Origin of the sequence: Enterococcus sp. DIV0086, from assembly GCF_050498705.1 — a bacterium.
GTDB lineage: Bacteria > Bacillota > Bacilli > Lactobacillales > Enterococcaceae > Enterococcus > Enterococcus faecalis.
In genome coordinates, this window is sequence record NZ_JBNIDN010000001.1 from 2,518,358 (window position 1) to 2,855,000 (window position 336,643).

General features: G+C 37.2%; 311 protein-coding genes, 3 tRNA genes, 1 rRNA gene, 7 pseudogenes, 2 riboswitches and 5 other annotated features (1 of these 329 only partly in view). Of the genes and pseudogenes, 250 read left to right on the forward strand and 72 right to left on the reverse strand.

What is annotated here, in order from left to right; translation table 11 throughout:
• Positions 1-299: 299 nt before the first annotated feature.
• Together IGI63_RS12215 and IGI63_RS12220 are read left to right on the forward strand one after the other, a co-directional pair.
• Positions 300-731, forward strand: coding sequence for a hypothetical protein (locus tag IGI63_RS12215; RefSeq protein ID WP_002398115.1), 432 nt, complete (start codon positions 300-302; stop codon positions 729-731).
• Between the two features lie 112 nt (positions 732-843).
• Positions 844-1,230 (forward strand): DUF1149 family protein, encoded by a 387-nt coding sequence (locus IGI63_RS12220; RefSeq protein WP_002358717.1) that lies wholly within the window; start codon positions 844-846, stop codon positions 1,228-1,230.
• A gap of 46 nt (positions 1,231-1,276) precedes the next feature.
• Here IGI63_RS12220 and IGI63_RS12225 read toward each other — a convergent pair whose 3' ends face one another.
• Entirely contained in the window at positions 1,277-1,612 is a 336-nt protein-coding gene (locus IGI63_RS12225; protein WP_429975860.1) for a hypothetical protein, read from the reverse strand.
• A 297-nt stretch (positions 1,613-1,909) separates the two neighbouring features.
• On the opposite strand from IGI63_RS12225, the gene IGI63_RS12230 reads away from it, so the two are divergent.
• From IGI63_RS12230 to IGI63_RS12300, 15 genes are all read left to right on the forward strand, one after another.
• Positions 1,910-3,301: an L-cystine transporter gene (locus IGI63_RS12230; RefSeq protein ID WP_002355598.1), complete on the forward strand. Its 1,392-nt coding sequence runs from the start codon at positions 1,910-1,912 to the stop codon at positions 3,299-3,301.
• Between the two features lie 133 nt (positions 3,302-3,434).
• Positions 3,435-3,815, forward strand: coding sequence for a VOC family protein (locus tag IGI63_RS12235; RefSeq protein WP_429975861.1), 381 nt, complete (start codon positions 3,435-3,437; stop codon positions 3,813-3,815).
• Positions 3,816-3,967: 152 nt separating this feature from the next.
• Complete coding sequence (locus IGI63_RS12240) at positions 3,968-5,134, forward strand: serine hydrolase domain-containing protein (protein WP_429975862.1); 1,167 nt, start codon at positions 3,968-3,970, stop codon at positions 5,132-5,134.
• Positions 5,135-5,232: 98 nt separating this feature from the next.
• Entirely contained in the window at positions 5,233-5,943 is a 711-nt protein-coding gene (locus tag IGI63_RS12245; RefSeq protein WP_429975863.1) for a DUF1003 domain-containing protein, read from the forward strand.
• 293 nt (positions 5,944-6,236) lie between these two features.
• On the forward strand, positions 6,237-7,187 hold the full coding sequence (locus IGI63_RS12250; RefSeq protein ID WP_002358723.1) for a rhodanese-related sulfurtransferase: 951 nt from the start codon (positions 6,237-6,239) through the stop codon (positions 7,185-7,187).
• Between the two features lie 178 nt (positions 7,188-7,365).
• On the forward strand, positions 7,366-7,749 hold the full coding sequence (locus tag IGI63_RS12255; protein ID WP_002355604.1) for an LPXTG cell wall anchor domain-containing protein: 384 nt from the start codon (positions 7,366-7,368) through the stop codon (positions 7,747-7,749).
• Positions 7,749-8,480 carry a WxL domain-containing protein gene (locus tag IGI63_RS12260; RefSeq protein ID WP_002361269.1) on the forward strand — a complete coding sequence of 244 codons (732 nt, stop codon included), beginning with the start codon at positions 7,749-7,751 and terminating at the stop codon, positions 8,478-8,480. Before IGI63_RS12255 ends, IGI63_RS12260 begins: the two co-directional genes overlap by 1 nt.
• A gap of 16 nt (positions 8,481-8,496) precedes the next feature.
• A complete protein-coding gene (locus IGI63_RS12265; protein ID WP_429975864.1) occupies positions 8,497-9,276 on the forward strand; it encodes a WxL domain-containing protein in 780 nt (259 codons plus the stop codon).
• 19 nt (positions 9,277-9,295) lie between these two features.
• Positions 9,296-11,395, forward strand: a complete 2,100-nt coding sequence (locus tag IGI63_RS12270) for a lectin-like domain-containing protein (RefSeq protein ID WP_429975865.1) — start codon at positions 9,296-9,298, stop codon at positions 11,393-11,395.
• A gap of 22 nt (positions 11,396-11,417) precedes the next feature.
• Positions 11,418-12,158 (forward strand): WxL domain-containing protein, encoded by a 741-nt coding sequence (locus tag IGI63_RS12275; protein ID WP_002355609.1) that lies wholly within the window; start codon positions 11,418-11,420, stop codon positions 12,156-12,158.
• 74 nt (positions 12,159-12,232) lie between these two features.
• Positions 12,233-13,327, forward strand: coding sequence for a DUF916 and DUF3324 domain-containing protein (locus IGI63_RS12280; RefSeq protein WP_002355610.1), 1,095 nt, complete (start codon positions 12,233-12,235; stop codon positions 13,325-13,327).
• Positions 13,328-13,528: 201 nt separating this feature from the next.
• Positions 13,529-13,978 (forward strand): hypothetical protein, encoded by a 450-nt coding sequence (locus tag IGI63_RS12285; RefSeq protein WP_002381257.1) that lies wholly within the window; start codon positions 13,529-13,531, stop codon positions 13,976-13,978.
• Between the two features lie 3 nt (positions 13,979-13,981).
• Positions 13,982-15,430 carry a helix-turn-helix domain-containing protein gene (locus tag IGI63_RS12290; protein WP_002358731.1) on the forward strand — a complete coding sequence of 483 codons (1,449 nt, stop codon included), beginning with the start codon at positions 13,982-13,984 and terminating at the stop codon, positions 15,428-15,430.
• Between the two features lie 109 nt (positions 15,431-15,539).
• Positions 15,540-17,444: a heavy metal translocating P-type ATPase gene (locus IGI63_RS12295; protein WP_002391769.1), complete on the forward strand. Its 1,905-nt coding sequence runs from the start codon at positions 15,540-15,542 to the stop codon at positions 17,442-17,444.
• A gap of 35 nt (positions 17,445-17,479) precedes the next feature.
• Positions 17,480-18,199, forward strand: coding sequence for an MgtC/SapB family protein (locus IGI63_RS12300; protein ID WP_002361276.1), 720 nt, complete (start codon positions 17,480-17,482; stop codon positions 18,197-18,199).
• A 45-nt stretch (positions 18,200-18,244) separates the two neighbouring features.
• Here the strand turns inward: IGI63_RS12300 and IGI63_RS12305 are convergent, their stop codons facing one another.
• On the reverse strand, positions 18,245-18,982 hold the full coding sequence (locus IGI63_RS12305) for an amino acid ABC transporter ATP-binding protein (protein WP_429975866.1): 738 nt from the start codon (positions 18,980-18,982) through the stop codon (positions 18,245-18,247).
• A gap of 1 nt (position 18,983) precedes the next feature.
• Positions 18,984-21,152, reverse strand: coding sequence for an amino acid ABC transporter substrate-binding protein/permease (locus IGI63_RS12310; RefSeq protein WP_002355617.1), 2,169 nt, complete (start codon positions 21,150-21,152; stop codon positions 18,984-18,986).
• A 278-nt stretch (positions 21,153-21,430) separates the two neighbouring features.
• Here IGI63_RS12310 and uvrB point away from each other — a divergent pair, with 278 nt between their 5' ends.
• From uvrB to IGI63_RS12350, 8 genes are all read left to right on the forward strand, one after another.
• Positions 21,431-23,428, forward strand: a complete 1,998-nt coding sequence (gene uvrB / locus IGI63_RS12315) for an excinuclease ABC subunit UvrB (RefSeq protein WP_002355618.1) — start codon at positions 21,431-21,433, stop codon at positions 23,426-23,428.
• A gap of 117 nt (positions 23,429-23,545) precedes the next feature.
• On the forward strand, positions 23,546-26,365 hold the full coding sequence (gene uvrA / locus IGI63_RS12320; protein WP_429975867.1) for an excinuclease ABC subunit UvrA: 2,820 nt from the start codon (positions 23,546-23,548) through the stop codon (positions 26,363-26,365).
• 171 nt (positions 26,366-26,536) lie between these two features.
• Positions 26,537-27,331: a YusW family protein gene (locus IGI63_RS12325; RefSeq protein ID WP_033596422.1), complete on the forward strand. Its 795-nt coding sequence runs from the start codon at positions 26,537-26,539 to the stop codon at positions 27,329-27,331.
• Between the two features lie 165 nt (positions 27,332-27,496).
• Positions 27,497-28,384, forward strand: coding sequence for an RNase adapter RapZ (gene rapZ, locus IGI63_RS12330; protein WP_002355625.1), 888 nt, complete (start codon positions 27,497-27,499; stop codon positions 28,382-28,384).
• The gene (locus IGI63_RS12335) at positions 28,384-29,379 is read left to right on the forward strand and encodes a gluconeogenesis factor YvcK family protein (RefSeq protein ID WP_002355627.1); all 996 of its coding nucleotides are present in this window, start codon (positions 28,384-28,386) and stop codon (positions 29,377-29,379) included. Before rapZ ends, IGI63_RS12335 begins: the two co-directional genes overlap by 1 nt.
• A gap of 33 nt (positions 29,380-29,412) precedes the next feature.
• Positions 29,413-30,348, forward strand: a complete 936-nt coding sequence (gene whiA, locus IGI63_RS12340) for a DNA-binding protein WhiA (protein ID WP_002358736.1) — start codon at positions 29,413-29,415, stop codon at positions 30,346-30,348.
• A gap of 233 nt (positions 30,349-30,581) precedes the next feature.
• Entirely contained in the window at positions 30,582-31,505 is a 924-nt protein-coding gene (locus IGI63_RS12345) for a PEP phosphonomutase (protein ID WP_033596428.1), read from the forward strand.
• 113 nt (positions 31,506-31,618) lie between these two features.
• On the forward strand, positions 31,619-32,137 hold the full coding sequence (locus tag IGI63_RS12350; protein WP_002361283.1) for a DsbA family protein: 519 nt from the start codon (positions 31,619-31,621) through the stop codon (positions 32,135-32,137).
• A gap of 44 nt (positions 32,138-32,181) precedes the next feature.
• Here IGI63_RS12350 and clpP read toward each other — a convergent pair whose 3' ends face one another.
• Complete coding sequence (gene clpP, locus IGI63_RS12355) at positions 32,182-32,775, reverse strand: ATP-dependent Clp endopeptidase proteolytic subunit ClpP (protein ID WP_002355633.1); 594 nt, start codon at positions 32,773-32,775, stop codon at positions 32,182-32,184.
• Positions 32,776-32,970: 195 nt separating this feature from the next.
• Between clpP and IGI63_RS12360 the strand changes: the two genes are divergently transcribed.
• Positions 32,971-33,489, forward strand: coding sequence for a hypothetical protein (locus IGI63_RS12360; RefSeq protein WP_002355635.1), 519 nt, complete (start codon positions 32,971-32,973; stop codon positions 33,487-33,489).
• 20 nt (positions 33,490-33,509) lie between these two features.
• On the opposite strand, the gene IGI63_RS12365 is transcribed toward IGI63_RS12360, so the two are convergent.
• On the reverse strand, positions 33,510-33,914 hold the full coding sequence (locus tag IGI63_RS12365; protein WP_002383026.1) for a DUF1622 domain-containing protein: 405 nt from the start codon (positions 33,912-33,914) through the stop codon (positions 33,510-33,512).
• A 464-nt stretch (positions 33,915-34,378) separates the two neighbouring features.
• Here IGI63_RS12365 and IGI63_RS12370 point away from each other — a divergent pair, with 464 nt between their 5' ends.
• From IGI63_RS12370 to IGI63_RS12395, 6 genes are all read left to right on the forward strand, one after another.
• Entirely contained in the window at positions 34,379-36,352 is a 1,974-nt protein-coding gene (locus IGI63_RS12370) for an isopeptide-forming domain-containing fimbrial protein (protein WP_429975868.1), read from the forward strand.
• A gap of 24 nt (positions 36,353-36,376) precedes the next feature.
• Positions 36,377-36,760, forward strand: a complete 384-nt coding sequence (locus IGI63_RS12375; protein WP_002358745.1) for a bacteriocin — start codon at positions 36,377-36,379, stop codon at positions 36,758-36,760.
• A gap of 172 nt (positions 36,761-36,932) precedes the next feature.
• Positions 36,933-37,442 (forward strand): SA1002 family membrane protein, encoded by a 510-nt coding sequence (locus IGI63_RS12380; protein ID WP_002358746.1) that lies wholly within the window; start codon positions 36,933-36,935, stop codon positions 37,440-37,442.
• A gap of 29 nt (positions 37,443-37,471) precedes the next feature.
• On the forward strand, positions 37,472-39,259 hold the full coding sequence (locus IGI63_RS12385; RefSeq protein ID WP_429975869.1) for a glycerophosphoryl diester phosphodiesterase membrane domain-containing protein: 1,788 nt from the start codon (positions 37,472-37,474) through the stop codon (positions 39,257-39,259).
• 25 nt (positions 39,260-39,284) lie between these two features.
• Positions 39,285-39,692, forward strand: a complete 408-nt coding sequence (locus IGI63_RS12390) for an NUDIX hydrolase (RefSeq protein ID WP_002361287.1) — start codon at positions 39,285-39,287, stop codon at positions 39,690-39,692.
• Between the two features lie 233 nt (positions 39,693-39,925).
• Positions 39,926-40,126, forward strand: coding sequence for a cold-shock protein (locus tag IGI63_RS12395; RefSeq protein WP_002355647.1), 201 nt, complete (start codon positions 39,926-39,928; stop codon positions 40,124-40,126).
• Between the two features lie 655 nt (positions 40,127-40,781).
• Here the strand turns inward: IGI63_RS12395 and IGI63_RS12400 are convergent.
• A tRNA-Arg gene (locus tag IGI63_RS12400) sits at positions 40,782-40,853 on the reverse strand.
• 58 nt (positions 40,854-40,911) lie between these two features.
• Between IGI63_RS12400 and rpoN the strand changes: the two genes are divergently transcribed.
• The 7 genes from rpoN (at position 40,912) to IGI63_RS12435 (ending at position 49,645) form a co-directional block, all read left to right on the forward strand.
• Positions 40,912-42,243, forward strand: a complete 1,332-nt coding sequence (gene rpoN / locus IGI63_RS12405) for an RNA polymerase factor sigma-54 (protein WP_280211421.1) — start codon at positions 40,912-40,914, stop codon at positions 42,241-42,243.
• A 200-nt stretch (positions 42,244-42,443) separates the two neighbouring features.
• Positions 42,444-44,321 carry an acyltransferase family protein gene (locus tag IGI63_RS12410; RefSeq protein ID WP_429975870.1) on the forward strand — a complete coding sequence of 626 codons (1,878 nt, stop codon included), beginning with the start codon at positions 42,444-42,446 and terminating at the stop codon, positions 44,319-44,321.
• A gap of 125 nt (positions 44,322-44,446) precedes the next feature.
• Positions 44,447-45,142 (forward strand): ABC transporter ATP-binding protein, encoded by a 696-nt coding sequence (locus IGI63_RS12415; protein ID WP_429975871.1) that lies wholly within the window; start codon positions 44,447-44,449, stop codon positions 45,140-45,142.
• The gene (locus IGI63_RS12420) at positions 45,135-45,827 is read left to right on the forward strand and encodes a hypothetical protein (RefSeq protein WP_429975872.1); all 693 of its coding nucleotides are present in this window, start codon (positions 45,135-45,137) and stop codon (positions 45,825-45,827) included. The genes IGI63_RS12415 and IGI63_RS12420 overlap by 8 nt, the downstream gene beginning before the upstream one ends.
• A 75-nt stretch (positions 45,828-45,902) precedes the next feature.
• A riboswitch (SMK box riboswitch) is annotated at positions 45,903-45,998 on the forward strand.
• Positions 45,996-47,180 carry a methionine adenosyltransferase gene (gene metK / locus IGI63_RS12425; RefSeq protein WP_002355656.1) on the forward strand — a complete coding sequence of 395 codons (1,185 nt, stop codon included), beginning with the start codon at positions 45,996-45,998 and terminating at the stop codon, positions 47,178-47,180. It overlaps the preceding riboswitch by 3 nt.
• 168 nt (positions 47,181-47,348) lie before the next feature.
• Positions 47,349-48,815: an MDR family MFS transporter gene (locus IGI63_RS12430; RefSeq protein ID WP_002364774.1), complete on the forward strand. Its 1,467-nt coding sequence runs from the start codon at positions 47,349-47,351 to the stop codon at positions 48,813-48,815.
• Between the two features lie 38 nt (positions 48,816-48,853).
• Complete coding sequence (locus tag IGI63_RS12435; RefSeq protein ID WP_429975873.1) at positions 48,854-49,645, forward strand: alpha/beta hydrolase; 792 nt, start codon at positions 48,854-48,856, stop codon at positions 49,643-49,645.
• Positions 49,646-49,725: 80 nt separating this feature from the next.
• Here the strand turns inward: IGI63_RS12435 and IGI63_RS12440 are convergent, their stop codons facing one another.
• The gene (locus tag IGI63_RS12440) at positions 49,726-50,388 is read right to left on the reverse strand and encodes a TetR/AcrR family transcriptional regulator (protein WP_002358755.1); all 663 of its coding nucleotides are present in this window, start codon (positions 50,386-50,388) and stop codon (positions 49,726-49,728) included.
• 253 nt (positions 50,389-50,641) lie between these two features.
• On the opposite strand from IGI63_RS12440, the gene erfC reads away from it, so the two are divergent.
• The 6 genes from erfC (at position 50,642) to IGI63_RS12470 (ending at position 57,032) form a co-directional block, all read left to right on the forward strand.
• Positions 50,642-52,357 carry a multidrug ABC transporter ATP-binding protein/permease ErfC gene (gene erfC, locus IGI63_RS12445; protein ID WP_002355662.1) on the forward strand — a complete coding sequence of 572 codons (1,716 nt, stop codon included), beginning with the start codon at positions 50,642-50,644 and terminating at the stop codon, positions 52,355-52,357.
• The gene (erfD, locus tag IGI63_RS12450; protein ID WP_002358756.1) at positions 52,357-54,126 is read left to right on the forward strand and encodes a multidrug ABC transporter ATP-binding protein/permease ErfD; all 1,770 of its coding nucleotides are present in this window, start codon (positions 52,357-52,359) and stop codon (positions 54,124-54,126) included. The genes erfC and erfD overlap by 1 nt, the downstream gene beginning before the upstream one ends.
• A 77-nt stretch (positions 54,127-54,203) precedes the next feature.
• Complete coding sequence (locus IGI63_RS12455) at positions 54,204-54,473, forward strand: hypothetical protein (RefSeq protein ID WP_429975874.1); 270 nt, start codon at positions 54,204-54,206, stop codon at positions 54,471-54,473.
• Positions 54,474-54,535: 62 nt separating this feature from the next.
• Positions 54,536-55,141, forward strand: a complete 606-nt coding sequence (locus IGI63_RS12460) for a TetR/AcrR family transcriptional regulator (protein WP_429975875.1) — start codon at positions 54,536-54,538, stop codon at positions 55,139-55,141.
• A gap of 138 nt (positions 55,142-55,279) precedes the next feature.
• A complete protein-coding gene (locus IGI63_RS12465) occupies positions 55,280-56,359 on the forward strand; it encodes an ABC transporter permease (RefSeq protein WP_002355665.1) in 1,080 nt (359 codons plus the stop codon).
• Between the two features lie 4 nt (positions 56,360-56,363).
• Positions 56,364-57,032 carry an ABC transporter ATP-binding protein gene (locus tag IGI63_RS12470; protein ID WP_002363221.1) on the forward strand — a complete coding sequence of 223 codons (669 nt, stop codon included), beginning with the start codon at positions 56,364-56,366 and terminating at the stop codon, positions 57,030-57,032.
• 57 nt (positions 57,033-57,089) lie between these two features.
• On the opposite strand, the gene IGI63_RS12475 is transcribed toward IGI63_RS12470, so the two are convergent.
• From IGI63_RS12475 to IGI63_RS12495, 5 genes are all read right to left on the reverse strand, one after another.
• Positions 57,090-57,653, reverse strand: coding sequence for a class I SAM-dependent methyltransferase (locus IGI63_RS12475; protein WP_002368069.1), 564 nt, complete (start codon positions 57,651-57,653; stop codon positions 57,090-57,092).
• Positions 57,653-58,621 carry a TIGR01212 family radical SAM protein gene (locus IGI63_RS12480; protein WP_002355668.1) on the reverse strand — a complete coding sequence of 323 codons (969 nt, stop codon included), beginning with the start codon at positions 58,619-58,621 and terminating at the stop codon, positions 57,653-57,655. Before IGI63_RS12480 ends, IGI63_RS12475 begins: the two co-directional genes overlap by 1 nt.
• Before the next feature lie 15 nt (positions 58,622-58,636).
• On the reverse strand, positions 58,637-59,287 hold the full coding sequence (locus tag IGI63_RS12485) for a phosphatase PAP2 family protein (protein WP_429975876.1): 651 nt from the start codon (positions 59,285-59,287) through the stop codon (positions 58,637-58,639).
• Between the two features lie 167 nt (positions 59,288-59,454).
• A complete protein-coding gene (locus tag IGI63_RS12490) occupies positions 59,455-60,480 on the reverse strand; it encodes a DUF4097 family beta strand repeat-containing protein (protein WP_429975877.1) in 1,026 nt (341 codons plus the stop codon).
• A complete protein-coding gene (locus tag IGI63_RS12495) occupies positions 60,480-61,139 on the reverse strand; it encodes a DUF1700 domain-containing protein (RefSeq protein ID WP_002381265.1) in 660 nt (219 codons plus the stop codon). The genes IGI63_RS12490 and IGI63_RS12495 overlap by 1 nt, the downstream gene beginning before the upstream one ends.
• 316 nt (positions 61,140-61,455) lie before the next feature.
• Here IGI63_RS12495 and IGI63_RS12500 point away from each other — a divergent pair, with 316 nt between their 5' ends.
• Together IGI63_RS12500 and leuS are read left to right on the forward strand one after the other, a co-directional pair.
• Positions 61,456-63,669: an autolysin gene (locus IGI63_RS12500; RefSeq protein WP_429975878.1), complete on the forward strand. Its 2,214-nt coding sequence runs from the start codon at positions 61,456-61,458 to the stop codon at positions 63,667-63,669.
• Positions 63,670-63,719: 50 nt separating this feature from the next.
• Positions 63,720-63,952: a binding site (T-box leader), on the forward strand.
• Positions 63,953-64,072: 120 nt separating this feature from the next.
• On the forward strand, positions 64,073-66,487 hold the full coding sequence (leuS, locus tag IGI63_RS12505; RefSeq protein ID WP_002364766.1) for a leucine--tRNA ligase: 2,415 nt from the start codon (positions 64,073-64,075) through the stop codon (positions 66,485-66,487).
• Positions 66,488-66,541: 54 nt separating this feature from the next.
• Here leuS and IGI63_RS12510 read toward each other — a convergent pair whose 3' ends face one another.
• From IGI63_RS12510 to IGI63_RS12530, 5 genes are all read right to left on the reverse strand, one after another.
• Positions 66,542-66,766: a DUF3955 domain-containing protein gene (locus IGI63_RS12510; protein ID WP_429975879.1), complete on the reverse strand. Its 225-nt coding sequence runs from the start codon at positions 66,764-66,766 to the stop codon at positions 66,542-66,544.
• A gap of 96 nt (positions 66,767-66,862) precedes the next feature.
• Positions 66,863-67,306 (reverse strand): hypothetical protein, encoded by a 444-nt coding sequence (locus IGI63_RS12515; protein ID WP_002355676.1) that lies wholly within the window; start codon positions 67,304-67,306, stop codon positions 66,863-66,865.
• Positions 67,307-67,482: 176 nt separating this feature from the next.
• Entirely contained in the window at positions 67,483-68,316 is an 834-nt protein-coding gene (locus IGI63_RS12520; RefSeq protein ID WP_002355679.1) for an amino acid ABC transporter substrate-binding protein, read from the reverse strand.
• Between the two features lie 10 nt (positions 68,317-68,326).
• Positions 68,327-68,962 carry an amino acid ABC transporter ATP-binding protein gene (locus IGI63_RS12525; RefSeq protein WP_002355681.1) on the reverse strand — a complete coding sequence of 212 codons (636 nt, stop codon included), beginning with the start codon at positions 68,960-68,962 and terminating at the stop codon, positions 68,327-68,329.
• A 12-nt stretch (positions 68,963-68,974) separates the two neighbouring features.
• Entirely contained in the window at positions 68,975-69,619 is a 645-nt protein-coding gene (locus IGI63_RS12530; protein ID WP_429975880.1) for an amino acid ABC transporter permease, read from the reverse strand.
• Positions 69,620-69,672: 53 nt separating this feature from the next.
• Positions 69,673-69,915, reverse strand: a binding site (T-box leader).
• 154 nt (positions 69,916-70,069) lie between these two features.
• Positions 70,070-70,302 (reverse strand) — a binding site (T-box leader).
• Between the two features lie 147 nt (positions 70,303-70,449).
• Here IGI63_RS12530 and IGI63_RS12535 point away from each other — a divergent pair.
• The 7 genes from IGI63_RS12535 to IGI63_RS12565 all read left to right on the forward strand — a co-directional run bounded on the left by IGI63_RS12535 (position 70,450) and on the right by IGI63_RS12565 (position 80,195).
• Positions 70,450-72,081, forward strand: coding sequence for a peptide ABC transporter substrate-binding protein (locus tag IGI63_RS12535; RefSeq protein WP_429975881.1), 1,632 nt, complete (start codon positions 70,450-70,452; stop codon positions 72,079-72,081).
• A gap of 106 nt (positions 72,082-72,187) precedes the next feature.
• Positions 72,188-72,436 (forward strand): GlsB/YeaQ/YmgE family stress response membrane protein, encoded by a 249-nt coding sequence (locus tag IGI63_RS12540; RefSeq protein WP_002355684.1) that lies wholly within the window; start codon positions 72,188-72,190, stop codon positions 72,434-72,436.
• 374 nt (positions 72,437-72,810) lie between these two features.
• Entirely contained in the window at positions 72,811-74,550 is a 1,740-nt protein-coding gene (locus IGI63_RS12545; protein ID WP_202255974.1) for a DUF2264 domain-containing protein, read from the forward strand.
• Positions 74,551-74,553: 3 nt separating this feature from the next.
• Positions 74,554-75,381 carry a hypothetical protein gene (locus IGI63_RS12550; protein ID WP_429975882.1) on the forward strand — a complete coding sequence of 276 codons (828 nt, stop codon included), beginning with the start codon at positions 74,554-74,556 and terminating at the stop codon, positions 75,379-75,381.
• 245 nt (positions 75,382-75,626) lie between these two features.
• On the forward strand, positions 75,627-76,847 hold the full coding sequence (locus IGI63_RS12555; protein ID WP_033598982.1) for an IS110 family transposase: 1,221 nt from the start codon (positions 75,627-75,629) through the stop codon (positions 76,845-76,847).
• 393 nt (positions 76,848-77,240) lie between these two features.
• The gene (locus tag IGI63_RS12560; RefSeq protein WP_429975883.1) at positions 77,241-78,404 is read left to right on the forward strand and encodes a glycoside hydrolase family 88 protein; all 1,164 of its coding nucleotides are present in this window, start codon (positions 77,241-77,243) and stop codon (positions 78,402-78,404) included.
• 12 nt (positions 78,405-78,416) lie between these two features.
• The gene (locus tag IGI63_RS12565) at positions 78,417-80,195 is read left to right on the forward strand and encodes a glycoside hydrolase family 35 protein (protein WP_429975996.1); all 1,779 of its coding nucleotides are present in this window, start codon (positions 78,417-78,419) and stop codon (positions 80,193-80,195) included.
• Between the two features lie 24 nt (positions 80,196-80,219).
• Here the strand turns inward: IGI63_RS12565 and IGI63_RS12570 are convergent, their stop codons facing one another.
• The gene (locus IGI63_RS12570; protein ID WP_002366233.1) at positions 80,220-80,927 is read right to left on the reverse strand and encodes a GntR family transcriptional regulator; all 708 of its coding nucleotides are present in this window, start codon (positions 80,925-80,927) and stop codon (positions 80,220-80,222) included.
• Between the two features lie 260 nt (positions 80,928-81,187).
• Here IGI63_RS12570 and IGI63_RS12575 point away from each other — a divergent pair, with 260 nt between their 5' ends.
• The 4 genes from IGI63_RS12575 (at position 81,188) to IGI63_RS12590 (ending at position 86,843) form a co-directional block, all read left to right on the forward strand.
• Positions 81,188-82,081 (forward strand): PTS mannose/fructose/sorbose transporter subunit IIAB, encoded by an 894-nt coding sequence (locus IGI63_RS12575; protein WP_002383065.1) that lies wholly within the window; start codon positions 81,188-81,190, stop codon positions 82,079-82,081.
• A gap of 48 nt (positions 82,082-82,129) precedes the next feature.
• Complete coding sequence (locus tag IGI63_RS12580) at positions 82,130-82,921, forward strand: PTS mannose/fructose/sorbose/N-acetylgalactosamine transporter subunit IIC (RefSeq protein WP_002358771.1); 792 nt, start codon at positions 82,130-82,132, stop codon at positions 82,919-82,921.
• Positions 82,914-83,714, forward strand: a complete 801-nt coding sequence (locus IGI63_RS12585; protein WP_002383066.1) for a PTS system mannose/fructose/sorbose family transporter subunit IID — start codon at positions 82,914-82,916, stop codon at positions 83,712-83,714. The genes IGI63_RS12580 and IGI63_RS12585 overlap by 8 nt, the downstream gene beginning before the upstream one ends.
• Positions 83,715-83,828: 114 nt before the next feature.
• A complete protein-coding gene (locus tag IGI63_RS12590) occupies positions 83,829-86,843 on the forward strand; it encodes a polysaccharide lyase 8 family protein (RefSeq protein WP_429975884.1) in 3,015 nt (1,004 codons plus the stop codon).
• Positions 86,844-86,912: 69 nt separating this feature from the next.
• On the opposite strand, the gene IGI63_RS12595 is transcribed toward IGI63_RS12590, so the two are convergent.
• Together IGI63_RS12595 and IGI63_RS12600 are read right to left on the reverse strand one after the other, a co-directional pair.
• Positions 86,913-87,236: a DUF960 domain-containing protein gene (locus IGI63_RS12595; protein ID WP_002355697.1), complete on the reverse strand. Its 324-nt coding sequence runs from the start codon at positions 87,234-87,236 to the stop codon at positions 86,913-86,915.
• Between the two features lie 251 nt (positions 87,237-87,487).
• Positions 87,488-88,096: a 50S ribosomal protein L25/general stress protein Ctc gene (locus tag IGI63_RS12600; protein ID WP_002358773.1), complete on the reverse strand. Its 609-nt coding sequence runs from the start codon at positions 88,094-88,096 to the stop codon at positions 87,488-87,490.
• Positions 88,097-88,426: 330 nt separating this feature from the next.
• Between IGI63_RS12600 and IGI63_RS12605 the strand changes: the two genes are divergently transcribed.
• Together IGI63_RS12605 and IGI63_RS12610 are read left to right on the forward strand one after the other, a co-directional pair.
• Positions 88,427-89,209: a pseudouridine synthase gene (locus IGI63_RS12605; protein ID WP_251846749.1), complete on the forward strand. Its 783-nt coding sequence runs from the start codon at positions 88,427-88,429 to the stop codon at positions 89,207-89,209.
• Entirely contained in the window at positions 89,206-89,886 is a 681-nt protein-coding gene (locus IGI63_RS12610; RefSeq protein ID WP_002355700.1) for a YjjG family noncanonical pyrimidine nucleotidase, read from the forward strand. Before IGI63_RS12605 ends, IGI63_RS12610 begins: the two co-directional genes overlap by 4 nt.
• A 34-nt stretch (positions 89,887-89,920) precedes the next feature.
• Here IGI63_RS12610 and IGI63_RS12615 read toward each other — a convergent pair whose 3' ends face one another.
• Positions 89,921-90,376: a GNAT family N-acetyltransferase gene (locus tag IGI63_RS12615; RefSeq protein WP_002363227.1), complete on the reverse strand. Its 456-nt coding sequence runs from the start codon at positions 90,374-90,376 to the stop codon at positions 89,921-89,923.
• 174 nt (positions 90,377-90,550) lie between these two features.
• On the opposite strand from IGI63_RS12615, the gene udk reads away from it, so the two are divergent.
• The 28 genes from udk to lepB all read left to right on the forward strand — a co-directional run bounded on the left by udk (position 90,551) and on the right by lepB (position 116,501).
• Positions 90,551-91,180: a uridine kinase gene (gene udk / locus IGI63_RS12620; RefSeq protein ID WP_002355702.1), complete on the forward strand. Its 630-nt coding sequence runs from the start codon at positions 90,551-90,553 to the stop codon at positions 91,178-91,180.
• 169 nt (positions 91,181-91,349) lie between these two features.
• Complete coding sequence (locus IGI63_RS12625; protein ID WP_002355703.1) at positions 91,350-91,691, forward strand: type II toxin-antitoxin system PemK/MazF family toxin; 342 nt, start codon at positions 91,350-91,352, stop codon at positions 91,689-91,691.
• A gap of 101 nt (positions 91,692-91,792) precedes the next feature.
• Positions 91,793-92,758, forward strand: a complete 966-nt coding sequence (locus IGI63_RS12630) for a Gfo/Idh/MocA family protein (RefSeq protein WP_429975885.1) — start codon at positions 91,793-91,795, stop codon at positions 92,756-92,758.
• Positions 92,759-93,128: 370 nt separating this feature from the next.
• Positions 93,129-95,048: a BglG family transcription antiterminator gene (locus tag IGI63_RS12635; RefSeq protein WP_002388793.1), complete on the forward strand. Its 1,920-nt coding sequence runs from the start codon at positions 93,129-93,131 to the stop codon at positions 95,046-95,048.
• Positions 95,014-95,337, forward strand: coding sequence for a PRD domain-containing protein (locus tag IGI63_RS12640; protein WP_002386165.1), 324 nt, complete (start codon positions 95,014-95,016; stop codon positions 95,335-95,337). Before IGI63_RS12635 ends, IGI63_RS12640 begins: the two co-directional genes overlap by 35 nt.
• A gap of 14 nt (positions 95,338-95,351) precedes the next feature.
• Complete coding sequence (locus tag IGI63_RS12645; RefSeq protein ID WP_002355707.1) at positions 95,352-95,708, forward strand: glycine-rich SFCGS family protein; 357 nt, start codon at positions 95,352-95,354, stop codon at positions 95,706-95,708.
• A gap of 30 nt (positions 95,709-95,738) precedes the next feature.
• Positions 95,739-96,095, forward strand: coding sequence for a DUF4312 family protein (locus tag IGI63_RS12650; RefSeq protein WP_429975886.1), 357 nt, complete (start codon positions 95,739-95,741; stop codon positions 96,093-96,095).
• 15 nt (positions 96,096-96,110) lie between these two features.
• Entirely contained in the window at positions 96,111-96,890 is a 780-nt protein-coding gene (locus tag IGI63_RS12655; RefSeq protein WP_002355709.1) for a DUF4311 domain-containing protein, read from the forward strand.
• Between the two features lie 19 nt (positions 96,891-96,909).
• Positions 96,910-97,605 (forward strand): DUF4310 family protein, encoded by a 696-nt coding sequence (locus IGI63_RS12660; RefSeq protein WP_002361314.1) that lies wholly within the window; start codon positions 96,910-96,912, stop codon positions 97,603-97,605.
• A 130-nt stretch (positions 97,606-97,735) separates the two neighbouring features.
• The gene (locus tag IGI63_RS12665) at positions 97,736-99,049 is read left to right on the forward strand and encodes a PTS sugar transporter subunit IIC (RefSeq protein WP_429975887.1); all 1,314 of its coding nucleotides are present in this window, start codon (positions 97,736-97,738) and stop codon (positions 99,047-99,049) included.
• A gap of 25 nt (positions 99,050-99,074) precedes the next feature.
• Complete coding sequence (locus IGI63_RS12670) at positions 99,075-99,374, forward strand: hypothetical protein (protein WP_002363233.1); 300 nt, start codon at positions 99,075-99,077, stop codon at positions 99,372-99,374.
• An 8-nt stretch (positions 99,375-99,382) separates the two neighbouring features.
• Positions 99,383-100,471, forward strand: coding sequence for a DUF871 domain-containing protein (locus IGI63_RS12675; protein ID WP_002355714.1), 1,089 nt, complete (start codon positions 99,383-99,385; stop codon positions 100,469-100,471).
• Between the two features lie 8 nt (positions 100,472-100,479).
• Positions 100,480-101,589, forward strand: coding sequence for an amidohydrolase/deacetylase family metallohydrolase (locus tag IGI63_RS12680; RefSeq protein WP_002381282.1), 1,110 nt, complete (start codon positions 100,480-100,482; stop codon positions 101,587-101,589).
• A complete protein-coding gene (locus IGI63_RS12685; RefSeq protein ID WP_429975888.1) occupies positions 101,579-102,685 on the forward strand; it encodes a DgaE family pyridoxal phosphate-dependent ammonia lyase in 1,107 nt (368 codons plus the stop codon). Before IGI63_RS12680 ends, IGI63_RS12685 begins: the two co-directional genes overlap by 11 nt.
• A 3-nt stretch (positions 102,686-102,688) precedes the next feature.
• The gene (gene dagF, locus IGI63_RS12690) at positions 102,689-103,432 is read left to right on the forward strand and encodes a 2-dehydro-3-deoxy-phosphogluconate aldolase (RefSeq protein WP_429975603.1); all 744 of its coding nucleotides are present in this window, start codon (positions 102,689-102,691) and stop codon (positions 103,430-103,432) included.
• Between the two features lie 9 nt (positions 103,433-103,441).
• Positions 103,442-104,452, forward strand: a complete 1,011-nt coding sequence (locus IGI63_RS12695) for a sugar kinase (RefSeq protein WP_002379155.1) — start codon at positions 103,442-103,444, stop codon at positions 104,450-104,452.
• A gap of 93 nt (positions 104,453-104,545) precedes the next feature.
• Entirely contained in the window at positions 104,546-105,574 is a 1,029-nt protein-coding gene (locus tag IGI63_RS12700) for a hypothetical protein (protein ID WP_002363239.1), read from the forward strand.
• Entirely contained in the window at positions 105,571-106,017 is a 447-nt protein-coding gene (locus tag IGI63_RS12705) for a YaiI/YqxD family protein (RefSeq protein ID WP_429975889.1), read from the forward strand. The genes IGI63_RS12700 and IGI63_RS12705 overlap by 4 nt, the downstream gene beginning before the upstream one ends.
• A 140-nt stretch (positions 106,018-106,157) precedes the next feature.
• Positions 106,158-107,228 carry a D-alanine--D-alanine ligase gene (locus IGI63_RS12710; protein WP_429975890.1) on the forward strand — a complete coding sequence of 357 codons (1,071 nt, stop codon included), beginning with the start codon at positions 106,158-106,160 and terminating at the stop codon, positions 107,226-107,228.
• 78 nt (positions 107,229-107,306) lie between these two features.
• Positions 107,307-108,680, forward strand: coding sequence for a UDP-N-acetylmuramoyl-tripeptide--D-alanyl-D-alanine ligase (locus IGI63_RS12715; protein ID WP_002355722.1), 1,374 nt, complete (start codon positions 107,307-107,309; stop codon positions 108,678-108,680).
• A gap of 302 nt (positions 108,681-108,982) precedes the next feature.
• Positions 108,983-110,530, forward strand: a complete 1,548-nt coding sequence (gene cshA, locus IGI63_RS12720; protein WP_002355724.1) for a degradosome RNA helicase CshA — start codon at positions 108,983-108,985, stop codon at positions 110,528-110,530.
• A gap of 631 nt (positions 110,531-111,161) precedes the next feature.
• On the forward strand, positions 111,162-111,515 hold the full coding sequence (gene acpS, locus IGI63_RS12725; protein ID WP_002355727.1) for a holo-ACP synthase: 354 nt from the start codon (positions 111,162-111,164) through the stop codon (positions 111,513-111,515).
• A 29-nt stretch (positions 111,516-111,544) separates the two neighbouring features.
• Positions 111,545-112,660 (forward strand): alanine racemase, encoded by a 1,116-nt coding sequence (alr, locus tag IGI63_RS12730; protein ID WP_429975891.1) that lies wholly within the window; start codon positions 111,545-111,547, stop codon positions 112,658-112,660.
• A gap of 15 nt (positions 112,661-112,675) precedes the next feature.
• Positions 112,676-113,053 (forward strand): type II toxin-antitoxin system PemK/MazF family toxin, encoded by a 378-nt coding sequence (locus tag IGI63_RS12735; protein WP_002355729.1) that lies wholly within the window; start codon positions 112,676-112,678, stop codon positions 113,051-113,053.
• A 318-nt stretch (positions 113,054-113,371) separates the two neighbouring features.
• Positions 113,372-114,067 carry a hypothetical protein gene (locus IGI63_RS12740; RefSeq protein WP_429975892.1) on the forward strand — a complete coding sequence of 232 codons (696 nt, stop codon included), beginning with the start codon at positions 113,372-113,374 and terminating at the stop codon, positions 114,065-114,067.
• Positions 114,068-114,091: 24 nt separating this feature from the next.
• Positions 114,092-115,387, forward strand: a complete 1,296-nt coding sequence (locus IGI63_RS12745) for a hypothetical protein (RefSeq protein WP_429975893.1) — start codon at positions 114,092-114,094, stop codon at positions 115,385-115,387.
• A complete protein-coding gene (locus IGI63_RS12750) occupies positions 115,368-115,694 on the forward strand; it encodes a hypothetical protein (protein ID WP_429975894.1) in 327 nt (108 codons plus the stop codon). Before IGI63_RS12745 ends, IGI63_RS12750 begins: the two co-directional genes overlap by 20 nt.
• 57 nt (positions 115,695-115,751) lie before the next feature.
• Positions 115,752-116,501, forward strand: a complete 750-nt coding sequence (lepB, locus tag IGI63_RS12755) for a signal peptidase I (protein WP_429975895.1) — start codon at positions 115,752-115,754, stop codon at positions 116,499-116,501.
• Between the two features lie 54 nt (positions 116,502-116,555).
• On the opposite strand, the pseudogene IGI63_RS12760 reads toward lepB, so the two are convergent.
• Positions 116,556-118,035, reverse strand: a pseudogene (locus IGI63_RS12760) (helix-turn-helix domain-containing protein).
• A gap of 173 nt (positions 118,036-118,208) precedes the next feature.
• Here IGI63_RS12760 and IGI63_RS12765 point away from each other — a divergent pair.
• The 5 genes from IGI63_RS12765 to IGI63_RS12785 all read left to right on the forward strand — a co-directional run bounded on the left by IGI63_RS12765 (position 118,209) and on the right by IGI63_RS12785 (position 125,568).
• A complete protein-coding gene (locus tag IGI63_RS12765) occupies positions 118,209-118,961 on the forward strand; it encodes a tyrosine-protein phosphatase (protein ID WP_280945061.1) in 753 nt (250 codons plus the stop codon).
• A gap of 78 nt (positions 118,962-119,039) precedes the next feature.
• Positions 119,040-119,270, forward strand: a complete 231-nt coding sequence (locus IGI63_RS12770; RefSeq protein WP_429975896.1) for a hypothetical protein — start codon at positions 119,040-119,042, stop codon at positions 119,268-119,270.
• A 120-nt stretch (positions 119,271-119,390) separates the two neighbouring features.
• Positions 119,391-122,057 (forward strand): YhgE/Pip domain-containing protein, encoded by a 2,667-nt coding sequence (locus IGI63_RS12775; RefSeq protein WP_010823435.1) that lies wholly within the window; start codon positions 119,391-119,393, stop codon positions 122,055-122,057.
• A 220-nt stretch (positions 122,058-122,277) separates the two neighbouring features.
• Positions 122,278-123,447: a cation diffusion facilitator family transporter gene (locus tag IGI63_RS12780; protein ID WP_002386999.1), complete on the forward strand. Its 1,170-nt coding sequence runs from the start codon at positions 122,278-122,280 to the stop codon at positions 123,445-123,447.
• Positions 123,448-123,744: 297 nt separating this feature from the next.
• On the forward strand, positions 123,745-125,568 hold the full coding sequence (locus tag IGI63_RS12785; protein ID WP_002379167.1) for an APC family permease: 1,824 nt from the start codon (positions 123,745-123,747) through the stop codon (positions 125,566-125,568).
• Positions 125,569-125,603: 35 nt separating this feature from the next.
• Here the strand turns inward: IGI63_RS12785 and IGI63_RS12790 are convergent, their stop codons facing one another.
• From IGI63_RS12790 to IGI63_RS12815, 6 genes are all read right to left on the reverse strand, one after another.
• The gene (locus tag IGI63_RS12790) at positions 125,604-126,068 is read right to left on the reverse strand and encodes a GNAT family N-acetyltransferase (RefSeq protein WP_002361333.1); all 465 of its coding nucleotides are present in this window, start codon (positions 126,066-126,068) and stop codon (positions 125,604-125,606) included.
• A 71-nt stretch (positions 126,069-126,139) separates the two neighbouring features.
• The gene (locus tag IGI63_RS12795; RefSeq protein WP_002363261.1) at positions 126,140-126,802 is read right to left on the reverse strand and encodes an ABC transporter permease; all 663 of its coding nucleotides are present in this window, start codon (positions 126,800-126,802) and stop codon (positions 126,140-126,142) included.
• 3 nt (positions 126,803-126,805) lie between these two features.
• Positions 126,806-127,726 (reverse strand): osmoprotectant ABC transporter substrate-binding protein, encoded by a 921-nt coding sequence (locus IGI63_RS12800; RefSeq protein ID WP_002355743.1) that lies wholly within the window; start codon positions 127,724-127,726, stop codon positions 126,806-126,808.
• A 2-nt stretch (positions 127,727-127,728) separates the two neighbouring features.
• On the reverse strand, positions 127,729-128,364 hold the full coding sequence (locus IGI63_RS12805) for an ABC transporter permease (protein ID WP_002355744.1): 636 nt from the start codon (positions 128,362-128,364) through the stop codon (positions 127,729-127,731).
• A 3-nt stretch (positions 128,365-128,367) separates the two neighbouring features.
• Positions 128,368-129,561, reverse strand: coding sequence for a betaine/proline/choline family ABC transporter ATP-binding protein (locus tag IGI63_RS12810; protein ID WP_002355745.1), 1,194 nt, complete (start codon positions 129,559-129,561; stop codon positions 128,368-128,370).
• 626 nt (positions 129,562-130,187) lie between these two features.
• Positions 130,188-131,078 (reverse strand): ring-cleaving dioxygenase, encoded by an 891-nt coding sequence (locus IGI63_RS12815; RefSeq protein ID WP_002366267.1) that lies wholly within the window; start codon positions 131,076-131,078, stop codon positions 130,188-130,190.
• Between the two features lie 165 nt (positions 131,079-131,243).
• Here IGI63_RS12815 and queA point away from each other — a divergent pair, with 165 nt between their 5' ends.
• The gene (gene queA, locus IGI63_RS12820; RefSeq protein ID WP_429975897.1) at positions 131,244-132,275 is read left to right on the forward strand and encodes a tRNA preQ1(34) S-adenosylmethionine ribosyltransferase-isomerase QueA; all 1,032 of its coding nucleotides are present in this window, start codon (positions 131,244-131,246) and stop codon (positions 132,273-132,275) included.
• Positions 132,276-132,619: 344 nt separating this feature from the next.
• On the opposite strand, the gene IGI63_RS12825 is transcribed toward queA, so the two are convergent.
• Positions 132,620-132,925 carry a helix-turn-helix transcriptional regulator gene (locus IGI63_RS12825; RefSeq protein WP_002355748.1) on the reverse strand — a complete coding sequence of 102 codons (306 nt, stop codon included), beginning with the start codon at positions 132,923-132,925 and terminating at the stop codon, positions 132,620-132,622.
• 822 nt (positions 132,926-133,747) lie between these two features.
• Here IGI63_RS12825 and IGI63_RS12830 point away from each other — a divergent pair.
• Positions 133,748-136,393 (forward strand): calcium-translocating P-type ATPase, PMCA-type, encoded by a 2,646-nt coding sequence (locus IGI63_RS12830; protein ID WP_002355749.1) that lies wholly within the window; start codon positions 133,748-133,750, stop codon positions 136,391-136,393.
• A gap of 333 nt (positions 136,394-136,726) precedes the next feature.
• Positions 136,727-138,733 (forward strand): KUP/HAK/KT family potassium transporter, encoded by a 2,007-nt coding sequence (locus IGI63_RS12835; protein ID WP_002381294.1) that lies wholly within the window; start codon positions 136,727-136,729, stop codon positions 138,731-138,733.
• 69 nt (positions 138,734-138,802) lie between these two features.
• Here IGI63_RS12835 and IGI63_RS12840 read toward each other — a convergent pair.
• Positions 138,803-139,500: pseudogene (locus IGI63_RS12840) on the reverse strand (helix-turn-helix domain-containing protein).
• Between the two features lie 125 nt (positions 139,501-139,625).
• Here IGI63_RS12840 and IGI63_RS12845 point away from each other — a divergent pair.
• The 16 genes from IGI63_RS12845 (at position 139,626) to IGI63_RS12920 (ending at position 160,602) form a co-directional block, all read left to right on the forward strand.
• Positions 139,626-141,770: a heavy metal translocating P-type ATPase gene (locus IGI63_RS12845; protein WP_429975898.1), complete on the forward strand. Its 2,145-nt coding sequence runs from the start codon at positions 139,626-139,628 to the stop codon at positions 141,768-141,770.
• A 123-nt stretch (positions 141,771-141,893) separates the two neighbouring features.
• Positions 141,894-143,318, forward strand: coding sequence for a helix-turn-helix domain-containing protein (locus tag IGI63_RS12850; RefSeq protein ID WP_429975899.1), 1,425 nt, complete (start codon positions 141,894-141,896; stop codon positions 143,316-143,318).
• 68 nt (positions 143,319-143,386) lie between these two features.
• The gene (locus IGI63_RS12855; RefSeq protein WP_429975900.1) at positions 143,387-144,298 is read left to right on the forward strand and encodes an aldo/keto reductase; all 912 of its coding nucleotides are present in this window, start codon (positions 143,387-143,389) and stop codon (positions 144,296-144,298) included.
• Positions 144,299-144,485: 187 nt separating this feature from the next.
• Positions 144,486-147,134, forward strand: a complete 2,649-nt coding sequence (gene polA / locus IGI63_RS12860; RefSeq protein ID WP_002355755.1) for a DNA polymerase I — start codon at positions 144,486-144,488, stop codon at positions 147,132-147,134.
• 99 nt (positions 147,135-147,233) lie between these two features.
• The gene (gene mutM / locus IGI63_RS12865; RefSeq protein ID WP_002355756.1) at positions 147,234-148,076 is read left to right on the forward strand and encodes a DNA-formamidopyrimidine glycosylase; all 843 of its coding nucleotides are present in this window, start codon (positions 147,234-147,236) and stop codon (positions 148,074-148,076) included.
• Positions 148,073-148,672 carry a dephospho-CoA kinase gene (gene coaE, locus IGI63_RS12870; RefSeq protein ID WP_429975901.1) on the forward strand — a complete coding sequence of 200 codons (600 nt, stop codon included), beginning with the start codon at positions 148,073-148,075 and terminating at the stop codon, positions 148,670-148,672. The genes mutM and coaE overlap by 4 nt, the downstream gene beginning before the upstream one ends.
• 179 nt (positions 148,673-148,851) lie before the next feature.
• Positions 148,852-149,334 (forward strand): transcriptional regulator NrdR, encoded by a 483-nt coding sequence (gene nrdR, locus IGI63_RS12875; RefSeq protein WP_002381296.1) that lies wholly within the window; start codon positions 148,852-148,854, stop codon positions 149,332-149,334.
• Positions 149,335-149,349: 15 nt separating this feature from the next.
• Positions 149,350-150,759, forward strand: a complete 1,410-nt coding sequence (locus IGI63_RS12880; protein WP_429975902.1) for a replication initiation and membrane attachment family protein — start codon at positions 149,350-149,352, stop codon at positions 150,757-150,759.
• Positions 150,759-151,688 carry a primosomal protein DnaI gene (dnaI, locus tag IGI63_RS12885; RefSeq protein ID WP_002364725.1) on the forward strand — a complete coding sequence of 310 codons (930 nt, stop codon included), beginning with the start codon at positions 150,759-150,761 and terminating at the stop codon, positions 151,686-151,688. The genes IGI63_RS12880 and dnaI overlap by 1 nt, the downstream gene beginning before the upstream one ends.
• A gap of 81 nt (positions 151,689-151,769) precedes the next feature.
• Complete coding sequence (locus tag IGI63_RS12890) at positions 151,770-152,978, forward strand: hypothetical protein (protein ID WP_429975903.1); 1,209 nt, start codon at positions 151,770-151,772, stop codon at positions 152,976-152,978.
• Between the two features lie 13 nt (positions 152,979-152,991).
• Positions 152,992-154,512, forward strand: coding sequence for a hypothetical protein (locus tag IGI63_RS12895; protein WP_429975904.1), 1,521 nt, complete (start codon positions 152,992-152,994; stop codon positions 154,510-154,512).
• Positions 154,502-156,085 (forward strand): hypothetical protein, encoded by a 1,584-nt coding sequence (locus tag IGI63_RS12900; RefSeq protein WP_002355763.1) that lies wholly within the window; start codon positions 154,502-154,504, stop codon positions 156,083-156,085. Before IGI63_RS12895 ends, IGI63_RS12900 begins: the two co-directional genes overlap by 11 nt.
• Complete coding sequence (locus tag IGI63_RS12905) at positions 156,082-157,344, forward strand: glycosyltransferase (RefSeq protein ID WP_002355764.1); 1,263 nt, start codon at positions 156,082-156,084, stop codon at positions 157,342-157,344. The genes IGI63_RS12900 and IGI63_RS12905 overlap by 4 nt, the downstream gene beginning before the upstream one ends.
• A gap of 14 nt (positions 157,345-157,358) precedes the next feature.
• A complete protein-coding gene (locus IGI63_RS12910) occupies positions 157,359-159,425 on the forward strand; it encodes a cellulose biosynthesis cyclic di-GMP-binding regulatory protein BcsB (protein ID WP_010710760.1) in 2,067 nt (688 codons plus the stop codon).
• On the forward strand, positions 159,415-160,275 hold the full coding sequence (locus tag IGI63_RS12915) for a hypothetical protein (protein ID WP_002385041.1): 861 nt from the start codon (positions 159,415-159,417) through the stop codon (positions 160,273-160,275). The genes IGI63_RS12910 and IGI63_RS12915 overlap by 11 nt, the downstream gene beginning before the upstream one ends.
• A gap of 15 nt (positions 160,276-160,290) precedes the next feature.
• On the forward strand, positions 160,291-160,602 hold the full coding sequence (locus IGI63_RS12920) for a hypothetical protein (RefSeq protein WP_002355767.1): 312 nt from the start codon (positions 160,291-160,293) through the stop codon (positions 160,600-160,602).
• 47 nt (positions 160,603-160,649) lie between these two features.
• On the opposite strand, the gene IGI63_RS12925 is transcribed toward IGI63_RS12920, so the two are convergent.
• The 3 genes from IGI63_RS12925 to IGI63_RS12935 are packed head-to-tail and all read right to left on the reverse strand — an operon-like array spanning position 160,650 to position 163,998.
• Complete coding sequence (locus tag IGI63_RS12925; RefSeq protein ID WP_429975905.1) at positions 160,650-161,804, reverse strand: pyridoxal phosphate-dependent aminotransferase; 1,155 nt, start codon at positions 161,802-161,804, stop codon at positions 160,650-160,652.
• Positions 161,805-161,819: 15 nt separating this feature from the next.
• A complete protein-coding gene (locus tag IGI63_RS12930) occupies positions 161,820-162,542 on the reverse strand; it encodes an amino acid ABC transporter ATP-binding protein (protein ID WP_002355769.1) in 723 nt (240 codons plus the stop codon).
• Positions 162,535-163,998: an ABC transporter permease subunit gene (locus IGI63_RS12935; RefSeq protein ID WP_002355770.1), complete on the reverse strand. Its 1,464-nt coding sequence runs from the start codon at positions 163,996-163,998 to the stop codon at positions 162,535-162,537. The genes IGI63_RS12930 and IGI63_RS12935 overlap by 8 nt, the downstream gene beginning before the upstream one ends.
• A 171-nt stretch (positions 163,999-164,169) precedes the next feature.
• Here IGI63_RS12935 and IGI63_RS12940 point away from each other — a divergent pair, with 171 nt between their 5' ends.
• The 5 genes from IGI63_RS12940 (at position 164,170) to adhE (ending at position 170,361) form a co-directional block, all read left to right on the forward strand.
• A complete protein-coding gene (locus IGI63_RS12940) occupies positions 164,170-165,276 on the forward strand; it encodes an iron-containing alcohol dehydrogenase family protein (RefSeq protein WP_429975906.1) in 1,107 nt (368 codons plus the stop codon).
• Between the two features lie 158 nt (positions 165,277-165,434).
• The gene (tgt, locus tag IGI63_RS12945; protein ID WP_002355772.1) at positions 165,435-166,580 is read left to right on the forward strand and encodes a tRNA guanosine(34) transglycosylase Tgt; all 1,146 of its coding nucleotides are present in this window, start codon (positions 165,435-165,437) and stop codon (positions 166,578-166,580) included.
• Positions 166,581-166,640: 60 nt separating this feature from the next.
• Entirely contained in the window at positions 166,641-167,039 is a 399-nt protein-coding gene (gene yajC / locus IGI63_RS12950) for a preprotein translocase subunit YajC (RefSeq protein ID WP_002383336.1), read from the forward strand.
• A gap of 261 nt (positions 167,040-167,300) precedes the next feature.
• Entirely contained in the window at positions 167,301-167,606 is a 306-nt protein-coding gene (locus IGI63_RS12955; RefSeq protein WP_002364719.1) for a post-transcriptional regulator, read from the forward strand.
• Between the two features lie 157 nt (positions 167,607-167,763).
• Positions 167,764-170,361, forward strand: a complete 2,598-nt coding sequence (gene adhE, locus IGI63_RS12960) for a bifunctional acetaldehyde-CoA/alcohol dehydrogenase (RefSeq protein ID WP_002388933.1) — start codon at positions 167,764-167,766, stop codon at positions 170,359-170,361.
• Positions 170,362-170,405: 44 nt separating this feature from the next.
• Here the strand turns inward: adhE and fni are convergent, their stop codons facing one another.
• The 6 genes from fni to IGI63_RS12990 form a co-directional block, all read right to left on the reverse strand.
• Positions 170,406-171,449 carry a type 2 isopentenyl-diphosphate Delta-isomerase gene (fni, locus tag IGI63_RS12965; RefSeq protein ID WP_353967457.1) on the reverse strand — a complete coding sequence of 348 codons (1,044 nt, stop codon included), beginning with the start codon at positions 171,447-171,449 and terminating at the stop codon, positions 170,406-170,408.
• Positions 171,433-172,539, reverse strand: a complete 1,107-nt coding sequence (locus tag IGI63_RS12970) for a phosphomevalonate kinase (protein WP_002355777.1) — start codon at positions 172,537-172,539, stop codon at positions 171,433-171,435. The genes fni and IGI63_RS12970 overlap by 17 nt, the downstream gene beginning before the upstream one ends.
• Before the next feature lie 2 nt (positions 172,540-172,541).
• Positions 172,542-173,537, reverse strand: coding sequence for a diphosphomevalonate decarboxylase (mvaD, locus tag IGI63_RS12975; RefSeq protein ID WP_002363274.1), 996 nt, complete (start codon positions 173,535-173,537; stop codon positions 172,542-172,544).
• Complete coding sequence (mvk, locus tag IGI63_RS12980) at positions 173,537-174,481, reverse strand: mevalonate kinase (protein ID WP_002355780.1); 945 nt, start codon at positions 174,479-174,481, stop codon at positions 173,537-173,539. The genes mvaD and mvk overlap by 1 nt, the downstream gene beginning before the upstream one ends.
• A 269-nt stretch (positions 174,482-174,750) precedes the next feature.
• On the reverse strand, positions 174,751-175,386 hold the full coding sequence (locus IGI63_RS12985) for a pentapeptide repeat-containing protein (protein WP_002385045.1): 636 nt from the start codon (positions 175,384-175,386) through the stop codon (positions 174,751-174,753).
• Entirely contained in the window at positions 175,383-176,456 is a 1,074-nt protein-coding gene (locus IGI63_RS12990; RefSeq protein WP_429975907.1) for an FUSC family protein, read from the reverse strand. The genes IGI63_RS12985 and IGI63_RS12990 overlap by 4 nt, the downstream gene beginning before the upstream one ends.
• 243 nt (positions 176,457-176,699) lie before the next feature.
• Between IGI63_RS12990 and opp1A the strand changes: the two genes are divergently transcribed.
• Positions 176,700-178,370, forward strand: a complete 1,671-nt coding sequence (opp1A, locus tag IGI63_RS12995; protein ID WP_002390393.1) for an oligopeptide ABC transporter substrate-binding protein Opp1A — start codon at positions 176,700-176,702, stop codon at positions 178,368-178,370.
• A 78-nt stretch (positions 178,371-178,448) separates the two neighbouring features.
• On the opposite strand, the gene IGI63_RS13000 is transcribed toward opp1A, so the two are convergent.
• Positions 178,449-178,799 (reverse strand): DUF3899 domain-containing protein, encoded by a 351-nt coding sequence (locus IGI63_RS13000; RefSeq protein ID WP_002355784.1) that lies wholly within the window; start codon positions 178,797-178,799, stop codon positions 178,449-178,451.
• Between the two features lie 90 nt (positions 178,800-178,889).
• Here IGI63_RS13000 and opp1B point away from each other — a divergent pair, with 90 nt between their 5' ends.
• From opp1B to rplT, 8 genes are all read left to right on the forward strand, one after another.
• The gene (gene opp1B, locus IGI63_RS13005; protein WP_002381304.1) at positions 178,890-179,831 is read left to right on the forward strand and encodes an oligopeptide ABC transporter permease Opp1B; all 942 of its coding nucleotides are present in this window, start codon (positions 178,890-178,892) and stop codon (positions 179,829-179,831) included.
• Positions 179,831-180,883 carry an oligopeptide ABC transporter permease Opp1C gene (opp1C, locus tag IGI63_RS13010; protein ID WP_002355787.1) on the forward strand — a complete coding sequence of 351 codons (1,053 nt, stop codon included), beginning with the start codon at positions 179,831-179,833 and terminating at the stop codon, positions 180,881-180,883. Before opp1B ends, opp1C begins: the two co-directional genes overlap by 1 nt.
• A gap of 9 nt (positions 180,884-180,892) precedes the next feature.
• Entirely contained in the window at positions 180,893-181,951 is a 1,059-nt protein-coding gene (opp1D, locus tag IGI63_RS13015) for an oligopeptide ABC transporter ATP-binding protein Opp1D (protein ID WP_002355794.1), read from the forward strand.
• The gene (gene opp1F, locus IGI63_RS13020) at positions 181,951-182,907 is read left to right on the forward strand and encodes an oligopeptide ABC transporter ATP-binding protein Opp1F (protein ID WP_002361357.1); all 957 of its coding nucleotides are present in this window, start codon (positions 181,951-181,953) and stop codon (positions 182,905-182,907) included. The genes opp1D and opp1F overlap by 1 nt, the downstream gene beginning before the upstream one ends.
• Before the next feature lie 40 nt (positions 182,908-182,947).
• Positions 182,948-184,018: an RNA-guided endonuclease TnpB family protein gene (locus IGI63_RS13025; protein ID WP_429975908.1), complete on the forward strand. Its 1,071-nt coding sequence runs from the start codon at positions 182,948-182,950 to the stop codon at positions 184,016-184,018.
• Positions 184,019-184,233: 215 nt separating this feature from the next.
• Positions 184,234-184,365 (forward strand) — a sequence feature (ribosomal protein L20 leader region).
• Between the two features lie 54 nt (positions 184,366-184,419).
• Positions 184,420-184,941: a translation initiation factor IF-3 gene (gene infC, locus IGI63_RS13030; RefSeq protein ID WP_002355797.1), complete on the forward strand. Its 522-nt coding sequence runs from the start codon at positions 184,420-184,422 to the stop codon at positions 184,939-184,941.
• A 113-nt stretch (positions 184,942-185,054) separates the two neighbouring features.
• Complete coding sequence (rpmI, locus tag IGI63_RS13035) at positions 185,055-185,255, forward strand: 50S ribosomal protein L35 (RefSeq protein WP_002355798.1); 201 nt, start codon at positions 185,055-185,057, stop codon at positions 185,253-185,255.
• Between the two features lie 60 nt (positions 185,256-185,315).
• Positions 185,316-185,675 (forward strand): 50S ribosomal protein L20, encoded by a 360-nt coding sequence (rplT, locus tag IGI63_RS13040; protein ID WP_002355799.1) that lies wholly within the window; start codon positions 185,316-185,318, stop codon positions 185,673-185,675.
• A 46-nt stretch (positions 185,676-185,721) separates the two neighbouring features.
• Here the strand turns inward: rplT and IGI63_RS13045 are convergent, their stop codons facing one another.
• Entirely contained in the window at positions 185,722-186,102 is a 381-nt protein-coding gene (locus IGI63_RS13045) for an MmcQ/YjbR family DNA-binding protein (RefSeq protein WP_002393469.1), read from the reverse strand.
• Between the two features lie 67 nt (positions 186,103-186,169).
• On the opposite strand from IGI63_RS13045, the gene IGI63_RS13050 reads away from it, so the two are divergent.
• From IGI63_RS13050 to IGI63_RS13060, 3 genes are all read left to right on the forward strand, one after another.
• Entirely contained in the window at positions 186,170-186,529 is a 360-nt protein-coding gene (locus tag IGI63_RS13050; protein ID WP_002361363.1) for a DUF1304 domain-containing protein, read from the forward strand.
• 67 nt (positions 186,530-186,596) lie between these two features.
• Positions 186,597-187,091 (forward strand): GNAT family N-acetyltransferase, encoded by a 495-nt coding sequence (locus IGI63_RS13055; RefSeq protein WP_002368164.1) that lies wholly within the window; start codon positions 186,597-186,599, stop codon positions 187,089-187,091.
• 17 nt (positions 187,092-187,108) lie between these two features.
• Complete coding sequence (locus IGI63_RS13060) at positions 187,109-187,624, forward strand: GrpB family protein (RefSeq protein ID WP_429975909.1); 516 nt, start codon at positions 187,109-187,111, stop codon at positions 187,622-187,624.
• Between the two features lie 15 nt (positions 187,625-187,639).
• Here the strand turns inward: IGI63_RS13060 and IGI63_RS13065 are convergent, their stop codons facing one another.
• Positions 187,640-188,815, reverse strand: a complete 1,176-nt coding sequence (locus IGI63_RS13065; RefSeq protein ID WP_002378096.1) for a SulP family inorganic anion transporter — start codon at positions 188,813-188,815, stop codon at positions 187,640-187,642.
• 229 nt (positions 188,816-189,044) lie between these two features.
• Positions 189,045-190,073, reverse strand: coding sequence for a YeiH family protein (locus IGI63_RS13070; protein WP_429975910.1), 1,029 nt, complete (start codon positions 190,071-190,073; stop codon positions 189,045-189,047).
• A gap of 112 nt (positions 190,074-190,185) precedes the next feature.
• Here IGI63_RS13070 and IGI63_RS13075 point away from each other — a divergent pair, with 112 nt between their 5' ends.
• From IGI63_RS13075 to IGI63_RS13115, 9 genes are all read left to right on the forward strand, one after another.
• Positions 190,186-191,016, forward strand: a complete 831-nt coding sequence (locus tag IGI63_RS13075; RefSeq protein ID WP_002358839.1) for a LysR family transcriptional regulator — start codon at positions 190,186-190,188, stop codon at positions 191,014-191,016.
• Positions 191,017-191,080: 64 nt separating this feature from the next.
• A complete protein-coding gene (locus IGI63_RS13080) occupies positions 191,081-191,953 on the forward strand; it encodes a VOC family protein (protein ID WP_429975911.1) in 873 nt (290 codons plus the stop codon).
• Between the two features lie 273 nt (positions 191,954-192,226).
• Positions 192,227-192,451 (forward strand): hypothetical protein, encoded by a 225-nt coding sequence (locus tag IGI63_RS13085; protein WP_002355808.1) that lies wholly within the window; start codon positions 192,227-192,229, stop codon positions 192,449-192,451.
• A gap of 88 nt (positions 192,452-192,539) precedes the next feature.
• Complete coding sequence (gene sapR / locus IGI63_RS13090; protein ID WP_429975912.1) at positions 192,540-193,214, forward strand: two-component system response regulator SapR; 675 nt, start codon at positions 192,540-192,542, stop codon at positions 193,212-193,214.
• 13 nt (positions 193,215-193,227) lie between these two features.
• Positions 193,228-194,253: a two-component system sensor histidine kinase SapS gene (gene sapS / locus IGI63_RS13095; RefSeq protein WP_002358842.1), complete on the forward strand. Its 1,026-nt coding sequence runs from the start codon at positions 193,228-193,230 to the stop codon at positions 194,251-194,253.
• A gap of 147 nt (positions 194,254-194,400) precedes the next feature.
• Positions 194,401-195,264 carry a GRP family sugar transporter gene (locus IGI63_RS13100; protein WP_002355811.1) on the forward strand — a complete coding sequence of 288 codons (864 nt, stop codon included), beginning with the start codon at positions 194,401-194,403 and terminating at the stop codon, positions 195,262-195,264.
• A gap of 40 nt (positions 195,265-195,304) precedes the next feature.
• On the forward strand, positions 195,305-196,696 hold the full coding sequence (locus tag IGI63_RS13105; protein ID WP_002378102.1) for an amino acid permease: 1,392 nt from the start codon (positions 195,305-195,307) through the stop codon (positions 196,694-196,696).
• 187 nt (positions 196,697-196,883) lie between these two features.
• Positions 196,884-198,893: a methionine--tRNA ligase gene (gene metG, locus IGI63_RS13110; protein WP_002355813.1), complete on the forward strand. Its 2,010-nt coding sequence runs from the start codon at positions 196,884-196,886 to the stop codon at positions 198,891-198,893.
• Between the two features lie 99 nt (positions 198,894-198,992).
• A complete protein-coding gene (locus IGI63_RS13115) occupies positions 198,993-199,214 on the forward strand; it encodes a hypothetical protein (protein ID WP_002355814.1) in 222 nt (73 codons plus the stop codon).
• A 58-nt stretch (positions 199,215-199,272) separates the two neighbouring features.
• Here the strand turns inward: IGI63_RS13115 and IGI63_RS13120 are convergent, their stop codons facing one another.
• Positions 199,273-199,878 carry a hypothetical protein gene (locus IGI63_RS13120; protein WP_002383359.1) on the reverse strand — a complete coding sequence of 202 codons (606 nt, stop codon included), beginning with the start codon at positions 199,876-199,878 and terminating at the stop codon, positions 199,273-199,275.
• 120 nt (positions 199,879-199,998) lie between these two features.
• On the reverse strand, positions 199,999-202,221 hold the full coding sequence (locus tag IGI63_RS13125) for a HelD family protein (RefSeq protein ID WP_002385063.1): 2,223 nt from the start codon (positions 202,219-202,221) through the stop codon (positions 199,999-200,001).
• A 134-nt stretch (positions 202,222-202,355) separates the two neighbouring features.
• On the opposite strand from IGI63_RS13125, the gene IGI63_RS13130 reads away from it, so the two are divergent.
• From IGI63_RS13130 to IGI63_RS13145, 4 genes are all read left to right on the forward strand, one after another.
• On the forward strand, positions 202,356-203,126 hold the full coding sequence (locus tag IGI63_RS13130) for a TatD family hydrolase (protein ID WP_002358846.1): 771 nt from the start codon (positions 202,356-202,358) through the stop codon (positions 203,124-203,126).
• Complete coding sequence (gene rnmV / locus IGI63_RS13135) at positions 203,123-203,707, forward strand: ribonuclease M5 (RefSeq protein ID WP_002358848.1); 585 nt, start codon at positions 203,123-203,125, stop codon at positions 203,705-203,707. The genes IGI63_RS13130 and rnmV overlap by 4 nt, the downstream gene beginning before the upstream one ends.
• A gap of 18 nt (positions 203,708-203,725) precedes the next feature.
• Positions 203,726-204,613, forward strand: a complete 888-nt coding sequence (rsmA, locus tag IGI63_RS13140) for a 16S rRNA (adenine(1518)-N(6)/adenine(1519)-N(6))-dimethyltransferase RsmA (protein ID WP_002358849.1) — start codon at positions 203,726-203,728, stop codon at positions 204,611-204,613.
• Between the two features lie 127 nt (positions 204,614-204,740).
• Positions 204,741-205,358: a hypothetical protein gene (locus tag IGI63_RS13145; protein WP_002355821.1), complete on the forward strand. Its 618-nt coding sequence runs from the start codon at positions 204,741-204,743 to the stop codon at positions 205,356-205,358.
• Positions 205,359-205,408: 50 nt separating this feature from the next.
• On the opposite strand, the gene IGI63_RS13150 is transcribed toward IGI63_RS13145, so the two are convergent.
• Positions 205,409-206,512 (reverse strand): ABC transporter ATP-binding protein, encoded by a 1,104-nt coding sequence (locus IGI63_RS13150; RefSeq protein ID WP_002355822.1) that lies wholly within the window; start codon positions 206,510-206,512, stop codon positions 205,409-205,411.
• Between the two features lie 185 nt (positions 206,513-206,697).
• Between IGI63_RS13150 and mgsA the strand changes: the two genes are divergently transcribed.
• Positions 206,698-207,120 carry a methylglyoxal synthase gene (gene mgsA, locus IGI63_RS13155; protein WP_002355823.1) on the forward strand — a complete coding sequence of 141 codons (423 nt, stop codon included), beginning with the start codon at positions 206,698-206,700 and terminating at the stop codon, positions 207,118-207,120.
• 66 nt (positions 207,121-207,186) lie between these two features.
• Positions 207,187-207,354, forward strand: a riboswitch (THF riboswitch).
• Positions 207,355-207,384: 30 nt separating this feature from the next.
• On the forward strand, positions 207,385-207,933 hold the full coding sequence (locus IGI63_RS13160; RefSeq protein WP_002385065.1) for a folate family ECF transporter S component: 549 nt from the start codon (positions 207,385-207,387) through the stop codon (positions 207,931-207,933).
• Between the two features lie 51 nt (positions 207,934-207,984).
• Here the strand turns inward: IGI63_RS13160 and IGI63_RS13165 are convergent, their stop codons facing one another.
• Together IGI63_RS13165 and IGI63_RS13170 are read right to left on the reverse strand one after the other, a co-directional pair.
• Positions 207,985-209,751, reverse strand: coding sequence for an ABC transporter ATP-binding protein (locus IGI63_RS13165; protein ID WP_429975913.1), 1,767 nt, complete (start codon positions 209,749-209,751; stop codon positions 207,985-207,987).
• Positions 209,741-211,468, reverse strand: a complete 1,728-nt coding sequence (locus IGI63_RS13170; RefSeq protein WP_002364705.1) for an ABC transporter ATP-binding protein — start codon at positions 211,466-211,468, stop codon at positions 209,741-209,743. The genes IGI63_RS13165 and IGI63_RS13170 overlap by 11 nt, the downstream gene beginning before the upstream one ends.
• A 125-nt stretch (positions 211,469-211,593) precedes the next feature.
• Between IGI63_RS13170 and IGI63_RS13175 the strand changes: the two genes are divergently transcribed.
• From IGI63_RS13175 to IGI63_RS13185, 3 genes are all read left to right on the forward strand, one after another.
• A complete protein-coding gene (locus IGI63_RS13175) occupies positions 211,594-212,361 on the forward strand; it encodes a putative ABC transporter permease (protein ID WP_002387023.1) in 768 nt (255 codons plus the stop codon).
• A gap of 248 nt (positions 212,362-212,609) precedes the next feature.
• Complete coding sequence (locus IGI63_RS13180) at positions 212,610-213,818, forward strand: 3D domain-containing protein (protein WP_429975914.1); 1,209 nt, start codon at positions 212,610-212,612, stop codon at positions 213,816-213,818.
• A 96-nt stretch (positions 213,819-213,914) separates the two neighbouring features.
• Complete coding sequence (locus IGI63_RS13185; RefSeq protein WP_002355832.1) at positions 213,915-214,478, forward strand: GNAT family N-acetyltransferase; 564 nt, start codon at positions 213,915-213,917, stop codon at positions 214,476-214,478.
• A gap of 45 nt (positions 214,479-214,523) precedes the next feature.
• Here IGI63_RS13185 and IGI63_RS13190 read toward each other — a convergent pair whose 3' ends face one another.
• Entirely contained in the window at positions 214,524-215,048 is a 525-nt protein-coding gene (locus tag IGI63_RS13190) for an LURP-one-related/scramblase family protein (protein ID WP_002355833.1), read from the reverse strand.
• A 51-nt stretch (positions 215,049-215,099) separates the two neighbouring features.
• Positions 215,100-215,969, reverse strand: coding sequence for a Cof-type HAD-IIB family hydrolase (locus IGI63_RS13195; RefSeq protein ID WP_002383369.1), 870 nt, complete (start codon positions 215,967-215,969; stop codon positions 215,100-215,102).
• Between the two features lie 133 nt (positions 215,970-216,102).
• Here IGI63_RS13195 and IGI63_RS13200 point away from each other — a divergent pair, with 133 nt between their 5' ends.
• From IGI63_RS13200 to IGI63_RS13220, 5 genes are all read left to right on the forward strand, one after another.
• On the forward strand, positions 216,103-216,783 hold the full coding sequence (locus IGI63_RS13200; protein ID WP_002363309.1) for a uracil-DNA glycosylase: 681 nt from the start codon (positions 216,103-216,105) through the stop codon (positions 216,781-216,783).
• Positions 216,784-216,938: 155 nt separating this feature from the next.
• Entirely contained in the window at positions 216,939-217,922 is a 984-nt protein-coding gene (gene pta / locus IGI63_RS13205) for a phosphate acetyltransferase (protein WP_002355836.1), read from the forward strand.
• A gap of 141 nt (positions 217,923-218,063) precedes the next feature.
• Positions 218,064-218,558, forward strand: coding sequence for a tRNA (adenosine(37)-N6)-threonylcarbamoyltransferase complex ATPase subunit type 1 TsaE (tsaE, locus tag IGI63_RS13210; protein ID WP_429975915.1), 495 nt, complete (start codon positions 218,064-218,066; stop codon positions 218,556-218,558).
• Positions 218,551-219,072 (forward strand): GNAT family N-acetyltransferase, encoded by a 522-nt coding sequence (locus IGI63_RS13215; RefSeq protein WP_202575932.1) that lies wholly within the window; start codon positions 218,551-218,553, stop codon positions 219,070-219,072. The genes tsaE and IGI63_RS13215 overlap by 8 nt, the downstream gene beginning before the upstream one ends.
• 169 nt (positions 219,073-219,241) lie before the next feature.
• Positions 219,242-219,451 carry a hypothetical protein gene (locus IGI63_RS13220; RefSeq protein ID WP_002355840.1) on the forward strand — a complete coding sequence of 70 codons (210 nt, stop codon included), beginning with the start codon at positions 219,242-219,244 and terminating at the stop codon, positions 219,449-219,451.
• Positions 219,452-219,524: 73 nt separating this feature from the next.
• On the opposite strand, the gene bopD is transcribed toward IGI63_RS13220, so the two are convergent.
• From bopD to IGI63_RS13240, 4 genes are read right to left on the reverse strand one after another with little or no spacing between them, the layout of a single operon-like run.
• Positions 219,525-220,535 (reverse strand): LacI family transcriptional regulator BopD, encoded by a 1,011-nt coding sequence (gene bopD, locus IGI63_RS13225; RefSeq protein ID WP_002358859.1) that lies wholly within the window; start codon positions 220,533-220,535, stop codon positions 219,525-219,527.
• Between the two features lie 23 nt (positions 220,536-220,558).
• Positions 220,559-221,566 carry an aldose epimerase family protein gene (locus IGI63_RS13230; protein WP_429975916.1) on the reverse strand — a complete coding sequence of 336 codons (1,008 nt, stop codon included), beginning with the start codon at positions 221,564-221,566 and terminating at the stop codon, positions 220,559-220,561.
• The gene (pgmB, locus tag IGI63_RS13235; protein WP_429975917.1) at positions 221,556-222,224 is read right to left on the reverse strand and encodes a beta-phosphoglucomutase; all 669 of its coding nucleotides are present in this window, start codon (positions 222,222-222,224) and stop codon (positions 221,556-221,558) included. The genes IGI63_RS13230 and pgmB overlap by 11 nt, the downstream gene beginning before the upstream one ends.
• Complete coding sequence (locus tag IGI63_RS13240) at positions 222,217-224,511, reverse strand: glycoside hydrolase family 65 protein (protein WP_010823462.1); 2,295 nt, start codon at positions 224,509-224,511, stop codon at positions 222,217-222,219. The genes pgmB and IGI63_RS13240 overlap by 8 nt, the downstream gene beginning before the upstream one ends.
• Positions 224,512-224,791: 280 nt before the next feature.
• Between IGI63_RS13240 and IGI63_RS13245 the strand changes: the two are divergent.
• A pseudogene (locus tag IGI63_RS13245) lies at positions 224,792-226,960 on the forward strand (PTS transporter subunit IIBC).
• Positions 226,961-227,174: 214 nt separating this feature from the next.
• Positions 227,175-227,999 carry a maltose 6'-phosphate phosphatase gene (mapP, locus tag IGI63_RS13250; RefSeq protein WP_429975918.1) on the forward strand — a complete coding sequence of 275 codons (825 nt, stop codon included), beginning with the start codon at positions 227,175-227,177 and terminating at the stop codon, positions 227,997-227,999.
• A 59-nt stretch (positions 228,000-228,058) separates the two neighbouring features.
• Here the strand turns inward: mapP and proC are convergent, their stop codons facing one another.
• Positions 228,059-228,874, reverse strand: a complete 816-nt coding sequence (gene proC, locus IGI63_RS13255) for a pyrroline-5-carboxylate reductase (RefSeq protein WP_002363318.1) — start codon at positions 228,872-228,874, stop codon at positions 228,059-228,061.
• 126 nt (positions 228,875-229,000) lie between these two features.
• Between proC and IGI63_RS13260 the strand changes: the two genes are divergently transcribed.
• From IGI63_RS13260 to IGI63_RS13270, 3 genes are read left to right on the forward strand one after another with little or no spacing between them, the layout of a single operon-like run.
• The gene (locus tag IGI63_RS13260) at positions 229,001-229,963 is read left to right on the forward strand and encodes a helix-turn-helix domain-containing protein (RefSeq protein ID WP_429975919.1); all 963 of its coding nucleotides are present in this window, start codon (positions 229,001-229,003) and stop codon (positions 229,961-229,963) included.
• Positions 229,944-230,243, forward strand: coding sequence for a hypothetical protein (locus IGI63_RS13265; protein ID WP_010820724.1), 300 nt, complete (start codon positions 229,944-229,946; stop codon positions 230,241-230,243). Before IGI63_RS13260 ends, IGI63_RS13265 begins: the two co-directional genes overlap by 20 nt.
• On the forward strand, positions 230,236-230,550 hold the full coding sequence (locus tag IGI63_RS13270; protein ID WP_002363321.1) for a nucleotide pyrophosphohydrolase: 315 nt from the start codon (positions 230,236-230,238) through the stop codon (positions 230,548-230,550). The genes IGI63_RS13265 and IGI63_RS13270 overlap by 8 nt, the downstream gene beginning before the upstream one ends.
• A gap of 154 nt (positions 230,551-230,704) precedes the next feature.
• Here IGI63_RS13270 and IGI63_RS13275 read toward each other — a convergent pair.
• Together IGI63_RS13275 and IGI63_RS13280 are read right to left on the reverse strand one after the other, a co-directional pair.
• Positions 230,705-231,384 (reverse strand): annotated as a pseudogene (locus IGI63_RS13275) (peptide ABC transporter permease).
• A gap of 38 nt (positions 231,385-231,422) precedes the next feature.
• Positions 231,423-232,064 (reverse strand): annotated as a pseudogene (locus IGI63_RS13280) (ATP-binding cassette domain-containing protein).
• 497 nt (positions 232,065-232,561) lie between these two features.
• Here IGI63_RS13280 and IGI63_RS13285 point away from each other — a divergent pair.
• Both IGI63_RS13285 and IGI63_RS13290 read left to right on the forward strand, forming a co-directional pair.
• Positions 232,562-232,762, forward strand: a pseudogene (locus IGI63_RS13285) (MerR family transcriptional regulator); the annotation flags it as partial.
• Between the two features lie 144 nt (positions 232,763-232,906).
• The gene (locus IGI63_RS13290) at positions 232,907-233,338 is read left to right on the forward strand and encodes a VOC family protein (protein WP_002368197.1); all 432 of its coding nucleotides are present in this window, start codon (positions 232,907-232,909) and stop codon (positions 233,336-233,338) included.
• A 430-nt stretch (positions 233,339-233,768) separates the two neighbouring features.
• Here the strand turns inward: IGI63_RS13290 and IGI63_RS13295 are convergent.
• Positions 233,769-233,842, reverse strand: a tRNA-Arg gene (locus tag IGI63_RS13295).
• A gap of 172 nt (positions 233,843-234,014) precedes the next feature.
• Positions 234,015-234,090: a sequence feature (ribosomal protein L21 leader region), on the forward strand.
• A 19-nt stretch (positions 234,091-234,109) separates the two neighbouring features.
• Here IGI63_RS13295 and rplU point away from each other — a divergent pair.
• The 4 genes from rplU (at position 234,110) to psiE (ending at position 235,747) form a co-directional block, all read left to right on the forward strand.
• Positions 234,110-234,418 carry a 50S ribosomal protein L21 gene (rplU, locus tag IGI63_RS13300; RefSeq protein WP_002355866.1) on the forward strand — a complete coding sequence of 103 codons (309 nt, stop codon included), beginning with the start codon at positions 234,110-234,112 and terminating at the stop codon, positions 234,416-234,418.
• A 32-nt stretch (positions 234,419-234,450) separates the two neighbouring features.
• Complete coding sequence (locus tag IGI63_RS13305; protein ID WP_002355867.1) at positions 234,451-234,795, forward strand: ribosomal-processing cysteine protease Prp; 345 nt, start codon at positions 234,451-234,453, stop codon at positions 234,793-234,795.
• Positions 234,796-234,807: 12 nt separating this feature from the next.
• On the forward strand, positions 234,808-235,095 hold the full coding sequence (gene rpmA / locus IGI63_RS13310) for a 50S ribosomal protein L27 (RefSeq protein WP_002355868.1): 288 nt from the start codon (positions 234,808-234,810) through the stop codon (positions 235,093-235,095).
• Positions 235,096-235,294: 199 nt separating this feature from the next.
• A complete protein-coding gene (gene psiE / locus IGI63_RS13315; protein ID WP_002355869.1) occupies positions 235,295-235,747 on the forward strand; it encodes a phosphate-starvation-inducible protein PsiE in 453 nt (150 codons plus the stop codon).
• A gap of 70 nt (positions 235,748-235,817) precedes the next feature.
• Here the strand turns inward: psiE and IGI63_RS13320 are convergent, their stop codons facing one another.
• Entirely contained in the window at positions 235,818-236,633 is an 816-nt protein-coding gene (locus tag IGI63_RS13320) for a metallophosphoesterase (protein ID WP_002363393.1), read from the reverse strand.
• A gap of 171 nt (positions 236,634-236,804) precedes the next feature.
• Here IGI63_RS13320 and IGI63_RS13325 point away from each other — a divergent pair, with 171 nt between their 5' ends.
• The 14 genes from IGI63_RS13325 to recN all read left to right on the forward strand — a co-directional run bounded on the left by IGI63_RS13325 (position 236,805) and on the right by recN (position 247,732).
• Positions 236,805-237,869, forward strand: a complete 1,065-nt coding sequence (locus IGI63_RS13325; RefSeq protein WP_002391500.1) for a M24 family metallopeptidase — start codon at positions 236,805-236,807, stop codon at positions 237,867-237,869.
• A gap of 13 nt (positions 237,870-237,882) precedes the next feature.
• Positions 237,883-238,203, forward strand: coding sequence for a MazG nucleotide pyrophosphohydrolase domain-containing protein (locus IGI63_RS13330; protein WP_002355872.1), 321 nt, complete (start codon positions 237,883-237,885; stop codon positions 238,201-238,203).
• Positions 238,204-238,535: 332 nt separating this feature from the next.
• The gene (locus IGI63_RS13335; RefSeq protein ID WP_002355874.1) at positions 238,536-238,967 is read left to right on the forward strand and encodes an Asp23/Gls24 family envelope stress response protein; all 432 of its coding nucleotides are present in this window, start codon (positions 238,536-238,538) and stop codon (positions 238,965-238,967) included.
• Positions 238,960-239,412 carry a transcription antitermination factor NusB gene (gene nusB / locus IGI63_RS13340; RefSeq protein ID WP_002355875.1) on the forward strand — a complete coding sequence of 151 codons (453 nt, stop codon included), beginning with the start codon at positions 238,960-238,962 and terminating at the stop codon, positions 239,410-239,412. Before IGI63_RS13335 ends, nusB begins: the two co-directional genes overlap by 8 nt.
• Before the next feature lie 103 nt (positions 239,413-239,515).
• On the forward strand, positions 239,516-240,361 hold the full coding sequence (locus IGI63_RS13345) for a bifunctional methylenetetrahydrofolate dehydrogenase/methenyltetrahydrofolate cyclohydrolase (RefSeq protein WP_002355876.1): 846 nt from the start codon (positions 239,516-239,518) through the stop codon (positions 240,359-240,361).
• Between the two features lie 9 nt (positions 240,362-240,370).
• Positions 240,371-241,717: an exodeoxyribonuclease VII large subunit gene (gene xseA, locus IGI63_RS13350; protein ID WP_311813083.1), complete on the forward strand. Its 1,347-nt coding sequence runs from the start codon at positions 240,371-240,373 to the stop codon at positions 241,715-241,717.
• A gap of 1 nt (position 241,718) precedes the next feature.
• Positions 241,719-241,949, forward strand: a complete 231-nt coding sequence (locus IGI63_RS13355; protein WP_002355878.1) for an exodeoxyribonuclease VII small subunit — start codon at positions 241,719-241,721, stop codon at positions 241,947-241,949.
• Positions 241,949-242,830 carry a polyprenyl synthetase family protein gene (locus IGI63_RS13360; protein ID WP_002355879.1) on the forward strand — a complete coding sequence of 294 codons (882 nt, stop codon included), beginning with the start codon at positions 241,949-241,951 and terminating at the stop codon, positions 242,828-242,830. The genes IGI63_RS13355 and IGI63_RS13360 overlap by 1 nt, the downstream gene beginning before the upstream one ends.
• Before the next feature lie 13 nt (positions 242,831-242,843).
• Positions 242,844-243,659 carry a TlyA family RNA methyltransferase gene (locus tag IGI63_RS13365; protein ID WP_002355880.1) on the forward strand — a complete coding sequence of 272 codons (816 nt, stop codon included), beginning with the start codon at positions 242,844-242,846 and terminating at the stop codon, positions 243,657-243,659.
• A 364-nt stretch (positions 243,660-244,023) separates the two neighbouring features.
• Entirely contained in the window at positions 244,024-244,227 is a 204-nt protein-coding gene (locus tag IGI63_RS13370; protein WP_429975920.1) for a hypothetical protein, read from the forward strand.
• 209 nt (positions 244,228-244,436) lie between these two features.
• Positions 244,437-244,589 carry a matrixin family metalloprotease gene (locus tag IGI63_RS13375; protein ID WP_429975921.1) on the forward strand — a complete coding sequence of 51 codons (153 nt, stop codon included), beginning with the start codon at positions 244,437-244,439 and terminating at the stop codon, positions 244,587-244,589.
• 4 nt (positions 244,590-244,593) lie between these two features.
• Positions 244,594-245,460: a hypothetical protein gene (locus IGI63_RS13380; RefSeq protein WP_429975922.1), complete on the forward strand. Its 867-nt coding sequence runs from the start codon at positions 244,594-244,596 to the stop codon at positions 245,458-245,460.
• A 131-nt stretch (positions 245,461-245,591) separates the two neighbouring features.
• A complete protein-coding gene (locus tag IGI63_RS13385; protein WP_002358881.1) occupies positions 245,592-246,041 on the forward strand; it encodes an arginine repressor in 450 nt (149 codons plus the stop codon).
• 17 nt (positions 246,042-246,058) lie between these two features.
• A complete protein-coding gene (recN, locus tag IGI63_RS13390; protein WP_002394342.1) occupies positions 246,059-247,732 on the forward strand; it encodes a DNA repair protein RecN in 1,674 nt (557 codons plus the stop codon).
• A gap of 90 nt (positions 247,733-247,822) precedes the next feature.
• Here the strand turns inward: recN and IGI63_RS13395 are convergent, their stop codons facing one another.
• Both IGI63_RS13395 and IGI63_RS13400 read right to left on the reverse strand, forming a co-directional pair.
• Complete coding sequence (locus tag IGI63_RS13395; RefSeq protein WP_002383399.1) at positions 247,823-247,933, reverse strand: DUF4044 domain-containing protein; 111 nt, start codon at positions 247,931-247,933, stop codon at positions 247,823-247,825.
• Between the two features lie 67 nt (positions 247,934-248,000).
• Positions 248,001-248,966 (reverse strand): magnesium transporter CorA family protein, encoded by a 966-nt coding sequence (locus IGI63_RS13400; protein WP_429975923.1) that lies wholly within the window; start codon positions 248,964-248,966, stop codon positions 248,001-248,003.
• Positions 248,967-249,210: 244 nt separating this feature from the next.
• Between IGI63_RS13400 and IGI63_RS13405 the strand changes: the two genes are divergently transcribed.
• The 17 genes from IGI63_RS13405 (at position 249,211) to ileS (ending at position 267,706) form a co-directional block, all read left to right on the forward strand.
• The gene (locus IGI63_RS13405; protein WP_002383401.1) at positions 249,211-249,603 is read left to right on the forward strand and encodes a DUF3397 domain-containing protein; all 393 of its coding nucleotides are present in this window, start codon (positions 249,211-249,213) and stop codon (positions 249,601-249,603) included.
• A gap of 233 nt (positions 249,604-249,836) precedes the next feature.
• Positions 249,837-250,322: a division/cell wall cluster transcriptional repressor MraZ gene (gene mraZ, locus IGI63_RS13410; protein WP_002383402.1), complete on the forward strand. Its 486-nt coding sequence runs from the start codon at positions 249,837-249,839 to the stop codon at positions 250,320-250,322.
• 14 nt (positions 250,323-250,336) lie between these two features.
• Positions 250,337-251,293: a 16S rRNA (cytosine(1402)-N(4))-methyltransferase RsmH gene (rsmH, locus tag IGI63_RS13415; protein ID WP_002355891.1), complete on the forward strand. Its 957-nt coding sequence runs from the start codon at positions 250,337-250,339 to the stop codon at positions 251,291-251,293.
• Positions 251,294-251,309: 16 nt separating this feature from the next.
• Positions 251,310-251,717, forward strand: a complete 408-nt coding sequence (gene ftsL, locus IGI63_RS13420; RefSeq protein WP_002358883.1) for a cell division protein FtsL — start codon at positions 251,310-251,312, stop codon at positions 251,715-251,717.
• Positions 251,717-253,945: a penicillin-binding protein gene (locus IGI63_RS13425; protein WP_429975924.1), complete on the forward strand. Its 2,229-nt coding sequence runs from the start codon at positions 251,717-251,719 to the stop codon at positions 253,943-253,945. The genes ftsL and IGI63_RS13425 overlap by 1 nt, the downstream gene beginning before the upstream one ends.
• Positions 253,946-253,972: 27 nt before the next feature.
• Positions 253,973-254,938, forward strand: a complete 966-nt coding sequence (mraY, locus tag IGI63_RS13430) for a phospho-N-acetylmuramoyl-pentapeptide-transferase (RefSeq protein ID WP_002395757.1) — start codon at positions 253,973-253,975, stop codon at positions 254,936-254,938.
• A gap of 22 nt (positions 254,939-254,960) precedes the next feature.
• Complete coding sequence (murD, locus tag IGI63_RS13435) at positions 254,961-256,331, forward strand: UDP-N-acetylmuramoyl-L-alanine--D-glutamate ligase (RefSeq protein WP_002358885.1); 1,371 nt, start codon at positions 254,961-254,963, stop codon at positions 256,329-256,331.
• A gap of 4 nt (positions 256,332-256,335) precedes the next feature.
• On the forward strand, positions 256,336-257,427 hold the full coding sequence (murG, locus tag IGI63_RS13440) for an undecaprenyldiphospho-muramoylpentapeptide beta-N-acetylglucosaminyltransferase (RefSeq protein ID WP_409533841.1): 1,092 nt from the start codon (positions 256,336-256,338) through the stop codon (positions 257,425-257,427).
• Positions 257,428-257,435: 8 nt separating this feature from the next.
• Positions 257,436-258,560 (forward strand): cell division protein FtsQ/DivIB, encoded by a 1,125-nt coding sequence (locus tag IGI63_RS13445; protein ID WP_429975925.1) that lies wholly within the window; start codon positions 257,436-257,438, stop codon positions 258,558-258,560.
• 173 nt (positions 258,561-258,733) lie between these two features.
• Positions 258,734-260,056 carry a cell division protein FtsA gene (gene ftsA / locus IGI63_RS13450; protein WP_429975926.1) on the forward strand — a complete coding sequence of 441 codons (1,323 nt, stop codon included), beginning with the start codon at positions 258,734-258,736 and terminating at the stop codon, positions 260,054-260,056.
• Positions 260,057-260,082: 26 nt separating this feature from the next.
• Positions 260,083-261,315 carry a cell division protein FtsZ gene (gene ftsZ / locus IGI63_RS13455; protein WP_002355899.1) on the forward strand — a complete coding sequence of 411 codons (1,233 nt, stop codon included), beginning with the start codon at positions 260,083-260,085 and terminating at the stop codon, positions 261,313-261,315.
• Between the two features lie 16 nt (positions 261,316-261,331).
• Entirely contained in the window at positions 261,332-262,009 is a 678-nt protein-coding gene (locus IGI63_RS13460) for a YggS family pyridoxal phosphate-dependent enzyme (protein WP_002358890.1), read from the forward strand.
• A gap of 13 nt (positions 262,010-262,022) precedes the next feature.
• The gene (locus tag IGI63_RS13465) at positions 262,023-262,667 is read left to right on the forward strand and encodes a cell division protein SepF (protein ID WP_002355901.1); all 645 of its coding nucleotides are present in this window, start codon (positions 262,023-262,025) and stop codon (positions 262,665-262,667) included.
• A gap of 28 nt (positions 262,668-262,695) precedes the next feature.
• Complete coding sequence (locus IGI63_RS13470) at positions 262,696-262,953, forward strand: YggT family protein (protein ID WP_002355902.1); 258 nt, start codon at positions 262,696-262,698, stop codon at positions 262,951-262,953.
• Between the two features lie 26 nt (positions 262,954-262,979).
• A complete protein-coding gene (locus IGI63_RS13475; RefSeq protein ID WP_002355903.1) occupies positions 262,980-263,762 on the forward strand; it encodes an RNA-binding protein in 783 nt (260 codons plus the stop codon).
• A 151-nt stretch (positions 263,763-263,913) separates the two neighbouring features.
• Complete coding sequence (gene divIVA, locus IGI63_RS13480) at positions 263,914-264,615, forward strand: cell division protein DivIVA (protein ID WP_002355904.1); 702 nt, start codon at positions 263,914-263,916, stop codon at positions 264,613-264,615.
• Between the two features lie 310 nt (positions 264,616-264,925).
• Positions 264,926-267,706: an isoleucine--tRNA ligase gene (gene ileS / locus IGI63_RS13485; protein ID WP_002387984.1), complete on the forward strand. Its 2,781-nt coding sequence runs from the start codon at positions 264,926-264,928 to the stop codon at positions 267,704-267,706.
• A gap of 51 nt (positions 267,707-267,757) precedes the next feature.
• On the opposite strand, the gene zwf is transcribed toward ileS, so the two are convergent.
• From zwf to IGI63_RS13500, 3 genes are all read right to left on the reverse strand, one after another.
• The gene (gene zwf, locus IGI63_RS13490; RefSeq protein WP_002363411.1) at positions 267,758-269,281 is read right to left on the reverse strand and encodes a glucose-6-phosphate dehydrogenase; all 1,524 of its coding nucleotides are present in this window, start codon (positions 269,279-269,281) and stop codon (positions 267,758-267,760) included.
• Positions 269,281-269,949, reverse strand: coding sequence for a metal-dependent transcriptional regulator (locus IGI63_RS13495; protein ID WP_002358896.1), 669 nt, complete (start codon positions 269,947-269,949; stop codon positions 269,281-269,283). The genes zwf and IGI63_RS13495 overlap by 1 nt, the downstream gene beginning before the upstream one ends.
• 171 nt (positions 269,950-270,120) lie before the next feature.
• Positions 270,121-270,489, reverse strand: coding sequence for a DUF4828 domain-containing protein (locus IGI63_RS13500; protein ID WP_429975927.1), 369 nt, complete (start codon positions 270,487-270,489; stop codon positions 270,121-270,123).
• A gap of 198 nt (positions 270,490-270,687) precedes the next feature.
• Between IGI63_RS13500 and sfsA the strand changes: the two genes are divergently transcribed.
• The 15 genes from sfsA (at position 270,688) to IGI63_RS13575 (ending at position 284,862) form a co-directional block, all read left to right on the forward strand.
• A complete protein-coding gene (sfsA, locus tag IGI63_RS13505) occupies positions 270,688-271,419 on the forward strand; it encodes a DNA/RNA nuclease SfsA (RefSeq protein WP_002355909.1) in 732 nt (243 codons plus the stop codon).
• Between the two features lie 105 nt (positions 271,420-271,524).
• Positions 271,525-272,523 (forward strand): Gfo/Idh/MocA family protein, encoded by a 999-nt coding sequence (locus IGI63_RS13510; protein ID WP_429975928.1) that lies wholly within the window; start codon positions 271,525-271,527, stop codon positions 272,521-272,523.
• 26 nt (positions 272,524-272,549) lie between these two features.
• Entirely contained in the window at positions 272,550-273,851 is a 1,302-nt protein-coding gene (locus IGI63_RS13515; protein ID WP_002366395.1) for a DEAD/DEAH box helicase, read from the forward strand.
• 44 nt (positions 273,852-273,895) lie between these two features.
• Positions 273,896-276,601 (forward strand): sigma 54-interacting transcriptional regulator, encoded by a 2,706-nt coding sequence (locus tag IGI63_RS13520; RefSeq protein ID WP_002355912.1) that lies wholly within the window; start codon positions 273,896-273,898, stop codon positions 276,599-276,601.
• Positions 276,602-276,828: 227 nt separating this feature from the next.
• The gene (locus IGI63_RS13525; RefSeq protein ID WP_010818309.1) at positions 276,829-277,146 is read left to right on the forward strand and encodes a PTS sugar transporter subunit IIB; all 318 of its coding nucleotides are present in this window, start codon (positions 276,829-276,831) and stop codon (positions 277,144-277,146) included.
• A 141-nt stretch (positions 277,147-277,287) separates the two neighbouring features.
• Complete coding sequence (locus tag IGI63_RS13530) at positions 277,288-278,751, forward strand: PTS sugar transporter subunit IIC (RefSeq protein ID WP_002364646.1); 1,464 nt, start codon at positions 277,288-277,290, stop codon at positions 278,749-278,751.
• 43 nt (positions 278,752-278,794) lie between these two features.
• Positions 278,795-279,013 (forward strand): hypothetical protein, encoded by a 219-nt coding sequence (locus IGI63_RS13535; RefSeq protein WP_002355915.1) that lies wholly within the window; start codon positions 278,795-278,797, stop codon positions 279,011-279,013.
• Positions 279,014-279,026: 13 nt separating this feature from the next.
• Entirely contained in the window at positions 279,027-279,227 is a 201-nt protein-coding gene (locus IGI63_RS13540) for a DUF3188 domain-containing protein (protein WP_429975929.1), read from the forward strand.
• Positions 279,227-279,637, forward strand: a complete 411-nt coding sequence (locus tag IGI63_RS13545) for a DUF3284 domain-containing protein (RefSeq protein ID WP_002355917.1) — start codon at positions 279,227-279,229, stop codon at positions 279,635-279,637. The genes IGI63_RS13540 and IGI63_RS13545 overlap by 1 nt, the downstream gene beginning before the upstream one ends.
• 275 nt (positions 279,638-279,912) lie before the next feature.
• On the forward strand, positions 279,913-280,239 hold the full coding sequence (locus IGI63_RS13550) for a PTS sugar transporter subunit IIB (protein ID WP_002355918.1): 327 nt from the start codon (positions 279,913-279,915) through the stop codon (positions 280,237-280,239).
• Between the two features lie 22 nt (positions 280,240-280,261).
• The gene (locus IGI63_RS13555; protein ID WP_002355919.1) at positions 280,262-280,582 is read left to right on the forward strand and encodes a PTS lactose/cellobiose transporter subunit IIA; all 321 of its coding nucleotides are present in this window, start codon (positions 280,262-280,264) and stop codon (positions 280,580-280,582) included.
• 65 nt (positions 280,583-280,647) lie between these two features.
• Positions 280,648-281,925 (forward strand): PTS sugar transporter subunit IIC, encoded by a 1,278-nt coding sequence (locus tag IGI63_RS13560; protein ID WP_429975930.1) that lies wholly within the window; start codon positions 280,648-280,650, stop codon positions 281,923-281,925.
• Positions 281,926-282,008: 83 nt separating this feature from the next.
• On the forward strand, positions 282,009-283,403 hold the full coding sequence (locus tag IGI63_RS13565; RefSeq protein ID WP_429975931.1) for a glycoside hydrolase family 1 protein: 1,395 nt from the start codon (positions 282,009-282,011) through the stop codon (positions 283,401-283,403).
• 57 nt (positions 283,404-283,460) lie between these two features.
• The gene (locus IGI63_RS13570) at positions 283,461-284,654 is read left to right on the forward strand and encodes a GNAT family N-acetyltransferase (RefSeq protein ID WP_429975932.1); all 1,194 of its coding nucleotides are present in this window, start codon (positions 283,461-283,463) and stop codon (positions 284,652-284,654) included.
• Between the two features lie 82 nt (positions 284,655-284,736).
• Positions 284,737-284,862: a hypothetical protein gene (locus IGI63_RS13575; RefSeq protein WP_002414508.1), complete on the forward strand. Its 126-nt coding sequence runs from the start codon at positions 284,737-284,739 to the stop codon at positions 284,860-284,862.
• A gap of 231 nt (positions 284,863-285,093) precedes the next feature.
• Here IGI63_RS13575 and IGI63_RS13580 read toward each other — a convergent pair whose 3' ends face one another.
• Together IGI63_RS13580 and IGI63_RS13585 are read right to left on the reverse strand one after the other, a co-directional pair.
• Complete coding sequence (locus tag IGI63_RS13580; protein ID WP_429975933.1) at positions 285,094-286,239, reverse strand: tyrosine-type recombinase/integrase; 1,146 nt, start codon at positions 286,237-286,239, stop codon at positions 285,094-285,096.
• Positions 286,240-286,296: 57 nt separating this feature from the next.
• Complete coding sequence (locus tag IGI63_RS13585; protein WP_429975934.1) at positions 286,297-287,229, reverse strand: helix-turn-helix domain-containing protein; 933 nt, start codon at positions 287,227-287,229, stop codon at positions 286,297-286,299.
• 173 nt (positions 287,230-287,402) lie between these two features.
• Here IGI63_RS13585 and IGI63_RS13590 point away from each other — a divergent pair, with 173 nt between their 5' ends.
• The 19 genes from IGI63_RS13590 to IGI63_RS13680 all read left to right on the forward strand — a co-directional run bounded on the left by IGI63_RS13590 (position 287,403) and on the right by IGI63_RS13680 (position 298,762).
• Complete coding sequence (locus tag IGI63_RS13590) at positions 287,403-287,612, forward strand: helix-turn-helix domain-containing protein (RefSeq protein WP_429975935.1); 210 nt, start codon at positions 287,403-287,405, stop codon at positions 287,610-287,612.
• A gap of 3 nt (positions 287,613-287,615) precedes the next feature.
• Positions 287,616-287,930 carry a hypothetical protein gene (locus IGI63_RS13595; protein ID WP_429975936.1) on the forward strand — a complete coding sequence of 105 codons (315 nt, stop codon included), beginning with the start codon at positions 287,616-287,618 and terminating at the stop codon, positions 287,928-287,930.
• A 156-nt stretch (positions 287,931-288,086) separates the two neighbouring features.
• A complete protein-coding gene (locus IGI63_RS13600) occupies positions 288,087-288,227 on the forward strand; it encodes a hypothetical protein (RefSeq protein WP_429975937.1) in 141 nt (46 codons plus the stop codon).
• Positions 288,228-288,399: 172 nt separating this feature from the next.
• Entirely contained in the window at positions 288,400-288,585 is a 186-nt protein-coding gene (locus tag IGI63_RS13605; RefSeq protein WP_429975938.1) for a hypothetical protein, read from the forward strand.
• Positions 288,563-288,781 carry a hypothetical protein gene (locus IGI63_RS13610; RefSeq protein WP_429975939.1) on the forward strand — a complete coding sequence of 73 codons (219 nt, stop codon included), beginning with the start codon at positions 288,563-288,565 and terminating at the stop codon, positions 288,779-288,781. The genes IGI63_RS13605 and IGI63_RS13610 overlap by 23 nt, the downstream gene beginning before the upstream one ends.
• Positions 288,774-289,589 (forward strand): bifunctional DNA primase/polymerase, encoded by an 816-nt coding sequence (locus tag IGI63_RS13615; protein ID WP_429975940.1) that lies wholly within the window; start codon positions 288,774-288,776, stop codon positions 289,587-289,589. The genes IGI63_RS13610 and IGI63_RS13615 overlap by 8 nt, the downstream gene beginning before the upstream one ends.
• Positions 289,586-291,136, forward strand: coding sequence for a DNA primase family protein (locus IGI63_RS13620; protein ID WP_429975941.1), 1,551 nt, complete (start codon positions 289,586-289,588; stop codon positions 291,134-291,136). The genes IGI63_RS13615 and IGI63_RS13620 overlap by 4 nt, the downstream gene beginning before the upstream one ends.
• A gap of 345 nt (positions 291,137-291,481) precedes the next feature.
• Positions 291,482-291,787 (forward strand): hypothetical protein, encoded by a 306-nt coding sequence (locus IGI63_RS13625; RefSeq protein ID WP_429975942.1) that lies wholly within the window; start codon positions 291,482-291,484, stop codon positions 291,785-291,787.
• Between the two features lies 1 nt (position 291,788).
• Entirely contained in the window at positions 291,789-291,968 is a 180-nt protein-coding gene (locus IGI63_RS13630) for a hypothetical protein (RefSeq protein WP_429975943.1), read from the forward strand.
• 76 nt (positions 291,969-292,044) lie between these two features.
• On the forward strand, positions 292,045-292,305 hold the full coding sequence (locus IGI63_RS13635) for a hypothetical protein (protein WP_429975944.1): 261 nt from the start codon (positions 292,045-292,047) through the stop codon (positions 292,303-292,305).
• Between the two features lie 31 nt (positions 292,306-292,336).
• On the forward strand, positions 292,337-292,597 hold the full coding sequence (locus IGI63_RS13640) for a hypothetical protein (protein ID WP_429975945.1): 261 nt from the start codon (positions 292,337-292,339) through the stop codon (positions 292,595-292,597).
• Between the two features lie 34 nt (positions 292,598-292,631).
• Positions 292,632-293,231: a hypothetical protein gene (locus IGI63_RS13645; protein WP_429975946.1), complete on the forward strand. Its 600-nt coding sequence runs from the start codon at positions 292,632-292,634 to the stop codon at positions 293,229-293,231.
• A 2-nt stretch (positions 293,232-293,233) separates the two neighbouring features.
• On the forward strand, positions 293,234-294,367 hold the full coding sequence (locus tag IGI63_RS13650; protein WP_429975947.1) for a phage major capsid protein: 1,134 nt from the start codon (positions 293,234-293,236) through the stop codon (positions 294,365-294,367).
• A gap of 122 nt (positions 294,368-294,489) precedes the next feature.
• A complete protein-coding gene (locus tag IGI63_RS13655; protein ID WP_429975948.1) occupies positions 294,490-294,948 on the forward strand; it encodes a P27 family phage terminase small subunit in 459 nt (152 codons plus the stop codon).
• Positions 294,945-295,229, forward strand: coding sequence for a hypothetical protein (locus tag IGI63_RS13660; protein WP_429975949.1), 285 nt, complete (start codon positions 294,945-294,947; stop codon positions 295,227-295,229). The genes IGI63_RS13655 and IGI63_RS13660 overlap by 4 nt, the downstream gene beginning before the upstream one ends.
• Positions 295,230-295,244: 15 nt before the next feature.
• On the forward strand, positions 295,245-295,646 hold the full coding sequence (locus IGI63_RS13665) for a hypothetical protein (RefSeq protein ID WP_429975950.1): 402 nt from the start codon (positions 295,245-295,247) through the stop codon (positions 295,644-295,646).
• A 4-nt stretch (positions 295,647-295,650) separates the two neighbouring features.
• Positions 295,651-297,939, forward strand: coding sequence for a phage tail tape measure protein (locus tag IGI63_RS13670; RefSeq protein WP_429975951.1), 2,289 nt, complete (start codon positions 295,651-295,653; stop codon positions 297,937-297,939).
• 383 nt (positions 297,940-298,322) lie between these two features.
• Positions 298,323-298,396 (forward strand) — tRNA-Arg (locus IGI63_RS13675).
• A 33-nt stretch (positions 298,397-298,429) separates the two neighbouring features.
• Entirely contained in the window at positions 298,430-298,762 is a 333-nt protein-coding gene (locus IGI63_RS13680) for a putative quinol monooxygenase (protein ID WP_429975952.1), read from the forward strand.
• 113 nt (positions 298,763-298,875) lie between these two features.
• On the opposite strand, the gene ppdK is transcribed toward IGI63_RS13680, so the two are convergent.
• A complete protein-coding gene (gene ppdK, locus IGI63_RS13685) occupies positions 298,876-301,521 on the reverse strand; it encodes a pyruvate, phosphate dikinase (RefSeq protein ID WP_429975953.1) in 2,646 nt (881 codons plus the stop codon).
• A 169-nt stretch (positions 301,522-301,690) separates the two neighbouring features.
• On the opposite strand from ppdK, the gene IGI63_RS13690 reads away from it, so the two are divergent.
• Entirely contained in the window at positions 301,691-302,320 is a 630-nt protein-coding gene (locus IGI63_RS13690; RefSeq protein ID WP_429975997.1) for a CBS domain-containing protein, read from the forward strand.
• A 12-nt stretch (positions 302,321-302,332) separates the two neighbouring features.
• Positions 302,333-303,145: a pyruvate, water dikinase regulatory protein gene (locus tag IGI63_RS13695; RefSeq protein WP_002355927.1), complete on the forward strand. Its 813-nt coding sequence runs from the start codon at positions 302,333-302,335 to the stop codon at positions 303,143-303,145.
• 70 nt (positions 303,146-303,215) lie between these two features.
• On the opposite strand, the gene mprF is transcribed toward IGI63_RS13695, so the two are convergent.
• Positions 303,216-305,747: a bifunctional lysylphosphatidylglycerol flippase/synthetase MprF gene (gene mprF / locus IGI63_RS13700; protein ID WP_002358907.1), complete on the reverse strand. Its 2,532-nt coding sequence runs from the start codon at positions 305,745-305,747 to the stop codon at positions 303,216-303,218.
• Positions 305,744-306,478 (reverse strand): alpha/beta fold hydrolase, encoded by a 735-nt coding sequence (locus IGI63_RS13705; RefSeq protein ID WP_002358908.1) that lies wholly within the window; start codon positions 306,476-306,478, stop codon positions 305,744-305,746. The genes mprF and IGI63_RS13705 overlap by 4 nt, the downstream gene beginning before the upstream one ends.
• Positions 306,479-306,654: 176 nt before the next feature.
• Here IGI63_RS13705 and IGI63_RS13710 point away from each other — a divergent pair, with 176 nt between their 5' ends.
• Together IGI63_RS13710 and IGI63_RS13715 are read left to right on the forward strand one after the other, a co-directional pair.
• Positions 306,655-307,239, forward strand: a complete 585-nt coding sequence (locus IGI63_RS13710; protein ID WP_429975954.1) for a hypothetical protein — start codon at positions 306,655-306,657, stop codon at positions 307,237-307,239.
• A gap of 22 nt (positions 307,240-307,261) precedes the next feature.
• Positions 307,262-308,317: an endonuclease gene (locus IGI63_RS13715; protein ID WP_429975955.1), complete on the forward strand. Its 1,056-nt coding sequence runs from the start codon at positions 307,262-307,264 to the stop codon at positions 308,315-308,317.
• 48 nt (positions 308,318-308,365) lie between these two features.
• Here IGI63_RS13715 and IGI63_RS13720 read toward each other — a convergent pair whose 3' ends face one another.
• Positions 308,366-310,603 carry an ATP-binding cassette domain-containing protein gene (locus tag IGI63_RS13720; RefSeq protein WP_016617843.1) on the reverse strand — a complete coding sequence of 746 codons (2,238 nt, stop codon included), beginning with the start codon at positions 310,601-310,603 and terminating at the stop codon, positions 308,366-308,368.
• A gap of 161 nt (positions 310,604-310,764) precedes the next feature.
• Here IGI63_RS13720 and IGI63_RS13725 point away from each other — a divergent pair, with 161 nt between their 5' ends.
• From IGI63_RS13725 to IGI63_RS13750, 6 genes are all read left to right on the forward strand, one after another.
• Positions 310,765-313,014: an amidase family protein gene (locus IGI63_RS13725; RefSeq protein ID WP_429975956.1), complete on the forward strand. Its 2,250-nt coding sequence runs from the start codon at positions 310,765-310,767 to the stop codon at positions 313,012-313,014.
• 79 nt (positions 313,015-313,093) lie between these two features.
• The gene (locus IGI63_RS13730; RefSeq protein ID WP_429975957.1) at positions 313,094-314,038 is read left to right on the forward strand and encodes an aminoglycoside phosphotransferase family protein; all 945 of its coding nucleotides are present in this window, start codon (positions 313,094-313,096) and stop codon (positions 314,036-314,038) included.
• A gap of 42 nt (positions 314,039-314,080) precedes the next feature.
• Positions 314,081-314,734 carry a DUF4767 domain-containing protein gene (locus IGI63_RS13735; protein WP_429975958.1) on the forward strand — a complete coding sequence of 218 codons (654 nt, stop codon included), beginning with the start codon at positions 314,081-314,083 and terminating at the stop codon, positions 314,732-314,734.
• A gap of 109 nt (positions 314,735-314,843) precedes the next feature.
• The gene (ndk, locus tag IGI63_RS13740) at positions 314,844-315,257 is read left to right on the forward strand and encodes a nucleoside-diphosphate kinase (RefSeq protein ID WP_002383435.1); all 414 of its coding nucleotides are present in this window, start codon (positions 314,844-314,846) and stop codon (positions 315,255-315,257) included.
• Positions 315,258-315,416: 159 nt separating this feature from the next.
• Positions 315,417-317,027 (forward strand): aspartate 4-decarboxylase, encoded by a 1,611-nt coding sequence (aspD, locus tag IGI63_RS13745; RefSeq protein ID WP_429975959.1) that lies wholly within the window; start codon positions 315,417-315,419, stop codon positions 317,025-317,027.
• 142 nt (positions 317,028-317,169) lie between these two features.
• Positions 317,170-318,255 (forward strand): hypothetical protein, encoded by a 1,086-nt coding sequence (locus tag IGI63_RS13750; RefSeq protein WP_429975960.1) that lies wholly within the window; start codon positions 317,170-317,172, stop codon positions 318,253-318,255.
• 115 nt (positions 318,256-318,370) lie between these two features.
• Here the strand turns inward: IGI63_RS13750 and IGI63_RS13755 are convergent, their stop codons facing one another.
• Entirely contained in the window at positions 318,371-319,174 is an 804-nt protein-coding gene (locus IGI63_RS13755; RefSeq protein ID WP_002355941.1) for a Cof-type HAD-IIB family hydrolase, read from the reverse strand.
• A 205-nt stretch (positions 319,175-319,379) separates the two neighbouring features.
• Here IGI63_RS13755 and IGI63_RS13760 point away from each other — a divergent pair, with 205 nt between their 5' ends.
• The 3 genes and pseudogenes from IGI63_RS13760 (at position 319,380) to IGI63_RS13770 (ending at position 322,715) form a co-directional block, all read left to right on the forward strand.
• Positions 319,380-319,955, forward strand: a complete 576-nt coding sequence (locus IGI63_RS13760) for a DUF1361 domain-containing protein (RefSeq protein WP_002386206.1) — start codon at positions 319,380-319,382, stop codon at positions 319,953-319,955.
• 151 nt (positions 319,956-320,106) lie between these two features.
• A pseudogene (locus IGI63_RS13765) lies at positions 320,107-321,310 on the forward strand (NCS2 family permease).
• 208 nt (positions 321,311-321,518) lie between these two features.
• On the forward strand, positions 321,519-322,715 hold the full coding sequence (locus IGI63_RS13770) for a multidrug efflux MFS transporter (RefSeq protein WP_429975961.1): 1,197 nt from the start codon (positions 321,519-321,521) through the stop codon (positions 322,713-322,715).
• 54 nt (positions 322,716-322,769) lie between these two features.
• Here the strand turns inward: IGI63_RS13770 and IGI63_RS13775 are convergent, their stop codons facing one another.
• Positions 322,770-322,955, reverse strand: a complete 186-nt coding sequence (locus tag IGI63_RS13775; RefSeq protein ID WP_002355945.1) for a YjzD family protein — start codon at positions 322,953-322,955, stop codon at positions 322,770-322,772.
• A gap of 116 nt (positions 322,956-323,071) precedes the next feature.
• Here IGI63_RS13775 and dnaE point away from each other — a divergent pair, with 116 nt between their 5' ends.
• From dnaE to IGI63_RS13820, 9 genes are all read left to right on the forward strand, one after another.
• Positions 323,072-326,401 carry a DNA polymerase III subunit alpha gene (dnaE, locus tag IGI63_RS13780; RefSeq protein ID WP_429975962.1) on the forward strand — a complete coding sequence of 1,110 codons (3,330 nt, stop codon included), beginning with the start codon at positions 323,072-323,074 and terminating at the stop codon, positions 326,399-326,401.
• 172 nt (positions 326,402-326,573) lie between these two features.
• Positions 326,574-327,536 (forward strand): 6-phosphofructokinase, encoded by a 963-nt coding sequence (gene pfkA, locus IGI63_RS13785; RefSeq protein ID WP_002355947.1) that lies wholly within the window; start codon positions 326,574-326,576, stop codon positions 327,534-327,536.
• A gap of 64 nt (positions 327,537-327,600) precedes the next feature.
• Complete coding sequence (gene pyk, locus IGI63_RS13790; protein ID WP_002355949.1) at positions 327,601-329,358, forward strand: pyruvate kinase; 1,758 nt, start codon at positions 327,601-327,603, stop codon at positions 329,356-329,358.
• Between the two features lie 372 nt (positions 329,359-329,730).
• A complete protein-coding gene (locus tag IGI63_RS13795; protein ID WP_002363429.1) occupies positions 329,731-330,300 on the forward strand; it encodes a YceD family protein in 570 nt (189 codons plus the stop codon).
• Positions 330,301-330,356: 56 nt separating this feature from the next.
• Positions 330,357-330,536 carry a 50S ribosomal protein L32 gene (gene rpmF / locus IGI63_RS13800; protein ID WP_002355952.1) on the forward strand — a complete coding sequence of 60 codons (180 nt, stop codon included), beginning with the start codon at positions 330,357-330,359 and terminating at the stop codon, positions 330,534-330,536.
• A 204-nt stretch (positions 330,537-330,740) separates the two neighbouring features.
• Complete coding sequence (gene gndA / locus IGI63_RS13805; protein ID WP_429975963.1) at positions 330,741-332,162, forward strand: NADP-dependent phosphogluconate dehydrogenase; 1,422 nt, start codon at positions 330,741-330,743, stop codon at positions 332,160-332,162.
• A gap of 157 nt (positions 332,163-332,319) precedes the next feature.
• Positions 332,320-333,006 carry a response regulator transcription factor gene (locus IGI63_RS13810; protein WP_002355954.1) on the forward strand — a complete coding sequence of 229 codons (687 nt, stop codon included), beginning with the start codon at positions 332,320-332,322 and terminating at the stop codon, positions 333,004-333,006.
• A 10-nt stretch (positions 333,007-333,016) separates the two neighbouring features.
• On the forward strand, positions 333,017-334,525 hold the full coding sequence (locus IGI63_RS13815; protein WP_002363430.1) for a HAMP domain-containing sensor histidine kinase: 1,509 nt from the start codon (positions 333,017-333,019) through the stop codon (positions 334,523-334,525).
• Between the two features lie 643 nt (positions 334,526-335,168).
• Positions 335,169-336,643: ribosomal RNA gene (locus IGI63_RS13820) — 16S ribosomal RNA — on the forward strand; it runs 86 nt beyond the window's last position.

Below are 336,643 nucleotides of genomic sequence, written 5' to 3' on the forward strand. Positions count from 1 at the left end.
AGATAGGCTAAAGTTGCTACTAAATAAAGGAGTGTAGTGCTAAATTATAGAATCGGATTTTAACCTTCCCCTAAGTTAAAATCGGATAATCTATCTATCGACAGTTTAAGTTTGTATAAAATAGCGGTAGCTATTATCAACGAAGTCATTCATCGGTTGACCTGACTTCTCTAGAAGTATACCATCGAAAATAACCAACAGTTGTTCAAAATTTGGACTTAGTAAGTGTAAATTTTGATTGAAAGTTTCTGTAAATCAATCATTTATTCAAAAAATAATGCTCGAAAGAAGGAAGATAAATGGGCCAAATTTGGTTTGAACGCATTCTACGTTGGCGCAAAAAAGCGCAACGATTTTTACAAGGACGTTATGCCCGGTTCGATGAATTGAATCGAACGCTGTTGCTAACAAGTGTTGTGCTGGCGCTTATCAATATTTTTACTGGCTATCTTTGGGTTCGGTTATTGATTTTAATCACAGTCGCCTACGTGTATTATCGCTTTTTTTCAAAACATATTCACCCGCGATTGAATGAAAATCAACGGTTTATTCTTCGAAAACAACGCCTAATGCAAAAGGTTCATGCTTTTCGCAAGCGACACCTGACTCAGAAAGAGTATCGTTATTTTAAATGTCCAAAATGTCAGCAGTCATTACGTGCGCCGAAAGGACGAGGAACAATCAAAGTCACTTGTTCAAACTGCCAAAATCAATTTATCAAAAAAGTCTGACCTTCTGTGTTTTTTGGTCTAGGCAACTTTCGGACTTGTGGTATACTTGAGAAAAGAAACCATTGGATATTCTAAAAGGGGAATATCTTGTTAAAAAAGGAGAGAAAAAATAATGGAAATTAAACGCCAACAAGAAATTGTTGAAGCGTATCACTATGATATGCGAGTACCTGATTCAGAAGTAGAGACAGATTTACGTGTCAGTTTTTCACCAATTGAAGTAGAAGAAGAAAATTATCCAGAAAATAGCTCAGCACTTGTTGCTCGCTTAGAATTTCGAATTGTCTTTGACGAATTTGTTTTATCAGGGGCGATTAGTCAAATTAATCACATTATTGATCGTAAAATTGAAAAACAAGAAGATATTTCGCAAGAAGAAGTCGATGAACTTGTGCGTCCTTTATTTAGCATCGTCGAACGTTTATCTTATGAAGTAACTGAAATTGCTCTGGATCGTCCAGGTGTTCAATTGAATTTTCAACAATCAGAAGAAGCTTAAACTTTAAAAACAGCGTTTATAACGGATTCCGTTACAAACGCTGTTTTTATTCTTGTGAAGATTTAGCAACCAAAGCTTTTTTAAACTGTTCATAATTTTTTGTAGCGATATCCACATAAGCAATCGGCTGACCAACTTTGGTGATTTTTTCGGGAAGATAGGGAGCGAGCATTTCATTGTACAAAATGAACGTAGCTTCTGGTACTTCCTCTGAAAGAACATCATAACTGATAAAGTCAATTTCATAGGTTGGTTGAAAAAAGGCTTTGATGTTTTGCTGCTCTTTATTTGAAAAGAGCCAAGGACCTCCATTTGCAAGGCTCCCAACATACAACATTGCTCCATCACGGTTGACAGAAAGGATCCAACAAATTTTTTGCATACGCTTACACCTCCTAGAACTAAGTATACCACGTCAGCTTAAAAGAAAGAGGACAAAAAACAAATTATTTTTACAGTGACTAGTAAAACAACGCTTGGTGATAGTTTTAAACTATCGCAACGGTTATTTTCTATCAAAAAGTAAGCAAATTATCCCACTATTTGCTATAAAATAAGGTACAATAGAACTATCACTGGAAACAGTCTGCTGTTTTCAGGGTATTTACTGGAGAGTGAGTACCGGGAACCTTTACTTCCTTTGATGTACTTGTCATTAAAAACATAGGGAGGAACTAAAATGACAACATTCATCACTGTATTAGTGATCCTTGCATTTATTGCTGTGTTATTCGGTTTCTACCAAATGCAAAAGAAACATTTAAAATTCTCAACACGTGTCTTTTCAGCATTGGGCGTGGGGATTGTTTTAGGTGCAATTATTCAATTTGCTTTTGGTACAGACAGTAAAATTACTACGCAATCAATGGAATGGATCGGGATTGTAGGTAATGGTTATGTAGCGTTTCTACAAATGCTCGTAATTCCGTTAGTATTTGTATCTATCGTAGGTGCATTTACAAAAATGAAAGAATCCAATAAATTAGGAAAAATTAGCTTTAATGTGTTAGCCACCTTACTAGGAACAACAGCAGTAGCTGCCTTGGTGGGGATTGGAACAACCTTAGCGTTTGGCCTTCAAGGGGCAAAATTCACGCAAGGTGCTGCAGAAACGTCAAGAATTGCCGAGTTAGCGACGCGTCAAGATGCGATTCAAGATTTGACGATTCCACAACAAATCGTTTCATTTATTCCTAAAAATGTCTTTGCTGACTTTGCGGGCACACGACCAATGAGTACCATTGGGGTGGTTATCTTTGCTGCGTTTGTTGGTGTCGCTTATTTAGGCGTTCGTCGTAAAGCGCCAAAAGAAGCTGAATTTTTTGCAAATTTAATTGATAGTTTATATAAAATTACCATGCGAATTGTTACCTTAGTTTTACGCTTGACCCCTTATGGCGTGTTAGCGTTAATGATTAATGTCGTAGCAACAAGTGATTTTGTTGCGATTATTAACTTAGGTAAATTTGTGTTGGCATCGTATGTGGCTTTAATTATTGTTTTTGCCATTCACATGTTGATTTTAATTACTTTAAAAGTCAACCCAGTTACGTATCTAAAAAAAGTTTTTCCAGTCTTGAGCTTTGCTTTTACTTCTCGTTCAAGTGCAGGAGCTTTACCATTAAATATTGAAACACAAACCAAAGCATTAGGTGTCGATGATGCCACAGCAAACTTTGCTGGTAGTTTCGGTTTATCTATTGGACAAAATGGTTGTGCCGGCGTTTATCCAGCTATGTTAGCAACCATCGTTGCACCAACTGTTGGAATTGATGTCTTTAGTTTACAATTTATTTTAATGTTAGTAGCAGTTGTCACAATCAGTTCATTTGGCGTAGCCGGTGTCGGCGGCGGAGCAACCTTTGCTTCTCTAATCGTTTTAGGCGCAATGAACTTACCAGTTGCAATTGTTGGTTTAGTAATTTCAGTTGAACCACTTATTGACATGGCGCGGACAGCTGTTAACGTTAACGATAGTATGGTTGCAGGCGTGTTAACAAGTGCTCGTATTCATGAATTAGATCGTGATGTCTTAAATGATCGCGACGTTGTCTTAGATGCAAATATCTAAATCAATAAAACGAAAAGTGTTTGAGCAATGTCTTGCTCAAACACTTTTATTTTGATTTTAAGCGAAAGTGCAGTAATTATTTAAAAGAACGTATATAATAAGTTGTTAACTAAATTCAAAAGGACGTGAAGGAATGTTTTCAAACCAAGTAAAGATTATGTTATATGTGAATAATGTTGAGGAATCTAGTCAATTTTGGCAAACGTTTGGCTTTGTTGAAAAGGAAAGAGAGGAAGTTGACGGTACATTGGTGGTAGAAATTGCACCAAGTGAATCAGCAGAAACGATTATTGTTTTATATGATTTGGCCTTTATTCAAAAACATTCACCAGAAGTGGCGGGGAATACCCCTTCTTTAATGTTTGCTAGCGGTGATATCATTGGTCTCTATAAAAAAATGCAAGAGGCTGGGGTTACTGTCGGTGAAATGGTTCAATTGCCAACAGGCTTAGTTTTTAATTTTGCAGATAACGATGATAATTACTTTGCTGTGATGGGGCAAGAAAGTAAATAAAAAACAGCTTGGCACCAGAATCAATCTAGATTCCGGTGCCAAGCTGTTTTTTATAAAAGTTGAAAGTTTTATAAATTTTACTAAAATCTGTAATTTTCATGAAAATATAGCGTATGATAATGCTGTTAATAGAATAGGCGGAGGTAAGCGGTATGCGTAAACGACATGCAAAGAAAAGACATGGAGGAGTGAATTGGCTTTTTATAGTATGTTTGTTGGTGGTGATTGGTGGTAGTGGTTATTTAATAAAAACGTTATTTTTCACTAGAGATTCACAAGTTAGTCAAGAATCTAAAGTGGTCTTGGAAGAAGATCGTCGAAGTGATAATTATGCGAATTTAACGAAAGAAATAGTTGCACCAGATAGTGGCGAACTTGATCAAAAAATTCAAGAAACAAATTATATTGGTTCGGCTTTGATCATTAAAGATGATCAGGTTTTAGTAAATAAAGGATATGGCTTTGCCAATTTTGAAAAGCAACAAGCCAACACGCCAAACACAAGGTTTCAGATTGGTTCAATTCAAAAATCTTTTACCACAACCTTGATCTTAAAAGCGATTGAAGAAGGTAAACTTACATTAGATACAAAACTCGCTACGTTTTATCCGCAAGTACAAGGTGCTGAGGACATTACGATTAGCGATATGTTGAATATGACAAGCGGTTTAAAGTTATCAGCAATGCCTAATAATATCGTTACCGATGAAGAAATTATTCAATTTGTTAAACAAAATACCATTCAAGTCAATAAAGGAAAATACAATTATTCCCCAGTAAATTTTGTCCTTTTAGCAGGAATGTTAGAGAAAATGTATCAACGTACCTATCAAGAATTATTTAATAATCTTTATCACAAAACGGCTGGTTTAAAGAATTTTGGCTTCTATGAAACCTTATTGGAACAACCCAATAATTCAACAAGTTATAAATGGACAGAAGACAATTCATATAACCAGGTGCTCTCAATTCCTGCAGCTAGTTTTGCCCATGAATTTGGGACTGGGAATGTGGATATGACGACAGGTGATTTGTATTGGTACTTACATCAATTAATGAGTGGACATTTAGTTTCCACCGCACTTTTGCAAAAATTATGGACGTCTTCTCAGCAAAGTTCTTATCATGGCGGCATCTATGTTCATGATAATTATTTACGCTTACACGGCGTTGAAGCGGGTCAACAAGCCCTGGTTTTATTTTCAAAAGATATGAAAACCGGGGTCATATTGCTAACTAATTGTGTGAATCCAGCGAAATACAAAGAATTAATTGGTTCGTTGTTCCATGATGTAACCAATTTAACTGTTAAATTTTAAAGCAGAAGCAACAACGATCACTCCAAAGCCTTTTTAGGTTTCTTCTGAGAGACTTTATATTAAAATAAAGGGAAGAACGATCAAAGGGAGTGACGAAGATGAAGCAATCAAAAAATAAACAAGTTGTTATTGGTGAATCAACGGAAAAAAACATTTATCTTCAAGATATAGAACAGGAAACGCAAGCTTTTATTCTCCAAAACAATCCACAATTGACAGCTGAATCGATGATTACATTGGCGGAGTTACTTAATTATCGTTTGGATTACATGAAACAATTGGTCGCAAATGATTCTGAAAAAATCCAACAACTGAATGAATTGGTGGTTCAACATATCAAAGAAGATAAGCTGATTTCCAATAATATGAATGAAAAGATGGAAAAGAAATTAACCTTTGGCCAACGAGCAGCGGATACCATTGCTAAATTTGGCGGTAGCTGGGTGTTTATTGGCTTCTTTTTCTTCGTGTTGATTGCTTGGATCGTGATTAACTCTACCACTTTATTGGGACAACCATTTGACAAATATCCTTATATTTTGCTAAATCTCGCCTTATCTTGTTTAGCAGCTATCCAAGCACCGATTATTATGATGAGTCAAAACAGACAAGAAGCCCGTGACAGAGAACAAGCGAATAATGATTATAAAATTAACTTAAAAGCAGAAGTAGAAATTAATTTATTACATGAGAAAATGGATTATATTATCAATAATCAACTAGAAAATTTGGTAAAAATCCAAAATATTCAAATTGAACTTTTAGGTGAATTGCAAGAACAACTCGCCGCAACTTCTGAAAAGGAGTAGTATATAGAAGCGGTCGGGACAGAACCGTTTAGCTCCGAGAAATAAGAAGAAATTTCCGAAAATTGCTCTTTAATTTTTGGAGAATTTCGGCTTATTTCCGAAGGACCTTCAACTCTTAGAGCCTTAGCTCTTAGAAGTTGTTGAGATCGGAGCAACGCGTAGTGTTGGTTCTGTTCCCGCCGTTTATCAGGCTTTTTTTATTGTGTGTAAATACACAAGCAAAATAATCGCTTTCCCTTTTTTATTCACCGTATAATGGGATAGAATGACTTTATACAAAAGGGGAAAACAAGATGAAATACCAAGTATTACTTTATTACAAATATACAACAATTGAAGATCCAGAAGCTTTTGCGAAAGAGCATCTAGCTTTTTGCAAATCATTAAATTTAAAAGGCCGTATTTTAGTAGCGACAGAAGGGATTAACGGAACGTTATCTGGTACTGTCGAAGAAACAGAAAAGTACATGGAAGCAATGCAAGCAGATGAGCGCTTTAAGGATACATTCTTTAAAATTGATCCAGCAGAAGAAATGGCGTTCCGCAAAATGTTTGTTCGCCCACGTTCTGAATTAGTGGCGTTGAACTTAGAAGAAGACGTTGATCCATTAGAAACGACGGGGAAATATTTGGAACCTGCAGAATTTAAAGAAGCCTTACTAGACGAAGACACTGTTGTAATCGATGCTCGTAACGATTATGAATATGATTTAGGTCATTTCCGTGGTGCCGTGCGCCCAGATATCCGTAGCTTCCGTGAGTTACCACAATGGATTCGCGAGAACAAAGAACAATTTATGGATAAAAAAATTGTTACCTATTGTACTGGCGGGATTCGCTGTGAAAAATTTTCTGGCTGGTTATTAAAAGAAGGATTTGAAGATGTTGCTCAATTGCATGGTGGTATTGCCAACTATGGAAAAAACCCAGAAACACGTGGCGAACTTTGGGACGGCAAAATGTATGTCTTTGATGACCGAATCAGTGTCGAAATTAATCACGTTGATAAAAAAGTTATTGGGAAAGACTGGTTTGATGGAACACCTTGCGAACGCTATATTAACTGTGCAAACCCAGAATGTAATCGTCAAATCTTAACTTCAGAAGAAAATGAACATAAACATTTAGGTGGCTGCTCATTAGAATGTAGCCAGCATCCTGCCAACCGTTATGTAAAAAAATATAATTTAACAGAAGCAGAAGTTGCTGAACGTTTAGCTTTGTTAGAAGCGGTTGAAGTATAAAAATAATAAAAAATAAACAAAAAAACTTCGAAAATTATTTTTCGAAGTTTTTTTGTTTATTTTTTTTGTCTTTAAAAGTGTTGATTTTAAAGCTTTCTTAGCTAAAACCATTTTATTTTTTAAAAGCGTCTGAAAAAAATAAAAAAATCTAATAAATATTTCTTTTATATAATGTTTATTGGCTGGGCCAGTCAATGTTGAAAATGGGGAAGGAGGAATTCAGATGAAAATCATAAAAAGGTTTAGTTTGGTATGTTTAGGGCTATTGATCATTGGGTTGCAAACAAAAAGCGTTATGGCTGAAGAAAATAATTATGAATCAAATGGTCAAGCGAGCTTCTATGGTACCTACGTTTATGAGAATGAAAAAGAGTCAAATGACGTAGCGTATACCCAACAATCAGAAGAACAGGGAAGAAACAATTTAGCTGCTTCTGGACAAGCAGTTTTACCTAAAACAGGCGAGTCTGAAAATCCGCTGTATTCCTTGATAGGAGTTAGTTTGTTGGGGGTAGTCATTTATTTAATTAATAAAATGAAACGAGAGAAGGAGCTTATTTAATGAAAAAAACTGTTTTACTTACATCGGCAACCATACTTTTAGGCGTAGGGTTTCAAGCAATAAACGCATCAGCAGCAGAAACTTTTCCGAAAGAATACAATACGGAAGGCACAATTACTTTTGAAGCAGGCGATAACGAAATCACACCGCCAGTTGATCCAGAAAATCCCGATCCTACTGATCCAGTAGACCCAATTGATCCTCCAGGGCCAGGAACGGGTGGTGCCTTATCAATTGATTATGGGTCAAAATTTAAATTTGGCACACAAAAGATTTCTACGGCAGATCAAACGTATTATGCTGCGCCAGATGAAATGAAAGATGGTTCAAAAAAACCAACCTATGTACAAGTAACTGATAAAAGAGGAACGTTAGCAGGATGGAAACTAACGCTTTCCCAACCTGAACAATTTAAAACTGCTACTGGAGAGGAACTAGTCGGCGCTCAATTAACGTTTACAAAGGCAGAAGCTGCCTCAATGGTGGATGAAAAATATAAACCTACTGAAGTCAGTAGTACTATTTCCTTAACACCTGGTGTAAATAATAATCTAGCGATGAACGCTAAAAAAGAAACAGGTGTTGGGACTTGGGTTTATCGCTTTGGTTCAAATGAAGCAACAAATAAAGAAGCTGTCCAACTATTCGTTCCCGGAAAATCTGTAAAGCTTGCACAACAATATTCAACGAAGTTAGTTTGGGCATTAGAAGATACGCCCGCTAATAATTAAATAAAGGAGAAAAGCAATGAAAAAACAATTCACAGGAATCGTTCTATGCAGTACATTTGCAGTTGCTGGTTGGTCCTTACAAGCGAAGGCAGAAGAGCCAAAAGAGTATCGTTCGAATGGTTTAGTAGAATTTATTCCGAACGTAGATCCGACAGAGCCGGTTGATCCAGAAAATCCCGATCCAGAAAAGCCAGTCAAACCAATTGATCCGACAGACCCAGAAGGTCCCAATCCTGGTACCCAAGGACCGCTGTCTATTGATTATGCTTCAAGTTTTGACTTTGGAAAAAATCGTATTTCGAATAAAGACCAAGTATATTTTGCAAGAGCACAGCAATATCAAGAAAATCAAAAAGAAACACCAAATTTTGTGCAAATTTCTGATAATAGAGGAACCAATAGTGGTTGGTCTTTAACGGTTACGCAAAAGGAGCAATTTAAAGCAACAAAGGCTACTTTAAATAGTCAGTTGATAGGTGCGCAAATTTCTTTAGCTAACCCGACCGTTAATAGTAATGCGCAAAATGTTGTGAAACCAGAGGCAACAAATAAGGTTGCCCTTGTTCCAGGGACCGCATCGCTAGTGGCAGCTGCGAAGCAAGGAACTGGTGCGGGAACTTGGGCTACTTATTGGGGCAAAGTAGAAGTGGTTGCAGAACGCGATGAAACCAATACGGTACACAATGTTAATGTTACAAAAGATGTTGCGCTATCAGTACCAGGGTCAACCCCTAAAGATGCCGTGAAATATCAAACAAAATTATTGTGGACGTTGACGGATGTACCAGGAATTTAAAAAGTAGAGGTGAAGAGAGATGCGAAACAAACAAAGCCTAGTCTTTTTGGCAAGTAGTTTATTCTTACTACTCCTTGCGCCTATTACTAGCGAAGCGATTAGTAACCCTTCGACAAATATCAACGAAATCAATCGGGAAATAGTGGAGGAATCGGCCAATGATCAGGCAACTAGCGCTCCTTCTCACTCGGAAAAATTAGAGCAAGAACCTTCCCTAGAAACGACAACAACAACCGATAATCATCCAGCAGAAACAGACCAATCAACGGCTACTTTAGAACCTAGCGAACAACAAAAGGATGACGATAACAGTGCAACGGAATCGGCGATAGTTGAACCACAGCCGCGCATGTTGGCTGCGCCATACGCTACTTCATTGCCTGATGATCCTAATATCATTCCAATCGACAAGGTATTTCAAGAGCCAATTGGAAATGCAACAAGTATTTTAGAAGGTGGGAAGTTATTACAACTAAACCCAGCTGTTAAATCACAAAAAGGAGCTATTTGGTCAAAAAAACCAATCAGTTTATTGTCGGATTTTACCTTTAAAAGTTATTTGTATTTAGGAAACGAGTATGCAAATGCTGGTGATGGTATGACCTTTACCTTAACGAATGATCCTAGAATGTCCACAACACCTCAAGAAGTCATTGGTTCACCTGGGATGGGAATCGGTGCATACTCCACGAAAGCTGGTCAACCTTATGTTAGAAATGCCTTATCGATTGAGTTTGATACCTATAAAAATACTGGTAGTTCCAACCGAATGGACCGAGAAATTTCACAAGATAAGGGAAATGGACATTTAGCTTTTGTCACTCCGAAAGCTAATAACAACAGCTATACAGGGGAGCATTCAGGCGTCACCGTTGCGCCAACCTATCTATCTAATGGAACCTGGCGCATGTTGACTGTTCATTGGAATGCCGCAACCAAAGCATTAACATATGATTTAGAAGGTGTGGGCACGAATACGTATGTAGTTTCAGATTTAAATGCACAATTTGGCGCAACAACGGTTTATTGGGGCTTTACATCATCCACAGGTGGCAAATACCAAGAGAATGCTTTAGCAATGACACAAATTCCTACCAACGTTACGTCACAAGCAGCCCTTAGCGTGAATGGTCAGGAGTTTAGCTCAGCTGTTGAAGCAGTGAAAAATGATCAGGTGAGACTACGGAATACGTTGAATATTGACAATGACTTTATCGAAGATCGTCAACCGCAAGTAAGCATTGACTTACCTGATGAATTAGCATATGAAGAAAATTCATTAACGATTGATGGTAAAAAGGTAGCAGCCAAAGATCTGACACAAACAGGGAATCACTTAACAATTGCTTTAAATGACTACCTAGTTTTAAAGAAGGACATGATTATTGAATTAAAAACAAACCTTCAAGATAATACGCCCGAAAAAGTTTTAACTATGAACTTTGACTATTATGAAGAAGGAACCTTACTGCAAAAGTCAAATAATGTAACGATTACTATTCCTAAACCAACAGAAAAAACAGTAACCGTTTTTTATAAAGACGCGGAAGGTAAAGATATTGCTCCACCTAAAAGTGTAACAGGGAAAATTGGTACACCCTATCAAGAAAAACCCCTAGATATTTCTGGCTATGTTTTTACAAAAGACTCGGGCAATGCGGAAGGAACAATGACAGAGGAAACAAAAGATATTTATTTTTACTATCGTTTAGGGGAACTATATTTTAAAGAGGCACCAAAACAGATTACTTTTGGTACGGAAAAGATACGTAATCAACCACTAATTAAACTTGGGCATCCCACCGAAGGACTCAAAGTTGTGGATGAACGTAACGCAAATAATTGGCGCTTGCAACTAAAGCAAACGCAACCGTTAACAAATGATTCAATTGTAATGCCAGATGTTTTTTCTTTCGTTTCAACTGCTGGAAGCTCTCAGATTACAAATGAGGCAATTACGCTTTTAGAAAGTAATCAGAAAGGTGAAACAGATTTAACAGTATTACTTGATGAATCAAAACAACAAGGAATTCAAATCAATGTTCCTGTAGCTTATCAAAGAGTTGGAACATTTAAAGCTCGTTTATCTTGGGCGTTAGAAGACGTACCAGGAAATTAAAGAAAAGAATGGAGAAAAGAAAATGAAAAAAGTAACAACAGTATGTTTATCCACATTTATTTTAGGGAGCTTAGGCATGACTTCTCAAGCCTTTGCAGAAGATGGCGGTAGTTATACATCTAATGGTATCGTAGAATTTACACCAAGTGAAGAGCCAACTAATCCGGTAGACCCAACGGATCCAACTAATCCAGTTGATCCTATTGACCCAACAGATCCTGAAGGTCCTAATCCAGGAACAAACGGTCCGTTGTCAATTGATTATGCGTCAAGTCTAGACTTCGGTGTTCAAAAAATCACGTCGAAGGATCAGACTTATTTTGCTGCTACCCAAAAATACAAGACGGTAGGCGCAACCGATGAAGTCAAAGAAGGGCCTAACTATGTCCAAGTAACAGATAACCGTGGAACCGAAGCTGGCTGGTCATTAAAAGTGAAACAAGAAGGACAATTTAAATCAACTTCTGGTAAAGAATTGACTGGGGCAGCTATCACGTTTAAAAACGGAAATGTAGTGACTGCTTCAGATTCAGGCAAACCAACAGGCCCAGCCACAATCACGTTGAATTCAGATGGTAGTCAATCAGATGTAATGAGTGCAGCGAAAGGAAACGGTGCAGGAACTTATTTATTTGATTGGGGAACAGATGCAACTACAGCTGCTAAAAGTATTGAGTTAACTGTTCCAGGTTCTACAACCAAATACGCTGAAAAATACGCCACAAAATTAACATGGACGTTGACAGACGCTCCAGGAAATTAAACGAGTTTTAAAAGAAGAATAGCAGGAAACATGGTTACCTGCTATTCACTACATATAGAAAAGGAGTAAATAATTTGAACAGAAAAAAACAACGATTTCTTTTTTTTCCGATACTATTAATTCTTTTAGCGTTAGTACCTAGCAATGGTTTTGCCAGTGAATTTAATTTCGCGGTTACGCCTATTCCATCAGAAAAACAAGTAGATAAAGAAAAAACTTACTTTGATTTATTACTAGCACCAAATGAAGAAACTGAGTTGAAAGTGAACTTGCGCAATGATACAGATAAAGAAGTAAAGGTAGGTATTTCCATCAATAGTGCCATTACCAATTCAAATGTAATCGTGGAGTATGGTGAAAATAAGGGGAAAAAAGATCAAAGTTTAGCGTTTGATATAAAAGACTACGTTCAATACCCTAGCTCAGTTCGTTTAAAACCAAAAAGTGAACAAACGGTTTCTATTAACGTCAAAATGCCTAATACACCCTTTGATGGAGTGTTAGCTAGTGGTATCACTTTTAAAGAAGAAACGTCGGATGAAGGCAAACGCCAAGACGATAAGAGTCAGGGGTTATCCATTAAAAATGAATATTCGTATGTCGTTGCATTATTGATGCAACAAAATAAAAAAAAGGTTGAGCCGAATTTACTTTTGAAAAAAGTCTCACCAGGACAGATTAATGCTAGAAATGTGATTTTAGTCAATCTACAAAATGATCAAAAAACATATATTAACCAAGTTGCCTTTTCGGCAGAGATTACCAAAAAGGGACATGAAGAAGTTTTATATAAAGAGGAAAAAGCAAACATGCAAATTGCACCAAATACCAATTTTTCTGTTCCCATTGCGCTAAAAGGGCAACCGCTTAAGCCAGGAGATTACCATTTGTCTATGAACGTTGTTGGGAATAAAGATGCTGCAGGCTCATTTAAAAAATCAATAAACAATGAATCGATATCTTTTAGAAATCAATGGCAATTTGAAAAAGACTTTACAATTAATGGTGAAGTTGCCAAAGAATTAAATGAAAAAGATGTCACCTTAAAAGAAAATCATTCGAATTTATATTTGATGATTGGCTTATTACTATTATTGATAGTGATTTTAATCATTGCCTGGTTGATTTGGCGAAAAAAGAAACAGGAAAAAAACGAAAGAGAAATATAAAGAGTAGTTAATTTTTGATTTGATCATCGGCAACGTTTTTGTTTGTTTTTACTTATCAAACATGCAGTTTATTCAACAAACCTAACTCAAAAAAAGAAATAATAAGAAGGAGTATTGTTAAATATCGTCTGATACCACTTTACTAGTTATATTTTTTGTTTTGTTATGTAGCTAAAGTATTTGGCAATATATGTGAGAAAAATGGATAAATACAAACATTTACTATTATGGAGTACATTGTTACTCTCGTTTTTTCAAGTAACCAATGTGCAAGCAGCAGAAGAACGGAATCCAATTTATAATCCGACCAATCCAACAGAAGAAATTTATCCGATTGAGAATACTGGCACACCAGAAAAAATGGAAGAAACAAATGAAAGTACTATTACTAGCGAAACGCAAGCGGAAGAAAGTAGCGAAGACGTTAGTAAAAAAGAAGTGACAACCAATAATCCAAAAACAAATGAAGAAAGGCCTTCTTCCAAGAAAAGTCAGCATCAAGTATTTTTCACGGATGAATTATTTGATGCTAGCCATATCACCATTGTACCAAATAGCACAGGCGGTGCTGGAACGGAGGGGCAAAACACTTTTTACTTGAATTTCATACGGGAATTAGTAGGAACGGCTATTTATGGGAGAAAGAACTGATAAATGATGAATTATGAAATTTTTTTAAATAAAGAAGATCAACGAAGTTATTCCTTGCTAAGGCATTTAGAAGAAAGTCCCACGCTATCAGGTACTTTTATTGCACTTCGCGAAGAATTATCAATGTCGAATTTTTTAGTCAAAAAAACATTAGAAAAATTAAAAGCAGATATTGACAATCTAAAGTTAAGCGATAGCTTAACTTTAGTCGTTTCTGATGTAGATGTTACACTTGAAATTGATGGAAACTATTCAAGTAAACTTTTGCTCACGAAATACTTAACAGAATCGCTCTCTTTTAAATTAGTGTTGTCTTACTTTAGAGGAAATTATAGTTTGACAAAGTTTGCTGAATGTAATCATGTCAGCACCTCTGTGGCGTACAGTACCTTACAGCGGCTAAAAAAAGCCTTAAAGGAGTATCAGATCTATTTTAGTAAACGGGAAATTGTCGGCAATCAAAAAGCAATTTCATTTTTTTTGTATAAATTGTTCACGCTTTCCAATCAACCAATTTCCGAACTATATTCGGTAAAAGTCTATAATGAAGCGAAACGTGTATTACAGTCTGTTGAGTTAAACTATACTTTCACCACCTATGAGCGACGCAATTTTTTCCATTATTTAGCTATTATGATTAACAACGAAGGACGTGCGGTGGAAGGGATTGATACGCGCGCACTAAATACATTTTCAGAAGAATTAATAAAAAAATCGCAAGTGGCATGGGCATTGGCCTCAAAATCATTAACGTATACGATTGTTTTTTTCTTGTATTTGCATGGCAAACTAGAGAAAAAATATGTCATTCACGAAGATCCTACGATTGAAAGCCTAACTCGTGTTTTCATTGGAAGTTTTGAAAAAGCATTTAATTGTTTAGAGGAGTCAACAAGGAATACTCTAGAAGAAGGGTTAGCAATTATTCATTTCAATGTTATTTACTTTCCGATTAATATGTTTGACGATTTTGAAATGGATTTACAGTTTTTTAAGCAAACATATCCGGAATTTTATTTTTATTTAATTGAATATATTCGTTGGTTAACAGCAAAACATAAAAAAATTGCGAAAGCCAATCACTGTTTGTTTTTTAACTATCTATTGTTGCTAATTAATCATGTTCCGGTTCATTTAATTGCAGAGCCAGCCAAGGTCCTAATTGATTTTTCTTATGGAAAAGAGTATAACCAATTCATCAAAAAAAATTTATCCGTCTATGTGAATTTAAATGTAGAAATTATTGACCCGTTATCAGATACCTTACCAGATGTGGTGATTACCAATTTAAATAACTTGTATCAAGAAGAACAGAGTAAAGTTATGGTTTGGCTGGATCCACCTCGTTCGATTGATTGGGTCAATTTAACGCAATCATTATTGACTATTCAAGAAGAAAAATATCAACAACAAAAAGAATCGACAAAGACAAGCGGTGATCCTATCGAATAGAATCATCGCTTGTCTTTGTGTTTAAGTCTTTACAAAACCACCCAAGTGTTTTATAATATGAATATACATTCATATGAATAGATAAACATTAATGAGGAGGCGCATAACAATGTCAAAACAAACAGGTGCACACACACATGAAGAAAAAGGTAAAAACGTTCCAGTTATTCTCTTTTTTACAGGATTGGCTCTTTTCTTTATCGGTTTATTTTTAGGGAACATGCTCTTAGTGAAAAATATTCTTTTCTCGTTAGCTGCTATTTTAGCTGGTTATCATATTATTGGGGAAGGCTTTGGAGATACGTATCGGGATACGAAAAACAATCGAAAGTTTTCGCCTAATATTCATTTGTTAATGACCTTAGCTGCAGTTGGTTCAGCATTAATGGGAAGTTTTGAAGAATCAGCATTGTTGATTTTGATTTTTGCGGCGGCGCATTTCCTTGAAGATTATGCTCAAGGCAAAAGCCAACGTGAAATTACAAAACTATTAAATTTAAATCCAACAGAAGCTCGCTTGATAACAGATGACGGCTCAATTCAAACTGTGTCAGTTGAACAATTGAAGATTGGTGACCGCGTGCAAGTCCTCAATGGTGCGCAAATCCCGACAGATGGCGTCGTGATTGAAGGAAGTACCGCTGTGGATGAATCATCTATTAATGGGGAAAGTATTCCCAAAGAAAAAAATAGCGGGGACCCAGTTTTTGGTAGTACCATGAACGGTTCAGGCACAATTGTTGTTGAAGTAACGAAAGATAGTTCAGAAACAGTTTTTGCAAAAATCGTACAGCTAGTGAACCAATCACAAGAAAATCAATCAGAAATTGCAAGCAAAATTAAACGATTTGAACCGAAATATGTCACACTAGTTTTAGCAGTTTTTCCACTAATTGTTTTAGGTGGCGCATTACTTTTCCAATTGACTTGGGCTGAAAGTTTTTACAGAGGCTTGGTCTTCTTAATTGCTGCCTCACCTTGTGCTTTAGCAGCGAGTGCCGTTCCGGCAACTTTATCAGGAATTTCCAATTTAGCGAAACAAGGCGTTTTGTTTAAAGGTGGCTCATTCTTATCAAATTTAGCTGAAGTGAAAGCACTCGCTTTTGATAAAACAGGCACGCTAACAAAAGGCAAACCTGAGGTAACAGATTATCTTTTTGTTGATGGCTTAGAAGATCGCCAAGACGAATTAGTAGCTGTTTTAACAAATATGGAGAAAAAATCCAATCATCCATTGGCGACGGCGATTGTTAATCGCTTTGAAGCAGAAACAACGGCTTTAAATTTAGAAGTAGAAAATATTGTCGGGGTGGGTTTAGTAACGACCATTGCAGACACAACTTTTAGAATTGGTAAACCATCTAGTTTCGAACAAGTGCCAACAATCATTGAGAAACAAACAACGAAATTAGCAAGTGAAGGCAAAACGGTAGTGTACTTTGCCGAAAATGAACAAGTGATTGGTTTGGTGGCATTGATGGATGTTCCTAATGAAGAAGCAATGAACGCCATTCACTATTTCAAGTCACAAAATATTGAAACAACAATGATTACAGGAGATGCAAAACTTACGGGTGAAGCAGTTGGCCGCTTAGTAGGCGTGGACCAAGTTTATGCTAATGTTTTGCCTGAGGAAAAATCAGCGATTGTTGATCAATTAAAACGCGAAGTAGGAATGACAGGGATGGTTGGTGATGGTATTAACGATGCGCCCGCTTTAGTGAATGCTGATATCGGAGTGGCGATGGGGGATGGTACAGACATTGCTATCGATGTTGCAGACGTGGTAGTGATGAAAAATGATCTTTCTAAATTAGGCTATGCTCACCGTGTCTCAAAACGCTTGAATAAAATTGTGCAGCAAAATATTATTTTTTCAATGTTAGTGGTAGCAACGTTAATTATCTTGAACTTTTTAGGTATTGCGAATATCGCATTTAGCGTACTTATTCATGAAGGAAGTACCTTAGTGGTCATTTTTAATGGCTTGCGTTTATTAGTTAATACAAAATAAGTCAAATAGTCACTTGCAAGAAAGGAGAGAAAGCGATGAATTCTTTAAAAATGATTGAACTTTCTCTCACCGACGTTGTCATTCGGATGGCTCTAGCCGTGGTTTTTGGAGCTTTGATTGGGTTAGAAAGAAGTATTAAAAGAAAAGGCTTCGGTATCAGTAGTAATGCCATTTTATGTTTGGCCTCTTGTACGATTTCCATTTTACAGATTCAATCGGTGGATATTTTAGTCGATGTGGTGAAACAAAATAGCGCCTTGGCGTCCATTATTTCTATGGATATTACACGATATGGCGCCCAAGTGATTAGTGGTGTAGGCTTTCTCGGTGCGGGGATTATCGTTTTTAGAGAAAGGAAAGTCTCTGGGTTAACGACAGCAGTAATGATGTGGAATGTTACTATTATTGGTTTAGTCATTGGGATGGGCTTTTTAACCATTGCATTTATCAATCTCGTGGCAACTTTGCTAGTATTAGCTCTGGCCCATTTTAAACGAAAGACTCCTTTAAAACGATTGCAGCTTATCGTAAAAATGAAGGAACCTATGATTAAAGAAAGCCGACTGCATGAACAACTTCAAGCTTCTTTAGAAAAAGGGGAGCGCTTAGTAGAATTGACTTTGGAATCCGAACAAGAGGCAGTGACAGCAAAGATTTCTTATGTAGGCAAAGAAGATTTCTGGCATTCCAACTTGCACCATCTCTTGAAAGAAAAAGGGCACGTTCAATCTGTCTCTGTCACGGAAACAATTTAACCATAAAATAAAGCACTTGGGCGCTAGCGCGCCAAGTGCTTTTGTTTAAATATTTAATACTTTATCTAAGAAATCTTTTGTTCGAGGGTTTTGAGGATTTTCAAAGACTTGCTCTGGCGAACCATCTTCTAGGAAGTTACCGCCATCAATGAACATTACTCGATTAGCCACTTCTTTTGCAAAGCCCATTTCGTGAGTAACGATGACCATTGTCATTCCTTGTTTTGCTAAATCTTTCATTACACCAAGAACATCGCCAACCATTTCTGGATCAAGAGCTGATGTTGGCTCATCGAAAAGCATAATATCAGGATTCATCGCTAACGCACGTGCAATTGCGACACGTTGTTTTTGACCACCAGATAAAGAATCTGGATAGGCATCTTTTTTATCTGCCAACCCAACACGTTCTAAAAGTTCTAACGCTTTTTTCTCCGCTTCATCTTTTGACAAGCGACCTAAATCGGTTGGTGCTAAAACAATATTTTCTAAAATAGATAAGTGTGGAAACAAATTGAAATGTTGGAAAACCATGCCGATATGTTGACGGACTTGGTTGATGTCCGTATTTTTATCTGCCAAGTTCGCACCATCAATAATAATGTCTCCGCTAGAAGCTTCTTCTAATTGATTCAAGCAACGTAAAAAAGTACTTTTACCAGAACCAGAAGGACCGATGACGCAGACTACGTCGCCTTCGTTAATAGAAACATTAATGTCGTTTAAGACCGTGTTGTCACCATATTTTTTTACTAAATGTTCAACTAAGATTTTTTCAGTCATATTAGTTCACCTTCTTTTCAAGGTTTTTCGCTAATTTAGTTAAACTAGTAATTAAAATTAAGTAGATTAACGCAATAACGAAGTAAACCATTGTACTTTGTAATGTCCGAGCAACAATAATTTTTCCTGTTTGTAGTAGTTCGATTAAGCCAATTGCTGAAAGGATAGTTGTATCTTTCAATGAAATAACAAATTGGTTAATGAATGAAGGAATCATAATGCGAATCGCTTGTGGTAAAATAATTTTTTGCATTGTCCGATTATAGGAAAGACCTAAACTTCTTGAAGCTTCCATTTGGCCAACTGGAACAGCTTTGATTCCGCCGCGCACAATTTCAGAAATATAGGCACTGGCATTTAAAGTTAATGTGATAATCCCAGCAATGAAGACCGGGATATTAAAGCCAAGCACACCAGGTAATCCGAAATAGATGAAGAACGCTAAGACCATTAAAGGAATTCCGCGAATTAAATCAACATAAATGGTTGAAAGTACACGTAATGCTTTGATTGGTGAAACGCTGAATAGCCCAAAAATAACGCCGACAATTAAAGCAAGTACGAAGGAAATCAACGTTAATAGAATCGTCATCCATAAACCGTGTAACAATTGTTTCCAGTTGTTTTGCATGAAGCCAACAAACGTAGATTCGTCAGCTGTTTCTTCTTTGGCTTCGTTGCCATCTTTCACGTAAGTGCCGATAATTTTATCGTATTCACCTGTACGTTTCATTTCTTTTAAGCCTTCGTTAAACATTTCAAGTAGTTCAGGATTTTGCCCTTTTTTGACAGCAAAACCGTAAGAACCACCTTTTTCACGAGGAATTGGTGTCGCTAGTGGTTGATTTTGCGCAACCCCATAGCCAATGACAGGATAATCATCCATCATGGCATCAACTTCGCCAATTTCTAATGCACTGTATAATGCATCAGTTGTGTCTAAATACTTAATTGAGTAATCATATTTCTTTTTATTTTTTTCTAAGAAATCAGCACTTTCAGTACCAATTTTTACGCCGACTTTTTTGCCTTTTAAATCATCATACGATTTAATTTTGTCATTGCCTTTTTTGACCGCAATTTGAATGCCGCTATCAAAGTAAGGAACAGAGAAGTCGAAGGCTTTTTTACGATCATCCGTAATCGTCATGCCTGCAACCATCCCATCTGCTTGACCAGATTCAACAGCTTGGACAGCAGAACTAAAACCAATAAATTTAAATTCAACAGTAAAACCTTGCAATTCAGCTGCACGTTTGACTAAATCTACATCAATTCCGACATAATCGCCTTGGGCATTTTGAAACTCAAACGGAGCAAATGTAGAATCACTAGCAATCACATATTTCTCTTTTTTAGGAGTGATTTTTTTCATCTGTTCGCCAGCGTCTTGTGTGTTTGTTTCATCGCCTGTCGCTAAGTAGTTGTTTAAAATTTTATCATAAGTACCATTGTCTTTAAGATTTTTCAAACCAGCGTTGAACTTTTTGATTAATTCAGGGTTTTGACCTTTTTTCACTGCGAAACCATAAGAACTGCCTGTTTCTTTATCGCCAACTAATTGTAATTTTTGGCCATTTTTCACTGCGTAGCCCAATACAGGATAATCATCAACGATTGCATCCGCTTCGCCGTTTTCTAAGGCTTTATAAAGACCCGTTGCATCGTCAAAATTTTTGATGGTGTAGTCATATTTCTCTTTATTTTTTTCAAGGAAATTGGCACTTTCAGTTCCAACTTTAGCCGCAACCGTTTTGCCTTTTAAATCATCATATGATTTAATTTTGTCGTTTCCTTTTTTAACCGCTAATTGTAAACCGCTATCGAAGTATGGATCTGAAAAATCAAAGGATTTTTTTCGCTCATCCGTAATACTCATTCCAGCAATCATGCCATCAATTTGTTTAGACTGAATCGCTTGGACTGCACTATCGAAGCCTAATGGTTTTAAATCCACTTCAAAACCTTGATCTTTGGCAATCGCATCTAATAAATCAACGTCAATACCAATGTATTTTCCTTTTGAGTCTTGGAATTCAAAAGGGGCGAATGTTAAATCCGTTCCAATTGTATATTTCTTTCCTTCTGCATGTGCTGAAGTGCCACTAATGAATGTTAGCAGAGTTACCATCATCACAAAGAAAGAAAGTAAAAAGTGTTTCCTTTTCATAAAATACCTCCTAGTTTTGCATATTGAACAATTATATAGTAAGAAATAGGAAGCTGACAAGTATTTGAACGCTAAAAAGAGAAAAAAACTCTAATTTCCTTACATTGCATGTTATAAAATGTGACATAGAAATTAAGAACAAAAGATTAAGATCAGTTGAAGTCCGAAACAGCAAAAGTGGCGAAAATATGTTCGGTATGTTAAACTAATAAGTGGACATTCTGCCAGAATGGGCCGATAATTTAAGAGAAATTAGACACTTTGAGGGGGAGTTATAAATGATCGAAAGAGAAACTTCCAATACCTTTCATTTGGCTTCTAAATATGAGCCTGCCGGAGATCAGCCAGCCGCTATTGCTGAACTAGTTGACGGTGTCAAAGGTGGAGAAAAAGCTCAAATTTTACTTGGAGCGACCGGAACAGGTAAAACATTTACAATCTCTAATGTGATTCAAGAAGTGAACAAACCAACATTAGTGATTGCACATAATAAAACACTAGCTGGACAATTATACGGGGAATTTAAAGAATTTTTCCCAGATAATGCGGTCGAGTATTTTGTCAGTTACTATGATTATTATCAACCAGAAGCATATGTACCCTCAAGTGATACATATATTGAAAAAGATTCCAGTATTAATGATGAAATTGATAAACTACGCCATTCAGCGACAAGTTCTTTATTGGAACGAAACGATGTCATCGTGGTAGCATCAGTTTCTTGTATTTTTGGTTTAGGGGATCCGCGGGAATACAGCCAACAAGTTGTTTCATTACGTGTGGGAATGGAAATGGATCGTAATGAGTTACTAAAAAGCTTAGTCGATATTCAATTCGAACGAAATGATATTGATTTTCAACGGGGGCGTTTTCGTGTCCGCGGTGATGTGGTTGAGATATTCCCAGCTTCACGGGATGAGCATGCGCTACGTGTTGAATTTTTCGGAGACGAAATTGATCGAATTCGTGAAGTAGATGCGTTAACTGGTGAAATTGTCGGCGAAACAGAGCATGTCGCTATTTTTCCGGCAACACACTTCGTGACGAACGAAGAACATATGGAACACGCCATATCGCAGATCCAAGAAGAATTAGAGGCACGTTTGAAAGTGCTTCGCAGTGAAAATAAATTATTGGAAGCTCAACGTTTGGAACAGCGAACCAACTATGATATTGAGATGATGAGAGAGATGGGCTATACGTCAGGGATTGAGAATTACTCTCGACATATGGATGGTCGCCAAGAAGGGGAGCCGCCATATACGCTGTTGGACTTTTTCCCAGATGACTTCTTACTTGTAATCGATGAGTCTCATGTAACAATGCCGCAAATTAGAGGAATGTATAATGGCGACCGAGCACGGAAACAAATGTTAGTGGACTATGGTTTCCGTTTACCAAGTGCACTTGATAACCGACCGCTTCGTTTAGAAGAATTTGAACAACATGTAAACCAAATTGTTTATGTATCGGCAACACCAGGCCCTTATGAAATGGAACAAACAGAGACTGTTGTTCAACAAATCATTCGACCAACAGGTTTACTAGATCCAGAAGTAGAAATCCGCCCAATTATGGGTCAAATTGATGACTTGGTGGGCGAAATTCATGAACGGATCGAAAAAGATCAGCGAGTGTTTGTCACAACCTTAACGAAGAAAATGGCCGAAGATTTAACCGACTATTTCAAAGAATTAGGCTTAAAAGTTAAATATTTGCATAGTGATATAAAAACACTGGAAAGAACGGAGATTATTCGCGATTTACGATTAGGTGAATTTGATATTCTAATAGGTATTAACTTATTACGTGAAGGAATCGATGTGCCAGAAGTTTCCTTAATTGCGATTCTAGATGCGGATAAAGAAGGCTTCTTACGTAGTGAACGCTCGTTAGTGCAAACGATGGGACGGGCTGCCCGGAACGCTGAAGGAAAAGTCATTATGTATGCAGATAAAATCACCGATTCGATGCAACGAGCTATGGATGAAACGGCACGACGTCGGGCAATCCAAGAAGCATATAATGAAGAACATGGTATTGAACCAAAAACAATTATTAAAGAAATTCGTGATTTGATTTCTATTTCCAAAACAGCTGATAAAGATGAAACAGTGGTTCAATTGGATAAATCATATGAAGATTTATCAAGACAAGAAAAAGCTGATTTATTAATGAAACTTGAAAGAGAAATGAAAGATGCGGCCAAAGCATTAGACTTCGAAACTGCAGCCACATTACGAGATACCATTCTTGAATTGAAAGCTGCCAAATAAGTCAACCAACGGATTAAGTAAAAGATACGATGAACTATCGTATCTTTTACTAATCTTTTCTCTATAGAATGACTTGAAATGATTTGACGTAAGAGATTTAGTAAAAGGAGAACATATATGGCAAATGATAAAATTGTGATTCATGGTGCACGCGCCCATAACTTAAAAAATATTGATGTCACGATTCCTCGTGACAAAATGGTTGTTGTAACTGGACTATCTGGTTCTGGCAAAAGTTCATTAGCGTTTGATACGCTTTACGCAGAAGGGCAACGACGTTATGTAGAGAGTCTCTCTGCTTATGCGCGACAATTTTTGGGACAGATGGATAAACCAGATGTTGACAGCATCGATGGTTTAAGTCCAGCTATTTCAATTGATCAAAAGACGACAAGTAAAAACCCGCGCTCAACGGTGGGGACGGTCACGGAAATCAATGATTATTTACGATTGTTATTTGCTCGGGTAGGTCATCCAATTTGTCCTAACGATCATATTGAAATTACCAGTCAGTCTGTTGAACAGATGGTTGATAAAGTCTTAGAGCTACCAGAGCGAACAAAAATTCAAATTTTGGCGCCTGTTGTGGTCAAGAAAAAAGGCCAACATAAAAAAGTGTTTGAAATGATCCAACGTGAAGGGTATGTCAGAATGCGGGTGGATGGTGAAACCTATGATGTTAGTGAGGCACCAGAACTTGAAAAAAATAAAAAACATGATATTGCGATTGTGATTGACCGTATCGTTGTGAAAGAAGGTATTCGCTCTCGCTTGTTTGATTCGTTTGAAGCGGCTTTGCGTTTAGCTGAAGGTTACGCAATTGTTGATGTGATTGGTCAAGAAGAGATGTTGTTTAGTGAACATTATGCTTGTCCTTATTGTGGGTTCACAGTCGGTGAATTGGAACCGCGCTTGTTTTCATTTAATGCACCATTTGGCGCTTGTCCCGATTGTGATGGTTTAGGTGTTAAATTAGAAGTGGACAAAGACTTAGTGATTCCAGATCCCACTAAAACCTTGAGAGAAGGAGCCATTGTTCCGTGGAACCCTATTAGTTCCCAATATTATCCACAAATGTTGGAACAAGCAGCCACCAGTTTTGGGATTGATATGGATACGCCGTTTGAAGAATTACCTGCAGACCAACAAGAAATTATTTTAAATGGTTCTGGCGAGAAAAACTTTCATTTTCATTATGAAAATGACTTTGGTGGTGTTCGTGATGTGGAAGTGCCATTTGAAGGGATTTTAAAAAATATTAAACGACGTTATCATGAAACAAATAGCGATTTTACACGAGATCAAATGCGGTTATACATGACAGAATTGACTTGTCGAAGCTGTCATGGGTATCGTTTGAATCCGCAAGCTTTAGCTGTGAAAATCAATGGCACGCACATTGGTGAAGTCAGTGAATTAGCAATAAAAAATGCGGTCCAATTTTTTGAAGGTGTGTCTTTATCTGAACAAGAAACAACGATTGCTCGGCCAATTTTAAAAGAAGTCGAAGATCGGTTAACCTTCTTAAAAAATGTCGGGTTAGATTACTTAACCTTAAGTCGAGCTGCTGGTACACTTTCTGGTGGAGAAGCACAAAGAATTCGCTTAGCAACACAAATTGGATCAAACTTATCAGGCGTCCTTTACATTTTAGATGAACCATCAATTGGTTTGCATCAACGAGATAACGACCGCTTGATTGACTCATTGAAAAAAATGCGGGACTTAGGCAATACATTAATTGTGGTGGAACATGATGAAGATACAATGATGGCTTCGGATTACTTGATTGATGTGGGACCTGGCGCTGGACATCTGGGCGGTGAAATTGTAGCCGCTGGTACGCCGGAAGAGGTTGCTAAAAATCCGCATTCATTGACCGGACAATATCTTTCTGGGAAAAAAGTGATTCCTGTACCAAAAGAACGTCGCAAAGGTAATGGCAAAGCGATCAAAGTCACTGGTGCCAGTGAAAATAATTTAAAAAATGTCAGTGTTGAATTTCCGCTGGGTGAATTTGTTGCTGTCACAGGCGTTTCAGGTTCAGGGAAAAGTACTTTAGTCAATCAAATTTTGAAAAAAGCACTGGCCCAAAAATTAAATCGTAATTCCAATAAACCTGGGAAACACAAAAGTATCGCTGGTTATGAAGCCATTGAAAAGATTGTTGACATTGACCAAAGTCCAATTGGTCGAACACCAAGAAGTAATCCAGCGACTTATACTAGTGTTTTTGATGACATTCGCGATTTGTTTGCCCAAACAAATGAAGCCAAGGTTCGTGGCTATAAAAAAGGTCGCTTTAGTTTTAACGTCAAAGGTGGCCGTTGTGAAGCTTGTCGCGGGGATGGTATCATCAAAATTGAAATGCACTTTTTACCTGATGTCTATGTGCCTTGCGAAGTTTGTCATGGCAAACGTTATAATTCTGAGACGTTAGAAGTTCATTATAAAGGCAAAAACATTTCTGATATTTTAGATATGACGGTGGAAGATGCCGTAGAATTTTTCAAACATATCCCTAAAATTCATCGTAAATTGCAAACAATTGTGGATGTAGGCTTAGGCTATGTGACATTGGGGCAGCCAGCAACTACTTTATCTGGTGGAGAAGCACAGCGGATGAAGCTAGCGAGTGAACTTCATAAAAATTCTAATGGGAAAAACTTTTATATTCTGGATGAACCAACAACAGGCTTGCATACCGATGATATTGCGCGGTTGCTTCTAGTATTAGAGCGTTTAGTGGAAGCGGGCAATACCGTTTTAGTGATTGAACATAACTTGGATGTCATCAAATCTGCGGATCATGTGATTGATCTAGGGCCAGAAGGTGGCGACGGTGGTGGGACGATCGTGGCGACAGGAACACCAGAAGAAGTTGCTAAAGTCAAAGACAGTTACACAGGATATTATTTAAAACGTGTTCTGAAATAAACATTAATGATTAGATAAAGAACCTTGTTTTTATGGGAAACAAGGTTCTTTTATTATAAAATAACAAATATTTTTTAATAAAAATTAAAAATAAATGTTGACTTAATGTGTAATTAAAAGATATACTATGTTTGTTAACAAAATAACAATGAATACGAAGGGAAGTCTTAAATGAAAAACAAAAAAATAACAACAAGTTTATTAACAGCAGGAATGGTCTTAGCTATCGGAATCACACCTTTTGTACATAGTAACACAATGGAAGCAGCGACCTTAATTTCACAATCAGACCATGAAAAAGTAATGAGTTTTACCAAGAAAGACTTAAAAGAAGCAACGGGCATTCAATTGGAGCCGGCGACAGTACAAGCCGTTCATCAGGAATTAAAGCAACAAATCACCTGGGAAACATTAGGCTATTCCACAATTGATGCGCAAAATATTGCGACACGTTTTACACAAAATACATATCAGGCTCTGGGGATTTTAACAGATATCGCCAACCATTCAGACCTTCAATTGAAAGTAATTACCATTAATAATCCATATCTAGCAACAGCTAAAATTGGTACCTTTAAGTGGGAAACCGTAACTCCTGAAGTTGGTGGGGACCATGAAACAGCAGACAATGAACTAACCACACCAACACCGACTGTTGCCAGTCTTCAAGAGATTGACGTAGAAATCGAATACGACGAAAATGAAATTGAGTTCACCTATGAAATAAAATCGAACGGAACAATTGAAGCAACGTATGAAGATGAATCTGCTGATTTAGAATTAGAAGGTAAGGCAGCACAAGACAAAATCATGACTCTTTTAGATGGATTGTCAATCAAAACAGCTACAAATGAACAAATTAAAGAACACATTACGAAAAAGTTATCCGTGAATGAACAAGTAAAACAATTTGAGTTTGAAGCTAATTTTACTGATAAAACAGAAATTGAGTTTGTATTAAAATAACACACAGTTATATAATATAATTCAGCAATTAAAACAGCGTTGACAAAAATGTCAATGCTGTTTTTCTATGAAAGAATAGAAATCTTTATAAGAATGATTGAAAAGCTTTCTTTGATACGCCCGGGGTGTTATAATATAGTGATGCAAGTGAAGGGAGTGTTGAATATGCCAGAAAATTTACAACTGGTTATTATTACAGGAATGAGTGGCGCTGGAAAAACAGTCGCTGTTCAAAGCTTTGAAGACATGGGCTATTTCTGTATCGACAATTTACCACCAAGCTTAATCCCAAAATTTTGGGAATTAATTAAAGAATCTGGAAAAGTTACCAAGATTGCGTTAGTGATCGATTTACGTTCACGGACCTTTTTTAGAGAAATTCAGGATATGTTAGTCGAACTTGAAAATACTAATTTTATTGATACAACGATTTTATTTTTAGATGCCACCGATGAAGAGTTGGTTTCTCGTTATAAAGAGACACGGCGTGCGCATCCAATGGCGATGGATGGTTTAGTGACAGAAGGTATTCGTAAAGAACGTGCAATGCTGGAAGAAATCAAGGCGGATGCTCAGTTGGTCATTGACACTACGGACTTGTCCCCTCGTCAATTGCGGGAACGTTTGAATAAAGAACTAGCAACGAGAGAGACACACGAATTTCGAGTGGAAATGGTGTCCTTCGGCTTTAAATATGGGTTGCCGATTGATGCAGATATCGTTATGGATGTTCGCTTTTTACCTAACCCCCATTATATTGATGAACTACGGCCGTTAACTGGAATGGATCAACCTGTTTATGATTATGTGATGGGCTTCCCAGAAACAGATGAATTTTATACCAAATTTATCGATTTACTGCGAACAGTCTTACCTGGATATAAAAAAGAAGGTAAAAGTAGCGTCACCATTGCAATTGGCTGTACTGGCGGACAACATCGCTCTGTTGCATTGACAGAACGTGTTGGCGCTGAATTAAAAGAGGAAGATTACCATGTTAATATTACCCACCGCGACCGCTTAAAAAGAAAAGAAACGGTTAATCGCTCTTAATGAAAACCTATCGAATTCGTAAACCGAAGATTGTGGTTGTTGGTGGTGGAACAGGCTTGCCAGTAATTTTAAAAAGTTTAAGAAATCAAAGTGTTGATATTACTGCCGTCGTAACGGTCGCTGATGACGGCGGTAGTAGTGGCGAGCTTCGTTCCTCTATTAATAACATGACACCTCCGGGAGATTTAAGAAATGTTTTAGTGGCATTGTCAGATATGCCACAATTATATGAAGATATTTTTCAATATCGTTTTGATAAATCAGATAGTCATTTTGCCAATCATGCAATCGGTAATTTAATCATTGCTGCTGTCTCAGAAATGAGAGGAAGTACGTATGAAGCGATTCAATTACTTTCAAAAATGATGCATGTTGATGGACGGATTTATCCATCATCAGAACGGCCATTAACGTTACATGCCGTATTTAAAGATGGCTCAGTGGCGGTGGGAGAATCAAAAATTGCACTGGATCGCAAGACGATTGACCATGTGTTTGTAACAAATACACACGGAGAAGAACAGCCAAGAGCTGCGCGCAAAGTCGTCAAAGCAATTGAAGAAGCAGACATGGTCGTGTTAGGACCAGGGAGTCTTTTTACAAGTATTTTACCTAATTTAGTTATTACAGAAATTGGTGAAGCCATCAAACAAACGGCAGCGGAAGTAGTCTATATTTGTAACATCATGACCCAAAAAGGGGAAACGGAACATTTTACGGATGCCGATCATGTTCGTGTCTTAAACGAGCATCTACAAGCGCAGTTTGTTGATACAGTGCTGGTTAACACAGAAAAAGTACCAGAAAATTACATGGATCCTGAAATTTATGATGAATATTTAGTTCAAGTGAAGCATGATTTTCAAGGATTACGTGAAGAAGGTTGCCGAGTCATTTCGACAGACTTTTTAGAATTAAGAGATGGCGGAGTTTTTCATGATGGGGAAAAAGTGGTTGAAGAACTTTTCCGTATCGTATTTGGAACGAAATATTAATTAATCAAAAGAATCAAGAGAGGAGGAGCTTAGATGTCTTTTGCCTCGGATGTCAAAAAAGAGTTAACTGGTTTAGAAGTCCATCGAGAACACGCGAAAGCAGAATTAGCAGCATTAATTCGGATGAACGGCTCACTTAGCTTAGTTAATCAACAGTTTGTCTTGAATGTACAAACGGAAAATGCTGCAATTGCTCGTCGAATGTATTCATTGCTGAAAGATCATTACCATGCACAAGCAGAATTATTAGTTCGTAAAAAAATGAAACTAAAGAAAAATAATGTTTACATTGTGCGTCTAAAACAAGATACACAAAAAATTCTAGCTGATTTGGATATTATGGATGGGGTCGTTTTTAATGGCAATGTGTCAAATGAAATCATGGGTAACGCGCAAAAAATGCGTTCCTATTTACGCGGGGCCTTTATGGCTTCTGGCTCAGTTAATAATCCAGAAACAAGTCGCTATCATTTAGAAATTTTTTCAATTTATGAAGAACACAATAATGATATTTGTAAGATGTTGAATTACTATGACTTAAACGCTCGAACATTGGGACGCCGAAATGGGTATATTTGTTATTTAAAAGGTGCTGAAAAAATTGCCGACTTTTTAACATTAATTGGTGCCACGAACTCTATGTTGAAATTTGAAGATGTCCGGATTGTCCGTGATATGCGGAATTCAGTAAATCGTTTAGTGAATTGCGAAACAGCGAATTTAAATAAAACCATTGATGCGGCTTCAAAACAAATTGAAAATATTCAATTTATTGAAAGTACAGTAGGGCTGACGTCATTACCGGAGAAACTTCAGGAAATCGCAGAATTACGGTTAGAGTATCCCGAAGTTAGTCTCAAAGAACTAGGGGAAATGATTCCTTCAGGAGCTATTTCTAAGTCAGGTATTAATCATCGTATTCGAAAAATTAATGAATTTGCAGAAAAATTACGAGAAAAAAGTGCGTAACTTTTCTGCTCCAGAAGTGAAGAATAACATTTCCGTTTGAAGTGCTATCCTTCACTTTTTCTTTAAGCGTGTAAAAAAAATTAAAGTGTGCAAAAAGTGTGTAGCACTGAAATGTAGTGTTGACCTGTGGTTTAAAGAAACGACGTTGGCACGAATGTTGCATGTAATAAAATGCAAGCGATTACTTATTGCTGTTTTTAACTAAAAGATTAAAAACTATTGGAGGGGTCAAAATGGTTCAACGATTAATTAGTGCAAATGCATCAGAAATCAAACGGATGTCAAAAGAAGAGCTGTTTCAGAGTATTAAAGCGAGCGAAGGGCGCGTAATTTTATCGGAAAATGTGGTAGTTCATCCATCCGTAGCAGGTGATATCACTTGTGCGGAAATGTCAAAAGCATATGGCGCAGACATGATTTTATTGAATGTTTTCGATGTTAATCAACCGATTGTAGTAGCCGCTTATGAAGGTCAATATACTGCGGAAACATGTGTCCCTAATGATGAGGTTGTTCATCGTTTGAAAGAACTAGTCGGTTTACCGATTGGCATGAATGTCGAACCTGTTGATGAAAATTTAGACTTAGCTTCAACGAGAGTTTCGATTGAACCAGGTAGAAAAGCATCAGCAGCTACTTTCAAAAAAGCCAATGAACTGGGTTTGGATTTTATCTTATTGACAGGTAATCCAGGAACTGGCGTGACCAACGACTTGATTGCTAAGAACGTGGCCTTAGCCAAAAAACATTTTGACGGCATCATTATTGCCGGAAAAATGCACAGTTCAGGCGTAGATGAACCAGTGGTCAGTTTAAAATCAGCTGACCAATTTATTGAAGCGGGCGCTGATATTGTCTTAGTCCCAGCAGTCGGCACGGTTTGGGGCATCGATGATCAACAAGTCAAAGAAGTTGTGGATTTTGCACATTCAAAAGGAAAATTAGTTATGAGTGCCATTGGAACTTCACAAGAAAGTGCTCAACCTGAAGTTATCCAAGCAATCGGCATTAGAAATAAAATTTTAGGCGTAGATATTCAACATATTGGCGATGCCAATATGGGCTTAGTTGGTATTGAAAATATTAAAGAGCTTTCTGATGCGATACGTGGGAAAAGACATACTGTTGCTAGAATGGCTCGTTCGATTAATCGTTAAAAAAGTGAACAGAGGCACGAATTCAGAAAATTTGAATTCGTGTCTTATGATTTTTTTATTGAAAAACGGTATACTAAAAGAGAAATAAAGGTTTGAAAGGATGAGGTTTTTTTATGGATATTTCAGTAATTGATGCAACAAAAGTTAACACAGAAACAGGGCTTCACATTGGTGAGAGCAATGCCCCTGTCAAAATGATAGAATTTATCAATGTTCGCTGTCCTTATTGCAGAAAATGGTTTGAAGAGTCTGAGGAACTGTTAGCACAATCTGTCAAAAGTGGTAAAGTTGAACGTATCATTAAGTTGTTTGATAAAGAAAAAGAAAGTTTACAACGCGGCAATGTGATGCATCACTACATTGACTATTCAGCGCCTGAACAAGCACTGTCAGCATTGCATAAAATGTTTGCTACGCAAGATGAATGGGGAAACTTAACCTTAGAAGAAGTAGCGACGTATGCTGAAAAAAATCTGGGCTTAAAAGAACAAAAAGATGCAACGCTTGTTTCCGCAGTGATTGCTGAAGCCAATGCGGCGCACATTCAATTTGTACCAACGATCATCATTGGTGAGCATATCTTTGACGAAAGTGTCACTGAAGAAGAATTACGTGGATACATTGAAAAATAAAAAAAATGGAAACAGCGACAGTCGCTGTTTCCATTTTTTTATTTTTAATTTAAGGCGCTACTATTTTCCATTACTTCATCGATTAAACCATATTCTTTTGCTTGTTCGGCAGTCATATAGTTATCACGATCGGTATCACGTTCAATCACTTCAATTGGTTGGCCAGTTCGTTCAGCTAAAATTGAATTTAAACGTTGACGAGTGTCTAAAATGTGACGAGCAGCAATTTCAATTTCTGTTGCTTGCCCTTGAGCGCCACCAAGTGGTTGGTGAATCATGATTTCCGCATTTGGTAAAGCGAAACGTTTGCCTTTTTGACCAGCTGTTAATAAGAAGCTACCCATTGAAGCCGCCATTCCTAATACGATCGTTTGGACATCCGCTTTAACGAAATTCATGGTATCGAAAATCGCTAAACCTGCAGAAACGCTGCCACCAGGAGAGTTAATGTACAAGTAAATGTCTTTTTCTGAATCTTGGGCATCTAAGAATAATAACTGTGCAATCACTGAGTTTGCCACATTATCATCGATAGGGCCGCTTAGCATAATGATACGGTCTTTTAATAAACGAGAGTAAATGTCATAAGCACGTTCACCGCGAGATGATTGTTCAATAACTGTTGGAATTAAATTCATAAGTAAATCCTCCTATATAAAGAAACTTTTAAAGTCATTCTATCACAAAGTACTTTGAATGCCTATGAAAAGTATACCTCTTTGGTCAATAAAGGTCAACGAAGTCGCTTGAAAAATTTTGTGTCATTTTTTATCCGAAACTTTTGGATTATGTTATACTAAAATGGAAAATTAGAAAAGAGCGAGGGGAAAAATATGTTTGTTTTTATCGCCGGAATGGTCGGTGTAATCGTCGGTGCGCTAATAGTCACAGCAAGTGCCGCCTTACATTCATCTTACAAAGAGCGAAAAGAAGTACGTTATCGTGAACTAGAACATTTGGTTAAAGAAATTGAATCATTGAATTTATTAAATAAAAAAGTCAAAGAAATTTTACAAAAGCGTGAATTATATATAGACAGATCAATTGAATACTTATCGATGGATGATTGTTTCATCAGCATCGATGATTTTATTTATTTGGAATCATTTTCTGCTCAAAATAATTTTTACTTACCGACGTACTTAATTGAAGAATTTTTCAAAAAAATTGCGCATCGTAAAGTCATTTTGACGGCCAGCGAAGTTGCTGAAATGGGTGGTCACACCTATAAAGGCGGCCGTGTTATTTTAGAAAATTTTTCAGACGAGATTTTAGCAATTATTGAAGATAAAAAACGTAAAATGCAGCGTTTGTCTAACGAACCACTTCATTATTTTAAAGCGATTAAATAAAAAAAGAACCAGCGTACCCGCTAATTTTTTGGGGTATCTGGTTCTTTTTCTTGTTGTTCCATATCGGTCATAGTGTCTTCAATTTCTTTATGTAAGAAATAAGAAATAACTGTACGGATGATCACCAAGGTTGCCAATTTCAAAATATCTTGAAAAGTTGGTTTGACAATGGATTCAATAATATCAGCAGCAATTAAAATTTCTAAACTTAACAGAATGTAGCTACCAAGGAAGTTTTTGATGAACGTATTCATTTTGGTTAAGGTAAAGCGGCTTTGATTTTGTCGTTCACTTTTAATGAAATCTTTTCCTGCTAAACAAACACCCCAAACTAAAACAATAATCGAAAAAACATTCAGTCCTAAAATACATAGCTCAAAAAGTGGGGTTAAAAGCGTCATTAACTGATGGGGCCACTCATTCATCGTATTCACTCCTACCAAAAAGCCTTTTCTTTAACTATAACGAAACGGCTGACTAACGTCAAATATTGTTGAAATAAACGGGATAAACTATTCAGCGTATAGAAAAAAACTAAGAAAATTATGAATAGCATCTAACAATTAAGTAAAAGGACTGTAAAGGTTCTTTTACTTTTTTTGTGTAAAAAAAGAGTCTTAAAAGGAATAAAGTAGCAAAAAGTAAGTGAAAACCAACTTTGTCAGTGGATAGTCTTTTCATTAATTTTTAAAAGACAAATTTTACGTTTTCAAGAGCCGAATACTGCCAAGTTTTAGCCTATAAAGGTGATAGAATCAGAAATTGAGTAAGAGATGTGTCACAAAAACAAGGGGACACATCGACTTGATGAAAGATTTAAGGAGCTGTAGTTGAAGTAAAGAGAAGCAAGTGTCCCAAACACTAGCGAAAGAAAATAGGGAGGATTAAAATGTTTAAGAAAGCAACGAAATTATTATCGACAATGGTGATTGTCGCTGGAACAGTTGTGGGAAATTTCAGTCCCACATTGGCTTTAGCCGAAGGAGTGGTTAAAGCAGGAGATACAGAAGGAATGACCAATACGGTGAAAGTGAAAGATGACAGTCTAGCTGATTGTAAACGGATATTGGAAGGACAAGCTGCTTTCCCAGTTCAAGCGGGTGAAACGGAACCGGTTGATTTAGTGGTTGTTGAAGATGCCAGTGGTAGTTTTTCAGATAATTTTCCACATGTAAGACAAGCGATTGATGAAGTGGTTCAAGGATTATCTGATCAAGACCGCGTGATGCTGGCTTCGTATCGTGGCGGAAAACAATTTATGTTTCCTGATGGAAAGACAAAAATTAATTCAGCTGATTATGATATGAATGTGCGCGTCAATACGCAATTGACTTATGATAAAAGCCAATTTGTCTCTGGTTTTGGAGACGTTCGGACGTATGGTGGTACGCCAACCGCCCCAGGATTGAAACTCGCTTTAGATACGTACAATCAAACATACGGAGATTTAACGAATCGAAAAACGTATTTCCTATTAGTGACAGATGGGGTCGCTAATACACGTTTAGATGGTTACTTGCATAAAACCAATACCAATGATTCAATCAATGAATATCCAGATCCAAGACATCCTCTTCAAGTCTCAGTGGAATATAGTAATGACTACCAAGGTGCAGCAGCAGAAGTTTTAGCGTTAAACCAAGAAATTACTAACCAAGGCTATGAAATGATTAATGCGTATTGGGAAAGTGTTGAATCTTTAAGTTCAGTGAATTCATACTTTGATAAATATAAAACAGAAGTGGGTCCTTTTGTAAAACAAGAGTTGCAACAAGGATCTAGCACACCAGAAGATTTTATTACAAGCCAATCTATTGATGATTTTACAACCCAATTAAAACAAATTGTCAAAGATCGTCTGGCGCAATCGACACCAGCAACAGCTTCATTAACGATTGCCAATCAATTTGATATTCAATCGGCGACCGCTACGGACGATGCTGGAAATGATGTGCCTGTTCAAATTAACGGACAAACCATTTCAGCAACTAGTACAGAAGGTTACGTAGGAAACATCACGATTCACTACGAAGTCAAAGAAAATACAGCGATTGATGCAGCAACCCTTGTAAGTAGTGGGACAATGAATCAAGGAACAATTGCTAAGGAATTTCCAGAAGCGACGATTCCTAAAAATGACAATGCGCATGCGTGTGACGTGACGCCAGAAGATCCAACGATTACAAAAGATATCGAAAATCAAGAGCACTTAGATTTAACCAATCGTGAAGATAGTTTCGATTGGCATGTCAAAACAGCTTTCGGTAACGAAACAAGCACGTGGACCCAAGCTAGCATGGTAGATGACATTAATAAAGTGTTAGACATTGCAGACGTGAAAGTTACTGATGAAAATGGTAAAGATGTTACAGCCAACGGCATAGTAACGCAAGAAAATAACAAAGTAACCTTTACTATGAACAAAAAAGATGACAGCTACTCATACTTAGCTGGACATACCTATACCATGACCATTACAACCAAAATTAAAGCTGACGCAACGGATGAAGAATTAGCGCCTTATATTGAACAAGGTGGCATTCCCAACCAAGCCGACTTAAACTTTGGCAACGAAGGTGACGTGTTACATTCCAACAAACCAACTGTAACACCGCCTGCACCAACGCCAGAAGATCCAAAAAAACCTAAACCTAAACAACCGTTAAAACCGAAGAAACCGTTGACGCCTACAAATCATCAAGCACCAACGAACCCAGTCAATTTTGGAAAATCAGCAAGTAAAGGAATTCATTTACCAATGACTAATACAACAGTAAATCCACTTTACATGATCGCAGGTTTAATTGTCCTTATAGTGGCTATTAGCTTTGGCATAACAAAAAATAAAAAAAGAAAAAATTAAACAAACTAAAAAGGAAGAAAAAACATGAATAAAAAAATTTCGTTCAGTCTGTTAATTTTGTTACTTAGTTTGTTGGTAGGTTTTACATTTATTCCGCATAAAAAGGAATTAAGTTTCAATGAGTATCAAGAAAAAAAACACTCTGGCGAAACATTTTATGTTGTTTTAAAAAAGAAAAACTGTTCAGATTGTCAGGATTTCGAGAAACTATTGCAAGCACCTAAACAGGTTTACTATGTAGAATTAACCAACAAAGAGACCATGAAGGAATGGTCAACATTTATCCGAGAAAATAAAGTTTTACATGTGCCATCTATGTTTAAAATAGATAACGGCCATCTCAAGAAAATTGATGGAGAAGGAGATGCGAATCAATTATTCGCAAACTATCAAAAAATAACGAAGTAAAAAGAATAAAAAGACAAGCCAAGTTTCCTAAATAAAGGAAACTTGGCTTGTCTTTTTCTAGTAATAGTCGTTTATTAAATAACATGTGAAATGTTTTACAAATACATTTTAGTTTGATAAAATAAACACGAACATATGAATTTGTTTTCATTTGTTTTGGGAGGAGGAACGAATGATTGAATTGATTTTACTTTTGTCGGTGATTCTTTTAGGTTTATTGATTGGAAATAAAAGAGTTGATAAGTGGCTTTTTCTTAAGGCATTACTTTTGTTTTCTGTTATGCTAAGTGTGAGCATCTTAATTTCGGTAGCTATGTATTTATTATTAACAATAGGCGTTGCAAACGTAATAGGGCAGCGGTTAGAGTCGTTATTTCTTTTAGGGATAGTCGTTATCATCAGTACGAGTCTTTTGTTATATTTTTTATTGAATTTAACGACGAAAAAAATTGTTTTACCCATCGCTTTAATGAAAATAATTGAATATTATATTCAATGGGTATTGATTTATGTTACTATTTATCAAGTGATTTTTGATCAGTTTATTGTTTCTTCAGAAGTAAAAAATACGTTACAAGGAACTATTGATGAGCCAGTCGCAATCATTATTGTTATTTTGCCATCATTTATTTCAATTTGGATTGCCGTTGTTTTATTTAGGATTCGTATGGAAGAACTTTAATCAGATACTTTTAGAATGGAGGAGTTTGTATGTCTGCTTGGCAAACATTTAAAAATGGAACAAGGCAATTTTTTAAAGACATCTTGCAGTACTTATGGTTATTTTTTACTTTAAATGTCTTATTATTATTGGTGGGTGGGGCTTTTAGTTGGGCTACTTCCAACGCACTAAAAACTCAAGGTATTCCTTATCTTTCGTTTAATAACCTGAATTTACTGTTAGAAAAGCCGCTTGCTCTGGTTTTATTAATTCTCTTGTTGTTACTTTTTTTAGGTGCAGTTTTTTATCAGTTTACCTTTTTATTATTAGGGATTTTTCAAATACGGCAAGACCATCGCTTTCATTTTAAAGGAGTTACCAAGGCATCTTTTAAGGTTCTTAAAAAGCAAGGTGCCCGTTCGTGGTTATTCTTTTTCGGTTATTTTGTTGTCATTGTCCCTTTTGGTAACCTGATTTTCCAAAGTAATCTATTGACGAAATTTGTGATTCCAGATTTTATTGTTGAATTTTTGTCCCAACGAATTCCTTACTTGGTTGGGTTACTGGCCTTTGGGTTATTAGTCTGGTATTTAGCTATTCGTTTCATTTACACGCTTCCATTAATGATTCTGGAGAGAAAAAAAGCGGGCGAGGCAGTTAAGGCTAGTTGGTCAATGACAAACAAACGATTATGGTTCATTATTCGTAATATTGCATTTGTGACGATCGCGGTATTTGTTTCAACGTATGTTATTTATGTGTTACTTTATCTTCTACAGTTGAAGTTAGATACCTTGAGCGATATCATTAGCTTACTAGGTGGTATTTTAAATTTAACCGTTGTCCAATTTTTACAGTTTGTCTCTAATGCTTGGCTTTCAGTATTACTGATTAATTTCTTATATACACAATTAAATGTTCAAGCAGAAACGACGACAAAAGTTGCCTTTGACAAAGAAACGAAACGTAATAAATTAGTGACTATCGGAATGGGCCTAGGACTATTCACCATTTTTGGCGGCTATATAATTTTCAACGCTGTTTACTTAACAGGGCTATTAGAATCAAAACCTTTGATTATTTCGCATCGAGGGGTCACCAATAGTAATGGCGTACAAAATACTATTCCTGCTATGGAAAGAACCATTAAATTTAAACCAGATTATATTGAAATTGATGTTCAAGAAACCAAAGACCATCAATTTGTTGTGATGCATGATGCAAACCTTCAAGAACTCGCCGGCGTTGATGGCACGCCGCAAGAATTTACGTTGGCTGAATTAACAAAAATGACCGTTAAAGAAAATGGCCAAGAAGCACCAATTGCCAGTTTTGATGATTATTTAGCGAAAGCAAACCAAGCCAAACAAAAATTACTAGTAGAAATTAAAACGTCTAAACAAGATAGTCAAGGTGCGCTATCTAACTTTATTGAAAAATATGAACGTCCTTTGATAAAGAATAACCATCAGGTTCAATCTCTCGACTACAATGTGATCAAAGCGTTTAAAAAAGCCAAATCAAAAGTAAAAGTTAGTTTTATTTTGCCCTATAATTTCACTTTTCCAGAAACACAAGCTGATTTGTATACAATGGAAGCTACCACGTTGAACGATACCTTCATTTTAAAAGCTGACCAACAGAAAAAAGCAGTTTATGCTTGGACAGTTAATGACTCAGAGGTATTAAGTAAAATGCTCTTTATGGACGTTGCTGGAGTGATTACCGATGATTTGGAGTTAGTCAATGAAGAAGTCAATGACTTTGAAAAAAATCCGTCGTATGCGGATCGTATTTTGCATTATATTTTTATGCTACCAAGTGTGGCTTCTCAATAAAAAATGAAGAAGAGGGTTAAACGAAATGAAAAAAGAATTTTCGCGAGTACTTCTTAAAAATCAATCAGATGAAATTCTTATCTTAAAAGATCGGCCAGACACTTGGAATTTCCCTGGCGGAAAACAAGAACTTGGTGAATCAGCGCTGGAATGTGCGATTCGTGAAATGAAAGAAGAGTTAGCAGTGGAAATTACTGAACTTGAAGAAATTTTTACTGGACCACTCGTTTTTGATTCAATCGTTTGGCAAGGACATTTTTATTTTGCTAAACAAGCCCAAGGAAAAGTTACCCTGAACGAACCAAATAAAATTAAAGGCGTACAATTTATTAAGCGGTTTGAGGAAGTAAATTTTTCACCAGGATTAGCTCCGCTATTTGATTATTTAGCGCGTAGTGATTATTTAAAGTTAAACAAAACTAACTGGAAATAGAAAGAGTAGGAGTGTCTTTTACTAGGGCTTTGTCAAGCGCATCTTTGATTATTTTAGAAAGTCCAAGGAAAAGTCGTGGGCATTGTTTATTCCTAATAAATATGTTATAGTAATTAAGTAATCAATTTTGATAAGTAATTTGAGTTATATATTTAAAAACTATACTTCTCCTTTTGCCACTCAACATTTTTTGCAATAACTTGCATATTTTTATGCACTAGGAGGAAATATATATGAACAACGGTACAGTAAAATGGTTTAACGCAGACAAAGGTTTTGGATTTATTACAGGTGAAGATGGCAATGATGTATTTGCACATTTTTCAGCTATTCAATCAGATGGATTTAAAACTTTAGACGAAGGCCAAGCAGTAACTTTTGATACTGAAGAAGGTCCACGCGGCTTACAAGCAACGAACATCGTAAAAGCTTAATAATGAATGAAAACGGACCACGTGTTGGTCCGTTTTTTTGATAGCTGTTGTCTGATATCGCCATTAATTACATAGCAAAACAAAGCAGAGGCCATTTAAAGGAGGAGAATCTGAAGATGACCTTAACTGAGCTGTTACTTGTAAGTGGATTATTTTGGCTAGTAATCATAATTGGTGTGATTGCTGGTAGCATATTTCTAATTAAGTATTTTAGAGGTCGGAGCTGAACGGTTCTGTTCCCGCCAATTATAAGGTTTTAAGCCTGGGACAAAAATCCAAAGTGATTTTTGCCCTAGGTTCTTTATTTAATTAGGGTATTAAGTTTTAGGTAAAATAATTAACAAATTAAAAGCAATTTACTATATAATCAGAAAGGGATCTTTAAGAGAGAAGCAGGTGTTTGCTTGTCGCAATACTTTGTTTAGCAGATAGAAAAAGGAAACGTTATGCGTTACAATAGGAACGGAGGAATTTTAACCTTATTGGATTTGTAGCTGAAGCAGAACAAATGTTGTCGCGTTAAGTGCGATTGAGCTTGCCACAAGCAACATTTGAAAAAACTACGGATAGAAAAATCATTCCTAAACAAGAAAAAACACTCTTTAGATGAATAAAGAGTGTCCAGAAACGTTGATAAATCAACATATTTAAATAACGCGCCCTGAGGGAATCGAACCCCCGTCTCAAGAACCGGAATCTTACGTGATATCCACTACACTAAGGGCGCGGCACGAATACTAGTTTAGCTGATATTGACAAAAATTACAAGAGGGAGGACGAAAATAATGAAATTTGAGCAACGAATGTCCCAACAACAAAAACAAGTCCAGAAGTTGGCCATGACTCAACAGCTTCAACAATCCATTCAAATTTTACAATTTAATACGGAAGAACTCGCTGCCTTTGTTGAAGCGAAAGCACTAGAGAATCCATTAATTGATTTACAAGTAGATACGCAGTACACCACAGATTTTCCGATAACTAGTCGTTCTTACACCAACCAAGACGAAGAAAATAATTATATGAATCAAATTCCAGACTATCATTTATCATTATTTGAGTCTTTAATTGATCAAATTCATTTGAATTACCGCGATACATACTTGCGAACATTGGTATTGTTTTTAGTAGAATATATAGACGTGAATGGTTATTTAACGATTTCGTTAGAAGAAGCGGCAGAGAAAACCGAAGCAAGCGCCATTCAAATGCTAGATGCATTAACTTTGTTACAACAGCTAGATCCAGCAGGTGTGGGGGCACGCAATTTACAAGAATGCTTGATGCTACAAACAGAACGAGACGATACCGCGCCTAATTTAGCGTATATTTTATTGGAGGAAGAGTTTGATGCCTTAGTGAGTCGTAAGTGGGGCCCGTTAGCTAAAAAATTCGGGATTGAATTAGCAGAAATTCAATTGATTTTTGATTATATACAAACGTTATCGCCAGCGCCAGGGAATATTTTTGATGCGACCGAGGAATTGTATATTCGACCAGATTTAACTGTCCGAATCAAGGAAAATCGAATAGTGGTGATTTCAAACAAAGCTGGTCGACCAACATTAAATTTTCAAGAAAATTATTTCAAACGAATGCAAGAGACTGACGACAAAGAAGTCCAAGAATATATTAAGGATAAGAAAAACGAATTTGAATGGTTAGAGCGCGCAGTGAATCAGCGGGGGGATACAATTTTACGTGTAGGGCAAGAAATTGTGCGCCGTCAAGAAGCCTTCTTTTTAGAAGCAGATCGGCCATTAAAACCAATGACTTTAAAAGAAATTGCGGATGCTTTGTCTATTCATGAATCGACAGTTAGTCGTGCGGTCAATGGAAAATATCTAGAAACCACGTTTGGCGTCTTTGAATTGCGCTCATTCTTCTCCACAAGTATTCTTTCATCAGAAGAAGATGGTGAGGATGTCTCAACAACGATGGTTAAAAAGCAACTACAAAAATTAATTGATCAAGAAGTAAAAAGTAAACCGTTATCTGATCAAAAATTAGTCGAGCGATTAAAAGATTCAGGCATGGAAATATCCCGGCGAACGGTAGCAAAATATCGTGAAGCCTTAGGGATTCCATCTTCATCTAAACGAAAACGATATGAGTAAACAACCAAAGCTTATGAGTGATTTTCATAAGCTTTGGTTGTTTTTTTGTGTTTTAAAAAATGTTGGTTTTTTGAATTGTAAAAAAAGCCTAAAGGAGGCAAAGTTTGCTTGCCATTTCCTAGGAAAAAACGTATATTAAAGTTACTTGCTTCTTTAAATAAAGGAAAAGAATAATTTTATAGAAAAGTTGGAAAGCACAAATGAATCAGACAGCAAATAGCAAGAAAAAACGCTATATTACAGGTTTTGATGGCATTCGGACGATCGCTGTAATTGGCGTGATTTTGTATCACCTTTTTCCCCAAGTCATGCGAGGTGGCTACTTAGGTGTTCCGATTTTCTTTGTTGTTTCAGGTTATCTTATTAACGACTTGTTGCGGCAAGAATGGGCAGAAAATCAGACCATTGATTTAAAAGGATTTTATGTGCGAAGGATGAAACGGCTGTATCCAGCATTAATTGTGATGCTTTTAAGTGCAGTTAGTTATATTACACTCTTTCAGCAGGATTTATTAAACAATATTCGCAGCGTTGTCGCTAGTAGTGTTTTTTATTACAACAACTGGTGGCAAATTTTTAAAGGGTTTTCTTATTTTGATGGATTTGCGACACAATCGCCATTTGTACATATTTGGTCATTGGCAGTTGAAGCGCAAAATTATTTAATTTGGCCATTACTTTTTATTCTTCTGGAACGCTTTGTTCGTAAGCGCGGTCGAATTTTCAGTTTAGTTTTAATCGGCGCTTTAATTTCGGTGACGCTGATGGCCGTTTTATATGTTCCTGGCGCAGATCCTACACGTGTCTATTATGGAACAGACACACGTGTTTTTTCTATTTTACTAGGTAGTGCATTGGCGTATGTTTGGCCAAGCACACGTTTGAAAGAAGAAATTCCAGAAGCCTCTAAAAAAATCTTAAATGGTGCTGGTTTAAGTGCCTTAGTTCTTTTAGTGTTAGCCTTTTTAACATTATCAGATCATACAAATTTTGTTTATTACGGCGGCATGTTTTTAATTAGTTTGGCAGCCACTGTCTTAGTGGCCGTCACTGCACATCCAGGGGCAGATATGAATCGTTGGTTAACGAATCCAGTCTTTACGTGGATAGGTAAACGGAGTTATGGCATTTACTTGTATCAATTCCCAATCATGATTTTTTATGAGGCCAAAATTAAGACCTTATCGGACCATGTTTTTCTACATTCATTGGTTGAAATAGCATTAATTTTAGTCGTGAGCGAATTGTCTTATCGTTTTATCGAACATCCACTGACACGATTGTCTTATAAGGATGTTTGGACTCAATTCACTGAGTTCTTACGGAAACCGTGGGACCTTCGTGAAAAAGGGACAATGGCCTTTATGACAGTGATTAGCGTGATTGCAGTATTCGGTTTAATTGTGGCTCCAGCAAATGCTAAAAGTGCGCAACAAGAGCAACTAGAAAAAAATATTGCGAAAAATCAGCAAAAAATTGAAGAACGTAAAAAAGAAGTCCAAGAAAGTGGCACGAAAAATAGTAGCACGTCCACAGAAAGTAGTACAAAACCGAGTGAAAGCCAAGACGTTCTACCCACACAACTCACACCAGAGCAAGTAAAAAAAGCGCAGAATTTAGAAATCACAACTATTGGTGATTCTGTTGTTCTAGATGGTGCTAGCGGGTTACAAGATATTTTCCCTAAAATGATTATCGATGGGGAAGTGGGCCGTCAATTGTATAGTAGCATTTCACTAATTGGTGAACTAGACAAAAAGAAAATGCTCAAAGATACTGTTTTAGTGAGTTTAGGTACGAATGGTCCTTTTACAGAGGCACAATTTGATGAATTTATGAAAGCGTTAGGTAATCGAAAAGTTTATTGGATTAATGTTCGCGTCCCAACTAGAAGATGGCAAAATCAAGTGAATAGTTTACTTAGTCAAATGGACAAAAAATACGATAACTTAACGGTCATTGACTGGTTTAATTATAGTAACGCCCATGATGATTGGTTTTATGATGACCGAGTTCATCCAAATGTGGCAGGTGGCGAGCAATATACACACTTTATCGCGGAGAAAATTTTACAGTAGCAAGAAACTTCCAGCTCAGATGAAAGGGGCTGGAAGTTTTTTGTTGCAGATAAAGAAATCGTTTACAAAATATGGTGTTTACGTTACGATAAATAAATAATCATCGTTTTTATAGGAGGTAGATAATGAGAGAAAATCGGAGTGAAAACAGCGAAATTTATGCTGAAGATATTAGTTTTTTCTACAAAAAAAATTATTTTGTTTTGGAAGATATTAATTGGAAAATCGAAAAAGGACAATGTTGGGGGATTCTCGGGCACAACGGTGCGGGAAAAACGACACTAAGTTATTTAGTTTTAGGCTTGCTGAAGCCGAGCAAAGGTGTAGTACATAATTATATAAAAAAAGTAGAATATCTTCCGGAAATGGGTGGTTTCTATGAACGACTGACAGTCAGAGAAAATATACTTTTTAAATTGGAGCTGTCGGGGGAAAAACAAAAGTCAAAAAAATTGACACAAGTGTTAAAAGAATTTGGATTAATAGACTATGAGTTTAAACGTGTAGATAAATTGTCACAGGGATTAAAAAAAAGAGTTGCTTTAGCAATGCTTTTTTTAAGAGAGAGTGAAGCTTATTATTTTGACGAACCTACGAATGCTTTAGATCCAGAAATGAAAAAGAAGTTACGACAATTAATTATTCATTTAAAAGAAGCAGGAAAAATCATTTTAATTAATAGTCATGATTTAGCTTTCGTTGAAGAAATATGTACTAATTTTTTAATATTAAATAATGGAAAAGTCTGCTTCAATGAGCCAAATATAGGAGTCAATTTAGAAGAAATCTATTTGGAAAAAGTAGGTGAACGCCATGAATAAAGAATTTTTTTATGAAATCCAAGTAGTGATTAAACGTGAGTTTCTGGAATTAAAAAGTCATCTTTGGAAATATTTCGGCTTAATGCTTTATTTGATTTTTTTTACAGTTTTCATTAGTAAAAGCGGCGGTTCAGAAGGAATTGTTTTGCCAAATGAAGCTAACTTATTTTCCAGCTTTACTTTGGCCGGTAGCTTTGCTGCTATGTTTATCATGAGTACAATGCTTCAAGAAAAAAAGCAAATGACCTTACCTTTATTACTTCTGTCTTCTGTCAGTATAACTAGGGTAGTTATTGGAAAAATAGTGGTTGCTGTAATGATTAGTGTACCTTTTCAAGTGTTTCAACTACTTATTAGTTTTGTTATTTTAAATAACCAACAGAGTCCATATCTTTATCTATTGGCACCACAGAACGTAGTTACTTTACCTTTTATTACTTACCTGTTAGGAAGTTTAGTTCTATTGCTTTCGGTAATTATCAAAGATAAAAAGGTGGCAGAGTATCTTTCTGTTTTTTGTTCGCTGACTTTAGGTGGCATTCTCGCAAGTGCCTATATTTTATTCAATGTACAGTTTTCTTTAGTAAAGATTTTACTTTATTTTCTGTTTTTAATAAGTTGTAGTATTTTGCTAACTATTGCAACAAGTAAGATAGTTAAAAATTCGCTATTCTTTATTGAATAGTGTGATAGAAATTTATAATAGGTTAATGATTTTCTTGAAAACCTAAGCTTTTTTTTTAGATATCTGGTATACTGTTTTTGTTACAAGTTCCCGAAAGGATTTAGCAAGTAATTGTCGTTACTTACTAAAGATGCCTTGTAACCGAAACTATTTAGGGGGAATAACATTATGACAGAAAGACATTTATTTACATCAGAATCCGTTTCAGAAGGACATCCAGATAAGGTAGCTGACCAAGTCAGTGATGCAATTTTAGATGCGATTTTGGAGAAAGATCCGATGGCCCGCGTGGCATGTGAAACATCCGTAACAACTGGTTTAGTCCTAGTATTTGGAGAAATTTCTACAACAGCTTATGTAGATATCCAAAAAATTGTTCGTCAAACTGTGAAAGATATTGGTTATACACGAGCAAAATATGGATTTGATGGAGAGACTGTCGCAGTTCTTGTAGCAATCGATGAGCAATCACCTGATATCGCTCAAGGGGTTGACGCAGCCTTAGAAGTGCGTGATCAAGATGAAAAAGACGATATTGGCGCTGGTGACCAAGGCCTAATGTTTGGTTTTGCCGTTGACGAAACACCAGAATTAATGCCATTACCGATCGCGTTAAGTCATCGTTTGGTTCGCCGTTTAGCAGAATTGCGGAAGGAAAAAGTCTTACCTTACTTACGTCCTGATGCAAAATCTCAAGTAACAGTGGAATATGATGATCAAGGTCAACCACAACGTGTGGATACGATTGTCATCAGTACACAACATGATGATGAAACAACCTTAGAACAAATCGAAAAAGACATTAAAGAACAAGTAATCAATGAGGTGATTCCTCATGAACTTTTAGATGATGAAACAAAATACTTTATCAACCCAACTGGTCGCTTTGTAATCGGTGGCCCTCAAGGAGATGCCGGCTTAACTGGTCGTAAAATTATCGTTGATACTTATGGCGGTTATGCTCGTCATGGCGGCGGTGCTTTTTCTGGAAAAGATGCAACCAAAGTTGACCGCTCTGCTAGTTATGCTGCGCGTTATATCGCGAAAAACATTGTTGCTGCTGGTTTGGCGAAAAAAGTAGAAGTCCAATTAGCTTATGCAATTGGTGTGGCGCAACCAGTGTCTATTTCTATTAATACGTTTGGTACGAGTGATCTTCCAGAAAGTAAATTAATCGAAGCAGTTCGTAAAAACTTTGATTTACGTCCAGCAGGTATTATTGAAATGCTAGATTTACGTCGCCCAATTTATAAACAAACTGCGGCTTATGGTCATTTTGGTCGAACAGATATTGATTTACCTTGGGAACAAACAGATAAAGTTGAAGCGTTAAAAGCTAGTTTAGCTGAATAATTAAATAAAAAAAACAAGAAGTCAGCCAAGTATTGGCTGACTTCTTGTTTTTTTCCAATAATTTTTTTATGAAAAAGCATTTTTTTAAGACATTTTGTTCTTTTTTGTATAGAATAGCTATGGAGCAATTTAGAAAATTGACAATTGAATAGAAAAGGATGTGAATAAATGGCAAAAGAAACAAATGTTAAGTTAGTCACGGTGAGTGTTTTTGTGGCAACATTTATGACAGCCATTGAAGGGACCATTGTGTCTACTGCGATGCCAACGATTGTCGGCTCGTTACATGGCATGGAAATTATGAACTGGGTATTTTCAATTTATTTATTAACGAATGCGATGTTAACACCGATTTATGGGAAACTTGCGGATAAAATTGGTCGTAAACCTGTCTTCATGATTGGCATTATCATTTTTATTTTGGGCTCCTCGTTGTGTGGCTTTGCTCAAGATATGTTGACCTTAATTATTGCCCGCGCAATTCAAGGTGTGGGGGCAGGCGCAATTTTACCAGTTGCGTTAACGATTATTGCCGATATGTATTCATTGGACAAGCGAGCGAAAATTTTAGGCTTAAACAGCGCCGCCTGGGGAATTGCCAGTATTTTTGGTCCGTTAGCAGGTGGTTTTATTGTAGATACAGTCGGTTGGCATTGGATTTTCTTCATTAATGTTCCTATTGGACTTGTTTTATTGGGCTTGATTAGTATTTTCTTAGTTGAACCAAAGCGGGAACGGACCAAGATGCCAATGGATATTTTGGGCAGCGTTACTTTGATGGCAGTGCTGCTAACGTTATTGCTAGGTTTTCAAATGATTAGCGATAATGGTTTTACATTAGTAACATTTGGTTGTTTGAGTTTGAGTGTGCTCTTTTTTGTAGCGTTTGTGATGATAGAAAAACGCGCGCAAGACCCAGTGATTGATTTGCATTTATTTAATCAACCAACGTTTGTTTTAGTAAATCTTATTGCAGCGCTTATTAGCGGTTTCTTAATGGGGATTGATGTCTACATTCCGATGTGGATGCAAGGTGTCTTAGGAAAAAGTGCAGGAATTGGTGGCTTAGTTTTAGCGCCTATGTCGTTACTTTGGATGGCTGGATCATTTATAGCAAGTAGCTTTATGGAAAAATATGCTATGAAAAAAGTCTTAACGATTGGGTTATCGATTCTATTAGTCGGGGCCATCTTTTTAGTGGTAATGCCAATGGCCGTTCCGTTTTGGCTTTTCTTTGTAGTGTCTTCTGTCTTAGGAGTTGGTTTTGGGATTACTATCACAACGACTACGGTGACAGCACAAAGTACAGTGGAGCCTGAAAAAATGGGGGTTGCAACATCGTTTAATACGTTGGTGCGTACAATTGGGCAGACTGTGATGGTGTCAATTTTTGGTGTGATTTTAAATGCAGGAATGTTTGCGAAATTGGAAGCGAGCGCGTTAAACGTCGATGCAGATGTCATGAATCAATTAGTGAATCCACATACTGCAAATTTAATTCCAGCTGCGTTGTTAAAACCATTACGCGGTATCCTCTATGCAGGTCTGCATAATGTTTACTTAGTCGGTGCGGGCTTAGTTGTTGTCGCTCTTTTGTTAAATATTTTCGCAAAAGCGCAACGAGCGAAGGTTTAGTGGTACACTAATAGAAAGAGTATTGGAGGGAAAAGTAGATGGCCTTTTTACAAGCAAATATTTATTCAAATGTATTGGAAATGGAAGTGAATGTGAACGTAATTTTACCACAAGAAACGGTAAAAAAAGTGGGCACAAGTACCCAAGCAGCATTGACAGATATTCCTGTGTTGTATTTATTACATGGGATGGGAGGAAATCACAGCGTCTGGGCTCGCAGAACCTCTATTGAGCGGTATGTCGCTGATTTGGGGATTGCTGTCATTATGCCGTCCACGGATTTAGCTTGGTATACGGACACACAATACGATATGAACTATTGGACGTTTATCTCAGAAGAATTACCGAGAATTTGTCATCAACTCTTTCCACAGTTAAGTACAAAACGAGAAAAAACCTTTGCCGCTGGTTTGTCAATGGGTGGTTATGGCTCCTTGAAATTAGGATTAGCGAAACCAGAATCTTTTGCAGCCGTTGCTTCTTTGTCTGGGGCAGTTAGTTTATCATCCACTAGTTTTGGGGAATTATTAAAAGTCCGTAAGCGAAGCTATTGGGAAGGTATTTTTGGCCCGTTAGATCAAATTGAAGGTTCCATTCACGATCCGCTGTATTTATTACAACAATTAGTAGAAAGCCAAACAGAAATGCCCCAATTTTACCTTTGTTGTGGGGATCAAGATATGTTACTTTCTGCTAATCAACAGATGGCTCAAGCGTTGGAACAGGCACAGGCAAGTTACACTTTTGAAACTGGACCAGGAGAACATGACTGGGTGTTCTGGGATGAATGGATTCAAAAAGCCTTGGCTTGGCTACCAATACCAAAATAGAGAAAGTAGTTTTCAATATTTATTTTAAAAGTTAACCCTTGGTCCGTCAGTCGAAATGACTGACGGACCAAGGGCTTTTTTTATTTAGATGAAGAGGTGTTGTCTGCTTGCAACCCATCTAAGTAGGTTTTAACGGCTTGAATAAAGGCGGATTTTTGGTGGATGGAGTGTCGAAATTGAATGCTTTCCTCCATGTACGTTAACTCATTGTCGGAGACATATTGTTTCATGTGCAGCACTTGTTCTTTTAAATAGTCATCTCCGTTCAATACTTGCGAAACGAGCTGTTTTTCCTCCGTTGCGTCCATAATCATCCCAAATAAAAGATGTTGTAAAGACGTTACTGCTAAATGAGTCATTTCTGGTGAAAAACCTGCTTCTCTTAAAATGCCCATCATTTGATTCAAATGGCGTAATCGTTGGGGATAGGCAGGGACGGTTTGGATTTCGATAGCTACGGCACAGGGAAATTGTTGATAGAGATCATAATAGTTTTCCATGAAGGCTAGTAAGTCAGAATACCATTCACCACATAATGCAGGTTCTTGAAAGTGCTCTTCAATCGCTTCAGCCATACTTTGAAGTAAGGCTTGCTTATTTTTAAAATACCAATAAATTGCGGGCGCCTGTACACCAAGCTGTTTGGCGACTTTACGCATAGAAAGTTGTTCTAAAGTGGGACTTTTTTCTAACAAAGAAAATGCGGCTGCAATAATCGTGTCTTTTGATAATTTTGGTTCCATGATTTTAGCTCCTATTAAACGTTATCTTCGTAAGTTTATCAAAAAGAAGGTACACTTTATGATAGGAAAAACTTGTGAAAAATTAACTTGTTCGCTTGTATTTTACCACTAAAAATGGTAAATTATGAATCGGCCTTATTTTACAGTGTTAAATTGGTGAAGTCAATGAGCAAATTGATTTTTTTGTAATGGGGAAGAATTCGCAGACCAACACTGAAGAAGCAGGGAACTATTTTAAGAAAGTAGGGATAAGATGGACCTTATTATTCAACACGCCAAAAAATACAAAGGCTCGGTAGTTATTGCCTTGTTGGCGGTGATCGTAATGGTTGTCTCAGCACTTTGGCAACCAAAATTGTTACAACAAGTGTTGGAAGCAATTATGAATGACGATAGCGACAAAATGAAAAACTTAGGGATTCAATTAATTGCCATTGCAGGATTAGGACTCGTTGCAGGGGTTATTAATACAATTTTTTCTGCCAAAGTTGCCCAAGGTGTCAGTGCTGACATTCGTGAAGCAACTTTCCGCAAAATCCAAACCTTTTCATTTGGCAATATCGAAAAATTTTCAGCAGGTAACTTAGTTGTTCGTTTAACAAATGACGTTACTCAAATTCAAAATGTCATTATGATTGCGTTGCAGACACTTTTTAGAATTCCTTTTTTATTTATCGGGAGTTTTATTTTAGCGATGCTAACCTTGCCACAACTATGGTGGGTGATTGTTGCACTTGTCATCGCAGTTATTTTGATTTCTATGCTGTCCTTTTCGCAAATGGGCAAGCATTTCATGATTATTCAAAACTTGATTGATAAGATTAATGGTATCGCAAAAGAAAATTTGTTAGGCATTCGTGTCGTCAAATCATTTGTTCAAGAAAAAAATCAATTGTCACGTTTTACAAAAGTGAGTGAAGAATTAACCACCCATAACTTAATCGTAGGTAGCTTATTTGCTGTGATGATTCCAGCGTTTATGTTGGTGGCGAACTTAGCCGTTGTAGGCTCGATTTTCTTTGTGAGTAACTTAGTCAAGGACGATCCAACTTTAATCGGTGGTGTCGCTTCCTTTATGAACTATTTAATGCAAATCATGATGGCGATTATTATCGGCGGAATGATGATGATGATGACTTCTCGTGCCGCTGTTTCCATTAAGCGGATTAAAGAAGTGATGGAAACAGAACCAGATGTTACCTACAAAAAAGTCCCAGAACAAGAGTTAATTGGTAGTGTTGAGTTTGACCACGTATCTTTCCGTTATCCTGGGGATGAAGAAGATACCTTGAAAGACATCTCTTTCTCTATTCAGCCAGGTGAAATGATTGGGATTGTGGGCGCAACTGGCGCTGGTAAATCTACATTGGCACAATTAATTCCACGTTTGTTTGATCCGACAGAAGGAAAGATTGAAGTTGGTGGTGTCGATTTACGAGAAGTGAACGAACACAGTTTACGAAAAACAGTTTCCTTTGTATTGCAAAAAGCAATCCTGTTCTCTGGAACGATTGCGCAAAATCTACGCCATGGTAAACGTGACGCTTCTGAAGCAGACATGGAACGGGCTTCAGGCATCGCCCAAGCCAAGGAATTTATTGAAAAATTAGCAGAAGGTTATGATGCACCCGTTGAAGAACGAAGTAATAACTTTTCTGGTGGACAAAAACAACGGTTATCAATTACTAGAGGTGTGATTGGTGAGCCTAAAATTTTGATTTTAGATGATAGCACCAGCGCGTTGGATGCTCGTTCGGAGCGGTTAGTCCGAGAAGCGTTGGATAAAGAGTTAAAAGAGACTACCACGATCGTTATTGCCCAAAAAATTTCTTCTGTTGTCCATGCAGATCGTATTTTAGTATTGGATAATGGACGTTTAGTCGGGGAAGGCACGCATGAAGAATTAGCAGCTACGAACCCCGTGTATCAAGAAATTTATGAAACTCAAAAAGGAAAGGAGGAAGCTTAATGACTGATTTAATAAAAGCTAGTAAATTTTTCTATCATTATTTAAAACGTTACAAAGTTTCTTTCCTCTTTATTTTCTTAGCAATTTTCGCAGCGACTTATTTACAAGTCAAAGCGCCGCAATTCGTTGGGGAAGCTATTCAGGAATTAGCGAAATATGCGGTTAATGTGATGCAAGGAAAAGACGATAAAAGTGCGTTCGTTTCTGTCATTTGGAAACTGCTCATTTTTTATGTCTTAACTAGTGCCGCTAGTTTCATTTATAGTATTCTCTTTACACAAGTCGTGGGGAAATCGACAAACCGCATGCGGATTGGTTTGTTTAACAAACTAGAAAAATTGACGATTCGTTTCTTTGATTCTCATCAAGATGGTGAAATTTTAAGTCGTTTTACTAGTGACTTAGACAACATCCAAAACAGTTTAAACCAAGCGTTGCTACAAGTATTAACCAATATTGCCTTATTGGTTGGTGTCTTAATCATGATGTTCCGTCAAAATGTGGAACTGGCATGGGCCACAATTGCTTCTACGCCGATTGCGATTTTAATTGCGGTCTTTGTGATTAGCAAGGCGCGTAAATATGTCGATTTACAGCAAGATGAAGTGGGTAAATTAAATGGCTATATGGATGAAAAAATTAGTGGGCAACGTGTGATTATCACTAATGGCTTACAAGAAGAAACCATTGACGGTTTTTTAGAGCAAAACGAAAAAGTTCGTGCAGCTACGTATAAAGGTCAAGTGTATTCAGGATTACTTTTCCCAATGATGCAAGGAATGTCATTAGTCAATACGGCAATTGTTATTTTCTTTGGTGGTTGGTTAGCAATCAATGGTTCTGTTGATCGTGCCGCTGCGTTAGGTTTAGTCGTTATGTTTGTCCAATATTCCCAACAATATTATCAACCATTAATGCAAATTTCTTCAGGTTATAGCATGATTCAATTAGCTGTTACAGGCGCTCGTCGTTTAAATGAGATGTTTGATGAACCAGATGAAATTCGTCCCGAAAATGGCGAAAAATTAGAAGAGATTAACAAAGCTGTGGCTTTAAATCATGTTGTTTTTGGCTATAATCCAGAAACGCCTGTGTTGAAAGATGTTTCTATTCATGTGGATAAAGGTGAAATGGTCGCTTTAGTCGGACCGACAGGCTCAGGAAAAACAACGATTATGAATTTAATGAATCGCTTTTATGATGTGAATGAAGGCGCCGTAACGTTTGATGGTGTGGACATTCGTGAAATGGATTTAGATAGCTTGCGTTCACATGTAGGCATTGTTTTGCAAGAGTCCGTTCTATTTTCAGGAACAATTCGTGAGAATATTGCTTTTGGTAAGCCAGAGGCCACGGATGAAGAAATTGTTCAAGCAGCGAAACAAGCGAATATCCATGAATTTATTGTAAATCTTGAGCAAGGCTACGATACTGAGATTACGGAAGAGAATAACCTTTTCAGTACGGGGCAAAAGCAATTAGTAAGTATTGCACGAACGATTATTACCAATCCAGAATTATTAATTTTGGATGAAGCAACAAGTAATGTTGATACAGTAACAGAAGCTAAAATCCAAAAAGCGATGGACGAAGCAATTAAAGGGCGCACCAGTTTTGTGATTGCCCATCGTTTGAAAACGATTCTAAATGCGGATCGGATTATTGTTTTACGAGACGGTGAAGTCATTGAAGAAGGCAACCACCATGAACTAGTTGAACAAGATGGATTCTATGCGGAACTTTATAAAAATCAATTTGTTTTTGAATAAGTCGAAAAAGAAGCAAAATGAGTCATTCTCATTTGCTTCTTTTTTTGCTATGCTAAATAGAAAAAGGAGAAATGTCAATGGAAAAAATGAGGAATGTACGGCAATTACGGCGCACGTTTTTGGTGCTAAATACTTTATTTGTACTGAGTGTATTCAGAGAGAATCGATGGACAAAATCGGCACTGCTTTTTTGGTTGTTGGCTAATAGTTTTTTATCTGGACTGCAGTGGTTGATTTATCTTGGGGGCGAAAAAGGCTGGTTGACACATTTGCAGCGGTGGTATTATTGCGCGATTCTTCTCCAAATAGCAGGCACATTGATTGTATATTTTTCGTTTTTTGTATAAAGGTCTCTCGTTTCTTGCCGGAGAATATGCTAAAATAAAAAGCAGCAGGGGGCGAGAAAACCATGGAAAAGCCAAATAAACGCAAAGCTGATTTAGAACGTACACGGCAAATTATTTTGTCTGTCGCTTCTGAATTATTCATGACAAAGGGGTTCAAAAATACCTCCACTCGTGAAATTGCTTTAAAAGCGAACATTACCCAACCGAATCTCTATCACCATTTTAAAAATAAAAAAGAACTGTATTTAGCTGTGATTGAAGAATTAACGTCCCGTGTTCAGGAAGAATTAGTCCCAATTGTTTCTGGAAATGCATCAGTAGAAGAAAAACTTTATCAATTAATCAAAGTTTTGTTAGATGAACATCCGACCAATCTTTTCTTAATGTTGAACGACATGTTTCAAGAAATGGGCCCTGATTACAATCGTACGCTGTATCAAATTTTCAAAAAAACCTATATCAATAATATTGCGGCTATTTTTGAAAGTGAACATGAAACCAATTGCTTACAAGAGGGCATCAGTGTAGATGATGCAACTCGGTTTATTTTATATAACGTTAGTGCATTATTAAGTATTGAAAAAACGTACCAGCGAAAAACAGTGGATGACGATGTCAAAAAATTTATTCAATTTATGCTACATGGCGTTCTGAAAAGTCACAAATAAAAAATAGAGAAGCCCTGTTGAAAAACAGACTTCTCTATTTTTTTGTAAAATTCACTTATCGATTGATAAATAATTATTGATTTATCGATTGATAAGTGGTATAGTTTATTTCGAAAAGAAGAAAGAGGTGAACCATTCATGTTTTTAGGATTTAATGAAATGAAGTATTCAAAAGGACGGTACGTCCTTGTAGTCTTAGTAATGGTCTTGATTGCTTGGTTAATTTTTATTTTGTCAGGTTTAGCGAACGGTTTAGCTCAAGGAAATCGTTTAGCCGTAGATCAATGGCAAGCGAATCAAGTGGTTTTATCAAAAGAGGCCAATAGTAATTTAAATGTATCAGTGTTAGATGAAAACGTGAAAGAAACGATTTCAGGAGGCAAAATTGCACCGATTGGTCAACAGTCGTTAGCCATCCGCCCAGCAGATGACAAAAAGGCTGAATTAACGAATGTTAGCTTATTTGGGATTGAAAAAGAAAGTTTTTTAATGCCAAAAGTGATTGAAGGAAACGCATTTACTGATAAAAATCAAGTGATTGCTTCAGAAACATTGAAAAATCAAGGATTTAAAATTGGCGACAAATTAACTGCAGGGAAATATGATGAGCAATTAGAAATTGTCGGCTTTATTTCTAAAAGTAGCTATAACATTGTGCCAGTTATTTACACTTCTCTGGATACTTGGCGGTCAATTAAATATGGTGACAATCCAGCAATGGCCAAAATGGTTAATGGTTTCATTGTTCGCAGCAAGGACAACGCGGAAGTTAAAACGACTAATAAAGACAGCCAAGTTCTTTCAATTTCAGATTTTATTGAAAAACTGCCAGGATACAGCGCTCAAAACTTGACCTTGGATGGTATGATTTATTTCTTGATTGTGATTGCAGCGTTCATTATCGGTATTTTTATCTTTGTGATGACTTTACAGAAAACAGCAATGTTCGGTGTCTTAAAAGTTCAAGGGGTGCCGACTAGTTTCTTAGCAAAGGCAGTCATGCTACAAACCGCTTTATTGGCTGTTCTAGGAGTGGCGATTGGTCTTGCTTTAACGGGAATTACCGTGCTCTTTTTACCAGAAGCGATGCCTTATGCAACTAATGGACCACGCATGATTTTGTTTAGTGTACTATTGATTTTATCTGCATTAATTGGCGGGGCATTTTCAATTCGAACGATTGCTAAAATTGATCCGTTAATCGCGATTGGAGGTTAGAGACATGGCAAATGTTTTAGAAATGAAAAATATTTATAAAAAATATGGTGAAAAACATACAGAAGTGATCGCGTTAAAAGAATTATCTTTTGCGGTTCAGCCAGGTGAATTTGTCGCAGTAATTGGTCCTTCTGGTTCTGGTAAAAGTACCTTTTTAACGATTGCAGCTGGTTTACAGGCACCGACAAGTGGCGAAGTCATTGTTGGCGGGCAATCACTAAATAAGTTAACGAAAAAGCAACGTTTGGCGCAACGTTTTCAAAAAATCGGCTTTATTTTACAAAGCTCTAATTTGGTGCCATTTTTAACAGTGGAAGATCAATTTCACTTAATTGAAAAAGTTGATAAGTCACGTAAAAATAGTGAATTAAAAGAGCAATTGTTAGAGACGTTGGGTTTAAAAGAATTACGAAATAGTTATCCTCGTGATCTCTCTGGTGGGGAAAGACAACGGGTAGCCATTGCGTGTGCATTGTATCATGAGCCAGACGTAATTTTGGCAGATGAACCAACGGCTAGTTTAGATACAGAAAAGGCGTTTGATGTTGTCCAATTACTAGCGAAAGAGGCCAAAGAGAAAGATAAAGGGATTATCATGGTGACACATGATGAGCGTTTGTTGAAATACTGTGATCGAGTGGTTCGTATTCGTGATGGTGAATTGACAGAGTAACAAAACAAATAAAAGAGAACATGATCGGATTGCTGGAGACAATCCGACCATGTTCTCTTATTTCTTTTCAATACAGAAAAGAACAGGTGGCTGATTTTTTTGATTGATAAACTCATAACGTAAGACACTGTAAACATCTTGTGGTAAGGCTTGCGTGTAATTCGTGACCAAATCAAGTTCCTCTGAACCACCTTCGTGGCCATAATAAACGACTAAAATAATGCGACTTCCTTTTACCAAATGAGGCAGTAACCCATCTAACGCCTGTTTAGTCGTAGTGGGTTTTGTAATAATTTCCTTATTACTTTTAGGTAAATAGCCTAAGTTAAAAATAGCGGCAGTGATTTCTGTTTCTTCATCTAGGACAGCATGAAGATGTTCATGTCCTAATGGAAATAACGTAGTTTGTGGGAGTAAATTAAGTTCTGTTAACTTTTGTTCTGTATTGATCAACGCTTCTTTTTGGATATCAAAGGCGAAAACTTCACCAGAAGGGCCAACCAGCTCTGCTAAGAATGCTGTATCATGACCATTTCCCATTGTTGCATCAATGACGAAGTCGCCAGGTTCCACTACTTCTTTTAAAAGTTGGTGACTAAAATGTAGGGCTGTTTGTAGCATTAATTGAAAACTTCCTTTCCTGAAATGACAGTATATTTTCCTTGATAACTGTTGCGGCGTTTCATTTCCGCATCAATCGCATTGAGAACTTCCCATTTTTTCAAGCTCCACATCGGTCCGATAATTGTTTCAAAGGGAGCATCGCCTGTCAAGCGATGAATAACAATTTCGGGTGGAATCATTTCTAACTGATCACAAATCACTGAAACATAGGCTTCTTTGCTCATCAATTGTAAGCGTCCTTCATTATAATCCCGCATCATTTTGGTATTTGTCATTAAATGAAGTAAGTGCAGTTTAATCCCTTGGATATCTGAATCCTGAATAGTTCGCCGCACATTTTCGCGCATCATAGCGGGGGTTTCACCAGGTAGCCCGTTAATTAAATGTGTACAGACCCGAATCCCGTGTTTCCGTAATTTAGCCACGCCATCTAGATATGTTTGATAATCATGAGCGCGATTAATGGCAGCGCTAGTTTCCTCAAATGTGGTTTGCAAACCCAACTCTACCCATAAATAAAAGCGTTCATTTAATTCGGCTAAATAGTTCACTACCTCATCAGGCAAACAATCAGGACGGGTACCAATGGATAAACCAACGACACCTTTTTCATTGACTACTTGTTCAAACCGATGACGAATAACGTCAACGGGCGCATGTGTATTGGTGAAATTTTGGAAGTAAACAATGTATTGATCGACAGTTGGCCATTTTTGATGCATCAATTGGATTTCTTTTTGAAATTGAAGCGGCAGGGGATCGCTAGGTGCAACAATCATGTCGCCTGAGCCAGAAACACTACAGAACGTACAACCACCTTTGGCAACCGTCCCATCACGATTGGGGCAATCAAAGCCACCATCAATTGGCACTTTAAAAATCTTTTCACCAAACTGTTGACGAAGTGCATAGTTCCAAGTGTGATAGCGTTTATTTGGATCATCTGAATAAGGGAAAATTTGCATAATCAAGACTTCTTTCTAGCGTTGTTTGCTTTGAAATCGCCAAACAAAGCGTTTTTCTAAATAAATAGGGTAACTTAATAACAACCAAGCTAAACCAAGACAAAAACCACCTAAGATATCGCTAGGGAAATGGACACCTAAATAGATTCGACTAACCCCAATCATGAAAATCCCAATACCTAGTAAAATTTGCATACAAAGGCGGACCGTTTTATTTTTAATGAAAATTGGCAGAATCAATAAAATAGTGCCGTAGAACAAGGTACTTCCTACAGCATGTCCGCTAGGAAAACTATAAGTATGTTCAGTTACTAAATGCTCCAAAGTAGGACGTTGGCGCATAAAGAATAATTTTAATAAAGAATTACCTACGCCAGCAATTAAGGCAGTATTAATAAAGAGCCATAATGCTTCAGCATAATATTTCCAAACAATAAACAGAGCAATGACAACGATTGCTAAGATGATAATCGTCAATGAATTGGCAAATTTGGTGTACCAAATAAAAAAGTTATTTAGCTGTGGAAAAGGACGACGAACAAAAGAAGTAATCGTTTGATCAAAGCCTTTGAGCCAGGTTGGATAAAAACGAACAACATAGCCTAAAAACATAAATACTAAAAGAAAACAACTACCTGCAAATTGATAATAAAGTTTGTTTTTCATAAAAAATCCTTTCAAAATTTAATCGCAACAATCCGTATTATACCATCAAAAGGGTAAAAAATTAAAAGATAATTTCATTGCCTGATTAGAGGGGATACAGATATTAAAAAAGTTCTGGCAGCACAATCTCTCATTGTGGTGCTAGAACTTTTTTAAATGGCGCATGTTTATTGATTATCATCATCAGGAGTATCAACGGTAATATCGCCGAATTCGCTAGAAAGGTTAAACTCTGTATCCGCACGACCATTCTTATAAGATGTTCGCTCTTTGTTTAAAAGTTGAACATCGCCTAATTTTGATTCCCCTTTGATTGAAATGTTACGCAAAATTTCTCCAGAATTTACATAAATATCTCCATGGACAAGAGCAACAGTTAATTTTTTAGGCACAGCTGGCATGTCTAAAGAAAAATCACCATTTTCACTTGAAAAGTTAGCTTCTCCTTTGAAATCATAGACGCTAATATCGCCATCTGTCGTTGTTGCTTGGATGTTTCCACGAGCATTTTGCACTCGAATATCACCAGAAGTAGTAGTATTTTTGATTTCATCGAAATAGGCTGAATCCAACGTTATATCGCCGTCAGTGGTTTCAACTGTTGCTTTTTTAGCGGAAGTATCCGCTGAAAGGTAGATACCATCTGAAGAGTTAAGCGTCATTTTTTTGGTTTTAACACCCGATAGACTAACATAAGAATTTGGTAGATTAGTTGTTAATTCGTCTACGTTAAAAGCATTCAATGAAACTGGTGAATGGGTTGAGCCATCAATTACTAACTTTTTCACATTATTAGGAATCTGGACACTCACGTTCGGTGTGAAGTCACTAAAAATACCAATATTAAAGAATGACAATTCGGGTTGGTTTTGTGTGCGAGTGGTATTGATGGTTGCTGTTATTTTATTTTTTTCTTCTTTGACATTTAAGGTGCCTTCAGCTTTTGAATAAAAGGCATTATTCGGTGATCGTAATCCCATTTTGTTACTATCAGTTTTATAAATGGTATAAGGGCCTTTGCCTTTTAAGGATAAGTGAAGTTCTTCGCCTGCTTGTTTATTTTTTAGTGTATAACTTTCTTTTAGCGGTGTGACTGATTTTTCCGCTTGCTTGTAATAATAGACGGCGCCAGATCCACCAATTAGCATCGCTAAGACAGCAATGGATAAGAGAATCCCTGTTGTTTTTTTCATTAGATATCACCTCGTAAAACAGCAATGTTCCATTGGAAATAACGCTTAAAGACATGTGCTGAAAATTTTAAAATTGGTAGAAACAGTAACCAACCAATGATTGATGCACCAAATAAAAAGAGACTCATAGATAATTGGAAAAAGGAAGCGGCATTTGCCTGGGTAATAACACTATAAATACCATAAATTGGTGAAAATAAAGTTGCAGCTCCGGCAATGCCACAACCGACGTACATTAAGGCAATCCCTAAAATAACCCAAAACATGAAGAAAAAATTTAAACAGAAAATACCAAGCACTTGGAAAAATCGGGTTAGCGGCCGATGCTGTGGTCGTTGATAGTATGGAGAATCATTATCATAGTAAAATTCAGATTCTTCTTCATAGGGATGATCATAAGCAGGTGTAGCCGCTGGAATTTCTTGCCAGCCATTATTTTCAATTTTTCGTTCCGTCAATTCGATGCCTTGTTCTTTTAAAATTTCTTCTGCGATAACCCGTGGTTTCCCCAATGATTTTGCCACTTGTTCTTCTGTTTCGCCTTCCGCAACACGAGCATCAAATAACGCCTTGTATTTCGCAAGAATAATAGCTTGATCTTTTGGATTTAACGCTTTTAAATAAATTTTCAGCTCAATAATAAAATGTTCTTTATTCATTCCGCTCCCTCTTTCTACACGATTCATTTCTCATCTTAAACTATAATTTCTTTTTGGGCGAATAACAAGAGAAATTAAAAAAATCAGACTAAGGTAAAGAAGCGTCTACAACTAAAGTCGCAGTTTTTTTCCGAGTAGTAACAAGAGAGTAAATCCATGTTAAAAAACATTACTTCTTTACAATCTAGTTACAGTAATATGAAATTTTGTTGAAGTGTTTTTAATTCGCCAGAAAAAAAGGTATACTTGTTATAATAACAAAACTAAAAAATTACATTTACATATAAGTTAAAAAAGGAAAGTTGGGGACGTATCAATGAAGAAAGAATCAATGTCACGTATCGAAAGAAGGAAAGCACAACAAAGAAAGAAAACGCCAGTACAATGGAAGAAGAGTACTACTTTATTCAGCTCGGCGTTAATTGTTTCATCTGTAGGAACGCCCGTTGCGTTATTACCAGTGACTGCTGAGGCAACAGAAGAGCAGCCAACAAATGCGGAAGTTGCCCAAGCACCTACTACGGAAACTGGCTTAGTAGAGACACCAACAACAGAAACTACGCCAGGAACTACGGAACAACCGACAACGGATTCGTCAACAACGACTGAATCGACAACTGAATCATCAAAAGAAACACCAACAACACCAAGTACCGAGCAACCAACAGTTGATTCAACTACACCTGTGGAATCAGGAACGACTGATTCTTCAGTAGCAGAAATCGCGCCAGTAGCTCCTTCAACAACCGAGTCCGAAGCAGCGCCTGCGGTTACACCAGATGATGAAGTAAAAGTACCCGAAGCTAGAGTAGCTTCTGCGCAAACTTTTTCAGCGTTATCACCGACGCAAAGTCCTTCAGAATTTATTTCCGAGTTAGCTCGTTGTGCACAACCTATTGCGCAAGCCAATGATTTATATGCATCAGTGATGATGGCTCAAGCAATCGTTGAAAGTGGTTGGGGAGCAAGTACGCTATCTAAGGCACCAAACTATAACTTATTTGGGATTAAAGGCAGCTACAATGGACAATCTGTCTATATGGATACATGGGAATATTTAAACGGCAAATGGTTAGTGAAAAAAGAACCTTTCCGTAAATATCCTTCTTACATGGAATCATTCCAAGATAATGCGCACGTGCTAAAAACAACTTCTTTCCAAGCGGGCGTTTACTATTATGCTGGGGCTTGGAAAAGCAATACAAGTTCGTACCGCGATGCAACTGCTTGGTTAACAGGTCGTTATGCGACAGATCCTAGCTACAATGCTAAATTAAATAATGTCATTACCGCATATAACTTAACTCAATATGATACACCATCTTCTGGTGGAAATACTGGGGGCGGAACAGTTAATCCAGGAACAGGCGGCTCGAACAATCAATCAGGAACGAACACGTACTATACTGTAAAATCAGGAGATACCTTGAATAAAATTGCCGCGCAATATGGTGTGAGCGTTGCTAATTTACGCTCATGGAACGGCATCTCTGGCGATTTAATTTTCGTTGGTCAAAAACTTATCGTGAAAAAAGGTGCTTCAGGTAACACTGGTGGCTCAGGCAGCGGTGGTTCTAACAATAATCAATCAGGAACGAACACGTACTATACTGTAAAATCAGGGGATACCTTGAATAAAATTGCCGCCCAATATGGCGTGAGCGTTGCTAATTTACGCTCATGGAATGGCATCTCTGGCGATTTAATTTTCGTTGGTCAAAAACTCATCGTGAAAAAAGGTGCTTCAGGTAACACTGGTGGCTCAAACAACGGTGGCTCTAACAATAATCAATCAGGAACGAATACGTACTACACAATTAAATCAGGCGATACCTTGAACAAAATTGCCGCCCAATATGGCGTGAGTGTTGCTAATTTACGCTCATGGAATGGCATTTCTGGCGATTTAATCTTCGCTGGTCAAAAAATTATTGTGAAAAAAGGTACTTCAGGTAACACCGGTGGCTCAAGCAATGGTGGTTCTAACAATAATCAATCAGGAACGAATACGTACTACACGATTAAATCAGGCGATACCTTGAACAAAATTTCTGCACAATTCGGTGTTAGTGTGGCTAACTTACAAGCCTGGAATAACATCAGCGGTAGTTTGATTTTTGCTGGTCAAAAGATTATCGTGAAAAAAGGCGCCAACTCAGGTTCAACGAATACGAACAAGCCTACGAATAATGGTGGCGGTGCGACAACATCCTACACGATTAAATCAGGTGATACGCTGAATAAAATTTCTGCACAGTTTGGCGTGAGTGTTGCTAATCTACGTTCATGGAACGGGATCAAAGGCGATTTAATTTTTGCTGGTCAAACAATTATCGTGAAAAAAGGCGCTTCTGCAGGTGGCAATGCTTCTTCAACAAATAGTGCATCAGGCAAACGCCATACAGTTAAAAGCGGTGATTCACTTTGGGGCTTATCAATGCAATACGGAATCAGCATCCAAAAAATCAAACAATTAAATGGCTTAAGCGGGGATACAATTTATATTGGTCAAACTTTAAAAGTTGGTTAATTTAAGATTGAAAAAAATAGCTATCTTTGGTAACATGAGTCTTATAATAGAAAAAAACAATGAGAAGGAATAGTAGAAAGAACCATGTGATAGAGAGCGTATGGCTGGTGGAAATACGTACAGAAGCTTTTGAACTCGCCTTTAAGTTACTTTTTTGAACAAAACAAGTAGGAAAAGTCGGTGACGACCGTTAAGACGTTTGAGGTTAAGGTGACGGTGACTGACCGTTTCTTTGACGAATTTAGGTGGTACCACGTTGCATTTGTATGTTCACGTCCTATAGGAATTTTTCCTATAGGACTTTTTTTTATCACTAAGTGGCTAGTTTAAGTCAGAATAGTGACAATGGCTGCAGGTGGCAAATTTTAAGAATGAAAAATTTTATATTACTAGGAGGAATAACATGAGCTACAATCACAAAGAGATTGAGAAAAAATGGCAAAAATATTGGGCTAAGAACAATTGTTTCAATACATTGGACGACCCAAATAAAGAAAAATTTTATGCACTAGATATGTTTCCCTATCCATCTGGACAAGGCTTACACGTAGGTCACCCGGAAGGCTATACAGCAACCGATATTCTTTCACGTATGAAACGTGCGCAAGGCTATAATGTGTTGCATCCAATGGGCTGGGATGCGTTTGGTTTGCCAGCAGAGCAATATGCGTTAGATACAGGAAATGACCCAGCTGAATTTACTAAGAAAAATATCGAAACATTCCGTCGCCAAATTAATTCACTAGGATTCAGCTATGATTGGAATCGTGAAATTAATACCACTGATCCTGAATATTACAAATGGACACAATGGATATTTACAAAATTATATGAAAAAGGGTTAGCTTATGAAGCAGAAGTTGCGGTTAACTGGGTACCTGAACTAGGAACTGTTATTTCAAATGAAGAAGTCATTGATGGAAAAAGTGAACGTGGCGGTTATGATGTGGTTCGCCGACCAATGCGTCAATGGATGTTGAAAATTACTGCTTATGCAGATCGCTTATTAGAAGATTTAGAGCTTGTTGATTGGCCAGAAAGTATTAAAGATATGCAACGAAATTGGATTGGACGTTCTGAAGGAGCCAATGTGACCTTTAAAGTCGCTGGCACAGAAGAAAGTTTCACGGTGTTTACAACCCGTCCTGATACCTTGTTTGGTGCAACCTATACTGTTCTAGCTCCTGAACTAGAACTAGTGAAAAAAATTACGACACCTGAACAAACAGCAGCTGTAGAAGCATATATTGAAGAAACCTCAAAAAAATCTGATTTAAATAGAACGGATTTAGCAAAAGAAAAAACAGGTGTTTTCACAGGTGCGTATGCGATAAATCCAGTCAATGGCCAAGAAATTCCAATTTGGATTGGCGATTATGTTTTAGCAAGCTATGGCACAGGCGCAATCATGGCGGTCCCAGCGCATGATGAACGGGATTACGAATTTGCGAAAACATTTGGCATTGATATCCTACCAGTAATCGCAGGTGGCGACATTACAACAGAAGCCTATACAGGGGATGGACCGCATATCAATTCTGATTTCTTAAATGGATTAAACAAAGCAGAAGCCATCGCTAAAATGAATGAGTGGCTAGAAGAAAATCACGTAGGGAAAAAAGAAGTATCTTATCGTTTACGTGACTGGTTATTCTCTCGTCAACGCTACTGGGGTGAACCAATTCCTGTGATCCATTGGGAAGATGGAACAACCACAACGGTTCCTGAATCTGAGTTACCTCTACGTTTACCAGTAACATCGGATATTCGCCCAAGTGGAACTGGGGAATCGCCATTAGCAAACATTGATGAATGGGTCAATGTCGTCGACCCTGAAACTGGCATGAAGGGAAAACGTGAAACGAATACTATGCCACAATGGGCTGGAAGCTCTTGGTATTACTTACGATTCATTGATCCTCATAATAAAAATGAAATTGCTGATTTTGAAAAATTAAAACGTTGGTTACCAGTTGATATCTATATTGGTGGTGCCGAACATGCGGTGCTGCATTTACTTTATGCTCGTTTTTGGCATAAATTCTTATATGATATTGGTGTGGTTCCTACCAAAGAACCTTTCCAAAAATTATACAACCAAGGTATGATTTTAGGAGAAAACAACGAAAAAATGTCTAAATCACGTGGCAATGTTGTAAATCCCGATGATGTGGTGGCTAAATATGGTGCGGATACGTTACGTCTTTATGAAATGTTCATGGGCCCATTAGATGCTTCCATTGCTTGGAATGAAAATGGCTTAGAAGGAAGTCGTAAATTCTTAGATCGCGTTTGGCGTCTGATTGTTGATGAAGAAGGAAAAATGCGTGACCGAATTACCACAATTAATGATGGCCGTTTAACGAAAGTTTATCATCAAACGGTTAAAAAAGTGACAGAAGATATGGCAAACTTGCACTTTAATACAGCGATTTCTCAATTAATGGTTTTTGTGAATGAAGCCAATAAAGTGGATGCCTTACCTTATGAATATGTGGAAGGATTTGTCCAATTACTTGCGCCAATCGCGCCACATATTGGTGAAGAACTATGGCAAATTTTAGGTAACGAGGAAAGTTTAACTTATGTCCCTTGGCCAACCTATGATGAAGCGGCCTTGGTAGAAGATGAAGTGGAAGTAGTTTTCCAAGTGAACGGAAAATTACGTGGCAAACAAAATGTCGCTCGTGGGTTAAGCAAAGAAGAATTAGAACAAATTGCAATGAACCATGAAGCTGTTAAAGAATTTATTGAAGGAAAAACAGTGCGCAAAGTGATTGCTGTTCCAGATAAATTAGTAAATATTGTTGCAAATTAAGTTATATGTTTTTATTAAAAAAAGAGCCTGACGTATCAAAACGTCAGGCTCTTTTTAAGGTTGTTTTGTTTTACCTTTTTGATTCATATGTTCTTTACATGCGATTGTTATAACCGAAAGCAAGGCGATGAAGAGAAAAAAGTAACCGAGCGGCGTACAGAAAAAGGCCGGTTCTTTTAAAAGTCCATCGCTAGATAATGTTGATCCAACTAAAATAGAGATCATAAATAATAAAAGACTAATCAAGCCAAGAGATAAGCTAATACGATATTTTTTCAACTTCAGTTCCTCCTTTAATGAACTATCACTAAGATAAATCAAAAAGGTTAACTTTTTTTTAGGCAACTGTTAAAACTTAGATAAGAAATCTATTTTCTAAGTTTGTCGTTGTTGGTAATTGGTTAAGATCATACGTGAAAAGGGACCGACAATCAGCAATTGATAAGGAAGGGCAACAATAAAGTTCAGGCCCCAAGCTTGGAAATACGCACTTAGTGACAACGTCTGGCCTTCCATTAATAAGCCAAATAAAGACATACAAGTCACCATGCCGATAATCATGAGACTCGAAATGGTCAGAATAAGTAATAGCCGTTTTTCTTTATTAAAGGGTAAAGAAAAAGCGATTTTCTTAGCTAAGACACCAACGATGAAAACGTCTAAAATAAAAGCAACGATAAATCCAGGAAGCAAACCTTTTGATAAGGCGTACAATGAAAATTCTCCATGCAATAATAAATTATAGGTGCTCATTCCGAAAACCATCAGAAAGCACATTAACGTAGTAAAAAGCATTCCTTCTTTTTTATTAGTAGGCATTTTTTTTCTCCTTTCATTTATTGAGAGTAATGATTGTTCTAGGCAGAAAAGGACAAATTCTCTCGACTTTTACTAGTGTAGCAAAAATAAAAGTTCTTCATAAGTTAGAATTTGCTAAGAATTTGATTCAAATAAAAAGGTGTACTAAGTCAGCAGTACACCTTTTTATTCGTTATTTAGTTTATTTTTGTGTTATTTGTAACGTCCTCTCCAAACCATTTTTGAGAAATTTTACTAAGGGTGCCATCTTTTCGTAACGTTTCAAAGGCAGTATTGATTTTTTGGACTAATTGATTGTCTGATTTGCGGACGCCCACAGCAAAATCTTCATTGTCATAGCCGACATGAGAAATAGTATAGTTTTTTAAATTATCTTCGTGGGAAAGATAGTAGTTGGCGTAGACGCGATCAATTAGGAGCCCATCAATTCGGCCAGATTTTAAATCTAAGAAAGCTTCATTAAAGCCGTCATATAAAATAGGCGTTTGGTCTTTAACAAATTTTTTCAAAACGTCAGGCTGACTTTCGAAGCCATCATAGCCAGAAGAGCCGTTTTGAACCCCTAAAATTTTGCCTTGCATGTCGCTCGCTGTTGCAATGTTTTTTTCTTTTAAAGAAACAAGTACTTGGTCGTTCGTCATGTAAGGTTGTGTGAATTGAACTTTTTCGGCCCGCTCGCTCGTTTTAGTGTAGCCGTTCCAAATAAGATCAATGGTTTGATTTTGTAATTCTGTTTCTTTCATAGACCAATCAATCGGTTGGAAGTCAACGGAAATGCCATAAAGTTTAAAAACCGCTTTGGCTAAGTCGACATCAAAGCCGACAATTTTGCCTGATTTATCTTGAAAACCCATGGGCACAAAGGAGTCATCTAAGCCAATAATAATCCGTTTTTCTTCGTTAATCCGTGTCCATTGATCTTCGTTGCTTTTTCTTTTACCACAACCTGCAAATAGGAGTAAACTACAACAGATAACCAGCAAGGCTAAAGAATATTTCTTTTTCATCATAAACTCCTTTCTATTGGACGGGGGCAACCGTCAAAAGATTGTCTGCAATTTTTTCAGCGAAAGCCATATCGTGGGTCACGACAATCTGTGTCATGCCTTGTTTCCGTAAATCTAAAATAACTTCTTCCACTTGTTGGCGTAAAGCTGGATCTAGCGCGCTCGTTGGTTCATCGTACCCAAGAACTTTTGGCTTCATTGCTAAGGCACGAGCAAGTGCAACTCGTTGTTTTTGTCCACCAGAAAGTTGGTACGGATAGAGTTTTTCTTTACCAGCCAAGCCCAATTTTTCCAGTAATTCTAAAGCTTCTTGCTGACTTTTTGCTTTTTCTTCTTTTAGTACTAATGTAGGTGCTAAGGTAATGTTTTCTAAAACTGATAAGTGAGGGAAAAGTTGGAAATCCTGGAAAACGACCCCAACCACTTGATCGGCATTGTCCATTTCAGCAGGATTGAAAGGAACACCATCCAACAAAAGCTCACCAGAATCAATGGTTTCTAAACCAGCCAAACAACGAAGTAAAGTGGTTTTTCCGCCGCCTGAAGGACCAACAATCGTTAAAATTTTACCCTCTGGAATTTCTAAATTTAAGTGATCAATAATGGTCCGGTTGTCAAAATGTTTGGTTAAATTTTTAATAGTTAACATGGTAGAGTCCTCCTATTTATAATATTGATAGAATTTTTCAATTTTCTTAGAAGCAATAGTCAAAATTGCCGTAAAGAGTAAATAAATCACTCCCACTAAAGCTAATGGCACTAATGTAACATCGCGGCTCATCGCAATTTTACCAGCACGTAAAAGATCGCCTAAGCCAAGAACATAAATAAGAGAAGTATCCTTGACCAAATTGATAATTTCATTTCCTACGGAAGGCAGCACGATTTTAACAACTTGTGGCAAAATAATCCGGGTGACTGTTTGAAAGCGTGTTAAACGTAAAACCTTAGCAGCTTCATATTGACCTTGGGGAATTGCTTGAATCCCCCCGCGAAAAATTTCAGCAAAGTACGCAGCATAATTTAAAATAAATGCGAATAAGGCCGCATCGTAACGTTCAAAGACAATACCAATTAATGGTAAGCCGTAAAAAACAAAAATTAATTGTAACAATAGCGGAGTGCCGCGCATTAACCAAATGTAGAGGTTAATTAAGTAACGTAAAGGTTTAAACGAACTTTGTAAAATAAAGGCAATGATAATCCCCAGTGGAATCGAGCCAAGGAGCGTAAAGAAAAAGACTTTCAGTGTCATGCCAGCTCCGCTAACTAAAGCAGGTAAAATTTCTAAAATATAATCCATCATTTTTTCCTCCAACAATTTTTATTAAAAAACAAAAAAGCCTCTTGGCTGTGAGCCAAGAGGACGAATCGCATTCGTGGTGCCACCTCAATTTACTTATCTTTCACAAGATAAGCCTTATGTAGTTGCGTTGACAACTACTCTCTGTTAACGATAGAGTCACCGGTTTTTCTTACTAAAGGATTCAGAAAAACATCTTTTAGGTGTGAGTAAAGAAGAATCCATCTTTTTCTTTCAGCCAATGAAAAAGTCTCTGTAAAGGAAGAGCTAAATTACTATGTCCTAAGCCTTGATTGTAAGTATGAAATTGTTCGAACGGAACAGAAAACCTGTTGCTTTTTTAGCTTATCCCATTAAGCATATGGAAAAGAGGACAACAGACTTGAGGAGTTGAGGCACTCTCTCAGGTTGAAAAGCGCATCTAAAAAACAAAAAAGTCCTTTGGCTGACTAGCCAAAGGACGAATAATCAATTATCGTGGTTCCACCTTAGTTTATTCGTGTTTCGCAACACGAACCTTATGAAGTTCATAACTTCGCCTGTTAACGAGTGGTCCCGGACTTTCCTACTAAGGGTTCAAAAAGTCAACTCCCAGATGTGGTTCGCTGTTTCTTTACGTCTTTTTCCACCAACCAAAGACTCTCTTCACTAAAGGAAACAGTTACTCTTCTGTTCTCTGTTTTTCAATACTGTACCACCAGAAAAAATATCTGTCAACTCTTATTCTTAAAAAAATATTTTTCTTTCAAAAAGTAAGTGCTGAAAAAGGACAAATGTATGGAAAATCATGTAAAATGTAGGTAAGTTGTTTGAACAGAAGGAGGAGTTTTGGTATGAAACAGAAAAAGTGGTTAATCGGACTTGTTGCACTGGGCTTGGTTTTAGCAGCATGTGGAAGTGGCGGTTCGAAAACGACCTCGAATGAACCAGCTACACAGAAAATTAACGTCGCATCTGGTGGTGAACTCTCGACATTAGACAGCGCTCATTATACAGATGTCTATAGTTCCGATATGATTGGTCAAGTAGTTGAAGGCTTGTATCGACAAGATAAAAACGGAGATCCTGAGCTAGCTATGGCGAAAGCAGAGCCACAAGTTAGTGAAGACGGGTTAGTCTATACATTCAAGTTACGAGAAGCAAAATGGACAAACGGGGATCCAGTTAAAGCAGGGGATTTTGTAGTTGCGTTTAGAAACGTGGTCGATCCAGCGTATGGTTCAAGTAGCAGTAATCAAATGGATATTTTTAAAAATGGGCGTGCGGTGCGGGAAGGACAAGCCACGATGGAAGAATTTGGTGTCAAAGCAATCGATGACCAGACACTAGAACTAACATTGGAAAATCCAATTTCTTATTTAGCCCAAGTCTTAGTTGGAACACCTTTTATGCCTAAAAATGAAGCCTTTGCCAAAGAAAAAGGTACTGCCTATGGGACTTCTGCAGATAATTTTGTTGGCAATGGGCCGTTTGTAATTTCAGGCTGGGATGGCAATTCCGAAACTTGGAAATTGAAGAAGAATGATCATTATTGGGATAAAGAACACGTAAAATTGAATGAAATTGATGTTCAAGTAGTGAAAGAAATTGGCACAGGAGCCAATCTTTTTGATAATGGCGACTTAGATTACACTGTTTTAGCAGATACTTATGCACTTCAGTATAAAGAGTCAAAACAAGCACATTTTGTACCTAAAGCCATGGTAGGTTATTTAAGTCCCAATCATCGCCGTGAAATTACTGGCAACGAACATGTTCGAAAAGCTTTTTTACAAGCGATTGACAAAGAAACTTTTGCAAAAGAAATTTTAGGAGATGGCTCGACAGCTTTAAATGGTTTTGTACCAGCTAATTTTGCAAAAAATCCAGACACAGGTGAAGATTTCCGTAAAGAAAATGGTGATTTATTGCCATATAATATTAAAGAAGCCCAAGCTAACTGGACCAAAGCGAAAGAAGAGTTGGGCAAAGATAAAATTGAATTGGAACTAATCTCAGCGGACTCAGCGATTGCCAAGAAAACCATTGAATTTGTTCAAGGGCAATTGCAACAAAATTTACCAGGTTTAACAATCAAATTAAAATCATTGCCTTTGCAAAATCGTTTGGATTTACAAACAGCAGGTAATTACGATTTAGCCTTTGGAACATGGACACCTGACTATGCTGATCCCATTAATTTTTTAGAATTTTATGACTCAAAAAGTGGCTTAAATACTTCTGGTTATAACGATTCAGCATATGATGCGGGTCTCCAAAAAGTTAGAAAAGATTACGCCAATGAACCTGAAAAACGCTGGAATGAATTACTAAGTTTAGAAAAAACATTAATTGAAAAAGATGCCGGTGTTTTACCCTTATTCCAAGGAGCCATTGGTTACTTGAAATCAGATCGCTTACAAGGTTTGCAAGTATTTTCTTTTGGTCGCACAGTATCCTATCGTTTAGCTTATGTAGAAGAATAAATTGACTTCTGAAAAGTCCTATCTTTTGAAAAAGTCTGCTTTCTGTTTTATCCTTAAAGTAGGAAAATTAACTAAAAAAATCAACTATGAAAGGTAGGTTTTTCAAATGTTTAGCTTTCTATGGGCATTAATTGTCGGAGGAATTATTGGCGCAATTGCTGGCGCAATTTTAGGAAAAGACGTGCCAGGTGGCATTATTGGAAATATTATCGTGGGCTTTTTAGGAAGTTGGGTAGCATCACTCTTGTTGCCTTCTTTAGGACCAGTCATCGGCGGTTTTCCAATTATCTCAGCGTTGCTAGGAGCGATTATCTGTATCGCTATTTACTCTTTTATTGTAAACCGCAAGGCGTAAAATTGTATCAAAATGATATCTTGAAAAGCATCATAAAACTTGTGAAGGTTGATCAAACCATTACTTTTGATGTCTTTCTCTCATATTTTAAGTCTATGACAAAAATCTCTTTGGATTTTTTGTCATAGACTCTTTTAAAAATATTTATTATGAGAATTTCCTGCGTTAGACTGCTTATTTTTCATTTATTATTCATTTTTGATAATGGAAGTTTTGTTGGATAAAGTGAATAGCTCAAGGTTCAACAAAAATAAAGAAAAAATTAATATGTTAAGTTTGGGGAAGGTGAAATGCTGCTCTCATAATACGTCGTTTTATTCATTAAACGATAGTTGAAAAAAATAAGTGCCCTTGTTATTCTTTGAATTAAACTAATGGGGGCGAAAAGCATGGAATCGTTAAAAAGTAATCTTTTTTTGACCAGAGAAGCATATTTGGAAGCTTTTGAAACAATCATGACACCTTTAAAAACGGCTATTTTAACATCAGAAAAACCTGGCGTGAATTTTGGGTCCAGTGGTGCTGTCTATGATCAGCAACATGCTGAAATGGAAGCGCTCATTCGACCATTATGGGGAATTGGACCGTATTGGGTTACTTGTAAAGATGATGTTTTAAGAGATGCTTATGTGGAAAAATTAATCGCAGGAACTGATCCGTCATCCCCAGATTATTGGGGCGATATTGTTGATTATGATCAATATATTGTGGAAGCAGCAGCATTATCTTTAACTTTATTGCTTCATAAGACATATTTTTGGTCCTGTTTTTCTGAGAAACAGCAAGAAAATATCATGGTTTGGTTAAATAAGGCACTTGGTTGTAAAATTCCTAAAAATAATTGGACGTTTTTCAAAGTGCTCATTCGTTTAGCACTCGAGGGATGTGGACAAGTGATTAACCAAGCGGAACTAGAGGAAGAATTGGCGTTGATTGAACGCATGTATTTAGGTGATGGTTGGTATATGGATGGTAAAACTACGCAAAGAGATTATTATATTTCGTTTGCTTTTCATTATTATAGTTTGATTTATGTCAAATTTATGCGAGAAAGAGATCCTGTTCGTGCGAAACGTTTTACAGAACGAGCCGTTATGTTCGCGCAGGACTATCTGTACTATTTTGATGAGGAGGGCGAAGCGTTACCTTACGGACGTAGTCAAACGTATCGGTTTGCTCAAGGAGCGTTTTTCGCAGCTTTGATATTTGCAGAAGTAGAGGCGTTACCTTGGGGACAAATAAAAACGCTGTTAGCAAAACATTTACACTGTTGGATGCAACAGGCTATTTTCACTTATGATGGTCGGTTGTCCATTGGCTATCATTACGAAAATTTAGTAATGGCAGAAGGCTATAACGCACCAGGCTCTCCGTATTGGGCTTTTAAAACATTTTTGTTGCTCGCAGTGGATCAAGACCATCCGTTTTGGCGTGCTGAACCGTTGGCGATAAAACGAGAAGAAAAGCGTTTGATAGAAAAGGGAAACATGTTATTAATCCATCCTAAAATGAAAACGCATGTCCTCGGCTATCCTGCAGGACTATGGCTTGAAAATCAAGCGCATGCCGCGGCTAAATATAGTAAATTTGTTTATTCTAGCCGCTTTGGTTTTAGCGTTCCCAAAGCTGGCGCGTGTTATGAGGAGGGAGCTTTTGATAACGTATTGGCTGTTTCTCGTGATGGTGAATATTTTCGTGTTAAAGGGAAAGTTCATGATTTTTATTTAACAGAGGAGCAAGTTTATTATAAATGGCTACCTTTTCAAGAAGTAGAAATTGAAACAACCATTTATCCTTTTGGAGAATGGCATGTTAGAGTACATGAAATAGTGACATCGGTTCCATTAAAAGTGCGCGAAGGAGGATTCAGTCTACCGTTACTTGGAAAATTTTCAGAAAAAGAACTTGGTAAAGAGTGGGCTAGAGTCGATTCAGGAGAATTGTGTTCGCAAATAGTTGCAATTGAAGGATATGACCACGCAGGTATTCTTCAACCTGAACCCAATACATCGTTGTTTTTCCCAAGAACAAGTTTACCTTATTTACAAAAAGAGCTACCAATAGGAACGCATCGCCTGATTTGTTTGGTAGGTGGTGTGACAAGGGAGGAATAAAAAATGATAAAAATCGAATTGAAAAATAAAGACAATCAGATTATTACTGGCCGAATCGATCACGAGAAGCCAGAAGCGCCATTCATGGCGGAGGGAGACACGTTAGCGGTATTAGCAATTAAACAGTACCTTTATCAAGTTGGCGATAAAATTGTAGTGACTTATACAGGGGCTACCCCTTATTTGATGGTTCAATTAGATGAAACTTTGGCTCCTTCATTGATTTATTTGAAAGAAAAAGTTTGGGAATATCAAATTCCATTAGAAGAATCTGCTCGAAAAGCTTTTGTTGAGACGGCCTTTCATTCAGCAAGGCACCAAATAATGGCTCGACAAGCGCACACGTTTGAAAAAGACAATTATCAAAATCTTTCTATGAATACACATGACCAAAAAGAATATTCAGGAGCCTATCCTCATGCATATGCAAACGTTGAAACGAGAGACGATGCTGTTTTCTTTGCGAAAAATGCTATTGATTCTAAGTTTGGTAACCTTTCTCATGGCTCGTATCCATTTGCTTCTTGGGGAATTAACCAACAAAAGGAGGCACAGTTAACGATTAACTTTGGCAGGCCTGTAGAAACGGACTGGATCCGCTTGTTATTTCGGGCGGATTACCCACATGATAGCTATTGGGAGGAAGTCACTTTAGCCTTTTCAGATGGAGAGGAACGAGTAGTTGCCACAACGAATACCGCCTGTTTTCAAGAAATAAAGTTCCCAATGAAAACAACACAAACTTTGACATTAAAATGCTTACGAAAAGCGCTGGACTCTTCTCCGTTTCCAGCGTTGACCCAAATTGAAGTATTCGGTCGGAATAAATAAACATACTAAGATTAGAGGGTAAATTCATCGACGGATGAATTTACCCTCTATTGCTCTTTTAAGCGTATAGTCGTAAGTGAAAGGAAGACCGACCATGATCTCTTGGACTTCGAGTCCCAAACAAAAAATGGTCTCCTTCACTGTCATTTTAAAATCTGGTTTAAGTATGTTGGGGCTTCGAGCCCGTGTGTAGGAAATTAGGAACGAAATGAAGCAGTGAAGAACCTTTCAACACTTTTTAGGAGATGAAAATCATGTATGTACTTGCTTTAGATGTCTCAATGGGAAAAAGTTACGCCGTTATTTATCATGAAACTACTTGTCTTTTTGAACAAGAAATTCTTCATGATAAACCGTATTTTTGCCAGCTTCTTCAAGAAATTTATGCTCTTCCAGAACGACCACAAATCGTTTTTGAAGCAACGGGAGTTTATTCAAGAGTCATTGAAACGTTTTGCCAAAAGAATCATTTCGCCTATTGTTTATTAAACCCTTTAGAAGCCAAAAGACAACTGAATAGTGACTTACGTTCAGTCAAAACAGATAAACGGGATGCCCATCGTCTGGCTCAAACACACAGTCAATTTTTACGAAAACAAAAACAACAATCGTCAGAAATTTATGAACAAACACGGGACTTAGCTCGCTTTTATCAACAAATTGAAAGTGACATTAAACACATGAGAATGCACCTCCATACCGCTTTACAACTAACTTTCCCAGAACTAGAAACCATTTTTACCAACCGCTTATCAAAACTCGCTTTAAATCTTGTCGAGCTATTTCCGCATCCAGCTTATTTAGTAGGATTGAGTCAAACAAAAGTAAAAAATCTTTTGAAGAAAAATACCGATAAAAAAATCTCCGATCAAAAAGCCTTGGCAAAAGCACAAACCTTACTTTACTTGGCACAAAATTCCTATCCAGCAGAATCTGGACAAAGTATTTCTGTTCAAAAAGTGGTGTACTATGCCCAACAATTGAAACAATTACTGACAACGAAAGAACAATTAGCTGCACAGTTAATTGAAGCAGCCAAACAAACAGAAGAATTTGATTTGTATCAAAGCATTCCAGGAATTGGTGAACTTTCTGCAGGACTCATTATTGGTGAATTAGGAGACATTCGCCGGTTTTCTTCTCACAAACAATTGAACGCTTTTGTCGGTGTCGATACCAGAAGGTATCAATCTGGAAAATATATTGCCCAAGAACATATGAATAAACATGGGAATCCAAAGGCACGAAAGAATTTGTATTTTATTATGATGAACATGATTCGGCAGCAAGCAGCTGCACCCAATCACATTGTCGATTATTATTACAAATTAAAAACGCAACCTTCGCCCAAAAAGCATAAGGTTGCGCTAGTCGCTTGCATCAACAAGCTCTTGAAATGTCTCCACTCAATGGTACGACATTCAAGTACGTATGATTACTCATACACGGCCTCTAACGACCAATAAGGAATATATCCTTACCAAAATTATAGCATACCTAATAAAAAATTTTCTCATTTATTAGGTTTATTTCGTATACTTTTTTCCTGATAAATATATAGAAAAAAGTACTTGACTAAACGTAGGAACAAGAGGTCGGGACAGAACCGTTTAGCTCCGAGAAATAAGAAGAAATTTCCGAAAATTGATCTTTGATTTTTGGAGAATTTCGGCTTATTTCCGAAGGAGTTGGTTCTGTTCACGCCGTTTATCAGTTTTTGAGCGTGGAGCAAAAATCCAAAGTGATTTTTGTCCCACGCTCTTGTTTTTAAGAGAAATAATCAAGAAAGGTCGCTTTTTATTTTCTTTTACGTTATAATACAATAAGTTAATATGTTAACAAGTTAAGGAGTGGTGGAGATGTGTAGTCAAGAAAATAAACAAAGACTGATCTCTCTAGGAGAAAATGTCACAGATGAATGGATTCAAACGCAATTAAATGAATGCGTTTCAAAAATTGCTAAAAATATGCAGCGTTTCGGAACACAGTTTCCTTCAGCTTGTGCTACGAATGGTCGATATCGTCTCAAAGCTAACGATGATTGGACCAATGGCTTTTGGACAGGCATGCTTTGGCTGGCATATGAGTGGTCTCACCAAGAAAAATTTCGTTTACTGGCAATGGAAAATATTGACAGCTTTCAACAACGATTAGAAGAGCATTTTGTTTTGGACCACCATGACATTGGTTTTTTATATAGTCTATCGGCGGGTGCTGGGTATAAAATTACCGGTGATGAGCGCTGTAAACAAGAAGTGCTAGCTGCCGCTGAAGTATTGTCAGCACGATTCCAAGAAAATGGCTCCTTCATCCAAGCGTGGGGCCATTATGGTGATCCCAAAGAATATCGATTAATTATCGACTCATTAATGAATTTACCGCTTTTATTTGAAGCAACTAAATTATCTGGAAATAGGGTTTATGAGGAAATCGCCTCACGTCACTATCATACGTTAATGAAAACGGTGATTAAATCCGATGCGACAACTTATCATACCTATTATTTTGATCCAGAAACAGGCAAACCAAAACATGGAGCTACGCATCAAGGACATAGTGATACTTCCATTTGGGCACGAGGCCAAAGTTGGGCAATTTTAGGGATTCCCCTAAACGAAACATTTCTCCATTCCCAACCATTTCCAGAAATTTATCCACAAATAGTGGAGGTTTTTCTAGCTCATTTGCCAGCAGATTTAATTCCCTATTGGGATTTTGATTTTAATGACCAAATGCCATCTGACAAAGATAGCTCGGCACTGGCAATTGCGACATGTGGTTTATTGGAAGCAGACAAACTACAGGCTTTTCCTCAAGCAAAAGAGCTTGCCAAAGGAATGATTTATCAATTAGGAGAATATTATCGTACGCAAAATGATTCCGAAAATGAAGGACTGCTACTCCATGGTGTTTACGCACATGCAGAAGGAAAAGGGATTGATGAACCCAACTTATGGGGCGATTATTTTTACATGGAAGCCTTAATGCGTTTAGCAAAACCATCATGGCAAAGATACTGGTAAAGGGGAAAAATGATGCAAACGTTTGAGATTAAAGAAGACTTTTTATTAAATGGACAACCAATAAAAATTATTAGCGGGGCGATTCATTACTTTCGAATGACACCTAGACAATGGGAAGATAGCCTCTATAATCTGAAAGCTTTAGGAGCTAATACAGTAGAAACCTACATTCCTTGGAATATTCATGAACCAGAAGAAGGCGTATACGATTTTGAAGGAATGAAAAACATTGAAGCATTTGTCCGCTTGGCAGAAAAACTGAATTTACTAGTTATTCTGCGTCCTTCGGCTTATATTTGTGCAGAATGGGAGTTTGGTGGCTTACCAGCATGGCTTTTGAAAGAAAAAGGCGTACGATTACGTTCGACAGATCCTATTTTTATGACTAAAGTTCGTAACTATTTTCAAGTATTATTGCCTAAACTAGCACCGCTGCAGATAACACAAGGTGGACCAGTGATCATGATGCAGGTTGAAAATGAATATGGGTCCTATGGCATGGAGAAAGCGTACTTGCGACAAACCAAGCAGATAATGGAAGAACTGGGGATTGAGGTTCCTCTTTTTACATCTGATGGCGCTTGGGAAGAGGTTCTGGATGCGGGGACGTTAATTGAAGAGGATGTTTTTGTGACAGGAAATTTTGGCAGTCATTCGAAAGAAAATGCTGCCGTTTTGAGAAAATTTATGACTCGTCATGGTAAAAAATGGCCATTGATGTGCATGGAATACTGGGATGGGTGGTTCAATCGTTGGGGCGAACCAGTGATTCAGCGGGAAGGTACCGACTTGGCGAAAGAAGTAAAAGATATGCTGGCAGTGGGTTCTTTAAATCTCTATATGTTTCATGGAGGAACAAATTTCGGCTTTTATAACGGGTGTTCGGCGCGAGGTGCAAAAGATTTACCTCAAGTCACTAGCTATGATTATGATGCTTTATTAACAGAAGCAGGAGAACCAACAGAAAAATATTATGCCGTTCAAAAAGCAATTAAAGAAGTATGTCCAGAAGTTTGGCAAGCACAACCACGCACGAAAAAACTGGGGAATTTAGGAAGCTTTCCAGTAACTGCTAGCGTATCCTTATTCGCAGTAAAAGATCAAATGATGACACCGAAGACCACCGCGTATCCATTAAGTATGGAAGAAGCTGGCTCAGGCTATGGCTACTTGCTTTATTCGTTTGATTTAAAAAATTATCATCATGAAAATAAACTAAAAGTCGTCGAGGCCAGTGATCGTTTACACATTTATGTAGATGGAGATTTAGCTGCTACCCAATATCAAGAGACAGTGGGAGAAGAGCTACTCATTTCAGGACAAACTGAAAAAGACACACTTGCGTTAGATATCTTAGTGGAAAACTTAGGTCGCGTTAATTATGGCTTTAAATTAAATAATCCGACACAAAGTAAAGGAATTCGAGGTGGAGTGATGCAAGACATTCATTTTCACCAAGGCTATCAACACTATCCCTTAACTTTTTCACAAGAGCAATTAGCCAAGATTGATTACACAGCTGGAAAAAATCCATTGCAGCCTTCATTTTATCAAGTAACATTTGAATTAGAACAGCTAGCAGACACGTATATTGACTGTCGAGGCTACGGCAAAGGATTCGTTGTGGTCAATGGTCATCATCTAGGTCGTTATTGGGAAATAGGACCCATTCATTCGCTGTATTGTCCCAAAGAATTTTTACAGCAAGGACAAAATGAAGTAGTAATTTTTGAAACAGAGGGAATTGAAATTGAGTACTTGAAATTTACGAATCAAGTAATCATAGATTAAAAAAATAGAAGTAGAAGCTGAAATTTATTCGGCTTCTACTTCTATTTTGGTTTTGAAATATTTCCAATGTTTATAACTAATAATATATTCAGCAACACTACCATCTGCGAGATAGGAATGTTTAACTTGTTTAACAGCGGGTTCACGAAAACTTAATTGAAGTAAGTTCAATAACTCAGCATCTTCGGGAAAGACAATTTCATTTGTTTCTACAGAAGCTAACGAGAAGAGGTCTACTGAAAAATCTTTACGGACTCGTTCATACACACTTGCATAAGCTGTGAGGTCCTTTGAGAGCGGCTCTTTAACAAGCTTTTTGGGAAGATGTGTGATATGTACGAGAAAGGGTGTATCTTCAGAATAGCGTACACGCTTGATTCTATAATAAGAAGCGTTAGCTGGTAAGCCTAATTCCTTTAAAATTTCGGCTTGATTTTCTTCTTCAATTGAAAGGACTTTAACTTTTTCAGAGTCTAAAGAATGCAACTCGATATCAGAAAATTTTACATTTTGAGAAACTTTTGATTTCGAAACAAAGGTCCCTTTTCCTTGGATACGATACAAGTAACCTGCACTGGTCAGCTCATTCAGTGCTTTGACAGCTGTGATAGAGCTAACAGCATATTTTCGTTTAATATCGGCTTCAGAATAAAATTTATCACCAGGAATAAAGGTATGATTTTTTATTTCACGTAAAAGGTCTTGTTTAATTTGTTCATATTTAGGTAACATGCGATTGCCTCCATTCTAGTAATCGAATGAATTAAGCATAACATGTTAACTAGCCTTTAGCAAACACTTTGAAAAAGAGGAAAGACAATTTTTATTTAAAGAATTCAAAAAAATAAATTCAATATATTAAGATATTAGGTTTACGGATAACTTAGTATGTGTTATAGTAAGTTCGTAGAGAACATAACATGTTAAGTAGGGTCACCTACATCTAGGGAGGGAAATTCGTGGAAAACATTGTACTAATTAGTCATGGTAGCATGGCTGAAGGCGTCAAAGTTAGCTTAGAAATGATCGTTGGTCGGCAAGAACACGTGCATACAGTCTCATTACGACCAGATAGCGACAATCTTCAATTTGAGAAAGAGCTAAATGAAAAAATGAAAGCCCTTAACGGTACGACACTGATTATTGCTGATTTACTAGGAGGAACGCCATGTAACGTGGCAACTAAGAATTATTTGAACGTTGACGGAGTGGAAATTATTGCAGGGATGACGCTCTCTGTTGTGATTGAAGCAGTGGTTAATCAACAGGCTTCGATTAAAGAATTAGTTTGTTTAGCACAAGAAAATATTGTTGATGTAAAAGCTGGGATGAATCAAGCAGAACAAGAGATTTCAGAAGCCAGCAAAGAAAAAGAGTTAAGTAACTATAGTCAATATGCTGGAAAAGAAAATATTGTAAACACACGGATTGATGAACGGTTAATTCATGGACAAGTAGCGGGAATTTGGTCGACAAGTCTTAGTACACAGCGAATAATTGTAGCCAATGATGAGGCGGCTACAGATCCTTTACAAAAATCATCTTTGAGAATGGCAGCGCCTTCTTCGATGCGTTTATCTGTTCTTGGAGTAGAGGCTGCCGCTAAAAATATTCAATCAGGAAAATATGGTAAACAGCGTTTATTTTTATTATTTAAAAATCCGAAAGATGTGCTCCGCTTTATCGAAGCGCAAGGACCTATCAAAACTGTAAATGTTGGGAATATGAGTTACAAAGAAGGAGCACGCGAAGTAACAAAAAGTATTCAAGTTTTACCAGAAGAAGAACAAATTTTTGAAACAATCGCTTCAAAAGGCGTCACTGTGACAGCCCAATTAGTTCCAAACGATCCAGTCGTTGATTTTATGAAAAAATTACGCGGCTAAAACTGTCAGACTAAGAAAGAATATTTTTAAATTTAGGAGGAAATTTAAATGCATTTAGCAGCGTATCAAATTATTTTAATTACTATTTATGCGTTTATTGCTATTAATGACTCACTTATTTCAAATACGTTGACGCAACCAGCTATTGCTGGAATGATTTCTGGAATGATTATGGGAGATTTAAAAACTGGTTTAATGGTTGGCGGCACTCTTCAATTAATGCGTTTAGGAATTGCTGCTTTTGGTGGAGCATCGGTACCTGATTATTTCACAGGGGCTGTTTTAGGAACCGCTTTCGCTGTAATCTCTGGAAAAGGAGCGGAGTATGGCATTGGTTTAGCTGTTCCTGTTTCTCTGTTGATGTTGCAACTAGATGTAGTCGCCCGTTTTTGTAATGTCTTTTTACTTCATAGTGTCGATAAAGCGATTGATAAGATGCAAGTAAAACGGATTCCACGTTTAGTTTTATCTGGTTCTGTTCTATGGGGACTGTCTCGTGCCATTCCGATTTTATTAATGCTATTAGCGGGGGATGCTGTAGTAACAACGATTACCGATAACATGCCAGAATGGCTAATGACGGGCTTAAAAACAGCTGGAGGAGTATTACCTGTTGTCGGTGTAGGGATTTTATTACGTTACTTGCCAACGAAGCAATATATCCCCTATTTACTATTAGGCTTTTTCTTAGCGGCTTATTTAAAAGTTCCAATGTTAGGTGTTTCGATAGTTGGGATGGTAGCAGCGATGCTTGTATTTAAACGTGATGGGGCAAAAAGCACGACACAAGCAACAACAGGAAATGGTGATTTTGAAGGAGGATATGACGGCGATGAGTAAGCATAAACTGACAAAAAAAGAATTAAATGCAATTAGCTGGCGTTATATTTTAGGAAGCCAATTAAACTGGAACTATGAACGTATGATGAGTTCAGGATATTTATACGGCATCTTACCTGTTTTAAAAAAATTCTATGGTCATGATGAAGCACAATTTCAAGATATGATGCGCACACACAATCAATTTTTTAACACCAATGCTATTTTTGGGAATTTAATTATGGGGATTGATGTTGCGATTGAAGAGCAAGATGGCTATAAAGCGAAAGAAACAATTATTGCGCTAAAAACAGCTCTGATGGGTTCTTTGGCAGGCGTTGGGGACTCTTTATTCCACGTTATTTGGGGGACGATTTTCGGCTCTGTTGCAGGGACACTGGCTCAAAATGGTTCGGTGGTGGGCTGTGTTATTTGGATTATTGCAAATATTGCACTATTGTTTGGTCGGGCCGCGCTCTTACCACTTGGTTATAAGCAAGGGGTCAAACTAGTGACGACCTTAAAAGACAAGTTATCTGCCTTTACGAATGCAGCAACTGTTCTTGGTGTGACTGTGATTGGTGCCTTAATTCCTTCAGTTATCAAGGCGACAGTTCCTTTTGTTTATAAAAAGAACGGGGTCGAATTAGTTATTCAAGATACGTTAGATGCGATTCTGCCTTCCTTAGTTCCAATCTTACTTGTTCTTTTGACTTATTGGATGTTAGGTCAAAAGAAATTAAATTCCACACGAGTGATTTGGATTATTTTAATTTTATCGATTGTTTTGAGTGCCTTTGGTATTTTGGCGTAAAAAGTATATTAAGTGATTTTCAGAGAGTCGGAGAGTGTAGAAAGTATTTTTCTTCACTCTTTTTCTCTAATTTGAATGTAAGCGTTTTACGATAATTTTTTAGGAGGAGAAAGAATGAAAAACAGGAAAATATGGGTAATGCTGGTCGGACTGTTTACTACTTTGACGAGTGGATTTATGGGAACCACCCTTACTTTTGCAGAAGAAAACGAAGCGAGCCAAACGATTGAGCAACCCTCTTACATTTCAGATTTCCCCAATCAAGTTGGGCATTGGCAAGATTTGGTGGGAACAGCAGAAAAAAAGAATGATTCTGCTGGTTTATGGATCGCAAACACGAAGCAAGGGACAAACCTCGAATCTGTCTCTATCAATCTTGATGCACGCGAACAATCTTCAGGAGATCTTGAACTAACCTTTTTATATGAAGGACAAAGTAACTTCGGATTGGTTTTTCGCGGAGATAAACAAAAGACGAGTCAATGGCAATCTTTTGCTTATAATCGTGACGGCCGCTGGCAATTAGGACAACCAGGCGGTAAATGGCTAACTAATATTCCGGGGCCAACATTACTAAGTGGCCAACAATATAAACTGCTGGTTCGCTATGACGGAAAAAAAATTCAGACATTCCTGAATGATCAATTATTTTATGAAAATGAAGAGGTTCATTATCCTGATGGTACGTCCATTAATGATGACTGGACGGGCGCTGTAGGAATTAGACTATTTGGTAATCTATCAAAGCTGAATATCATTTCTATGAAAAGTGGCTCCGTTGGTAGCATTCCTGTTATCGATTCATCTGCAGAATACCGAGGATTAAAAGAAAAATGGCGAAATCAGCTTGTTTCAAAAGAATATGATTCAACTAACCAAGCGCTTGTAGACTACGTCCAAAAAATCTCCAATGAAGCAACAGAACTCGATCAAACGATGAATAAAGAGCCGAACCGCAGCTATTTATGGCCACTAGAGCCTGGCAATACACCATCGGCTGATTTAACGACTCAATTTACCAAATTGCAAAAATTAGCGTTAGCCTATGGAACGAAGGGGAGTACGCTTTACCAAGATGACAAATTGGCAGCAACCATTATTGATGGCTTAGATTTTATGGTAACGCAAAAAGGGTATGATGGGAAAAAGTACCACGGAAATTGGTGGGACTGGCAAATTGGTGTGCCACAGAAGTTTCTTAATATTCTAATGATTTTAGAGGATAAAGTTTCTCCAGAAAAGCAACAAATCTATACAAATGCGCTGAGCAGTTATGTCCCAGATCCGTTTAAACAGTTGTATACAAAACCACAAGGAACGTTTGTGGATTTAGCTTTTATCCCAAATTTTGTGACATCAGGAGCGAACCGAACGGACTTAGCTTTAACTGTTTTGGGGTTAGGAATTTTACAAAAGGATAGCGGGAAAATTAACCAAGCATCCAGTAGTATCGTCGATGTATTTAAATTAGTCACAAAAGGTGATGGTTTTTACCAAGATGGTTCTTTTATCCAGCACAATAACATTCCTTATACAGGTTCGTATGGCAATGTTTTGGTGAAAGGGGTTGGACAAATTTTGGCCATTACAGCAGATTCATCTTTTCAAATGGATGCAACTCTTGTGACAGAATTTGTTGAAAATGTTGATCGTGCCTTTCTTCCTTTGATTTATAAAGGTGAAATGCTACCAACTGTGAATGGCCGTTCCATCTCAAGAGCCCCAGCAGTTGGAAAAACAGGCTATGGCTCAACTACCATGTATAATTTATTAATTGTGGCTAAATTTGCCCCTAATAATTATCAAAAGAAATTTCAAGAAGCCGTTAAATATTGGATGAAGGAGAACCCAGATTATTATTTGACGAATGCTCGTGATTTTAATGATTTACAGATGACTATGCAACTTTTAACTAATCCAGAAATTACGGGAGGGCAACTTCCTTTTACAGGCACGAAACTTTATGCTTCGATGGATCGATTTGTCCAACGCACACCTAGTTATATGTTTGGGCTAGGCTTGTATTCAAAGCGCACTGCATCTTTTGAAGCAGGGAATAAAGAAAATAAACGTGGCTGGCACACTGGTGACGGAATGATGTACGTATATAATGATGACGAGGTTCAATTTAATTCCAGCTATTGGCCAACTGTAGATCCCTATCGACTACCAGGAACAACGGTAGATACCATTTCTTTGGCAGATGAAGTTTCAGCATTTACAACAATCACATCGAAAGAGCAATGGGTTGGTGGAGTAACGTCAGACAATCAGGCAGTAGTAGGGATGGCTCTTAATAAAGACGGGACCAAAAATAATGGGAAACTTTTACCTATGAACCTACAAGCTAAAAAATCTTGGTTTGTATTAAATGGGCAAATTATCGCATTAGGCGCAGGAATTAAAGGGGATACAGAGGCTTCGATTGAGACAGTTGTTGATAATCGTTTGTTAAATGATGCGTATCAGTATCAAGTGCTATCAAATATTGGGGAGATTCATGAGAAAAATGAAACGAGTAAAAAACAATGGTTATTACTAAAGTCGGATCATTCCAATGCTAATATGGGTTATTATTTTCCAGAAGAAACAACGGTAAATGTTAAAAGTGAAACTAGAAAAGGAACCTATAAAGCAATTAATGAAGCATTTCCAAGTGATAAAGAATATGTAGGTGATTATCGAACATTTACGATTCAACATGGTCAACACCCAACGAACGAGCATTATGCTTATGTAGTTTTACCAGGAATCGATGAAACTGATTTAAAAACATATACTGCCAAAAAAACAGTAGAAGTTCTCTCAAATACAGAAGAAATTCAAGCAGTTAAGCAAGAAGAAGAAGGCTATCTTGGGGTTAACATTTGGTCAGAAACTGGCGGTACAATAGCAGGGATTACCTCAAATAAAGCTATTTCTTTAATGAGAAAGACACAACAACACCAAAAAACGTATACTTTCTCTGATCCCACACAAACAACTAAGACACTGACTTTAAAAATACCAAAAGATTACAGCACAGTAATTAGTCAAAGTGACGGAATCACTTATGATGATGCAACAGAAACCTTTACTATTAATTTTGAAAATGCCGCAGGAAGTAGTAAACAAATTATTGTAGAATAACTCAAAGAAATTAAAGTAGCCTCAAATTCCAGTTTTAATCGGAATTTGAGGCTACTTTGTAGAAATTATTTAAGATTCTAACATTTCTGCAGGTAATAAAATCGTTTCACGATGGCCATCATCAAAAGCAAAAATTCGCGACGGATATGCCGTAGAATAACTAAATGGTAAGTCGATTGCCATTTCTACTGAACTATTTTCCTGAGAAAAATGGACAGTCACTTTGCCATTATTGTTCAACAAATCAAAGTGAAGTAAGTCGTTTAAAGGGATAACCCCTTTTAGATTTAAGTCAATAATCAACCAAATACTATCAATTAAGCCACTAGGTAAGCTAGAAACAACACCTAATGAAGCATAGCGGCTACGGTCACTATCAAAACGTTCAAACATATGGATGACCTCCTTTTTGTTTACTTACTTTTAGTATACTGCAAATTTTAAAAAAAGAAATTGTTTCGTTTGAAAATATTGCGTAGATTAGCAAAAATTTAATATTCCTCTGTAGCTTCCTAGCTCTGCAGGTGTCATCATTTATGTGAAGAAATCAAGACATTCAGTAAAAAGAAAATGGGACGTACGTTGTTTCAACGTACATCCCATTTCTAAAACTTAAGAGAATCAGCTGAACAAAAGTGTACTCTTTATTCGGCTAATTCTGGTTCAGTCGTTTCAGCAGCTGTTCCTTCTTCTTCTTCAGGAGCCGTTTGTGCTTCAACAATAGCAACTAGTTGTTCTTCTGGATCAGTTAAAATTTCATAGTCTTTGTGTTCAGGTAAATCAGCGATTGTAAGAGCATCACCAATTTCTAAGTTTGTAATATCTACTTCAATTGATTCTGGCAATTTATCTGGTGTGGCTGCCACTAAAACAGTGTACAAGTTTTGAGCTAAGGTACCCCCAGCTTTCACACCCGCAGATTCACCAATTAATTGAACTTCTGCTTCGACTTCTGTTGTTTCTTTCATATTTACAGATAAGAATTCAACATGAAGCATTTGACCAGTAAAGGTATCTAATTGTGCTTTTGACATTAATGTGTTGATGTTTTTGCCATCAACTGTCATTTTAATAACGGTGTTAGCACCATGTTCGCGTAAAATTTTTGATAAGTCTTTTTCTTCAAAATAGATTGGTGTACTTTCAATTTGGTAACCGTAAACAATGGCAGGTACTTTCCCTTCGTGACGTAGCTGATTTCTTAGTGAACGTGGACGGATAGCTCTTTCTTTAACTTCTAATTGTACTGACATAACCTAATTCCTCCTTGAAATAATGAGTGATTTGGTTAAACTCAGAAACAAAACATAATGGAAAAAAGAAACTCTTTTTTCAGTTGTTCTTGTCTAGAAAAATGCTAACAATAATCAAAAAATCCCCACAAATATTGCCAGGCAACACTCATGGGAATGGTTCATTGTTATCGTTGTTCTCTCCCAGGTCATTACGCTGTTTTTGAGAAACCTTTATTTACTTTACTTATTAACCGTAACACTTATATTTTTATACGTCAAGGAATTACCTTTTTCTACTTTTCATCTTTAACAGATTCCACTATACTAATACCAGAATGGAGCGGAACAATGCGATTAGATAAATTACTAGAAGAACTTCAGTTTGGATCACGCAAAACAGTGAAACGATTAATCAAAGGCAAGCAGGTCACTGTGGATGGCATCGTGACATTAAATGAAAGCCAAAACGTCGATGCGCAATTACAAATGATTAAAGTAAAAGGACAATTAATTTCGCATAAGACACATGTGTACTATATGTTGAATAAGCCAAAAGGTGTGGTTAGCGCTGTCTCAGATGCATCTAAAAAAACAGTCATTGATTTGATTGCACCACAAGACAGACGCCCTGGTCTTTATCCAGTGGGCAGACTCGATGGCGATACGGAAGGGTTACTTCTATTAACAGATAATGGACAATTAGGGTATCAATTAATTCGGCCAAATAAAGAAGTAGCGAAATGTTATGAAGTGAAAGTCAATGGTTTGGTCTCTGCAGAAGATTGTGCTAAATTTAAAGATGGGATTGTTTTGCAAGGAGGCATTCAATGTAAGCCAGCAAAAATAACTGTTCTTGCAGCAACTGAAACGAAGAGTCATGTTTTCCTGACTATTCAAGAAGGAAAATTTCACCAAGTGAAAAAAATGTTTTTATCCGTAGGGAAAAAAGTGACTGCTTTAAAACGCCAAACTATGGGGCCGTTGCGGCTAGATCCGCAATTACCTTTAGGTGCTTATCGTTCATTAACAAGAGAAGAGTTACAATTGCTATTGCCTTATTTTTTTATTGAAAAACAACAAACAAGCAAAGCGTTACCGAGTAATTTGAAAAGAGAAGAGGAACGGAAATGAAAACATTGCTTTTTGATGTTGATGATACATTGTTAGATTTTAAATTGGCTGAAAAGAAGGCGCTCCATGCCTTATTTGAAGAAGAAAATGTACCATTTACATCTGAAGTCGAGTCAACGTACCACCGAATTAATCAAGGATTATGGCGTTCATTTGAAGAAGGAAAAATAACAAAAGATGTTCTCCTTGATACACGGTTTGGTTTATTGTTTGACGCGTTTAATCGAGAAGTTGATAGCGTTAAAATGGGAGAAAACTACCGAGAATATTTAAGTCAAGGACATGACTTGCTTGGCAATAGTCAACGTATCTTGGAAAAATTAGCACCCCATTATGATTTATATATTGTGACAAACGGAGTGGCAAAAACACAGTATCGTCGGTTGGAAGATTCGAAATTAATGCCTTATTTTAAAGATATTTTTGTTTCAGAAGAAGTGGGTTATCAAAAACCGATGAAAGAGTATTTTGATTTTGTTTTTGAACGGATTCCTAATTTTAGTCGAGAAAAAACAATGATTATTGGCGATTCTTTGCATTCAGATATTCAAGGAGGCCAACAAGCGAAAATTCAAACTGTTTGGCTCAATCCGACCTCCGCTCCAGCAACACCAACCATTCAACCCAATTATACGATTCAACAGCTAGATGAGTTGTTACCAATTCTTGGGCATTAAAAAACAACATTTCCTGTACAGGAAATGTTGTTTTTTAACTTAAATGTAACCGTAAGCGAACCATATCTTTTAAAGGCAAGCCGTTTTCCATAATGGGCTCATCATAATGATGGATAAAAAAATCTGGTTCAATATGTGTCATTCGAAAACCGACTTTTTGGTAGAGATATAGCTGTTGAAAGCCTGTGCTCCCAGTCCCAATCTCCAAGTAATCATACTTTTCTTTTTTGGCAAAATCAATGGCAAAATGTAATAATTCTTGCCCAATACCCCGCCCTCGGCTTTCTTCTGAGACAGCGATGTTTACGATTTCCAATGTCCGTGGGTGAGTCGGCAACAGGACTAAAATTCCTTGAAGTTCTTCAGTCTGATAGTCAAAGCAAATGCCGCGGGTAATGTAATCTGCCACCATTTTTTTTGAGGGATCTGCCTCATAAAGAAGAGCGTAATGTGCAGTTGTAAGTGCTTCTTTTTTGACTTTTTTAATCATAGGTAGGATTCTCCTTTTATTGATAAGTATACTGTACTTGAAAGAAGTATGGGCAGATTTTTCATAAGAAGATAAAAATCACATGAAAAGTCTTGGAAAAGGTCTGGCATTCTTCAGAGTTTTCATTATAATAGTAAAAGACAATGAAGTTTTTGAAAAGAAAGAGGTTTATACATGAAAGATAGTCAGCCAATTATCATTGGTGTTACTGGCGGATCAGGAAGCGGAAAAACCAGTGTTAGCCGTGCGATTTTTAATAATTTTCCCGATCATTCAATTATGATGTTAGAACAGGATTCTTATTATAAAGATCAGAGCCATTTGAGTTTTGAAGAACGTTTAAATACCAATTATGATCATCCTTTTGCGTTTGATACAGATTTATTGATTCAACATGTTGAACAACTGTTAAATTATCAAGCCATTGAAAAGCCAGTTTATGACTACGTTGCGCATACAAGAAGTACAGAAACGGTGATACAAGAACCGAAAGAAGTAATTATTCTTGAAGGGATTTTAATTTTAGAAGATCGCCGCTTAAGAGATTTAATGGATATTAAAGTGTATGTGGATACAGATGATGACATCCGTATTATTCGTCGAATCAAGCGTGATATGGAAGAACGTGGCCGTACTTTGGATTCTGTGATTGAACAATATTTGACAGTCGTCAAGCCCATGTATCACCAATTTATTGAACCTACAAAACGTTATGCAGATATCATTGTGCCAGAAGGTGGCGAAAACCACGTCGCTATTGATTTAATTAATACAAAAGTGGATAGTATTTTAACAAAAATGTAATAGTCAGCTTAAATAGCCGTCTCTATATCAGAGTCGACTGTTTAAGCTTTTTTTTGACTTTTAAAGGGTGGTTTTATCAAATATTTTAAGGGATAGCTAAAAAGTTGAAAATATTGCAAGAAACAATATGCTATAATTTTTTAAAGGAAAAGGAGGGAAGGGAATCTGAATGATAAAAAGAGGTGAGGTTTTTTATGCGAATCTCTCACCAGTTGTTGGTTCTGAACAAGGTGGGATTCGACCTGTCCTGATTATTCAAAATAACAAAGGTAACTTATTTAGTCCAACGTTGATTGTTGCACCGATTACCCGTAACGTAAGCAAGCGGCTGCAACCAACGCAAGTCCTTATCGAAATTCCCCATAACGAGTGCAGGACGCCATCACTTATTTTGTTAGAACAAATTCGAACATTGGATAAAGAACGAATGCTACACAAGGTTTGTCAACTTTCTCGTGAAGAGATGGAACAGGTCAATCAAGCTTTAAAAGTTAGCGTTGGTATCCGTTAATTTACATATAAAGAAATCGTTTTGGGGAAACGGTTTCTTTTTTTGTTGAAATGGTTTCCAAATATTCGTTTTTCTCGTATAGTGAAAGAGGAGGCGATCACATGGATAAAATTCGTTATGGAATTATGAGTACTGCCCAAATTGTCCCAAGATTTGTAGCAGGGCTTCGAGAAAGCGCGCAAGCTGAAGTGCGCGGGATTGCATCAAGGCGTTTAGAGAATGCTCAAAAAATGGCTAAAGAATTAGCGATTCCGGTGGCTTATGGCAGTTATGAAGAGTTATGTAAGGATGAAACAATTGATATTATTTATATTCCCACCTACAATCAAGGACATTACTCAGCAGCTAAGCTTGCGTTATCACAAGGAAAACCCGTCCTACTGGAAAAACCATTTACATTAAATGCTGCTGAAGCAGAAGAACTCTTCGCAATCGCACAGGAGCAAGGGGTTTTTCTAATGGAAGCTCAGAAGTCTGTCTTTTTACCAATTACCCAAAAAGTAAAGGCGACAATTCAAGAAGGGAGATTGGGAGAGATTTTATGGGTTCAGTCAGTTACTGCCTATCCCAATGTGGATCATATTCCCTGGTTTTACTCGAGAGAAGCGGGTGGTGGAGCGCTTCATGGCTCAGGAAGTTATCCATTACAATACTTACAATACGTATTAGGGAAAGAGATTCAAACTGTTACGGGAACCGCAACGTATCAGCAAGTGGCGACGGATAGTCAATGTAATTTAGCTTTGAAATTTGCTGAAGGGACGCTGGGCAATATTTTTATTAATGTTGGTTTAAAGATACCTAGTGAAATGACCATTTGTGGTACAAAAGGGCAAATCGTTATTCCTAATTTCTGGAAAACAGATTGTGCTTATTATACAGATGCTCAAGGCAACACTGTCAAATGGTCTGAACAATTCACTAGTGAATTTACCTATGAAATCAATCATGTGAATCAATGTTTACAAGACAAAAAGTTAACTAGCCCCGTAATGACGAAGGAATTAACGATAGCAACCGTTAAAATTGTTGAAAGTTTTTATCAAGAATGGTTTGATAACGAATAATTACCATCACTTGCTATCCAAACTATTCTGTGTTAAAGTGTGTCTTATGCGACGAGTTGACTCAATCAGATAGCTTCGGCTATTCCGTTTTGACGGCTAGTGATTGTCAAACACAACGACACCAGATAGTACGGCTATCAGTTACCGGATTTGTAACGTGTCGGACAGAATACTTTTGTGGAGAAGGTTTCTGTCTATTTATGCAAATAAATAGTGTGGTATCCCTTAACAGTTACTACTGTTAAGGGATTTTTTTTGTATGAAAAGAGAAGTGTTGCACTTTTATAAGTGCAACTTTTTTGTGTTGTGGAACAGATAAAATAACGCTATAGTTTTAAGTGTAAAGGGAAAAGAAAAGAGGTGACAAGGCATGACCGTGTTGTTGTCCAAAAGAGCGATAAATATTTTATTGATGCTTTTGGATTTGGAAGGGAGTATTACCACGCAAGAATTAGCTGAGAACTTTACTGTCAGCGTTCGAACAATTAAGTATGATTTAGAAGATATTCGTGCTTGGTTTGAACAGCACGATGAGACACTTTATTCAAAACGAAATAAGGGAATCTGGCTAGATTTACCTGACTCTAAACGCTTACTGTTAAAAAATGAAATTATCGATGTCGATCGATTTGAAACCTATCCTGATCAAAAAAGACGAGTCAATGTATTGATTTTTCAGTTATTGTCAGTCAAAGGGTACTTAACGGCACAGCAGCTAGCAGATGAATTATTAGTGAGTCGAAACACAATTGTCAGTGATTTGGAACAGGTCGAACGGTTGCTGCAAGCATATGATTTAACCTTAATTCGCCAAGCACGGCAAGGGTTTACAATTAGTGGTGAAGAAAGCAATGTACGATTACTGATGGAATTTATCACTCAAAAAGAACTTACAGAATACGATATTTACCAAATTATGAACTATGTGACAAAGACAAAAGGGGCTGAAAAAATCCCTAAAATTAAATTTGGGTCAGGGACATTGTTTCAAGGTTGTTATCGTAGTGCATTGAAAAAAATGCGAAATTTAATTAATCCACTCGATCAAAATCAATTTGATTATGCCGAAATATTATCTATTACGTTGAGAGTGGCAATTGCCGCAGCACGTATGCAGATGGCACATACAATTGGGACTTACCGAGTGTTATCACAAAAAACACGCTTTGAACAACGGAACGAAGTACCACTTTTACTTTTACAAGAGGTGTTTGAACGGTATGACTTGCCTTTATTAGCGGATGAATATTTTTATATTTATAGTGATTTATTCGGAACCCATCAACGGCAAGATATGGTTCAATTAACAAAGCAAGTGATTGAAAGCGTTTCAAAAGAGCTGAATTATCCTTTTGTAAATGATCGCCAATTATTTACGAACTTGTTTGCACACCTGTCCTTACGTTTTACAAAGAAACATTTATTTATTAATGAATACAATCCGTTTTCTGAAGAAATCAAAGGAAAACACCCAGCGTTGTTTTTAGCTATTCAAAGTGCCTGTAAACAATTAATTCAACGTTCTGTTTTGTTAGTCAACGATTCTTTCTGCGCATATATTGCGTTGCATTTTTTGGCAGCTCAGGAACGACAACAGCAGGAAGCTAAAGTTGTTAGGATTGTGTATGTTTGCTCGACGGGCTTAGGTGTGACCAGTTTAATTGAACAAAAAATTTTAGAGGAAGTACCAAACGTTGAACTCGCAGGATTTGCTTCTGTTTTAAATGCAACTGAAGTGATTCAAGCAGAAAAGCCCGATTTGGTATTGAGTATTTTCCCAATTGAAGAAATGACATACCCATTTATTAAAGTTAGTCCATTGTTGACGGACACAGACTTAAGTTTGATTCGGGAAGAGGTCGATAAAATTTTATTAGGGAAACGTCAAGGAAAAGGTACCGCTCGCTCCACGAAATCTGATGTAATTGAAAAAAATGAACGGATACAAAGCCAAGATTTATTAGTAAAAGCGTATATTATTTATGAAGAGTTAAAACGAATGTTTCAAACAAAGTTACTGAGCGAATATCAAGAAGCCTTTTTACTTCACGTTTTATTAATGACACATCGGATTACGTTTAATAAACAATACGAAGAGATTCCTTGTAATAGAGAAGTATCTCATGAACGGCAAGAAGAAATTCGGCAAATTGAATGTTTATTTGCTAAAAATGAGTTACCTGTCAATCATGCTGAAATTTCAGCATTACTTAATTATTTAGAACAACCAAAGGAGGAAGAGGATGGAACTAGCAATGGAAGCACAGGAGATCATTCGACAAAGTGCTGAACCAGAAAAGCTACAATCGATTATCAAACAAACCAGTGCGCGATTAGCAGAAGCACAAATTGAACCAACGGAATTACAGTGGACGATTTTGATCAACCATCTCAATGAGATGCTGAATCGTTCAAGAGAAGGAACGACATTAGCTGGTGTTGATCGGACGTTATTTACGGAACTAACACCAGAAACGTTGAAAATTGCACAAGAAACAACAGAAGCAATTGGTCAGTTATCAGAAGATGAGTGGTATGTTTTAGCTGTTCATTTTGAAGTTGCTAAACAAAACAATTAATAGGAGGAAAAGTTATGATTACAGTAGTTATCGCAGATCGTTTAGGAAAAGGACAAAATGTTGCAAAAGGAGTGGAGCAAGCCGGTGGTCGCGCGGTTGTTGTTCCAGGAATGGGCGCTGATATGCGTTTAGGAGATGTGATGCAACAAGAAAAGGCAGATTTAGGCATTTCTTTCTGTGGCAGTGGTGGTGCAGGAGCGTTAACGGCTGCTACTAAATACGGGTATCCCGAAAGACATGGCATGCGATCAATCGAAGAAGGGGTAACAGCAATTAACGATGGGAAAACTGTTCTTGGATTTGGTTTTATGGATCAGGAAGAACTTGGTAAACGAGTAACTGAAGCATTTATTAAGAAACACGGAGCATAGAAAGTAGTAACTTAGAAAGGAGCGGTAATTATGGATGCCACAAAACGGTCAACACAAACCGTGATTGTTTCTGGAAAAGGTAATAAGAAGAATGAAGCTTTTGCAAGTGCATTGAATGATGTTTCAAAAAAAGTATTAAAAGAAACAACAGAGGTCCTCATCCGGATTGAACCGAAAGAAGTAACTATTCGTCAGGCAAAAGAACAAGTTTATACAGAAAAATTTCTGTTCTTCTTCTTTCCTAGAAAGAGAGTGATTTATCATGTCGAACTAGCTGTAGAAATGGAAATCCAAGCCATTGCAGTCGAAGAAGTTGATTTTTTAACGGAAACAATTAAAGAACCGAACGCAGTAGTAGTTCCGTTTCTTTCAAAAAGAGGCGTATAAAGGGAGGAAGAAGGAATGGAATTTGTAATCATTTTGCTGAAGTCATTGCTTATTGGTGGTTTACTAGGTTTTGCAGCTGGCGCAGGCGCTGCTCGGATGTTTCATGCACCACAAACGCAAGGGTTAGGGGCATTTAGAACATTAGGAGAAATGAACGCGGCACAAGGAGATCCAGCATCACACTTTTCTTTTGGTTTAGGTTTTTTCTTTAATGCTTGGGCTTCGGCCGTCGGAGCAGGGGCCTTTACACAAGATGTGACCCACCGGATTGTGCCTAACTGGGCTGCAGCAATTTTATTGGTAAAGGATAAAGATGTCACTAAAACGATGCATAATCCCAAAAAAATGGGGATTGTCGGGGCCTTTGTAGGAATGGCGACTGTGGCTTTCTTAAATAGTACAGCTGCAGCAATTCCAGAATCGCTACAAGTAACAGCGGTTGCGGTGTTGGTACCTGCAGCAACGATTTTAATCAATACTGTGATGCCCGTTTTATTCTGGCTAGCGGCTTTAGATGCAGGAAAACGGACGGGTTTCTGGGGAACGTTATTTGGCGGATTATCTCAATTAGTCATGGGCAATGCTGTCCCAGGAGTTGTATTAGGGATCTTAATCGGTAAAGGTGTCGATGATTTAGGGTGGACCCGAATGACACGCGGCATGCTTGGTGCCATTATCTTATTATTTATTTTAAGTGGCTTCTTCCGAGGGTTCGACTTAGAAATGATCGAAAGTTTCCGCTTGTCTATTCCTCAATGGTTAAATAATTTACACAATGTCTTCACCGTTAAATAGAAAAAAGGAGGTCTCATAGATGGAACAGCAAGAAAAAAATGAATGGGCACAACAAGAACAAGAAATTCAAGAAGGTTTAAAAGGCAAAAGTTTTTGGTATGCTGATTGGGGCTTTCCCATTTTAGTCGGGATTATGTCAGCGGCAATTTTTGCAGGAACACATATGTATGTAGTTTATGGTGTGGGCGCCTTTAATGAAGTTTCAATTGTTGCGATGCTAAAAGCTGGTTTAGATGGTGGTTCTTATGGCGCTGCCGCAGCATTTGGTGCAAGTTTCCTGTTTGCACGAATTTTAGAAGGTTCTTTAGTCGGGATTTTAGATTTAGGTGGCTCAATTTTAACGGGGATCGGGATTGGCGTACCTGCAATTTTCCTCAGCATGGGTATTAAAGCACCTGTAGAAAACTTTGGCTTAGCACTTTTAACAGGTGCGCTACTAGGGTTAGCAGTTGGTGGCGTAATTGTGTTGATTCGGAAATTTACTATCAATCAAGGAAATTCCACTTTTGGTGCGGATGTGATGATGGGGGCTGGTAATGCCTCAGGACGTTTCTTAGGCCCGTTAATTATTTTGAGTGCGGCGGGTGCTTCGATTCCTATTGGGATTGGTGCTACATTAGGAGCTTTAGGTTTTTACATTTGGAAAAAACCAATCGCTGGGGGCGCAATTTTAGGCGCAATGATTTTTGGTGCAATATTCCCGGTTTCTTTATAATCAGAAAAAGCCTTTTGTTTTGCACTTTCTCTGTCACAAATAAGAATAAGCGTTTACATTATAATGTTACTATGTTATTATAAATGCGAAATAATTATTATTTTTATTAGTTGAACGGAGGAATTAACAAATGAATGGTTTTGTACAGTGGATGGAAGTTAAGTTAATGCCGATTGCGAATAAATTTGGTTCGCAACGCCATATGACAGCGATTAGAAAAGGATTAATTGCAACTATGCCTTTAACAATTGTGGGCTCATTCTTTACAATTTTTCAAAATATTCCAATTGAGGCATACACAAAATTGATTGAACCTTATCAAGCAATTTTAGATATTCCTTCCCGCTATACGATGGGGTTACTTGCACTTTATGCAACATTTGGGATTGCTTCATCATTGGCCAAAAGTTATAAGCTTGACTCTTTGACGTGTGGAATTTTAGCATTAATGGCCTTTTTAGTAACAGCGGCACCACCAACACGTGTCTTTAAAGATGTTGACAACGTCATTACAGCAGGGCGCTATATTAATTTAGCAAATTTAGGTTCAGCTTCTTTATTTGGTGCGATTGTAACAGCGCTGTTATCTGTTGAAATTTATCGCTTCTTTATTGAAAAAGATATTATGATTAAGATGCCAGATGGCGTACCGCCTGAAGTGTCAAATTCATTTATTGCGTTAATTCCAGGAGCAGTTATTCTTTTATTATTCTGGGTTATTCGCCACGTAATTGGTTTTGATTTGAATGGTTTCTTGAGTACGTTATTAATGCCACTTAAAGGTATCCTTGCTGGTAACAGTTTATTTGGCGGCTTACTAACAGTCTTCTTAATCTGTTTCTTCTGGGTTTTAGGGATTCATGGTCCAGCGATTATGGGCCCAGTTATTCGTCCTTTCTGGGATATGTCGATTGCAGAAAACCTTGAAGCTTTTACCAATGGTGCAAACGTTCATCAGTTACCTAATATTTTTACAGAACAGTTTTTACAATGGTTTATCTGGATTGGTGGCGCTGGAACTACGCTTTCTTTAGTTGTTTTAATGATGTTTTCTAAATCAACGTATCTGAAAAGTCTTGGCCGTTTATCGTTCTTACCAGGCTTGTTTAATATTAATGAACCAGTTATTTTCGGAACGCCGATCGTAATGAATCCTATTTTAGGTATTCCGTTTATCGTGGCACCGTTAATTACCACAACGTTATCTTATTTCTTAACAGTCGCTAATATAATTCCGATGATGGCTGCACGCTTAGCGTTTGCAATTCCAGCACCAATTGCTGCTTGGATGAGTACCAATTGGAGTTTCTCGGCCGCAGTATTAGTGATTGTTAACTTCTTAATTACAATGGCTATCTACTATCCATTTTTCAAAGTTTATGAAAAACAACAATTGGATAAAGAAGCAGAAGAATTAGCAGCTGAACAAGCAGCAAAAAATTAAAAAATGTTAGGGCGGGTGTTCTGATATGAATATCCTGCCCCTTCTAAGTCAGAGAAGAAAGTCAGGAGCGTATAAGATGATTATTTGGTTCATTTTCTTTTTTATCGTTAGTCAAATTATTATAGAAAAAGGGCAGTTGCCTACTGTTGTTTATCAATTTGGTTTGGTAAAGACGTTGGTTTTTACGGCAGTTTGTATTACTCTTTCCATGATAATTGGCGGATTTCTAAATCAGCCAGTATTGCTCGTTGGCTCTACAACAATCCTGTGTAGCTCGGTGATTGCTTGGAAATTTCGAAATAAATTTGAAAATAGCGGAGTGTGAGAACGAAGATGAAAAGAGCATTAGGTGTATCAGTTTATCCAGATCATAGTGATATCAATCAAGATAAAGCGTATTTAAAAAAAGCCAGCGAATGTGGGTTTACTCGAATTTTTATGAGTATGTTAGAAGTGACCGATGGCAAAGAAGCGGTTCAGAAAAAATTTAAAGAATTAATTAGTTATGCGAAAAATTTAGGATTTGAAACAATTTTAGATGTCGTTCCAAGTATCTTTGATGAATTGGAAATTTCATATGATGATTTGACTTTTTTCAGCGAATTAGGAGCTGATGGGATTCGGTTGGATACAGGTTTTGATGGAAATAAAGAAGCCATGTTGACGTTTAATCCATTCGGCGTGGCTATTGAGTTGAATATGAGTAATGATGTCGCTTATCTTGATAACATTTTGACGTATGAAGCGAATCGACCTTTCTTATATGGTTGTCATAACTTTTATCCACAAGCGGGAACTGCATTGCCGTATGATTTCTTTGAAAAATGTAGCATCCGTTTTAAAAAGGAAGGTATTCGGACAGCTGCTTTTATTTCATCACAGGTAGGTGAAATTGGTCCTTGGGATGTGAATGATGGGCTACCTACTTTAGAAATGCATAGACAGTTGCCAGTCACTGTTCAAGCTAAACATTTATTTGCAACAAATTTAATTGATGATGTTGTTATTGGAAATGCTTATGCTTCCAACGAAGAATTAGAAGCATTGGGTCAGTTGAATCGTTATCAAACAGAATTGACCATTGTTTTTGAAGAAGCGACTTCTGAAATTGAAAAAGAAATCGTAACAAAAAATCAACATTTTCGCCGTGGAGATATCACTCAGCAGATGATTCGTTCCACAGAAGTGCGTAAAAAATATAAAAATGAAGCTAATCCCCCACATGATAATCAAGCAATGCTACAACCTGGAGATGTTGTTGTGGGAAATGATGCATTTGGAAAATACAAAAATGAATTACAAGTCGTTTTAGAACCACATCAAGACTCACGCAAAAATCGAGTAGGGCGTATTATAGAAGAAGAACTTGTATTATTAGAATTCATTAAGCCTTGGACAAAATTTAGATTTATAGAAAAGTAGGGAAGAATATGGACTACGATTTACTTATAAAAAATGGACAGACAGTAGATGGTATGCCTGTTGAAATTGCAATTAAAGAGAAAAAAATAGCTGCTGTTGCAGCAACTATTTCAGGTTCTGCAAAGGAAACTATCCACTTAGAACCAGGTACTTATGTATCCGCAGGCTGGATAGATGATCACGTTCATTGTTTTGAAAAAATGGCTCTTTATTATGATTATCCAGATGAAATTGGGGTCAAAAAGGGTGTTACGACAGTGATTGATGCTGGGACAACAGGTGCTGAAAACATTCATGAATTTTATGACTTAGCGCAACAAGCAAAAACAAATGTTTTTGGATTAGTCAATATTTCTAAATGGGGCATCGTTGCTCAGGACGAACTCGCAGATTTAAGTAAAGTACAAGCGAGTTTAGTCAAAAAAGCGATTCAAGAATTACCAGATTTTGTTGTAGGGATTAAAGCCCGTATGAGTAGGACCGTTATTGGCGATAACGGCATTACGCCTTTAGAATTGGCCAAACAGATTCAGCAAGAGAACCAAGAAATTCCCTTAATGGTTCACATTGGATCAGCACCGCCTCATTTAGATGAAATTTTAGCCTTGATGGAAAAAGGGGATGTCCTAACCCATTGTTTTAATGGGAAAGAAAATGGCATTTTAGACCAAGCAACGGATAAAATAAAAGATTTCGCTTGGCAAGCGTACAACAAAGGGGTCGTATTTGATATCGGGCATGGTACGGATAGTTTCAATTTTCACGTAGCTGAAACAGCGTTGCGCGAGGGAATGAAAGCTGCATCAATTAGCACAGATATCTACATCCGTAACCGAGAAAATGGTCCTGTTTATGATTTAGCCACAACGATGGAAAAACTCCGTGTGGTCGGCTATGATTGGCCAGAAATTATTGAAAAGGTAACCAAGGCTCCTGCTGAGAATTTCCATTTAACGCAAAAAGGCACGTTGGAAATAGGTAAAGATGCTGATTTAACGATTTTCACGATTCAAGCAGAAGAAAAAACATTGACTGATTCTAATGGATTGACACGAGTAGCCAAAGAGCAAATTCGCCCAATCAAAACAATTATTGGAGGACAAATCTATGACAATTAGTTACGAAAAATTCCACTTAAAAGAAGTCATTAATGCTTCTGGCAAAATGACCATTCTAGGTGTCTCCAAAGTTTCGGAGGCAGTCCTCGCGGCTCAACGATTCGGCGGCGAACATTTCTTTGAAATGAGTGAACTTAGTGTGCAAACAGGGGCCTTTTTAGCCGACTTGTTGAAGGTAGAAGATGCCCAAGTCGTTTCCTCGGCTTCGGCGGGGATTGCCCAATCGGTGGCTGCCTTGATTGGAAAAGGCAGCTTGTACCACGCGTATCATCCCTATTCAGAAAAGATCGAACAGCGGGAGATTGTTTTACCTAAAGGGCACAACGTGGACTACGGCACGCCTGTAGAAGTTATGGTAACGCAAGGCGGCGGCCAAGTGGTGGAAGCTGGCTACGCCAACATGTGCAGTCCAGAACACGTGGAAATGATGATTTCTGAAAAAACAGCGGCCATTCTATACATCAAAAGCCACCATACCGTGCAAAAAAGTATGCTGACGGTGGCCGAAGCGGCCAAAGTGGCGCAACGCCACAAGGTGCCGCTAATTGTTGATGCGGCAGCAGAAGAAGATCTTTTCAAATACACCGAAGCAGGCGCTGATTTGGTGATTTACAGCGGCGCCAAAGCCATTGAAGGGCCAAGTGCCGGTTTAGTGGTCGGGAAAAAAGAATACATTGACTGGGTGCGCCTACAAGGCAAAGGCATTGGTCGAGCAATGAAAATTGGCAAAGACAATATCTTGGGCTTTACGCAAGCAGTGGAAGAATACTTGGCACATGGCAGTGAATCAGGGGCTTCGATGCAAGAGCGCTTAAAACCGTTTGTTGAAGCCATCAACAACCTGTCAGATTTAACCGCTAAAATCGTCCAAGATGGCGCTGGCCGAGACATTTATCGCGCCAGTGTCAAAGTGGACGGCAGAAAAACCGCTAAGGAAGTCATCCAAGCGTTAAAAGCAGAAAGTCCAGCCATTTATACGCGAGAATATCAAGCCAACAATGGCATCATTGAATTTGACATTCGTTCTGTCAATCAAGAAGAAATGAACAAAATCGTGCAACGATTACAAGAAATTATGGACACAAAGGAGAAATAAGTCATGTCATTAAAACCTAATTATTTAGAAGAACGCATTTGTTTAAACGTTTTAGCCAATTCAGTAGAAAATGCCCAAGCCTGTTATGAAGCAGCAGAAGGGCATGTTGTTTTAGGCGTCCTTTCAAAAAACTATGAAACCGATGAAGCAGCCATTGACGATATGAAAAAATACCAAGCAGCAACCAACAACGCTTTATCTGTCGGCTTAGGAGCTGGTGATCCAAATCAAAGTCAAATGGTGGCTCGCTTATCAGAAGTTCTACAACCGCAACACGTGAACCAAGTCTTCACAGGTGTCGGCGCTTCACGGGCCTTACTGCGTCAAGACGAAACAGTGATTAATGGCTTGGTTTCACCCACAGGCAAAGTTGGCTATGTAAACATTGCGACAGGTCCGTTAAGCTCGGGTGCGCCAGCGGCGGAAGTGCCTATCGAAACCGCCATCAAATTGTTGAAAGACATGGGAGGCAGTTCCATTAAATATTTCCCGATGAAAGGCTTGGCTCACAAAGAAGAATACCAAGCAGTAGCAGTAGCTTGCGCCAAGTATGACTTTTATTTAGAACCAACAGGGGGCATTGATTTAGAAAACTTTGAAGAAATTGTTCAGATTGCGGTGGATGCCGGCGTTAAAAAAATCATTCCTCATGTCTACAGCTCAATTATCGATCAAGAAACAGGGGACACTAGAACAGAAGACGTGAAAACGTTACTAACCATGATGAAAAACACATTGAATAAGTAGGTGGCAAAGATGAAAATTGCTGCGTTTGGTGAAGTCATGCTTCGTTTCACTCCGCCAGAGTATCTAATGTTAGAACAAACAGAGCAGTTAAGAATGAACTTTGTAGGGACTGGCGTAAATCTCTTAGCAAATTTGGCTCATTTTCAACTAGAAACAGCATTGATTACGAAATTACCTGCCAATCGTCTTGGTGAAGCTGGCAAAGCAGCGCTAAGGAAGTTAGGAATTTCAGATCAATGGGTAGGAGAAAAGGGCGATCATATTGGTAGTTTTTTTGCAGAAATGGGTTATGGAATCCGCCCCACACAAGTAACTTATCAAAATCGCCATCAGAGTGCTTTTGGCATCAGCGAGGCGAAGGATTACGATTTTGAGGCCTTTTTAGCGGAAGTAGATATGGTGCATATTTGTGGTATTTCGTTAAGTTTAACTGAAAAAACTCGTGATGCTGCTTTGATACTTGCTCAAAAGGCGCATGCCTATCAAAAGAAAGTTTGTTTTGACTTTAATTATCGACCTAGTTTGAATACAGCAAATAGCGCACTCTTTATGCGTCAACAGTACGAACGCATTTTACCTTATTGTGATATTGTTTTTGGCAGTCGTCGTGATTTGGTCGAGCTATTAGGTTTCATTCCGCGAGAAGATTTAGAAGGTGAGGCACAAGAAACTGAACTGATTCAGCGCTTCATGTCTCAATACAATTTGGAATGGTTTGCTGGGACAACGAGAAGTCATTCCCAAAATCAAAACTACTTAAGTGGGTATTTATATACCCAAAATGAGTACCAACAGAGTGAAAAAAGACCGCTTCTTAATCTTGATCGAATTGGTGCTGGTGATGCTTATGCGGCGGGGATTTTATATGGCTATAGCCAAAATTGGTCGTTAGAAAAGGCAGTTACCTTTGCCACAGTCAATGGGGTCCTTGCACATACGATTCAAGGAGATATTCCTTTGACAACGGTCAAACAAGTGAATCACGTTCTTGAGCATCCGAATATTGATTTAATTCGTTAAAGAAGAAAACCAGAAGAAAAGTCGTGTGTGGCTTTTCTTCTGGTCTTTTTTTCATTATAATTAAAAGAAACAGATTGCAAAGGAGGCAGCAGGATGAGTGTTGCACATCTTTTAACAGTTTTAGAAAACGATGAATTTATTGAACGGATTCAAAAACGACCAGAAGCGTTCATTGGAACGACTGGCTTAGTCGGCTTAGAGAATTTACTTGTTCAGACAATTAACGGTTTATTAGAGTTTTTCATTGAAAAGAATCAAGGGAAAATTGCTATACAGTTATCGCGTCAACAAATCTCTTTTCAGGTATCTTCCACACGACCGCTTGTTTTTGAACAAAAGCAAGTCGATTTAGAACCACCTTTTCTGTATTTATCTGTTTTACAAGCCTTCTCAAAACAAGTAGGGATCAGTATCGATCAAGAAAAACAGCGAACTATTTTTATTTACCATCAAGGGCAATTGAAAAAACGATTATTGTTACCTATTGAAGAAACCCAGGAACGAATTGAAGTCTTATTTTGGCCAGATACGCAAATTTTTGGTACAGAATCACTTTCTTATATGCGTGTTTTACAGCAATGTCAACAGATTGCCATGTTGAATCCAGGCTTAAAGATTCTCTTAACACAAGAAGAGGAACAAAAAAATCTTTGTTATTACCCTAAAGGTTTAAGTAATTATTTATTTGAAAAAGATAACCCATTAACTAGAAAAGCTGCACCGATTATTCAAGCCAAGCAAACAGAATTGGCCCTTGTTCAATTTATTTTGAGTAAAAATCATGCGCCGCAAGTGCAAAAAACATTTGTTAATGGGCATTATCCCAGTCTTGGTGGAACCCACTATGAGGGCTTTCTTGATGGCGTAGTGGCCGCCTTTAATCAATTTTTAGAGGAGCAACATTATTCATTATCTGTGACAGCAGATAGTTTTTTAGCAGAATTTGATTTTGTTTTAGCCATTACGATACCAAAGCCCCGCTACACTGATGCAACGAAAACCATTTTAAGAAATACAGAGTTATATGAAGTGGTTAAAGAAGTCGTTTTTGACGAATTACAACACTACTTTCAACGTCATCCCAAATGGTTAGAGCAAGGAAGAATCGAGGGAAATGAATGAAAATTTTTGTCGATGGCGATGGTTCACCTGTGAAAGAGACGGTTATTGAAGTCGCTGTAGAGAAAGCTTTGGATGTGGTGATTGTTACTAGTGTAGATCATTATTCCTTAAAAGATTATCCAGAAAATGTCTCTTTTGTGTATGTTGATAAAGGAGCGGATGCTGCTGATTTTAAAATTGTGCAGTTAATAAAAAAAGGGGATCTTTTAATTACACAAGATTATGGCTTAGCTTCCTTGGTTTTGCCAAAAGGAGTGTTGGTTTTACATCAACTGGGTTATCAATATACGAAAGAAAATATTGATGGCTTGTTAGAACAACGCTATTTTAGTGGCCAAATTCGGCGAAAAGGTGGCCGAACGAAAGGACCTAAACCTTTTACAGACAAAGATAGAACAACGTTTAAACAAGCCCTTATTGAGCTGGTGGAACGGGGTCTTTAGCAAGGAAAAGGCAAGCAAAGAATTTTTCCTTCACTAAATTTGCTTCTATTATGAAACTGGGTTTTATGCTAAAATAAGTAAGGATAATTTGAAAAATAATTTTTTCTAAAAGACAGGAAAGAAACTAGGAGGACAAGCATTTGAAGATTATTTTGTTGTATGGCGGCAGAAGTGAAGAGCACGATGTGTCTGTTTTGTCTGCATATTCCGTTTTAAATGCAATCTATTATAAATATTATCAAGTACAGTTAGTCTTTATTAGTAAAGACGGTCAATGGGTAAAAGGCCCTCTCTTATCTGAACGACCACAAAATAAAGAAGTTTTACATTTAACTTGGGCACAAACACCTGAAGAAACAGGCGAATTTTCAGGAAAACGAATCAGTCCTTCGGAAATTTATGAAGAAGAAGCGATTGTTTTCCCTGTTTTACATGGGCCAAATGGTGAAGATGGAACAATTCAAGGATTCATGGAAACCATTAATATGCCTTATGTAGGCGTAGGTGTCTTAGCTAGTGCTAACGCAATGGACAAAATCATGACGAAATATCTTTTACAAACTGTTGGCATTCCACAAGTACCATTCGTGCCAGTTTTAAGAAGTGACTGGAAAGGAAATCCAAAAGAAGTCTTTGAGAAATGTGAAGGTTCTTTAATTTATCCGGTCTTTGTTAAACCTGCCAATATGGGTTCTAGTGTCGGAATTAGCAAAGCGGAAAATCGTGAAGAATTGCAAGAAGCATTGGAAGAAGCTTTCCGTTATGATGCCCGAGCAATTGTTGAACAAGGGATTGAAGCACGTGAAATTGAAGTAGCCATTTTAGGAAATGAAGATGTCCGTACGACTTTACCTGGTGAAGTGGTGAAAGATGTCGCTTTCTATGATTATGATGCAAAATACATCAATAACACGATTGAAATGCAAATCCCAGCGCATGTTCCAGAAGAAGTAGCTCATCAAGCGCAAGAATACGCTAAAAAAGCGTATATTATGTTAGATGGAAGTGGCTTAAGTCGCTGTGATTTCTTCTTAACAAGCAAAAACGAATTATTCCTGAATGAATTGAACACCATGCCTGGTTTTACTGACTTTAGTATGTATCCTTTACTGTGGGAAAATATGGGCTTGAAATACAGTGATTTAATTGAGGAACTGATTCAGTTAGCTTTGAATCGTTTTAAACAACGCCAAGAATTTTATAATAACTAAGAAGAAAAAATCACACAAGACTGGGACATGACAAGACTTTGGCATGTCCCAGTCCCTGTGTCAGAGGAGCAAAACATAATGAAATTAACCTTCTGGGAAGTAGCGCAAGCGGTTGAAGCCAGTAATGATTGGCAACAATGGCCTGATTTTCCTTTAACAGGCATTGAATTTGATAGTCGTAAAATTGTGAAAGGAAACCTCTTTGTTCCTTTACAAGGTGAAAATGATGGTCATCGTTTTATTGAGAGTGCCATGGCTAATGGCTGTCAGGCCGCTTTTTGGGGACAGGATTTAGTCGATGCACCGCAACAATTGCCTGTTTTGCATGTTACTGATCCACTGGTGGCTATGCAAAAATTAGCTACCTATTATTTAAATAAAATGCAACCGAATGTCATCGCTGTGACTGGCAGTAATGGAAAAACCACCACTAAAGATTTAATTGCTGCTGTGTTATCTGAAAAGTTTGTGACTTACAAAACGCAAGGCAATTACAATAATCAAATTGGCTTACCCTATACTATTTTACACATGCCTGATGAAACAGAAAAACTGATTTTAGAAATGGGCATGGATCATGCTCAGGAAATTTCTTTCCTTTCCAATCTGGCTCAGCCAGAAGTTGCTGCCATCACAATGATTGGCGAAGCCCATGTGGAAAATTTAGGCTCACGAGCAGGCATTGCACAAGCAAAAATGGAAATTGTAGATGGTTTAGCCAAAGACGGTAGTTTATTTGTGCCAAGCGATGAACCTTTGCTAGAACCATTGGTGGAAAAAGTCACGCAACAAGTGATTACTTTTGGTTTTAGCCAGGAAAGTCAACTTCAAGGAATCGTCACAAATGAAGCCAAAGAGCAAACCTCATTCAAAATCAGTGATACACAAATGACGTTTACGATTCCAGTGCCAGGAACCTATAATGTCACCAATGCATTAATCGCAATTGGCATTGGTCGTTATTTCCAATTAACGGATAGTGAGATTCAAAAAGGGTTGGCTACAGCGGAACTAACAAAGAATCGGACAGAATGGCTGAAAGCAGCGAATGGTGCCGAAATTTTAAGTGACGTGTACAATGCCAATCCGACAGCTATGGGTCTTGTTCTGGACAGTTTTAGCAAAATGTCCAAAGTAGGAAAACGAATTGCTGTTTTAGGAGACATGCTAGAATTAGGTCCTGATTCTGCTGCCATGCATCAAGCAATGGCGCAGCATTTAGCCCCAGATGCGATTGAAGAAGTCTTTTTATATGGTTCTGAAATGGCTTATTTAGCTGATAAATTGCAAGAAACCTATGCACCAGCTAACATTCATTCTTTTAAAAAAGAAGAAAAAAATGAGTTGATTGAAGCTGTCAAAAAAGTTTTACAGCCAGAAGATATGGTGGTTTTAAAGGGAAGTAACGGGATGGGACTTCGTGAAGTCATCGATGCACTTTTGGAAAAGTAAATAAGTTTCATAAAACTTGCTGAAAATAGGATTCTATGATAGAATGACCTATTGCCGGAAGATGACGAGAAAAATTGAATCGTAGTAAATAAAATAGATCTATTTCTATGTTTAATAATAAATGTGAAGCTGAACGACCACGTTTGGCTTTTCTAATGCCATAAGGTGAATTTTTCGGTGAAATCAGGAAAGAAGAAATAGTTGGCACACTATAATGGATTTCTTTTTAACAACTGAAAGTGAAGACACCTGAAACTAGGAAGAAATCGTTCTTTCCGAAACAAAATCTAGGAGGATATCATTTGAAATTTAAAGAACTTGGTTTAGCGCCAGAATTATTATCAGCGGTAGAACGCGCAGGCTTCGAGGAAGCAACCCCTATTCAATCAGAAACAATTCCGTTAGCGTTAGCAGGAAAAGACGTAATCGGACAAGCACAAACAGGAACAGGGAAAACCGCTGCTTTTGGCTTACCAATGCTTAACAAAATTGACGCAGACAACCGCGTTATTCAAGGATTAGTCATTGCACCAACCCGTGAGTTGGCTATCCAAACACAAGAAGAGTTATTCCGTTTAGGCCGCGATAAAAAGATTCGCGTCCAAGCCGTTTACGGTGGGGCTGATATCGGTCGCCAAATCCGTGGACTAAAAGATCGTCCACATATCGTTGTAGGTACACCAGGACGTTTACTAGACCATATTAACCGTCGTACCTTGAAATTAGAAACTGTTGAAACATTAGTTTTAGACGAAGCAGATGAAATGTTAAACATGGGCTTCTTGGAAGACATTGAAAAAATCATCTCACAAGTGCCAGAACAACGTCAAACACTTCTATTTTCAGCAACTATGCCGCCAGCAATCAAGAATATTGGCGTGAAATTCATGAAACAACCAGAACATGTGAAGATTAAAGCCAAAGAAATGACGGCTGATTTAATTGATCAATATTATGTACGTTCAAAAGACTTTGAAAAATTTGACATTATGACACGTTTACTAGACGTGCAAACCCCAGAATTGACCATTGTCTTTGGTCGGACAAAACGCCGTGTTGATGAACTTGCCCGCGGGTTAGAAGCGCGTGGTTACAAAGCAGAAGGCATCCATGGCGACCTATCACAACAAAAACGGATGAGCGTTTTACGTTCATTCAAAAATGGTAACTTAGATATCTTAGTGGCAACAGATGTAGCAGCACGTGGGTTAGATATTTCAGGTGTCACCCATGTCTATAACTACGATATTCCACAAGATCCAGAAAGTTATGTTCACCGTATTGGTCGGACAGGTCGTGCTGGTAAAGGCGGTATGTCTGTGACGTTTGTAACACCAAACGAAATGGGTTACTTACATGTCATCGAAAACCTAACGAAAAAACGGATGACGCCATTACGTCCACCAACCGAAAAAGAAGCATTTAAAGGACAATTAAGTGCAGCTGTTGAAACCATCGAAAGTGATCTAGAAGAAAATGGTTTAGACAAATATCTAGAATCTGCTGAAGCGTTATTAGAAAAATACTCAGCGACAGACTTAGCTGCGTTATTATTAAAAACAGTAGCGAAAGATCCAGCAGATGCGGTTCCTGTAAAAATTACCCCAGAACGACCATTGCCTTCAAATAAAAAAGGCTTTAACAAAAATGGCCGTGGTGGTGGCGGTGGTAACAACCGTAATCGCAACCGTGGTGGCAATGGTAAAGGTGGCAGCTATCGTGGCAACAAAAACCATAAAGATGGCGACCGTAATTACAAAAATAGCGACCGCAAAAATAAAGATCAACGTGGCGGCAAACGTCATAACGATAAAAAACGTGGTTTCGTCATTCGCGAAAACGCCAAATAATCAAAAGAGCGAGTGTTCCGTCTATGAATGGAATACTCGCTCTTTTTTGGTAGATAATCGTTAAATAGAAAAACTCAAAAAAAGTAAAAAAGGCATCAAAATGATATAGAAAAAGAAAAACGCCAAAATTATCCAAGTTTTCAACGGGGAAGTTAGATTGAAGAGTTTCAGTTTTTGTTGTAGCAAATGAATGGTTATAATCCAAGCCAGTTGCAAGAGAAAAAATAGGCTGGGATTTTTAAAGAAGATTGGAAATATGTAGAGCAACAAAGCAAAAATAAACAGGGCGCAACGAAGTAACTTTTTTTGCCGAGAAGTTAAAGTCATACATTTTTCTCCTTTTTCTTTTTATTCTCCCATAAGTAGCCAAAATTTGCTATAAAATATCAGAACATCCGCTTAGTTTCCTGATTTTTTTCCGATACTTCTTAGTTGTTTTCTTACTTTTATAAAAATTCAGAAAAATTTTATAAAAATGTAAATAGGAAGAAAACGTATGGTACTTCAATTTGTGTGAGGATCTTGTAAAACATTCTTTATTTTTTTAGCGAATCAGTGGAAAAATTTTGAAATTTTGTTAAAATGAAAGGTAATTCGGAGTAACTATATTAAATAGGAAGTAAGGCGGAAAATGATAAAGGGAATTGGTATTGACGCAGTAGAATTAAGTCGGATAAAACCGATTGTTGAAAAACAAGGATCATTTATTCAACGGGTTTTAACACCTAACGAATTGACCCTTTTTGAAAAGTTATCTACAAAACGTCAAATAGAATTTTTAGCTGGTCGTTTTGCTTGTAAAGAAGCGTTCTCTAAAGCATGGGGCACAGGGATTGGTAAAGTTGGTTTACAAGATATTGAGGTGCTGACTGAAAAAACAGGTGCACCATACGTAGCAAACTCGCCCCATAATGGTAAAGTGTTTGTCTCGATTACGCACACAGATACTATGGCGATTGCACAAATTGTTTTAGAAAGCGAATAACAGAAGCAACGAAGAAAGAAGGATGTACAATGGTCGTTGGATGGCATCGTCCTACACGGTTACATATCGATACGCAAGCAATTACTGAAAATGTCCAAAAGGAATGTCAACGTTTGCCAGAAGGAACCGCTTTATTTGCGGTTGTAAAAGCGAACGGCTATGGGCATGGCGCCGTAGAATCCGCCAAAGCGGCGAAAAAAGGTGGCGCGACAGGTTTTTGTGTCGCCTTATTGGATGAAGCAATTGAATTGAGAGAAGCAGGTGTTCAGGACCCCATTTTAATTTTGAGTGTGGTAGACTTAGCTTATGTGCCTTTGTTGATTCAATATGATTTATCTGTAACGGTAGCTACACAAGAATGGTTAGAAGCTGCTCTTCAACAACTAACGCCTGAGAGTAACACGCCATTACGTGTTCACTTAAAAGTCGATACTGGCATGGGACGGATTGGCTTTTTAACCCCGGAAGAGACTAAGCAAGCAGTGCGGTTTGTTCAATCCCACAAAGAATTTTTATGGGAAGGGATTTTTACTCATTTTTCAACAGCTGATGAAATCGATACAAGCTATTTTGAAAAACAAGCAGGGCGTTTTAAGGCTGTTCTAGCAGTTTTAGAAGAGTTACCTCGGTATGTCCATGTTAGCAATAGTGCGACAGCGTTATGGCATCCTGATGTGCCAGGAAACATGATTCGCTATGGGGTAGCCATGTATGGATTGAACCCTTCAGGTAATAAGCTTGCCCCAAGCTATGCGTTAAAGCCGGTCTTACGTTTGACCAGTGAACTTATCCATGTAAAACGCTTAGCGGCTGGCGAAGGGATTGGCTATGGCGAAACCTACGTGACTGAAGCTGAAGAATGGATTGGGACAGTGCCAATCGGCTATGCAGATGGCTGGTTGCGTCATCTCCAAGGATTTACAGTGCTCGTGAATGGTAAGCGTTGCGAAATCGTCGGACGAGTGTGTATGGATCAATGTATGATTCGTTTAGCAGAAGAAGTTCCTGTCGGCTCAGTCGTTACATTAGTTGGAAAAGATGGCAATGAAGAAAATACGTTACAAATGGTAGCCGAAAAATTAGAAACCATTCATTATGAAGTTGCATGTACTTTCTCACAAAGAATCCCCAGAGAATATAACTAGATAGGAGGTTCCACTATGGTCAAACGCGGAGATATTTATTTTGCAGACCTTTCCCCAGTAGTGGGCTCGGAACAAGGTGGCGTCAGACCTGTCCTTGTTGTCCAAAATAACTTAGGTAATCATTTTAGCCCAACGATTATCGTTGCGGCGATCACAGCCAAAATGGCAAAGCCAAAATTGCCAACACATATCGGGATTAATTCTGATGAAACAGGCATTGAAAAAGATTCAGTGATTCTTTTAGAGCAGATTCGAACAATCGATAAGGGTCGCTTGAAAGAAAAAGTTTGTCATTTGAGACTTGATATTATGGAAGAAGTTGATCGTGCCTTAGGCATCAGTGTTGGACTTAGTAGCGATTCAGCCCCAGCAAAAGCAAATTCAGCTACATAAAGAACGATAGCTACTATGAAATCAACAAAGACTAATTGAATTTTTTTAAAAGCGACTGATCTAGTTCGGTTCGCTAAACATAGTTTGAGTAAAAGCGAGAGAGATGGCCAAGTGGCATCTCTCTTTTTTTGTTTTATATTTTAAAAATTAAAATATAAATATAAAATATAAAATTTTATCATCGTATTTTAAATAAAGTTGTTGGCAAGGCTCAAACGGAATGTTACAATCAATACTATATAGAGTTTTTAAAGAGCGTAACAGGTGATTTTACAAGTTTTGATTGTCGAACTATGACATAAAGGAGATTATATTTGTATGATGATTGTTGTACTTTTAATGAGTAGTTGCTTATTTTTATTTGTAAGCTATCAATTGTATTTGCGATTACTTGTCGAAAAACTGGATTCAGAGGACCGGACATTAAAGAGGAAAATAAATTTCTATAAGTATCAGAAAAATAGTCGTTTAATGATTTATTTATTGTTTAGTATTTGTCTACTTAGCGTATTATTGTTAGGAATTGTTTATACATATTATCAATTAAATCAACGAAATATCCGCATGGAACAGCGGATCGAGCGTTTGGCACAAGGCCAAGTTGCTCAAGGTGACAAAATAAAAAAACAAGCGATTAAAAAAACAGCCTTAAATCAGTTTCCCTGGAAGCAAGCTGTTTCGGCAGAATCGGCCGCTGTCTTGACTAATTATGAATTACAATTAGCGCGTGAATGGCGTCCTTACCTCGGGGAGACGAGTATCACAATGATTAGAAGTGAAAAAACACAAACCTTGACACTGTCTGTTTTTTCAGTTGGCTTAAGTTACCATGAATTTCAAACAGGCCAAGACAATATTGTAGCACTTATTGCAGCGTTGAATTCAGTTAAAGAAATTACCATGATTGATTTTAATTTTACTTATCGAGATCAAGAGCAAACCCTTGTCAAATCCATTGATACGTATGCTCGTGAGACGTTGGAAACAAATTTGGAGCCTGTCGTGATTAGTTAAAAGGACGAGAGAAAGGACATATAGATGACAAAAAGACGTTTAATCAAAAAAATTAAAGATATTTCGGATGATACGCTTGAAAAAGAAGTCTTTTTTCAGCCAGGATTCGAACCAGAAAAAATAATTAGCGGAATCAAACCAGAACAACAGGAAAAAGAAATGGCGACGTTAATAGAAAGGCTCGCCTACTATCAGAAAAAAGAAACAGCCTTTAAAAAACTTCAAGAAGAAAATGAGCAATTAAAGAACCAACAAGAAACGGAAAAACAAGCATTAGAAGAAAAAAATCAGGCATTACTTGAAACACTAAATCAAAAGGAACATGAAATTTTTGAATTGGAAGAGCAACTGGAAACGAACAGTGAAACCACGACAGAGGCTACCACTCTTCAAACAAATCTGCAAAACGCAGAAAAACAATTAACCACTGTACATAATCAAATGGAACGTTTAGAAAGTGAATTAACGCAGCAAGTGGCAGAATTAGAAAAAGAATCGGCTGAACAGCAACAACATATCCAGACATTACACAACCAGTTAGCAGAAGAAAAAGGAAAGTTGGAGAAAAAAGGAGATATTACAGGAATGGAAAAGCAAGTAGAAACGTTAACGACAGAATTAGAAGAAAGCACAACGACTCAACAAGCATTGCAGGAACAAATTGAAAAACTAACTGTACAATTACAAAAAGTAGAAGCCGAAAAACAAACCTTACAAGAGGCTGCCCAACAAGAAGTGATTGTGAAACAACGCATGGAGGAGTTAAAGAATGAGCTTCAAAATAGTTTACAGCAAAAAAATGAAGCAGAAGTAAAACTAGGTCGACTACAAGGTGTCAATGACAAACATCTTGCTGAAAAGCAAGTTTACGAAGGGGAATTAGCTGCTCTAAGAAAAGAAGTAGAGGCCAAAGAAGACAGTTTAGAACAAGTTCAAAAAGAATTGAAGACACTACAAGCCGTTTCAAAAAATATTGAACCGAGTAGTGAGCAGTTAACAGAACTGCTACGCGCAAAACAGCAAATTAACGATTTATTAATGAAAAATCAGCAATTACAAGAAGAGGCTTTAAAATCGCAACAAGAAATTGGCGAAGTGATGGTTTCTGCCAAAAAAGAAGCCAATCGGATTGTTAATGAAGCGAAAGTAGAAGCAAAACACCTAATCAATTCCGCAGAATTAGAAATGTTAAATATTGGTAACCGAGCGAAAAGTATTTCGAATGAAGTCGAAGCATCAAAAGTAGAAGTACTTGAGATTTATCGCGAATTAGAGGAACGCTTAACTAAACTGACACGTCTTGAACAAGATAACTATTAATAAAATGGTCAGTAAAAAGTTAACGGGAACAAGGAAACTACATTGTCTTGGGGTCCTTTTTTTAGCTGTTACATTAAGTAGCTCCGCAGAAAGATTACAGGCTGCTGCTGTCTCAAAGGAAGAGCAGTCGCTAAGGCAACCGCTTATCAGGAAAAACATAGTAACAGAGAAGAGCGAATATCTTGTAGAAGCAAATCAAAGTATTTGGGAGCTGGCACAAGATGCGCAGAAACCATTGAATCAGTTTATGAAGGAAAACCAGTTACGTAGTAGTTATATAAAAAAAGGAACGCAATTAGCTAAATAGAAAAAAGGAGCAAGAAAGGAAAAGTTTATTTAAGAAGCTTTTCCTTTTAAGAAAACGATGGAAGAATGGATAAAGCCCGTTATGCGAACAATTTGCCACATTAAGCGCGCCTTCTTGAAGCAAAAGTTGCCTGCGACATATCAGCTAAAAAAGCAAAAGGCTAACACAGCAATGGAATATTTGCTTGAGCAAACAGATAACCATCAATCAATAAGAGGACCGAAAAGAAAAATGACCGCTGAAGAGATTAAAAAAAAGCGGCAAGCCTACCAAAAGAAACAACGCATCCAAGTCGTTAAATTTTTTATGCCAGCTATTCTTTTCGCCATTTTTGTGTTCTTTTTTGTGTTAAAGACATCTAGCTACCCAATTGCTGGGCAATCCATGAAGCCGACACTTAACGCAGGGGAACGAGTCTTAGTACAACGGACGAAGCAAGTAACAAGGTACGATGTGATTGAATTTAAAGCACCGTTGGCTAGCACAGGTACGTACGTCAAGCGAATTATCGGGGTTCCTGGTGATCGAATTTGGGTAAACGAGGGAAAACTTTATCTTTCAGAAGAACCTATAGCAAGCGATAATGAGGCACTGCCTGAGAATGCCAGTCGTTTTGACTTATCAGAAGAAGCGGCAGCCCAACTTCGCCTGTTTCAGAAGATTCCAGCTGGTCATTACTTTGTCTTAGGGGACAATCGTACGCATTCAAGTGATAGTCGTACGTTCGGCTTTGTCGAGATACAAGCGATTGAAGGAATCGTGGTGTTTAAAATGGCGCCGTTTAAGGAAATAGGGAAAGTAAAATAAAAAGCTTAAGTCAGCCATTTAAGAGTAGGGCACTTAAGCTTTTCTTTTTAGAGATTATTTGCCCAATAATAATTGAATGATTTTTTCAATTGATTGTAGGTCGTAACGATTACTAATATCTGAAAAAATATAGTAATGGTCATACTGGGCAACGAGCGGTTCATTATTGGTATTCATTAAAAGCAAATCATAATGGTTTTCTGCGTTGTAAGGCTCAATTTTCAGCGGATATTTTCCAGCGATACTCTGTTGTATTTTTTGTGCTACCAACTCGCTATAACCACTGCTCAGTGAGTGATAAACACCAATCGTTATTTTTTTTTTCATTTAATTCAGCAATGTGATTCAAAATAAGTGTATAATTAATTTCAGTAAATTGATTTTGGTACTTAGAAGCAGTGTCTTTTGTGGCAAAGTTCGTTGTAGCGATCTCCACTAATTCGTAAACTTCACTTTCGCTAAAAGGATGACGTAAGACTTTCAAAAGTGACTGAATTGTCCAATAATCAAAGGGTAAAATAAATCCTGAAAAATAATAGAGTTGCGCATGTAATTGGAAAAGTAAATTTTCAATATAAAGTAGCCGAATAGGCAGCACGTAATGGGATAAATAACCACGTGCTTTAAGGTACGTTAAAATGACCCGGTTCATTTCGTTAAGATACGTTTTTTCAATTCGTTGTTGTTTTGCTAAACGAAAGGCGAAAGCAGCATTCGCAGAATAATTATGCATGGAACAAAAAAAGTCATAAAACATATAGGCTTCGTTGATTGTATATGGACGGTCGATTCTTTTCATATATGTATGTATAGATAAATTAATTTCTTCAAATAAAGGTCGATCGAGTTGGACATCATGTGGACTAATCGTTGGCAGGGGTTCTAAAACCATGCGACGAAAAGAAATTTTCATCCAAAGTTTAATTTGGAGAATTTCTGTATGGTCAAAGGTAATTCTGGGGATTTCTTGTAGTATCTCGATTAATCCTAGGTATTGATTGGCCAGTTCTTTTTCTAAATCTGTTTTTTCTTCAAAGATAAACCAGAAAAAATTAAAAAAGAAAAAGCGAATTTGTTTTTCTTCGCCGACAAGTTTTCCTCGTTTGATACGCAAATTAAACTCATTGAGTAAGTCATTTAATTCAACAATTTTTCGATAATAGGTAGCAGAGCTAATGGCATAATTCTGTTGGAAATACCCGCCATTTATTTCATTTTTATGGAAGAGTTGCTGGACCATGTGAAACTTAATAGATTTATCTAAGAACAACATGATCATTGCTTTCATGGAAAAGGTAGGCGCTTTATTTAGATATAGAGTGTCACCTAATACTGTTAAGGTGAGGTTTTCTTGAAGTTGCTCTTCTTTCAAAAATTGCTCTAAAAAAGAAAGATATTCATTCAATGTTGGTAAACTAATATTGAAAAAATCTACTAATTCATTTCGTGTCGCTCGGCCTTTATTATTATATAGGAACAATAAAATATCATTCATGTAATCATAAGGCTTTTCTAAAAAATCTCGTTTTAGCATCGTTACTCACCTCTCTTTTAAGAATACTGTATCTATGATAAAATGGCAATAAACAACTGATAAAAAGATTGTTTTTTGAGGTGTTTTTTATTATCGTTGAGAAAAAGAAATAAAAAGAAAAAACAAAGTATTTAAATGATAACAAAATAATTAAAATGAAGGAGCGATAGAACATGAACAGCGTGGTGAACTTTAGAGATATTGGAGGATTTCCAACGCAACAAGGCACAGTTGTCAAGACAGGGCATTTTTTTCGGAGTGGTGAACTCGTCAATGTTGCACAAGCGGATCAACAGAAACTGGTAGAGGACTATCAAATTAAACGAATCTATGATTTTAGAAGTGCAGCGGAAACGCAAGAACGACCAGATGATTCAATTCAAGGAACCAACTATCTACATATAGATATTTTGGCCGATATTCAGGCGCAGACTGCTTCATTAGAAGGAATGCTTAAAACGGTTGGTTCACCCGATGAAGCAATGGACATGGCTTATAAGGAAATGGTTCTTTCCAATTCGGGGCGCAAAGGTTACCAAACATTTTTTGAAAACTTTTTAAGTTATCCACAAGAAGCTATTTTATTTCATTGTTTCGCAGGAAAAGATCGAACAGGAATCGGCGCAGCCTTGATATTAAGTGCTTTAGGTGTGGAACATTCTTATATTTTAGAAGATTATTTAAAGACGAACGAGCAAAGAAAAACCGCTAACGAGCAAATTATTGCGCAATATCAAGCAAATGGAACGTCTCCAGCAGAAATTCAACAATTAGAAACGCTACTTTATGTGAAAAAAGAGTACTTAGCGACCGCTTTACAGGCGATTGAAAAAGAATTTGGTTCGGTAGAGGGCTATTTAAAAGAGGGACTCGGCTTACCTTTATCCGCCAAAAAAGATATGCTAAGTCTGTACACAAAATCATAGATCCTAAAAAAAGGACTATCCTTTCTAAAAAAGAAGTTTTATAATAGAAAAGAATCTGTTTGTAAGGAGGGATAGGGAATGAAAGAAGGACAAGAACAATTCTTAACGTTCATACTAGATCGAACAAAAGAAGATAAAAAAGAAAAAATGCAAGCGCTACTTGCAGAAATGTTTGAACGCCAACAAACAGGCAAATTAGATAAAATGTACTTGATGACAAAAGCACCAAAACTTTTGGCTTATTTAAAACCAGAAGCCATTGATGAAGTTAAACAAGTCGTTTCGGAATTTTCTGAAAATATGAAATAAACAAACTTAGCTTGAACTTACGACATTTTAAAAATGTGTCGTAACATTCAAGCTTTTGTTTGTTATTCTCTTGTATTTTATGCTAAAGTTATTCAGGCACAAAAAAAAGCAGGTGATTTTATGAAACATATAAAAAATACATGGGAACTATTTATTTTAGATTGGAAAAGAATTTTTAAAAACCCAGTAGCAACATTTTTGATTGTTGCCTTAATGATTATTCCATCATTATATGCATGGTTTAACATTAAAGCACTATGGGATCCGTATTCAAATACAGGAGAGTTACCAATAGCGGTCTATAGTGATGACCAAACAGCAACTTTTCAAGATAAATCGGTCAATATTGGTGATGAAGTCTTGAAAAACTTGAAGAAAAACAAGCAATTAGGTTGGCGTTTTGTTGATTCGAAAAAGGAATTAGATAAAGGGGTCCAATCAGGAAAATATTTTGCCGGGATTTATTTACCTAAAGATTTTTCCAAAGATTTGCTAAGTTTTACTTCTGGTGATATCAATAAACCTAAAATTGAATATTCAATCAATGAAAAAATTAATGCAATTGCACCGAAAATTACGTCAAAAGGGGCTTCTTCCATTCAGTCACAAATTTCGGAAGAATTCATCAAAACGGCAAGTAGTACGTTAATCAAAACATTCAATGATATTGGCTATGATATTGATAAAAACATGGTTAGCATTCAAAAAGTTAAGAGCATGATTTTAGATACAGATGCCAACATTGGAACCATTGACACGTACGCAAAACAAGTCACAGACTTACATGGTAAGATGCCTGAGCTAAAAGAAAAATTAGCGAAAGCCAACGATGCGATGAAATATTTACCTGAAGTTGATGCTTTAGGAGAGAAGATTGTTGAGCTAAATGGCAAAATGCCAAGCATCAAAGAACAAGCTAGTGTTATTTTGACGTTACAAGAAAAAATTCCAGAAATTCAAAACGCTGGCCGACAAATTGCTATGATTGATGAAGACTTTGCCTCTGTGGAACAAACAATGAGCGAAGGAATCCAAGAAGCAAAACAAGGTTTAGAAATCATTCAACAAGTTCAAACGGCGTTACCAGATATTCGTAAACTAGGTGATCAAGCCAATGATTTAGGGAATGTCACATTAGATGGCGCCACTCAATTGGAAAAGGCTTTACCTGGAATTACTCAAAGTGTGGGGACGATTTTAAAAGCAATTGGAACAATTAGCGCTGGTGTAAATACAGCACTAGAAGATTTAAAAAATCATCGTTTACCAGTTGAAGAAAGAGAAGCAATTAAGCAACAACTGTCTGAAAGCTTAGGAAAACAACATGAAAATATCCAACAGCTGATTCAACTGTTTACGCAAATACAAGAAGCCACAGGTAACACTGATTTACAAGACACAATAAATAGATTGAATACGATTGATGGTATTGTAGTTAGATTAAAAACTGATGTTGATAACATTGATGTGAATGCGGTAACTGATAAACGATTGGAAGAAATTCAAAATGAAGCTCAACAAGTAGAAGCAACCGTCAATAGTATTAACCCTAATGCGATTGAAAACACAGTAAAAACGATTTTAGACAAATTAATTGCTACCATCCAAAACGCTCAAGGTCAACTAAACAAAGCGCAACAAATTGACTTTGAAGGATTATTGAGCTCAACAAGTCAAACGGTCACTAATGCGATTTCTTTATTAGAAAAATATCAAGCCGAAATGCCGGCAATTAAACAAGAAATTCATGATGCAAATACGATGTTGAATGGCAATATGGAAACCATTGTCAATGGCATTAATCGTGGTGCTGATTTGTATAAAAACGATTTACCAGTCATTCAAGACAAAGTCAGCAAAGCGGCAGCCTTTATGCAAAATGACTATCCAGGTATCCGAAAAGATTTAACGAATACCTTGAAAACAGTCAATGAGAAAATGCCAGATGTTGAAGCGGCCTTAGACAAAGCCAACGAGCTGATTATTAATGATTGGCCAAATATCAAAACAGGATTACACAAAGCAGCGAATGCAATCCGTAAAGGTGAAAAAGAAGTTGATTTAGGCGAAATTCTTAAATTACTAAAATTAGATGCCAATAAAGAAAGTGACTTCTTTACACAACCAGTTGAAGTCAAAGAACATGCTGTTTATCCGATTGCTAATAATGGTTCGGCAAGTACCCCATTCTATACAGCTTTGTGTTTATGGGTTGGCGCTGTGTTATTCTCAAGTGTTGCGACAACAGATGTTTATCTTGAAGGAAAAGATAAAAAACGCTTTTCTAAACGGGAACAATTTTCAGCACGGATGTTTACTTTCATTGTCATGGGGATTGGTCAAGCACTGATTGTAACCTTAGGTAATTACTTTGCGTTAGGCGTAGATGTTCGTAATCCAGCGTATAGCGTCTGGTTTGCGGTATTGATTGCCATTACGTTTATGATAATGGTTTATGTGCTTGTTGCTCTCTTTGGCAATGTAGGGAAAGGAATTGCGATAATAATCTTGGTACTATCCATCTCTGGTGGGGGTGGGAACTACCCAATTCAAGTCTCAGGTAAATTCTTCCAAATGATTAATCCGTTCTTGCCGTTTACGCATGCCGTGAACTTGCTAAGGGAATCAGCAGGAGGCATTTACTGGCCAAATGCTTGGTTTGCAATTTGGATTATGGTGGGGATTTCAGTCGTCTTTAGTATTGGCGGTGCAATTCTTTATCCACATCTGGAACACAGATCGAAAAAATTTGCGGCTTTAGCGCAAAAGAGCCATTTATTCCATTAAAAAACAAAAAGCTGAAAACGTCTCTAGCGTTTTCGGCTTTTTGTTTTTCTTTATTTTCAAGGCAACCCTAACAAAGAAGTTTTGGGGGCTCTTGCTTTTGACTTTTTGGCAATGCTAAATAATAAAATCTCCCTCAGAAAGTGAGGTTTTTTGTGTACAAATGTATAAAAAGGTTTTATAGTATTTTTTTAAGAAATAAAAAGTGGGTAGGGGTTGTAAAATGATTCAAGCATTGCTTCAACGATATGAGAAAAAAATTGAACGTCGTAAATTGGAAAAACGAACAGCATTCGGTGCTTTTGCCGGGCGGATTGGGCTTGTTTCTAATTTATTTTTATTCGTTAGTAAATTTATGATTGGCTTGCTTTCAGGTAGTGTTTCAATCATGGCAGATGCCATTAATAGCTTGTCCGATACTATTTCTTCAGTTTTAACATTAGTCGGTTTTTATATTGCTGGTAAGCCAGCGGATAAAGAACATCCCTATGGCCATGAACGTTTTGAATATATTAGTGGAATGCTTGTATCATTAGTGATTACGTTTATTGGGTTTGAGTTTCTAACGACCTCCGTTGATCGCATCCTGCATCCAGAATCAATCAAGGTGACACCCATTTTATTTGCTGTTTTAGCTTTATCAATTGGGATTAAAATTTGGCAAGGGCTGTTTTACAAAAAAGTATCAGCAAAAATTGATTCTCAAGCATTAGTTGCTTCTGCTAAGGATAGCTTTAATGATGTTTATACTACATTAGCTGTTTTGATTTCTGCATTTATTGAAGGCGTCACTGGTTTGCGAATTGATGGATATATTGGTTTTTTAATTGCTGCATATATTATTTATAGTGGCTTGCAGTTAATTCGCGAATTTATTAATGAGTTGATGGGCATGCGTCCGAGCCAAACAGAAATTGATGAAATGAAAAATGTCTTATCAAAAATGGAAACAATTGTAGGATATCACGATTTACTGATTCATAATTATGGTCCTAGCCAAACGTTTGCGTCTGTTCACATTGAAATTGATGATCGCTGGGATTTAAATAAAGCCCATCAGACAATCGATGCGATTGAAGCGAAGTTTAAAGAAGAATTAGATGTTAACCTTGTTTGTCATATTGATCCAGTGAATTTGTATGACCCAACACAACAATTTGTTCATCAAACAATCAAAAAGATTATTCGTTCTTTTGATGCGTCTTTAAAAGTCCATGATATCCGCTTAGTTACCCATGGTGAAGAACCGAAGATTTTGTTCGACTTGGTTTTACCTACAGAATCAAAATTATCTGAATTTGAACTGGGTGTGGAAATTCAGCGGCAAGTTTATGAAAAAATTGGTCGTTATAAAGTGGAAATTACCTTCGATCATACGTACTTGTTACAATAAAAGGGAATAATTACCTAAGTTTTTAAGCGAGAGCCAAAAGGTCAAATAGACTTTTAGCTCTCGCTTTTTTGTTTAGAAAATGCAAATCCTTTTGTTATCTGGATTCTCTTGATAAGATAAAGGAAGCGGGGGGCTGTAAATGAGATTATGATTAAAAAAAGATGGTGATTTTTTTATCTTTTTCAGTAACAAAAATCAATTGACTTTTCATTGTGAGAAGCGTAGCATATGGATTTGTTTGATAAAAAATAATGAAAAAAGTGAGCGGGTCACTCTAGAGAAAAGGAGTCGAAAAAAATGGCGGATTTAAAACGACTGTTCATTGGGAAACCATTGAAATCAGCCGAAAATGATGAACATAAATTAAGCAGATTTGCAGCGCTTGCGTTGTTATCTTCTGATGCACTTTCATCCATTGCGTATGGTACAGAACAAATAGTGGTGGTTCTGGTTACTTTGTCGGCGGCTGCGATTTGGTATTCATTGCCAATTGCTGCATTTGTTATTATTTTACTTATTTCTTTAACATTGTCGTACCGACAAATTATTCATGCGTATCCGCATGGCGGCGGCGCATACGTTGTTAGTAGTGAAAACCTCGGCAGAAATGCCGGTTTATTGGCTGGTGGTTCGTTGTTAGTCGATTATATGCTAACAGTAGCCGTTTCAGTTTCAGCGGGTGCAGAGGCGATTATATCGGCGATTCCAGCGTTATATGGCCATCAAGTAGCAATTTCTATTGGGATTGTGATATTGATTACCTTAATGAACTTGAGAGGCCTGCGAGAATCTGCTTCGTTCTTAATGTTGCCAGTGTATAGTTTTATCGCAATTATTACCTTACTGATTGTTGTTGGGCTATTTAAAATTGTGACTGGCGCACAGCCATTGAATGCGACAGCTTTACCAGGAGCCGTGGTTCCAGGAATTTCTATTGCCTTAGTTCTACGGGCTTTTTCATCTGGTTCTTCTTCCTTAACAGGGGTTGAAGCAATCAGTAATGCAGTGCCATTCTTTAAGAAACCACGAGCAAAAAATGCTGCTGGGACGTTAGCGTTAATGGCAACGATTTTAGGGTTCTTCTTCGTGGGGATTACGTTTATTAACTATTGGTATGGGATTGTGCCAAAAGAAGAAGTGACAGTTCTTTCACAAATTGGGAAAGCGGTCTTTGGTCAAAATATTTTATATTATTTATTACAGTTTGCGACAGCCTTAATTTTAGCGGTTGCCGCTAACACAGGATTCTCAGCCTTTCCAGTTTTGGCTTATAACTTAGCCAAAGATAAGTTTATGCCGCATATGTATATGGATCGTGGCGACCGTTTAGGCTATTCAAATGGTATTTTAACTTTAGCTGCTGGTTCCATTGTTTTATTATTGATTTTCCAAGGTTCCACAGAACGTTTAATCCCATTGTATTCCATTGGTGTGTTTATTCCGTTTGCTTTGTCTCAATCGGGGATGGTTGTAAAATGGCGAAAAGAAACTAAAAATTGGTTGCCAAAATCAATTGCTAATATTGTCGGCGCCTTTATCTCTTTCGCGATTATCGCCATTTTGTTTATTTATCGATTAGGGGACATCTGGCCGTTCTTTATTATTATGCCAGTGTTGATTTATGCATTTTATCGGGTCAACACTCACTATAAAAATGTGGCGGAACAGCTACGTTTAGAAGATGGGGCACAGTTGCATGAGTTTGACGGGAATACAGTTATTGTTTTAGTAGGGAACGTAACCAAGGCAAATGTCGGCGCCTTGAACTATGCGCGTTCCATTGGTGATTATGTTGTTGCCATGCATGTCTCAATGGATGAAAACGTTGAGAAGGAAAAAGAAATTCAGGAAGAGTTTAAAAAACACTTCCCGGACGTTCGTCTATCAATTGTCCATTCTTCGTATCGTTCACTGCAAAACCCTATCTTACGTTATGTTGATTTGGTTAGTAAAAATGCCACGAAGCATAACTACAGTACAACAGTTTTAGTACCACAATTTGTACCAAATAAACGTTGGCAAAATATTTTGCATAATCAAACAAGTTTACGCTTGCGGATTCGTTTAGCGTGGCGGGAAAATATTATTGTGGCTACCTATAGTTATCACTTGAAAAAATAAAAAAAAAGTCTGCCATCTTTTGATGGCAGATTTTTTTATTGACGTAATTGTTTTTGATAAATTCTAGCGCAAGACTGCTCTTCAGTGGTTACCATTGTCAAAAATTCCCAGTCATATCTTTCATAAAAAGTAGTATGGTCTGTAAGCAGATAAAGCTTTTTAAATCCAGAATTAGCAAGAAAATCACCAACTGTTGTTAAAAGAATTCCTGCTAAGCCTTGGTGACGAAATGTTGGTTCGACATACAATGCACAAAGGTTTGGCGTAAGGTCTGCACGATTGTGGAAGTCATTATCAATTACGCCCACGCCTGCAACGATGTCCTGCTGTTTATTCAAGCAGACCCACCAATGTGGTACGTGGTTTTCGCTAGTTAGCATTTCCTGCATACTTGCTTGATACGCTTCAGCGGGGATTTGCCACTTTTGGCTAAACCATTGAGCAGCTGACGGAATTAAGTGTGGTTGTTGGTTTAAATCGATAATAGTATAGTTAGACATTATTAATCTCCTAGATAAAAGAACAGATCCCATTGAAAAGAAACAATGTTGGATCTGCTCTGCATTTTTTATTAATTGGAATGTTTGCTAGCTGGGTCTAAACGCCGTTCAATAATCCCTAGAACCCAATCTGTGATAATCGCCATAAAGGCCGTTGGTAAGGCGCCGACTAAAATAATAGAAGCACCATCTGTGGCATTGGTTCCACGAATAATAATATCCCCTAAACCACCAGCACCAACGAAAGCACCAATCGCAGTAATCCCGATTGCGACGACTAACGCATTTCGAATACCTGCCATGATTACTGAAACAGATAAAGGCAACTCGACCATATAAAGAAGTTGTACTTTTGTCATACCCATTCCTTTACCAACATCTAAAATATTGCGATCCACTTGAATCATGCCAGTGTACGTATTTTTGATAATTGGTAGGAGAGAATAAAGGAAGACCGTTACAACCACCGTGTTGACACCTAAGCCCATCCCCAACATTAAAATCGAAAGCATTGCCAAAGCTGGTACTGTTTGGATAATGTTCGCTAAACGGATAATCCAGTTGGCTAAGCTACGTTTACGTGAAATCATAATCCCAATAGGAATCCCGACAATTGCAGCAAAGATTACGCCATAAATCGAAATTAAAAAGTGACGTAAAAATTGTTGAAAGACGTAGCCGCCATTTTGTTGGAAATAGTAGATAAATTGTTGGAATAAATTCATATTATTCATCTGTTACTCCCCCTCAAAATAGTTATTTTCTTTTAAGAAACGTTCGGCTACGACCGCAGGTTCAATTAAATCATTATCTGCTTGATAGTTCAATTCTTGCATTTTTTTGGTAGAAATTTTACCATCTAAGCGATTTAATACATCTTTAATTTCCGGCGTTTCTTTTAATAATTTGTCACTAACCACAGGAGCGGCATCATAAGGCGGGAAGAAGCGCTTGTCATCTTTTAACATGACTAAATCGTAACTACCAATCCGGCCATCTGTTGAGTAACCTAAGATAACGTCCATTTTTCCAGCGTTGACTGCATCGTACACCAAGCCAATTTGCATTGGTAAAATAGATTTAAATTGGAAGTTGTATTCCTTTTTAAAGCCTTCATAACCGTCGCCTTCACGTGTGATCCACGCAGTATCGACACCAGCAACTAATTTGTCTGCGACTTTCCCTAAATCACTGACTGTTTTTAAATTGTATTTCTCAGCCGTTTCTTTTGTAACTAAGAATACATAAGTATTTTCAAATCCATATGAAGGGAACCAAGTTTGTTGATAACGTTTTTCAAATTCTGATTGAACTAGGTTAAACGCTTTTTTAGGGTCTTTTTCCGCTGGTAAGCCAAGCGTAGTAGTCACGTCAGTACCAGTATAACGAGCTGCAGAAATTGAGGCATCTCCGTTTAACATTGCTTGGTGATTGATGGTAGTAGTGGCTAAGTTGTTAATCACATTTGTTTTTTTATCTGTGTAATGCTCAACCATATCCGCTACAATGCTCCCTAAAATCTGCGCTTCTGAAGTAATCCCACCTGTAATGGCGACAGTGTTATCATCAGAAGTTGAAGCGAGACCAGGTAAAGAACAACCTGCCAATAAAAGTAAACTGCTTAAGAAGAGTAAGCTTAACTTGAGTTTCTTTTTCATCATTATTCGCCCTCCCTTAAAGCTTTTGGCGTTAAACGATTTTCTAATAATCCAAGAAGAACATCTGCTAAAAGCGCTAAAATAGTTACCGGAATAGTCCCGCCAAAGATTAATTCTGGCTGATAGTTATTTAATCCACTGAAAATCATATCACCAAGACCACCTGCACCAATATAAGAAGCCAGTGTAGCCCAAGCAATGACATAGACAGCAGCTAAACGAATGCCGGCCATAATTGTTGGCATGGCAATGGGTAATTCAACACTAAAAATAGACTGTAAATTGGTCATACCCATGCCTTTAGCAACATCTCGGTAATTTTCATCGACATTTTTCATTCCGATATACGTGTTTCTTAAAATAGGTAGAAGGGAATAGATGAATAGCGCGATAATAGCGGGTGTTTTGCCGACACCAAAAATTGGAATCATCAAAGCTAATAAAGCCAACGAAGGAACCGTTTGTAAGGCACTTGTTAAACCAATGACAATATTGGCTACTTTGGGCAAACGTGTTAACCAAACGCCAACGGGCACAGCGATAGCGACCCCTAATAAAAGTGCAAAGAATGAAATATAAATATGTTCAATACTTTTTGAAATCATTTCTGATCCATATTCTTGAAAGAAGCTACTCATTGCTTACGCCTCCTCTTTATCAGTTTCGGACTCGCTTTGTTTTGCTTCTACAGCTTCACTAATCGTTGTTTCATCGCCCCAGATAACATCATAAACAATGTCAACAAGGGAAGCACGTGTTAAGATGCCCACCACTCGTTTTTGTTCATCAACGACTGGCACATATTTTAAGCCACGTTTTAAGATTCTTTGTAAAGCATCACGTAAAAGAGCGGTTTTTTGAACAAAGAAGACATCTTTATTCAAGATATCACCGACACTAGAAGCTTTGCCACGTTGCTGATCTAATGTTTCAACATCGATAAAGCCTTTAAGCACATGGGAATTATCAACAACTAATAAGGTATCAACCCGTTTTTCACGCATCAATTTAATCGCTTCTTGTAAAGATTTTTCCGGCGTGATAGTAATTGCTGAATTTAACATGACTTCATCAACAGTGGTGAAATCAGGTTTAGCTTGTAATAAGCGATCTTCTCCGATGAGTTCTTCTACAAATTCATTGGCTGGATGACGTAAGATATTATCTGGTGTGTCAAATTGAATTACTTTGCCTTCGCTCATAATGGCAATTTTATTTGCTAATTTCAACGCTTCATCCATATCATGGGTAACAAAGACAATAGTTTTTCCTAAACGTTCTTGCAAATCTTTCACTAAATCTTGTAATGAATCACGGGTGATAGGATCTAAAGCGCCAAAAGGTTCATCCATTAGAATAATATCTTGATTGGCAGCTAAAGCCCGCACAACGCCGATTCTTTGTTGTTGTCCCCCAGAAAGTTCATTGGGATAGCGGTCCAACATTTCTCGTGGTAACTCAACCAAATCAATCATTTTTTCGGCTATCTTATTGCGTTCTTCCACAGGTACTTTTAATAATTTAGGCACTAAAACGATATTTTCACGAATGGTCATGTGAGGCATCAAGCCGATATTTTGAATGACATAGCCAATTTGGCGACGTAGCTCTACAGGATTGATTTTTTGAATATCTTGGCCATCAATTAAAATTTTTCCTTTTGAAGGGTCGGTCATGCGGTTAAGCATCCGCATTGATGTTGTTTTTCCACTACCACTTGTTCCGATGAAGCAGATAAATTCACCTTTATCGAAAGACAAATTAATGTCATCAACGGCGACTTTTCCGCCTTTATAAAATTTTGATACATGCTGAAATTCTATCAACTTACTCACCTCAACTAAATATTTTGAAAATGTATCTTATTACTAGTATGCTATAAAAATGCGATTTCGACAAATGTAATCTATTTTTAATGGGAAAAAGAAGGCGGTAAAATTTTTTTAATTCGTTCTAAAAAAAAGAAAAGATAACTATTGTTTAGTAAAAGTTGTCTGAACGAAACAAGATGTTAAAAAGAGTATTCTGAGAAGGGGGAAAAGCCGCTATAACAAAGAAAAGTGTCCTTTATAGCAAGTTGACGGGAGCTGAGTTTTTCATTAGAATGGAAAGAGAACAAGGGAATAAAATAAAAAAAGGCGCTTCATGATTTAGCGGCAACTAAATCACGAAGCCTTGAATAGTCACCTGTGCAAGTGGACCATCAAGTTGCCCGTTCAATCAATGGAAACCATTGACCACTTTTATTTTACTGAATTTTTGAAAAAATTACCAGTTTTTTTAAGAAGTAAGAAGTGGAAGAACGAAGGATGCTTTTTATGGAATGTGCAATGACGTTCAGAAAAATCTGAAGGTCATTTTTTATTCTCTTGTTCAAACATTCAAACATAGGGGAAGAGAGACGGACGTAATTTTGTCACCGATTATTACGTCCGTCTTCCGTTGTTTTCTAAAGCGTTGGTTACATGTCTTTGTAGAGGTTGGCTTCGATTGCAGTCCGTTTTGGTTCTAAAAAAGGCGGTAAAGCCAACGTTTCCCCTAAATGTTCCAGAGGCTCATCCAATGTAAAACCAGGAGTCAAAGTAGCAAATTCAACCCGATTCCCGCCTGGTTCACGAATGTATAAACTTTTAAAATATCCACGACTTACATACATTTCAATCTCCCAGCCTTGTGCTAAAGCGCGCGTGTGTAGTTCTTGTAATGCTTCATCATCAGCCACAGAAAAAGCAATATGATCCATACTGCCACGCCCCATTCGGCTTGTTTTATCCGACGTTGTTTGATGAACAGAAAAGCTTTCCGTCTCACTTAAAATAATCGTATTGCCAACTGCTTGCCAACCAAGAAATGTTTCAAAAAAGGCCAAGGTTTTTTCAGAATCTGGCACATGAAATTCAGTAGAGGTCAAACCGATAATTTGAACCGCTGCTGGAATGTCGTTAGAAACAACGAGTGTTTCTTTTAATGGATTTTCAGGAACTTCTGTCAGGATAATATGCGTATCATCTGGATCACTGAAATGTAGGCTCTTTTCTTTTTTGTTAAATGGAATTTTGTTTTCTGTTAAACGTTGTTCCCAAAAGGAAAGGCTGTTTTGGGGAATTTTTAAGCCAATCGTGGCTAAATAATTTTTTTCTTCATAGCGGTTGCCTAATAAGGGCACGATAAAAAAAGTTACTAAGCTTCCCGGCGTGCCTTGATAATCGCCATAAAAATAATGAGGCATGCGATTGTTGTCTTGATTTACGGTATTTTTGACAAAACGTAATCCTAACAATTTTGTATAGAATGATTGGTTTTCTTGACCATGACGCGCTAATAGTGAAACATGATGAAATTGAGCATGCATTTTGAGTTCCTCCTCTAAATAACTATGTATACTTACTTAAAGTAAGTATAGTGCTTCTGACATTTTTTGACAACTATTTAGTTTGATTTAGAAGGCTGACATAGCCAGAAACAAGAAAAAGTGTTAGAATAACCAAGATAAAAACTAGTAGAAAGAGTGACGGAAATGCTAAGTACAGAAGATTTTGATTTTGATTTACCAGAAGAATTAATTGCTCAAACCCCACTAAAAGATCGCGCTAGTTCACGATTATTAGTTGTAAATAAAGAAACAGGGGACATGGAGGATAAACATTTCCATGATATTCTTGATGAATTACAGCCTGGGGATGCATTAGTCATGAATAATACACGGGTACTGCCGGCCCGTTTATATGGAGAAAAACCTGAAACAGGCGGTCATTTGGAAGTTTTACTTTTAACAAATACAGAAGGCGATACATGGGAAACCTTGATTAAACCCGCGAAACGTGCAAAAGTCGGCACGGAAATTCAATTTGGCGTTGGTCGCCTAAAAGCGGTGGTTAAAGAAGAGTTGGAACATGGTGGTCGAATCATTGAATTTAAATATGATGGTATTTTCTTAGAAATTTTAGAATCGTTAGGAGAGATGCCATTGCCGCCATATATCAAAGAACGTCTAGATGACCCAGATCGTTATCAAACGGTTTATGCTGAAGAAAATGGTTCAGCTGCAGCACCAACAGCGGGTTTGCATTTTACAAAAGAACTATTAGAAGAGATCAAAGCAAAAGGTGTTCATCTCGTTTATTTAACTTTACATGTCGGTTTAGGAACATTCCGTCCCGTGAGCGTTGATAATATAGAAGAACATCATATGCATAGCGAATTCTATCGTTTAACTGAAGAAGCGGCTAAGCAATTAAATGAAGTGCGCCAAGCAGGCGGTCGGATTGTTGCCGTTGGAACAACTTCTATTCGTACGTTGGAAACAATTGGCACAAAATTTAATGGTGAAATCCAGGCTGACAGTGGCTGGACCGATATTTTTATCACACCAGGGTATCAATTTAAAGTCGTAGAGGCTTTTTCAACGAACTTCCATTTACCAAAATCTACGTTAGTGATGCTTGTGAGTGCCTTTGCAGGAAAAGACTTAACATTGGCTGCTTACCAACATGCAATTGAGGAAAAATATCGTTTCTTTAGTTTTGGCGATGCAATGTTTATTAAATAAGCGACACTTTGTGAGCAGAATACTTGGGATTGAAACAAAAATATATTATGATAAACACGTGATTTTTGGAATCACAGTAAAGGTGTGCTTTATTTTTTCTTCCCCTGTAAATAATAAAGTTAGAAACCAAAACGCTACTAGGACAAAAGTGCTTAGTAGACAATCTTAGAATAAAAAGAACGGCGCAACCACGGTTGCGCCGTTCTTTTTTTATGTAAGCAAAGATTAATTATTGAAACAACAATACGAAGAAGTGCTTTCTTCGTATTGCCGGTACTAAGTTGTACCTCGGCAACTCCAAGTACAATCAGAAAAATTGTCTTGTTAAGTACAGCTTATACTGTTTAGGCTTCTTGTTCTACATCGTCATTCAGTGTTTCTTTGAAGGTGAACACATCATCAATGGTTACGCCAAAGACGTTCGCGATGTCATGCGCAAGAAGTAATGAAGGATTGTACTTGTTTCGTTCCAGTTGAATAATTGTTTGTCGAGAGACACCGACTCGATTGGCCAAATCTTGCTGGGTCATACGAGCCATAGCACGATAAACATGAATTGAACTTTCAAACGAAGATTTTTTCTTTTTTCGCATAGCATTCCCTCCTTTAAAAGAAGATAAAATAGAATGTGCACCTTGAATATAACACATATGATTATTTGATACAAATATATTTTATTGCTTAAAAGAAAAAACCGAGCTTAAATTTAAGCTCGGCCTTGTTAACGGGAAGACATCAATTGGTTGAATAAGTGTTTACATTTCGCGATACATGTAAAGCAAAAGGTGAACGTGATGTGGTGAAACTAAAACCTTGTTTTCATACAGTTTCGACGCTTGGATGGTGGATAACTTGCGTTAGGTGATAACAGATAGGGTAAATGCTTTATAGAAACTCCATCCTTCTATAACCTTTCCCTATTTTCCGATACGAGTTATCACTAACAATTACTCTACACGTATTGTTTACAGGTGAATCTTGCAATTCTAACAACTTTGAGTTTACCGATTTTTATCTACTGAGAAAATCTTCAACCAATTGATTTGCATGTCCTCCTTACACTTAAAGAATAGCACTTTTTGGAAGCGTTTGCAAGTTATAACACTTATTAATAAGATTAAATATAATATTTTTCTGGTTATTTTATAACGTGTAAAATAAATAATTGTGCGAACTAAATAACATTGTATTTTTTGTTGTTTTTGTGTTGAATATATAGAAATAAACTATTTTTTTATCAGACAAAATGAAAAAAATGTCCATTGCTTTTTGGCTGAATTCGTTTCCTTTTTCATAAAATTCCCATAATCAAATAGAAACATTGCTGTAGCAACAACGAAAATACCAGTTTTTTCTGGACATATGAGAGAACGCTAAGCCAAAGATGAAAAAAGTTGCGTGTTCAAAAAAAATCATGTTATATTTAATAGAGACACTATTATATAGGAAGAAAAAATTAGAGGGGGAATAGGATGGAAGCTTACAAGCAATCTGTCGATACTGTCACAAAAGAAGTTTCAGTCAATACTGAAACTGGTTTAACACAACAAGAGGCCCAACAACGGCTGAAAGAAAATGGCCGCAATCAATTTGAAGAGGCTAAGAAGGATTCTGTGTTAAAGAAATTTATTCACAGTTTATCTGATTTTACAACGATTATTTTATTAGTTGCTGCGGCAATTTCGTTTTATACAGCAATCGTAACAGAACATGGCGAATATTTTGAAGGAATCTTAATTATTGCAATTGTGATTATCAATGCTGTTTTAGCCATTGTTCAAGAAGGAAATGCTGAAAAATCTCTGGCGGCTTTACAAGACATGAACAAGCAAAGTAGTGCAGTCTTACGAGATGGCAAGGTAATCGAAGTCGATGCTGAAGAACTAGTAGTAGGAGATGTTCTAGTTCTTGAAGCTGGTTCAATGATTACAGCCGATGCACGACTTATTCAAGCTTCTCAAATGCGCGTAGAAGAGTCAGCACTAACAGGGGAAAGTGAACCTGTTGAAAAAGATCCTACATACGTGGGGCATGACGATGATGGCTTAGGAGATCAAATAAATATGATTTTCAAAGGCTGTACCGTTGTGAATGGCCGCGGACGAGCAGTAGTAACTGCAACAGGAATGAATACAGAAATGGGTAAAATTGCTGGGTTACTGAATAACAGCGATCAGCAAAAAACACCATTACAAAAACGCTTGAATCAATTAGGCAAACGTATTAGTTTGTTAGCTTTAGGGGCTGCAGCAATTGTTTTCATTATTGGTGAACTGCAAGGAGAACCGCTTCTTGAAATGTTTATGACAGCCGTTTCCTTAGCGGTGGCAGCTGTACCAGAAACACTAACCGTGATTGTAACGTTAACCTTAGCATATGGTGTTCAAAAAATGGCTAAGAAACATGCGATTATTCGTCGATTGCCAGCAGTAGAAACGCTAGGAACTGCGAATGTTATCTGTTCTGATAAGACAGGAACACTGACACAAAATAAAATGCGCGTCCGCCGAGTATGGCATCGTGGTGATGAAGTAACGGATACGGAAGATGCCATGACCGATGAAGCCATGGAAGTACTGAAAATGGCTGCTTTATGTACAGATGTCATTGTGGAAAAAGAAGGCGATGAACTAACTGTTACAGGGAATCCGACAGAAGCGGCAATTGTTCGTGCTGTCGAAGAAAATTATCATACTAAAGAAGAACTTGAAGAAAAATATCCTCGTATTGGTGAAATTCCCTTTGATTCAGAACGAAAAATGATGACTACGGTCCATCAATGGGGGAAAAAGTACATCTCAATTACTAAAGGAGCCTTTGATGTGTTACTACCTCGTTTTGGTTTCGGAGATGTCGATCAAGCGGCTATTGTTAATGATCGTTTCGGAAAACGAGCGTTACGAGTTATTGCTGTCGGTTATGCCGTATATGATGAACCACCCAAGGAAATTACATCAGAGGCTTTAGAAAAAAATCTTCGCTTGTTAGGCTTAATTGGCATGATTGATCCACCACGTCCAGAAAGTAAGGGCGCCATTGCTCGTGCGAAAAAAGCTGGAATTAAAACAGTCATGATTACTGGTGATCACGTGGTAACAGCCAGTGCAATTGCTAAAGAATTAGGGATTTTAAAAGATAAAAGTGAAGCCTTATCTGGTTCAGAACTGAAAAAAATGAGTGATGAAGAATTAGATAAACGGGTTAAAGATTTATCCGTTTATGCACGTGTAACCCCTGAAGATAAAATTCGAATTGTTCAATCATGGCAACGTTCTGGCGCTGTTGTAGCAATGACCGGAGATGGCGTGAATGATGCGCCAGCCTTGAAAGCTAGTGATGTCGGTTGCGCAATGGGGATTACTGGAACAGATGTGGCCCAAGGCGCTTCAGATATGATTTTGACGGACGATAACTTTGCAACTATTGTTGATGCAGTGGCGCAAGGACGTGCCGTGTACCGAAATATTCGTAAAGCCATTAACTTCTTATTAAGCTGTAATATTTCTGAGATTTTTATTGTTTTAATTGCCATGTTACTTGGTTGGGGTGCGCCATTTACTGCAGTTCAACTGTTGTTTGTTAACGTGGTCGCAGATGGGTTACCTGGTTTTGCATTAGGAAAAGAACCAGCGGAAAAAGGAATTATGGATGAGGCACCAATCCCTAAAAACGAAGGGATTTTTGCACGAGGCTTATGGCAAAAGATTGGGATTAATGCAGCAGTGTTCACAGTCATTACTTTGTTTGGTTTTTACCTAGGTGCCTTTGTACCAGGTGTTTCAGCCTATGTTTCAAACAGCTATGAAGTTGGACAAACAGTGGCATTTTTAATCTTAGCTTATTCCTCTATCTTACATGTCTTTAATGTTCGTAGTGCGAACTCTGTTTTCCGTGTAAAATTATCAAGCAACAAGTCGCTCTTTGAAATGGTCGTTTTAGCATTACTAATTACCACAACCATTGCTTTATTACCATTCACACAAGAACTATTTGGATTAGTGCATATTAGTTTAAATCATTGGATGTTAGCAATTTTCCTATCCTTTGTGCCAATTTTCGTCAATGAAATGATTAAGTTCCATTTCTCTGAAGTTGAAGAGGAAGAAGAAGTGATTTAAATTTAACAGGAATAAAAGGAGCTACTTTTGTTCAGGGAATTATCTTAATAGTTAGTAAGTGGGGCAGCAGTCGTTTCGACTGCTGCCCCACTTATTTTTGATTTTCCTTTTTTCAAAATAGGTGGGTTTCTTATCTAAGATGAACATTCTCTAATAAAAAGACTTGCTAAACGATTTAAAACGTATTATAGTGAGTAGCATCGTTAGTCAAAAAGCGCTTTTTGACTAATGAAAAAGATATATAAAACGTTATATAACAAAGAGTTTTAAAAGTTTTTATGGAGCTGTTGGTTAAACTAAACGAAGTCATTTCTTTTGTAGGAGGAAAGTATTGTGTTACACAAAGCAGAGGGGTTTGATCGTCGGAAATTTACGATGGCAGGGATCTTAGTTGCCATGGGCGTTGTCTATGGAGATATTGGAACGAGCCCTTTATATGTAATGAAAGCCATTGTAGGAGATAATGGTGGCTTGGCACGGGTCTCTGAATCGTTTATTTTAGGTTCGGTCTCATTAATTTTTTGGACATTGACTATCTTAACCACGATTAAATATGTTGTTATTGCTTTAAATGCTGATAACCATGGAGAAGGTGGGATTTTCTCTCTTTATACATTGGTTCGTAAAAAAAGTAAGTATTTGATTATTCCCGCAATGATTGGCGGCGCCGCTTTACTGGCTGATGGCGTTTTGACCCCAGCTGTGACAGTGACGACAGCGATTGAAGGCTTACGGGGGATTCCCGCATTTTTTGAACGTTTTGGCAATGACCAAACGATTATAGTGGTTATTACGTTGACGATTATTTTAATTCTTTTTTCTGTTCAACGATTTGGAACAGAATTGGTCGGGAAAGCTTTTGGGCCGATTATGTTCTTGTGGTTTACTTTTTTAGGCATCATTGGTTTAATGAATTTTAGCCAAGATTGGACGGTTATTCGTGCATTAAATCCATATTATGCTTTGCAATTACTAGTCAGTCCAGAAAATAAATTAGGTCTATTTATTTTAGGGAATATTTTCTTGGCTACAACTGGTGCTGAAGCTTTATATTCTGATTTAGGGCATGTAGGAAAAATGAATATCCGCATTAGCTGGCCGTATATTAAGATTTGTTTGATTCTTAATTATTTAGGGCAAGCTGCGTGGTTGTTAACGGTCAAAGAAAACCCTGAAATGCAGGCATTAGCTGAAATTAACCCATTTTTCCAAATGATTCCACGAGGTATTCTCGTATTTGGCGTTGTTTTTGCAACAATCGCCGCAGTGATTGCTTCGCAAGCGTTAATATCAGGTTCGTATACTTTAGTTTCTGAAGCGATTAAATTGAAGTTATTACCAAGACTTAAAATTATTTATCCTGGGAGCAATATCGGTCAAATGTATATTCCAGCGGTAAATTTAATTTTGTGGTTAGCTTGTTCAGCAATCGTGCTGGCGTTTAGAACATCGACACACATGGAAGCTGCGTATGGTCTATCGATTACGATTACGATGTTAATGACAACCATTTTATTGTTGTTTTATCTTTTGGATAAAATTCCAGCTTGGTCTGCGTATCTAATTTCCTTGTTCTTTGCTGCCATTGAAGTTGTCTTTTTCTTTTCAAGTGCTGCGAAGTTTTTCCATGGTGGATATGTTGCGGTGGGAATGGCAGTCTTCTTGTTATGCATCATGATTATTTGGGAACGCGGCAACGAGATTAAGGAAGCGACGGCGGAACAAGTGTCGTTGGAAAAATATGTACCACAACTTAAAGCTTTGAAAGAAGATACATCTGTACCTATGTATCAAACCAACGTGGTCTTTTTAACCTCCGATCGAGTGGATGGCGAAATTAATCGTAATATTATTTATTCGATTTTGGACAAACAACCAAAACGAGCGAATGTTTATTGGTTTGTTAATGTTCAGGTAACAGATGAACCCTTTACTCAAGAATATTCTGTTGACATGCTAGGAACTGATTTTATTGTGCAAGTTCAGCTATATTTAGGCTTCCATATTTCTCAAGAAGTGAATGTATATTTAAGACAAATTGTTCATGACTTGATGAAAACAGGCCGCTTGCCAAAACAGCCGCAACGTTATTCATTAACGCCAGGGAGAGAAGTTGGCGATTTCCAATTTGTATTAATTCAAGAAGAATTATCTAACGTTTCTGAACTGAAAAAATGGGATCGACAAATTATGCAGGCAAAATTAGCTATCAAAAACTTAACTACCTCTCCTGAAAGTTGGTTTGGCTTGGAATACAGTGAAGTCAAATATGAATCCGTTCCTTTAATCATTGGTCCACAACGGAAAACGCACTTAGTCGAACGAAAGAATCGTTCATAAATAGAAGAAATTTAACTAAAAGATTGAGCCTAAGTCCTTGAGATACATGGCTCAATCTTTTTTGTAGAATCAGAGTAAATACTGTAATTCCACAAAGAATTCATTTAAAAACGTTTGGTCTTTAAAGGAATTCATCCGCTTAAAGATGGCCAGTAAGACTTCTTTTTGAGGTTCAGTTAATTGATCTACTTTTAACAAAGGAAGAAAAGCGATAATCAGAGAATAATCCAATTCTGGATTTTGAGAATGTGTAAATAATTCATGGAGTTCTGACAAAATAAACGGATGATAATAAGATTGGTCAGACTGTTCTTCTGCAGTTGTTGGTTCATAAATAGAAATACTCTCTTGGGAATGAGAGGGGGCTTCTACTGTTAAAGGAAAAGCATAAAAGGACTGCTGTAACTTTTGCGCTTGAATCATAATTTTTAAGGAATCGTGATAGGATAGCTGTTCTTCAGATAAACGTCCCATCAACTGAGTAAAAAAAGGTGGTTTTAGCAGTTGTTTATTTTGAAAATTTTCTTTTAATAGCTGGCGCACAAATCGATCGAAATCACCATAAAGTAGCCAATCTACTGTTGTGTCACAGGCTTTAGCGATTTTTTTAAGTATCGTTTATTGGGTAAATTCAAACCTAATTCCCAGTTACTAATTGTACTTCCACTAGATAAACCAATTTTATTGGCTAAATAACGTAAAGTGTACTTCTTCTTTTTTCGAGCTTCACGCATGCGCGCCCCGACTTGCTTTGTAGTAATTTTCATTGAAACACTCCTTTTGTAATAAATATGAGGATAAGGTGTTCTTAAAATATACATACGCAAAATTCGGCTCTTTTTTTTTCTAAACTAAAAAAAGTAATTATTTCTAACAATTTTCATCTTGTGCTATGCTTAAGATGAAAATACTTAAGAAGAGAAGGGATCATATGTCAGCAAAACATAATCATGAACAACACCAGGAAAAACAGCCAACAATGTCCCACGATAAAATGAATCACATGAATCATGACATGGCGCATGAACAAATGGCTATGTCACACCAACATGAAGGAATGAAGGGAATGGATCATTCAATGCATATGGGGAATTTTAAACAAAAATTCTGGCTGTCATTGATTTTAGCTATTCCGATTATTGTTCTTTCACCAATGATGGGTTTTCAATTACCTTTTCAATTTACTTTTCCAGGTTCTGATTGGTTGGTCTTAATTTTAGCAACAGTGCTATTTTTTTATGGTGGACAACCATTTTTAAGTGGCGCTAAAATGGAATTACAGCAAAAGAGTCCAGCAATGATGACGTTAATTGCGATGGGGATTTCGGTATCATATTTTTACAGCTTATATGCGTTTTACATGAATCATTTTACGAATCAGGCCCACGTGATGGACTTTTTCTGGGAATTAGCCACTCTGATTGTTATTATGCTTTTAGGCCATTGGATTGAAATGAATGCTATTTCTAATGCTGGTGATGCCTTGAAAAAAATGGCTGAACTGTTGCCTGACACAGTCAAGCGAATGACTGAACATGGGGAAGAAGAAATTCCTTTGCAAGATGTCCAAGAAGGCGATCGCTTGATTGTTCGTTCGGGAGATAAAATTCCGACAGATGGTAAAATTTTGAAAGGAAGCACAACAGTCGACGAATCGATGGTTACAGGGGAATCAAAAACAGTAGAAAAAAACATTGGTGACTCCGTGATTGGTGGAGCTGTCAATGGCAACGGAATGATTGAAATTTCGGTAACTGGCACGGGTGAAAATAGTTACCTGTCAAAAGTTATGGAGATGGTTAAACAAGCGCAATCGGAAAAATCAAAACTAGAATCCATTTCAGACCGTGTAGCCAAGTGGTTATTCTATATTGCCTTATTCGTAGGTGTGTTAGCATTTATCGGTTGGTTACTCGTAACGAAAGATTTGTCGCTAGCATTTGAACGAATGGTTACAGTTTTTATTATTGCCTGTCCCCATGCGTTAGGCTTAGCAATTCCTTTAGTGATTGCTAGAAGTACCTCCATTGCTGCTAAAAATGGCTTACTTTTAAAAAATCGGAATGCATTAGAACAAGCCAATAAGGTTGAATATGTGTTGCTGGATAAAACTGGAACTTTAACAGAAGGACAATTTACAGTTACTGGCTTAGAATTAATGAGTAAGCAGTTTACTAGAGAAGAAGCACTTAAATATATTGGGGCATTGGAAAAAAATGCAAATCATCCGTTGGCAATTGGGATCATGAACTATTTAAATAAACAAGCCGTTCAACCTTATGAAGCCCATAATCTGCAAGCTTTATCAGGCGTAGGACTGGTTGCTACTGTTCAAAACCAAGAAGTCAAAATAGTCAATGAAAAAGAAGTTGCACGGTTACAGTTAACCTTCGATGAAACAATTAAAACAAACTATCAGGAGCAAGGAAATACCTTGAGTTATTTAATCATCGCTGGTCAATTAGTCGCACTGCTTGCTTTAGGAGATAAAGTCAAACCAGAAGCTAAAACGTTTATTGCAGAGTTACAAGCGCAAGGCATTACGCCAGTCATGTTAACGGGGGATAATCAAACAGCTGCCAGTGCAGTTGCTAATTATTTAGGAATGAAGGAATACTACGCAGAGCTCTTACCAGAAGATAAAGAAAAAATTGTGCAACAATATCTTACTGAGAGACATCAGGTCATGATGGTAGGAGACGGTATTAATGATGCACCAAGTTTAGCCCGTGCTTCAATCGGCATTGCGATAGGCGCTGGTACAGATGTAGCGATTGATTCGGCAGATGTTGTACTGACGAATAGTGATCCTAAAGATATTTTAAGGTTCTTAGATTTAGCCAAACAAACACGACGTAAAATGATCCAAAATCTTTGGTGGGGAGCTGGGTACAATATTGTCGCCATTCCTTTAGCGGCTGGGGTTCTTGCACCAATTGGGATTGTTTTAAATCCAGCTGTAGGTGCTGTCTTGATGTCATTAAGTACAATTATTGTAGCAGCAAATGCTATGACACTGCATATTTCAAAAAAATAATTCGATATAATTGTAGAGAGCGGAAAGTAATCAATACTTTTTGTTCTCTATTTTTTTCTTCTTAAAAAAATTTTTGCCTTATTTGACGTATTCTTATAACAAGGGAGTGAAAGGGGACGATATATGGATTTCAAGGAATTATTGTCTTTTGAACATAAAAATATGTTGGAATTGTTGGATTTACTGCAACAAGAGCAGACATTTTCTGTTTTGATGGCTGCAGAAAAACTAAAGGTGAGCGACAAAACAATCCATTGTTACATTCAACGTTTTGAAAAAAAGCAGGAAACGTTTAAGATAGAAGGGCTTTGTAAGATTTATACAACGACCAAAGGAATTGTAAAATATCGTGAATTATGCGTTTGTGGCTTGGCTCGATTTAGACAAAAATTTTGTTATTTTATTCCCGAATTTTATATTTTACGTTGTCTAATTGAAGAGCGAATCAATTATGCGCAATTGACCCAGGTATTGGGATTACAGGAATCAACTCTTCGGAAGAAACTTTCTAATATTCGACGTTGGCTAGTTAATTTTGATATTATTGTACGTCAAAAACATTACGATTTAACTGGCAATGAATGGCAAATTCGACAGTTAATCCTTTGTTTTTATTTGTTTTTTCAAGAAAGCTGTCTAGAAGAAAACAGAGAAATGACTCGGAAAATCATTACCTTTTTTGAGTTGGATTTAAATGTAGCACAACAGAATCATCTTAGTTGGCTAATTTATATTTGGGAGAAACGATATAGAGGCGGGCATGAAATTTCAGTGCCAAATGCTAATTTATTTCAACAAACAAGTGCTTTTTTTTATTTATTTCGTGTGGAAGTGTTGAGCACTTCTTTTATGTCTCTTAAAGAACAAAAAGCGTTATTTGTGATTCTTGAAGCACATTTTGGTGGTTGTTTTGGCAAGAGAGCGCGAAAGTATTTTATTCATGAGCAAATGAAAATAGAAAGTTTATGCTTAAAAACAGCTATTTTTATTATGAAAGAAATTAGGAGAAATTTTACACAACATCATTTTAATTATCAAGAAATTCATTTATGTCGATTTTTAAGTACGCATATGAATAGTTTATTAGACGGACAAGCATGGTTGCCAGCTCATAAACAGGAACAAACACTCGCTGTACGTTATCATCAAACTTGGCACAGATTACAAAAACTAATTAGGCTTTTAAAGCGCCTATATCCAGTCTTTACTTCAGTAAAAGAACGGGAATTGACGAGTTGCTATTTTTATCACATCCTAGATTTATTTAACCCAATTTTATATGAAAAAAAATATATTATTTGCCTATTGACGGACTTTCCTCCAGAAAAGGAACAAGCGCTGGGGCAATCTATAAAAAGCTATTTCAGTGAAAAAAAGAATATTACAATTATTCATGGAAAACCAGCGTATCAACTTCACCAAGCACACCTCTTAATTGTCAATCATTTGTTTCAGATGAACGTAGCGCTTTCTTCTGAGACAGTTGTTTATTTGCCAGAGGAATTATCTCCTGCTTTTTTTGAAAAAGTCGAAGCGAATCTATCGTAAGAAGTCCAATTTTGTCTAAATAGTGTTAAAATGAAGAAGTAAGAGGAATGGATGAGGAGGATATTAAAATGAAACAACTGCAATTTGGTACAAGTGACGAAACAGTTTCTTCGGTTATCTTAGGATGTATGCGCTTAAATGGTGCTGAAAATCCTCAACAGGTAATTGAAACTGCTTATGATCATGGCATTACATTTTTTGATCACGCCGACATTTATGGTGGCGGCGACTGCGAAACCATTTTTGGTAAGGCCTTAAAAGAAAGTACCATTCGTCGTGAAGATATTTTTATACAAACGAAATGTGGGATTCGTCAGGGCTTTTTTGACTTTTCAAAAGCACATATTTTAGAAGCGGTCGAAGGGAGTTTACAGCGTTTAGGTGTAGATTCAGTCGATGCATTATTGTTGCATCGTCCAGATACTTTAGTGGAACCAGAAGAAGTAGCTGAAGCTTTTCATTTATTAGAAAGACAAGGGAAAGTTCGCTATTTTGGTGTAAGTAACCAAACGCCAGGACAAATTGAACTTTTAAAAACAGCTGTTAAACAACCGTTATTAGCCAATCAATTACAATTTGGCATCAAGCATACTGGCATGGTGGATCAAGGCTTACAAACAAATATGGAAATATCAGGAAGCATTGATTATGATCATGGTATTTTAGATTATTCACGGTTGAAACAAATGACTATTCAAGCATGGTCACCGTACCAATATGGTTATTTTGAAGGTGTCTTTATTGGAAATGAAAAATTCCCTGAGTTAAATCAAAAATTAAGCGAATTGGCTGAAAAATATCAAACAACGCCAACTGGCTTAGCCAGCAGCTGGATTCTGCGCCACCCTGCTAATATGCAAGTCATCGCAGGAAGTATGAATCTTGGTAGAATTGAAGAAATTGCTAAAGCAGCAGACATTGTGATTAGTCGCGAAGATTGGTACGATATTTATCGTGCAGCGGGAAATGTTTTGCCGTAAAAAGATTCTCATACTTGTGAAGATCCAGCGTGTATTGCTGATTGATTTTGGTATTTGATATAGTTGTCACTAAGGAACTATGTCAAATACCTTTTTCTTTCATTCTGCAATCGCCGTCTACTGCAAATTCTGTAGTTTTTTGTTAAAATAGAAAGGAAACTAGTTTGCTAAAGATGAGGGGAAAAAAATGACCAAAAAAAAATTATTACTCGTTGATGGAAACAGTGTAGCCTTTCGTGCATTTTTTGCGCTACATAACTCATTAGAACGATTCAAAAATAAGAACGGCTTGCATACAAATGCTATTTATGCATTTAACAATATGTTTGAAAATGTAATGCAAAAAGAAATGCCTACTCATGTTTTAGTCGCTTTTGATGCAGGGAAAACTACATTCAGAACAGAATTTTATTCAGAATATAAAGCCGGACGTTCAAAAACACCGGGGGAATTTAAAGAACAAATGCCGTATATTCGTGAACTTTTAGAAGGTTTAGGCGTAAAATATTATGAACTACCTAACTATGAAGCAGATGATATTATTGGTACATTAGCCAACAAAGTTGATAAAGATGAATTTGATGTTGTCGTGTTATCAGGGGACCGAGATTTGACACAATTAGCGACGGACACTGTCAAAGTAGATATCACTGTTAAAGGAGTTAGCGATATTGAATCATATACACCTGAGCATATTGCTGAAAAATATGATGGGTTAACGCCTAAGCAAATTATTGATATGAAAGGGTTGGCTGGCGACACGTCGGATAACATTCCAGGTGTAACGAAAATCGGTGAGAAAACCGCGATTAAGCTGTTAAAACAATATGGCTCAGTTGAAGGGGTTTATGAGAATATCGATGAAATGAAAAAAAGCAAAATGAAAGAAAACTTGATTAATGATAAAGAGCAAGCCTTTCTTTCTAAACGTTTAGCGACAATTGAAGTCAATGCACCAGTCGAAGTCAATGTGGAAGACTTGGCATATGAAGGGAAAAACTTAGAAAAATTGGTTCCTTTTTATAAAGAAATGGACTTTAAACAATTTTTAGCTAAGTTGGACATTACAGAAGAACCTGTTGAAATGGAAGATATTTTATTTGAAGTAGTCGAAGATCAGTTAACCAATGAAATGTTTACAGACGATATGGCTCTTTATGTTGAGATGATGGAAGATAACTATCATACGTCACCGATTGTCGGCCTTGCTTGGGGCAACAACAAGAAGATTTATACCACGAATAATTTAGCTGTTTTTGAAAGTCAGCCATTTATCGACTGGTTGATGGATGAGACACGTAAAAAAAATGTCTATGATGCAAAACGGACGTACGTTGCACTAAATCGCTATGTAGGAAAAATGACAGGGATTGCCTTTGATGTTTTATTGGCTGCTTATTTACTTGATACCAATGACAATAACGCTGATATTGAAGGTGTAGCACAACATTACGGATATGATGCGATTCAATCTGATGAAGCTATTTATGGAAAAGGGGCCAAAAAAGGCTTGCCAGAGGACGAAGAAGTTTTCTTTGGTCATTTAGCACGTAAGATTAAAGCAATTCAATTTTTAACAAGCAAATTAGATAGCGAATTAACAGAAAAAAATCAAGCTGATTTATTCTATAAAATGGAATTACCACTTTCTCGTATTTTAGGCGATATGGAAATAACTGGTATCCGTGTTGATGCCACGCGCTTAAAAGAAATGCAAGTAGAATTTTCAGAACGCTTGAAAGAAATCGAAGAAAAAATCTATGCAGAAGCTGGCGAAGAATTTAATTTGAATTCACCTAAACAATTAGGCGTTATTTTATTTGAAAAAATGGGCTTACCTGTGATCAAAAAGACGAAAACTGGCTATTCAACAGCGGTAGATGTTTTAGAACAACTAAAAGAACAAGCACCAATTGTGGCCGATATTTTAACTTATCGTCAAATTGCCAAAATTCAATCGACCTATGTTGAAGGACTCTTAAAAGTAATTCAGCCAGATAATAAAATTCATACTCGGTATGTACAAACACTGACCCAAACAGGACGGTTAAGCTCAGTAGATCCCAATTTACAAAACATTCCTATCCGTTTAGAAGAAGGCCGAAAAATTAGAGAAGCGTTCGTACCAAGAGAGGATAATTGGTTGATTTTCTCTTCTGATTACTCTCAAATTGAGTTACGTGTGCTCGCGCATATTTCTAATGATGAGCATTTAAAAGAAGCGTTTGTGGAAGGACAAGATATCCATGCCAGCACTGCAATGCGAGTTTTCGGTGTTGAAAAAGCAGAAGATGTCACACCTAACATGCGTCGTCAAGCTAAAGCGGTGAATTTTGGAATTGTCTATGGTATCAGTGATTACGGCTTGTCCCAAAACTTAGGCATTACTAGAAAGCAAGCGCAACAATATATTGACACCTATTTTGAAAAATATCCAGGCGTGAAACAGTACATGGAAGAGATTGTCCGCGATGCCAAAGACAAAGGCTATGTGGAAACATTGTATCATCGCCGTCGTTATTTAAGTGATATTAATTCAAGAAACTTTAATCTACGTTCGTTCGCTGAACGTACAGCGATTAATACACCGATTCAGGGAAGTGCCGCAGATATTTTAAAAATTGCGATGATTGAAATGGCGCGTCGTTTAAAAGAAGAAAAATTACAAGCGACAATGTTATTACAAGTGCACGATGAATTAGTTTTTGAAGTGCCAGAATCAGAATTAGAACAATTAAATCAACTCGTCAAAGAAGTGATGGAGCACGCAGTTTCCTTACATGTGCCACTTATCACCGATAGTAGTTGGGGAAAAACATGGTATGAAGCAAAATAATAGCTTACCCATTAAGAACGATGAATAAAATAAGGATAAGTAGGATCTGGACGTTGGTATCTAAGCGTTCAGACCTCTTTATATAAAGGAGCAAAAATAATGCCAGAATTACCAGAAGTAGAAACAGTGCGAAAAGGACTTGAAAAACTTGTTGTAGGAAAAACCATTCAAGAAGTCATTGTTTTTTGGCCAAGAATTATTGAATCACCAGAAGTTGATGTATTTCAAGGTCAATTAGCTGGTCAAACGATTGAAGGGATTGAGCGAAGAGGAAAATTTCTGATTTTTAAATTGTCTGATAATGATATGATTTCTCACTTACGGATGGAAGGAAAATATGAGTTTCATCAGGCTGATGATGAAATTGCCAAACATACCCATGTAATGTTTACTTTTACAGATGGCACGCAATTACGTTATTTAGATGTACGGAAATTTGGCCGTATGACATTGGTTCCTAAGAATCAAGGTCATCAATATAAAGGGATTTTAGCTTTGGGCCCAGAGCCAACACCAGACGTTTTCCAATTAGCTACTTTTCAACAAGGCTTGAAAAAGCATCATAAAGCAATTAAGCCATTGCTGTTAGATCAAAAGCTAGTGACGGGCTTGGGGAATATTTATGTAGATGAAGCACTTTGGCAAGCGCAAATCCATCCAGAACAACCAGCAGATTCCTTAAAACCTGCGGAAGTTGCTACGTTGTATCAAGCAATCATTGACGTCTTGGCACGCGCTGTTGAAGCAGGTGGAACCACCATTCGCACCTATCTAAACGCGTTAGGAGAAGCAGGGACTTTTCAAGTAGCGTTGAATGTCTATGGGCAAACAGGCTTACCTTGCAATCGTTGTGGTACGCCAATTGTTAAAACAAAAGTGGCACAACGTGGTACGCATTATTGTCCACAATGCCAACAATTGAAAGGTCGTCGATTGAAATGACAAAAGTTTTAGGCATTACAGGAGGGATTGCGACAGGTAAAAGTACGGTTGTTGCTCTTTTTAAAAAAGCAGGTTATCCAATTGTTGACGGCGACATTATCGCCCGCGAAATTGTTGCAAAAGGGCAACCAGCCTTAGCCGCAATCGTTGAAACTTTCGGACCAGAAATAGTATTAACAACTGGTGAATTGGATCGGAAAAAATTAGGACAATTAATTTTCGCTAGTCCTCAAAAAAGAGAGCTGTTAAATGAAACGCTGAAACCTTTTTTAAGAAAAGAAATTTTACGTCAAATTGAAGAAGCTAAAAAGAAAGCCTCCCTGGTTATTGTTGATATTCCTCTGCTTTATGAAGCTCATTATGAGGCGATTATGGATCAAGTTGCTGTGGTATATGTACCAGAAAAGATTCAAAAAGAGCGTCTGATGGCCCGAAACCAATTAACAGCAGAAGAGGCACAACAACGAATTGCTAGCCAATGGCCGATTGAAATGAAAAAAGAACGAGCAGATATCGTGTTTGATAACCAAGGAACTAGAGAAGAAACGGAACAGCAAGTGAAGAAGTGGCTAGAGAAACAAACTGGAAAGAAGTGAATATTTTTTAAATGGCGTAAAATGTTTTGAAAATTTCAGAAAAAACAGTGAAAGTCTTTGTTTTTATTAAAGAATGGCAAAGATTCAACTAAGAACCAGTTCTAAAGACCTAGTAATAGCGCAATTTCATGTTATAATATAGGCAACAAAAATTATACAGAATAGAAGAGGTGAACGTTATGCGTTGTCCAAGATGTCATCATAATAATTCCCGTGTTATTGATAGCCGTCAAGCAGATGATGGACGTGCAATTCGCCGTCGTCGTGAATGTGAAAATTGCAGTTATCGGTTCACTACATTTGAAAGAATTGAAGCGGCGCCATTACTTGTAATCAAGAAAAATGGGGATCGTGAAGAATTTAATCGTGATAAAATTTTGCGTGGGCTCATTCGCTCTGCGGAAAAAAGACCCGTTGCTATGGAACAAATGGTTCAAATTGTCGATAATGTTGAAAATCGAGTGCGTAGTTTAGGGGAAAATGAAGTCTCTACAACGCTTATCGGTGAATATGTGATGGAAGATTTAGTCAATCTAGATGAAATTGCCTACATCCGCTTTGCGAGTGTTTATCGACAATTCAAAGATATGAGCGTGTTTTTGAAAGAGTTACAGGACATTGTCGACAAAGCAAAATCTTCTTCTCCTGACTCAGAAAATTAAAAAGGAGGTCTTTCTTTGAAAGGAAATCGGCAAAGAATCCAACCAAAAAATATTTTTCAAGCGGTTATTGATTCACCGCTTTCTGATCAAGAGAAAGAGGTTTTAACCTTTTTATATCAACCAATTGTCGGCGCCAATGCGTTTAGTTTATATTGGCTTTTGTTATCTGAAACAACAGACTCAGAGGAGGATGGCTCGCTGTTTCATGCAGATTTAATTAGTTTGCTGGACTTGAGTTGCCAACAATTAGAAGAAGCTTGCTACAAATTAGAAGGCATTGGGTTGCTAGAAACGTATAAAAAAACAGATCGGGAATTAGGAGATTGTTATTTATATTATTTAAAAGCACCTGAAACAGCCGCTCGTTTTTTTAAAGATGAAGTGTTAGCTTTAGTGTTATTTAATCGGGTTGGACAACGGAAATTTGATCAATTAGTGCAAAAGTTTCAACCGCATCCTACCAAAACAGAGGGCTATCAAAATGTTTCCGCTAGCTTTCAAGAGGTTTATGCCTTTAAAGAAGAACAAATTGTTTCCGAAGCGAACCGATTGACAACGATTCAAGAAACTTTTTCTCAACAAGAAAAATCGAAGAAAATTTCTGTATCAACGGATTCTTTTGATTGGCACTATTTTGTGGAAGGTTTGCACCGTTTAGGTTTACAACTGCCTGAAGATGAGGCTAGTTTTCAAGAAGAAGTCTATGTTTTTCATCAATTATATGGCATCAATGAGTTAGATATGGTAGACTTTGCTTCGAAATCATTTGACTATTATACAAGTCGAATTTTGCCTAAGGAATTAGTGCGAACGATTCATCAAGCGTTTGATCCTGATAAAAAACCACAACCAACAAACGTAGTGACAAACAAGCAAGTACAATTGACGGTGGAAGAGCAACAAACGTATCGATATAACGCATTAAAAATGAATGGTTTTTCTGAACTGGATATTCAAATGATTATGGATAGTGAAAAGAATCCGCCTATTCAATATTTAGAAGCTTTAAAAAATAGTCGAGGCGGCTATACGACACCACAAGAACGTTCATTAGTGAAATATTTGGTTGCTAAATCAGGCTTACCGACTAGTGTGATTAATATTTTGATTAACTATGTTTACAATATTCAACAACAACCGACTTTAAAAGCGGAGTATGTGAATCGAATTGCGAATGAATGGGGACAAAGTGGCATTCATTCACCAGAAAAAGCAATTGAACATGTCAGAGAATTGGCAAAACAAAGCCAAACCAAACAAAAACAGCGACAACAAAATTATTCAGGGAAACGCCAAACTGTTCGACAAGAGCGATTGCCAGAATGGGCAGATCAGCCAAACGATGAAACAAAACTTTCCCCAGAAGAACAAGCCGAGTTAGATCGACAAATTCAAGAATTTTTAAACCAAGGAGGTGACCAATGATGGAAGACGTAGGAAAAGAAATGTCAAAAATTATCCAGAAGCGTGACATCAATGAACGATATGAAGAGCTGGTTAACGAAGTATTGAAAGATCAAGATGTTCAAGCCTTTATACAAGCAAACCGAGAGCGTTTAAGCGATGAAGATATTCGTAAAAGTTATGCTAAGCTGTATGAATTTGTTCAAGAAAAAAAGAAATTTCAATTAAACGATCCGGCAATGATTGCTCCAGGCTATGAGCCAAGATTAATGTTGAATTTTCATTACATTGATGTAACGTATGTCCCAACGGCTGATTTAATCGCCCGTCAGAAGGAAGAAGAAATTCGTAATCGAGTAAGGGCAATGGACATGCCAAAAGATGTCCGAGAAGCAAATTTACGAGATTTCGATCCATCTTCTCAAGGTCGAGCCAAAGCGTTAGCAGAAGCAATGCAATTTTTAAGAGAATATCCTGCGACACCAAAAGAATTTCATAAAGGGCTCTATTTACAAGGCCCCTTCGGTGTAGGAAAATCTTTTTTATTAGGTGCGATGGCTAATGCTTTAGCAGAACGTGGATTTACTACGACAATTGTTCATTTTCCAACATTTACAGTAGAAATGAAGCAAGCCATTGGTCGCGATCAAGTTGGTGAAAAGCTCGATGCAGTAAAAAAATCCCCTATATTAATGATTGATGATATTGGTGCGGAATCCATGACTAGTTGGATTCGTGACGACGTTTTAAGCGTAATCTTGCAATACCGAATGCAAGAACAATTAGTTACTTTTTTCTCTTCCAATCTAGATTTAAAAGCTTTAGAAGAGCATTTAACCGTGACGCAACGAGGAGAACAAGAGCCGCTAAAAGCCAGACGAATTATGGAACGTGTGCGTTATCTGTCAAAAGAGATTACGATGACAGGAAATGATCGACGAAACGGTTAAAGCAATCCTTTTATTTTTATGGATTGCTTTTTTTCTTGTGCTTGAAGATGTAGCTTAAGTTTCGCAAAAACAAGTACTTTTGTGTACACTGACAATAAAGAAGTGAGGAAAAGAGGCGTAACAATGAAGAGAAAACTTTGGATTTTTATTGGGGTATTCGTGGTGCTTCTGGGAGGATGTTTTCTTTTGTTTAGAGAAAAATCCTATAAAGTAGAGGTGGAAAAAGTGAATCCCAAAATTCAACGCTTAATGTCGACAGACAAACAACATTTTTTAACAAAACATGAATTTCACACAAAAGAAACAGTTGAACGCAAAGATTTGTTGAAGTTTTTTATTGAAACCCGGCTCAAAACAGACGGCGGCTTTTTAACCAATTATTTACCAGATGCTGAACGCAAAGATGTCGCCACAGGACATGAGTTGCTAAGTGAGTCTTCGGGTCTATATTTGCGTAATTTAGCTTTTGATACGCAGGGACGTTTTGATAATTTTTACAAGCAGACGAAAGACACCTTTTACGACGGTGTCCAATTTAGTTACCGAATTGACGAGCAAGGCAATAAATACAATGTCAATGCCTCGATTGATGATTTACGGATCATTCGTTCGTTAATTGAAGCAGGGGGGCATTTTAACACAGATCAGTATGATCAAGAAATTAAAAAATTAGGCAAGAGTTTTATGGAAACCTCTATGAAAGATAATATTCTAATTGATTTTTACGATAGTAAATCAAAACAACAGTCTTCAGAAACTTCTTTGTTTTATATTGACTTAATTACGCTGGGTTATCTATACAAAGAATTTGGGATTTCAGCAGACTACTTGCAGTATCATTACCAATTAATAGACGATGGCTATATTTCTGATGATTTACCTCTTTATCAAACGAAGTTTAATCATCAAACAAATAAATACGAAAACAACGGAACACTTAATATTATTGAATCTTTATTAACGATTGTCCATTTAAGTGAAGTGGGTATGGCGAAGCAGACTAGTATTGATTTTGTGCGAAAACAAGTTCAGCAAGGAACGCTTTTTAACTCGTATGATTTAAATGGATCACCTGTGGATAAAAATCAATCTGCAGCCAGTTATGCGATAGCGGCTTTAATTGGTGTTGCCGAAAATGACAAAGAGTTGTATCGTGCGGCAATTACAGTACTTAATAATTTTCAAATTATGGATTCAAGCAGTCCGATTTATGGAGGATTTGGTGATAAAGTTACGAAACAAGTCTATTCCTATAATAACTTAATGGCTCTTTTGGCCTATGATTTCTAGATGAGGTGAAAGCATGGAAAAGATCAAAAAATACATGAACTCGGCTTTTGAATGGTTGAGTCGTTATATTTCTCCAAGTCTTTTGGCCGTTTTAGGGATTGGGTTAGTGACAAGCATTTTGTTATTTGTTTATCCGATTAATGGCTTGGGAGATAATGGCGAGTATTTTCGTGTGTTAAATTCAAATAGTCTTTATCGTGTCAATGGTGATAGCTACGACAATGTGGCCTATTTTGTTAAGGACTTTTCGATTATGCGTTATTTTAATGAAACAACGACGCACTTTGTTTCCACTCAACAATTTTTCATCACCATTGCCATTTGGCTTAATAAACTTTTTTATAGTCAAATACTTTTCGATATTCGTTTCTTAGGTTTCGTTTATCTTAGTTGTTTTTTAGTGTCAATTTATATTCTGGTACGAGGCTTAACCGAAGGCGTGTCTTTGAAAAAAAGTTATCTTATCTCTTTGTTGGTTATTTTCATCTTGGGAGATACCTCCTATACGATTTATTTTAATTCCTTTTATACAGAAGCGACGAGTTTTTTACTTTCTGTGAGTGTCTTAGCATTTTCAGTCTATTTTTATCGGGTGACGAAACCACGAACTTGGCTCAGAAGAATAGTTTTGGTTATCTTGGCACAAACAGTAGTACTTTTAATAGGGACAACACGCCAAGAATATTTGCTGATTATTGGCGTAATTATTGCTGGATTAGGATTTTTTGTCTACTTGTCACAACGTTACCAACGATTGTCAATGACGGCCTTTTTAATTGCGTTGATTGGTTTTACAACGTTAGCAGCTTTTATCGTTCCTAACGATATCTATGAACGTGATGTCTACCACAGCATGACGCGCGGTGTAATGAAGGATAGTAAGGTTCCGGATAAACGGATGTCAGAGGGCGGAATCAACCCGCAATATGGGTTGCAAAAGGGACGTTCCTACTTTGAAGAATACAGTCCTGTATCACCAACTTCTGAACAAATGAAAAAAGATTTTTTTGATAAAACGAGTTTTGGATGGGTGTTATTGAATTATTTAAATTATCCATCTGAATTATGGCAAGGACTGAATTCAGCGGTCCCAAATGTTTACTTAGTAAAGCCTAATAATGTGGGGAATTTTGAGAAAACGACGGGGCGTGCACCGCTGGAACAATCTAAATTTTTTATGGTGTATAACCGTATTAAAGCCAGTTTTTTCCCTAAAAACTTTGCTTTCTATCTATTATTAGGCGTGATTCTGTTTGGTTTATATGGCGTTGGTTTATACAGAGGACTCAAGAGAAACGAACCCAGATTAGTTTTTCGCTTCTTTTTAATGACAGGGATTTATCTTAATTTATTAGTTGTTTTCATTTCAACAATTATTATTGATGGGGATAGTGACTTAGTACGTCATTTGTTTTTAGTCTCAGTATTTTTAGATTTTCTCTTGTTACAAATTGTTTCTGATGTTATTGGTAAACGAATGTGGCAAGATACAACACCACAAGTCATTGGGGAGGTAGAGGGAATTGAAAAATAAACAATATCTTATTGGCTGGGTGTGTTTCTTACTCTTTTTCGTTTTTTGTGGCTTTGCCAAACCGGCGCTGGCTGCACCAAGTAAACATGTCTTACTTGTCTATGACAGCTTGAATATTGCTGGGAAAAAAGAAAATGATGTGGATGCTTTACAACGAGTGTTGACGAGTTTTGGAGTAGAAGTTCAGAGTGTGGCGGTGTCAGACTATGTGCCTGGAGAATTGCTAAATGATGGCTATGACAGTTTGATTTCTATGGTGAATTGGCCTGAACAAGCCGGCGTTATTGCCTCTGATTTTCTAGCAGATCGAGTTCATTTTAAAGGCAAACAATTACACATTGGTCGAAACATGCGTGACGATGAAAAACAATATTTTAGCGGTACGTGGAAAGAATTAAGTCATCGTCAATATCGGTTAGAAGATGAAAAAAACCGTTTTTCTCAAGTATTGCCTTTTCAAGATCAATCAGTTGTGCTGGAAAATACGCAAGGTCAGACGGTTGGCCGATTAAAAACACAAGAATTAGCACCAGAAGAATATCCATTTGGTGTAATTGAGAATGGGCATGCTTTTCTACCAATGTTTGAACGCAAAGGCGCTGTTTTTTTAGAAAGCTTAGACGTAATTAGTCAATGGCTGGAAAGTGAAAAAATGTCACGGCCGTTTTTGACGATTTCTGATTTTAACCCGTTAAGAGATATGTCTGTGGCAACCTATTTGCAAGAAGAATTAGTTAAAACCACGTATCCTTATATTTTATCCAGTACGAGCGTTTCACAAAACAATACGATTTTACCTTATAAACTATTTACGAATGCGTTACGTGCGTTTGCTTCGACGGGGGTTATTTTCTTAGAAACACCGGTCGTTAACAATGTTGATTTAAATGACCAACGTGCTTTGAAACAATTGATGGAGCAGCAGATTAGTTTATTGGTCGACAGACATGTCTATCCAGTAGGCATTTCTGCTCCAGGATACTGGAATCAAGACCTTCAATACCAAGAGGATGGTCTAGCAATTAGTGATACAGTGATTCTAAGAGAAAATCCGCCGATTGAACGCGTTTTTTATCGGAACCAAACGGGAGAATCAATCACTTATAAGAATGCTTTGTTTGATTTACCGTATGATTATTTATCGGGGATTGAATGGACGGATAAAGATAATCCGAATGACTATCGATTTCCAATGCCGACCACCATTAGTTTTTCATTTCCAAATTCTAAAAAAGAAGTGGATCATCTAATTCAAGAAGTCAAGGAAGCGCCAATAGTGTTTAGTGTTTCAGAAGCGGATCAACATTTCACTGTTCAAACACAAACGCAGAAAATCGAATTTCGGAATAATCGGTTCTTCTTAAACAATCAAATTGTCAATGGTTTGGCTGATACAGGGGCCTCAACAGTTGAAAAACAACGATTTACAGGCTTATTTTCATTCTTTTTCAGTATTACAAACAATATTTTGATTGGCGTTGTCACGCTGACTTTAATCATCCTGATTATTTTGTTTATGATTGGACGAAAGAATTATCGGTCGAAATATATTAATAAGGAGGAAGACAAATGACCATTGCTGACATTGTAATGTTAACAGCAACTATCATTATTTGGAGTCTACTAATTGTAAATATTCTCTTAGTTATTTTTGGCTATGTTTATTATTTAAAAACAGATCCTGTCGCACCACCACCTGTAGAGGACGAAGATGCGCCGTTTGTTTCAATTATGGTGCCGGCCCATAATGAAGGAATTGTCATTGTGCGGACAGTTGAAGCGTTATTGAATTTTAATTATCCGCAAGATCGCTATGAAATTATTGTGATTAATGACAACTCAAGTGATAATAGTGCTGAGCTTTTAGCGAATGTCCAAAAAAAGGCGGTTAATCGAAATTTGCAGATTATTAATACAGACAATATAACAGGTGGGAAAGGTAAGTCTAATGCCTTAAACATTGGTTTCAAGCAAGCCAAGGGGGACGTGATTGCCATTTATGATGCGGACAATACACCTGAACCGAATGCACTCCGTTATTTAGTTGGAGAGTTAATCGCTAGTGAGGAATACGGCGCGGTTATTGGTAAATTTAGAACGAGAAATCGCAATGCAAGCTTGTTGACACGCTTTATTAATATCGAGACACTGGCCTTTCAATGGATGGCACAAGCCGGTCGTTTTCAATTATTTAAGTTATGCACGATTCCTGGCACAAATTTCATTGTTCGTCGTAGTATTATTGAAGCCATTGGCGGCTGGGATGACAAAGCGTTAGCCGAAGATACAGAAATCAGTTTCCGCATCTATATGATGGGCTATAAAATTAAGTTTCAACCAAAAGCAGTGACGTGGGAGCAAGAGCCGCAAACTTTGTCAGTTTGGTTCCGACAACGGACGCGATGGGTCAAAGGCAATATTTATGTCATTGTTAAAAATGCTAAATTATTGTTTAATCCTAAAGCGAGTCGGATCCGTTTTGATATTTTATATTTCTTGTCCATTTATTTTCTCTTAATGACATCGCTCGTTTTGTCAGACATCATGTTAGTTTTATCAATGTCTGGTTACTTAACAACGACCCTGCAAGGATTTAGCAATTCCTTGTGGTTGTTAGCGATTTTGTTATTTATTTTCAGTACTTTTGTCAGTATTACAACCGAAAAAGGCGAAATGACTTTAGAGAATATCTTAATTATTGCCTTGATGTATATTACATACAGTCAGATGTGGCTAGTAGTCGCCGCTTATGGCATGGTGATGTATATTAAAGAAAATGTTTTTCATAAACAAACACAAACAAAATGGTACAAAACTGAACGATTTAAATAAGGAGGAAACGTGCAATGAAACAAAAAACAGTCACTTTAATAGGGTTGTTCTTTCTGGCAATTCTGATTGGTATCGCAAGTCCGACCGTATACGCCGAAAACAAAGAACAAGACAACCATACCTTTACACAACCTTTTCAAAATAAAACAATCTCTTTAACAGGTACTTCTGTCCGTAGCACCATGTATTTTACAAAAATTGATTATTGGGACGTTAAAAAAGCATCATTCAATATGACTTACCAAATCACACAATTAAAAAATAATCAGACCTCAGATTTAACTGTGGCAGTTAATGGTGTGAAGTTTTATTCTTGGCGTCCTGAAAATACGACTGGTATTCAACAAAAGACGATTGAAATCCCTTTGGAACTGATTAAAGAGACAAATACATTGACTGTTGAAGGCCAAATTATTAATCAGGCAGGAAACGACATGTATAATTTAATTGAAACTCCAGCAAATTGGTTAACGATGTATGAAGGATCTAACGTAAACTTCCAATACGATTTACAATTACCAGAGAATACAATTCATTCTTTTTATAATCATTTTGTGGGAGCAGACACGATTGCGAATAAACACAGTGTTATTTTGACACCAGAAAATGCATCGGAAAAAGAATTAGCTGCAGCGACCCATGCGTTAGCTGGTGCTGCTCGTTTGATTACTACCTCAGAAGAATTGTTGCCAATGGCTTCTTTGAACAAAGAACAGTCAGCACCCTATCAGTTGATTATTGCCAGCTATGATAAATTACCAGATCAGTATAAAAGTCAAATTGATAGCAAACGTGTGGAGGACCAGGCTGTCTTAAAATTTTTCAATCAACCAGATAAGCATGTTTTAGTAGCTACTTCTAAAGATGAGGACTTACTTGTTCGTGCGGGACGTTATTTAGCAAACTATGAATTAATGACCCAAACAGATAAAGAAGAGACAACAGTTGATGAGAATACCGATACGTTTAGTTCAACTTTAGAATTTGATGGAAATTATCCATTAACCTCAACGGGGGACAAACTAGAAGGGGCTTATCACCAAGAACAAACGTACTTTGTCAATTTACCAGTGGATCGAAACAATGCCAATGGAAGTCGCGTGCATTTACATTTTAAATACGCTGAAAACTTAGATTTTGATTCTTCTTTAGTGACGGTCTATGCCAATGACAAACCAATTGGCAGCAAGAAATTAACCGCTGCTCGTGCGAACGGTGATGAATTAAATCTCGAATTTCCAAAGAACTTAGAAATTGCTGATAGTTTTGTTTTAAAAGTTGCTTTTGATTTGAATGTTAAATCACCAGAAGTTTTACGAAATGGTCAGACTCCATGGGCCTTTATTGAAAATAATTCGAATGCGTTTATTCAAACAGAAGAACTGAATGACATATTATTTAACAACTATCCGAACATTTTTATCAGAAGCCGTTCTTTTGCTGATTTAGCGATTTTATTACCAGAAAAAATGGACGACAACTATTTTAAAGTGTTGACCAATTTATTTAACTTAATTGGTAATTATGCCGAAAGTAATGTCGGTGAGATTACGTATTATAAAAAAGCGCCTAAAAATGCGGCATTAGAAAATCATAACTTGATTATTTTTGGTACGCCTAAGGATAATCCGATGATTCGTAAGTTAAACGATCAGTTATATTTCCATTATGATAAGGACTTCACACGTTTTGTTTCAAACGAGAAACTGAGCATTGAAAAAGATTATGGTAAACAAATCGGTACGGCGCAGTTAATGTTTTCTCCATATAATGCGAAAGCCGCGGCGTTAATCTTAACAGGAGCTAAATCACAAGGTGTCTTTTTAGCCTCTACACAAGTGAATACAGAGAAGAATACTTCTATGTACAAAGGAGATGCCATTGTGGTCGATCCGAACTATCGTCGCTATGATTATCGTTTCAAAAAACGTGTAAGCAACGTTAGCAACGAATCATTAGGTAAACGAATTGTCAATAATCATAAATTAATGATTTATCTATTTGTCTTCTTAATTGGTATGACCATTATTGGATTAAGTGCGTTCTTCATCGTGAAGAAGAATTTGAAAGGTGGGGAATAGAGTGAATCAAAAACGAGTGACCTTACTTTTGGATTTAACTTTGTTGGTAGGAATTGTTTTGGTTGTCGGCACAACCATCTTTATGGCCTTAGGAACGAATGATTTCTTTGTGGACTTAAGTTGTCTATTAATTTCAGTTATCTTAATTATCGTTACCTATTTTGTAGGAATTACAGCGGGGTTAACATTTTCGCTTATATTTATTTTTCTACAATTGACCTATGTTGTATATCAGTATGTCTATCATGATTTGTTTAGCTATGGCTCATTATTTTGGCTAATCATGCCGCCGCTCTACTGTTTAACAATCTATGCAGTGACTTATCAAATTCGTACGATTGAAGAAGAAAATATTCGCTTACGTAAAGAAACTTCACGGTTAAATGCGTTAGATGCAGTAACTAATTTAAGAACAGCAAAAATGTACGAGGAAGGATTCGATTTATTTTCTGACATTTCTACACGTTATGAAGCGCCGTTATATTTGGTCGTGATCCGAGTGGCCTATTGGGAAAGTATTCGTAACTTATTAAGTCCTGAACAAAAAAATGAATTGCTACAAATCGTGACAGCGGCGATTAAAGAGACAACGGATGATCGCTTCTTACCATACTTTATCGACGGCACACCGCCGACTTGGGCGTTATTAATTTTCCGCGATGGGGATGACGGATACACTACTAGAAAAGAATTCAAACAACAAGCTCAAGAGAAATTTGCCCATTCTGAAACCTTAAGGAATATTACTTTGACCTTACAAGTTTCCTATACCAAATATGATCCTGCCGAATTTAACAACGCTTCAGAATTTTTAGGGGATGGAATTAATTCTCTTCAATATGATGTTTAAAAAGGAGGCAAACAAATGACTGAAAAACTTGCTGTTTTTACAGGGAAATTAGCAGAGGCTGGTGTGTTAAATGAGACGCAGCCATTGTCAATGCGATTACATTTAGAAAATATCCAAGCAGAAAGTGATCCAGAATCCATTGTGCCCTTATTTTCTCATGGGGTAATTTTAAACATACTTGTTGAACAGTTAGAGGAAAGTATCCCGCTGTCTCACTTGAAAAAAGGGACCAAAGTCCGTTTCACAGTCGTGGGCTTGCCGCCGATGACTATGTCAATTCCACCGCATGTTGGTGGGCAAGCGATTGAATTGATAGAAGAAATCTAAAAAGCTTCTGCATTAGCTATGATTATTAGCTAATGCAGAAGCTTTTTTTATTCAAAGGTCATTCTTTCAATTCGATCGAACGCTTCCTTTAATAAATCTAAATTTTGTGTTGCGGCTAAACGAATGTACTCATCGCCCGTTGTTTCACCAAATGCTTTTCCAGGAATCACTAATACCTGTGTCTCTTTTAAAAGATTTTCCACAAAAGGAACGGAAGTTAGTCCAGTTTTTTGAATATTAATGAAGGCGTAAATACTTCCTTTGACTGGATGAAGCGAAAGGAAAGAAATCTTTGCTACTCGCTGGGCCACATACTCTAAACGTGTTTGGAACACTTCAACGATTGGGTCTACAAATTCGTCAAAATGTTGTAACGCATAGATTCCTGCTTGCTGTGACAACGTAGGCGCAGAATACGTAACGCCTTCATTAATTAATTTGGCTACTTCGTTAATATAGTCTGGGGCAATCATATAACCAATACGCCAACCAGTCATTGCAAAGGCTTTTGAAAAGCTACCAAAAGTGATAGTATTTTCTGGAGCAAACGTAGCCATGGGAGTAAACGTTTCTTGGAAACAAAAGGCTTCATAAACTTCATCTGAAAGAATGTATAAGTTGTGTTCAATCGCTACCTGTGCGATTTCTCTGAAAGTTTCTTCAGAGAAAACAGCGCCTGTTGGGTTATTCGGTGAATTAAGAATAATCGCTTTGGTTTTAGGCGTGATTTTTTCTTTCAAAAGAGCTACATCAATTTGGAAACCATCTTCTTCATAGGTTGGTAAAAAGACCGGAACGCCATCTGCTAAAAGGACTTGGTCTTTATAAGGAGAGAAATAAGGTTCATGAATAATCACTTCATCTCCAGGATTTAGAATCACTTGTAAGGCAAGGTACATTCCGTGCAGAGCGCCAACTGTGGCCCGGACTTGATTCGGTTGAAAAGATAATTGATAATGTGACTGATAAAACTGAATGACCGCCTCAATGAATGCCTCGCTACCATCAGAAGCGGTATATTTTGTATGCCCATTTTTGGCATCGTTAGCTGCTTGTTCGATAATCCGCTCATCGGTAATTAAGTCAGGGTCACCAATCGATAAATCGATTAAATTTGGGGTCTTTTTCGCCAATGTTGCAATATCCATGAGTAAATTTTCAGTAGGTTGTTGGTAACGTGTTGCGATATTCTTGCGATCCATACCAGGTGCTCCTTTTTATAAAACTTTTCTTAGAAAATCTTGTGTTCTTGGGTTTTGTGGCGCATCAAAAATTTCTTCAGGTGTGCCTTCTTCTTGAATAATTCCTGCATCCATAAAAATGACACGGTCCGCAACTTCTTTTGCGAAGCCCATTTCGTGGGTAACCACCACCATTGTCATCCCTTCAATAGCTAAATTTTTCATAACGGATAGCACTTCGCCCACCATTTCAGGGTCTAAGGCAGAAGTTGGTTCATCGAACAGCATCACGTCAGGGCGCATGGCTAAAGCACGAGCAATCGCTACCCGTTGTTGTTGCCCACCAGAAAGTTGAGCGGGATAATTTTCTTTTTTATCTGATAAACCAACTTGTTCCAGTAAAGAAAGAGCATGTTCTGTGGCTTCAGCAGCGGCTTCTTTTTTTACTTTAACAGGACTAATTGTTAAGTTTTCCAAGACATTTTTATGCGGGAAAAGATTGAAATTTTGGAATACCATTCCCATTTTTTGACGAAGTTGATCAATGTTGGTATTTTTATCTAATAAATTTTTTCCTTCAAATTCAACGCTGCCACCAGTTGGTGTTTCTAATAAGTTCAGGCAACGTAAAAAAGTACTTTTACCACTACCAGAAGGGCCAATAATTACGACAACTTCACCAGCTTCAATTTCTAAGTCAATTCCTTTAAGTACTTCATTTTTTCCGAATGTTTTCTGTAAGTTTTTAATGTTAATCACTAGTACTCATTCTCCTTTCAGCAACACCTAATAGACGTGAGATAGTAAAGGTTAGGACGAAATAAATTAACGATACAATTAAGTAAGGTAAGAAGGGTTTAAAACTTGCTCCTTGAACGTTGCCAGCTTGGAAAATTAGTTCTGAAACACCAATGACTGAAACAACGGAAGATTCTTTAATTACTGTAACAAATTCATTGCCTAACGCTGGTAAAATATTTTTAATAGCTTGTGGGAAAATGATGTATCGCATTGCTTGGTTTTGATTCATTCCCAAAGAACGAGCAGCTTCCAATTGTCCTTTATTAACTGCCTGAATACCAGCACGAATAATTTCTGCTACATATGCACCACTGTTTAAAGAAAGGGCAATACAACCAGCTGCTACTTTTGATAAGTCTAAACCAAGAACGCCTGTCCCGAAATAGACAATAAAAATTTGAACAAGCAAAGGAGTGCCACGAACATATTCAATATAAGCAATGGCAATGCCACGTAAAATTTTGGAATTGGCTAACTTCATTAAGGCAAGTAATGCCCCTAAAATGGCACCAAACAAAACACCAATGAAAGCTAGGAAAATGGTATAGCCTGCACCGTTAAGATAGAACTTTCCATACTTTTGTAAAAAGCTTTGATCTTTTTGGAACATTAATTGATTGGCTTCTTTTTTATAACCGTCCATTAATTTTTGATCATTAATTTGTTTAATAGAGGCATTTACTTTCTCCGTCAAAACGGGCGCATCTTTAGGAAAAGCAACGGCAGTATCTTTTGAGCCTTTTTCAAAGGTAACATCAGCAAAAGCTAAATCCTCATTTTGAGAAACATAGGCTTCGCCAACCGGTTCTTCCATAACGACTGCATCTAATTTATTATTTTTTAGATTCATAATTAAATCTGGAATTTTTTGAAGAGAAGTAGGGACAGCACCGGTTAATTCGGTTTTAATTAATTCTTCTTGTGTCGTTTGCTTTTGGGCACCTGCACGAACGCCTTCGAAATCTTTAGTGGAATGAAATTTATCTTTGTCTTCTTTCCGAACAATGACTCTTTGTTGAACGTTCATATATGGTTGAGAAAAAGCTACTTCTTTTAATCGTTCAGGCGTTGGCGACATGCCAGAGATGACCATGTCAATCTTGCCAGTTTTTAAGGCCCCTAACAGAGCATCAAAGCCTAGTTCTTCGATTTTTAATTTAACGCCTAAATCGTCGGCAATTTTTTGAGCAATAGAAATATCAAAACCGACAATTTTATCTTCACCATCTACTTTTGCATGAAATTCATAAGGGGCATAGTCTGCGGATAAGCCGACAACTAGTTCTCCCTTTTGGATGATTTTGTCATAGACTGGATCGTTTTCGGCTGCAAAAGTTTCTTTAATAGGTAATAATGAGAGCAACAAGAATAAAATTGGTAAAATCGTCTGTAGCCATTTTTTACATTTGGTCATTTGCGTAAACTCCTTTTTGTATTATTTTTATAAATATTCAAAAAAAAGCGAATAAATGTATAAAAATTTATTGTGTTATGATGTGGTTTATCATATCATAGAATATGTAAAAGGAAAAGTAGTAGAGTTGAAAAAATACAACTTTTTCAAAAAAATTTTCAAAAGTCAAAAATGAAGGGGATTTTCAAGATGGAACAATCATTAATTGTGAGAGGGACACCACAAGAGTATCTTTGCGAAATTGGTTCGTGGGAATTATTAGAAGGACAACTATTATGCAGAAATATTCATCGTGTATTCATTTTACACGGGACTGAGTCATGGCAAGCGGCAAAACCGTATTTTCCGACGTTTCAAAAAGTAACAGCTGTTTTTGAAAACTATGGAGGTGTTTGTACAGATCAACGTGTGCAAGAGTTAGAAGCGCAAGTGCTGGACAATCATTTAGAGGCCATCGTCGCTGTTGGTGGAGGAAAAGTGGCCGACTTGGGCAAAGCCTTAGCACACAAAATGGCGTTACCGGTAATTATTTTGCCCACTTTAGCAGCTACTTGTGCACCGTGCACGCCATTGAGTGTAATGTATCGAGAAGATGGAGCAATGGAACGATATGACGTTTTTTCGCAAGCAAACGCTTTGGTGTTGGTAGAACCAAGAGTGTTATTACATTCGCCTCGGTCCTTAATGGTGGCAGGTATTGGGGATACATTAGCTAAATGGTACGAAGCAGATGCGATTATTTCGCAGTTAGATGTCCAAGTGTTACCTATTCAAGTTTCTCATTTTGCCGCGGAAAAATGTCGCGATATTTTGTTAAATGAAAGTATCAATGCTTTAAAAGCGATGGAAGAGCAACAATTAAATCAATCGTTTATTGATGTCATCGAAACGAATTTAATTATTGGTGGAATGGTGGGTGGCTTTGGCGATGATTATGGTCGGACAGCAGGTGCCCATTCCATTCATGATGCACTAACTTTGCTGCCAGCTAGCCATCGACAATTACATGGAAACAAAGTGGCGTATGGTGTGTTTGTTCAATTAGCCATTGAAGAAAAATGGCAAGAAATCGATGAATTGATTCCTTTCTATCACCAACTAGGTTTGCCTATTTCTTTAAAAGAAATGGAGATGGACTTAACTGAAGCCGAGTATCAAGAAGTAGCAGAACGTGCTTGTATAGAAGGCGAAACGATTCATTATATGAAACAAAAAATTACCCCTGAAATTGTGAAAACAGCGATGCAAGATTTAGAAAAATATACAGCGACAAAATAAGTGCCAAACAGCAACTAGCTCATTTGAATTATTTGAACTAGTTGCTGTTTTTTAAGGATCCTTTTTTGAAAAAAGAAACCTTGAGAAATCCTTGCAAATTCAATAAAAAAAAAGTATGATGATGGGAGGACAAATTATAGTAGAAAGTAGGGAAATGAATGACGGAACCAGCCATTCGTTATCGTTTAATCAAAAAAGATAAACACACAGGTGCGCGTTTAGGTGAATTAATTACTCCTCACGGCACATTTCCAACACCAATGTTTATGCCGGTAGGTACACTTGCGACAGTTAAAACAATGTCACCAGAAGAATTAAAAGAAATGGGTGCCGGTGTTATTTTAAGTAATACTTACCATTTATGGTTACGCCCAGGTGAAGATTTAGTCGAAGAAGCAGGCGGTTTACACAAATTTATGAACTGGGATCAACCTATTTTAACTGATTCAGGTGGCTTCCAAGTCTTCTCATTAAGTGATATGCGGAAAATCGAAGAAGAAGGTGTGCATTTTAGAAATCATTTAAATGGTTCAAAAATGTTCCTTTCTCCAGAAAAAGCGATCAATATTCAAAATAAATTAGGATCAGATATTATGATGAGCTTTGATGAATGTCCACCATTTGATGAAAGCTATGAGTATGTCAAACGCTCGATTGAACGGACTTCTCGTTGGGCTGAGCGTGGCTTAAAAGCCCATGCGAATCCTGATAGACAGGGATTATTCGGTATTGTTCAAGGTGCAGGATTTGAAGATTTACGTCGTCAAAGTGCCAAAGATTTAGTGAGTATGGATTTTCCTGGCTATTCGATTGGTGGCTTATCTGTTGGTGAGTCTAAGGAAGAAATGAACCGAGTCTTAGACTTTACGACACCGTTAATTCCTGAAAATAAACCACGTTACTTAATGGGTGTGGGTGCCCCTGATTCATTAATTGATGGAGTGATTCGTGGGATTGACATGTTTGATTGTGTGTTACCAACACGTATTGCGCGCAATGGTACTTGTATGACTTCACAAGGTCGCTTGGTTGTTAAAAATGCCCAATATGCAAGAGATTTTCGTCCGCTTGATGAAAAATGTGATTGTTATGTTTGTCGTAATTATACGCGGGCCTATATTCGTCATTTGATTAAATGTGATGAAACATTCGGAATCCGTTTAACATCGTATCATAATTTATACTTCTTGTTAGACTTAATGAAAAATGTCCGTCAAGCAATTATGGACGACAATTTATTAGAATTCCGACAAGCGTTTTTTGAAGAATATGGCTTTAATAAAGCGAATGCAAAAAGTTTCTAAAAATTAGAGGAAAAAACTAGTTCTTCAAGCATTTTTTTGATACAGTTAGTAGTGTGAATAATGCAGAGTGAGGTGAAACAAATGGGTGGCGGATTTACAATGATTTTTACATTAGTCCTTTTAGGAGGAATGATGTTTTTCATGACACGTTCTCAAAAGAAACAACAACAAGAACGTCAAAAACAACTAAACGCAATGAAAACTGGCGATAGTGTTGTCACAATTGGTGGTTTACATGGTGTTTTAAGTGAAATCAACGAAAAAACAGTTTTAATCGATTGCGAAGGTATTGTCTTAGAATTTGACCGTGCAGCAATTCGAACTGTAACACCTGGAACTGCTGTTACAAATGATTCAGCAGTAACTAGTGTACCAGTCACAGAAGTTGAAGAGACAGTCACAGAAGAAGTAACTGAAGTTCCTGAAACATCAGATCCTTCAAAAGAAAAGAAAGACTAAACGGTTCAACTAATTCATTTAATGGTTAGAGAGAGCGGAACAGGCTTTTCAAAGGCGAAACTGTGACCAGTAGTCACACGAGAAAGCCAATAAGAAGAGATAATTCCTATTCCGCTCGTGTCGTTTATCTTAAAATGTAGGACTAGGAAGGTAGGTCATTTGGACTTACGTCCTAAGTCCTTTTTAACTATTAAGTTTACAAAAAAGGTTCCTTTTTATAGTGTTGGAAGATAGTTAAAAAGTGAGCAATCTTTCGCTTGGTTGGAAGGAGAAGAGCCCATGACAAAGGAAAAATTAAGTTGGTTACAACAAAAAATGCTCAATAAAAGTATTAAAAAGAAGTGCCAAAATTTTCGTGAACTAGGTTATTCTTCCATCAACGAAGAAGATTTATTGACTTATTTACTCACCTATCGTTGGAAAAAGCAAGCCCGTTTATCTGTCAAAGACTGTCGCAAAGACATTCAGAAGGTTAAGCCGAATGAATTTTTTGACTATCAACAATTATTGGCACAGACATCAAAAAATCCTTTAAGGGACTGGCATGATATTGAAGACTTATTCTAGAAAAAAGAATAGGTCTTTTTTTTTGAGATAAAAAAAATTATAAATAGTTGTGAAAAATATCACAAAAGCTATTTACAAGATTCGTTTTATGTTGTATGATGTGAATGTGAAATAGTTAACAAAGTTTTTTTAAAATGAAACTCTTAGGAGGATGAACATGGTTAAAACAGTAAAAAAAGAAAAGACAGAAACGGTTGATGTTTCATCAATGATTGATGAATTAGCAACAAAAGCGAATGTCGCTTTAAAAGCAATGGAAGATTTTACACAAGAACAAGTAGATCACATTGTCCATCAAATGGCGATGGCGGCGCTAGACCAACATATGCCTTTAGCAAAAATGGCTGTCGAAGAAACTGGCCGTGGAATCTATGAAGATAAAGCAATCAAAAATATGTATGCATCTGAATACATTTGGAATAATATTAAACATGATAAAACTGTGGGTGTAATTAACAAAGACGAACAAACCGGCTTAATGGAAATTGCTGAGCCAGTTGGCGTGGTATGTGGGGTCACACCAACAACGAACCCAACGTCAACAACTATTTTTAAATCACTAATTGCCTTAAAAACAAGAAATCCAATTGTTTTTGCTTTCCATCCTAGCGCACAAAAATGTTCGGCAGAAGCGGCACGTATTGTACGGGATGCGGCGATTGCAGCAGGTGCACCAGAAAATTGTATTCAATGGATTGAACAACCATCGATTGATGCAACATCTGCTTTGATGAATCATCCAGGGATTGCCATTGTTTTAGCAACTGGTGGCGCAGGCATGGTAAAATCTGCATACTCAACAGGTAAACCAGCACTAGGCGTTGGTCCTGGGAACGTACCAGCTTATATTGAAAAAACGGCTAAAGTAAAACGTGCGGTTAATGATTTAATTGTTTCAAAATCATTTGATAATGGAATGATTTGTGCTTCTGAGCAAGCGGTCATTGTGGATAAAGAAATTTATGCTTCTGTCAAAGCTGAGTTTGAAGCACACAATGTTTACTTCGTGAAACCGAATGAATTACAAAAACTAGAAGATGCAGTGATGAATGAAGGCAAATACGCAGTAAATCCAGCGATTGTCGGTAACTCTGCAGAAAAAATTGCTGAATTAGCAGGAATTAGCGTACCAAAAGGCACAAAAATTTTAGTCGCTGAATTAGAAGGTGCAGGTCCAGAATATCCATTATCAAGAGAAAAATTATCGCCAGTTTTAGCAATGATGAAATCAAACAATGCAGAGCATGCTTTTGAACTATGTGAAGCGATGTTAAACTTAGGTGGTTTAGGACATACAGCAGTAATTCATACAGAAGATGAAGAGTTACAAGTTGCTTTTGGTTTACGTATGAAAGCTTGTCGTATTTTAGTGAATACTCCATCAGCAGAAGGCGGTATCGGTAACATTTATAACGAAATGATTCCATCCTTAACACTTGGTTGTGGTTCATACGGGAAAAACTCTGTTTCTAAAAACGTATCAGCCATTAACTTAATTAATATTAAAACGGTAGCGAAACGGAGAAATAATATGCAATGGTTTAAATTACCTCCAAAAATTTTCTTTGAAAAAAATTCTTTACAATATCTACAAAAAATGGAAAATGTTGAACGTGTCATGTTAGTTTGTGACCCAGGTATGGTTCAATTTGGCTATGCAGATATCGTACGTAAAGAGCTACAAAAACGTAAAAATGATGTGAAAATCGAAGTATTTTCTGATGTTGAACCAAACCCATCAACAAATACTGTTTATGCAGGTACCAAAATGATGGTTGATTTCCAACCAGATACAGTGATTGCCTTGGGTGGCGGTTCTGCAATGGACGCAGCGAAAGGAATGTGGATGTTCTATGAACACCCAGATACGGAGTTCTTTGGTGCAAAACAAAAATTCTTAGATATCCGCAAACGGACATATAAAATTGCCAAACCAGAAAAAACACAATTTGTTTGTATTCCAACTACTTCAGGAACTGGTTCAGAAGTTACCCCATTTGCCGTTATTACTGATAGTGAAACACACGTGAAATATCCGTTAGCAGACTATGCGTTAACACCAGATGTAGCGATTGTTGATCCACAGTTCGTAATGTCTGTGCCAGCTTCAGTCACTGCAGACACAGGTATGGATGTTTTAACACATGCTATTGAATCTTATGTTTCCGTGATGGCTTCAGATTACACACGTGGTTTAAGTTTACAAGCAATCAAGTTAGTTTTCGATCATTTAGAAAATTCAGTGAAACGTCCAGATATGGAATCTCGCGAAAAAATGCATAATGCATCAACCATGGCAGGGATGGCATTTGCCAATGCATTCTTAGGTATTTGTCACTCTATTGCTCATAAAATTGGTGGGGAATATGGCATTCCACATGGTCGTACAAATGCGATTTTATTACCACATATTATTCGTTACAATGCGAAAGATCCATCAAAACACGCAATGTTCCCTAAATATGATTACTTCCGCGCCGATACTGATTATGCAGACATTGCAAAATTCTTAGGCTTAAAAGGAAATACTACCGCAGAATTAGTAGAAGCTTTAGCAACAGCAGTAGCAGACTTAGGTAAATCAGTCGGAATTGACATGAACTTGAAAGCCCAAGGTGTCTCACAAGAAACATTAGACACAACGGTTGATCGTATGGCAGAACTTGCATATGAAGACCAATGTACAACTGCAAATCCGAAAGAACCATTAATTAGTGAACTAAAACAAATTATCTTAGATGCTTATGTAGGATAAAAGAACTCAAATAAAGAGACCAGAACATTAATGTTCTGGTCTCTTTAACGTTTTGCGAAAACAGTGCTGTCGATACCACGGTTATGACACCAATTAACTAAAACTGGATCGAGGATAAGTGCGGTACTCGTCAATTCTTCTGTCGTCTTTTTTCCTAAAAGAGTATAAAGCATTTTCACTTCTTCTTGCCATTGCTGTACAAGGGCTAGGGTATTTTCTAAACCATTTTTACTCATAAGGGAAGCTAAGATAGTCCCAGCAACTCCCATGCTTTTGGCACCTAAAGCGAGTCCTTTGACAATATCAAGAGAGTTACGCACACCGCCAGAACCGAGAATAGTTAGTTTCTTTTGCCAATTTTGTGATTCCAGAAGAGAGATGACCGTTGACTGCCCCCAATCATCTAAGAAAGAAAGTTCTCGTTTCTTCCGCCGGGCATTTTCAATTTGTGTAAAACTCGTTCCGCCTTGGCCGCTCACATCCGCTGCTTGAACGCCGATAGAGGTAAGTTTTTCTAAGGTTTCTTGGCTCATGCCAAAGCCAACCTCTTTGACAATGACAGGCACTTCTACGACCTGTACGATAGCTTCAATCTTGGTTAGCCAATTAGTGAAATCACGATCTCCTTCAGGCATGACCAATTCTTGGGGCACATTTACATGGATTTGTAAGGCATTCGCTTGAAATAAATCAAGCGCTCGCTTTGCTTCTTCCACACCCAAGCCTGCACCAATATTGGCAAAAATGAGTCCATCTGGGTTTTCTTTTCGCATAATTTGATACGTATCCGCTAAACTAGCATCTTTTAACGCTGCCGAGACAGATCCTGTCGCAACTAAAAGGCCAGTTTCTTTGGCAATAATGCCTAATTGCTGATTAATTTCTTTTGCACGCTGACTACCACCTGTCATTGCATTGACATAAAAAGGTTGGGGAAGCTGAAAAGAAAGAAACGAAGTGGAAATATCCACTTCGTTAACAGCGGATTCAGCAAACGATTGGTGAACAAAACGCACACGATCAAAGTCATTACTTTTTTCTTTGTGGAACGCTTTAGCTAATGATAGATGTTCATCTTTTCGATTCATGCTTCTCCTTACACTCCTTTTGACCATAGGTATAGACGTGAAGTGGCAGTGGGGTAATTCCGTCTTTTTCCCAAGCAGTCATTAATGGTAAAATCCCAGATTTTTGGCGGAAAATTACAATCCCACAATCGCCCCCGCCAGCGCCAGAAGATTTCGCAGCTCCTGTATAAGATTCAGCCAAATCACAAAGATTTTTCAAGGCTTCTGTTTCGATTACCACACCAGTCAGTGAAGATAATTCGGCGAGCAATTGGCGATTTTTAGTAATTTGTTTTTGAATAACAGAAATTTTTCCTGTGTTAAAGCCATTAATCATTGTTTCGACACAAAGCCGACTTTTCATTAAGAACTGCTCATAAGCCGCTTGTTTTTCTTCTTTTGATTGATGAACTCGATCAACTAAGTCTGAAGTGGACGCAGGACTACCTGTCCAACCAATTAGTAAACGTAGTTGTTTCGGTACTTTTAACGGAAAAATCATTAATTCAGGCCAGTCCATTGCTAACAAATCAGTTAATGTTTCAGTGGCTACTTTTTGATTGACCCAATCATGATCGAAGGTTGAAAAGGCAATCCAGCCCCCGTAACAGCTGGCGGCGATATCTCCGCAAGAACCATTTCCTTGAACGGCTAAGTGAGCTAATGCTGATAATTTGAAAATTTCCTCATTTTCCAAACCTAAGTCATAAAAAATATTCAAGGCTTTGACAGTTCCAACGGTTACTGCACCGCTTGAACCAAGACCATATTTTCGTCCATTTGAACTATCTAATTCACTCGTCACTTTTAAATGATAAAATGACAATTCTTTGTTTTGCTCTTGCGCATATTTTTCAGTTAGATGAATCGCCGCTAGAACATAATGAAAAGGATTTTCGCGAATATCTAATACGAGCTCACCATTTCGGCGTGTCCAACGAATAGGTAAAGAGCTGTATTGTGCAGATTGAATACTGCCTTCATCTGTTGTTTCTTCGACAGTTACAGTTACGAATTGATCCACAGCAACGATAATGGCAGGGTGGCCAGGTTCAACAACGGCATATTCTCCTGCAATAAATAACTTTCCTGGCGTAGTAACTTCAATCATGCTTATTTATCCATTCCTTTCGTTTCAAACAATTCAATTCCGGGACCAGCAAAAGCTGGGACTAACTGCTCTTTTGAAAAATGTTCACTTAAAAATGTTTTTAATGCTTCTAAGTTTTTCTTTTCGACTAAGACCTTGACATTCGGACCTGCATCCATTGTAAAGTAACAAGGAATTCCTTTGGCCCGTGCTTGGCGAACTAAAGCCATCGCTTGTAAACTGCCTGGGGACCAGTAAGTAAATGGAGGGACAGCACCTAAGGTTGTTCCATGCATCCTTAACCCATTGGCTTCAATGATTTCTCCTAAACGAGGGAAGTCTTTTGTTTTAATTGCTTCATGAACTTGGGATAAATCTTTTTCCACATTGTCCAACCAACCTTGATAAAAGCTAGAAGTTTCTACTGTTCGTTTCATTCCATCACGGCTGGAAACATCTTTTTCGCCATCGTTAATTAAGATAAAGAGCATGGCCAATTCGTTTTCCCAATTATTAGCTGGAATATTTTCAGCAAACGACGTTTCATCAGAGTGGCCTTTGTTCCATTGAGCAAAACCACCAAAAATACTACGACAAGCAGAACCTGAACCACGTCGCGCTAAACGTGATAAGTCTTTTGCTGAAAGATTTAATCCTAAGGCTACGTTACAGGCCCCAGCTAAAGCAGCTAGACCACTCGCTGAAGAAGCCAAACCAGCTGCAGTAGGCACAAAATTTTGACTTTCCACTTTTGCAAACCAAGTACAATTGGCTTGTTGACGAACAAGGTTCAAAAATTCTTTGACTTTTTTTGTTTGTTTTTCGTTTTGCAAGATACCATCTAAAATAAATACATCTTCTGAATAATGGGCATCAAATGTCACAGTTGTTTCTGTGTAAAAGGCATCTAATGTTAATGATAAACTACTATTCATTGGTAAAATGTATTCTTCATTGGCTTTTCCCCAATATTTAATCAGAGCAATATTTGTATGCGCTCGTGCTTTTCCTGAAAGCATTACTTTTTCACCTCTAATGATTGAATCCATGTAGCAACAGCTCCATTTTCTTCTAAAGTCTGTGCAATGGTTTGTGCGGTCTTTTTATTATCTGTTAAGGCAATCATACAGCCACCGCGACCGCCGCCGGTTAATTTTGCTCCTAGAGCGCCATGTTCTAGAGAGAGAGCCACTAGTCGATCCAGCATATCGTTGCTGACGGTTAATTGCTGGAGTTGCTCTTGCGCTAACGTCATTAGCTGACCTAATTTTTGTTTATCATCTTGTAAAATTGCCTGCTTCGCTTCTTTAGTAAAAGAACCTAATTGTTTCATTGTTTCAGCGATTGCTGTGGGATTATTTTGAGCTAGCTGCGCAATGTCTTTCACTGCTTCACGTGTTTGACCTTTAATTCCCGTATCAGCTACTACTAAGTAGGCATTAGATAAATTCATCGAGAAATGTGTGGGCGGAAATCCTCTAGTAAAAAATAAGGGATCAGCGCCGCTTGTTGCTGCGGCATCGATACCACTAGGATTGCCATGAGCAATTTTCTCACTTAAGGAAACAAGCTCAAACAATTCTTGATATGTATAAGCGTAATCAAAATAATCAAAAAGGCTTCGAACGATGGCCACAGCGGTTGCTGCGCTTGAGCCCATTCCTCGTTCAGCGGGAATCGTACTTGTTAAGGTCAAAGTGCCTTTAAACGTATCTTCCTTTAAAAAATGTAAGGTTTGCTGAACAACTTCCTTGATATTTGCTAGCTCTTGGGGCACGTCTTCAAGCAATCCTGTAAAATATGCACAATCAATCTGCATAGTTTTTGCTGGGGTAAAGACGGCTGTGATTTCTGTCGCTTGAAAAGGAAAGGCGATTGCTGGTTCGCCGTAAACAACGGCGTGTTCCCCCATTAAAATGATTTTTCCCGTCGCTTGACCGAGGCCTTGTTTTTTTATATTCATTCACTGACATTCCTTTTGAGTAGAATCGAGTATAGGACAAAAGACGTTCTTGGATTAGAAGAACGTTTGTCATAATCTCTTCATGATTTATAGGAAATGATTCCAAAAGTTTCTCTTGTTCCAAAAAAAGAGATTGCTTAACCTAAGATAGTTTACCTAAAAATAAGGCACAAGTAAAATGGTTCCGTTGGTTTTTCCAAAAAATTAATAACAATTTAATAAGAAAGAACCGACAGAACCAGTTATTCGGCTATTTTTTTAAAATTTTCTTAGGTAATCACCAAACCAAGGGCACTTGCCAAATAAATGGCTTGTTCAGGGGTGACTTTAAGACCTGATAAATAGTTTGGTGAGAAAGTCAAGCGTTCAAAGGTGTTTTGGGAAAAATCCAATCCTTTTAAAGAAGTATTTAACCAATTACTTTCGGTTAAATCGCAAGCTTCTAGAAGGAGTTTCTTCCAGGTGACCTCGAAAAATTCACTTTCGACTAAACGTGTCTGATTAAAGTGAACAAGATTAAAATTTGCAAAACGAAAAGAAGCATAATCGGCTTTGCAATCTTCAAATAGACAATCTTTTAAATAGCTATCTGCAAAATTCGTTCCTGTCAAATTGCAACGAAGGAAAGTCACTCGATGAAAACTGCCAGACAGCCATTCGACGTTAGAAAAATCGCAAGCTTCAAAACGCACATTACTACAATCAAAAGAAGCAAACTGGCCATTTGCTAATGAAAGATGATCGAAAACAGCATCCCGAAAGACTAAGTTACGAATTTCTTGATTCGATAAATCAATCTGCTGATACAAATGATTTTCTAAGATTGCCTCATCTTCTAATTGACAGTTCGTTAATAGAGGAAGTTGTTCTGGTAGATTTGGTGGCAAGGGATAAGTTATTTTCATAAAACGCCTCTTTCTTCTTGTTGATTTTCAAAGGTTTCATCAATTGAGTAGGCCCGATTATAGAAACGTAGCGCAGTTGTGAAAACATAAGCGCCGGCAAAACCAAGTAAACTACCTAACACAATCCCGACTAATCGATAGTTTAAAAGATTACTAATGACTTGCTGTCGTGCAAGATTTGATAATAATAAGGACATCGGGGTAATAAAAAAGCTGGCAATCGCATAGTTTTTGTTAATGAATCCTTCAAAAGCTGCATATAGAATACTAATGATACCGATTGTTTGTAAAGGTGTAAAGGGAATCATTAATAAAATTACAGAAAGCAACAAACCAAGACTCGTGCCTAGAATCCGTTGAACATTTCGCTGCATCACAGAATGTAAATTTTCCCCTTGTAAAATGGCTGCGCAAGTAAACGTCATCCAATAGGCGTTGACTAAATGAAGCGATTGGCTTAAATAAGCCGCTAAAAATAAAATGGCCGCATAATGCAAAGCATCTAATAAAGAAGCGGGATCGATATAAAGTCGTTCTTGAAGAGACATCCGTTTTTGAAAAACGTAGGGGCGCTTGTCGATGAAATGAAGCACAATGCCCATGATAATGCCGGTCACTACTCCTAAAAGAACAAAACTGGCCATGATAGGAATCTTATGTAAAGGAAAATTGTTGCTTGTTCCCATTGCGGTTGACATGATAACTAACAGAGCACCAGGCTTCTCAATGCCATACAATCTAAAAAGTAAGCGTGCAAGAAAAGCGACGATGGCAATTGTAATGGGAATCAACCAAGGTACATGGTGACTTAGCATTCCTAAGCTGTTGCCCAGAACAATAAAAAAGCCAACAATATTCAGTCTGCGCAATAATTGGGGCAAAGGAAGCGGCTGATAATAAATAAACGTATAAATGCCCATCGAGCCAAAGGTCCCAATGAGTAAATTATTGGAAAAATAACCAATTAATAATGGAATTGCCATACAAATTGCGACACCAACTAACCGAAATAATTCGTCATTTGCTTTATCAATAACAAACAAATCCTTTAAAAACGTAGAATTTTTCATATTTTGTCACTCCTTTACTTCCTAATTTACCATAATGTTTAGAAAACTGACAAAAGAATTGCAATAAAAGACAGGAAGAAAAAGAGTGGTTTCTGATAGGAAGAGAAGAAAAATTAAAAAAAGTTAACATTTTGACTTGCAATTTTAATATGAAAAATGTAAGATATATTCCATAGCAATAAATAATTATTAAATTCTGATTTTTCAGAAAATACAGATTGTATTATTTTAGGAGGCAACACTATGAAATTGAAAAAGTCATTAACATTCGGTGTGATTACATTATTTAGCGTAACAACTTTAGCGGCTTGTGGAGGCGGCGGAACGTCAGATAGCTCAAGCGCGTCTGGTGGCGGTAAGGCAAGTGGCGAACAAGTTTTACGTGTCACAGAACAACAAGAAATGCCAACAGCTGATTTATCACTAGCAACAGACAGAATTAGTTTTATTGCATTAAATAATGTATATGAAGGAATTTATCGTTTAGACAAAGATAACAAAGTCCAACCTGCAGGTGCAGCGGAAAAAGCAGAAGTTTCTGAAGATGGACTAACATACAAAATTAAATTAAATAAAGATGCAAAATGGTCAGACGGTAAACCAGTGACTGCTAATGACTATGTTTACGGATGGCAACGAACAGTTGATCCAGCGACAGCTTCTGAATATGCTTATCTGTATGCCTCTGTAAAAAATGGTGATGCCATTGCTAAAGGGGAAAAAGATAAATCAGAATTAGGAATTAAAGCAGTCAGTGATACAGAATTAGAAATCACTTTAGAAAAAGCAACACCATACTTTGATTACTTATTAGCTTTCCCATCGTTCTTCCCACAACGTCAAGATATTGTGGAAAAATATGGTAAAAATTATGCATCAAACAGCGAAAGTGCTGTCTACAATGGTCCATTCGTCTTAGACGGCTTTGATGGTCCTGGTACAGATACAAAATGGTCATTCAAGAAAAACGATCAATATTGGGATAAAGACACAGTGAAACTGGACTCAGTAGATGTGAATGTCGTGAAAGAATCACCAACCGCGTTGAACTTGTTCCAAGATGGACAAACAGACGATGTCGTTCTTTCTGGTGAATTAGCCCAACAAATGGCCAATGACCCAGCTTTTGTTAGTCAAAAAGAAGCATCAACACAATATATGGAACTGAATCAACGTGATGAAAAATCACCATTTAGAAATGCGAACTTACGTAAAGCAATTTCTTACTCAATCGACCGTAAAGCGTTAGTTGAATCAATCTTAGGGGATGGTTCTATCGAGCCAAACGGTTTAGTACCAGCAGATATGGCAAAAGACCCAAGTGGCGGCAAAGACTTTGCTAAAGAAGCAGGTAGTCAAATTGAATATGATACGAAAAAAGCTAAAGAATACTGGGAAAAAGCGAAAAAAGAATTGGGGATTTCAACCTTAACAATGGATATTCTTTCTTCAGATGCAGATTCTTCTAAGAAAACAGTTGAATTTGTTCAAGGGTCAATTCAAGATGCTTTAGATGGTGTGAAGGTAACGGTTAGTCCGGTTCCATTCTCCGTTCGTTTAGATCGTTCAAACAAAGGCGACTTTGATGCAGTAATCGGTGGTTGGAGTGCTGACTATGCTGATCCAAGTAGTTTCTTAGACTTATTTGCTTCAGATAACTCATATAACCGTGGACGTTATAACAATTCAGAGTTTGACAAGTTCGTGAAAGCTGCAAGTAGTGCAGATGCGACAGATCCTGAAAAACGTTGGGATGATATGTTAAATGCAGAGAAAACGATTATGGGAGACATGGGTGTGGTACCATTATTCCAAAAATCAGAAGCGCATTTACGTGCTGAAAAAGTCAAAGATGTCGCAGTTCATCCTGCTGGCGCAACGTATGACTACAAATGGGCATACATTTCAGAATAACCTGACAAAAGATCGATAGCAAACAAAAAAGGACCTTTGCCATGGAATAAAAGGCAACGGTCCTCTTGCTATCTTGTCTTAGACCAAGTAAAATAGTAGAAAGCCTAAAGACAGAATCAGTAAGATGCCCCCAGTTTTTAGCCAGAAAGAGCGATGTGCATCGCCAATGACTGAAAGCGGGATAAACTCTTTCGGTTCATTTTTCTTTTTAAAACGAAACGCGTTTTTCATTGAGCGCTGAAAGTTATCGAAAAAGCCAGAGGACATAATCCATAAAGCAATGCCGATAATTAAAAAGAAAAGCGAAACGATAAAGAAGGTATCTGATAATGAGGAGGTAGTGATAGGTTCTTTACTTATTAATAAGTAAAGAAAAATGCCGATACTGGAAATAACGGCTGTAATAATTGGCCATTTAAAAGTTTTCATGTGTTCACCCTATCTATTATTGTGGTCTATCTAGTCATTACTTTAACGAAAATAACTGAGGAAGTCAAAAAAATCTCGGAGGTGTCATTATTGAATAGTTTTGGAAAATATTTTCTTAAACGGATCTTTTTCATGATTATCACTTTGTGGTTAATCGCAACGATTACGTTTTTCTTAATGCAATTATTACCAGGTACGCCTTATACCAACCAAGAAAAACTTAGTCCAGAAACAATCGCTATGTTGAATAAACAATCTGGCTTAGATAAACCAGTGATTGTTCAATACGGAATTTACTTAAAGAACCTGGTAACAGGAGACTTTGGTATTTCATTCCAATTTAAAAACCAACCTGTTGCTAAGTTATTAGCTGGTCGAATTGGGCCATCCCTTCAACTGGGAGGACAAGCGATTATCTTTGGTACGTTAGTCGGTATTTTATTGGGGATTATCGCAGCGATGCGTCAAAATACTTGGGTAGATACGTTGGCAACATTGTTAGCCATTTTAGGTCGTTCTATTCCAAACTTTGTTTTCGCGGTATTATTACAATACATTTTTGCAATGAAATTAAGAATCTTACCAATTGCTATGTGGAATGGTTTTGCCTACACAATCTTGCCAACTATTGCCTTGGCAATGAGTCCAATGGCCGATTCGGCTAGGTTTATTCGAACCGAGATGGTAGAGGTCTTGCATAGTGATTATGTCGAATTAGCCAAAGCAAAAGGCTTGAGTCGCTGGCAAGTTGCATTCCGCCACGGGTTAAGAAACAGTTTAATTCCATTGATTACCTTATTAGGACCTTTAGCCGTTGGTTTAATGACAGGTTCTTTAGTAGTAGAAAATATTTTTGCCATCCCTGGAATTGGGGAACAGTTTGTAAAATCAATTATGACAAACGACTATCCAACAATTATGGCAGTAACTATTTTGTATTCAACAATGTTAGTTGTTGTAATTCTGATTGTTGATTTACTTTATGGTTTAATTGATCCAAGAATTCGCGTATCAGGAGGTGCAAAAGGCTAATGGAAACAGTCAATAAAAATAATCTACCACAAGCGATTAAAGATATTCCGGCAGATGAGTTTCAGCCTCTAAACACTTCAACTCTAAAAGAAAGAGAGCGTATTGCCACACCGTCTTTAAGTTTCTTACAAGACTCATGGCGTCGTTTGAAAAAGAATAAAGCTGCAGTTATCTCAATGAGTTTCTTAGCAGTTATTATCTTTATCTCTATTATTACCATTTGGGTTTCACCACATAACCCAACGAAACAAAATGTTTCTTACATTAACTTACCACCACGAATTCCTGGCTTGGAAAGCGTGAATGGTTTAAATGGTAAAACAACAGTTGCTGGTCAATTAGTTGATAAATATGCACAAGCAAACGTTCCAGATAACGTAAACTTTTATCTAGGAACAGATGGTTTAGGTCGTGATGTCCTAAGTCGTTTATTTATGGGAACACGTATTTCCTTATTAATTGCGTTTATCGCGGCGATTCTAGATATTACGATTGGGGTAACGTATGGACTGATTTCCGGATTAGTCGGCGGTCGTGTCGATACAGTAATGCAACGTATTTTAGAAGTTCTTTCTGGTATTCCTAACTTAGTTGTTATGATCTTGATGCTAACAGTCTTTGATCCAGGGATTGTTTCGATTGTTTTGGCCATGGTTATTACAAACTGGATATCAATGGCCAGGATTGTGCGAGCCCAGACCATGAAACTAAAAGACCAAGAGTTTGTCATGGCAGCAGAAACATTGGGCGAATCTCGTTGGAAAATTGCTATTAAACATATTTTACCGAATATCTCAAGTGTTATTATTGTCCAAATGATGTTCAGTATCCCATCGGCAATTTTCTTTGAAGCGTTCCTAAGTTTTATTGGGTTAGGCTTACGTCCACCAACCGCATCTTTAGGAACCTTGTTAAACGAAGGATACAAAACTTTCCGTTTCCTTCCATATTTAATGTGGATTCCAGCGGCAACACTTTCAGTTATCATGATTTGTTTCAACTTGTTAGCTGATGGTTTACGTGACGCATTTGATCCTAAGATGAAAGAGTAAGAGTGGTGAATGACTATGGAAAAAGTATTAGAAGTTAAAGACTTAAGAATCTCCTTTGATACGTTTGCAGGTAAAGTCAACGCCATTCGTGGTGTGAGTTTTGATCTTTATAAAGGTGAAACGTTAGCCATCGTAGGTGAATCAGGGAGTGGTAAATCTGTTACAACTCGCAGTATTATGCGTTTGTTGAGCAGTAATGCCAATATTGATAACGGGGAAATTTTGTTTAAAGGGCAAGATATTGTTCATAAAACAGAAAAACAAATGCAAGCCATTCGTGGTAAAGAAATCGCAATGATTTTCCAAGATCCGATGACTTCATTAGACCCAACGATGCCAATTGGCAAACAAGTGGCGGAATCATTAATCAAACATAATAAAGTCTCAAAAAAAGAAGGCTTAGCGCAAGCATTAGAATTACTAAAATTAGTCGGCATTCCTAATGCTGAAAAACGTTTGAAAAACTATCCACACCAATTTTCTGGTGGACAACGTCAACGGATTGTCATTGCAATTGCTTTAATTTGTTATCCCGAAGTTCTAATTGCAGATGAACCAACTACAGCGTTGGATGTAACCATCCAAGCACAAATTTTAGAGTTATTAAAAGATTTACAAGAAAAAATTAGCACTTCGATTATTTTCATTACCCATGATTTAGGGGTAGTAGCGAACGTGGCTGACCGTGTCGCTGTCATGTACGGTGGACGTCTGGTTGAAGTGGGAACAGCAGAAGAAATTTTCTATAATCCACAACATCCATATACTTGGGGACTTTTAGGGTCAATGCCAACGATGGAAGGAACAGAAGACAAACTTTATGCGATTCCAGGTTCACCTCCAGATTTATTAGATCCACCAACTGGAGATGCCTTCTATCCACGGAATGAGTTTGCTTTAAAAATTGATACAGAAAAAGAACCACCTTATTTTGAAGTATCACCAACCCACAAAGCAGCAACGTGGTTATTAGCACCACAAGCACCAAAAGTTACGCCTCCAGCAGAGATTGTTCGTCGTTGGGCAATTTATGCAGAGCGTCAAAAAAATCCAGGAGGTAGTAATTAATGGCAGAAGAGAAAAAAGTCCTATTAGAAGTCACTGGTTTGAAACAGTATTTCAATGTTGGTCGTAAAGACGAAGTAAAAGCCATTGATGACATTAGTTTTCATATTTTTGAAGGCGAAACCTTTGGATTAGTTGGCGAATCAGGAAGTGGAAAATCAACAACTGGTCGCAGTGTCATTCGTTTATATGATCCAACTGCTGGTGAAATTCTTTTCGATGGAAAAGACATTAGCAAAATTAAATCAAAAGCGGACATGCAAGCATTCCGTCGCGATGTTCAAATGATCTTCCAAGATCCATATGCTTCATTGAATCCAAGAATGAAAGTCAATGATATTATTGCTGAAGGAATCGATGTCAATGGATTAGCTAAAACACCAAAAGAGCGGGAAGAAAAAGTCAATGAACTTTTAAAAACGGTGGGATTAAATCCAAGTCACAGTACGCGTTATCCTCATGAGTTTTCTGGTGGGCAACGTCAACGGATCGGGATTGCTCGTGCTTTAGCGGTTAATCCACGTTTCATTATCTGTGATGAGCCGATTTCGGCTTTGGATGTGTCGATTCAAGCTCAAGTAGTAAACTTATTACAAGATTTACAAAAAGAACAAGGCTTAACTTACTTGTTTATCGCACATGACTTATCGATGGTAAAACATATCAGTGACCGAATTGGCGTAATGCACAGTGGGAAATTATTGGAAATGGGCACAAGTGATGATGTCTATAATTTCGGCGTTCATCCTTATACAGAAAGTTTACTTTCTGCGATTCCATTACCAGATCCAGACTATGAACGCACACGTAAACGGATCGTTTACCAGCCTGCAGCGGCAGATGGGAAAGATCGTGAGCTCCGTGAAATTCTCAATGGACACTATGTTTATTGTGCTGAAGACGAAGTTGCAATGTACCGTGAAAAAATTGAAGAGAAGAAAAGAAAAGCTGGTTTATAACCAGCTTCTTTTCTAACTATCTTGGTAGGGTGGTTATGAGATGAAGGCTCTGAAAGCTTATAAATACAGACTTTATCCAACCTCAAAACAAGAAGAGTTTATTCAAAAAACATTTTCTTGTGTTCGCTTGGTGTATAATTTAATGTTACAAGACCGGATTGATATCTACAAAGAGATGCGAAAAAATCCTCAACAAACGTTTAAAATGCCAACGCCAGCTAAATATAAGAAACAATACCCTGTCCTCAGAGAAGTTGATAGTTTAGCCTTGGCAAATGCACAAGTTTATTTGGATCGAGCCTTTAAAAATTTTTATCGGGAAAAAGGGATGGGCTTTCCAAAAAAGAAAAAGAAAGAAACGGTGCATTCCTACACTACGAACAATCAACATGGCACGGTCAAAATTTTGGATAATCGTTATTTGAAAGTACCTAAATTGAAATCTTTAATTAAAATGAAGGTACACCGCCAACCGCTGGGGGAGATAAAATCTGTAACTATTTCTATGAGTGCGAGTCACAATTATTATGTTTCCATTTTGTGTGAAGCGCCGATTGAAACGAAAACAAAGCAACAAAAAATGGTGGGAATTTGTAGCAGTAGGGAAAAATTTGCGCTGCTTTCGAATGGTGAAAGCTTCGAAAAAAGCTATTGTTCAAAGCATTTAAAGCAAAAACTATGTCAAAAAGAACGAAAATTAAACAAGCGTAAAATGATTGCTTTAGAAAAAGGTGTCGATCTTTCACAAGCAAAAAATTATCAAAAACAAAAAATAAAAGTCGCAAAAATTCGCGAAAAAATAGCCAACCAACGAACGGATATTTTAAACAAAATTACAACGGAATTGGTTTCAAGTTACGATGTTATTTGTATTGAAAAAGCCCATCACAGTAATGAGCGGCCGCCAAAACATGATCGTTCTGAACTGGCTTGGTCTTTATTTTTAGCTAAACTGTTGTATAAAGCACAATGGTATGGCAAAGAACTCATTTGTATTGAGTCAGAGGAGATAGAAACAGAGTTGTCTTTTTCTGAAAGTACAGAAAATTCAGAGTATCTTAGAAGCCAAAAAATCTTAGAACGTGGCTTGTCTAAACGAGAAACCTTATAAATAGAAGAACTGTAGGGACTACAGGGATCGCCTAGGGGATAGAAAATGTACACCATGTGTTGAACCATTTGTTTCTAGGAAGTCACATTGGGACAGTCCACTAATTATTAATGATCAAAATACGAGTTCAAACGAATCTAGTGCTAGATTCGTTTTTTTTTTTGAGGAAATATATTGACAACTAGGATAAACTAAGGTAAACTAGTGAAGTTGAGAAATGAAAGCAGAAGCACCCGCTTCTCGCCTTAGTTGAGTATATCGCTGGGCTAGATAAAGTATTCCTTATTTTTTTAAGTAAGGCAGACTGTTGGCGGGTTCTGGATAGGAACCTGTTTTTTTATTGCATTTAGCAAACAAAGCAGACTTCCGTTAGGATTTTCTCTTAAAAATTTTGGAGGTGAATGACCATAGCAAAGGATATGATGGTTAACGACGGCATTCGTGCACGCGAGTTACGTTTGATCGGACAAGATGGTGAACAATTAGGTGTAAAAACCAAAGCAGAAGCATTACAAATCGCTGAATCTGCAAACTTGGATTTAGTACTTGTAGCGCCAGGAGCGAAACCACCAGTTGCGCGAATTATGGATTATGGAAAATTCCGTTTCGAACAACAAAAGAAAGAGCGTGAAGCTCGCAAGAAACAAAAAGTGATCAACGTCAAAGAAGTTCGTTTAAGTCCAACAATTGACGTAAATGACTTCAATACAAAACTTCGTAATGCGCGTAAGTTCTTAGAAAAAGGAGACAAAGTGAAAGCTTCTATCCGTTTCAAAGGCCGTGCCATTACCCATAAAGAGATTGGTCAGAAAGTTCTTGATCGCTTAGCTGAAGAAACTGCGGACATCGCCACAGTGGAACAAAAAGCGAAAATGGACGGACGCAGCATGTTTCTAACGCTGGCACCGAAAAACGACAAGTAAACGAAGAGACCGAGCATTCGGACTTTTGGTAATTTCTACAAGAAGGATATTCGACAGTTGTGACTGTTAGAGTCTTTCACTTGAAGCAAAGATTTTGAGGAGGAAAATTAGTCATGCCAAAACAAAAAACACACCGCGGATTAGCAAAACGTGTAAAACGTACTGGTGGAGGCGGCTTAAAACGTGGCCGTGCCTTTACATCTCACCGTTTCCACGGTAAAACTAAAAAACAACGCCGTCAATTGCGTAAAGCAAGCATGGTTGCAAAAGGCGATTACAAACGTATCCGCCAACAATTAGCAAGAATGAAATAAAACAACTCGGTGACTTTTAGATTACCGTCAAGAGAAACAAGATATTAGGAGGAATTCAACATGGCACGTGTTAAAGGTGGAACAGTAACCCGTAAACGTCGTAAAAAAGTCCTTAAGTTAGCGAAAGGCTACTACGGATCAAAACATACTTTATTTAAATCAGCAAAAGAACAAGTAATGAACTCTTATTACTATGCATTCAGAGACCGTCGTCAAAAGAAACGTGACTTCCGTAAATTATGGATTGCACGTATCAACGCGGCAGCTCGCATGAATGGCTTAAGCTATTCTAAATTAATGCACGGTTTGAAATTGGCAGAGATTGATATCAACCGCAAAATGTTAGCTGACTTAGCCGTTAACGATGCAGCAGCATTTACAGCGTTAGCTGAACAAGCAAAAGACGCTTTAAGCAAATAAGCTTAAATAATCTTTCACACCCTACTCCTTGAGTAGGGTGTTTTTTTTAATAACTCCGTTGGTAACTTTCATCTATAAATGAAAAAACTTGTGAGAGCGGAATTTCTTCAGAAAGACTTAACCAATGCTCTTTATTCATATGATAGGCAGGAAAATAGCCAGGTTGGTTCTTTAATAAGGCAATCAATTCAGGCGCAAGTTTAACGGTTAAAATAGTGAGCTGCTTATTCTCGGTAGCGCCGAGCAGTTGTGCATCCAGTGGCATAATTAAAGCAAACCATTTTGCATTTCTAGGATGACGAAAGACGAGATAGTCTGGGTGTTTTTCAAAAGGAAAATCGGGCGTTATCTGATAACGTTCTTGGATATAGGCGCTAATAGTTTCTTGAAAAGTCATAGGTTTCTTCCTTTCGTTAAGGCTAGGCATATCTATTTACATCATAGCAAAAATTACATAAAATTACTTCGTTCAAAGGAATGGGAGGAGGGAGCAGATGACATTAATTTCAACAATTTTAGTAACCTTGGTGGCTGTAGAATTTTTCTACATTATGTATTTAGAAACGATTGTACCAACATCTGAGACAACAAGCCGTGTTTTTAAAATGGATAGGCAAGAGTTACAAAGAAAATCAGTCACTACATTGTTTAAAAATCAAGGAATCTATAATGGACTAATCGGTGCAGGACTTATTTATAGTGTCTATTTTGCGCAAGCAACGATGGAGATGACAAAATTTTTATTGATTTATATTATTTTAGTGGCGGCGTACGGTAGCTTAACTAGTGATAAAAAAATCATTTTAACACAAGGCGGTTTAGCTATCGTGGCTTTGATTAGTTTACTTGTTTAGCCATCAGAGTTAATAGAGAGAGACAGTCAAATCGACAGAAAAAACACGGTTGATTTGACTATTTTTTATGGAATTGAGAGAGACAAAATGTGGTATACTTTGTTTATTAGATAGGGAGGAATTAAAAATGCTGAACCAAAAAGAAGTAAAAAAAACCGATTATCCTCAATTAATTTCTCTATGGCGTTCTTCAGTAGAAGCTACCCATTTGTTTTTGAGTCAGGCAGATATTGATAAAATCGAAGTGGTTTTACCTGATTATTTTCAACAAGTTCAATTAAGTATGTGGTTAAATGAAGAACAGAAATGCGTGGGCTTTAGTGGAACAAATCAACAAACGTTGGAAATGTTATTTATTGACCCAGTCTATTTTCGTAAAGGCTATGGTGGAGAAATTATCAAAAAGTTAATAGAGCAAGAATCAATTGTCTTTGTTGATGCCAATAAACAAAATGAAGGGGCTGTGAAGTTCTATCAATCTCAAGGGTTTCAAGTAATTGGTGAATCAAAGGAAGATCCTCAAGGAAATCCGTTTCCTATTTTACATATGAAACGGATATAGAAAAGAGGGAAGAAATCATGCGGGTAATCGTTACTGAATACCAACAAGCCTGGGTGGAACAGTTTGAAGAAGAAGCCCAAGCGTTGAAACAGATTCTAAAGGAAAATTGTCTTAAAGTTGAACATATCGGTAGCACATCTGTGCCTAATTTAGCAGCCAAACCAATTATTGATTTTTTGGTCATTGTTGAAGAAATTGAAAAAGTAGACCTGTTACAAGGGGAATTTGAAAGAATCGGTTATGAATATATGGGGGAATTTGGGCTATCAGGACGTCGTTATTTACGAAAAGGCCCGATAAAAAGAACACATCATGTGCATATTTATCAGTTTGACAATACGCAAGAAATTTTGCGCCATCTTGCTTTTCGAAATTATTTACGAGAAAATCCGGCAATTGCTACAACCTATGGTACATTAAAAAAGCAATTGGCCCAAGCACACCCCGATAGCATTGATAAATATATGGATGGCAAAGATGCGTTCATTAAGAAAATAGAAAAAGAAGCGTTGAAGAAATATTGGGAAAAATAAAAAAAGTTGCTAAAGCTAGCAACTTTTTTTTGGTTCTTTTTTGAAAAAATGATAAAGAAGACCACTTAAAAGAACACCTAGAATAATTCCAATCGCTAAATTATGCGTATAGACGATCACACCCACTGTCACGAGTAAAATAACAATTTCAGTAATTTCAAAAGTTCGGAAAAGCTGTAAACTTTCCCAATCAAAGGTGTCGACTGCCACTGTCATCATGATCCCAATCAATGCAGCTGTAGGAATGGCTACCATCACGGATTTAAAAACAAAAATGAATAGAAGGAGGGTAATACCTGAAATCAAAGTAGAAAGCCGTTTTCGTCCCCCTGATTTAACATTAATGACCGCTTGCCCAATCATCGCACAGCCAGCTTGGCCACCAAAAAAGCCGGTAATTATATTAGCGAATCCTTGCGCCTTAACTTCTCGTTGGCTATCACTTTGGCTCGCTGTCATTTTGTCCACAATGGGGATCGTCAATAAAGATTCAATTAACCCGACCATTGCTAAGGCAACAGAGCTAGGTAAAATAATCCGCAACGTTTCTAAGTTGACGGGTACATTAGGCCAACGGATCGCTGGATGAAACTGACTCATTTCACCAAGATCACCTACCGTTTGTAAATGACCTTTTAAAAAATAGGACAGGATAGTCATGAATAAAATAACAATTAAAGCAGGAGGCACAATTGTAATAAACTTAGGTAATAGATAAATAAGTAAGATACTACAGATAATCATGCCGTAGGACCACAGTGTTTGATGAGGCAATTGTTGTACTTGCGCCATGAAAATTAAAATAGCTAACGCATTGACGAATCCGTACATCACTGTCTTGGGAATAAAGCGCATCAATTTGTGGATACCTAAATAACCTAAAATAAATTGCAGAAAGCCTGTTAAAATAGTCGCAGCAAGCATGTATGACAAACCGTGTGCTTGAATTAAGCCTGCAAGGACTAAGGCCATTGAACCAGCAGACGCCGAGACCATTGCCGGACGGCCGCCCGTAAAAGTAATCACAAGTAAAGTAACAGCTGAAGCAAACACTGCAGAAAGCGGGTGAACACCAGCAATAATCGCAAACCCGATTACTTCTGGTAAAATGGCGACAGAAGAAACGAGACCCGCAAATAGATCATTTCGTTCATTGCCTAACCATTCGCTTTTTTTAATACTAAATAACATCGAAAAACTCCTTTAAGTTAATAAAACCTTATTCATAATAGCATGAATAAGCTGAAATGAGCGTGGGACAAAAATCACTTTGGATTTTTGCTCCACGCTCAAAAACTGATAAACGGCGGGAACAAAAGCAACTCCTTCGGAAATAAGCCGGAATTCTCCAAAAATTACAGAACAATTTTCGGAAATTCCTTCTTATTTCTCGGAGTTAAACGCTTCTGTCCCGACCTCATTAGAACTGTAACAGTGCCAACAACAAAATGGCTAGGACGACTTGAACAGTTCCTACTGATAAACCATAGATTAAGAAACGTTTGCCTTCTTGGAAAAACTTTTTAAAATCGAGTCGTAACCCGATTGCTGCCAAGGCAGTAATTTCAAACCAAGAACTAAAGAAATGAGCAGTCTCACTGATCACAACGGGGAAATGAATCAAACTATTAAAGATACAGGCAATGAAAAAGCCAACTACATACCAAGGTAGGGCACTGCTTTTTTTGGTGACTTCTACCAACTCAGCTTCTGATTCTGCCGTCTTACTTTGCTTGAAACGTCCAAATAAATAGACAACTGCTACGAGTAGGACAATCCGCATAATTTTAAAGAGCATCGCTAGTTGAACTGCGTTCTCATTGACCATATTGGCACTGGCGACAACCTGACCAACTGATTGTAAAGTTCCTCCGATTAGTGCGCTACGAGCCAACAAATTGGTACCATAGAGAATCCCACTTAAAATGGGTAAGGTCAACATTAAAACGGTTCCTAATAAGTTTACTAAAGTAATGATTTGGCCTTTTTCTTCCTCATCTGCTTGAATTGCTGGAGCAATCGAAGCAATGGCAGAAGACCCACAAACGGCATTACCACCAGCCATCAATAAAGACATATTATCAGAAAAAGCCAGTTTTTTACCGATCAAATAGGCAAAAATAATGGTCAGCGACATTTGAATGAGAATAAATGCGACACCTTGTAAGCCAATTTGGGCAATCGTTTGAAAGGTCACGGTGGTTCCCAATAAAACAACAGAAAATTCTAGTAATTTACTTTCGGCTACTTTGGTTCCGCGATTTAAATTGGCACCGCGAACAAAGGTATTTCCCAAAAAGATTCCTAGTAAAATAGCTATCGTTGCGGCGCCTAAGCTAGGTAACCAGATGGCAAGAAACTTGCTAAGGCAGGCGACAAGGAAAGCTGTTAGCAAGCCGGGAAGAATTTGGAATAAAGATTGGATATAATCATTTTCTGAATTTTTCATTGAAAAAATCTCTCTTTCTTGTTCATTACTTCCAGTATAACGAAATTTTTTACATTTGAGAAATAAATAGTTAAAATAATATTTATAATAGAAAGTTATCGAAAGGATACTTATGTTTAAATTATTAAAGACTTTTCAAATTGTGTATGAGCAAATGAACTTTTCCAAAGCAGCTACCTGCTTATATATCTCACAACCAGCCGTTTCTAATCAAATCAAACAATTAGAAGAAGAATTAGGCTGTTCATTGTTTTTAAGAAATGGTCGACAAGATGTAGTTCCTACTAGGCAAGCGGAAGTCTTGTATAATCGTTTGCTAAATTTAGCTGATGATTGGCAAGAAACATTAACAGCTCTTCATCAGGCGAGATTACCTAAAGAAACTTGCCGAATTGCTGCGTCTAATACTTTTGCAGTTTATTATTTGCCGCAACTGATGCAGCATTTACAGACACAGTATGCAACAATCAATTTTGTTTTAGAAATGAACAATTCAGAAGAAGTAGTGGAAAAAGTTGAAAAACATCAAGTTGATTTTGGCTTTATCGAAAAACCATTAATTACAAAAGGCGCCTCTCGTGAAGAAATTATTCAGGATCAATTGGTTTTAGCTGGGGACCCTGCCAATCAGAATTGGTTGGTACGTGAAAAGGATTCTGGGGTCTTTCATTATACCCAACAGTATTTAGAAGAAAGTAATCAAAGCCCAACACTCATGACGGTTAAAAATAATGAAATGATTGTTAAAATGTTGGAATTGGGCATGGGGCAATCGTTGCTTTCAAGAAAGGCGATTACTGAAAAAATTCCTTTCCAAACGTTAGGTGAAAAGTATTGGCGTTCCTTTTATTTTTTGACACGAGGACATTTAAAATCCTCCTTGCTTCAAGAAGTAAAACAAGCAATTTATCGATTCTATCAGACGGAAATGAATAAATACTAAAACGTTCTCTTTGTTTATTTATCAATCTTTGACTACACTAAAGAAAACGAAGGAGGGAACCACAATGCCTAAATTTTCACCTTGTTTATGGTTTGACACACAAGCGGAAGAAGCTGCTAACTTCTATACAACAATCTTTGAAAAAGGTGCAATTCTAAGTAAAACGAACTACGTTAATGAGGAGCACCAACCTCAAGGAACATCATTAATGACCATTGAATTTACCTTGGCGAACCAAACAATCATTGGTTTAAATGGCGGACCAGAATTTTCCTTTACGCCAGCTAGTTCATTTTTTGTTGAATGTACAACATTATCACAAACAGAAACGTTGTGGAAAAATTTAACAGCAGACGGACAGATATTGATGCCTTTTGGGGAATATCCTTTTAGTCCTTTATATGGTTGGGTAGTGGACAAATTTGGAGTCTCTTGGCAAGTGTCTTTTTCAGGAAAAGAACAAACAATTGTACCAACCTTTATGTTTGCTAATGAAAGATATGGCGAAGCAGCCAAAGCTCTATCAGAATGGTTGGCGATTTTCGGCCCAGGCGAAATAATTGAAAAAGTTGAATATGAAGATGGGAACATTGCGCAAGCACTTTTCACATTACAGGAGCAACCGTTTCGAGTAATGGATGCACGAGATAAACATGACTTTGATTTTACCATGGCTTTCTCCATTTATATTGATTGTGAAAATCAGGAGGAAATAGATCGACTATGGCAACAAGTGACTGCTAAAGGGAAAGAATGGCCGTGTGGCTGGATGGAAGATCAATTTGGGGTCAGTTGGCAAACAGGCAATCCTGAACTGAAACGTTATTTATCTGACTCAAATCCAGCTAGAGCAAATGAAGTGACCAAAAAATTGTACCAAATGAAAAAAATAGATTTAAACCAGTTAAAAGAAGTGTATGACAAATATAATCATTAGAAAAACTGAGGTTGTCTGATTGACTACACTTCGTTACGTTGGTATCAATTCCTATGCATGGAACATACTAGAGTTGAAGGACTTGTCTTTTAAGGATCAAGACCTTCAACTCTTAAAAAAGGCTCGATTCTTGCGAGTTCCAAAGAGGCTACTTCTATTTTGTTGTTTACTTAATGGTTAGGACTCTGCCGATTTTTTTATAAGATTATGCTATAATTAAGAGTAGTAAATTATTGAAGGAAAAATGAAAAGTCCAAAATAGGAAGTGGTAAAATGATTGAGTTAATTGTGTTGTTAACAGTTTTTACTTATGGAACGAACTTTGTTTTATATCTTATTTTGAAAAATAAAAAGTCCATGCCAATTGTCGAAAAAGCTTCTATTGTATTAGGAATTAATATGTCTGTGTTATTATTAGATGGTATTTTTGCTTTTGTTGGCAAATTCATCATGTTATCAGAATGGGAATTATTAGCGCCTATTTTTGAAATAGTGTAAAAATCATCATAAAGTCCTATATCCAAAAAGAATGAAGTTTGTTAGGATAAGAAAGATGAAAATTTAGAAATAAAAGAGGTGGGATTGCATGGCTAAAATCATGATTGTCGAAGATGAAACAACCATTCGAGAATTAATTAGCGAGGAATTACAAAAATGGCAATTTGAAACGATTGGAACAACCGATTTTAATGATGTATTGGATGATTTTCAAGAGGAAAATCCCCAATTAGTCTTGATGGATATTAATTTACCTGTTTACGATGGGTACTATTGGTGTCAAAAAATTCGTGAAGTTTCTAAAGTACCAATTATTTTTATTTCGAGTCGTAGTACCAATATGGATATGATTATGGCGATGAACATGGGCGCGGATGATTTTGTTACAAAACCGTTCCAGATAGATGTTTTAATTGCTAAAATCAATGCTTTATTGCGCCGCTCTTATAACTATTCCGATACGGATAGTGAAGTGCTTTCACATAATGGCATTACTTTAAATGTGGACAATGGACGAATGGAAATCAAAGGCGAAATGATCGATTTAAGTAAAAATGAATACCGATTACTGTATCTTTTAATGAAAAAGCACGGAAAAATTTTAACACGTGAAAAATTATTGCGCGCTTTATGGGACGATGAACGTTTTGTGGATGACAATACGTTGACGGTAAATATCAATCGTTTACGAAAAAAAATTGAACAAGCAGGGATTACTGGCTATATTGAAACCAAAGTGGGCGTCGGTTATATGGTGCCCTAGATAGGAGTAGACAATGACCATTCTAAAGTATTTAAAAGATCGCTGGTTATTACTAATTGGTTGGTTATTTTTTCTGTTCTTAACTTGTTTTATTTTATGGTTGGCTCCTAATGTCCGCTTAGATTGGACAGTGGTTGGCTATATCTTTTTACTGCAAAGTGTTTTTTTATCGCTATTTTTAACAATTGATTATTATTTAAAACGTAAGTGGTGGCTTTCGTTGGCAACGGAAAAAGAGCCGCCTTCTTTACAAGAATATTTGAATACAGCAGAAAAAGAAGAAGAACTACTTGTCCAAACGTATATTAACGGTTTATTGCAAGAGCACCAACAAACCATGCAGCAAGCAATTAACAACCAACAGGACCAAAAAGATTACATTGACTCTTGGGTTCATGAAATCAAAGTCCCCCTAGCGGCTATCACGTTACTGGTACAATCTGTCGAAGATGATATTCCAGAGAAAAAATATTATCTATTGGAAAATGAGTTAGGGAAAATTGATGAATATGTCGAGCAAGTCCTATATTATGCTAGACTGGACAGCTTTTCTCGAGATTATTTACTCCAAGAATATTCTTTAAAAGAAATTGTGCAATCTGTTGTTCGTACGCAAGCAAATTATTTCATCCAAAAAAGATTGCAATTCTCAATTGAAGGGGAAGATGAAGCGGTTTTAACCGACCGAAAATGGGTCATTTTTATTTTCCGCCAATTATTAAGTAATGCAGTCAAGTATACGCCAGAAGGCGGCACGATTACGGTCCTAATTTCCAAAAATAAACAAGGTATTTATTTATCTTTAAAAGATTCTGGGATTGGCATTCCGATGCAAGATCAACGACGCATTTTCGATAAAGGATTTACTGGTGAAAACGGGCGGAAAAGTGAACAGCATTCGACTGGTCTTGGCCTGTATTTGGCCCATAGCTTAGCGAAAAAGTTAGGTCATGATTTAACAGTCGAATCGACAGAAGGGCAAGGTACGACGATGACATTATTTTTCCCTTCCCTCAGTTATTATAATGAAGTGAAATAAAAAGTAGGTCTATCAGCAAACTAAAGAGGTGATAGGCCTTTTTTTATTTATTAAAACTTTCTTGCTAACTTCTCTTACTCTTCTTAGTTGTTTAGAAAACGTTTTTATTGTTAGAATGAAATGAAATAAATTTGTTAGGAGAATATTATGAGTTTACTTATCGCTTTAGTGCCCATGATTGCGTGGGGCAGTATTGGTTTAGTCAGCGGTAAAATTGGTGGAAGCGCCAATCAACAAACGTTAGGTATGACAATCGGCGCATTACTATTTTCAATTGTTGTCTTTTTTGTCATCCAGCCTACGTTGACGACAGCCACATTAATTGTTGGATTTATATCTGGTTTATTCTGGAGTTTGGGACAGAATCAACAATTTCATAGCATGAAATATATGGGCGTTTCAGTTGGCTTACCAATTTCAACTGGGATGCAGTTAGTTGTTAATACCGTTGCAGGGGCTGTTTTTTTCCATGAATGGACAAAAACAAAAGACTTTGTTGTGGGCTTTATCGCTTTAGCCTTTTTAGTTTTTGGGGTGTATTTAACAGCTCGACAAGATGATGATAGTCAACCGAAAACCTCAAACAGTATGTTAGATTTTAATAAAGGGATTCGGGCGTTGATTTTCTCAACAGTTGGGTATGGCGTCTATACCATCATTATTAATGCCACTGGTTTAGATCCGTGGGGAATTATTTTGCCACAAAGTATTGGTATGTTAGTGGGGGCTAGTTTCTTTGCCTTCAAAAAAGTCAAAGTTGATCGTTTTGTTTGGATGAATATGACGACGGGTCTGCTTTGGGGCTTAGGAAATATTTGTATGTTATTAACCATGCGTGAAATTGGCTTAGCTATTAGCTTCTCTTTATCACAAATGGGGATTATTATTTCGACTCTTGGGGGCATCTTCCTTTTAGGCGAAAGAAAATCAAAAAAAGAAATGTTTTATGTTATTTTTGGTTGCATTTTTGTTATTCTAGGTGGTATTCTTTTAGGGTATATGAAAGCGTAAATAGTTTATTTACGCTTATTTTTTTTACGGGGGTAAACACATGTCTATTTTCAGAAAAAAAGAAATCACTGTGCCTGTCAATGACAGTGGTGGGATGAAAAAAAATCTTAAGACGATGGACTTAATTTTTCTAGGAATTGGGGCTGTAGTAGGAACAGGGATTTTTGTTGTGACAGGTGTCGCAGCGGAACGCTATGCAGGTCCAGGGCTCGTCTTATCATTTCTGGTAGCAGCAGCCGCGATTATTTTATCTGGTTTATGCTATGCAGAATTTGCATCACGTATTCCGGTCATTGGCGGGCCGTATGCCTACATGTATGTGGTCTTTGGAGAAATTGTGGCTTGGATGACTGGTTGGATGATTATTTGTGAGTTTTTCTTGGCGGTTTCATCCGTTGCTTCAGGTTGGTCAGGCTATGTCCATGGCTTTTTGGATAGCTTAGGTTTTTCTTTGCCGCAAGCGTTAAGTGGCGCTTATAATCCAACAAATGGTACATATATTGATTTGATTGCCATGTTGGTCGTTGTAGCCGTAACTTTTTGGGTATCTTTAGAAGCGAAAACAGCGTTACGTTTAAATAACTTAATGGTTTTCGTGAAGTTTGGGATTATTTTATTATTTGTTCTCGTGGGAATCTTTTATGTGAAACCAACGAACTGGCAACCATTTATTCCTTATGGTTTTTCAGGCGTTTTCAGTGGTGCTGCTTTAGTTTTCTTTGCCTTTCTAGGGTTTGATGCGGTCAGCATGGCCGCGGAGGAAGTGAAGAATCCGAAAAAAGATATTCCAAAAGGGATTATTGGTTCCATTGTTATTTCAACATTGTTATATATTGTTGTTACGTTAGTTTTAACTGGAATTGTTCCATTTACGGATTTAGGGGTCAAGGATCCGGTGGCTTTTGCGATGCGCTTCATTAATCATGGCGCAATTGCGACAATCATTTCAGTTGGTGCTATTTTAACCTTATTAACAGTGACGATTGCGATGATGTACAGTTTAGCCCGTGTGATTTATGCGATTAGTAAAGATGGATTATTGCCGCAGTTTATGAGCAAAATCGATGAGAAGCGGCACACACCTAAGAATGCAACCTATGTAGCTGGATTTTTAGCAATGGTTTTTGCTGGGATTGTTCCAATGGAGATGCTGGCTGAACTTACAAATATCGTGACACTCTTTTATCTGATGTTTCTCGCTTTAGGAATTATCAAATTACGGACAATGAAAGGAGAACCGCAAGCAGGTGAATTTAAAGTGCCGCTTGTGCCGGTTCTACCATTAATTTCAATCGTGGTTTGCGCGGCTCTAATGTTCCAATTGTCTTTAGCTACTTGGCAAGTATTTGGCGTAGCCGTAGTGATTGGTTTGGCTATTTATTTCTTTTATGGACGACACCATAGTATCGTTCGTTTCGAGACAAAAGAATAAAAATGAACGAAAAAAGAGAGGAATACTTGTCAAATAGACAGGTGTTTCTCTCTTTTCTTTCTGGCATTTTCTTCATTTTCAAGAGAAAACCGACAAGAAATATAGTTTAATAATGTCTAATTATGGTATACTGTTTAGGAGTAAATCCTGAGGGTTTAGGAAAATGACTAAAGGAGGTTTTTTCTGTATGTCACAGAAAGAAACATTTTATATTACCACCCCAATTTATTACCCAAGTGGGAAGTTACATATTGGGAATTCATATACAACAATCGCCTGCGATGCAATGGCCCGTTACAAGCGTTTAATGGGTTTTGATGTATTTTATTTAACAGGTGTGGATGAACACGGCCAAAAAATTGAAAAAAAAGCTGCTGAGTTGAATGTGACACCAAAAGAGTACGTTGATAAAATGGCAGCAGATGTTCAAAAATTATGGAAAACATTAGATATCAGCTATGATAAATTTATTCGGACAACGGATGATTATCACATGGCAGCCGTGCAACAAATTTTTGATCGTTTAGTAGAACAAGGAGATATCTACCTTGGAGAATATGAAGGTTGGTATTCAGTTTCTGATGAAGAATTTTTCACTGAAACACAATTAGCTGAAGTATATCGTGACGATGAAGGCAATGTCATTGGTGGGAAAGCACCAAGTGGTCACGAAGTCGAATTAGTTAAAGAAGAATCCTATTTCTTCCGCATGAGTAAATATGCGGATCGCTTGGTACAATATTACGAAGAACATCCAGAATTTATTCAACCAGAATCTCGTAAAAATGAGATGCTAAATAACTTCATCAAACCAGGATTGGAAGATTTAGCCGTTTCAAGAACGACTTTCTCTTGGGGAATTCCATTAAAAAATGATCCAAAACATGTGGTTTACGTATGGATTGATGCGTTATCAAACTATATTACAGCACTAGGTTATGGCTCAGAAGATGATTCATTATTCCAAAAATATTGGCCTGCGAACGTGCAAATGGTTGGGAAAGAAATCGTGCGTTTCCATACGATTTATTGGCCAATTATGTTAATGGCCTTGGATTTACCATTACCGAAAAAAGTCTTTGGACATGGTTGGTTATTGATGAAAGACGGAAAAATGTCTAAATCTAAAGGAAATGTTGTTTACCCTGAAATGTTAGTAGAACGCTACGGTCTAGATGCGTTACGTTACTATTTATTACGAGCAATTCCATTTGGTAGTGACGGCGTCTTTACACCAGAAGATTTCGTTTCTCGCTTAAATTATGATTTAGCTAATGACTTAGGAAACTTGTTGAATCGAACAATTGCGATGATTAATAAATATTGTGATGGCAAAGTACCAGCCTATGCTTCAAAAGTTACCCCATTTGATAGTGAACTATCGACAACTGCGGCGAATGTTATTGGAAAATATCATGAAGCAATGGAAAAAATGGAATTTAACACGGCCATTGCAGAAATCTGGACGCTAGTTTCTCGTGCCAATAAATATATTGATGAAACAGCGCCTTGGGTATTGGCTAAAGAAGAAGAGAAACGCAACGAATTAGAAAGTGTCATGATCCATTTAGCGGAAAGCTTACGAATTGTGGCAATCTTATTGCAACCAGTCATGACAGAAACACCAGGGAAAATTTTCGAACAATTAGGCTTAGATCCAGAAACAATGAACATGGAAAATATTCATTTTGGTGAGTTCCCAACAGACGTAACAGTAACAAGTAAAGGAACACCTATTTTCCCACGTTTAGAAATTGAAACAGAAGTAACGTATATTCAAAAGAAAATGTCCCAAAGCGAAAGTGCTACAGAAGAGGATATTAAATGGAATCCAGAAGAAACAACGTTAGTTTCAACGAAAGAAAAACAAATTAAGTACGATGATTTCGATAAAGTGGAATTAAAAGTTGCCGAAGTTATTGACTGTAAAAAAGTCAAAGGAGCAGATAAATTATTGCAATTCCGTTTAGATGCTGGAGATGAAAACCATCGTCAAATTCTTTCAGGTATTGCTGAATTTTATCCAGATCCAGCTGCGCTAATTGGCAAAAAAGTAGTCATTGTGGCTAACTTAAAACCAAGAAAAATGCGTGGTCAAATTAGCCAAGGAATGATTCTTTCAGCTGAATCACCAGAAGGTAAACTTCAAATTGTTGAAGCACCAAAAGAAATGCCAAATGGTGCAGGAATCGCATAAAAGCATAAGTGGTAAAGATAAAAGGTGAATTGTAACCTTTTATCTTTACTACTTTTTTTGTATACTAGAAGAAAAGTGATTTGATGTGGGGGAAGTTTGATGGCTTATCATACTTATGAATTTTTAAAAAGACGTAAAAATGATCCAAAATGGAGAAAGGCCTATACATCTGCTAGGAATAAACGTATTATTGGTACTTTAGTTACGATAAATATAATTATTTGGGGCTTTGTTTTGTGGAAAAAAATAGAAAGTGGCGATATAGAAGTAAATAATATTATCGACGTCCTAAAATCGAAAATCAACGAATTTTTAAATTAAAAGAATCGAAGAAAAGCCTAGAAAAAATCATTTGCGATTTTTCCTAGGCTTTTCTATTTTAGAGTTTCACTTTTTTAGGTATTCGTTTTTTACCAAAACGGCCTTTCGTTAGGCGACTTGGTAAAATGATCAGTAAGAGTGAAAAAGGGACACTAATAATTTGCCACGTGAGTAAACGGCCTAAGCTATTATTTTTATAGAGCCACTCTAATATAAAATGCAGCCCTAAAATACTTAACAAAGCCAAGCCTGTCAGGAAATAAGGCGTTGATACCCAGTCGGTCGTTTTCAAGAGACTAAAACCTAAAGGAATTAGATAAAAGTAAGCACTTGTTAAAGTAATACGCCAACTTTTCATAACGGTGCCTAAATTAATTATAAAAAAAAGTAAAGATAGGACTAAAGCAAAAGGTGGAAACAAAGCCACTAACGCCGAATAGATGGTTCCCCAGACGAGCATTAAGGGACCTTTAACAATAGCGGCAATAAGTGTAAACAAGCCAATTAGGAGTAACTGCTGTGTCAGTGAGCCAAAGGTTAGCAAGCCAAATAAAATAAGCAGTAGCCAGTGCCAAATGGTTTGGTTTTGTTGTTTTCGCTCAATAGTTACATTTTTTTGGATAGAGGTTTTTAAAAAATTTTCTAAATCAGGTGATTGTTTCACCTTATCACGCTCCTCTCAACTTAAGAGACAACAAACGAGTAGGTCTGCTAATTAAAAAGCAGTGCCTACTCGTTTATTATAAGTGGTTTTTCTAAAAATAAAATCCGCCTTAAGTCTCAGTTACCGGGCTGCCAAGTAAGGTGTAAACCATTCAGAAAGTGTGCCGGTATAAGGTAAAACGACCCGTTTCATTCCACGAGAAATAGCAGTATACAGGATTTTTTTATCTCGTTTATTGTCGGAATAACGATTAACATTTGGGTTATGAAGAATTACATTATCAAATTCTAGACCTTTTGCCATATCAATTGATAAAACTTGCAGTGACGGATGTTCTTCCAATGAAAGAGAAGCACTAAGTTCTTTTGTTAATTGTTCTTTTTCTGAAAATGTTTTAGTAATAATGGCGGTGCTTTCTTTCGAATCAAAAGTTGTAATGGAAGTGACGATTGCTTTAAGATAGTCAGACGCAGAGTCACAAGGAATAAATGTCGGCTTTTCTCCATCATGCCGGATGGGCACAATGGTTAATTGCTCTGGTTGAGTGCCTAATGTTTGGAAGAGTCGTGTAATTTCTTTACTTGAACGATAGCTGTTTAATAATTGATAGGTTCCAACAGAACGGCTGGTTTCGTTAACCAATAAATCATGGGCTTCAGAAAATTCAATGGCTGTATTAAAAATGGCTTGATTTTCATCACCAGCTAAAGTAAAACTAGCTTTAGGGAAAAGTGTCAGCAGTAATAATAATTGGGCTTCTGTATAATCTTGGACTTCATCGACTAGGATAAAAGCCATTTGCTGGTTGGCGAGGTTTTCAATAAATGCATGTTTCACCAAAATAAGGGCCACAATTTCATCGGCTGTGAAAACAGCTGTCTCTTTTTGATACGATTTTTCAGTGAATAAAGAATAAAACGTTTCAAAAAAGGCCCATTGATCTAGCCAAGCATCATTTTTAATAGCGGCAGTGATAGAGCGATATTTTTTCTTCAAACGTTTTAAAGCAAAATCAGCCAGATGTTTTTCATTATCTTCGGTAATCACTGTGCCAAAATAACGAACTTGTTCAGCTTCTGTTAAATCTTGGAATTGATCCAACATTTTTTTAGAATGGGCTTGTTTTAATAAGTACCGTGTCCAAAGACTGGTTAATTTTTCTTTTGTGGCTGAAATTCGTTGGCGAATACTCAAGTCAGCTGGTGTTTCTTGATAAAGTTTAAAAATTGTTTCTGAAGTAAATAAGGTCTGCTTTTTAAAAGTTAAAGGACGGAAAAAATGTGGCTGCACAACTGCTTTTTCAGGATTGCTTAAAAGAAACGTTGCAAATTCTTTTGAACGAATAACGTGCTCTTGCTCCGTTGCCTCAGAGCGAGTAATGCGTTCGAAATAGTCCGTTTCTTCTTCCATTGGCCATGCTTCTTTGGTAGTGAAGCGCAAAAATTGTAAAAGAGTCAAATTCAAGGGATTTCGTTCGCCTAAATTCGGTAAAACTTGAGAAATATAATCAATAAATGTTGAATTTGGTGAAAGTAATAAAATATTATCCGCTGTAATTTCTGCTCGATGTTGATAAAGTAAATAAGCAATCCGTTGCATAATCGCAGACGTTTTCCCACTACCAGCAATCCCGTTGACTAGTAGGAGTGGCTGCGTTTCGTCACGAATTATTTGATTTTGTTCTTGTTGAATGGTTGTCGTAATGTCCTTCATATAAGGAGAAGCATCTTCTTCTAAAGAATGCAATAACACATCATCTTGAATCGCAATGGTTGTGTCAAAATAGTTGATTAATTGATCTTTTTCAATAATTAACTGTCTTTTCAAATCAAGTTGTACAGGAATGGTTTGTTGATGTGCCGTGTAGGCTGTTTTCCCTAAAACATTGTCATAAAATAACGAAGCAATCGGTGAGCGCCAATCGTGAATGCGCGTTTCTTCTTCTAAAGAAGTAAAATCGTTTACGCCAATATAAAAGTTTTCTGGCTCTTCAGGGCTGTCTTCAAAAGTCACGCCAATTTTGCCAAAATAAGGAACTTGTAATAGGCGTTTCACTTTGTCTAAATTTTTAGCCGTTGCTTCATTTTTTAAGTTCCACTGATCAATTTCACGGTTCTTCATTTCCAACATGGCAAACGTTTCTAGATTATCGGCATAACTATCAAAATTCAGCTTAGAATCGCGACCAAATTCCTCTAGCATATGTTTGCCATCTTTCATTGTGTTCGCCAATTGCTCTTCGTAAACTTTTTTAGCCGCTTGCAGCTCATGATAAACCGTTGTTAAATGCTGTTGTTCATAAATTTTTTCATCGGTCATGGAGATTCCTCCTTTTAATAACATGACTGAATAGTATACGTTACTTTTAGCATAAATGCAAGCGCTGTTTATGAGGAAATGGCGAATCTTGTCGCCTAGTCATTCAGATTTTTCAAGAAATATGATAAAGTAGAGAGGAGATAAAGGAGGCAATCATAATGATTTTTGATACACATACACATTTGAATGCAGAACAATTTAATGATGATATTCCAGAAACGATTGCACATGCCCAAGAATTGGGTGTTACAGAGATGGCCGTGGTCGGTTTTGATGAACCAACGATTGAAAAATCTCTTTTACTTAGTCAGGAATATGCCAATATTTATAGTATCATTGGTTGGCATCCAACAGAAGCGGGTAGCTATACGCCAGAGGTTGAACGACGATTACAAGAACAATTAACGTTGCCAAAAATTGTAGCATTAGGTGAAATCGGTCTTGATTATTACTGGATGGAGGATCCTAAAGAGGTGCAAGAAAAAGTCTTTCGCCGTCAAATTGCGATTGCTCGGGAAATGAATTTACCGTTTAGTGTGCATACGAGAGAGGCATTAGAAGATACCTATCGAATTTTAAAAGATGAAAAAATTTCAGATATTGGTGGAATCATGCATAGTTTCAGTGGTGATGCCGAGTGGATGAAGAAATTTTTAGATTTAGGTCTGCATATTTCTTTTAGTGGAGTCGTAACGTTTAAAAAGGCGTTGGATGTTCAAGAAGCGGCGATGGCGGTACCACTTGAACGAATGTTGGTGGAAACAGATGCACCCTATTTAGCCCCGGTTCCTTATCGTGGTAAACGGAATGAACCAGGCTATACACGATACGTAGTGGAAAAAATTGCTGAATTACGACAACTAACCTTTGAAGAAGTGGCAGAACAAACGAGAGTCAACGCTCATCGCTTGTTTCGGATAGATAAATGAAAGAAAAAATGAAAGTTGCAGAAATCATTGTCGTTGAAGGAAAAGACGACACACGCCGCATTCAAGAGGTAGTTGCAGCGGATACGATTGAAACGATTGGCTCTGCTATCAATGATGAAATTTTGACACAAATTGAACACGCACAAGAAACGAGAGGCGTGATTATTTTTACAGATCCAGATTATTCGGGCGAAAAAATTCGTAAAACAATAATGGAAGTCGTTCCTGATGCAAAGCATGCTTTTTTATCAAGAAAAGTCGCAGTTCCTAAAAAAAATGGCGGTAGCCTAGGGGTTGAACATGCTAGTGATGAAGCAATTATTGAAGCCTTAAAAAAAGTCGTAACACCTGTTCAAGCTGATGAAGACTATCAAGAAATTCCTAGACAAACACTAGTTGAATATGGTTTAATAGCGGGAGCAAATGCCAAAAAATACCGTGAATTATTAGGAGATGACCTAAGAATTGGCTATACAAATAGCAAACAGTTAGTCAAACGGTTAAGCATGTTTCGGATTACAGAAGCAGAATTGAAAGAAAGCATGACACGTATTTTAAAAGAACTTGCAAACGAAGAATAACTACATGGAGGAACAAGCGTGACGGACTATAAAGAAATTGCCACACCATCCAGAACCAAAGAAATACTAAAAAAGCATGGATTTTCATTTAAAAAGAGTTTAGGTCAAAATTTTTTGACAGAGCCTAATATTTTAAGAAAAATTGTAGAAACAGCGGGAATCAATCAGCAGACAAATGTTGTCGAAGTCGGGCCTGGAATTGGTGCATTAACAGAGCAATTAGCGATGAACGCGGCACAAGTTGTGGCTTTTGAGATTGATGATCGCTTGATTCCTGTCTTAGCAGATACCTTAAGTCGCTATGATAATGTAACAGTGGTGCATCAGGATGTTTTAAAAGCTGATTTGGTCGAGACAACCAACCAAGTTTTTCAAGAGAAGTATCCGATTAAAGTGGTGGCTAACCTACCTTACTATATTACTACGCCAATTATGATGCATTTTTTAGAATCTTCTTTAGATGTAGCTGAAATGGTTGTGATGATGCAAAAAGAGGTCGCTGATCGAATTGCTGCTAAACCAGGAACGAAAGCTTATGGCTCATTATCAATTGCTGTCCAATATTTTATGGAAGCAAGTGTCGCCTTTATTGTGCCAAAAACAGTTTTTGTGCCGCAGCCCAATGTTGACTCGGCGATTATTAAATTGACGCGCCGTGCTACACCAGCAGTGACAGTGACCAATGAAAAAGAATTTTTCAAATTAACCAAAGCCAGTTTCCAATTAAGACGTAAAACATTGTGGAATAACTTAACGCATTTTTATGGGAAAGATGAACAAACGGTGGCTTGGCTAAAAGAGAGCCTAGCTGAAGCAGAAATTGATCCTTCTAGACGTGGTGAAACATTGTCTTTAGAAGAATTCGCTCGTTTAAGTAATGCTTTAGAAAAAAATAAACCAGTATAAAAAAGAACTTTCTGTTATTTATGAGAAATAACAGAAAGTTCTTTTATGTGTCTTGACACATTGCGGCTGTTCAGCTACACTTGAGAAAAACAAAAAGGTGTCATGACACCTTTAGGAGGCAGTTTTAATGAAAACAAACTCAGTAAAACGTTTAACAATTTCAGCACTTTTAATTGCAATGGGGATTATCATTCCAATGGTTATGCCAAGAATTACCATTGGTCCAGCCAGTTTTACATTAGCAAGTCACGTCCCAGTTTTTATTGCCATGTTTATTTCTCCAGTGGTGGCAATTGCGGTTAGTCTAGGAACAGGTTTTGGTTTTTTCTTATCCGCAACACCGATTATTGCTTTGCGGGCCTTATCTCATTTGATTTTTGCAGTCATTGGCGCAGTGATTTTACAAAAGCATCCAGAAATTTTAATTAATAAAGAGGGGAAATTCACTTTATTAAATGGGAAATTACAGTTGTTTAACGTGGGAATTGGAGTGATTCATTCCGCTGCCGAGCTAGTGGTTGTTTCTGTATTTTACACAATGGGCAACTTGCCAGGAACCTATTATACAGCCGGCTTCATGTATTCTATTTTTCTTTTGATGGGCGTTGGTGGATTAATTCATAGTTTGGTGGATTTCAGTATTGCCTACTTTTTAGCAAGTACCTTAAGTAAACATGTAGATATTCCAACTTTTACAGAAGCGAAACAACCCAAAGTGATAAAGAAGAAGGTTAAATTAGCATAAAGAGAAACAATCGAGGCATCCATCATTGTGACGGATGCCTCGAGATTTTTTTATTTAATGACTTCTTCTGTTTGAGGGTCGAAGAAATGTCCTTTGTTAATATCAAAAGCTAAGTCAATCATTTCACCAGGATGGTGGAAGTCACGAGCATCTACTTTTGAGATAAACTCTGTATCACCAATTTTTGTATAAAGCATGGATTCAGCCCCTAATAATTCAGAAACAACAACTTCAGATTTAATCACTGCATCTTTCATTGCCGTTAAAGCCACTTGTTCGCTATGAATATCTTCTGGACGAATACCGAAAATTAATTCTTTGCCTTCATAACCATGTTCAACAAGCTCTTTGTTTCTTCCTTCAGGAATTGCTAGCTTTAAGCCATGTTGGTTAGAAATAACCCCATTGTTTAAGGTAACTTTGAAGAAATTCATGGCAGGTGAGCCGATGAACCCAGCTACGAACATATTTTTTGGTGTATTGTAAACTTCTTTTGGTGAACCAATTTGTTGAATAAAGCCATCTTTCATAATTACGATTCGGTCAGCCATGGTCATCGCTTCGGTTTGGTCATGTGTCACATAAATTGTCGTAGTTTCTAAACGTTGGTGTAGTTTAGCGATTTCAGCACGCATGGCTACACGTAATTTTGCATCCAAGTTTGATAAAGGTTCATCCATTAAAAAGACTTTGGCATCACGGACAATTGCCCGGCCAAGTGCAACACGTTGGCGTTGTCCACCAGAAAGCGCCGCAGGTTTACGCTGTAAGTACTCTGTTAAGCCCAGAATATCTGCAGCATTTTCCACCCGTTTTTTAATTTCAGCTTTATCATATTTTCTTAGTTTTAAACCAAAAGCCATGTTATCAAAAACAGTCATATGCGGATAAAGCGCATAGTTTTGGAAAACCATGGCAATATCACGATCTTTCGGTGCAACGTCATTCATGACTTTGTCCCCAATTGATAATTCACCTTCAGTAATATCTTCTAAGCCAGCAATCATGCGCAATGTTGTTGATTTACCGCAACCAGAAGGTCCGACAAAGACGATAAATTCACGGTCTGTAATTTCTAAGTTAAAATCTGTAACAGAATAATGTTCTGCATTGTCATATTTTTTATACACATTTCTAAGCGCCATTTCCACCATTTGATACGTCACTCTTTTCTTTTTGATTTGTTACTCATAGTTTAAATGAAAACGCTATCTTTCAGCAAGGGAGAGTTGCACAAGAAAAAGAAGACTTTTTCGTCAAGGTGACAAAGGGCAAACACTCTCAGCGGATTTATCGATAAACTTTTGTTATAATATAACAAAGACAGGAGTTGGATAACATGAAAATCGCTTTAATCGCTCATGATCGTAAAAAAACATTAATGATCAAACTAGCAACCGCTTATAAACATATTTTAGAAAAACATGAATTGTATGCAACAGGGACGACAGGCATGAAAGTGATGGAAGCAACTGGCCTACCCGTGCATTGTTTTAAATCGGGGCCATTGGGTGGGGATCAACAGATTGGCGCAATGATATCAGAAGACAACATTGATTTAGTTATTTTTTTAAGAGATCCTCTTTCCGCGCAACCGCATGAACCAGACGTGACGGCTTTGATTCGTCTAAGTGATGTCTATGAAATTCCTTTAGCGACCAATATCGGCAGTGCTGAAATTCTTTTGAGAGGTGTCGAGGCGGGGTTTGCGGACTTCCGTGAGGTCATCCATGAAGGGGATCGTCGACCGTTAGCTTTTTAGAGAACCTTAATGGTTATTTTGACTATTTTGTGGTATATTTTATGAGGACTTTTGTACAAATAAAATAACAGAGTAGGAGACAAAGCGTTAAGTGCTAAAAGGATGGGATGTTGCCTTTTGGACGAAGAACATAAACAGTGTGTTGCTAGAAAGTAAAGGTTCTTACTTTGCTTATCATCAGAACAACACGTTCAGCTTTTTAATGTTCGCGGTTTTGTTTTCGCATTCGCTGCATGGTTCGTCATGTAGCAGCTCTTAGAGGAGATGCTAAAAATGACAAAGAAAAAATTTGGCACAAAATCCATTGCGTTAATGGGCGTACTCATTGCGGTGGTCGTTGTCTTTTCACGCTTTTTTGCGTATGAAACAACGTTTTTAAAAATCAGTTTCACGTTTATCCCAGAATCATTGATTGGGATGATTTTCGGACCTTTTTGGGCTGGAATCGGCACGGCGGTGGCTGATGTAGTAGGAATGCTGCTTTTTCCAAAAGCAGGCTATTTTCCTGGGTTTACTTTAAATGCCTTTTTGGCTGGTGCTATTTATGGTTATTTCTATTATAAGAAAGAAATGACATGGCAACGAGTGATTTTGGCGACATTGTTGGTCACCGTTTTAATTAATATCATTTTAACGCCTTTGTGGTTAAGTTTAATGTATGGAGTCAATCTAGCAAATTTTGCTTGGTGGGTGCCACGCTTAATTAAAACAGTTATTTTCTTTCCTATTCAAGTAATTGCCACTTATTATTTAGGCAATAAAATTCCCTTTAAACGTTTATTTGGAAAACCATTATCTGAATTAGATCAATAAATTTAAAATTAAAAGAGTCACTTTTCATCATCCCAGAAAAGTGACTCTTTTTTATTGTGCTTTTTGATTAAACTGTGCTTCGTAAAGGTCACGATAATAACCCTGTTCTTTTTGCAATAATTCGTCATGGGTGCCAATTTCAACCACTTGACCATTATCCATAACTAGAATTTTTTCAGCACTTTTGATTGTTGCTAAGCGATGGGCAATAACAAAACTGGTCCGGCCAGTCATCATTTGTAAAAAAGCATCCTGAATTTTTTGCTCGGTCAATGTATCAACTGAACTGGTCGCTTCATCTAAAATAAGCATCGGCGGATTACTAATCATCGTGCGTGCAATAGTCATTAATTGTCGTTGTCCTTCAGAAATTTTAACGCCTTGGGAACCAATCTCGGTATCTAGTCCTTGAGGTAAACGCATGACGAAATCAAAAATATGGGCTTTTTTCATGGCTTCTATAATTTCTTCGTCAGAGGCTTCAGGATTTCCGTACGTTAAATTTTCCCGAATGGAGCTATCGAATAGCCAAGTATCTTGGAGAACCATACCAAAACTTTTTCGCAAGCTGTCCCGAGTAATTTGAGTAATGTCGTGAGTATCAACCGTAATTTGACCATGGTCGACCTCGTAAAAGCGCATTAACAAATTCACTAATGTTGATTTACCCGCACCAGTTCGCCCAACAATGGCAATTGTTTCTCCTGGTTCAGCAATTAAATTAAAGTTTTCGATTAAAGGTCGCGTCGGCGTGTAAGAAAAATCAACGTCTTTAAATTCAACACGGCCTCGCGCTTCTTTCAAAACAATTGCGTTCGGGGCATCAGGACGTTCAACTGGTTGATCCATCATATCAAAGGTACGTTCCAATCCAGCTAAGGCGGCTTGGATTTGGTTGGTGATTCCTGAGAGTTCAATAAAAGGTTTAGAAAATTGACTAGAGTAAATGGTGAAACTGGAAATAACACCAACTGTGACTAAAGGATTGCCACTTAAAACTAACAAGCCACCGACTAATCCAATCGATAAGTAAGATAAATGGTCGATAAATCGAGAAAGTGGGTTGGTTAAGGAAGAAGAAAACTGAGCCTTCTGTCCTTTTTCATACAACGTTTGATTCAATGCTTCAAATGTTTCTTGCGTAGCTTGTTCTTGTTGAAAGGCTTTAACAATTTTTTGGTTGCCAACCATTTCTGAAACGAAACCGGAAATTTCACCAACAATCGTTTGTTGTGCAGCAAAGTTTTTTTGTGAAGCTTTTGCAACAAGCCAGTTTACAATAAAAATAATCGGCGTACTGATAAGAACCACTAATGTGAGTAGGGGACTTAGCCGAATCATAAAGAGCAAAGCAACAACGACGGTGGCCATGCCAGAAAATAATTGGTTGAAGACAGCCGAGCAAGCCATTGAAATATTGTCAATATCGTTGGTAAAGCGACTGACGATATTTCCGTGTGATGTTTGGTCATAATAACTTAACGGTAATTGATTTAAATGGGCAAAGGCATCTTTTCTCAGCTGTGTGGTCGATAAATAAGACACGCGATTACCGAGACGTTGAATCAGCCATTGACTTAGAATGGTTACTAGTAAAATCCCTGCTAATAAACCTAAAATTTTGATGAGTTGCGCAGCATTGACTTGTCCTTTACCAACCATTGTATCAACGGATTTACCTATATAATAAGTCATGAGGACAGTCGAAAAACCACTGAGAATTCCTAGGATTAAGGCGCCGATAATTTCTTTTGGATAGCGTAGTAAATACGGCTTAAAACGTGAGAAGGCGCCAAAATGAATTTTTTTAGTTTGCATGGGTATCCTCCTCCTGTGACGCAACGATTTCTTGATACTCTTTAGAAGAAGTAAGTAATTCTTCGTGGGTGCCAAGGCCAGCGACTTTTCCACTATCTAGGACTAAAATTTGATTCGCCGTAGCAATCGAACTCACGCGTTGTGAAATTAAAATAACGGTTGTCTCTGCTCGCTCTTTTTGTAAAGCACGGCGCAGATTCAAATCTGTTTGATAGTCGAGGGCACTCAAGGAATCATCTAAAATAAGTAAATGCGGTTTCCTAATCAAGGCACGGGCAATGGTCAACCGTTGTCTTTGTCCACCAGAAAAGTTTTTTCCGCCTTCGTTAACAGGCGTGTCTAACCCTTGGTCTAATTGTTCAACAAATTCTTTACATTGGGCGATAGCTAATGCTTCCCAACAGTCTTCATCAGTTGCATTTGGTTTGCCCCATTGTAAGTTTTCTCGAATAGTCCCTGTAAATAAGACGGCAGTTTGTGGAACACTTGCAACTTGTTGGCGTAAAGTAAAGAGCGGCCAATCGCGCACATTTACACCATTAATAAAAAGGTTTCCTGCACTCACATCATAAAATCTGGGAATGAGTTGGGTTAAGGTACTTTTCCCGCTGCCGGTAGGTCCTGTGATGCCGAGAATTGAGCCTTTAGGAATCGTAAAATTGATATTTTCCAAAGCCAAACCGGCCTCTGGTTCATAGCGAAAATCTACATGGTCAAAGGTAATATCACCAAATTGTGGAGATGTTTTTGCTGATTCTGGTGTATCTGTTAACTGGCTTTCTACAGTTAAAACCTCATTGACACGGTTTGCGGAAGCGGCAGCTCGCGTAAAAATTACCACGAGATTAGAAGCAACAATTAAAGCGAGCATCATTTGATTCATATAATTGATCAATGCTAAAACTTCCCCTTGTTGCAGGGAACCGAAAGAAACTTTTAAGCCACTAAAATAAAGTAAAAATAAAATTCCAACATTCATAATCAAAGTGGTTAAAGGCGTTAATAAAGCAGAGACATTCGATACACGAATGTAAATATCGCCTAAATCATCTGAAGCTTTATCAACATGTCGTTGCTCTGTTTCCTTTCTAGCAAACGCACGGATCACACGGACACCGCTTAAATTTTGACTAATTTGACGGTTTAACCGATCCAAATATTCTTGGACTTTTTGATATAAAGGCACAGTCACTTTAATGATAATAAAGAGAATAAGGCTAAAAATTGGTAAAAGTAATAGGAAAAGAAAGCCCATCTGCACGTCAATGTAAAAAGCCATGACCACAGAACCGATACTTAAAAAAGGTGTCCGAATGACCAACCGAATAAACATCGCTAAAGCCAATTGAAGCTGGTTGATATCGTTTGTGATCCGGGTGATGAGGGTATCTGTACCAAAACTATTCAATTCTTTGTGTGAAAGCTGATTAATTTTCTTCATTAATTGATTTCTTAGCTCCGTCCCAAAACCTTGCGAAGCGACTGAAGCATAATATTGACAAATCATGACAAAAAATAAACCAACTAACGACATAACAAGCATCCAGAGGGCCATTTCTATGACAGTCTGTCGGTCGTTTTGACGAATACCGACATCGACTAAGTGAGCCATGAATAAGGGCAAGACTAACTCGAAACAAGCTTCTAAAAATTTGAAGACTGGACCGAGGATAATTTGTTTTCGATAATTTTTTGCGTATTTCAATAAACCAAACATAAGATTCCTCCCTTTGCTGCTCTCATTGTAGCCTAATCTTTCAATGAAAGAAAGTTGTTCGCTACATTTTCTCAACTTCTGTTAAAATAGAAGAAAAGCGCAAAGAAGTGGAGTGTGACAGAAACGTGGAAAAAATGAGTCAGGTTATTTTGTTATTTTTTATTTATTCCTTTATCGGCTGGTTATGGGAAACGGTGTATTGTTCATTAAAAGCTAAAAAATTTGTTTATCGAGGATTTTTGGTAGGGCCCTATTGTCCTATTTATGGATTTGGGGTCTTAAGCGTTCTCTATTTTGTGGAACCCTTTGAAAACAATCTCTTGGTATTGTATGTCGGATCGGCTGTTTTAGTGACGATTTTAGAATATGTCACTAGTTATGGCTTGGAAAAACTGTTCCATGCCTCTTGGTGGGATTATCATGATGTACCTTTTAATTTAAACGGTCGCGTGGCTTTACCGGTTTCTCTTTTTTGGGGATTGGGTTGTGTCTTGATTGTCAAAGTTATTCAACCAGAAATCGCCAAAGTTGTCAGTTTTTTACAAGCAACCTTTGGCAACTACTTAGCACTTTGCATAGTGATTGTAATGGGGCTTGACTTAATTTATACGTTGCTGAACATGCAAGGTTTCAAAAAACTTATTACCGAGATGGGCCAAACGTTGGAAACGAACCAACAAGAATTTAAGCAACGGTTGAACACAAAAATGGAAATCGCTACAGCTGATTGGCAGAAGTTAAAAGAACGAACCAAAAAAGAGCATTTCCAAAATCGGTTAAATTTCCAACAACGTCGTTTTATTAACAATTACCCAAAACTAACTTTAAAAAACATTAAAAATTCCAAAGAAGTTCGGCATCTCTTAGAAGATTTGAAGAAAAAGGGCCAATAATTAACAAAAAATATTACAAAATATTTCAATCAATGGTCTAATGGGATGAAAAAAAGAAAAATCGTCAAAAGCTAGTTTTTAAGCCGTCTTAAGAAATTCTTAAAGAATTGAGATAGAAATGGACTAATGAATAAACGCAGGATAAAAAAAGAGTTGCATTTAAATTGTAATAAATTGTAACATGATTGAAATAAAACAAGCCCTCCTGACTAGTATAATGAGTAGGTGTTTTAGATAAGTTAGGAAAGGTGTTGGATTTAGTGAAGGTTAAAAAGTTGATACCATTTTTAACAACAATGATGCTTATCAATTTTGGACTTCCAGTCGCTGCGGCAGCAGAATCACTTGATTCGTTGCAAGAAAAAGAAGTGCAAGCGAAACAATCTGGGGAGTTAATTAGTAAAGAAATCAATTCAGCCTTAGACGATGTAAATGCTAAATATGCGGAAATCGAACGTTTAAAAACGCAAATTTCAAAAGCGGAAGATACGTTGAAAACTTCGAAAGAGGAAATAGAAAAAACAGAAAAAAATATTTCTCGTCGTAAAGAAGCTGTTGGCGATCGTATGAAGGATATTCAATTAAATGGCGACCAACGTACTTGGCAAGCCTTATTAGATGCAGAAAATTTATCAGATTTCTTTAATCGGGCCTACGCCATGACCGTTTTACAAAACTTTGAACGGGAAAAGATTGAAAGCTTAACTAGCGAAAAAGAAAAGTTAGCTGCATTACAAGAAAAAGTTGAAAATACGCAAACAACTTTAAAACAAAATGAAGAGAAATTACAAGTTGAAGCTTCTTCAATGAATAATAAAGTCTCTGAGTTAAAAGAAAAAATGGCGGATAATGAAGAATTATTGGCTCAAATTTCGACAGACAAACAGAAAGAGCAACAACGCTTAGTCAGCGAAAAAGCAGCAGCTGAGGCACAGAAAAAACGTGCGGCAGAAACTGCCAAAGCAGAAGCAGCGAAGAAACAAGCAGCTGCCGACAAACAAGCGCAAGCAGATGCGGCGGCCAAACTAGAAGCCAAAGCTGCTGAAGAGTCAATCAGTCAAGCATCAAGCTCTTCTACAAGTATAGAAAGCAGTAGCACTGAATCTTCAAGTTCTGCTAGTTCATCCGAATCGTCATCAACGACAGACGAATCATCAACACCAGGAACTGGCTCTGGTCGTGTGCTTCAGATGGAATCAACTGCTTATTCTTGGCGTGAGCCAGGTGCAAGTAATCTAAGTGCTACTGGTATTGACTTAAGTAAACAAAGCAATGTAGTTGCAGTTGATCCAAGCGTAATTCCTCTGGGGTCATTAGTGAAAGTCTCTGGTTATGGCTTTGCTATTGCTGGAGATACAGGTGGCGCTATTCAAGGAAATATTATTGATGTTCATTTTGATTCAATAGACCAATGTCATGTTTGGGGACGACGTCAGGTTACAGTAGAAATTCAATAATAAATTTGTTATACTAAAGACAAGATAAAAGGAATTGGCTAAGTCAGTAATGATAGTAGCCAGTTCTTTTTTAGTTAAATGTAAAGGAGAATTACAATGATTCGCTCGGCAACAAAAGAAGACGGTCAAGCGATTGCTCGGCTGGTCTTAGTTATTTTAAAAGATATGGAGTTACCAATTTTAGAAGAAGTCTCAGAAGAACAAATGATTGACCTATTAGCAGAGGCAACGGCGTATCCAACCTATCGCTATGGCTATCAACGAATTTTAGTTTATGAACATGCAGGTGAAGTTGCAGGGATTGCTGTCGGCTATCCTGCAGAAGATGAAAAGATTATTGATGAACCTTTAAGAGAAGTCTTTAAAAAACATGGCTTAGCAGAAGATGTTCGGCTATTTATTGAAGAAGAAACCTTGCCTAATGAATGGTATTTAGACACGATCTCTGTGGATGAACGTTTCCGTGGAATGGGAATTGGTTCTAAGTTATTAGATGCTTTACCTGAAGTAGCCAAAGCTAGCGGGAAGCAAGCCTTGGGTCTAAATGTTGATTTTGACAATCCAGGGGCGAGAAAGTTATACGCAAGTAAAGGCTTTAAAGATGTCACAACAATGACTATTAGTGGTCACTTATACAATCATATGCAAAAAGAAGTGTAAAAATAACGAAGCTAAAGTCAATCACTTTAGCTTCGTTATTTTTCATTAATCCGTTAAAGGATCAAAATCTAATCCAAAATCATCGGAAGTTTTTTGTTTTTTCTTATTATATAACCAGTAGTCAAGGACAGCTGCTATGCAGATGCACAACGGTGCGTCCTCATCATTGGCAACAGTTAAAACAAAATAGTCGCCTGTACAAAGCATGGTTTTATCCATTGACATAATTTTTTTATGGACTTGATAAATTGAATATTGATGCGCTTTGATATCACCAACAACTGCCCAGTGAAGGCCTTGAACATAATAGAAATCAGCATTCAAATTGAACAGTTTTCGTAGAGTACCCACTTTTTCAAAACGCTGATATAACTCAAATCGTGTACCAAAAGTCCAAGAAACTTGTTTAATACTGGCTAAAATTTCTCCGTTCATTGCATATAAAGAAAGCGCATCTCCTCGTGTGCCCCAGCGCCCCACCAATAGAAAAAGTGAACGGCCTGCTTGGTCTTTCACGATGGTTCGCGTAACTTTTCCTAACTGTTGTTCTTGAATAAAAAATTCAGACACGACACGATCTCCTTTCTATATATAAATGAGTGCTGTAACTGGTAGTGCTTATTACAAATCTTCTCTTATTGCACGCAGGATGGCTTCGCCAACACCATTTTCTAAATTAGTGGCTGTTTCATATTTAGCGTATTCTTTTAATTCCAGTTCGGCATTGCCCATTGCAAAACTTACCCCAGCCCATTGAATCATGCTGACGTCATTTAAATTATCACCAATAGTCATGACTTGTTCAGCGGGAATCCCACGTTCTTTAGCGACGCGCGCAACTGCAATCCCTTTTTGTGCTAGGCGGTGGTTAATTTCAATATTATTAAGCGCAGAAGAGGTAACAACCAAATCATCTAGTTCTTCTACTTCCATCCCAGCAGGGCCTAATACTTTCGGCCCATCCATACTGAAGCCAATAATTTTAAGGACTTCAATCGAATCATCTTTTAAAATGTCGTCTAAACGATCAACATAGGTAATATGCAATAAAGATAGGTGTGCTGAAGCCATGGCAATCGCCACTTTATAAGTTAAATGGGGCATGGATTCTGCAATATGAGCGGCAAAGTTTTCAATTCTTTTTTCTTGATGTTCAGAAAAAATACCTTTATTTGTAGAGATTTCATAGTAAACATTGTGTTGACTCAAAATAGTTAGTACTTCTGTTACTGTTTCTTTTTCGATCCCAGCCGTGAAAAGTGAGTGTCCATCTTTGTCGAACACTTGGGCGCCGTTTAAAGTAATCATGGCGCAGTCAATTCCAGCTTCTTCTAACGCGGGTTTCGCTTCGGTATATGCGCGGCCAGTAGCAACCATAAATTCGATTCCTAAACGTTCCGCTTCGCGAATTGCTGAAGCGTTATCATTTGTGATGCTCATTTTTGCATCTAAAAGTGTTCCATCCATATCTGAAGCAATTAATTTAATCATCGATTCTCTACACCTCATTATCTATTTAAAGCTTACCTATAGTTTACCACGTTTTTCCAAGAGAAAGTACCCAGAAATTTCTTGTCAGGTTTGGAGAAATTCGTTATGCTTAGAGAGCGAAGGAGTGAGCATTATGAAAGAAATTATTCACAATAGTTGGCAAACCGTTTTATCTGCTGAATTTGAAAAACCATATTATCAAGAATTGCGGGAATTTTTGAAAAAAGAATATCAGACACAAACGATTTATCCAGATATGTATCATTTATTTTCAGCGTTAGAACTAACCCCTTTTGAAGAAGTAAAAGTAGTAATTTTGGGACAAGATCCATATCATGGACCCAATCAAGCACACGGACTAAGTTTCTCTGTCCAGCCAGGTGTGAAAGTGCCGCCATCTCTTGCGAATATTTACAAAGAATTACAAGCTGATTTAGGGTACCAACCCGTCAACCATGGCTTTTTAGAAAGCTGGGCTAAACAAGGCGTGTTATTATTAAATACTGTGTTGACTGTTCGGGCAGGTCAAGCCTATTCCCATCGAGGTAAAGGGTGGGAGCAACTGACAGATGTCATTATCGAAAAGTTGAATGAGCGTGAAAAACCTGTTGTTTTCATTTTATGGGGACGTCCAGCTCAAGAAAAAATTAAAATGATTGATACGACTCGGCATGTGATTATCAAATCGCCACATCCAAGTCCATTGTCAGCACATCGTGGTTTTTTTGGCTCACGTCCGTTTTCTCAAGCGAATGCCGCTCTAGAACGCTTAGGGGAAACGCCGATTGATTGGCAACTTCCTGAAACAGTGTAATGTAACAGCGCAATCTGTTATAGTGTAGAAAAGTTAGTTTGTGAAAAGTTTATCGGATTATTGGTTTTTTTGACTAATACAGCTAGAAAAAACTGTTATTTTCTTTGAGAATAGTGTATGATGGATTTTGTAAATATAAAACTGGAGGGTTTATCGTGGAATTATTCGATAGCTTAAAATTTAAAGTCGTACGCCGTAATATCAAAATTGTTTTCCCTGAAGCAACAGATCCTAGAATCTTAGGTGCTGCTGCCCGCTTAAAATCTGATGAATTAGTAGAACCAATCTTAATTGGTGATCCAACAGATATCGCAAATGCTGCTATGGCTCGTGGAATCAACACATCAAACTTTATTATTATCAATCCAAATGATTATGAAAAATGGGATGAAATGGTCGAAGCATTTGTTGAACGCCGTAATGGAAAAGCTACTAAAGAAGATGCTGAAAAAATCTTAAAAGATGTCAACTATTTCGGTACTATGTTAACTTACATGGGTATTGCTGATGGTATGGTTAGTGGTGCTATCCACTCAACAGGTGATACAGTTCGCCCTGCGTTACAAATCATTAAAACAAAACCAGGCGTGAGCCGTACAAGTGGTGCTTTCTTAATGATTCGTGGTCGTGACCAAGAAAGATATTTATTCTCAGACTGCGCGATTAACGTGAACCCAACTGCACAAGAATTAGCTGAAATTGCTGTTGATAGTGCCAAAACAGCTGAATTATTTGACATTGAACCAAAAGTTTCATTGTTAAGTTTTTCAACAAAAGGTTCTGCAAAAGCACCAGAAGTAACAAAAGTTGCTGAAGCTACAAAAATTGCGCAAGAATTAGCACCTGAATATGCGATTGATGGTGAATTACAATTTGATGCTTCTTATGTATCTTCTGTCGCACAATTAAAAGCGCCTAACTCAAAAGTTGCTGGAGAAGCAACAGTCTTTGTATTCCCAGATTTACAATCAGGAAATATTGGCTACAAAATTGCTCAACGTTTAGGTAACTTTGAAGCAATTGGCCCAATCTTACAAGGATTGAACAAACCAGTTTCTGACTTATCACGTGGTGCAAACGAAGAAGATGTTTATAAATTATCAATCATTACAGCTGCTCAAACATTAATGAACGACTAATTAACTATGTCAAAGCATGATAAATAAGCAAAGTAGAAGTTGAGGTTCCCAGGACACTTGGGCCTCAACTTTATTTTTTTGAAGCTGCCACTAGTCAACTTATTGAATTTTCGGTATACTTTCATACATAGATTCTTGCAGATGGGAGGCAAAAAAATGAACATTGTCCTGAACAATCCATTGGAAACAGAAGCAATTGCTAAAATCATTGGACAAAAGGCACAAGCTGGTGATGTAATTGTCCTGACTGGTGATTTAGGGGCCGGTAAGACGACAATGACGAAAGGGATTGCTTTAGGATTAGGCATTTCCCAAATGATTAAAAGTCCCACCTATACGATTATCCGAGAATATCCACAAGGACAACTTCCGTTATACCATATGGATGTCTATCGTGTTGAAGAGGGTGCGGATGAATTAGGGTTAGATGAGTATTTTGAAGGAGATGGGCTATCCGTTGTAGAATGGGGCAGCTTGATTGAAGAAGAATTGCCAGAAGATTATTTAGAAATTATTTTAAATAAAGATTCTCAAGAAGCTGACAAGAGAGTTCTTGAATTCCGTGGAACTGGTCCATTGGCAGAAGAAAGAATAGCAGAGATTTTACAAGCGTGGGAGGCTCGCGAATATGACTGAACAAACATTTTCTATTCGAGAAGCAGTGCCTACTGATGCGGATCAATTACTATCTGTGATGTCAAAAATTGGGAGTGAAACGCCCTATTTGGTAATGGATGAGCGAGGAATGGCTATGTCGACAGCAGAATTGGCTGAAAATCTAGCAACACTCTATGAATCGCCAAATAATGTTTTATTGGTGGCATTAGCGGGAGAAGCGATCATTGGGACCGCTTCTGTGTCTGCTTCTTCTAAAAAGCGGATGGAGCATATTGGTGAAATTGGCATTAGTATTTTAAAAGAGTACTGGGGCTATGGACTGGGCAGTATCCTGATGGAAGAACTTATTCGCTGGGCGCATGAAAGTCATGTTATTCGTCGCTTGGAATTAACGGTACAGGATCGCAATCAACGAGCGATTCACGTCTATAAAAAATTAGGGTTTGAAACAGAAGCAATTATGCCTCGAGGCGCCAAAACAGACCAAGGTGAATTTTTAGATGTTCATTTAATGCGTTTGCTGATTGATTAATTATTGGTTAATAATTTTAATTTCTTAAATAATCGAACGATAATTGCATGAAAAAACAAAATTTTCGCAATTATCGTTTGTTTCATATTTATTTTTCTGATATTTTTGTTATAATTATAGAAGAATTTAACGAAAAAATGAAAATTTATTTTGGGAAGGAATGTAAGAAATGGCGAAGGCAACGAAAATGAATGTTAACTATCGAGAGTCGATCTTGGATCGTGCGTATCGTTTAGAGCTAATAAAAAAAGATGAGTATGCAAAACATCAAGAAAAATTATCATTATTAAATGAAAAATTGTCTGACGGGGAACCAGCTCAATTTGATGCAAAAGAAGAAACGTTTTGGAAAAAAATTTCGCAAAAAGTTATTTTATAAAAGTAATACATACGAATAAGAGCGTACACATAGAAAGAAGCGTAAGCAGTGTTAAACTGCTTACGCTTCTTTTTTAATGAATAGGAATAACTGTTTCACGCTTAATTAATTTGTGAGGAATAACGAGACGGACACCATTCGTCAATTCTTCGTGGATTAATTCATATAATTTTTTCATCGCCATTCGACCTAATTCTGACGTGTCGATGTCAATACTTGTTAGATAAGGATGTGTCAATGTTGAAAAGATTGAGTTGTTAAAACTAATAATGGATAACGTTTCAGGAACTTGATAACCATAGATTTGCGCAAGTTGCATCGTCCGCAAAGCAAAGATATCATCAATCACCACCAACGCCGTGGCATTATTTTGATGAAGAATGTCATCAAAAGCCATGTAATCTTCAGGTTTTTCTAACGCAACGCTTGGTAAAACAGTTAATCCTTGCATCATCATTGCTTTTTGATAACCAAAGTAACGTTCAAAGTACAAACTTTCATGCGTTGTATTGGTCACAAATAAAATATTTTTATGGCCGTTTTCAATTAAAAATTCCGTCGCTTGTTTCCCTAATAATTGATTATCATTATCCACGTAAACTATTTCCGTTTCATGTTGGTAAGGTTGACCAATTAAAGTAAAGGGAATGTTGTTTTCATATAAGTAATCAATGACGGGGTCCTTACTATCTGAATACACAAGAATAAAACCGTCCACTTGCTTTTGAAGATGCATTCTTTTAACGTTTTCCAATAGTACATCAAAGCTTTTGGCAGTTGCAATAGCAGTAGTCATATCATAAAGACGGGCTTCCTCGTTGATGGCTTCCATAATTTCTAAATAAAATGGATTCCCTAACCGTTCTTTCGAATCTAAAGGAGGTAAAATTACGCCAATGGCACTTGAAATTCGTTTACCCAAATTCCGTGCCGTCATATTTGGCACATAGCCTAAGTCATCCATGACTTTTCGCACTTTCTTTTTTGTCGATTCAGAAATACTTGGATGATCGTTAATGACACGCGAAACGGTTGAAGTTGCAACCCCCGCTTTCTTAGCGACATCTTTTACTGTAATTGCCATTTTTGCCACGCCTTTCTTAGTGATTATAGAAGGTTAAATTGATAAACCGTTTGGTAGGTTTGCTTTTTATTAGCTGGTAATAAAATAGAGCCCCACTGAGGATGATGAACAATGTCTGGATACTCTTGTGGTTCAATTGCTAAGCCATAGTTTGAATGCATCGCTTGTCCATTAATAGAAAATGGAGCCTCAAAACCAGTCGTAGAAAATAATACCATACTTTGGTTCGTTGTTGCTATCGTCATTTTTCTTCCAGAAGTAGGTTCTTGTAAGCATAATTGTGGCTGTCTTAAGTCAGAGCCAACTAAGGGGAAAACATCATCTAACCCGGTTGGATAGGGTTGGAGGATTGTTTCGATAGGTGTCAGTTCATTAAAACGTATGGATAGTTCAGAAGCTGGTAAAATCCGTCCAGTAGGCAGCTTATTATCGTCTAATTCTAACATACCTTGACAGTTCAAAGATAGCAAATGTGACAGAATGTCTAACTTTCCATCGCCAGATAAATTAAAGTAGGCGTGGTTTGTAGGATTAAAAAGTGTTTCCTGTTTACTCCGTCCAGTACTGATCATTCGTAAATGATTATCCTCTAGCTGATAAGTGATGGTGGCCTCAATTGGTCCGGGATAGCCAGAAAGGGTGTCGGTTAAATGAAAAGCAACGCCAATGATATCCTTTTTTTCAAAGGGCTCGACTGTCCAATATTGAAAAGACCACCCCTTTGAGCCACCATGGATATGATGACCGTCGCTATTTTGTTCTAATATTCCATTTTGCCAATGGCCATTACGAATGCGTCCAGCAACTGGTCCAACAGTGGCGCCAAAAAAGCTTTGATCCTTTAATACATCTTGATACGAATCATACGATAAAAGGATATTTTCCCAATGATTATTTTTATTTGGCATCAAAAGTTTATGGAGGCGCGCGCCATAATTGAGAAGAACGACTTCTAAAAAGTCGTTCTTCAAAGTAATTTTTTTTAAGTTTGTGTTTGGAATATCGGTTACGGTGATACGATTATCCTTCATGATCAAGCCACACTTTTTTTAAGTAATCAAACGTTAAAGAGCTCGTCTCTGGCACGATGGGCAACCCTTCGCCTAACTCTTCTTTGCGGCCAACGCCAACAGGTTGCGCTCCGCTAGCAAGAATCGCTTGAATCCCAGCTTTGGCATCTTCAATGCCAAGACATTCTGCTGGTGTCAAATCAATTTCTTTCGCAGCTAAAATGAAAATATCTGGAGCGGGTTTACCTGCCTGGACGTCTGCTGGATTAGCAATGGCATCAAAAAGGGGTGTCAATTGCATTTTTTCTAAAAGAAAAGGCCCATTTTTACTTGCAGAAGCCAAGGCGATTTTAATATTGGCTTCACGTAATTCCGTTAATAAAGAAAGAATTCCTGGATAGACATCTTCAGGCGTAATTGCTTGGATCATTTCCAAGTAATAATCGTTTTTCCGTTGCGCTAACTGGGCAAATTCTTCAGAAGAAAACGTGCCTTCTTTTTTTCCGTATTTTAACAGTAACTGCAGAGAATCTTCACGGCTTACACCTTTCAATTGTTCGTTGAAAACACGGTCAATGGAAATTCCAATTTCGTTCCCTAATTTTTTCCAAGCGTGGTAATGAAATTCTGCTGTATCAGTAATAACGCCATCTAAATCAAACAAAACGCCTTTAAACATGAACTTCTTCCTTTCTGATCGGTAAAACTAATCGATCTTTTAATGTGTATTTTTGATCGTAAACAGTTAATGGAATTGCAGGGCCGTCGAGTAAAGTGAAGGCCACTTGGTCTGCTGCAACTTCAACAAATAGTAAACGATTCCGATAATTAATGTGGAATGAGTAGGCTGTCCAAGTCGCTGGTAAAAAGGGTGCAAATTTTAGTTGTTGATGGTCCGTTTTCATTTGGGCAAAACCTTGCACAATCGCTAGCCAACTACCAGTCATTGAGGTAATGTGTAAGCCATCTTCTGTATCATTATTGTAATTATCTAAGTCAAGGCGCGCTGTTCGTTGATACATTTCCACTGCTTTTTCTTCCATGCCTAATTCAGCAGCTAACACAGCATGAATGCTTGGTGAAAGAGAAGATTCATGGACAGTCATTGGTTCGTAAAAGTTAAAGTTCCGGCGTTTTTCTTCTAAAGAAAAGGCATCATTGAAGAAATAAATTCCTTGAAGAACATCGGCTTGTTTAATGAAACAAGACCGTAAAATTTTATCCCATGACCAATGTTGATTTAAAGGCAGCTCACTAAGTGGTAAATCAGAAACAGGCATTAAATCTTTATCTAAGAAAGTGTCATGTTGTACAAAAATGCCTAATTCGTTATCCACTGGGAAGTACATATTTTCTACAATGTCTGCCCATTTAGCTAATTCGTCGTCTGCAATTTTGAGCGTTGTTTCTTCTTGGAATTTTAAATAAGACTCACGGGTGTAACGTAGAACCCACGCAGCGATGGTATTGGTATACCAGTTATTGTTGATATTATTTTCATATTCATTTGGCCCCGTTACGCCATGAATCATATATTGGTTATGACGTTGGGAGAAGTGGACCCGATCTGCCCAAAAACGAGCGATTGCCACAAGCACTTCTAGACCAGCATCTTTTAGATAATCTTCGTCTCCTGTATAGTTGACATAATTATAAATCGCATAAGCAATCGCACCATTTCTGTGAATCTCTTCAAAAGTGATTTCCCACTCATTATGACATTCGACACCAGTAAAAGTAACCATTGGGTAAAGCGCACCCTTTAACCCTTGTTGTTGGGCATTATGAATGGCTTGAGGCAATTGATTGTGGCGATATTTCAGTAGATTTTTAGTAACTTCGGGCTTAGCCAACGCCAAGTAAAGTGGGACAGCATATGCTTCAGTATCCCAATATGTGGCACCACCATATTTTTCGCCCGTAAAGCCTTTTGGTCCGATATTTAAACGATCGTCTTCGCCATAGTAGGTTGAGAAAAGTTGGAAAAGATTAAAACGGATGCCTTGTTGGGCTTCGTCATCTCCTTCAATAACAACATCAGCTAATTGCCAACGTTTTGCCCAAGCGGCAGCTTGCCCAGCTTTTGCTTCAGGGTACAAGGTGGTCATTTCTGAAAATAATTCGTTTACTCGTGTGATTTGTTGCGTTTCTGGCACATCACGACTGGTAACGACAAGCACTTCTTTTGTGATAGCGGTCGTTTCGCCTTCGTTTAAAGACACCGTCAATTCTGCGGTTAAAGCCAAGGGCTGTTGTGTATATGTAGGCACAACAGAGGCTCCATCGATGAAATGGCGCATGCCTGCAGTCACTGTAAAACGCTCTATTTCAAAGTTGTTAGGAATGGTCTTAGTTGTAACAAAGCCAAGTGTTTCTTGTGTTTCAATAGCTCTTTCTTCCCAAAAATGTTCTTCATAATTGCTGTCTTCATTTTGAACATCGCCATCCAATTTTGAGTGAAGAGTGATTGTGCCTGTACCTTCCAGCATTTCAATTGTTAAGTGGATGTAAGCTGCCTCTTTTTTTTCTAAGCTTAAAAAACGTTCAAAAGAGAAGCGCACTTTGTTCTTCGGTGTTTGGATGGTGAATTGCCGAGAAAGGACCCCATTTTGCATGTCTAATTCTAAAGAAAAATCTTCGTAAGGTGTAGTGGCTAAATCAATTGTTTGTCCATCAATTTGTAAGTCCATTGCGATGAAATTAATTGCGTTAATCACTTTACCAAAATATTCAGGATAACCATTTTTCCACCAACCAACACGTGTTTTGTCTGGATACCAAACACCTGCTAAATAGGTTCCTTGATGGTGGTCGCCAGAATAGTGTTCTTCAAAATTTCCCCGCATCCCCATATAGCCGTTGCCAATGCTTGTTAATGATTCTTGTAAACGTAAATTTTCTTTATCTAAGTGTGTAGTACGGATTTTCCAAGGATCAATTTGGAATAAACGTTTGATTTGTTTCATGAGAATCCCCCTCAGTGATTTTATTGATAGGTCTATCATAAACGCAACCGATTGCATTAGTCAATAGTCAATGCTTAAAAAGTGTAATCTTATGAATAAAAGCTGAAACAAAGGTAGGATAGAAGGAGCTTTATTTGCTTTATTAAAAGACAAAATAAAAAAGGATTAAGTAGTAGGGAGTTGTTTTCCACAATATTTTTGAAATTAAAGCATTTACAAAAAGGAAACAGGAGTATATAATGGCAACATAACGAAACCGATTGCGTAAGGAGTGGCAGGAATGAAAAAAATGTTTAGTTTTGAGTTTTGGCAAAAATTCGGGAAAGCTTTAATGGTCGTTGTGGCAGTAATGCCCGCAGCGGGTTTAATGATTAGTATTGGGAAATCGCTTCCCTTAATCGATCCTAATTTAGGCTTGTTAGTAACAACAGGCGGAGTTCTGGAGAGTATCGGTTGGGCAATTATTGGCAACTTACATTTACTATTTGCGTTAGCAATAGGTGGCAGTTGGGCCAAAGATCGTGCAGGTGGCGCATTTGCAGCGGGGATTTCTTTTGTTTTAATCAACCGTATTACTGGAGCCATTTTTGGTGTAACAAATGAAATGTTGGCTGATGAACAAGCTTTCACGCATACCTTATTTGGCACCAAGATTATGGTGAAGGGATTCTTTACAAGTGTCTTAGAAGCTCCGGCATTAAATATGGGTGTTTTTGTAGGGATTATTGCTGGTTTTGTCGGTGCGATGGCTTACAACAAGTATTACAATTATCGGAAATTACCAGATGCGCTATCATTTTTTTATGGTAAACGGTTTGTCCCATTTGTCGTTATTTTGTGGTCAACAATTGTCTCAATTGCATTAGCACTTATTTGGCCAAATATTCAAGCGGGAATTAATAATTTTGGGTTATGGATTGCGCAATCTCAAGATAGTGCACCTATTTTAGCGCCATTCTTATATGGAACGTTGGAACGTTTGTTATTACCTTTTGGGTTACATCATATGTTGACGATTCCAATCAACTATACACAATTAGGTGGAACGTATGAAATTTTATCTGGCGCACAAGCTGGAACCCAAGTCTTTGGTCAAGATCCTTTATGGTTGGCTTGGGCAACAGACTTAGTGAATCTTAAAGGCGCTGGTGATATGAGCAAGTATCAGTTTGTCTTAGAAAATTGGACACCAGCTCGATTCAAAGTAGGCCAAATGATTGGTTCTTCAGGGATTTTAATGGGGATGGCTTTGGCGATGTATCGTAATGTCGATGCAGATAAAAAAGCTAAATATAAATCAATGTATTTTTCTGCTGCTTTAGCTGTTTTCTTAACTGGTGTGACAGAGCCGCTAGAATTCATGTTTATGTTTGCTGCAGTGCCGCTTTATGTGATTTATGCCGTGATCCAAGGTGCTGCTTTTGCAATGGCTGATATTTTACCATTGCGTGTGCATTCGTTTGGAAATATTGAATTGTTAACAAGAACACCGCTAGCAATAAAAGCTGGTTTAGGTGGCGATTTAATCAATTTTGTTTTAATGGTCATCATTTTTGGTGTTGTCACTTATTTCTTAGCGAATTTCTTAATTAAAAAATTTAATTACGCAACACCTGGAAGAAATGGAAACTACGACAATGATAACGGCGAAGAAATCGCATCTGGCGCGGCTGGTTGAGGTGTCGTCGATCAGCAAATCGCGCAAATTGTCTACTTACTTGGTGGTAAACAAAATATCAAAGAAGTTGATGCGTGTATGACACGCTTACGTGTCAGTGTAAAGGATCGAGAAAAAGTCGGTTCGGAAGAGGCGTGGAAACGGGCAGGCGCAATGGGCTTGATTGTGAAAGATAATGGCGTTCAAGCCGTTTATGGACCAAAAGCCGATGTTTTAAAATCCGATATTGAAGATTTACTAGCTTCCGGCGTTGACATTCCAGAACCAGTTATAGCAGAAAGTACAACAGGAGTGCCAACAACGAATTTCTTAGGCAAGAAAAAAAATTTCGTGGCTGTAGCGACAGGGGAAGTTATTCCAATGGCGCAAGTCAATGATCCTGTCTTTTCACAAAAAATGATGGGGGATGGATTTGCAGTTAAGCCTCTAGAAGGAGAGGTGGCGGCACCAATTTCGGGGAAAGTCCTAAGTGTTTTCCCAAGCAAACATGCGATTGGGCTACAAACAGAAGAAGGTATTGAAGTACTTGTCCATATGGGAATTGATACAGTTGAAATGGCAACACCTGCTTTTGAATCTTTTGTTAAAGAAGGACAATCATTGAAAGCTGGGACGAAACTAGCTAAAATGAACTTGGATGTGATTGAACAAGCTGGCAAAGAAACAACGATTATTGTCGCTTTTACAAACAGCGACAAAGTGGAACAAGTAGTTATTAATCAACTAGGAACCACCACTGCGGGAACTGTGATCGGACAGATTGAAATTTAAATGATTAGGTATGAGGTCGGGACAGAACCGTTTAACTCCGAGAAATAAGAAGGAATTTCCGGAAATTGCTTTTTAATTTTTGGATAATTTCGGCTTATTTCCGAAGGAGTTGGTTCTGTTCCCGCCGTTTATCAGGTTTTGCGCGTGAAGCAAAAATCCAAAGTGATTTTTGTCCCACTCACAGACCTAATAACATGTAAGAGAAGGGGAAAAGATGAATCTTTTAACAATCAATACTCATAGCTGGTTAGAAGAAGAACCATTAAAAAAATTAGAGGAGATTGCCAAGGTGATTTTATCTTCTGAAAGTGAAATAATTGCCTTACAAGAAGTGAATCAGAAAGTCGCTTCCAAGAAAGTGCCGTTAGAACAGTTAACTACTTTTTGTCCCATAGCGACCCAAACGCCGATCCATGAAGATAATTTTGCATATCTAATCGTTCAATATCTAGCTGAAAAAGGCCAATACTATTATTGGAGTTGGGAAATGAGCCACGTTGGTTACGCTATTTATGAAGAAGGGAACGCACTACTTTCGAAATGTCCGTTGACTAGTGAAGCTCTCCTTATTTCAGAAAGCCAAGAACCAACGAATTATCGAACAAGAAAAATCTTAGTAGCGGAGACAGAGAGTTCAAAAGGTACGCTTACTGTTGTCTCTGGTCACTTTTCTTGGTGGGAAACACCCTGTACAGGTTTTGCCTATGAATGGCTACAACTAGAGAAATACTTAGCGATGGGGCAACAACCGTTAGTCATTTTAGGCGATTTAAACAACCCAGCTGGTACAACTGGCTATCAATTAGTGGAAAATAGTTACTTGCCGATTCAAGATGCATTTGTTGTAGCGGGAGAGACAAGCGGTGAAGCTACAGTAGAGAAAAAAATAGATGGCTGGGAAGAAAATGAAGCAGCCTTGCGGATTGACTACGCATTTGTTCCAAAACAGTGGCACGTACGAAAATATGAAGTAATTTTTGATGGTAGGAAAACACCGATAGTCAGTGATCATTTTGGCTTACTCATTCAACTAAAATAAGAAAAAGCGCTGAATTTTCAGCGCTTTTTCTTATTTATTCGCTCATGTAATTATTCTTATCAGTCTTGTTTGGCTAATTCTTGATCCCGAAGGATGGTGGCCTCAATCCCTTTGATGACTGTTGAAATAAACGCATTGTTTTCTAATTCGACAATCCCAGCAACCGTGGTTCCACCAGGAGAACTGACTTGGTCGATTAAAGTCCAAGGATTCTCTGTGCTATTTGCCAAAGTTTGAGCGCTGCCTAGTACAGCTTGTGTGGCAATTTCTAAGGCTAACTCTTTGTTCATACCATTTTTAACGGCTGCTCGGGCAATCGAATCAATAAATAAGAAAGCATACGCAGGAGTGCTACCTGCAATAGCAGTAAAAATCGAAAAATACTGTTCCTCTAATTCCCAAGCTTGGCCAACTGCTCGAAACAATGATAAAACAGTCTGGATGTCTTCAGGGGATGCAAAAGCGTTGCCACAAACAGCTGCTGCACCCGCGCCAATCAACGCATTCATATTGGGCATCACACGAACAAGACGAAGCGGTTGGGTAGTCTCAAACAGTTGATACAATTCTGCAATAGTCGTACCTGCTGCAATGGAAACAATTAACGGTTGCTTGTCTAAAATTGCTTCTTTTGCTTCAAGTAAAGCCGCTTGAACGAATTGCGGTTTCACCGCTAAAATAACTAAGTCAGCTACTGTAATAGCTTCTTGAGGCGAAGCAACCGCGTGTGCACCAATTTCTTGTGCAAAAGCGGCGGTTTTTTCGACTTGAATATCATAAAAATAAAGGTTTTCTGCGGCAATAAATTGCTTTTTTAGTGCACCTTTGGCAATAGCGGATGCCATATTTCCAGCACCGATAAAACTAATTTTCATAAAAAATTCCTCCTAAAAACTGTTGAATCTCTTTTTTCGTGTTACCATGTATCTAGTATAGAAGGAAACGCCAAAGAAAAAAATAGAGGGAGTAAAGTAAAAAGTGTTGGATTATGAGGTGATTAATTGGCAAGCAAAGAAGAGCAATATGCAGCATTTTATCAGTTTTTAGAGACCTTAGATTGTTATTTAACCACTACCAATGCTCTTGAGAATGAAATAGCGCAATTTAAGGAAAATCCGCATCGAGAAATTGCGGGCTTTATGTTGGCATCTTCGGAAACAATTGACGTTCCGAAAGGATTTATTCGGATGCTCTATTGTTTAGAGCAAGATGGCAATGCTTATTTGGATCAACAAAGGTGTTCGTTTTCGGCTGGCCAAGTCATGATTGTCAATGAGGCCACCTCGGTTAGCTATCAGGGGCAAGGAATGTCTATGATTATATTTTATTTTAAAAAGCACTATTTTCTTGATACGCTCTTAAATCAGCTGGCGGAAGAACCAGTCATGTATCGTTTTTTTACAGAAATTGCTAGCAGTGAATTTGAAAACATTCCTCGATATTTCGTTTTTGCCAGCCAGCCAAATTCGGATGTCCACGTCTATTCGCTATTATTACTGAAACAAATTGTGAAAATGGCCTATTTTAATAATAAAGTGACCAAAGCGGCCTTTGTTTTGCTAGTGGTGGAACTAGGTCAACTGCCTAGAGAAGCTTTAAAGATGCAAGATAATTATTTGTCGAATCATCAACGTATTGAGGTGATTTTAGCGTATATTGAGCAACAGATTGCGCATGTCACTTTAGCAGAAGTCGCCGCTAAATTTCATTTTCATCCGAATTACTTATCGAATTTTTTAAAAGAAAAAACAAACAAAACGTTTACGGAAATTGTCTTAGCCTACCGAATCCAATTGGCGAAAAACTACTTGAAGCAAACAGATTTATCGATTCAAACGATTGTTGAACGAATCGGCTATCAAGACAAAGCCTTTTTTTATAAACGTTTTAAAGAAGAAATGGGCATGACCCCAAAACAATATCGACAGAAAGAGGGAATGGCAGATGTACGAAGAAGTCTTTGAAGAATTTCATTTAACTGTAGTAGAATTACCAATCGAATTCGTTGATGATTTGCCTGTCTATCGCGGACACTTAAAAGAATTAACGTTTCTTTCAGCGGAAGCCTCTTCACGAAAAAAACTCTACCAACAGCTTTTACAGGCTTATTTGTTGTATAGAGAAGAGAATCAAGCAGTTGTTGAAGAGGAAGAAATAACCTCCTCATTACTGTCTACAGAGCAGTTATTAAAATACTATGATGGTGAAACGTTCGATGGGTTTCAGTTGCCATCAAATGAATAAGAAAGCAGGGGAACAGATGGATACAATGGCAAAAATTAATCAATTTCGTGATGAAAGAAATTGGCGCCCCCACCATAATGAAAAAGATTTGGCGCTCTCAATTTGTTTAGAAGCAGCAGAATTGTTAGAACTTTTTCAATGGAAAACAGCAGAAGAAGGCATCAAACAAGAAGAACGAATCAAAGAAGAATTGGCTGATGTTCTCATTTACTCCTACATGATGGCTGATAATTTAGGGTTTGATTTGGACGAAATTATCGAAGAAAAGTTGAAGAAAAATGCGGTGAAATATCCAGTGCCACACTAAGAAGCTTGTATTTTGATTACACGCCCCAAAGTTTAGAAAAATATCAGTTTGGGGCGTATCAAAATTGATACTTTTTTAGTTTCAACTAGTTGTATTTGATTTAATCTATTGTCTCGAATAAGTAGATGAATCCTATCTGCGAAGTGGGTGTCGTTTATACTCCTAGTCTTAGCCAACGTTTATTATTTACCCTTGCAATAGCCAGCGCAATGACTGTTAGAACTATAATATACAAGATAATCAATAAATTGTGGTCAAAACTAATTGAGTTTTCTGAGCCTTCTAAAAAATTCTGGACGTTTAGATATAATTCGTTTGAAGCATCAAATATTGCAAAAAAACGTAAAAATCCACCAATTGCAACAAAAAGTACTGTTGTAATCCAATAGAGTATGCTAAAACCGATAGATAAAAGAACGTTAGCAGATAAAAAACTGATCAACGCAACAATTAAAATATACTGAATTGAAATCATCGATAATAAAAAAAACATTTGCAGAATTACAGAAAAATCCATAAAAATAAAGGAAACGATAAATAACAGAACTAGAATACTGCCTAGGGTCTCTACCGTAAGTGTCAAAACTTTTTTATATAAAAAGTAAGGCTATTGGTATTCATCATACGATAAAATAAAATTGTTTTTCCTGAGTACTCTTTATTAATAAAGAAAGAGACTAGAAACGAAAACATTAGAAAGCCAAATTGTGTAAATACAGTATATGTACTAAATAAGTATTCTCGGTAACTTAACCTAGTTACTTTATCGATGCCAATAGGTAGAATCCATCCCATTGCAAAGATTGCAACGATAATTGCAATTAAAATAATCATTATTTTGTTGGAAATCGTTTTTTTTTAATTCCAAAATTTCACCCCTCAATATACTTCTGAATAACTTCAGTTTGATTAGTAAAACGAATCATTTTGAAATCTTCAATTAAGTAATAGTTGCCTTTTAAATTTTTTAAATCTGATAAATTGTGTGTGATGTTTAGAATAATTTTTTTAGGATGATTTTTTATATATGCAAGTAGAAATAGATAGATTTCATTAATTGTCTGTTTATCTAAGGCGTTGGTAATTTCATCTAATACAATAATTGATTTATCTTCCAGAAAAAAAGAAAGTAATTTTAGTTTTTATTTTTGTCCATCACTTAATTGTCCAATTAAGGAAGTTTTAGAAATATTTGTAGCGTGCAAAGAATGAGCCAAGTGTGCGACTGAATCTAAACCAAATCTTTTCTCTAGAAGAATAAATAATTCGCAGACTTTTAAATCGTTAGGGACATTAGAAAAGCTTGAAATAATCGTAACATTTTTACTTATTTCAGAAGGGATTAAACCACTTCGGTTTAACAATAAATCCTTAGCAAATTGTGATTTCCCTACACCGTTTTTCCCTAAGATATGATTAATCACCCCTTTTCTAAATGAAACTTTTGTATGTTCTAAAAGTAATTTATTATTTATTTTCAATGTGTAATCATTTAGTTCTAACAACTTAGTCACCTCACACAAACCAACTAATGACTGTTTCAATGACCAATAACAAACTAATTGCTTGTATTAGCTTTACAATCAAGTGATTTTTTCTTTTATTTTCTAATTCATCTACACTGAATAACGTGATTAAAACTTTATAACCATCAGAGTTTAACACAGGAACTAGATTCCATATAAACGCATATGAAAAAAATGAATGAACTGTCGAGTATTTTATTTTTCAAAAATAAGAGATTGATGACCTGAATAAAGTTAATGGTTAGATGATTTCATTTCGATTGCCTTTTAGTAAATTAAAGATTATAAAATCCTAATTTTAAGAAGGTATACTAATCGTATCAACTGTTTTGGTAAATGTAAAGGAGATTTTTAGAAAATAACAAGAGAAAGATCACGGGAATATTCAAATAAAATAGAAGTGTATGAATAGAAACTTTTTCATTGACTTTCACATGGTGTCAAGGTTTATGATAAGAATATCAATTGAATGAAAAGGAGACTCTATGTATCAAATTGGGCAATTTGCCAAGTTAATGGATATTTCCCCACGGATGCTGCGTCATTATGAAAAAGCAGGAATTTTTGTTCCAAATGAAATTGATAAAAAAACAGGATATCGCTATTATAGCGCACATCAAATTCCTTTATTGAAACAAATTTTACTGTTAAGAGATTCAGGGTTTAAAGTTGAAGAGATGGCAGAAACTTTGAGAAAACTTAAGGATGCTTCTTTTTTGGAAACTATTTTGTTAAGAAAACGAGATCAATCGCGACATTTAATTCAAATGGAGGAGCAAAAGATTAAAAAAATTAATCAACAGTTAGTAGCTTTGAAGGAGGAAAAACAAATGATTAAAGGGACAGAAATCGATTTTATTGTTAGTGATAGCCTTAAGGCGCTTGCCTTATATAAAAAGGTGTTTGAAATAGAGGTAGTAGAAGCAACTGAGTATCCTGTCGGAATGAATGAAGCGGTTTTTCAACTTTATGGCACGAGGTTTCACATGTTAGATGCCAATGAAGAATATGGTTTAAAATCACCAACCCAAGAACATCCCAATACTATCTGGTTTAATATAACAGTAGAAAATATTGAAGAGACACATCAACTGGCAATGGAAAACGGTTGTCAAGAAGTACAGCCTATTACTGAAATGATGGAAGGAGCGCTCAAAAATTCATTGTTTATTGATCCGTATGGGTACATGTGGATGCTCCACCAAATCTATCAAGAGTTGAGTTTTGATGAGCGGATTGAGATTTTAGAAAACGAGCTGTAAAAATCAATATTCTTGTGTTTGTTTAACTAGTTATCTGAAAAGAACGTAACGTTTGTCAACTAAGCGTTACGTTCTTTTTTATGCATGTTAACAGAAATTAGTTAAAAAGATAGAGATTTGAACGTATCCTGAATACTATGATATGCGTTTTGCTTATGGAAATGTGTCTATTGCTAAATTTCTAGCAAGTTCACGTTCTGACAGGCAACTAAAAAAGACCAGTATGTATGCGAATCGTCATGATTGGTGGGTTACAAGCAACGAGGGTTCTTCTGATGATGGCTCCGGTGACAGTTTCGGAGGTGGGAGTTTTGGCGGAGGTGGAGGTACTTCAAGTTGGTAGAAAGTTAAACTAGGTTAGGATGAACTTGGGATAACAAAAGCGCCTCTTAGAAACCAGGGTTTCTAAGAGGCGCTTTTGTTATCGTTACGTCACAGGAGGGATTCGAACCCCCGACCGTCCGCTTAGAAGGCGGATGCTCTATCCTGCTGAGCTACTATGACAATAGTTGTAACACAACAAAGCTAATTATAATGGAAGTAGTGTTAGAAAGTCAATCGGAAATTTAAATAACAGAAGAAGTTTTTTTGGAGAGAGAAAGTGAAGAAAATAGAGAGTTTATATTGACGAGGTTTTCTGGTTCTGTTATTATAGTTAGTGTTGTAATTGTGGTCTCCACAGCTACAACCGCACAGAACAAGTTTTTAAGCATGAGTAATCATCACTTGGGATGGCGAGTCTAAGTCTAGAAGAAGGAGGTGCTGTATAGCATGTACGCAATTATCAAAACTGGTGGTAAACAAGTGAAAGTTGAAGTAGGTCAAGCAATCTACGTTGAAAAATTAAACGTTGAGGCTGGCGAGAAAGTTGTTTTTGACGAAGTTATCTTAGTAGGTGGCGAATCTACAAAAGTTGGTGCGCCAACTGTTGCAGGCGCAACTGTTGAAGGAACTGTTGAAAAACACGGCAAACAAAAGAAAGTCGTGACTTTCCAATACAAACCTAAAAAACACTCTCACCGTAAACAAGGTCACCGTCAACCGTATACAAAAGTTATGATCGAAGCAATCAACGCTTAATCTCTCTTGTTGACAGGAAAGAAGGCCTATCAATGATTAAAGGTTCTTTTAAACGAACAGGCTCCGGCCGAATCGTTTCATTTGAATTAACCGGGCATGCTGAAGCAGGTCCTTATGGCAGCGATGTGGTTTGCGCGGCAGTTTCTGCCTTAGCAATTAGCACAGTCAATGGAATTGATGCCTTAGCAGGTTTTGAACCGATTGTCGAAGTTGATGATGTAGAAGGTGGCTACCTTTATGTCGAGATGTTAACAACTGTCAATCAGGAACAAAAAAATATTGCCCAAATTCTATTAGAAAATCTTTTATTAGGTTTACAATCAATAGAGAACGAAAATACTGAATTTATTCAAATAAAAACAATCACTGAGAAATAGGAGGTGCAGACTATGTTATTGACTATGAATTTACAATTATTTGCCCATAAAAAAGGTGGCGGTTCTACATCAAACGGCCGTGACTCTGAATCTAAACGATTAGGCGCTAAAAGTGCTGATGGCCAAACAGTTACAGGTGGTTCAATTTTATACCGTCAACGCGGAACTAAAATTTATCCAGGTGTGAACGTTGGAATCGGTGGCGACGATACGTTATTTGCAAAAGTTGACGGTGTGGTACGTTTCGAACGTAAAGGCCGCGACAAAAAACAAGTATCAGTTTATCCAGTAGCTAACTAATACGATTAAAAAGCTGAATCTCCGGATTCAGCTTTTTTTGTCTTGCATAAAGGGTTAGCCGGAAAATAAAGAAACATCTCAAAATAAAAAAAATCTCACATTGGGTTTAACTGCTTGTCTGACAAGGTTAATTGATGATATATTTAATGTAATAACAAGCATGTTATAAAATAATTGAGTCAAAAGAAAGAAGGGTATTATGCAGAAGAATTTTAGTGTAGTAAAGAAGTACGTGAATTTGATTTTGGATATTGTATTAGGGATTTTAGGAGTTTTCTTATTAGTATTTATGGCTAGTTATTTAGTTGACCTCGCTACATATCTCATGAAGCCAATGACGCCGGATAATTTTTCAGTTATCATGCAAGAAATTATTTCATTCTTTATGTTATTTGAGTTTATTATGATGATTCTTCGCTATATTCAAGAAGGACACCATATTCCGATTCGTTATTTGATTTTAATTTGTTTAACCGCAATTTTACGTCAATTAATGGTTGCACATGGCGATGGCTTGCAGACTTTATTGTTATCTTTATCAATTCTTTTACTAGTGGTTGTGCTATTTATTCTCGGGTTAAATGGCAGCAAATTTTATACGCTAGGAAAAGCGAAAGTAGAAGAAGATCACGAGCAAGATTTTCATCATTAATCGAACATAATCAAAGACCGTCCAACGTGAGAATTTTTCTCTAACGTGGGGCGGTCTTTTTAATGCATAGTTAAATAGTTAACTCAATCAGTTCAATCGTTGGTAAGACACCAAAGCGTGCGCTGATTTTAGTGGTTCCGATTCCTGGGTGAACAATTAGCGGCGTTTCATCTTCTAAATGATAAAGCCCATGTGTATATTTTTTAGCAAGCTGATTTTTGTAAGTGAAAAAAGGCAAGCGAATCTGTCCGCCGTGACTATGTCCTGCTAAAATGAGGTCAATGTTTTTGTTGACTGCTGAGTCTGCGACATCTGGCTCATGGGTTAGTAGCAGAGTGGGCGTTCCAGTAGGGCGGTTGACTAAAGCTGCAGCTAAGTCGGTTTGTCCATATAACGAATCTTCTAAACCAGCGACGTACAAGGAGATACGGTGTGAGACAGGCAGTAATTTGCCCGTGTTTTTTAGTACGGTAAAGTCGGCAGCTTCTAAGATTGTTTCGTAAAAATTGGTATCTAACCCGCTATACTCGTGGTTGCCATAAATAGCGAATTTGCCATAAGGGGCGTTAATTTTACGGAAAAGTTGACTAACTTCATCCTGAATTTCGATACCGAAACGGGCATAATCATCAAATAAGTCTCCTGTAAAAACGACTATGTCTGGTTGTAATGTATTTGTTTTTTCAACAATCTGTTTTAAGGCCTTCACAGAATAATTCTTTTTTAAATGAATATCAGAGAGTTGAACAATCCGTAAGGTTTTCCCTGATTCTGTTACTTTAATTTGATTTTTGTGTATGACTAAGCATTTAGGTTCAATAAAAAAACTATAGCTTAAAATGCCGATAATAATGAAAAATAGTGCCAGAAATAAATAAACGTTCATAATTTCCTCCTTGAAGTCGCTAAAGTAGTTTACTACAAAAGTGTTAAGCAAAAAATAAGGAAAGGTAAAATTTTCAGTAAACTTTCTCGATGAAGTTTTTTGGTGATTCATGCTTTTCTGAAGTAAATTTGCTATAATGAAAAATGAGAAAAAAGAAAGAAGGTCGAACCAATGATGGCAAGAGTCGAAAAGCTACGGGAGTTAATGAAAGAAAATAATTTACAAGGATTTTTAGTGACAAGTCCGTATAATTTACGTTATTTAACCAATTTTACTGGGACAACAGGCTTGGCAATGATTACATTAGATAAAGCTTTTTTTGTAACGGATTTTCGTTATACGGAACAAGCTGCGGAACAAGCAACTGGTTTTACTATCGTTAAAAACACAGGACATATTTTTGACGAAGTAGCAGATTTAGCTGAACGTTTGCAATTAGATAATTTAGCTTTTGAAGAAACGCAAGTTAGTTTCGCTGATTATAGCTTATTGGAAGAAATTTTACCATGTGAATTAGTTCCTGTAATGGGTTTGATTGAAGAATTAAGAGAAGTGAAAGATGAAGAAGAAGTAGCGATTATTGAAAAAGCGTGTGCCATCGCGGATCAAGGATTTGCCTTTGTCTTAGAGATGATTAAACCTGGAATGACAGAGATTGAAGTGGCTAATCAATTAGATTTCTTCATGCGGTCAAAAGGAGCCAGTGGTGTTTCTTTTGAGACAATTGTGGCCAGCGGTCTACGTTCGGCGATGCCACATGGTGTTGCTAGCCATAAAGTCATCGAAAAAGGTGAGTTAATCACTTTAGATTTCGGTTGTTATTATGAAGGCTATGTTTCTGATATGACACGGACATTTGCCATTGGTAGTATTCAGCCAAAACTAAAAGAAATTTATGACATTGTTTTAGAAGCACAATTAAAAGTGTTAGCAGAAGCTAAACCTGGGTTGACGGGCATTCAATTAGATGCGATTGCACGGGATCATATTGCTTCCTATGGCTATGGCGATGCGTTTGGTCACAGCACTGGTCATGGCATTGGGTTAGAAATTCATGAAGGACCAAATGTTTCATTCCGAGCAGATAAACAGTTTGTACCAGGGAATGTGATTACGGACGAACCTGGAATTTATTTGCCAGGAATTGGTGGCGTGCGTATTGAGGACGATTTATTGATTACTGCTGAAGGTAATCGTGTATTAACACATGCGCCAAAAGAATTAATCATTTTATAAAGGTTGGGAGAACATGGATATCCAAGAGTATCAGCGGTTTATTAGTGCGTTTTATAAAAAACGTAACTGGTATCAATATGATCCGTTTATTCGTTCCAACTTTTTAACAGAAGAAGTCGGCGAAGTTTGTCGGGCCATTCGGACAATTGAAATTGGCCGTGATCGACCGGATGAAACAGTTTTGGCGGATGAAGAGAATCTGGAAAATTTAACGGAAGAGTTAGGCGATGTGTTGGATAATTTATTTATTTTAGCCGATAAATATGACATCTCTTTAGAAATGATTATGCAAAAGCATCGGACGAAACTAATGGAACGTTATCCTGAAGAATAAAGATGTAAAAATAAGAAAGCCAAAATTACTTGGTCTTTCTTATTTTTACGTCTAAAGGCTTGAATTAGAAATTTATGACAAGAAATTATCTGTTCTTTTAGTTAGAACTTAGCTTTTCTGGTAGCGAAATAGGCTAATTAATGATAAACTAAGAACGAGTATTGATAAGCAAAATTTGGACGTTCTTTCACAACTAACTGAAGAAACCAGTGTTGTTTTAATTTTTAAGAATCATCCGTTGCTTAAAAGAGAATCCTTAAGAGACTTAGTGATTCATCAAATAAATCGTTTATTTAACGATTTTGTGCGTAATAGATAAGGAGGACAACCAAATGTCAGAAGAAAAAAATCTTGTAATCAATGCAAACGATTCTTTAGGAGAAATCGTGATCGCTCCTGAAGTCATTGAAGTAATTATCGGAATCGCTGCTTCAAAAGTAGAGGGCGTTTATGGGATGCGTGGCACGTTTGCCAATAATGTGAATGAATTATTAGGCCGTGCAGCACACGGCAAAGGTGTATATTTACGAACAGAAGAAGAAGGCTTAAAAGTCGATATCTATTGTTACTTGAACTACGGTGTTTCTGTGCCAAAAGTTGCATTAGAAATGCAAGACCGTGTGAAACAACAAGTCTTATTTATGACAGATATTGATTTAGTTGAAGTGAATATTCATGTTGTAGCGGTAGTACCTGAAAAAATCCCTCAACCAGACTTAAATGAATTATTCCCAGAAGATGAAGATGGAGAAGAGAATGAGTAAAACAGAATTAACCCGTCACGAGATTCGTGAAAAAGCGCTCCAAGCCCTTTTTCCTTTAGATTTTAATGCTGATTTAACCAAACAAGATGCCATTGATTATGCATTGGCTTATGATAATCGGGAAATCGTCAGTGAAGATGGCGAAGACCTAGTCCCTACGTATTTAGATTTACTTGTCGGCGGTGTGTGTAGCCGCAAAGCAGAACTAGACGAAGTGATTACGAACCATTTAGGTAATAACTGGTCTATGCAACGCTTAGCAAAAATAGATATTGTTATTTTACGTTTAGCTATTTTTGAAATGCTATACGTTTCAGATGTGCCAAACATTGTGGCATTAAATGAAGCCGTCGAGTTAAGTAAAAAATACAGCGACGACCGTTCACGTAAATTTGTTAATGGTGTGTTATCAAATGTAATGAAAGAAATTGATTCAGAGGCGTAAGCTCTGAATCTTTTTTTACTATCTAACTGGTGTTAAGATACTGGGTTATATGCTAAAATAAATACTATTAAAGAAGTAAAGAAACAATAGAGGGAGCGAAGGAATGAGTACAGTAATTAACGGTCGTGAATTAGCAGATCAAATGCAAGCAGAGATTCAAAAAGATGTAGAAAAGATGACACAACAAGGCATCCAACCAGGATTAGTTGTTTTATTAGTTGGGGAAAATCCTGCCAGCCAAACGTATGTGAGAAATAAAGAACGTGCAGCAGCCAAAATTGGCATTCTGTCAAAGGTCGAAAAACTACCAGAAACTATTTCAGAAGAAGAATTATTGGCTGAGATTGACAAATATAATCAAGATTCACGCTTTCATGGCATTCTTGTACAACTACCTTTGCCAAAACATATTGATGAAGAAAAGATTTTATTAGCGATTGATCCCAAAAAAGATGTAGATGGGTTCCATCCAATGAATTTAGGCCGTTTGTTTGTAGGCAAACCTGAAATGATTCCTTGCACGCCGTATGGAATTATGAAGATGTTTGAAGCCTATGATATTGATTTAACAGGTAAACGTGCGGTGGTTATTGGTCGAAGCAATATTGTTGGCAAGCCAATGGCACAATTATTGTTAATGAAAAATGCGACCGTGACGATTGCCCATTCTAAAACTGAACATTTAGCAGAAGTTGCAAAAGAAGCGGATATTTTAGTTGTAGCAATTGGACGCGGGCATTTTGTCACCAAAGAGTTCGTGAAACCAGGTGCGGTAGTGATTGATGTGGGTATGAATCGCAATCAAGAAGGAAAACTGATTGGTGATGTAGCATTCGATGAAGTTTCTGAAATTGCAAGCTATATCACACCAGTTCCCAAAGGTGTTGGCCCAATGACGATTACCATGTTAATGTATCAAACAGTCGAGGCAGCAAAAAAACAAAAGTAAGGTGAAAAAATGACGCAACAGTATTTAACAGTAACAGCCTTAACGAAGTATTTAAAACGTAAATTTGATGCAGACCCTTACTTAGGACGTGTCTATTTAACAGGTGAAATTTCGAACTTTCGCTTCCGAGCGAACGCGCATCAGTACTTCAGTTTAAAAGATGACCATGCGAAGATTTCTGCAATTATGTTTAAATCAGCCTTTCAAAAATTGAAGTTTCAACCAAAAGAAGGCATGAAAGTCATGGTGGTGGGGCGTATTTCGCTTTATGAAAACAGCGGCTCCTATCAAATTTATATTGAACATATGGAACCAGATGGTGTAGGTGCACTTTATCAAGCATTGGCAGAATTAAGAGAAAAACTAGGAAAAGAAGGACTTTTTGAAGGGCCTAAACAACAGTTGCCTCGTTATCCCAAACGAATCGCTGTGGTTACAAGTCCTAGTGGTGCTGTTATTCGGGATATCATTACGACAGTCAAAAGACGGTATCCGATTGCACAACTGGTCCTTTTTCCAACATTGGTCCAAGGCGAGCAGGCGGCGGATGACATTGTGCGGAACATTCAGCGAGCCGATGCGCAAGGCGATTTTGATACGATGATCATCGGCCGTGGCGGTGGTTCAATCGAGGATTTATGGCCATTTAATGAAGAAAAAGTGGCTCGAGCCATTCATGCTGCCACCACACCGATTATTTCATCGGTTGGTCACGAAACAGATGTGACAATTGCCGATATGGTAGCAGATGTTCGTGCAGCAACGCCAACGGCAGCAGCGGAACTAGCGGTACCAGTTTTAAATGAAGAACTATTAAGAATTAGTGAACGGCGTAGTCGTTTAGAACAAAGCTTTTTATATCTCTTACAACAACGAACAGAACGTTTCCAACGACTACAAAATTCTTATGTGTTTAAGCAACCTGAGCGACTTTATGAAGGTCAAACGATTAAATTAGATCGAATGACGCAACGTCTTTTCCAAGCAATGACAACAATTCATCACCAAAAACAACGTCAAGCCCAAGGAATTATCGCTCAATTGCAACAACAGACACCAAAGGGACAATTAAGAGAAAGTCAGCAACAATTGGCATTTTTACAACGAAACTTGCAAACACAAATGACACAATTGTTCCTAAACAAACAAAAGCAATTCACGTCTGCTGTTCAACAACTAGACTTACTCAGCCCACTCAAAATTATGGGTCGAGGATATAGTTATACTACAAAAGAGGAACGTGTCGTTAAAACTGTTACCGAGTTACAGCCAGCAGATCAATTAACGATTCATTATGCTGACGGTACAGTTCAAGCAAACGTCGAAACAATAACAGCGAAAAAAGAGGAGTTTTAACATGCCAGCAAAAGAAAAAACGTTTGAAGAATCATTAAATGCATTAGAAGAAATCGTTCAGCGCTTAGAACGAGGAGATGTTCCTTTGGAAGAAGCCTTAGCTGCCTTTCAAGAGGGCATGGCATTAAGTAAACAATGTCAAGATACATTGGAAAAAGCGGAAAAAACTTTAACGAAAATGATGACAGAAAACAATGAAGAAATTGTTTTTGAAGAGAGCGAGGAAGCGTAATGACGAATTTTAGTCAACAGCATTTACCGTTGGTTGAAAAAGTCATGGTCGATTTTATCGCAGAATATACTGAAAATGAGCGTTTGAAAGAAGCAATGCTCTACTCAATACACGCAGGTGGCAAACGATTACGCCCGCTATTAGTGTTAACAACAGTGGCCGCTTTTCAAAAAGAGATGGAAACACAAGACTATCAAGTGGCTGCCTCTTTAGAGATGATTCATACGTATTCATTAATTCATGATGATTTACCAGCAATGGACGATGATGATTTACGTCGTGGCAAACCAACCAATCATAAAGTGTTTGGTGAAGCGACTGCCATTTTAGCAGGGGACGGCTTATTAACAGGCGCGTTTCAGTTACTTTCTTTGAGCCAATTAGGCTTAAGTGAAAAAGTTTTACTGATGCAACAACTGGCAAAGGCAGCGGGGAATCAAGGCATGGTTGCCGGCCAAATGGGTGATATTGAAGGAGAAAAAGTCAGCTTGACTTTAGAAGAGTTAGCGGCTGTTCATGAAAAGAAAACTGGAGCGCTAATTGAATTCGCCTTAATTGCTGGGGGCGTATTAGCCAATCAAACAGAAGAAGTCATTGGTTTACTGACACAGTTTGCGCATCACTATGGCTTGGCTTTTCAAATTCGTGATGACTTATTAGATGCCACAAGTACAGAAGCAGATTTAGGTAAAAAAGTAGGCCGAGATGAAGCGTTGAATAAAAGTACGTATCCAGCTCTTCTAGGGATTGCTGGCGCGAAAGATGCGCTAACACATCAATTAGCAGAAGGCAGCGCTGTTTTAGAAAAAATCAAAGCAAATGTTCCCAACTTTTCAGAAGAACATTTAGCAAACTTGTTAACTCAGTTACAATTGAGATAGAAAGAAGGCACTTATGAAAAAAGAACGCGTCGATGTCTTGGCGTTTAATCAAGGACTATTTGAAACACGAGAAAAAGCCAAACGCAGCGTGATGGCTGGTTTGGTTTACAATGATAAAAATGAACGTTTAGATAAACCAGGGGAAAAAATTTCTGTGGAGACACCCTTACATACTAAGGGCCAAGTAATGCCTTATGTTTCTCGTGGGGGCTTAAAACTAGAGAAGGCACTAAATGTTTTTGCAATCAACGTTCAAGGCAAAACAATGCTAGATATTGGTTCCTCCACAGGTGGTTTTACCGATGTCGCTTTACAAAATGGGGCTCGTTTGAGTTACGCTTTAGATGTTGGCTACAACCAACTAGCATGGAAAATTCGGCAAGATGAACGCGTGGTGGTAATGGAACGTACCAATTTTCGCTATAGTAAACCCGAAGATTTCACCGAAGGGGTGCCGGATATTGCAACGATTGATGTTTCCTTTATTTCATTACGCTTAATTTTGCCACCTCTTCATGATATTTTGAAAAAAGGCGGTAGTGTGGTGGCGTTAATTAAGCCACAATTCGAAGCTGGCAAAGAGTTTGTTGGGAAAAAAGGAATCGTGCGTGATCCAGAAACCCATCAAATGGTTGTGGAGGAAATTACACGCTTTGCCATGAATAATGGTTATGATGTGAAAAACTTGGATTTTTCACCAATCACTGGTGGCGAAGGAAACATTGAATTTTTGGCACATTTAGTTTCTGTTGAGGGAGAAGGATCCTATCAAGCGACAGAATCCATTGAAGAAGTTGTCGCGCATGCGCATCAAAAATTAGCGGAATGATGAGAAAGGCAGCAAAGTTTGTAGACTAAGCAATTAAACAAAAAGGGATCTGAGACAGCCATTAGAAGTATAACTGTCTCAGGTCTTTTTTTATTTTATAAATGAATTAGTGAGACATTTAATAATGATAGAAAGGGATTTGAATAAAAATAGTCGTTGAATTGAACTTTATTAGTCCTTTTTTATCGTGATGAAATAACATTTTTAAGATATGTATCCTTTAAATAATAATTAAAAAAACATTGAAAATATTATTTAATCTTATTTTAATTTACTGGTGTATTTTTTAATGTTAAACTAAGGATAGTTCTGATCAGACAAACTATTTTAGTAAGACCAAGTAATTGAATAGAGAGGTAAAAAAATGAAAAAAATGAAAAAAATGAAGTTATTAATTTCTGGTTTTTTTGTAGCAATCGTTTTGGGTACTGGTGTTGATGCATTTGCAGCCTCTAGGTTTTCTGGCGTATTATCGAGAGGAATTAATGGAATTAGTTATTGGTTAGGACCAACCGCAACATTTGGTAATACCGATACAGCGATTAGAAATTGGATGTATACTCCGTAGGGGAATCCTTTGTATATTTATAAACAAGGAAATAACTATGGGACATCAATTGATTTTTATTCGAAAAGTTAAATCCGGGAATAGGTGGGGTTACAGATTTTTTTGATGGCAGAGACAGGATGATTGTAACTGGGATGCGAGAAGCTCCGCGAATAAACTATTACTATGCTAAAATTAATTATAATACTATGTATTCACGAGCTTCATCGATGAAAAATGGGACTATTGCTAGACATGAAATTGGGCATGCGCTCGGAATTGCACATTCAAATGGCATTATGACACGTTCTGTAAGTACTAATACAAATCTTGCTGTTGATAAACCGAATAATGATATCTTAGCAAGAATATATGGGTGGTGAAAAAATGAAAAAAAATCCCATAGTATTTTTGGTAGCGCTTTCTTTGTTGGCGTGCGCTTTCTTAATGATTAATTTCGTTAAAGAGAACGAGAAGAAACAAGTTGCTGCTGAAAAAATAACAACAACTTCCAATTCATTAAAGAAAAAAGCCTTGAAAAATAGTATTGATTCTTCAGAAAGAAAATATTATTCATATCTTGATGAAATTGACCAAAGTAAGGTTATTAATCAATCCGGTGGATCGCAACGACTGTTAATGTATAATCCTGAAATCCCAAAAGATATCCAATCTTTGTCAACAAATATTGTTATTGGCAAAGTTCTTTCTTTAGATAAAGCAGACGCGCCTGCTAATGATCCTAGTAGTCCTTATAATGGAGAAATCTACCCATACCCATGGACATTTGGAAAAATCCAAGTACTAAAAAATATTCAAGGCGAATTAGCACCTACGATTGAATTTGCGCGACCAGGCGGTATTATGGAAGAAGGGCGGATGTTTTTAAATGATGCGAAAGAAAATGTTGATAAATTGAATCGTGGACGTGCAACAAGACGAATGGCGCCAATTCAGAAAAGTCGTCAGCTTGTTGAAATACTACAGTATGAAGGAGATTTTTATTTAGCAGCTGGTGAGACCTATTTGTTTTATGTTTATTGGGATACGGAATGGAATAAGGGGTTAATAATGGGCTATCAATACGGTTCTTTACGTTTAGAAGACGAGCAGCAACCTGCTGAAGAATTAACCAAAAGGAATCGCCGAGCGATTGGCAAAACGTGGAATGTTGTCAATGAATCAACCAAAGAAACGACTAATTTAACTACCTATTTAAAAGATGAATTAGGAATTGAACTTCCAGCAGAATAGAAGTAGAGAATAACAAAAAGTCAGCGGAGCTTCCCTTGCTTTTTGTTATTCTTTTCTTTGTTTAGTCTTTTAAAATGCATAAAAATAAGCTATGATGAGGGCAAGAGTAAACTGAAAAGGAGAGCGGCGCCATGAGAAAGCAAGATAGACACCGTTTAATTACACGTTTATTGACTGAAAAAAATATTCAAAAGCAAGAAGATTTTGTCAACTATTTACAAGAAAAGGGCGTAGCTGTAACACAAGCAACAATTTCTCGCGACATTAAAGATATGAAACTAATTAAAGTTCCTTCTGCAGAAGGGGGTTATCGATATAGCCTTCCATTAGAAACACAAGCTAATACGAGTGCTAAACTTGCAAAGCTTTTAAAAGATGCCTTTGTAGCTGCAGAACAAATGGAAAAATATGTCGTATTACGAACCATTCCTGGCAATGCGGCGGCGTGTGGTAGTTTAATCGAAAAGAATTACCAAGAGAAACTTTTTGCCGTCATCAACGATGATGATAGTGTCCTCATGATTGCACGAACTGAGGAAGCAGCAGAAAAACTTCATAAAGAGCTGTTAAGCTATCTATAAAGAATGAGGTGAACAAGATGTTACAAGAACTTTCCGTGAAAAATTTTGCGATTATCTCTTCGTTACAATTAGAGTTTCAAATGGGTATGACCGTTTTAACGGGAGAAACGGGTGCGGGGAAATCCATCATTATTGATGCAATGGGATTACTCACAGGCGGACGCGGCTCCAGTGACTATATTCGTCAAGGAGCAAATAAATGCACCTTAGAAGGACTTTTTTCAATGCCGAAAAGTCAAGAATTAAAGAAATTATTAGAAGAATTAGGTATTGAAACAGAAGAAGATTCTTTAGTGATTCAACGAGATATTTCCGCTTCTGGTAAAAATGTTTGCCGTGTCAACGGACGGATTGTCAACATTACTAATTTAAAAAGAATTGGGGAATATTTAGTAGATATTCATGGCCAAAACGAACATCAAGAATTGATGCAAAGTGAACGCCATATTGATATGTTAGATGAATTTGGTGGGAAAAAACTTTTAGCAGTCAAAGAAAAATATACACAGGCGTATCAAGAGTATCGCGCACTCGAAGCCAAAGTCAGAAAGCGACAAAAAAATGAAAAAGAATTTGCCCAAAGAATGGACATGCTTCATTTTCAAAGTGATGAAATTGCTAGTGCACAGTTAGTCGCTGGCGAAGAAGAACAATTGTTAGAAGAACGCAATAAACTGAACAATTTTCAAAAGATTGCTGATGCACTGACGATTAGTTATGCCGCGCTAAATGGTGAAGACGATAGTAGTTTGGATAAAATCGGAACAAGTATGAATGAACTCGCTTCGATTGAATCCCTTGATCCAGAATATAAATCATTGTCAGATACTGTTCAAAATGCTTACTACTTACTACAAGAAGCTAGTGGAGATCTTTCTAGGTTGATTGATGGCTTAGAACTAGATGAAGGCCGCTTGAATGAAGTAGAAAATCGCTTGGAATTAATCCGTCAAATGAAACGTAAATATGGTGATTCGATCGAAACGATTTTATCTTACTATGAAGAAATTACCAAAGAGTTAGCAGAGGCTGATTTTTTGGAAGGCGGTACAGGTGACTTAGAAGCGTTGCTTGCAGAGAAACAACAAGCGGCTCATCAACAAGCGTTAGCTTTACGAAAAGAACGAAAGCGCCTAGCCAAAGAGCTCGAACAACAAATTTTAACCGAATTAAAAGAACTATATTTGGAGCGAACTGAATTTGAAGTCCGCTTTACAGAACTTGAGCATTTACAAGAAAATGGCTTAGACGGAGTAGAATTTTATATTACTACTAACCCAGGGGAACCATTAAAACCGTTAGTTCGGGTGGCTTCTGGCGGAGAACTTTCGCGAGTGATGTTGGCTATGAAAACAATCTTTTCTCAAACGCAAGGGATCACTAGTATTGTTTTTGATGAAGTGGATACAGGAGTTAGTGGCCGAGTAGCACAGGCGATTGCCGATAAAATTTATCAAATTTCAGAAAATTCGCAGGTGTTGTGTATCACGCACTTGCCACAAGTGGCGGCCGTTGCCGATGAACATTATTTTATTGAAAAAGAAATCGTGGCGGGTCGGACAGAAACAAGCGTCCGAATTTTATCTGAAAAAGAGCGAGTAAACGAAATTGCGCGTATGCTCGCAGGAAGTGAAATTACGAAATTAACCATTGAACATGCACAAGAGCTGTTGGCGATGGCGAAAAAATAGCCGCTCTATTTGAGCAAGTAAAAAAACAGCCCCTTCTATCAATTGAAGGGGCTGTTTTTTTACTTTTAATGTGTGAAAAAGTTCTCCAGTTTAAAGACTAAGAATCGCTGTTAAAACAGTTGAACCTACAATTGCGATCAGCATTAGCCAAACCACGACTTTCGTGATTTTTGAAAAGCGACTTTGTTCTTTGTCGTTCATAAATGACACGTCCTTTTTAATTTCTGCTAATAGTGTACAACCTTTTCCTGAAAACAGCAACCTAAAGTTATAAGAGATTCTTTTTCTTTAAAATTCGAATACTAATTATGCAGATTAAGGTAGTGATGGCAAAAATAATCCAAAAGGAATATTCATGCTCTGCAAAAGGGAGTTTCACATTCATGCCGTAAATTCCTCCGATGATGGTTGGAATGGTCAGGACAATTGTTAAGGATGTTAAAATTTTCATGACATTATTTAAGTTATTTGAAACGATTGCTGAAAAAGTATTACTAATGTTATCAACTAATTTTAGTTGTATTTTAGTCGTATTCAGTCCTTGTTCTAGTTCAATCAGAATATCCCTTAAAAATGGCAAATGTTTTTCTGGATGATTAAAAATTTCAGCGCTATATAAATGTTTTAATACTTTTAAATTATCCGTTAAAGCTGCTTCGAAATAAACTAGACTTTTTTGAATGTCCATAATCTGATACAATTGACTATTTTCTGTGGCTACTTGGAGCTCTCCTTCAAGTTTGTTGGTTTGTTGGATAAGTGCTTGTAAGTTTTTATTGAAGGAAAGGGCCATCTTCCATGAAAGGGCTAAAATTAAGGCCTTCTCAATAGAAAGATCTTGATGGGTGAACGCCTCTTTTTGGATCCCATGAACGATGTCGTTAGGCCCATTGCTAACAGTAATTAGTTTGTTATCGACGGTTGCGATTAAAGCAATCGACACCGTTTCTACTTGCAGATAGCCACTAGGACTGATACTAGCTTTGGGATAACGAAATAAAAGTAACGTAGGCGTTTGTAATTTTTCGTGGCGGAAACCTTCCACTCGAGCATTTTCTTCATCATCTAAAACGCCGGTAAGATAATCTGTTGGTAAGTGGTATTGATTGACGAGACGCTCGATTTCTTCTTCTGTAGGAGATTCTACCGAAATCCAACTTAGGGCTTCATCGTCTGGTGAACAAGGTTCAAAATAGTCATTTTTCAATAATAAATAATTAATCAAAAGATTCACCCCGAATCAACATTTTTTGTTCTAAATCCATTATAATAGAAGTATGACACAATACGAGAAGAAAAGCTTATAAAAAACATTCAAAAATAAGTGGCCGCGATAGGTGAGGCCTCGTTTTGAAAATGGTTTGATAAGTAATCCGTTTTTTATATGAAAAAGCAAGCAAAAAGGGCTTTTAGCACATATATTTAAACGAAATGAAACATCTGTGTAACGTTGATGAAGTATAGTTATAGCAGGTGGAATGAAAGGATTTGTTGAGAGAATGGTGTCGTTTTCGGCAATAATGTTATTTTGGTATATTTTTCCGGTAATTGTGCTCTTTGCGTGCAATTTTCTCGTGTCCACTTTTTCCCTAACGGAACGTTGGAAAATAAAAGCACCGGATTTGGCCATTCCGTTTTTATTCATAGGGATCCATGAGTTATCCAAAGATAGTTATGATGAATCGATTATGCCGTATTTTGTGATTTCTATTTTGTTATTAGGAGTCGCTGTTGCCCTGTTTCAAGCTTATTATTATGGAGAGATTTTATATAGACGATATTTCAAGATGTTTTGGCGGTTGACGTTTTTACTAACGTTTGTGTTGTATGTGTTGCTTATCTTGCTAAATATCAGTCATTATCTACTGTAATAAAGCGTGGAGACAATAGGGGAAATACGCTGTGGGAAAATGTCCCCCACAACTCCCCACTCCGTGGGGTTTTTTTGTTATTTGTGGGGTTATTTTATAAAAAACATAGTAAAAACCTTGTTATAATAACATTTTTTGTTGGGTGATGCTTGTTACATAAAACCCTGTAAATATTACAGAAATTTTAAATAACAGTTAAAAAATAGAAGTTTTTAGATTTATAGTGGTAGAAAGTGGTGGGATGTGGTAGACTTGTTCTATCAAGTGGAAAAGCGGGTGTATTGGCTATGCTTATGGGTGAATACCAACATAATATCGATGCCAAAGGCCGCCTAATCGTTCCATCAAAGTTTCGTGAGGAACTTGGTGAAAAATTTGTGGTAACGAGAGGGATGGATGGCTGTTTATTTGGTTATCCTTTAAATGAATGGTCACAACTTGAAGCAAAACTTCAAGAAATGCCCTTAGCTAAGAAAGATGCACGTACCTTTGTACGATTCTTTTATTCCGCTGCAACAGAATGTGAGATTGATAAGCAAGGTCGTATCAATATTCCGGCGAATTTACGAACACATGCCAGTTTAGAAAAAGGCTGTGTTGTTATCGGCGTCTCTAACCGAATTGAAATTTGGAGTGACGAACGTTGGCATGCATTCTCTGATGAAGCTGAAGAAAACTTTGATGAATTAGCAGAAACAATGATTGATTTTGGATTTTAGGAATGAGGCAAATGATGACTGAAGAATTTCGCCATTACACCGTTCTTTTAAAAGAAACAGTGGATGGATTACAAGTGAAGCCGGATGGCGTATACGTAGATTGCACACTCGGTGGTGCCGGACATAGTGAATACTTACTGACACAATTGAATGAGCACGGTCATTTATATGCCTTTGATCAAGACCAAAAAGCGTTGGCACATGCTAAGACTCGTTTGCAGAAATATGTAGACAAAGGTCAAGTGACCTTCATCAAATCAAATTTTAGAAATATTAAAGAAGAATTGGCAGAACACGGGGTGTTCCACGTTGATGGGATTCTATACGATCTAGGTGTTTCTTCACCACAATTAGATGAAGCAGAACGTGGTTTTAGCTATCATCAAGACGCGCCCTTAGATATGCGCATGGATCAAGATGCACCCTTGACGGCTCGCGAAGTGGTGAATACGTATAGCTATAGTGAGTTAGTAAAAATTTTCTTTCGTTATGGGGAAGAGAAATTTTCGAAACAGATTGCTCGAGAAATTGAACGTGTTCGCGAAAAGCAACCAATTGAAACAACAGGTGAACTTGTTGAGATTATTAAGACGGCGATTCCAGCTCCAGCAAGACGCAAAGGTGGACATCCTGCAAAACGAATTTTCCAAGCAATTCGCATTGCCGTTAATGATGAATTAGGGGCAGTTGAAGAGTCGCTAGAACAAGCAATTGATTTGCTAGCGAAAAATGGCAGAATCAGTGTGATTACGTTCCATTCGTTAGAAGATCGTATCGTTAAAACAATGTTTAAAGAATACAGTACGGTACAAGATTTGCCACCAGGCATTCCAGTGGTACCAGAAGAATTTCAACCAGAATTAAAAGTAATTACCAGAAAACCAATTTTACCAAGTGACAGTGAGTTATCTGAGAATAATCGTTCACGAAGTGCGAAGTTACGCATTGCCGAAAAAATAAAATCTAGATAGAGAGAGGGGTAGACACATGGCTGAATTGAAGAAAGTAAATGATTTCCATTATGAAGCACCAGAAATGGATCAGCCAACTGTGGCAACAGAGCAAGACAGAAAAATGCAAGAGGAAACACTACCTGTCCCCACTCTATTACCCAAAAAGAAACTAAAAAATGTCTCTTTACTAGAAAAATTAATCGGTGTTGTATTAGTTTGTGCAACGATTGGTATTGCAATTGCGACAATTCAAGTAAGAACGACAATTGTCCAAACCATGAACGATATTACAGAAACACAAGCAGTCATTAAAGAAAAGGAAGATAACGCTTTGAAATTGGAACAAGAAAGAAGCGAACTTTCTAAATCAGATCGAATCAAAGATGTCGCTAAAAAACAAGGACTAGAAAATAACGGCGACAATGTTAGGACTGTTAAATAATGAGTAAAAGACATAAATTTAAACAATTCATGAAAAAGAAAAACTTAAATCCGATGAACAATCGTAAAAAAGTAGGCATCATTTTATTCGCTACGAGTATTGGATTGTTCTTTTTATTTGCCTTTAGAACGACATACATTGTGGCAACAGGCAAAGTAGCAGGTGTATCACTAAAGGAAAAAACAGCTTCTCTATATGAAGGAAGCCAAGTGGTAAAAGCTAAGCGAGGATCAATTTTAGATCGATATGGTAATCCAATCGCAGAAGATGCTACTTCTTATTCGTTATATGTCGTATTATCAAAAAAATATACGGGACAAAATAATGAAAAGCTCTATGCGGAGAAAAAAGACTTCGATGATATTGCTGAAATTTTAGCGAAATATACCAAACTAGACAAAAAAACAGCATTGAAATACTTGAATAATGGGATCCATGAAGATGGGTCAACACAATATCAAGTGGAATTTGGTACGGGTGGTCAAAACATCACCTTGGAAACACGCCAAAAAATTGAAGCAGATTTGAAAAAGAAAAAAATCTCAGGTGTTTATTTCAATGAACATCCAGCCAGATTATATCCCAATGGGCAGTTTGCTTCTCACTTTATTGGCTATACAAAAGCAGCCAATCCAGATGATGATAAAGAAGGCTTAGTAGGCGCGATGGGACTAGAACAGGCCTATAATGATATTTTAAGCGGAACCGATGGCCGTGTGTATTTTGAAAAAGATATTTACGGTAATGCCTTACCAGGAACTGTGGCGGAAGAGAAAAAAGCAGTGGATGGTCAAGATATTTACACAACGCTAGATAGTCGCTTGCAAAATACCTTAGAAGATTTGATGACGCAAGTTAATGAAAAATATGAACCAGTTTCTATGACTGCCATGTTAATGGAAGCAAAAACAGGCGAAATTGTTGCCATGTCTCAACGGCCAACATTTAATCCTGAAACGAAACAAGGATTAGACAATAATGGCACGTGGCAGAACCTATTGGTTGAAAGTCCGTATGAACCTGGCTCAACACTTAAATTATTTACGTCGGCGGCGGCCATTGAGCAAGGATTGTTTAATCCAAATGAATCATTTAACCGCGTAGGTGGCATCACTGTTGGTGATAGGACAATTAACGACCATGATGTCGGCAATTTAAAAGACAAAACGTCTTTAACTTATCGTCAAGCTATTTCTTGGTCTAGTAATATCGGAATGGTGAACTTGGAACAACGAATGGGTGGCGACAAGTGGGTCGAATATTTGAAAAAATTTGGGTTTGGTTCAAGCACACATTCAGGTTTAACTTCAGAACACACTGGGAAACTTCCAGATAATAATATTGTTGATCGGGCCAATTCAGCTTTTGGTCAAGGGATTACGGTTACTAATTTCCAAATGATGAAAGGTTTCTCAGCTATTGCAAATGACGGTTCAATGTTGCAACCTCATTACATCAGCAAAATTGTTGACAAAAATACAGGAAAAGAAACGATTACGGAACCACAAATCGTAGGAACCCCAATCAAAGCGCAAACAGCTCAACAGATTCGTACGTACATGATTGATACTGTTGAAGACCCGACTTACGGGATTGCGTATGATATTTATAAAGTGCCAGGCTATCATGTTGCTGCCAAAACAGGAACTGCTCAGATTTCAGATGGTAAAGGGTACGTTGATGGAGCAAGTCAAGTCTTGTCTTCTGTAGTGGAAATGGTCCCAGCGGATAATCCTGAATATGTTTTGTATATTACACTTAGACAAGCAAAATCAGGTTCGCCTTCAGAAGCAATGGCGGCAATTGCAAATCCATTAATGAAATTAGCGTTAGACATTAAAGAGACAGATCCGGAAACAACGAAAGTAGCTTCTGATAAAGTCACAGTTGCTGATTATAAAAACATGACACCAGCGGAAGCGTTGGCCAATGCCAAAGTGAACGGGGTTGATCCTGTGATTATCGGCGATGGTGAAAAAATCAAGAAACAATCAACGCCGGCTGGTCAAACATTAATGCCTAATCAGAAATTGATTTTGATCACAAATGGAACGAACTATATGCCTGATTTAACCGGCTGGTCGAAGAGCGATGTTACCAAGTTTGGTGATCTATTAGGTTTGACTGTCGAGTTTAAAGGTGAAGGCTATGTGACGAAACAAAGTATCGCTGCTGAAACTGAAATTACGGAGAAAAAATTAACCGTGACTTTAGAAGGCACAGAATAATAACGTAGAATAATTAGGAGAGATAACATGGAGTGGACACAGATTTTTATTCCCATAGTGGTGAGTTTTGCCATTACAGTGAGCGTAATGCCACTATTCATTGGCTATTTTCAAATGAAAAAACAAGGGCAGGTTACTCGTGAAGATGGCCCAACTTGGCATAGCGTGAAAACAGGTACCCCTACAATGGGGGGAGTCGTTTTCCTTGTAGCCAGCTTGATTACTTCATTAGCAATGGGGTTGTTTTTCCACCAATTTACGCCGTCTCTACTAATTATTCTATTTATTTTAGTATTATACGGTTTGCTAGGTTATTTAGATGATTTCATTAAAGTCTTTAAAAAACGGAACATGGGCTTGAATTCTCGTCAAAAATTAATTGGTCAAATTTTTGGTGGGGTGGTTTTCTACTTTGTTTATCGAAGTGAAGGCTTTTCAGACACCTTAGATTTGTTTGGAGTAGCAGAAGTTCCGTTAGGTATTTTTTATGGCGTGTTTATTATTTTTTGGTTAGTCGGTTTTTCTAATGCCGTGAATTTGACAGATGGGATTGATGGCTTAGTTGCTGGTTTAGGAACAATTTCATTTGGTACTTATGCAATTATTGCCTGGAAACAACAACAATTTGATGTTGTGATTATCTGCCTAAGTGTGATTGGTGGGCTGATTGGCTTTTTCCCTTATAATAGAAAACCAGCAAAAATCTTCATGGGTGATGTTGGTTCATTAGCATTAGGTGGATTGTTAGCAGCAATTTCAATTATTTTGCATCAAGAATGGACGCTACTTTTAATTGGACTTGTCTACGTTTGTGAAACAGCAAGTGTTATTTTACAAGTTGCTTCATTTAAATTATTTGGTCGACGGATTTTTAAAATGTCACCAATTCATCACCATTTTGAAATGTGTGGTTGGTCTGAATGGAAAATTGATTTTGTCTTTTGGTCTGTCGGTTTAATCTGTTCAGGAATCACATTATGGATTCTTTTCTAATCTATCAAAGGGGAAATTGACAATGAAAAAAATAACAACCTATCAAAACAAAAAAGTGTTGGTTTTAGGACTAGCTAAAAGTGGTGTCAGCGCAGCGAAACTCTTACATGAGTTAGGTGCGCTCGTTACCGTTAATGACGCAAAACAATTTGATCAAAACCCTGACGCCCAAGATTTATTAACCTTGGGTATTCGTGTTGTTACAGGGGGGCATCCAATTGAATTGTTGGATGAAGAATTTGAACTAATCGTTAAAAATCCTGGTATTCCTTATACAAATCCACTTGTGGCAGAAGCACTAACTCGGAAAATTCCTATCATAACTGAGGTGGAATTAGCAGGTCAAATTGCCGAATGTCCAATTGTCGGCATTACGGGCACCAATGGCAAAACAACCACGACCACGATGATTGGTTTATTGCTAAACGCTGACAGAACGGCTGGTGAGGCACGTTTGGCGGGAAATATTGGTTTTCCAGCGAGTACGGTTGCTCAAGAAGCAACGGCCAAGGATGATCTTGTGATGGAACTTTCTAGTTTTCAGTTAATGGGAATTGAGACGTTTCACCCACAAATTGCAGTAATTACAAATATTTTTGAAGCACACTTGGATTATCATGGTTCGCGGAAAGAATATGTTGCTGCAAAATGGGCCATTCAAAAAAACATGACCGCAGAGGACACCTTGATTTTAAATTGGAATCAAGTAGAGCTTCAAACGTTAGCCAAAACCACAGCTGCCAACGTATTGCCTTTTTCAACGAAAGAAGCAGTAGAAGGGGCTTATCTTTTAGATGGGAAATTATATTTCAATGAAGAATATATTATGCCCGCCGATGAGCTAGGGATTCCTGGCAGTCACAATATTGAAAATGCACTCGCAGCGATTTGTGTAGCTAAATTAAAAAATGTATCGAATGCTCAGATTAGACAAACTTTGACAAACTTTTCAGGCGTTCCCCATCGAACGCAATTTGTTGGCGAAGTTCAGCAAAGACGTTTTTATAACGATTCAAAAGCAACCAATATTTTAGCTACAGAGATGGCGTTAAGTGGGTTTGACAACCAAAAGCTACTTTTACTTGCGGGTGGCTTGGATCGTGGTAACTCATTTGATGAATTGGTTCCTGCTCTGCTGGGACTCAAAGCAATTGTTTTATTTGGAGAAACCAAAGAAAAATTGGCGGAAGCTGCTAAAAAAGCGAACATTGAAACAATTTTATTTGCTGAAAATGTTCAAACGGCGGTTACCATTGCCTTTGATTATTCGGAAAAAGATGATACTATTTTACTATCACCTGCTTGCGCAAGTTGGGACCAATACCCGAATTTTGAAGTACGCGGGGAAGCCTTTATGCAAGCTGTTCAACAATTAAAAGAAAGTGAAATGTGAGAAAATGAAGATACTAGTAACTGGTGGTGGCACAGGTGGGCATATCTATCCTGCGTTATCCTTCGTCGAACACGTCAAAAAAGAAGCACCTGCAACAGAATTCTTGTATGTGGGAACAGAAAATGGTCTAGAAAGTCAAATTGTGCCAAAGGCGAAAATTCCATTTAAAACGATTAAAATTCAAGGATTCAAGCGTTCGCTAAGTCCTCAAAATTTTAAAACAATTTATTTATTTTTAACAAGCATTAATAAAGCAAAAAAAATTATTCGTGAATTTCAACCAGATGTGGTCATTGGTACAGGCGGTTATGTTTCTGGTGCAGTAGTTTATGCGGCCCACCAATTAAAAATACCGACAATTATTCATGAACAAAATAGTATCCCTGGAATGACAAATAAATTTTTAAGTCGTTATGTGGATAAAATTGCGATTTGTTTTCCGGATGTCGCTAGTTTTTTCCCGAAAGAAAAAACAATTTTAACAGGGAACCCGCGGGGACAAGAAGTCGTAACGGTGGAAAAGTCAGCTATTTTATCAGAGTTTGGCTTGGATCCAGCAAAGAAAACGGTGGTTTTATTTGGCGGAAGTCGTGGTGCCTTGAAAATCAATCAAGCGTTTGAACAGGCCTTTCCTTTGTTTGAAGAGAGAGAGTATCAAGTTTTATACGCTTCAGGAGAAAGATATTATCAGGAACTTCAAGAAAGTCTAAAGCTTTCTGAAAAGAAATTGACAAACATAAGTGTGCAACAGTATATTGATAAAATGGTTGAAGTGATGGCTAATACCGATTTAATGGTGGGACGTGCAGGAGCAACCTCAATTGCGGAGTTCACCGCATTAGGATTACCAGCAATTTTAATTCCGAGTCCTTACGTCACGAATGATCATCAAACGAAAAACGCGCAAAGCTTAGTAAAAGTTGGTGCTGTTGAAATGATTCCAGATGCAGAATTGACCGGCGCTCGTTTAGTTGCGGCAATAGATGATATTTTATTAAACAATGAAAAAAGACAACAGATGGCAACGGCGTCCAAAGGGGAAGGCATCCCAGATGCAAGTGATCGTTTGTATCAAGTTGTGAAAACGTTAGTCTGAGATAGGAGGTGTGGAAGATTAGTAACGAGAACGATATATTCAAAAAAAGAAAACCATTACCTCCAAAAAAATCGGAAGAGTCTCAACCTGAACTGACACCTTGGCAAAAACAAAACCAAGAATATTTGAAGAAGCAAGCGGAAGAAGCTGCTTCAAAAGGTGAAAACGAACAAGCAGAAGTCACCATCACTTTACAAGAACAAAGTCAAGAAGAGCCTCAACAACATCTTCCACAAGAAACAGTGGAAGAAGAGGAGCATTTTGCAGATCGTTTACCGAACGTTAAGAAAACACGGAACAAGCGCTTATATAGGCGTTTAGCCTTTATTTTAACTTGTTTAGGGACAGCCATTTTAGTGGCATTGTATTTTGTTTCGCCTCTTAGTCGATTGAGTGAAGTAAAAGTTTCAGGTAACAAAAGTGTGGAGAGTCAAGCGATTATTCAGCAGTCAAAACTTGAAACGGGCAGTGGCTTATGGGAGCAGTATTCAAATAGAAATTATTTTTCTGCAAATATTCAGAAAAAGTTTCCAATTATAAAAAAGGCGAACATTAAGTTAAATGGTATTAATTCATTTAAAATTGATATTCAAGAGTATCAAATTGTCGCTCTTGCTGCGACTAAAGGCGGCTATCATCCGATTTTAGAGAATGGTAAAACTTTGGCGGAAACCACCAAAGCTGCTGAAAGTGGCAAACCAATTTTTGAGAATTTCAAAGAGGATAAATTAATCCCTGAATTAATGGCCTCTTACAACAAATTACCTCAAGAAATTAAACAAGGAATTTCAGAAATTAAATATGCACCATCCAAAACCAATAAAGACTTGATTAATGTCTATATGAATGATGGAAACCGAGTGATTGTTAATATTTCTGATTTAAGTGAAAAAATGGCTTATTATTCACAAGTAGCCGAGCAAATGGACAAACCTGGAATCGTTGATATGGAAGTCGGCATTTTTTCTTATCCGTATGAAAAAGAAAGTGAAGAAACGGGCAGTGAAGTTTCCGAAGATTCAGCGGTTGAAAATCAAGAAGTTGTGGACCCAAATGCAGGCGTAGCAACGGATGAAGCGAATAACGGTACGCCGACAAATGGAGAAAATCAAGAAGTGCAACAAGCAGAATAAGTTTTTTACAAAAATGTTTCAAAAATTAACGAACAAATTCGTATAATCTGCTTTCTAAAACCCCCATTTTTATGGTAAAATTGGAAGAAGTGAATAATACTAAAAAAGAGATAGTTAAACGGACGCCTTTGTCCGCTTAGATATTGGAATTAATAGGAGGAGGAATTCCGTTTATGGCAAAAACAGGAATGTATGTAGGCCTCGATATTGGTACAACTTCTGTCAAAGTAGTTGTCGCTGAATATATTGAAGGTCAAATGAACATCATCGGCGTTGGAAATGCAAAATCAGACGGTTTGAATCGAGGGATTGTCGTCGATATTGATCAAACAGTTCAAGCAATCCAACGGGCCGTTCGACAAGCCGAAGAAAAAGCCGGCATTCAAATTAAAAGCGTAAATGTTGGATTACCAGCGAATTTATTAGAAGTAGAAAGCTGTCAAGGAATGATAGCTGTTAGCAGTGAATCAAAAGAAATTACAGATGAGGATGTGCGCAACGTCGCATCTGCAGCTTTGGTTCGTTCAACTCCTCCTGAACGTCAAATTGTTGCAATCTTACCGCAAGAATTTACCGTCGACGGCTTTGAAGGCATCAAAGACCCACGTGGAATGCTTGGCGTTCGCATGGAGATGTTTGGCGTTGTCTATACTGGACCAAAAACAATCATCCATAACATCCGTAAATGTGTTGAAAAAGCTGGCTTAGGAATTAACGAATTAGTGATTACACCGCTTGCTTTAACAGAAACAATTTTAACAGATGGCGAAAAAGACTTTGGAACAATTGTCATTGATATGGGTGGCGGTCAAACAACGACATCTGTTATCCACGACAAACAATTGAAATTTACTCATGTTAACCAAGAAGGCGGCGAGTTCATCACGAAAGATATCTCAATCGTATTGAATACTTCTTTTAACAACGCCGAAGCCTTAAAAATTAATTATGGGGATGCTTATCCAGAAAGAACTTCAGCAAACGAAGAGTTTCCTGTTGATGTTATCGGTAAGTCAGAGCCTGTAAGAGTGGATGAACGTTACCTTTCAGAAATTATTGAAGCGCGTGTGGAACAAATTTTGAGAAAATCAAAAGAAGTTCTGGATGAAATTGATGCGTTTGAATTACCTGGAGGCGTTGTATTAACTGGTGGTGCCGCTAGTATGCCAGGTATTGTCGATTTGGCGCAAGAAATTTTTGAAGCCAACGTAAAACTATACGTACCAAATCACATGGGCTTACGTAACCCAGTCTTTGCTAATGTCATTAGCATTGTGGAATATTCAGCGCAACTAAACGATATTTATCACATTGCCAAATATGCAATCCCTGGTGAAAAATCGAAACCAGCACAATCAGTCGCTGTCCAACAAGAAGTTCGCTATGACACATATGCTGAACAGCCTCAAGAAGAATACGAAGAATTCAACGAACGTGAGTCTGGTGAAAAAGTGACAGGCAAAATCAAAGACTTCTTCTCGAACATTTTCGACTAATCACATAAACAGGAGGATACGATATCATGGAATTTTCATTAGACAATAACATTAACAACGGTGCAGTCATTAAAGTTATCGGTGTAGGTGGCGGCGGCGGAAACGCTGTAAACCGTATGATCGAAGAAAACGTTAAAGGCGTGGAATTTATCACAGCCAATACAGACGTTCAAGCATTAAAACATTCAAAAGCAGAAACAGTGATTCAATTAGGCCCTAAATACACTCGTGGTTTAGGTGCTGGTTCACAACCTGAAGTTGGCCAAAAAGCTGCAGAAGAAAGTGAACAAGTGATTTCAGAATCATTACAAGGCGCGGATATGATTTTCATTACTGCTGGTATGGGTGGCGGAACTGGTACAGGTGCTGCCCCAGTAGTTGCAAAAATCGCTAAAGAATTAGGCGCTTTAACAGTTGGTGTAGTAACTCGTCCATTTAGTTTTGAAGGTCCAAAACGTGGTCGTTTTGCCGCTGAAGGAATTGCCTTATTAAAAGAAAACGTTGATACACTACTAATTATCTCAAACAACCGCTTATTAGAAGTCGTTGACAAGAAAACGCCAATGCTTGAAGCATTTAGAGAAGCTGATAATGTATTACGTCAAGGTGTTCAAGGGATTTCAGATTTAATCACTGCACCAGGTTACGTAAACTTGGACTTTGCTGACGTGAAAACAGTGATGGAAAACCAAGGAACAGCTTTAATGGGAATTGGTGTAGCGAGCGGCGAAGAACGTGTAATTGAAGCAACGAAAAAAGCTATTTCTTCACCATTGTTAGAAACATCAATCGATGGTGCGGAACAAGTCTTATTAAACATTACTGGTGGCTTAGATATGACCTTGTTTGAAGCGCAAGATGCTTCAGATATCGTTACAAATGCTGCTTCAGGTGATGTGAACATCATCCTAGGTACATCAATCAATGAAGATTTAGGCGACGAAATTCGTGTAACAGTAATCGCTACAGGTATTGATGAATCAAAAAAGGATAGAAAACCGCACCGTCAAACAAGACAAGCGGTTCAACCAATGCAACAAACAACTCAATCTGTGGAAATGGATCAACCAAAATCACAAGAAGAAGCAAGTGCTTTTGGCGATTGGGATATTCGCAGAGAACAAAATACACGTCCAAAAGTTGATGAATCTTCATTAGAACAAGTAGACAAAAAAGAATTTGACACATTCCACCGTGAAGAACCAAATCACAATGATGACGAATTAAGTACGCCACCATTTTTCCGCAGAAAACGATAAGGAGCATCGATTAGAAATGATAGCTGAAAACTTAACAAATATTAATAATCAACTTCAGCTAGCATGCAAAAGCTCACAGCGCTCTGTTGCTGATGTGACAATGATTGGCGTCACTAAATCAGTAGGAATTGAGGAAGCAGCAGAGCTTGTTCAGCTTGGTGTCCAGAATTTAGCTGAAAACCGAGTAGATAAGTTACTAGAAAAGAAAGCTGGATTGGAAAAATTTAATGATATTCAGTGGCATTTAATTGGTAATTTACAACGTAGGAAGGTAAAATTAATTATTAATGAGATAGATTATTTTCATGCATTAGATAGTCTGAGTCTAGCCAAAGAAATTCAAAAAAGAGCAACGAAAGTTATTCGTTGTTTTGTTGAAGTGAATATAACTGGGGAAGAAAGCAAGCACGGCTTTCGTAAAGAAGACGTCTTACCTTTCATTCAAGAACTTGCTGATTTGGACAAAATTCAAATCGTCGGTCTAATGACTATGGCACCTTTTGGGGCAAGTGAAGAAGTATTACATGCAACATTTAGAGAATTAAAAGAGCTGCAAATGACCGTAAATGAGAAACATTTATCTTTTGCTCCTTGTACAGAACTTAGCATGGGAATGAGTAACGATTTCCCAATCGCAGTTGAAGAAGGTGCAACTTTTATACGAATCGGAACAGCGTTATTCAGAGATGCGTAAAGGAGAGGAATTTATGTCAATTTTTAACAAGGATGCGTTATCGAGCTTTTTTGGCTTATCTGGCGAAGAAGATGATTATTATGATAACTACGAAGAATATGAAGAGCGCAAAGCAGTTAATGAACCACCGCGTCGTGCAGCTCGGCCTAAACCACAACGCCCTGTTCAACAACAGGAAAGTTACAGTCAGCCAGCTTATACACAACAAAGTGAGCCTGTAGTTGAAAAACCTTCTGCACGCTATCGTTCTGCTGAAGCGCATCAAGAAAGAGACACACAACAAGCTGCTTACACAGAGAAAAAAGTGGTTTCTATGCGTAGTTCTAATCAATCAGCGACTACGAATACAAGACGAGCACAAGAAAGCACCGCCAATGCAAAAACACATAAAATTACTATTATTGAACCACGTGTGTATTCAGAAGCAATGAGCATTGCGAAACATTTATTTGCTGAAGAAGCTGTGCTAGTTAATTTTACATTAGTAGAAGAAGACCAAGCACGACGCATCGTTGATTTCTTAACTGGTACTGTGTATGCTTTAGACGGAGATATTCAGCGCGTTGGCAATGAAATCTTCTTATGCACACCAGCGAATATGGAAATTGATAGTGCGACAGCACAATCTTTAGCCAACAAACAATTCTTTGATTTCTAAGCCTTAGGGAGGTGTTATTATCGCAACACTGATTACTCTATTATACAAAGGCGTTCAAATCTATTCAGGATTACTAGTGATTTACGCGCTACTTTCATGGTTTCCAGGAGCATATGATTCTGCTTTCGGGCGTTTGCTCTCTAGAATTTGTGAACCATACTTAAGTTTGTTTGACCGTTTGAATTTAAGGATTGGAATGGTTGGATTTAACGTAATGGTAGGGATTATTGTCCTTAACCTAGCAGCGGGTGGCTTAGCAGTCATTTTACGAGCTATTGTTTATTAATAACTTTTAGAAAGGATGATTTATCTATGAACGCAAATGTGTATCAACATTTCCGCAAAGATGAACATCCTTTTATTGACACTGTCGGGGATTGGCTAGAGCAAGTGGAGATGCAATACGCGCCTTATTTGACAGACTTTCTTGATCCTAGACAGGCGTATATTTTGGAAACGTTGATTCGACAAAACAGTGATTTATCGTTTACTTTTTATGGTGGTTATGAGCAAGCAGAACGAAAACGCTGCTTGATTTATCCAGCGTATTACATACCAGAAGAGACAGATTTTGGTGTTGTATTATTTGAAATTATTTATCCATCTAAATTTGCGACATTATCTCATGGGAAAATTTTAGGCACCTTGATGAATGTTGGGGTTCGTAGGGAAGCCTTTGGAGATATTATTTCCGATGGTGATAAGTGGCAGGTTTTTATAGCACAAGAAGTAGCTGGCTTCGTTGTTAACCAAGTCGACAAAATTGGTAAAATTACTGTTCGTTTAGAAGAGCGGGATTATACACAAATTTTGATACCGAAGGATGGTTGGCAGGAAGAGCGAACGACTATGAGCTCTTTGCGGCTGGATAGTGTGATTTCCGCCGTATTTAATATTTCAAGGCAGCGATCAAAACAATTGATCGAATCTGGTAAAGTAAAAGTCAATTGGACAGAAACGACACGACCAGATTTTGCTTTAGACTTATTAGATATTGTTTCGATACGGGGATTTGGGCGCCTTCAGATTCAAGAATTAGAAGGAAAAACAAAGAAAGAAAAATTTCGTGTCCTCTTAGGGGTATTGAGAAAATAATCTCGAACTTTTGTTTAAGAAAACCATTTTGGCTGTTCATTCAGACGAAGTTGTGTATAATAAAAAAAGTAAGATATTTGCTATTTCAGGATTAGTATGAGAATGTGTTCATAAGGGGTTTTACAAAAATAATCCAAAGAGGTGAAGGAATATGGCATTAACTCCATTAGATATTCAAAACAAAGACTTCTCAACAAAAATGAGAGGCTATAACCAAGACGATGTAGATGACTTTTTAGATCAAGTCACACGTGATTATGAAGATGCATTACAAAAAAATCGTGAACTTGAGAAATCATTAAAACACGCAGAAGAAAAATTACAATACTTCAATGAATTGAAAGATGCATTGAATCAATCAATTATTGTTGCACAAGATACCGCTGATAAAGTGAAATCAAGTGCCAATAAAGAATCAGAAATGATTATCACTTCGGCAGATAACCAAGCCAAAGAAACCTTGGTAGAAGCTGAACGTAAATCAAATGCAATGATCGCAGATGCTGAAGCGAAATCAACACAAATCTTAGCAGAAGCAATTGAACGTGCCCGTCAATTAGCTGGGGAAACAGAAGACTTGAAGAAGAAAACACGTGTCTTCCATCAACGCTTAAGCTTAATGCTTGAAACTCAATTAGAGCAAGTAAAGAGTGAAGAGTGGGAAGAGATTTTAAAGCCTTTTTCTAGTTATGTCGGAGACAAACATACAGCAGTTAAGGAAATTCTTGATGAACAAGACCTTGACAACGAAAATGAAACTGTTGTAAACTCTGAAGAGAACACAGATGCTGTAGTAGAAAAAAAGCCTGTAATTGAAGTCACTGAAGAAACAATTGAAGAAGAATCAAAATAGATAGAACAGAACGTTTAATGTTTATTCTTAGCAGCGAGTCAATGATAGTGAAAGTTTGACAGACACTGGCATTAAACAGATCCTCTATCCTAGATGCAGTTCTGAACACTTGAGTAGGAACTGCCGGATAATTACCGTTATCAATTTCAGAGAAAGTAGGGGCAACTCTACTTTGAATTTGGGTGGTAACACGAGTACTTCGTCCCTTGGGATGGAGTACTCTTTTTTTATCTACTTTTATCAGCTATCGTTCATCTTTAGTATGAACTAACACAATTAAATCGATAAAATGAAAGCGAGGCAAATGCATATGAAAATGAAAGAAACATTGCAATTAGGAAAAACAGCTTTTCCAATGCGTGGGAACTTGCCAAACCGTGAAGCAGAATGGCAAAAAGACTGGGAAGAAAAAGGCTTATATGAACAACGTCAAAAATTAAACGAAGGAAAACCAACCTTTGTTTTACATGATGGCCCTCCGTATGCAAACGGAAATATTCATTTAGGACATTCTTTGAATAAAATCAGTAAAGATATTATTATTCGTTCAAAATCAATGTCTGGTTTCCGTTCTCCTTATGTGCCTGGTTGGGATACTCATGGTTTACCAATTGAGCAAGTGTTAACCAATAAAGGGGTTAAACGTAAAGAAATGACTGTCGCTGAGTATCGCGAAAAATGTAAAGAGTATGCCTTATCACAAGTCGATAAACAACGTAACGATTTTAAACGTTTAGGTGTGTCAGGCGATTGGGAACATCCATACATTACGTTAGATCCAGAGTATGAAGCAGCAGAAATTCGTGTTTTTGGTAAGATGGCAGAAAAAGGCTATATTTATAAAGGCTTAAAACCAATTTATTGGTCTCCTTCAAGTGAATCTTCTTTAGCAGAAGCAGAAATTGAATACAAAGATGTAAAATCACCTTCTATTTACGTAGCTTTTAATGTGGCCGATGGTAAAGGTCTTTTAGATAACGAGACAGCCTTCGTCATCTGGACGACAACCCCTTGGACATTACCAGCCAACTTAGGTATTTCAGTTAATCCTGATTTTACGTATGTTGAAGTGAAGGCAGACGGTCGTAAATTTGTAATTGCTAAAGATTTATTAGCAACAGTTAAAGAAGCGGTTGGTTGGGAAGAAGTAGAAGTCTTGCGAGAATTTTCTGGTGAAAAATTAGATCGTATGACAGCTCAACATCCATTCTATGATCGAACATCACTTGTTATGCTAGGCGACCACGTGACGCTAGATGCCGGGACTGGCTTAGTTCATACCGCACCAGGACATGGTGAAGATGACTATATCGTTAGCCGTAAATATGATTTACCTGTTATTTCTCCTGTTGACAGCCGTGGGGTCTTTACAGATGAAGCACCTGGTTTTGAAGGAATTTTCTATGACAAAGCGAATCCAATGATTACTGAGTTATTAGAAGAAAAAGGCGCGTTATTAAAATTAGATTTCTTTACGCATAGTTATCCACATGATTGGCGTACCAAAAAACCAGTTATCTACCGTGCAACGCCACAATGGTTTGCTTCAATCTCTAAATTCCGTCAAGATATTTTAGATGAAGTTGAGAAAGTTGACTGGCTAATTCCTTGGGGAAAAACACGTTTGTATAATATGATTCGTGACCGTGGTGATTGGGTAATTTCTCGCCAAAGAGCGTGGGGTGTACCATTACCGATCTTCTATGCTGAAAATGGGGAAGCCATCATTACGCCAGAAACAATTGAACATGTAGCGAATTTATTTGCAGAACATGGATCAAATATCTGGTTTATGCGTGAAGCAAAAGAGTTACTACCAGCAGGCTTTACACATCCAGGTTCACCAAATGGCGAGTTTACCAAAGAAACAGATATCATGGACGTTTGGTTTGACTCAGGTTCTTCACATGAAGGAGTTTTACGAGAAAGAGAAGAGTTAACTTTCCCAGCAGATATGTATTTAGAAGGTTCTGACCAATATCGTGGTTGGTTTAACTCAAGTATTACAACAAGTGTCGCTATCAATGGAGTAGCGCCTTATAAATCAATTATTTCTCAAGGGATGGTTCTCGATGGCGAAGGCCGTAAGATGAGTAAATCGTTAGGCAATACTATCTTACCTGAAAAAGTTATCAATCAAATGGGTGCAGATATCTTACGCTTGTGGGTAAGTAGTGTTGACGCGGAAGCCGATGTGCGTGTCTCAATGGATATCTTAAACCAAGTATCTGAAGTGTACCGGAAAATCCGTAATACTATGCGTTTCTTGTTAGCGAATACGAGTGATTTTAATCCAGCTGAGCATACTGTAGCTTATGCTGATTTACGTTCTGTAGATAAATACATGACGGTTCGTTTAAATCAAGTCATTCAAGAAATCCGTGAAAATGGTTATGAAAAATATAATTTCATGCATATTTATCGGACAGTTATGAACTTCTTAACTGTGGATCTATCTTCTTTCTATTTAGACTTTGCGAAAGATGTCGTTTATATTGAAGCTGAAAACGATTATCAACGTCGTTGTATGCAGACTGTTTTCTATCAAACATTGGTTTCATTAACAAAACTATTGACACCAATTATTCCACATACAGCGGAAGAAATTTGGAGTTTCTTACAAGAAGAAGAAGAGTATGTGCAATTAGCTGAATTCCCAGGTTACGAAACGTTTACTAATGAAGAAGAATTGATGGATACATGGGCAGCCTTTATGGATTTCCGTGACAATGTCTTAAAAGCGTTGGAAGAAGCTCGTCATTCTAAATTAATCGGTAAATCGTTAGAAGCCAAAGTGACCGTTTATCCAAATGAACAAATTCGTCAATTAATGACAGCTGTTGATGCAGATATTGCTCAATTACTAATTGTTTCCGACTTTGAAGTATCAAAAGAAGTAGCACCTAGTGAAGCTGTTCAATTTGAAGACATGGCTATTTTAGTTGAAAAAGCAGAAGGCGAAACGTGTGACCGTTGTCGTTCCGTTCGTCAAGATGTCGGCTCAGATGAAAAATTACCAACACTTTGTGGCCGTTGTGCACACATTGTTGAAGAAAATTATCCAGAAGCGGTTGCTGAAGGATTCGAATAAACAAGGAAAAAGATCCGCTAGTCGTTAACTAGCGGATCTTTTTTGGCTTATTTATTGATCAAGTTGACCGCGGTCACGGTACCAGTTATCTGGTTGCCATTCCCAAGTAAAGCCATCTTTTTCTAATAAGTCGAAGGCAGCTTGCGGGCCCATTGTGCCAGCGGCATAATTAGGGAAAGAAACGTCTGTTTTATCCCAAGCATGTCGAATAATGTCAACAATGCGCCAAGATTGGGCAACTTCGTCCCAATGAGAGAAGTTTGTACTATCGCCATTTAGGCAGTCTAATAGAAGTTTTTCATATGCTTCTGGACTATTTTCAGTCATTTCAGCACTTTGACGGAAATCAAGTTTCACTGGAGTTGTATTGAACCCTTGACCGATTTCTTTTCCATTTAAGGTTAATGAAAATCCTTCAGTTGGTTGGATATAGATAGTTAAAACATTCGGTGGTAAATCGGTTTTATCGCATTCTTCACACGTATCATCTTTGAAGACATTAATAGGTACTTGTTTAAAGACGATGTTAATGCGTGTGCCTTTTTCAGTTAATCGTTTACCTGTGCGAACATAGAAAGGGACGCCAGACCAACGGAAATTATCAATTAAAAATTTACCAGCAACAAAAGTTTCAGTGGATGAAGTTTCTGCCACATTTGGTTCATCACGATAGGCTGCAAATGTTTGATCAGCTAGCTGACCTTCGCCGTATTGTCCACGCACGAAATTTTGAAGGGCTTCTTCTTCAGAATAAAGGCGGATGGCACGTAAAGCTTTTACTTTTTCAGTCCGAATTTCTTTTTCAGAAAAAGCAACAGGAGGCTCCATAGAAAGCAATGCAACGACTTGTAAAATATGATTTTGAACCATATCTTTTAGTGCGCCACTGTGGTCATAATAGCCGCCACGATCCTCGACACCTAAGCTTTCAGCGAAGGTGATTTGGACATTATCAATGTAACGATTGTTCCATTGTGATTCAAAAATATTATTGGCAAAACGAATGGCTGAAATATTTTGGATCATTTCTTTGCCTAAGTAATGGTCAATTCGGAAAATATCTTGTTCAGGAAATGCAGCACGAATTTCTTCATTTAATTCGTAGGCAGATTCATAATCAGAACCAAATGGCTTTTCGATAATTAGACGATCAAAGCCTTCTTCCGAAATAATATGTTGTGATTTCAAGTGATTAACAATGGTTCCAAAGAATTGAGGGGCCATAGCTAAATAGTAAACGTGATTGCCTTCTAAGTGGTATTGTTCATTTAGGCGATCAGATAATTCTTTTAAGGTATTATAATGTTCCGTATCATTCACATTATGTGATTGGTAATAGAAATGACTAGAAAATTCAGTTGCCTCTTTGGCCGTGGGATTTAAGTCTTGAATGGTTTCACGGACGATTTCACGATAGTATTCGTCTGTCCATTCCCGACGTGCGGTACCAATCACCGCAAAACGCTCAGCTAATAATCCTTTTTTATATAAGCGAAACAGGGAAGGATACAATTTACGTTTGGCAAGATCACCTGTCCCCCCGAAAATAGTAAATAATGCTACTTTTTCATTCATTAGTTTTCCTCACTTTCTCTAATCAACGGCTCAACAAAAATTGTGTTTGCTGCTTTAAAGCTGACGGATAATTCTTTGTTTTCATTATAAATGGTGATCGGTCCCTCATATGCAGCAATTTCTTTAATCGTATATTCTTCTTGAATATTTAAATCAATGGAAACTAAATAATCCAGTAATTCTTTTTCGTCTAAGACACGTGCAATCCGAATTTTTGTGCCAACAGGGTAGTCTGTTAATGTTTGGCGTTTCTCCTCATGAATGGGTTGATTATCTTCGGGAATAACACCACCGTGTGGACAAAATTCTGGATGATTTAAATAATCCGCTAAACGGTTCACAAGCGTCTGTGAAGTAACATGTTCTAAAACTTCTGCCTCTTCGTGCACATCATTCCAAGTGTAATTTAAGTGCTCTACTAAAAAGACTTCCCAGATTCGGTGTTTGCGAATTAACGTACTCGCTTTTTTTAAGCCTTTTTCAGTTAATTGTACCCCTTGATAAGGAGAATGCTCAACCAAATCTTCTTTTACTAACTTTGAAATCATCTCACTAACCGAAGCTGCCGAAACATCGAGTCCAGAAACAATTTGTTTATTATTCACTTTAACTTCGTCGCCACCTAATTCAAAAATTAATTTTAAATAGTCTTCGCGATTTGGTGTCATAGGGGCTCATCCTTTCAAAAAAACATCATCCTAAGTTTATCAGAAAAAGGCGCATTTGACTATTTAATAATATTCAAGTTGTAAGAAAACTTTCTGAATGCTTTTGCAAGGGATGTAAAAAAATAAATCACCCACCGCACATACTTCATTTTATGTGTCGTGGGTGATTTATTAATTGTAAATGGCCCGTTCTAGTGTGTAGGTTTCGTCGTCGGCTTCATCGTAAAGCGTCGCAGGGACACCATTTTCACATTGAATGATTAAATGGTAACCTAACTTGTCTAAGATAACTAAGCGTTTAGGGGTTAATTCAACAAGCAAGGCATGCGTTTGTTTGCCATCAATGAAAACATTGAAAGATGAGGTGATTTCTAAGGTGTGTTGCGTGGCTTTCTTCACGTCCACAAACCACCAATGCCCAGTATAGTTGTGTTGAAGCTCCTGTGAGGAAGGGAGCTGTTTATTTTTTTTCCAGAGGATAGAGCCTGCTAATCCAGTAAGTAAAGATGCACCAACCAAGAAAGTCCAATGTTTTTTCAAAGAAATTCCTCCTAACCTTCATTTTCATTTATTCGTCTTCGTTACCTTTATTATATAGAACTTGTCTAAAATATTCGACTAAATCGCTGAGAATTGACAAATATTTAATGATTGACACAAGATAGTAAAATTGTTGGTTTTGGTCTATACTTTTCCTTGTTTTTTTATGGTATAGTGTGTAAGAAAGGAAGTCTGTGTATGAAGTACCCAAATGTCCAACTTGCTTATTTTATCGAACGACCCAATCGGTTTATTGCACACTGTCGTTTAATGGAAACGAATGAAGAAGTAATCACACATGTCAAAAATACTGGCAGAGGGAAAGAAGTTTTTTTACCAGGTGCTGTTGTGGCGCTTAGTTATCAACCATCGCCTAAAAGAAAAACAGATTACGATTTGATTGCAGTAAAAAAAGGTTCTTTTTGGATTAATATTGATAGCCAAGTACCGAATACATTAGTCAATGAAGCGTTAAAAAATGGTCAAATTGTGCTTCCTGGTTTAGTTGGTACGATCCAAACTGTTAAACGTGAGCAACGATTTGCACATTCAAAATTTGATTTTCTAGTGGAAACGGATGCAGACGAACAAGCTTTTGTCGAAGTGAAAGGCATGACTTTAGAAAATAAAGGCATCGGTGCTTTTCCTGACGCGCCAACACTTCGTGGCTTGAAGCATGTCACTGAACTAATGGCTGCAACTAAAGCGGGTTACCGCTGTTACATTTTGTTTGTGGTCCAATTTGAAGAAATTAAGCAAGCAACGATTCACCAAGAGATGCAACCTGCCTTTGCTGAAAATGTGGGTGCTGCAATTGATCAAGGTGTGCAAGTCCTTGCTTACAATTGCCACGTAACACCAGCAACGATTGAACTTAAGTCACAGGTAACCTTTGATTTATTACAGGCATTTGATGATCCTAATAAATAACTTGAAGAACTCCTAGCGCTTTAAGTCAGGGTAATTACGTGACTTTTGTACGAGAGATTACTATTATAAAGAGAGTAAATAAACAAAAAATGGAGGTTTTTGATTATGATACATTTAGGCGTAATTGGTACCAATTGGATTAGTCATCAATTTGTTGCAGCAGCTTTAGAAACGGGTGCGTATGATTTAACGGCTGTTTATTCTCGGAAACTAGCAACGGCACAAGAATTTGGTTCTCGCTATGGGGATGTGGAATATGCAATTGATTTAGAGACGTTTTTTGGTATTGCACATATGGATACGGTTTATATTGCCTCACCAAATTCATTACATTTTGAACAAGCGAAACAAGCAATTTTAGCGAAAAAAAATGTAATTGTTGAAAAACCAGCTTTTTCAACGCCTGATGAGATGGCAGAAATTATTGAATTAGCGAATAAAAATCGTGTGTATTTCTTTGAAGCGGCCCGTAATATTCATGAGCAAAGTTTCCAAAAAATTGCTGAATTATTGCCATTAAAAAACCAAATTTTAGGTGCGAATTTTACGTATATGAAATATTCTTCTCGCTATGATCAAGTATTAGAAGGCAAAGAGCCAAATATTTTTTCTCCTCATTTTTCTGGGGGAGCCTTAGCAGATTTAGGCGTTTATTTAGTTTATGCAGCCTTAGGCTGGTTTGGCGTACCAAACGAAAGCCATTATTTTGCTAGTAAAATTGCGACAGGTGTCGATGGCTTAGGAACAATTATTTTACGATATGATCAGTTTGACGTGACGTTAAATACTGGGAAAATTAGTGATTCTTTTTCGCCATCCGAAATTTACTTTGAAAACGGGACCTTGATTTTAGATAGTGTCAATGCTATTTCTTCGGCTGAGTACCATGATCACGCACATGAAGAACGTGATGTCTTAGATATTCAAGTAGCCGATAATCCAATGATTGAAGAAGCCCGTGATTTTGCAGCAGTTTTAAATAACCCAACAGATAAGTATTGGGGCACCAAGTATGAAGAATGGGTTGAGCTTGCTCGAAATGTCAATAAAGTAGTCACTGATTTACGTCATAGTGCCGGCATTATTTTTGATGCTGATAAATAAGAATTAAGCGATAGGAAAGGAACAATATGAGATTTTTAGAACAACTTCCAGAGGCTTGGCAAGAACAGTGGCAAGCTTCTGGCTTTAACGAACCATCAACAATTCAAGAAAAAAGTTTTACGCCCCTTCGCGAAGGAGAAAATGTTTTAGGAATTTCGCCGACAGGAACTGGAAAAACACTTGCTTACATGCTGCCTTTACTCTTAACTGTTGAAAAAGGACAGGGAAATCAATTGTTGATTATTGCTCCGTCTCAAGAATTAGCTATGCAAATTGCTGAAGTTGCTCGGACTTGGGCTAAGCCACTTCAATTAACGGTTCAAACGTTAATCGGCGGGGCAAATGTTTCACGCCAGATTGACAAGTTAAAAAAACGTCCTGAAGTGTTAATCGGAACACCAGGTCGGATTTTAGAGTTAATGAAGAATAAAAAAGTCAAAGCTCAGTTGTTAAAAACAATTGTAATGGATGAAGTTGATCAACTTTTCCAAGAGGAAGAGCTAAGTTTAACCAAGCAAATTTTGACACACACACCAACCGAATACCAACTTGTTTTTTATTCAGCGACTGCTGATCGTGTCGTGAATCAAGCGCAATCTTTAAGTCAAAAATTACAGGTGATTGATGTGACGGAAGAAGATACTTCAGCAGGTCAAGTCGCCCACTACTTTATTCGGTTAGCACCAAGAAAAAAAGCTGATTACTTACGTCGTTTGGCCCATACAGAAGCATTCAGAAGCATGGTCTTTTTCAATCAAGTTGCTGATTTAGGTGCAGCAGAAGAAAAATTAGTTTATGAGAATGTGCCAGCTATTGGTCTGGCTTCAGATCAAAGTAAACAGTTGCGTAAATTGGCGATCGATCAATTTAAAGCAGAACGAGTGAAGTTGTTACTAACCACGGATATTGCGGCACGGGGCTTAGATTTCACAGGGGTCCCTTACGTCGTAAACGTAGATGTTCCTTTAACCGAAGAGAGCTATATTCATCGTTCTGGTCGCGTTGGCCGGATGGGTGCACAAGGGGCAGTGATTACGTTTATCAACGACGGCACCAAAAGAGATTATCAACGTTTGATGAAACAATTGGCCATTCCCTATCAGGAAATCTTTTTATATGATGGTGCACTTCATGAACAGCCAAAAGCCAAAGATGAACTAGAAAAAAAGAACGTAGCCAAAGATACGTATTCAGAAAAAAAGAGTACGAAAGAAAGAAAACCAGAAACAGTAAATTCTGTTGTCAAAGAACCACAAGAAACACGCAAAAAGAAGAAAAACAAAAAGAAAAACACGAAAAACAAAGGAGCTCGTAAAGCGAAGAAATAACGCTTTACGAGCTTCAAGCAGAACGTTGTATCGAGGAGGATTCCATGAAATCTCGGAAGGAAGAAATCTTAGCGTTACTTCAAAAAAATGAAACTGGCTTAACGGCAGGAGCGGTAGCAGAACAGTTAATGATTGATCGCAGTAATGCCAGCCGTTATTTAAATGAATTATTCAAAGAAAAGAAAATTACTAGAAGTACTGGACGTCCTGTTATCTATTCAGTGCCAACAATCAATGAAGGAGAACAAGTCCATGTAGATGAGTCCACCTCTGTTAGTTTTGACACATTAGTAGGTGCCAATGATTCTTTAAAAGTGAGTATTCAGCAGGCCAAGGCGGCTATTTTATATCCACCAAGAGGTTTGCATACGATTATTTTTGGGAAAACAGGAACAGGGAAATCTCTTTTTGCTGAATGTATGTACCGTTTTGCAATTGATTCAAAAACCCTAGATGAAGATGCCCCTTTTGTCTCTTTTAATTGTGCTGATTATGCACAAAACCCACAATTATTATTTGGTCATATCTTTGGTGTAAAAAAAGGCGCCTATACTGGTGCGAATGAAGATAGTCCAGGCTTAATGGCAAAAGCAGATGGCGGGATTCTCTTTTTAGATGAAATTCATCGCTTACCGCCAGAAGGTCAAGAAATGCTCTTTACGTTTATTGATAAAGGCGTGTACCGACCATTAGGAGAAAGTGGCCAAACCTATGAAGCCTCTGTTCAAATTATTGGTGCGACAACGGAATCCTCAGAAAACTTTTTAACCACTTTTAATCGGCGGATTCCGATGTCGATTACATTGCCATCTTTAGACGCACGGACGCTAGATGAGCGTTATGCCATTATTTCGTTATTTATTCAGCAAGAGGCAACACGTTTGGGCCAACAAATTGATATCGAACGCGAAGCAGTTTTGGCGTTCATGTTATACGATGCAGAAGGAAATATTGGTCAGGTGAAGCGGGACTTAAAATTAGTTTGTGCTAAGTCATTTCTTTATTATCGGACGCACAATTTAGAACATTTGGTTATCCGTAAACGGGATTTGTCGTTACCTGTCCAAAAAGGATTATTAAAAATTAAAGAAGTACCTGAGCGCTTGGATCAATTTGTCGACAGTAAAAGTAATTATTTATCTTTCCAACCAGGTACCAACAAAATTGTTTGGTCGCAAGATCCAGCTAGAGACATGCAAGTTTACAATGAAATCGAAGAAAAAGTCGCTGACTTGTCTGAAGCTGACTTAGAAAATGTTGATTTAGAAGAATTGATTTCTAAAGATATGAATGCGTATTTTAAAAATTATGTCGAAGAATTAACCCAACATTCTTTACATAAGGAGTTATTACCAGAAGCTATTTGGGATTTAACGAATCGTCTTTATGATATCGCAGAAGAGCGTTTGGAACACACGTACAACGAAACAGCACGCTTTGCCTTTGCGCTTCATTTACAAAGTACGATTGAACGTGTCAAAGAAGGTCATGTGATTGTCCATCCTGATTTAAATAATGTCCGTAAAAATATGAAAAAAGAATTTCAAGTAGCCTTAGATTTATCTTCTATTATTGAAGAAGAGAACAACATAGAGATTCCTTTCGATGAAATTGGCTTTATTAGTATGTTTTTATCTATTAATGTCGGTAAAGAAGAAAGAACTCCAGAAAATAATGTTGGTGTGTTCGTCTTAATGCATGGGGATTCTACTGCCTCAAGTATGTTGAAAACCGCCCAAGAACTTTTAGGAACGTCAATCGGAACAGCGATGAATATGCCGTTAACGATGGAAGTTCAAACAATGTATGAACAATTACGAAACCAAGTAATTACGCAAAAAGAATCGTTAAATAATGGGATTTTATTACTGACGGATATGGGTTCATTAAATTCGTTTGGAAATATGTTGTTTGAAGAAACAGGTATCCGAACGAAGGCGATTACAATGACGAGCACAATGATTGTCTTAGAAGCTATTCGAATGGCAAGCGTGGGACGAAGTTTAGAGGACATTTACCAAAATATTCAACTTTCTTTTGAAAGCGTTGTGAGAGAACAATTTCGCTCTAGTCTGCAAAAACGTCAAAACGTTAAAAAAGCAGTAATCGTGACGTGCTTTACTGGAGAAGGGGTTGCCGCAAAACTATACCAACGAATCTTACCAGTTATTGATGAAACAAAAGTGGAACTGATTCAAATGCAATTTATTGAACGAGAAACGTTTAAAAAGCATATCGACAACTTGATGGAAGAATATGAAATTAAGGCCATTGCGGGAACTGTGGATGTTGAATATCAAAATATTCCCTTCTTTTCCGTCTATGATATTTTTGATGATGAAAAATTAAATGTATTGAAACGGATTGCTAGTGATGAAGTGGCGATTGATACAATTGTTCATTCCCTAAGTGGCGTTATTACTTCTGTGGACTCCTTACAAAAATTAATTCTCATGTTACAAAAAACAGTTCATCAAATACAAACAGACATGCATATTATTGTTGAACCAGGGGTGGATGCCGGAATCATGATTCATTTGGCTTTTCTGGTAGATGCTTTAATTAAAGGAGAAGAAGCAAGAACTTTTCCAAACTTAGCGGAATATGTTAAAACACATCGTTTAGAAATCGATGTCGTACGCACGAATTTTATGTTAATTGAACGGGCGTATCGTGTGACGATCCCGGAAGCAGAAGTTGCGCATGTTACCCAAATGTTTTTAGAAAATGAAATTAAAAGTAAACAATAATAAATAAAAAAACATCGAGAAATGAGAAAACGCTCTCTTTTTTCTTGATGTTTTCTTTTTGTAAGTTACACACAATTTCATGTGTGTAAGCGTTTTCTTTTAGTGTGTGCACGCTTTTTTTATGACAAAAGCTGTTATATCAGTATTTTAATGAGGGAAAAACTTGGCACAATAATTGCTATAAATAAAGTGTATAACGTCATAACTTTTAAGGAGATGAAGAAAAAATGACAAAAAAAACAATTATGTTAGTTTGTTCCGCAGGAATGAGCACGAGTTTATTAGTAACAAAAATGCAAAAAGCAGCAGAAGATCGTGGCATGGAAGCAGACATCTTTGCAGTATCGGCTTCTGAAGCTGATACAAACTTGGAAAATAAAGAGGTGAATGTTTTACTTTTAGGTCCACAAGTTCGTTTTATGAAAGGGCAATTTGAACAAAAATTACAACCAAAAGGGATTCCTTTAGATGTAATTAACATGGCAGATTATGGCATGATGAATGGCGAAAAAGTTTTAGATCAAGCAATCTCATTAATGGGATAAGGAATTAAAAGGTTTAAGAAAAGTGAATAGCAAACAAGGATAGTGCATGTTACCAAAGGTTTTATTTTGTACGCTCGATTCATTCGTTTAATAAGGCTACTGCCTTTTTAATAAATATAAATGGATACAGGAGGAATAAAAATGAACGGATTAATGGCATGGATGGAAAAATATATCTTACCAACTGCCGCAAAAATTGGTGCACAGAAACATCTGGTGGCACTAAGGGATGCTTTTATTGGTACATTACCTGCGACAATGGCTGGATCAGTCGCCGTAATGATTAACGCAATTATTCGAGATCTTCCCCAAGAGTTTGTCTCAACTTATGCGGCAAGTTTGGAAGCAGACAAAGGTATTTTTGCAGTATTGAATGTCATCATTGGGATTAATGGTTTTGTTTGGAATGGTACATTGGCTATCGCTGGTTTGATTTTCGCTTTTTCTTGGGGCTATAACTTAGCGAAAGCATACAATGTGAATGAGCTAGCTGGTGGGATTGTCAGTTTAGCTACCTTAATTTCAGGTGTTGCTTTTGCACCAAATAACACAGCTGAATTAGCTGTAAAAGTACCAGAAAAGATTGCCAACGCAATTAATGGGGCAGAAATTGGTGCGTCAATTGCTAATAATCAATTGACTGTCAATCCATGGGGTTGGTTAAATCTCAACCATCTAAATGGTAACGCTTTCTTTACAGTGATGATTATGGGCGCTTTATCAACCATTATTTTTTGTAAATTAATGCAAGCGGATTTAACAATAAAAATGCCTGATTCTGTTCCGCCAGCAGTTTCAAAAGCGTTTGCGGCAATTTTACCAGCAACAATCGCGTTGTATGTCGTAGCGATTATTAACTTTACGGTGTCAAAACTTTCAGGCGGTCAATTATTAATTGACTTAATTCAAAAATATATCGCGGAACCGTTCCTTGGGTTATCACAAGGACTAGGCGCTGTGTTAATCGTAACGGTTTTTGTTCAAATTTTCTGGTTCTTTGGTATTCATGGGCCAAACGTTTTGGCACCAGTTCTTGAAGGAATTTGGGGACAAGCACAATTAATCAATATTGATATTTTCCAAAAAGGTTATGAAGGAAAAACAGGAACAGCTGCGGTTTTAGCCGCTATTGACGACGGTAAAGCCTACATGTGGGTCCGTGGTTCGTTTGATGCTTTTGCTTGGTTTGGTGGTTCAGGCGGTACAATTGTCCTAATTATTGCAATCTTGTTATTCTCCAAACGAGCAGATTATTTAACAGTCGGTAAATTATCATTAGGACCTGGGATCTTTAATATCAATGAACCGATTATGTTTGGTTTACCAGTTGTTCTGAATCCAATTATGTTTATTCCATTTGTAATTGCGCCATTAGTTGCTACTACAATTGGCTGGGTTGCAACGTATCTTGGGCTAGTCGCCCCAGTTTCTCAACAAGTCGCATGGGTGACGCCGCCGTTGCTATTATCTTTCTTAGCGACAGGTGCCGACTGGCGCGCACCAATCGTAGCGTTGGTATGTATGGTAGTCACTTTCTTGATTTGGACACCGTTTGTTATCGCTGCTAACAAAATGGATCCTGCATTAGGCGAAAGTGAGCAATAGGCAATAAAAACAGCAATTACTTGTATAGAAAGGAGCGAGCGGTATGATTTCGATTGCAAGTGCAATGAAGCAAGAGGAAATTATTACTTTATTAGAGGCATATCAAGGGGAAAATGAAACATTTACTTTTAAAGAAAAGAATGGTATTAAGTTATTTTTTGAAGTTGAAGGAGACCCTGAAACTGCTGCACAAGTTGCAAAACAGCTGATTAAGGAACAACCTTGGGGTGGCGTTTTATACTTCCAAGCAACGGTAGTCTAAAAAGATAGGATGGATGAAAATGATTAGAAATGGATTATTTTTATGTAGTATTGGCTTTTTTATTGTTTTGTATTCGTTGAATCCCAGCTCCTTAAACTATGATTTATTAAGTCTGACAACGGGGATTTTTCTCATTGGACTTGGTGGTTACCTGTTTTTTAAAGGAAAAAAAGTTGCTGAAGAAGAGGCGACAAAGGATGAGGTGAAACGGTAATGGAAATTACGAAAACATTAACTATTTCAGCAGATGAATTTTACACGCAATTAATGAATTCTGTTATTTTTGATATCCGTAAGCAAACAGGCAAAACTCTTACAAGAAAGCAGTTGCGTAAGTTTGAATACATCAAAGAATATAGTAAAAATAGTCGCGCGAAAATAGTTATTGAAGAAGCTGTAGAAAATAAGACCTATCAATTTCGAACATCCACAACTAAAAATGATTTCTCGGTGCGGTATGAGCTCCAGCCAATTGATGAAAAAAGCTGTGAACTGCGTTATACAGAAACAATGGTTTCTTATGGGGCGTTACAAAAACTGAATGATGCAGTATTAGGTATCTTTTTAAGTTATTTTAAAAAGAAACAGTTTTATAAAATGCTTAAAATGATGGAAACTGCTTAAAGGGAAAAAGTGGCTTTTGTCCAGTTGATTCTCTTCAGCTTTAGAAAGTGAGCGATGAGTCGTTTCGACTTATCGCTCACTTTCTTTTGTTGCCCTATTATTTTGGAAACGCACACAAAAAAGCTGTGTGTAATCGTTTTATTTTTAGTGTGTACACGCTTTCTATGTTGGAAAACGTTGTCATATCAAGGTTTTCAATGTGTTAAAACTTGGCACGCTTCTTGCTTATATAAAGGTGTAAAGCAAAACAAAGAGAATTTAGGAGATGAAGGAAAATGGCAAAAAAAACAATTATGTTAGTTTGTTCCGCAGGAATGAGCACAAGTTTATTAGTAACAAAAATGCAAAAAGCAGCAGAAGATCGTGGCATGGAAGCAGACATCTTTGCAGTATCGGCTTCTGAAGCAGATACAAACTTGGAAAATAAAGAGGTAAATGTTTTATTATTAGGCCCACAAGTTCGTTTCATGAAAGGACAATTTGAACAAAAATTACAACCAAAAGGGATTCCTTTAGATGTAATTAACATGGCGGACTATGGCATGATGAATGGCGAAAAAGTTTTAGATCAAGCAATTTCATTAATGGGATCATCAAACTAGAGCAGAAAATGGGGTAGAGGTAATGGACGGACAACAGAACTTAGAAGCAATCATGGGTTTAATCATGTATGGCGGAAATGCTAAAAGCGATGCAATGGAAGCGATTGCCGCAGCAAAATCGGGGGATTTTGAATTAGCAGACAAAAAAATTGCAGATGCAGAAGAATCACTTGTACATGCACATCATTCGCAAACAGGAATGTTAACAGAAGAAGCAAAAGGCAATAACATGCAAGTAACATTGTTAACAGTGCACAGTCAAGATCATTTAATGACTGCGATTGCATTTACAGATTTAGCAAAAGAAATTATCGATCTTTATCGCCGTATTGATAACGAGTAATCTCGTTGTCAATGCGTCTTATAAGAAAAACGCGCTTGAGAAAGCGTTAATTAGGAGGAATAACAATGGACGGATTTGTTCAATGGATGGAGAAACACTTTATGCCGAAAGCGTCAGTTATCGCAGCGCAACGGCACTTGGTAGCAATTCGTGACGCGTTTGTCGTAACGATGCCATTAATGATTTTAGGGGCTTTGGCGGTATTAATTAATAATATTCCAATTCCAGGATATGAGGACTTTTTAAACAAAATTTTCCCAATGATGTATAACGATGCACCAATTTGGAAAAGCTTTGGTGGTAACATTTGGAACGGTACATTCGCAATCTTTGCCGTTTTAGTAGCCTTTTTAGTAGCACACAATTTAGTTAAATCTTATGGAAAAGACGGCATTGCAGCCGGTACAGTTTCTGTAGCTTCATTCTTCGCAGTTGGCGGCTTAGAAGGCATGGGCGCAACTGGATTATTTATTGCTTTGATTATTGCACTTATTTCAGGAGAACTATTCCAACGTTTATCTGGCAATCCTAAATTAGTTATCAAAATGCCTGATGGTGTACCACCAGCAGTAGCAAAATCATTTGCGGCATTATTACCAGCAATGATTACAATCAGTTTATTTAGTTTAATTACATCAATTCTATTTGCTTTAGGAATTGACAATATCGTTATTTCATTCTATGAAGCAGTTCAACAACCATTTATGGGACTTGCAAACAGCTACCCATCAGCATTATTGTTAGCTTTCATTACACCATTCTTATGGTTCTTTGGTTTACATGGTGCCAACATGGTTGACCCATTAATGCAAACAATCAACGTACCAGCGATTGATGCGAACATTAAAGCTTTAGAAGCAGGTAAAGCAATTCCTTATATTGTAAACAAACCTTTCTTTGATTCATTTGTAAACTTAGGTGGAACAGGAGCAACATTAGGTCTGTTAATTGCTATCTTTATCGTTGGTCGTCGTAACAAACCATACAAAGTCATTACAAACTTAAGTTTAGCACCAGGACTATTTAATATTAATGAACCAGTCATGTTCGGTTTACCAATTGTTTTAAACCCAATTATGTTTATCCCATTCATTTTAGTCCCAATGGTTCTTGTAACTGTTGCGTATGTGGCGACAGCAACTGGTTTAGTACCAGCTGCAACCTTTATGCCACCTTGGGTAACACCACCAATTATTGGCGGATTTTTAGCAACGAAGAGTATCGCCGGCGGAGTTTTAGCAGCTGTTAACTTATTGATTTCTATTTTGATCTACATGCCTTTCGTAAAAGTAGCAACAGATCAATACTTGAAACAAGAAGCAGCCGCAGAAGTAGCTGAGTAAAAAATCGAAGGATTGAATCGTCCGGACTCTTACGGAGGGTTCAATCCTTTTTTTAATGATTAAATCGTAAAGGAGCAAATAACATGAAATATCAATTTCCAGAAAATTTTTGGTGGGGTTCTGCAGCCAGCGGTCCTCAAACAGAAGGCGTTTTTGAAGGTGATGGTAAAGGTCAAAATATTTGGGATTTTTGGTATCAAGAAGCGCCAGAAAAATTTTTTCAACAAGTCGGTCCAGATAAGACCTCACAATTTTATAAAAAATACCAAGAAGATATTCAGTTAATGAAAGAAACGGGACATAACTCTTTTCGAACATCCATTCAATGGAGCCGTTTAATTCCAGATCCTACAACAGGAAAAGTCAATCAAACAGCAGTTGATTTTTATAATCAAGTCATTGATGATTTATTAGAACACGGGATTGAGCCCTTTATGAACTTGTATCATTTTGATATGCCGATGGTACTTCAAGAAAAAGGCGGTTGGGAAAGCCGTGAAGTGGTTGATTTGTATGTTGACTTTTCCAAAACCTGTTTTGAATTGTTTGGCGATCGCGTGAAAAAATGGTTTACGCACAATGAACCAATTGTACCAGTTGAAGGTGGTTATCTCTATGGCTGGCATTATCCTGATAAAGTGAATCTAAAAGAAGGGATTCAAGTACTCTATCATGAAGCTTTAGCTAGTGCCAAAGCGATTGCCGTCTATCATTCTATGAACTTATCAGGTGAAATTGGCATTATTTTAAATTTAACGCCGACTTATCCTCGTGATGAGCACAACGAAGCCGATGTAAATGCGGCTAAATTTGTCGATGGTTTCTTTAACCGTTCGTTTTTAGACCCGGCTGTTAAAGGTCATTTTCCAGAAGATATGGTTGCTTGGGCGAAAGCAAATGACTTATTGCCAGAAACAACGCCAGAAGATTTAGCAATAATTGCTGAAAATACTGTGGACTTATTAGGAGTAAACTACTATCAACCACGTCGTGCCAAAGCAAAAGAAACACCTGTTGAAACACGACCAGAAGGCTTACTTCCAGAAGATTTTTATGATGTCTACGATATGCCTGGCAAAAAAATGAATCCTTACCGTGGCTGGGAAATCTACGAAAAAGGTATTTATGATACATTAATGAATTTAAAAGAAAATTATGGCAATATTCGCTGCTACATTTCAGAAAATGGCATGGGCGTAGAAGGAGAAGAACGCTTTGTCAATGAACAAGGAGTCATTGAAGATGATTATCGGATTGAATTCGTGCAAGATCACTTGAAATGGGTGCACCAAGCGATTCAAGAAGGTAGTAATGTTCAAGGATATCATATGTGGACGTGTATGGATAACTGGTCTTGGCTTAATGCCTATAAAAATCGTTATGGCTTCATCGCTGTGGATTTAGATGATGACGCGAAACGGACCATTAAGAAAAGCGGTCGTTGGTTCAAAGAAATGACAGCAAATAACGGCTTTTAGAAAGAGAACCGTTTCTGTGATAAAATGAATTGATACAATGTGCGAGGAGGAAAGAAAATGACAACTAAAAGAGTCAAAAAAATGGGCAAAGAAGAAATGAAAGAGATGTTTGATCTTGTTATCTATGCTTTTAATCAGGAACCCATGGCGGAACGCCAAGAACGTTTTGAAAAATTGTTGTCACATACGCAAAGCTATGGCTTCCTAATTGATGAGCAATTAACAAGTCAAGTGATGGCGACACCTTTTCAAGTGAATTTCCATGGTGTCCGCTATCCCATGGCTGGAATTGGCTATGTGGCTTCTTATCCAGAATATCGTGGTGAAGGCGGCATCTCTGCTATTATGAAAGAAATGTTGGCTGATTTAGCGAAACAAAAGGTTGCCCTTTCTTACTTAGCACCGTTTTCATATCCATTTTATCGTCAATATGGCTATGAACAAACATTTGAACAAGCAGAGTATACAATTAAAACGGAAGATTGGCCACGTGTTAAACGAGTTCCAGGTACCATTAAACGAGTTTCTTGGGCTGACGGTAAAGAGGTCATTAAAGACGTATACCTTGAAAATCAAAGAGCGCACTCTGGTGGTGTGATCCGTGAAACTTGGTGGCTGGATTATACGCTGAATCGTGCAAGTAAACCAAATAATCAAGCGATTTATTATTCGTCAGAAGGGAAAGCGGAAGGCTATGTGATTTATCGGATAGCTGCTGGCACCTTTGAAATCGTAGAATGGAACTATTTAACTAATACAGCTTTTAAAGCTTTAGCTGGGTTTATTGGCTCACATAGTGGTTCCGTTCAATCGTTCCATTGGATTAATGGTTTTGCTGGAAAAGATTTAAATGATTTAATGCCAACGCCAGCAGCTTCTGTAAAAATTTTACCTTACATGATGGCACGAATCGTTGAGTTACAAACATTTCTGGAAAAGTATCCATTTCAATCAGGAGAAAAAGAAACGTATTCTTTAGAGATTGAAGATTCCTATGGGCCATGGAATGAAGGCATTTGGACAATAACAATTGACGAACAAGGAAAAGCGACAGTGACTAAAGGTGCTGTGGAAAAGGAAGGGACTGCTGCTTTGAAAGCAGATATCCAAACGTGGACGCAACTATTCTTGGGCTATCGTTCAGCAGAAACGTTATCTTTTTATGAACGCTTGCAAGGAGACGCAACGACAGTTCAACGTTTAGGCCAACGTTTAGTCAAAGGCATGCCAATTTTAGAAGATTATTTTTAAAAGTGTGTTTATTCGCAAAAAATGACAGAACCTACTATAATAAAAATGTAAAAAGAATTATTTTAGAAAGGTGATGGGGACAATGGCGAAAACGAAACAAGAAAAAGTTGCACGCAATAATAAAATTGGGCAATATATAGCTATTGCGACAGGACTTTATTATTTAGGAAAAATGATTCTTGATCGGCGGCAAAAAAATAATAGATAAAAGAACGACGTGTTTCACTGAAAGAAAGTATCTCGCATAATTGTTTATGCGGGATACTTTCTTTTTGTCTATTGACAGATGTAGTGAAGACTTCTAAAATTAAAACAGATTGTTCTCGTAGTATCGTAGGGTAAACCTGTTACATATACTAGAAACCTTATTTACGTAGGGTTTCTAGCTTTTTTGTTTACTGTAAATTAGTAAAGGTCTGTGCATTTGTCTGTGCATAGATTAAAAACCTAGAAAATTAGCGAATTTATCTGCTGTTTTTTCTTTTTCTTCAGGCATGACATGAGAATATATTTCAAGAGTGATTTTCACATCTTTATGCCCAAGTCTTTCGCTTACTTCTTTTACTGGAATACCAGCTTGCAATAACAAACTGGCATGTGTATGCCTAAAGTGATGTGGTGTAATTCTTGGTAACTTATACTTTTTTATTAGGTAGTTCAGCCAATCGTTAACTACTTGTGGATAATACAACTCATTGCGGTCGTTAGTGAAAATATATTGTTCTTCGCTAGATGTATTAAAACCCATTTGAAAATAATCGCTTCGTTGGATTGTACGCCATTTTGACATGATTTTAACTGTTTCATTGTCTAAGCTGATAGATCGTGTACTAGATGATGTTTTAGGTGTTTGAATCAGAATATTGTTGTATTCATCTAGCGCAAGTGTTTTTCCAATTGTTACACCTTTTTTCAGTGTATCTAAGTCTTTCCATTGTAAGGATAAAATTTCACTTTTTCGGCAACCAGTGAAGGCTAATAGTCTAAAAAATGCTAACTGTTTAAAGTTACCGTATTGTTTTAGACAATCAAAAAAATGTGTTAGTTCTTGTTTGGTATAATACTGTAATTTTTCTTCTTCTTCTTGGCGTTTAGGGACTATGGTCTTACTCATTGGGTTGTTATTCATTAGTTCCATAGATTCGCCATATCGCATGATTTGAGATGCTGTTTTGCGGAAGTAGGTATATTGTTTATAGCCTTGGTTGAACCACTTATTAACTAGGTCTTGGCATTGGATTACTGTTATTTCATCAAGCTTACATTCGCCAATATAAGGTAAGACATGCCTTTCTATAAATCGTCTATTAAGGGCGATTGTAGAGGGTTTAACGTTTAGCCGTTGCTGTGCCAACCATTTTTCGTAAAGCTGCTTAAACGTAAAAACAGAAGGTTTATTATCCAATCCATTTTCTTCTATCTCTTTTAGAATGTCAGCAAGCGCAATCTGTGCTTGTTTTTTTGTTTTGAATCCTTGTCGCTTACGATAAACGTTTTTACCAGTTTTAGGGTGACGTCCTACATAAGCATTGAACATATAGGCGGTTGTACCGTCTTTTTTTGTATATTTGTTAATTTGTGTCATTGTTTTTTCTCCTATCTACCACCACGCCAATAGTATGTAGATGTTAGGGGAGAGATGTTATTTATTTTTTTTAATCAATTCATTAGTTTTTTGAATAATAAATTTTTTAACATCTTCAGGTAATTTTAATTTATCTAAAGAGTATTTTTTGCGCTGTTTAGGAATATCTATATAACCATACACATCTTTAGGCGCTAAAATAATAGTTTGTTTTACGTTGCTAGATTTATCAGGATATTTTTGTTTTAGTTCTAAAATTTTATCTCGAGCTTCTTTTAAAATTATATTTATTTCAGATTGTAAAGTATCATCAACTGCGGCTTCATAATCGTATGTTGTTAATGTAGAATACCTTTCAGATAAACTTGTTAATGCGTCAGTAAGCTCACTTGGAATACTTGTAGATTTCTCGGAAATAATACTGGATAAATCCACCTCAATTATTTCGCTTGTGTGATTATATCTATCAATGTCTATATCTTTAGGGAGATTGTTTACTGCATATTCAATTAAATTATGATTTGTTTTAGCTGTAGCTATATACATTAACACGATTGATGAATATAAGTTAATCCGTCTGATCTCGTTTAAGAGTTTAGGATTTTTAGGATTGGGATGATCGTTTATAAATTTATTGACAATAGTTTTTAAAGTTATGTCAAGGTTCTCATTATTAAAATAATTAAATGCTTTTTCGGCATATTTTTCTAACGGCATATTTGGTGCCCATTCTTTTGTTTCTAAAATATCCAAAAAAATTTTCCGACTGATTTCGAGCTCTTTTTCTGCATCAAACCTAAGTTCACTAAAACCAATTAAATATCCGACAGACACGTCAAAAAAATCCGATATTTTTTCCCATGTTTCTAAACTAGGATTGCTATCACCATTCTCATACCTACTAAGGGTAGATCGAGGTATTTTGAGTTCGTCACTTAATTCATTTAGGGTGATGTTTTTTTCTTTTCTAAGTTTTTTTAATCTATTCATATAAAAAACCCTTTCTCGACAAGTACTATTTCATAGCTAGAATACATTAAAATTGACAGAAAATCAATATATTTCCCAAAAAATGAGAAAAAAGCTTGACTTCCCAAAAAGTGGGAAATATAATAAAAGTACAATATCCCAAAAAATGGGAAAAGAGAGAATGGAGTGAGAATATGTTTGATTTAGATTTAGAAATGATTGCCAAACTACGTGAGCGCCGAGCGAGAAAAAACATTACTTTAGAAAAGGCATCTCATGAAATTGGTATTTCATCTAAAACGCTAGGACAGATTGAAAATGAAAAAATCTTGTCTGTGCGTAAAACAGTCTACAAAAAACTAGTTGACTGGCTGGTAAATGAAAAAATTTATAAGGAGGGTTAACTAATGGAACAAGTCGAAACATCGCCTTTTGTTGTTGAGGTATCGCATACGCTTAATAAAAAGCAATTGAATGCAATTAGTAAACAAGTGTATGAAACGACGCTAGAGGCGATAGAAAAAGCCAGAAAAGATAGTGAACTAGATAATGATCTAATCTACACAAGAGTAGGAGTAAGAAGGTTTTTAAATAATTGTTCCGAAGCATATTTAGATGAATTGTTGGCAAAAGGGTTGCCAACAGGAAGGACATTGTCAGAGCGTAAACAGGTTTTTTCAAAACGTCAGATGACCGCTTGGCTTCTAGAAAATGATTTATAAAATCCACCATGCCAATAGAGAAGTCATAGTTTCACATAGTCAAATGTCAGTCGCAAATGGTTTTAAAATATAGGAGGTAAAGCAATATTTAAATTAGTATGGGTACCTAAGAAGTACAAAAATTTTTCGATTAGTAAAATTGTTGAAGAAGCAGAGATGACTTTGAAAGAGTGTAAAGAATCCGAAAGAAGAAATGCTGAACTTTATGCAGATTTGTTGATTCTTCAAAATAAAATAGCGAACTTATCAGAAGAACAAGCAAGAAAGAATTTATCAATTTTAATTCCATGGCTTTAAAATCAACTTCAAAGCTTGAAGGAAACGGAGTAAAACCTATGAATAGAGAAAAGAAAAAAAGCCTTTGCTGTCAAAATTCTTGGCGGAATTCAGCAAAAGGCAGTAACGTAGGGAACTTCCCTATAATTCTTTTCTCTCATTCTATCACATATAGACAGGAGATTAAAAGAAAATGAGTAAAAAAATTAATTTATTATTGATCGCTTTTCTTATAGGAGGCGGAGCAACTGTTTTACCTATGATTTTTAAGCTAGCAGTATTTACAAGTGCTTTAGTAGTGCTGTTTATGAATTATGATGAACATATTTTTCAATTAAACAAAGGAGGGCGCAACAATGTTGGAAAAAGACGAGTTTAAACAATTTATAAAAGATTCTTTATTATCAATAAAAAATAGTTCTGACGAGGAGAAAAAGATTACTATTGAGTTTTTTAGAAAAAAAGCTGCAGAGGCACCAACCAAAGGAACGAGAAATTTTTGTTTACGTGTGGTTGACTTTACCACGCTGTCGTTAACTGAAAATAAGATTAGTGTGGTGGTAGATAATGAGTAAAAAATATAGTGATGTTGCGATTAGCTATGCTAAGAACAATTGTAAGGTTTTTCCACTCACACCTTTTACCAAGATACCATTAAAAGGTACTAGGGGAAGTAAAGAAGCCACAACAGATATTGAACAAATAAAAAAATGGTGGAATCAAACACCGAATGCCAATATTGGTTTAGTGACAGATCGTTTTTTAGTTTTAGACATTGATGTTCATGACAAAGAAAATAATGGGTATGAAAGCTTAGAAACGCTGAAAAATACGTTTGGAGAGCTTCCTGATACTTCAATAGTACAAACCGCAAATAATGGCTTGCATATCTATTTATTAAAACCGCGAGGCGTACAATTGCCACAAAAAATTGCATTTATGAAAGGGATAGATGTGAAAGCACATCCGAATAATTATGTCGTAGCGCCACCTAGTGAAGTAAAACGGTTAGATGGTACGCTTGGAAAATATGAAATGAAAGAAAAATTCCCTATAGCTGAAAGTCCAAAATGGTTGATTGATTTTATTTTACGCCATGAACCTAAGCAGTCTAAAGCTACTAAAATAGATGCTCACCTTTCTAACCGATACAGAACTAAAACGACTGATTTGTTAGAACGGTTAGTTTTAGGCGCAACCACAGGGGCTAGAAACGACACAATCGCTCGTACGACAGGGCAACTATTGGCTTATGGTGTGAAAATTCCATTAGCTTGGGAATTAATCCAGTTTATGAACGGAAATTTTGATGAGCCATTAGCTCAACGTGAATTGGAGAGTACATTTCTAAGCATTTGTAAAAGGGAGTTGAAAATTAGTTGAGTATTGAAAAAGAATTAGAGGAACTAGAAAAAGTACGAGCTGAAACAAAGAAAAAAGCGCCACCTAAGACAATGAAGGAATTAAATCTTCTTTTAGCTGAACTAGGTGAAAATTGGCGTTTGGCAAATGCAACAACCGATAAGAAGACAGGGGATATAACTAAAATACCCGATGTACCACCGAGACAGGTCGCAAATATCTTAAAAGCTAACTGCACGTTTATTCTAATTGGTGAGGATAATCCAGAATTATCACCTTTAGCGGTGTATGACCTCGATAATGGTATCTATCAAAAAGGCACACGTTTTATTTATCGTTTGTGCATGCAAGTTCAATACAATTTAACAGAGTACCAGTGTAAAACGATTATTCATTATTTGACAGTTGAAAGTGAAGAACGAGAACGGACAACCGATAAAAATTTAATTGTAGTAAAAAACGGTGTTTATCATCGAAAAAAACATAAACTTCTACCTTTTAGCAGTAAGTATGTATTTGTCAATAAAATTGATACGAACTATATTCCAAATGCGAAGGAACCAGATTTTAAAGACTGGAATTTTAGCGAATGGATTAAAGAATTATCAGATGGAAACGCAAGTAAAGAAAAATTATTATGGCAATTGTTTGCGGTCACGATAAATGCGAATTATATTTCTGAAGTAGCTGTTTTCTTTTACAGTGAACAAGGGAGAACAGGGAAATCAACTTTTCAACAATTATTGATTAATTTAGTAGGTAAACAAAATGCTTCAAGTCTAAAAATAAAAGAGTTTGAAAGTGATTTTAAGCTTGCTAGTGCTTATGGGCATTCTTTAATTGTCGGTGATGATAACAATCCTAAAGATTTTAACGGAACAAGCGAAAATTTTAAAAGTGTGATTACCGGAGATACCGTTTTATTGAATCCAAAAGGGAGAGAACCATTTTCTACGATATTAACGCCTTTTGTTGTTCAATCAATGAACGGATTACCTCGATTTAAAGATATAACCGATGGTCTACAGCGACGATTGAGAATAATTTTATTTAATCACAGTTATAAAGGCGAAAAAAACAATCGCAATATCAAAGAAAAGTATATTCATGATAAAAGGTTGTTAGAATTCATCTTATCTAAAGTGATTGATATGGATTTTGTTGAAATTGAAGATACAGCAGAAAGCCAAGAAGCTATCCATGAGTTAATTTTAGAGAACAGCGCAGTATTAGCGTTCTATGATGATCTTTTTCAAGAATTAGAAAGTGAACGCTTGCCTGTGAAATTTTTATTTAAATTATTTCAAGCATGGAGCGATTACGAAAATCAACCAACACAAATGAAACAAAATACGTTTACTAAAGAGATTAAAGGAATTGCAGAAAAAAACGGGTGGCTATATAGTCGAAAAAATCTAGCCCCATTATCTTTTTTCAATCAACGTGATATGGCTCGTTTAGAATCTTTAGACATTCATTATCGATACAGTTTTAGCGTTGATACAACAAAAACGCAGCCACTTATAGAAAAGCGACAAACCGACAAAATGAATAAAAACCGACAATAGGAAAATACAAATTGTCGGTCGCTATAACCATTGATATAACAGTGTTTTTATAATTAAAACCGACAAACCGACAATATTTTAATAAATTATAGATAAATAAAAAAGTTACTTACATTATCTATAAAAATAAATATATAAATAATTTGGCAAAACTTTGTCGGTTTGTCGGCTAAAATTGATGAGCCTTAGAGTCACAATGGATAGAGAAACCGACATGTCATTTTTTTAATTGTCGGCACCGACAATTTATTTGTCGGTTTTCTAAAAAAAGCGTAAAAGAGGTGGAAAATCATTAATAGAAAAACATCAGTTGTTGCCATTGAGAGCGAATTAGAAGAAATACGGTTGTCTGTAGAGATTAATCAACGGATATTAGGTAGACAATCCGAAAAAGAGAAGAACGTCCTTAAGAAATCCATTCAAGAATTGAATCAGCGAGTAGAGCAACTTGAAAAAGAACGTGAGGAAATTATTGAACTCATTGATAAGTTCAGCGGTTTGAATCAAAAGATTTTAAAATTGAAATATGTGGAAGGCTTAACGTTAGAATCGATTGCTGATGAAACAGGCTATAGTTATCAATACATTAAGAACAAACACGCGGAAATAATGCGTATCATAGAGTTTCAAGAAAAATTTGAGGAGGAGTAATATGTTCAAAACAAAAATTATTTCAGAACCTAGCGAAAGAAAGCTGCAGGAGCAGATTAATAATTTTTTTGAAGAGGAAGAAATTGAATCCATTAAAAGTACCCACTTTATTTATGCCGATAATGAATATACCTATTGTGTCACCTATAAACCTTTAGAAGACGAATTGCTAGGGTATTAATTAAATGGATCCTTTGTACAAAAGAAAAAAAGATTATTTATACAGATATCGTAATTGGAGTGTTCGATTAAGTGTATTGAAAAATAAGCTGAGTACTGAAGAACAAGGAACTGATAACTTTCAAGAAATTCAAGAACGAATAAAAAGGATACAGTTAAACAAAAATAGAGCAAAAAAAGAAATCTTAAGCCACCTTAAGCAAGTAAAGGGAAAGAAAAGCTATGAAGTATTGTATTTGCATTTTATTAAGTTGTACTCATTAAAAAAACTTTCAGAAAAGTTAAATTGCCAATATACATGTATAGTTCACCGATTTAATGCAGGAATTAAAAAATAAAAATACCATCTATAGAAAAGGAGGCAAAACAATGCGACAAGTAGAGCTTAGAGGGATTGTTTTAAAGATATTAAAACAAGGAATTCACCAAACAATCGTTATATTTAAAGATAACCATGCGGGAAACGTCATATTAGCTGTTAATCGAACACATAAATTATTTTACGAAATTAGAGAAAATATGGTTTTATCTTTGTTGGTGTCAATAAACGGATTTACAGATAAACAAAGAAAAGTTCGTAATGGACTAAGTATAGAAAGCTATGAAATTCTAAATATTGAAGCAGATTAAACAATTAAAAAAATATTGAAAGAGGGCAAACACTATGCTAAATGTACCGACTATTAAAGAAATGAAAGAAATTGAACAACGCAAAATGAATCTTATTCAAGAATGTAAACAAGAATGTATGAATCTAGAAAATCAAATTAATCTTTTAACGAAAGAGCATAACACCTCTGTATTGAGTGCTTTAAAGCCAAAACGTTTATTTAGTAAAAAAAGGACGACTGAAAGTATTGAAGCCGAATTAACGCAATTACGTGCGCAATTGAAGGTGCATCAGGAAAAATTGACAATTTTAAAAAATTCATCTGTAAAAAATGAGGTTTCGTTAGATAAAATCATTCAAGAAATGGAACAGGCAAGAAACGAGCAGCTAAAAGAACTACAAACTATCCAAAAAGAAGCGGAAAAGCATTACAACCAGTACACTTCAAAAGCCGAAGAGTATACTCGCTTAGTTAAACAAGTGAATAATGAAATTTCTACCACAAATATGTATCTGGAAAGAGTCTTCAATGATGATGTATTGTATCGTAATGGGTGTTATTGGGATGAAACAGGAAAGCGTGTAGACAGAGAAAGAGTAGGAATTCATACAATTACTGAAAACAACAAATTAATGAAAAAGGAAGGTATTTAACTATGGCAACGATTGAACAAATGATTGGAAAAAAAAGAGCAAGAGAATTTCGTACTGCTTCTAAAGTAAATTCTTTTCAGCAAAATTCAAAGAAATTAACGGATATTAAGCGAAAGCAAGTACTACAAAAAATTAAGCGTGCAATGGATACAGAAAAACAGCCCAAAAGAAAAAATACAAAAAAGAAGGTGAGAAAAATGAATCAAGAAAAACAAAGTTTAAGAGGACTAGCAAATTATTTAACAGGGAACTTGTCTATTGATGAAGTAAGAAGTCTAGGTGTCGTTGTAAATAACGGAAAGGTATTACTAACAAAAAAACTTTCCCAACAAATTATTTCATATGCACAAGAAAATAACCCAGTTCGTAAGTTAGGGCAGGTATACAGACAAAAAGGTAAAAAAGGGATTTCTATGCTCGTTCAAAAAGCAGAAGCAAATATCGTATTAACAGAAAGAGATGAAACGAATCAAACACCAGAAACAGATACATCTGTAGAAGTAGTATGGTTAGAACCTATTGAAATTGATGGCATGGCTAAGTTTACGCATAAATTAGAAAACATGTCAGATTTTGATATTGAAAAGATTTTAGTAGAAGAATTAGGAAAAGCGATTGTTAGAAAAGAAGTGGACTGGTTTATTCACTCATCTGATAATTCTTATTCATTAAATAGTAAGGGGATTACTTTTGTGCCTGCCACGTTAACAGGCAGTCTCTATAAGTATTTAGTAGAGGCGAAGAATGCTTTACCTACCCCAATGCGTAAGAAAGCCACCTGGCTCATTAATCGGGCTGCACAAACGCAAGTAGAATCTTTATTAGACGAAAGTGGAAATCCAATATTTAAAGAATCTGGAAATAATGATTTTGCATTTAAACTATTCAATTATCCTGTTGAAGTAACAGATCAGATTGATGAAAAGGATCCAGCAGTTCCAGTCATGTACTTTGGAGATTTTTCTTATTTCCATATTCAAGATGTTTTAGAAACTATTGAGGTAGAGAGATTAAATGAGTTGTTTACAAAAGAAAATAAGATTGGTGTTTCTGTCTATGAAATTACAGATGGGAAATTAATCTTTGGTCCATTTGAAACTGCAATGTTCAAATTGAATACGAAACAATTTTTATAATCCCGCAGATTATTTTTAAGCCCCCCTCTGAAATTAATTTAAATTTTTTTTCATGGGGATAGGGTAGGGGGACCTCTTTAGACACCTACAGAGCATTTTCAAAAAAAGAAAGGGGGGTAAAAATGGCTGGACGTAAAAGTAAGAAACAAAAAATCCTAGATGAAGCCTTAGAACATAAGGATTTTGAGCGAAAACGTATCATAGAAATATTAAAATCATTAGGAAAGTTCACGCCTGCTTTGAACCCTTTGATTGAAATGTATCTGGATGCGTGTGAAGTCTATCATATCAAGTATTTAGAGTGGAAAGACAGTGGTTTTAAATCCACAAAAGTTCACACAAACAAAAACAATTCAAGAAACGAAATTAAGCATCCTTTGGCCCAACAAGTTGAAGTTTGGAGTGAGAAAAAAACTAAGTTGTTAAACCAACTAGGGCTTGATATGAAAAGCGGTGGCCTTGATTATGTTGATCCTTTAGCAAGTGAAAATGCTAAGAAAAAAGAAGAAGCTAAAAAAGATGAACCAACGACCAATAATCGTTTGGTTGAATTTAGAAAAATGCGTGGTGGTCAATCATGATTGATATGACTGTCAATTATGCTGATAAATTTGCTAAGTCGGTTCGCAGGCACAAAGAACGGTATCCTAAATCAATCCATTTAGCAGTTAAACGATATAACAAGTGGAAGAAACGGAAAGATATTTTCTTTGATCAATATATTAACGGCAGTCCAATCTATCTAACAGCGGAACGAAACTGTATCAGCGAAGAATTAGTAAAAAAAACAGTCAAGAATAATAATGATTTAATTTGCATTAAAACTAGAAGTAATAGTAAAAAAAATTATGTGAGTCTTTGAAGGGGGGTGAAATATTTGAATAAATCAATAGTTGCACTAAAAAACTTAGAACAATACATCTATAAATCGAATATGATTTGGAAACAAAGATGGATCACATGTTTTTCTACAAATCAGCATAGCACTATTATTGAGCAAAGTATGAACGATGGTATTGAAGAACTCGCAACATTACAGAACAGGATCAAGCACAATTTAAAAGATGTTAGAGGGAAAGAGATGCTTATCATTTCGAGTAAATTAATAAAAATTATTGAACTTCGTATTAAAGCAATGCAGATAGTTGTAGAAAATATCAGTATATACGAAATAGGCGACGAAAAAAAATTTAATGATCTAACTGAACGCATAAGTAAAGTTCTTAATGAGAGTGAATTAATTGCCCAAAACATTAAATTAATTATAAGAGGAAGGTGAGAATATGAGTGAGAAAATTTCTGACGTAGTCTTGCGATTCAAAACTAACGGCGAAGTATCTTATACAAAAACTATTAAAGCTATCAATAAAGAAATGAATATATCGGCTGCAGAATATAAAAATCAATTGGGCGCGATGGATAAAAATGCTACTCAAACAGAAAAATTAACTGCTACAAAGCAGAAATTAGAGAAGCAGTTAGAACTAGCTTCTACGCGATCTCAAATGTTGAGAGAAGAATTTGAAAAGTCTGTAGCAGAAACTGGAAGGTATTCTGACGAATCTCAAAAACTATACAAACAATTACTTGATTCTGAATCAGGGGAACAAAGTTTGAAAACTTCTTTAGAATCTACGAACAAAGAACTAAAGAAACAAGGTGATATTTCTGTTGAAACAGCAAAAAAAATTCAAACAATTGAAAAAGCTGGTGAAAAGATAAAAGGAGTCGGTACTAAATTATCAGTAGGAATCACAGCACCTATCATGGCTGCAAAAGCGGCATCAGTTAAAGCATATGAGGATATGAGAGCTTCTCAAGCGAAACTAATTAACCAAACTGGTAAGACTGGTGAAGAAGCTGACAAGCTAAAAGAGTCCCTTAGAAACTTGTATAGAAACAGTGCGAAGAGCTCTGGAGAACTAGCGGATGCCTTGGGAACCGTAACGCAACGGTTTGACGTAAGTGGAAAAGCAGCAGAAGATATGACAACAAAGTTCTTGACTTTCGCCCGTGTAAACGATGTGGATGCACCGAACGCAATTGAGAAAGTATCTCGTGCAATGGGAGACGCTGGTATTGAAACAAATAAATATGGCGAAGTATTAGATTTATTAACAGTCGCTAGTAAAAAATCTGGTATTGAAGTTGATAAACTCGCTGAGAACTTAACTAAATATGGTGCTCCGATGAGGGCTTTAGGATTTGATACAAAATCAGCTATTGCAATTTTTGCTACTTGGGAGAAAGCAGGTGTAAATACTGAAACAGCTTTTGCCGGTATGAAAAAAGCAATTGGTACGTGGGCTAAAGAAGGAAAAGTTCCCCTAGAAGAATTCCCAAAAGCTATGAAGAAGATAGAAGAATCTACTAATCCAGCAGCTGATGCTGCCGAAATTTTTGGAACAAAAGCTGGTAACGATTTAGGAGATGCTATTAAAGGTGGTCGTTTTAACGTTGAAGAAATGACGAAAGCATTAGATCAAGCTGGTGGTAAATTAGATGAAATTGGCGGTGAATCTGGTAATCCGATGTCTAAAATGATTTTAGCACAGCATAAACTTAACGATGCATTGATACCTTTTGGACAGATTATTATCGAAGCAATGGTACCAGCTGTGCAAAAACTTGCTGAATTCATGGGAAAAATGAATGAAAAACTAAACGGAATGGATGAAGGTACGAGAAAAACTGTCGTAGTAATTGGTTTACTACTTGCAGCTATTGGTCCAGTGCTAGTTGTTTTGGGAAGTTTTGCCAGTTCAATTAGTGGTTTAATTCCTGTGATAGCATTTTTAGCTTCGCCTATTGGAATAGTGATTGCTGCACTAGCTGCTTTTGTTGCTGGAATTGTGATTGCTTACAACAAAGTAGACTGGTTTAGAGATTTTATCAATACGTCCTTCAATGTGATCAAAGATATAGTGGTTGGTGTATTCAAAGTTTTAGCAGATACGACAAAGTCTACTTTTGATTTCATCACAGGCTTTATTGGCGGCGCTATGGATGGTGCTGTAAAAATCATTAGTGATTACGTCAACGCGATTACAAGAATTTTTGGCGGCATCATAGATTTCGTTACAGGAGTGTTTACAGGTGATTGGTCAAGAGCGTGGCAAGGTATTGTTGATATTTTCGGTGGTATTTTCGATGGGATTGTTGCAGTAGCTAAAGCCCCAATCAATGCCATGATTACTCTAATCAATGGTTTTTTAGGTGGTTTAAACAATATCAAAATACCAAAATGGGTACCTGGCGTTGGTGGCAAAGGATTTAGCATTGCGAAAATTCCATATCTTGCTGAAGGCGGTCATATGATTAATGGACAAGCAATCGTTGGCGAAGCTGGTCCTGAATTATTAACAGCAAAAAATGGCAAGACTACAGTCACACCACTTTCACAAGACGAAAAAGCTCGTGGAATTGGCGGTGCTTTGGATCAAGGCAAGACAATCGAACAACATGTTTATTTTGGCCAAGTGGATGCAAATAATCCAAGTGAGTTAGATCGATTAAACAGAAAGATTTATAAAGCGGCTCAACAAGCAAATGCAGCACTGGCACTTGTTTAAACAGTGAAATGTTTTAATGGTAAAAGTAATCTAAAGTATTGCATGTTATAAAAAGCAAGAGGTAGCTAAATAGTCGGCTACCTCTTAAACTAGAATTAATAATTATAGCTTTTTAAATACTGCATTAAAATCATCTGATGTTTGAAATAATGTGAATGTTGATTGGTTAAATATTCCAATCGTAACACGTCCATTTTGGGCGTGTTTTTTTATAATTTTGTTCTAAGCTCTATGTAAAATACTATTGGCGTGGTGATTTTGTCTGTGCAAAGGTCTGTGCTTCTAGTAAAAACTATGTGTATTTAATGGAATAAGCTAGGTTGCAAAATCCTATTGTATCAAGTAAAATGAGACTATGTGTTGTTAATAAAACAACGTACTTTGTTCTCGTAGCTCAGTAGGATAGAGCAACCGCCTCCTAAGCGGTAGGTCGCTGGTTCAATTCCAGTCGGGAACGTAAAAAGGCAAGTAAATTTAGGGGGGAAGACAGATGGCGATTACTATAAATATTTATTATAGTGGGACAAATGGAGGTGCAAGAGAATTTGCCAAAGAAATGATTGCCAGCGGAATTGTAGAGGTGATTCGTGCAGAAAAAGGGAATAGTCGCTATGAATACTTTTTTCCAATGGACGATGAAGAAACAGTTCTGCTGATTGATAGTTGGACAGATCAGGAAGCATTAGACAAACACCACGCTTCTCCAATGATGACCCGTATTACGGAACGTAGAGAAAAATATGATTTGCATATGAAAGTAGAAAGATATGTATCAGATGTAACAGACCCCTTGACAAAAGATGCCGCGTTTATAAGAAAATAACCAGAGTACAATCATTGATCTTAAAATTTAGTGCTAGGAACATCAAGCGTTTCGACTGATGTTCCTAGCACTTTTTATCTTGTAAGGATGAATCATTTGTTACACACGTTAAATTAAAGAAGGACCATTTGTTCTTCAGTCACAGCCGGTTCGGTTAAAATTTTGGCTTGGGCAGCTGCGAGTTTCGCAATAGGTACCCGATAAGGTGAGCAAGAGATGTAGTTTAGGCCAAGTGTTTGGAAAAACGTGATGGATTGCGGATCACCTCCGACTTCTCCACATACGCCAATACTCATGTTTGGTTTAGTGCGACGCGCTTTCTCTACAGCTAATTGAATCAGTTGACCAACACCTGTTTGATCTAATGATTGAAACGGATCTTGGGTAATGATTTTCTTTTCCCGATACGTATTAATGAATTTACCGATATCATCACGAGAAAAACCATAGGTCATTTGTGTTAAATCATTTGTTCCAAAGCTGAAAAAGTCTGCTTCTTCTGCTAACTGATCCGCAATCAGACAAGCTCTAGGTAGTTCAATCATTGTCCCGATTTCGTAAGGGAAAGGAGTCATTTTATGTTCTTCAAAGAGACCGTCAATCGTTTCTTTTAAAATGCGTTTGAGATAGAGAAGTTCTTCTTTTTCGGCGATTAGAGGAATCATCACTTCTGGATAAACAGTAATTCCTTCTTTGACTAATCGAATGGCACTAGTAAATAAGGCTGTAACTTGCATTTTGTATATTTGTGGTTGGGTCACACCTAAGCGACAACCACGATGGCCCAACATTGGATTGGTTTCTTGTAACCGTTCAATTTGTTTGGCGATGGTCACCGGGAACCGTTGTAGTTGCTTCGCCAATAATTGAATATCATTCTTTTCATGAGGTAAAAACTCATGCATCGGCGGATCTAACAAGCGGACCACCATGGGCTTGTCTTGAACTACTTTCAGCATTTGATAAAAGTCTTCCTGTTGAAAATGAAGAAGTTGCTCCAACGCATAGGTTGCTTCCTTTTCAGACTCGGCTAAAATCAGGCGACGCATTTCCAAGACACGCTCTTCACCGAAAAACATATGCTCTGTTCGCGCTAAACCAATCCCCGCTGCGCCAAAACGGATAGCAGTCTCTAAATCTTGTGTAGTTTCTGCATTGGCACGAACAGTTAAATCAGCATACGCATCTGCCCAAGACAAGAGCTCTTGAAGGTCATCGTTATTATCAGCAGAAATTGTAGGAATTTCGCCAAGATAAATTTCCCCCGTTGAGCCATCGACGGAAATGATTGTTCCTTCTAAGATGACCTGTGGCCCGCAGTGTAGTTGTTTGGTTTCTTCATTGACGGTTAAACTTTCACAACCAGTCACACAGCAAGTTCCCATTCCTCGTGCGACCACAGCGGCATGAGAAGTCATTCCGCCACGACTGGTCACAATTGCTTCGCTTACAACCATGCCTTCAATATCTTCTGGTGAAGTTTCTTGACGAACAAGAATGACTTTCTTTCCTAGATTGGTCAGTTCTTTGGCTTTTTCTGCTGTAAAAACAATTTGGCCACTTGCTGCACCAGGACTAGCAGGAAGTCCCATAGCTAAACGTTCCATGTGTTGTCGTTTCTCTTGATCAAACACGGGATGAATTAATTGATCAATCGTATCAGGTGTCACACGCAACATTGCTTCTTGTTTAGTAATACGATTTTCTTTGGCTAAGTCTAAAGCAATTTTAACCGTAGCTGCGGCGGTTCGTTTCCCGTTTCTTGTTTGTAAAATATATAATTTTTCATTTTCAATGGTAAATTCAATATCTTGCATGTCACGATAATGATATTCTAAAAGTTCTGCGTAATGGCGAAAATCTTGATAAACTTTTGGCATAGTCAAACGTAAACGACGAATGGGTTCTGGCGTCTGAATACCAGCCACTACATCTTCTCCTTGCGCGTTCAAAAGAAACTCTCCAAACAATTGATTTTCCCCTGTGACCGGATTTCTAGTGAAAACAACGCCAGTGCCACTGTCTAGTCCACGATTGCCGAAAACCATTTCTTGAATGTTGACAGCTGTACCTAAATCATGTGCAATATGATGTAAGTTTCGATAAACCACCGCACGTTGATTATTCCATGAATCAAAAACAGCTTTGATTGCTTCAAAAAGTTGTGCGACAGGGTCTTGCGGGAAGACCACCTGATGTTGTTCAAAAACTTCTTGGTAGCGGACAATCAAGGCGAAATGATCTGCTTCTTGAAAAGCGGTAATTTTTTTGTTTAGCTCTTGTTCCAAGCGCTCTTTTTGTTGGTCAAATAATTCTTTGGGAATGTGATAGACGACGTCTCCAAACATTTGAATAAGTCGGCGATAACAGTCAAAAGCAAAACCAGGAGAGGTTAAGGTCGCAAATTTTTTCACACGTTGATCATTTAAACCTAAATTTAAAATAGTATCCATCATACCAGGCATCGAGAAGGCAGCACCGCTGCGAACGGAAACTAAGAGAATCTCATTGTCCGCGGTAAAAGATTTGCCTGTTTCAGTTTCTAGATTTTTAACCGCTTTCAAAATTTCTGATTGTAAGTGTTCTTCAAAGAAAGTAGCATCTGCCAAATAGTCCATACAGCAACGGGTTGTAATCGTGAATCCTTGTGGAATCGGCAAACCTAAGCGTGTCATTTCTGCCAAGTTCGCCCCTTTACCACCAAGAGTCTCTTTACCTTCATTGTGTGTTTCGTTAAAAGAATAAATAAACTTTTTCATGCGTGACCTCCGTTTAATATGTGTCTTATATGTTCAATAAACATCATAATTGACGGAAATAAGTTTGTCAATAGAAAAAGTTTCTTGTCAATATGTTGAAAAAACAATAAATATGTGTATAATTGTAAGCGAATGCACAATTTGTTTAAGAGGAATTGAGGAGGAAATGATGAAATTAAGTAAACGACAAGAGCAAATTATCGCTGTTGTAAAAGAGCATCAGCCAGTTAGTGGTGAACGCATTTCGGACATACTAGCCGTTTCACGTGCGACATTGCGTTCTGATTTGTCTTTTTTAACACTTTCAGGAATTTTAAAAGCAAGTCCGAAAGTTGGGTATACTTACGAAAGTGATAATATGGAGGCTTTTTTCTTTTTTGATGTTTTTCAAACAAAAGTTCAGGAGATCATGAGTCCACCATTGATGGTTGCCCAAGACACCTCAATTCGAGATGCGATTACCAACTTATTTATGTATGATGTCGGTTCTCTTTATGTCATGGATGAAGCAAAAGAATTATTAGGGGTTTTGTCACGAAAAGATTTATTACGGGCCTCTTTAAATACAAATATTGATGGCACACCTGTTGCTGTTTGTATGACAAGAGTGCCACATGTGAAAACCTGCACACCAGAATTTACTATTCTTGAAGCTGCTGACACTTTGCAAAAATACGAAGTGGATTCTTTGCCAGTCGTTGAAAAAGAAAATCCTAAAAAAGTTATTGGAAAAATTACGAAAACGAAAATTTTAACCTATATTACGCAACAAGCGAAAGAAGCCGCAAAAAATAGATAAGGGAGCTTAATTATGAAAAAAGAGATCATTGTTTATACTATTTCCGATTCACTTGGAGAAACATCACAAAAATTGTTAGCTGCAGCAAGCGCACAATATCCAGATATTTCTTTTCTTAATCGATACAATTTTTCTTTTGTCACAACAGAAGAAGAATTATTGGAGATTTTAAAAGATGCCTTAAAAGATAAAGCCTTAGTTGTCAGTACATTAGTCAGTAAACAACTAATCACAGCGGCGAAAGAATTTAGTGAACGAACAGGGTTGTTATATTTAGATTTAATGGCGCCATTTTTTGAATTAATTCAAGCGAAAGCCGGAGTAGATCCTATTGAAGAGCCTGGACGACGCCATCAACTAGATCGTGCTTACTTTGATAAAATCTCAGCGATTGAATTTGCTGTAAAATATGATGATGGCAAAAATCCTCAAGGGTTTCTTGATTCTGATATATTGTTGTTAGGCGTTTCGCGGACCTCAAAAACGCCAGTCAGTATGTATTTAGCAAATCAAGGCTACCGCGTTTCTAACTTACCATTAATTCCAGAAGTTCCATTGCCGCCAATTTTGGAAGAAATGGATCCACAAAAAATGATTGGTTTAGTTTGTTCGCCAGAAACATTAGGACAGATTCGTAGCAGTCGGTTGGCTTCCTTAGGTTTAGGTAATGAGACCAGTTATACCAATGTTGAACGGATTGAACAAGAATTAGCTTATGCCGAAGAAATTTTTGCGAAGTATGGTATCCCAGTGATTGATGTAACCGCAAAATCTGTCGAAGAAACAGCCTTTTTAATTAAAGAAAAACTAGATGAAAGAAATTAAAAAGCTTGGCAACCTCACTAAATTTCAGTGAAGTTGCCAAGCTTTTTATACTTAATTGGGCTTCTTTTTGTTAGTCAATATTTTTTTGATCGACAATGAGTAAAGCGATCATCACGTAGACAATCCAGCTACTTTTAGAATAAAGTGTATAGCGGGGTTGCCATTTGCTAGCAAATTTTTCCTTGTATTCGCGTAATCCTTGGAAGGAGTAGATTTCTGAACCAAATTCATAAATTAACGCAGCAATCCGTTCTTGAATAAAACTTTTTCTTGATTGACCAACGTTGGCTAACGGAGCCATCCCTAAATTGAAATAATGAATATTTTCTGTTTTCATATATTCAAATAAATGAATAAATAAGAAATCCATACTTCCAGAAGGGGCTTTTTCTTTATGGTGACGCATCAAGTCGATGGTACCAACTTCATTTGTGTAACTAGGAATGATATTAGCGAAAGAGACCATTTCTCCTTCGGCATTTCGGACAACAGCAATTGGGTTTCTTTGAAGATACGCTTCATCGAAAAATCCTAGTGAAAAGCCTTTTTCTTTTCGATTGTCTAACCAACTATCCGAAATAGCTTTTAATTCGTGCATTTGTTCGGCACTAAAAGGAGGTTGGAGTACGTCAAATGAATAGCCGGCTTTGGTAATTTTATTAAACACTGCGCGGGTACCTTTGAATTTTTTCCCAGACATCGTAAATGTTTCTAGATTAACTAAGGCTTCTTCGCCCATTTTGATAAATTCGTAGCCATATTCGTGTAGTAACATCACGCTGTCCTCATTGGTTTCGTAAAAGACGGGTACATAGCCGAAACGATCTGTTTCTTTAAGGAATGCATCAATCGCCGCAGGAAAATCTTCTTTGTTCCCAGAAGGGTTGCCCATCACAACGCATTTATTATTAATGGTGTTGAATTGTAAAAAGACAGTCGGTTCTTCTTTGGGATATAAGAAAACCTGTTTATCATGAAGAAAGACAAGTTCACTGTCAATATTCCCGCCATAAGTTGTTAAGATATTATGCAAGATACTATCTTCTGGAAACTCACCAACTTGGTGTTTTTTCCCTTGGAGGTAGCGAACAAATAGAAAGTTAAAACTCATAACTAAGAGGATAGCGATAAATCCTGACAACCAGATCCGTTCGGAAGGGAACAAGAAAAATTCCACAAAATGATGACGATGGTGTGGGAAGTTCGGTAAATTATAAACACCAATTACCAGGTATAACAAAGTCAACAAGCCAAAGATAAACCCATCTATCGTCATCCACTCCCAAGAGTAAACCAGTTGTTCACGGTACAATTCTGATTTTGAAAAAATAACGATAAATAATAAAATAGCTAAATAGAAAATGGAAAACATACTAAAGTCAACAACAAATGAATACAAGATAGCACCAATTAATAAAATAATCGTTGGATAATAGGCTCTTTTAACACGATCAGCAATCCCACGTCCCATAATTAATAATGCAAAGCCTAAAACAATACTCGGAATTTGAATAATAATATGAGAACGGAAGGGGTTAATATCTCTTAACCAATGCACTTGAGTGAAGGCTTCTGGAATAGTGGCTAGGAGCACCATCATGATTCCTGAAAAATAAAGTAAAACCACTTCCAGCTTGTGGGCAATTTCCAAAGTAATTTGTTTCAGCAATTGACGATAGTGAGTATCCAACTTTTGGCTTAAGTGTTTTGTAAAGAACAAACAGCCAATTAAGAAAGGGATAATATAATAGAATAAACGATAGAGCAATAACCACAAAACAATAATTTCACGATCGACACCTAAGTTGCTTAGTCCTAAAATCATCATGACATCAAAACTACCTAAAGCCCCTGGAATCATCGAAGCAATCCCAATAATCGAAGCTGCTACATATAAAGGAACAATATCAATTAAAGGAATCGGCACGTCCAATAAGTAACCAATACTAATAAAGGTAATTAAAACACCTGTCCATTCTAAAAACGAAGAAACAACTAAAGATAAGCGATTTTTTGCATCGAGGTTACCAAAGGAACTATTTTTTTGGAAATGTAAAATAAGATAAAGTAATGGGAAATAAAGACCGCCACCTAATAACCAAATCCAATATTGCTGTAAATAAGCCATCTTTGGATCAAACTGAACAAGGAAAAAGCAAAGAATACTATAAATAGATAGACCGGATAACACAAAAAGTAAAATATGGGTTAACGCAGGTAAAATTTTCTTTTCCTCTGTTTTATTTCCATAAAATTCAGAACGAAGTCCCATGCTGACCAAACCACCGAATCCACCAATATTATTGATGGTATTGACAATCCAGCTAGATTCAAGGAGTTCCCGTTTTGAGACTTTCAAGTTTAAAATGCGATTTAATGTTAAGTCATAATTTAGCATCGGAGTAACGGAAACTAAACCGATAACCATCATCAATAACAATTTCCATAGCGGAATCTCATCAAAAATCTGTTTTAACTGTTCAAATGAGATCGTTTTACCAATTGATAAAAGTTGGGCAACAACAATAATTGAGACCGCAATAACAAACAGTGTTTTTAGTAATCCTGTATGCGTTTTGATCCAATGAATAATTTGTTTCATTTAGACACCTTCATTTCCTTTAAGAATTTTTCGATTGTTTTATTAAAAATATCTGGTGAGTTTTTGGCAAATAAATGACCCTGTTTATTTACCAAGACCAATTTGCCAGCAGGAATGGCATCAGCAATCGCCCGTGAATGGGAAAGCGCAATTAAATCTCGGCTGCCAGTAATAACAAGAGTAGGACAGGGGATGTGTTCTAAATCTTGTTTTGTCAGTCCAGTATCTTCAAATAACAGAGCCACGATAGGGAGCCGTGCGCGCAATTTTTTTGAAAAAAAGGCGCCAATACGACAAAACCAATATTGAAAATAAGTGGCAATCGTTACATATTTTTTCAGACCAGACATGGTGACATTTCCAGAATTTAAGACGAGTTTGTTGACGAAATCAGGATATAAATGGGTAAAAACCATGGCAATATTTGCTCCGTCACTAAAGCCCAATAAATTAATTTTTGTTAAGTGTTCTTGTTGAATAATACCAGCTAAATCTTCTGCCAAAAGCGGAAAAGTTAATTGACTTTGTGTATTGGTGGAACGTCCATGTCCGCGGGTATCCACCGCAATAACTTGATACTCCTTGGAGAAATAAGAAATTTGATAATTAAAAAAAGTATGATCATTGCCATTACCATGAAGTAACACAAGGGGGTAATTTGTTTCTTTGCCAAAAATTTGATAAAAAATTTGACTGCCATCTATTGTTTGAAAATATTTTTCTATTGCCATTCTCCGTCACCTATCTCATCTATAATCAATCGAGTCCTCTCTCATTATAGAGTCTTTTGTCTTTTTTTTGTAATAAAAAACAGAAAATTTTCCGAACAGTTTTGTAAGGTGTTGTAATATAGTGTGATATAGTAGAAGATAGCCACCTAAAAATTAGGCTAGAGGAGGGGAAGTTGATGTCTTTAATCGTTTTAATTGGTGCCCAAGCTGTCGGGAAAATGACCGTTGGCAAGGCTTTAGAAAAGCAGTTAGATGCTAAATTACTATTTAATCATCAAACCATTGACTTATTTGCAAACTATCTTGGGTACACGGAACGTGCGTTTCAATTGTCTGATTCCGTTAGAAAGGAACTTTTTCATGCCTTTGTCAAAAATCCAGCCACAAATACAACAAAAAACATTATTTTTACAGTGGTGATTGCTTTTGATCAAGAACAGGATTTTCAATTTTTAGAAGAAATATCAGAAATTTTTCTTAATAAACATGAGGCCGTTTATTTCGTCGAACTCGTCTCTTCAACATCAATCCGCCTAGAACGAAATGTTCATCCAGAGCGGCTAGAGGCAAAACCTTCAAAACGCGATGTCGACTTTTCTCGAAAAGAATTACTCAATACCTTTAAAGAACATCGATTAGTAAGCCACGAAGGTGAACTAGAAAGTACATTTCCAAATGTAAAAATAACGAAAATAAATAATTCAAACATGACACCAGAAGAAGTAGCAACGAAGATAATTGCTACTTTTGGTTTGACATAATGTGAAAGGAACATCGGAATCAATGAAAAAGTTTTTTAAATATCTCGGTAGCTTGATGGTCCTTCTTCTAAGCATAGCTTTAATTTTGATAGGATATTTAACCTTCCGAGAGTTTCGACCACGAGCGGTTGAACCAGTTGCTATGAATAAACAATTTTCAGAACAAACCATCGAAAAACAGCAATCCATTTCTTTAGTCACGTATAACATAGGCTATGCTGGCCTAGGACAAACAGAAGATTTTTTTATGGACGGTGGCAAAACTGTCCAACCAGTTAATAAGGCAATGGTCCAACAGAATTTAACAGGCATTGAAGGAACTTTAAAAGAATTACCAGCGATGATTTACTTATTCCAAGAAGTCGATCGTCGCTCGCAACGTTCTTATGAAGTCAATCAAGAGGAAGAATTACAAAAACAGCTACAGCTGAACAGCGCATTTGCTTATAATTTTAAGGTAGATTATGTGCCCATTCCTTGGCCGCCGATTGGACGAGTAGAAAGTGGTTTATTAACATTATCAAATGAAAAAATAACAGAGGCTAAACGCATTGCTTTACCCAATCCCTTTCGTTGGCCCGTTAGCATTAGTAACTTAAAACGAGCGCTTCTAGAAACGCGCTTTCCAATTAAAGGCACAGACAAAGAATTAGTGGTTTTTAACTTACATTTGGAAGCCTATGACAATGGGGAAGGGAAGATTGCTCAAAGCAAAAAGTTAGCTGACGTATTATCCCAAGAATACGCTAAAGGAAACTATGTAATTGCTGGAGGTGACTTTAATCAAGTTTTCAAAGGCAGTCATCGATATCCTGACCTAGGGGAAGCTGGTTGGGCACCAGGAGAAATTGATCCTGCAGACTTACCTAAACATTTTTCACTTGCTTATGATGATCAACAACCGACTGTGAGGGTGCTTAATAAGCCTTACACTGGCTCTTATGAAACATCCCAAGTGTATGTAATTGATGGTTTTATTGTTTCTGATAATGTGGCTGTTCATAGCGTGAAAACAAAGGACGAACAATTTAAATATACAGATCACCAACCTGTGAAGATGGAAGTGGGGTTGAAATAGAAAAAGTACAAACGGTGCTTGTTGCTTGCACCGTTTGTACTTTTTATTTTACAGATAGCCTTTAGTAATAGAGTGAGTGGAATTTAGCATATTTGCTGGCGTTCCTGTAAAAAGAAGCTGTCCGCCATTTTCTCCACCTTCGGGACCTAGTTCAATCAACCAGTCGGCACTTTTAATCACGTCAATGTGATGTTCTAATAAAATTAAGCTGTTTCCTTCTTCTACCATTCGATTGAAAAGTTGAAGACTTTGTTGGATATCAATTAAGTGTAAACCATCTGTAGGTTCATCCATTAAATAGATAGCTTTTTTTTGGTGAAGTGTGTCTGCTAATTTTACCCTTTGCAATTCGCCACCAGATAATGTTGAGAGCGATTGATTGAGTTTAAGGTAGCTTAAGCCAACTTCCAGTAAATTTTTTAATGAAAGAGCAAAAGGCTGGTCTTTGAAAAAATCATAGCCATCTTTAACGCTTAAAGCTAGTACTTCAACGATATTTTTTCCGTTATACAGATAATGAAGCACCTCTTCTTTGTAACGCGTTCCGTGACAGGTTTCGCAAATACTAGTAACATCCTCCATAAAAGACATATCGGAGACAATTATGCCTTTCCCCTTGCAAGTAGGACAGGCGCCTTTGGAATTATAGCTAAATAAAGCTGGACTAACATGATTTTCTTCCGCAAACAGTTTGCGGACCTTATCAAAAATATTGAGATAGGTCATTGGTGTGGATCGTAAATTTGCGGTAATGCTTTTTTGTGAAAGATGAATAATTTCTTGGTTATCAGCTTGGGCTTTTTGATAAATTTCTTCCGCTAATGATGATTTACCTGAACCAGCGACCCCACAAATAACAGTCAAAACTCCTAACGGAACTTCGACAGATAGATTGTTTAAATTATGCAGTGTCGCATGTTCGATTGTTAAAGACTTCCTTGCTTTTCTTGGTTGGTCGTTTAAAGGGAGCGGCTCTTGAAGCGCTTGACTAGTCAAGGTTTTGGAGGCTAAAAATGCGTCATACGTTCCTGAAAACTGGACATGGCCACCATTTTCGCCTGCGAAAGGTCCTATATCGATGATAAAATCAGCTTCTCTAATTAATTGTGGATTATGTTCCACGAGAACCACGGTGTTTCCTTTATTTTTTAAATTGAGCAACGCACGACTGATCCGTTCGATGTCCTTTGGATGTAAGCCAGCACTCGGTTCATCTAAAATATACATAATATCATTTAAGGCGCTGTTTACATACTTAGCAATTTTAATCCGCTGTGCTTCACCACCAGAAAGTGTTTCAGTTGCTCGTCCTAATGTGAGGTAGGAGAGACCGATATTAATTAATGCTTCTAGACGTACAAGTAGCTCTTCTTGAATAGTTTTTATTAAGGATAGGTCCATTGAACGAATAAAAGAATGTAATTCAGTGAGTGGCATGTCAACAGCATCAGCAATACTTTTCTGATTAATTTTGCAGCTACGAACACGTTCATTGACTCTACTTCCTAAACAATCAGGACATCTTTTTACGGTAACAAAGTGATTAAGGTATTTTTGATGACGTTTGCCTTCGTCTGTATGCAATATGCTACGTTGCATACGCGGGACGATTCCTTCATACAAAGCTGTATGAGGCCACTCTTTGGGTGGATTAGCTAGTTTTTGTTGTGGAGCATATAAAAATAATGCTAACTCTTCAGGAGAATAGTCCTTGATTTTTTTATCCAAATCAAATAGACCACTATGGGCATAACGCTTCCACCGCCAGTTGCCAACTGTAAATGTGGGGAAATCGATAGGCCCTTCGTTTAATGATTTGTCATAATCAACTAGCTGATGAAGATTGATTTCGGTAATCTTTCCTAAGCCATCGCATGTTGGACATTTTCCATCCGGATGATTAAACGAAAAAGTATCTGAATAACCAACAAATGGAGAACCTGCTCGTGAAAACAGCAAACGTAAAAACGTATAAATATCTGTGTACGTTCCCACTGTCGAACGAGAATTACCTGCTACTTTTTTCTGGTCAATGACAATTGCAACAGGAAGATTCTCGATTTTTTCAACTTCTGGACGACCATATTTGGGTAAGTAATTTTGAACAAACGAACTAAATGTATCATTTAGTTCACGACGTGATTCAGCGGCTAATGTGTCAAATACTAAGGAGGACTTTCCTGAACCCGAAAGTCCAGTAACAACAGTTAGTTGCTTTTTAGGGATATTGACAGAGATATTCTTCAAATTATTTTGTGTTGCGTGCTTAATTTCAATCCATTCCATTAAAAAACCTCCGTTTCTATTCTATTTTAGCATATAAAAAGAACCTAGCCTAAAAGTTGAACATGGGAATTTTCAAGAGAACTTTACTTTTTAATCGCTTTCATTTATGCTATAAGTAATACAGATTTTTTAACTGTATTAATAGATAAAGGATGTGACTTATGAAGAAGTCGATTTTGTTCAAAAAGTTAGGGATTATTTTATTAATTAGCCAAACACTGGTAGGGGTACCAATGTTGGCACAAGAAAGTATACTAGAAACAACCGTTCAAACAGAGACGGAATCAGTAACAACAGAAACCAGTCAGACTGTAGCTAACTTGGAATCTGAAACTACTAGCCAAACGGTGATGCAGGAAAAAGAATCCTCTTCGGCAATCGCCGAAAGCAGTAGCCGAAATGTGGTTGCAGTAACCACTGAAACCACAAATGAGATACAAAATAGTGATACAGATGGAAAAGCTGTTTCTGCAGAGAGTGTTTTTTCAGAAGCAGATTATAAACAAGCAACTGCACTGGAGTTAGCAACTTTAGTAAGAGAAAAAAAGGTGACGAGCGAAGAATTAGTAAAAATTGCGTTGGCCATCACTAAACGTGAAAATCCTACATTAAATGCGGTCATTACTTTACGAGAAGAAGCGGCTTTGACAGAAGCAAAAGCTTTACAAGATACAGGTCAACCATTTCTAGGTGTGCCGCTCTTACTAAAAGGGTTAGGACAATCCTTGAAAGGTGAAAGCAACACGAACGGTTTTGGTTTTCTCCGAGATCAAGTAGCTGGTGGGACATCGACCTTTGTCAAAGCACTACAAAATGCCGGATTCATAATCATTGGTCAAACGAATTATCCAGAATTAGGTTGGAAGAATATTTCAGATTCAAAGTTATATGGCGTTTCCGTCAATCCATGGAATCCTAACCATTATTCAGGTGGTTCTTCAGGCGGAACGGGTGCTAGTGTCGCCGCGGCATTTGTTCCCATTGCTTCTGGAAGTGATGCTGGTGGCTCTATCCGCATCCCTGCTTCTTGGACAGGCACCGTAGGCTTGAAACCTTCTAGAGGAGTAATCATTGGCAATTCTAATAGTGCAAAAGGTCAAACTGTTCACTTTGGTTTAAGTCGAACCGTGGCGGATACAAATGCATTATTTGAAACCTTATTAACCAAAAAAGATCTTCCTGCGGGACATTTAAGTCAAGCGCAACCCATTGCTTATACAACAGAATCCCCTGCCGGAACGCCTGTAAGTGCCGAAGCAAAAGAGGCGGTCGCTGAAGCTGTTGCTTTTTTAAAAGACCAAGGGTACACATTGGTTGAAGTGAAGCACCCTGTTGATGGGGAACGTTTAATGAAAAATTATTATACTGTAGCTGCTGGCTCAGCAGGAATTGCCGATTTTATGGCGCGGCAGAAATTGAAAAGACCGCTTGAACGAAATGATGTAGAACTGTTAACATGGGCGCTTTTTCAAACAGGAAAAAATATAACGAGTGAAGAGACAACTGCGGCTTGGACAGATATTGCTTTACAAGCACAAGCGATGGACGAATTTTATCAACAGTATCCTATCTTATTAACACCAACGACAGCTGCCACGGCACCTAGTATTGATAATCCGTTACTAAAACCAGAACATGCAGCACAGATGGAAAAAATTGATCAATTGTCACCAGCAGAACAAAAACAATTGATTTATGACCAATGGTTGACGGCGTTCACATATACACCGTTTACACAACAAGCAAATTTATTTGGACATCCAGCATTAAGTGTACCAACTTACGTTTCAAAAGAAGGACTGCCTTTGGGGATTCAATTTAATAGTGCATTAAATGAAGACCGAACATTGCTACAATTAGGTGCTTTATTTGAAAATAACCACAAGATAAATCAACCACATGTAGAAGAACCAGAAAAAGACAAAGAACCAGATGCAAGTGGCGAACCAGACAAAGACAAAGACCCAGATGCAAGTGGCGAACCAGACAAAGACAAAGACCCAGATGCAAGTGGCGAACCAGACAAAGACAAAGAGCCGGATGCAAGTGGCGAACCAGACAAAGACAAAGAGCCGGATGCAAGTGGCGAACCAGATAAAGACAAAGAAACAAAAACAAGTGAAGGACCAATCGAAGGAAAAGATCAAAACCAAAACCCAGACAAAGCTGGAAAAACTACTAGTGAGTCATCCTTAGCTAATTCGCTGAATTCATCAGCAAATCAGGGAACCAAATCAACAGGAAGTACACATGCTTTTTCTGATAAAAATATGATTGGGAAACAAGAACAGCTTCCCAAAAAAGTATTACCAAAAGCAGGTGCAGAAGTACCTAGTACTTTCTGGATTGTTTTAGGAGGAGCTTTCTTAGTAACGAGTGGAACGATTTATATAAGGAAAACTAGAAAATGATAACCAGTGAAGGCTAGAGACAATTTATCCCCAATTGTCTCCAGCCTTTTTTCTTTGGTATACTAAAACCAATAGGGAAATGGAGGCGAAAGTAATGAGGGCGTTTGAGAAGATTCCAGCGTTTCAGCAATGGCAAAAAGTCGAAGCTATTCACCGTGGTTGGTCAACTGATTTAAAGTTTAAAGTTACCAAAAATCAAGAAACCTTTTTATTACGAATTTTTCAACAAGAAGAGTTATTAGCCAAACAACAAGAATATCAATTTATCAAAAAAGTTGCGGCGTTAGGATTTCCCAGTTCTAAACCTTTTTTATGTGCACCTATTCCTGAAAGTGAACAAGGATACATGTTATTAACGTATCTAGAAGGTGAAGACTTAAGCGATGTTTTACCCGCTCTTTCTCCTAAAAGACAACTGAACTTAGGCATAGAGGCAGGCCGCTATTTAAACAAAATCCATAAGCTTTTGTTGCCTGAAAGGATTAGTCAAAGAGAGATTGCGCAAAATTTATACGAAAAAAAGCAGAGCCAACTAAATAAGTATAAGGAATCTCAATTTTGTATGCCGTACCAGCAGCCAATAATTTCATATTTAGAAAAACAATTACCGTTATTGCAACAACGGCCTGTGGTTTATCAGCATGGAGATTTTCATGTAGGAAATTTTATTTACTTGCCAACTAGGCAGGTCGGTGTGATTGATTTTAATCGATGGGATTTTGGGGATCCTTATGAAGAATTTTACAAGTTACAATTTTTTTCAAGAAATGTTTCGCCATTGTTTGCTTATGGTCAATTACAAGGTTATTTTGCTAGGAAAGTTCCTACCTTATTTTGGCAGTTTCAAAAGCTTTATACTTTTCACGCAGGACTTTATTCTTTAGTTTGGGCACTGAGCTTTGGTGAAAAAGAAATCAGGACTATGGAACAGCAATACCAACAATTACTAGAGGACTATAATTGTGGAGAATTACTAGTTCCCAAATGGTTTTCAACTATCCAAAGAAAGGGATTGAGATTTTAGGTTTATTTCGATAGAATAAAAATAAAAACAGGAGTTTAAGGAATGAAACTAAACGGGATTATTATGATAGCAGTTGTTGGAAGCGTTTTATCTGGCTGTGGTTGGCAAAAATCGAAAGAGGAATCACAGAAAGTACAAACCGTACAAACAAACAATGTAAATACTGAAGAAACAAGAGCGATTTCAGCAACCGAAGTTAGTCAAACCACGTCGTTGGAATTAGAGCAAACAACGCAAACACAAGAATTAACTGAATTAGTTACAGAAGAAGGGACGATTTGGAATCAGCAAAAAGCAAAACAGTTAGGACAATACATGGAAACCTGGGGTCAAGAACGCAATCAGAACTATCAAGCATACCAACCAGGTCACTCTGTAGCTTTTTACACGATTCAAGTGCCTGATGATTTATTGAGTTATGAACCTAAAATACAACCAGCTATTGGGAACAATCCCATTTGGTTAAATTGGTCAGAAACAGGTAGCGAAGGCGGTTATTGTCTGGTGGCAGTATACTCTGACAGTGCGACACAAGTTGCCCAGAAGCATGTCTATTTATTTACTTTAGTGAATGGTGAAGCCAAAGTTTATGTGAGTAAAGAACAGCCAGTAGAAGAGCAACCTTATTTGTTTTTAAAAGAAACAAGTAATACAGAACTGAAAGAACAATTCACAAACCTTGTGAATAATCTTTAATTTTTTATTTAATCAAAAGGAAAAGAAGATTTATCATTGACAAAGTATCCGCTTTCATTTTATTCTGTAGCTACCCCTTGGGAAAGGGCAAAAGGAAGTTTTGAAAGGGATGGAAGAAAAAATGAAGGAAACAAGTTTAGTAATTATTAAGCCAGATGGCGTTGAACGAAAGTTAGTTGGCAAAATCATTCAACGTTTTGAAGATAAAGGTATTGACTTATTGCACCTTAAATTCGAACGACTAACAGTAGAAACAGTGAAGGAACACTATGAGCATTTAAAAGATGAACTATTTTTCCCTGAATTATTAGCCTATATGACAAGTGGCCCAGTTGTTGTGATGGTCGTTGTAGGGGACAATGTGGTTAAAAAAGTGCGTAAATTAGTTGGAGCAACGAATCCGTTAGATGCTGAAAGTGGCACCTTACGAGCGGATTATGGGTTGTCTGTCACCAAAAATTTAATCCATGCTTCTGATTCTGTTCAATCAGCAAAAATTGAGATGCAACGGTTCTTTGGTTAATCATCAAAAAAGAAGCAATCCTTTATTTTTTATAAAGGATTGCTTCTTTTTTATTAATTGTCAGAATATTCCGCTTAAATGGTTGACATCTGGAGGTAGAAGAGTAGTATAGACTACATACTAAATACTAAATGACCGCGTGTGCTTCAGGAGGATAAAATGATAACAAGTGATGAATTGACAGAAAATCTTAGTCCGTTTGAATTAAGTCTATTTTTAGAGAAGAAATTACATGAAGAAAATCATAATTTAGAAACATTGTTAAATGCAGGGCGAGGCAATCCTAATTGGACGGCGCCAACACCAAGGGAAGCCTTTTTTTTATTAGGTCAATTTGCTACAAAAGAAACGTTAAGAGAGGGGAGCGAACAAACGGCTGGTATGATTCAGCCAAGTTTTGGTAGAACGCAACGCTTCTTAAACTTTTTAGCAGAAAATCCTAGCAAAGGGGCAACCTTCTTACAAGAAATTTGGACAGCAGAGCATAACTATTTTGGGATGGATAAGGAAATGTGGTTAGATGCCATGTTAGACTATGTGATTGGGGATAATTATCCGAATCCTGTTCGTTGCTTGAAGGCGTGTGAACAACCGATTAAAGCATATTTAAATCAAGAATTATTTTCCAGCGAAGCACAACCGTTTGATATTTTTTCCGTTGAAGGTGGTACAGCAGGGATTTGTTACTTGTTTGATACGTTGGCAAATAATTATTTACTAGAAAAAGGTGATCGTATTGCGTTGTTATTACCAACGTTTGCTCCTTATCTAGAAATTCCAGAACTACCACGTTATGATTTTGACGTGGTTAAAATCAAAGCAGAGCAAATGATCATTGATGGAAAAACGACGTATCAATACTCAAACAAGGAAATTGATAAACTAAAAGACCCGTCCATCAAAGCGGTTTTTGTCGTAAATCCCAGCAATCCAACTGCTAATGCTATGGGAAAACCTACCATTGAACAAATCAAACAAATCGTTGCAGTGGATAACCCTAAGTTAATGATTTTAACAGATGACGTTTACGGAACCTTTGTGCCAGCTTTCCGTTCACTATTTACGGAGTTACCTTACAATACAGCCTGTATCTATTCTTATTCTAAATACTTTGGCGCTACCGGTTGGCGTGTGGGGACTATTGCGGTCAGTCAAGAGAACATCTTTGATCAATTATTAAAAGAATTGCCAGTGGCTCGAAAAATGGAATTACAGGCACGTTATGCTACATTGAATGCAGACACAAGCCAAATTAACTTTATCAGCCGCTTAGTCGCAGACAGCCGCGATATTGCGTTGAACCATGCAGCGGGACTTTCTTCTATTCAGCAAGCAATGATGGCTTTATTTAGTTTGTATGCTTTGTTAAAAGACGGTCAAGCATATAAAGACGAAGTGATGGATATTTGTCATACGCGTGAAAAGCTCTTGTTCCGCACCTTAGGCATTGAAGAGCCTTTAGCAAGTTTAAATACAGCATACTATTGTGAAATTAACTTTAGAGATTGGACAGAAAAACGTTATGGCCCAGAATTTTCAAGTTATTTAACGAAATCGTGGACGATCACAAAAGTATTAACCTCTTTAGCAGAAAAAGAAAAATTAATGCTTTTAAAAGCGGATGCTTTCGGGAGTGACAAATGGTCAGTTCGAATTTCTTTAGCCAATTTAGCTACTAACCAATATAGTGAAGTTGGTAAACGAATGATTCGCCTATCTGAACACATTAAAGAAGAGTGGTTGCGCCAAAAGCGCCAAGCAATTAAATAAAAAAACGCTAAGTCTCTTAAGCTGCAGGAGACTTAGCGTTTTTGTTTATTATTTATTCATTTTTCCGTCAGTTTTGGTTTATAAATGTTTGCTACACTGGAGATAAGAGGAAATTAAGCGTTTATAAAAAGGAGAGAAGTGAATGAAACATATTAAAGGAATGTTGGTTTTTATCGGATTATTTATTTTGGTTGGTTGTGCGCCAGATCAAGAGCCAACGAAACAAACAACAAGTGGTCCGCAAGAGACAAAGCAAGTGAAGCAAGTTACCGTCACCAATCAAACGACTTCTGCGGTGGAAAAACAAGCGCCGACTAAAAATGACGAACTGATTGCTAATCAATTGACTTTTGATTCTCATGAATACACTTACGAAGTGGTTACAGGGGCCACACAAACGACATTTGGGACAACCCCACCAGCAAAATATACACCAGAAGAAAAAAAGGAAAAAATGTTTTGGTCCAATCAACCGCCTTTGGGATTAATGACGGGTAACTATTATAAAAATGAAGGTGTATTTACTGGCGGAAATTACGGCATTGTAGAGATTATTACGGAACCTGAAACGCAAAGGATTCTGAATGTTGAGTTTACAGAGTTTGCTAGTGATCCTTATTATGATACACGCTATTCGGGTGTCAACAAACGCCTGTCGGATTATCCTGAATTTCAAGCAAGCAACACGCGCACAGACGATACGTTAGTCACCGTTGTTAATGGTATTACTTATGTAGAAAAACAAATGCGTGACGAAAATCGTGTCACAGGTAATTTTTATACTGTACGTGGTTCATCAACTTCTGCGCGTGAAGGTTTAATGCCTTTAGCAGCAGAGATGGACACTTGGCTAAAAGAGCCATCGAAAGAAACGTATATCGGTTACGCAGAAGATTTAGGCAATGGCCTAATCGGTCGACTTCAAGTGATAACAGAAGAGCAGAAAATAAAACATGTCAGCTATGATGAATACTTTTCAGATGAACAGGAAAAAATCACAGAAACAGCCCTGCGGCCTTTTTATCGTCAATCGAAATATTATTCACCAGGATATAATAAACAAACCAACAATTCTTTTATTCATTTTGTAGATACACTAACAAAGGCCATTACGACACAACAAACTTTATCCGTTAACGAAGAACAAGAGCTACAGCATCCGTCTTTTACGACTTATCAAAGATTGGCTGAAAAAATCAGCACGTTTCAAAATTCATTGAAGGAATAAAAAAAACGAAAGTAGGGCATAAGTCGTTTCGACTTATGCCCTACTTTCGTAATCTTAAGATTATCAGCTAAACCAAAGTGAGTTCTTTTTAAAGAAATACTTTTATTTTAGCCTTTTATAGATCTAAATAATTTTCTAAGTAATCTGCTAAACCATCTTGATCATTTGTTTTTTCAGTGACATCGTTGGCTACGGATTTAATTTTATCCGTGGCATTGTTCATAGCAACACCCCAACCAGCATAACTTAACATTTCTTCGTCATTATGTTCATCGCCAAAAGCAATGATATCAGCTGGTTTGACAGATAAAAAGTTCGCCACTTGATCAACACCATGGGCTTTTTGAATTCCTTTTGCGACCATTTCTAAAATAGGCATTGGACCGCCCCAAGTGCGGACATCAATATAATCACCATATTGTTTTGTCAATGTATCAGCAACTTTTTCAGCTTGGTTTGGCGTGGTCCGAACCATCATTGAGGTAGGATTTGTTCGTAAATTTTTAGCAGTAAGTAAATTATCTAAGGTTGCTTTGGAAGCAAAAAATTTCGGATCGAACCCATCTAACGTATCGATATAAAATGTTTCTTTGTTTTCAGCAGCAACAAAATCTAATTGTAATTCTTTTTTCTGTGCCAAAATGTCAAAGACTAGGTCACGCTCAATATTGGCTTCGCTTTCCAAGTCCCATTTTTTCTCTGGAATGTGGACTAAAGCACCGTTAAAGTTAACCATAGGGGTCGTTAGGCCAAGTTGTTGGTAAAATTGATGACTCATTCTATAGGGACGTCCAGTGGCAATACTGACGTAATGACCGTTGTCAATCGCTTTTTTTAGTGTTTGTTCGGTTTTTGGACTGATTAAAGACTGCGCATTTAATGTTGTGCCGTCTAAATCAATAGCAATTAATTTTTTCAAGTAAAAATTCCTCCTAAATGCCTTTTTCTCAGTCTAGCATAAAACCGAAGATTATCAAGGGGAGAAGCATGTTCATTTATAAGGTTTAAAAAAAAGCTTAAGAAGTATGCTACACTAAAATAAACCGTTTGAAAAAGGAGCGCAGAGCATCTTGAAAAATTCTAGAAATTATTTACGAGTGATCACCTTAATCTATTGTATCTATATGTGGTTATTTGCTACGCATTTTCATTTTATGGCGTTGAACGTGTTGTTAGCCTATATTCCAATTGAACTTAGTTATCTTTTAAACGCAGAAAAACGTAAAAGGGATTGGTTGATAGGTTTTGCTTGGTTAATTTTTTATCCTAATGCGCCGTACCTATTTACGGATTTTTTTCATTTAGAAACGCTATCTATTTATCGAGGCTTTAATACGATTTTTGCAAACCAAATTGGTGATTGGTGGGCGTTTGTTTGCTTAACTAGCGGGATTGTTATATATGGACTTTTAGGGATGAAAACAGTAACAACTGTTAGTCAGAAATTGCAAAGTTATTGTGACTATAGAACAATTGTAGTCTTTCAAGCCAGCCTTCATTTCTTGTCTGCTTTGGCGATTTATGTTGGACGTTTTGATCGATTACACAGTGTCTATCTTTTTATGAGTCCAATTGAAACAGTGAAAATTATCTTTTTTGACTGGTCCCTTCAAAAATTAATGTTTATTTTATTAATGATGTTTCTACAGATGCTGTTGTTTGGGCTAATCCAATTATTAGGAAAAGAAGAAGCAATGTAAAGCTTTTTCTTTTTTTATATCTGCAAAAAACGAACATTATATAGAAAAGCATATATAATAGTTAATATTTTGTTGTAAAAAGATAGCGATTCTCTTATAATCAAAGAGTAATTATTCGAAAACATGGATTTTAAGGGAGAGAAGTGCAATTATGAATACGTTTTTCAAATTAAAGGAAAACAAGACAACGGTATCAACTGAAATAATGGCGGGGGTTACGACCTTTTTTGCAATGAGTTATATTTTATTTGTTAATCCGTCCATTCTTTCAGAAACAGGGATGCCTTTTCAGGCTGTTTTTTTAGCGACCATTATTGCTTCAATCATCGGTACATTAATTATGGGGCTGTTTGCTAATGTACCTTACGCTCAAGCACCGGGAATGGGACTCAATGCTTTCTTCACGTTTACGGTCGTTTTTGGGATGGGGTATACTTGGCAACAAGCATTAGCAATGGTTTTTATTTGTGGTTTGATTAATATTTTGATTACAGTGACAAAAATTCGCAAAATGATTATTAAAGCAATTCCAGAGAGTTTACAACATGCTATTGGTGGTGGGATTGGAATTTTTGTCGCTTATGTAGGGTTGAAAAATGCTGGCTTACTAAGTTTCACAGTACAAGCAGAACCTCAAAATGGTGTTGTGAATGGTTCGAGTATCGTGCCCGCTTTAGGAAATTTTGATAATCCAGCTATTATTTTGGCGGTAATTGGGTTAGTTTTAACAACGATTTTAGTTGTCACCAATGTTCGTGGGGCTATTTTAATTGGCATTGTGGTTACTACGTTAGTCGCAATTCCAATGGGGGTGGTAGACACTGCTTCGGTTGATTGGCATGCTAATTCGTTGGGCAATTCATTTAAAGAATTAGGTACAACTTTTGGCGCTGCTTTTGGTGCTGAGGGCTTACAGTCATTGTTTAGCGATTCTTCAAAAATTCCTCAAGTTTTAATGACCATTATTGCCTTCAGTTTATCAGATACGTTTGATACAATTGGAACATTTATCGGTACGGGACGTCGAACAGGAATTTTCTCTAAAGAAGATGAATTAGCTTTAGAAGATAGTAAGGGCTTCAGCACTAAAATGGACAAAGCTCTATTTGCAGATGCTATTGCAACATCTATCGGTCAAAGACATCAATTGGACGGATTTAGAAGATGCGATTCCAGCATTTTTTGCTTCAATTTTCATGGGATTATGTTATAGCATCTCTTATGGGATTGCTGCTGGGTTCATCTTTTATGCAGTGGTGAAAGTAGTCAAAGGAAAAGCCAAAGAAGTTTCACCAATTATTTGGATCATTGATGCGTTGTTTATCTTAAACTTTGTAATCTTAGCTATTTTATAGTAAATAGAAGTGAGGCTGAGATAACAGCGGTTAGCTTTGAAGGTGTTGCATTTATTCAGCTATTTATCTTAAGCCCAAGTGTTAAGAAGTCTGGCAGATTGGTCGTTTTGACCGGTCTGCCAGACTTCTTTTAAAAGAATTTTCTTTTGAGAGATTCACTCTTTTAGAGTATAGTGGTAGGTGAAGAGGTGATAAGGTGGATAAAAGTATGAAAATAAAATGGAAGCAGAATTTATTAGTCGCATGGATTGGTTGCTTTTTTACAGGGGCGAGTATTAGCTTAGTTATGCCGTTTATTCCAGTATATGTTGAACAATTAGGGACGCCTAAGAGTCAAGTAGAGTTGTTTTCTGGATTGGCAATTTCTGTCACGGCGTTTGCTGCTGCGATTGTTGCACCGATTTGGGGAAATTTAGCTGATCGAAAAGGTCGGAAAATTATGATGATTCGGGCTGCAGCAGGAATGACGATCACAATGGGGGCGTTAGCATTTGTCCCTAATGTATACTGGCTGTTGATTATGCGTTTTATGAACGGGATTTTATCCGGCTATATTCCTAACGCAACAGCGATGATTGCATCGCAGGCGCCAAAAGAGAAAAATGGCTGGGCTCTAGGGACATTATCAACAGGTGCTATTGCCGGGACGTTAATTGCGCCATTGATTGGCGGTGCGTTGGCACAGTGGTTTGGAATGGAAAATGTCTTTATTATTACCGGCGTTATTTTATTCATTACAACGTTGTTGACTATCTTTTTAGTTAAAGAAGATTTTCAACCAGTTGAGAAAAAGGATTTATTAACGACGAAAGAAATTTTTAGTAAGATGGATCATGTTTCAGTATTGATTGGTTTGTTTGTGACTACGTTAATTTTACAATTAGGAATTACAAGTATCAGCCCAATCTTAACGCTATATATTCGATCTTTAAGTGGCGATACAGAGAATGTATTATTTGTTAGTGGTTTGATTGTTTCGATTGCCGGCGTTTCAGCAATTATTTCTTCTCCAACTTTGGGAAAAATTGGGGACCGCATTGGGAACCAAAAAGTTTTATTAGGCGGATTAATTCTTTCTTTTATTTGTTACATTCCCATGGCGTTTGTGCAAACACCTTTTCAGTTAGGTGTTTTACGATTCCTTTTAGGTTTTTCAACAGGTGCTTTAATGCCATCAATCAATACGTTAATTAGTAAAATAACGCCAACAGAGGGCGTAAGTAGAGTTTATAGTTACAATCAGATGTGTAGTAATTTCGGTCAAGTTTTAGGACCGATGGTAGGGTCGACAGTTGCCCATGGTTTTGGCTATTCTTCTGTTTTTCTGGTAACCGCTTGTTTCGTTTTAGGAAACATTGGGCTGTCCTTCTTTAATTTCCGAAAAGTTTTAAATAAAAAGCTCTAAACAGTTGAAAAGATAAAAAAACCAGTTACAATAACTTTAGTAACTGGTTTTTTCTTATTTAACAGGTTTGGTTTCTTTCGGTACTGCAAAGTGTGCAATTAATAAAATAATAACGGCTGTTGCCAACGATAGAATCGTTGTCATTTTAAAGTCGTATGAACCACCAGATAATGCACCGCCGATATATCCAACGACTTGGCCTAATGCGAAGGTCCAGAAAAATACAACAAGATAACGCATATGAGCACCTCTTTTCTAGCTCTTAGTTTAGCATATTTTCTTTAAAAGTAAAGAATCCGCGATAGGAAAATAAGAGAAGAGGAAAAAATAGCAAGGATTCAAAAAGGAGCTGTCCAATGTCATTTCCACAATTACATACCGTTACTTCCTATTCGCTTTTATCTAGTACGGTTAGGATTCGTTCCTATGTAAAACAAGCGAAAGCGTTAGGTTATCAAACATTAGCGATTACCGATATCAATGTCTTACATGGGGCGGTTGAATTTTATGAAGCATGCCAAGAAGCGGGAATTCAACCAATTATCGGTTTAAGATTAGAATATACCCCAGCAGAAAAAGAAGGGCATTCCGAGTTACTTTTATTTGCTAAAAATTTAAAAGGGTATCAGCAATTAATGCAACTATCTAGCAGCAAAATGACGACAGAGGGTCCCTTTTACTTAGCAGAACATCAATCCTTATTAAGTGATTTATTTGCCGTGACTTTGTCAGCTAAAGGAGAAGTCGCCCAAACATTTTTTGAAGATGAACAACAAGCGGTTCACGCTTTCCAACAACTTGCTTCATATTTTGATCCCCAGTCGTTATTTGTTGAACATTCTTTTTCAATGAATCAACAACGCAATCCAGCGCTCTTTTCTTTTTACCAAAGAGAACAATTACCTGGCGTGGCTTTGCAAGAGGTACGTCATTTAACAAGGGAAGAAGGCTTTGCCGTAACTGTTCTTGAGAGCATCAAAGAAAATAATCAATTGAATATTACAAGCCAAACACCGGAAATAGAAGGTCTGAATTACTTGCGTGAAGTAGAGACGACGATGGAACAAATGCTTCAAATAGCTGGTGCAGAAGTGGTCCAGAATACGATTCAGCTAGCTGAAAATTGCCGAGTTGACATTCCTTTACATCAAAAATTATTACCGCATTTTCCTGTGCCTGATAATCAAACGGCTGGTTCTTATTTACGCACATTGTGTTTAGAAAAATTACCAGAAAGAGTGCCTCATCTAAATGAAGTTTACCAAAAACGATTAGAAAAAGAGTTAACCATCATTCACAATATGGGCTTTGATGATTACTTTTTAATCGTTTGGGATGTGATGGACTTCTGTCATAACAATCAAATTGTTACAGGCGCTGGCCGAGGTTCAGCTGCGGGCTCTTTAGTGTCCTATGTGCTATCAATTACAGATGTAGATCCAATCAAATATGATTTGCTTTTTGAACGTTTTTTGAATCCAGAACGCTACACGATGCCCGATATTGATTTAGATATTCCTGATAATCGGCGGGAGGAAGTTTTAGCTTATGTCAGTCAAAAATATGGTCATTATCACATGGCGCAAATTGCCACGTTTGGTACGATGGCTGCGAAAATGGTTTTACGGGACGTTGCACGTGTTTTCGGATTGTCCCAGAGTGAAGCGAATCGTTGGTCGGCAGCTGTCCCCAACAAGCTGAAAATTACGTTAGAAGAAGCATACCAAGAGTCAAAACGGATGCAAGAATTGGTCAATTTTTCACCAAATAATCAATTGCTCTATAAAACAGCTGTTCAGCTAGAAGGATTGCCTCGCCATGTTTCTACGCACGCAGCAGGTGTGGTAATTAGTGATGAAAATCTTTTGAATTTGGTTCCGTTACAACCAGGATCGAATGAAATTTTATTGACCCAATTTACTATGAATGATGTTGAAAAAATTGGTCTTCTGAAAATGGATTTCTTGGGCTTAAGAAATTTATCCATCATTGATGATACCCTCACAGCTGTTAAACGCGTCTATAATCAAACCATTCGTTTAAATCAGATTCCATTAGATGACGAAACAACGCTGGCTTTATTTAGAAAAGGGGAAACAAGTGGTGTTTTCCAGTTTGAATCTGCTGGAATTCGGAATGTATTAAGAAAATTAGGGCCAACTAGCATTGAAGATATTGCTGCTGTCAATGCCCTGTATCGTCCTGGTCCGATGCAAAATATTGATGTTTTCATCCGCCGGAAAAAAGGCTTGGAACAAATTAGTTATCCAGAGCCTAGTCTCGCCCCCATTTTGGAAAATACGTACGGAATTATTGTTTACCAAGAGCAGATTATGCAAGTTGCTGCGAAAATGGCTGGCTTCTCTTTAGGGCAAGCTGACATTTTACGTCGGGCCATTAGTAAAAAGAAAAAAGATGTGCTAGATGAAGAACGGAATCATTTTGTTAATGGCGCGTTACAACAAGGCTATCCCCAAGAAACAGCTAACCAAGTGTACGATTATATTGAGCGCTTTGCTAATTATGGCTTTAACCGCTCGCATGCATTTGCCTATTCCTTTATTGGTTTTCAAATGGCTTACTTGAAGGTTCATTATCCGAGTGCTTTTTATGTCGCGTTGTTGCATTCTGTTCGTCATAATCCAACAAAAATTAAAGAATATATTGGCGAAGCTAGAAAAAACAAGCAGACGATTTTGCAGCCGTCAATTAACCAAAGTCACTACAGCTTTTACCTAAATCAGCAACAGCAAATTTTATTTGGTTTTAGTTCTTTAAAAGGAATCCGCCGAGACTTCATTCAAAATATTTTAAATGAACGCCGAGAAAATGGACCGTACAAAACGTTCGATGAGTTTCTTTTGCGAATTGACCGTAAGTGGTTGAAAGTTGAAAATATCGAACCATTGATTGCCATCGGTGCATTTGACGAAATTGCGCCTAATCGCCGTCAATTAGCGGTAGGTTTAGAGAGTAATATCCAAAGTATTCTTCTCAGCGGTGGTAGTATGGATTTGTTAGAAACGTTGAAGCCAAAGGAAGAAGAAATTGCCGATTATCCGCTAGAAGAGCGACTAGAACAAGAAGAACAATATTTAGGAGTCTATTTATCAGGACATCCGACAGAAGAGTTCAAAAAAACACGCTTAGCCAAGCAAACGCAACTTGTTCATGAACTTGTTGAAAATCAGCCCACGAAATTATTGATTTATGTCAAAAACATTCGGACGATTCGGACCAAAAAGGGAGAACAAATGGCCTTTGTTGATGGGGATGATACAACAGGAAGTATTTCACTAACGTTGTTCCCAACTGTTTTTCGCCAGTTAAGACAGAGTGTCGAGAAAGGGCAAGTTTATTATGTGGAAGGAAAAGTGGAACGCAGTACGTACAATCAAGAATTGCAAATATTGGTTCAACGAATAGAAAAAGCGCAACAAGTAGAAACATCAATTAGTGACGAAACGTGTTTTATCAGAATTACAAAAGATGTCGAACAAACGGACGTTTTTCAGAAAATGAAAGAGGTACTCAGTCGTCACGCTGGACATATTCCAGTGATTGTCTATTTTGAAAAAACAGGAAAGAAAATAGTATTAAATGAAGAAAATTGGGTCGCTCATACAAGCGCTAGTCAGCAACAATTAGCTTACGTTTTAGGTGAGCAAAACGTCATTTTCAAATGATTTACGGTAAAAAATACTAGTTGTTTTCAACTTTTTTCATTTTTTTCTTCTTAACTCAAGACATTTTGGTTCTTTAATGGTAAAATGAATGACGTAATATTTTTGTATATCAATTTTTGCGAAAAGGTTTCTTTTGGCAGTTGAAAGTATATTATATGAGGTGAAATAGCGAATGAAACGCATTGGTATTTTAACCAGCGGGGGAGATGCCCCTGGAATGAACGCTGCAATTCGTGCAGTCGTACGCAAAAGTATTTTTGATGGAATCGAAGTTTACGGTATTAACTATGGATTTGCCGGTTTAGTCGCAGGCGACATCCGTCGTTTAGATGTTGCTGACGTTGGCGATAAGATTCAACGTGGTGGAACATTCTTGTACTCTGCTCGTTATCCTGAATTTGCTACTGAAGAAGGGCAATTAAAAGGAATCGAACAATTGAAAAAATTCGGTATTGAAGGCTTAGTTGTTATTGGTGGAGACGGTTCTTATCATGGCGCAATGGCTTTGACAAAACGTGGTTTCCCCGCTGTTGGAATTCCTGGAACGATTGATAATGATATTCCTGGAACAGATTTCACAATCGGTTTTGATACAGCGATTAACACTGTTTTGGAATCAATTGACCGAATTCGTGATACAGCGACTTCTCATGTTCGTACATTCGTTATCGAAGTAATGGGACGTAACGCTGGTGATATCGCATTGTGGTCAGGCGTGGCAGGCGGAGCAGATGAAATCATTATTCCTGAACATGATTTTGATATGAAAAACGTTGCCAAACGTATTCAAGAAGGCCGCGACCGCGGGAAAAAACATTGCTTAATCATTTTAGCAGAAGGCGTAATGGGCGGAAATGAATTTGCTGATAAACTTTCTGAATACGGTGATTTCCATACGCGTGTATCAATTTTAGGACACGTGGTTCGTGGGGGCTCGCCAAGTGCTCGTGACCGTGTATTAGCAAGTAAATTTGGGTCATATGCTGTTGAACTTCTAAAAGAAGGCAAAGGCGGTTTATGTATCGGTATGTTAGATAACCAAGTAGTTGCAGCTGATATTATTGACACGTTAGAAAACAATAAACACAAACCAGATTTATCTCTTTATGAGTTAAATCATGAAATTTCTTTTTAATCTTGTATATTAGCTAATCTTATTAGCTTTGTATAAACAAATTTGGAATAGGAGCGTTTTAGTAATGAAAAAAACGAAAATCGTATGTACGATTGGACCAGCTAGTGAATCCGTTGATATGCTAGTAAACTTAATTAATGCAGGTATGAATGTTTGCCGTTTGAACTTTTCACATGGTGACTACGAAGAGCATGGTGCTCGTATTAAAAACATTCGTGAAGCTGTAAAAATTACAGGGAAACGCGTAGCGATCTTACTAGATACAAAAGGTCCTGAAATCCGCACAAATGACATGGAAAATGGCGCAATCACAATGAAAATTGGTGACTCAGTACGTATTTCTATGACAGAAGTTTTAGGAACAAATGAAAAATTCTCAATCACTTATCCAGAATTAATCAATGATGTAAACGTAGGTTCACACATTCTTTTAGATGATGGTTTAATTGATTTAGAAGTAACTGATATCGACCGTGATGCAAACGAAATCGTAACAGTTGTTAAAAACGAAGGCGTCTTGAAAAACAAAAAAGGCGTTAACGTACCAGGCGTTTCTGTAAACTTACCAGGGATCACCGAAAAAGATGCTAACGATATCCGTTTCGGAATTGGTCAAGGAATTGACTTTATCGCAGCTAGCTTCGTTCGTCGTGCTTCTGACGTTTTAGAAATCACTAAAATTTTAGAAGAAGAAAACGCAACACACATCCAAATCATTCCTAAAATCGAAAACCAAGAAGGTATCGATAATATCGATGAAATCTTAAAAGTTTCTGATGGTTTAATGGTTGCTCGTGGTGACATGGGTGTTGAAATTCCAACAGAAGATGTTCCAGTTGTCCAAAAAGCTTTAATTAAAAAATGTAATGCTTTAGGTAAACCAGTTATCACTGCAACACAAATGTTAGATTCAATGCAACGTAACCCACGTCCAACACGTGCGGAAGCAAATGACGTAGCAAACGCAATCTACGATGGAACAGATGCAGTAATGTTATCAGGCGAAACTGCAGCAGGGGATTACCCATTAGAAGCTGTTCAAACAATGGCTCGTATTGCAGTTCGTACAGAAGAAACATTAGTTAACCAAGATTCATTCGCATTGAAATTATATAGCAAAACAGATATGACTGAAGCAATCGGACAATCTGTTGGCCATACAGCACGTAACTTGGGTATCCAAACAATCGTTGCGGCAACAGAATCAGGCCATACAGCACGTATGATCTCTAAATACCGTCCAAAAGCACATATCGTTGCAATTACGTTCTCAGAACAAAAAGCACGTAGCTTATCATTATCATGGGGTGTTTACGCAACAGTTGCTGACAAACCATCAAGCACAGATGAAATGTTTAATTTAGCTTCAAAAGTATCACAAGAAGAAGGTTATGCTTCAGAAGGTGATTTAATCATTATCACTGCTGGTGTTCCAGTTGGCGAAAAAGGCACAACAAACTTAATGAAAATTCAAATGATCGGTTCTAAATTAGTTCAAGGTCAAGGTGTCGGCGAAGAAGCAATTATTGCAAAAGCCGTTGTGGCAGGAACTGCTGAAGAAGCAGTTGCTAAAGCGACTGAAGGGGCTATTTTAGTTACAAAAACAACAGATAAAGAATACATGCCTGCAATTGAAAAAGCATCAGCATTAGTTGTTGAAGAAGGTGGTTTAACTTCTCATGCAGCTGTTGTAGCGATTGCACAAAATATTCCAGTTATCGTAGGTGCTGCAGATGCAACATCATTAATTAATAATGACGAAGTGATTACTGTTGATCCTCGTCGTGGTATTGTTTACCGCGGAGCAACAACAGCTATCTAAGTCTAATTAATTCAATCATTTGATTTTAAGCAATATGTACTCGGACGCAAAGCTGGGACAAACCGATTCGTCAGTTTGTCTCAGCTTTTTTTACAAGGAAGACAGTAGTATGAAATGTTCAGAAACACGTATTCAGTAAATAAAGAGTTGGGCGCAAATAGTAAAATTATGTCTGAGTTTTAAATTATTTATGTTATTTCACACAAAAATTTTGTTATTTAATTAAATAAGCGCTAAGTTATCTTCAACAGAAAAACAATTATAAAAAAAACGAAAGAAAAACAGGAAATAAGAAAGGGCTGTCAAGAAAATTTCATTGACAAAGCTTTCATACCCCTGTATAATAGCTTTTGTTGCTTAGGAGTGATAATTATGAAGTGGTCTTTGTTAGAATTAAATAAATACAAAGAAGAGCCGCTAGTGTTTTCAGAAACATTGCATCTTAAAGAAGAGCTTCTTCAACGAGATGATACCTTGTTGGATGTAAGTCCAATCAAAGTAGAAGGCTTATTAGCAGTCAATAAATCAGAATATTTACTTCATTACACTATTCAGGTAACTGTAACCGTTCCTTCATCCCGTTCTTTAGAACCTGTGGCTTTGCCAATGCAAATCACGGTCGATGAAGTCTTTATGACAAAAGAACAAATGGATACAAGAGATGAACGATTTGCAGCTGAAGAGATTATTTTATTGGACAAGCCAACAATTGATTTAGATGAATCTGTCGAAGACAACATTCTATTGTCCATTCCAATTCAAGTGCTTACAGAAGAAGAACAAAACAGTCAAGAAATGCCAAGTGGCAATGACTGGGAAGTGATTTCAGAAGAAGCATATTTGGAAAGTAAGCAGAAAGCAGCAGAACAAACAGTGGATCCTCGTCTGGCTAAACTATCAGAATTACTCAGCGATAATGCTGAAGAGGAAGATAACAGCTAGGTTGGAATATATTGTGTATGTAAATACACGCATCTTTACAAGGAGGTGGAACAACAATGGCAGTACCAGCTAGAAGAACTTCTAAAGCGAAAAAAGCAAAACGTCGCACACACTACAAATTAACAATCAAAGGCTTAAATGCATGCTCAAACTGTGGTGAAATGAAAAAAAGCCATCACGTATGTCCAGCATGTGGTCACTACGATGGAAAAGACGTAATGTCTAAAGAAGCATAAGCATAAAAACATTTTTTGAAATGTTGAATCCCCTAGGCTAACCATGGAGCCTAGGGGATTTGTATTTTTTTAAGAAAATATGAAGAAATTGGAAATTTATTGGCACTATATTGTTTTCATATGAAAGATAGTGCGTTATAATAGTGAGGATTATAAGAGAATGCTCATAGAATTTTCGTTGATTATAATATAGGAGGTCATAAAATGACAAAACAACAATTTGGCGTAGTCGGCATGGCTGTCATGGGGAAAAATCTTGCTTTAAACATTGAAAGCAGAGGCTATACAGTTGCGCTGTATAACCGTACAGGATCAAAAACAACAGAAGTGGTTGAAGAACATCCTGACAAAAACTTTCAAGCAACATACTCAATTGAGGAATTTGTGAATGCAATTGAAAAACCTCGTCGAATTATGTTGATGGTTAAAGCTGGACCTGCAACAGATGCGACAATCCAAGAATTGTTACCACACCTTGATAAAGGCGACATCTTAATTGATGGCGGTAATACGTTCTTCAAAGACACAATGCGACGTAATGAAGAACTAGCAAACTCAGGAATTAACTTTATTGGTACTGGCGTTTCTGGCGGAGAAGAAGGAGCCTTGAAAGGACCATCTATCATGCCTGGCGGACAAAAAGAAGCGTATGAGTTAGTTGCGCCAATTCTTGAAAAAATTTCAGCTAAAGCAGAAGACGGTGAACCATGTGTGACTTACATTGGCCCAAATGGTGCTGGACATTATGTAAAAATGGTTCATAATGGGATTGAATATGGGGACATGCAATTAATTGCTGAATCCTACGATTTAATGAAACAAATCTTAGGTTTATCTGTTGATGAAATGGCAGAGATTTTCAAAGAATGGAACGAAGGCGAATTAGACAGTTACCTTATCGAGATCACGGCTGACATTTTGACACGTAAAGATGATGAAGGAACCGACCAACCAATCGTTGATGTTATTCTTGATGCAGCAGGCAACAAAGGAACAGGTAAATGGACAAGCCAAAGTGCGTTAGATCTTGGCGTACCATTACCATTAATTACAGAATCAGTATTTGCACGTTTTATTTCGGCTTACAAAGAAGAACGCGTAAAAGCAAGTGGCATTTTATCAAAACCTGCAGCCTTTAACTTTGCAGGCAATAAAAAAGAATTGATTGAAAAAATTCGCGAAGCATTATACTTTAGTAAATTAATGAGTTATGCGCAAGGTTTTGCACAACTCCGTGCAGCTTCTGAAGAATACGGATGGGATTTACCATTTGGTGAAATTGCAAAAATCTGGCGAGCAGGTTGTATTATCCGTGCACAATTCTTACAAAAAATTACCGATGCATATGAAAAAAATCCAGCACTTGAAAACTTGTTGTTAGATGAATACTTCGTAGAAATTACGAAAAAATATCAACAAGCCGTTCGTGAAGTTGTTGCGATTGCTGTTCAAGTAGGTGTTCCTGTACCAACATTCTCATCTGCAATTGCTTATTACGATTCTTATCGTTCAGATCGCTTACCAGCGAATTTAATTCAAGCACAACGTGATTACTTCGGTGCTCATACGTACGAACGCACAGACAAAGAAGGAATCTACCATTACAGCTGGTACAACGAAGAATAAACACGCTGGAGACCATGAGTGTGGCTCACCATGCTCATGGTTTTACTGTGGCTTAAAAAAGAACCAGACAGATTGAGTAGTAATTCTCTAATAAGTAGTAAGGAATAAAAAGGTTGAGCTTGAGTATAGCTTTTAAAGAGAAAGGACAATTAATCAAATGAGCAACATTTTAATTATTGAAGATGAAAAGAACTTAGCGAGATTCGTTGAGCTTGAATTAAAACATGAGGGGTATACGACAGAAGTACACTACAATGGTCGTACAGGATTGGAAGCCGCTCTTAACAACGAATGGGATGCTATCCTTCTTGATTTGATGTTACCAGAATTAAATGGATTAGAAGTATGTCGCCGTGTTCGCCAAGTGAAAAATACACCAATTATTATGATGACTGCGCGTGATTCAGTAATTGACCGTGTTTCTGGCTTAGACCATGGAGCGGATGATTATATTGTTAAACCATTTGCAATTGAAGAATTGTTAGCTCGTTTACGTGCGTTACTTCGTCGTATTGATATTGAGGGCGATAAAAACGTTGCAAAACAAACAACGATTACATATCGTGACTTAACAATTGAAAAAGAAAATCGTGTCGTTCGTCGTAATTCTGAAATGATTGAATTAACAAAACGCGAATACGAATTACTATTAACGCTAATGGAAAACGTGAACGTTGTCTTGGCACGTGATGTGTTACTAAATAAAGTTTGGGGCTATGAAACAGAAGTAGAAACAAACGTTGTGGATGTATATATCCGCTACTTGCGAAATAAAATTGACGTACCTGGAGAAGAAAGCTACATCCAAACTGTCCGTGGAACTGGCTACGTTATGCGTTCGTGAGAACTAATTAATGAAAAGAACGATTAAAAAAGAACTGGAAGGCCCATCTTTAACTATAAAGTGGGCTTTCGCAAGTTCTTTCTTTATATTTGTAGTTTTTACCATTTTTGCGGTGATTACCTATAAGTCTTCTGTTAGTCTTATTGTTGCCAAAGAAAAGGAAAATGTCGAAGCAACGATTGCAGAAGTAACAAATCGATTAGCTAATGCCAATGAAAATTTAACGGTAACAGACGTTTTTGACTATTTAAAAACGCCGAGTGAAAGAGATGAAAACTACTATAATAAGCATACAGCAGTAGAAGGTTCGTTTATGGAAATGGACAGTTTCATATCTGAACTAGGACAACCAGAACTTTATTTATCTGTGTATGACACAAACCAAAAACTAGTTTTTAAAACACAAAATGAATATGATAAGTTATTACAATTGGATCGACAATTACCTGTTGTTCGAACCGTTTTTGATAAAACCGGTTTTTATTCCGTGGAACCTATTTTTTCAAAAGAAACACGAGAAAAGATTGGCTATATTCAAGCGTTTTATGAACTTTCTTCTTTTTATGAAATTCGTAATCATTTATTATTAACACTTGTAGTTTTAGAAGTGATTTCTCTGATTGTAAGTAGTGTCTTAGGCTTTATCCTCTCTTCTTATTTCTTAAAACCATTAAAAGTATTGAGAGACACGATGGATACAATCCGCAAAGACCCGCAATCAGATGTCCACATGCCGGAGATTAATACGAGAGATGAGTTAGCAGATATTTCGGAAATCTTTAATGAAATGTTAGATCGTATGAGACGCTATATCGAACAACAAGAGCAGTTTGTTGAAGATGTTTCCCATGAATTAAGAACGCCCGTTGCGATTATGGAAGGCCATTTAAACCTTTTAAATCGTTGGGGGAAAGACGATCCTGAAATTTTAGATGAATCATTAAAGGCCAGTTTACAAGAAATTAGTCGTATGAAGAGTTTGGTCCAAGAAATGCTTGACCTTTCACGCGCTGAACAAGTGGACACCCAATATGCAAATGAACGAACAGATGCTAAACAAGTAGTCTACCAAGTATTTAATAACTTCCAATTGGTTTATCCTGAGTTTCATATCACATTAGATGACGATTTACCAACCGAAGTTGAGCTGAAAATCTATCGTAATCACTTTGAACAATTGCTAATTATTCTATTAGATAATGCGATTAAATATTCAACAGATCGAAAAGAAGTGCATATTTCCATTTCTCGAACGATGAATGAATTTGAAATAGCTGTGCAAGATTTTGGTGAAGGAATCACTGAAGAAGACTTGGAGAAAATATTTGATCGATTCTATCGAGTAGATAAAGCCCGTGCAAGAAATAAAGGCGGTAATGGCTTAGGACTATCGATTGCAAAACAATTAGTCGAAAACTATAAAGGACGTATTGATGCAGAAAGCGTATTGCATCAAGGAACGATCTTTAGAATTTTTATTCCAATCGCTGGAATAAAAGAAGAGAGCAACGTACAATAAAGTACGTTGCTTTTTTTACGAATGATTAACGAACATTTCAGTAAGAGAAAAGGGATTATAAGATAAAGAAACGAATGTTTTCTTTGCAGAAAATATTCATCGTTCGAAATTGAAAAAAATGTTATTTTTCTGCAAAATAATAGTTGCGTTTTAGAAAAATCCTTGGTATATTAATATCTGTTCTGACAAACAGTTCGTTAAGAAAAAAGTTTTAAAAAGTTAAAAATTTTTCTTGACGAAAAGATAAATAACATGTTAGAATAACAAAGTCGTTAAAGAGATTGCTTTTAAATCAATCATTTGATCAAAAAAACTTGTTATAAAATAACAAAAAAGTTTTAAAAAGTTGTTGACAAACAACTGAGATAATGATAAGATATAGAAGTTGTCACAGCAGACGGCAACGACCGAGCAAAACAACTTAAAAAACTTTTTCAAAAAAGTTCTTGACATTCAAACGAAAGTTTGTTATGATATAAAAGTTGCTGCGAGGTAACGTAGACCTTTGAAAACTGAACAAAGAATAGACGAACCAAATGTGTAGGGCGTCTTGATTCAATTCAAGACAACAAACATTTTTAACAAGCAAGCAATATGCTAGCAAACAAATTGAGCTTAACAATCGAAAGATTGTTCTAACTTTTATTATGAGAGTTTGATCCTGGCTCAGGACGAACGCTGGCGGCGTGCCTAATACATGCAAGTCGAACGCTTCTTTCCTCCCGAGTGCTTGCACTCAATTGGAAAGAGGAGTGGCGGACGGGTGAGTAACACGTGGGTAACCTACCCATCAGAGGGGGATAACACTTGGAAACAGGTGCTAATACCGCATAACAGTTTATGCCGCATGGCATAAGAGTGAAAGGCGCTTTCGGGTGTCGCTGATGGATGGACCCGCGGTGCATTAGCTAGTTGGTGAGGTAACGGCTCACCAAGGCCACGATGCATAGCCGACCTGAGAGGGTGATCGGCCACACTGGGACTGAGACACGGCCCAGACTCCTACGGGAGGCAGCAGTAGGGAATCTTCGGCAATGGACGAAAGTCTGACCGAGCAACGCCGCGTGAGTGAAGAAGGTTTTCGGATCGTAAAACTCTGTTGTTAGAGAAGAACAAGGACGTTAGTAACTGAACGTCCCCTGACGGTATCTAACCAGAAAGCCACGGCTAACTACGTGCCAGCAGCCGCGGTAATACGTAGGTGGCAAGCGTTGTCCGGATTTATTGGGCGTAAAGCGAGCGCAGGCGGTTTCTTAAGTCTGATGTGAAAGCCCCCGGCTCAACCGGGGAGGGTCATTGGAAACTGGGAGACTTGAGTGCAGAAGAGGAGAGTGGAATTCCATGTGTAGCGGTGAAATGCGTAGATATATGGAGGAACACCAGTGGCGAAGGCGGCTCTCTGGTCTGTAACTGACGCTGAGGCTCGAAAGCGTGGGGAGCAAACAGGATTAGATACCCTGGTAGTCCACGCCGTAAACGATGAGTGCTAAGTGTTGGAGGGTTTCCGCTCTTCAGTGCTGCAGCAAACGCATTAAGCACTCCGCCTGGGGAGTACGACCGCAAGGTTGAAACTCAAAGGAATTGACGGGGGCCCGCACAAGCGGTGGAGCATGTGGTTTAATTCGAAGCAACGCGAAGAACCTTACCAGGTCTTGACATCCTTTGACCACTCTAGAGATAGAGCTTTCCCTTCGGGGACAAAGTGACAGGTGGTGCATGGTTGTCGTCAGCTCGTGTCGTGAGATGTTGGGTTAAGTCCCGCAACGAGCGCAACCCTTATTGTTAGTTGCCATCATTTAGTTGGGCACTCTAGCGAGACTGCCGGTGACAAACCGGAGGAAGGTGGGGATGACGTCAAATCATCATGCCCCTTATGACCTGGGCTACACACGTGCTACAATGGGAAGTACAACGAGTCGCTAGACCGCGAGGTCATGCAAATCTCTTAAAGCTTCTCTCAGTTCGGATTGCAGGCTGCAACTCGCCTGCATGAAGCCGGAATCGCTAGTAATCGCGGATCAGCACGCCGCGGTGAATACGTTCCCGGGCCTTGTACACACCGCCCGTCACACCACGAGAGTTTGTAACACCCGAAGTCGGTGAGGTAACCTTTTTGGA

What these genes read in the sequence shown, in the direction of transcription:
- uvrB (WP_002355618.1), top strand. Translation starts at nt 21,431, where the DNA reads ATGATCGAAAGAGAAACTTCCAATACCTTTCATTTGGCTTCTAAATAT.
- IGI63_RS13370 (WP_429975920.1), top strand. Translation starts at nt 244,024, where the DNA reads ATGAAAAAAATGAAAAAAATGAAGTTATTAATTTCTGGTTTTTTTGTA.
- IGI63_RS12795 (WP_002363261.1), bottom strand. Translation starts at nt 126,802, where the DNA reads ATGAATAATATGAATTTATTCCAACAATTTATCTACTATTTCCAACAA.
- sapR (WP_429975912.1), top strand. Translation starts at nt 192,540, where the DNA reads ATGGCTAAAATCATGATTGTCGAAGATGAAACAACCATTCGAGAATTA.
- erfC (WP_002355662.1), top strand. Translation starts at nt 50,642, where the DNA reads ATGGACCTTATTATTCAACACGCCAAAAAATACAAAGGCTCGGTAGTT.
- dnaI (WP_002364725.1), top strand. Translation starts at nt 150,759, where the DNA reads ATGGAAGACGTAGGAAAAGAAATGTCAAAAATTATCCAGAAGCGTGAC.
- IGI63_RS12565 (WP_429975996.1), top strand. Translation starts at nt 78,417, where the DNA reads ATGCAAACGTTTGAGATTAAAGAAGACTTTTTATTAAATGGACAACCA.
- lepB (WP_429975895.1), top strand. Translation starts at nt 115,752, where the DNA reads ATGGAAGAATGGATAAAGCCCGTTATGCGAACAATTTGCCACATTAAG.
- IGI63_RS13060 (WP_429975909.1), top strand. Translation starts at nt 187,109, where the DNA reads ATGCGGGTAATCGTTACTGAATACCAACAAGCCTGGGTGGAACAGTTT.
- proC (WP_002363318.1), bottom strand. Translation starts at nt 228,874, where the DNA reads ATGAAAATTAGTTTTATCGGTGCTGGAAATATGGCATCCGCTATTGCC.
- IGI63_RS12365 (WP_002383026.1), bottom strand. Translation starts at nt 33,914, where the DNA reads ATGAATGAGTGGCCCCATCAGTTAATGACGCTTTTAACCCCACTTTTT.
- IGI63_RS13640 (WP_429975945.1), top strand. Translation starts at nt 292,337, where the DNA reads ATGCGACAAGTAGAGCTTAGAGGGATTGTTTTAAAGATATTAAAACAA.
- IGI63_RS13575 (WP_002414508.1), top strand. Translation starts at nt 284,737, where the DNA reads ATGGCGAAAACGAAACAAGAAAAAGTTGCACGCAATAATAAAATTGGG.
- IGI63_RS13055 (WP_002368164.1), top strand. Translation starts at nt 186,597, where the DNA reads ATGGAATTGAGAGAGACAAAATGTGGTATACTTTGTTTATTAGATAGG.
- IGI63_RS12370 (WP_429975868.1), top strand. Translation starts at nt 34,379, where the DNA reads ATGTTTAAGAAAGCAACGAAATTATTATCGACAATGGTGATTGTCGCT.
- IGI63_RS12605 (WP_251846749.1), top strand. Translation starts at nt 88,427, where the DNA reads ATGCGATTAGATAAATTACTAGAAGAACTTCAGTTTGGATCACGCAAA.
- IGI63_RS12455 (WP_429975874.1), top strand. Translation starts at nt 54,204, where the DNA reads ATGGAAAAAATGAGGAATGTACGGCAATTACGGCGCACGTTTTTGGTG.
- IGI63_RS12260 (WP_002361269.1), top strand. Translation starts at nt 7,749, where the DNA reads ATGAAAAAAACTGTTTTACTTACATCGGCAACCATACTTTTAGGCGTA.
- IGI63_RS13125 (WP_002385063.1), bottom strand. Translation starts at nt 202,221, where the DNA reads ATGTTATTAAAAGGAGGAATCTCCATGACCGATGAAAAAATTTATGAA.
- IGI63_RS12640 (WP_002386165.1), top strand. Translation starts at nt 95,014, where the DNA reads ATGGAAGCACAGGAGATCATTCGACAAAGTGCTGAACCAGAAAAGCTA.
- IGI63_RS12500 (WP_429975878.1), top strand. Translation starts at nt 61,456, where the DNA reads ATGAAGAAAGAATCAATGTCACGTATCGAAAGAAGGAAAGCACAACAA.
- IGI63_RS13550 (WP_002355918.1), top strand. Translation starts at nt 279,913, where the DNA reads ATGGCAAAAAAAACAATTATGTTAGTTTGTTCCGCAGGAATGAGCACA.
- IGI63_RS12550 (WP_429975882.1), top strand. Translation starts at nt 74,554, where the DNA reads ATGATAAAAATCGAATTGAAAAATAAAGACAATCAGATTATTACTGGC.
- IGI63_RS13695 (WP_002355927.1), top strand. Translation starts at nt 302,333, where the DNA reads ATGAAAAAAGAGATCATTGTTTATACTATTTCCGATTCACTTGGAGAA.
- IGI63_RS13770 (WP_429975961.1), top strand. Translation starts at nt 321,519, where the DNA reads ATGAAAATAAAATGGAAGCAGAATTTATTAGTCGCATGGATTGGTTGC.
- IGI63_RS13725 (WP_429975956.1), top strand. Translation starts at nt 310,765, where the DNA reads ATGAAGAAGTCGATTTTGTTCAAAAAGTTAGGGATTATTTTATTAATT.
- IGI63_RS12300 (WP_002361276.1), top strand. Translation starts at nt 17,480, where the DNA reads ATGAATTCTTTAAAAATGATTGAACTTTCTCTCACCGACGTTGTCATT.
- IGI63_RS12380 (WP_002358746.1), top strand. Translation starts at nt 36,933, where the DNA reads ATGATTGAATTGATTTTACTTTTGTCGGTGATTCTTTTAGGTTTATTG.
- IGI63_RS13200 (WP_002363309.1), top strand. Translation starts at nt 216,103, where the DNA reads ATGAAAGAAATTATTCACAATAGTTGGCAAACCGTTTTATCTGCTGAA.
- gndA (WP_429975963.1), top strand. Translation starts at nt 330,741, where the DNA reads ATGACAAAACAACAATTTGGCGTAGTCGGCATGGCTGTCATGGGGAAA.
- murD (WP_002358885.1), top strand. Translation starts at nt 254,961, where the DNA reads ATGAAAAAAATAACAACCTATCAAAACAAAAAAGTGTTGGTTTTAGGA.
- rpoN (WP_280211421.1), top strand. Translation starts at nt 40,912, where the DNA reads ATGAAATTTGAGCAACGAATGTCCCAACAACAAAAACAAGTCCAGAAG.
- IGI63_RS13530 (WP_002364646.1), top strand. Translation starts at nt 277,288, where the DNA reads ATGAACGGATTAATGGCATGGATGGAAAAATATATCTTACCAACTGCC.
- IGI63_RS13540 (WP_429975929.1), top strand. Translation starts at nt 279,027, where the DNA reads ATGAAAATGATTAGAAATGGATTATTTTTATGTAGTATTGGCTTTTTT.
- IGI63_RS12295 (WP_002391769.1), top strand. Translation starts at nt 15,540, where the DNA reads ATGTCAAAACAAACAGGTGCACACACACATGAAGAAAAAGGTAAAAAC.
- IGI63_RS12985 (WP_002385045.1), bottom strand. Translation starts at nt 175,386, where the DNA reads ATGAAAATAACTTATCCCTTGCCACCAAATCTACCAGAACAACTTCCT.
- IGI63_RS13690 (WP_429975997.1), top strand. Translation starts at nt 301,691, where the DNA reads ATGAAATTAAGTAAACGACAAGAGCAAATTATCGCTGTTGTAAAAGAG.
- IGI63_RS13065 (WP_002378096.1), bottom strand. Translation starts at nt 188,815, where the DNA reads ATGTTATTTAGTATTAAAAAAAGCGAATGGTTAGGCAATGAACGAAAT.
- IGI63_RS12375 (WP_002358745.1), top strand. Translation starts at nt 36,377, where the DNA reads ATGAATAAAAAAATTTCGTTCAGTCTGTTAATTTTGTTACTTAGTTTG.
- IGI63_RS12650 (WP_429975886.1), top strand. Translation starts at nt 95,739, where the DNA reads ATGGATGCCACAAAACGGTCAACACAAACCGTGATTGTTTCTGGAAAA.
- IGI63_RS13425 (WP_429975924.1), top strand. Translation starts at nt 251,717, where the DNA reads ATGAGTAAAAGACATAAATTTAAACAATTCATGAAAAAGAAAAACTTA.
- IGI63_RS13645 (WP_429975946.1), top strand. Translation starts at nt 292,632, where the DNA reads ATGCTAAATGTACCGACTATTAAAGAAATGAAAGAAATTGAACAACGC.
- IGI63_RS13365 (WP_002355880.1), top strand. Translation starts at nt 242,844, where the DNA reads ATGAAAAAAGAACGCGTCGATGTCTTGGCGTTTAATCAAGGACTATTT.
- opp1C (WP_002355787.1), top strand. Translation starts at nt 179,831, where the DNA reads ATGGAAACAGTCAATAAAAATAATCTACCACAAGCGATTAAAGATATT.
- IGI63_RS13305 (WP_002355867.1), top strand. Translation starts at nt 234,451, where the DNA reads ATGATTAAAGGTTCTTTTAAACGAACAGGCTCCGGCCGAATCGTTTCA.
- IGI63_RS12660 (WP_002361314.1), top strand. Translation starts at nt 96,910, where the DNA reads ATGGAACAGCAAGAAAAAAATGAATGGGCACAACAAGAACAAGAAATT.
- IGI63_RS12385 (WP_429975869.1), top strand. Translation starts at nt 37,472, where the DNA reads ATGTCTGCTTGGCAAACATTTAAAAATGGAACAAGGCAATTTTTTAAA.
- metG (WP_002355813.1), top strand. Translation starts at nt 196,884, where the DNA reads ATGTCACAGAAAGAAACATTTTATATTACCACCCCAATTTATTACCCA.
- IGI63_RS12785 (WP_002379167.1), top strand. Translation starts at nt 123,745, where the DNA reads ATGGCGGATTTAAAACGACTGTTCATTGGGAAACCATTGAAATCAGCC.
- IGI63_RS13580 (WP_429975933.1), bottom strand. Translation starts at nt 286,239, where the DNA reads ATGACACAAATTAACAAATATACAAAAAAAGACGGTACAACCGCCTAT.
- IGI63_RS13595 (WP_429975936.1), top strand. Translation starts at nt 287,616, where the DNA reads ATGGAACAAGTCGAAACATCGCCTTTTGTTGTTGAGGTATCGCATACG.
- IGI63_RS13330 (WP_002355872.1), top strand. Translation starts at nt 237,883, where the DNA reads ATGGATATCCAAGAGTATCAGCGGTTTATTAGTGCGTTTTATAAAAAA.
- IGI63_RS13460 (WP_002358890.1), top strand. Translation starts at nt 261,332, where the DNA reads ATGATAGCTGAAAACTTAACAAATATTAATAATCAACTTCAGCTAGCA.
- IGI63_RS13730 (WP_429975957.1), top strand. Translation starts at nt 313,094, where the DNA reads ATGGAGGCGAAAGTAATGAGGGCGTTTGAGAAGATTCCAGCGTTTCAG.
- IGI63_RS12610 (WP_002355700.1), top strand. Translation starts at nt 89,206, where the DNA reads ATGAAAACATTGCTTTTTGATGTTGATGATACATTGTTAGATTTTAAA.
- IGI63_RS13150 (WP_002355822.1), bottom strand. Translation starts at nt 206,512, where the DNA reads ATGGTGGAAATGGCGCTTAGAAATGTGTATAAAAAATATGACAATGCA.
- IGI63_RS12465 (WP_002355665.1), top strand. Translation starts at nt 55,280, where the DNA reads ATGTTTTTAGGATTTAATGAAATGAAGTATTCAAAAGGACGGTACGTC.
- IGI63_RS13170 (WP_002364705.1), bottom strand. Translation starts at nt 211,468, where the DNA reads ATGTTTGGTTTATTGAAATACGCAAAAAATTATCGAAAACAAATTATC.
- rapZ (WP_002355625.1), top strand. Translation starts at nt 27,497, where the DNA reads ATGCCAGAAAATTTACAACTGGTTATTATTACAGGAATGAGTGGCGCT.
- ndk (WP_002383435.1), top strand. Translation starts at nt 314,844, where the DNA reads ATGGAAGAAAAAATGAAGGAAACAAGTTTAGTAATTATTAAGCCAGAT.
- IGI63_RS13655 (WP_429975948.1), top strand. Translation starts at nt 294,490, where the DNA reads ATGGCTGGACGTAAAAGTAAGAAACAAAAAATCCTAGATGAAGCCTTA.
- IGI63_RS12635 (WP_002388793.1), top strand. Translation starts at nt 93,129, where the DNA reads ATGACCGTGTTGTTGTCCAAAAGAGCGATAAATATTTTATTGATGCTT.
- IGI63_RS12910 (WP_010710760.1), top strand. Translation starts at nt 157,359, where the DNA reads ATGAAACAAAAAACAGTCACTTTAATAGGGTTGTTCTTTCTGGCAATT.
- zwf (WP_002363411.1), bottom strand. Translation starts at nt 269,281, where the DNA reads ATGAATGAAAAAGTAGCATTATTTACTATTTTCGGGGGGACAGGTGAT.
- IGI63_RS12325 (WP_033596422.1), top strand. Translation starts at nt 26,537, where the DNA reads ATGAAAAACAAAAAAATAACAACAAGTTTATTAACAGCAGGAATGGTC.
- xseA (WP_311813083.1), top strand. Translation starts at nt 240,371, where the DNA reads ATGACGCAACAGTATTTAACAGTAACAGCCTTAACGAAGTATTTAAAA.
- IGI63_RS12235 (WP_429975861.1), top strand. Translation starts at nt 3,435, where the DNA reads ATGTTTTCAAACCAAGTAAAGATTATGTTATATGTGAATAATGTTGAG.
- mgsA (WP_002355823.1), top strand. Translation starts at nt 206,698, where the DNA reads ATGAAAATCGCTTTAATCGCTCATGATCGTAAAAAAACATTAATGATC.
- IGI63_RS12685 (WP_429975888.1), top strand. Translation starts at nt 101,579, where the DNA reads ATGACAATTAGTTACGAAAAATTCCACTTAAAAGAAGTCATTAATGCT.
- IGI63_RS12495 (WP_002381265.1), bottom strand. Translation starts at nt 61,139, where the DNA reads ATGAATAAAGAACATTTTATTATTGAGCTGAAAATTTATTTAAAAGCG.
- IGI63_RS13185 (WP_002355832.1), top strand. Translation starts at nt 213,915, where the DNA reads ATGATTCGCTCGGCAACAAAAGAAGACGGTCAAGCGATTGCTCGGCTG.
- IGI63_RS13335 (WP_002355874.1), top strand. Translation starts at nt 238,536, where the DNA reads ATGTCAGAAGAAAAAAATCTTGTAATCAATGCAAACGATTCTTTAGGA.
- polA (WP_002355755.1), top strand. Translation starts at nt 144,486, where the DNA reads ATGACCAAAAAAAAATTATTACTCGTTGATGGAAACAGTGTAGCCTTT.
- IGI63_RS13385 (WP_002358881.1), top strand. Translation starts at nt 245,592, where the DNA reads ATGAGAAAGCAAGATAGACACCGTTTAATTACACGTTTATTGACTGAA.
- IGI63_RS13220 (WP_002355840.1), top strand. Translation starts at nt 219,242, where the DNA reads ATGGCGAAGGCAACGAAAATGAATGTTAACTATCGAGAGTCGATCTTG.
- IGI63_RS12740 (WP_429975892.1), top strand. Translation starts at nt 113,372, where the DNA reads ATGATGATTGTTGTACTTTTAATGAGTAGTTGCTTATTTTTATTTGTA.
- IGI63_RS13680 (WP_429975952.1), top strand. Translation starts at nt 298,430, where the DNA reads ATGGCGATTACTATAAATATTTATTATAGTGGGACAAATGGAGGTGCA.
- IGI63_RS12935 (WP_002355770.1), bottom strand. Translation starts at nt 163,998, where the DNA reads ATGACCAAATGTAAAAAATGGCTACAGACGATTTTACCAATTTTATTC.
- IGI63_RS12350 (WP_002361283.1), top strand. Translation starts at nt 31,619, where the DNA reads ATGGATATTTCAGTAATTGATGCAACAAAAGTTAACACAGAAACAGGG.
- IGI63_RS12420 (WP_429975872.1), top strand. Translation starts at nt 45,135, where the DNA reads ATGAATAAAGAATTTTTTTATGAAATCCAAGTAGTGATTAAACGTGAG.
- acpS (WP_002355727.1), top strand. Translation starts at nt 111,162, where the DNA reads ATGATAAAGGGAATTGGTATTGACGCAGTAGAATTAAGTCGGATAAAA.
- udk (WP_002355702.1), top strand. Translation starts at nt 90,551, where the DNA reads ATGAAAGATAGTCAGCCAATTATCATTGGTGTTACTGGCGGATCAGGA.
- IGI63_RS13160 (WP_002385065.1), top strand. Translation starts at nt 207,385, where the DNA reads ATGCTAAAAATGACAAAGAAAAAATTTGGCACAAAATCCATTGCGTTA.
- IGI63_RS12345 (WP_033596428.1), top strand. Translation starts at nt 30,582, where the DNA reads ATGGTTCAACGATTAATTAGTGCAAATGCATCAGAAATCAAACGGATG.
- IGI63_RS12440 (WP_002358755.1), bottom strand. Translation starts at nt 50,388, where the DNA reads ATGGAACCAAAATTATCAAAAGACACGATTATTGCAGCCGCATTTTCT.
- IGI63_RS12780 (WP_002386999.1), top strand. Translation starts at nt 122,278, where the DNA reads ATGATTCAAGCATTGCTTCAACGATATGAGAAAAAAATTGAACGTCGT.
- IGI63_RS13130 (WP_002358846.1), top strand. Translation starts at nt 202,356, where the DNA reads ATGATTTTTGATACACATACACATTTGAATGCAGAACAATTTAATGAT.
- IGI63_RS13775 (WP_002355945.1), bottom strand. Translation starts at nt 322,955, where the DNA reads ATGCGTTATCTTGTTGTATTTTTCTGGACCTTCGCATTAGGCCAAGTC.
- IGI63_RS12240 (WP_429975862.1), top strand. Translation starts at nt 3,968, where the DNA reads ATGCGTAAACGACATGCAAAGAAAAGACATGGAGGAGTGAATTGGCTT.
- IGI63_RS12275 (WP_002355609.1), top strand. Translation starts at nt 11,418, where the DNA reads ATGAAAAAAGTAACAACAGTATGTTTATCCACATTTATTTTAGGGAGC.
- IGI63_RS12790 (WP_002361333.1), bottom strand. Translation starts at nt 126,068, where the DNA reads ATGTCTAACTATACTATTATCGATTTAAACCAACAACCACACTTAATT.
- divIVA (WP_002355904.1), top strand. Translation starts at nt 263,914, where the DNA reads ATGGCATTAACTCCATTAGATATTCAAAACAAAGACTTCTCAACAAAA.
- IGI63_RS12850 (WP_429975899.1), top strand. Translation starts at nt 141,894, where the DNA reads ATGGATTTCAAGGAATTATTGTCTTTTGAACATAAAAATATGTTGGAA.
- IGI63_RS12770 (WP_429975896.1), top strand. Translation starts at nt 119,040, where the DNA reads ATGAAAGAAGGACAAGAACAATTCTTAACGTTCATACTAGATCGAACA.
- IGI63_RS13510 (WP_429975928.1), top strand. Translation starts at nt 271,525, where the DNA reads ATGATACATTTAGGCGTAATTGGTACCAATTGGATTAGTCATCAATTT.
- IGI63_RS13025 (WP_429975908.1), top strand. Translation starts at nt 182,948, where the DNA reads ATGAAGGCTCTGAAAGCTTATAAATACAGACTTTATCCAACCTCAAAA.
- IGI63_RS12215 (WP_002398115.1), top strand. Translation starts at nt 300, where the DNA reads ATGGGCCAAATTTGGTTTGAACGCATTCTACGTTGGCGCAAAAAAGCG.
- IGI63_RS12695 (WP_002379155.1), top strand. Translation starts at nt 103,442, where the DNA reads ATGAAAATTGCTGCGTTTGGTGAAGTCATGCTTCGTTTCACTCCGCCA.
- ftsA (WP_429975926.1), top strand. Translation starts at nt 258,734, where the DNA reads ATGGCAAAAACAGGAATGTATGTAGGCCTCGATATTGGTACAACTTCT.
- IGI63_RS12265 (WP_429975864.1), top strand. Translation starts at nt 8,497, where the DNA reads ATGAAAAAACAATTCACAGGAATCGTTCTATGCAGTACATTTGCAGTT.
- IGI63_RS13670 (WP_429975951.1), top strand. Translation starts at nt 295,651, where the DNA reads ATGAGTGAGAAAATTTCTGACGTAGTCTTGCGATTCAAAACTAACGGC.
- IGI63_RS12460 (WP_429975875.1), top strand. Translation starts at nt 54,536, where the DNA reads ATGGAAAAGCCAAATAAACGCAAAGCTGATTTAGAACGTACACGGCAA.
- IGI63_RS13735 (WP_429975958.1), top strand. Translation starts at nt 314,081, where the DNA reads ATGAAACTAAACGGGATTATTATGATAGCAGTTGTTGGAAGCGTTTTA.
- IGI63_RS13075 (WP_002358839.1), top strand. Translation starts at nt 190,186, where the DNA reads ATGTTTAAATTATTAAAGACTTTTCAAATTGTGTATGAGCAAATGAAC.
- IGI63_RS12475 (WP_002368069.1), bottom strand. Translation starts at nt 57,653, where the DNA reads ATGCTACAAACAGCCCTACATTTTAGTCACCAACTTTTAAAAGAAGTA.
- rsmH (WP_002355891.1), top strand. Translation starts at nt 250,337, where the DNA reads ATGACTGAAGAATTTCGCCATTACACCGTTCTTTTAAAAGAAACAGTG.
- ftsL (WP_002358883.1), top strand. Translation starts at nt 251,310, where the DNA reads ATGGCTGAATTGAAGAAAGTAAATGATTTCCATTATGAAGCACCAGAA.
- IGI63_RS13080 (WP_429975911.1), top strand. Translation starts at nt 191,081, where the DNA reads ATGCCTAAATTTTCACCTTGTTTATGGTTTGACACACAAGCGGAAGAA.
- IGI63_RS12270 (WP_429975865.1), top strand. Translation starts at nt 9,296, where the DNA reads ATGCGAAACAAACAAAGCCTAGTCTTTTTGGCAAGTAGTTTATTCTTA.
- IGI63_RS12250 (WP_002358723.1), top strand. Translation starts at nt 6,237, where the DNA reads ATGAAATACCAAGTATTACTTTATTACAAATATACAACAATTGAAGAT.
- mraY (WP_002395757.1), top strand. Translation starts at nt 253,973, where the DNA reads ATGGAGTGGACACAGATTTTTATTCCCATAGTGGTGAGTTTTGCCATT.
- IGI63_RS13105 (WP_002378102.1), top strand. Translation starts at nt 195,305, where the DNA reads ATGTCTATTTTCAGAAAAAAAGAAATCACTGTGCCTGTCAATGACAGT.
- IGI63_RS12615 (WP_002363227.1), bottom strand. Translation starts at nt 90,376, where the DNA reads ATGATTAAAAAAGTCAAAAAAGAAGCACTTACAACTGCACATTACGCT.
- IGI63_RS12845 (WP_429975898.1), top strand. Translation starts at nt 139,626, where the DNA reads ATGCTTAAGATGAAAATACTTAAGAAGAGAAGGGATCATATGTCAGCA.
- IGI63_RS13795 (WP_002363429.1), top strand. Translation starts at nt 329,731, where the DNA reads ATGAAGTGGTCTTTGTTAGAATTAAATAAATACAAAGAAGAGCCGCTA.
- metK (WP_002355656.1), top strand. Translation starts at nt 45,996, where the DNA reads ATGACAGAAAGACATTTATTTACATCAGAATCCGTTTCAGAAGGACAT.
- infC (WP_002355797.1), top strand. Translation starts at nt 184,420, where the DNA reads ATGACCATAGCAAAGGATATGATGGTTAACGACGGCATTCGTGCACGC.
- IGI63_RS12590 (WP_429975884.1), top strand. Translation starts at nt 83,829, where the DNA reads ATGAAAAACAGGAAAATATGGGTAATGCTGGTCGGACTGTTTACTACT.
- IGI63_RS12895 (WP_429975904.1), top strand. Translation starts at nt 152,992, where the DNA reads ATGGAAAAGATCAAAAAATACATGAACTCGGCTTTTGAATGGTTGAGT.
- IGI63_RS13570 (WP_429975932.1), top strand. Translation starts at nt 283,461, where the DNA reads ATGACAACTAAAAGAGTCAAAAAAATGGGCAAAGAAGAAATGAAAGAG.
- IGI63_RS13395 (WP_002383399.1), bottom strand. Translation starts at nt 247,933, where the DNA reads ATGAACGACAAAGAACAAAGTCGCTTTTCAAAAATCACGAAAGTCGTG.
- rpmA (WP_002355868.1), top strand. Translation starts at nt 234,808, where the DNA reads ATGTTATTGACTATGAATTTACAATTATTTGCCCATAAAAAAGGTGGC.
- IGI63_RS12805 (WP_002355744.1), bottom strand. Translation starts at nt 128,364, where the DNA reads ATGAGTAGCTTCTTTCAAGAATATGGATCAGAAATGATTTCAAAAAGT.
- IGI63_RS12290 (WP_002358731.1), top strand. Translation starts at nt 13,982, where the DNA reads ATGATGAATTATGAAATTTTTTTAAATAAAGAAGATCAACGAAGTTAT.
- IGI63_RS13555 (WP_002355919.1), top strand. Translation starts at nt 280,262, where the DNA reads ATGGACGGACAACAGAACTTAGAAGCAATCATGGGTTTAATCATGTAT.
- IGI63_RS13375 (WP_429975921.1), top strand. Translation starts at nt 244,437, where the DNA reads ATGAAAAATGGGACTATTGCTAGACATGAAATTGGGCATGCGCTCGGA.
- IGI63_RS12430 (WP_002364774.1), top strand. Translation starts at nt 47,349, where the DNA reads ATGGCAAAAGAAACAAATGTTAAGTTAGTCACGGTGAGTGTTTTTGTG.
- IGI63_RS12225 (WP_429975860.1), bottom strand. Translation starts at nt 1,612, where the DNA reads ATGCAAAAAATTTGTTGGATCCTTTCTGTCAACCGTGATGGAGCAATG.
- IGI63_RS12575 (WP_002383065.1), top strand. Translation starts at nt 81,188, where the DNA reads ATGGCTGAAGGCGTCAAAGTTAGCTTAGAAATGATCGTTGGTCGGCAA.
- IGI63_RS13650 (WP_429975947.1), top strand. Translation starts at nt 293,234, where the DNA reads ATGGCAACGATTGAACAAATGATTGGAAAAAAAAGAGCAAGAGAATTT.
- IGI63_RS13630 (WP_429975943.1), top strand. Translation starts at nt 291,789, where the DNA reads ATGTTCAAAACAAAAATTATTTCAGAACCTAGCGAAAGAAAGCTGCAG.
- IGI63_RS12665 (WP_429975887.1), top strand. Translation starts at nt 97,736, where the DNA reads ATGAATGGTTTTGTACAGTGGATGGAAGTTAAGTTAATGCCGATTGCG.
- IGI63_RS12905 (WP_002355764.1), top strand. Translation starts at nt 156,082, where the DNA reads ATGACCATTGCTGACATTGTAATGTTAACAGCAACTATCATTATTTGG.
- murG (WP_409533841.1), top strand. Translation starts at nt 256,336, where the DNA reads ATGAAGATACTAGTAACTGGTGGTGGCACAGGTGGGCATATCTATCCT.
- IGI63_RS12595 (WP_002355697.1), bottom strand. Translation starts at nt 87,236, where the DNA reads ATGTTTGAACGTTTTGATAGTGACCGTAGCCGCTATGCTTCATTAGGT.
- IGI63_RS12925 (WP_429975905.1), bottom strand. Translation starts at nt 161,804, where the DNA reads ATGGATCGCAAGAATATCGCAACACGTTACCAACAACCTACTGAAAAT.
- IGI63_RS13585 (WP_429975934.1), bottom strand. Translation starts at nt 287,229, where the DNA reads ATGAATAGATTAAAAAAACTTAGAAAAGAAAAAAACATCACCCTAAAT.
- leuS (WP_002364766.1), top strand. Translation starts at nt 64,073, where the DNA reads ATGAGCTACAATCACAAAGAGATTGAGAAAAAATGGCAAAAATATTGG.
- IGI63_RS12555 (WP_033598982.1), top strand. Translation starts at nt 75,627, where the DNA reads ATGAAAATCATGTATGTACTTGCTTTAGATGTCTCAATGGGAAAAAGT.
- IGI63_RS12360 (WP_002355635.1), top strand. Translation starts at nt 32,971, where the DNA reads ATGTTTGTTTTTATCGCCGGAATGGTCGGTGTAATCGTCGGTGCGCTA.
- IGI63_RS12435 (WP_429975873.1), top strand. Translation starts at nt 48,854, where the DNA reads ATGGCCTTTTTACAAGCAAATATTTATTCAAATGTATTGGAAATGGAA.
- IGI63_RS13195 (WP_002383369.1), bottom strand. Translation starts at nt 215,969, where the DNA reads ATGATTAAATTAATTGCTTCAGATATGGATGGAACACTTTTAGATGCA.
- IGI63_RS12285 (WP_002381257.1), top strand. Translation starts at nt 13,529, where the DNA reads ATGGATAAATACAAACATTTACTATTATGGAGTACATTGTTACTCTCG.
- pgmB (WP_429975917.1), bottom strand. Translation starts at nt 222,224, where the DNA reads ATGTTTAAAGGCGTTTTGTTTGATTTAGATGGCGTTATTACTGATACA.
- IGI63_RS12815 (WP_002366267.1), bottom strand. Translation starts at nt 131,078, where the DNA reads ATGCATGCTCAATTTCATCATGTTTCACTATTAGCGCGTCATGGTCAA.
- IGI63_RS13545 (WP_002355917.1), top strand. Translation starts at nt 279,227, where the DNA reads ATGGAAATTACGAAAACATTAACTATTTCAGCAGATGAATTTTACACG.
- recN (WP_002394342.1), top strand. Translation starts at nt 246,059, where the DNA reads ATGTTACAAGAACTTTCCGTGAAAAATTTTGCGATTATCTCTTCGTTA.
- IGI63_RS12775 (WP_010823435.1), top strand. Translation starts at nt 119,391, where the DNA reads ATGAAACATATAAAAAATACATGGGAACTATTTATTTTAGATTGGAAA.
- IGI63_RS13495 (WP_002358896.1), bottom strand. Translation starts at nt 269,949, where the DNA reads ATGACACCAAATCGCGAAGACTATTTAAAATTAATTTTTGAATTAGGT.
- IGI63_RS13325 (WP_002391500.1), top strand. Translation starts at nt 236,805, where the DNA reads ATGATGGCAAGAGTCGAAAAGCTACGGGAGTTAATGAAAGAAAATAAT.
- IGI63_RS13070 (WP_429975910.1), bottom strand. Translation starts at nt 190,073, where the DNA reads ATGAAAAATTCAGAAAATGATTATATCCAATCTTTATTCCAAATTCTT.
- coaE (WP_429975901.1), top strand. Translation starts at nt 148,073, where the DNA reads ATGACAAAAGTTTTAGGCATTACAGGAGGGATTGCGACAGGTAAAAGT.
- IGI63_RS13750 (WP_429975960.1), top strand. Translation starts at nt 317,170, where the DNA reads ATGAAACATATTAAAGGAATGTTGGTTTTTATCGGATTATTTATTTTG.
- IGI63_RS12540 (WP_002355684.1), top strand. Translation starts at nt 72,188, where the DNA reads ATGTTTAGCTTTCTATGGGCATTAATTGTCGGAGGAATTATTGGCGCA.
- IGI63_RS13145 (WP_002355821.1), top strand. Translation starts at nt 204,741, where the DNA reads ATGAAAACAAACTCAGTAAAACGTTTAACAATTTCAGCACTTTTAATT.
- IGI63_RS13590 (WP_429975935.1), top strand. Translation starts at nt 287,403, where the DNA reads ATGTTTGATTTAGATTTAGAAATGATTGCCAAACTACGTGAGCGCCGA.
- opp1A (WP_002390393.1), top strand. Translation starts at nt 176,700, where the DNA reads ATGAAATTGAAAAAGTCATTAACATTCGGTGTGATTACATTATTTAGC.
- bopD (WP_002358859.1), bottom strand. Translation starts at nt 220,535, where the DNA reads ATGGCAATTACAGTAAAAGATGTCGCTAAGAAAGCGGGGGTTGCAACT.
- tsaE (WP_429975915.1), top strand. Translation starts at nt 218,064, where the DNA reads ATGGGAGGCAAAAAAATGAACATTGTCCTGAACAATCCATTGGAAACA.
- clpP (WP_002355633.1), bottom strand. Translation starts at nt 32,775, where the DNA reads ATGAATTTAATTCCAACAGTTATTGAACAATCATCTCGCGGTGAACGT.
- adhE (WP_002388933.1), top strand. Translation starts at nt 167,764, where the DNA reads ATGGTTAAAACAGTAAAAAAAGAAAAGACAGAAACGGTTGATGTTTCA.
- IGI63_RS12545 (WP_202255974.1), top strand. Translation starts at nt 72,811, where the DNA reads ATGGGGGCGAAAAGCATGGAATCGTTAAAAAGTAATCTTTTTTTGACC.
- IGI63_RS12830 (WP_002355749.1), top strand. Translation starts at nt 133,748, where the DNA reads ATGGAAGCTTACAAGCAATCTGTCGATACTGTCACAAAAGAAGTTTCA.
- IGI63_RS12585 (WP_002383066.1), top strand. Translation starts at nt 82,914, where the DNA reads ATGAGTAAGCATAAACTGACAAAAAAAGAATTAAATGCAATTAGCTGG.
- IGI63_RS12625 (WP_002355703.1), top strand. Translation starts at nt 91,350, where the DNA reads ATGATAAAAAGAGGTGAGGTTTTTTATGCGAATCTCTCACCAGTTGTT.
- nusB (WP_002355875.1), top strand. Translation starts at nt 238,960, where the DNA reads ATGAGTAAAACAGAATTAACCCGTCACGAGATTCGTGAAAAAGCGCTC.
- IGI63_RS13520 (WP_002355912.1), top strand. Translation starts at nt 273,896, where the DNA reads ATGAAATCTCGGAAGGAAGAAATCTTAGCGTTACTTCAAAAAAATGAA.
- IGI63_RS13360 (WP_002355879.1), top strand. Translation starts at nt 241,949, where the DNA reads ATGACGAATTTTAGTCAACAGCATTTACCGTTGGTTGAAAAAGTCATG.
- mapP (WP_429975918.1), top strand. Translation starts at nt 227,175, where the DNA reads ATGAATCTTTTAACAATCAATACTCATAGCTGGTTAGAAGAAGAACCA.
- pyk (WP_002355949.1), top strand. Translation starts at nt 327,601, where the DNA reads ATGAAAAAAACGAAAATCGTATGTACGATTGGACCAGCTAGTGAATCC.
- erfD (WP_002358756.1), top strand. Translation starts at nt 52,357, where the DNA reads ATGACTGATTTAATAAAAGCTAGTAAATTTTTCTATCATTATTTAAAA.
- yajC (WP_002383336.1), top strand. Translation starts at nt 166,641, where the DNA reads ATGCAGAGTGAGGTGAAACAAATGGGTGGCGGATTTACAATGATTTTT.
- IGI63_RS13565 (WP_429975931.1), top strand. Translation starts at nt 282,009, where the DNA reads ATGAAATATCAATTTCCAGAAAATTTTTGGTGGGGTTCTGCAGCCAGC.
- aspD (WP_429975959.1), top strand. Translation starts at nt 315,417, where the DNA reads ATGATAACAAGTGATGAATTGACAGAAAATCTTAGTCCGTTTGAATTA.
- IGI63_RS13115 (WP_002355814.1), top strand. Translation starts at nt 198,993, where the DNA reads ATGGCTTATCATACTTATGAATTTTTAAAAAGACGTAAAAATGATCCA.
- IGI63_RS12800 (WP_002355743.1), bottom strand. Translation starts at nt 127,726, where the DNA reads ATGAAAAAGAAACTCAAGTTAAGCTTACTCTTCTTAAGCAGTTTACTT.
- IGI63_RS13815 (WP_002363430.1), top strand. Translation starts at nt 333,017, where the DNA reads ATGAAAAGAACGATTAAAAAAGAACTGGAAGGCCCATCTTTAACTATA.
- IGI63_RS13100 (WP_002355811.1), top strand. Translation starts at nt 194,401, where the DNA reads ATGAGTTTACTTATCGCTTTAGTGCCCATGATTGCGTGGGGCAGTATT.
- IGI63_RS12485 (WP_429975876.1), bottom strand. Translation starts at nt 59,287, where the DNA reads ATGAAAAACAAACTTTATTATCAATTTGCAGGTAGTTGTTTTCTTTTA.
- IGI63_RS12765 (WP_280945061.1), top strand. Translation starts at nt 118,209, where the DNA reads ATGAACAGCGTGGTGAACTTTAGAGATATTGGAGGATTTCCAACGCAA.
- IGI63_RS12230 (WP_002355598.1), top strand. Translation starts at nt 1,910, where the DNA reads ATGACAACATTCATCACTGTATTAGTGATCCTTGCATTTATTGCTGTG.
- IGI63_RS12310 (WP_002355617.1), bottom strand. Translation starts at nt 21,152, where the DNA reads ATGAAAAGGAAACACTTTTTACTTTCTTTCTTTGTGATGATGGTAACT.
- ftsZ (WP_002355899.1), top strand. Translation starts at nt 260,083, where the DNA reads ATGGAATTTTCATTAGACAATAACATTAACAACGGTGCAGTCATTAAA.
- IGI63_RS12335 (WP_002355627.1), top strand. Translation starts at nt 28,384, where the DNA reads ATGAAAACCTATCGAATTCGTAAACCGAAGATTGTGGTTGTTGGTGGT.
- IGI63_RS12920 (WP_002355767.1), top strand. Translation starts at nt 160,291, where the DNA reads ATGACTGAAAAACTTGCTGTTTTTACAGGGAAATTAGCAGAGGCTGGT.
- IGI63_RS12705 (WP_429975889.1), top strand. Translation starts at nt 105,571, where the DNA reads ATGAAAATTTTTGTCGATGGCGATGGTTCACCTGTGAAAGAGACGGTT.
- IGI63_RS13050 (WP_002361363.1), top strand. Translation starts at nt 186,170, where the DNA reads ATGACATTAATTTCAACAATTTTAGTAACCTTGGTGGCTGTAGAATTT.
- IGI63_RS12390 (WP_002361287.1), top strand. Translation starts at nt 39,285, where the DNA reads ATGAAAAAAGAATTTTCGCGAGTACTTCTTAAAAATCAATCAGATGAA.
- IGI63_RS13525 (WP_010818309.1), top strand. Translation starts at nt 276,829, where the DNA reads ATGACAAAAAAAACAATTATGTTAGTTTGTTCCGCAGGAATGAGCACG.
- IGI63_RS13165 (WP_429975913.1), bottom strand. Translation starts at nt 209,751, where the DNA reads ATGCAAACTAAAAAAATTCATTTTGGCGCCTTCTCACGTTTTAAGCCG.
- IGI63_RS12515 (WP_002355676.1), bottom strand. Translation starts at nt 67,306, where the DNA reads ATGCCTACTAATAAAAAAGAAGGAATGCTTTTTACTACGTTAATGTGC.
- IGI63_RS13045 (WP_002393469.1), bottom strand. Translation starts at nt 186,102, where the DNA reads ATGCCTAGCCTTAACGAAAGGAAGAAACCTATGACTTTTCAAGAAACT.
- IGI63_RS13465 (WP_002355901.1), top strand. Translation starts at nt 262,023, where the DNA reads ATGTCAATTTTTAACAAGGATGCGTTATCGAGCTTTTTTGGCTTATCT.
- IGI63_RS12410 (WP_429975870.1), top strand. Translation starts at nt 42,444, where the DNA reads ATGAATCAGACAGCAAATAGCAAGAAAAAACGCTATATTACAGGTTTT.
- IGI63_RS13270 (WP_002363321.1), top strand. Translation starts at nt 230,236, where the DNA reads ATGAATAAGAAAGCAGGGGAACAGATGGATACAATGGCAAAAATTAAT.
- IGI63_RS13610 (WP_429975939.1), top strand. Translation starts at nt 288,563, where the DNA reads ATGTTGGAAAAAGACGAGTTTAAACAATTTATAAAAGATTCTTTATTA.
- mprF (WP_002358907.1), bottom strand. Translation starts at nt 305,747, where the DNA reads ATGAAACAAATTATTCATTGGATCAAAACGCATACAGGATTACTAAAA.
- IGI63_RS13380 (WP_429975922.1), top strand. Translation starts at nt 244,594, where the DNA reads ATGAAAAAAAATCCCATAGTATTTTTGGTAGCGCTTTCTTTGTTGGCG.
- IGI63_RS13085 (WP_002355808.1), top strand. Translation starts at nt 192,227, where the DNA reads ATGATTGAGTTAATTGTGTTGTTAACAGTTTTTACTTATGGAACGAAC.
- IGI63_RS13600 (WP_429975937.1), top strand. Translation starts at nt 288,087, where the DNA reads ATGACTTTGAAAGAGTGTAAAGAATCCGAAAGAAGAAATGCTGAACTT.
- nrdR (WP_002381296.1), top strand. Translation starts at nt 148,852, where the DNA reads ATGCGTTGTCCAAGATGTCATCATAATAATTCCCGTGTTATTGATAGC.
- whiA (WP_002358736.1), top strand. Translation starts at nt 29,413, where the DNA reads ATGTCTTTTGCCTCGGATGTCAAAAAAGAGTTAACTGGTTTAGAAGTC.
- IGI63_RS13230 (WP_429975916.1), bottom strand. Translation starts at nt 221,566, where the DNA reads ATGAAGGATAATCGTATCACCGTAACCGATATTCCAAACACAAACTTA.
- IGI63_RS13715 (WP_429975955.1), top strand. Translation starts at nt 307,262, where the DNA reads ATGAAAAAGTTTTTTAAATATCTCGGTAGCTTGATGGTCCTTCTTCTA.
- opp1D (WP_002355794.1), top strand. Translation starts at nt 180,893, where the DNA reads ATGACTATGGAAAAAGTATTAGAAGTTAAAGACTTAAGAATCTCCTTT.
- IGI63_RS12700 (WP_002363239.1), top strand. Translation starts at nt 104,546, where the DNA reads ATGAGTGTTGCACATCTTTTAACAGTTTTAGAAAACGATGAATTTATT.
- IGI63_RS13615 (WP_429975940.1), top strand. Translation starts at nt 288,774, where the DNA reads ATGAGTAAAAAATATAGTGATGTTGCGATTAGCTATGCTAAGAACAAT.
- IGI63_RS12645 (WP_002355707.1), top strand. Translation starts at nt 95,352, where the DNA reads ATGATTACAGTAGTTATCGCAGATCGTTTAGGAAAAGGACAAAATGTT.
- IGI63_RS12395 (WP_002355647.1), top strand. Translation starts at nt 39,926, where the DNA reads ATGAACAACGGTACAGTAAAATGGTTTAACGCAGACAAAGGTTTTGGA.
- IGI63_RS12580 (WP_002358771.1), top strand. Translation starts at nt 82,130, where the DNA reads ATGCATTTAGCAGCGTATCAAATTATTTTAATTACTATTTATGCGTTT.
- rnmV (WP_002358848.1), top strand. Translation starts at nt 203,123, where the DNA reads ATGAAAGAAAAAATGAAAGTTGCAGAAATCATTGTCGTTGAAGGAAAA.
- opp1F (WP_002361357.1), top strand. Translation starts at nt 181,951, where the DNA reads ATGGCAGAAGAGAAAAAAGTCCTATTAGAAGTCACTGGTTTGAAACAG.
- psiE (WP_002355869.1), top strand. Translation starts at nt 235,295, where the DNA reads ATGCAGAAGAATTTTAGTGTAGTAAAGAAGTACGTGAATTTGATTTTG.
- IGI63_RS12490 (WP_429975877.1), bottom strand. Translation starts at nt 60,480, where the DNA reads ATGAAAAAAACAACAGGGATTCTCTTATCCATTGCTGTCTTAGCGATG.
- IGI63_RS13290 (WP_002368197.1), top strand. Translation starts at nt 232,907, where the DNA reads ATGATTAAAGGGACAGAAATCGATTTTATTGTTAGTGATAGCCTTAAG.
- rpmF (WP_002355952.1), top strand. Translation starts at nt 330,357, where the DNA reads ATGGCAGTACCAGCTAGAAGAACTTCTAAAGCGAAAAAAGCAAAACGT.
- rpmI (WP_002355798.1), top strand. Translation starts at nt 185,055, where the DNA reads ATGCCAAAACAAAAAACACACCGCGGATTAGCAAAACGTGTAAAACGT.
- IGI63_RS13560 (WP_429975930.1), top strand. Translation starts at nt 280,648, where the DNA reads ATGGACGGATTTGTTCAATGGATGGAGAAACACTTTATGCCGAAAGCG.
- IGI63_RS12560 (WP_429975883.1), top strand. Translation starts at nt 77,241, where the DNA reads ATGTGTAGTCAAGAAAATAAACAAAGACTGATCTCTCTAGGAGAAAAT.
- IGI63_RS13000 (WP_002355784.1), bottom strand. Translation starts at nt 178,799, where the DNA reads ATGAAAACTTTTAAATGGCCAATTATTACAGCCGTTATTTCCAGTATC.
- IGI63_RS13720 (WP_016617843.1), bottom strand. Translation starts at nt 310,603, where the DNA reads ATGGAATGGATTGAAATTAAGCACGCAACACAAAATAATTTGAAGAAT.
- IGI63_RS12670 (WP_002363233.1), top strand. Translation starts at nt 99,075, where the DNA reads ATGAATATCCTGCCCCTTCTAAGTCAGAGAAGAAAGTCAGGAGCGTAT.
- IGI63_RS13705 (WP_002358908.1), bottom strand. Translation starts at nt 306,478, where the DNA reads ATGGCAATAGAAAAATATTTTCAAACAATAGATGGCAGTCAAATTTTT.
- IGI63_RS13345 (WP_002355876.1), top strand. Translation starts at nt 239,516, where the DNA reads ATGAGTACAGTAATTAACGGTCGTGAATTAGCAGATCAAATGCAAGCA.
- IGI63_RS12630 (WP_429975885.1), top strand. Translation starts at nt 91,793, where the DNA reads ATGGATAAAATTCGTTATGGAATTATGAGTACTGCCCAAATTGTCCCA.
- IGI63_RS13240 (WP_010823462.1), bottom strand. Translation starts at nt 224,511, where the DNA reads ATGAAACAAATCAAACGTTTATTCCAAATTGATCCTTGGAAAATCCGT.
- IGI63_RS12675 (WP_002355714.1), top strand. Translation starts at nt 99,383, where the DNA reads ATGAAAAGAGCATTAGGTGTATCAGTTTATCCAGATCATAGTGATATC.
- mvk (WP_002355780.1), bottom strand. Translation starts at nt 174,481, where the DNA reads ATGAATATAAAAAAACAAGGCCTCGGTCAAGCGACGGGAAAAATCATT.
- queA (WP_429975897.1), top strand. Translation starts at nt 131,244, where the DNA reads ATGCTAAGTACAGAAGATTTTGATTTTGATTTACCAGAAGAATTAATT.
- IGI63_RS13320 (WP_002363393.1), bottom strand. Translation starts at nt 236,633, where the DNA reads ATGAACGTTTATTTATTTCTGGCACTATTTTTCATTATTATCGGCATT.
- IGI63_RS12525 (WP_002355681.1), bottom strand. Translation starts at nt 68,962, where the DNA reads ATGTTAACTATTAAAAATTTAACCAAACATTTTGACAACCGGACCATT.
- rplU (WP_002355866.1), top strand. Translation starts at nt 234,110, where the DNA reads ATGTACGCAATTATCAAAACTGGTGGTAAACAAGTGAAAGTTGAAGTA.
- IGI63_RS12570 (WP_002366233.1), bottom strand. Translation starts at nt 80,927, where the DNA reads ATGTTACCTAAATATGAACAAATTAAACAAGACCTTTTACGTGAAATA.
- mutM (WP_002355756.1), top strand. Translation starts at nt 147,234, where the DNA reads ATGCCAGAATTACCAGAAGTAGAAACAGTGCGAAAAGGACTTGAAAAA.
- IGI63_RS13605 (WP_429975938.1), top strand. Translation starts at nt 288,400, where the DNA reads ATGAGTAAAAAAATTAATTTATTATTGATCGCTTTTCTTATAGGAGGC.
- IGI63_RS13475 (WP_002355903.1), top strand. Translation starts at nt 262,980, where the DNA reads ATGAACGCAAATGTGTATCAACATTTCCGCAAAGATGAACATCCTTTT.
- IGI63_RS12940 (WP_429975906.1), top strand. Translation starts at nt 164,170, where the DNA reads ATGAAGGGGATTTTCAAGATGGAACAATCATTAATTGTGAGAGGGACA.
- IGI63_RS12245 (WP_429975863.1), top strand. Translation starts at nt 5,233, where the DNA reads ATGAAGCAATCAAAAAATAAACAAGTTGTTATTGGTGAATCAACGGAA.
- uvrA (WP_429975867.1), top strand. Translation starts at nt 23,546, where the DNA reads ATGGCAAATGATAAAATTGTGATTCATGGTGCACGCGCCCATAACTTA.
- IGI63_RS13660 (WP_429975949.1), top strand. Translation starts at nt 294,945, where the DNA reads ATGATTGATATGACTGTCAATTATGCTGATAAATTTGCTAAGTCGGTT.
- IGI63_RS12415 (WP_429975871.1), top strand. Translation starts at nt 44,447, where the DNA reads ATGAGAGAAAATCGGAGTGAAAACAGCGAAATTTATGCTGAAGATATT.
- IGI63_RS12535 (WP_429975881.1), top strand. Translation starts at nt 70,450, where the DNA reads ATGAAACAGAAAAAGTGGTTAATCGGACTTGTTGCACTGGGCTTGGTT.
- IGI63_RS12970 (WP_002355777.1), bottom strand. Translation starts at nt 172,539, where the DNA reads ATGATTGAAGTTACTACGCCAGGAAAGTTATTTATTGCAGGAGAATAT.
- ileS (WP_002387984.1), top strand. Translation starts at nt 264,926, where the DNA reads ATGAAAATGAAAGAAACATTGCAATTAGGAAAAACAGCTTTTCCAATG.
- IGI63_RS12855 (WP_429975900.1), top strand. Translation starts at nt 143,387, where the DNA reads ATGAAACAACTGCAATTTGGTACAAGTGACGAAACAGTTTCTTCGGTT.
- IGI63_RS13760 (WP_002386206.1), top strand. Translation starts at nt 319,380, where the DNA reads ATGTGGTTATTTGCTACGCATTTTCATTTTATGGCGTTGAACGTGTTG.
- IGI63_RS12220 (WP_002358717.1), top strand. Translation starts at nt 844, where the DNA reads ATGGAAATTAAACGCCAACAAGAAATTGTTGAAGCGTATCACTATGAT.
- sfsA (WP_002355909.1), top strand. Translation starts at nt 270,688, where the DNA reads ATGAAGTACCCAAATGTCCAACTTGCTTATTTTATCGAACGACCCAAT.
- IGI63_RS12305 (WP_429975866.1), bottom strand. Translation starts at nt 18,982, where the DNA reads ATGACTGAAAAAATCTTAGTTGAACATTTAGTAAAAAAATATGGTGAC.
- sapS (WP_002358842.1), top strand. Translation starts at nt 193,228, where the DNA reads ATGACCATTCTAAAGTATTTAAAAGATCGCTGGTTATTACTAATTGGT.
- IGI63_RS12825 (WP_002355748.1), bottom strand. Translation starts at nt 132,925, where the DNA reads ATGTGTTATATTCAAGGTGCACATTCTATTTTATCTTCTTTTAAAGGA.
- rplT (WP_002355799.1), top strand. Translation starts at nt 185,316, where the DNA reads ATGGCACGTGTTAAAGGTGGAACAGTAACCCGTAAACGTCGTAAAAAA.
- dagF (WP_429975603.1), top strand. Translation starts at nt 102,689, where the DNA reads ATGTCATTAAAACCTAATTATTTAGAAGAACGCATTTGTTTAAACGTT.
- IGI63_RS12470 (WP_002363221.1), top strand. Translation starts at nt 56,364, where the DNA reads ATGGCAAATGTTTTAGAAATGAAAAATATTTATAAAAAATATGGTGAA.
- IGI63_RS13265 (WP_010820724.1), top strand. Translation starts at nt 229,944, where the DNA reads ATGTACGAAGAAGTCTTTGAAGAATTTCATTTAACTGTAGTAGAATTA.
- mvaD (WP_002363274.1), bottom strand. Translation starts at nt 173,537, where the DNA reads ATGCTTTCAGGAAAAGCACGAGCGCATACAAATATTGCTCTGATTAAA.
- IGI63_RS12715 (WP_002355722.1), top strand. Translation starts at nt 107,307, where the DNA reads ATGAAATTAACCTTCTGGGAAGTAGCGCAAGCGGTTGAAGCCAGTAAT.
- IGI63_RS12600 (WP_002358773.1), bottom strand. Translation starts at nt 88,096, where the DNA reads ATGTCAGTACAATTAGAAGTTAAAGAAAGAGCTATCCGTCCACGTTCA.
- IGI63_RS12735 (WP_002355729.1), top strand. Translation starts at nt 112,676, where the DNA reads ATGGTCAAACGCGGAGATATTTATTTTGCAGACCTTTCCCCAGTAGTG.
- ppdK (WP_429975953.1), bottom strand. Translation starts at nt 301,521, where the DNA reads ATGAAAAAGTTTATTTATTCTTTTAACGAAACACACAATGAAGGTAAA.
- IGI63_RS12530 (WP_429975880.1), bottom strand. Translation starts at nt 69,619, where the DNA reads ATGATGGATTATATTTTAGAAATTTTACCTGCTTTAGTTAGCGGAGCT.
- IGI63_RS13215 (WP_202575932.1), top strand. Translation starts at nt 218,551, where the DNA reads ATGACTGAACAAACATTTTCTATTCGAGAAGCAGTGCCTACTGATGCG.
- pfkA (WP_002355947.1), top strand. Translation starts at nt 326,574, where the DNA reads ATGAAACGCATTGGTATTTTAACCAGCGGGGGAGATGCCCCTGGAATG.
- IGI63_RS13710 (WP_429975954.1), top strand. Translation starts at nt 306,655, where the DNA reads ATGTCTTTAATCGTTTTAATTGGTGCCCAAGCTGTCGGGAAAATGACC.
- tgt (WP_002355772.1), top strand. Translation starts at nt 165,435, where the DNA reads ATGACGGAACCAGCCATTCGTTATCGTTTAATCAAAAAAGATAAACAC.
- alr (WP_429975891.1), top strand. Translation starts at nt 111,545, where the DNA reads ATGGTCGTTGGATGGCATCGTCCTACACGGTTACATATCGATACGCAA.
- IGI63_RS13535 (WP_002355915.1), top strand. Translation starts at nt 278,795, where the DNA reads ATGATTTCGATTGCAAGTGCAATGAAGCAAGAGGAAATTATTACTTTA.
- dnaE (WP_429975962.1), top strand. Translation starts at nt 323,072, where the DNA reads ATGTCATTTCCACAATTACATACCGTTACTTCCTATTCGCTTTTATCT.
- IGI63_RS12480 (WP_002355668.1), bottom strand. Translation starts at nt 58,621, where the DNA reads ATGCAAATTTTCCCTTATTCAGATGATCCAAATAAACGCTATCACACT.
- IGI63_RS13355 (WP_002355878.1), top strand. Translation starts at nt 241,719, where the DNA reads ATGCCAGCAAAAGAAAAAACGTTTGAAGAATCATTAAATGCATTAGAA.
- IGI63_RS12520 (WP_002355679.1), bottom strand. Translation starts at nt 68,316, where the DNA reads ATGATGAAAAAGAAATATTCTTTAGCCTTGCTGGTTATCTGTTGTAGT.
- IGI63_RS12990 (WP_429975907.1), bottom strand. Translation starts at nt 176,456, where the DNA reads ATGAAAAATTCTACGTTTTTAAAGGATTTGTTTGTTATTGATAAAGCA.
- IGI63_RS13515 (WP_002366395.1), top strand. Translation starts at nt 272,550, where the DNA reads ATGAGATTTTTAGAACAACTTCCAGAGGCTTGGCAAGAACAGTGGCAA.
- fni (WP_353967457.1), bottom strand. Translation starts at nt 171,449, where the DNA reads ATGAATCGAAAAGATGAACATCTATCATTAGCTAAAGCGTTCCACAAA.
- IGI63_RS12655 (WP_002355709.1), top strand. Translation starts at nt 96,111, where the DNA reads ATGGAATTTGTAATCATTTTGCTGAAGTCATTGCTTATTGGTGGTTTA.
- IGI63_RS12745 (WP_429975893.1), top strand. Translation starts at nt 114,092, where the DNA reads ATGACAAAAAGACGTTTAATCAAAAAAATTAAAGATATTTCGGATGAT.
- IGI63_RS12680 (WP_002381282.1), top strand. Translation starts at nt 100,480, where the DNA reads ATGGACTACGATTTACTTATAAAAAATGGACAGACAGTAGATGGTATG.
- IGI63_RS13810 (WP_002355954.1), top strand. Translation starts at nt 332,320, where the DNA reads ATGAGCAACATTTTAATTATTGAAGATGAAAAGAACTTAGCGAGATTC.
- IGI63_RS13405 (WP_002383401.1), top strand. Translation starts at nt 249,211, where the DNA reads ATGAAAGGATTTGTTGAGAGAATGGTGTCGTTTTCGGCAATAATGTTA.